At 59.6% G+C, this 359,343-nt stretch carries 336 protein-coding genes, 4 tRNA genes, 3 pseudogenes and 3 riboswitches; of the genes and pseudogenes, 170 read left to right on the top strand and 173 right to left on the bottom strand.

Annotation, left to right across the window (positions count from 1 at the left end):
* Nucleotides 1-242: 242 nt before the first annotated feature.
* Nucleotides 243-755, bottom strand: a complete 513-nt coding sequence (locus ACSQ83_RS07440; RefSeq protein WP_436227695.1) for a winged helix DNA-binding protein — start codon at nt 753-755, stop codon at nt 243-245.
* Between the two features lie 185 nt (nt 756-940).
* Here ACSQ83_RS07440 and pxpB point away from each other — a divergent pair, with 185 nt between their 5' ends.
* The 5 genes from pxpB to ACSQ83_RS07465 all read left to right on the top strand — a co-directional run bounded on the left by pxpB (nt 941) and on the right by ACSQ83_RS07465 (nt 5,295).
* Nucleotides 941-1,594: a 5-oxoprolinase subunit PxpB gene (pxpB, locus tag ACSQ83_RS07445; RefSeq protein ID WP_414947887.1), complete on the top strand. Its 654-nt coding sequence runs from the start codon at nt 941-943 to the stop codon at nt 1,592-1,594.
* The gene (locus tag ACSQ83_RS07450) at nt 1,591-2,622 is read left to right on the top strand and encodes a biotin-dependent carboxyltransferase family protein (protein ID WP_414947886.1); all 1,032 of its coding nucleotides are present in this window, start codon (nt 1,591-1,593) and stop codon (nt 2,620-2,622) included. The genes pxpB and ACSQ83_RS07450 overlap by 4 nt, the downstream gene beginning before the upstream one ends.
* Nucleotides 2,623-2,638: 16 nt before the next feature.
* Nucleotides 2,639-3,391, top strand: a complete 753-nt coding sequence (pxpA, locus tag ACSQ83_RS07455) for a 5-oxoprolinase subunit PxpA (protein ID WP_436227696.1) — start codon at nt 2,639-2,641, stop codon at nt 3,389-3,391.
* Between the two features lie 231 nt (nt 3,392-3,622).
* Nucleotides 3,623-4,342 (top strand): DUF969 domain-containing protein, encoded by a 720-nt coding sequence (locus ACSQ83_RS07460; RefSeq protein WP_436227697.1) that lies wholly within the window; start codon nt 3,623-3,625, stop codon nt 4,340-4,342.
* Nucleotides 4,339-5,295 (top strand): DUF979 domain-containing protein, encoded by a 957-nt coding sequence (locus tag ACSQ83_RS07465; protein ID WP_414947884.1) that lies wholly within the window; start codon nt 4,339-4,341, stop codon nt 5,293-5,295. Before ACSQ83_RS07460 ends, ACSQ83_RS07465 begins: the two co-directional genes overlap by 4 nt.
* 15 nt (nt 5,296-5,310) lie before the next feature.
* Here the strand turns inward: ACSQ83_RS07465 and ACSQ83_RS07470 are convergent, their stop codons facing one another.
* The 9 genes from ACSQ83_RS07470 to ahcY form a co-directional block, all read right to left on the bottom strand.
* Nucleotides 5,311-6,408: a TraB/GumN family protein gene (locus ACSQ83_RS07470; RefSeq protein WP_436227698.1), complete on the bottom strand. Its 1,098-nt coding sequence runs from the start codon at nt 6,406-6,408 to the stop codon at nt 5,311-5,313.
* Nucleotides 6,401-7,414 carry a peptide ABC transporter ATP-binding protein gene (locus tag ACSQ83_RS07475; RefSeq protein ID WP_436227699.1) on the bottom strand — a complete coding sequence of 338 codons (1,014 nt, stop codon included), beginning with the start codon at nt 7,412-7,414 and terminating at the stop codon, nt 6,401-6,403. Before ACSQ83_RS07475 ends, ACSQ83_RS07470 begins: the two co-directional genes overlap by 8 nt.
* Nucleotides 7,411-8,406, bottom strand: coding sequence for an ABC transporter ATP-binding protein (locus ACSQ83_RS07480; protein ID WP_414947881.1), 996 nt, complete (start codon nt 8,404-8,406; stop codon nt 7,411-7,413). The genes ACSQ83_RS07475 and ACSQ83_RS07480 overlap by 4 nt, the downstream gene beginning before the upstream one ends.
* Before the next feature lie 85 nt (nt 8,407-8,491).
* Nucleotides 8,492-9,409, bottom strand: a complete 918-nt coding sequence (locus ACSQ83_RS07485) for an ABC transporter permease subunit (RefSeq protein WP_299703719.1) — start codon at nt 9,407-9,409, stop codon at nt 8,492-8,494.
* 4 nt (nt 9,410-9,413) lie between these two features.
* On the bottom strand, nt 9,414-10,424 hold the full coding sequence (locus ACSQ83_RS07490; protein WP_414947880.1) for an ABC transporter permease subunit: 1,011 nt from the start codon (nt 10,422-10,424) through the stop codon (nt 9,414-9,416).
* 113 nt (nt 10,425-10,537) lie between these two features.
* Nucleotides 10,538-12,172: an ABC transporter substrate-binding protein gene (locus tag ACSQ83_RS07495; RefSeq protein ID WP_436227700.1), complete on the bottom strand. Its 1,635-nt coding sequence runs from the start codon at nt 12,170-12,172 to the stop codon at nt 10,538-10,540.
* 442 nt (nt 12,173-12,614) lie between these two features.
* Nucleotides 12,615-13,460, bottom strand: coding sequence for a methylenetetrahydrofolate reductase [NAD(P)H] (gene metF / locus ACSQ83_RS07500; protein WP_436227701.1), 846 nt, complete (start codon nt 13,458-13,460; stop codon nt 12,615-12,617).
* Between the two features lie 38 nt (nt 13,461-13,498).
* On the bottom strand, nt 13,499-13,849 hold the full coding sequence (locus ACSQ83_RS07505) for a phage holin family protein (protein WP_031364155.1): 351 nt from the start codon (nt 13,847-13,849) through the stop codon (nt 13,499-13,501).
* 87 nt (nt 13,850-13,936) lie between these two features.
* On the bottom strand, nt 13,937-15,358 hold the full coding sequence (gene ahcY / locus ACSQ83_RS07510; protein WP_436227702.1) for an adenosylhomocysteinase: 1,422 nt from the start codon (nt 15,356-15,358) through the stop codon (nt 13,937-13,939).
* 33 nt (nt 15,359-15,391) lie between these two features.
* A riboswitch (S-adenosyl-L-homocysteine riboswitch) is annotated at nt 15,392-15,527 on the bottom strand.
* 205 nt (nt 15,528-15,732) lie between these two features.
* Between ahcY and ACSQ83_RS07515 the strand changes: the two genes are divergently transcribed.
* Nucleotides 15,733-16,686 carry a LysR substrate-binding domain-containing protein gene (locus ACSQ83_RS07515; protein WP_436227703.1) on the top strand — a complete coding sequence of 318 codons (954 nt, stop codon included), beginning with the start codon at nt 15,733-15,735 and terminating at the stop codon, nt 16,684-16,686.
* A 91-nt stretch (nt 16,687-16,777) separates the two neighbouring features.
* Here the strand turns inward: ACSQ83_RS07515 and ACSQ83_RS07520 are convergent, their stop codons facing one another.
* Nucleotides 16,778-18,403, bottom strand: coding sequence for an OmpA family protein (locus ACSQ83_RS07520; RefSeq protein ID WP_436227704.1), 1,626 nt, complete (start codon nt 18,401-18,403; stop codon nt 16,778-16,780).
* Between the two features lie 364 nt (nt 18,404-18,767).
* Here ACSQ83_RS07520 and ACSQ83_RS07525 point away from each other — a divergent pair, with 364 nt between their 5' ends.
* Complete coding sequence (locus tag ACSQ83_RS07525; RefSeq protein ID WP_436227705.1) at nt 18,768-20,468, top strand: isovaleryl-CoA dehydrogenase; 1,701 nt, start codon at nt 18,768-18,770, stop codon at nt 20,466-20,468.
* A gap of 26 nt (nt 20,469-20,494) precedes the next feature.
* Here the strand turns inward: ACSQ83_RS07525 and ACSQ83_RS07530 are convergent, their stop codons facing one another.
* The 5 genes from ACSQ83_RS07530 to fliE form a co-directional block, all read right to left on the bottom strand.
* On the bottom strand, nt 20,495-20,836 hold the full coding sequence (locus ACSQ83_RS07530; protein ID WP_436227706.1) for an EscU/YscU/HrcU family type III secretion system export apparatus switch protein: 342 nt from the start codon (nt 20,834-20,836) through the stop codon (nt 20,495-20,497).
* Nucleotides 20,833-22,209, bottom strand: coding sequence for a flagellar hook-length control protein FliK (gene fliK / locus ACSQ83_RS07535; RefSeq protein ID WP_436227707.1), 1,377 nt, complete (start codon nt 22,207-22,209; stop codon nt 20,833-20,835). Before fliK ends, ACSQ83_RS07530 begins: the two co-directional genes overlap by 4 nt.
* A gap of 80 nt (nt 22,210-22,289) precedes the next feature.
* Entirely contained in the window at nt 22,290-22,622 is a 333-nt protein-coding gene (locus tag ACSQ83_RS07540) for a flagellar protein FliT (protein ID WP_414947871.1), read from the bottom strand.
* A 24-nt stretch (nt 22,623-22,646) separates the two neighbouring features.
* Nucleotides 22,647-23,060, bottom strand: a complete 414-nt coding sequence (gene fliS / locus ACSQ83_RS07545; RefSeq protein ID WP_414947870.1) for a flagellar export chaperone FliS — start codon at nt 23,058-23,060, stop codon at nt 22,647-22,649.
* A 300-nt stretch (nt 23,061-23,360) separates the two neighbouring features.
* Nucleotides 23,361-23,711: a flagellar hook-basal body complex protein FliE gene (gene fliE / locus ACSQ83_RS07550; RefSeq protein ID WP_414947869.1), complete on the bottom strand. Its 351-nt coding sequence runs from the start codon at nt 23,709-23,711 to the stop codon at nt 23,361-23,363.
* A 333-nt stretch (nt 23,712-24,044) separates the two neighbouring features.
* On the opposite strand from fliE, the gene fliF reads away from it, so the two are divergent.
* From fliF to ACSQ83_RS07635, 17 genes are all read left to right on the top strand, one after another.
* Complete coding sequence (gene fliF, locus ACSQ83_RS07555) at nt 24,045-25,829, top strand: flagellar basal-body MS-ring/collar protein FliF (protein ID WP_436227708.1); 1,785 nt, start codon at nt 24,045-24,047, stop codon at nt 25,827-25,829.
* The gene (fliG, locus tag ACSQ83_RS07560) at nt 25,819-26,814 is read left to right on the top strand and encodes a flagellar motor switch protein FliG (protein WP_436227709.1); all 996 of its coding nucleotides are present in this window, start codon (nt 25,819-25,821) and stop codon (nt 26,812-26,814) included. Before fliF ends, fliG begins: the two co-directional genes overlap by 11 nt.
* Entirely contained in the window at nt 26,807-27,508 is a 702-nt protein-coding gene (gene fliH, locus ACSQ83_RS07565) for a flagellar assembly protein FliH (RefSeq protein WP_436227710.1), read from the top strand. The genes fliG and fliH overlap by 8 nt, the downstream gene beginning before the upstream one ends.
* Nucleotides 27,502-29,064, top strand: coding sequence for a flagellar protein export ATPase FliI (gene fliI / locus ACSQ83_RS07570; protein ID WP_436227711.1), 1,563 nt, complete (start codon nt 27,502-27,504; stop codon nt 29,062-29,064). The genes fliH and fliI overlap by 7 nt, the downstream gene beginning before the upstream one ends.
* Before the next feature lie 24 nt (nt 29,065-29,088).
* Nucleotides 29,089-29,538, top strand: coding sequence for a flagellar export protein FliJ (gene fliJ, locus ACSQ83_RS07575; RefSeq protein ID WP_436227712.1), 450 nt, complete (start codon nt 29,089-29,091; stop codon nt 29,536-29,538).
* Between the two features lie 45 nt (nt 29,539-29,583).
* Nucleotides 29,584-31,104: a flagellar hook-length control protein FliK gene (locus tag ACSQ83_RS07580; protein WP_436227713.1), complete on the top strand. Its 1,521-nt coding sequence runs from the start codon at nt 29,584-29,586 to the stop codon at nt 31,102-31,104.
* A 208-nt stretch (nt 31,105-31,312) separates the two neighbouring features.
* Nucleotides 31,313-31,810 carry a flagellar basal body-associated protein FliL gene (gene fliL, locus ACSQ83_RS07585; RefSeq protein WP_414947862.1) on the top strand — a complete coding sequence of 166 codons (498 nt, stop codon included), beginning with the start codon at nt 31,313-31,315 and terminating at the stop codon, nt 31,808-31,810.
* Nucleotides 31,811-31,939: 129 nt separating this feature from the next.
* On the top strand, nt 31,940-32,938 hold the full coding sequence (gene fliM, locus ACSQ83_RS07590) for a flagellar motor switch protein FliM (RefSeq protein WP_414947861.1): 999 nt from the start codon (nt 31,940-31,942) through the stop codon (nt 32,936-32,938).
* Entirely contained in the window at nt 32,931-33,368 is a 438-nt protein-coding gene (gene fliN / locus ACSQ83_RS07595) for a flagellar motor switch protein FliN (RefSeq protein WP_414947860.1), read from the top strand. Before fliM ends, fliN begins: the two co-directional genes overlap by 8 nt.
* Complete coding sequence (fliO, locus tag ACSQ83_RS07600; protein WP_436227714.1) at nt 33,365-33,913, top strand: flagellar biosynthetic protein FliO; 549 nt, start codon at nt 33,365-33,367, stop codon at nt 33,911-33,913. The genes fliN and fliO overlap by 4 nt, the downstream gene beginning before the upstream one ends.
* A complete protein-coding gene (gene fliP, locus ACSQ83_RS07605; protein WP_436227715.1) occupies nt 33,913-34,689 on the top strand; it encodes a flagellar type III secretion system pore protein FliP in 777 nt (258 codons plus the stop codon). The genes fliO and fliP overlap by 1 nt, the downstream gene beginning before the upstream one ends.
* Nucleotides 34,690-34,718: 29 nt before the next feature.
* Entirely contained in the window at nt 34,719-34,988 is a 270-nt protein-coding gene (gene fliQ, locus ACSQ83_RS07610; RefSeq protein WP_031364176.1) for a flagellar biosynthesis protein FliQ, read from the top strand.
* A complete protein-coding gene (gene fliR / locus ACSQ83_RS07615; protein WP_414968135.1) occupies nt 34,988-35,779 on the top strand; it encodes a flagellar biosynthetic protein FliR in 792 nt (263 codons plus the stop codon). The genes fliQ and fliR overlap by 1 nt, the downstream gene beginning before the upstream one ends.
* A gap of 114 nt (nt 35,780-35,893) precedes the next feature.
* Complete coding sequence (locus tag ACSQ83_RS07620; protein ID WP_436227716.1) at nt 35,894-37,348, top strand: DUF3375 domain-containing protein; 1,455 nt, start codon at nt 35,894-35,896, stop codon at nt 37,346-37,348.
* A 2-nt stretch (nt 37,349-37,350) separates the two neighbouring features.
* Nucleotides 37,351-38,001 carry a DUF4194 domain-containing protein gene (locus ACSQ83_RS07625; protein ID WP_436227717.1) on the top strand — a complete coding sequence of 217 codons (651 nt, stop codon included), beginning with the start codon at nt 37,351-37,353 and terminating at the stop codon, nt 37,999-38,001.
* Nucleotides 37,994-41,368 (top strand): ATP-binding protein, encoded by a 3,375-nt coding sequence (locus tag ACSQ83_RS07630; RefSeq protein ID WP_436227718.1) that lies wholly within the window; start codon nt 37,994-37,996, stop codon nt 41,366-41,368. The genes ACSQ83_RS07625 and ACSQ83_RS07630 overlap by 8 nt, the downstream gene beginning before the upstream one ends.
* Nucleotides 41,365-42,543 carry a DUF3322 domain-containing protein gene (locus tag ACSQ83_RS07635; RefSeq protein ID WP_436227719.1) on the top strand — a complete coding sequence of 393 codons (1,179 nt, stop codon included), beginning with the start codon at nt 41,365-41,367 and terminating at the stop codon, nt 42,541-42,543. Before ACSQ83_RS07630 ends, ACSQ83_RS07635 begins: the two co-directional genes overlap by 4 nt.
* 66 nt (nt 42,544-42,609) lie before the next feature.
* Here ACSQ83_RS07635 and ACSQ83_RS07640 read toward each other — a convergent pair.
* From ACSQ83_RS07640 to flgB, 13 genes and pseudogenes are all read right to left on the bottom strand, one after another.
* Nucleotides 42,610-43,724: pseudogene (locus tag ACSQ83_RS07640) on the bottom strand (Fic family protein).
* Nucleotides 43,725-43,941: 217 nt separating this feature from the next.
* Nucleotides 43,942-45,219, bottom strand: coding sequence for a flagellar hook-associated protein FlgL (flgL, locus tag ACSQ83_RS07645; RefSeq protein WP_436227720.1), 1,278 nt, complete (start codon nt 45,217-45,219; stop codon nt 43,942-43,944).
* A gap of 10 nt (nt 45,220-45,229) precedes the next feature.
* Nucleotides 45,230-47,182, bottom strand: coding sequence for a flagellar hook-associated protein FlgK (flgK, locus tag ACSQ83_RS07650; RefSeq protein ID WP_436227721.1), 1,953 nt, complete (start codon nt 47,180-47,182; stop codon nt 45,230-45,232).
* Between the two features lie 326 nt (nt 47,183-47,508).
* Complete coding sequence (locus ACSQ83_RS07655) at nt 47,509-48,258, bottom strand: flagellar brake protein (RefSeq protein ID WP_436227904.1); 750 nt, start codon at nt 48,256-48,258, stop codon at nt 47,509-47,511.
* A 458-nt stretch (nt 48,259-48,716) separates the two neighbouring features.
* A complete protein-coding gene (gene flgJ / locus ACSQ83_RS07660) occupies nt 48,717-49,712 on the bottom strand; it encodes a flagellar assembly peptidoglycan hydrolase FlgJ (RefSeq protein ID WP_436227905.1) in 996 nt (331 codons plus the stop codon).
* 57 nt (nt 49,713-49,769) lie between these two features.
* Nucleotides 49,770-50,897, bottom strand: coding sequence for a flagellar basal body P-ring protein FlgI (locus ACSQ83_RS07665; RefSeq protein WP_436227722.1), 1,128 nt, complete (start codon nt 50,895-50,897; stop codon nt 49,770-49,772).
* 2 nt (nt 50,898-50,899) lie between these two features.
* Nucleotides 50,900-51,592, bottom strand: a complete 693-nt coding sequence (locus ACSQ83_RS07670; RefSeq protein ID WP_436227723.1) for a flagellar basal body L-ring protein FlgH — start codon at nt 51,590-51,592, stop codon at nt 50,900-50,902.
* A 64-nt stretch (nt 51,593-51,656) separates the two neighbouring features.
* Complete coding sequence (gene flgG / locus ACSQ83_RS07675) at nt 51,657-52,445, bottom strand: flagellar basal-body rod protein FlgG (protein WP_436227724.1); 789 nt, start codon at nt 52,443-52,445, stop codon at nt 51,657-51,659.
* 23 nt (nt 52,446-52,468) lie between these two features.
* Nucleotides 52,469-53,224, bottom strand: a complete 756-nt coding sequence (gene flgF / locus ACSQ83_RS07680; protein WP_436227725.1) for a flagellar basal-body rod protein FlgF — start codon at nt 53,222-53,224, stop codon at nt 52,469-52,471.
* Nucleotides 53,225-53,259: 35 nt separating this feature from the next.
* Nucleotides 53,260-54,519 (bottom strand): flagellar hook protein FlgE, encoded by a 1,260-nt coding sequence (flgE, locus tag ACSQ83_RS07685; protein WP_414947845.1) that lies wholly within the window; start codon nt 54,517-54,519, stop codon nt 53,260-53,262.
* A 42-nt stretch (nt 54,520-54,561) separates the two neighbouring features.
* Entirely contained in the window at nt 54,562-55,287 is a 726-nt protein-coding gene (locus tag ACSQ83_RS07690) for a flagellar hook assembly protein FlgD (protein WP_436227726.1), read from the bottom strand.
* A 10-nt stretch (nt 55,288-55,297) separates the two neighbouring features.
* A complete protein-coding gene (flgC, locus tag ACSQ83_RS07695) occupies nt 55,298-55,723 on the bottom strand; it encodes a flagellar basal body rod protein FlgC (RefSeq protein WP_087646941.1) in 426 nt (141 codons plus the stop codon).
* Between the two features lie 16 nt (nt 55,724-55,739).
* Nucleotides 55,740-56,231, bottom strand: a complete 492-nt coding sequence (flgB, locus tag ACSQ83_RS07700) for a flagellar basal body rod protein FlgB (protein ID WP_436227906.1) — start codon at nt 56,229-56,231, stop codon at nt 55,740-55,742.
* Nucleotides 56,232-56,495: 264 nt separating this feature from the next.
* Between flgB and flgA the strand changes: the two genes are divergently transcribed.
* The 5 genes from flgA to flhA all read left to right on the top strand — a co-directional run bounded on the left by flgA (nt 56,496) and on the right by flhA (nt 62,718).
* Entirely contained in the window at nt 56,496-58,001 is a 1,506-nt protein-coding gene (flgA, locus tag ACSQ83_RS07705; RefSeq protein WP_436227727.1) for a flagellar basal body P-ring formation chaperone FlgA, read from the top strand.
* Between the two features lie 190 nt (nt 58,002-58,191).
* On the top strand, nt 58,192-58,542 hold the full coding sequence (flgM, locus tag ACSQ83_RS07710) for a flagellar biosynthesis anti-sigma factor FlgM (RefSeq protein ID WP_436227728.1): 351 nt from the start codon (nt 58,192-58,194) through the stop codon (nt 58,540-58,542).
* 159 nt (nt 58,543-58,701) lie between these two features.
* A complete protein-coding gene (locus ACSQ83_RS07715) occupies nt 58,702-59,145 on the top strand; it encodes a flagella synthesis protein FlgN (RefSeq protein WP_414947841.1) in 444 nt (147 codons plus the stop codon).
* A 247-nt stretch (nt 59,146-59,392) separates the two neighbouring features.
* The gene (gene flhB / locus ACSQ83_RS07720; RefSeq protein WP_436227729.1) at nt 59,393-60,622 is read left to right on the top strand and encodes a flagellar biosynthesis protein FlhB; all 1,230 of its coding nucleotides are present in this window, start codon (nt 59,393-59,395) and stop codon (nt 60,620-60,622) included.
* Entirely contained in the window at nt 60,619-62,718 is a 2,100-nt protein-coding gene (gene flhA / locus ACSQ83_RS07725; protein WP_414968142.1) for a flagellar biosynthesis protein FlhA, read from the top strand. The genes flhB and flhA overlap by 4 nt, the downstream gene beginning before the upstream one ends.
* Nucleotides 62,719-63,831: 1,113 nt before the next feature.
* Here the strand turns inward: flhA and ACSQ83_RS07730 are convergent.
* The 4 genes from ACSQ83_RS07730 to ACSQ83_RS07745 all read right to left on the bottom strand — a co-directional run bounded on the left by ACSQ83_RS07730 (nt 63,832) and on the right by ACSQ83_RS07745 (nt 66,230).
* Nucleotides 63,832-64,083: a hypothetical protein gene (locus ACSQ83_RS07730; RefSeq protein WP_414947838.1), complete on the bottom strand. Its 252-nt coding sequence runs from the start codon at nt 64,081-64,083 to the stop codon at nt 63,832-63,834.
* Complete coding sequence (locus tag ACSQ83_RS07735) at nt 64,080-64,502, bottom strand: hypothetical protein (RefSeq protein ID WP_414967638.1); 423 nt, start codon at nt 64,500-64,502, stop codon at nt 64,080-64,082. Before ACSQ83_RS07735 ends, ACSQ83_RS07730 begins: the two co-directional genes overlap by 4 nt.
* A 142-nt stretch (nt 64,503-64,644) precedes the next feature.
* Nucleotides 64,645-65,556, bottom strand: coding sequence for a DUF2877 domain-containing protein (locus ACSQ83_RS07740; protein ID WP_436227730.1), 912 nt, complete (start codon nt 65,554-65,556; stop codon nt 64,645-64,647).
* Between the two features lie 5 nt (nt 65,557-65,561).
* A complete protein-coding gene (locus ACSQ83_RS07745; protein WP_414967636.1) occupies nt 65,562-66,230 on the bottom strand; it encodes a cysteine hydrolase family protein in 669 nt (222 codons plus the stop codon).
* Between the two features lie 550 nt (nt 66,231-66,780).
* Between ACSQ83_RS07745 and flhF the strand changes: the two genes are divergently transcribed.
* From flhF to ACSQ83_RS07760, 3 genes are read left to right on the top strand one after another with little or no spacing between them, the layout of a single operon-like run.
* Nucleotides 66,781-68,493 carry a flagellar biosynthesis protein FlhF gene (gene flhF, locus ACSQ83_RS07750; protein ID WP_414947835.1) on the top strand — a complete coding sequence of 571 codons (1,713 nt, stop codon included), beginning with the start codon at nt 66,781-66,783 and terminating at the stop codon, nt 68,491-68,493.
* The gene (locus tag ACSQ83_RS07755; protein ID WP_414947834.1) at nt 68,486-69,418 is read left to right on the top strand and encodes a MinD/ParA family ATP-binding protein; all 933 of its coding nucleotides are present in this window, start codon (nt 68,486-68,488) and stop codon (nt 69,416-69,418) included. Before flhF ends, ACSQ83_RS07755 begins: the two co-directional genes overlap by 8 nt.
* 30 nt (nt 69,419-69,448) lie before the next feature.
* Entirely contained in the window at nt 69,449-70,180 is a 732-nt protein-coding gene (locus tag ACSQ83_RS07760; RefSeq protein WP_299719865.1) for an RNA polymerase sigma factor FliA, read from the top strand.
* A gap of 33 nt (nt 70,181-70,213) precedes the next feature.
* On the opposite strand, the gene ACSQ83_RS07765 is transcribed toward ACSQ83_RS07760, so the two are convergent.
* The gene (locus tag ACSQ83_RS07765) at nt 70,214-71,305 is read right to left on the bottom strand and encodes a GGDEF domain-containing protein (protein WP_436227731.1); all 1,092 of its coding nucleotides are present in this window, start codon (nt 71,303-71,305) and stop codon (nt 70,214-70,216) included.
* Nucleotides 71,306-71,601: 296 nt separating this feature from the next.
* Here ACSQ83_RS07765 and ACSQ83_RS07770 point away from each other — a divergent pair, with 296 nt between their 5' ends.
* Nucleotides 71,602-72,696 (top strand): Rieske 2Fe-2S domain-containing protein, encoded by a 1,095-nt coding sequence (locus ACSQ83_RS07770; RefSeq protein WP_436227732.1) that lies wholly within the window; start codon nt 71,602-71,604, stop codon nt 72,694-72,696.
* A gap of 17 nt (nt 72,697-72,713) precedes the next feature.
* Here the strand turns inward: ACSQ83_RS07770 and ACSQ83_RS07775 are convergent, their stop codons facing one another.
* From ACSQ83_RS07775 to ACSQ83_RS07790, 4 genes are all read right to left on the bottom strand, one after another.
* The gene (locus ACSQ83_RS07775; protein ID WP_414947831.1) at nt 72,714-72,887 is read right to left on the bottom strand and encodes a hypothetical protein; all 174 of its coding nucleotides are present in this window, start codon (nt 72,885-72,887) and stop codon (nt 72,714-72,716) included.
* Entirely contained in the window at nt 72,884-73,189 is a 306-nt protein-coding gene (locus tag ACSQ83_RS07780; protein WP_436227733.1) for a DUF433 domain-containing protein, read from the bottom strand. The genes ACSQ83_RS07775 and ACSQ83_RS07780 overlap by 4 nt, the downstream gene beginning before the upstream one ends.
* A 53-nt stretch (nt 73,190-73,242) precedes the next feature.
* Entirely contained in the window at nt 73,243-73,551 is a 309-nt protein-coding gene (locus ACSQ83_RS07785; protein ID WP_436227734.1) for a hypothetical protein, read from the bottom strand.
* Nucleotides 73,552-73,975: 424 nt separating this feature from the next.
* The gene (locus tag ACSQ83_RS07790; RefSeq protein WP_436227735.1) at nt 73,976-74,320 is read right to left on the bottom strand and encodes a hypothetical protein; all 345 of its coding nucleotides are present in this window, start codon (nt 74,318-74,320) and stop codon (nt 73,976-73,978) included.
* 159 nt (nt 74,321-74,479) lie between these two features.
* Between ACSQ83_RS07790 and ACSQ83_RS07795 the strand changes: the two genes are divergently transcribed.
* From ACSQ83_RS07795 to ACSQ83_RS07825, 7 genes are all read left to right on the top strand, one after another.
* The gene (locus tag ACSQ83_RS07795; protein ID WP_414947827.1) at nt 74,480-74,692 is read left to right on the top strand and encodes an AbrB/MazE/SpoVT family DNA-binding domain-containing protein; all 213 of its coding nucleotides are present in this window, start codon (nt 74,480-74,482) and stop codon (nt 74,690-74,692) included.
* The gene (locus ACSQ83_RS07800; RefSeq protein ID WP_436227736.1) at nt 74,692-75,087 is read left to right on the top strand and encodes a type II toxin-antitoxin system VapC family toxin; all 396 of its coding nucleotides are present in this window, start codon (nt 74,692-74,694) and stop codon (nt 75,085-75,087) included. The genes ACSQ83_RS07795 and ACSQ83_RS07800 overlap by 1 nt, the downstream gene beginning before the upstream one ends.
* Nucleotides 75,088-75,698: 611 nt before the next feature.
* The gene (locus ACSQ83_RS07805; RefSeq protein ID WP_436227737.1) at nt 75,699-76,838 is read left to right on the top strand and encodes a tyrosine-type recombinase/integrase; all 1,140 of its coding nucleotides are present in this window, start codon (nt 75,699-75,701) and stop codon (nt 76,836-76,838) included.
* 273 nt (nt 76,839-77,111) lie between these two features.
* A complete protein-coding gene (locus ACSQ83_RS07810; protein WP_436227738.1) occupies nt 77,112-77,300 on the top strand; it encodes a helix-turn-helix transcriptional regulator in 189 nt (62 codons plus the stop codon).
* Nucleotides 77,301-77,315: 15 nt separating this feature from the next.
* Nucleotides 77,316-77,774 carry a hypothetical protein gene (locus tag ACSQ83_RS07815; protein WP_436227739.1) on the top strand — a complete coding sequence of 153 codons (459 nt, stop codon included), beginning with the start codon at nt 77,316-77,318 and terminating at the stop codon, nt 77,772-77,774.
* Between the two features lie 749 nt (nt 77,775-78,523).
* A complete protein-coding gene (locus tag ACSQ83_RS07820) occupies nt 78,524-79,186 on the top strand; it encodes a hypothetical protein (protein ID WP_436227740.1) in 663 nt (220 codons plus the stop codon).
* 155 nt (nt 79,187-79,341) lie between these two features.
* Nucleotides 79,342-79,716 carry an HGGxSTG domain-containing protein gene (locus ACSQ83_RS07825; protein ID WP_436227741.1) on the top strand — a complete coding sequence of 125 codons (375 nt, stop codon included), beginning with the start codon at nt 79,342-79,344 and terminating at the stop codon, nt 79,714-79,716.
* 422 nt (nt 79,717-80,138) lie between these two features.
* Here ACSQ83_RS07825 and ACSQ83_RS07830 read toward each other — a convergent pair whose 3' ends face one another.
* On the bottom strand, nt 80,139-80,834 hold the full coding sequence (locus ACSQ83_RS07830; RefSeq protein ID WP_436227742.1) for a hypothetical protein: 696 nt from the start codon (nt 80,832-80,834) through the stop codon (nt 80,139-80,141).
* A gap of 235 nt (nt 80,835-81,069) precedes the next feature.
* Here ACSQ83_RS07830 and ACSQ83_RS07835 point away from each other — a divergent pair, with 235 nt between their 5' ends.
* From ACSQ83_RS07835 to ACSQ83_RS07865, 7 genes are all read left to right on the top strand, one after another.
* Nucleotides 81,070-81,666, top strand: a complete 597-nt coding sequence (locus ACSQ83_RS07835; RefSeq protein ID WP_436227743.1) for a recombinase family protein — start codon at nt 81,070-81,072, stop codon at nt 81,664-81,666.
* Nucleotides 81,667-81,774: 108 nt separating this feature from the next.
* Complete coding sequence (locus tag ACSQ83_RS07840; protein WP_436227744.1) at nt 81,775-81,912, top strand: hypothetical protein; 138 nt, start codon at nt 81,775-81,777, stop codon at nt 81,910-81,912.
* A gap of 195 nt (nt 81,913-82,107) precedes the next feature.
* Nucleotides 82,108-82,332 carry a helix-turn-helix transcriptional regulator gene (locus ACSQ83_RS07845; RefSeq protein WP_436227745.1) on the top strand — a complete coding sequence of 75 codons (225 nt, stop codon included), beginning with the start codon at nt 82,108-82,110 and terminating at the stop codon, nt 82,330-82,332.
* 10 nt (nt 82,333-82,342) lie between these two features.
* Complete coding sequence (locus ACSQ83_RS07850) at nt 82,343-82,705, top strand: helix-turn-helix domain-containing protein (RefSeq protein WP_436227746.1); 363 nt, start codon at nt 82,343-82,345, stop codon at nt 82,703-82,705.
* Nucleotides 82,702-82,851: a hypothetical protein gene (locus tag ACSQ83_RS07855; protein WP_436227747.1), complete on the top strand. Its 150-nt coding sequence runs from the start codon at nt 82,702-82,704 to the stop codon at nt 82,849-82,851. The genes ACSQ83_RS07850 and ACSQ83_RS07855 overlap by 4 nt, the downstream gene beginning before the upstream one ends.
* Entirely contained in the window at nt 82,848-84,176 is a 1,329-nt protein-coding gene (locus tag ACSQ83_RS07860) for a hypothetical protein (RefSeq protein ID WP_436227748.1), read from the top strand. Before ACSQ83_RS07855 ends, ACSQ83_RS07860 begins: the two co-directional genes overlap by 4 nt.
* Nucleotides 84,176-84,721, top strand: coding sequence for a hypothetical protein (locus ACSQ83_RS07865; protein ID WP_436227749.1), 546 nt, complete (start codon nt 84,176-84,178; stop codon nt 84,719-84,721). The genes ACSQ83_RS07860 and ACSQ83_RS07865 overlap by 1 nt, the downstream gene beginning before the upstream one ends.
* Nucleotides 84,722-84,871: 150 nt before the next feature.
* Here the strand turns inward: ACSQ83_RS07865 and ACSQ83_RS07870 are convergent, their stop codons facing one another.
* The gene (locus tag ACSQ83_RS07870; RefSeq protein ID WP_436227750.1) at nt 84,872-85,366 is read right to left on the bottom strand and encodes a hypothetical protein; all 495 of its coding nucleotides are present in this window, start codon (nt 85,364-85,366) and stop codon (nt 84,872-84,874) included.
* 200 nt (nt 85,367-85,566) lie between these two features.
* Here ACSQ83_RS07870 and ACSQ83_RS07875 point away from each other — a divergent pair, with 200 nt between their 5' ends.
* From ACSQ83_RS07875 to ACSQ83_RS07885, 3 genes are all read left to right on the top strand, one after another.
* The gene (locus tag ACSQ83_RS07875) at nt 85,567-85,782 is read left to right on the top strand and encodes a hypothetical protein (RefSeq protein WP_436227751.1); all 216 of its coding nucleotides are present in this window, start codon (nt 85,567-85,569) and stop codon (nt 85,780-85,782) included.
* 110 nt (nt 85,783-85,892) lie between these two features.
* Nucleotides 85,893-87,962, top strand: coding sequence for a hypothetical protein (locus ACSQ83_RS07880; RefSeq protein ID WP_436227752.1), 2,070 nt, complete (start codon nt 85,893-85,895; stop codon nt 87,960-87,962).
* 1 nt (nt 87,963) lies between these two features.
* Nucleotides 87,964-88,416, top strand: coding sequence for a phage virion morphogenesis protein (locus tag ACSQ83_RS07885; protein ID WP_436227753.1), 453 nt, complete (start codon nt 87,964-87,966; stop codon nt 88,414-88,416).
* Between the two features lie 58 nt (nt 88,417-88,474).
* Here ACSQ83_RS07885 and ACSQ83_RS07890 read toward each other — a convergent pair whose 3' ends face one another.
* From ACSQ83_RS07890 to ACSQ83_RS07905, 4 genes are all read right to left on the bottom strand, one after another.
* Nucleotides 88,475-89,152, bottom strand: a complete 678-nt coding sequence (locus ACSQ83_RS07890) for a helix-turn-helix domain-containing protein (protein WP_436227754.1) — start codon at nt 89,150-89,152, stop codon at nt 88,475-88,477.
* Nucleotides 89,149-89,358, bottom strand: a complete 210-nt coding sequence (locus ACSQ83_RS07895; RefSeq protein WP_436227755.1) for a hypothetical protein — start codon at nt 89,356-89,358, stop codon at nt 89,149-89,151. Before ACSQ83_RS07895 ends, ACSQ83_RS07890 begins: the two co-directional genes overlap by 4 nt.
* Nucleotides 89,355-89,600 carry a hypothetical protein gene (locus tag ACSQ83_RS07900; protein WP_436227756.1) on the bottom strand — a complete coding sequence of 82 codons (246 nt, stop codon included), beginning with the start codon at nt 89,598-89,600 and terminating at the stop codon, nt 89,355-89,357. The genes ACSQ83_RS07895 and ACSQ83_RS07900 overlap by 4 nt, the downstream gene beginning before the upstream one ends.
* Before the next feature lie 545 nt (nt 89,601-90,145).
* Nucleotides 90,146-90,670 carry a helix-turn-helix transcriptional regulator gene (locus ACSQ83_RS07905; RefSeq protein ID WP_436227757.1) on the bottom strand — a complete coding sequence of 175 codons (525 nt, stop codon included), beginning with the start codon at nt 90,668-90,670 and terminating at the stop codon, nt 90,146-90,148.
* A gap of 613 nt (nt 90,671-91,283) precedes the next feature.
* On the opposite strand from ACSQ83_RS07905, the gene ACSQ83_RS07910 reads away from it, so the two are divergent.
* Nucleotides 91,284-91,793: a hypothetical protein gene (locus ACSQ83_RS07910; RefSeq protein ID WP_436227758.1), complete on the top strand. Its 510-nt coding sequence runs from the start codon at nt 91,284-91,286 to the stop codon at nt 91,791-91,793.
* Nucleotides 91,794-91,891: 98 nt separating this feature from the next.
* Here ACSQ83_RS07910 and ACSQ83_RS07915 read toward each other — a convergent pair whose 3' ends face one another.
* From ACSQ83_RS07915 to ACSQ83_RS07930, 4 genes are all read right to left on the bottom strand, one after another.
* Nucleotides 91,892-92,278, bottom strand: a complete 387-nt coding sequence (locus ACSQ83_RS07915; protein WP_436227759.1) for a type II toxin-antitoxin system RnlB family antitoxin — start codon at nt 92,276-92,278, stop codon at nt 91,892-91,894.
* Complete coding sequence (locus tag ACSQ83_RS07920) at nt 92,275-93,324, bottom strand: type II toxin-antitoxin system RnlA family toxin (RefSeq protein WP_436227760.1); 1,050 nt, start codon at nt 93,322-93,324, stop codon at nt 92,275-92,277. Before ACSQ83_RS07920 ends, ACSQ83_RS07915 begins: the two co-directional genes overlap by 4 nt.
* 134 nt (nt 93,325-93,458) lie before the next feature.
* Nucleotides 93,459-94,070 carry a hypothetical protein gene (locus tag ACSQ83_RS07925; RefSeq protein ID WP_436227761.1) on the bottom strand — a complete coding sequence of 204 codons (612 nt, stop codon included), beginning with the start codon at nt 94,068-94,070 and terminating at the stop codon, nt 93,459-93,461.
* A 111-nt stretch (nt 94,071-94,181) separates the two neighbouring features.
* Nucleotides 94,182-94,257 (bottom strand) — tRNA-Arg (locus ACSQ83_RS07930).
* A gap of 333 nt (nt 94,258-94,590) precedes the next feature.
* On the opposite strand from ACSQ83_RS07930, the gene ACSQ83_RS07935 reads away from it, so the two are divergent.
* Nucleotides 94,591-95,499, top strand: coding sequence for a c-type cytochrome (locus ACSQ83_RS07935; protein WP_436227762.1), 909 nt, complete (start codon nt 94,591-94,593; stop codon nt 95,497-95,499).
* Nucleotides 95,500-95,588: 89 nt separating this feature from the next.
* Here the strand turns inward: ACSQ83_RS07935 and ACSQ83_RS07940 are convergent, their stop codons facing one another.
* Nucleotides 95,589-97,694: a UvrD-helicase domain-containing protein gene (locus tag ACSQ83_RS07940; protein WP_436227763.1), complete on the bottom strand. Its 2,106-nt coding sequence runs from the start codon at nt 97,692-97,694 to the stop codon at nt 95,589-95,591.
* Between the two features lie 218 nt (nt 97,695-97,912).
* Here ACSQ83_RS07940 and ACSQ83_RS07945 point away from each other — a divergent pair, with 218 nt between their 5' ends.
* Both ACSQ83_RS07945 and ACSQ83_RS07950 read left to right on the top strand, forming a co-directional pair.
* Nucleotides 97,913-98,956, top strand: coding sequence for an oxidoreductase (locus ACSQ83_RS07945; RefSeq protein ID WP_414947784.1), 1,044 nt, complete (start codon nt 97,913-97,915; stop codon nt 98,954-98,956).
* A 139-nt stretch (nt 98,957-99,095) separates the two neighbouring features.
* Nucleotides 99,096-99,473, top strand: coding sequence for a hypothetical protein (locus tag ACSQ83_RS07950; RefSeq protein WP_414947783.1), 378 nt, complete (start codon nt 99,096-99,098; stop codon nt 99,471-99,473).
* A 30-nt stretch (nt 99,474-99,503) separates the two neighbouring features.
* Here ACSQ83_RS07950 and ACSQ83_RS07955 read toward each other — a convergent pair whose 3' ends face one another.
* Nucleotides 99,504-100,115: a TetR/AcrR family transcriptional regulator gene (locus ACSQ83_RS07955; RefSeq protein WP_436227764.1), complete on the bottom strand. Its 612-nt coding sequence runs from the start codon at nt 100,113-100,115 to the stop codon at nt 99,504-99,506.
* Nucleotides 100,116-100,233: 118 nt separating this feature from the next.
* Here ACSQ83_RS07955 and ACSQ83_RS07960 point away from each other — a divergent pair, with 118 nt between their 5' ends.
* The 11 genes from ACSQ83_RS07960 (at nt 100,234) to ubiT (ending at nt 115,078) form a co-directional block, all read left to right on the top strand.
* The gene (locus ACSQ83_RS07960) at nt 100,234-101,148 is read left to right on the top strand and encodes an ABC transporter six-transmembrane domain-containing protein (protein WP_436227765.1); all 915 of its coding nucleotides are present in this window, start codon (nt 100,234-100,236) and stop codon (nt 101,146-101,148) included.
* Nucleotides 101,149-101,192: 44 nt separating this feature from the next.
* Nucleotides 101,193-101,314: riboswitch (glycine riboswitch) on the top strand.
* A 45-nt stretch (nt 101,315-101,359) separates the two neighbouring features.
* Nucleotides 101,360-101,493: riboswitch (glycine riboswitch) on the top strand.
* A 104-nt stretch (nt 101,494-101,597) separates the two neighbouring features.
* A complete protein-coding gene (gene gcvT, locus ACSQ83_RS07965; protein WP_436227766.1) occupies nt 101,598-102,722 on the top strand; it encodes a glycine cleavage system aminomethyltransferase GcvT in 1,125 nt (374 codons plus the stop codon).
* A gap of 67 nt (nt 102,723-102,789) precedes the next feature.
* Nucleotides 102,790-103,170, top strand: coding sequence for a glycine cleavage system protein GcvH (gene gcvH, locus ACSQ83_RS07970; RefSeq protein WP_436227767.1), 381 nt, complete (start codon nt 102,790-102,792; stop codon nt 103,168-103,170).
* Nucleotides 103,171-103,238: 68 nt separating this feature from the next.
* Nucleotides 103,239-106,166: an aminomethyl-transferring glycine dehydrogenase gene (gcvP, locus tag ACSQ83_RS07975; RefSeq protein WP_436227768.1), complete on the top strand. Its 2,928-nt coding sequence runs from the start codon at nt 103,239-103,241 to the stop codon at nt 106,164-106,166.
* A 107-nt stretch (nt 106,167-106,273) separates the two neighbouring features.
* A complete protein-coding gene (locus ACSQ83_RS07980) occupies nt 106,274-107,377 on the top strand; it encodes an alginate lyase family protein (protein ID WP_436227769.1) in 1,104 nt (367 codons plus the stop codon).
* A gap of 30 nt (nt 107,378-107,407) precedes the next feature.
* A complete protein-coding gene (locus tag ACSQ83_RS07985; protein ID WP_436227770.1) occupies nt 107,408-108,796 on the top strand; it encodes an L-serine ammonia-lyase in 1,389 nt (462 codons plus the stop codon).
* A 171-nt stretch (nt 108,797-108,967) separates the two neighbouring features.
* On the top strand, nt 108,968-110,674 hold the full coding sequence (locus tag ACSQ83_RS07990; RefSeq protein ID WP_414947775.1) for a thiamine pyrophosphate-binding protein: 1,707 nt from the start codon (nt 108,968-108,970) through the stop codon (nt 110,672-110,674).
* 98 nt (nt 110,675-110,772) lie between these two features.
* A complete protein-coding gene (locus tag ACSQ83_RS07995) occupies nt 110,773-112,464 on the top strand; it encodes an AMP-binding protein (RefSeq protein ID WP_414967625.1) in 1,692 nt (563 codons plus the stop codon).
* A 277-nt stretch (nt 112,465-112,741) separates the two neighbouring features.
* Nucleotides 112,742-113,746 (top strand): ubiquinone anaerobic biosynthesis protein UbiU, encoded by a 1,005-nt coding sequence (gene ubiU, locus ACSQ83_RS08000; RefSeq protein ID WP_436227771.1) that lies wholly within the window; start codon nt 112,742-112,744, stop codon nt 113,744-113,746.
* A gap of 14 nt (nt 113,747-113,760) precedes the next feature.
* Nucleotides 113,761-114,654, top strand: a complete 894-nt coding sequence (locus ACSQ83_RS08005; protein WP_436227772.1) for a U32 family peptidase — start codon at nt 113,761-113,763, stop codon at nt 114,652-114,654.
* The gene (gene ubiT, locus ACSQ83_RS08010) at nt 114,641-115,078 is read left to right on the top strand and encodes a ubiquinone anaerobic biosynthesis accessory factor UbiT (protein WP_436227773.1); all 438 of its coding nucleotides are present in this window, start codon (nt 114,641-114,643) and stop codon (nt 115,076-115,078) included. The genes ACSQ83_RS08005 and ubiT overlap by 14 nt, the downstream gene beginning before the upstream one ends.
* Nucleotides 115,079-115,162: 84 nt before the next feature.
* Here ubiT and ACSQ83_RS08015 read toward each other — a convergent pair whose 3' ends face one another.
* Nucleotides 115,163-116,311: a branched-chain amino acid ABC transporter substrate-binding protein gene (locus ACSQ83_RS08015; RefSeq protein WP_436227774.1), complete on the bottom strand. Its 1,149-nt coding sequence runs from the start codon at nt 116,309-116,311 to the stop codon at nt 115,163-115,165.
* A gap of 93 nt (nt 116,312-116,404) precedes the next feature.
* The gene (putA, locus tag ACSQ83_RS08020; protein WP_436227775.1) at nt 116,405-120,337 is read right to left on the bottom strand and encodes a trifunctional transcriptional regulator/proline dehydrogenase/L-glutamate gamma-semialdehyde dehydrogenase; all 3,933 of its coding nucleotides are present in this window, start codon (nt 120,335-120,337) and stop codon (nt 116,405-116,407) included.
* Nucleotides 120,338-120,653: 316 nt separating this feature from the next.
* Between putA and ACSQ83_RS08025 the strand changes: the two genes are divergently transcribed.
* Complete coding sequence (locus ACSQ83_RS08025; protein WP_436227776.1) at nt 120,654-120,836, top strand: hypothetical protein; 183 nt, start codon at nt 120,654-120,656, stop codon at nt 120,834-120,836.
* 39 nt (nt 120,837-120,875) lie between these two features.
* Here the strand turns inward: ACSQ83_RS08025 and ACSQ83_RS08030 are convergent, their stop codons facing one another.
* Entirely contained in the window at nt 120,876-123,137 is a 2,262-nt protein-coding gene (locus ACSQ83_RS08030) for a primosomal protein N' (RefSeq protein ID WP_436227907.1), read from the bottom strand.
* A 467-nt stretch (nt 123,138-123,604) separates the two neighbouring features.
* Nucleotides 123,605-124,693: a uroporphyrinogen decarboxylase gene (hemE, locus tag ACSQ83_RS08035; RefSeq protein ID WP_436227777.1), complete on the bottom strand. Its 1,089-nt coding sequence runs from the start codon at nt 124,691-124,693 to the stop codon at nt 123,605-123,607.
* A 249-nt stretch (nt 124,694-124,942) separates the two neighbouring features.
* Here hemE and ACSQ83_RS08040 point away from each other — a divergent pair, with 249 nt between their 5' ends.
* A complete protein-coding gene (locus ACSQ83_RS08040; protein ID WP_436227908.1) occupies nt 124,943-125,716 on the top strand; it encodes a transporter substrate-binding domain-containing protein in 774 nt (257 codons plus the stop codon).
* A 130-nt stretch (nt 125,717-125,846) separates the two neighbouring features.
* Here ACSQ83_RS08040 and ACSQ83_RS08045 read toward each other — a convergent pair whose 3' ends face one another.
* The 27 genes from ACSQ83_RS08045 to ACSQ83_RS08175 form a co-directional block, all read right to left on the bottom strand.
* The gene (locus ACSQ83_RS08045) at nt 125,847-126,794 is read right to left on the bottom strand and encodes an alpha/beta hydrolase fold domain-containing protein (protein ID WP_436227778.1); all 948 of its coding nucleotides are present in this window, start codon (nt 126,792-126,794) and stop codon (nt 125,847-125,849) included.
* Between the two features lie 557 nt (nt 126,795-127,351).
* Nucleotides 127,352-129,082, bottom strand: a complete 1,731-nt coding sequence (locus tag ACSQ83_RS08050; protein WP_436227779.1) for an AMP-binding protein — start codon at nt 129,080-129,082, stop codon at nt 127,352-127,354.
* Between the two features lie 259 nt (nt 129,083-129,341).
* Nucleotides 129,342-129,767: a F0F1 ATP synthase subunit epsilon gene (locus ACSQ83_RS08055; protein WP_089159751.1), complete on the bottom strand. Its 426-nt coding sequence runs from the start codon at nt 129,765-129,767 to the stop codon at nt 129,342-129,344.
* Nucleotides 129,768-129,816: 49 nt separating this feature from the next.
* Nucleotides 129,817-131,211 (bottom strand): F0F1 ATP synthase subunit beta, encoded by a 1,395-nt coding sequence (gene atpD, locus ACSQ83_RS08060; RefSeq protein ID WP_031364240.1) that lies wholly within the window; start codon nt 131,209-131,211, stop codon nt 129,817-129,819.
* A 67-nt stretch (nt 131,212-131,278) separates the two neighbouring features.
* On the bottom strand, nt 131,279-132,181 hold the full coding sequence (gene atpG, locus ACSQ83_RS08065) for a F0F1 ATP synthase subunit gamma (RefSeq protein ID WP_414947764.1): 903 nt from the start codon (nt 132,179-132,181) through the stop codon (nt 131,279-131,281).
* A 184-nt stretch (nt 132,182-132,365) separates the two neighbouring features.
* Nucleotides 132,366-133,907 carry a F0F1 ATP synthase subunit alpha gene (gene atpA, locus ACSQ83_RS08070; RefSeq protein WP_414947763.1) on the bottom strand — a complete coding sequence of 514 codons (1,542 nt, stop codon included), beginning with the start codon at nt 133,905-133,907 and terminating at the stop codon, nt 132,366-132,368.
* 47 nt (nt 133,908-133,954) lie between these two features.
* Nucleotides 133,955-134,494, bottom strand: a complete 540-nt coding sequence (locus ACSQ83_RS08075) for a F0F1 ATP synthase subunit delta (RefSeq protein WP_089159755.1) — start codon at nt 134,492-134,494, stop codon at nt 133,955-133,957.
* A gap of 2 nt (nt 134,495-134,496) precedes the next feature.
* Nucleotides 134,497-134,967: a F0F1 ATP synthase subunit B gene (locus tag ACSQ83_RS08080; protein WP_414947762.1), complete on the bottom strand. Its 471-nt coding sequence runs from the start codon at nt 134,965-134,967 to the stop codon at nt 134,497-134,499.
* A 137-nt stretch (nt 134,968-135,104) separates the two neighbouring features.
* Nucleotides 135,105-135,377 (bottom strand): F0F1 ATP synthase subunit C, encoded by a 273-nt coding sequence (gene atpE / locus ACSQ83_RS08085; protein ID WP_031364235.1) that lies wholly within the window; start codon nt 135,375-135,377, stop codon nt 135,105-135,107.
* Between the two features lie 180 nt (nt 135,378-135,557).
* Nucleotides 135,558-136,409: a F0F1 ATP synthase subunit A gene (gene atpB / locus ACSQ83_RS08090; protein WP_414947761.1), complete on the bottom strand. Its 852-nt coding sequence runs from the start codon at nt 136,407-136,409 to the stop codon at nt 135,558-135,560.
* A 184-nt stretch (nt 136,410-136,593) separates the two neighbouring features.
* On the bottom strand, nt 136,594-137,190 hold the full coding sequence (locus tag ACSQ83_RS08095; RefSeq protein WP_436227780.1) for an ATP synthase subunit I: 597 nt from the start codon (nt 137,188-137,190) through the stop codon (nt 136,594-136,596).
* 314 nt (nt 137,191-137,504) lie between these two features.
* Nucleotides 137,505-138,602, bottom strand: a complete 1,098-nt coding sequence (locus ACSQ83_RS08100; RefSeq protein WP_436227781.1) for an SLC13 family permease — start codon at nt 138,600-138,602, stop codon at nt 137,505-137,507.
* Nucleotides 138,603-138,650: 48 nt separating this feature from the next.
* Complete coding sequence (locus tag ACSQ83_RS08105; protein ID WP_414967620.1) at nt 138,651-139,577, bottom strand: ParB/RepB/Spo0J family partition protein; 927 nt, start codon at nt 139,575-139,577, stop codon at nt 138,651-138,653.
* Nucleotides 139,578-139,614: 37 nt separating this feature from the next.
* The gene (locus ACSQ83_RS08110; protein ID WP_436227909.1) at nt 139,615-140,385 is read right to left on the bottom strand and encodes a ParA family protein; all 771 of its coding nucleotides are present in this window, start codon (nt 140,383-140,385) and stop codon (nt 139,615-139,617) included.
* Between the two features lie 62 nt (nt 140,386-140,447).
* Nucleotides 140,448-141,128 carry a 16S rRNA (guanine(527)-N(7))-methyltransferase RsmG gene (gene rsmG, locus ACSQ83_RS08115; protein WP_436227782.1) on the bottom strand — a complete coding sequence of 227 codons (681 nt, stop codon included), beginning with the start codon at nt 141,126-141,128 and terminating at the stop codon, nt 140,448-140,450.
* Entirely contained in the window at nt 141,128-143,104 is a 1,977-nt protein-coding gene (gene mnmG, locus ACSQ83_RS08120) for a tRNA uridine-5-carboxymethylaminomethyl(34) synthesis enzyme MnmG (protein WP_436227783.1), read from the bottom strand. The genes rsmG and mnmG overlap by 1 nt, the downstream gene beginning before the upstream one ends.
* Nucleotides 143,105-143,328: 224 nt before the next feature.
* A complete protein-coding gene (locus tag ACSQ83_RS08125; protein ID WP_436227784.1) occupies nt 143,329-144,075 on the bottom strand; it encodes an ABC transporter ATP-binding protein in 747 nt (248 codons plus the stop codon).
* Nucleotides 144,075-145,859: a branched-chain amino acid ABC transporter ATP-binding protein/permease gene (locus ACSQ83_RS08130; protein WP_436227785.1), complete on the bottom strand. Its 1,785-nt coding sequence runs from the start codon at nt 145,857-145,859 to the stop codon at nt 144,075-144,077. Before ACSQ83_RS08130 ends, ACSQ83_RS08125 begins: the two co-directional genes overlap by 1 nt.
* A gap of 4 nt (nt 145,860-145,863) precedes the next feature.
* Nucleotides 145,864-146,919: a branched-chain amino acid ABC transporter permease gene (locus ACSQ83_RS08135; protein ID WP_436227786.1), complete on the bottom strand. Its 1,056-nt coding sequence runs from the start codon at nt 146,917-146,919 to the stop codon at nt 145,864-145,866.
* A 159-nt stretch (nt 146,920-147,078) separates the two neighbouring features.
* Nucleotides 147,079-148,257: an ABC transporter substrate-binding protein gene (locus tag ACSQ83_RS08140; protein ID WP_436227787.1), complete on the bottom strand. Its 1,179-nt coding sequence runs from the start codon at nt 148,255-148,257 to the stop codon at nt 147,079-147,081.
* A gap of 273 nt (nt 148,258-148,530) precedes the next feature.
* Nucleotides 148,531-149,697, bottom strand: a complete 1,167-nt coding sequence (locus tag ACSQ83_RS08145) for an ABC transporter substrate-binding protein (RefSeq protein WP_436227788.1) — start codon at nt 149,695-149,697, stop codon at nt 148,531-148,533.
* A 591-nt stretch (nt 149,698-150,288) separates the two neighbouring features.
* On the bottom strand, nt 150,289-151,260 hold the full coding sequence (locus ACSQ83_RS08150) for a branched-chain amino acid ABC transporter permease (protein WP_414947937.1): 972 nt from the start codon (nt 151,258-151,260) through the stop codon (nt 150,289-150,291).
* Entirely contained in the window at nt 151,260-152,144 is an 885-nt protein-coding gene (locus ACSQ83_RS08155) for a branched-chain amino acid ABC transporter permease (protein ID WP_165092952.1), read from the bottom strand. Before ACSQ83_RS08155 ends, ACSQ83_RS08150 begins: the two co-directional genes overlap by 1 nt.
* A 161-nt stretch (nt 152,145-152,305) precedes the next feature.
* Nucleotides 152,306-153,529: an ABC transporter substrate-binding protein gene (locus ACSQ83_RS08160; protein ID WP_414947751.1), complete on the bottom strand. Its 1,224-nt coding sequence runs from the start codon at nt 153,527-153,529 to the stop codon at nt 152,306-152,308.
* A gap of 70 nt (nt 153,530-153,599) precedes the next feature.
* Nucleotides 153,600-154,361 carry an ABC transporter ATP-binding protein gene (locus ACSQ83_RS08165; RefSeq protein ID WP_414967613.1) on the bottom strand — a complete coding sequence of 254 codons (762 nt, stop codon included), beginning with the start codon at nt 154,359-154,361 and terminating at the stop codon, nt 153,600-153,602.
* A complete protein-coding gene (locus ACSQ83_RS08170; protein ID WP_436227789.1) occupies nt 154,358-155,137 on the bottom strand; it encodes an ABC transporter ATP-binding protein in 780 nt (259 codons plus the stop codon). Before ACSQ83_RS08170 ends, ACSQ83_RS08165 begins: the two co-directional genes overlap by 4 nt.
* Nucleotides 155,138-155,483: 346 nt before the next feature.
* A complete protein-coding gene (locus ACSQ83_RS08175) occupies nt 155,484-157,160 on the bottom strand; it encodes a GMC family oxidoreductase (protein ID WP_436227790.1) in 1,677 nt (558 codons plus the stop codon).
* 127 nt (nt 157,161-157,287) lie between these two features.
* Here ACSQ83_RS08175 and ACSQ83_RS08180 point away from each other — a divergent pair, with 127 nt between their 5' ends.
* Together ACSQ83_RS08180 and ACSQ83_RS08185 are read left to right on the top strand one after the other, a co-directional pair.
* Nucleotides 157,288-158,208: a LysR family transcriptional regulator gene (locus ACSQ83_RS08180; RefSeq protein WP_436227791.1), complete on the top strand. Its 921-nt coding sequence runs from the start codon at nt 157,288-157,290 to the stop codon at nt 158,206-158,208.
* A gap of 116 nt (nt 158,209-158,324) precedes the next feature.
* Entirely contained in the window at nt 158,325-158,843 is a 519-nt protein-coding gene (locus ACSQ83_RS08185) for a class IV adenylate cyclase (protein ID WP_414947747.1), read from the top strand.
* Nucleotides 158,844-158,853: 10 nt separating this feature from the next.
* Here the strand turns inward: ACSQ83_RS08185 and ACSQ83_RS08190 are convergent, their stop codons facing one another.
* Nucleotides 158,854-159,351, bottom strand: coding sequence for an Lrp/AsnC family transcriptional regulator (locus tag ACSQ83_RS08190; RefSeq protein ID WP_436227792.1), 498 nt, complete (start codon nt 159,349-159,351; stop codon nt 158,854-158,856).
* 112 nt (nt 159,352-159,463) lie between these two features.
* Between ACSQ83_RS08190 and ACSQ83_RS08195 the strand changes: the two genes are divergently transcribed.
* The 3 genes from ACSQ83_RS08195 to ACSQ83_RS08205 all read left to right on the top strand — a co-directional run bounded on the left by ACSQ83_RS08195 (nt 159,464) and on the right by ACSQ83_RS08205 (nt 162,575).
* Complete coding sequence (locus ACSQ83_RS08195; RefSeq protein WP_436227793.1) at nt 159,464-159,751, top strand: 4a-hydroxytetrahydrobiopterin dehydratase; 288 nt, start codon at nt 159,464-159,466, stop codon at nt 159,749-159,751.
* A gap of 573 nt (nt 159,752-160,324) precedes the next feature.
* Nucleotides 160,325-161,014, top strand: a complete 690-nt coding sequence (locus ACSQ83_RS08200; protein ID WP_031364554.1) for a response regulator — start codon at nt 160,325-160,327, stop codon at nt 161,012-161,014.
* A gap of 115 nt (nt 161,015-161,129) precedes the next feature.
* Complete coding sequence (locus ACSQ83_RS08205; protein WP_414947935.1) at nt 161,130-162,575, top strand: sensor histidine kinase; 1,446 nt, start codon at nt 161,130-161,132, stop codon at nt 162,573-162,575.
* A 59-nt stretch (nt 162,576-162,634) separates the two neighbouring features.
* Here ACSQ83_RS08205 and ACSQ83_RS08210 read toward each other — a convergent pair whose 3' ends face one another.
* The 8 genes from ACSQ83_RS08210 to mnmC form a co-directional block, all read right to left on the bottom strand.
* Nucleotides 162,635-163,090, bottom strand: a complete 456-nt coding sequence (locus tag ACSQ83_RS08210; protein ID WP_089162625.1) for an SET domain-containing protein — start codon at nt 163,088-163,090, stop codon at nt 162,635-162,637.
* A 288-nt stretch (nt 163,091-163,378) separates the two neighbouring features.
* Nucleotides 163,379-164,491, bottom strand: a complete 1,113-nt coding sequence (locus ACSQ83_RS08215) for an NADH:flavin oxidoreductase/NADH oxidase (protein ID WP_414947743.1) — start codon at nt 164,489-164,491, stop codon at nt 163,379-163,381.
* 112 nt (nt 164,492-164,603) lie between these two features.
* Nucleotides 164,604-165,314, bottom strand: a complete 711-nt coding sequence (locus ACSQ83_RS08220) for an MOSC domain-containing protein (protein WP_436227794.1) — start codon at nt 165,312-165,314, stop codon at nt 164,604-164,606.
* Nucleotides 165,315-165,343: 29 nt separating this feature from the next.
* Nucleotides 165,344-166,063 (bottom strand): glutamine amidotransferase, encoded by a 720-nt coding sequence (locus ACSQ83_RS08225; protein WP_414947741.1) that lies wholly within the window; start codon nt 166,061-166,063, stop codon nt 165,344-165,346.
* 224 nt (nt 166,064-166,287) lie between these two features.
* Nucleotides 166,288-166,932, bottom strand: a complete 645-nt coding sequence (locus ACSQ83_RS08230; RefSeq protein ID WP_213765045.1) for a MarR family winged helix-turn-helix transcriptional regulator — start codon at nt 166,930-166,932, stop codon at nt 166,288-166,290.
* A 695-nt stretch (nt 166,933-167,627) separates the two neighbouring features.
* Nucleotides 167,628-168,743, bottom strand: coding sequence for a YbdK family carboxylate-amine ligase (locus ACSQ83_RS08235; protein ID WP_414947740.1), 1,116 nt, complete (start codon nt 168,741-168,743; stop codon nt 167,628-167,630).
* A 163-nt stretch (nt 168,744-168,906) separates the two neighbouring features.
* Nucleotides 168,907-170,109: a cation:proton antiporter gene (locus tag ACSQ83_RS08240; RefSeq protein ID WP_299704014.1), complete on the bottom strand. Its 1,203-nt coding sequence runs from the start codon at nt 170,107-170,109 to the stop codon at nt 168,907-168,909.
* Nucleotides 170,110-170,858: 749 nt separating this feature from the next.
* The gene (mnmC, locus tag ACSQ83_RS08245; protein WP_436227795.1) at nt 170,859-172,694 is read right to left on the bottom strand and encodes a bifunctional tRNA (5-methylaminomethyl-2-thiouridine)(34)-methyltransferase MnmD/FAD-dependent 5-carboxymethylaminomethyl-2-thiouridine(34) oxidoreductase MnmC; all 1,836 of its coding nucleotides are present in this window, start codon (nt 172,692-172,694) and stop codon (nt 170,859-170,861) included.
* A gap of 436 nt (nt 172,695-173,130) precedes the next feature.
* On the opposite strand from mnmC, the gene ACSQ83_RS08250 reads away from it, so the two are divergent.
* Entirely contained in the window at nt 173,131-173,409 is a 279-nt protein-coding gene (locus ACSQ83_RS08250) for an HU family DNA-binding protein (RefSeq protein WP_031364544.1), read from the top strand.
* An 85-nt stretch (nt 173,410-173,494) separates the two neighbouring features.
* Here ACSQ83_RS08250 and ACSQ83_RS08255 read toward each other — a convergent pair whose 3' ends face one another.
* Nucleotides 173,495-174,658: a GTP-binding protein gene (locus ACSQ83_RS08255; protein ID WP_436227796.1), complete on the bottom strand. Its 1,164-nt coding sequence runs from the start codon at nt 174,656-174,658 to the stop codon at nt 173,495-173,497.
* 183 nt (nt 174,659-174,841) lie between these two features.
* Nucleotides 174,842-175,288 (bottom strand): lytic transglycosylase domain-containing protein, encoded by a 447-nt coding sequence (locus tag ACSQ83_RS08260; protein ID WP_414967640.1) that lies wholly within the window; start codon nt 175,286-175,288, stop codon nt 174,842-174,844.
* 608 nt (nt 175,289-175,896) lie between these two features.
* Between ACSQ83_RS08260 and gspD the strand changes: the two genes are divergently transcribed.
* The 12 genes from gspD to ACSQ83_RS08320 all read left to right on the top strand — a co-directional run bounded on the left by gspD (nt 175,897) and on the right by ACSQ83_RS08320 (nt 187,593).
* Nucleotides 175,897-178,302 carry a type II secretion system secretin GspD gene (gspD, locus tag ACSQ83_RS08265; RefSeq protein ID WP_436227797.1) on the top strand — a complete coding sequence of 802 codons (2,406 nt, stop codon included), beginning with the start codon at nt 175,897-175,899 and terminating at the stop codon, nt 178,300-178,302.
* Nucleotides 178,299-179,786: a type II secretion system ATPase GspE gene (gspE, locus tag ACSQ83_RS08270; RefSeq protein ID WP_414947736.1), complete on the top strand. Its 1,488-nt coding sequence runs from the start codon at nt 178,299-178,301 to the stop codon at nt 179,784-179,786. The genes gspD and gspE overlap by 4 nt, the downstream gene beginning before the upstream one ends.
* Nucleotides 179,787-179,792: 6 nt before the next feature.
* Complete coding sequence (gspF, locus tag ACSQ83_RS08275; protein WP_414947735.1) at nt 179,793-181,010, top strand: type II secretion system inner membrane protein GspF; 1,218 nt, start codon at nt 179,793-179,795, stop codon at nt 181,008-181,010.
* A gap of 13 nt (nt 181,011-181,023) precedes the next feature.
* Nucleotides 181,024-181,437 (top strand): type II secretion system protein N, encoded by a 414-nt coding sequence (locus ACSQ83_RS08280; RefSeq protein ID WP_414947734.1) that lies wholly within the window; start codon nt 181,024-181,026, stop codon nt 181,435-181,437.
* Nucleotides 181,438-181,654: 217 nt separating this feature from the next.
* A complete protein-coding gene (gspG, locus tag ACSQ83_RS08285) occupies nt 181,655-182,131 on the top strand; it encodes a type II secretion system major pseudopilin GspG (RefSeq protein ID WP_414947733.1) in 477 nt (158 codons plus the stop codon).
* A gap of 52 nt (nt 182,132-182,183) precedes the next feature.
* Nucleotides 182,184-182,696: a GspH/FimT family pseudopilin gene (locus ACSQ83_RS08290; RefSeq protein ID WP_414967606.1), complete on the top strand. Its 513-nt coding sequence runs from the start codon at nt 182,184-182,186 to the stop codon at nt 182,694-182,696.
* Nucleotides 182,696-183,091 carry a type II secretion system minor pseudopilin GspI gene (gspI, locus tag ACSQ83_RS08295; protein WP_414947731.1) on the top strand — a complete coding sequence of 132 codons (396 nt, stop codon included), beginning with the start codon at nt 182,696-182,698 and terminating at the stop codon, nt 183,089-183,091. The genes ACSQ83_RS08290 and gspI overlap by 1 nt, the downstream gene beginning before the upstream one ends.
* On the top strand, nt 183,069-183,758 hold the full coding sequence (locus tag ACSQ83_RS08300) for a PulJ/GspJ family protein (RefSeq protein ID WP_436227798.1): 690 nt from the start codon (nt 183,069-183,071) through the stop codon (nt 183,756-183,758). The genes gspI and ACSQ83_RS08300 overlap by 23 nt, the downstream gene beginning before the upstream one ends.
* A gap of 2 nt (nt 183,759-183,760) precedes the next feature.
* Complete coding sequence (gene gspK / locus ACSQ83_RS08305; protein WP_436227799.1) at nt 183,761-184,924, top strand: type II secretion system minor pseudopilin GspK; 1,164 nt, start codon at nt 183,761-183,763, stop codon at nt 184,922-184,924.
* 79 nt (nt 184,925-185,003) lie between these two features.
* Complete coding sequence (gene gspL, locus ACSQ83_RS08310; RefSeq protein WP_414947728.1) at nt 185,004-186,305, top strand: type II secretion system protein GspL; 1,302 nt, start codon at nt 185,004-185,006, stop codon at nt 186,303-186,305.
* Entirely contained in the window at nt 186,302-186,805 is a 504-nt protein-coding gene (gene gspM, locus ACSQ83_RS08315; RefSeq protein ID WP_436227800.1) for a type II secretion system protein GspM, read from the top strand. The genes gspL and gspM overlap by 4 nt, the downstream gene beginning before the upstream one ends.
* Entirely contained in the window at nt 186,802-187,593 is a 792-nt protein-coding gene (locus tag ACSQ83_RS08320; RefSeq protein ID WP_414947726.1) for a type II secretion system protein N, read from the top strand. The genes gspM and ACSQ83_RS08320 overlap by 4 nt, the downstream gene beginning before the upstream one ends.
* A 31-nt stretch (nt 187,594-187,624) precedes the next feature.
* On the opposite strand, the gene ACSQ83_RS08325 is transcribed toward ACSQ83_RS08320, so the two are convergent.
* The 6 genes from ACSQ83_RS08325 to ada form a co-directional block, all read right to left on the bottom strand.
* Nucleotides 187,625-189,211, bottom strand: coding sequence for an efflux transporter outer membrane subunit (locus tag ACSQ83_RS08325; RefSeq protein ID WP_414947725.1), 1,587 nt, complete (start codon nt 189,209-189,211; stop codon nt 187,625-187,627).
* Between the two features lie 267 nt (nt 189,212-189,478).
* On the bottom strand, nt 189,479-189,739 hold the full coding sequence (locus ACSQ83_RS08330; protein ID WP_436227801.1) for a hypothetical protein: 261 nt from the start codon (nt 189,737-189,739) through the stop codon (nt 189,479-189,481).
* A gap of 783 nt (nt 189,740-190,522) precedes the next feature.
* Complete coding sequence (locus ACSQ83_RS08335; protein ID WP_436227802.1) at nt 190,523-191,116, bottom strand: hypothetical protein; 594 nt, start codon at nt 191,114-191,116, stop codon at nt 190,523-190,525.
* Nucleotides 191,117-191,347: 231 nt separating this feature from the next.
* A complete protein-coding gene (gshA, locus tag ACSQ83_RS08340; RefSeq protein ID WP_414947722.1) occupies nt 191,348-192,967 on the bottom strand; it encodes a glutamate--cysteine ligase in 1,620 nt (539 codons plus the stop codon).
* Between the two features lie 270 nt (nt 192,968-193,237).
* Nucleotides 193,238-194,200 (bottom strand): DNA-3-methyladenine glycosylase family protein, encoded by a 963-nt coding sequence (locus ACSQ83_RS08345; RefSeq protein WP_436227910.1) that lies wholly within the window; start codon nt 194,198-194,200, stop codon nt 193,238-193,240.
* A 51-nt stretch (nt 194,201-194,251) separates the two neighbouring features.
* Nucleotides 194,252-195,361, bottom strand: coding sequence for a bifunctional DNA-binding transcriptional regulator/O6-methylguanine-DNA methyltransferase Ada (gene ada / locus ACSQ83_RS08350; RefSeq protein ID WP_436227803.1), 1,110 nt, complete (start codon nt 195,359-195,361; stop codon nt 194,252-194,254).
* Between the two features lie 387 nt (nt 195,362-195,748).
* Here ada and ACSQ83_RS08355 point away from each other — a divergent pair, with 387 nt between their 5' ends.
* Nucleotides 195,749-196,156, top strand: a complete 408-nt coding sequence (locus ACSQ83_RS08355) for a VOC family protein (RefSeq protein ID WP_436227804.1) — start codon at nt 195,749-195,751, stop codon at nt 196,154-196,156.
* 25 nt (nt 196,157-196,181) lie between these two features.
* On the opposite strand, the gene ACSQ83_RS08360 is transcribed toward ACSQ83_RS08355, so the two are convergent.
* Together ACSQ83_RS08360 and sap1 are read right to left on the bottom strand one after the other, a co-directional pair.
* A complete protein-coding gene (locus tag ACSQ83_RS08360) occupies nt 196,182-196,733 on the bottom strand; it encodes a YaeQ family protein (protein ID WP_031360972.1) in 552 nt (183 codons plus the stop codon).
* A gap of 318 nt (nt 196,734-197,051) precedes the next feature.
* Nucleotides 197,052-197,396 (bottom strand): surface attachment protein Sap1, encoded by a 345-nt coding sequence (sap1, locus tag ACSQ83_RS08365; RefSeq protein ID WP_414947719.1) that lies wholly within the window; start codon nt 197,394-197,396, stop codon nt 197,052-197,054.
* A 539-nt stretch (nt 197,397-197,935) separates the two neighbouring features.
* Between sap1 and ACSQ83_RS08370 the strand changes: the two genes are divergently transcribed.
* The gene (locus tag ACSQ83_RS08370) at nt 197,936-198,562 is read left to right on the top strand and encodes a LysE family translocator (protein WP_436227805.1); all 627 of its coding nucleotides are present in this window, start codon (nt 197,936-197,938) and stop codon (nt 198,560-198,562) included.
* Between the two features lie 46 nt (nt 198,563-198,608).
* Here ACSQ83_RS08370 and ACSQ83_RS08375 read toward each other — a convergent pair whose 3' ends face one another.
* Together ACSQ83_RS08375 and mnmE are read right to left on the bottom strand one after the other, a co-directional pair.
* A complete protein-coding gene (locus tag ACSQ83_RS08375) occupies nt 198,609-198,746 on the bottom strand; it encodes a hypothetical protein (RefSeq protein ID WP_414947717.1) in 138 nt (45 codons plus the stop codon).
* Between the two features lie 68 nt (nt 198,747-198,814).
* Entirely contained in the window at nt 198,815-200,203 is a 1,389-nt protein-coding gene (mnmE, locus tag ACSQ83_RS08380) for a tRNA uridine-5-carboxymethylaminomethyl(34) synthesis GTPase MnmE (protein WP_436227806.1), read from the bottom strand.
* Nucleotides 200,204-200,516: 313 nt separating this feature from the next.
* Between mnmE and ACSQ83_RS08385 the strand changes: the two genes are divergently transcribed.
* Nucleotides 200,517-200,936: a transcriptional regulator gene (locus ACSQ83_RS08385; protein ID WP_436227807.1), complete on the top strand. Its 420-nt coding sequence runs from the start codon at nt 200,517-200,519 to the stop codon at nt 200,934-200,936.
* Nucleotides 200,937-201,014: 78 nt separating this feature from the next.
* On the opposite strand, the gene yidC is transcribed toward ACSQ83_RS08385, so the two are convergent.
* The 4 genes from yidC to rpmH form a co-directional block, all read right to left on the bottom strand.
* The gene (gene yidC / locus ACSQ83_RS08390; protein ID WP_436227808.1) at nt 201,015-202,688 is read right to left on the bottom strand and encodes a membrane protein insertase YidC; all 1,674 of its coding nucleotides are present in this window, start codon (nt 202,686-202,688) and stop codon (nt 201,015-201,017) included.
* Nucleotides 202,689-202,696: 8 nt separating this feature from the next.
* A complete protein-coding gene (gene yidD / locus ACSQ83_RS08395; protein ID WP_414947713.1) occupies nt 202,697-203,077 on the bottom strand; it encodes a membrane protein insertion efficiency factor YidD in 381 nt (126 codons plus the stop codon).
* Between the two features lie 68 nt (nt 203,078-203,145).
* A complete protein-coding gene (gene rnpA / locus ACSQ83_RS08400; protein WP_436227809.1) occupies nt 203,146-203,637 on the bottom strand; it encodes a ribonuclease P protein component in 492 nt (163 codons plus the stop codon).
* A gap of 53 nt (nt 203,638-203,690) precedes the next feature.
* Nucleotides 203,691-203,825, bottom strand: a complete 135-nt coding sequence (gene rpmH / locus ACSQ83_RS08405) for a 50S ribosomal protein L34 (RefSeq protein ID WP_006998755.1) — start codon at nt 203,823-203,825, stop codon at nt 203,691-203,693.
* A gap of 417 nt (nt 203,826-204,242) precedes the next feature.
* Between rpmH and dnaA the strand changes: the two genes are divergently transcribed.
* The 3 genes from dnaA to gyrB all read left to right on the top strand — a co-directional run bounded on the left by dnaA (nt 204,243) and on the right by gyrB (nt 209,931).
* Nucleotides 204,243-205,844: a chromosomal replication initiator protein DnaA gene (gene dnaA / locus ACSQ83_RS08410; protein ID WP_436227810.1), complete on the top strand. Its 1,602-nt coding sequence runs from the start codon at nt 204,243-204,245 to the stop codon at nt 205,842-205,844.
* A 342-nt stretch (nt 205,845-206,186) separates the two neighbouring features.
* Nucleotides 206,187-207,290: a DNA polymerase III subunit beta gene (gene dnaN, locus ACSQ83_RS08415; protein ID WP_436227811.1), complete on the top strand. Its 1,104-nt coding sequence runs from the start codon at nt 206,187-206,189 to the stop codon at nt 207,288-207,290.
* A 169-nt stretch (nt 207,291-207,459) separates the two neighbouring features.
* A complete protein-coding gene (gene gyrB, locus ACSQ83_RS08420; RefSeq protein WP_414947710.1) occupies nt 207,460-209,931 on the top strand; it encodes a DNA topoisomerase (ATP-hydrolyzing) subunit B in 2,472 nt (823 codons plus the stop codon).
* Between the two features lie 837 nt (nt 209,932-210,768).
* On the opposite strand, the gene ACSQ83_RS08425 is transcribed toward gyrB, so the two are convergent.
* Entirely contained in the window at nt 210,769-213,330 is a 2,562-nt protein-coding gene (locus ACSQ83_RS08425; protein ID WP_436227812.1) for a DEAD/DEAH box helicase, read from the bottom strand.
* 638 nt (nt 213,331-213,968) lie between these two features.
* On the opposite strand from ACSQ83_RS08425, the gene ACSQ83_RS08430 reads away from it, so the two are divergent.
* Entirely contained in the window at nt 213,969-214,349 is a 381-nt protein-coding gene (locus ACSQ83_RS08430; protein WP_436227813.1) for a hypothetical protein, read from the top strand.
* Between the two features lie 167 nt (nt 214,350-214,516).
* On the opposite strand, the gene ACSQ83_RS08435 is transcribed toward ACSQ83_RS08430, so the two are convergent.
* A complete protein-coding gene (locus tag ACSQ83_RS08435; RefSeq protein ID WP_436227814.1) occupies nt 214,517-215,602 on the bottom strand; it encodes an IS630 family transposase in 1,086 nt (361 codons plus the stop codon).
* Nucleotides 215,603-216,031: 429 nt separating this feature from the next.
* On the opposite strand from ACSQ83_RS08435, the gene ACSQ83_RS08440 reads away from it, so the two are divergent.
* The 5 genes from ACSQ83_RS08440 to ACSQ83_RS08460 all read left to right on the top strand — a co-directional run bounded on the left by ACSQ83_RS08440 (nt 216,032) and on the right by ACSQ83_RS08460 (nt 222,543).
* Nucleotides 216,032-216,934, top strand: coding sequence for a LysR family transcriptional regulator (locus ACSQ83_RS08440; RefSeq protein WP_436227815.1), 903 nt, complete (start codon nt 216,032-216,034; stop codon nt 216,932-216,934).
* A 163-nt stretch (nt 216,935-217,097) separates the two neighbouring features.
* Nucleotides 217,098-218,024: a hydroxymethylglutaryl-CoA lyase gene (locus tag ACSQ83_RS08445; protein WP_436227816.1), complete on the top strand. Its 927-nt coding sequence runs from the start codon at nt 217,098-217,100 to the stop codon at nt 218,022-218,024.
* Nucleotides 218,021-219,214, top strand: coding sequence for a CaiB/BaiF CoA transferase family protein (locus tag ACSQ83_RS08450; RefSeq protein ID WP_436227817.1), 1,194 nt, complete (start codon nt 218,021-218,023; stop codon nt 219,212-219,214). Before ACSQ83_RS08445 ends, ACSQ83_RS08450 begins: the two co-directional genes overlap by 4 nt.
* 72 nt (nt 219,215-219,286) lie before the next feature.
* Complete coding sequence (locus ACSQ83_RS08455; RefSeq protein ID WP_436227818.1) at nt 219,287-220,756, top strand: MFS transporter; 1,470 nt, start codon at nt 219,287-219,289, stop codon at nt 220,754-220,756.
* A gap of 542 nt (nt 220,757-221,298) precedes the next feature.
* Nucleotides 221,299-222,543: a tetratricopeptide repeat protein gene (locus tag ACSQ83_RS08460; RefSeq protein ID WP_436227819.1), complete on the top strand. Its 1,245-nt coding sequence runs from the start codon at nt 221,299-221,301 to the stop codon at nt 222,541-222,543.
* Nucleotides 222,544-222,550: 7 nt separating this feature from the next.
* Here the strand turns inward: ACSQ83_RS08460 and ACSQ83_RS08465 are convergent, their stop codons facing one another.
* Both ACSQ83_RS08465 and sbcD read right to left on the bottom strand, forming a co-directional pair.
* Entirely contained in the window at nt 222,551-225,991 is a 3,441-nt protein-coding gene (locus ACSQ83_RS08465) for an AAA family ATPase (protein ID WP_436227820.1), read from the bottom strand.
* Entirely contained in the window at nt 225,988-227,211 is a 1,224-nt protein-coding gene (gene sbcD / locus ACSQ83_RS08470; protein ID WP_436227821.1) for an exonuclease subunit SbcD, read from the bottom strand. Before sbcD ends, ACSQ83_RS08465 begins: the two co-directional genes overlap by 4 nt.
* Before the next feature lie 236 nt (nt 227,212-227,447).
* On the opposite strand from sbcD, the gene ACSQ83_RS08475 reads away from it, so the two are divergent.
* From ACSQ83_RS08475 to ACSQ83_RS08495, 5 genes and pseudogenes are all read left to right on the top strand, one after another.
* Nucleotides 227,448-227,645 carry a hypothetical protein gene (locus tag ACSQ83_RS08475; protein WP_436227822.1) on the top strand — a complete coding sequence of 66 codons (198 nt, stop codon included), beginning with the start codon at nt 227,448-227,450 and terminating at the stop codon, nt 227,643-227,645.
* Nucleotides 227,646-227,658: 13 nt separating this feature from the next.
* Complete coding sequence (gene dbpA, locus ACSQ83_RS08480) at nt 227,659-229,041, top strand: ATP-dependent RNA helicase DbpA (protein ID WP_414947668.1); 1,383 nt, start codon at nt 227,659-227,661, stop codon at nt 229,039-229,041.
* A gap of 105 nt (nt 229,042-229,146) precedes the next feature.
* A complete protein-coding gene (locus ACSQ83_RS08485) occupies nt 229,147-229,743 on the top strand; it encodes a lipocalin family protein (RefSeq protein ID WP_436227823.1) in 597 nt (198 codons plus the stop codon).
* A gap of 124 nt (nt 229,744-229,867) precedes the next feature.
* Nucleotides 229,868-230,152, top strand: coding sequence for a tetratricopeptide repeat protein (locus ACSQ83_RS08490; protein WP_436227824.1), 285 nt, complete (start codon nt 229,868-229,870; stop codon nt 230,150-230,152).
* A gap of 12 nt (nt 230,153-230,164) precedes the next feature.
* Nucleotides 230,165-231,619 (top strand): annotated as a pseudogene (locus ACSQ83_RS08495) (tetratricopeptide repeat protein); the annotation flags it as partial.
* Between the two features lie 32 nt (nt 231,620-231,651).
* Here the strand turns inward: ACSQ83_RS08495 and ACSQ83_RS08500 are convergent.
* The 3 genes from ACSQ83_RS08500 to ACSQ83_RS08510 all read right to left on the bottom strand — a co-directional run bounded on the left by ACSQ83_RS08500 (nt 231,652) and on the right by ACSQ83_RS08510 (nt 234,411).
* Nucleotides 231,652-233,016 carry an MFS transporter gene (locus ACSQ83_RS08500; RefSeq protein ID WP_436227825.1) on the bottom strand — a complete coding sequence of 455 codons (1,365 nt, stop codon included), beginning with the start codon at nt 233,014-233,016 and terminating at the stop codon, nt 231,652-231,654.
* Nucleotides 233,017-233,138: 122 nt separating this feature from the next.
* A complete protein-coding gene (locus ACSQ83_RS08505) occupies nt 233,139-234,071 on the bottom strand; it encodes a 2-hydroxyacid dehydrogenase (protein ID WP_436227826.1) in 933 nt (310 codons plus the stop codon).
* Nucleotides 234,072-234,225: 154 nt separating this feature from the next.
* Nucleotides 234,226-234,411 (bottom strand): hypothetical protein, encoded by a 186-nt coding sequence (locus ACSQ83_RS08510; protein WP_414947663.1) that lies wholly within the window; start codon nt 234,409-234,411, stop codon nt 234,226-234,228.
* A gap of 267 nt (nt 234,412-234,678) precedes the next feature.
* On the opposite strand from ACSQ83_RS08510, the gene ACSQ83_RS08515 reads away from it, so the two are divergent.
* Complete coding sequence (locus tag ACSQ83_RS08515) at nt 234,679-234,999, top strand: DUF4148 domain-containing protein (protein ID WP_436227827.1); 321 nt, start codon at nt 234,679-234,681, stop codon at nt 234,997-234,999.
* Between the two features lie 303 nt (nt 235,000-235,302).
* Entirely contained in the window at nt 235,303-235,473 is a 171-nt protein-coding gene (locus tag ACSQ83_RS08520) for a hypothetical protein (protein ID WP_414947661.1), read from the top strand.
* 70 nt (nt 235,474-235,543) lie between these two features.
* On the opposite strand, the gene ACSQ83_RS08525 is transcribed toward ACSQ83_RS08520, so the two are convergent.
* Nucleotides 235,544-235,834: a hypothetical protein gene (locus ACSQ83_RS08525; protein ID WP_414947660.1), complete on the bottom strand. Its 291-nt coding sequence runs from the start codon at nt 235,832-235,834 to the stop codon at nt 235,544-235,546.
* A 607-nt stretch (nt 235,835-236,441) separates the two neighbouring features.
* On the opposite strand from ACSQ83_RS08525, the gene ACSQ83_RS08530 reads away from it, so the two are divergent.
* The 3 genes from ACSQ83_RS08530 (at nt 236,442) to ACSQ83_RS08540 (ending at nt 238,884) form a co-directional block, all read left to right on the top strand.
* On the top strand, nt 236,442-236,906 hold the full coding sequence (locus ACSQ83_RS08530) for a MarR family winged helix-turn-helix transcriptional regulator (RefSeq protein WP_414947659.1): 465 nt from the start codon (nt 236,442-236,444) through the stop codon (nt 236,904-236,906).
* A 108-nt stretch (nt 236,907-237,014) separates the two neighbouring features.
* Entirely contained in the window at nt 237,015-237,578 is a 564-nt protein-coding gene (locus ACSQ83_RS08535) for an isochorismatase family protein (protein ID WP_436227828.1), read from the top strand.
* 40 nt (nt 237,579-237,618) lie between these two features.
* Complete coding sequence (locus ACSQ83_RS08540) at nt 237,619-238,884, top strand: MFS transporter (RefSeq protein WP_436227829.1); 1,266 nt, start codon at nt 237,619-237,621, stop codon at nt 238,882-238,884.
* Nucleotides 238,885-239,138: 254 nt separating this feature from the next.
* Here the strand turns inward: ACSQ83_RS08540 and ACSQ83_RS08545 are convergent, their stop codons facing one another.
* Nucleotides 239,139-239,615 carry a type II toxin-antitoxin system YhaV family toxin gene (locus ACSQ83_RS08545; protein WP_436227830.1) on the bottom strand — a complete coding sequence of 159 codons (477 nt, stop codon included), beginning with the start codon at nt 239,613-239,615 and terminating at the stop codon, nt 239,139-239,141.
* Nucleotides 239,615-239,932: a type II toxin-antitoxin system PrlF family antitoxin gene (locus ACSQ83_RS08550; RefSeq protein ID WP_436227831.1), complete on the bottom strand. Its 318-nt coding sequence runs from the start codon at nt 239,930-239,932 to the stop codon at nt 239,615-239,617. Before ACSQ83_RS08550 ends, ACSQ83_RS08545 begins: the two co-directional genes overlap by 1 nt.
* A 523-nt stretch (nt 239,933-240,455) precedes the next feature.
* Between ACSQ83_RS08550 and ACSQ83_RS08555 the strand changes: the two genes are divergently transcribed.
* Complete coding sequence (locus tag ACSQ83_RS08555; RefSeq protein ID WP_436227832.1) at nt 240,456-240,686, top strand: hypothetical protein; 231 nt, start codon at nt 240,456-240,458, stop codon at nt 240,684-240,686.
* Between the two features lie 29 nt (nt 240,687-240,715).
* Here the strand turns inward: ACSQ83_RS08555 and ACSQ83_RS08560 are convergent, their stop codons facing one another.
* Both ACSQ83_RS08560 and ACSQ83_RS08565 read right to left on the bottom strand, forming a co-directional pair.
* On the bottom strand, nt 240,716-241,162 hold the full coding sequence (locus ACSQ83_RS08560; RefSeq protein ID WP_436227833.1) for a hypothetical protein: 447 nt from the start codon (nt 241,160-241,162) through the stop codon (nt 240,716-240,718).
* 30 nt (nt 241,163-241,192) lie between these two features.
* Nucleotides 241,193-241,618: a hypothetical protein gene (locus tag ACSQ83_RS08565; protein ID WP_436227834.1), complete on the bottom strand. Its 426-nt coding sequence runs from the start codon at nt 241,616-241,618 to the stop codon at nt 241,193-241,195.
* A 150-nt stretch (nt 241,619-241,768) separates the two neighbouring features.
* On the opposite strand from ACSQ83_RS08565, the gene ACSQ83_RS08570 reads away from it, so the two are divergent.
* Nucleotides 241,769-242,128 carry a helix-turn-helix domain-containing protein gene (locus ACSQ83_RS08570; protein ID WP_414947651.1) on the top strand — a complete coding sequence of 120 codons (360 nt, stop codon included), beginning with the start codon at nt 241,769-241,771 and terminating at the stop codon, nt 242,126-242,128.
* An 82-nt stretch (nt 242,129-242,210) separates the two neighbouring features.
* Here the strand turns inward: ACSQ83_RS08570 and ACSQ83_RS08575 are convergent, their stop codons facing one another.
* Nucleotides 242,211-242,510 (bottom strand): hypothetical protein, encoded by a 300-nt coding sequence (locus tag ACSQ83_RS08575; protein ID WP_436227835.1) that lies wholly within the window; start codon nt 242,508-242,510, stop codon nt 242,211-242,213.
* Between the two features lie 911 nt (nt 242,511-243,421).
* Between ACSQ83_RS08575 and ACSQ83_RS08580 the strand changes: the two genes are divergently transcribed.
* The 3 genes from ACSQ83_RS08580 (at nt 243,422) to vapC (ending at nt 244,529) form a co-directional block, all read left to right on the top strand.
* Nucleotides 243,422-243,562 carry a hypothetical protein gene (locus ACSQ83_RS08580; RefSeq protein WP_436227836.1) on the top strand — a complete coding sequence of 47 codons (141 nt, stop codon included), beginning with the start codon at nt 243,422-243,424 and terminating at the stop codon, nt 243,560-243,562.
* 371 nt (nt 243,563-243,933) lie between these two features.
* Complete coding sequence (locus ACSQ83_RS08585) at nt 243,934-244,128, top strand: type II toxin-antitoxin system VapB family antitoxin (RefSeq protein ID WP_414947648.1); 195 nt, start codon at nt 243,934-243,936, stop codon at nt 244,126-244,128.
* Nucleotides 244,125-244,529 (top strand): type II toxin-antitoxin system VapC family toxin, encoded by a 405-nt coding sequence (gene vapC / locus ACSQ83_RS08590; protein WP_414947647.1) that lies wholly within the window; start codon nt 244,125-244,127, stop codon nt 244,527-244,529. Before ACSQ83_RS08585 ends, vapC begins: the two co-directional genes overlap by 4 nt.
* A gap of 309 nt (nt 244,530-244,838) precedes the next feature.
* On the opposite strand, the gene ACSQ83_RS08595 is transcribed toward vapC, so the two are convergent.
* Nucleotides 244,839-244,914, bottom strand: a tRNA-Lys gene (locus ACSQ83_RS08595).
* A 251-nt stretch (nt 244,915-245,165) separates the two neighbouring features.
* Between ACSQ83_RS08595 and ACSQ83_RS08600 the strand changes: the two genes are divergently transcribed.
* Genes ACSQ83_RS08600 through ACSQ83_RS08610 form a run of 3 tightly spaced genes read left to right on the top strand, consistent with a single transcriptional unit; the run spans nt 245,166 to nt 246,954 of the window.
* Nucleotides 245,166-245,570 (top strand): PaaI family thioesterase, encoded by a 405-nt coding sequence (locus tag ACSQ83_RS08600; protein WP_436227911.1) that lies wholly within the window; start codon nt 245,166-245,168, stop codon nt 245,568-245,570.
* 7 nt (nt 245,571-245,577) lie between these two features.
* Complete coding sequence (locus ACSQ83_RS08605; protein ID WP_436227837.1) at nt 245,578-246,453, top strand: patatin-like phospholipase family protein; 876 nt, start codon at nt 245,578-245,580, stop codon at nt 246,451-246,453.
* 24 nt (nt 246,454-246,477) lie between these two features.
* The gene (locus tag ACSQ83_RS08610) at nt 246,478-246,954 is read left to right on the top strand and encodes an OsmC family protein (protein ID WP_436227838.1); all 477 of its coding nucleotides are present in this window, start codon (nt 246,478-246,480) and stop codon (nt 246,952-246,954) included.
* Nucleotides 246,955-246,961: 7 nt separating this feature from the next.
* Here the strand turns inward: ACSQ83_RS08610 and ACSQ83_RS08615 are convergent, their stop codons facing one another.
* Nucleotides 246,962-247,975, bottom strand: coding sequence for a D-2-hydroxyacid dehydrogenase family protein (locus ACSQ83_RS08615; RefSeq protein ID WP_414947928.1), 1,014 nt, complete (start codon nt 247,973-247,975; stop codon nt 246,962-246,964).
* A 497-nt stretch (nt 247,976-248,472) separates the two neighbouring features.
* On the opposite strand from ACSQ83_RS08615, the gene ACSQ83_RS08620 reads away from it, so the two are divergent.
* Nucleotides 248,473-250,323, top strand: coding sequence for a phosphoenolpyruvate carboxykinase (GTP) (locus tag ACSQ83_RS08620; RefSeq protein WP_436227839.1), 1,851 nt, complete (start codon nt 248,473-248,475; stop codon nt 250,321-250,323).
* A 336-nt stretch (nt 250,324-250,659) separates the two neighbouring features.
* Nucleotides 250,660-251,778, top strand: coding sequence for a LysR family transcriptional regulator (locus ACSQ83_RS08625; RefSeq protein WP_436227840.1), 1,119 nt, complete (start codon nt 250,660-250,662; stop codon nt 251,776-251,778).
* Nucleotides 251,779-251,888: 110 nt separating this feature from the next.
* Here ACSQ83_RS08625 and ACSQ83_RS08630 read toward each other — a convergent pair whose 3' ends face one another.
* The 3 genes from ACSQ83_RS08630 to dprA all read right to left on the bottom strand — a co-directional run bounded on the left by ACSQ83_RS08630 (nt 251,889) and on the right by dprA (nt 256,588).
* A complete protein-coding gene (locus ACSQ83_RS08630; RefSeq protein ID WP_414947642.1) occupies nt 251,889-254,537 on the bottom strand; it encodes a DNA topoisomerase III in 2,649 nt (882 codons plus the stop codon).
* Between the two features lie 272 nt (nt 254,538-254,809).
* The gene (locus ACSQ83_RS08635) at nt 254,810-255,187 is read right to left on the bottom strand and encodes a thioredoxin family protein (RefSeq protein WP_436227841.1); all 378 of its coding nucleotides are present in this window, start codon (nt 255,185-255,187) and stop codon (nt 254,810-254,812) included.
* Nucleotides 255,188-255,271: 84 nt separating this feature from the next.
* On the bottom strand, nt 255,272-256,588 hold the full coding sequence (gene dprA / locus ACSQ83_RS08640; RefSeq protein ID WP_436227842.1) for a DNA-processing protein DprA: 1,317 nt from the start codon (nt 256,586-256,588) through the stop codon (nt 255,272-255,274).
* A gap of 212 nt (nt 256,589-256,800) precedes the next feature.
* Between dprA and def the strand changes: the two genes are divergently transcribed.
* The 14 genes from def (at nt 256,801) to ACSQ83_RS08710 (ending at nt 269,398) form a co-directional block, all read left to right on the top strand.
* On the top strand, nt 256,801-257,304 hold the full coding sequence (gene def, locus ACSQ83_RS08645; RefSeq protein WP_414947640.1) for a peptide deformylase: 504 nt from the start codon (nt 256,801-256,803) through the stop codon (nt 257,302-257,304).
* A 49-nt stretch (nt 257,305-257,353) separates the two neighbouring features.
* Nucleotides 257,354-258,346, top strand: a complete 993-nt coding sequence (gene fmt, locus ACSQ83_RS08650; protein ID WP_436227843.1) for a methionyl-tRNA formyltransferase — start codon at nt 257,354-257,356, stop codon at nt 258,344-258,346.
* Between the two features lie 73 nt (nt 258,347-258,419).
* Nucleotides 258,420-259,070, top strand: a complete 651-nt coding sequence (locus tag ACSQ83_RS08655) for a LysE family translocator (RefSeq protein WP_436227844.1) — start codon at nt 258,420-258,422, stop codon at nt 259,068-259,070.
* Nucleotides 259,071-259,214: 144 nt separating this feature from the next.
* Nucleotides 259,215-260,072: a zinc metalloprotease HtpX gene (gene htpX, locus ACSQ83_RS08660; RefSeq protein ID WP_414947637.1), complete on the top strand. Its 858-nt coding sequence runs from the start codon at nt 259,215-259,217 to the stop codon at nt 260,070-260,072.
* Between the two features lie 207 nt (nt 260,073-260,279).
* Nucleotides 260,280-261,764 carry a 16S rRNA (cytosine(967)-C(5))-methyltransferase RsmB gene (gene rsmB / locus ACSQ83_RS08665; protein WP_436227845.1) on the top strand — a complete coding sequence of 495 codons (1,485 nt, stop codon included), beginning with the start codon at nt 260,280-260,282 and terminating at the stop codon, nt 261,762-261,764.
* Nucleotides 261,761-262,369, top strand: coding sequence for a DUF4390 domain-containing protein (locus ACSQ83_RS08670; RefSeq protein ID WP_414947635.1), 609 nt, complete (start codon nt 261,761-261,763; stop codon nt 262,367-262,369). Before rsmB ends, ACSQ83_RS08670 begins: the two co-directional genes overlap by 4 nt.
* Nucleotides 262,370-262,400: 31 nt before the next feature.
* Nucleotides 262,401-264,788, top strand: a complete 2,388-nt coding sequence (locus ACSQ83_RS08675; RefSeq protein WP_414947927.1) for an ATP-binding protein — start codon at nt 262,401-262,403, stop codon at nt 264,786-264,788.
* Entirely contained in the window at nt 264,789-265,508 is a 720-nt protein-coding gene (gene esaR, locus ACSQ83_RS08680) for a response regulator transcription factor EsaR (protein ID WP_436227846.1), read from the top strand.
* A gap of 100 nt (nt 265,509-265,608) precedes the next feature.
* A tRNA-Phe gene (locus ACSQ83_RS08685) sits at nt 265,609-265,684 on the top strand.
* A 249-nt stretch (nt 265,685-265,933) separates the two neighbouring features.
* Nucleotides 265,934-266,668, top strand: coding sequence for a 7-cyano-7-deazaguanine synthase QueC (gene queC / locus ACSQ83_RS08690; RefSeq protein ID WP_414947633.1), 735 nt, complete (start codon nt 265,934-265,936; stop codon nt 266,666-266,668).
* A 2-nt stretch (nt 266,669-266,670) separates the two neighbouring features.
* Entirely contained in the window at nt 266,671-267,303 is a 633-nt protein-coding gene (queE, locus tag ACSQ83_RS08695) for a 7-carboxy-7-deazaguanine synthase (protein WP_436227847.1), read from the top strand.
* A gap of 29 nt (nt 267,304-267,332) precedes the next feature.
* Nucleotides 267,333-267,779: a 6-carboxytetrahydropterin synthase QueD gene (queD, locus tag ACSQ83_RS08700; RefSeq protein WP_062082379.1), complete on the top strand. Its 447-nt coding sequence runs from the start codon at nt 267,333-267,335 to the stop codon at nt 267,777-267,779.
* 165 nt (nt 267,780-267,944) lie between these two features.
* Nucleotides 267,945-268,727: an HpcH/HpaI aldolase family protein gene (locus tag ACSQ83_RS08705; protein WP_436227848.1), complete on the top strand. Its 783-nt coding sequence runs from the start codon at nt 267,945-267,947 to the stop codon at nt 268,725-268,727.
* Entirely contained in the window at nt 268,724-269,398 is a 675-nt protein-coding gene (locus ACSQ83_RS08710) for a tetratricopeptide repeat protein (RefSeq protein ID WP_414947630.1), read from the top strand. The genes ACSQ83_RS08705 and ACSQ83_RS08710 overlap by 4 nt, the downstream gene beginning before the upstream one ends.
* Nucleotides 269,399-269,463: 65 nt before the next feature.
* On the opposite strand, the gene rodA is transcribed toward ACSQ83_RS08710, so the two are convergent.
* The 5 genes from rodA to ACSQ83_RS08735 form a co-directional block, all read right to left on the bottom strand.
* The gene (rodA, locus tag ACSQ83_RS08715; protein WP_414947926.1) at nt 269,464-270,612 is read right to left on the bottom strand and encodes a rod shape-determining protein RodA; all 1,149 of its coding nucleotides are present in this window, start codon (nt 270,610-270,612) and stop codon (nt 269,464-269,466) included.
* A 21-nt stretch (nt 270,613-270,633) separates the two neighbouring features.
* A complete protein-coding gene (gene mrdA, locus ACSQ83_RS08720) occupies nt 270,634-273,090 on the bottom strand; it encodes a penicillin-binding protein 2 (protein ID WP_436227849.1) in 2,457 nt (818 codons plus the stop codon).
* 91 nt (nt 273,091-273,181) lie between these two features.
* The gene (mreD, locus tag ACSQ83_RS08725; protein ID WP_299703604.1) at nt 273,182-273,694 is read right to left on the bottom strand and encodes a rod shape-determining protein MreD; all 513 of its coding nucleotides are present in this window, start codon (nt 273,692-273,694) and stop codon (nt 273,182-273,184) included.
* Nucleotides 273,691-274,794 (bottom strand): rod shape-determining protein MreC, encoded by a 1,104-nt coding sequence (mreC, locus tag ACSQ83_RS08730; RefSeq protein WP_414969695.1) that lies wholly within the window; start codon nt 274,792-274,794, stop codon nt 273,691-273,693. Before mreC ends, mreD begins: the two co-directional genes overlap by 4 nt.
* Nucleotides 274,795-274,993: 199 nt before the next feature.
* Nucleotides 274,994-276,037 (bottom strand): rod shape-determining protein, encoded by a 1,044-nt coding sequence (locus ACSQ83_RS08735; RefSeq protein ID WP_017772379.1) that lies wholly within the window; start codon nt 276,035-276,037, stop codon nt 274,994-274,996.
* Nucleotides 276,038-276,428: 391 nt separating this feature from the next.
* On the opposite strand from ACSQ83_RS08735, the gene gatC reads away from it, so the two are divergent.
* The 5 genes from gatC to ACSQ83_RS08760 all read left to right on the top strand — a co-directional run bounded on the left by gatC (nt 276,429) and on the right by ACSQ83_RS08760 (nt 281,548).
* Nucleotides 276,429-276,728 (top strand): Asp-tRNA(Asn)/Glu-tRNA(Gln) amidotransferase subunit GatC, encoded by a 300-nt coding sequence (gatC, locus tag ACSQ83_RS08740; RefSeq protein WP_436227850.1) that lies wholly within the window; start codon nt 276,429-276,431, stop codon nt 276,726-276,728.
* A 119-nt stretch (nt 276,729-276,847) separates the two neighbouring features.
* Entirely contained in the window at nt 276,848-278,341 is a 1,494-nt protein-coding gene (gatA, locus tag ACSQ83_RS08745; RefSeq protein WP_436227851.1) for an Asp-tRNA(Asn)/Glu-tRNA(Gln) amidotransferase subunit GatA, read from the top strand.
* A 2-nt stretch (nt 278,342-278,343) separates the two neighbouring features.
* Nucleotides 278,344-279,822, top strand: coding sequence for an Asp-tRNA(Asn)/Glu-tRNA(Gln) amidotransferase subunit GatB (gene gatB, locus ACSQ83_RS08750; RefSeq protein ID WP_436227852.1), 1,479 nt, complete (start codon nt 278,344-278,346; stop codon nt 279,820-279,822).
* A 91-nt stretch (nt 279,823-279,913) separates the two neighbouring features.
* Entirely contained in the window at nt 279,914-280,750 is an 837-nt protein-coding gene (locus tag ACSQ83_RS08755) for a polyphosphate kinase 2 family protein (protein ID WP_436227853.1), read from the top strand.
* Between the two features lie 24 nt (nt 280,751-280,774).
* Nucleotides 280,775-281,548: an exodeoxyribonuclease III gene (locus ACSQ83_RS08760; protein WP_436227854.1), complete on the top strand. Its 774-nt coding sequence runs from the start codon at nt 280,775-280,777 to the stop codon at nt 281,546-281,548.
* Here ACSQ83_RS08760 and ACSQ83_RS08765 read toward each other — a convergent pair.
* The 6 genes from ACSQ83_RS08765 to argB form a co-directional block, all read right to left on the bottom strand.
* Nucleotides 281,545-282,522, bottom strand: coding sequence for a M48 family metallopeptidase (locus ACSQ83_RS08765; RefSeq protein WP_436227855.1), 978 nt, complete (start codon nt 282,520-282,522; stop codon nt 281,545-281,547). The genes ACSQ83_RS08760 and ACSQ83_RS08765 overlap by 4 nt on opposite strands.
* Nucleotides 282,519-283,805, bottom strand: coding sequence for an AmpG family muropeptide MFS transporter (locus ACSQ83_RS08770; protein WP_414969692.1), 1,287 nt, complete (start codon nt 283,803-283,805; stop codon nt 282,519-282,521). The genes ACSQ83_RS08765 and ACSQ83_RS08770 overlap by 4 nt, the downstream gene beginning before the upstream one ends.
* A gap of 54 nt (nt 283,806-283,859) precedes the next feature.
* Entirely contained in the window at nt 283,860-284,468 is a 609-nt protein-coding gene (gene metW, locus ACSQ83_RS08775; protein ID WP_414947619.1) for a methionine biosynthesis protein MetW, read from the bottom strand.
* Nucleotides 284,465-285,610 (bottom strand): homoserine O-succinyltransferase MetX, encoded by a 1,146-nt coding sequence (gene metX, locus ACSQ83_RS08780; protein WP_436227856.1) that lies wholly within the window; start codon nt 285,608-285,610, stop codon nt 284,465-284,467. The genes metW and metX overlap by 4 nt, the downstream gene beginning before the upstream one ends.
* A 272-nt stretch (nt 285,611-285,882) precedes the next feature.
* Nucleotides 285,883-286,638 (bottom strand): pyrimidine 5'-nucleotidase, encoded by a 756-nt coding sequence (locus ACSQ83_RS08785; RefSeq protein WP_414947617.1) that lies wholly within the window; start codon nt 286,636-286,638, stop codon nt 285,883-285,885.
* A 2-nt stretch (nt 286,639-286,640) separates the two neighbouring features.
* Nucleotides 286,641-287,540, bottom strand: a complete 900-nt coding sequence (gene argB, locus ACSQ83_RS08790) for an acetylglutamate kinase (RefSeq protein ID WP_414947616.1) — start codon at nt 287,538-287,540, stop codon at nt 286,641-286,643.
* 257 nt (nt 287,541-287,797) lie between these two features.
* Here argB and ACSQ83_RS08795 point away from each other — a divergent pair, with 257 nt between their 5' ends.
* Entirely contained in the window at nt 287,798-287,992 is a 195-nt protein-coding gene (locus ACSQ83_RS08795; protein ID WP_414947615.1) for a cysteine-rich CWC family protein, read from the top strand.
* A gap of 116 nt (nt 287,993-288,108) precedes the next feature.
* Here ACSQ83_RS08795 and ACSQ83_RS08800 read toward each other — a convergent pair whose 3' ends face one another.
* Both ACSQ83_RS08800 and ACSQ83_RS08805 read right to left on the bottom strand, forming a co-directional pair.
* Complete coding sequence (locus ACSQ83_RS08800; RefSeq protein ID WP_436227857.1) at nt 288,109-289,209, bottom strand: glycosyltransferase family 9 protein; 1,101 nt, start codon at nt 289,207-289,209, stop codon at nt 288,109-288,111.
* Between the two features lie 138 nt (nt 289,210-289,347).
* On the bottom strand, nt 289,348-289,818 hold the full coding sequence (locus ACSQ83_RS08805; RefSeq protein WP_436227858.1) for a tetratricopeptide repeat protein: 471 nt from the start codon (nt 289,816-289,818) through the stop codon (nt 289,348-289,350).
* A 108-nt stretch (nt 289,819-289,926) separates the two neighbouring features.
* On the opposite strand from ACSQ83_RS08805, the gene ACSQ83_RS08810 reads away from it, so the two are divergent.
* Both ACSQ83_RS08810 and ACSQ83_RS08815 read left to right on the top strand, forming a co-directional pair.
* Nucleotides 289,927-291,297 carry an ATP-binding protein gene (locus ACSQ83_RS08810; RefSeq protein ID WP_436227859.1) on the top strand — a complete coding sequence of 457 codons (1,371 nt, stop codon included), beginning with the start codon at nt 289,927-289,929 and terminating at the stop codon, nt 291,295-291,297.
* A complete protein-coding gene (locus ACSQ83_RS08815) occupies nt 291,294-291,836 on the top strand; it encodes a response regulator transcription factor (RefSeq protein ID WP_414947611.1) in 543 nt (180 codons plus the stop codon). The genes ACSQ83_RS08810 and ACSQ83_RS08815 overlap by 4 nt, the downstream gene beginning before the upstream one ends.
* Nucleotides 291,837-291,921: 85 nt before the next feature.
* Here ACSQ83_RS08815 and hslU read toward each other — a convergent pair whose 3' ends face one another.
* From hslU to dksA, 3 genes are all read right to left on the bottom strand, one after another.
* Entirely contained in the window at nt 291,922-293,262 is a 1,341-nt protein-coding gene (gene hslU, locus ACSQ83_RS08820; protein WP_414947610.1) for an ATP-dependent protease ATPase subunit HslU, read from the bottom strand.
* 43 nt (nt 293,263-293,305) lie between these two features.
* Entirely contained in the window at nt 293,306-293,842 is a 537-nt protein-coding gene (hslV, locus tag ACSQ83_RS08825; protein WP_047895365.1) for an ATP-dependent protease subunit HslV, read from the bottom strand.
* A gap of 427 nt (nt 293,843-294,269) precedes the next feature.
* Nucleotides 294,270-294,689 carry an RNA polymerase-binding protein DksA gene (gene dksA / locus ACSQ83_RS08830; protein ID WP_089166517.1) on the bottom strand — a complete coding sequence of 140 codons (420 nt, stop codon included), beginning with the start codon at nt 294,687-294,689 and terminating at the stop codon, nt 294,270-294,272.
* Between the two features lie 26 nt (nt 294,690-294,715).
* Between dksA and ACSQ83_RS08835 the strand changes: the two genes are divergently transcribed.
* Complete coding sequence (locus ACSQ83_RS08835; RefSeq protein ID WP_436227860.1) at nt 294,716-295,288, top strand: hypothetical protein; 573 nt, start codon at nt 294,716-294,718, stop codon at nt 295,286-295,288.
* A gap of 116 nt (nt 295,289-295,404) precedes the next feature.
* Here the strand turns inward: ACSQ83_RS08835 and ACSQ83_RS08840 are convergent, their stop codons facing one another.
* From ACSQ83_RS08840 to ACSQ83_RS08865, 6 genes are all read right to left on the bottom strand, one after another.
* Nucleotides 295,405-296,496, bottom strand: coding sequence for a CobW family GTP-binding protein (locus tag ACSQ83_RS08840; RefSeq protein ID WP_436227861.1), 1,092 nt, complete (start codon nt 296,494-296,496; stop codon nt 295,405-295,407).
* A 193-nt stretch (nt 296,497-296,689) separates the two neighbouring features.
* Nucleotides 296,690-297,892: a class I SAM-dependent rRNA methyltransferase gene (locus ACSQ83_RS08845; protein ID WP_436227862.1), complete on the bottom strand. Its 1,203-nt coding sequence runs from the start codon at nt 297,890-297,892 to the stop codon at nt 296,690-296,692.
* A gap of 196 nt (nt 297,893-298,088) precedes the next feature.
* Nucleotides 298,089-299,009 (bottom strand): tyrosine recombinase XerC, encoded by a 921-nt coding sequence (gene xerC, locus ACSQ83_RS08850; RefSeq protein WP_436227863.1) that lies wholly within the window; start codon nt 299,007-299,009, stop codon nt 298,089-298,091.
* A gap of 1 nt (nt 299,010) precedes the next feature.
* Nucleotides 299,011-299,730, bottom strand: a complete 720-nt coding sequence (locus tag ACSQ83_RS08855) for a DUF484 family protein (RefSeq protein WP_414947925.1) — start codon at nt 299,728-299,730, stop codon at nt 299,011-299,013.
* 39 nt (nt 299,731-299,769) lie between these two features.
* Nucleotides 299,770-300,654 carry a diaminopimelate epimerase gene (gene dapF / locus ACSQ83_RS08860; protein ID WP_436227864.1) on the bottom strand — a complete coding sequence of 295 codons (885 nt, stop codon included), beginning with the start codon at nt 300,652-300,654 and terminating at the stop codon, nt 299,770-299,772.
* A gap of 110 nt (nt 300,655-300,764) precedes the next feature.
* Complete coding sequence (locus tag ACSQ83_RS08865) at nt 300,765-301,649, bottom strand: lipid A biosynthesis lauroyl acyltransferase (protein WP_414947605.1); 885 nt, start codon at nt 301,647-301,649, stop codon at nt 300,765-300,767.
* Between the two features lie 293 nt (nt 301,650-301,942).
* On the opposite strand from ACSQ83_RS08865, the gene metK reads away from it, so the two are divergent.
* Nucleotides 301,943-303,130, top strand: coding sequence for a methionine adenosyltransferase (gene metK, locus ACSQ83_RS08870; protein WP_414947604.1), 1,188 nt, complete (start codon nt 301,943-301,945; stop codon nt 303,128-303,130).
* 187 nt (nt 303,131-303,317) lie between these two features.
* Here the strand turns inward: metK and ACSQ83_RS08875 are convergent, their stop codons facing one another.
* On the bottom strand, nt 303,318-303,677 hold the full coding sequence (locus ACSQ83_RS08875; RefSeq protein ID WP_436227865.1) for a hypothetical protein: 360 nt from the start codon (nt 303,675-303,677) through the stop codon (nt 303,318-303,320).
* Between the two features lie 360 nt (nt 303,678-304,037).
* On the opposite strand from ACSQ83_RS08875, the gene ACSQ83_RS08880 reads away from it, so the two are divergent.
* Nucleotides 304,038-304,802, top strand: coding sequence for a phytanoyl-CoA dioxygenase family protein (locus ACSQ83_RS08880; protein WP_414947602.1), 765 nt, complete (start codon nt 304,038-304,040; stop codon nt 304,800-304,802).
* Nucleotides 304,803-304,820: 18 nt separating this feature from the next.
* Here ACSQ83_RS08880 and ACSQ83_RS08885 read toward each other — a convergent pair whose 3' ends face one another.
* Nucleotides 304,821-305,024 (bottom strand): DUF3185 family protein, encoded by a 204-nt coding sequence (locus ACSQ83_RS08885; protein WP_436227866.1) that lies wholly within the window; start codon nt 305,022-305,024, stop codon nt 304,821-304,823.
* A complete protein-coding gene (locus ACSQ83_RS08890) occupies nt 305,021-305,905 on the bottom strand; it encodes a mechanosensitive ion channel family protein (RefSeq protein ID WP_436227867.1) in 885 nt (294 codons plus the stop codon). The genes ACSQ83_RS08885 and ACSQ83_RS08890 overlap by 4 nt, the downstream gene beginning before the upstream one ends.
* Nucleotides 305,906-306,156: 251 nt before the next feature.
* Between ACSQ83_RS08890 and mgrA the strand changes: the two genes are divergently transcribed.
* The 10 genes from mgrA (at nt 306,157) to ACSQ83_RS08940 (ending at nt 318,076) form a co-directional block, all read left to right on the top strand.
* Complete coding sequence (mgrA, locus tag ACSQ83_RS08895; protein WP_414947599.1) at nt 306,157-307,200, top strand: L-glyceraldehyde 3-phosphate reductase; 1,044 nt, start codon at nt 306,157-306,159, stop codon at nt 307,198-307,200.
* A gap of 565 nt (nt 307,201-307,765) precedes the next feature.
* Nucleotides 307,766-308,536 carry a ferredoxin--NADP reductase gene (locus tag ACSQ83_RS08900; RefSeq protein WP_089166527.1) on the top strand — a complete coding sequence of 257 codons (771 nt, stop codon included), beginning with the start codon at nt 307,766-307,768 and terminating at the stop codon, nt 308,534-308,536.
* A gap of 357 nt (nt 308,537-308,893) precedes the next feature.
* On the top strand, nt 308,894-310,291 hold the full coding sequence (locus tag ACSQ83_RS08905; protein ID WP_436227868.1) for an amino acid permease: 1,398 nt from the start codon (nt 308,894-308,896) through the stop codon (nt 310,289-310,291).
* Nucleotides 310,292-310,553: 262 nt separating this feature from the next.
* Complete coding sequence (locus ACSQ83_RS08910) at nt 310,554-311,030, top strand: (2Fe-2S)-binding protein (protein WP_436227869.1); 477 nt, start codon at nt 310,554-310,556, stop codon at nt 311,028-311,030.
* A gap of 84 nt (nt 311,031-311,114) precedes the next feature.
* Nucleotides 311,115-313,535, top strand: coding sequence for a xanthine dehydrogenase family protein molybdopterin-binding subunit (locus tag ACSQ83_RS08915; RefSeq protein WP_436227870.1), 2,421 nt, complete (start codon nt 311,115-311,117; stop codon nt 313,533-313,535).
* A gap of 12 nt (nt 313,536-313,547) precedes the next feature.
* Nucleotides 313,548-314,348, top strand: a complete 801-nt coding sequence (locus tag ACSQ83_RS08920) for an FAD binding domain-containing protein (protein WP_436227871.1) — start codon at nt 313,548-313,550, stop codon at nt 314,346-314,348.
* A gap of 94 nt (nt 314,349-314,442) precedes the next feature.
* Nucleotides 314,443-315,330, top strand: coding sequence for an AAA family ATPase (locus ACSQ83_RS08925; RefSeq protein WP_436227872.1), 888 nt, complete (start codon nt 314,443-314,445; stop codon nt 315,328-315,330).
* A gap of 6 nt (nt 315,331-315,336) precedes the next feature.
* Nucleotides 315,337-316,548, top strand: a complete 1,212-nt coding sequence (locus tag ACSQ83_RS08930; protein WP_436227873.1) for a vWA domain-containing protein — start codon at nt 315,337-315,339, stop codon at nt 316,546-316,548.
* On the top strand, nt 316,539-317,084 hold the full coding sequence (locus ACSQ83_RS08935; protein ID WP_414947592.1) for a CoxG family protein: 546 nt from the start codon (nt 316,539-316,541) through the stop codon (nt 317,082-317,084). Before ACSQ83_RS08930 ends, ACSQ83_RS08935 begins: the two co-directional genes overlap by 10 nt.
* Nucleotides 317,057-318,076, top strand: a complete 1,020-nt coding sequence (locus ACSQ83_RS08940) for an XdhC family protein (RefSeq protein ID WP_414947591.1) — start codon at nt 317,057-317,059, stop codon at nt 318,074-318,076. The genes ACSQ83_RS08935 and ACSQ83_RS08940 overlap by 28 nt, the downstream gene beginning before the upstream one ends.
* Nucleotides 318,077-318,136: 60 nt before the next feature.
* Here the strand turns inward: ACSQ83_RS08940 and ACSQ83_RS08945 are convergent, their stop codons facing one another.
* Nucleotides 318,137-318,892 carry a hypothetical protein gene (locus tag ACSQ83_RS08945; RefSeq protein ID WP_436227874.1) on the bottom strand — a complete coding sequence of 252 codons (756 nt, stop codon included), beginning with the start codon at nt 318,890-318,892 and terminating at the stop codon, nt 318,137-318,139.
* Between the two features lie 370 nt (nt 318,893-319,262).
* Here ACSQ83_RS08945 and ACSQ83_RS08950 point away from each other — a divergent pair, with 370 nt between their 5' ends.
* The 3 genes from ACSQ83_RS08950 to ACSQ83_RS08960 all read left to right on the top strand — a co-directional run bounded on the left by ACSQ83_RS08950 (nt 319,263) and on the right by ACSQ83_RS08960 (nt 321,301).
* Nucleotides 319,263-320,387, top strand: a complete 1,125-nt coding sequence (locus ACSQ83_RS08950; RefSeq protein WP_436227875.1) for a PepSY-associated TM helix domain-containing protein — start codon at nt 319,263-319,265, stop codon at nt 320,385-320,387.
* Nucleotides 320,388-320,523: 136 nt separating this feature from the next.
* Nucleotides 320,524-320,808, top strand: coding sequence for a DUF1778 domain-containing protein (locus ACSQ83_RS08955; protein WP_414947588.1), 285 nt, complete (start codon nt 320,524-320,526; stop codon nt 320,806-320,808).
* Nucleotides 320,801-321,301 carry a GNAT family N-acetyltransferase gene (locus tag ACSQ83_RS08960; protein WP_436227876.1) on the top strand — a complete coding sequence of 167 codons (501 nt, stop codon included), beginning with the start codon at nt 320,801-320,803 and terminating at the stop codon, nt 321,299-321,301. Before ACSQ83_RS08955 ends, ACSQ83_RS08960 begins: the two co-directional genes overlap by 8 nt.
* A gap of 114 nt (nt 321,302-321,415) precedes the next feature.
* On the opposite strand, the gene ACSQ83_RS08965 is transcribed toward ACSQ83_RS08960, so the two are convergent.
* The 3 genes from ACSQ83_RS08965 to ACSQ83_RS08975 form a co-directional block, all read right to left on the bottom strand.
* Nucleotides 321,416-322,141 (bottom strand): PepSY-associated TM helix domain-containing protein, encoded by a 726-nt coding sequence (locus tag ACSQ83_RS08965; RefSeq protein ID WP_436227877.1) that lies wholly within the window; start codon nt 322,139-322,141, stop codon nt 321,416-321,418.
* A gap of 247 nt (nt 322,142-322,388) precedes the next feature.
* Nucleotides 322,389-323,453, bottom strand: coding sequence for a serine/threonine protein kinase (locus tag ACSQ83_RS08970; RefSeq protein WP_414967081.1), 1,065 nt, complete (start codon nt 323,451-323,453; stop codon nt 322,389-322,391).
* Between the two features lie 84 nt (nt 323,454-323,537).
* A complete protein-coding gene (locus ACSQ83_RS08975) occupies nt 323,538-323,750 on the bottom strand; it encodes a hypothetical protein (RefSeq protein ID WP_047895387.1) in 213 nt (70 codons plus the stop codon).
* Nucleotides 323,751-324,082: 332 nt separating this feature from the next.
* On the opposite strand from ACSQ83_RS08975, the gene ACSQ83_RS08980 reads away from it, so the two are divergent.
* From ACSQ83_RS08980 to ACSQ83_RS08995, 4 genes are all read left to right on the top strand, one after another.
* Complete coding sequence (locus tag ACSQ83_RS08980; RefSeq protein WP_436227878.1) at nt 324,083-325,339, top strand: MFS transporter; 1,257 nt, start codon at nt 324,083-324,085, stop codon at nt 325,337-325,339.
* 256 nt (nt 325,340-325,595) lie between these two features.
* A complete protein-coding gene (locus tag ACSQ83_RS08985; RefSeq protein WP_414947583.1) occupies nt 325,596-325,781 on the top strand; it encodes a hypothetical protein in 186 nt (61 codons plus the stop codon).
* A gap of 340 nt (nt 325,782-326,121) precedes the next feature.
* Nucleotides 326,122-326,904, top strand: a complete 783-nt coding sequence (locus tag ACSQ83_RS08990) for a DUF1295 domain-containing protein (RefSeq protein WP_436227879.1) — start codon at nt 326,122-326,124, stop codon at nt 326,902-326,904.
* A 50-nt stretch (nt 326,905-326,954) separates the two neighbouring features.
* Nucleotides 326,955-328,040, top strand: a complete 1,086-nt coding sequence (locus tag ACSQ83_RS08995) for an SAM-dependent methyltransferase (RefSeq protein ID WP_436227880.1) — start codon at nt 326,955-326,957, stop codon at nt 328,038-328,040.
* A gap of 14 nt (nt 328,041-328,054) precedes the next feature.
* Here ACSQ83_RS08995 and ACSQ83_RS09000 read toward each other — a convergent pair whose 3' ends face one another.
* Together ACSQ83_RS09000 and ACSQ83_RS09005 are read right to left on the bottom strand one after the other, a co-directional pair.
* The gene (locus ACSQ83_RS09000; RefSeq protein WP_436227881.1) at nt 328,055-329,527 is read right to left on the bottom strand and encodes an amidase; all 1,473 of its coding nucleotides are present in this window, start codon (nt 329,525-329,527) and stop codon (nt 328,055-328,057) included.
* A 78-nt stretch (nt 329,528-329,605) separates the two neighbouring features.
* A complete protein-coding gene (locus ACSQ83_RS09005) occupies nt 329,606-330,301 on the bottom strand; it encodes a dienelactone hydrolase family protein (RefSeq protein WP_436227882.1) in 696 nt (231 codons plus the stop codon).
* A gap of 648 nt (nt 330,302-330,949) precedes the next feature.
* Here ACSQ83_RS09005 and ACSQ83_RS09010 point away from each other — a divergent pair.
* Nucleotides 330,950-332,095, top strand: coding sequence for a branched-chain amino acid ABC transporter substrate-binding protein (locus tag ACSQ83_RS09010; protein WP_414947578.1), 1,146 nt, complete (start codon nt 330,950-330,952; stop codon nt 332,093-332,095).
* A gap of 182 nt (nt 332,096-332,277) precedes the next feature.
* On the opposite strand, the gene ACSQ83_RS09015 is transcribed toward ACSQ83_RS09010, so the two are convergent.
* Nucleotides 332,278-333,504, bottom strand: coding sequence for an MFS transporter (locus ACSQ83_RS09015; protein ID WP_436227883.1), 1,227 nt, complete (start codon nt 333,502-333,504; stop codon nt 332,278-332,280).
* A 183-nt stretch (nt 333,505-333,687) separates the two neighbouring features.
* On the opposite strand from ACSQ83_RS09015, the gene ACSQ83_RS09020 reads away from it, so the two are divergent.
* The 3 genes from ACSQ83_RS09020 to ACSQ83_RS09030 all read left to right on the top strand — a co-directional run bounded on the left by ACSQ83_RS09020 (nt 333,688) and on the right by ACSQ83_RS09030 (nt 336,475).
* Nucleotides 333,688-334,353, top strand: a complete 666-nt coding sequence (locus ACSQ83_RS09020; RefSeq protein WP_436227884.1) for a HugZ family protein — start codon at nt 333,688-333,690, stop codon at nt 334,351-334,353.
* A gap of 372 nt (nt 334,354-334,725) precedes the next feature.
* Complete coding sequence (locus tag ACSQ83_RS09025; RefSeq protein WP_060817484.1) at nt 334,726-335,031, top strand: H-NS histone family protein; 306 nt, start codon at nt 334,726-334,728, stop codon at nt 335,029-335,031.
* A gap of 250 nt (nt 335,032-335,281) precedes the next feature.
* Nucleotides 335,282-336,475 carry a cation diffusion facilitator family transporter gene (locus tag ACSQ83_RS09030; protein WP_436227885.1) on the top strand — a complete coding sequence of 398 codons (1,194 nt, stop codon included), beginning with the start codon at nt 335,282-335,284 and terminating at the stop codon, nt 336,473-336,475.
* Between the two features lie 31 nt (nt 336,476-336,506).
* Here ACSQ83_RS09030 and ACSQ83_RS09035 read toward each other — a convergent pair whose 3' ends face one another.
* The 3 genes from ACSQ83_RS09035 to ACSQ83_RS09045 form a co-directional block, all read right to left on the bottom strand.
* A complete protein-coding gene (locus ACSQ83_RS09035; protein ID WP_031357026.1) occupies nt 336,507-336,965 on the bottom strand; it encodes an Lrp/AsnC family transcriptional regulator in 459 nt (152 codons plus the stop codon).
* A gap of 94 nt (nt 336,966-337,059) precedes the next feature.
* The gene (locus ACSQ83_RS09040; protein WP_414947575.1) at nt 337,060-337,716 is read right to left on the bottom strand and encodes an exonuclease; all 657 of its coding nucleotides are present in this window, start codon (nt 337,714-337,716) and stop codon (nt 337,060-337,062) included.
* Nucleotides 337,713-338,357 (bottom strand): MBL fold metallo-hydrolase, encoded by a 645-nt coding sequence (locus ACSQ83_RS09045; protein WP_436227886.1) that lies wholly within the window; start codon nt 338,355-338,357, stop codon nt 337,713-337,715. Before ACSQ83_RS09045 ends, ACSQ83_RS09040 begins: the two co-directional genes overlap by 4 nt.
* A 685-nt stretch (nt 338,358-339,042) precedes the next feature.
* Here ACSQ83_RS09045 and ACSQ83_RS09050 point away from each other — a divergent pair.
* The gene (locus ACSQ83_RS09050) at nt 339,043-339,681 is read left to right on the top strand and encodes a septal ring lytic transglycosylase RlpA family protein (protein WP_414967086.1); all 639 of its coding nucleotides are present in this window, start codon (nt 339,043-339,045) and stop codon (nt 339,679-339,681) included.
* 77 nt (nt 339,682-339,758) lie between these two features.
* On the opposite strand, the gene rsmI is transcribed toward ACSQ83_RS09050, so the two are convergent.
* The gene (rsmI, locus tag ACSQ83_RS09055; RefSeq protein WP_436227887.1) at nt 339,759-340,661 is read right to left on the bottom strand and encodes a 16S rRNA (cytidine(1402)-2'-O)-methyltransferase; all 903 of its coding nucleotides are present in this window, start codon (nt 340,659-340,661) and stop codon (nt 339,759-339,761) included.
* Here rsmI and ACSQ83_RS09060 point away from each other — a divergent pair.
* From ACSQ83_RS09060 to ACSQ83_RS09080, 5 genes and pseudogenes are all read left to right on the top strand, one after another.
* Nucleotides 340,660-341,089, top strand: a pseudogene (locus ACSQ83_RS09060) (YraN family protein). The gene rsmI and the pseudogene ACSQ83_RS09060 sit on opposite strands and share 2 nt — an antisense overlap.
* 211 nt (nt 341,090-341,300) lie before the next feature.
* The gene (locus tag ACSQ83_RS09065) at nt 341,301-341,888 is read left to right on the top strand and encodes an SIS domain-containing protein (protein WP_436227888.1); all 588 of its coding nucleotides are present in this window, start codon (nt 341,301-341,303) and stop codon (nt 341,886-341,888) included.
* 20 nt (nt 341,889-341,908) lie between these two features.
* Entirely contained in the window at nt 341,909-342,718 is an 810-nt protein-coding gene (locus tag ACSQ83_RS09070; protein ID WP_436227889.1) for a BON domain-containing protein, read from the top strand.
* A 14-nt stretch (nt 342,719-342,732) separates the two neighbouring features.
* Nucleotides 342,733-343,074, top strand: coding sequence for a c-type cytochrome (locus ACSQ83_RS09075; protein WP_414967088.1), 342 nt, complete (start codon nt 342,733-342,735; stop codon nt 343,072-343,074).
* Between the two features lie 68 nt (nt 343,075-343,142).
* Nucleotides 343,143-343,218 (top strand) — tRNA-Ala (locus tag ACSQ83_RS09080).
* 432 nt (nt 343,219-343,650) lie between these two features.
* Here ACSQ83_RS09080 and ACSQ83_RS09085 read toward each other — a convergent pair.
* The 13 genes from ACSQ83_RS09085 to ACSQ83_RS09145 form a co-directional block, all read right to left on the bottom strand.
* Nucleotides 343,651-344,955: a hypothetical protein gene (locus ACSQ83_RS09085; protein ID WP_436227890.1), complete on the bottom strand. Its 1,305-nt coding sequence runs from the start codon at nt 344,953-344,955 to the stop codon at nt 343,651-343,653.
* Nucleotides 344,956-345,035: 80 nt separating this feature from the next.
* Nucleotides 345,036-345,698: a hypothetical protein gene (locus ACSQ83_RS09090; RefSeq protein ID WP_436227891.1), complete on the bottom strand. Its 663-nt coding sequence runs from the start codon at nt 345,696-345,698 to the stop codon at nt 345,036-345,038.
* Between the two features lie 698 nt (nt 345,699-346,396).
* Nucleotides 346,397-347,392 (bottom strand): SMEK domain-containing protein, encoded by a 996-nt coding sequence (locus ACSQ83_RS09095; RefSeq protein ID WP_436227892.1) that lies wholly within the window; start codon nt 347,390-347,392, stop codon nt 346,397-346,399.
* Nucleotides 347,393-347,450: 58 nt separating this feature from the next.
* The gene (locus ACSQ83_RS09100) at nt 347,451-348,224 is read right to left on the bottom strand and encodes an SMODS domain-containing nucleotidyltransferase (protein WP_436227893.1); all 774 of its coding nucleotides are present in this window, start codon (nt 348,222-348,224) and stop codon (nt 347,451-347,453) included.
* Entirely contained in the window at nt 348,224-348,784 is a 561-nt protein-coding gene (locus tag ACSQ83_RS09105; RefSeq protein WP_436227894.1) for an SLATT domain-containing protein, read from the bottom strand. The genes ACSQ83_RS09100 and ACSQ83_RS09105 overlap by 1 nt, the downstream gene beginning before the upstream one ends.
* Entirely contained in the window at nt 348,744-349,484 is a 741-nt protein-coding gene (locus ACSQ83_RS09110; protein ID WP_436227895.1) for a PaeR7I family type II restriction endonuclease, read from the bottom strand. The genes ACSQ83_RS09105 and ACSQ83_RS09110 overlap by 41 nt, the downstream gene beginning before the upstream one ends.
* A gap of 2 nt (nt 349,485-349,486) precedes the next feature.
* Complete coding sequence (locus ACSQ83_RS09115; RefSeq protein ID WP_436227896.1) at nt 349,487-351,205, bottom strand: Eco57I restriction-modification methylase domain-containing protein; 1,719 nt, start codon at nt 351,203-351,205, stop codon at nt 349,487-349,489.
* Between the two features lie 90 nt (nt 351,206-351,295).
* Entirely contained in the window at nt 351,296-352,420 is a 1,125-nt protein-coding gene (locus ACSQ83_RS09120) for a helix-turn-helix domain-containing protein (protein WP_436227897.1), read from the bottom strand.
* Nucleotides 352,417-353,070: a hypothetical protein gene (locus ACSQ83_RS09125; protein ID WP_436227898.1), complete on the bottom strand. Its 654-nt coding sequence runs from the start codon at nt 353,068-353,070 to the stop codon at nt 352,417-352,419. Before ACSQ83_RS09125 ends, ACSQ83_RS09120 begins: the two co-directional genes overlap by 4 nt.
* 469 nt (nt 353,071-353,539) lie before the next feature.
* Complete coding sequence (locus ACSQ83_RS09130) at nt 353,540-354,937, bottom strand: TniQ family protein (protein ID WP_436227899.1); 1,398 nt, start codon at nt 354,935-354,937, stop codon at nt 353,540-353,542.
* Complete coding sequence (locus tag ACSQ83_RS09135) at nt 354,930-356,066, bottom strand: AAA family ATPase (RefSeq protein ID WP_436227900.1); 1,137 nt, start codon at nt 356,064-356,066, stop codon at nt 354,930-354,932. The genes ACSQ83_RS09130 and ACSQ83_RS09135 overlap by 8 nt, the downstream gene beginning before the upstream one ends.
* On the bottom strand, nt 356,063-356,722 hold the full coding sequence (locus ACSQ83_RS09140; RefSeq protein ID WP_436227901.1) for a hypothetical protein: 660 nt from the start codon (nt 356,720-356,722) through the stop codon (nt 356,063-356,065). Before ACSQ83_RS09140 ends, ACSQ83_RS09135 begins: the two co-directional genes overlap by 4 nt.
* Before the next feature lie 31 nt (nt 356,723-356,753).
* Nucleotides 356,754-358,184, bottom strand: a complete 1,431-nt coding sequence (locus ACSQ83_RS09145) for a hypothetical protein (RefSeq protein WP_436227902.1) — start codon at nt 358,182-358,184, stop codon at nt 356,754-356,756.
* Between the two features lie 69 nt (nt 358,185-358,253).
* Here ACSQ83_RS09145 and ACSQ83_RS09150 point away from each other — a divergent pair, with 69 nt between their 5' ends.
* Nucleotides 358,254-359,150 carry a hypothetical protein gene (locus tag ACSQ83_RS09150; protein WP_436227903.1) on the top strand — a complete coding sequence of 299 codons (897 nt, stop codon included), beginning with the start codon at nt 358,254-358,256 and terminating at the stop codon, nt 359,148-359,150.
* Nucleotides 359,151-359,343: the final 193 nt, after the last annotated feature.

Below are 359,343 nucleotides of genomic sequence, written 5' to 3' on the forward strand. Positions count from 1 at the left end.
AGCGGTGAAAGCGTTTTCTTTGCTTCGTTTCTTTGTCGCTAAGGACCAAGAAATGACGCGCTGCCACGCGCAGTGGCTAATAGTGATAAAGAAAACATCCAACACTAAATGCGCAAAGACTTGGAGAGCAGCAACCCGGCATTGACCCAGACCGCTAACGCCAGAACTCGTGCAACCCAACACTGACCCCGACCACCAACCCCAGCACCAACCCACCCAAAACCCGAGTGCGAACGAAAACCCTATAACGAGGCTGCAGCCCTGGCCGCTGTATCGTAGAGACCGGAAGCATTTCGCAGCAACTGCGCCGCCTCGCCTATCTGCTCATTGGTCAGCCCACTCTCCTTCAACGTGCTGATCAAGCAACTCTCCCGCACCTCCCGATACTTCCCGCACAACTCCCGCCCCGCCGTCGTTGCGGAAAAGAACACCTCCTTACCCACTTTTTCGCTCTTCACATAACCCCGCGCCATCAACTTCTTAATGGCATAGCTCGCGACGTGCGTGTCCTCTATATTGAGAACAAAGCAGATATCGGCAATCTTTTTCTTCCGGTCACGATGGCTCACATGATGCAGCAGCGACACTTCCACCGCCGTCATGTCCTTCGCGCCCGCCGCCGACATGCATCGAACCATCCAGCGGTTAAACGCATTACCAGCCATGATCAGGCCATATTCGAACTCGGACAACTCAGCGCTCGTTTCAGACACGAGATGCTCGGACGAAACGATCTTGGTCGGATGACGGGGCATAAATATTTCGACGGAAGAATATGTCGGCGAGTGTAGCGTATGGAACGAAATTCACCCCTAGGTCTAAATTCTTATTGATAATTTGTCGATAAATTATTGACAATGTACATTCCCGAGCTAGCGTCGAGACGGCTTCTCATTTGCCTTTCGTTCAAGCGCGTGCTCGATTACCGGCAAAACCCAGCATGACACCACCCAAAATTCATCCACTCGGCGACACCGCGCTTGTGTGCGAAGCGCCCCCGCCCGCCACGATCGATTGCCAGCGCCGAATGTGGGCGCTCGCCGACGCAGCACGCCTGTGGCCGCATGTCGTGGAGGTGGTGCCGGGCATGAACAACCTTACGCTGGTCTTCGATCCCCTCCAGGCCGATCCCGCCGACCTCGCACAACACATGCAAAACGCGTGGGAAAAAGCGGCGGAAGCCGATGTAGGCACCGCTGAAATCGAAATTCCCGTGCGCTACGGCGGCGCTGATGGCCCCGATCTCGCGTCCCTGGCGAAGTCGCTCAACCTGAGCATCGATGAACTCGTGAAGCGACACACGCAAGCCGATTACATCGTATTTTTCCTCGGTTTTCAGCCCGGTTTTGCCTATCTCGGCGGCCTCGATCCCACGCTACACGCGCCTCGACATCCCAAACCCCGGCTGGAAGTGCCGGCGGGGTCGGTCGGTATCGGCGGGGAGCAGACCGGGATTTATCCAGCGGTGTCGCCGGGTGGCTGGCAGCTGCTGGGACGCACCGATCTCAAACTCTTCGATCCCGCCCGCAACCCGCCCACGCTGATGCAACCCGGCGATCACGTCCGTTTTACCGCGCTCGAGGTGCTCGCATGATCGACGTCATTCGCGCCGGCATGCTCTCCTCCGTGCAGGATCTTGGCCGCGCGGGATATCGGCACCTCGGTGTCAGTTCGGGCGGCGCATTGGACGCGCTGTCGCTGGAAATCGGCAACCGGATCGTGGGCAACATGCCGGGCGCGGCAGGTATCGAACTGACGCTCGGACCGACCACGCTGCGCTTCACGCGCGCTACCCGCGTGGCGATCACCGGCACGGATTTCGCCGCCACGCTGGACGACAAGCCCGTCTACTCGTGGTGGAGCCTGCCGGTCCAGGCCGGTCAGGAACTGACGTTGCGCGGCGCCAAGCACGGCATGCGCGGATATGTGTGCGTGGCGGGCGGTATCGATGTCCTGCCCATGCTCGGTTCTCGCAGCACCGACCTCGGCGCCTGTTTCGGCGGTCTCGGCGGCCGGGCGTTGCGCGATGGCGATCGTCTGGCTACCGGCGTGCCGCAGCCGAATAAGACTGCGGTGTTTTCATCGGCGGGAACGGCCTTTGGGGTGAAAGCGCCCGCGTGGTGCAAGTTCGTTTATGTGGAAGAACCGCTTCGGCGCGGCAAACACACGCCGGGCAATTCATGGTCGCTGCCAATCCGCGTGTTGCGCGGTCCCGAATACGAGACCTTCACGCAAACGGCTCAGCGCGACTTCTGGAACGAAGAATGGACGATCACCCCGAACAGTAACCGCATGGGATTCCGGCTCGCGGGCACGGTGCTCGAACGCGGCGATAAAGCCGATCTTTTGTCCCACGCCGTATTGCCCGGCACGATCCAGGTCCCGCCGAACGGTCAGCCGATCGTGCTGATGGGCGACGCCCAGACCACCGGCGGATATCCAAAAATAGGCTCGGTCATCAAGGCCGACCTGTGGAAGCTCGCGCAAGCGCGGCTCAACAGCGGTGTGCGCTTTATCGAAACAACGGTTGAAGCCGCGCGTCACGCGCTGGCGGACGAGCGCATGTATGTAAAACAGGTCGAATCGGCTATCGCGATGCACGCGGAACGCCTCGGCCGGTAAAGAACAGGGAACGAAGATGGAAATCGATCTGAACGCCGATCTCGGCGAAGGCATGGGCACTGACGAAGCACTGCTCGATCTCGTGAGCTCCGCGAATATCGCTTGCGGCTGGCACGCGGGTGGCGCAACGGCCATGCGCGATTGCGTGCGCTGGGCCGTTGCGAAGGGTGTCGCCATTGGTGCGCATCCGAGTTTCAACGATCCCGAGAATTTCGGCAGGAAGGAGATGGACCTTCCCGTCTACGAGATTTACGCGGGCGTGTTGTATCAACTGGGCGCGCTGGCCGCGATCGTGAGGGCTGAAGGCGGTCGGATGTCGCATGTGAAGCCGCACGGCGCGCTCTATAACCAGGCGGCGAAGAATCCGGACATTGCCGAGGCTATTGTCACGGCAATTCGCGATTTCGATTCGTCGTTGCTGGTGTTCGGGCTGGCGAACAGCAATCTCGTCGATGCCACCCGCAAGGCGAACCTGGTCGCGATCGAGGAAGTGTTCGCGGACCGCGGATATCGGTCGGATGGGTCGCTCGTGCTGCGCAAAGACCCCGGCGCGCTGCTAGAGGACGAGGAAGCCGTGATCACCCGAACGCTGAAAATGGCAATGGAGCATCGCGTCCAGGCGGTCAGCGGCGAGTGGGTCCCGATCAACGCGCAGACGGTTTGTCTTCACGGCGACGGCGCGCATGCGCTGGCATTCGCCCGGCGGATTCGCGGGGCGCTCGAAACGGCGGGCATCGACGTTCGCGCTGCCCACGCGGTCGAGGTCTGACGAACTGTCTTTAGCGTTTCTCGCTGCTTGGCGTTAGCGCCCGAAGCGAGCCTGCGCCTCGGAAACAAAGCCTCAATGAAGCTGAATGCCTCGCGACTTGGCGGGGCGTTTTCGTAAGCGGCCGTAGAGCCGTTTTATCAAGCCAACGGAACGGTCCGCTCGAAGCAAGCGGTTCGTCCGGCGGCGGAACAAGCCCTTATCGGGACATTAGCCCGACCACTTGGAGATCTTATGGGTACCGCTGTCAATCTATGGCCACTGATAGGCGTGGCTGTCATCATCGTGGGATTTATCCTGCGCTTCAATCCGATGCTGATCGTGGCCGCCGCTGCAATCGTCACCGGCTTGGCGGCGCACTTTCCCATCGATCGCATTCTCACCGCTATCGGCACGGGGTTTATCAAGACACGCAACATTCCGCTCATCATCTTGCTGCCGCTGGCCGTGATCGGTTTGCTGGAACGGCACGGTCTGCGTGAACGCGCGCAAATCTGGATTTCGGGCATCAAGGCGGCGACGGTGGGACGTCTGCTGATCGTCTATTTGCTGATTCGCGAATTGACGGCGGCTGTCGGTCTGACTGGTCTTGGCGGACATCCGCAAATGGTCCGGCCGCTGCTCGCGCCCATGGCCGAAGGCGCCGCGCAAACACGTTTCGGCAAGCTCTCCGATGAAACCCGCTTCAAGCTGCGAGCGTGGTCCGCCGCGACCGACAACGTCGGCCTGTTCTTCGGCGAAGACATCTTCGTGGCCTTCGGCGCGATCGTGTTGATGACAACCTTCCTCAAGGAAGCGGGGATCGTGGTTGAACCGCTGCACGTTGCCGTCTGGGGCATCCCGACTGCGATCTGCGCGTTCCTGATTCACGGCTTCCGGCTGTGGCTGCTCGATCGGCGGCTGAATCGCGAACTCGGCGCGTTGACCAAGAACGTTCGCGGAGAAACCGCATGACACTGACGCTCAACTATCTGTTCTATCTGCTGGGTATCGTGCTGGTGGTTGTCGCCGGCATGATCTACGTCGATAAAAAACATCCCCGCCGCCTCACCGCCGGAACCTTCTGGCTGGTGTATGCGCTGATTTTCCTGATCGGCGACTGGCTGCCGGCCAATGTGGTCGGCGTGCTGGTTGTGGCGATGGCCTTGATCGCAGGCTTCGGCGGTGTCACGGCGGGCAAGCCGAAAATGCTCTCCGACGAAGCGCGCCGCAACAGCGCCTTGCGTCTGGGCAACAAGCTGTTCGTCCCCGCATTGACGATCCCCGTGGTGACCGTGATCCTGACGCTGGGAGCGAGTTACCTGGTGTTCGGCGGCAAGCCGCTGCTCGATCCGAAGAATGTCACGCTGATGGGCTTTGGCATCGGCTGTATTGTCGCGCTGGGCGTAGCGTGCGTGATGACACGCGATACCGTCGGGCAATCGATGAAAGAAACGCGCCGCTTGGTCGATGCGCTTTCATGGGCCGCCGTGCTGCCGCAAATGCTGGGCATGCTGGGTTTGGTGTTCTCGGATGCGGGCGTGGGCAAGGCGGTCGCGCACGTGACGACGGCTTATGTGAACCTCGATTACCGCCTGGTCGCGGTGGCCGTGTATTGCATCGGCATGGCGCTTTTCACGATGGTCATGGGCAACGGCTTCGCGGCGTTCCCGGTGATGACGGGCGGCGTAGGCGTGCCTATCCTGGTCGGCGTGTTCCACGGCAATCCGGCCACCATGGTCGCGATCGGCATGTTCTCGGGTTATTGCGGCACGCTCATGACGCCGATGGCCGCGAACTTCAACATGGTGCCGGCCGCGCTGCTCGAATTACCCGATAAAAACGCGGTGATCAAAGTGCAGATTCCAACCGCGCTGTCGATGCTGGTCGTGAATATCTTCTTGCTGAACTGGCTGATGTTCCTGTAACGCGAAGGCGTGGGTTCACGCCGGATCCACCACGAACCCACGCTTTCTCAGCAACGCGAGTACACCTCTTTTCCCGCCAAGATGCAACGCGCCAACAGCCAGGAACACCGGCTTGTTCGGCGCGGCTATCGCCACCACGCGCGCCGCGAACCGATAGTTGCGGTCGACCACCACGCGGTTATCGATCTGCCTCGCAAGCTGCTTCGATCTCGCCAGTTTCTCCGTCTTGGCGTCGTCCCATGCCTTCAGTGCATCGGCGTCGCCAATCCGCCATAGCCGATGCAACTCCTTCACATCGGCAACATTCTCAGCCGGCGTCTGCACCAGATCCTGCGCGAGCATTTCCCGTTGCTGCGCCTGCGTGAGCCGCGTGAACGCGGCAATCTGCTCATTGAGCGTCTCCAACCCCACCACTCGCCCGCGCGGCCGCAAGTAGACGTTCTGCAATTGCGTTTCCGTGCCGAATTCGGTCTGGAATCCGGCCTTCAAGGTATCGACGGTTTCAACCAGCATCGACGCCAGCCATGGCCGCGAGCGGCTGATATCGGCGAGCATGGCGGGGTTGCCGCGCATGCGTATTTCCAGCTTTTTCCACAGCGCATCGGGCAAATATCGCGACAGGCACGGCTCCCGGCATACGCCGTATTTGCTGACTTCATCGGCCGATACAACCAGGTCGTCGGGAGAGATTTCCAGCGCGAGCGTCGGCGATGCATCGAGCGCGCCGAGGATCGGCTTGCGGAACGGCTGGCTGGCGGGGTAGTCATCGGCGAAACCGACGTGCAGCGTACCCAGCACGTAGATAGTGACCTGGCCTTTGGTGGCGACGTAGAACGGCATATGCGGCGGCTGCGCCTGCACCGGACCGCTGGCGGTGGTGCCATTCGAATGGTCTACGTCGGGAGGAGCCGGACGCGCGGGCGGCACACTTAGGCCGGGTAACGCAGCAGAGGACGTGGGCGGCACCGTGGCGCCCGGCGGCGAGCGCGCGCCGGTCACAGCAAAAGCCAGTTGCGGCGCCAGGCAAAAAATCGCAAGGATCGCCGCCACAACAACAGCAAAACCCGCAACAAAACGGCGCGCAACCTGCCGCGCCGCCGGGCGTTCAGCCATCGATCTCCCCGACTTCCTCGGCGCGATGACAGGAGACGTGCCGACCATCGACGAAACGCAGCGCCGGTTCTTCGACGTGGCATTTATCGATTGCATACGGGCAGCGCTGATGAAATGTGCAACCTGATGGTGGGTTAAGCGGCGAAGGCATTTCGCCCTGCAGCCGGATCTTGATGCGCCGATCTTCTTCGAACAAGGCAGGCGTCGCCGACATCAGCGAGCGCGTGTACGGATGACGCGGCCGTGCGTAGATCGTTGCCTTGTCGCCAAGTTCGGCCACACCGCCAAAATACATCACCATGACGTCATCGGCGATATGTTCCACCACCGACAAGTTATGCGAGATGAACACATAGCTTGTACCGAACTGCTGCTGCAGATCCATGAACAGATTCAGAATCTGCGCCTGGATGGAAACATCCAGCGCGGAGACGGGTTCATCGGCCACCAGGATCTGCGGGTCCAGAATCATCGCACGCGCGATAGCCACCCGTTGCCGCTGGCCGCCCGAGAACATGTGCGGATACCGCGCCGCGTGTTCCGGCCGCAAACCGACCGTGCGCATCATGTGCGCAATGCGCTCGGCGCGCTCGCTGGACGACAGCTTCGTGTTGATCGCCAGCGGTTCGCCCAGCGTCTGCTCGACGGTTTTCCGTGGATTCAGCGAAGCGAACGGATTCTGGAACACCATCTGCACGCGCTGCCGCAAGTCGGCTACTTTCGCACGGTTCGCGCTCGCCACGTCCTCGCCATCAATCAGCAATCGTCCCGACGTGGGCGCTTCGATCATCGTCAACTGACGCGCGAGCGTCGATTTTCCGCAACCGGATTCGCCCACCACGGCAAGTGTCTTGCCACGTTCAAGCGAGAACGACACGCCGTTCAACGCCTTGACGGTGCCCTGCTGGAACATGCTGCGCTTGACGCTGTAGTGCCGCGTCAGTTTATCGGCGACGAGGACGATATCTTTAGCGTCTTTAGCGAAAGTTTCAGGAACGGCATTCATCGCGCGCCTCCATGTTCTGCCACGAGGTCCATGTTTAGCGGCTTGATGCAACGAGCGCGCACGGCCGGATCGTTCGGGGCGAGTTGATAGAGCGCCGGCCGCGCCTTGCGGCAATCGTCGACGGCGTAGCTGCAGCGGGGCGCGAATAAACAACCGGTCGGGCGATCGTCGCGGCCGGGCACCATGCCCGGCAAGGCCGCGAGACGCTCGGCGCCTCGGCTATGTTCGGGAATGGCGGCGAGCAATGCCTCCGTGTACGGATGATGCGGCTCGCTGAAAATCGTCGGCACGTGATTCGTTTCGATAATCTCGCCCGCGTACATCACGGCCACGCGCTGCGCGACTTCGGACACAACCGCGAGATCGTGCGAGATCAGCACGAGCGCCATGCCGCGTTCCTTCTGCAGCTTGACAAGCAGCTCCATGATCTGCGCCTGGATGGTGACGTCGAGCGCGGTGGTGGGTTCGTCGGCAATCAGCAGCTTCGGATTGCACGCGACGGCCATCGCGATCATCACGCGCTGGTTCATGCCGCCGGACATCTGGTGCGGGAAGGCATCGATACGGCTTTTCGCGTCTGGAATCCCCACTTGATCGAGCAATTCCAGCGCGCGCTGATGCAGCTTCGATCCTTTCAAGCCTTCGTGAAGCTTGAGGACTTCCTTGATCTGATAGCCAACGGTGTAGCTCGGGTTCAGGCTCGACAGCGCGTCCTGGAAGACCATGGCAATGTCCTTGCCGATAATCTTCCTGCGTTGCCCCGCCGATGCCTTCAGCAAGTCGACGCCGTTGAACGTGACCTGATCGGCGGTGACAATGCCTGGCGCATCGATCAAGCCCATGAGCGCCATCATGGTGACGCTTTTGCCCGATCCCGATTCGCCGACTACGCCGACCACTTCGCCGGGTTTGACGGATATATCGATGCGATCAACCGCCGGGAGCCCATTGAAACTCACGGCGAGATTGCGGATGGTTAGAAGATCGTTCATGTCAGTGCGTGCACGGCCGCCCGAAACGTATTGACCAGCCCCCTCGGGGGGCAGCGAATGAAGTGAGCGTGGGGGTTGTTCCATATCACGCCATCCGTTTGAGTTTGGGATCGAGTGCATCGCGCAGGCCATCGCCGAGCAGGTTGATCACCAGGACCGAAATCAGGATGGAAAGCCCGGGCATGGTCACGATCCACCAAGCACTTTCGATGTAATCACGCGCCGATGCGAGCATCGCGCCCCACTCCGCCGCCGGCGGTTGCACACCGAGGCCGAGAAAGCCGAGCGCGGCGGCATCGAGGATGGCGGACGAAAAGCCCAGTGTTGCCTGCACGATCAGCGGCGCGGCGCAGTTCGGCAGCACTTGCGAGAACATCAGGCGCACGGTGCCTGCTCCAGCCACACGCGACGCTGTCACGTATTCGCGCTGGAGTTCACCGAGCGCGGCGGCACGCGTCAGACGCACATAACCCGGCAACGCGACAATCGCGATGGCGAGCATCGTGTTCATCAACCCCGGACCGATAATCGCGACCACCGCGACCGCCAGCAGCAGCGAAGGCAGCGCCAGCAGCACGTCCATGATGCGCATGATCGGCGTGTCGAACCATTTCTGGAAGAACGCCGCGATCAAGCCGAGCACGATGCCCGGAATCAACGCCAGCACCACCGACACGAAGCCGATCCAGAACGACAACCGCGCGCCGTACATCAGGCGGGAGAGGATGTCGCGGCCGGCTTCGTCGGTACCCAGAACGAAGCGCCAGTTGCCGCCATCGAGCCAGGCCGGAGGAATTTTTACATTGTCGCGATACTGCTCAATCGGCGAATGCGGCGCGATCAACGGCGCAAAAATAGCGATGAACACCAGGATCAGCACGATCGCGCCGGCCACGACCGCGCCGCGATTGCGCGAGAAATTGGCCCAGAATTCGCGGCCGGCGAGGAACCGGCCACTCGGGACGGGGATCAGCGCCCCAGGATTGTTTTGGATATCGGCCATGGGCTTACCTCGTGTGGCGAATGCGCGGATTCAGCACGCCGTACAACAAGTCGACGACCAGATTCACAAGAATAACGAGCGTCGCGATCATCAGGATACCGCCCTGCACGACGGGATAATCGCGCCGGCTGATGGCGTCGATGAGCCATTTGCCCACGCCCGGCCACGAGAACAACGTCTCCGTCAGCACCGCGCCGGCGAGCAGCGTACCAACCTGCAAGCCGATCACGGTCACCACGGGAATCAGCGCGTTACGCAGCGCATGCACGACCACCACGCGGGCCGGCGAAAGACCTTTGGCGCGCGCCGTGCGGATGTAGTCTTCGCGCAGCACTTCGAGCATCGATGAACGCGTCATGCGCGCGATCACGGCCAGCGGAATGGTGCCCAATACGATAGTCGGCAGAATCAGGTGACTGACGGCGGACTTGAACGCGCCTTCATCGTCGGAAAAGAGTGCGTCCCACAGCATGAAGCCGGTGCGGTGCGGAATGTCGTATTCCACCGCGATGCGCCCTGACACCGGCGTCCAGCCCAGCTTGGCCGAGAAGAACATGATGAGGATCAAACCCCACCAGAAGATCGGCATGGAGTAACCCGTGAGCGCTGTGCCCATTACGCCGTGGTCGACGACCGTGCCGCGTCTCAACGCAGCCACAACGCCGGCGGGCAGTCCGATCACCAGGGCGAAAATCATCGCGCAGATAGCGAGTTCGAGCGTCGCGGGAAAGCGCGCCATGAATTCGCCCATCACGCTGGTATTGGTGATGATCGACATGCCGAGATCGCCTTTCAGCGCGTGTCCGACATAGTGGAAATATTGAACAGGGAGCGGCAGGTCAAGCCCGAGCCGCTTCATTGCTTCGGCGTGCATGGCCGGGTCCACGCCGCGCTCGCCCATCATGACTTCGATGGGGTCGCCCGGGATCAGGTGGATTAACGCGAACGCCAGGATCGTGATGCCGATGAACGTCGGGATCACCATGCCTATGCGCCGCAGAACGAATCGGAACATGGTTCGTCTCTTTGGGGAGGAAAAATGCGACCGGCGACGCGGGCTTGTGACCCTTGTCGCCGGACCTTTTCGACTAGTTATAGTTTCAGTGCATGAAGCGTACCGCTAACAGCTTACTGCACGCCGACACCGTCGAAACGCAGGTAACCCAGCGGTTCGATCTTCATGCCGATGACCTTCTTGCTTGTCGGCTGATACACCGTCGAGTGAGCGATCGGCGAGAACGGCAGCTGGTCAGCGAAAATTTGCTGCGCTTGCATATAAGCCTGCGTGCGCTGCGCCTGATCCGACGTATTGCGGCCCTTGATCACCAGGTCGTTGAACGGCTTGTAGCACCAGTGCGAGAAGTTGCTGCCGTTGACCGCTTCGCAGCCGAGCAGCGTGCCGAGCCAATTGTCCGGATCGCCATTGTCGCCCGTCCAGCCAATCAGCATGGCGTCGTGTTCGCCAGCGTGGCCGCGCTTGATGTACTCGCCCCACTCATACGACACAATATTCGCCTTCACGCCAATCTTCGCCCAGTCGGCCTGAATCATCTCGGCCATCAGACGTGCGTTCGGGTTGTACGGACGCTGGACCGGCATGGCCCACAGGTTCATTTCGAAACCGTTCGGGAAGCCTGCCTTCGCCAGCAGCGCCTTGGCCGCCGCGGTGTCGTACGCCTGAACCTTCAGGTTCTTGTCGTAAGACCATTCGGTCGGCGGAATGGGTGCAATCGCGGCCTGACCTGCGCCTTGATACACCGACTCGATGATCGCCTTCTTGTTGATCGCCATGTCCAGCGCGCGGCGTACTTCGACGTTATCGATGTTCTTCTTCGTCGTGTTGTACGCGACGTAACCTTCGTTGAAGCCTGGTTGCGACGGCGTGTCGAGGTTCGTGTCGGCCTTCAGCGGTGCAATGTCAGCCGGGCGCGGATAAGCCATCACCTGGCATTCGTTGTTCTTCAGCTTCTGCACGCGCACGGCGGCATCCGGCGTGATCGAGAAAATCAGCTTCGATATCTTGACTGCGCCCGGCTTCCAGTAATCAGGATTGCCGTCGAAACGGATGGTCGCGTCTTTCGTGTAGCTGCGAAAAATAAACGGACCTGTACCAACCGGCTGCTGGTTGATATCCGATGCCTTGCCCGCTTTCAGCAGTTGCTGAGCGTATTCATCTGACTGGATCGACGCGTATTCCATCGCCATGTTCTGGATGAACGGAGCGTTGACTTCCTTCAGCGTGAACTTGACCGTGTACGGGTCGACTGCTTCGATCTTCGTGATCAGCTTGTCCAGGCCCATGTCGGTGAAGTACGGGAACGACGTGGGGTAAGCCTTTCGGAACGGCTGATTCGGATCGAGCATGCGGTTGAACGTGAAAAGCACGTCATCCGCGTTGAATTCGCGCGTGGGCTTGAAGAACGACGTGGTCTGGAACTTCACGCCATGGCGCAGATGGAACGTGTACGTCAGGCCATCGGGCGAGACATCCCACTTTTCCGCGAGACCCGGTTCCACTTTCGTACCGCCGCGCTCGAATTCCACGAGGCGGTTGTAGACCGTGAAGGTGTTCGCGGTGAAATCGGTGCCCGTCGTGTATTGCGCGGGATCGAAACCGGCCGGGCTGCCTTCTGAGCAGTAAACGAGCGTTTTGTTGGGAATGGGTGCTGCGTGAGCGACGCTCGCGGTTACGAGCGATGCCGCGATGGCGGCGCTGAGTGCCATCGACAGATGAGCGGCTCGTAACAGGCCAATTTTCTTCATGTTTCCTCCAGGATCGATGCCGGCTAAAACCAGCGTAGCGCGATATTACTGAGCTTTGCCGGGGGGAACAAGGCGACGAAATTCCCGAGGGGGAATTGCTTCTGCACGTGTGTCCGGCAAGCCAGGCAACAAGGTTGAAAAGGCCGTGTTTTCGCTTACCTTCTTGGGTTATCGAGGTTTTTCGTCGATTCAGCGCGTTTTTCATCGATCCGCGCTTTGTCGGCAAACTCACGCGCGACGGCAAATTCGGGCGCTACCGTAGCACGAAAGAAATGTAAATTTAAGATAAAGATGAGGATTGTTGCGCGCCGAAAACATGAATCCATCATGTTTCGTTATGCACAATGTTTCAAGGTGATTAAACCAGTAGGAGGAGAAATGTGAAAAGCGGGACAAGAACCGCGCGGCGAATGCCGCGCGGGTTAAGCGAAAACATCAGGCTTTAAGCGGCCGCTTTAGGCAACGCCAACCGCTCGCAAATCGTCTTGCTCGCGGCGGCGCCGTTCAGCGTATAAAAATGCAGCCCGGGCGCGCCTTCCTTCACCAGCCGCTCACACAAACCCGTTACTACATCCAGTCCGAACGCGCGGATCGCTTCTTTATCGTCGCCATAACTTTCCAGGCGGCGTGCAATCCACTTCGGCACTTCCGCGCCGCACATCTCGGAGAAGCGCATGAGCTGCGAGAAGTTCGTGATTGGCATGATGCCCGGCACGATTGGAATGTCCACGCCCTTTTTGCGGGCGTCATCGACGAAACGGAAATACGCGTCCGCGTTGAAAAAATACTGCGTGATCGCCGAATTCGCGCCAGCCTGCACCTTGCGCACGAAGTTTTCCAGGTCGGATTTGGGCGAACGCGCCTGCGGGTGATATTCCGGATACGCCGCGACTTCAATGTTGAACCAGTCGCCGTGCTCAGCCCGAATAAAGCCGACCAGTTCCGACGCATACCGCAACTCGCCGACTTCGCCCATGCCCGAAGGCAAGTCGCCACGCAACGCGACAATGTGACGAATGCCATGCTCGCGATAACTGCCGAGAATGGTCCGAAGACTCTCCTTCGACGACCCGATGCACGACAAATGCGGCGCCGCTTCGAGTCCCTGCTTCATCATTTCGACGACGGTATCGAGCGTGCCTTGCTGCGTGGAACCGCCCGCGCCGAACGTCACGGAGACGAACTTCGGGTTGAGCGTCTTGAGCTGCGCGCCAGTCGCACGCAATTTCTCGATTCCTTCCTGCGTTTTCGGCGGGAAAAACTCGAATGAGAGTTCGATCGGTTTCATGGGAAGAGTTGAACGCGCACGCGTTGGCATTCGCGTTCTTAGAAGTTGCGCTGACCGAGGATCAGCGCCGACAGCAGCCAGGACACTATGCTGTACAGAATCGAGCCGAAGAACGCCGACCAGAACCCCGATACCTCGAAGCCTTTCAGCAACGAAGCACACAGCCAGAAACACAGCGCATTCACGACGAGGATGAACAACCCGAGCGTGAGAATGGTCACCGGCAGCGTGAGCAGCACCAGCAACGGACGCAGGAACGTATTGATCAGCCCGAGCACGATCGCGACGATCAGCGCGGTACCGAAGCTGCGAATGTGAATCGACGGCACAAGGTAAGTGATGATCAACAGCGCGAGCGCGTTGATCAGCCAGGTCAGCAGCACGGACATCGATGGTCTCCTGGTACTTGAAAGGTCGTGTGCGTGGGTTTGATCGACTAAACCCACGCACACGTTGAGCACTACAGACCGCCGCGATTAGTAACGGTAGTGATTCGGCTTGAACGGACCCATCTTGTCCACGCTGATGTAGTTCGCCTGATAGTCCGACAACACGGTCAGTTCAGCGCCAATACGCCCCAGATGCAGACGCGCGACCTTTTCATCAAGGTGCTTGGGCAAAACATAGACCTTGTTTTCGTACTTGTCGCCGTGCACGAACAATTCGATCTGAGCAATCGTCTGGTTCGTGAACGATGCCGACATCACGAACGACGGGTGGCCCGTCGCACAACCCAGGTTCACGAGCCGCCCTTCAGCCAGCAGGATCACGCGCTTGCCATCGGGGAAAATGATGTGATCGACTTGTGGCTTGATGTTTTCCCACTCGTACTGGCGTGTCGATGCAACGTCGATTTCCGAGTCGAAGTGACCAATATTGCAGACGATTGCGTTGTTGCGCATCGCCTTCATGTGGTCATGGCCGATCACGTGGAAGTTGCCCGTAGCGGTCACGAAAATGTCGGCCTTGTCGGCGGCATATTCCATGGTCACTACGCGGTAACCTTCCATGGCTGCCTGCAGTGCGCAGATCGGATCGATTTCCGTGACCCACACCGTCGCGCCCAGACCGCGCAGCGATTGCGCGCAACCCTTGCCCACATCGCCGTAACCTGCGACGACCGCGATCTTGCCGGCGATCATCACGTCGGTGGCGCGCTTGATGCCGTCGACCAGCGATTCACGACAGCCGTACAGGTTGTCGAACTTCGACTTCGTGACCGAGTCGTTCACGTTGATGGCCGGGAACGGCAGGCGCCCTTCCTTTTCCATCTGATACAGACGATGCACGCCCGTCGTCGTTTCTTCCGTCACGCCCTGGATATGCACGAGGCGCTTGGAGTACCACGCCGGGTCGATATCGAGGTGAGCGGCAATCGACTTGTACAGCGCGACTTCTTCTTCGTTTTCCGGCTTGCCGATGACCGAGCGGTCCTTTTCAGCCTTCGAGCCGAGGATCAGCAGCAACGTGGCGTCGCCGCCGTCGTCGAGGATCATGTTGGCGAATTCGCCGTTCGGCCATTCGAAGATGCGGTGGGAGAATTCCCAGTATTCGTCGAGCGATTCGCCCTTGAATGCGAACACCGGCACGCCGCCCTGCGCGATAGCCGATGCAGCGTGATCCTGCGTCGAGAAGATGTTGCACGATGCCCAGCGGACGTCTGCACCGAGCGCGGTCAGCGTTTCGATCAGCACGCCGGTCTGGATAGTCATGTGCAGCGAGCCGGCAATACGCGCGCCCTTCAGCGGCTGTTGCGTCTTGTATTCCTCACGCGTTTGCATGAGGCCGGGCATTTCCGTTTCAGCGATGTTCAGTTCCTTGCGGCCCCAGGCAGCAAGAGACATATCGGCGACGACGAAATCTTTGTTGGTGTTTGAATCGAGAACTGCGGCGTTCATCACGCCCTCCTTTCTAAATGGAAATATAGAAATTTGACGTGAGCGCCGTTCGATGCGGTGGTTCAACAAGCGCTTACTTGGTCTGCAAGCGCTGGTCACTCCGTCCGATTGAATGCTTCGAGCCTGGCGGCCTTCGTTGTGGAAGAACGTCGCAACGCTCCTCGAAGCGAGTTGGGATTGTAGCAAATTGGGATGGAGGGAGCGCGTTTGCGCGAGAGGTTTGTTTTGCCGACGTTCACGCATCGGCATGGCAAATCTTTCAGATGACTAACCGCGAAGGGTTAACCTCTAATCGGATGGGGTCGGCACTGCGACATAATTAAAATGACTTAAAATTATCGGCGGTATTCCAAACTGGAATTCAGAGGAATTGCATGGAATTGCGATCGTTGAGGTATTTCGTCGAAGTCGTGAAGCAAAAAAGCTTCACCGGTGCTGCGGAGAAAATGTTCGTCACGCAGCCGACCATCAGCAAGATGGTGAAGTCGCTCGAGGACGAAATTGGCTCGCCGCTGCTGCTGCGCGAAAGTCGCCAAATGGTGCTCACCGACGCCGGACAGATCGTCTATCAGCGCGGCCTTGAAGTGCTCGCGGCGCACGCGCAACTCGAAGCCGAACTCAACGATCTGGGCAAACTGGGGCGCGGCACGCTCACTATCGGCATTCCGCCGATGGGCGGATCGCTGTTCACGCCAGCTATTGCCACATTCAAGAAGCGTTATCCGAAGGTGGAACTGAAGCTGTTCGAGCGCGGTTCGAAGGCAATTGAAGCTGCATTGATCGATGGCGAACTCGAGCTTGGCGGTGTGCTGGAACCCGTCGATCTCGCCATGTTCGATGTGCTGCCCATCAGCCGCCAATTACTCTGGCTCGTTGCGCCCAAAGGCTCGCGATGGGATGCGCTGTCGGACGTGCCGCTCAGCGATCTCGCGGCGGAGCCGTTCGTGTTCTACGGCGAAAGCCTGGCGTTATCGGATCTCGTGCTTAATGCCTGCCGCGAAGCGGGGTTCACGCCGGCTATCGTGGGGCGCAGCGGCCATTGGGATTTCATGGCTGCGCTGGTGCAGGCGGGCGTCGGCATTGCGTTGCTGCCTGCGCCGTATTGCCGCCGGCTCGATATCAACGCATTCACCTGCCGGCCGGTGATCGCGCCGGAGATTCATTGGGACATGGCGGTGGGCTGGCGACGTAATGGTTATTTGTCGAACGCGGCGAGGGCTTGGCTGGAGGTTGTGCGGCAATTACTGCCCGCCAATCTCGGCGATGACTTTTTGCAAGGGCCGGCCGAGCGGTTTCCGGCACGCGTTAGGAATGCGGCGCCGCGATAGCCGAAATGAAAAACCCCCTGTCCCGCTCGCGCGGGACAGGGGGTTTTAGTTGCTACGCCGATGTCAAACCTCAGCGGCGTCCGTCAATCGATCATTCCTGTACAGCGAAGTCGATCCGGCGGTTTGCGAAACGTCCGCTGGCCGTTGCGTTATCGGCAATCGGGTTTGCATCGCCGAAACCTTGCGCCATCAGCGAATCAGCAGAAACGCCGTGCTTCACGAGGAACGCGCGCACTGCTTCCGCCCGCTTCTTCGACAACACCAGATTCGTGCTCGCCGGGCCGACATTGTCCGAATAACCGCCCACGTTCAACTTCACGGTCTTGCCCTTCGCTTCGCACGCCTTCAGCAGTTCTGCCGATTTCGCCAACGCCAGTTGCGCGTCTTGCGGCGGCACGTCGGAACCCGTGCGTAAATTGATGACTTGCAGGTTCAGCACCTTGGCGACATCGGCGGCAGAGCAATCATCGCTCAACGACGAGAACGCGCTCATGAACGATTCCTTCGCGCTTTCGACCGCTTGCTTGACATCGAACGTGCCGATGGTGAATCCCGCGCCGAACAACGTCTTCAGCTTGTTCATCCAACCGTTGCGCATGTCGGCAGCCGATCCGCTCAACTCGATCTTCTCACCCGACAACTTGGATTCCGCGCCCGGCAATTGCATCAGCGGCAACAGGCCGTCGAGCTTGTCAAGCCAGCTAGCCGGCTTGGTGTCCGGGTCGACTGCAATGGTCGCGTTCAGATGGTCCGCGCCGAACTTCGCCGTCAATGCGGCGAGCAGCTTGGCCTTCTCTTCTTCACTGCCAACCGTTGCTTGAATGGTCGGTGCGCCGAGCTTGTCGACGGTGAACGTCAGCAGCGCGTCCTTCGTAGGCGCAGGCGCGGCAGCGGGTGCCGACGCGGGTTCTGCGGCAACCACCGGAGTCGATGTAACCACCGGCGCTGCGGCGGACGCTACAGCAGGAGCCGCAGCGGGTGCCGGTGCGAGCGGTGTCTGGTTGCCGCAGCTACGGCCGAACAGCAGTGCGAGCAACGCAAGCGCTGCGGCGACAGCAAGCCACCACCATTTCTTCGATCGAGCCTTTTCTTCCACCACGATCCGGTCGAGCGAAGGGTTGATGGCGGTCGATCCGCCGACTGTCGACGGATGTTCAAGATGCGACGACACCGCTTTCATCTGCGCTGCCACGCCGGACATGAAGCTGGCCGCGCCGCCCAAGCCCAACGCGCTGACGATATCGTCCGTCATGCTTGCCTTCACCATTGGCAACTGATGGCCGAGCAGCGTAGGCAACTGGCCGACGTTGCTGCCAGACTTCGTGAAGTAGTGCTTTAGCACGCCGAACAACGCGGTCGTGACGATGCCGCCCAGCGCATGCGTGGCGCCAACCGATACACCGGTCTTCGCTGCCACCGTGTTGCTCAGCGCGTTCACGCGCCCTTCGGATGCCACGCCGCTTGCGAGCCGCGTACCGGCCGCGAGCAACGATTGCAGGCCGTCGCCATGGACGAGTTGCGGCAGCATATCGACGATATTGGCGTTTGAATCCGGTGACATGATTGATGCGAACAAGCTGCGTGCGCCTTCAGGCGATGCGGCTTTGTTCATCAGCGACCCGACGAGTGCCGGCGCGATCATGCCGACCACGCGTTTCGCTGCTTCGGGAGCGACGCCCAGTTTTGTAGCGAGTTGCTGCAACACGCTTTCGGTCAAAGCGCCCTGTACCAGCTAAATAACATTAATGCTCATTTAAATTGCCTTTTCCTTACTTGCGTGAATTCGCCAACCGCTCAGAATGAGCGAAGCGGATTATAGGTTCGGCAATTAACAAATAAGGACTTCGGACTAAAAATCGGAAATACCTCAAAGTAGAAGTCTTGAGACAGTTCTTAAAGCATCTTGAATTACTGATGAATGTCATCGCATTGATGCAGTAATAACGCGCAAAATTTTGAATGAACGTTAATTCGCACTATTCGATTCGATTGGTCAAGCCGCAGACCATGACGGCGATCAAGGCTTTTGCAAAAATTGAGACAAGCGGGCAAACTGAACAAAAGCATGACGGAGATAAACGATGTGCTTATCCGCCTACGGTCAAACGCACGAAGTCACGAACCAGGCCCCACCGCTCGAGCGCTACAACGCGATGACCACCGACGCGGCCCTCATGACCGCGCTGGAACGTGAAGGCGCGGCGTGGCATCTCGACGCGCTCACCCGCGACGGCCTCGCGCTCACGCAACCCGGCGTCTTAGCACTCGCTGACCTGGCCAACCGGCATACGCCTGAGCACCATCCGTTCAGCGCGCGTGGCGAGCGTCTCGATGCAATCGAATTCCATCCCGCCTGGCACACGCTGCTTGCCATGCTGCGCGAGCAAGGTCTTCATTCGCTGCCGTTTGAAACCGCCGCGCCGAAACCCGGTTCCATGGCCGCGCGCGCCGCCGGATATTTTCTCCACGCACAACTGGAAAGCGGTTCGTTGTGCCCGCTGACCATGACCTTCGCCAGCATTCCCGTGTTGCAGCAAGAGCCCGCGTTGTACGCGAGCTTGCGAGAGCAATTGCTTTCGCGCCAGCACGATCCACGCGATATCCCGCTCGGTGCCGGCAAGCAGTCGATGATGATCGGCATGGGCATGACCGAGAAACAGGGCGGCTCGGACGTGCGCAGCAACCGGACCCGCGCAGTGGCGACGGGCGCGGGCGGACGGGGCGGCGAGTATCGGCTGATCGGCCATAAGTGGTTCTTCTCGGCGCCTCAATGCGACGCCCATCTCGTGCTGGCGCGCGCCGGTGACGACACCGATGCCGACGACGGAAAACGCCCGGTTTCCTGCTTCTATGTGCCGCGATTCGCGCCGGATGGATCGAAGAATGCCGTGCAGATCCAGCAGATCAAGGACAAGCTCGGCAACCGCTCGAACGTTAGCAGCGAAGTCGAATTTCTCGATGCCTACGGCGTCATGATCGGCGACGAAGGGCGCGGCGTTCCGACGATCATCGAAATGGCGAACTTCACGCGTCTCGATTGCGTGATCGGCAGCGCCGCTTTGATGCGCGCCGCGCTGATCCAGGCGATCCATCACGCGCGGTATCGGCGGGTCTTTGGTGCCAAGCTCATCGACCAGCCGCTGATGCGCAACGTCCTCGCCGACCTCGCGCTGGAATCCGAAGCGGCCACCGTGCTGTTCATGCGGCTCGCGGGCGCGTTCGAGAATTCATCGAAACCGGAAGAGCACGCGTGGCGCCGCATCGTGACGCCGGCGGCCAAGTTCTGGGTCTGCAAGCGCGCGCTGGAATTCACCGGCGAGGCAATGGAAGTCTGGGGCGGAAATGGTTATGTCGAAACGGGGCCGATGGCGCGGTTTTATCGAGAGGCTCCGGTGAATTCGATCTGGGAAGGATCGGGGAACGTGATGTGCCTCGACGTGCTGCGGGCGTTCGAACGCGAACCCGATGCTGCCCACGCGCTGTTCGAATCGTGGCGGAAGGTGGCGGGTGAACATCACGTACTCGGTGACGCGATGAAGACGCTGCTCGCCATGCTGCAAGGCGACCCGGCTACGCGCGAAGCGTCGGCACGGGCGATCGCACAGCAACTCGTGCTCACCGCGCAAGGGGTTCTGCTCGCGCAACATGCGCCCGCGGATGTGGCGGCGGCTTTCATCGAAACCCGTCTCGGCGATGCCCGTGGTTCCGTCAATCGCGTGTATGGAACGCAGCCGGCAACGTTCGATTTCAACGCTTTGATCGAGCGCGCGTTCGGCGAGTAGTTTTGGGAATAGCCGCGCGCGATGAATCAAGCCGCGCGGCTACGCCCCTTGCGCAGTGGAATCCCCGGATCCACTTCAGGCCGAGGCCCCGTTTCCTCTCCGTTCTCCAGCCGATACAACCACGCGAGCAACTCCGCCACCGCCTGATAAAGCGCGGGCGGAATGCGCGAATCCAGGTCGACCTGCATCAGCAGCGACACCATCTCGGGCGATTCATGCACGTACAGCCCCGCGTCCTTTGCGCGCTGCACGATCATTTCAGCGACCAGCCCGTAGCCCTTGGCGACCACGCGCGGCGCAGCATCGGCGTTTTTGGTGTCGTAGGTAAGCGCGGCCGCCTGCTTTCGGGAGTCGTTGCGCAAGCTCATCTGCCGCTCCCCGCTGCGCTTCCAGCAGGGCCGGCATCGGTGACCGTGATGACATCGGCGAAATGGGGGAATGTTGGGTCAGCGGCCAGGTCGGCCAGCGCGTCGCGCGCGTGCACCGTCAATCCGGCGAGCTGCAATCCGGCGGCGTCGAGTTGTTGGCGGAAATGATCGCCATCGGCGGCAAGACGGGCCGCGCCGCCTTCGCTTGCATTCAACCGCACCACCAGTTGCTGGCCGGTGAGCACCAGGTCGGCATCCACGGTGCCGAGCGTGGGCAAGCTCAGCGTGACACGCGTGTGCCAGCCGCGATCCGAATCGCCCGGACCCGTCCCCGCGTCGCTCTCCTGAGACGGATCGCGCCCATAAGTTGCGCGGTTCTGAGGCTGGATCTCCCACTCGAACTTGGCGCCCGGCCACGCTTCGCCGGACCAGCGGAACTGGTCGGAAGCGAGGACATCGAGTTGCTGGCGAACCAGCGCGATAGTCGATGGATGAATCCCGGCGGAGGCGACGGCCGCCTGCACGGCCGAATCCTGCAGATGGGCGGCCAAAGGCAACGCGCCGGTTGCCGTTCGCGGCGCCATTCCTTGGGCCGTCTGCGTCGATGCAAACACGCCCGTGGGCATCTGTCGCACCGATTCAGCCAGCGCCGCCGCCTGCTGCGGCGTTTGTGGTGTCGGCACGAGACGCGCGGAATTGGGCGCGTCGGGGGAATCGGCGGGAGCGGAGAAGGTTAGCGGCAGCAGCGTTTCCTCGATCCAGACATCGGTCACGGCATCGGCATCGTCCGCCGAGGCCGAGAAAGCATCCGATGGCAACTCGCTTGCCAATTTGTCGACGCGCGCCTGGGGCTCATTTCGCAGCGACGCCAGCGAACGCTGTCCGCCCAGCCAAAGCGCAATATGGTTTTCGTAGAAGAGGCCGCTGTCTACAACGGTCCTCGCCAGCATGGCCGCCAGGACAGGCGCGGGCAAAGGCGGTGCGGGCGGGTTGACCGCACTGGCGGCATTGGCCGAGCTGGACGAAAACAGCGACCCGGACAGGCTTTCGAACGCGCTGGCGGCCACGACCAGGCGCGGCGCGGTCGGCCACAACGGCGAACTGCCGAGCACAGCGGGCGTCGCGCTGCCGCCGAAGCGCGAAATGATGTCGAGCGTACGCCCGATCTCGCTGAATGCGGTCTGCGTCGACGGGCCCGGCGCGGTATACGCGTTGATAGCGGCAGCGGGCGTGGCGGCCGGCGGGGTATCGATTAAAAGTTGCGAGGTATTGGCTTGAGGCGCGGTCGAACTGGTCTGCGTATTGAGCGCGGACAACAGCATGTCAGTGCGGCTGGCAAGCAGCGCAGCGACGGCGGAGTCCAGTCCAGTCATGCCAGTATCCTCGGGTCAGCAGTCCAGCCGAACGGCCGGCCGCCAGTTGCAACGAGCCGCAAACGCGTCAAGAAACGCGTCTAGCGAAACCCGATCATCTTCTTCAAAACTCGCACGGGCCTGTTCACGGTGAACAACGCTGCGGACAAACGCGCGAGGCTGGGGGTGGCGAGGTCGCGAATGGCGGCGTCGTCGGCAAGAATCCGGCGCACCAGTTCGAGCTTGCGGGCGCGCGCGGTATCGTCCAGTTCCGAGCTGGTATCGACTTCTCTCAAGCCGTCGACGAGATCCCGGTACGCGCTCTGCATAGTCTTCAATTCACCCCATTCTCCACTGCGTGCTGCGGCCAGCATACACGTAGAAAGTGCGGCAATCGCTTCATAATGAGCGAAATATTCTTGTGTGGTTTTCATTATGTGCAAGCATGTTTCGCGGCTTCACGCCGCAGCCATTTTTGCTGCATCGGGTGCAATCGCCATCCAGGCTTCCTCTAGGGTTGCCAGCAGGCCATCGATCTCCACCAGCACTTCTTCGCTCTGACGCACATTCGCTTCCAGCAACCGGTGCGCCATGTAGGTGTACAGCGCATCCAGGCGTGCAGCGATATCGCCGCCAATGTCTTTGTTGAGCGACTGCTGCAAACCACTTTCAATAATGCTGATCGCTTTCGTGATCGCCTCGCCGCGTGCCGGTATATTGCCCTGTTGCAGATTCATCCGCGCCTGGGCAATGGCTTGTCGCGCGCCTTGATACAACATCGCGACCAGCCGGTGCGGGCTCGCGCCCATTACGCCTGTCTGAACGCCAACGCGCGCATACGCGTTCGCTCCACCGTGTGCCTGGGAAAACATCCGACCCTCTCCTATGTCGACCAGAGTTGGCGCTTTAGCGCCCTACTCAGATTCCGTGACCTACGTGGTCTCATTGGCGTTTCGCACAAAAGCGCTGCACACCGCGCTTAGTACCAAAACCCGTGATGAACCGGTGCCGATAAACGGATCAGGCCGCGCTATTTGTCTGACCGTTTATCGTGCTGCTATCCGGGTTATCGGAGAAAGCGGCAAAAGCTTTAGGCGTGCTTTGCGTCACAACGAGTTCCTGGAAGGGAAATAGTCGGCGGGCCGGGGATGTGGAAACCGTCGGCGCAGCGTTCAGACCGAGATGTTCATGATGTCGTTGTAGGCCGACACGAGCTTGTTGCGGACCTGCAAGCCGAACTGGAAACCTACGTTCGCCTTCTGCATGTCGACCATCACGTCGTTCAGCGAAACGTTTGGCGCGCCCACTTCGAATGCCTGCGATTCGTTGACCGCCTTGGTCTGGCTGCTGCTGATGCTGTCCAGAGACGATTTCAGCGCGTCGGCGAAACTACCGGCGCTGGCCGCACCCGATTCGGGCACGACGCTGCCGCTCGCGACTTGACCGGCACCGCCCGCAGCCTGCGTCGACATGGCCTGCATTTGCTGGAGCGCCGAACTCAACGCGCTGATAGGAGCATTCATGGGGTCTCCAGAAGGAACGGAAAGGAATTCAATCTCGGCGGCAATGTAAGGATCGCTGTACATCTGCGACTATCCGAACCGGGCTGTCCCGAGCCACAGGCCGGCGTCTGTCGCCAGAGCCTGGGCGGTTCGGCACATGGCCTGACCGATTAGGAAAAAGTCTAGCAGTCGGCGCAATTTGCAAAGCGGGGAAAGGAAACCAAAACTCGCTTCTATTCGCTGGATCAACTCAATCCTGCTTACGGATAATTCCTCTCATGAAAGTGCCTGTAGTGCGCACGGTTATCGCCGCCGCACATCGCAGAAAACGCAAGACTCGGAGAGTTTCGACGCATGGATTCCACAACCAACCTGATCAACCCGGACGCCCGCATGGGTCTGACTGGCGCGCAGCCAGGCACGCCCGGGTCGATCGCCGCAGGTGCCGGCGGCGCCGGCTACGCGGGCGGCACGGACTTCGGTGGCGGCAGCAGTTTCAGCCCCCGCATGCCGATGCTCAACCAGTTCCGCAACAACCCGCGCATGCCGCTGATCATCGCCGTGGCGATCCTGGCTGTCGTCGTGGCGGGTCTCGTGATGTGGTCGCGCCAGCCGGATTACCGGGTGCTCTTCAGCAATCTCTCCGATCGCGATGGCGGTGCAATCGTTGCTGCGCTGCAGCAAGGCAACATTCCCTACAAGATTGCCGAGTCGGGCGGCGCGATCCTGGTTCCCAGCGACGCCGTGCACGAAACCCGCCTGCGCCTCGCATCGCAAGGTTTGCCGAAGAACGGCTCGGTCGGCTTCGAATTGATGGATAACCAGAAATTCGGCATCAGCCAGTTCGCCGAGCAGGTCAACTATCAGCGGGCGCTGGAAGGCGAGCTGGAAAAAACCATCGCGTCGATCTCCTCGGTCCGCGAAGCCCGTGTCCACCTCGCCATTCCGAAGCCCACCGTGTTCGTGCGGGAAAAGGAACTGCCGACCGCGTCGGTCATGCTGAACCTGTATCCCGGCCGCGCGCTGGATGAGGGGCAGATCATCGCGATCCAGCACATGGTGTCTTCGGGCGTGCCGGATATGCCCGTGAAGAACGTGACGATCGTCGATCAGGACGGCAACCTCCTCACGCAGCAAAGCGCGGCGAACGGCCTGGACGCGTCGCAACTCAAATACGTGCAACAGATCGAGCACAACACGCAGGGACGTATCGACGCCATCCTCGCGCCGCTGTTCGGCGCGGGCAATGCGCACTCGCAGGTGAGCGCGGATATCGACTTCTCGAAGCTGGAGCAAACGGCCGAAAGCTACGGCCCGAATGCCAACCCGCAAAACACGGCGATCCGCAGCCAGCAATCGAGCGTGTCGAATGACACGGGGGGCGTAAACTCCGGTGGCGTGCCGGGCGCGTTGTCGAACCAGCCGCCGGCCGCGGCGTCGGCGCCTGTCGATGCAGCCGCGAGCGGCGCCGATGGCGGCAAAACCGCGCCGGTCAGCATGCGCAAGGACACGACGACGAATTACGAAGTCGACCGCACCGTGCGTCACTACGAGCAGCCGATGGGCGGCATCAAGCGCCTGTCCGTCGCCGTGGTGGTGAATTACCAGAAGCAAGTCGACGCCAAGGGCCACGTGACGATGCAGCCGCTGCCCGCTGACAAGCTCGAGCAGGTGCAGCAACTGGTGAAAGACGCGATGGGCTACGACGAAAAGCGTGGCGACTCGGTGAACGTGGTCAACAGCACCTTCCTGGTGGATTCGACTGTGATTCCCGACGTGCCGTGGTGGCGCACGCCGGACATGATCGCGCGCGGCATCGAGTTCGCGAAGTACGCGGGGATTGGTGCAGTGGCGTTGTTCCTGTATTTCAGCATGGTGAAACCGGCGCTGCGCCGTGCATTCCCGCCGCCGCCGGAACCGGCAGCGCTCGCCGCGCCAGATGAGCTGTCGCTGCTCGACGGGCCGTCCATGCCGAAGTCGCAGATAGACGAAGAAAAGGATGCCGAGGTCAGTTTGCTCGGTCATGAAAGCAACAAGGCCAAGTTCGAACGCAATCTCGACTACGCGCGCATGGTGGCGCGCCAGGATCCGAGAATCGTCGCAACGGTCGTCAAGAACTGGGTGTCCGATGAACGCTGAAGGTCTCAATAAAGCCGCGCTGCTGCTGATGTCGATTGGTGAATCGGAAGCGGCGGAAGTGTTCAAGTACCTTGGACCGCGCGAGGTGCAGAAGATCGGGGCGACCATGGCGACGCTGAAAAACGTCACGCGCGAACAGCTCGACAACGTGATGACCGAGTTCGTCAACGAAGCCGAGCAGCACACCGCGCTGTCGCTCGATTCGAGCGAATACATCCGGGCGGTGCTGACGAAGGCGCTCGGTGAAAACAAGGCGGGCGCGCTGATCGACCGGATCCTGCAGGGCAGCGATACCAGCGGTATCGAAGGCCTGAAGTGGATGGATTCCGCCGCAGTGGCCGAACTGATCAAGAACGAGCATCCGCAGATCATCGCAACCATCCTGGTTCACCTGGACCGCGACCAGGCGTCGGAGATCGTGGCGCTGATGACCGAACGTCTGCGCAACGACGTGCTGCTGCGCATTGCCACGCTCGACGGCATTCAACCGGCCGCGCTGCGCGAACTCGACGACGTGCTGACCACGCTGCTTTCCGGCAGCGACAACCTGAAGCGCGCGCCGATGGGCGGCATCCGCACGGCGGCGGAAATCCTCAACTTCATGTCGACGGCGCACGAAGAATCCGTGATCGAAAACGTGAAGGAATTCGATGCGGAACTCGCGCAAAAGATCATCGATCAAATGTTTGTGTTCGAGAATTTGCTCGAGCTCGAAGACCGCGCAATTCAGTTGCTGCTAAAAGAAGTGGAATCCGAAACCTTGATTGTTTCGCTGAAAGGCGCCCAACCGCCGTTGCGGCAGAAGTTCCTCGCGAACATGTCGCAGCGCGCCGCCGAACTGCTGGCCGAAGATCTCGACTCGCGCGGCCCGGTGCGGCTGTCGGAAGTGGAAGCGCAGCAGCGCAAGATCCTGCAGGTCGTGCGCAACCTGGCCGAATCGGGTCAGATCCAGTTAGGCGGCAAGGCCGAGGACGCATATGTCTGACGCTGCCGAAGCCGCCAAGAAGGCTCATGCCGACGATGCAGTCAAAAAGGCTCGCATGAGCGCTTATCAGCGCTGGGAGATGGCGTCGTTCGATCCGGTTCCGGTCGATCGCAGCGCCGCCGATCAAGCCGCGCTGGAAAAGCACTTGCGCCGTGTCCGCGATGAAGCGCACGCGCAAGGGTTGGCATCGGGCCATGTGGCGGGTCAGGCAATGGGCTACAAGGCCGGCTACGACCAGGGTTACGAACAAGGCGTGGAAGAAGGCCGCCGTCACGCGCACGCGGAAGCCACGCGGCTCGCGCAAATGGCCGATACCTTCAAGATCGCGCTGCAGGCGGCCGACGCTGTAGTCGCTGAAGCGCTGACGGCGCTGGCGCTGGATATTGCGCAGCAAGTGGTTTCGCAGCATCTGACACTCGATCCGACCGCGGTGCTGGCCGTCGCGCGTTCGGTGATCGCGGCCGAACCGGCGTTGTCCGGCGCGCCGTACCTGACGGTCAATCCGGCGGATCTGCCGATTGTCGAAGCGTATTTGCTGGAAGAGCTGCAGGCGGCAGGATGGTCGGTGCGGACCGATCCGGACATCGAGCGCGGCGGGTGCAAGGCGCACGCGGCGAGCGGTGAAATCGATGCAACCAATGTCACGCGCTGGGAGCGTGTGGCAGCGGCGCTCGGGAGGTCACAACCATGGTGAACTCAGGTCACGCACCAGCCCACGTCAATCCGAGCGCTGCGCGCCGCGTCACGCAGGAAGGCTTGAGCGAGCTCGAACAGGAACTGGCGCGCGCGTCGTTCGGCCCGCTGGCCGTGGACGATGACCTCGAACCGACGATCGAAGAAATCGCGGCTCAGACCATCGTCGATCTCGCCGATATGGCGAACAACCCGCATCTGGACGGCTGGCGCGCGCAGCTTGAAGCGAGCAAGGCGCGCAGCCAGATATCGAAACCGTTGCGCGCATGCGGGCGTCTCACGCGTGCAGCCGGGCTCGTGTTGGAAGCGGTCGGATTGAAGCTGGGCGTGGGCTCGGAATGCATGATCGAGTTGCCGGCCGGCAGTTCGATCCCGATGGCCGAAGCCGAAGTCGTTGGTTTCTCCGGCGACAAACTGTTCCTCATGCCGACCACCGAAGTCTCCGGCCTGTTGCCCGGAGCACGCGTGTATCCGCTGGAAAGCGCACCGATCAATGATCCGATGGCCGGCGCCAAGCGCCTGCCGGTCGGCTGGGAAATGCTCGGCCGTGTCGTCGATGCATCCGGCCGGCCGCTTGATGGACTTGGCCCGCTTGGCTCGAAGATCGATGCGCCGCTGACCGCGCCGACGATCAACCCGCTTAATCGCGAACCGATTCACAAGGTGCTCGATGTCGGCGTGCGCGCGATCAACGCGTTGTTGACCGTGGGACGAGGCCAGCGCATGGGTTTGTTCGCCGGCTCGGGCGTGGGCAAGTCCGTGCTGCTCGGCACCATGGCGCGTTATACGAGCGCCGAAGTGATCGTGATCGGGCTGATTGGTGAACGGGGCCGCGAGGTGAAGGAGTTCATCGAACAGATTCTGGGTGAAGACGGGCTCGCGCGCTCGGTCGTGGTGGCGGCGCCGGCTGATGTGTCGCCTATTTTGCGGATGCAGGGCGCGAGCTACGCGACCTCTTTGGCCGAATATTTTCGGGATCAGGGCAAACACGTACTTTTGCTGATGGATTCGCTTACGCGCTATGCCATGGCGCAGCGCGAGATTGCGCTCGCAATCGGCGAACCCCCCGCCACTAAAGGCTATCCGCCTTCCGTGTTCGCCAAATTACCGGCGCTGGTTGAGCGGACCGGGAACGGCCGGGAGGGTGCCGGATCGATCACGGCCTTTTATACGGTCTTGACGGAAGGGGACGATCAGCAAGATCCTATCGCCGATTCCGCGCGCGCCATTCTCGACGGCCATATTGTGTTGTCGCGTTCGTTGGCCGAAGCGGGGCATTATCCGGCTATCGATATTGAAGCGTCCATTAGCCGGGCGATGACCGCGCTGATCGACGACAAGCATCTGGACCGCGTGCGTTTATTCAAACAGATGTTGTCGCGCTACCAGCGCAATCGCGATTTGATCAATGTCGGCGCATATTCCTCGGGGCGGGATGCGTTGCTCGATCGGGCGATTGCGCTCTACCCGCGGATTGAAGCGTTTTTGCAGCAGGGATTTCGTGAGCAGGCCATGTTTGAACCGAGCCTGGCTCAACTCGATGCGCTATTCGAATAAAGATAATTGAGGAATTTGACGTCCATGTCCAAGCATCTGCCGATCCAGACCTTGATCAACCTCGCGGAAGAAGAGCTGGAGGCTGCCACGAAAAAGCTTGGCAAAATCCAGCAGGAACGCGACGAGATCGAGACGCAGTTGAACTCGCTGGTTACGTATCGGGACGAGTATCACGCGCGTTTTACGGCGTCGGCGCAAGAAGGCACGACCGCACAGACGCTGCGCAATTTCCAGGCGTTTGTGGATACCCTCGATTCCGCGATCAACCAGCAGCGCAAGTTGCTTGTGGGCGCGAACCAGCGGCTGGAAGCGGCAAAGCCCGAATGGCAGCAACGCAAGCAGAAACTGGGTTCTTACGAAGTGCTGGCCGCGCGCGGCGAGTCGGTGAAGGCGAAGCAGGAGTCGCGGATCGAACAACGCGACTCCGATGAACACGCTTCCAAGATGCTGCGAATGCGCGCCGAGAAAGCATGATATTTGTAGCGATGTTTATCCTGAACAAGATACGAGGGGCCATGTATGTCGACCGTTAATTCTGCCAGCTCGATGCTCGGCTTGAGCGCTGCTCAATCGCGGAACGCGGCGGCAACGTCGGCGAGCGACGACGCGGCGGCATCGTTTGTATCCACCCTGCACAACATTACCGCCAAGGCTAACGAAGAAGCGGCGGCGAAGGCGCGGGTGCAAGCACAGGCGCAGGCGCAGAAAGCTTCGGCGGCGCGTGGCAGCGTTCACGACGCGCCCAAGCCCGACGATGCTTCAACTGCACAGGCTAAAGCGGCAGCGGAGCAAGCCGATAGCGCGGACCAGGCGGCCGCTGCGGATCAAAGTTCTTCGGCGTCATCGGCGGCTTCCGCCGCGCCGGGTTCTGCAGCGGCGAATCAAGCGCAGGCATCGACTGGATCGATGACAACGGCAGCGGCTACTGCAAACGCGACGGCTGCGGATCAGGCTGCCCAGACCGACGCGGATGCCGCGAAAGCACAGCCCGAAGCCAAGGCGGCAGCGGCAGCAACGGCGGCGGCGACCGCAGCGGCCCTGAAGGCGCGCGGTTGCGCGGCCGCTGATCCGGCCACGGCTTCGACCGATCCGGCTACCGCCGCGATGGATGCCGATGCAACCAACGCGACGTCCTCCACGCAATCGAAGAACAAGTCGAGCGACGCCAAGGCTGCGGATGATGCGCTTCAGGCCGCGCTCGCGCATTTGGCGAATCCGCAGGGTGCTGCGACGCCATCGCCCGACGCGGCAGCGGCGGCAGCCGCCGCAGCCGCGAACGGTGCGAATGTGGCCAACGCCGCGAACGCGGGCGGCAAGGGCGGCGGTTCGAGGCCATCGAACCGGGCGATATCGATCACAGCGTCGTCCGGCGACGGTTCTAGCCGTGCATCGGCGACGCAGCAGGCTGGCTCATCTTCGGCTACGCAACAAGCCGATGCAGCGGCGCTGGCAACCGCAACGCCCGCCGATGACGGCAGTGCTGCTTATAAAGCGACTGCCGATGCGGCGGCCCATTCGGCATCGATGCAGGCCACGTCGGGATCTGCGGGCAGCGCTCCGGTTCAGAGCGCCGCGACGGCTGCCGCCAGTGCTGCGATTGCGCCGCATGTCGGGTCGAGCGGATGGGACGAGGCGTTCAGCCAGAAGGTGGTGTTTCTGTCGAATGGTCATCAGCAGAGTGCTGAGTTGACGTTGAATCCGAAGGATCTGGGACCGTTGCAAGTGGTCTTGCAGGTGACGGATAACCACGCGCACGCGTTGTTCGTGTCGACCCACGCGCAGGTTCGGGCGGCGGTGGAAGCAGCATTACCAACCCTGCGTGAAGCGATGCAAGGCAGCGGGATATCGCTAGGCAGCACAAGTGTGAGCGATGGTTTCGTGGGTCAGCAGTCGGGCCAGCAGAATGGCGGAGCGTCATCGAATGCGGGACGAGGCGGGCGAGGCTCGGGCGCCGTCGATGACGGCGGAAGCGTGGACGCGCTGAGCTCAATCAGCATGCCGGTGCGCAGGCAGGTGGGATTGGTCGATACGTTTGCTTGATTTAGCGTAAAGGTCCAATAGCAAAAAAGCCGCGTTCGCGAAAGGGACGCGGCTTTTTTGTCGTCGATTTTTCTTTTCGATAACACCCGGCCGCCCAACCCCCTCAAACACCTAACTTACGAGTTAGCCCCAATTCCCCCCTCTATTCCCCTCATCGCGACCCTCCGAAATCGCCAACAATTCAGGCTACAGAAAGAGGTCCGCAATCATGGCAAGCACCACCGCAACTCAACAACCACCCATCGTCACCGTCAAGAGCGGCAGGATGAAGCGCATCTTGCTGATCGCGGCGGGTCTTATCGTTTTGCTGGGCGCCGGCGGGGCTGGTGCTTACTACTACTTCATGCACAAGCCCGAGGTGGGCGCGTCGGCGAAAGCTGCGCCCGCCGCGCCGCCGGTGTTCTTCCCGCTGGAATCGATGACCGTCAATCTCCAGTCCGACGACGGCATGCATTACCTGCGTATCGGCCTGACGCTGAAGCTGCCTGACCAGAAGGCGCAAGCCGAACTGACCGAACGCATGCCGGAGGTGCGCAGCCACGTCCTGATGTTGTTATCGGCGAAGCGGCCGGAAGATCTGGCGGGCATCGACGGCAAGCGTCAGCTCGCGAAAGAACTGCTGGAGACGGTCCAGAAGACGGGTGGCCCGCCGGACAGTCCGGCGCATGTCCAGGAAGTGTTGTTCACGGAATTCGTCGTTCAATAATCCGCGCAACCCTCCTCGCCTCTAGCCGCTTAGGCATAAGCAAAAGCCAGCACTAACGCTGGTTGGCGCTCACGGCAAAAGCACACAGCCAAGCACCAAGCAACCGCGCACAGGAACGAAGGAACACTCATGGGCCACGAAGAGTTCATGTCGCAGGAGGAGGTGGACGCCCTGCTTAAGGGCGTCACCGGGGAAGTCGACGCAGTCGCCGACGAAACACGCTTCCACGGCGTGCGCCCCTACAACCTCGCGACCCAGGAACGCATCGTCCGGGGCCGGATGCCGGGCCTGGAAATCATCAACGACCGCTTCGCGCGCCTCTTGCGCGTGGGCATCTTCAACTTCATGCGGCGCTCGGCGGAAATTTCGGTCGGCCCCGTGAAGGTGCAGAAGTACAGCGAATTCACCCGCAACCTGCCGATCCCGACGAACCTGAACCTCGTCCACGTGAAGCCGTTGCGCGGCACCTCGCTGTTCGTGTTCGATCCGAACCTGGTCTTCTTTGTCGTCGATAACCTCTTCGGCGGCGACGGCCGTTTCCACACGCGCGTTGAAGGCCGCGAGTTCACGCAGACCGAGCAGCGCATCATCAGCAAGCTGCTGAACCTCGTGTTCGAACACTACGCGGCATCGTGGAAAAGCGTGCGGTCGCTGAACTTCGAATACGTGCGCTCGGAAATGCACACGCAGTTTGCCAACGTGGCCACGCCGAACGAGATCGTGATCGTCACGCAGTTTTCTATCGAATTCGGATCGACTGGCGGCACGCTGCATATCTGCATGCCGTATTCGATGATCGAACCGATTCGCGACATCCTCTCCTCGCCCATTCAAGGCGAAGCGCTCGAAGTGGATCGCCGCTGGATCCGCGTGCTGTCGCAGCAAGTGCAAGCGGCCGAAGTGGAACTGACGGTGGATCTGGCGGAGATCGGCACGACCTTCGAAAAGATTCTCAACATGCGAGCCGGCGATGTCCTGCCAATCGACGTGCCCGAGTTGGTCACGGCAAAAGTGGACGGCGTGCCAGTAATGGAATGCGGCTACGGAATTTTCAATGGTCAATACGCGTTGCGCGTCCAAAAAATGATCAGCGCAACCGACACGATGAAGGAAGGTGGATATGAGTGACGTAACTGAACCGGGCACGCTGCCGTCCGATCCGCTCAAGAGCGAAGACTTCGGCATGGACGACTGGGCAAGCGCGCTGGCTGAGCAGAACGGCAATGAAACGCCGGCGGCGGCTTCATCGGCGGGATTGTTCCAGCCTTTGTCGAAAGTCCAGGCGCCTTCCACGCGCAATGACATCGACATGATTCTCGATATCCCCGTGCAGATGACGGTGGAACTCGGGCGGACCAAGATCGCGATTCGCAACCTGCTGCAACTGGCGCAGGGATCGGTGGTGGAACTCGACGGCCTCGCCGGCGAACCGATGGACGTGCTGGTCAACGGCTGCCTGATCGCGCAGGGCGAAGTCGTGGTGGTCAACGACAAGTTCGGTATCCGTCTCACCGACATCATCACGCCGTCCGAACGCATCAGGAAGTTGAATCGATGAAACGCTTTACCGCCGCGCATGCAGCCTTGGCATCGCTTGCCATGACGCTTGCCATGTCGCTTGCCGCCCGCACAGCCCACGCCGCTGACATGAACGCCGTCAATCACGCGGCGCAGATTGCATCGGGCGTTGGCGCGGGCACAGCCGTGCCGTCGCTTGGCGTGGGCGCGGTGCTGCAAACGCTGCTCGGACTCGTGATCGTGATCGCGTTCGTGTTCGGCTGCGCGTGGCTGGCACGCAAGTTCGGCGTGGCCGGCACCAAACGCACGGGGCTGGTGAAGGTGATCGGCGGGGCGTCGCTCGGGAACAAGGAGCGCGTCTCGGTGGTGGAGATCGGCGATACATGGCTCGTGCTGGGCGCCGCTCCGGGCAACGTGCGGCTGCTGCACACCATGCCGGCGGGATCGGTGGAACTGAACGGCGCTGAAGCCGGCGTCACGCCTTCGGGCGAAGCACTGCAAGGCAGTTTCGGTCAACGTTTTCGCGACGCCCTCGCCGGCGAAGCGAACAAACGTCTGCAAAAATTCGCAGGCGGGAGCAAGTAATGCAGTCCAGGTTTTTAGCACGCTGCGTGAGACTGGCGGGGCTGTTGCTGCCGGTCGCCCTGCTGGTACTTCCCTACTCCGCTTTCGCTCAAAGCACAGCAGGACTTCCGGCGTTCAACACCAGCCCGGGTCCGAACGGCGGCACGACGTATTCGCTCAGCGTCCAGACGATGCTGCTGCTGACCATGCTGTCGTTCCTGCCGGCGATGCTGCTGATGATGACGGGCTTCACGCGCATCATCATTGTGTTGTCGCTGTTGCGGCAGGCGCTGGGCACAACCAGCACGCCGCCGAATCAGGTGCTCGTCGGACTCGCGCTGTTTCTCACGTTGTTCGTGATGTCGCCGGTCCTCGACCGCGCGTATGTGGACGCGTACAAGCCGTTCTCCGACGGCACGATCACGATGGACCAGGCCATGACGCGCGGCGTCGCGCCGTTCAAGCAATTCATGCTGCGCCAGACGCGTGAAGCCGATCTCGCGCTGTTCGCCCGGATCGCCAAGGCGCCGCCGATGAACGGTCCCGAAGACGTGCCGCTCTCGCTGCTGGTGCCTTCGTTTGTGACGAGTGAGCTCAAGACGGGCTTCCAGATCGGCTTCACCATCTTCATCCCGTTCCTGATCATCGACATGGTGGTGGCGAGCGTGCTGATGTCGATGGGGATGATGATGGTGTCGCCCACAACCATTTCGCTGCCGTTCAAGCTGATGTTGTTCGTGCTGGTGGACGGCTGGCAGTTGCTGATCGGCTCGCTCGCGCAGAGCTTCGTTTCGTAGTCTTTGTATATAGCGTCAGGAATCAAACGATGACACCCGAATCCGTCATGTCGATCGCGCATCAGGCCATGTATGTGGCGCTGTTGCTCGCGGCTCCGCTGTTGCTGGTCGCGCTCGTGGTCGGCCTGGTCGTGAGCCTGTTCCAGGCCGCGACGCAGATCAACGAAAGCACGCTCTCGTTCATTCCGAAATTGCTCGCGGTGGCGCTGACGCTCGTGATCGCCGGCCCGTGGATGATGGAAACGCTGCTCGACTACATGCGCCACGTTTTCACCATCACGCCCGCCATCACCGGCTGATGTTCTCCGTCACTTACGCGCAGCTCAATGTCTGGCTGACGTCGTTCCTCTGGCCTTTCACGCGCATTCTCGCGTTGATTGCGACCGCGCCGCTGCTCAGCCACCAGGCCATTCCGATTCGCGTCAAGGTCGCCGTCGCGGCGTTCATAGCGCTGATCGTCGCGCCCACGATTGGCGCAGTGCCGCAGGTGACCGTGTTTTCCGCCGATGGCGTGATGATCATCATCAACCAGTTCCTGATCGGCGCGGCGCTCGGTATGACGATGCAGATTGCATTCGCCACCATCGACGCAGCCGGCGAGTTTATCGGCATGCAAATGGGCCTCGGTTTTGCAATGCTTTACGACCCGCGCGCCGGCGGAAATTCGGTGGTGATTTCGCGGTATCTGAACACCATTGCCATGCTTGCGTTTCTTGTGTTCGACGGGCATCTGCAAATGATCAGCGCCCTTGTGCAGACGTTCCAGAGCGTGCCGGTGAGCGCGAACGTTCTGGGTTCGGCCACGTTTGCGCGCGGCTGGCAGACGCTTGCGACCTACGGCGTGAGCGTGTTTTCGACGGGCTTGCTGCTGTCGCTGCCGGTGGTCACGGCGTTGCTGATCGCCAACCTCGCGCTGGGCATCCTGAATCGCGCGGCGCCGCAGATCGGGATTTTCCAAGTGGGATTTCCGGTCACCATGCTGGTAGGATTCCTGCTGCTGCAGTTGATGATCCCGAACATGATCCCGTTCTTTCAACGCATCTTCGATAGCGGTATCGACCAGATGGGACGCGTCGCGGCCGCGCTTTAGCGTTCGCCTCAACACGTAACAAATTAGCCTCGCGCGCTTGGCTGTTCCGCCACGCGGCTATCATTCAGTTTTCTCCCCCTTGCTTGCTTCGCCGACGGGTCACGTGCTCCGCCCATGAACCTCGACTATTTCACCCTGGATCAGTTGCGTCAGAACCACCCGGCGTGGCGCCTCCTGCGATCCGATCACGCGCCGCTCGTTGCAAGCTTCCTGCAGCGGGTGTTCATCGTGCCCAACGTACGCGTCATGTCGCAAGCCGATCTGGCCGAGGCGCTGGAAGACGAGCTATTCGGCTTACGTGAACAACTGGATTCCTCCGCTTTTCCGAAAACGGCGCAGGCTTATCTCGACGACTGGGCAGCCAACGACAAAGGCTGGTTGCGCAAGTTTTATCCCCAAGGGTCAGACGAACCGCACTTTGATCTGACCCCTGCCGCAGAGAAGGCCATCGCCTGGCTGGGAACGCTGGTCGAACGGAGTTTTGTCGGTACCGAGTCCCGGTTGCTCACGCTTTTCGAATTGCTCAAGCAAATGAGCGAAGGAAGCGAAAGTGATCCGCAGGCCCGCATCGTGGAGTTAGAGAAACGTCGCGATGACATCGACGCTGAGATAGCCCGCGCGCAGACGGGCGATATCGCGCTGCTCGATGCCACCGAACTGAAGGACCGCTTCCAGCAATTCACCGCGTTAGCGCGTGAACTCTTGACCGATTTTCGTGAGGTAGAGCAGAATTTCCGAGGGCTGGACCGGCGCGTACGTGAGCGCATTGCGCTATGGGACGGTTCGAAGGGTACGCTGCTGGAGGATATCCTTGGCGAACGCGACGCCATCTCCGACTCCGACCAGGGGCGAAGCTTCCGGGCGTTTTGGGATTTCCTGATGTCGAGCAGCAGGCAGGAAGAGTTGTCGATCTTGCTAGAACGCGTGCTGGCGCTGCCGCCCGTCGTAGAACTTAAACCGGATGGCCGCACTCGGCGCGTGCATTACGACTGGCTGGAAGCCGGCGAGCATACTCAGCGAACGGTGGCGACGCTTTCGCAGCAGTTGCGACGGTTTCTCGATGATCAGGCGTGGCTGGAAAATCGTCGAATCATGGACATCCTGCGCAATGTGGAAATGCATGCGCTGGCTGTGCGGGAGCAGCCGCCAGCGGGTCAGACAATGACGATTGCCGACATGGCTGCGGACATCGACCTGCCCATGGAAAGGCCGTTGTACGTTCCGTCTTTCAAACCGCGCCTGACCGAGACCGTATTGGAAGCTGGCGACGCCGATTTGGACGCCGGCGCGCTCTATTCGCAAGTCGTGATCGATCGCGAAAAGCTCGCGCGGCATATTCGTCACGTGCTGCAAGATCGCGCTCAAGTGACGTTGCGCGAGCTATGCGACACGCAACCGCTCGAACATGGCTTGGCAGAACTGGTGGCCTACCTGCAACTCGGTAGCGACTCTTTCAAAACGGTGGTCGACGAACAAACGGTTGATATCGTGACTTGGCAAGGCACGGGGCCAAGCGGCGAGCACCAGACGCGGCAAGCCAGCTTTCCGCGTGTCATTTTTGTGAGGTAAGGATGCCGGACCAGGATTCAGGCGGTGCAACAACCTCAACGGCCGGTCTGTCCAGCGTGGTCATTCCGCTGCTCAAGGCAGTCTGCTACAGGGACAGCGATCCCGTTCTCTGGCAAGCGTTGCTCGAACTGCAAGCGCGGGTGCGCGATTATGTTTCGGTACTGGGCCTCGCGCTTGTGCTGGACGAAGCAGAGGGATACGCCTTTGTGCGCGCGCATCCGGAGGAAGACGGGGTAGACGACGCACCCAAATTGCCGCGTCTTGTTGCACGGCGACCGCTGTCGTTTCCGGTCAGCCTGCTGCTCGCGTTGCTCAGAAAAAAGCTCGCCGAGTCCGACGCGGGCGGTGCGGATACGCGCCTGATTCTCACGCGCGAACAGATCACCGAACTGATACGGGTATTTCTCCCCGCCGGCAGCAATGAAACGAAGGTGGTCGACCAGATCGAGACGCATATCAACAAAATCGTTGAACTGGGATTCCTGCGACGACTTAAACCCGGCGCGGATAAACGGGAGGGTCCGGCGGCGTTCGAGGTCCAGCGGATCCTGAAAGCGTTCGTGGATGCTCAGTGGCTTGCTGATTTCGATGCGCGACTGGCCGCCTATCGCGCTCGACTCGATCGTTCAGCGGAGGCAGACGCAGATGACTGACATGCAATTGCCCGGCCTCGACTTCGTGAACGATGACGCACTGTCGGGCTTTCGCCTTCAGCGCCTGGAAGTCTACAACTGGGGCACATTCGACGCTCGCGTATGGACGCTGAATCCTCATGGAGAGAACGCGCTGTTGACGGGCGATATCGGCTCGGGGAAGTCGACCTTGGTCGACGCGGTCACCACGCTGCTTGTTCCGGCGCATCGTATTGCCTACAACAAGGCGGCCGGCGCGGACAACAAGGAAAGATCGCTTCGTTCTTACGTCCTGGGCCATTACAAATCCGAACGCAACGAGCTCAGCGGCAACGCGAAGCCTGTCGCGCTGCGTGACTACAACACTTACTCGGTCATCCTTGGCACCTTTCATAACGCCGGGTACGACCAGACGGTCACGCTTGCGCAGGTCTTCTGGATGAAGGAGCAACAGGGCCAGCCTGCGAGGGTTTTTGTGGGCGCCGAGCGCGCATTGTCGATAGCTGAAGACTTCGCGAACTTCGGCACGGATATCACGGCATTGCGCAAGAAACTCCGCGGCCTCGGAGCAGAAGTCTTCGACAGTTTTCCTCCGTACGGCGCGTGGTTTCGCCGTCGCTTCGGGATTGAAAACGAGCAGGCGCTGGAACTGTTCCATCAGACTGTATCGATGAAATCAGTGGGCAATCTCACCGACTTCGTGCGCAGCCATATGCTCGAGCCTTTCGATATCGCGCCCCGGATTGCTGCGTTGATTGCCCATTTCGACGACCTGAATCGCGCGCATGAGGCAGTGCTTAAAGCCAAGCGGCAAATGGACCGCCTCACGCCGCTCACCGACGACTGCGATCGATACGCCAAGCTGCTGCTTCAGGTGGAAGGCCTTCGCGCATGCCGTGAAGCGCTTCGCTATTACGCTGCAGGACTGAAACTGGGCTTACTCGATAAACGCATCGCGGGGCTAACGGCGGACTGGGAAAAGCAAGACGCTCAGATCAGGCGTCTGGAGGCCTTGCGCGACAACCAGCGCGTGGAGGAAAGCGAACTCAAGCGCAACATCGCTGAAAACGGGGGCGACCGTCTGGAGCGTCTCGACGCCGAAATTCGCAAGAAGGACCTTGAGTGCGAGACTCGCAAACGCAAGGCGGAGCGCCATGCCGAACTGGTGCGTGCAGTCGGCGAGCATCCGGCTGAAGACGAAGCCGCGTTCCAGGCGTTGCGCCAGCGTCTGTCCGTCATGTTCGGGTCCGCTCGGGAAGCAGAAGATCGCTATCTGAACGATCTGACCGAGCACGGCGTCAGCCTGCGTCAAGGAAAACAGGAGCACGACGCGCTATCGGCGGAAATCGACAGCCTGAAAAATCGTCGAAGCAACATTCCCGCAGAACAGGTCGCCATGCGCACGGCATTGTGCCAGGCGCTGGATTTACCCGAGGCGGAGCTTTCGTTCGCTGGTGAACTGTTACAGGTGCGCGACGACGAGCGCGACTGGGAAGGGGCGGCCGAACGGCTGTTGCGAAGCTTCGGGCTGTCATTGCTGGTTCCTGATACACACTACCCGGCGGTCGTGGAGTGGGTCGACAGAACCCACCTTCGGGGACGGCTTGTGTTCTTCCGGATCCGGTCGGGCGTTCGTGGCGAGCTGCCTTCCCTGCAGGCCGATTCCCTCGCCCGCAAGCTGGCGATCAAGCCGGACTCGCCCTTCTACGACTGGCTCGAACGCGAAGTCGCGCATCGCTTTAACGTGATTTGCTGCAGTACCCAGGAACAGTTTCGCCGCGAAACGCGGGCGATCACGCGTGCGGGCCAGATCAAGGCGCCGGGCGAACGTCATGAAAAGGACGATCGTCATCGCCTGGATGATCGCAGCCGATATGTACTGGGATGGACCAACGAAGCCAAGATCGACGCGCTTCAAACTAAAGCCAGCCACCTGGCCGCTCAACTCGGTGAGCTGGGCAACCTTGTGTCCAAGATCCTGGCGGATCAAAAAGAGTGCAAGCATCGGCTGACCATGCTTTCCAAGCTGGAGGAGCACGCCGACTACGCCGACCTCGACTGGAATTCGCTCGCGGTGGAAATAGCGCGATTGCGCGATGAAAAACAACGGCTCGAATCGGCCTCGGATAAGCTGGCGCAACTGACGGCGCGGTTGGGTGAGATCAGCGCTGCGCTGAAAAGCACGGAAGACCAGCTCGACGAGCACAAGGATGCGCGCTCCCGCACGGGGGAAAAGCAAAGCATCGCGGAAGAACTGCGCACACAGACCCGTGCCATTCTCGATGACCCCGGCTACGAGCGCCACACGGCTTATTTCGAGCAGTTGGAATTGACGTCGCACGAACTGCTCCGCAAGCATCAACTGACTGTCGAATCCTGCGATAACCGCGAAAGTGACTTGCGCGGATTTCTTCAGACCAGCATCGACGCCGAAGACAAAAAGGTCTCACGCCAGCGCGACAAGATCATCGATGCAATGAGCGCCTACAACCTCGCGTTCCCGCTGGAGACGCAGGAAGTGGACGTCGCCATTGAGTCGGCCGATGAGTATCGGATGATGCTCGACAAGCTCAAAGGCGATGATCTGCCCCGGTTCGAAAATCGCTTCAAGGAGCTGCTGAACGAAAACACGATTCGAGAAGTGGCCAACTTCCAGTCGCAACTGGCTAGAGAGCGGGAGACGATCAAGGAGCGCATCACGCGTATCAATGAGTCACTCACACAGATTGACTACAACGCGGGGCGTTACATCGTGCTGGAAGCGGTGTCGACGCCCGATGCCGATATACGCGATTTCCAGTCCGAACTGCGTTCTTGTACCGAAGGCACGCTGACCGGCTCCGACGACACCCAATACTCCGAAGGCAAGTTTCTGCAGGTCAAGCAGATCATTGAGCGCTTTCGCGGGCGCGAGGGTTTGGGTGAACAAGATCGTCGCTGGAGCACCAAGGTCACTGACGTACGGAACTGGTTCGTGTTCGCCGCCAGCGAACGCTGGCGCGAAGACGATACCGAACATGAACATTATTCGGATTCTGGCGGCAAGTCGGGCGGTCAGAAAGAGAAGCTCGCCTACACCATTCTCGCGGCCAGCCTTGCTTACCAATTCGGACTGGAATGGGGCGCGGTGCGCTCGCGCTCGTTTCGCTTCGTGGTGATCGACGAAGCGTTCGGCCGTGGTTCTGACGAGTCGGCGCAATACGGCCTGCGCCTTTTTGCGCAACTCAACTTGCAACTGCTGATCGTGACGCCTTTACAGAAGATTCATATCATCGAACCCTTTGTTGCAAGTGTCGGTTTCGTCGACAACAAGGAAGGACGCGAGTCGAGGTTGCGCAATCTTTCTATCGAAGAGTATCGCGAGGAAAAAGCAAGGATGAATCGATGAGCTGGACCACGCCAGCCGATCTGCGCAAACAGGTCATGCGGCTTTGGGAGCGGGGAGAATTGCTCGGCAGCCTGGCCAGGGGTGAGACGCTTTTTCCCAAGCGTCTCACGCTCAAAGGTCCATCATCCGCGGAGATCGCCGAGCAGTTCGAGGGCATCCGGCAATGGGTCATCGAGCTTCGGTCGATGACCCATTGCCGCGTTGAGATGAGGGAGTTCAGACATCGTGTATTTGGTGCCAACGCACTGCCCGATGCCGTATGGCTCGATTCGCTCGAGCACGCGGCGGCCTTTATCGGCAAGCAACGAGAAGCCGCCCGCTTCGCCGCGCTGCTGGATATCACGCACACGCGGGAACCGCGCCTGGTCGCGTGGCTCGCTGAACGGCCGCTGCGTGCGCTTGAACTCGCCGATGTCTGGAGCAGGCTGCTCGATATCTGCGGCTGGTTTCAGGCTCATCCGCGTCCCGATGTGTATCTCCGGCAGGTAGACATCCCGGATGTTCACACCAAGTTCATCGAGGCTCATCGCGGTGTGCTGGCGGAGTTGTTGGACCGCGTCTTGAGTCCGGAGTTTATCGATTCCTCTCGCTCCGGCGTCAATCAGTTCGCCAGCCGTTTTGGCTTGCGGGATAAGCCGTTGCGCATTCGCTTTCGCATTCTCGACGCGGATAAGGCATTGTTTCGGACTACGCACGTCACGCAAGACATTACGCTCGATGCCGCGAGCTTCATCGAACTCAATCCCGATGTCGGGCGAGTTTTCATCACCGAGAACGAGATCAATTTCCTGGCCTTTCCGCCGGTCAAAGACAGCATGGTGATCTTCGGCGCAGGATACGGATTCGAGATGCTGAACCATGCGCGGTGGCTCGGGAGTCGCCGGATTCATTATTGGGGCGATATCGACACGCACGGTTTCGCGATTCTCGACCAGCTACGCCGCCGGTTCGAGCATGTGGAGTCGTTTTTGATGGACCGCGAAACCTTGCTGGCATTTACGTCGCTCTGGGATCGTGAGGAACAGCAAACGCTGCGCGATCTGCCAAGACTCAACGAGCAAGAGCAGACCCTGTTCAACGACTTGCGGGATAACCGGCTGCGTAAAAACCTGCGTCTTGAGCAGGAAAGAATTGGCTTCGCGTGGGTCGAGACGGCATTGGCTGCTTTGGTTTAGCCTGTTTCCTATTTCGTCTGCGCGGGGAATCGAGCGTCGATCGCAAACGGAGACGACGGCGGGAAGTCATTGCGTCAGTTCGTACGCCGTGCTGCGCCCGCCCGACGCTGATCTGCGCAGCACCCCTAATGTCACCAGTTCGCCGATATCGCGTAACGCGGTATCCGCCGAACACTTCGCGATGGCCGCCCACTTGCTGCTGGTCAGCTTGCCGTCGAAACCATCGAGCAACCAGTTCAGCAGCTTGATTTGCCGCTCGTTAAACGACGCGGTGGCCCAGCGCTGCCAGAAACGCGTCTTGACCAGCACCGCGCCCACGGTGTGCTTGGCGTTGTCCACTGCGCGATGCAGCGTATGCAGGAACCAGGTCAGCCACGCGGTCACATCGAGCGATCCGCGTTGGGTTTGCTCAAGGATGTCGTAATAAGCGCTGCGCTCCGACAGGATCTGCGCCGACAAACTGTAGAAGCGCTGCGGACTGCCGTCGGCGCGGGCGAGCAGCAAGTCGCAGATGGCCCGGGCGATACGGCCATTGCCATCGTCGAAAGGATGCAGCGTGACGACCCACAAATGCGCCAGCCCAGCCTTGATCACCGACGCCACGTCAGCGTCGTGATTGAGCCAGTCGAGAAAACGCGTTGCCTCGGCGTTGAGGCGATCGGCCGGAGGCGCTTCGAAATGAACCCGCAGGCGGCCAACAGGACCGAAGACCACCTGCATGGCGCCGTTTTGGTCGTTGCGCCATGCGCCTATCTGGATCCGCGATAACCCGCTGAAGCCGGTCGGAAACAAAGCCGCGTGCCACGCAAACAAACGCTCCTGCGTAAGCGGAGCGTCGCAGCGAGCGGTGGCGTCAAGCACCATCTCAATCACGCCTTCCACATGCCGGTCGAGCGGTGCAAGCGCGCCAATGTCTACCCCAAGCCGGCGCGCGATAGACGATCGAACCGAGTCCGCATTCAGCCGTTCACCTTCGATCTCGCTGGTCTTGATCACGTCTTCGGTGAGCGCGGCCAGACTTGCCTGATTGCGCAGCGACAAACCGACATCGGCAAGCCGGCCGAGCAGCAAACCCTGGGCGCGACTAACCGCGGCCAGCGGCTCTGCGATCGCCGAGAGAACGTAGCGCCCCGCCGGCCAGTCAGATCTTCCCAGATAAAAGTCCATGCTCCGCGTTTCATACGGTGAATATGAGACGTATTCGCCGCAACCGGTGATTTATTCTCCGCATAAAATGCGGAGAATAAGGCCGCTATTCACCGCATGCGTTATGCCGAACGAGTTTCAGGCTGTTCCGTCATGCTTACTCCGCCCAATAAAAAGGGCCGCCCTTCAAACCGGCGGCCCAAAACACATCCTACAACCCACATCAATTTTTCCCTACACGCCCCCCGGCGCTTAACCGCTACCCAAATAGTTGAACAACGACATTTTCTGGATCTGCGCAAACGCCTGTTGCGCGGCCTGCAGCGAGTTCTGCGTCATCTCGTACTGGCTGATTGCACTCGGCAGGTTGACGCTGACCAGGTCCGCCAGATTGTTGGCGGTCTGCGTCGACGTCGTCTGCATGGCGTTCTGCGTCGTCGTGACTTCCTGCTCGCGGCCACCCACCGCCGTCTGTGTCGTCAGTATGTTGTTGGCCGTGTTGCTGATTTTCGTGCCTGCCGTGGTCAGCGCGTTTTGCAACGTCGCCTGGGCCGCCGCCGAATCGGCTGGCTGTTTCAGCGCGCTCACCAACGTATCGAGCGACGTGAAGATGTCGGTATCGCTGGTGTGGCCAGTGTTGGCCGGCGCCACGGTGAAGGTATCGCCCGATGCCGGCGCGCCGGAAATAGCGACGGTCTGCGAACCCAGCGTGATGTTGTCGCCAGCCGTATAAGGCGTCGGCGGCGTGACGGTGGTGGACGTGCCCGTCGCAGGGTCACGCGCTGAGACCGAGTACGAACTGACCGTCGTGGTCGTGGGCGGCGTGCCGGTGGTCGTGGTCCCGAACGTGATGGTATAGGTCGACGAGTTGGCAGGATCGCTGCTGTTGCTCACGCTGACCGGACTGATCGTGCCAGAACCCGTGTTGCCCGACGATCCCGCCGAAACCGGCGTGCTTTCGTTTGATGAAACGCTTTGGAAAATCGCCGAACCCGGATCGGCTACGTTGATCGTGCGGGTGTCGGAAATCTGCACCTGCCGCTGACCGGGGCCGCCCGCGTAGGTCGCGCCAATACCCGAAGCGTTGTCGGTGAAGGGCTGCGAGCCGCCCTGGAACCCGGCAAAGATGTAGTTGCCGTTGGCGTCGGTGGTATTGGCAAGCGTCATCAGCGTGCTGCGATAACCCTGGAGCTGGGTCGCAAGCGAGCTGCGGTCGGTGTCGTTGAGCGTGCCGTTACCGGCGTTCACGACCAGCGCCTGGATGCTCTGCATCACGTTCGTCACGCTGGTGAGCGTGGAATCTTCCTGCTGCAGCGAGGTCAGCGCGGACGACTGGTTGGTCGAATATTGCGCGAGCGTGGCGGCCTGCGCGGTCAGCGCCACGGCTTGCGCGGCGCCGAGCGGATTGTCCGCCGCGGTCTGCAAGGCCTTGCCCGATGAAATCTGCGCGTACATGTTGGCAAGCGACGCCTGCTGATTGTCCATCGTCTGGACATTCATCGTGAAGTACTGGGAGCTGGAGATGCGCATCGTGAAAGCCTCAGTTGAAGATGCCGAGCAGCGTCGAGAACAGCGTGGAAGCGGTCTGGATGACCTTGCTGTTGGCCTGGTACAACTGCTGGTACTGAATCAGGTTGGCGGCCTCTTCATTCAGGTTCACGCCCGATACCGACTGCTGCGCCGTCGTCGCTTGCGTCAGCACTGCCGTCGCCGACGTACTGGAACTCTGCAGATTGTTGGTCTCGTTGCCGATCTGGTTGACGTAGTTCGCATACGCGCTCGTCAATGAGTCCGTGCCGCCGTTCAACGACTTCGCCTTGCCGAGGTTCGCCAGCGCGAGCGCGTTGCTGCCGTCGCTGCTGCCGCCCTTGTTCGCCGCAATAGTGAAGCTGTCGCCGTTCGCAGGCGTGCCGGTGATCGTCGCGCTGACACCCGTTCCATTGGATACGGTCAAGCCCTGTGATGGGTCGTAGGCGAACGGTGTGTTTGCCGGCACGACGGTGCCGCTTGGCAGCGTCACGGGTTGATTCGACGTCAATTGCTTGGCGGTCGCGTTGTACGTCAGCGTCATGCCGGTGGACGCGAGCGAATAACCCGCGGTGACCGTCGCAGCCGAGATGTTCGCGGTACCAGCGTTGCTCGCTCCCGCCGATGCCACCGCCGGTGACGCCGCCGCAATCGCGGTCGGGTTCGTCGTGACCATCGAGAACGCGGAGAGCGCGCCGCTCGTCGGCTGGATGGTGAACGAATCGCCGGACTTCATGCCAGTCGGCACCGCGATATTCAGGCCGGCAATCGTGCCGCTGGCCGCGCCCGTTACTGGATCGGCCGTGAGGGTGCCGAGCGACGCGCCGCTCTGGCTGTCCGTGAGCGTGTAGGTCGAGCCATTGCGGGACAGCGTGTAGTTGCCGCTGGGCGGCTGGGTCGGATCCGCAATCGATACCGTCAACTGAGCCGTGCCCGTATTGCGCGAATTTGCGTAAATGGTCGGGCTGCCCGTCGAGAACAATGCGGTGCCGGGATTGCCGTTCAGGTCCACGCCCAGCGCGTTTTGCTGGTTCAGTTGCGCGGCGAAACTGGTGGCGAGCGAACCAAGCTGCGCCTGCGCGGGATCGAGCGACTGGCTGCGGAATGCAAGCAATCCGCCTACCGTACCGCCGCCAAATGTGGAATCCGGCAGATATTGCGTTTGCGCGGGCGTCTGCGGCGAGCCGTCCGGGGATGCATACGCTATCGATAATTCGCTTGGATTCGACGTCGAGGTCACCGCTGCCAACTGATACGCCGTCGTCCCGTTCACCAGCGGCTGGCCGGTGCCGATCGACACGTTGTACGCGCCGTTGACGGTGGTGACCTGCACGTTCGTCAACTGGCTCAGGCTCGCAACCGCCTGGTCGCGTGCATCGAGTAGCTGGTTCGGCGGCTGGCCCTGCGCGCTCGCGGAGGCAATCTGGCCGTTCAGCGTGGCGATCTGGCTGGTGTAGCTGTTGATCTGCGTGACCGCGCTGGTGAGCGACTGGTTGACGCCGGAGCGAAGCTGGTTGTAGTTTGCGGCCGCGGCGTTCATCTGGTTGACGAGCGTTTGCCCGCTGCTCATCAGCGATTGCCGCGTCGACGTTGTAGCGGGGCTGTTCGCGACCGACTGCAAGCTCGTGAAATAGCCCGTCATGCCGGCGCCAATACCCGTGGTCGGATCGCCCACGAGGTTGTTCAGCTGCGACAACATCGAGTAATAGGTGTTCAGCGAACTGCTGTTGGACTGCGCGTTATTGAGCTGCGTGGTCAGGAACGAACTGTATGAACGCGCGACCGTCGCGGTCTGGACGCCTGAGCCCAGGTAACCCGACGTCGTGTATTGCCCCGACGCCTCCTGGTACACCGGCGTCTCCTGTGTATAGCCCGGGGTCGCGGCGTTGCTGATGTTCTGTCCGGTGGTCGTCAAGCCCCATTGGGCTGCATTAAGACCACTGACGCCGATATCGAATAGGGACATGCAAGGAATCCTGGTAATGGCCCAAACCCGGGCCGCCGCTGGCTGACGGCAACTGGTGTATATCGGCCGATTGCAGAAAAAGTTGAATCCTGGCGTGCCAAATCGGGATCACGCATGATTTTTGGGCGCGGTGCAGTTCCCGCTCCGATGAAATCCGCATGCACACTGCGCCATGACGGATTATTCACCGCGCCAGAGTGAGGCAATTGCTGAAGCAGCGGGGAAATTGGGCGCCAGTTCGACGAATGGAAGCGGCGTGAACGGAAGCGGCGTTGCGGGGAAACAAGTCAGGCGCGGCGAGCACAGGGGCTCGCCGCCGCATCGATTTATCGCACCAGCGACCGGCGTTTCATCTCGAGTTGCGTAATCAGGCGTTGCAGCGTGTTTTCGGCGGAGCCCGGCAAGCTCATGAACTTGAAGCCCAGCGTATAGCGCAGATCGCCGCGTGAATTCACTGTCTGCCGGTTCGACATCAGCTGCAGGTCGAGCACGACCTTGCCCGGATTGCTGAAGTGCAGTTCCACGGAACGCAGGATCAGGCCGACTTGCATCGACGCAACCCGCTCGTCCATGGTGCGCAGTGCCACGCCACCCAGCGAGAGGTCATTCACTTCAAAGCGGAAACGCTCGCCATTCGGCAGTTCGCCGCTGCAGATGTACGGATCCAGCACGGGCGCTTCGACGCGGAAATACTCGCGCCGCTGCATGTAGAAGAGCACCGGTGGAAATTCCGCTTCGAACGCCGGGTGGCCTTCGAAAACGATTTCACGCGGCGTGCCGGTGGCGAATTCGACGCGCACGCCATCGGGGCTCGCGTGGAACATCAGGTTTTCCGAGCGCAGCATGGCCTGGCTCTGCTCGGGGATGCCACCCCAGTCGAAGATAAAGGTATGCGCTGCCGTATTCACGTCGAGCAGGCGCGTGACGATCTGCCCCGTGCCGTGATCGACGGTCAGGAAGTCGGCTCGATTAACGAGGTTGCGCAGCGATACGCCGATTTCCAGCGGATTACGCCGGCCGAAATCGTGATTATCGGACTCGTCGTCTGCGATGCCGGAACCGTTTGGCGGATTCATGTTCATGGAGCTTGCCGTGTTCGTTTGCTCGCTCGCGTCCCGTTTTCCGGGACTGTTTGAGCGTCCAACCGGACCCTGTGGATCCGGCACTTCGATGTTTCATTTAGCGGCAACCGGGATTGAATATTTAGGGTTGGCTGTAAAAAAACTTTCCTGATCCCGTATCCGGCGGCCGAAAACGTTCGCAAAGCGCGCAAATCGAAACGAACCAGCACGTTCTCTCCATTTCGATGCCTTGCGGCCCGGGCCGGCTGCCTTCGGACGCACCATGCGCCCGATCCTCGCCGTCAGCCTGCATCGTGTTTTTATTGCGACATTGGCCCCGTCGCTTTTGATACCTTACTCGTAATATGTTTGGTCTAGCTAACTAGATCACGCAAAAGGTGCGCCAGTCCGCACACGCGTCGCGCCCGGTTCACACCGGGGTCACGCGCGGATCACGCTCAGATTGCACTCGATCACGCAATGTGCCGCATGATCGAAATCAGCTTTTTAGCGTATTGCGGGTCCGTTGCGTAGCCCGCTTTCTGCATTCCGTGCGCAAAACCGGCGGCATCGCGCGAGGCTTCCACGACCGGCGCGTAACGCGGATTGCTCTTGAGCACGCTGGCGTAATCGGTGAGTGCGTCTTCGTACGAGTCGTAGGCGCGGAACTTCTCCACCACTTTCTGCGGTTTGCCGTTCACGTATTCCGTGGTCACCGCGTTTGTCGTCTTGCCGCTCCAGTCGCTGGTCGCCTTGATGCCGAATACGTTGTGGCTTGAGGTGCCATCGGAATTCTTGATCTCGCGTTTGCCCCAGCCCGACTCGAGCGCCGCCTGACCGATGATAAATCGCGCCGGAATCCCGGTCGCCGAGCTCGCGGCCTGCGCCGGCGCGGCAAGCCGGTCGACAAAAGCCGCCACCTTGTCCGTGCCCACGCCGCGTGCGGGCGGCGTCAGCGCGCTGTCGGCGCTATAACCATTGCCACTAAGCGATGCCTTCGATGCCGCCGTCGATGACCCCGCCGCGTTCGCATACGCCTTTGCCATCGCGTTCATGGCGGCCATGTTGCCGGCGTTCGCGCTGCTGTCGCCGCTCGCGCCCGCGCCATCCATCTGCCCGCCCGCGCCCGCACTGGACGACCCACCACCGGCGTTGCGCATCAGTTGCTTGAGCATCATGTCGGCTACGCCAATGCCCTTTGCGCCCATGTTCTGCGAAAGCTGCTGGTCGAGCATCGACGTGAAGGTCTTGCTGTCGTTCGAATCGAAAGGGCTGTCCGACGGCGTGGCGTCGCGCATGCTCTTCAACATCATCTGCGTGAAAACGGAGTCAAACTGCTTGGCCGCCGCCTTCAAACCCTGCTGCGGATTCGCGTTCGCCTGCGCGCGCATGGCGTCGAAGCCCTGCACGTCGAGCGCAAAACGGTTCGACAACGAACCCAGGCCGCTGCCCGTGTCGGAGGTGTTCATCGATGCGAGCGCGTTGCTTGCTGTACCGGTCCCGTTCGCGTTCATGACCTGTCGCCTTTAAATAATTTCGAGATCGGCGCGCAACGCACCCGCCGCTTTCATCGATTGCAAAATCGAGATCAGATCCGCCGGCGTCGCCCCGAGGGCATTCAACGCCTTGACCACGTCCGCGAGCGTCGCGCTTGCCGCCACTTGCTTGAGCGCGCCCGTGTCCTGCTTCAACTGGATACTCGACTGCTTCGCCGCCACGGTTTGTCCGTTGGAGAACGCGCCCGGCTGGCTCACGGCGGTCGTCGTGTTGATCACCACCGACAAATTGCCATGCGCGACCGCGCAGTTCTGCAGCGTGACCATCTGGTTCATCACGATAGAACCCGTGCGCGCATTCACGATCACCTTGGCCGCGGCCTGCGCCGGCCTGACATCGATATTCTCAAGCTGCGCCATGAACGACACCGTTTGCGACGGATCGGCCGGCGCGCGCAACTGGATCGTGCGGCCGTCGAGCGCGATAGCCGTGCCCATGCCGAAATCGTTGTTCACTGCCGCCACGATCTTCTGCGTGGTGTCGAAGTCGAGTGTGTTCAGCTCCATGGTCATCACGCCGCCGGCTTGCGTCACCGCTGCGGGCACCGCGCGTTCGACCAGCGCGCCGCCCGGAATGCGGCCGACTGCAAGCTGGTTGACCTGGACCTTGCTGCCGTTCGCACTGGCGCCCGCACCGCCGACCGCGAGATTGCCCTGCGCCATCGCGTAGACCTGGCCGTCGGCGCCTTTGAGCGGCGCCATCAATAACGTACCGCCGCGCAAGCTCTTCGCATTGCCAAGCGATGACACCGTTACATCGATCGCTTCGCCCGGCCGCGAGAACGGCGGCAAGACGGCCGTCACCATCACGGCCGCGACGTTCTTCAACTGCATGTTCTGCGTGGTCGCGGCGTTCAGCGTGATGCCGAGGTTGCCGAGCATGTTCACCAGGCTTTGCGTGGTGAACGGCGTCTGGGTCGTCTGGTCACCGGTGCCGTCGAGGCCCACCACGAGGCCGTAGCCGATCAACGGGTTATCACGTACCCCCTGGAACGAAACCAGGTCCTTGAGGCGCTCCGCCTGCGCGGTCTGCGGAAGTGCGGCGACCGCGGCAACAAAGGCCAGCGCAATGGAAACGGAGCGAAGAAAGAGTTTCATGGTCAGAAGGGCGCCACGTTGAGGAAGAAGCGCTGGAGCCAGCCCATCTGCTGCGATTCATCGATATAACCCTTCGCCGAATATTCAATCTTCGCGTCCGCCACCTGAGTCGAAAACACGGTGTTGGTGCCGGAGATGGTCGTCGGATTGACGACGCCGGAGAAGCGCACGAATTCGTTGCCCTGGTTGATCAGCATCTGCTTTTCGCCGCTCACGACCAGGTTGCCGTTGGGCAGCACGTCGGTGACGGTAACCGTCAGCGTGCCGTTAAAGGTATTGGCCGCGCTCGCGCCGCCTGCGCCGTTGAAGCCGTTTGAACCGCTGGCGCTCAGGTTGGTGTTGTGGAACAGCCCGCCAAAGAGACCCGGCGTGACGGGCACGGCGAACGCCTCGCTGGCGTTACGCGCCGCATTCGCCGCCGATGACTTCGTCGCATTCACGTTTTCCGCAATCACGATAGTAATGATGTCGCCGGTATTGCGCGGCCGCTGGTCTTCGAACAGCGGCCGTCCCGCGTATCCCGCGTTGTAGATCGCGCCAGGCGATGCCGAATTCAGCGGCGGCGCCGGCGGGCGCGCTGTCATCGGCTGCTGCGTGATCGGCTCTTTGGGCACGAGCGCGCAGGCCGCCAGCGCGACGAGCGAGAGCACCGATGCGCTGCGGATGCGTGATAAGCATGAAAGTTGTGATGACATCTTCGTGGTCCTTCGGAATGACGCTGCTGATGCAATTGATGCGGTAGGCGCGGGTTGCCCCGGCTTAAACCTGCATCTGGCTCAGCGTCTGCAGCATCTGGTCCGACGTGGTCACGGCCTTGCTGTTGATTTCATAGGCGCGCTGGGTCTGGATCATGTTGACCAGTTCCTGGACCACGTTCACGTTCGATGCTTCCACATACCCCTGCTGCAACTGCCCCGCTCCGTTCAAACCCGGCGTCACGACGTTCGCATTGCCGGACGAAGCCGTTTCGGCGAACAGGTTCTCACCGCGCGCGTCGAGGCCGGCCGGATTGACGAAGGTCGCCAGCTGCAACTGGCCGACTGTCGTGTTGGCCGCACTACCTTGCTGCGTCACCGTGACCGTGCCATCCGAGCCGATGGTGATACCGGTTGCGGTCGTCGGGATCGTGATGGCCGGGCTGACCTGATAACCGCTCGATGTAACGAGCTGACCTTGCGCGTTGGTCTGGAACGAACCGTCGCGGGTGTAGGCGGTCGTGCCGTCGGGCATCGTCACCTGGAAGAAGCCGTTGCCGTTGATGGCGACGTCCTTCGAGTTGCCGGTCTGCGACAGGTTGCCCTGCGTGTAGAGGCGTTCGGTCGCGACCTGCTGCACGCCGGTACCGATCTGGCTGCCCGACGCCAGTTCGGTTTGTTGCGTTGAATTCGCGCCCGGCTGGCGGACGGTTTGATACAGCAAGTCCTCGAACACCGCGCGCGAGCCCTTGAAGCCGTTCGTGCTGACGTTGGCGAGATTGTTCGAAATCACGTCCATCTGCGACTGCTGGGCGTTCATGCCGGTTGCGGCGATGTAGAGAGAGCGGTTCATGTTTTTTATCCTGATACTGCGGATTAACTGAAGTCGAGCAGTTTGTTAGCCGACTGATCGTTCGAGTTGGCCGAATCGAGCAACTTGGTCTGCATCTGGAACTGGCGGGCGTTGGTGATCATGTCGACCATCGCGGACACCGCATTCACGTTGCTGCCTTCCAGCGACGCGGGCGCGACCGTCACCGTCGGATCAGCGTCGGCGGGCTGGTTATCGGCGGTGCGAAACAGGCCGTCGTCACCGCGCGTCAACGCCCCTGCTTCGGGATTGACCAGCTTCAACTGGTCTACCGTCGCAATCGATGTCGGCGGGTCGCCCGGCATCAGCGCAGTCACCGTTCCGTCCTTGCCGATGGTGACTTCCGCGCCCGGCGGAATCGACATCGGGCCGGCATTGCCGAGCACCGGCAGGTTGTTTGCCGTGACCAGCTGGCCGTTGGCATCCACGTGAAGGTTGCCTGCACGCGTGTACGCCTCGCCGCCATCTTCCGTCTGCACGGAAAGCCAGCCCGGACCCTGGACGGCGACGTCGAGCGGATTGCCGGTCTGCTGGATCGGACCCGGCGTGTAATCGGCGCTCGGCGTGGACGACAGCACGAAAGTGCGCGTGGTCGCGTCGCCGGACGCACCGTTCTCGAAGTTCATCGGCACCTGGCGAAACGCGGAAAGCTGCGCACGAAAGCCCGTCGTCGACGCATTGGCGAGGTTGTTCGCCGTGACGCTCTGCTGCTCGAGCGCCTGTGCGGCGCCGCTCATCGCGGTATAGATCAGACGGTCCATTTATGACTCTCTCGTGCGCGGCTTGGCTGCGGCTCTTACAGGTTGATGAGCGTCTGGTCGACGGTTTGCTGCGTCTTGATCGTCTGCGCGTTCGCCTGGTAATTGCGCTGCGCCGTGATCAGGTCAACCAGCGAACTGGTCAGGTCGACGTTCGAGTTTTCCACCGCGCCGCCTTGCAGCGAGCCGTGATTGGTCGAACCCGGCACCGACACTTGCGCCAGACCCGATGCCGCGGTCTGCTGATAGTTGTTGCCGCCCAGGTCTTGCAAGCCGTTCTGGTTAGCGAACGTGGCGAGCGCGATCTGGCCGAGCGCTTGCGTCTTGCCGTTGGTGTACGTGCCCGTCAGCGTGCCGTCGGGCCCGACCGAAAAGCCCGCCAGTTCGCTCGATGTATAGCCGTCCTGGGTGCTGTTCACGAGGCCGGTCGTCGCGCCGTATTGGGTCGTGCCGGCAAATGACATCGACATGGTTTGCACCGCGGTGGCGCTATTGGACGCGCCATCCGGAATCGAAAACGAGAACGGCGTGATCGCGGTGGCGGGCGGGGTCGGTATCAGGTTGCCCGACTGGTCGAACGAAACCTTGCCCAGGTCGCCAGCTACGCCAGTCGACGTTCCCGTGACCGGGGTGTTGCCGGCGCCGGTCGTCGCATACGCTTCCCACGATCCCGTCGATTGCTTGACGAAAAACACGTTGACCGCATGCGTGCCGCCAAGCGAGTCGTTGACGTTGATCTGGCTGGTGGCGCTATAGGTGTTCGCGTTGGTCGGATCGAACGGCGTTTGGGTCGGGACCGTAGCCTGCGAGTTCAGGTTGAACTGAAAACTCACGTTCTTGGTCGCGGCCGGCGGCAAGTTCGAGTTCGGCACGACGAGCGGTACGGTCGACGACGTGTTGATCACGCCCTGCGCATTGGCTGCATAACCCATCAAGGTCTGGCCCGCTGCGTTGACGATCGTGCCGTTGGCCGCCAGGTTGAACACGCCGTTGCGCGAGTACACGTTCGCACCGTTCGCCGACATCTGGAAAAAACCATTGCCGTTGATGGCGACGTCCAGCGCCTGGCTGGTCGTGGTGATCGTGCCCTGGCCGAACTGCTGCTGCACTTCCGACATCTGCGAGCCAATGCCGATCTGGTTGTTCACGGCGGTGGCCACCGAATTCGCGTACATATCGGCGAATTGCGCCTGCCCTTGCTTGAAGCCGACGGTGTTCGCGTTGGCAATGTTGTTGCCGATCACATCGAGGTCGTTCGACGCGCCGGACAAACCAGATAAACCTTGTTGGTAACCCATGACGGTCTCCGCTTCTAGAAGATTGAGCTAATGAATAAGGGCTTAGAGAATCGACGCAATGCTGGTCAGCGGCACCGTCTTGCCGGTCGACAGCATCACGCCTGCCGTGCCGTCGGGCTGCTGCACCACGCTTTGCACGACCGATGCGGACAGCGCGGTCGCCGTTGCAGCCGTACCGTTGACCGTGCCGCCTGCCGAAAGCGTGTACGTGCCGTCGGGCAGCGTCACGCCCTTCGAGTCGGTCGGCGTCCAGCCCGAGATGGGCACCACGCCTGCGGGCTGCGCGCCGAGGTCGATCGTCTGCACAACCTGGCCGGCGCTATTCGTGATGCTCACCGTCATGTCGCTGAGCGCGTTGGCCGATTGCACGCCGAAGGTGCTGGCCTTGCCGCCGCTCACGGTCATGGTGTTGCCCGGGGCGAGCACGGTTCCGCCGATCAGCGACGCAGCCTGCGCGCCCTGTCCCGCTGACAATTGCGTGGCAAGCGAGCTGAGCGACGTGTTCAACTGGCCGATCCCCGACACCGTGCTGATCTGCGCGAGTTGCGAAGTCATCTGCGAGCTGTCGGTCGGGTTGGTCGGGTCCTGGTTCTTGAGCTGCGTGACGAGCAGCGTCAGGAAGGTGTTCTGCAGGTCGGCAGGCGACTGCGCGCCGCTCGCGCTGGAGCTCGAACTGGCAGACGAACTGCTCGATGTGCCGTTCATGGTGTTCAGCAGCGTCTGCGACATCGCCGCGCCGTTGTTGCCGATCGAAGTATTGGTTGTCACGGGGTTGTCCTCAGGTTCCGATCGTCAGGGTCTTAAGCATCAGCTGCTTGGCGGTATTGAGCGTTTCCACGTTCGCCTGATACGAACGGGACGCCGAAATCATGTTGACCATTTCCTGCACGGGATCGACGTTCGGCAAGGTCACGTAGCCGTCCGGGTTCGCTGCGGGATTGGTCGGGTCGTAGCTGGTTTTCATCGGCGTGGGGTCGTCGATCACGCCCGTCACCTGCACGCCGCCCACTTGCTGGCCGGACGCCGTGCGCGCGCCGCCGAGCGGATCGACGGCGAATACCACCTGCTTCGCCTTGTATGGCTGGCCGTCCGGGCCGGTCGTGCTGTCCGCGTTCGCCAGGTTCGAGGCGGTCACATTCAGGCGCTGCGCCTGCGCGGACATCGCTGAACCGGCAACGTTGAAGATGTTCATCAGAGAGGGCATTGCTTCTCCTCGTTATTTAGTTCGACGTGATCGCCGAGAGCATCGTCTTGATCTGCGACGACACCACGGTCATGCCGGCCTCGAAATGCAGCGCGTTGTCGGCGAACTGGACGCGCTCTGAATCCATGTCGACGGTATTGCCGTCAAGCGCCGGCTGGCTCGGAATCCGGTAAGCCAGGCGGCCGTAGTCGTCGGTGCTGCCGCCGCTGGCGGTGAGTGTCGTGGTGCCGGACATATGTCCCGCCGATGTCGTCGCGAGCGCCGCGCCAGTCGACACGCTCACCGGTTGCGCCATCCGCAGCGGCGCGGTGGCCGATGCCGTGGCGTTCGCCGGCGCGCCGTTCTTTTTCAGCGCGCCTGCGAGGGCGCTTGCGAAATCGACGTCGCGTGCCTTGTAGCCCGGGGTATCGGCGTTCGCAATATTCGACGACAACAGTTCCTGCCGATAGGCGCGCACATCCAGCGCTTCGCGGCCAAACGCAAATTCCTGGTCGAGCTTGTCAAGCATGCGGTCCTCCTTCAGCTTCGATGTCTCGTGATCGGTGGCGCCGGGATTGCCGTCGGCCATCGAAGACTTTTGCATGAGACGAATCTTAGGAGCGAGACGCAAGATGCAATCAGACGAATAACAGGGAAAGGCGGCCTCTATTCGACGCTTGCCTTTAGCCGGCGAAACCTAGAATTCGTCTCGTGGGTCGATCGTTGATGGGTTTCACGTTGGCGGCTGGCCGGATTCGCTGGATCTGTTTGGGATTTATCTGGGAGAAGCACAATGCACAGCTTCACTGCGCCTGCTTGCAAGCCGGCGGTTCATCGCCTGGCCGCAAACGGCCTGGTGAAAGCCCGCGCGCGTCTGGCTAGCGGTGTTGCGCTGCGCGGTCCGGTTGCGCTTTGCGTGCTTGCATTGGCTCTGCTGACGGCCGGCGTGACGACCGCGCGCGCGCAGGATGCGGGCGGCGGCAGCGGCACGATCATGATTGCCGGTCCCGGCGAAACCAATCCCGCGGATGTCGTGTCGATGGCGAAAGACGCCGGCATGTCCGTGGACGGCGGCACGAGCCAAGCTCAGCCGGCGCGCACGTCGCGTCCTGCGGGTTACGCCGCGGCGGCTCATGCAGCCGATGCCGCCATGCGCGCGGCCGCGCTGGCACTCGATGCCCACGCCGATGCCGCCGACGCATCCTCCTCTGCCGCCGATACCAGCGGCCTGATTGTGATTCCAGGGCCGGGGGAGGCGAAGACGGCGGCGAAGCCCATGGCCGCAGCGCCCAGGCTGGCGATGACGCCAAGCCGGACGGCGGCTGCATCGAACAATTCCTCCGATGCGCCCAATGCCGCCGGAATGATCGAGATCCCCGGTAACGGCGAGCCGAAAGCGGCTACTTCTATTAGTAACGCTGGAAAAACCGCCGTCGATACCCTTCCTCGCGTCACGACATCGTCACGTGACGTGATGCCCGTGGTCGTCGCGACGGACGGCAGCGCATCGGCCCAAACCATTCCGCGCGTTGCCTCGCGAGGCTTCCAGGCAAGGCCCATCGCGGCTGCACCCGCCGCGCCGGTCGCCGGCATGATGCCCGTTTCGATGCGCGCCCCGGCGCCCATCCGCGCCCCGCTCCAGCCCGCACCCGCCATGGCCGGTGCGCCGAACCAGGCCACGCAGGATGGCGACGCGGTGCGTGCCGCCGCGCTCGTCTTCCTGACGCAGCAGGCGGCAGGTTTGCCCGGCAAGGCCGATATCACCGTGACACCCGTTTTCCCGCGCGGCCTCGCGGCGTGCTCGACGCTTGAGCCGTTCCTGCCGGCGGGTTCGCGTCTCTGGGGCCGCACCACCGTCGGCGTGCGTTGTTCCGGCGACCGGCCCTGGACGCTCTATCTGCAAGCACGCGTCTCGGTGATGGCCACGTATTACCTTGCCGCCCGCGCGGTTGCGCCGGGCGAAGTGCTCACGGCCGCCGACCTGATTCCCCGCGACGGCGATCTCACGTCGATGCCGCAAGCCATTGTCACGGACCCGTCACAAGCCGTTGGAGCGGTGACGTTGTCGCGGCTCGCGACGGGGCTGCCGCTGCGTACGGACATGCTGCGAGGCGCCGGCGCCGTAGTGATCGGACAGAGCGTGCACGTGGTAACAAACGGCGCTGGCTTTTCGATATCGGCAGAAGGCAGCGCCATGAATAACGCCGCGCCCGGGCAGCAAGTCCGCGTCAAGACGGCCGGGGGACAGATCATTTCCGGCGTCGTGAAGGACGGCTCGACCGTGGAAATCCAGCTTTGAGAAAGGGGTCGGGAACCCCCTATGTGGGTTATCCCTCACTTGTTTCAATTTGTTGCAATTCCTTGCCAAGCTTATCCAGCAAGGCTGAGCGGGAGATCGAGGTAACTGGCGTGGGGTCTGAGCGGCGGGAGGGTTAAAGTTTTTACATCGGTCCGCCGATAAAAGGATCACATCGTCAGGGAAGACCATCGTGAAAATCGATTCCAGCAACACCAGCCAGATCGCAGCATTGCAAGAAGCTGCACAACAGCGTGCGGCGCAAGCCGACGCGCAACCGACCAGCACGACGGGCGGCACGACCAGCAGCACCAGCAGCACCGGCGGCGCCGGAAGTTCGAATTCGACCGTGAGCTTGTCGGCGCTGTCGACGGATTTGCGCACGTCGGGTTCGTCGGCAGATATCGATACGGCGAAAGTCGCGTCGATCAAGGCCGCGCTGAACGACGGCAGCTACAAGGTCGATTCGGGCAATATCGCCGACGGCATGCTGAGCAGCGCACGTGAACTGATTCAAACGAATACCCCGCCGGCCGGTGGCTGAGCATAGCGGCTATGTGTTGCAGGCGACGCGCAGAGCGAGCCCGTGGCACAGGACGATAGGCTTCAGATAAACGCATCGTTTCCACGATGCAGCGCCGGGCGGCTTTTTTTGACCTTGGCACCGCTATGAATGCGGGCCGGAGTTTTTAGCGAGTCGCCCATGAAAGACGCCCTGCTTGCCACTGTTATTGACGAAACCGCTGCCGTTCAGGCGTTCGAGTCGCTGCTGGTCCACGAAGAGAAAGCGCTGATTGCGGCCTCGCCGCTTGAAACGCTGCCTTCGATCATCGAACAAAAAACTGCGTTGACCGAGCAGCTTGCCGCACTGGAACGCCAGCGCGACGAGCAACTTGACGCGCTTGGACTGCCGAAGGGTTTTATCGGCATGGAAAAAGCCGTTACCGGCGACGAGGCGCTGGCCTCGCGCTGGCAGGAATTGCTCGCCGCGGCGGGACGCGCGAGGCGCGGCAATAACAGCATTGGCGTGCTGATCCGCTCACGCATGGAATACAACCGTAACGCGCTTGCCGCATTGACCATGGCGCCGCCGAAGTCGGCGTTCTATGGTCCCGATGGGCGTGTGCCGGGGATCTACGGGGTGTAAAACCGGTTCTGCGTTCAAAGGCCGGCCGATTCAAAACGCTTCGCTGCGCGCTGTGTCCCATTTCGGGACCGGCGCGTTTTTCATTTCACGTGGCCGTCTAAGCTCCGCGCCCCTTCCATCGCCCGAATTACCCCCGTTTCTCCGCCCTGATCACGCGATGGCCGCTCGCTGCTTTTCGCAATAATCGCTCCACTGGATCAATGCGTCAGGCTTTCACGGAAGCCCGGCAGGACTGGAGCACAGCGAAGTGGCAGAAGAGAGTGACGTCGAAAAGACCGAATCAGCCACTCCCAAGCGCCTCGAAAAGGCGCGGGAGGAAGGCCAGGTCGCGCGCTCGCGGGAGCTGACGTCGTTCGCGTTGCTTGCTGCGGGATTTGTCGGCATCTGGGGATTCTCCGGTCCCGTCAGCCTGCATATGCAGGCCATCTTGCGCGGCGCGTTCACGTTCAATCACAACACTGTCCTCGATACCAACCAGATGCTGATTGGCGCGTCCGCTGCCGGCAAGGAAGGTTTCATGGCCTTATGGCCGGTGCTCGCGCTGACGGCCCTCGCTGCGGCCGGCTCGCCCTTGGCGCTCGGCGGCTGGCTGCTCAGCACCCAGGTCTTGTCGCCGAAATTCAGCCGCCTGAATCCTATCAGCGGGCTCGGCAAGATCTTCTCGATACAAGGGCCGATCGCGCTCGGCATGTCGATCCTGAAGACCCTGGTGGTCGGCGGACTGGCCGGTTGGGCGATGTGGACCCGCAAGGACCAGGTGCTGGGCCTCGTCACGAAACCGCTGAGCCTCGCGCTCGCCGACGCCATGCACTTGCTCGTGGTCTGCTGCGGCACGGCGATAGCGGGGCTGTTCCTCGTCGCTGCGGTCGATGTCCCGTACCAGCTCTTTTCGCACGCCAAGAAGCTGCGCATGAGCAAGGAGGAGGTTAAGCGCGAGCATCGTGAAAGCGATGGTGATCCGGCGGTGAAGGCGCGCATTCGTGCGCAGCAACGTGCCGCTGCCCGCCGCCGGATGATGACTTCCGTCCCTACCGCCGACGTGATCGTCACTAACCCGACCCACTTCGCCGTCGCGCTGAAATATGCCGATGGCGAAATGCGCGCGCCGAGGGTCGTCGCGAAGGGCGTGAACCTCGTGGCCGCGCGTATCCGCGAACTGGCGCTCGAACATAACGTACCGCTGCTCGAAGCGCCGCCGCTTGCACGGGCGCTGTATCACAACGTCGAGATCGACCGCGAGATTCCGGGCGCGCTGTACGGCGCCGTCGCGCAGGTGCTGGCGTGGGTGTACCAGTTGCGCAAGTTCAAGAAAGACGGCGGCAGCCGGCCGGACGAACCCGAGAACCTCGACGTTCCTCCCGAACTCGATAAAGGCAGCGTCCCCGAATCAGAAGCCGATCAGGAAGCCGCTGAAGCCTTGGCTCCCGACTCTGCCGCCAATGATGGAAATGACCCGATGAAAGGAAGCAAAGCATGAACGCGCGCGCCGGATTTTTCTCGAAGCGCCCTGACGCATTGGGATCGCAGAATTTGCGGGCTTTAGCCGGCCCGGTGCTGATCTGCATGATCCTCGGCATGATGATCTTGCCGCTGCCGGCCTTTTTGCTCGACTTGCTGTTCACGTTCAACATCGCGCTGTCGGTGATGGTGTTGCTCGTCAGCATGTACACGCAGAAGCCGCTCGACTTCGCCGCGTTCCCGAGCGTGCTGCTGTTCTCCACGCTGCTGCGTTTGTCGCTGAACGTAGCGTCCACGCGGATCGTTTTGCTCGAAGGCCATACCGGCCCCGATGCCGCCGGCCAGGTGATCGAATCGTTCGGCCACTTCCTGGTGGGCGGGAATTTCGCGGTCGGTATCGTGGTGTTCGTGATCCTGATGATCATCAACTTCATGGTGATTACCAAGGGCGCGGGGCGGATTGCCGAAGTGGGCGCGCGCTTCACGCTCGATGCAATGCCGGGCAAGCAGATGGCTATCGATGCCGACTTGAACGCCGGCCTCATCAACGAAGATCAAGCGCGCAAGCGCCGCTTGCAAGTAGCGCAGGAAGCCGAGTTCTACGGCTCCATGGATGGCGCCAGCAAGTTCGTTCGCGGCGATGCGATCGCGGGCTTGATGATCATGATCATCAACATCGTGGGCGGCTTGATTGTCGGGATGCTCCAGCACGACATGGACTTCGCGCACGCGGCCACGAACTACACGTTGCTGACCATCGGCGATGGCCTCGTCGCGCAGATCCCGTCGCTGATCATTTCGACGGCAGCGGGCGTGATCGTGTCGCGCGTGGCGACTGAAGAGGACATTGGTACGCAGTTGACGGGGCAACTCTTCAACAACCCGCGCGTGTTGATGATTACGGGCGTGATCATCGGGATCATGGGGTTGATTCCGGGCATGCCGCACTTCGCGTTCTTGCTGCTGGGCGGCGGTTTGATCTACGCCGCGCGTTCCATGAACCAGCGCATTTTGGCGAAGAAGAAAGCGTCGCTGGTAACCGACGTTGTGCCTGCCGCCGCTGCGCCGCTCGAAAATACGGAAGCGAGCTGGGACGATGTTGCGATGATCGATCCGCTTGGGCTCGAGGTGGGGTATCGGCTGATACCGCTGGTCGACCGGAATGCGGACGGCGAGTTGTTGAAGCGGATCAAGGGAATTCGCAAGAAGTTTGCGCAGGAAATCGGCTTCCTGCCGCCGGTGATCCATATCCGCGACAACCTGGAGTTGCGTCCGAATGGTTATCGGATTGCGTTGAAGGGCGTGGAAGTGGGTGTTGGCGAAGCGTTCCCGGGCCAATGGCTTGCGATCAACCCGGGGCAGGTCTCGGCGACGTTGCCGGGAAATCCGACGCAGGATCCGGCGTTTGGTTTGCCAGCTGTGTGGATCGATACAAACCTGCGCGAACAGGCGCAGGTCTACGGCTACACCGTGGTCGATGCCAGCACCGTCGTGGCGACTCACCTTAACCATCTGGTCGTGACGCACGCGGCCGAATTGCTGGGCCGTCAGGAAGTGCAGGCGTTGCTGGAGCGCGTTGGCAAGGACACGCCTTCGTTGACGGACGATCTGGTGCCGAAGACGTTGGCGTTGACGAGCTTACAGAAGGTGTTGCAGAACTTGCTGGACGAAGGCGTTCCTATCCGCGATATGCGCACGATTTTGGACGCATTGCAGGAACACGCGCCGAAGATATCGGATGCATACGACCTGACTGCGGCGGTGCGTCTTGCGTTGGGCCGCGCGATTACGCAGCAGTGGTATCCGGGCAGTGGCGAGTTGCAGGTGATGGGATTGGACCCGAATCTGGAGCGGGTGTTGTCGCAGGCGTTGCAGACGGGTGCGAATCCAGGGCTGGAGCCGGGCTTGGCGCAGACGCTGTTGAACTCAACCCAGAACGCGATTTTGCGTCAGCAGAACATGGGATTGCCACCGGTGCTTTTGGTGCAACATTCGTTGCGGGCGATGCTTGCGAGGTTTCTGCGGAGGAGTTTGCCGCAGTTGAAGGTATTGTCGTATGCAGAGGTTCCGGATACACGGAATATCAAGGTGATGAATTTGATTGGGCAGGGGTGATCGCTGGCGCTCGGGGTTTGGGCGTGGACGGGTATGGGTTGGGGTCAATGCCAGGTTGCCAGGTTCTGGGGTTAGCGGTCTGGTTCATTGCCGGGTTGCACGGGTTCTGGCGTTAGCGGTCGGAGTCATCGCCGGGTTGCTGCTTTCCAGGTTTTTGCGGGTTTAGTGTTCGATGTTTTCTTTATCACTATTAGCCACTGCGCGTGGCGGCGCGTCATTTCTTGGTCCTTAGCGGTTAGCGACAAAGAAACGAAGCAAAGAAAACGCTTTCACCGCTCTACCCAAAGTGTCCACAGCGTGCAGTTTTCATTCACGGGTGCCCCAAAAGCACGGTGCTCGCCAGAGCTTAGGATGTGTGAACCCCTCCTTCTCGCGAATCCTGACAGTAAAACGCTTCGCCCCGTACGCTCTCGGGCAAGCACCCTTGCCCCACGGACCTGCACGGCCTTACGCGTTTTTGCGGCTCCGTCTCTTTGTAGCTTGGTTGAGTGGTCTGCGCTGCAGAAGCGTGGCCAGCTTCGCCAATCCCAGCCTGATGCGTACTACTGCTTCAATTTTTGGTGAGTTGATTGGTCGGTTGCATGGAATTCTTGGGTACGGCCTCACGCGTTTTGGTGTGCTTGTTTAGAGGTGTGTTGGCATTTTGGTTCGTCATGCGTACAAATTCAGTGATTGGTTTTCCGCGGATAGCGCGGGGTGTTCCTTGGGCAGGTTCAGTCGCTAGTGCTTGCCCGAGAGCGTACGGGGCGAAGCGTTTTACTGTCAGGATTCGCGAGAAGGAGGGGTTCACACATCCTAAGCTCTGGCGAGCACCGTGCTTTTGGGGCACCCATGAATCAAAACTGCACGCTGTGGACACTTAGGGTAGAGCGGTGAAAGCGTTTTCTTTGCTTCGTTTCTTTTTCGCTAAGGACCAAGAAATGACGTGCCGCCACGCGCAGTGGCGTGATAAAGAAATCAGCCAACATAAAACCCGCGAAGACCTGGAAAGCAGCAACCCGGCAATGACTCAGACCGCTAACGCTAGAACCTGGCAACCCGGCACTGCACCCGACCGCTAACGCTAGAACCCGCGCAACCCGGCACCAAACACCAGACCAAGTGCGAACGCCCTCAAAGCCGTGCAACCCCTCGCAACCTGGTAACCCGACTAAAAATCGCATAACAAGCACACGCGACGATTATCGAATCGAGCGACGGAATGCTCGTGAAGGAAAACACACCCTTCACCGTCATGAACCCGACCAGCGATCCGAAGATCCACGCAACGAACGTCAGCACCTTCACCAGCAGGTTTTTTTCGCGTGCGAGCGTCTTGATTGCGCGCTCGTGGGCGAGGCTGACGTTGTCGCTGAAAAGCATCACCGACAGCCCCAACCGCAGCGCCTTGATTGCTTCGGCGGCGGCGTAATCGCCGGGATCGAGATCAAGGCGAGATTCGATGCCGCCTGCTGTTCCACCGCCATCTCGAGGCTACCAAGCGGCGGCGGGCGTACACCGTCGCCACTCGACTCTTCCGGCTTGCTGTTCAAACGCTCCTCCGCAATGACGAGCGCGCCGTCGCATGCAGCAATCTCCCCGCGCACCGCGATCACGAGGTCGTTCGGACCGGCTTTACAACCGTCGTCCAGCGCGGCGTCACGCAATTGCGCCAGGTTGGTGCTCGTTCCCATCACCACGGAGGCCTGCTCGATGCCGTCAAGCATCGAGATGTGCGCGGATATCTGCATCAGGGAAACAGAGTCCTGATACATGTTCTTGAAGACCTTGGTTCTTATGCTCATTTCAGCTTCCGGTAATCGTTACACTTGCATGGTCGAGATTCAGCCAAGTGTCCGCCTGGCGAACCCGGCGTTACATATGCTGGATGCCATCGGCCCGATTAACTCAATACTGTTTTTCCGCTAATCCGTATAAAGGATCAGTTCATTCCTTCCGCTCTACTTTCCCAAGCACTCTTATTCCGTGCAGAAAACCTCCGAGACAATCCGCGCCCGATGACGAGCCGAATTTCATCACATTGATTGCCGAAAGTTTCATGACTGCCGGTGTGGTTCCGTGAATCAGGAGGCTCGTCAAATGATGGATTGATTGTGAATAGTGTCCCTGTAACGCAAGTTCCAGATAATGCCGGCTGATACTGGTCGTCCGGTGAAGCTGACTCTTGATTGCCGGACGCAATAGTTTCAAATGAGCGGATATGGCGCCAAGGTGCTGCCACGGCCATAACGACGCCAGATAACCCAGCAGATAGTCGTCGCCATCCGGCGTCAGCCCGGCGCCGTAACCGATCAGTTCCGCAACACCGCTTTCCAGCTCCGCCTTTCCGTCCTCGGGGTTCAAGCGAGATTTGCGGCCGCCCGGTGGCGAGCCCGGCAGTAACTGCAGGCTGCTGCGCACCTCGCGCTCCATGCAGTACTCCAACAACTGGCTCGCCAGCACCGGATACGCCGCCAGCAGCACGCGCGGCGATTGGCCGCTCTGCACGCGATCCGCTCCAGGGCGCCAGCACGGCGCTAGGCTCAGGTTCGCCCGCCAGAGCGTGCCGCGCAGCAGCTCGTTGTTCTCCAGCGTGACGGGCTGGCGAGAGTGCGCCTGATGCCGCCAATCCCGGCCCGGCGGCGTTGCAAGCCTGATCGCCGTGGGCAGGTTCTGATACCGTGGACTCAGCAAGGTCAACAACTCGCCGCTCGCCGACGCCATGTTCATGGCGTGCTCAAAGCAGCTATGAACCCAGAACCGCAGCGTCTCGTGCGGCCCGTGCTCCGCCATATAACCGACCGAGCACACGGGAAAAGTGAGGAGGCGCGCCATGGCGGTCCGGCTGATGTCAGTCACGCAAGTCAGCCACGCAAGCCGTCGACAATGGCGGCTGCGTCGCTGACCCAGCCGAAGATTGCGCCCTGCGCCTTGATCATCTCCAGCGCGGATTTCTGGAATTCCGGAAAATACGATCCGATGCAATCCGCCGGAATAATGCATTCGTAGCCGCGGTCATTCGCTTCGCGAACGGTCGTAGTCACGCAGACTTCAGTGGTCACCCCGCACACGACAAGCGTCTTGATCTCGTGGTCTTGCAGGATTAGTTGCAGGTCGGTTTCATAAAATGCGCCCTTACCCGGTTTGTCGATAATCGGTTCGCCGAACGTGGGGTACAGCTCTGGAATGATGTCGTGCCCGGCCTCGCCGCGAACCAGGATGCGGCCCATGGGGCCGTCCGTGCCAATGAACGTCTTGCCGCCGCGCGTCAGTTTTGCAGGCGGACAATCGGCCAGGTCGGCACGGTGACCCTCACGCGTATGGATCACCAGCAGCTGCGCGTCACGCGCCGCCTTCAGCACTTTCCCGCACGGGACAATCGCGCTGCGCACGAGAGAGACCTCGTTTCCCAACGCTTCACCAAAGCCTCCCGGCTCGACAAAATCACGCTGCATCTCGATCACGACCGGTGCAGTTGTTTTTGTATCGAACGGGAGTGGGAATGGTTGTGCGTGAAATAGTTTTTCCGCCATTTTTATATTCCTTGATTAATGTCAGGACGTGAAATGCATGCTCTGCTATTGCAATTTATTTGAATTGTCCTTCGATTTATTATAGGTAGGTTCGTCTTGATGGACGATAGATATTTTGTCGAGTCAATCACTGTTCATTGATTTTCAAACTTGATTGAAGTCGTTTCAAAAACTCAATAAGATCGATATTACGAACTATAGGGCGCGGTGTTGCGGAACAATAAAACGAAAGGCGAAATAATCACCGCGGCCCTGCAGCGGAATAACACGACGGGTAATGAAATATCTCTACGAGTGTTTCATTGCAGTTGCCGTGAACACCATTGCAATTGTCTGACGTTTAAACCTTCCCGCACTTCCCCGATGCCGCCCGCGAACCGCTTCCGGCATCGATCTCCCGAATTACCCCGCTTTCCCGGCTCTTATCAGCCGATGGCCCGACACCCACCCTTGCAATAATTCATTCACAGGAAAACGGTACGTCGCTCAAAACGTGGCGCACCGGTCAACCGCAACAGATCAAAGTGAGCGCGAGCTCATCGGGGGGTAAATGAACATCCGCAAATTCATCGGTGCCACGAGTCGCGAAGCGTTCCGGCTCGTCCGTGAAGCACTGGGCCCCGATGCGGTCGTGTTGTCAAATCGGGTAACCGAAGACGGCAGCGTCGAGATCGTTGCGGTCGCCGACGGCGATCTCGCGAAGATATCTCCGAAAGCCGCCGCTCAGCATCGCGAAATGAAGCTGCGGGAGTCGGCCGGCAATCATCAGTTGGCGGGGCCGTCACGGTCCTACGAGCAGCCGAGTTCGAATTCGAACGCGGGTTCCAACCCCTACGCGAACGGCGATGTCTTTTCGTCAGTGTTCGGCGCCAATCCCGAACCGCTGGATGATTTCGAGCCGGAACCGCAAGCAGACGACGTATCGCGCACGATGGCTGAATCGAATCCCTGGCTGATCGAACATGCCCGCCGGGTGGCGCAGTCGGCCGCTGAAACCGCGCCGCAGCGCGCGCTGAGCGCATCGTCGGCGATTGCGAAGGGATTGGGTAATCCCGTGACCGTCACGCCGCAGGCATCCTCGCAAGCCCCGGGATGGACCCGCGAAGCGGCGCAACTCGCCGCTCGCCGCGCAGAACAAAAAACCGCACAGGCCCAGTTCCAGCAGGAAGCCAACACGTCCGCGGCCCAATCCGCCAGTTCGATGCAGGAAGGCGCGTTCGCGGGCCTGCCGGCATCGGCGGCTGCCGCTGTGACTGAAGCCATCCGCAGCCGCATGGAGCAAGTCGTGAACGACACCGTCATGAATGAACTGTCGTCGATGCGCGGCATGATGGAAGAGCACTTCGCCGGCTTGCTGTGGGGTGATCGCCAACGCCGCAGCCCGAACCACGCCGCACTGACCAAGCGCCTGTTCGCTGCTGGTTTCTCCGCGCAACTGGTCCGGATGCTGATCGACAACATGCCGGAGATCGAACAAGCCGAAGCGTCGATGGAATGGGTTCAGCAAGTGCTCGAAAACAACCTGCCCGTCATGGACAGCGAAGAATCGATGATGAACCGCGGCGGCGTTTTCGCGCTGATGGGACCGACGGGCGTAGGCAAGACCACGACCACCGCCAAGCTCGCCGCGCGCTGCGTAATGCGCTTTGGCGCCAGCAAGGTCGCGCTGCTTACCACCGACAGCTACCGGATCGGCGCGCACGAACAGCTGCGTATTTTCGGCAAGATCCTCGGGGTATCGGTGCATGCGGTGAAAGACGCGGGCGACCTTCAACTCGCGCTCTCCGAACTGCGTAACAAGCACATTGTTCTCATCGACACGATTGGCATGAGCCAGCGTGACCGCACTGTGGCCGATCACATCGCCATGTTGTGCGGCGCCGGCCATCCGGTGCAACGCCTGCTGCTGCTCAACGCAACCAGCCACGGCGATACGTTAAACGAAGTAGTTCAGGCGTACCAGAGCACGCCGGACCAGCCGCCGCTCGCGGGCTGCATCCTGACCAAGCTCGACGAAGCCACGAACCTGGGCGGCGTGCTCGACACCGTGATCCGCTACAAGCTGCCCGTGCATTACGTATCGACGGGACAGAAGGTGCCGGAAAACCTGTATGTCGCGACCAAGCGCTTCCTGATTAAAAGCGCCTTCTGCATCCCGCGCGACGGCTCGCCGTTCGTGCCGCAAGACGACGATGTGCCGCCGCTCCTGTCCGCGCTTTCCGCGCGCGCTTCCACCGAACTGCATGAGGTTCACTTTGGATAAGTTCGTGTCCGATCAGGCTGAAGGCCTGCGCCGGCTGCTGACGCGCAATGGCTCGCGGGTCGTCGCGGTGTGTGGCGCCCCGGCAGGTGGAATGGGCGGAAGCGGCAATACGTCGACGGTGGTGAACCTCGCGTCCGCCCTCGCCGCGCAAGGCAAGGATGTGCTGGTAATCGATGAACGCCAGAACGGGTTGTCGGTGACCCGGCTGGCCAAGGTGCCGGATAACGGTGCACTGGGCGCGGTCTTGTCCGGCAAGCGTTTTTTGCAGGACGCCGTCACGCGCACGCCGTTCGGCTTTTCGGTGATTGCCGCGCCTCGCGATGAACGCATCAGCCAGGACGCTGCGCATTGCCGGGTGCTGCTTGACGGACCCGCCGATGTCGTCCTGATCGATACCCAGCTCGATCGCAGCGGCGCGCTCTCAAATCTGGCCGTGCAAGCGCACGACTTCGTGATCGTGACCCGCGTAGCGCCCGCCGCGATCACCGAGGCGTACGCCTGCATCAAGCGTCTGCACTACGCACACGCGATCGGCCGGTTCCGGGTTGTCGTGAATCACGTGAAGAACGGCGCAGACGCGAAAATCGCCTTCGATAACCTCGCCGGCGTCGCCAATCGTTATCTCGCGGTGCAACTCATGCCTGCCGGTTGCGTAGCAGAAGATCCGCGCGTGGCGCGGGCGCATGAACTATCGCGTTGCGCGGTGGAAGCTTTTCCGGCGACGGCGGCCGCCCGGGATTATCGGCAGATTGCCGCTGAATTGCAGTACTGGCCGATGCCGAAAGCGTCGCAGTTTGAATGGCCCGTGCAGTCCTTGCGAGCGGAAACGCCGCACGGATTGGAGCGCTCGATCAACTCCGGCGCGGTTCGCCGCACGGAAACACCATTGATGCAGCTTGCGATGAGCAGCGCCGCGTCCGTGTGATGCAGCAAGAGAAGGAACAAGGTGAATGCGATGTATAACGCCCAGGGAAAACTGTCACAGTCCGAGGTCCTGACCCGCTACGCACCGTTGGTGCGCCGGCTTGGCCTGCAACTCGTGGCGAAAATGCCGGCTAGCGTCGATCTGGATGACTTGATCCAGGCCGGCATGATCGGTTTGCTCGATGCCGCCAGCCGTTATAAAGAAGATCAAGGCGCTCAGTTCGAGACCTACGCCAGCCAGCGGATTCGCGGCGCGATGCTCGACGAGTTGCGCGCCAACGACTGGCTTCCGCGCAGCATGCGCAAGACTTCGCGCGAAGTGGAATCCGCGGTGCACAAGGTTGAACAGCATCTTGGACGCTCGGCGAGCGAGCAGGAAGTGGCTGAGCATCTGAACATGCCGCTGATCGAATATCAGGCCATGCTGCAGGATCTGCATGGCAGCCAGTTGATCTATTACGAAGACTTCGACCGGTCTTCCGATGACGAGCCGTTTCTCGATCGTTATTGCGTCGATAAAGCCGACCCGCTTTCCGCGTTGCTCGATGGAAGCTTGCGTTCGGCGCTGGTCGAGGCAATCGATAAATTGCCTGAGCGCGAAAAGCTGCTGATGAGCTTGTACTACGAGAAGGGCTTGAATCTGCGCGAAATTGGCGCCGTGATGGAAGTCAGCGAATCGCGTGTCTGCCAGTTGCATAGCCAGGCCGTTGCGCGGCTGCGGGCCAAGTTGCGGGAACAGGCTTGGTCGGGCGTGGAGGCTTGAGTATCGGCGAATGAAAAGACGGATGGAAACCAGTCAGGTTTCGAAATCCGCGTCCGCCGCGAACTCTGTCTGGCCTTTGCCCAATGACTTGGCGCGATACATCGCGCGATCGGCGGCGCGCATCAGCACGGCAATATCTCTGTAGCCGGGACTCAAGTCCGGCGAGATCAGGCAAGCACCAATGCTCGCCGATACATTCACCACCCGGTCCTGCACCGACTTCATTTCCTCGAGCACCGCGTGCACGCCGTTTGCCACCGTCTGCACCGCGTGATTGCCCGTCACGTGCCGCGCCAGCACGACAAATTCATCGCCGCCTAGCCGCGCGACTGTATCGGTGGTTCTTACCCTTCTTGCCAGCAGGCCCGCGAAAGTTTGCAGCACGACGTCGCCGACTTCGTGGCCATAGGTATCGTTGACTTCCTTGAAGCCGTCGAGATCGATCATCAGCAACGCGGTCGCGCCTTCCTGTCCCGTCGATATCGCGATCATTGCCCGGCCGATGGTCTGCTCCAGCATGTAGCGGTTGCTCAAACCCGTGAGCGGGTCGGTGCCCGCCTTGAGCGCGAGGTCGCGGTTCGCACTGCCGAGCCGGCCGACCAGCACGGCGAGGTAGACCGATGCGCCGAACACACTCAAGCCAATCCCGAGCGCCGCGGAGCGATTGATCATCCACCACGGCTGCAGCACCGACAACGCGACGATGCCCACCATCGCCGTGACACACGACAATGCCAGCGTGCGCTTGCCGTAACGCCCGCCCGCGCCGATCAGAAAGAGGAAGACCGCCCATAGCATGGGCAAGGTGAGTGCGCCTCCGGCACCCAGGATCACGGTGAGCAGGGCCTGATCGGCGACAGTGGTGAATGCGAGGCGCAGATTCGACTGCCGTTGCATTCTGCTGATGATTAGCCGCGTCGCTACTCCATAGATCAGATAGAGCGCGAGCGCATGGAAGCTGGCAAAGGCGGCGGGCGTTGGAATGGTCCACGCCAGCACGCCGTACACGGCCGTTGCGAGGCCGCACAGTATGACTCTTAGCGTCGCCTGCTCTTTTTCCGGATCGAGAAAAGTCGACCACACGTAACCGCGGTGCCGATGCAAGGGGTCATTCGCCTGCCCCATTCTGAGTCTCCCTGATGTGCTGATCGATGCCGCGTTTTATGCAGTTTCTGCGTAGTGCAGAATTGCAATCGTACTGCGTCGCTAAAAAGTGGCCGAAAATCGCCTGATTCAGCCAGATTTTGGCGGACCGATGCTGATTCGTTACGATCCACTTGGGACGAGTGGTACGCACGCGGCGCGCCCGGGTATTTTGTTTTGGCGAGTTGCGTTTGTGCCTCGCTTGTTTTCGAATCGATGTTCGGACCTTCATTTGGCTTCTTGGCTTCTTATTCACTACGTAGATTTTTCGACGCCCGATGCAACCCTTTGAATCCGCGCTTTCAACTGGCGACATAAACGCTACCGATGACTCTCACTCCGCGCGCGATGCCGCGTTGCTCGGCGAATGGCTGCCTGTGTGTAACAGCGCCGACGTTCCCGCCGGGGAATTACGTGGGTTCGTAGTGGCAGGCGAGCGACTGGTGGTCTGGCGCAACGCGTCGGAGGCTGTAGGTCCGGCAGCACCGCCCGATATCTCCACCGATGTCCACGTCTGGCGTGATCGCTGTCCGCATCGTGGGGCGCAGTTATCGTTGGGATCGGTGACGGGCGGCTTGATTACGTGTCCGTATCATGGCTGGCGTTACGACGTCGATGGCCAGTGCATCCACATCCCCTCCAATCCGTCGATACGCCCCGCGAAGCGCGCTTGCGCGCTGACGTATCGCGTGGAAGAGAAATACGGCGTGGTGTGGACGTGCCTTGGTGAGCCGTCGCGTCAGCTCGATTTCTTTCCGGAGTACGCGGCAAACGACAGGCCGGGCGCGCGCCGGATCAATCTTGCGGCGCAGACCGTGCGTTCATCGGCGCCGCGCGTGGTCGAGAATTTCCTCGATATGGCGCACTTCCCGTTTGTGCACACAGGCATTCTCGGTGACGCATCGCACGCAGAAGTACAGGATTACGAAGTAATTTCAATCGATGACGGGCTTGAGGCTTGGCAATGCCGGTTTTGGCAACCGGCGGGATTGCCGGGACAGGAGGGCGTGGATATTTACTATGTGTATCGAGTGAAACGGCCGCTGGTGGCGAGTCTGTCGAAAGCGGCGCAGCACGGTGCGGGGGCGTTGCACCTATTGCTGGTGGCGTCGCCGGTGAGTGAAACGGAGACGCGGGCGTGGATGGTGTCGGTGTTTGAGGACAAGTCGACGCACTCGGATGAAGCGTTGTATGACTTCAATATGCGGATACTGATGCAGGACACGCCGATAGTGGAATCGCAATGGCCGAAGAGGCTTCCGCTCGATCCGCACGCGGAGTTGCATCAGGTTTGTGATCGACTGTCGGTGGGGTATCGACAGTACTTGAGGGAACGGGGATGGGGGTACGGGACGGAGTTGGGTGGGGGATAGAGGCCGTCGTACTTCGCTCATGGACTACAGCGGAATTTGTTCGAATTTTCCGCCGCTGTACCGCCATGGCACTCGAAACGTAGCACATCACGCAGATGGATGGCACGCGCGACAGTCTTTTCCACTCGGCAGAGTTCCTGGATGGCGTGAGCCAGATGCGGGGAAAGATTATTGTCGAAGAAGTACTTCATGCTGCCATCTGCTCGTAGCGGATGGCGGCTTCGACTGCGGCGAGCGGGATATCAAACAATGATGCGACCATCTCCTTGTTTTTCTCGGCCTTGAAGGTCTCGGCGACACTATGCGTTCTGACGCCATGGTCAGTGAGCACAGGGTTGCCAAACGCGATTGCCGGATCGAGCACGATCACCTTGTTGCGATTGAGCGGACACCAACGCGTTGCTTGACTGTCACCTGCAAATTCGATCCCCATGTACAACGCCGGCCGAACGATGTGTTCAAACACCAATTGGCGCTTGGCAAGATCGGTCATTTCAGCGTCGCGGTGTTGGTGCAACGCTTCGGCAGAGATGGATTTGCCATCGGTCAAAAAAACCGATGTGCAGTAAAAGGATATTCAGTTCCAGACATGGCTTTCGCGCCTCCGATCGCACCACGAATTACCTGAAGTGGCACGTCATGATTGCGGAACGCCTTGACGATGCATAGTTCTATCAGGTCGCGAAAACCGATGACCTTTTCGTCAAAATCGGCAAGCTGGGACTTCCATAGTGGAGCACCGACACCACCCTTGAACGCATAGCCGAACGGCCAGCGGCTCACCTCGCGCGATTGAGCGCCGGTGAGTCCTTCTGCTTCCTGAAGGGTGTATAGGCCAATGCCAGTAAGTTCCATGTGGGCATTCTACCGGTAAGCGCAACGTCGGCTTGACGGGGTTTTTTGGCATTTTTTGTCGATCAGTCTTGTGATTTGGATCCGCGTCGCCCGGGGAAGCTCGCCTTTCCATCATGACACTGCACGCTCCGCTTCTCTTTTTGCCAAACAGGCGAGCGAGCAACCTTCGGCAACAAGGCGCATCGGGCGCTACATGGATGTTTGTACGGCGGCCTGGAGCCTGGAGCCTGGAGCCTGGTGGGTTATGCGCCCGCGGTCGGGGTGACGGCGCTGCTGGTTAGCTACTGCTCGCAGTGGCTCAGGCGCCGCTTTACGATGGACGCGTGAAAGGATTCGGGTACGTAGCCGTCGCCCTGCCGGTGTCGCTTACGAGCGACCTTCCGAGATTACATCCTGCAATATGCTCCCAAATGGAGTGATGCCGTTAAAGCGCATCGTGGCAAAGCGCCATCATCCTCTGCACCATTGTGCTCGAACTATTGAGTTCCATTTCATCGGTGAAGAGTGCCTGCACGCTCGACAGACGAACCGCGACCCCTGCTTCCAGCAAGTCTTCACTAGCAATCTTCAACGCAAGTTGGCCGATTCGGACACGCTCGAGCCAATGCATCGTCAGTTGATTCTTCTTAAGCCATCGACGGCAACATTCAACGACATGGTCCACGCGCCATGCGTGATGCAACACGTACGACGCCGCTGCGATTGCGACGAGGAAACATAGCAACTCGGCACGCGCGCGGTCATTCTCGGTAAGTTCAGCTTTGGTCATGCTTATCGGCCCGCCTATGCTCGTTTTTATCTACACCACCACATGTGGGCGCAGGCCCAAGAATCAATATAGCCTACCGTTTTGTTCTATCCATCTTGGCATGGCACGGGAACAGCGGTATTCTTACTAAATCCAGATCGATATATCGGAGGTAAGGTAATGACAGCCACTGCTACGCTATCCAGCAAATTTCAGATCTCCATTCCTAAAGTGGTTCGTGAAGAACAGCATTGGGAGGCGGGACAAGAGTTTGTGTTCATTCCGAAGGGCAAGGGTGTGTTAGTTATGCCTGTACCCGAATTGGAACAGTTGGCCGGTATCGCGAGGGGCGCCAAGAAAGACGGCTATCGTGACCGCGAGGACCGGTACTAATGGCGAGATCAATGCGCGTGATCGATACCTCTGCCTGGGTCGAGTGGTTAGTCGACAGTACGCTAGGTAAGAAGCTGAGCAAGGAATTTCCGGACAAGTCTCGCTGCATCGTGCCGACGATCGTACAACTCGAATTATCGAAATGGCTGGTACGCGAGGTCGGTGAAGACCGAGCAGACCAAGTTATTGCCTACACGCAGAAATGCATAGTCGTTCCGTTGGACACGGGCATTGCGTTGTTGGCAGCCGAACTGCATCGGGAATACAAACTGGCAACGGCAGATGCGATCGTCTATGCGACAGCACGGCAGCAGGGTGCGGATTTGCTTACGTGTGACGCGCATTTCGACGGTCTACCAGGCGCCGTGTTTTTCCCTAAGCCACCCCGTTCATGAGAGCCTGCTTGGGCGCAGACATTCCCAATCCAACAGTTCGAACTCTCTGCTCCGACGCTACAAGCGCGCTCATTCGCAGGAGGCTCATCAAAAGCTGACAACCGGCGTGCGCCGAAAAGCTGTTTTGCCCATCCGTCCCAGATATTGCACTGCGACGCCGTGGCTGTTCATGGCTCGATAGCGCATGCGGACATTGCGCAGCGAATGCGTTCAGCTAGACGTTTGGACCATAGGTCATGCGCAATTGACGTTAAGTAGGCCGTTGACGTTCAATGCTTTCGTACAGGCGGGAAGGCCCTTCTTGGGTACATTCGCATTTCAGGTGCATTTGCCGGTTTTGCGACAAGTCCGACTAGGATCGCGCTCTCCCCTTACATTCCTGAGAACGGGACACACGCGAAGGGACATTCTTTAGATCGTTACTAATATTGGTGCGCCCGGCTGGGATCGAACCAGCAACCCCTGCCTTCGGAGGGCGGGAACCGAGGTGTTTTGAGGTTTCAAGAAGTTTAATGATTCGGCTTAAAGCCTTTATCAGCATGGGTTTAAGGTTGATTGACGATCATCAAGGTTCAACGTAGACTTTCCGTACCGATTCCGTACGGACTGAAATGGCTCATTCGATCAACTCCAAGACCGCGCGCGAGAAGCTTGAGCCGCGTCGCGAACCGTATTGGTCACGCATCCAGACCGGCCTGTTCATCGGCTACAGGAAGGCCGAGCAGGGACAAGGAACGTGGATAGGCCGGCGCCGCGATGAGGACGGCAAGCAGGTCTATCGAGCGCTCGGCACGTTTTCCGACTATGACGCCGCCGTGAAGGCTGCAAACGAGTGGGCCAATGCGATCGAGGCCGGCGTTTCGTCCAAAGGGTTGACCGTCAAGCAAGCCTGTGAGCATTACGTCAAGCACCTGGCGATGCACAAGGGCAGCGCGAGCGAGAAAGACGCTGAAGGCCGGTTCAAGCGCCTAGTGTATGCCGCTAAGATCGGCAAGATCGATCTGGCACGGCTGCGCACGTCGGACGTCAAATCGTGGCTGGGCGCCCAGATCGAGCAGGACGAAGCCGATGCTGAGGACGAGGAGGATCTCAGGCGAGCCAAAGACAGCGCGAACAGGAACTTGGCGTCGCTGAAGGCCGCGCTTAATCTTGCTCTGCGTGATCGCCTAGTGGCGACCGATGCCGGATGGAAAACGGTTTCGAAGTTCGGGGACGTTGGCAGGAGGCGAACCGCATTCTTGCCCGCAGATCAGCGGAAAGCCCTGGTGGCGGCTTGCCCGGTCGATCTGAGGTATCTGGTGAAGGCGATGCTTTTAACCGGCGCACGACCTGGTGAGTTGGCCAGGGCGAACGTTGAACACGTCGACGAAGATCAGGGAACGCTGGAGCTAGACGGCAAGACAGGGCACCGTGTCGTTACGCTCTCATCTGCCGCGTCCGCGTTCTTCGCAGCACTGGTTAAGGACAAGGACGCGGGAACGCCAGTCTTATCGACTGAGTTCGGCCAACGCTGGAACAAAGACTCGTGGAAAAAGCCATTCAAGACCGCCGCCGCCGCGGCAAACCTGCCGGCCGCGGTCGTGATGTATGCCTTGCGACACACGGCGATCTCCGAAATGATCGCGAACGGCATGGACTCCTTCATCGTTGCCAAGCTAGCGGGTACGTCGACTGCCATGATTGACAAACACTATGGCCATCTGCGGCATGACAAAACCCGCGCGAAGCTCGACGCCGTGGCGATGCTTTGACCGCTCGCCGAGGACAATTAGCTACTCAGGTATCCGTTCATAAACTTTAAGCGACGAAAAGGAACTTGCGATCCTGCATAGGTATTGGTACTATTTGGTCACTGTGACGTTTTTGCGCAGTAGACGGCCCGCCCAACAGCGGGCCGTTTTCGTTTACGCGTCACAAAATAACCTTTACCTCATCAAACTGCCGACTCCAACCGAGTCGGCTTTTTTCGTTTACCGCCCGCTCAGCCCATTAAGGCTCGCGGGCTTTTTGCGTTTGGAGCCTCTATGACTGATACGCCGATCGTTCGCCTTCCCGAACTTATGAAACTCGTTTGCCTGTGCAAAGGCTCGATCTACCGCGGAGTGAAAAGCGGATCATTCCCCGCACCCGTCAAGCTGTCACAGCGAGCCGTGGGATGGCGCCGTGGAGATGTCATTGATTGGATCGATTCCCGCCAGAAGGCCCAGCAGTGACGGGAGGAGGGCCTGATGGACAAGAGAAAATACAAGGCCGGCAAGGAGAAGCGAGACGGAACGACATTCGTGGCATTCCCAACCGTTGTTCTAAACAGCGTGGCTTATCTAGGCCTGTCTGCCCATGCGCGGATGCTGCTGGTCGACATAGCGGCGCAATACTCGGGCGACAACAATGGCGATTTCTCGATCGCGTGGGTCTTGATGAAGCCGCGCGGCTGGAAGAGCGAAGACACGCTATCAAAAGCAAAGAAAGAGCTTCTTGAAAGTGGTCTTGTCGTCGAGACCAGAAAAGGCGCTCGGCCAAACAAGGCCAGTTTGTATGCGCTCACCTGGCTCGCACTCGACCAGCATCCGAAACTGGATATGACGCAGAAGACCTTTCCGCGCGGCAAATGGCGAGAAAAGGAGCCGCCAAGTCCAATAAAAATCACCATCCTTACTACGCCGGGCGTAGTAGCAGCACCCTTATAGCTACGCCTGCCGTAGTAGAGAGGTCGCTGTCTACTACGCCTGCCGTAGCTATAAGGGTGCTTTTGGGGGTCTTCTCTACTACGCCCACCGTAGTGCTTCTAAGAATTACCATCTGCAGGCGTCTTTTCGCCGTCTTCAGTTCTTTGATGGGAAAAGGAAGGTAAATGGCTCTCTATGGAAAACTCGGTCGATCTCCCGAAAAATGCGCGCTCTAAAAGCTGCATCGCGTTCGTGGGTTGGCTTGCATCTGTAGACGGTCATGTAGACGGTGCGACGTCTCGCGATCGCGCCATGGCCCATCGCGTGGGGCGCAGGGCGCAAAGAGTCCGCATCGGAAGCGGACACGCGCATGGCTGAGCTATAGCTAACCCTTTGCTTATCCAAAAACGAGCCATCTGGCCGTCACGGATGGGTCACGCGCAAACCGTGACACGATGTGACGCACGGTGACGCAACGCTCGGTAACGCGCTCCGGTAACGCCCGGTGCGTTACTCGCCAGTTGCCGATTGAGCAACCGTTGCCGTATCAGCAACCGCTGGCCGAAAAATGATGCCCCGGGCATTGCCCAAGCATTGCTTCACGAATGCTCGACGTGCGGCGCAGGCTACTAGGTAAAACTTGGTGCCGGCCAGGTTTCCTGTGGGTAACCCATGGGTTTTCGACCCGGGAGACCCGCAGTTCGTTCATCTCCCCACAAATCAGAAGTGACGCGCGATGCGTTACCTTACAACTCAGTGAGTCCTCCGTGATGGCGAAAACAAAAGCAGTGGTGCCGAGCAAGCCGGCTGAGAAGCGCGCCGATATGACCGTCGAGGCACGCGAAAGCGAATCTGGCGACAAGACACTGGCGCGGCTGGCAGGAAGCGCGACATTCAGGGCAGCGCTCACAGAGAATCAGTTAATCGGGACGACGATGGGCGGTGCCGAGCTGGGCCTCTTCGAGGTCAATGCAGCGCTGACGGAACGCTTCCTTGAAGTCACGCGGGACGGCAACATGGCGAAGACTGAAGCGATGCTGCTAGCCCAGGCGCACACATGCGAGGCAATCTTTCACGAGTTCGCCCGCCGCGCGCTCCGTAGCAACGCCATGCCCAATCTGGAAGCCTATATGCGGATGGCGCTGAAGGCGCAGCAGCAATCGGCATCGACGCTGCGGGTATTGGGCGAGTTGAAAGCCCCGCGTGCCGTGTCATTCGTGAAGCAACAGAACGTTGCGCACGGGAATCAGCAAGTGAACAACGGCGTCGAGCCCGTCGCGCGCGCACACGGGGAAAGCGGCGATCAACCGAACGAACTATTAGTGAGCGAGCAATATGGCACGCAGACATTGGACGCCCGAACAAAGGGCCGCGCAGGCCGCCGCAATCCGGCGCTGGCAGCCGTGGCAACAGTCGACGGGGCCGCAGACTGACGAGGGCAAGGAGATTGCGGCACAAAACGCGTGGAAACACGGTCTGCGCTCCGCTGGCGCCATCGAGAGCGATCGGCAGTTCAATGCCCTCATGCGCCAGTGCCGGGACGTCCTTAGACGGCTGTAGCCCCACAAAACGGTCAAACCCTCCGCCAATGAGCGATGACGATAAACGGAAGCGTTATAAAGCTTACAGCGCCGAATATGACCGCGTGACGGCCGAGCGCGAGGCGATCGAGCTCGAGCATCATCGGCAGTTGGACGGCTTCGCAATCGTCCAGAGCATATTGCGCAACGGCTGCATTCCTTTGCCGCCCAGACTTCCGCCGCACCCTCCATTCCCTGACGATCTCGTTGGCATAACATGCGCCGCCAAAACGCGCGCCGGAACGCCCTGCAAACTCACATCGATCTACGGCAACGGCCGCTGCAAACTTCATGGCGGCATGTCGACCGGCCCTCGCACCGATGCCGGCCGCAAGCGCTCATCTCTGAACGGCAACGCGCCGAAAACGAAGCAAACCCCATGAACGGTTGAGTTTTGTTAAGTCTTGGCGACTGCGTCGGTTGAATCGAAGCCCATGAGGGGTAGGGAAAACTAGGTCTTGCAGCGCCAAGCGACGACCATCGACGACCCAACAAAACCCAACATCGGCCGCCGCCGGCGAACCTGACATCGGCTACTACAGAAAACTACAGATTCGCCGGCGGTTCGCGGTGGGAAACCCAAGGGTTATTGCCTCGTTTCCCACCGCGCGCCTGTTTTGCAAAACAACCCCATGCAACGACCTGTCAAGGGGTTGCCGAGGGCCGTGGGCCCGTTTTGCGAGATTAACCCCCATGGATGGCCCTATCTGCGAAATGCCCCATGAATGACGAAATTTGACGAAACGCCGATTTGCGAAATAATCCAATGACACGCGCTCACGCGAGCGCATGCGAAATCCGAGTGCTAAATTTTTTTGCCGATTATCAAATGCAGGACATCTTTGTTTTTGCTTGGGCTATTCGGCGGGGTGAACTCGGCCCTTGCGGAAATTCCTTCAGCAACCAGCGCGGCGGACAGTGCCTTGGCCGCTTTTTCTAACTCGGGTTGTGACGCGTCCACTTGGACGCTTATGCCAACTTCTACGGCTTGGCCGATAGGCTGCTTCCCATTTCTATGAATGTTTGGGTCGCCGGGCCACGCCGTTTCCTTCCAATCCAAAGCTACAAGTATCTGTTCAATTCCGTCGAGAAGGTACACCGCCTCTGACTCGTTTACGGTTGCAGCGTCAAATTGTATGAGTTTGAATGCAAGCAACTTCTCATAAATGCGCTTTTGCTGCTCCACAGACAGCGTTCTCGGCGCTTTAAATTTTTCCAGTTCAAGCTTCGCCTCCATGGCGTTCTGCTGCGCAATCGCGGTTTCTTTGTTGGCTTGTGCAATCGCCGCTCGGGAGGCGTCGGACTCAGAGGACAACCGCAATATCTCTTTCTGTTGAGCCAAGTTTTCGGCTGTCTGGATCGCGCGCAGCTGATCATTGGTACGCCATTGCAGGAACCCAACAATTGCGGCTCCGACCGCCCCGATCGCGAGAACAATGAGGGCGCAAATGGCCCACCTGTCGAGACCGCTCAGTGACGCCTCCAAGACTTCTTTGTCCACTAAATATCTCCGACGCGGTTGGGCTTATTTGATTGAGAAAACTTCGGGCGTCGATCATACCCCGATTCCACGTGCCATCCCGCGGCAGTCGTTTGGTCCGATCCGGCATTCGCACGAAACCGACCGGTTGCGTGCACCCTCGTCCGACATGAACGAAAATAACCCTTGACCTATTTCGTGCACCCTATATGATTCGTTCATGGGTTTCGTGCAGCATTTCAGGGGAGAGCAACAGATGTCACGCGCATTCATTTACGCCCGAGTAAGCACCGTCGATCAACACACAGATAACCAAGTGCGCGAGATAGCTGCTGCGGGTTTCGCTGTAGACCAGAAGCGGATCGTTGCCGAGAGCATTAGCGGGTCCGTAGCCGCCAGCGAGCGGCCGGCGTTTGCGAAGTTGCTTGATCGTCTCGAGCACGGCGACGTGCTGATCGTTACGAAGCTGGACCGACTTGGTCGCAATGCGATGGACGTGCGCGCTACGGTTGAACGACTCGACGCCGTTGGCGTGCGCGTTCATTGCCTGGCGCTCGGTGGCGTCGACCTTACGAGCGCGGCCGGCAAGATGACGATGGGAGTGCTCAACGCTGTCGCCGAGTTCGAGCGTGACCTGCTGATCGAGCGCACGCAAGCGGGCCTAGCTCGATCACGTGCTGAAGGAGTAGTACCCGGGCGTCCGTCCGCCCTTACCAACGATCAGCATGCCCAGGTTCTACAGCGCCTAGCTGCCGGCGAATCGGTATCGCAGCTTGCTCGCGACTATAAGACGAGCCGCACGACGATTCAGCGGGTGCGCGAGCGCGGAATCGAGGTTGACTCCGCGGCCTGATTTGCAACCTCTATTGCCGACCGGCTTATCGATACTTGCCGGCCAGCGAAGCAAGATTTCCCAAACCGAGCCGGCGGTCCCGGATAAAAAAGCCATCGAGGTGTGACCATGATTCAAGCAACAGCAAAGACCGAAGCTCAAAAACAAGCAGATTTCGAGAAGGTATGGAGCAGCGTAATTTTCAGGTTGAGCGCCGCTCACTACATGACTTTGCTAGCGAACAGGAAGGCCAAGCGCGGCGGCTAGTCAGGCCATTTTCTTGTTTCAAATCAGGCAGATACCGCTTAGGTATCCTCAACATTCTTGTTGCAAGATTGAACGTGCGTGCCTACAATGGACACCATTGGCACACGTTGATGCCATCTACTCTAGAGGAAACGAAATGCGACTCACGGGACCACCCCGGGCGGCATTTCATCGCCCTTTTTTGGAGATGGCATCTTGCCTATCACTGCCTCAAGCGCGCCTCGCGCTTACCTTCCTGTCGACGGCTTCATCCGTCGCGAGCAGCTTCTTCAGATAATCCCCATCAGTGCCAGCACCCTCAGACGACGGGTGCTCGACGGCACGTTTCCAAAGCCAGCACGGATGTCGAAAAACGCGATCGCGTGGGAAGTTACCGCTGTTCGTCGATGGATTGAGTCCTGCACCGCTCCTCAAGCCTGAGGGGCACGCTATGACCACCGCAAACAAAAAAGGCCACGTTCCTCGCGAGAACGCAGCCCTGACCACCGTTTCGAAGGATACGTCGAACAGTGCCGACGCGCAACGTGCGCGGCTTCTAGCGGCGTTAGAGACCGGTCCCGTCTCCACGATCGAAGCGAGGCGCGACCTCGACATCATGATGCCGGCGGCGCGGGTACATGAGCTTCGTCATCGGCAAGGCAAAAACATCCTAATGACTCGGGTGCCACTGCCGACCGATGGCGGCCGACTCCACAGCGTTGCTCTCTACGTCCTGCTCCCTGACCCGCAGACCGATCTGTTCGACGCGTTTGTCGCGCCAAGCGGTCATCACACCACGGCCCTCACTCTATGAAACTAAAACTTACGAACGACGGCGACGCCGCAGTGCGCAACGGACGACCCGTCTATGTCGGCGATGACGGCGATGACGGCGAGCGCGCATTCGACGAAATCGTGGCGCACCTCACACGTAATTCACTGGAAACGAAAAATCAATGAGAAGAGTTCAAGTTTTCGCGGGCGCTTTGCCGCTAGAAACAGACATTCTGAACACCAACAAGGGGTCGTTCATAGCCATCGGCCACGTGCTGCAGGACATGCTCGGCACTGGCACGCTGTTCTCCGGTCTCGGCTGCGTTCCGACCGGTCCTGCTGGCATGACGGTCAACGTCAATCCGGGGCGCGCGTACTCTCTGCAAGCCACGGACACGGGCGCTTACTCGTCGCTATCTGCGGACGCGACCCCGCTGGTAAAACAAGGCATCCTGCTCTCCGCCGTCAACTTCGCGTGCCCGGCGCCGACGACGGCCGGCTTCTCGATCAACTATCTGATCGAAGGCGCGTTCCAGGAAGTGGATGGCGGCCCTGTCACATTGCCCTACTATAACGCCGCCAATCCCGCCGTCGCCTTCAGCGGTCCGAACGGTACCGGCACGTCAAACAATACCTATCGCGACAACACGGTCCAGTTGCAGCTCAAGCCGGGTGCAGCGGCCACGACAGGCTCGCAGGTAACGCCTACGCCTGACGCTGGCTTCAACGGCTTGTGGGTTGTGACCGTGCCATTCGGCGCGACTACGATCACGAGCGCGAACATCTCGCAGTACACGGGCGCGCCATTCCTGTCGAATAATCTGCTGAGCCAGATCCAGGCAGTCCCGACAACCGGCCGCTTGCTGAACACTCAAGTGTTTCCATCAACCGGCACCTACACGCCCACTCCGGGCGCTACGTTCGCTATCGTCGATGTGCAAGGCTCTGGGGGGCAGGGCGGCGGCTCGAATGCTGCAACAAGCACAACGGTCAGCTTTGGCACAGGCGGACACTCTGGCCCGCGCGCCGTCGTGAAAATCTCGCTCGCCGGCATCACAACCGTTCCGGTAACAGTTGGCGTCGGAGGATCAACCGGTGCTGCGGCTGCGGCAGGTCAAGCGGGCGGCACGACGTCATTTGGCACATACGTATCGTGCCCAGGTGGACCAGGCGGAAACGTCCTTGGACCCACGGCGGGTCCGCTCTTCAGCGGCAATACGTCGGCACTGCCAAGTGCAAGTGTGAGCGGTGTACTGCAAACCATCTTGGCCCAGAGTGGCAACGCGGGACCGCCATCGGTTTGCATCTCCGCTGGTGCAGCGGGTTCCGGCGCGGGCGGCATTTCACCGGGCTATGGAGGCGGCGTAACGATCAGCGGCGGCACTGGCCCTGGAAATCCCGGGCAGCAGTTCGGGCAAGGCGGTTCAGGTGCATTTACTGCGACGAGCGGCGCGGCGCAAATCGGCGGCGCCGGCTTGCACGGCTATGTCATTGTCTGGGAGTTCGCATAATGAAAACGTACGCATTGATTGTGGGCGGTTTGGTCGTCGAGATAATCGCCCCAGAGACGTGGCCGGACGGAAGCGAAATTCCTATCGAGGATCGATTCACACCAGACATCGTTGCATCGCTCGTTGACGTCACATCAGAAATTCCTTCGCCGGGACAAAAGGCAGTTGAGATCTCGTCCGGCGTCTGGTCCTTCAGCGCGCCGGCCGTACCTGTCCAGTCGATTTCCAGCTTGGCGAATCTGGCGATGTCCATCGGGCTGACTATTTCCAGCGCGAGCACTCCTGCGCTCAACGGTACGTATGCGATCGACGCGATCAGTCAGATGGACATCATCGCCGTCGAGACGAGCCTGAACGCCGGCAAGGGCTTCCCCGGTGGAGCGTCAACGTTCAACTATGCGGACATTTCAGGCGCCTTCCGTCCGTTCACCGCGGCCAACTTCACGGACTTCGCCGCGGCTGTGCGGGATTACGTCTACGCGCTCAAGGCAGTCATCGCCGGCGCGTCGACAACCCTCCCAGCCGCGACGTCGACTATCACCTGATCCAGATGAACCCAAAGCCGCCGCGGAAGCGGTTCACGCGGCGTGCCTAACGGAGGTTGCCAATGAAACGAATGCGTGCCCAGTTGATCCAGACAATTACGTACCACGATGGACGGACCACGGCGATCGAGGCGCAAGGAAGCGCTAAGCTTAATTCGGTCTCTGGCGTTGTGAGTTTCGGACATCGACTATGTTCTGCAGGCCAGCAATCAGTTCCTCGATTGTTGGAATCGGAATTGCATAACCGACCCATCCATGCCCAGGGTGACGGATAACCAACGCCGCACGATCGTTCATTTCGTCGTAAGCCCATCGCATTGGAGGAGATTCCGCGACGTTTTGCATGTTCGGTATCGGCGGAGCGTCCATAGGTATTGCCGGGATCATCCGGATGCGATTCTGGACCATGCCGTCGATTACAGCGGACAGCTGCTCCGAGTTCATAGAGTAGTGGCCCGTAGGCAGAGACAGAACGACCTGGTGCGACCCGTCTGGCTGCTCAAACAAACTCATTTGCAGTTGGTCGTCCATTTGCGCCCCTTTGTGTTTGGATTGGTGAATAAAGAGATCCGATTCTCGCACGTTGGTGCGTGCATCATTTTCCGGCTCATCTCCCGCTCTAAAAAAGTAAGGAAATCTACGCATGGCTGATGATTTCGTGATTCATCGGCGCAGACGGCACGACGCAGAGACTGCCTCGTCCAAAGCATGGGGTTGCATACATCCGCGCAGTGAAGGCAATCGATCTAACGAAGGTAGCACCGGCTTGCTCGGCACAGCTAGCAGCGTGAGCACAGCGGCCGCCTCCGGGCGGCTAGTTTCCCAATCAATCGAACGGTGGACCTATGAACAAATTTGCAGTTGTTGAAAACGATGTCGTCGTCGGCGTGATCTCGGCCGGTGCGGACTCGTACACGCCCGGTTTTGACCAATTGGCAATCGAGATACCTGAACACTCGGTTGTAAGCATCGGCTGGACGCATGACGGTGCGCGGTTCATCGCTCCGCTCGCTAAGCATTACGGGCTGGCATACGGAGCGGGCGGCTATGGGATCGCCTGAGACAACCAAGCCCGGCGAGGCTACCTCCAAATCAGATCCTGGCGCGCAGGCTTTCGCCATGATCGTTTCGTGTCTAACTCGGTTAGACAATCCATCATCGGAAATGAGCCATGATTGAAGCATTCCGCGTCGGCACAGTCCTGACGCTGAACGATTTGATTTCGCCGAAGCTCCTGGCGCTTTCAAAGAACCTGCTGAAGGTCGAACTGCAAGTCGCCGCGCTGGACCGGCAGTTCAAGCAAATCGGCAAGGCAAACGGCGGCATCAAGCAGGCGGCGAACTACACCGCAGCGCTCGACAAAGCGGTCATGAAGACCGATCAGCACGCAAAGCTGCTCGTCAAGACGTTCGGCAAAATGTCCGCTTTCGACGGCAAGGCAGCGGCCGGCGCTGGAAAGCTGATGAAAGAACTGGATATGTCGGACGGCGCCGCAGGGCGCTTGACCGGTCATCTTGCAAAGATCACGGCGTTTAATCCTGAAATGCGATTGCTGGCCGAGTCGACCCGTTCACTGAGCAGTGCGCTGCGCTCGTCGTCGACGAATGCCGCCATGCTCGCGCATCAGGTGAAGTCGATCCATTCGCTCGGCGCTCTGCCTTCGATCCCTGGTGGTCTCATGCTCGGCGGTCGCCCCCCGGGCGGCGGTTCGGGAGGCCGCGGAGGCGGCGGGCATGGAGGCCGGGGCGGCAATGGCATGCACGGCCGCATGCACGTCGGCCCGGGCGGGGCTGGCTTTAGCGGCGTCGGCATGGGCATACCCGGCGGCGTCCCGGTGATGGCAGGAATGGCGGCCGGTTACATGGCCTACGCCACAATCAAGAGCGGCGCCGAAGCGGCCGGAGACTATGAGCTTCAGAAGCGACGCTTCGAGATGTTCGGCATGTCGCCAGCGCAGAATCAGAACGCGTTCGACTATGCAGCCGGGCTGAGCGTTCCGGGCGCGTCAAACACGGACAAGATGCGGTACATGATTGAGGCACAGGGCGCATTTCGCGAATCTGGCCTCGACGGTGGCGAAGCACTGCGCGCCGCAAAGATGGCTGTCCCGATGCTAGCCAAGATCCATTTTGCGAGCATCCTGTCGGGCCACGAACTGACGGAAGGTCAGGAAATGGACATGCTGCGCTTTGCAGAACAGCGCGGCGCCATCCGAGACCCTAAGCTATTCAATAGCACGATCGAAAACGCGTACCGCACGACTGTAACGTCTGGCGGTCAAGTAGATTTCTCGAATCTTCGCCAGTTTATGCGGACGTCTCAGGGCGCCGGCATGACGATCAGCGACGAAGCGTTGCTCGGCTGGGGTGAGCCTCTGCTGGGCGAATTGAAGGGCGGCCCGGCTGGTACGGCACTCGCCACCGCGCGCAAGCGTTTGATGGGCATCACCAAGGCCACGAAGACGCAGTTGCACACCATCCAAGAGATGGGCGCGTGGGATATGAGCAAGGTCGTGCTCAACGCGAAGGGCGGCGTCGATCACTTCACCGGCGACGGCATTCCGCTCATGCACGCGAGCGAGTTCGGTGCCAACCCGTTCAAGTGGTTTGCTGACTACGTACTGCCGCAGTACAAGGCGCGCGGTCTGGACATCAACCAGCAGTCGAAGTTGAACTCGGACCTGTTCGGCAACACGGGGGGCGCCATGTTCGACAAGGTCGGCGTTCAGTTGCCGACGATCATGGAAGGTGTCAACGCGCGGAAAATCGTGCCGGGCATCGACACCGCAGTCGGCAAGGCGCAGGCGACCCTGACCGGACAGGAGCAAGAGTTCAACGCCGCTTGGAAGGACTTCAAGACGGCTTTTGGCGAGACGGTGTTGCCCGCCGTGATCTCGACCATCAGGGCCGGCACAGATTTCTTCAAGGTCGTCAACGCAGGCAAGTTCAGCAACACGAACTCAGCGATCGACACGGCCGCGGTTCCTGAGCACAAGACGGTTGGACCGTGGGGCGCCCTGACGCCGTACATGCCTGGCTGGATGCCTGGCGCTAAGACTGACCCGCACGTCGCGTCAAGCGGGAACGGCGGCATGAACGTCACGGTTCACGCGGTCATGGATGGCACGCCGATCCATACGAAGGTCGTCCAGAGCATCGTACGCAAGACCAGCACGTCGCTCGGCACTGGCTTCTTCGACCCGAACGTGTCGCCGCACACCCAATACACCACAGGGAACTGATATGACTGGACCTTCTTTAGGCGATTTCGGCCGAATGCTCTGCAAGGCTTCCGAGGACCTCGACCACCACCTTCACGAAGCGCTTGAGCACTGCGCGGAACACGTCGAGACTGAGGCGAAAGGCCGCATCGGGCATTACAACGGCCCCAGCGGTCCATTCCCGGCCTGGGCGCCCCTCGCTGAGTCGACCGTAGCAGATCGGACCAGCAAGGGCTATCCGGCCGACCAACCGCTTCTACGCACTGGCGAAATGCGCGAGTCCATCCATCGTGAAGTTGGCGAGCATGAGGCAGTGATCGGCTCGGACAGCGAAATCGCGCTTGCGCAGGAAGCCGGAACGGACAAGACCCCGCCACGCAGCTTCCTTGGGGCCGCTGGCGCCGCGTCCCTTCCGATGATCAGCGCGACGTTCGGCATGGCGATCGTTACCGCCATGCGCAATGCTCAAAAATGAGCCTGATCGAGCGCCTTACATCGGTGCCCTAGCTTCACACACAGTGTCATCGCATGCGTCAGGACCCGAACAAATTCATCACCGACGAACTCGCGTGATGAAAATGTCCCCACTCTTGTGGTCCGATCTGCAGCACCAAAGCCGCCAATAATTTTGAGGAACGCCGTCCGTCATCGGAAGCCGGAGCCGGAGCCGGAGCCGGAGCCGGAGCCGGAGCCGGAGCCGGAGCCGGAGCCGCTTCCATGTTGGCGGCCGGCAGCGCGCCTTGCTCACGCCGTCGACGATCATCCCGCTCTTTTTGCACTTGCGGGTCACGTGCGAGCTTTCTCCACATGGCGAAGATAGGGTTTGTATGCCGCGGAGTGTTCAGGTCTTGCTCCCAGCGCCTTATCGTGACCAACGGAATCTCAAACTCGGCGGCGAATTGCTTCTGCGTCAAGCCCAAATTGTGACGAAATTCTTTGATTTCCAAGGCTGTGGGCTCTTTAGCCTCCATCAGCACAGGTCGCGATGCGGCCAAAATAGTTGCCTTTTTCATTTCAGAAAACTCCATTGGTTGATGGACACGTCCGCGAAGACATGGATCGTCAAAGTAAAGAAGGGCAATGGATGTTGAACGGGTCATCACTTCTTGCCCATTTTTAGCGCGCAGCACAAAGCATGCGGCGTTCGCGCCAAGCGCCGCATGCTGGGAGAGGAGCTGGACGCAGCTCAGAAGATGCAGTGTTATTTTCATTTTTTATCTGATTTAACGTCCGTTACTTTGCCTAACGCCTTTGGTGCCGGTGGCTCAGGCGTGCGGCTCTCTTCGGGCTCTGCAGCTCGAACTACTGAAATGCGCCACGGGATTGCTGACCCTGTTTTGATCACAGCACCTGCCAATCCAAAGAGCGCAACAACCAAGGCGATCACAACATTCGTATCGCGCAGCCACAAGATCACGACGCCCCACCCCTCTTCTCCTTCTCGTGCCTCACGATCGAGGTGCTTGCGACATGCACTGTTTTTTTATCGGGCCATTCAATGGCGCACAGAATCGACCGATCTTTTCCAATCCGCATACTGACTTCCGTGATACCGTGAACACGTTTTAATTCCAGCAGTTTTTCTCGCAAAATGACATATTGGGCTGTCGTTAATTTAGACAGATTCGGATCATTTGGATCGTGAGTAACGCGGTTCATAGCACTTACCCCTTCGTCGTGGCTTCAGCGAAACGGCTCACCACCAGATTAGCATCAAATCTTAAACTTTGGGTACATCAAAAAAACCGGCAACTTGTTGAAAAACAATAAGAAATTAGTTCATAAAAATCCTATTAAATTCGACATAAATGCTGGCGAAAGTATTTTTTTTCGCTAACAGTAGCTTTATCTCTAAAAATTTTCTGAAGGAGCACGATTGACCCAAGATTTGAGGAAATACTACTTTCGGCGTGGCTGTCCGTTAATAGTTCTTAATCGCAATCATTGTTCTGTATGAATAAATAATAATCTGTTTCGATGTGAAGAAAATGCAGTCGTTTCACAATGTGAGTTGCCGTTTTACCAAATAAATTTCCGCTTTATAAAGGCGTCAGCGAAACGTCACTTACCGAGGACCGTAGAGCATGTCGCAGCCCTGAAGATCGTGCCGGCACCCGTATGGCGGTTGCGCGCGCGTCAACGCAGGTGGACCTGGGGTGTAAATCTCTGGCATCTTCGCCGCGCCTGCCCGTCGCGGATCATCGTCAGTTGCCACTTTTTGCCAAGCTCGCGGAGCGCCTCTTCTCCGGCGAGGGAAAAATGCTTGGTGCGGCATTCGTTGGGTCGTCCTTGCTATCTTCAATCGGCGGCGTTTCGGCTGATGGTGAGTTTTGTGACCGTACCCATCTTTCTCCTAGCTCTCGGACTATTTCTTCAAAACTCTTCACACTCGTTCGAGGTAGCATTTCATGGTCGAGATCGGGGGAAGGCGACGGCGGATCGCCCTTCTTGCGGCGCCCCATGGCTGCGTAGGGACTGGCATTTCGACGAGACTGCGCCAGATCATGGGCCTCGCGGGCCTGCGCTCTCATCAAGTCAAGGTGCTCGGCGACATCGCGGGCATCGGCAAGCCAGCGCCGACCCTGTTTCCGCAACGGAATGGGGAACGACCCATCGTCGATCTGGTTATCAACCGTTTGCACGGCCAAGCCGAGCGTGTCGGCGACTTCATCGATATTGAGAACGAGCCGGCCATCGACGCGACCCATTACCCAAAATAATGCGTTCATGCTGTGGTCTCCTCACAAAATTGGAGACTAGCAAATGATTCCAAGGTTGAGATGAAGGGCGCCCATAGCGGTATTGCAACGAGCAAAATAGCGCGATCGAATACCTATGCGGTCGCACTAATCGACATTGGGTGTCCGACGTGGCCGCCCTAGTTTAGCGCCAGGGACCGCTGGCGTGCTCTGATCGATCACCCATTGCCTGACCACCGATGGAGCCCATCGCGGCCGTCCTAGCCCCGCTACCCGAGGCGGCAAGCGATTAGGTGACTTAGTTACCATTCTGGCGACCGACGTCACGCTATAGCCAAGATACTTCGCCAGGTCGGCGTTCGTCCAAAGCGTCTCGTCTTCTGGCATCGATGCCCCTAGCGATTAAATCCAGCATCGTGCAGAAGCAATTCTAATGGCGCAACCGGACGCGATACCGTCGCGGAATCGCTTGTGAAAAAAGTTAGGAATTGATAATGCGGACCATTCATATCGCGCATGATCAACATCGCATCGGTTCGAGTCCTGCGGCTTCATGTGTTGGTTCGGACCCGCATCCAATAGAAACCGACTCAAGACTTTGTCCGAATCGCCGATAATGCGGATAACCAAAATAAGAGAGACCATGAAAACTTTCATACAAGGGGTGGTAGCCGCAGCAGTGATCGGGTCGGCAACGGCAATGCTTTATGGATGCGGCGACAAGGCAACGCCGCCCACTAGTGAAGCCGCAGCAGCCTCGGCACAGCCTACAGAGCCCCAAGCTGAGATCGCCAAGAACGAACCTCCACCCGCGCCGGAGCATGCGTATGCATTGGCCGAAGATGGCGAATACGGCTATCAGCGAGCGCTTAGCGAAGATGACAAGAAAGCCGGTCGTGCAACGGCTGCACTCCTAATGGTTCGGTATTTGGGCGAGAAGCAGGAGATACGGTCCATCAAGATAGTCGATGGAAACCTAGCCAATATTATTTCCTGCGCGCCGCCATGTAAGTTCGTGAAAAGTCGAAGCTACTACTCTGGGCGACTCGTGAAGACCGAAACTGTTCCGGTGACCGATGGATCACTCATCCAGGCTGTGATGGCTGACGCTATCAGCGGCCAGTTGCACGTTTACGGCAAACAGGCCAACTGACGATCGGCAAGTCGCTCGCGGTACTATTTTTGGATGCCTATGCACGGGCGTCCGACCTGAGTCGAGCCAGCGTCACTGACGAGCGAACGCGCCGAAGTTCAGCGTGAAAGCTGTGGGTGTGGGTGTGAAAGCTTGAACTTTTGAAAGGGACTGAGTACCGATCGTTCCAGGACCTCATGATGATTCGCGTAAAACGCGCGACAAAATTCCTGGGTGTCTGCATCAATTTCCGAAGGCGGTGCAATCTTCAGTGTGGAATGGACGAGCGTTTCCCCGTCAAATTCGCCAACAAAAAATCGACGATTCGAGATCCCGTTGCATGCCAAGGTGTCAATCAATACACGCCCGTGGTACGCGTTGCGCTTTAGCTCCTGTTCCATTTTGGGCAAAAATGCCTCCGGCCGCTCACTACTAAGCGAGAAACCGATACAAGGGAACGCTGGCGAGGGACCCTTTATGAGAGAAAAGCTCTTAGTTCTGGTCATTGCCTCTTTGGTATCACGGAATATGTATTTTCGATAACCCGCAAGACTTCATAAACGATGTCAGTTGCCTCTTGCCGAGTTTCGAGGGTTCGCGACATGCTCGGAGCACTTCCATCAGCATGAAACAGACCGTTGCGGTGCTTATCATGCAACTTGTACGCCGTCTCAAGAGCTTCGACCGTGCGCTGGCACCCGATTGTAGTCGCACAAGCCGACTTCAACGTTGTGCCATTGTAAAAACTACCAAGGCCTGCACTCGGTGGCACCTTGTATCCGTTTGTTACAAACAGTTCTTTCAGATAGTACTCTAGACCGCGAAGAGCCGGGAAAGCAAAACCGGAGTAGTCCGGTAATTCAACTGCAATCTTCCCTAGCGCGACGCCGGGGGCCAGGATTGCGCAGCCAGTCTCGGCCATGAAGTCGAAAGCGGTAGGTATGTTCTCCCTTAACTCTGCGTATAGCCCATCAAGGGTTGTATGGACCTCGACCGTTTCCAACTGGGCCTGCACGACCTCGCGCTTGTCTTCCTGATATTCGCAGAGAATCGAGACCACCATTGCGTATACGGCCATCGGTCGTCCCTGCATCAGGAATTTCCCGGTGTTGTATCGATGCAAGAAAACCTGGTCCCGCTGGGAACCGACGACTTTCATACGGACGCCGTGATTGATCGGCTCAGGCGTAAGCTTGCAATCTTCGAGTGTGAGATATTCTAGAACGAGATCCCATGTTCCTTGATCGATGTGCGCTAACGTCAACGGTCGGGCAGCGACAGGCACACGACTGCATTTATCGGCCACAAATTGTGCAACTTGAGCGGATAACGCCTGATTCTTACCCACTGTGCACTGGAGCGTTGTCGTTGCGTCCGTGCGCTTATAGACGTACAACAGCGCCGGGGGTTGATCGGGCGTGTGAAGTTCATACGAGAGTGCAGATCCCTTTTGTTCGGGACCGTGCACTTCAGCGTTCACGCTCAGCGCGAACTCTTTGATAGCGGTTTCGATGCGAGACTGGTCTAAGTTTAATTTTTGAAGTTCGGCCATTTTTGTGATGTGTGGGCTACGGCTGCGCGGGACGGGCCGTGAATCTTATCTGATCCTTCCTCTTGGCTCTGCGAAACTTGCCCGCTGGATCTGGCATCGTTCCTACGAAAGCATCAGTTTGGCTTCGAGTGACCTCAAGCGCGACGCATAGCGGGTTTGCGTGCCTTACCTGCTTTTTCCCACTCACCGGTTCGTATTTTGCGTTCGGCTGCGAGCTTTATCTTATTTTCCATATCGAACGGCGAACTGCCATCGACCTCGGCGGTGTACTTGCAATGACTGCATACGCAATGGAACTCGCGGTACCGGTACGTTTCGAAATCGGAGGTGACCAACTGCTGGTCGCATGCAGGGCAATACATGGAAATATCCCAAACCTCGCCAGACGCGGCGGTTTTCCAGCGCCACCGAAATTTGAAAAACATATCTGTTACGTAAGCCTGATGCGGTAGCGAAGCGGTGCGTTTCGGCGGAGGCGCTTGGACCGGCTTCTCAGTGGCGAAAATGTAGATTCGCAACGCCACGATAGAAAACACGGCCGCAGTGAACATAATCCAAAGCCATAGCAGCCATCGAGCCAACGCAACCGGCTCGACAAAATAGCGAGCTGAGGACAATGCGGCAGCCCAGACGCCGTCTAACGTGATACCGGCCAGGTGCGCGCCGTAAGCCAAGGCGAGGAGAATCACTGCTGAAATGACTTTACTCCACACCGGGTCTTTCCAGATTCGACGCAGAAACCCCATTTCTTAGCCGCCTCCGAAAATCGAATCTTGGTAGCCTTTCCGTACCAATTCCGTACTCAACAAAAAGGGCCAAGACTGATCGTCTTAAGCCCTTGATTTTGCTACCCTTCTTGGTGCGCCCGGCTGGGATCGAACCAGCAACCCCTGCCTTCGGAGGGCAGTACTCTATCCATTGAGCTACGGGCGCGTATGACCGAGGGCACCGCGTTCCATATACAAAACAATGGAGGCAGGACCGCTGCGAGTCCGAAACAATACCTGTTTTCCGCCGATCCGTCCACCGCAAGGACCAGGCCAACCGATATCCAGATCCTCGACCACGCTCCTTTAAAACACAAAAATCCGGGTTAACACGCGCTGCGACAGGCCTTTGCGGGCACGCCGCCACGTAAACGTTCCGTCTATAATCGACCGTGCTGGTGGAAACCATCACGAACGCCCCAGAAAGTCGTTGTTGCTGTCACGCCGTTGCTGAACCGACGCTGAACCGACTCACAAATAAAAGGGAGACGAGACGAGCATGAGTGAAGCACCCCACGGAGTCCCGATCAAAACGCCCGGCCAACTCATTGCGGCAATAGTCGCCGGGTTCGCCATTCCGATCGTCGTGATCGTACTGCTGGCCGTCTACGTCAACAACACGACACGCACCGGCGCCGGCACCGACTCCCTCTCGGAAGCGGAAGTCGCCGCGCGCGTTGCCCCCGTCGCCCAAGTCGACATACGCGACGCCAACGCCCCCCGCGTGTACAAAACAGGCGAAGAAGTCTTCAAGGCCGTCTGCACGACCTGCCACACGGCCGGCGTAGCGGGCGCACCCAAGTTCGGCAACGCCGGCGACTGGGCTCCCCGCATTGCGGAAGGCTACGACACCCTGCTCCACAACGCGCTCAACGGCAAAGGCGGCATGCCCGCACGCGGCGGCACCAGCCCCGACGACTATAGCGACTTCGAAATCTCCCGAGCAGTCGTCTATATGGCTAACGACGCCGGCGCAAAATTCGCCGAACCCGCCCAACCGGCGCCAGGCGCGGCAGCGGGCGCATCGGCACCGGCGGCAGCACCGGCGAGCGGAGCAGCAGGCGCGGCTTCAACCGACAACGCCCAGGCCGCCGCCGCAGTCGCTGCGCTGGCGAACGTCCCGCAAGCCAGTTCCGGCGCAGCGGCAGGCACGCAAAGCGCGGACGCATCGCAAGCTGGCAAGACGCTCTACACGCAGGTCTGCCAGGCCTGTCACGCGGCCGGCGTGCTCAACGCGCCAAAATACGGCGACAAGGACGCATGGGCCCCACGCCTGAAGGAACCGATGGACACCGTCTATAACTACGCACTGCACGGCAAGGGCGCGATGCCGCCGAAAGGTGGATCGAATGCATCCGATGCCGACGTGAAAGCTGCCGTCGATTACATGGTCGCTGCTGTCAAATAGCCGTTTTCAGCTTTACCTGCGGCCAATTAAAAAACCCTGCGCTAAACAAAACGCAGGGGTTTTTAATGCGTACGTGATCGGCTAAAACCTCAAGCCGGCTTCTGCAGCAACTCCTTCAACCGCGCCATCCGGTCCTTTGGCGACATCGGTGCTTCTTCCTCGGTCGGCGGCGGGGCATCGTCGAGAAGCATTTCCGGGATAAACCGCGACGCCTCGCACACCACCGTCTCGCGCGCCCGCTTGCGCTTCTTGCACCAGTTCACATGAAGACTGCGCTGCGCCCGCGTGATCGCCACATACATCAGCCGCCGCTCTTCCTCGATCCGGCCGGTGTCGACCGGAGCGTCGGCGTCCGCATCGGGATTGCCACGGTGCGGCATGATTCCCTCTTCCACGCCGACCAAAAAGACGTGCGGATACTCAAGGCCCTTCGACGCATGCACCGTCGTCAGCCGCACGGCATCGGGGTTTTCGTCCTTGCCTTCCAGCATCGACATCAGCGCGACGGTCTGGATCAAGCCGAGCAGGTTCTTGCCTTCATCGCCGAAACCATCGGCGTTGTCGTAACCCGTGGCTTCCGAATCCTCGGACGGCTCCGCCTCCGGTTTCGTGCCCTTTTTCTTCAGCCACTCGCAGAATTCCAGCACGTTCTGCCACTTCGATTGCGCCTGACGTTCGTCGTGAGCATCGTAGAGATAGGCCTCGTAATGGATCGCCTCCATCATGTCGTCGAGCACCTGGGTCGCCGGATCGCGTCCCGCCCGGTCGGACAAGCGCTGCATCCACTCGCAGAACGCGCGCAACGGCTCAACCTGCCGCGCCGACAACCGCGCCTCGATTCCGCCCATGAACACGGCTTCAAACAGCGACACCTTCGCCTGACCCGCAAACGAACCCAGCGCCTCGAGCGTGGTATTGCCGACGCCCCGCCGCGGTGTGGTGATCGCGCGGATGAAGGCAGGATCGTCGTCTGGATTCGCGATCAGCCGCAAATACGCGACGATGTCCTTGATCTCGGCTTTATCGAAGAATGACTGGCCGCCCGACAACACGTACGGAATCCGTTCCCGCCGCAATACCTGTTCGAAGATCCGCGCCTGAAAATTGCCACGATACAAAATCGCGTAGTCGCGAAACGCCGCGCGCCGCTCGAATTTATGCGCCGACAGCCGGAACACAACCGATTCCGCTTCGTGCTCTTCATCGTTGCAAGCGGTCACGGTAATGGAGTCGCCCATGCCGTGTTCGGACCAAAGCTTCTTCTCAAACAGCTTGGGATTGTTTGCGATCACGTTGTTGGCGGCCGTCAGGATGCGCACGGTCGACCGGTAGTTCTGCTCCAGCTTCACCACATGCAGCTTCGGGAAATCCTTGCCCAATTGCGCGAGATTTTCCAGCGTCGCGCCGCGCCAACCGTAAATGGCCTGATCGTCGTCGCCCACGGCCGTGAAAGCCGCACGCGGACCGGCCAGCAGCTTCAGCAGCTCGTACTGGCAAGTGTTCGTATCCTGATACTCGTCGATCAGCAGATATCGCAGCCGGTTCTGCCACTTCTCGCGAACCTGCTCGTTCTCAGCGAAAAGCTGCGCGGGCTTCAGGATCAGGTCATCGAAATCAAGCGCCTGATACGCATGCAACGTCGCCACGTAGCTCCGAAACACAATGGCGGCCTGCATCTCGTCTTCGTTCGACGCGCTCGCCGACGCCTGATCCGGCGACATCATGCCGTTTTTCCAGAGCGAAATAATCGACTGGACCTTGCGGATCAAGCCTTTATCCGTGGTGCCGAGCTGTTCCTGAACCAAGCCGAAACAATCGCTGGAATCCATGATCGAGAACTGCGGTTTCAGGCCGACGTGCTCCGCCTCCTGCCGCATGATCTGGACGCCAAGCGAGTGAAATGTCGATATGGTCAACTGGTTCACCGGCACCCGGCGGCCTTCCTTGCGGGGCGTGGTGAGCGTCTTCCCTTCGAGCAGCTTGGCTGTGCGCTCGCGCATTTCGAGCGCGGCCTTGTTCGTGAAGGTCAGCGCGGCAATGTGCTTCGGCTCGAAGCCCTTGCCTTCAATCAGATGGGCGATCTTCTGGGTGATCACGCGCGTCTTGCCGCTGCCGGCGCCGGCGAGCACAAGACATGGGCCATCGAGATAGCGCACCGCTTCGGATTGCGCGGCGTTCATACCTGCTGCGGACATCGTTCGGACACTTTGAGATGCGTAAATCAGGCGGACGTTTCGGCTGCCGGAAGTACGCGGTGGTGAGCAAGATGGTGAGCAAAATTGCGCCCTCATGCAGCGAGCGCAAATTCGAGAGCGCGATGTTAACACGGACGAAACCATCCTTTGAAAGCGATGGTTCTGGCCCTTTCGGCCCGTGCCACAATACCGGCATCGCCAAACAACAGGATGCCCGCATGACAGCACTTCTAAAAGTAGGCCTGATGGGATATGGCTTCGCTGGCGAAACGTTTCACGCACCGGTAATCGAACATTGCGGCCGCGCGACCGTGTCGGCCATTGCCACCGGCAAGCCCGAGCGAGCGCAAGCCGATTACCCGAACGCGACGATCGTCGAAGATTTCGGTGCCCTGCTCGCCCTCGATGAACTCGATTGCATCGTCATCGCCACGCCCAACGACACCCATTTTGATCTCGCTAAAAAAGCCCTCGACGCGGGCAAGAACGTCGTGGTCGACAAGCCCGTCACGCTTTCCGGCGCCGACGCAAAAACCCTCATCGATATAGCCGAAAAGCGCGGACTGCTGTTCGCACCGTTCCACAATCGTCGCTGGGATGGCGATTTCATGACGGTGCGCGCGTTGATCGAAAGCGGCCGGCTCGGGCGCGTGACGCACTATGAATCGCATTTCGACCGCTTCCGGCCCAAAGTGCCGCAACGATGGCGCGAGGAAGCATCGCGGGGCGGCGGCTTGTTGTTCGATCTCGGACCGCATCTCATCGACCAGGCTTTGACGCTGTTCGGCCGTCCGCAGACCGTGTATGCCAGCGTCAACGCCCACCGAGATCACGCAACCGCACCGGACTACGTTCATCTGCTGCTGGGCTACGAAGACAAGGAAATCATCCTGCACGCCACCGCGCTGGCCGCGCTGGAACCGCCGCGTTTCGCCATTCACGGCACGCGCGGCAGCTATGTGAAAACGGGTCTGGATGTACAGGAAGACCAGCTCAAAGCTGGTTTGCGTCCCGGCAATCCCGAATTCGGCCGCAATCCGCCCGGCCTGCTTCGCGAAGTCGATGGCGACCACGACTTGCGTCAGGAATTCGCCACCCGCGACGGCGCTTACGCAGAGTTTTATCGAGCGCTGGCGGCATCGGTGCTTGACGGAAAGCCGTTCCCGGTCGCGTCGCAAGATGCCGTCGATGTCATGACCATCATCGATATCGCCATCCGCAGCAACGCCGAAGGCCGCCGACTCGATTTCACGCCGCTCTAATAACAAACGGCCCACGCGCGACTTTCAAACACACAGCGTTACATTTGCGCGCCGCTCCGACGTCAGCCGGAGCGGTGCGCGGACCGTTCTTCTCCAGTCGTTATCGTCTTATCTTAAAAACCAAACGAGGAGAACTTCAATGCTGACGCTTAAAGCAGGTTTTACCCGCGCGCTGATTGGCGTGGCGCTCGCGGGATCGCTGGCGGCGTGTGTCGTCCAACCGACGCGCCAGGTCGATGTCGTCCAGGAAACGCCGGCGCGCCCCGATCCGCACATGGAAGCAGTGCATCGGATGGATCAGGTGAACGGGCGGATCAACGCGTTGTGGCATCACGTCGATCAGCGCGTGGGCCAGGGCTTTTATCCGCCGCCACAGGGCGAGGCTTTCCATCATCGACTGGATGTAGTGCGTCAGGAAGCGCGTGACATGGCTTCGCAGCATGGCGGCGGTTTGTCGGGTGAAGAACAGCACACGCTGAACGGCGAGCTGGACGGTTTGCAGCACGCGATCCAGTAAGTTCTTAATGCGCCGAACGGATGGCTTGCTCTATGGCTGCCGTTCGGCCTGAGGCGCGCCAAGCTCAAAACCCAACACCATCTCCGCTATTTCCACGACCTCCTGCATCGCGGCTTCAACGGCTTCAGCCGATGGCGCCAGCAACAGGTCATCGGCGTAACCCATTGCCAGCGCGAAGATTTGCCGGGCAGCGCGTTCCGGCGATGCGCATCGGAACACCTTCGCCTCCACGCCCTTTTCGATAATCCCGCACAGCATCGCTTGCCAGCGGCTGATCTCGCTTAGATACGCTCGCGCCAGTTCTGCGTCGTGCATGGCTTCGTCCCACGCATCGAGCCACAGCCCCCAACCGTCATCCTTGCTGGCGGGCAGGCAGTCGCGGATAAAACCGAGCAACGCGTCGACCGGCGGTTTATCGGACAAACGCGCGCCGGCTTCTTCGAGTTGCTCGTTAGCAAAGTGCACGAACGCCTCACGACGCAACTCGTCCCAGTCGCCGAAGTAGTGATAAATGTGACTGCGCGACAACCCCGCGTGATCGGCGAGATCGCGCGTGGAGACGTTGGCAAAACCTTTCTGACGAAACAATTCCAGGGCGGCCGCAATGATCTGATCTTTGCGTTCGGGCGACGACCGCGACATATTCGATTCCTTTTCTAGCGTGTACAGATTCTGGTTGAGCTTGCGCTTTGAGCGACCGCTCAATTATAATTTGAGCAGCCGCTCAAATTATAACGGCGATTTTACCCAAGGTACGGTCATGTCATTCGTCACATCAGAAATCCGGATAGTTGAGCGCGAAAAGCTCGGTCAGCAATCCGCCACATCCACGCTCAAAGCCATTGCCCGCGCTTATCCCGGCAAGCTGGTTTGCACGTTGTCGCTCGTCGCGCTGGAGAACGCGCTGTTGCTCGCGTATCCGTTGTTTGCCGGATTTGCCGTCGACTCGATCATTCGCGGCGATGCCCGCAGCGCGTTGTTCTACGCGGTCATCGTATTGGCGTTCTGGGTAGTCGGCGCCGCTCGACGGGCCGTGGATACGCGCACCTTCACGCGGATTTACGCCGATCTGGCCGTGCCGGTGATCCTGAACCAGCGCCTGCAGAACCAAAGTACGTCGACGGCTGCGGCGCGCGTGGTCTTGGCCCGGGAGTTTGTCGATTTCTTCGAAAAACACGTGCCGACGATGGTCACCGCGTTGGTATCGATCATCGGCGCCGTGGTCATGCTGCTGGCGATCGAGCCCTGGATCGGCGTAGCCAGCCTGGGCGGGTTGCTGCTGTGCCTGGCCTTGCTGCCACGCTTTGCACGACGCAACCAGAGCTTGCATCAGCGGCTGAATGACCGGTTGGAGAAGGAGATCGGCCTGGTCGCGAAAGTGGGAACGCTCACGCTGAAACGGCACTATCGCGTGCTGTCCAGGTTGCGGGTTCACCTCTCGAACCGTGAAGCCGCGGCGTTTTTGTTCGTCGGCTGCGTAGCGGCGGTGTTGTTTGTCATCGCCATCAGTCAGTTGGCGATGGCGCCCGCGGTCAAGGCGGGGCATGTCTATGCCGTGATGACGTATCTCTGGACCTTTGTCAGCAGCCTCGACGAAGCGCCGTACATGGTCGATCAACTCGCGCGCCTGCGCGATATCGGCAAGCGCGTGGATCCAGGCCTCAGCAAGGATTAACCGCCACCGCTGTTTGACAAGCTGAATTCGGTCGCGTAAATTCGCCGCACGCGTCGGGAGAGCGCGCTGGCTTCGGTTGTTCGCATCGAGAACGACTTGAAACGAAGCAAGCGCCGCCGAAGGGGCACACCCACAAACTCTCAGGCAAAAGGACCGGCCGCGTCGAATTTCCGTCTATGAATCGCGCCTTTAACCAGGCGCCAGAAACGGAAGGTCGAACTCTGGAGAGCGGCATCGGCTGATCAGAATCATCAGTCAGATGCCCACCGAAGGGGCGCGCGTTGGACGCCGGTTGATCGGCGCACGGCGTGCAATCTCTCAGGTACCGAGGACAGAGGGGTCATGTACCGGATCGCTACGCGGTTTGGGCTTTGCTTTCAAAGCTCGAACCCCGAGCGGGTTTGTCGCATGGCCTTTTTTTGTTTTCGCGCACGCCCGAGGCCCGCTCCATGTCTGATCTTCAACACACGCCCTTGCACGCCACTCACCTTGCGCTCAACGCACGCATGGTCGATTTCGGCGGCTGGGACATGCCCGTCAATTACGGTTCGCAGATCGACGAACACCACGCGGTGCGCACCGACGCCGGCATGTTCGACGTGTCGCACATGCGCGTCGTCGATTTCACCGGCGACAAGGCGCGCGAGTTCTTCAAGCACGCGATCGCCAACAACGTCGACAAACTCACCGTTCCCGGCAAGGCGCTGTATTCGTGCCTGCTGAACCCGGAAGGCGGCGTGATCGATGACCTGATCGTCTATTACTTCGCCGATGACAACTATCGCGTTGTAGTGAACGCCGGCACGGCCGAAAAAGACATTGCGTGGTTCGGCCATCTCAACGCGGAAGGCGGTTTTGGACTGACGATCACGCCGCGCCGCGATTTTTCGATCGTGGCCGTGCAAGGTCCGAACGCCCGCGAAAAAGTCTGGCAAGTGCTGCCGGAAACGCGCGATGCCACCGCCGAACTCAAACCTTTCAACGCCGTGCAATTTCCCGGCAGCTCGTTCGGCGACGTGATGCTCGCGCGCACCGGCTACACGGGCGAAGACGGTTTCGAAATCGTCGTGCCTTCCACGCACGTTGAAGCGTTCTGGAACGCATTGATCGCGCAAGGCGTGAAACCCGCCGGCCTCGGCGCACGCGACACGCTGCGTCTCGAAGCGGGCATGAACCTGTACGGCCAGGACATGGACGACACGGTTTCCCCGCTCGACGCAGGTCTCGCGTGGACCGTCGATTTGAACGATGCAAATCGCGCGTTCGTTGGCCGTGCCGCGCTGGAAAAGAACGGCTCGAAAGCGCGCTTTGTCGGCCTGATTCTGCAGAAGGAAAACGGCCGTGCCGGTGGCGTGCTTCGTGCTCACCAAAAGGTCGTCACGGCCGACGGCGAAGGCGAGATCACGAGCGGCACATTCTCGCCATCGATGCAGGAATCCATCGCGTTCGCCCGGGTGCCGGCGAGCGTGAAACCGGGCGACAAAGTGCACGTCGTGATCCGCGACAAACAACTGCCGGCAAGCGTGGTAAAACTGCCTTTCGTGCGCAACGGCAAGGTGTTGGCGGCGCTTTAAACCGCCTGCAATCACCTGCTGAAACAGCCACGCACGTCCCACCCTTAAAGACAACTGGAGCATCCGCATGAGCATCCCGGCCGACCTCAAATACACCGAATCGCACGAATGGGTGCGCACCGAATCCGACGGCACGCTGACCATCGGCATTACGGATCACGCGCAGGAAGCACTGGGCGATGTCGTGTTCATCGAATTGCCGCCGGTGGGTAAGACCGTTGCCGCCGGCGACGCCGTCGCGGTGATTGAATCGGTGAAAGCAGCATCCGATATCTACGCACCTGTGTCCGGCGAAATTGTCGGCGCGAACGAAGCACTGACCGGCACGCCGGATCAGATCAACGGCACGCCGTACGAAAGCTGGCTCTTCAAGATCAAGCCCGCCGCCGATGCAAACACGGATCGGCTCATCGATGCCGGTGCGTACGGCACGTCGATCGGCGAGTAAATCTTTTAACGACCGTGCGGCGTGCTTGGGCTCGAAAGCAAAACCACGCCGCACCTGCAGGAATTCTCATGAAGCTCGAACACCCGGACCGTCTGATGAACCGCTCATCCTTGTCTCTCGCCGCGCTCGAATGCCACGATGCATTTGCCCAGCGGCACATTGGCCCGGATGCGGCCGACCAGCACGCCATGCTTGAAGCGCTCGGTTTCGCGTCGCGCGCGGCGTTCATCGACGCGGTGATTCCCGAGGCCATCCGGCGCCACGAAACGCTGCCGCTCGGCGCGTTCACGCAGCCGAAAAGCGAAGCGGAAGCGCTGGCGTCGCTGAGGAAACTCGCGGATCAGAACCTGGTGTTCAGGAACTACATTGGGCAGGGTTATTACGGCACGCACACGCCCGCTGTGATCCTGCGTAACGTGCTTGAAAATCCGGCGTGGTACACGGCTTACACGCCGTATCAGCCGGAGATTTCGCAAGGCCGCCTGGAAGCGTTGCTGAACTTCCAGCAGATGATTATCGACCTCACAGGTCTCGCGATTTCGAACGCTTCCTTGCTCGATGAAGCTACCGCCGCCGCCGAAGCCATGACGCTGCTGCAGCGCGCGGGCAAGCCGAAATCGAACTTGTTTTATATCGCTGACGATGTACTGCCGCAGACTATCGAAGTCGTGCGAACGCGCGCGAAACCTGCGGGTATTGAAGTCAAAGTTGGTCCCGCCGCCGACGCCGCCACGGCCAACGCATTCGGCGTGCTACTGCAATACCCGGGCGCGAATGGCGATGTACGCGACTATCGCGCTGTGACTGAGGCGGTTCATGCGGCCGGCGGTTTTGTGATCGCCGCCGCCGATCTGCTCGCTCTCACGCTGCTCACGCCGCCGGGCGAATGGGGCGCGGACGTGGCTATCGGTAATACGCAGCGCTTTGGCGTGCCGGTCGGATTCGGTGGTCCACACGCGGCGTACATGGCCGTACGCGATGACTTCAAGCGTCAGATGCCGGGCCGTCTTGTCGGCGTAACCGTCGATGCCCAAGGCAAGCACGCACTGCGTCTCGCGCTGCAAACGCGTGAACAACATATCCGCCGCGAAAAGGCGACATCGAATGTATGTACGGCGCAGGCGTTGCTCGCGATCATGGCCAGCATGTACGCCGTGTATCACGGGCCGCAGGGTCTGAAGACCATCGCGTTGCGCGTGAATCGCGTCGCGTCGATCTTCGCCGCCGGCGTGCAGAAGCTCGGCTATACGCTCGCGAACGAGACGTTCTTCGATACCGTCACCATCGTCAGCAGCGCGAATACCACGGCGCTGCATCAGGCAGCATCGGCGGTACATGTGAACCTGCGGCATATCGATGCAACGCACGTAGGCGTTTCCGTCGATGAAACCACCACGCGCGACGGCCTGCTCAAGCTCTTTGCAGTGTTCGCGGAAGTGGTCGGCAAGACGGAGACATTCGATATCGACGCACTCGATGCCGACGCGAAAGTCTCCTTGCCGAAAGCACTCGAACGCACGAGCGATTACCTCACGCATCCGGTATTCAACCGTCATCATTCCGAACACGAAATGCTGCGCTACTTGCGCAGTCTGGCGGACAAGGATCTCGCGCTCGACCGCACGATGATCCCGCTCGGTTCCTGCACGATGAAGTTGAACGCAACGTCCGAAATGCTGCCCGTTACGTGGCCTGAATTCGCGCAGATTCATCCGTTCGCGCCTGCTGAGCAAACCGTCGGTTATCGGACGATGATCGATCAACTCGAGCAAATGCTGGTTGCGTGTACCGGTTACGCGGCGGTATCGCTGCAGCCGAACGCCGGCTCGCAAGGCGAGTACGCCGGCTTGCTCATCATCCACGCGTATCACGAGTCGCGTGGCGAAGGGCATCGGAACATTTGTTTGATTCCGTCGTCGGCGCACGGGACGAACCCGGCATCGGCGCAAATGGCCGGCATGCAAGTCGTGGTCGTTGCGTGCGATGAACAAGGCAACGTCGATATCGCCGACTTGAAGGCGAAGGCCGACAAGCACGCCGCGAACTTGGCGGCAATCATGATCACGTATCCGTCCACGCACGGCGTGTTCGAAGTGAACGTGCGCGAGATCTGCGAGATCGTGCACGCGCACGGCGGGCAGGTGTACGTCGATGGCGCGAACATGAACGCGATGGTCGGTCTCACTGCGCCAGGCCAGTTCGGCGGCGATGTATCGCACCTGAATCTTCACAAGACCTTCTGCATTCCGCATGGCGGCGGCGGACCGGGCGTGGGTCCAGTCGCTGTCGGCGCACATTTGGCCAAGTTCTTGCCGAACCAGCATTCGACCGGTTATCAACGCGATGCGGCTGGCATTGGCGCGGTATCGTCGGCGCCTTACGGCTCGGCTGCTATCCTGCCGATCTCGTGGATGTACATCGCGATGATGGGCGCGCAAGGGCTCACGAACGCCACCGAAAGCGCGATTCTCGCGGCGAACTATGTGGCGAACCGGCTCGCGCCGCATTACCCCGTGCTGTACAGCGGCGCGGGCGGTCTGGTCGCCCACGAGTGCATTCTCGATCTGCGTCCGCTGAAGGAAACCAGCGGCATTTCCGTCGATGACGTCGCCAAGCGCCTGATCGATTACGGTTTCCACGCGCCGACCATGAGCTTCCCGGTGCCGGGCACGCTGATGGTCGAGCCGACGGAATCGGAATCGAAGGAGGAGCTGGATCGGTTTATCGATGCAATGATCGCCATTCGCGACGAAATTCGCGCGGTGGAAGAAGGCAAATCGGATCGCGAAGACAATCCTCTGAAGAACGCGCCGCATACGGCAGCGGTGGTTGTTTCGGATGGCTGGAGCCACGCCTATTCGCGCGAAACGGCGGCGTATCCGCTGACATCGCTGATTGCGCGCAAGTACTGGCCGCCGGTCGGCCGCGCCGACAACGCCTATGGCGATCGCAACCTGTTCTGCTCGTGCATTCCATTGTCCGAGTACGGCGAATAAGCATGCGTTTCGAACTGTCCGGCTTTGCTAAAAGCCGGACAGTTTTGCCGGATTCACACAACACCAGATACCATCTCTCCCGAACCAAGCCAATCAGGGAGTTTTGCATGGCGCGACAGGTGCGAGTGGTGAGTAAAACGTGGCGTGTTCCGGCGATCATCGCGGCCCTTGCAACATCGGCAATCAGTGCGCCAAGCGCGTTTGCCGCAATGAATTTTTGCGCCGCGCCCGCGATGCAAACCAGTGAGCGCACGAACGCCGATCCGGGCGTAAAAGCACTGGTGCAAATGGTGCAGTCGCGGCTGAACGACCAGCCGAAGGCGCGGGCAACGCTTCATACGGAAGGCACCTTGCCCCATCAGGGCATCCGTGACGAAAGCGAAGAAGCGGAAAAGGATCTGGGATTAATGCGCGACGCGGCGCTGGCGTGGCGCGCAACGGGCAACGAAGCGTATTTGCGTCTCGTCGACCGGTTTTTATTCGCGTGGGTCACGACCTATCAGCCGAGTTTTAATCCTATCGATGAAACGAATTTCGAGTCGCTGATCCTCGCCTACGACCTGACGGCGAGCGCATTGCCGGTGAAGACACGCAACGCGTCGAGCGCGTTTATCTCGAAGATGGTGACGGGGTATGTCGTGGATATCGATAAGCAGAAACGGCCGCTGACCGGCACGTATCGGAACAACTGGCAGAGCCATCGGATCAAATTGATTTCGATGGGCGCGTTCACGACCGATGACCGCAAGCTGATCAACGCGGCGCAGCGGCTGTATGTGGAGCATATTGGGGACAACATTGCGCCGGACGGTTCGACCGTCGATTTCGCCGAACGCGACGCGCTGCACTACGTGACCTACGATCTACAGCCGCTGGTCACGGCCGCGCTCGCGGCGCGGCGTCATAACCGCAACTGGCTGACTGAGCGATCACAGTCGGGCGCGACGCTCGCCGCCGCGCTGAACTGGCTCACGCCCTATGCGCTTGGTACGCGCACGCACGAAGAATTTGTTCATTCGAACGTGCCCTTCGATGCCACCCGCCGCGAGGCCGGTTTGCCCGGTTATTCGGGCACGTGGGATCCGAAAAACGCGGCCGAATTGTTTCATCTATCGGCGCGGCTTGACGGGCGTTACGCGCCCATTGCGCTGCGTCTGGCGCCCACGCCGCCGGCCTGGCTTGCAGTTTGTTTGCCGTTGCCGGCGCGCTGATTTTTTAGCAGCACCTTTGCAGGAGCAGTCATGGCAGTCAGCGTTTTCGATCTTTTCAAAATCGGCATCGGTCCGTCGAGTTCGCATACGGTCGGGCCGATGCGCGCCGCCCTGATGTTCGTGCAAGGGCTCGAACGCGATGGTCTGCTGGACGCCACGGCTAGCGTGAAATGCGAGTTGTATGGCTCGCTCGGTGCAACCGGAAAGGGTCACGGTACGGATCGAGGCGTGATGCTCGGCTTGATGGGCGACGCGCCGGATACGGTCGATGCCGGGACCATCAGCACGCGTCTGGAGACCGTGCGCGCGACGAAAAAGCTCATGCTGCTGGGGCGTCACGAGATTCCGTTCGTGCTGAAGGAACACATTGCGTTTCTGCGGCAAGCGCTGGCTGAGCATCCGAACGGCATGAAACTCCACGCCTTCGATGCCGACGGCGTTTCACTGCGCGACTCGACGTATTTATCGGTGGGCGGTGGTTTTGTGGTGACGGCGGGGGCATCGAATGTGAAGGTGCTGACCGCGATTGAACAGTTGCCCTACGCGTTCCAATCCGGCGATGAATTGCTCGCGTTGTGCCGTGAAACAGGCAAATCTGTAGCGCAATTAATGTGGGAAAACGAGCGCGTTTGGCGTAGCGAAGAAGAGATTCGTTCGGGCTTGCTGCGCATTTGGGAAGTGATGCAATCGTGCGTGAAGCGCGGTTGCGGAATCGATAATCCCGACGCCGATGGTTGCCTGCCTGGTCCGTTTCAGGTTAAGCGGCGAGCGCCGGTTTTGTATCGGGCGCTGGTCGATAAACCCGAGCAGGCGCTGCGCGATCCGCTTTCCATGATCGACTGGATCAACCTGTACGCCATCGCGGTGAACGAGGAGAACGCGGTGGGCGGGCGCGTTGTCACAGCGCCGACGAATGGGGCAGCGGGGATTATTCCGGCCGTGCTGCACTACTACGACCGGTTCATGCCGGGATCGAATGCGCAGGGCGTGATCGACTTCTTGCTGACGGCAGCGGCCATTGGGATTCTGTACAAGATGAACGCGTCGATATCCGGCGCCGAAGTCGGATGCCAAGGCGAAGTGGGCGTTGCATGTTCGATGGCAGCAGCAGGGTTGGCAGCGGTCATGGGCGGGACACCGACGCAAGTTGAAAACGCCGCCGAGATCGGGATGGAACACAACCTCGGGCTGACTTGCGATCCAGTTGGCGGGATGGTGCAGATTCCATGCATCGAACGCAATGCGATGGGATCGATGAAAGCCGTGAACGCTGCACGCATGGCAATGCGCGGGGATGGTAGCCATTACGTGTCGCTTGATTCGGTTATTAAAACCATGATGCAAACTGGCGCCGATATGAAGACCAAGTACAAAGAGACGTCGCGGGGTGGATTGGCGGTGAATATTGTTGAGTGTTGAGCGAATCCGTTTGCCAGGGTTAGCGGTCTGGGTCGACGGCTAACCCCAAAACCAGCACCCAGGGCACCCCCAGCAAAACCCCTCGCTAGCGCCCGCGCCCCGCCCGAGCGTAAGCTATGAAATCCCCTGCCCATTGCCACTAGCGCGAAACCTTCTGGGAGATTTCATCGCATGACATCTGCTGTCCCGTCCGCAAACACCCTTCCGACCACGGGCGCACGCCTGGTCGTCGATGCGCTCCTCACGCACGGCGTCGAACGCGTCTTCTGCGTGCCTGGCGAAAGTTTCCTCGCCATCCTGGATTCCCTCCACGATGAAACCAGCCGCATCCAGACCATCGTGTGCCGCCACGAAGCCGCCGCGGCCAACATGGCTGAAGCGGTAGGCAAGCTGACCGGCCGCCCCGGGGTGGCGCTCGTCACGCGCGGCCCGGGCGCCACGCATGCATCAATCGGCGTCCACACCGCATTCCAGGATTCCACGCCGATGATCCTGCTCATCGGCCAATGCGCACGCGAACACATGGACCGCGAGGCGTTTCAGGAAATCGACTATCGGCGCATGTTCGGGCAAATGGCGAAGTGGGTCGCGCAAATCGACGATCCGCGCCGCATTCCCGAATATCTGAGCCATGCGTTCCACATCGCAACCTCCGGCCGGCCGGGCCCGGTCGTGCTCGCCTTGCCGGAAGACGTGCTGAGCGACGCATGCGAAGCCGTGCCCGGAGCGCCGCGTTATCAGCGTGTGGCAGCGTCACCCGCGCCTGCGCAGATCGCGCGTTTGCACGAGATGCTCGCGGCATCGAAGAAACCATTTGTCATTGCCGGCGGCAGCGGATGGACGCCCGAAGCCACGGCGGATTTCGCGCGCTTCGTCAAAGCGTGGCAGTTGCCAGTCGGCTGCGCCTTCCGCTTCCAGGACACGCTGAACAATAATCACCCGAACTACGCCGGCGATGTCGGCCTCGGGATCAATCCAGCCCTCGCCGCCCGCATCCGCGATGCCGACCTGCTCTTGGTCCTCGGCCCCCGAATGGGCGAATCGACAACCGGCGGTTACACGCTGCTCGACATCCCCAAGACGAAACAAACGCTGATCCACATTCACCAAGGCGCCGAAGAACTGGGGCGCGTGTATTCAGCGGATCTGCCGATCGTTTCAGGCATGCCGGAAATGGTCTCGGCGCTCGTAGCGCTCAAGCCCCCCGCAGCCATTCCGTGGAGCGGCGCGATTGAAGCGGCGCATGACGCGTATCTCGCGTGGCGCAAACCTCGGCCCATGCTCGGCGATGTCCAGCTCGGCGAGATCATGGAGCAACTCAGCGAACATCTTCCCGCCGATGCCATCGTGACGAACGGTGCGGGGAATTACGCGACGTGGTTGCATCGGCACTATGCGTATCGGCACTTCCGGTCGCAGGTCGCGCCGACTAGCGGCGCGATGGGTTACGGCGTGCCTGCGGCCATCGCGGCGAAGTCGTTGTATCCGGAGCGCGTCGTGGTGGCGTTTGCGGGCGATGGATGTTTCATGATGTCGAGCCAGGAATTGGCGACGGCAATGCAGTACAAGCTCGCGGTGATTTTCGTGGTCGTGAACAACCAGCAATACGGCACGATCCGGATGCATCAGGAACGCCACTATCCGAACCGCGTGCACGGCACGGCGCTGACGAACCCCGACTTCACCGCCTACGCGCGTGCATTTGGCGCGCACGGAGAACTCGTGGAATCGACGGCGCAATTCATGCCGGCATTCGAGCGCGCGGTGAAAACGGGATTGCCGTCAGTGATAGAAATAAGGATTCCACAAGATGCGAGCACCCCGGCGGCAACGTTGGATCAAGTGAGGGAGCAGGGAGAGAAATTGCGGCAAAAATAAACGCCAGCCGCTCACCGTGGCGGCGATGCATATTCGCGAACAAGGGGGTTTCACAAAGACCCGCGCAAAAGCGAACACAATCCAGGAGACGCAAGACCATGGCATCGCAAGCATTCCTGCAGGCACGAGACTTCCTGTTACGTCATCGCGACGACTACGCCACCGCGTACAAAGACTTCGCGTGGCCCGAACTCATGGAGTTCAACTGGGCGCTCGACTGGTTCGATGAATACGCACGCAGCAACCTTGCGCCGGCGCTGTGGGTGGTCGAGGAGAACGGAGACGAGACGAAGCTCTCGTTCGCGGAGTTGTCGGCGAGATCGAATCAGTTGGCCAACTGGCTGAGGCAGCAAGGTGTCGAGCGAGGCGACCGGATCTTGCTGATGCTGCCGAACCAGCCGGCGCTGTGGGAGACCATGCTCGCCGCCATGAAACTCGGCGCCGTCACCATTCCCGCGACCATGTTGCTGACGCCGGCCGACATAGCCGACCGCATGACGCGAGGCGAAGTGAAGCATGTGATCGTGGCATCGAGTGAGACCGCGAAGTTCGATTCCATCGATGCAAACAAAACTCGCATCGCCGTCACTATCCCGCAGAACGCGACGTTGCCCGAAGGCTGGTTGAATTTCGCCGATGCCTTCAACGAAAGCCCTTCGTTCGAGCCCGAAGGCAGGACGCTCGCGACCGATCCGCTGCTGCTGTATTTCACGAGCGGCACGACAAGCCGTCCGAAGCTGGTTCTGCATAGTCACCAGAGTTACCCGGTGGGGCATTTGTCGACCATGTACTGGATCGGCTTGAAACCTGGCGATGTCCATCTCAACATCAGCTCGCCGGGCTGGGCGAAACACGCGTGGAGTTGCGTCTTCGCCCCGTGGAATGCGGGCGCGACCGTGTTCATCCACAACACGTCGCGCTTCAGCGCAAAGGCCACGCTGGAGGCGCTCGTCGAGCACCAGATCACTACGCTGTGCGCGCCGCCGACCGTCTGGCGCATGATGATCCAGGAAGATTTATCGGCGTATAAGGTGCACTTGCGCGAAGTCGTTGGCGCCGGCGAGCCGTTGAATCCGGAGATTATCGAGCGCGTAAAAAAGGCCTGGAACCTCACGTTACGCGATGGTTTCGGCCAGACCGAAACTACCGCGCAAATCGCGAATTCGCCGGGTCAACCGATGAAACCAGGTTCGATGGGCAGGCCATTACCCGGCTACCGGATCACGCTGCTCGATCACGACGACAATCCCGCCCAGGAAGGCGAACTCGCGCTGATCCTCGACCCGAAGCCGCTGGGTTTGATGGACGGCTACGTGGACGATCCGTCGAAGACGCAGGACGCAATGCGCGGCGGGCATTATCGAACGGGCGATGTAGCGTCTATCGATGACGATGGTTACTTCACCTACGTAGGCCGCTCCGACGATGTCTTCAAGGCAGCGGATTACCGCATCAGTCCGTTCGAACTGGAGAGCGTGTTGATCGAACATCCGGCGGTCGGTGAAGCGGCGGTTGTGCCGAGTCCGGATCCGCTGCGGCTATCGGTGCCGAAAGCATTCGTCGCGTTGCGCAACGGTTATGAACCAACCAGGGAAACCGCGGGCGAAATCCTGAAGTTCGCCGCGCAGAAACTCGCCGCTTACAAGCGCATTCGACGCATCGAGTTCTATGAATTGCCGAAGACGATCTCGGGGAAAATTCGTCGCGTAGAACTAAGGAAAACCGAAGAAGCGCGAGGCAGCGACGCACGCCGGGAGAATGAATACTGGGAAGAGGATTTCAGCGCGTAGAAACTTGAACGCGCTGTACTGTCGCCGGAACCGGGGTATCGAGTCAATCCGGGAGTCGACTCGATACCCACGACAAAGTGTGTCGGTCATAAAGCATTCGTGACAGAACATCCGTAGGAAGACACGACTCCATTCGGAAAAGCTGAATTCACATCGAATCTGCGATCAAAATTGGCCCCCCCGGTTCTCAAGTGAAATATCCATTGATCGACGACAAGCCGTGTAGCGCTCAACAGCTACATGCTCCTAGGCTTCCGCGAAACAATGGATTCTCTACATGCAAAAGCCCGAACTGGTGTGCCCTGCCGGCAATCTGCCGGCGCTGAAAACCGCGGTCGATCATGGTGCCGACGCCGTCTATATGGGTCTGAAAGACGCCACCAATGCGCGCAATTTCGCCGGCCTGAATTTTGATATCGATACCGCGCGCGAAGGTATCCGCTACGCTCACGCGCGTCATCGCCGGGTTCTGATGGCGATCAATACCTTCCCGCAAGCCGGAGAGGAAAAACGCTGGCACCAAGCCGTGGACATGGCAGCGGATCTTGGCATTGATGCCGTGATCATGGCCGACATGGGCCTGCTTGATTACGCTGCGCGCACGCATCCGCACCTGCGCCGGCACCTGTCTGTCCAGGGCTCGGCGACCAATTACGAAGCCATCAACTTGTGCCGCGACCTGTTCGGTATCGAACGGGTTGTGCTGCCGCGCGTTTTGACGCTGGCGCAAGTCGAACACGTTATTGCCAACACTCCCGTGCAAGTCGAAGTCTTCGGTTTTGGGAGTCTGTGCGTCATGGTGGAAGGCCGCTGCCTGCTGTCGAGCTATGCCACGGGGGAGTCACCCAACACGGCCGGCGTATGCTCGCCGGCTAAAGCCGTGCGCTGGCAGGAAACGGCTAACGGCACGCAGGCGCGCTTGTCGGGCATCTTGATCGACGAATATGGGCAGGACAAGCCGGCCGGCTATCCAACGCTGTGCAAAGGCCGCTTCCAGGTCAACAACGACATCTACTACGCGCTTGAAGAACCCACCAGCCTCAATGTGCTGGAACTGCTGCCCGAACTGCTCCGGATCGGTGTTTCCGCCATTAAGGTGGAAGGGCGGCAGCGGAGCCCGGCTTATGTCGGCGAAGTGACGCGCACGCTGCGTGCCGCCATCGATGAAGCAACGGCCGAAGGGCCGCGCTTCCATGTGAAACCGGCATGGCGGCAATCGTTGGGGAAGGTGTCTGAAGGCCAGCAGGCAACATTGGGCGCTTACTCGAGACCGTGGAAATGACAGGAGCACGAACGATGAAACTGACACTGGGTCCATTGCTGTACTTCTGGACGCGCGATGAAGTCATGAAGTTCTATGCCGAAGTCACGTCATGGCCGGTCGATACAGTGTATCTCGGTGAAGTGGTGTGCAGTCGCCGGCGGGAACTGCGCACAGACGACTGGCTCGCCGTTGCCCGTGATCTGCGCGATGCCGGCAAGGAGGTGGTGTTGTCCTGTCAGGCGTTGCTCGAGTCGGAGAACGAACTCAGGGCGCTGCGCCGCTTCACAGAAAACGGCGAATTCATTGTGGAGGCTAACGACCTGGGCGCGGTACGTCTGCTGAACGACAGGCGCTGGGTTGCTGGCACGACGCTGAATATCTATAACGCCACCACACTCGCCTTGTTTGCACGGCAAGGCGCCATGCGATGGGTTCCGCCGGTGGAAATGGCACAAGACAGGCTGGCGGCCGTCCTCCAGGATGCCCCGCCCGGCATGGAGACCGAAGTGTTCTCATGGGGCCGCCTACCCTTGGCGTTATCGGCACGATGCTTTACCGCTCGCCATTTCAATCTGAAAAAAGACGATTGCGAGTACCGCTGCCTTGAGTTTCCGGATGGTCTCGATCTTAAAACACGTGAAGGTCAGGCATTTTTGACCATCAACGGTATCCAGACTCAGTCGGCCGCTACGCAATCGCTACTTCCGCATTGGGCCGCCATGGCCGCGATGGGCGTCACCGGGATTCGGCTCAGCCCTCAACGGGAGCATACCGGGCGCATTGTCGAGCTCCATCGCGAGTGCATCGCGGGCAAGGCAATCGACTACGCGGAACTGGCGGCGTATGCCCCTATCTCGCTGTGCAACGGTTATTGGCAAGGTCAGCCCGGTATTCAAATGGAGAACGCTGCAAATGTTTGCGTCTAAATTCCCCTCGCCATTACCACTTCTCGCGCGTATCGCGCCGTATCTTCCAAAACGATGCTGGTCGGACGCAATGGCAATCACGCTGGAAATGGCCCGTCGCGCCAACGCGCTTCCCAAGGATCTATCCCTATTGGATGGCAAGACCGTATGCGTTCGCATCGACGATCTCGGCAAGCAGGCGGCAGTTTGCTTTCGTAACGGACGCTTTTGTCCGGCTCGCGCGCATGAAGCCGCCGACGTCAGTTTTCGAGCGTGCGCAGCGGACTATCTGAAACTGCTGCGTCGCGAAGAAGACCCCGACACCCTGTTCTTTCAGCGCAAGTTGCGGATCGAAGGCAATACGGAATTAGGGCTGGCGTTGAAGAACATGCTGGACAGCATGGAGTCCCCTGCCTGGCTCATGAAAGCGATGAGCATTCTCTAGTCTGCGCAAAACAGAGCGCACAAGGCAAAAACCCCGCAGCGCGGAGCGCATGCGGGGTTTCCTTGAACTAAAGCGGGAAAACTATTACTTCCCACCCACGCTTTGCAGCGTCGTCCATTTGCCATCGACGACCTTGTACAGCGTGATCCCGCCGTTCTTCAAATCGCCCTTCGAGTCATACGCGAGCTGCTTCGACGTCACACCAGCCATGTCGGTTTTAGCAAGCAGCGGCAGATACTTCGCCGGGTCCGTCGAGTTCGCCGTCTTCATTGCCGTGAACATGGCCATTGCGCCGTCGTACGCGTACGGCGAGTACGTTTGCACGTCCTCATTGAAACGCGCCTTGTACTTCGCAACATAAGCCGCGCCACCCGGCATTTCATCGAGCGGCAAACCAGCCAGCGACGCCACCGTGCCGTCAGCTGCATTGCCTGCGATCTTCAGGAACGTATCGGTCTTGACCATTTCGCCCGCCATCAACGGCGCGCGCATGCCCAGCGTCTTCATCTGCTTGACCATCGGGCCGGCTTGCGAATCGGCGCCGCCGTAGTAGACCAGATCCGGATTCAACGACTTGATCTTCGTCAGAATTGCCTTGAAGTCGACGGCCTTGTCGTTAGCGTATTCACGATCCACGATGGTCGCGCCCGATGCCTTCGCAGCCTTCTCGAACTGGTCGGCGAGACCTTGGCCATAAGCCGTGCGGTCATCGACAATCGCAATCTTCTTCATCTTCAGCGTCTTCACCGCGAACTCGCCAGCCACCGAGCCTTGCTGCGTGTCGGAGGTCATCATGCGGAATGCGGTCTTGTAACCTTGCGTCGTATATTCCGGCGCGGTTGCCATCGCGATTTCGGGAATGCCGGCGTTCGCGTAGATGCGCGAAGCGGGGATCGTCGTGCCCGAGTTGAAGTGGCCGAGCATGCCCTTGACGTTGTCGTCAACGAGCTTCTGCGCGACGGTCGTGCCGGTGCGCGGGTCGGCCTGGTCATCGGCGGAATCGAGCACGATGCGAACCGGCTTGCCGCCAATCACGGGCTTCGTTGCGTTGAAATCTTCGACTGCGAGCACCACGCCGTTCTGGAAATCCTTGCCGTAGTGCGCTTGCGCGCCGGTCATCGGGCCGGCGAATCCTACCTTCACGTCTTCAGCAGTTTGCGCCTGAGCTGTTGCAGCAACCGACAGACCTGCGACCAACATTGCTGCTGCCAGCTTCTTCATCGTGTAATCCATAAACTCTCCTGATTCCCATGTAAGTGGCAGCGTGTGCCGGGATCGCCGTGCCTGCTGCCGTTTGTTTGAGCCAACCGCCGCGCTGATAACAGCTCAGCCGATCGTCATCAAATTCGCATTGCCGCCCGCGGCCGCCGTATTCACGCTCACCGAGCGTTCCGTCAGCAACCGTTCGAGCGCGTATTCCTGCTCGCCATCGTGAGCGTCGTCAGCGAAGGCTCCCGCCGGCACGCCCTGCACCGAAACAATCGGTCCCGGGCGTTTCGCGACGTCCTTCACCAACGCCATCAATTCGTCGCTGTCGCCTTCGAACAAGACTGCATCGAAGGCCGCGTCCTGGCTCTTGCGCGTCGATGCATACGGCTTGATCGATGCCGGCAACGCCGCCACGAGTTGTTCGCCCGCCGCGCCGGAAAACAGCGCTTTATTGCCCGTGGCGAGCACAGCGGCGAGTTGCGCGCGAGCGCCGCTTGCCGTCGATGCCACGCAAAGAACCGTTCCGCGTGCGCCGAGCGTGTAGGTGTTGCGCTCGCCGGTCGGGCCGGCCAGCACGGCGGTCGCACCGGCCATCACGTGTTGCAGATGGCCTTCGCAACGTGCCGCCGTTTGCGGATCGCGTTCGGCGATCGCCCAATCGCGAAACGCGCTCAACGCAGCCGGCGTTTCGTTCGCGGCCGTCTGATCCACGATCAACGCGCTTTCAAGCGATTTCGGCAAGCCCGTGGGACGCTTGGCAAGCAGCCGCTGCAAGTACAGCGCGCCACCCGCTTTCGGTCCCGTGCCCGACAACCCTTCGCCGCCGAACGGCTGCACGCCGACCACCGCGCCGATCACGTTGCGGTTCACGTAGATGTTGCCCACGTGCGCGCGGCTGACGACGTGCGCGATGGTTTCATCGATACGCGTATGGATGCCCAGCGTCAGCCCGTAGCCCGTCGCTTTAATTTGGTCGAGCAGTTTATCAAGATGTGCCCGGCGATACCGCACTACGTGAAGTACGGGACCGAATACCTCGCGCTTCAGCTCATCGATGGAATCAAGTTCGATCAGTGTCGGCGGCACGAACGTGCCTTGCGCGCAGCCTTCGGGCATGGGCAATTGCACGACGTTGCGACCCTTCTCGCGCATCGATGCAATATGCGCGTCGATGCTCTGCTTCGCTTCGGCATCGATCACCGGGCCGACATCGGTGGAAAGACGATCGGGATTGCCCATCGCGAGTTGCCGCATGGCGCCGGTCAGCATTTCAAGCGTGCGATCCGCGACGTCGTCCTGCAGGCACAACACGCGCAGCGCGGAGCAACGTTGACCGGCGGAATCGAACGACGATTGCAACACGTCCGCGACCACTTGCTCAGCCAGCGCCGATGAATCGACGATCATCGAATTCTGTCCGCCCGTCTCCGCGATCAGCGGAATCGGCCGGCCATCCGGATCGAGCCGTTCCGACAACGTCTTGTTGATCAAACGTGCGACTTCCGTGGAACCGGTGAACATCACGGCACGCGTGCGCGGATCGGCGACCAGCGCCGCGCCCACGGTTTCACCATTGCCCGGCAGCAGTTGGACCGCGCCCGGCGGCACGCCGGCCTCGCGCAGGATGCGCACCGCTTGCGCCGCGATCAACGGCGTTTGTTCGGCCGGCTTCGCGAGCACCGTATTACCAGCAGCGAGCGCGGCCGCCACTTGTCCCATGAAGATCGCGAGCGGGAAGTTCCACGGGCTGATGCAGACCACGGGGCCGAGCGGACGATGGGTATCGTTGGAAAACTCGCTGCGGATTTGCGCCGAGTAATAACGCAAAAAGTCGATAGCCTCGCGAATCTCCGAGACCGCATTCGCCAGCGATTTCCCTGCTTCGCGCACGACGAGACCCATCAGCGTATGCATCTGCGCTTCGAGCAGATCGGCTGCGCGGGCGAGGCAATCGGCGCGTTCATCGACAGGTGTCGATTGCCAGATCGGCGCGGCGGCGACGGCGTTACTCAGCGCGAGGGAAACTTGCTCCGACGTCGCCTCAACCACGGTTCCAACCAGATCGCGCAAGTCGGCGGGATTGCGAACGTCGCGGGCGACGCCGTCCACTACATCGGCGGATTCCAGCATCGGCGCCGCGCGCCATGGATGATTCGCGCTCGCGAGCAACGCCGACGACAACGACGCCAGCCGATGCTCATTCGACAAATCGAAGCCCATCGAATTGAGGCGCTCGCTGCCGAACAACTGACGCGGCAGCGCGATCTTGGCATGAGGCAAACCGAGCGGCGTGAGCTTGGACGCTTCGTCGATAGGGTCCTGCACGAGGTCGCTGACCGGAATGGTTTTATCCGCGATCCGATTCACAAACGACGTGTTCGCGCCGTTCTCAAGCAAGCGCCGCACGAGATACGCGAGCAGCGTTTCGTGCGTGCCGACAGGCGCATACACGCGACACGGCCGGTTGAGTTTGTCGCGGCCGGTGACTTCTTCGTACAGCGGTTCGCCCATGCCGTGCAGGCACTGGAACTCGTACTGGCCGGGATAATAGTTCCCACCGGCGAGATGATAGATAGCCGACAACGTGAACGCATTATGCGTGGCGAATTGCGGGTAGACGGCATCGGGCGCGCCAAGCAATTTCTTCGCGCAGGCCACGTACGAGATGTCCGTATAAATCTTGCGCGTATAGACCGGATAACCTTCGAGGCCATCGACTTGCGCGCGCTTGATTTCCGAGTCCCAGTAAGCGCCCTTCACCAAGCGAACCATGATCCGATGCCGGCTGCGACGCGCCAGATCGATCAAATAATCGATAACAAACGGGCAGCGCTTTTGATACGCCTGCACCACGAAACCAATACCGTTCCAGCCGGCCAGCTCGGGATCGAAGCACAGCGCTTCGAGCAGATCGAGCGAAATCTCAAGCCGATCGGCTTCTTCCGCATCGATGTTCAAGCCGATGTCGTAACGGCGCGCGAGCAAGGCCAGCGCTTTCACGCGCGGCAGCAACTCGGTCATCGTGCGTTCTTGCTGCGAGCGCGAATATCGCGGATGCAACGCGGACAGCTTGATCGAAATCCCCGGGCCTTCATAAATGCCGCGAGATCCGGCAGCTTTACCGATCGCGTGAATCGCCTGCTCGTACGACGCGTAATAGCGAACCGCATCTTCTTCGGTCGTCGCGGCTTCACCTAGCATGTCGTAGGAATAGCGGAAACCGCGCGCTTCGAACTTGCGGCTGTTCGCCAGCGCTTCCGAAATCGTCTCGCCGGTGACGAATTGCTCGCCCATCAAGCGCATGGCCATATCGACGCCCTTGCGGATCAGCGGTTCACCGCCGCGCCCGATCAAACGCGTCAACGCCGATGACAACCCCGCTTCGCTATTCGTCGTCACCAGTTTGCCGGTGATCATCAGGCCCCACGTCGCCGCGTTCACGAACAGCGACGGCGCTTGGCCCATGTGCGAGCGCCAGTCGCCCTTGCTGACTTTGTCGCGGATCAGCGCGTCGCGCGTGGCGCGATCGGGAATGCGCAGCAAGGCTTCAGCGAGACACATCAGCGCGACGCCTTCCTGGCTGGACAGCGAAAACTCGTGGATCAGGCCTTCGACGCCGCCGCCCGTTTGTTTCTTGCGCAGTGCTTCAACCAGCTTCGTCGCCATGGCATTCGTTTCGGCAGCGACGCTCGCCGGCAACCGGGCTTGACCGATCAGGAACGGCACGCATTCCGGCTCAGGGCGCCGGTACGCCGCCGTGATCGCGGCGCGCAGTACGGATTGCGGTTGCACGTTCTGGGCGAAATCGAGGAAGGGATGCGGCGCACCGTCCTCTTCGGAATCGGCGTGCACGGAGGATTCGAGCGCGTCGGCCGAACCGATTGCACCGGACAGTTCAGGTGGCAACTGTCCATGTTCGATGCGTTCGAGATACGCGAAGATGGCTTGCTTGATGAGCCAGTGCGGGGTCCGCTCGAGCCGCGTAGCGGCATCTCTCAGGCGGGTGCGCAGCAGATCGTCGACTTTGACGCCCAGGGTGGTGCTCGCCATATATCGTTCCTTGCCGGAATCGGAGCCGGCGATAGCTTGAAAAGTGGCCGAATCGTAACCCGCTCATAAAAAAGGTGCAACCAGCATTTCGAGACGGGTTGCACCTTTCAAAAAATCCTTTGGGAACAAGGGATTAGGGGTAATTGAGTATGGCCGTTTGGGCTGGACGCGTTCTAGCATTCCGCGTTCGATAATTTTTCTTCGGTCACCCCTAATTAATCGCTGCCGGGTGCCGATAAGAACGGTACGGCCATAGAGCGACAAAAAATTCGCCAGCCGTCCTACTAATTAGCCAAGCGGTTTCGGGGAGAAGGACATGAGCAGCTGGACGATTTTTTGCAGCATCTGGGCGATGAGCGTAATGTGCGTGGTGTTTTTCATCCGTGGCGCGCATCCGCATGTCGAGCGGCCAGTGCGTGACCGCGATAGCGTCAATGACATGACGGTTGGCGGCCTGACGGTTGCACGCGTGCAAGGCGCGGACCGCGGCAATAGCTGAACGGCTGAGAAGGCTAAGGCCTGGATTGAACCACCGGCCTTAAATATCGAGTGGATCGACTTCGACGTTCCATCGGATCACACCCTTCACCTTGAGACTGCGTAATGCCGGCTGCCACGCCCGCAACGCATTCTGCAACACGGCCCGCGACGCACATTCGAGCAACAACTGCGCGCGGTGCACGTTAAACACCTTCACGATAGTCAGCGGCACCGCGTCGTACACGGTCACGCGTTCGGCCCCGGCCAGCGCGGCGAACCCGGCTGCCGCAGCGCCCAGAAAGTCCAGCGCGGCTTCGAGCGTGCGCCCTTCGGCGCGAAGCATCGCTTGATAAACGAACGGCGGCAAATGCGCATCGCGGCGCTCGGCCAGCGTGGAATTGGCAAACCCGACGTAATCGTGCCGGGCCAGCGCGTGATAAAGCGCGTGCCGCGCGTAACGCGTCTGGATCATCACTTCGCCCGGCAAGCCGGCGCGCCCAGCTCGGCCGCTCACCTGCATCAACTGGGCAAAAAGGCGCTCGCTCGCCCGGAAATCGTGGGAAAAAAGCGCGGTATCGGCGTTAAGCACGCCGACCAGCGTCACGCGCTGGAAGTCGTGGCCCTTCGCGATCATCTGCGTGCCGACGAGGATATCGACCTCGCCCGCGTGGACATCGGAGAAAAGCGCTTGTGCGCTGCCCTTGCGCCGCGTGCTGTCGGCATCGATACGTAACACCCGCGCACCCGGCACCGCCGTCGCGAGCGTTTCTTCCACGCGCTGCGTGCCGCGGCCCATCGGCGCGATATCCACGTTGCCGCAGTCCGGACAGGACTTGGGAATCCGCGATTCCCAGCCGCAATGGTGGCAACGCAGCGCGCGTTCGGGCTTGTGCAGCACGACGTAGGCGCTGCATCGCGGGCAACCAGCGACCCAGCCGCAGGCGTCGCACGAAAGGATAGGGGCGTAGCCGCGCCGGTTGAGGAACACGAGGCTTTGCTCGCCGCGTTCGAGGCGCGTTTTCATCGCGGCAATGAGCGGCCCCGACAAGCCTTCCACCGACGCCCGTCCGCGCTGCCGCTCCTCTTCGAGATCGATCAGCCGGACGCTCGGCAGGACCGCAGTCGCCACGGCGCGCCGCGTGAGCGTCAGTTTGGTGTATCGGCCCTGCTCGGCTTGCCACCAGCTTTCCAGCGATGGCGTCGCCGACCCGAGCACCACCGGAATCCCCAGCTTGTTCGCCCGATAAACCGCCAGATCACGCGCCGAGTAGCGCAAGCCTTCCTGCTGCTTGTAGGCGGGATCGTGTTCTTCATCGACCACGATCAGCGACAGCTTCGGCAACGACGCCAAAATCGCGAGCCGCGTTCCCAGCACGAGCCGCGCTCGGCCCGTATGCGCCGCGAGCCAGTTCCGGGCGCGCTCGCCTTCGGCCAGCCCGCTATGCATCGTCACGATGGCGCCTTCCGGCAACGCAGCAAACCGCGTGCGGAACGCGGCTTCGAATTGGGGCGTGAGGTTGATTTCCGGCACGAGCACGAGCGCTTGGGCGTCGGGACGCGAACCGAGCAAATGCGCCAGCGCGTGGAGATAAACCTCCGTTTTCCCGCTGCCGGTCACGCCATGCAGCAGGAACGCGGCGAAACCTTCCGCGCCGGTGATGGCATTGACGGCATCGGCTTGCTCGGCGGTCAATCGCGGCAAAAGCACGTCGGTTGCGTGCAGCGCGCCCTTTTCGACCGCAGGCGCGAGCCCGATCTCCGGCTCCGGCACATCGCCGGTTTCCAACGATATCCATCCGCGCGTTTGCCATTCATCGAGCGTCGCACGCGCTTTAGGATGCAGCGCGCGCGCCTCGGCAGCAGGCAACGTGGGATTGGCGGCAAGGGCATCGGCGAGACGGCGCAAGGCGGTGGCGCGCGGCGGCAACGCGTCGGGCAAACTTGCGCGCCCTTCCGGCATCAGCCGATACCGCTCCTCGGGCGCGAGCAACTTCGCCCAGCGCGAGGCGTCGCGCAGAACCTGCGGTAACGCGGGCAGCGCCACTTCGCCCAAACCGCGCTGGTAATACTCGGCGGCGAACAACGTCAGCGCGCGCCACTCATCGGCGAGCGGCGCGAGCGTGCTGCAAATGGCCGCTACGTCGCGCAACTTGTCCACAGGGACATCGGAATGATCCGTGACCTCGCAAATCAGGCCGACGGCGTCGCGACGTCCGAAGGGAATTCGTACCAGCATGCCGGGCAACGGCGTGGGCGCCAGATCGTATCGATAGTCGAAAAGCGTCTGGAGTGGATGGTCCAGCGCGACCCGGACGAAGATGCTCAATTGACGCACCCGCCGCAAGCCACGCCAGCGCGGTCGCTCCACCTGACCATGGGACTGTGTGGGGCAAAGTTAAAGTGAAACATCACAATCAACGCTAAGCTGCGGATTATTTTTGAGATTTCGAAGCTTTCCACAGGCCTGTGGATAACTTTGTTGAGAACTTTGATTGACAGGGACAAAAAGTGGCGATCTCGCTCGTTGTGTGCGATAGCCCACATTTCGGGTTGGTCTCAAATTTCTCTTATTAATCATGTATTTGAAGACACCAAACATGCCTTCTTAAGGGCACTTAGGTCTGATTTGAAGATGGCGCGCCGCAACGTACAAAATGTGCATAAGTCAACTCTTGACATTGGCGGAACGGCCAATCTACGGGCATTTCGCGGCACTTTTGTCTAATCAGTCAAACGTTTGACGTAAGCTTTTCATGACGCATCGCAGCAATCTTTTTTGACCAAACTTCAGTTCTTTGAACGAATGGCGCGACTATGCCGATGCACTTCATCAACGAGCTCCGCCACGTTCTCGGGACGCGTGAATTGCGAAATCCCGTGACCGAGGTTGAAGACATGGCCGGGAAAGTTACCGAAGCTATCGAGCACCGCGCGCGCCTCGGTGCGGATCACGGCCGGCGACGCAAACAGCACCGATGGATCGATGTTGCCCTGGAGCGCCACCCGATCGCCCACTTTTTCGCGCGCCTGGCGCAGGTTCACGGTCCAGTCGAGTCCGACCGCGTCCACGCCAATGGCCGCAATCTGTTCCAGCCACAAACCGCCGCCCTTCGTGAACGTGATGACCGGCACTTTGACGCCATCGTGCTCGCGCTTCAATCCCGCGACGACCTTCGCGATGTAGTCGAGCGAGAAGCGCTGATACGCGCCGTCGGCCAGAGCGCCGCCCCAGGTATCGAAGATCATCACGGCTTGCGCGCCCGCTTCGATCTGCGCATTCAGATAAGCGACAACCGCTTGCGCGTTGATATCGAGGATCCGATGCATCAGGTCCGGCCGCGTGTAGGCCATGGCCTTGACCGTATGGTGATCGGGCGATCCAGCGCCTTCGACCATGTAGCACGCGAGCGTCCACGGGCTGCCCGAGAAGCCGATCAGCGGTACTTTCTGGCGGCCTTGGGCGTCAGTCAGCGCGCGGCGGATTTGCGATACCGCGTCGGTCACGTAACCCAGCGTGGTGTCCATATCCGGCACACGCAGCTTCGCGACGTCCTCTTCCGTGCGCACCGTGCGTTCGAATCGCGGACCTTCGCCCTGGACGAAAGTCAGGCCGAGGCCCATTGCATCAGGGATGGTCAGGATGTCCGAAAACAGGATGGCGGCATCGAGCGGGAAACGTTCCAACGGCTGGAGCGTGACTTCCGTTGCGTAATCCGGATTGGTCGCCAAGCCCATGAAACTGCCGGCGCGCGAACGCGTGGCGTTGTACTCGGGCAGGTAACGCCCCGCCTGACGCATCAGCCAGATCGGCGTGTAGTCGGTCGGCTGGCGCTGCAGCGCGCGCAGGAAGGTGTCGTTCAGGAGTGTGGAAGGCACGTGTCTTGGAGCGTAGGCAAAAGGGCATTCTACCGGACAGGGGTTTGCGTTCGTACTCGGCGATTCGGGATTTGCGGCAGGTGCCAACGATGATTCCCTTCGATATCATCGGCGGCTGAAATAATCTTTCCGGGAGTGTCGATGAAAATTCTTGCCTCTGGTTGCGGTGTCTTTCGCACGGGCGTTTGTGCCCTGCTACTCGGCCTCGGCTTTGGCTTTGGCTTTGTCATCAGCGCGCAGGCGCAGACCATGCAAGCCGGCAGCATCACCGCCGCTCCCAGCGCGAAGTTGCCCGCCAGCGCGCCAGCGGCCCCGCTCGCCTCATCGAGACTCGACGAAATCCTCGCACGCGGCACGCTGCGTATCTGCACGACGGGCGACTACAAACCGTACTCGTTCCTGAAGCCGGACGGCCAGTTCGAAGGCATCGACATCGACGCCGCGCAAAACCTCGCCCAGTCGATGAACGTCAAGGCCGAGTTCATCAAGACGTCGTGGTCGAACCTGATGACCGATTTCGTCGCGAAATGCGACATCGCGGTCGGCGGGGTGTCGACCTCGCTCGAACGCCAGAAACGCGCGTTCTTCACCCAGCCCTATATGGTCGACGGCAAGACGCCCATCGTCCGTTGCGCCGACGTCGATAAATATCAGACCGTCGCGCAAATCGATCAACCGGGCGTACGCACCATCGTGAATCCGGGTGGCACGAACGAGAAATTCGCGAAGCAGTTCTTCACGCATTCGCAATTGATCGAGTACCCCGACAATGTGACCATCTTCAAGCAAATCCTCGATGGCCAAGCCGACGTGATGGTCACCGATGCCTCCGAAACCCTGCTTCAGCAAAAGCTGAATCCAGGCTTGTGCTCGGTTCATCCGGACAAACCGTTCCAGTTCGGGGAAAAGGCGTATCTGCTGCCGCGCGGCGATGTGGTCTTCCAGCAATACGTCGATCAATGGCTGCACCTGTCGCGCTCGACGGGCGAATTTCAGGCCGTACTCGATAAATGGCTGAAATAAATAAAAAGGCGGCCGAAGTGAGGCCGCCTTTTTGCACAACTTTTCGCACAACGCTAACGCGCCTGTTACATGGCGAATTGACAATTCTACGTAAACCTTACGTAAGCAAATGGCGCTCGACATCGAAAAGTCAACGCTGTGCATGTAACAGTTCACCGAAACGTTCCGACGTTTTTTTCATCCATGCCGCCGCCGCTTTCGAATGCGCCTGAATCCGCCCGAACCCGTGCGTCATGTCGTGCGCGTTAATGACCTCGGTGCGGCCGCCATTCGCTTCCAGAAAACGCGCCATTTCGTGAGCGTCGTCGTAAAGCGGATCGTAGGCAGCAGCAACGATCAATGCCCGCGCCGGCGTCCGATCGTAGGATTGCGCGAGCGGGAAAGCGCGCACGTCGTCGTCGGCAGGCGGTTCGGCCGTCAGGAATTGAGCCCAGTAAAAACGCATTTCTTCGGTGGTCAGGCCCGGCCCTTCCGCGTTGGCCGTAAAACTGCCGCCCTCGAAGCGGCAGCGCGCCACGGGATAAATCAACAATTGCGCCGTCACCAGACCCGCCACGCGATCATTCGCAGCCCGCGCAGCCACGGCGGCAAGGTGGCCGCCGGCGCTGTCGCCCGCCACGCCTAGCCGATCGGTCGCGAAGCCAAGGCGCGAACGATGTTCGGCGAGCCACAGGAGTGCATCGAGTGCATCATCGACTGGCGCGGGGAAGGGATGCTCCGGCGCCATGCGGTAATCCACGCTCACGACCGCGCTTTGCGAGTCCTGGGCGAATTGCGCGACCATCAGGTCGTGGGTGTCCAGGTCCCCGACCACCCAGCCGCCGCCGTGAAAATAGACCACGAGAGGCAGCGGCTTCCTGGCCCCTGCCGGCCGATAAACCCGCGCCCGCAGCGCGCGTCCTTGAAGCGGCAAGAGCGTGGTCTCAACGTCAACGCCCGTCGGCCGCGGCCCTGCAAATTCACGCGCGACATCCTGAAACCGGCGCCGCATGGTCAATGGATCGGCATCGGGCGGCAGAAGGGGGAAGGCTGCGGCAACCTTGGCGTAATAGGCGAGAAGGTCTGCGTCGATGGTCATGCGGATGTCTCCAGTGCGGTTCGGTGCAATTTGTCGACCAGTTGGGTCGACGAATTTTGATTGTCCTTAAAATCTACGACTCGCGCTTGGCAGCGCAAGCATTTCTAAAATGGGCCGAAATATCGACTTGTAGATCACCATAATCGACAAAATTTGGACAGAATAAACGCTGAGCCTTGCGCATCAAGGGTTACAACCTGAAACACTTTGTTACGGTGATGCCCCGATTATTCGCCCACAATCACTTCAACGGTCTCAACACGGATGTGATCGGGTGCAGCGTTGGTCAACTACAACGCCAAGTTGCATTCGACGGTCGGCATGTGCGCCGAATCCCCGCTTCGGGGACATGTTTGTTGGGGTCGTTAGCCGGTGAAATTTTACTGGCTGGTCCCACCCTTGGTCTCCTCGCGCTAACCCCGTAGCGTGTGGTTTTTAGCGGGCTCCAGGCCCGCTTTTTTTTCGCCTGGACAAACGTTTGCGTAAAGAGTTAAATGGCTGCCGCGATTATCTCAGGCAGCCGTTTTCATTTGTAGATCCAAGTAATTGCCGGATACTTACGCCGTTTTAGCCTCCGATAGCTGCAACTCCTCAATCATCTTCGCCCGCATGATGAACTTCTGGACCTTGCCGGTAACTGTCATCGGCAATTCGTCTACAAAGCGGATATGCCGTGGAATCTTGTAGTGCGCTATCTGTCCCTGACAGAATCCGCGAATGTCATCCGCGCTCGCATGCTCACCTGGACGCAGAACAATCCATGCGCATACTTCTTCGCCGTATTTAATATCGGGTACACCGAATACCTGGGCCGATTGAATCTTTGGATGCCGGAACAGGAATTCCTCGATCTCGCGCGGATAAATGTTTTCGCCGCCGCGAATCAGCATGTCTTTTAATCGTCCGACGATATTGCAATAACCGTCGGCATCGAGGGTGGCCAGATCGCCGGTATGCATCCAGCCGTCGATAATCGCTTCGCGTGTTTTTTCTTCGTCGCCCCAATATCCTTTCATTACCGAATATCCGCGCGTGCAAAGCTCGCCCGTTTCGCCAACCGGGACAATTTCGCCGAGTGGATCGACCAGCTTTACCTCGAGATGCGGCTGGATTTGACCGACCGTCGTGGTGCGTTTATCGAGGGGATCGGTGGTCGAGCTTTGGAACGACACGGGACTCGTTTCCGTCATTCCGTACGCGATCGTGATTTCGCGCAAGTGCATCTGCGAAACCACCTTCTTCATCGTTTCGATAGGGCACGGCGAACCCGCCATGATGCCGGTGCGCAACCGGCTCAGGTCGTATTTATCGAAGTTCGGGAGATCGAGTTCCGCGATGAACATCGTCGGCACGCCGTGCAACGCGGTGCAGCGTTCTTCATCGACTGCAGCGAGCGTCGCGGCGGGATCGAACGCTTCGCCGGGGAATACCATGGCCGCGCCCACCGATACGCAAGCGAGAGCCGCCAGCACCATGCCGAAGCAGTGATATAGCGGCACGGGAATGCACAGCGAGTCCTGCTCGGTGAGCAACATCGAGTGCGCGATGTAACGGCCGTTGTTCACCACGTTGTGATGAGTAAGCGTGGCGCCCTTGGGGTTGCCGGTGGTCCCGCTCGTGAACTGGATATTGATCGGATCGTGGTGTGTGAGCGTCGACTCCAGCGCATCGAGTTGTGCTGTGTTGAGCGCATCGCGGCCGTGCGACATAACGTCGGGGAAACGCAGCATGCCGGGCGTCGCGCCCTCGCCCATCCGGATCACGGCTTTCAGATCGGGAAAGCGCGCCGCGTTGAGCGCGCCCGATTCGGCGGTGGCAAGCTCCGGCGCTAACGCTTGCAGCATCTCCAGATACTTCGATGTCTTGAACTGTTCCGCTGCGATCAGCGCCTTGCAGCCGACCTTGTTCAACGCGTACTCGAGCTCCGCCAGCCGATACGCCGGGTTGATGTTCACCAGGATCGCGCCAATCCGCGCGGTGGCAAATTGCGTCAGCAACCACTCGGCGCGATTCGGCGACCAAATGCCCACGCGGTCGCCGGCGGCAACGCCAAGCATGAGCAAACCCGACGCGAGGACATCGACTTCATCGGCGAACTGCCGCCAGGTCCAACGGATGTTTTGCTCGCGGAAGATCACCGCGGGACGGTCGGGAAATTTCGCGGTCGTATCGCGGAGAAAGCGAGACACGGTGGCATCGCTCAGCGGCATATCCGTCGAGCCGCGAACGTACGACACACCGTCGCGTGGTTCGATCTGCGGCCCGGTATGGATCGGTTGGGTAGGCATATCGAAGAGCTCCTCCGTGGGACGGCGCAATGAGACAACGATGAAGCGCCCTGAAAGCGATTCGGAAGCCTGATTGTGCATCGCCAGGGAACGCTAGGGCATTGAGTGTTACCCGCAAAACCGCGAGGATCAACGCATGTTCGTTGTGCAGTTTTGCGCGCAAGCGCCCAGGTCATGGGCGCTTGGATCGCGGTCCTGAACACCCATAAAAAAAGCAGCCCGAAGGCTGCTTTTTCATCTCGCCAGACTCGCGAAACGCTTAGTGATTACCGCGAAGCTTCCGCAGCCGCTGAATCGCCGCGATCTGAGCCGTCGCATACGCCAACTCCGCTTGCGCGGTCGCGTACTCGAGGTTCGAACCCGTGTTCTGCAACGCTTCTTCAGCGCGCTTCTTCGCTTCGAGCGCCTTCGCTTCGTCGAGATCCGCACCACGGATCGCGGTATCGGCAAGAACCGTCACCACGCCCGGTTGAATCTCGAGAATCCCGCCTGCAACGAACACGAACTCTTCGTCGCCGTTCTCCGCTTCGATACGCACAGCACCCGGACGAATCCGCGTGATGAGCGGCGTGTGACCCGGCAAAATGCCGAGTTCACCCGCTTCGCCCGGCAATGCGACGAACTTCGCCCGGCCCGAGAAGATCTGCTCTTCCGCGCTGACGACGTCTACTTGAATAGTTGCCATATCGACTCCAATAGGGCGCGGTTTCTACAACTTCCGCGCCCGGCCATCCTTATTGAATCTTCTTGGCCTTTTCGAAGGCTTCGTCGATTGTGCCGACCATGTAGAACGCCTGCTCCGGCAGATGATCGCATTCGCCTTCCACGATCATCTTGAAGCCGCGGATGGTTTCCTTCAGCGGCACGTACTTGCCCGGCGAGCCCGTGAAGACTTCCGCGACGTGGAACGGCTGCGACAGGAAACGCTGGATCTTACGAGCGCGCGCAACGGCGAGCTTGTCTTCCGGCGCGAGTTCGTCCATGCCCAGAATCGCGATAATGTCGCGCAATTCCTTGTAGCGCTGCAGCGTTTGCTGCACGCCGCGCGTGATGGCGTAGTGCTCTTCGCCAATCACGTTCGGGTCGATCTGACGCGAGGTCGAATCGAGCGGGTCCACAGCCGGATAAATACCCAGCGAAGCAATGTCACGCGACAACACGACGGTTGCGTCCAGGTGACCAAACGTGGTCGCCGGCGACGGGTCGGTCAAGTCATCGGCAGGAACGTACACGGCTTGCACTGACGTGATCGAACCGGTTTTCGTCGACGTGATCCGTTCTTGCAGACGGCCCATTTCTTCAGCCAGCGTAGGCTGATAGCCCACTGCCGACGGCATACGTCCCAGCAGAGCCGACACTTCCGTACCAGCCAGCGTGAAACGGTAGATGTTGTCCACGAAGAACAGCACGTCCAGACCTTCGTCGCGGAAATGCTCGGCCATCGTCAGGCCGGTCAGCGCCACGCGCAGACGGTTGCCCGGCGGCTCGTTCATCTGGCCGTACACCAGCGCGACCTTGTCCAGAACGTTCGAATCCTTCATTTCATGATAGAAGTCGTTCCCTTCGCGGGTACGCTCGCCAACACCGGCGAACACGGAGTAACCACCGTGCTCTTTAGCGATGTTGTTGATCAGTTCCATCATGTTCACGGTCTTGCCCACACCGGCGCCACCGAACAGACCAACCTTACCGCCCTTGGCGAACGGGCAGATCAAGTCAATCACCTTGATGCCGGTTTCGAGCAGTTCGGTCGACGGCGACAGATCTTCGAACTTCGGCGCCTTCTGGTGAATCCCGCGCGTCACGTCCGAGTTGATCGGGCCGGCTTCGTCGATTGGACGACCCAGCACGTCCATGATCCGGCCAAGCGTCGGCTTGCCGACGGGCACGCTGATCGGCTTACCCGTGTTCTTCACGACCGTACCGCGCCGCAATCCATCCGATGCACCCAGGCAAATGGTACGGACCACGCCGTCGCCCAGCTGTTGCTGAACTTCAAGCGTCAGTTCCGACCCTTCCAAAACGAGCGCGTCGTAGATTTTCGGCATGTCGGAACGCGGGAATTCCACGTCGATAACCGCGCCGATGCACTGTACGATCTTGCCTTCTACCAAAGCAGTAGTACTCATCGCATTTCCTTTAGATACTTGAATTCTTCACTCGCGCGACAGGCGCAGTTCGATTCGACACCCGCGATCAACCGACCGCTGCAGCGCCACCGACGATTTCTGACAATTCCTTCGTAATCGCTGCTTGCCGGCTCTTGTTGTACACGAGCTGCAATTCACCGATCACGGTCTTCGCGTTATCCGACGCGGCCTTCATGGCGACCATGCGAGCCGATTGCTCCGATGCCATGTTTTCCGCCACTGCCTGATACACAAGCGCTTCGACATACCGCACGAGCAATTCGTCGACAACGGTCTGCGCATCCGGCTCGTAGATGTAATCCCACGATGTCTTCGGCGTGACCGGTTCGCTGTCTTTATCGAGGCCGTCCTTGCGCGCGAAATCGCTTGCCGACAAAGGCAGCAATTGTTCGATCACGGCTTCCTGCTTCATCGTGTTGATGAAGCGCGTGAACGCCAGATAAACCGCGCTGATCTTGCCTTCCGAATACAGGTCGAGCTGAACCTTGATCGCGCCGATCAGCTTTTCCAGATGCGGCGTGTCGCCCAGATGCGTGACTTGCGACACGGTCTTGGCCTTCAACCGGTTCAGGAAGCCCAGACCCTTGCTGCCGATCGCCGACGCTTCGACCGTCTGACCTTTCTGCTCGAGCTCCTTGAACTTCAGGAGCGCCGCGCGAAGGATGTTCGTGTTCATGCCGCCGCACAGACCTTTATCGGTCGTGACGAGGATGATGCCGGCCGCTTTCGCGCCCTTGTTCTCAACCATGAACGGATGGCGATACTCAGGCGTGGCAGCGCTCATGTGAGCTGCGACGTCGCGGATCTTGTCGGCATACGGGCGAGCAGCGCGCATGCGCTCCTGCGCGCGGCGCATCTTCGACGCAGCCACCATTTCCATCGCCTTGGTGATCTTGCGCGTGTTTTGCACGCTCTTGATCTTGCCGCGGATTTCCTTCATTCCAGCCATTGCTTACTCCTTTGTCGATCCGAGTTAGCGCTTCGGCGCTTACTCGGTTCCCATGCTTCGCGGTCGGCCCGAGTTAGCGCGTGAGCGTTACTCGGGGCCCATGCAAAGCTATCGAAGTGGTGCGGGATGCTTCGTTGGCTCTAAAAGCGGCCCGCACCGCTTCGAAGTTCGATCAATACGAGGATCAGTAAGCGCCCGACTTCTTGAAGTCCTTCAGCGCGGCATGCAATGCGCCTTCGTCGTCCTTCGACAAGTCTTTGTTCTGTTCGATGCGATTGATCATGTCCGTGTGCTTCGTCTTCAAGAAGTCGCGGAGACCCTTTTCAAACGGCAGCACCTGAGCCACTTCGAGATCGTCGAGGTAACCGTTGTTCGCGGCAAACAGCGCGATCGCCAGTTCCCAAACCTGCAGCGGCTGATACTGCGGCTGCTTCAGCAGTTCTGTCACGCGGCGGCCGCGCTCCAGTTGCTTACGCGTCGCTTCGTCCAGGTCCGATGCAAACTGCGAGAACGCGGCCAATTCACGATACTGCGCCAAGTCGGTACGAATACCGCCGGACAGCTTCTTGATGACCTTGGTCTGCGCTGCACCACCCACTCGCGACACGGACACGCCTGCGTTAATAGCAGGACGAATACCGGCGTTGAACAAGTCGGTTTCCAGGAAGATCTGGCCGTCGGTAATCGAGATCACGTTCGTCGGAACGAATGCGGTCACGTCGCCAGCTTGCGTTTCAATGACCGGGAGTGCCGTCAGCGAACCGCTCTTGCCCTTCACTTCGCCGTTCGTGAACTTCTCAACGTAGTCTTCCGACACGCGAGCAGCACGTTCCAGCAAACGCGAGTGCAGATAGAACACGTCGCCCGGATACGCTTCACGACCCGGCGGACGGCGCAGCAACAGCGAAATCTGACGATACGCCCATGCTTGCTTGGTCAAATCGTCATACACGATCAGCGCGTCTTGACCGCGATCGCGGAAGTATTCGCCCATCGTGCAGCCCGCGTACGGTGCGAGGTATTGCATCGCAGCCGATTCCGAAGCCGAAGCCGCGACCACGACCGTGTATTCCATCGCGCCGCTTTCTTCCAGCTTGCGCACCACGTTCATGATCGACGAAGCTTTCTGGCCGATCGCAACGTAGATACAGAAGAGGTTCTTGCCCTTCTGGTTGATGATCGCGTCAATGGCGACAGCGGTCTTGCCGCACTGGCGGTCGCCAATGATCAGCTCGCGCTGGCCACGGCCAACCGGCACCATGGCGTCGATGGACTTCAGACCCGTTTGAACCGGCTCGGAAACCGACTTACGCCAAATCACGCCCGGTGCAATCTTTTCGACAGCGTCGGTCATCTTTGCGTTGACCGGACCCTTGCCGTCGATAGGCACGCCCAGTGCATCGACCACACGGCCGAGCAGTTCCGGACCTACCGGCACTTCGAGAATACGGCCCGTCGTCTTGACGATGTCGCCTTCCGAAATGTGTTCGTATTCGCCCAAAATCACGGCGCCGACCGAATCGCGCTCGAGGTTCAGCGCGAGGCCGAAGGTGTTACCCGGGAATTCGAGCATTTCGCCCTGCATCACGTCCGACAAACCGTGAATACGCACGATACCGTCGGTCACGGAAATCACAGTGCCTTGGTTGCGAACATCTGCGCTCGCTTCCAGACCCTGGATCCGGCTCTTGATCAGCTCGCTGATCTCAGAGGGATTGAGTTGCATTAGTCACTCCTGATAGTCAATTCTTAACCGCGCCGGCGCAAAGCGCGTCAGGCGGACAGCGCCGTCTGCATGCTGGCAAGGCGCGCGCGGACCGAGGTATCGAGTACTTCGTCGCCTACCGTCACGCGAACACCGCCAATCAGCGACTTATCGACTTCAACAGTAGGTTTCAGCTTGCAATGAAACTTGCGTTCGAGATTCGCGACAAGGTCGGTCAACTGTGCGCCTTCCAGCGGAAATGCGCTGACAATCAGCGCATCGGCCGCACCTTCGCGGGAATTCTTCAGCTCGTCGAACTGCACGGCAATTTCCGGCATCAGCGTCAACCGATGGTTGTCCACCAGCATCCGCACCAGGTTCTTGGCCTCGGGTTGCTGCGCGAGCGGCGATTTCACCGCCGACAACAACAGCTCGCTGACCTGATCGCGGCTCACTTTCGGGCTCGTCGCGATGGACAGCACTTCAGGCAAACGCGCAACCTGAGCCAGCTCCTCGACGAAGTCGGACCAGGCGGCGAGCTCACCCGCTTCGGCCACGCGGAATACGGCTTCCGCGTAGGGTCGTGCGATGGTTGCAAGTTCGGCCATGATCAGAGCTCGGCTTTGAGTTGATTCAGCATCTCGGCGTGAGCCGATTGATCGACTTCGCGCTTCAGGATCTGCTCGGCGCCCTTCACGGCCAATGCCGCGACTTCGCCGCGCAATGCTTCGCGCGCTTTGACGACTTGCTGTTCTGCATCAGCCTTCGCTTGCGCAATGATGCGCGCGGCTTCGGCCTGGGCGTTAGCCTTGATTTCGTCGGCGACTGCGACTGCGCGCTTTTCAGCATCCGCAATACGCTGCTGGCCGTCGTTACGGGCTTGCGCGAGTTCCTGGTCGACGCGCTTATGTGCGGCTTCGAGTTCGGCCTTGCCCTTTTCGGCGGCTGACAAGCCGTCGGCGATCTTCTTCGAGCGCTCATCCAGGGCGTTGATCAACGGCGGCCACACGAACTTCATCGTGAACCACGCGAGGATCAGAAACACGACCATTTGCGCAAACAGGGTTGCGTTGAGATTCACGGTGTTTCCTTAAACGTTGCTAATCCGGAGAGTGAAACGGCAAGGCGCCTGATCGAGGGTTGCATCGATTAAGCGCCGTTGCACGTTCCGTCCTGCGCCCGTAGCTTGAAAGCCCGAGCGCACACTTCCGAGGAACCTCAGCCTGCGACGAGCTTCGACAGCAGCGGGTTCGCGAACGCAAACAGCATTGCCACACCAACGCCAATCAGGAACGCCGCGTCGATCAGACCAGCCAAGAGGAACATCTTGGTTTGCAGCGGGTTCATCAGTTCCGGCTGGCGAGCGCACGCTTCAATGTACTTGCCGCCCATCAGGCCGATACCGATACAGGCGCCGATTGCACCCAGGCCGATGATGATGCCGATACCGATGGCGGTCAGACCCTGGATGTTGGCGATGAAAGCGTTCATGACTACTCCTATGTGAAAAGACTTTGGAACTTAGATTTATAAAAAATTGAAACTCGATACGATTTTGCTGACTTTTGGTCGCTGTTACGTTCTTTCGCTGCGGTGTTCTGCAGCGTTTTGCCGAACTACTGTGACCCTTCCCTGCTGCCTGATTGCGATACTGAGTACGTTATCGCGTGCTTAGTGCGAATCATGTGCCTGGCCGAGATACACCAGTGTCAGCATCATGAAAATAAACGCCTGCAGCAGCACGATCAGAATGTGGAAGATCGCCCAAACCGTTCCTGCAACCACGTGGCCCAAGAAGCCGAGCACGGAGGCGTCCGCGCCGAAGTGCCACATGCTGCCGAGCAGTGCGATCAGCAGGAACAACAGTTCGCCTGCATACATGTTGCCGAACAGCCGCATGCCGAGGGAAACCGTCTTGGCGACGAACTCGATGATGTTGAGTGCAAGGTTCGGGATCCACAGCAGCGGATGCGCGCCGAACGGAGCGGACAGCAGTTCGTGCACGAAGCCGCCGGCGCCCTTGATCTTGAAGTTGTAGTAAATCATCAGCACGAACACGCCGATAGCAATGCCCAGCGTGCCGTTCAGGTCAGCGGTCGGGACAATGCGCATATGCGGGAACGTCTCCGACAAACCCAGCCAGCCGATTACGCGCGTGGGCAAGTCTACCGGGATGAAGTCGAGCGAATTCATGAGCGCGACCCATACGAACACCGTAAGGGCGAGCGGGGCGATGAAACGGCGGCTGCCGTGGACCATCGACTTCGACTGGTCTTCCACCATCTCGACCAGCATTTCGATCGCGCACTGGAAGCGGCCTGGCACGCCGGATGTCGCCTTACGCGCAGCCAGACCGAGAATGATGATCGTGACGACGCCGCAAAGAATCGACCAGAACAACGTGTCGAGATTCCAGACATGGATGTCGAAAATCGACGTCTGTTGCGAAGTGGAAAGATTCTGCAAGTGGTGCGCGATGTACTCCGACGGATCCATCGCGTGCGTTCCTTCGCTAGCTGCCATAACTTTAAAGCCACCCAAATTGTCGAAAATCTTCCGCCGCCCGCGTGATCCTCGAGCCGCCACATGGTTGACGGTTCGCCGGGCGCGGGCCCGCGTGCAGGAGAGTTACTCCGCACGTATTAATTTGCTCTGATACCGTTGGTACGTCACTTACCTGGCACGTCAAGTCTGCAAACGCACTGCGTTATTTCCAGGCCATTGCGATCCAGTACGTCTTCAATGCGATGAGGTACGTGACCAGCAGCGGTATCCACAGCACACCTTTGAAACCGTACGCGATCGCCGCGAACATGGCGATAGTCGCGCCCATCTTGATTGCTTCGCCGATCACCCAGCTCGCGACGGTTTGCGCGCCGCTCTTCGCTTTCAGACGTGCCGCGAACAATCCGCTCGGCACCCAGCAAATCGCTCCCCCGAGGAACGCCGACAGCGCAGCGACACCCGGTGGACTGTAGAACAGCCACCATGCCAACGTCGCACACAGGGACAAAACCATTTGCGCCGCCACGACCTTGAACGGCGTGACACGCGATGGACGACTCACTCCGGGACCAAACAGCGTCTCCGCCTCTGCCCGCGTAAGCGGAACAGTTTTGTTATCTTGCGCTTCGGCTTCCCACGAATCGTCAAACGGATGATTCGGCGCATGACCCGGCTGACCAGAAGAAATGGAATCAGGCGTTGAACCAGACGTTTTGTGTCCGGTCAAATTCGCGGCAGGGCGTGAATCGCGCCCATCTTGCCCGCCTTCCGGCGCTCGATCCTGCTCTCGCACCGCCATCACACATCTCACTAAAGGTCAGTTACAGCCAGCGCGTTTACCGTCCGTTCATGGCTGCATTCAACCACATACTTACGTAGCGCTTTCGGAGTCGCCAAGCTGATAAATCCGGGGGATTGTAAGCGATTGTTGTCACAGATTCAATAGCTTAGGGCCATCAAAAAACAAGCGGACGAGCCTGAAAAACACGTCTCCAAAAGGAGATTTCGCTTGTACGGACAACGAGTTTGATTAACGCCGGATATGGACTTGTTTCACGTCGTTTTTAAACAGGACGCGAATTGCATTGCGTGCGCCGCACCATTTTTATCGGATTAAACAAGCCACGCGCCAATAGCCGCTGCGACGATCCAGAATGGAATGGAGATAAGGTGAAACGGACCCCACATGCCGCGCTCGCCCGAAAGCCGAACGGCAATCAGATTGGCGAGTGAACCGATCGCGATGCCGAAGCCACCCACGCTCACACCGAATGCCAGCGCGCGCCAGTCTTTCGAGAACTCGGCGAGCATGATCGCTGCCGGAACGTTGCTGATTCCCTGGGACAACACGGCGCCGGCTGCGTATGCCTTGAACGGCGTATTCAGGCCCAGACCGGCTATTGCGTGATGCACCCACGGCAACGCGGCCACGCTGCGCAGCACGATGAACATCAGCACGAAGATCAGCAACAGCAACCAGTCGATCTTCAGCACGACTTGACGTCGCCACAACAGGAAACCGACAGCAACAGCGGCCAGGCCGATGCCGGCATAGTGCGCATCGGCGAGAACCACGAAAGCGACGAACGCAATGCCCGCGACCGTGCAAAGCGGGATATCGACGGAATGCGCTTCTGTGTCGCCGGAAAGATCGAGTGGCTTGTTGCGGAACATCACGGCGGCCAGCAAGTAAAGCATCGCCATCAGCGCCGCACATAACGGCAGCAACGCCCAGACGAAGCCGCCGAAGGACACGCCGCTCGTCTGCCAGAGAAACAGGTTCTGCGGGTTGCCGAGCGGTGTCAGGATCGATCCGGCATTCACCGAAATCGCAATGAAGATCACCAGCCGCTTGATAGGAAGCGGCGCCAGTTTGTGCAGCGACAAGGTCAATGGCACGACGGCGAACAATGCGACGTCGTTGGTGAGCAAGGTCGAGAGCACTGCGGCGAGACCGATCAGCAAGAACGCCAAGCCGCGTTCGCCATGAATCCGATGCACGACGCGGTGCGCCATCCACATGAGGAAGCCGGACAGCTCCACCGCCTTGGTCAACATCAGCAAACCAGCGAGCGTCAGCACGGTCTGCCAGTCGATCAGCGCAGGCAACGATGCCCACGGCTTGCGATGCAGGGTTTGCAGCGCGATGAGCGCAACAATCAGGGTCGCCAGGACGGGTTCTTTGCTGACGAGCGCCCACGCTTTGGACATTGGGTTCGTCTGAGCGGGCTTGGCTTCGGCGGGCAACTGCATTGCGGCCTAGGCCTGCGCTGCGGATGTGTTGTCAGTAGTCGCCTTGCCGTTGACTGCGCCCGTGCGCAGCCGTCCCAAAATGCCTTCGAGCGCGTCGAGGTCACCGAAGTCGATCTGCAACTTGCCGCGCCCTCGCCCGCCCATCTTGATCTTCACGTTCGCCGACAGCAGGTCGGACAACTCCTCTTCGAGCCGGCGCGTGTCGCGGCCGCCATCGTGCGCGGTGCGCGCTTTTGTCGCGGGCGCTTCCTTGGTCGTCGATGAAACCAGCTTCTCGGTTTCACGCACCGACATGCGCCGGTTGACCACCTGGTTGGCCAACTGGATCTGCGTGGCGGCATCGACGGCAAGCAGTGCGCGGGCATGACCCATGTCGAGATCGCCTGCAAGCAGCATGGTTTGAACCGGCGTAGCCAGGTTCAGCAAGCGCAGCAAATTCGATACGGCACTGCGCGAACGCCCGACTGACTCTGCAGCTTGCTCATGCGTGAAATCGAATTCATCGAGCAGACGCTGAATACCCTGCGCCTCTTCAAGCGGATTCAGATCCTCGCGCTGAATGTTTTCGATCAGGGCCATGGCGGCCGCGGCCTGATCCGGCACGTTCTTCACCAGCACCGGCACTTCTTCAAGGCCAGCCAATTTCGCCGCCCGGAAGCGGCGTTCGCCGGCAATGATCTCGTACCGGTCGTTGCCAATCGAACGCACCAGGATTGGCTGCATCACACCTTGCGCACGGATACTCGCGGCCAGCTCCTGCAGCGCGCCTTCGTCCATTCGCGTACGCGGCTGATACTTGCCTGCCTGCATCACGTCGAGGCGCAGAACGCTCGGCAACCCTTCGCTGCGCACGGCCTCGGTGATATCCGAACTTCCGCCCAGCAGGGCCTCCAGACCACGCCCCAGGCCCTTCTTCTTCATCGTCGCGCTCATCTTGCTTCCTCGTTCTGCCATCTTGACGCTGTGTCCGTTAAAGCGCGCGTACGCGCTCGATCATTTCCGTACCGAACTGGATATACGCCTGCGCGCCACGCGATGCCCGATCAAACACGACGCCGGGCAGACCGTAACTGGGCGCTTCGGCCAGACGGACGTTGCGGGGGATGACGACGTCGAAGAGCTTGTCGCCGAAATGCTGTTTCAGTTGATCCGATACCTGTTGCTGCAACGTAATACGCGGATCGAACATGACGCGCAATAAACCGATTACCTTCAGGTCGCGGTTGAGATTCGCGTGAACCTGCTTGATCGTGTTGACGAGATCGGACAAGCCTTCCAGCGCGAAATACTCGCACTGCATCGGAATGACGACGCCGTGAGCAGCGCACAACCCGTTCAGCGTGAGTAACGACAAAGCCGGCGGGCAATCGATGAGAATGAAGTCATATTCGGCTTCAACTTCGGTCAACGCCTTACGTAGCACGCGTTCCCGGTTGTCGACGCTGACCAGTTCCACCTCGGCGCCCGCCAGTTCGCGATTAGCCGGCAAGACGTCGTAGCCGACGGCATCGGTGCGAGTACGCGCTTCAAGTACCGTGACTCCGTTGACCAGCACGTCGTACACGGTGCTTTCGACCGCCGCTTTGTCGACGCCACTGCCCATCGTTGCGTTGCCCTGCGGGTCCAGGTCGACCAGCAAAACCCGCTGGTCGAGCGCCGCCAGACTGGCCGCGAGGTTGACTGCTGTCGTCGTCTTTCCGACGCCGCCCTTCTGGTTCGCGACGCAGAAGATTTTTGCCATCGTGATGTGTCCCTTCTTTCCTGACTGGATTTCAGGTGCGCGTGAGATGTCGACTGCAGTGTTCAATGTGGGGCCGCTCCGATTTCAATTTCGATCAGGTGGCGCTCGGCGTCGAGCATGGGCACGCGGAGACGTTCGATACTGCAGACTTTCGCGTCGGCGGGAAGGCGAGCAATCTCGGCGTCCGGCCTGATTCCTTTCATCGCCCAGATGCGGCCGTTGCCAGCAACCAGATGACGCGCAAGTGTAACGAAGTCAGAGAGCTCTGCGAATGCGCGCGAGACGATTACATCGAAAAGACCTGGGACTTCTACGCCCGGGTGCAGGTTCTCGACACGTCCTGTCACAACCGACAAATTGGTCAGGCCGAGTTGCAGCTTCGCCTGGGATTGGAAGGCCGTTTTCTTGTGAACAATGTCGTTCAGCGTGACTTGCCAATCGGGCAAGACGATCGCCATGACGATCCCCGGCAGGCCACCACCGGAGCCGACATCGAGCGCCGACTGAGACCCGGTGCGGCGCGTGAGAAACGGGATGATCGCGAGCGAATCGAGAATGTGCTGGATCAGCATCTGGCGCGGATCGCGGATCGCCGTCAGGTTGTACACCGCGTTCCACTTACCCAGCAGGGCCACGTAATCGAGCAACTTCTGGCGCTGCGCGTCGGTGACGGCCATGCCGAGTTGCTCGATTCCTTCGTTTAGAAGTGTTGATAGTCCGGCATCCCCGGCTTCACGCTGCATCACGAAGCGGAGTGAGCGCTGTTACGCCCTGCCCGGTTATTTCCCGACGCTTGAGCCGTTGTCCCATCGCGCCGGCCCATTGCCCGCTTGAGGTGGACCATGAGCAAGGAGATGGTGGCTGGCGTAATGCCCGAGATACGCGATGCCTGGCCAATCGTTTCCGGCCGGTGCTGCATCAGCTTTTGACGGGCCTCGAAGGACAATCCACGCACTTCTGCGTAATCAAATGCCTCTGGCAAACGCGTATTTTCGTGTGTGCCATTCCGCTCGATCTCGCCAGCTTGGCGATCGATGTAGCCTTGGTACTTCACCGCGATCTCGACCTGCTCTTCAATTTGGCCAAGCAAGATTGGATCTTGGGCCAGCGGCGTTTCCGGACCAGATGTGTGATTCCGCAGTGCACAAACGTCCGCATAGGTGACGCTCGGTCGACGCAACAAATCCGCCAAACTGTATTCGTGTTCAATCGGTTTGCCGAGTAATGCGACGGCTTCTTCCACAGGCAACGTTTTAGGGTTAACCCAAGTCGATTTCAAGCGCTGTGTTTCACGTGAAACAGCGTCGCGCTTTTCATTGAACACGCTCCAGCGCACGTCATCCACGACGCCGAGCGCCCTGCCCGCTTCGGTCAAACGCATGTCCGCATTGTCTTCGCGCAATGAAAGGCGGTACTCAGCACGGCTGGTGAACATCCGATACGGCTCGGATACGCCTTGCGTGACCAAGTCGTCCACCAGCACGCCTAGATAGGCTTCGTCGCGACGCGGACACCATGCTTCTTTGCCGCTAACTTGCAGCGCGGCGTTTAGACCCGCCAGCAAGCCCTGCGCGGCAGCTTCTTCATATCCCGTTGTGCCATTGATCTGGCCGGCAAAGAACAGGCCACCGATCGTCTTCGTCTCCAACGATGCCTTCAATGCGCGCGGATCGAAGTAATCGTATTCAATCGCGTATCCAGGACGAAGGATGTGCGCATGCTCCAATCCCTTCATGGACCGGACCAATTCGAGTTGGACATCGAATGGCAAGCTCGTGGAGATACCGTTCGGATAGAACTCGTTTGTCGTCAGGCCTTCGGGTTCCAGGAAGATTTGATGCGAATCCTTGGACGCAAATCGATGGATTTTGTCTTCAATCGACGGGCAGTAGCGCGGACCGACACCTTCGATAACGCCTGTGTACATCGGCGAACGGTCGAGACCAGCCCGGATGATGTCGTGCGTGCGCTCGTTGGTATGGGTCACCCAGCACGGCACTTGTCGTGGATGCTGCTCAACGCGGCCAAGGAATGAGAACACCGGGATGGGATCGAGATCGCCGGGCTGTTCTCCAAGCTTCGAAAAATCGATGGTGCGACCATCAATACGCGGCGGCGTACCGGTTTTCAGGCGACCTTGCGGAAGTTGAAGCTCTTTAAGTCGCGCCGACAACGACACCGCGGCTGGGTCACCCGCCCTGCCGCCCGTGTGATTGTTCAAACCCACGTGAATCTTTCCGTCGAGGAAAGTCCCGGCCGTCAACACGACTGCTTTGGCGCGAAACTTCACTCCAACCTGGGTCACGGCCCCAACAACTCGGTCACCTTCGACAATCAAATCGTCCACTGACTGCTGGAACAACCAAAGATTCGGTTGATTTTCGAGCCGATGCCGAATCGCTTGCTTGTACAAGACCCGATCCGCCTGCGCTCGCGTAGCGCGGACAGCCGGCCCTTTCGATGAATTCAGAATCCGAAACTGGATGCCCGCTTCATCCGTTGCCGCGGCCATTGCGCCGCCGAGCGCGTCGATTTCCTTAACTAAATGGCCCTTCCCAATCCCGCCGATAGAGGGATTGCAGCTCATTTGACCTAGCGTTTCGATGTTATGAGTCAATAAAAGCGTGGTCGCGCCTGTTCGGGCCGAGGCTAAAGCAGCTTCAGTTCCAGCGTGACCGCCGCCAACGACGATCACATCGAATTCAGTTGGATAAAGCATGGGTTCCCGCACGAGATGCGGACCTTCGAAAGAGATATCGAAGAATTATAGCCGGTTAGCTTTTGCGGCGATTCAAGCCGAATGGCTAACGCTGAAAAAATTGGCATGTTTCACGTGAAACATGCCAACGACCGGCGCGGCGAATCCACTGGGAATATCCAAGGCGAAAAAATAGCGTGTTTCACGTGAAACACGCCGTCTACGACAACCAAGTGGCAACTACGCTAAGCGACCTTCTTAGCCAACCCCAAGTACGTTTCGATAACCTTCGGATTGTGAGCCAATTCGCTAGCAACACCTTCCATCGCAAATTCACCGGTTTCCAGCACGTAGCCATAGTCGGATATCTGCAGCGCGGCCCGCGCATTTTGCTCGATCAACAGCGTCGCGACGCCCGTTTCCCGCAGCGCGCTAATGATGTGGAATATCTCCTTCACGATCAGCGGCGCGAGGCCGAGGCTAGGTTCATCCAACATCAGCAAATCGGGCTTGCCCATCAGCGCACGACCCACCGCCAGCATTTGCCGCTCACCGCCTGACAATGTTCCGGCTGCCTGCTTCCGACGCTCCTTCAAGCGGGGAAACAAGTCGAATACGTGATCGAGCTGATCGAGAAAATTGCGTTCACCCGCACGCTTCCTTCGATACGCGCCCAGAACCAGGTTGTCCTCTACCGTCATGCTCGCGAACAACTCGCGCTTCTCCGGAACCAGACACATTCCACGTGAAACGCGCTTCTCTATCGGCAGCACGGAGACATCCTCGCCTCGATAAAGAACGGTTCCCTTCGCATAGCCCGTGGAAGGCAGCGCGCCCATGACGGCATTAAGCAATGTGGACTTACCGGCGCCGTTGGGCCCAATAACCGAAACGATCTGCCCGGCGCCAACGTTGAGCTTCCCGTCGTGAAGCGCCTCGACCTTGCCATAACGGACGGACAAACCAGAGACTTGAAGAATTGCGTCTGCCATCAGTCCACCCCGCCTAGATACGCTTCCAACACCACCGGATCTTTCTGCACATCCTCTGGCAATCCCTCCGCGATTCGGGTTCCAAATTCCATCACCACCAACCGGTCAGTTAAATTCATCACGAAATCCATGTCGTGCTCTACCAGCAGGATGCTCATGCCTTCGCCCTTCAGGCGGCGTAACAACTCCGCCAATTGTTGTTTCTCCTGATAGCGCAAACCTGCAGCGGGCTCATCGAGTAATAGCAAAGTCGGATCGCAGCACAGGGCGCGAGCTATCTCCAAAATGCGTTGTTGTCCGAGCGCCAGACTGCCGGCTTCATCGTAGAGATGCTTTTCCAGGCCAACACGTTTGATCTGCTTAGCCGCTTCCGCCATCAAACGCCCTTCTTCCGCAGCATTCAATCGCGCGACGCTCCGCCAGACGCCCGTCTTTCCCCGCAAGTGCGCGCCAATCGCAACGTTCTCCAGAACCGTCATGCCCGATAACAACCGCACGTGCTGGAAAGTCCGGCCAATACCGCGTTTGACGATTTCACGTGAAGTCAGGGCATCGATACGTTCGCCCTGAAACGTGATTGACCCGCTGGTGGCTTGCAGTACACCGGTGACTAGATTGAATGTCGTCGATTTTCCCGCGCCGTTCGGCCCGATTAATCCGATGATCTCGCCCGCTTTCACCTGGAAGCTGACGTCGTTGACCGCGACCAGTCCGCCGAACTCCTTGCGCGCTTTATCGACGACCAGCAAAGGCTCGCCGACAGCAGGCTTTGGTCGTTGTGGCAACGCTTCCGCCTGCTCAGGAACGCGGGCGCGCGGCCCACTGGGAAAAAGCCGGGCGACGAACGGCCAAACCCCTTGCCGTGCATATTGAAGCAGCAAGACCATCAATATCCCGAACACGATGATCTCAAAATTGCCGTTCGATCCCAGCAACTTGGGCAGCAAGGTCTGCAGATAATCCTGTAGAACGGTGAGGATCGTCGCGCCCAGCACTGCACCCCAGACATGCGATACGCCCCCTACCACCGCCATGAACAGGAATTCGATGCCGTGATTCAAGCCGAACGGCGTCGGATTCACCGCCCGCTGCAAATGCGCGTACAGGAAGCCTGAAATTGCGGCCAGCACGGCGGCGTAGACGAAGATCACCACGCGCATCCACGCGGTGTTGACGCCCATGGCTTCGGCCATTGTGCCGCCGCCACGCAGTGCCCGAATCGCTCGTCCCGGACGACTATTAAGCAGATTCTGAACAGATATGACCGCGAGCAACACGACGGCCCAGATCAGGTAGTAGATTGACCTTCCGGATTCCAGATGCCATCCAAGCAGGTTGAGCACTGGAATGCCGTTGATGCCATCGTATTTACCAAGAAATTCCAGGTTCCCGAAGAGGAAGAACAGCGACAACCCCCACGCGATTGTCCCGAGCGGCAAGAAGTGGCCGGAAAGACGCATAGTCACCATCCCGAGCAGCAGCGCGATCAGCGCTGTCAGCACGACGCCTACTATCAGTGCAAGCCACGGCGACACGCCGAACTGCGTCGTGAGATAAGCCGTTGAATAAGCGCCCACACCTACGAAGGCCGCTTGCCCAAAGCTTGTCATCCCGCCAATACCCGTCAACAGCACGAGTCCGATAGCAACGATCGAATACAAACCGATGTAGTTCAGCAGCGTGATCCAGTACTCGGGCGTGCGGATTGGATGAGGCAGCACCGGCAACGCGAACACGACCAGCAGGAATACCCAGAAAAACTTGTTTCGCATGACGAATTTCATCGCGTCACTCCTCGTCTTCGTCTGACTGCGGACTCGCCAGACTCCGCCACAGCAGCACCGGAATGATCAGCGTGAAGACGATCACCTCTTTGTAAGCGCTCGCCCAGAACGACGAATACGATTCAAGCAGCCCCACCAGCAGCGAACCCGCCGCGGCGAGCGGATAGCTCACCAGGCCGCCCACGATCGCACCCACGAAGCCCTTCAGTCCGATCAGGAAGCCCGAGTCGTAGTAGATGGTCGTGATTGGCGCCACCAGGACGCCGCAGAGCGCGCCCAGGCCGGCCGCGAGCGTGAAGGCAAGCCGTCCAGCCTGCGTCGTGCCGATGCCCACCAGACGCGCGCCAAGCCGGTTTACCGAGGTCGCGCGCAGCGCCTTCCCGGAGATCGTGCGGTCGAAATACAGATACAGCGCAACGATCAGCACCGCGGCCGTCCCGACTACCCAGAGGCTCTGCCCGGAGATGGACACGCTGCCGAGGTTGAACGTGGCATCGGAGAAAGCATTTGTGCGCGAGCCTTCTGCTCCGAACATCACGAGGCCAAGGCCGACCATCGCGAAATGCACCGCGACCGCCACGATCAGCAGCAACAGCGTGCTGGCTTCGGCGATGGGTTCGTAGGCCAACCGGTACACGAACGGTCCCATCGGAATCACGATCAGCAACGCGAGCGCAACTTGCAGGATCATGGGCAGCGGCTGCATCACCACGCTCTGCGTCAGCCCATAGACTGCCACTGGGAACAGCAGATACTTGCCCGCCAGCACGGCGAGCGTGCGCGCTAGGTGCCGGTGTCGCGACGGATGGCGCACCATGCCCGCGATCTCCGCGACGAAGCACCCCACGCCCATGGCGATCAGCAGCCAGCACGTTGCTGGCAGCTTCTGCGTTTGCAGCGCGGCCAACGTCAGCGCACCGTACGCGACGAACTCGCCCTGCGGGATGAAAATGACGCGCGTCACCGAAAACACGAGGACCAGCGCGAGCGCGAGCAATGCGTAGATCGCGCCCGTGGTGACGCCGTCTTGCGCGAGAATCGCCGCAATCGATAAGTCCATACTTCCTCTTTAGGAACGATCTGCTAGTGGGGCTGCCGGGTCAGCCCATCGAAAATATGGCTTGATGCCGCCAGAAAAACGCGGCCTCCAGCCATGGTTGAAACCCCGGAACGCTAACTCGCCAAATTGCAGGCGCGCGAGCGCGGTCCATGTCGCAAGCTAGTCGTTCTGCAGCTTCCACTTGCCATCGACGATCTGCACCATCACGCGGGCGCGCTTGTCGAAGCCGTTGTGATCGGCCGGCGTTGTGTTCATCACGCCATGCGCAAGCGCTACATCCTTCAGGTTTTCCAGCGCGCTACGCAGCGCTGAACGGAATGCATCCGTACCCGGTTGAGCCGTCTTGAGCGCTTCAGGAATGGCTTGCTCCAGCATGCGTCCGGCGTCCCACGCGTGGCCGCCAAACGTGGAGACCGACCCCACGCCATACGCCTTCTCATAAGCCTGCTTATAAGCCAGCGATGACTTCTTCACCGGGTTGCTATCCGGCAATTGATCCGCCACGAGGATTGGCCCCGCCGGCAGCAATTCGCCATCGCAATCCTTGCCGCACACGCGCAGGAAATCGTTGTTCGCCACACCGTGCGTCTGATAGACCTTGCCCTTGTAACCACGCTCCTTCAACGCCTTGGCGGGCAACGCCGAAGGCGTGCCTGCGCCCGCGATCAGCACGGCATCCGGATTAGCGCTCATGGTCTTCAGCACCTGGCCGGTGACGGAGGTATCGGTGCGGGCATACCGCTCGTTCGCGACAATCTTCAGGTTGTGCGCGGCCGCAGCCGTGTTGAACACGCTATACCAGCCGTCGCCATACGCATCCGCGAAGCCGATGAAACCCACCGTCTTCACGCCGTGCTTCTCCATATACTCGGCAATGGCGTCGGCCATCAGGCTGTCGTTCTGCGGCGTCTTGAAGGCCCACGAGCGCTTCGCATCCATAGGCGAGATGATTGCGGCCGATGCGGCCATCGAGATCATGGGCGTCTTGCCCTGACTTGCAGCGTCGAGCATGGCAAGCGAATTCGGCGTGACGGTCGAGCCCACGATAGCGTCAACATGGTCTTCATCGATCAGCTTGCGCGTGTTCTGCACTGCGCGGCTGGTGTCCGAACCATCGTCGAGCACGATGTACTCCACGCTCTTCCCACCAATCTCCTTTGGCAATAACGCGATTGTATTTTTCTCGGGAATGCCAAGCGATGCCGCCGGCCCTGTTGCCGACAACGTCACGCCAATCTTCACCTGCGCGATCGCGGCGCCGGCGCCCAGGGCCAGCGTCACGCCGAGCGCCGCGCTCGTCAGCCGTCCCTTCCATTTCACCGAGGTAGTCTTTCTCATTGCATCGTCTCCAGACGCTATGCCATCGCGCACGCCTTGTGCACTACAGCGAGTTGTTATGAATCTTTTGTCGTGCGGTCTTGGCTTGATTGCCGCTCAATCTATTTTCGGTCATTACCTGTATCTGAACCCGGTTTCCCTCAACGTTAGCCATCAGGCCAGCGCTGCCGAGCCCATCTAAAACACTCGCAAACATCTCGATAACACGTCGAAAAAAAGGCGCGTTCGAAGCAACGCGCCTTTAGTCGATTTATCTTGTTGTTTAGGTTCCCGTCAGTCTTTGGCGAGCTTCCACTGCCCGCCGACGATCTCCACCATCACGCGCGCCCGCTGATCGAGTCCTGAGTGATCGTTCGCGCTCATGTTGAAGATCCCGTGCGAGCCGGGCAAATCCTGGGTGCTTTCGATAGCCGCACGCAACGCTTCACGAAACGCCTGCGAGCCCGGTTGCCCCTTCTTCAACGCAATCGGAATCGCTCGTTGCAGCAACAGGCCGGCGTCCCATGCGTGACCGCCGAACGTGGAAATGGAACCCGCACCGTAAGCGTTTTCATAAGCCTGCTTATAAGTCAGCGCAGACTTCTTCACGGGGTTCGAATCGGGCAATTGCGCGGCGACCAGCAACGGTCCGGCCGGCAGGAACGTGCCCTCGCAATCCTTTCCGCACACACGCAGGAAGTCGTTGTTCGCCACGCCGTGCGTCTGATAGATCTTGCCCTTGTAGCCCCGCTCTTTCAGCGTCTTTTGCGGCAACGCGGCCGGCGTTCCCGCACCCGCGATCAGCACCGCATCGGGGTTCTGCGACATGGCTTTAAGAACCTGCCCGGTCACCGATGTATCGTTGCGCGCGAACCGTTCATTAGCGACGACCTTGATCTTCGCGAGATCGGCTGCCTTGGTGAATTCCTTGAACCAGCTTTCGCCGTAAGCGTCGCTGAAACCGATAAACGCCACCGACTTCACGCCATGATTCGACATATGCTGCGCGATCGCGGTCGCCATCAGGATGTCGTTTTGCGGCGTCTTGAACACCCACGCGCGTTTTGCATCCATCGGTTCCACGATGGTAGCCGCCGCAGCCATGGAGATCATGGGCGTGGATGTCTCAGATGCGACGTCGATCATCGCGAGCGAATTAGGGACTACCGTGGAACCAATCAGGGCATCGACGTGATCTTCACTCGTCAGCTTACGGGCGTTCTTGATGGCTTGCGTGGAATCGGTCGCATCGTCCAGGACGATGTAATCCATCTTCTGCCCGGCAATCTCCTTCGGCAGCAGCGCAATGGTGTTCTTTTCCGGAATTCCCAGCGATGCAGCCGGTCCAGTCGCGGACACTGTCACACCAATCTTTATGTCTGCAAAAGCGTGCGTACTGACTACTGCGGACATGCTCGCGATGAGTGCCGCCTTCGAGATCCAGCGTAAAGCCAACTTCATTGATATGCCCCGTAAATGTGTTTTGTTCACCGGCGCGATTTTACGATTTTTATATCCCGACCACGCGGTCGGTGAATCCGGAGTGTAGCGGACGAGAAGCGCACGGAGCAAGCGTTTTGAAGGAATTTGAACGAGCGAATGCGCGCTAAAGCACGTAATGAAAAATGCCCGGGAAAACCCGTATGAAATTGATTAATTTGATTTGATTGGCGAGAGTCGGCGGCCATTTATCTGGCCCTTAATCGCGGCAAAATAAATCGATTTGGACGTGAGAATCCGAGAGTTAAGCAAAAAGCGCGGAGCACAAATAAAAAGCGCTGTTGGAATCATCCAACAGCGCTTTCGGTCGGGCACTTGATGCCTCGTTGTCTCCTCGTTCTCCACCTCAAAATTCGGGTGCAACAGAACTGAAACGGATATTAGATTGTGCAACCAATACCGACAACCTAGCATTTACCCTAGTGGTGCACGTTGGCACCTTTATTGGGCGCTCGTTTATCCGAGTCTTGTCAGATGCGGAAGTTAACCGCACATCCTGAAGTATATAGTTCGGATCACCAACTAAATTGCGTGACTTTCGCGTATACCGTTTTAGCCGCGCAATGGCCTCACCCGTGCGATGATTTCTCCCACAATCCCCCGCCTGAACAGCAGCACGCATGCAATAAAGATCAGGCCCGTCACGATCGTCACCGACTCTCCGAGCGAGTTGAACCAGTCAATCCCGGTAAGCGATGACAACCCGGCGCCAATATCGCCGAGACGATTTTCCAGCGCCACAATAATGAACGCGCCAAGCAAAGGCCCGAACATGGTGCTCATGCCACCCACCAGGGTCATCAGCACGACCAGGCCGGACATGGTCCAGTAAGCATCGCCGAGCGTTTCGAATCCGAGCACCAGCGTTTGAAGCGCGCCAGCCAGTCCCGCCAATCCCGCCGACAACACGAACGCGAGCAGCTTGAAACGCGATGTGTCGTAACCCAGCGAGATCGCGCGCGGTTCGTTCTCCTTGATCGCAATCAACACTTGCCCGAACGGCGAATGCACCACGCGCACGATAAATCCGAACGCCAGCACCATCACTAGCAGCACGACGTAATAGAGCGTCAGATCGGAACTGAGGCTGATCGCACCGAACAACTTGCCGCGCGGCACGCCTTGCATCCCGTCTTCGCCATGCGTGAACGGCGCCTGCAGGAACACGAAATAGACCATCTGCGCGAGCGCCAGCGTGACCATCGCGAAGTAAATGCCTTGGCGACGAATCGCGAACAAGCCGACGACGAGACCCAGTAACGTTGCGATCGCCGTGCCCGCGATCACGCCTAGTTCCGGCGTAAAACCAAGCGTCTGGATCGCGTAACCAGCAGAATAACCGGCGCTGGCAAGGAACATCGCGTGGCCGAACGAAAGCAGGCCCGTGTAGCCGATCAACAAATTGAAGGCCGCCGCCAACAGCGCGAAGCACAGGACTTTCATCATGAAGACCGGGTACACGCCGAGGAACGGCGCCGCGATCAGGCCGGCCAGCAACACGCCGTAGAGCACTTTCCTAACCATCATTTTTCCTTGCCGAAAAGTCCCGCCGGGCGCACGAGCAGCACCAGCGCCATGATCACGAAAACCACCGTTGCAGAGGCTTCCGGATAGAACACGCGCGTCAGGCCTTCAATCACGCCGAGTCCGAGGCCGGTCAGGATCGAGCCCATGATGGAACCCATTCCGCCGATAACAACCACCGCGAATACGGTGATAATCATCGATTGCCCCATCAGCGGCGAGACCTGGATCACGGGCGCGGCCAGCACGCCCGCGAAGGCCGCGAGCGCCACGCCGAAACCGTAGGTGAGCGTGACCATCAGCGGCACATTGATGCCGAACGCCTCGACCATCTTCGGGTTCTCGGTGCCTGCGCGAAGATACGCACCGAGCCGCGTTTTCTCGATCACGAACCACGTCGCAAAGCACACGACCAGCGATGCCAGCACGACCCACGCGCGATAGTTCGGCAGGTACATGAAGCCGAGATTCGTCGCGCCGGACAGCAGCGCGGGGACATCGTAGGGCTGGCCGGATGAACCGTAGATCGAGCGAAACACGCCTTCGATCACCAGCGTCAAACCGAACGTCAGCAGCAACCCGTACAGATGATCGAGCTTGTAGAGCCAGCGCAACATCGTCCGTTCGATCACGATGCCAAACACGCCCACAATCAGCGGCGCGAGCACGAGCATGGCCCAGTACGGCACATTGAAATACGAGAAACCCATCCATGTGAGCATCGCGCCGAGCATGAACAACGCGCCGTGGGCGAAGTTGATCACGTTGAGCAGGCCGAAGATCACCGCGAGGCCAAGGCTCAGGATGGCGTAGAACGATCCGTTCACCAGCCCGAGCAGCAACTGGCTCATCATCGCCGCGAGCGGAATGCCGAAAATTTCCATTGAATCTGCCGTCAGAGTAGTGTCGACGCATGCCGCCTGGCTCAAGGTGAGCAAGCCGTCATGCGTCGATCGATCATGCGCAAACGTGTAGCGGCCATTCAAGCCATCGGCGTTACGCGTGACTCCGCAGTGCCGCTAGCAGTGCCACTAAACCCGGCCGCTTACTTCCACAAAGGGCAGCGTGATTCCGCCTTGGTGTCGAAAGCCTGCTCACCCGGAATGGTCGCCGTGATCTTGTAGTAGTCCCACGGTTCCTTCGATTCCGCCGGCGTCTTCACTTGCATCAGGTACATGTCGTGGATCATGCTGCCGTCCGCGCGGATGTAGCCGTTTTGCGTGTAGAAGTCGTTGATCTTCATCTTGTGCAACTGGTCCATCACCTTGTCGCTGTCCGTCGATCCCGCCGCTTGCACCGCCTTCAGGTACGTGGTGACCGCGGAGTAATCGGCTGCATGCAGACTCGTCGGCATCTTCTTCATCTTGGCGAAGTAGCGCTGTGCCCATGCGCGGGTGGTGGCGTCCTTGTTCCAGTACCAGCTGTCCGTTGCAACCAGGCCTTGCGTGGTTTCGAGACCCAGGCTGTGGATGTCGGTCAAGAAGATCAGCAGTGCGGCAATCTTCATCGTTTTGGTGATGCCGAATTCCTTCGCCGCCTTGATCGAGTTGATCGTGTCACCGCCTGCGTTCGCCAGACCCAGCACCTGCGCTTTCGACCCTTGCGCCTGCAACAGGAACGACGAGAAGTCAGAGGCCGACAAAGGATGACGAACCGCGCCGAGCACCTGGCCGCCATTCGCCTTCACGACATCCGACGTGTTCTTTTCCAGCGCCTTGCCGAACGCGTAATCAGCCGTCAGGAAGAACCACGTCTTGCCGCCCTGCTTCGTCACGGCCGAGCCCGTGCCCTTGGCGAGCGCCATGGTGTCATAGGCGTAGTGAACCGTGTACGGCGTGCACTGCTCGTTGGTGAGGTTGTCCGCACCTGCGCCAATGTTGATGTACGGGATCTTCTTCTCGCCAGCGACTTGATTCGTCGACAATGCCGTTGCCGAATTCGTACCGCCGATGATCACATTTACGCCATCGCGATCAATCCATTCACGCGCCCGCGATGCCGCAATATCCGCCTTGTTCTGGTGATCCGCGTAGACCAGTTCAATCGGCTTGCCGTTCACCTTGCCGCCGAAATCCGCAATCGCCATGCGGATGGATTCGAGGCCGCCTTGCCCGTCGATGTCCGCGTACAGGCCGGACAAGTCCGTGATATAGCCGATCTTCACCGTGTCGCCGGGGGCTGCCTGGACGTTGCCAGCCATCAGCGAGGCCGTGGCAGCCGCAATCGCTACGCAGAGTCCCGAGAGGCGCGCGAGGGTCTTCTTCTTCATTACAGTCTCCGTTGAGTTGTTGTTCTTGCGGCGGGCCGCATGCTGATGTGTTGAACTTGCGTTTGACGTTCTAAACCCCGAGCAGCTCGTGCAACACCGGCATTTTCGCTTCGAGTTCGCCGGAGTTGAAATGCTCGACGATCTTCCCGTGCTCCATGACATAAAAGCGATCGGCGAGCGGAGCGGCAAACCGAAAATTCTGTTCGACCATCACGATGGTGTAGCCACGCGCTTTCAGCATCATGATCATTCGCGCGAGCGTCTGGACGATGACAGGCGCAAGCCCTTCCGATATTTCATCGAGCAGCAGCAGGTTTGCGCCGGTGCGCAAGATGCGCGCGACCGCCAGCATTTGCTGCTCGCCGCCCGACAAGCGCGTGCCTTGGCTGCTGCGGCGCTCCTTGAGATTGGGGAACATCGAATAGATTTCATCGATCGACATGGCGTCTTTCGCGGGGCCTACAAGCGGCGGCAAAAGCAGGTTCTCTTCGCAAGAGAGGCTTGAAAAGATGCCGCGTTCCTCCGGGCAATACCCCACGCCGTAATGCGCGATCTTGTGCGTCGACATGCCAATGGTTTCATGTCCGCCGATACGAATCGACCCCGTGCGACGACCGGTGAGGCCCATGATGGCGCGCAGCGTTGTGGTGCGTCCTGCGCCGTTGCGTCCGAGCAGCGTGACGACTTCGCCTCGATGCACAGTCAGATCCACGCCGTGCAGGATGTGCGATTCGCCGTACCAGGCTTGTGCGCCAACAAGCTCGAGCGCCGGCTCCTGAGTCGATGCTCCAGGCAATTGTTCCGCGCGGCGTTCTTCCACGATCGTGCTCATGCGTGCGCTCCGGCGAGGGATGCGTCGGCGCTGCCCATGTAGGCTTCCATCACCAGCGCGTTCTTCGATACCTCGGAGTAACTGCCCTCCGCCAGCACTTCGCCACGTTGCAAGACGGTGATGGTGTCCGAGATGCCTGCGATCACGTTCATATTGTGTTCAACCATCAAGATGGTGCGTCCCGCCGATACTTTCTTGATCAGTGCCGTCACGCGGTCGACGTCTTCGTGACCCATGCCTTGCGTGGGTTCATCGAGGAGCATGAGTTCGGGTTCCATCGACAGCGTGGTGGCTATTTCGAGCGCGCGTTTGCGGCCATAGGAAAGTTCGACCGTGGTGGTGTCGGCGAAATCGGTCAAGCCGACCTGCGTGAGCAAGTCCATCGCGCGATCATTGAGTTCGTTGAGGACGCGTTCGCTTTTCCAGAATTTGAACGATGTCCCGAGCGAACGCTGCAAGCCGATGCGCACGTTCTGCATCACTGTCAGATGCGGGAACACAGCAGAAATCTGAAACGAACGAATGACACCACGACGAGCAATTTGCGCAGGCCGCTCACCCGTGATGTCGATGCCGTTGAAGACGATTTGTCCTGCGGTCGGTTCCAGGAACTTCGTAAGCAGGTTGAAGCAGGTCGTTTTGCCCGCGCCGTTAGGGCCGATCAAGGCGTGGATGGAGCCGCGACGCACGCGCAGGTTCACGCCGTTGACGGCGGTGAAGCCTTTGAACTCTTTTGTCAGGCCGCGGGTTTCCAGAATCGTATCGCCGAGAATCATGTCCCCTTCCGTGCTTTGTTTGAGCCTTTGTTTCAGCTTCAGCTCGGTGCGCTTTTGGCGCATGCCCCGTGATTTTGCTGGCGGTGTTTGTGTAGGTGCATGCGCAATTGCCGTTGCGATTTTGCTGCCTCGTTGTTGCATTTCTTGCGTGCTGCACAATCGTGATGCAGACCTGCGGTGCAACAAGCGCGCTGGCGTTATTGTCGCGCCAATGATGCAGCGCAATCATCGGGATTTGCACTTAGTTTTGAGCCTGGTTTTCGATAGCACCGGATGGCATTTGAATGTCGTTCGCACCGGTACCCGGCCTGGAGGCCGGGGTTTATGCCGTTGATTACGGCTAAAGTCAGCCAGGAACCCCCTCCACCGGCGCGAGCGAAAACAAAAACCGCCGATCGGCGCGAATCATTTCGCTAGCCCGCTCAGCGATCATCAATGTCGGGGAATTTGTGTTGCCCGAGGTAATTGTCGGCATCACCGAGGCATCGACCACTCGCAAGCCACTCACCCCGATCACGCGCAAACGCGCATCAACGACCGCAGCCGGGTCGTTATCCGTCCCCATCCGGCATGTTCCTACCGGATGAAAAATAGTCGTCCCAACTTTTCCCGCCGCAATAGCAAGTTCCGCGTCCGTCTGGAAAGCCGGACCCGGCAAAATCTCCTCCGGCGAATACTTCGCCAACGCGGGCGCGCTCGCAATCCGCCGAGTCAAGCGCATCGCGTTGACCGCCACCTCGCGATCACGATCCGTTGACAGATAATTGGGCGCAATCAAAGGTGCGTCGCGTGCGTCCGGCGTTGCGATATGAACACTTCCCCGCGACGTCGGCCGCAGTGGACACACCGACGCGGTGAACGCATTGAACGCATGCAGCGGCTCTCCAAACCGGTCGAGCGATAACGGCTGCACGTGGTACTCCACATCCGGCCGCGTAATGGTCAAATCATCCGGATTGGACTTCGCGAACGCCCCGAGTTGCGAGGGCGCCATCGACATTGGCCCGCTTCGCATCAACATGTACTGCAAGCCGATCCATGCCTTACCCCACCAATGCGCCGACAGCGTGTTCAACGTTCGTACACCACGCACTTTGTAAGCCATCCTAAGCTGTAGATGATCCTGCAAATTCTCGCCTACACCGCGCAGGTCCTGCACGACATCGATACCCAGCCGCTGCAGCCGCGCGCCGTTCCCAATGCCGGATAGTTCCAGTAATTGCGGCGAATTGACCGCGCCCGCGCTCAGGATCACTTCGCAACGGGACTTGGCTAGATAGTCCGTATCGCCGCCACGATATTCAACTCCAACGCAGCGCTTATCCTCCATCACTAGCCGTTGCGTATGCGCGCCCGTGATGATGGTGAGATTCGGCCGCTTCATCGCGGGCCGCAAGAATGCCTTCGATGCATTCCATCGAATTCCGCTGCGCTGGTTCACATCGAAATAACCGACGCCCGTGTTGTCGCCCCGATTGAAATCGTCAGTAGCGGGAAGGCCGCTTTCCTGAGCCGCCTGTGCGAATGTTTCCAGCACCTTCCACTTCAATCGCTGCTTCTCGACACGCCATTCGCCCCCGGCGCCATGCCACTGATTCCCACCGCCATGATGATCTTCACTGCGCTTGAATACCGGCAGCACAGAATCCCAGGACCAGTCGCGATCGCCGGTAATGCGCGCCCAATCGTCGTAATCCTCGCGTTGGCCGCGCATGTAAATCATGCCGTTGATCGATGAGCAACCACCCAGCACGCGGCCTCGCGGATACGAAAGCGAGCGGCCATCGAGTCCCGCTTCAGCCTGGGTTTTATAAAGCCAATCGGTGCGCGGATTGCCGATGCAATACAGATAGCCGACCGGCACGTGAATCCAGTGGTAGTTATCTCTGCCGCCGGCTTCGAGCAGCAGCACGCTGACATCGGCATCTTCGGTCAGCCGGTTTGCCAGCACGCAACCAGCCGTTCCCGCACCGACGATAATGTAATCAAACTCGCCCTCAAGCTTGCGCGCGTCCTGTTTCATTTTGTCTCCTGCCCAAGCCGCTTCAGGCGGCTTTCACTTTGTCACAAACGCACAAGCTACTGCGGACGCAGTGCAGCAATCCAATCAGATATCTTCAATAGCTTTATAAGCTGCGCTAATATCAGGCATGGACCTGACTCTTCTCCGTGCTTTTGTCACCGTCGCCCGCGAAGGCAATCTCACGCGCGCCGCCGTGTTGCTGCACGTGTCGCAGCCGGCCGTCAGCCTGCAAATCAAGAACCTGCAGGAGACGCTGGGCATTACGTTGTTTTCGCGGACGTCGCACGGCCTGATCCTCACGCGCGATGGTGAAACCCTCCTGCCGCACGCTGAACGGGCTCTCACAGCCGCGAGCGAAGTGCAGCGCGTGGCCGCCGCGCTTCGCCACGAGGTCAGTGGGCGCCTGACCATCGGGACCATTCTTGATCCCGAATTCCTGCGCCTGGGGGGTTTCTTGCGCGCGCTCGTGGAGACGTATCCGCGCATTGAAACCGCGCTGCGGCACGGCATGTCAGGCTGGGTGCTCGAGCGCATCAAGGCGCGCGATCTCGATGTAGGGTTTTATATCGGCGATCCGGTTATCGATGAACCCCGCGATCCGGACCGCTTTTATGTCGTGCAACTGAAGCCTTATCTGTATCGCGTGCTGGCGCCAGCGGGTTGGAACGATCGCGTGAACCGGCCGGAGCGTTTGGAGGGCGGCGACAGTGGCTGGGCCGCGCTTGCCCGGCTGCCCTGGATCTGGACGCCGCCGGAGTCGGCCCATAACCGCTTGCTCACGCGGATCTTCGATGCCCACGGCGTTCAGCCCGTGAAAGTGGCCGAGGTGGATCAGGAGCCGTCGATGCTCGACTTGGTCAAGTCGGGCGTGGGCCTGACGCTCGTGCGCGATTCCATCGCGCTGGCCGAAGCGCACGCGCATGCGCTGACTATCGTGGAAGGCGTCACGGTGCCTACGCAGCTTTCGTTCATCGTGCTCGGGGAGCGCCGTGAGGAGCCGAGCATCGCGGCGGCGTTACGTCTGATTGAAGATCAATGGGCGACATAGTCGCCTGAAACACCGTTTTGAACGTCGTGACCGGAAGCCGATGAATCTTCCGGTCATCAAATTTTGTTAGTCTGAGGGACGCGCATCTGGCGCCCACGTGAACAGGAAATTTCAACATGGCACGCAATATCGAAATCAAGGCTCGCGCGCATCAATTCGACCAGCTCCTGGCCAGCGCCGCTGCGCTAGCCAGCGAACCGCCGATGATCTACCGCCAGCAAGATTTTTTCTACGATGTGCCAAACGGCCGCCTCAAACTGCGTCAATTCGATGACAACACGCCAGCCGAACTGATTTTCTATCAACGCGATGACCGCGACGGCCCGAAGGTGTCGTACTACTCACGCAGCCCGGTAACCAATCCCGAAGCCACCCACGCGCTGCTCGCTCAAGCGCTGAACACGCGCGGCATCGTGAATAAGGAACGGCATGTGTATATCGTCGGGCGCACGCGGATTCATCTGGACCGCGTGGACGGGCTGGGCGATTTCATCGAGCTCGAAGTGCTGCTCGGCCAGGATGACGACGAAGCCGGCGGCGAGAAAGAAGCTGAGGAATTGTTTGCGAAGCTTGGCGTGTCGGCGAGCGACCTTGTGCCGGTTGCGTACGTCGACTTGTTGAGCGAGCCGGCTTAAACCGCCCGGCTTAATTGGCAGAATCCGGTGGATTGGCCGCCAGATGCCCAAGCGGCAGCGGCCCGTTGCGCTTGAATGTGGTCAATACGATATTGGAGCGCACGCTGTCCACGCCGGGAACTCGCATCAGTTTCTTCATGACGAACGTCGACAGCGCGTTCAAATCCGGCGCGACGATGCGCAACAGGTAATCGGCGTCGCCAACCGTCGCATGGCATTCGAGCACTTCGGGCAGCGCTTCAATCTGCTGCTGGAACTGGTCGATAACGGTATCGCCGTGATGCTTCAGCTTGAGGCTCGTAAAAGCGGTGACGCCGAGGCCGAGTTTTTCGGGGCGCAGCACAACCCGGTAGCCATCGATCACACCAGTAGCCTCCAGGCGTTGCAAACGGCGCCCGATTTGCGATGGCGACAGCGGCACTTCCTCGCCGAGTTGCTGATGCGTCGCGCGGCCGAAGCGCTGAAGAACGTCAAGTAGCGCGAGATCGAAGTGATCAAGGTCGACCATGGGGATATCCTGCGTGAAAAGCTGAAAGACGCAAGCTTACCGCGTGATCCTCGCGTGATCTTCTTAGGCCCTCGCGTCGCTGACCTCAACCACTCATGTAAGGAGAACCGGCATGATCAAGAAACTTACAGCTGACGAATTGCCCAAGCTTCTCGGCGAATTAAAGCAATGGCAACCTAGCGCGGATAACAGCTCAATTCAGCGAAGTATCAAGTTCGCTGATTTCAACGAGGCATTCGGTTTCATGACCCGCGTGGCAATAAAGGCGCAGGAAATGGATCACCATCCAGAATGGTCGAATGTGTTCGACAAAGTGGAAATCACGCTCTCGACGCATACGGCAAAAGGTCTGACGGAACGCGATATAACGCTTGCGAGATTCATCGACGCCATAACCTGAAGCACCTGAAAGCCGCTCGCTACCCTGATCACTGCGACAAATGCGTAACAGCCGTATTACAAACAATGACATTCAAATTCCGCAATAAGCGGGGCCGAAAAGAGCTGCCAGAGGCCAAAACTCGCTTATTCGAAAGCAGAAACAAAGGTGTTTGCAAGTCTGCGGCAACGAAAACTTTCATCAAGAAAGAAAACTTATAATACAGGCGTAAGCTTTCACCAGACCCTGCGCGCTCTGACGGCTCCAGTCCATCGGCGGCACAGACCGACACTGTACAATCAGCAACGCATACGGTTTGGACAGTCCGTTTTACCCCTTGCAACGATTGGTTTGGTCGCCACAGGGGCTTGGCGGACGTGCTGGAGACCGATCGCGGAGTGGCGTCCGTGAAGTGGGGAATTTTGGCGTGTCCGGCCACAGGAGAATTGCTGCACAGCAAGGCGCGGTGCAGCGTTTGGCGTAAAAAGATTGCTGATATAACTCGGACGGCGCCGCGGTATAGAAAGGTGAGCAATTCCGGCTGGCGGCCGCGGCATGCAATCGAGCCCAATTCATCGTATAAGAGCGACTTCCATGCGAATCCTTCTGATCGAAGATGACCGCCCCATCGCGCGCGGCATTCAAAGTAGCCTTGAACAAGCCGGCTTTACCGTCGATATGGTCCACGACGGCATTTTCGCGGAGCAAGCGCTCACGCAAAATCGCCATGAACTGGTGATTCTCGATCTCGGCTTGCCGGGTATCGACGGCATGACGCTGCTGTCGCGTTTCCGCCAGGGCAATCGCCACACGCCAGTGATTATCCTGACCGCACGCGACGAACTGCATGACCGCGTCCAGGGCCTGAATAGCGGCGCCGACGACTACATGCTCAAGCCGTTTGAACCCGCCGAACTCGAAGCGCGCATTCGCGCCGTGATGCGCCGCAGCGGCCCGCATGGCGACGTCCCGCGTCCGGAAGTATCGCTGGGCGGATTGCGTCTGTCGGGTGTGGATCGCCGCATTTTCAACGACGAAAAGCCCCTTGAACTGTCGCCGCGTGAATTCGCTGTGCTCGAAATGCTGTTGCTGCGCCACGGCCGCGTGGTCAGCAAGGCGCAATTGCAGGATCACCTGACGCACTTCGGCGGCGATCTTGGCGACACCGCCATTGAAGTCTACGTGCACCGGGTTCGCAAAAAACTCGAAAACTGCCGCGTGGAAATCGTGACGGTGCGAGGGTTCGGCTACCTGCTGCAGGAAATCCGGCAGACAGCCGCGTAAGCGGTTTGTCGATGGCGTAATCAAGTAACCAGCCTGACGAGCGGTAACCAGCACCTTGCGATTCCCACCCCGGCGCACGCTTGACGAACGTTTCGACCGCGCCGACTGGCTGCATCTGGCGCGCTCGACAACCACGTCTGCACGCGTGCCGCCCAGTCTGCGGCGCTCGCTGTTGCGCCGCCTGGCCGCGCCGCTGTCGCTGCTTGCGTTGATGAGCGGATTGATGGCGTACTGGCTTGCGTGGCAATACACGCAGCACGTAGTCGACCGCTCGCTGGCCGACCTCGCCACGGCTATCTCCAAGCAAATCCAGCTAGCAGGCGTCGATGCACCGCTCACGGTGCCGCCGCTTGCCCGCGCGATGTTTTCGGATCCTATCGAACAACTGATCTACCGGATCAGCGACGGCGATACCGAGATCGCCGGCGAACGCGATCTGCCGTTGACCGGCACGAACGTGCGCCGGATCCACTACGCATACGTCTTCGAAACGAACTACCAGGGCACGAGCGTGCGTGCGGCACAGGTGCGCGTCGACCAGTTGCACGGCAATCCGATCGTGGTGGAAGTGGCGCAGCGCGTGGGCTCGCGGTATCGAATAGCGGTCGAGTTCATGGTCGCCATCATGATGCCGCTGCTGCTCCTGCTGCTGGCGGGCTGGGTGATCGTGTGGCGCGTGGTGAACCAGCAGCTCAACCCGCTGACCGATCTCGCCGATACCCTCAACCGGCAGACGCACACGTCGCTCGAACCGGTCGATGAATCGTTCGTTCCCATCGAAATTCGACCTCTGACGAGCGCGATGAACGCCCTCCTCGACCGCCTGAAAACGGCGCTGGACGGACAGCGCAAATTTATCGCCGACGCGGCGCACCAGTTGCGTACGCCGCTCACCGCCGTGAAGCTGCACGCCGAGCAGGCGGCGAGCGCCAAGGATCCGGCCAAGGTGCTGGAAGCGGTCAAGGAGCTGCGGGCCTCGGCGGATCGGGCCGTGCGCTTGTCGAACCAGCTGCTCTCGCTCGCACGCGCCGAACCGGGCGAACAGGCCGCGCGTTTCATTGACTTCGATTACGCCAATCTCGCGTTTGAAACCGGCGCCGAATGGGTGCCGCGCGCGCTGGCCGTGGGTATCGACATGGGCTTCCAGCGTCTCGATGACCCTGATAACGAGCATCCCCTGCTCGTGCGCGGCAATCTCGTGCTGGTGCGTGAGGTGATTGGCAATCTGATCGATAACGCGCTGAAATACGTCCCCACTTCCCGTGCCGAAGGCGCGCTGGTGACTGTTACGGTGACGCAGACTATCGACGAAACCGGCCGGAAGATGGGCGAAATCGTGGTGGAAGACAACGGTCCAGGCGTGCCGCTGGAACAGCAGCCGGATCTATTCAAGCGCTTCTTTCGCGGCGATGGCCACGGCGTGGAAGGTGGCGCCGGACTGGGTCTTGCGATCGTCCACGACATCATGGTCCTCCATAACGGCAGCGTGCATTATGAAGACGCTCCAGCGCCCGAAGGCGGTGCGCGTTTCATCGTGCGGATGCCTTTGAAAACGGCATGAAAAAACGCCACGGCAGTTTGGGCCGTGGCGTTTTTTAAGCTGACACCTTCTGCAAATTCCTACTTTTTCTTCTTCAATGCCAGCATGGTGCCGCGGCACTTCTTGGCTCCGCAGCGGCACTCGTATTCCTTCTTGAGCTTCTTGGTAATGCGACCGTCGATGACGAGACCGTAGTCGTAGTACAGCTCTTCATCTTCCTTGATCGCACGCAGCGCGTGAATGAACACACGCCCTTCCTTCTCTTCCGCTTCGCAATTCGGCGCGCACGAATGGTTGATGTAGCGTGCGCTGTTGCCGTCGACCTTGCCGTCGATCACCTTGCCGTTTTCGAGCGCGAAATAGAACGTATGGTTCGGCTCGTCAGGGTTGTGGGGATGACGGCGCAACGCCTCTTTCCACGAAATGCGTTCGCCTTTGTACTCGATAATCCGTTCGCCCTTGGCGAGCGGCATCGCGGCGAACACGCCCTTGCCGTGTATGCCCGAACGGCGGACGGCGACCCTCCGTGAACTCATCGAACGAATCCTTTAAAACGAATCGGTTTGGCTTAGCAGACGCTTCAACTTCGCCACCGTCCCGGTTTCACGCGAACGGTGACAAACCGGAACGTGGCTTAAAAAAACGCGGCGGCCTGAATGCGAGGCGCCGCCGCGTTGCTGTCTTTCTCAATGCACTGATTGTTTCGGTACTTCGTGTGCTTCATCTGCTGCACGTGTGAAGTTCAAACCATACAGGCAAACAACGGCATCGTACACGTTAGCCGCGCACGAATTCAACCGCTCCATAAATTCAAGCTGCGCGTTTCAGCGCTGACCGAACGAGATATCGCCGAACAACGCCTTCTGTTCGCGCGGCTGCGAGCGCCAGTATTGCGGCGGCGCTACGACGGTCGCACCCAGTTGCGCGGCCGCGTGCCACGGCCAGCGCGGATTGTAGAGCAGCGCGCGTGCCAACGCGACGAGATCCGCCTCGCCCGACTCAATAATTTCTTCGGCATGCTGCGGATCGGTGATCAGACCCACGCCCATGGTGTTCACGCCCGTGGCTTCCTTGATGGCTTTTGCGAACGGCAGTTGATATCCCGGCGACAAGGGAATCTTTTGCAACGGCGATACACCGCCCGACGACACATCGATCCAGTCAACCTTGTGTTTCTGCAACTCCTTCACGAACACAATGGTCTGCTCGAGATCCCATCCGCCCTCCACCCAATCCGATGCCGACACACGCAGGCCGACGGGTTTATCGGCGGGAAAAGCGGCACGCACCGCGTCGAAGACTTCGAGCGGAAAACGCATGCGATTTTCGAGTGAACCGCCGTATTCATCGGTGCGCTGGTTGGCAAGCGGCGAGAGGAACTGGTGCAGCAGATAACCGTGGGCCGCATGCACTTCAAGCGCATCCATTCCAAGGCGCGCGGCACGTTTTGCCGTCGCCACGAAGGCATCGCGGATACGGATCAGGCCGGCGGCATCGAGTGCGAGAGGCGGCGTTTCGCCTTCCTTGTGGGGAATCGCCGACGGTGCCGAAGGTAACCAGCCCCCGTTCGAAACCTCGATCAACTGACCGCCTTCCCAAGGTGCCGCACTCGATGCTTTCCGGCCAGCGTGGCTGATCTGCATCGTGATGGCGATAGGCGAATATTGCCGGATCGCGTCGATGACCGGCTTGAGCGCGGCTTCAGTCACGTCGTCCCAAAGTCCGAGATCGCCCGGCGTGATACGGCCATCAGGCTCGACCGACGTTGCTTCGAGACAGAGCATGCCGGCGCCGGAGAGCGCGAGGTGTCCGAGGTGGATCATGTGCCACGCGGTGGCTTCGCCGCGAACGGCTGAGTATTGGCACATCGGCGAGACCACGATGCGGTTCGGAAGCGTCACGCCTCGCAGCGTGAAAGGCGAAAACAGAGCGCTCATGGGGGAGTTTCCGAAGGAAGGGAAAGGGGGCGAATTAGAATAGCACTTCGGTTTTTTCCGTGCTGACAGCAAGCCCGGTCGCCCGGACAAATAACGCCGGCGCCCTCGCCCCTTATTTCATCTGGCTTGCAGGCGTATTCAATCTCATCGCCCATGATTCAACCTTGCCGGTATCGAGCCGCTTTGCCGCCGTGCTTCGCCACGATGGCGTGAGTGCCGCGAGCCCAGCCATTTGTTCCAGCGCCGGGCGATCATCCCGATCAATGTAAAACACCCGCAGCAATCGTTCGATCGTCCATTCGGGATGCGGCCGCGCGAGCCGTTCCAGGACATCGCCGGCACCGGTTTCGCCGGGTTCAAGCACGCGGTAATACCAACCCGTACGACGCGTGTCCTGCACGCGTCGAGACATGTCATGGCGGGAAAAATGGAGATTGAGTTTCCAGCACGGCTGGCGCGGCTGCGACACCTGCACGATCACGGTGCCAAGACGAAACACATCGCCGACGCATACATCTGCTTCATTCAAACCGTGCGTCGAGATATTTTCACCAAATGCGCCGGGTGCATTAAAACGAGTCAACCCCGTAGACGATGCCGGCCATTCGTCACGCCAGACGGCGTAGTGGTCGCGGCTATAGTGATGCAGTGCTTTCTCGGGACCGCCGTGATGTTTGCGCTCGTACTGGTGGTCACCTTCCAGCCCGGTTTCGCCCACGCGAACACGCGACGCCAGCGGCACTTTGTGAATCGCGCTGTATTTGCCTTGCGTGCCGAGCGGCGCAACTTCTCCGGCAAGCACGGCGTCAATCACAGGATTCATGGTGCACTACCTTCAGTTCGTCTAAGTCTTTATTTGGCTGTTTCGAAACGGTCCAGCCATTCGCCAAACATCTTGCGCGCGGCGCGTTCGAGCGCTGGGCCGTGCCGGGCGGTATCGGCGCGTAAAGCAGTCACCGTAGTACCGCTTTCCGCCACTTCGCCCGGGTACGCCACCAGCCAGCTTTCAAAACGGTCGACGAGCACTTCAGGATGGCATTGCAAACCCAGGACGTGCTCGCCCCAGCTGAAGGCCTGATTTTCACAGAGATCCGTCGATGCAAGCAGCGTGGCGCCATCGGGAAGATCGAAGGTATCTCCATGCCAATGGAGCACCGGCGTCGACTGACCTTCGGCTTCGAAATGCCGTAGAGCGGAAGCCCTTCCCGCGTTGGTCAGCGTCAGCGCTTTCCAGCCGAGTTCTTTTTGCGCCGCCGGATAAACCTTCGCCCCCAGCGCGCGGGCAATCAATTGCGCACCCAGGCAGATACCGATAGTCGGCAGGCCCGCCGCAATGCGCTTTTCCAGCATGGCGAGCAATGGATTCAGATGGGGAAACAGCGCGTCATCATAAGCGCCGATCGGGCCGCCGAGGACGACCATCAGGGAAGTATCGAGCGGATCGGGAGCGTCAATTCGAGCGCGGCCCACGTCGAGATAACGCACCAGTTGACCACGGTCGCCCAGCACTAGTTCCAGGCTGCCGAGATCTTCGAAATAGACGTGGCGTATCGCCAGGACTTCACGTTTCATCGGCGATCACCCAAGAGAGCCGGCAAGCTGAGATCGGCGCACGCGGCATCAGGCGGCGCACACAAAGGAGAGGCACGGTCGATCAGCGCACCGCCAACGGGCGCGCGGCTCGAATAGCCCGTCAGCCAAGTCTAACCGACAGCGCCGAGCTTCGCGCTCAAGGCGCGAAACTCGGACAGCGAAGAGAGACGTGAAGCGAAACGTGAAGCTTCAGGCAGCGCCGCTTACGCGACTTGCGCGAAGATCTTCCAGTTCTTCTTCTGCTTGGCGAGATCGCCTTCTTCGTATACTGAACAATCGAGGCGCAGGTCAGTATCGGCCATGTCGATGTTCAGCAACGCGCAGTGATGCGGCGTCTTCTTCGGGTTCTTGCTCGCTTCGAGATGCGTGCAGCTCAGGCACATGCGGTGCGGCGGAATCTGCTGCACCACTTCCAGTTGCCGAATGGTCTTGAGCAAGCTGCGATAAAGCTGTGATTGCTCATCGACCTTCAACGTGCCGACTGCCTTCGACAAGAACTCCGGCCATACCAGCGCCTTCTTGGCCGCCGTCTTTCCGCGTGCGGTCAGGCGTACAGCCAGCGCGCGCCCGTCGTCCAGCGCACGGCGCTTTTCGACCAGACCCTTGCCTTCCAGTGTGCTGACGGCATCGCTGGTGGTCGCGGCGGTCAACGCCGTTTCCCGTGCGATCTCGCCAAGCCGCATTGGACCGCGCCGCTGCATCAGCAGCACGAGAATTTCGCCCTGGGTCGGCGTCAAGCCCGCACCCTCAGCCCATTCCCATGCCTGGCTACGCATCGCCGTGCTCAACCGCAGTAAGCCATGGGTCACCCGCCCTGTGGCCTGCTCTCCGTATACGCCTTCGCTCATAGTCGTTCGCTTCGTCTTTCTTGATGCTTATCTGATGGTTCGGCAACGGCTTGAAAACCGGCAAAACGTCAGACCCCGCTCGTTTTACCCAAACCGCTGCTGGCTCAATCGCCGACTTATCCGACCGGCGAATCCTTTCGTATCAACTACCGTCTCAAAATTCGGGCGATCAAACCGATGCAGCTAGTTCGTCGTCCGGATAAGGACATCTACGTTTTTCCGTGGCGCCTGTTCTAGACCGTCGAGCGCTTCGTTTGTTTCACCGGCGTTGCATCTCCCTGCCGGTAAAACCGACATTCTAAGCGACTGGAACCAAACGTACACCTTAGTTATTCACAAAACAGTGTGGACAACGCAGTGGATAACCACATTATTCGATGTGCGCCGATTCTTGATAACCCCCCAAGTGTGCAAAAGCACCCGATTGTTATCCCGCGTTGACCCTTTCGATGCAAGGCTCCGCACCGAAGTTATGCGCACTCCAAACTGTTGAGTTTGTGGAGATTTTATCGGTTGTCCACAGAATTGCTCGCTGCTTGTTAACTACTATTACGTATGTATACGAACTCATGACAGTAAACCTTAGAGACATGTTATCGGCATCGGTCTGAAAGAAAATGACAAAAATAAACCTGCCGGGGAAGCAGGTTTATTTTTTTGCTGGCGGTCGAACCAATGAAGCCAAGGCCGATCCGTCACTCGCGCCACTGCAGGCACTGCTGACGAACCGCTTCATGCAGTGAGCGCTCGCGGTCGAAAACACCGCGTAACCAGGTAGCGTCGTTCATGTTGCTACGGGCGATATCGCCGACCTGACGCAGCGCTTCGTTCGAACCGAGCGCGTCGGCATGCGGCGCGATGATGTCGAGCGTCGCGAGGATGTCTTCCGCAATCGTGCGGCGCTCGCCCGTCTGAGGATCGATGCAACTGCCTTCCAGCCCAAAACGGCAAGCCTCGAACCGGTTGAACGTGTAGACGAGATAGTCGTCCTCTTTCAGCGTCAAGGGCTTGTCGAGCAGCAGGTAGCGCGCGAGCGTCTGGATGTAGCAAGCAATGGCCGCTGCGCGATCGACTGACAGCGGCGTGTCCATCACCCGGACTTCAATCGTCCCAAAACCTGGTTTTGGCCGGATGTCCCAGTAAAAATCTTTCATGCTGTTGACCACGCCGGTGCTGACCATCTTCGAGAAATATTCCTCGAAGCTGTCCCACGTGAGCGTGAACGGCGCGCGGCCGGATAACGGAAATGCAAAGACCGAATTGAGGCGCGCGGAATGAAAGCCGGTATCCACGCCTTGCACGTACGGCGACGAAGCCGACAACGCGATGAAGTGCGGAATGAAACGCGACATGGAATGCAGCAGGAACAACGCGCTGTCCGGGTCCGGGCAGCCAATGTGCACGTGCTGGCCGAATACCGTGAACTGCTTCGCGAGGTACCCGTAGAGCTCGGAAAGATACTGAAAGCGCGGTGTATCGAAGATCTGGCGATCGCTCCACTGCTGGAAGGCGTGTGTGCCACCGCCACACAGCCCGACGTTGAGGTGGTCAGCAGCGGACACCAGGGTGTCGCGGATGGCGCGGAGGTCCGTTACAGCCTGTTCATGCGTCGTACAGATGCCGGTGGACAACTCGATCATGCTTTCGGTGATCTCCGGCGTGATGCTGCCGGGGATCTTTTCGTCCTTGACGAGCCGCATGAGATCGGAGGCGGCCTTGGTCAGGTCGTAGTCGTGCGTGTTGACGACCTGGATCTCGAGTTCGACGCCAAAGGTGAACGGCTCCGAGTTGATGAAAGGTTCGAGTGACATGGTGCCTCTTGATTGACAAAGCCTGGGTCGCCAGCGGGCGAGCTTATCGGCACGAAGCGCCGGGTAGCTCAGCAGCTTCAAAGCACGCTCAAGCGCTCCAATGACCGGCTCGATGACCCGCCCGGCGACCCGATGAAAACGAGAAAAAAGACGGGTTGAAACGCTACTCGCGGCGTTCGCCGATCGCCGACAAACTTCGATACACGAGGAACGGCGTAACAATTTGCAGCACGACGATCGAGCACATCACGATTGCCCGCAGCGTGGGATCGTAGTCGGGATACAGCACGTACATATCGTCGACGAGCAGATACGCAAGCGCGGACATTGGCGTCAACGACACCCCGAGCGCCGCGCCCTGTTTCCAGTTCAGACCGCTCGGTTTTGCAAAGATCAGCACACCGGCCAGCTTGCCGATGAACCGCGCCACGATCAGCGCCAGCGCAGCCAGTCCGCCCAGCGCGATATCGCGCCATTCAAACGATGTCAGCGTTAACGCAAACAAGATCACCGTCAGCAACCAGCCTGCCGTCCCGAAATGCGTCGGCCACAATTGCGGCCGCTCATTCGAATTCTTCACGATGATGCCAGCCGCCAGTAACGCAAGAATGGTCGACAGCTTGAACACATGTGCGATCGCAATCGCGAGCAGCACGAGACCGAACAGCGCGACGAACGAGTGCTCGTCGTTGGTATTCAGCCTTCGATACAGCAGATTGCAAGCCAGCGCCAGGAGCAGCGCCAGCACGAGCGAACCGAGCAACAGATAAAGCGGCTGGACGATCGTCGCGAGCGTATTGCCGTAGATTTCCTGATGCAGCACGCCGGCCGCGAGTTTTTCCACGATCACCGCATACATGCTGTTGAGCGCGGTCAGCGTAAGCAGTCGTTGTGTGACTTGGCCTTCGGCGCGTAGTTCGGTACGCAGTTGAATCACCATCGCCGGCGACGTTGCCATGGCGATCGCGGCAATCACCACTGACGGCATCGTCGGCACTTTGCACAGCGTCAGCGCGATCAGGACGAAGCCGAATGTGAGCGTGCTTTCAGCAATGCTCGACAAGATCAGATAGGGATTGCGGCGAATCCATCGCAGGTCGAGCCGGCTGCCGAGTTCGAACAGGAGCAGCCCGAGCGCCACATCGAGTAAAGGCCGTGAAATTCCGGCCGAGCTGACATCGATTACACCAAAACCTGCGTTGCCTGCAATCAGGCCAATGATTGCGTAGCCCGTGATCCGCGGCAAACGCCATGCACGCCAGAGCAGTTCACCGCATAGACCCGCAGCGACCAGCGCCAAGCCAGCCCAGAAAATGGCGTCGGGTGTGAGTGGCCAAACCGGTAAAAATGAAAAGGCCGACTTCATCGTGAGGACTTCTCCTTCGCAGCTAGTGCGGATAGACAGTGAATGACAGACAGATAGTGCGCGGCAATGGTGCGCGTTGCCGGAAAGGTTCGTGGCCGGATCATTCTTCAGGCTCCGTCAAGTCGCGTTGGGACACGGCGGCCCATTGACAGCTGATTCGCTGCCTGGCCAGTCGGCCCATTGCCGGCGAGACAAGGGAGCACAGCGTTTTTTTCAATCCACGCGCGGGTGCAAAGCACGGTTTGAAGCGATAAGCCGGCAAGGCGGCCAAACGAAAGAACGGCGATTGTGCCATAGCTCCTGGCTGCGCCTGTTCAATCCCCACAGCCGTTGAGACCAAGCGGTAACAATGAGTTTTAGCGTGTCGGTACGAGGAAAAATCTACCTTTTAGCGGGTTGGATCTTCACGTCGGTTCGTCCGCGATAACGTGGTTTTTCCACTTTGAGTGCTGCCGATGACGCTTGTTTTAAGGTTTACAAGTTTTGTTTATATATACGTAGTAGTAGTTAACAAGGCCGGCCGATTTCTGTGGATAACTCTGTTTTCATCAATGTTTACAAAAGCTTGAAGGGCGCATAAGCAGAGCGTGAACGTGTGGGCGCCGGAGGGTGAACCCGGAACAACTTTGGCCGGATTTGCGGCGTGATCGAGTTGTCCCGTTTACGCCCACAGCGAGTACACAGGTCATTTGCGCGAAATTCGACGCGTTATCCACAGGCTTCAGTGGATAGCTTGTCAGCCGGACGTTTTAACTGAATTCGCCTTGTCTTAACGCTCGCAGAAGGAAGCGTGCGGGATCGATTGCATCGGCTAGTTCACGCTCGACCGGCCATGGTTCGCCCTCGATTTGCGCCGTGATCAGTTCGGCGGCGAGCGCCGACCACACCAAACCGCGCGAACCGAAAGCAAATGCGCCGTACAAGCCGGGCGTGCGCGGCAGATCGAGCGGCCATGCGCCGGAAAGGCGGCTGGCGTCGGCGCGCGCGGCGGTTTCATCGGCGAGGGCGCCGATCATGGGCATGCGATCAATCGTCACCGACCGAAACGCCACACGACCTTCCAGTGTTTGCGCTTGAGGGGCAAACCCGACCAGCGCGGGGAGCATCATCGAAACACGTTCCAGGTTTTCGATGTGACCGGCCGCCTGAATCTGCGTGTTGATGTCGTCGATATCGTAGGTCGCGCCCGTCAGCGTGCGATGCGCACCGAGCGGCACGGCGTAGCCATCACCAACGATGGGTACGCGCAAGCCATCGAGCGGGCTCGACTCCAATAGCGTCAGCTGGCCGCGCACACCGCGCGTCGGCACGCCGTGAAGCCCGGCGAGGCGCTGTGCATCGCCGGCATTGGCAAGGATCAGGACGGGGGCTTGGGCCAAGACGTGGCCGGCTGCGTCGAAGGCGGTCCACATGCCGTCTTCCCGATCGATACGCGCAACTTCCGTCCCAAAACGCGTGTTTAGCAAATCTCCCGCAACCTTGCATTGCGCGGCGCATATCGCGGCGGGGGAAATCCAGCCGCCGTGAGGGAAAAACCATCCGGGACGTGCGACGGGTTGGCCCGCCAACCGAGAAGCTTCGCGTTCATCGACGGCGATGACATACGACGGCGGCAAGCCGAATCGCTTGATCGCGGAAGCGATTGCGCGCGCATCGTCGATGGAATCTGCAATTTGCAGCAAGCCCTGGTCGCTGCGTTCCAAGGTGTGACCGGCGCGCTCGAGTTCGGACCATCGATGCAACGCGTAGAGAAATCCAGTGCGTGTCAGGCGGGCAGCGATGCTGTCGTCGCGCCAGACGATTGGGTGAAAGACGCCCGCCGGGTTGCCGGACGCATCGCGGGCGAGATTGTCGTGGCGCTCGATCAGGCTGACTCGCCATCCACGCGATGCAAGGCGCTCGGTGATCGCACATCCAGCAAGGCCAGCGCCGATGACAATGGCATGGCGCGGCGCTTGAAGTGTGGAGGCGTTCTCTTTCTCTATTACTAACGGAAGCGGCGGCTCATGACGCCGCACCCGCCAGCGTGGAGCGAAATGCGCTTTCACATAGGCGTCGTCCGGGGTTTCATCGCAGATAAAGCCCGCGTCTTTGAGCGCTTGGGGAAGCAGGGGATGCGCTTCGGCGCATAACGTCGCTTCATTTCCGGCGATACGTGCCAGCGCTTTGGCGATATAGGCCGGCTTCGCATCGGCGTGAGATAGCTGCAGATAAAAGGCATCGGCACGCAGCCAGATTTTCGGCAGCATGCTTTCTATTTCGCCGATGGCCAGCGTCAACACCACGCGCCCGTTTTCAAACTCGAGCCTGTGAAGGCCGGTCACCGGCATCGGCCATCCATGGATCAGCGACTGGAAAAGCGTGGGCTGCTCAGTGAGTTCGTCGGGGAGTTTCATCGACGCCAGCGGACCGACCGCGACGAAATGCAGACGCTCGGAGCGCTGCGGGTCCGCGCGCCAAGCCGCCCATGTTTCGATAAACAGCCGCCCAGCGTCGAATTCCGCTTGTAGAACCGTGAAAGTGCGCCGCCGGGCCCAGCGAGCGCGATCGCCAAGCACGTTTGCGCTAAAAAAGGAATGGGTCATTCGAAAGGTTTGAAAGCAAACTGATGATATGACCATCGCCGTGGATCTCGGGCCAAGCGCTGCGATCCCTTAAAGCTAATAGGGGTAAGGCTTAGCGCGTGATACACCGGATCGTCTCTTAACCGTTGGCAAAAACCAACGAAGCCTGAAATGAACAGTACGAAAGGATTGCTTGCATGAAAAGGGTAAAGGAAAGGGTTTCCGTTTGCCTCAGATCATGCGTAACTCTTGGAAACCCTTGTCCCGCTTGGGTTTGCGCTGCGTTATGATAACAACCGCCGAGTAAGGAGGAGGCCCGGCGACTGGGGTGCGAGGGTTTGCCGGAATAGTGGGCCAGGGAGCTGGACCCGCGCCAGTGCTCGACTGCAAGGCCTGCGCACGTATAATCGGCGCGTTCGCGCTGTTCGTGTCAACCTAAACTGATAAAGGAACCTTAATGAATAAACAGGAACTGATCGACGCCGTGGCCGCTCAGACCGGCGCCAGCAAGGCTCAAACCGGCGAAACGCTGGACACGTTGCTCGAAGTGGTCAAGAAGGCCGTCTCGAAGGGTGACGCCGTGCAGTTGATTGGCTTCGGAAGCTTCGGTTCGGGCAAGCGCGCAGCGCGCACCGGCCGTAACCCGAAGACCGGCGAATCCATTAAGATTCCGGCCGCCAAGACCGTCAAGTTCACGGCTGGGAAGGCATTCAAGGACGCAGTGAACAAGCGGTAAGTGCTAGCCGATTGTGAGTATGAAACCCGCCTTTGGCGGGTTTTTTTTCGCTCGCGTTTTGTCTGTCTCAGCGGTTGTGACCGCGCTAGTGGCCGTGGGCGCCGCAGTCGCAATCATCGCCGTGGTCATGATCGTGGTGATCATCATGGTCATGGTCATCCATCTCCCACGATGGAAACGGGTCAGCCAGCAATCCCTCCGACGCTTGCGACCATTCCGTATCGGTGACAAGGCAGGCGTCGAAAGCCGCGCGCCAATGCGATTCGTCCAGATCGGTTCCGATCATCGCCAGTTCCTGACGACGGTCGCCGATAGTCATATCGTCCGCTTCACCGTACCAGTCCGCGGCAATTTCAGCTTCGAGTTCGGCATCGCCCGTCGGCCATTCGCTGCGCTCCTGCGCCGCCCACCACATGCCCGCTGGACCATGACGCAGCGCGCCACCCGCTTGCGACAATGAGCCGCCAATATCACTGCGTGTCGCCAGCCAGAAAAAGCCCTTGCAACGCAATACACCCGGCCATTCCTGATGCACGAGCGACCACAGCCGTTCAGGATGAAACGGCCGGCGTGCACGATAAACAAAGCCGATGATATAGGCGTCACCGGATTCTGATGCCGCATCCGGATCGGCGTTCAGCATCGCCAGCCAGCCGGGCGCGCTCGACGTTGCATCGAAGTCGAAGCGATCCGCGTTGACCAATTCGCTCGCTGCGACCGCACCATGAAGGGCATCGATCAGCTCGGCGCGCGGATTGAGCGCATGCAGGATGCGCCGAAGTTTGGCGAGCGTTTCGGCATCGACGAGATCCGTCTTGTTGATCACGATCACGTCGCAGAACTCGATTTGCGCGATCAGCACTTCCACGATCGTGCGGTCATTCTGTTCATCGCTAGGTTCATTGCTTGCCAGGCCGCACTCGCTCAGCGCATCAGTCGACGCGTAATCGCGCGAAAAGCTCTCCGCGTCGACAACCGTCACGATCGTGTCGAGATGCGCGATGTCGTTATCGAAGACCAGGCTTTCGGCGATCAGCTGCGGGTCGTCGGTACCGGACGCTTCCACCACGATCGCATTGAAGCGCGCTTCGGCCGCGGCGCTGCTGATTTCATTCGATAGATCATCGATCCGGCCGCGAACCACCGCGATGGACGTGCCGGCATGATGGGCGAGCAGATGCTCGAGCAGCGTGGTTTTGCCTACGCTTGGCAAACCGGCAAGCACGGTAACGGGCAGGGGTTGATTCATCGCGTTTGGCATCGAATGAGGGCGCGAAGTCGCGCGAGCGGCCGTTGAAAACGGTGGCGCTTTTAAGAAAACCCGCCTCGAATAGCGGCGAGCTGGAACGCGGAATTGTGCACCAAACGCGGCTGGAACGCCGCGCCGTGCGATGAAATACAGAAGAAACAGAAGAAGTGAAGCGAACCTGAATCAGCGCGATGCCGTCAGCAACTTCCACTTGCCGAGGATAGCGATGATCTGCCTGGAGTATTGATCGCGCAGCGTTGGCGTTTCCGAATGGTAAGCACCCACCGCCTGCCACGTGTTGCCATACTTGTTCATCTTCTGGCGCAAATGCCACGCGGCGATATAAACCGACTTGCACGGCTGCATCAGCGTGGTGGTCGAGATCCCATACTGGGCGAGCTGCGTCAGGTGAACGGAATTGATCTGCATCAGACCATAGTCGATGGAACCGTTCGCGTTCTTGTTCATTGCGTCCGGCTGGTTGTGCGACTCTTGCCAGGCGATCGCCCGCAGGATCAGCGGATTGACCTTTTGATACTTGGCGGCTTCGTCGAAGCAGTCGGCGTGCGCGGGCGCGGCTGCCAATAAGGCGCCGAAGCCAATCGCAAAGAGTCGCAAGAATATTTTCATCATGTTGGGTACCACCTGATCGACTGTGCGTCCTGCGTCCGCGGAAAACTTGGTAAGACGCGGTAAGGCTTGGTAAACACGGGAAAACCCACGCATCCGGCGCGCCGCAGCGCTCGTATCATACCCGGCAGACTACGGGGTTTTAAATTTCTCTATCCGACATAGCCAAGCCGCGTGACGCCATTTAGTCTGAAAGGCATCAGAAAGTTAGACAAATCGAACGCGTTTGTCTTTAGAGGCGCATGAATTCCGAATCGCTCTACTGGACGGGCGAAAGCGAACAAATATGACAAATTCAACCTCTTCCCTATATGGAAAGGGCTGAGTAAGGGTCAAGGCAGATCGCTTTTTATCAGAAGTTTTGCGGAGATTTGTGGCGCTTTGATATTTCAGGATAGTCGGCCAGAGATTAGTGCTTTTGTGACAAACCTGACATGAAAAGCTGCTATGGTTCACGTTTTTGGGTTATGGCATTGCCCGGGCACCGGCCCTGGAAACGTCTGTTTTAAGCCTTCATGGTGTTAAGAGCGTCGAAAGACGCACGACACGGCGGCTTGTAGCGACGTGATCAGCAGGTCTAGACATCACACTCCATGAGAAGAAAACGTATGGCATTGCGTCGCGTCGCGATGGCTTTGCTGGTGGCCGGTCTTGCCACCACGCAAATTGCGCACGCACAGGTAACGCTTAATTTCGTCAACGCGGATATCGATCAGGTTGCGAAGGCGATCGGTGCAGCGACCGGAAAGACGATCATCGTCGACCCCCGGGTCAAAGGGCAGTTGAACCTCGTATCGGAAAATCCGGTGCCAGAGGATCAGGCTTTGAAAACGCTGCAGTCCGCATTGAGAATGCAGGGCTTCTCGCTCGTGCAAGATCACGGCGTGCTCAAGGTTGTGCCTGAAGCCGACGCGAAGCTGCAGGGCGTGCCGACTTACGTCGGTAATGCGCCCACCGCGAGAGGCGACCAGGTCATCACGCAAGTGTTCGAGCTGCACAACGAATCGGCCAACAACGTGTTGCCGGTTCTGCGTCCGCTGATCTCGCCGAACAACACGATCGCGGCCTACCCGGCGAACAACACGCTGGTCGTCACCGACTATGCCGACAACGTGCGGCGTATCGCGAGCATCATCGCGGGCATCGACACAGAAGCAGGCCGGCAAGTCGCCGTGGTACCGCTGAAGAACGCAAACGCGCTCGACGTTGCGGAGCAACTGAACAAGCTGCTCGATCCGGGCTCGGTGGGCAGCACCGACGCCACGCTGAAAGTCACCGTCACCGCCGATCCGCGCACGAACTCGCTGCTGTTGAAAGCCTCCAGCAGCGCACGGCTCGCCGCGGCCAGGCAGCTTGCGCGCAGCCTTGACGCAGCTACCACGCAGCCGGGCAACATGCACGTGGTCGCCCTGCGCAACGCCGACGCCACGCGTCTCGCCAAAACCTTGCGCGCGATGATGGGCAAGGGCGGCAGTGACAGTTCGTCGTCATCGGGATCGGGGTCGTCGAGCAGCTCAAGTTCGTTTGGCCAGAACGGTTCTGGTTCGTCCACCGGCACCAACGGCTTGCCGCCGCTGCCGGGTGGACTCGGCAGCAGCAGCTCGTCGTCGGGCAGCAATCCGATGGGCGGCGGCGGCCAGAGCAAGGACTCCGGCTTCGGTAACAACAACGACAACAGCAGCGGTTCCAGCGATCAACCCGGCAACGGCATGATCCAGGCCGATACGGCCACGAACTCGCTGATCATTACCGCGTCGGATCCCGTGTACCGTAATTTGCGCGCAGTGATCGACCAGCTCGATGCCCGCCGCGCGCAGGTTTATATCGAAGCGCTGATTGTGGAGCTGTCGGCAACGACCGGCGCGAATCTCGGCATTCAGTGGCAAGGCGCGCTGCTTTCAAACAGCGGCAACAACGGCGTGTACGGCAGCACGAACCTGGGCTCGGGTACGTCGAGCATTGTCGACTTGACGGCAGCCGGCGCCACGATCGCGAACAATCCGGCGGCGCTGGCGGGCCAGACGAACATCCTCACGCAAGGCCTGAACATCGGCCTGCTGCACAAGTTCGGCAACTTCTTCGGCCTGGGCGGTTTGCTTCAGGCACTGTCGACGTCGGCGGATGCGAACATTCTTTCCACGCCTAACCTCATCACGCTGGATAACGAGGAAGCGAAGATCGTGGTCGGCCAGAACGTCCCGGTGGTCACCGGTTCGTACGCCACGCCGACCGCCAATACGGGCACGTCGGTCTCCGCGTTCAATACGTTCGACCGGCGCGACGTGGGGGTGACGCTGCACGTGAAACCGCAGATCACGACCGGCGGCATCCTGAAGCTCCAGCTGTATCAGGAAGATTCCAGCGTCGATAACACCACGATCAACAATCCCGGCGGCGTGACGATCAACACGCGCTCGATCCAGTCGACCATCCTGGCGGACGACGGCGAAATCGTCGTGCTCGGCGGCTTGATGCAGGACCAGTATTCGACGAGCAACAGCAAGGTGCCTTTGCTCGGCGATATTCCGTGGATCGGCCAGTTGTTCCGCAGCGAAGCGAAGACGCGGACCAAGACGAACCTGATGGTGTTCCTGCGCCCGGTGATCGTGCGTGATCAGGCGACCAGTTCGCAAATCTCGAACGATCGCTACGAATATCTGCGCCAGCAACAGTACAACTCCACCTCCGATAACCGCATCGAAAAGGATAAGGACGTGCCGGTTCTGCCGCCGGCGCCGATCGGCCCGAGCCAGGGCGGCGTGCCGTCGCAGAACCTGTTCGACCTGGACAACATGACACGCTCGCCGTCACGCGGCGGCAGCACCACGTTGCCGCAAGTGGCGCCTCCGAAGGTGCAGGGTCAACAGGGACAGTATCAAGGCCAGCAGCAATATCAGACGGCGCAGCCGCCGGGCCAGTATCAGGGGCAGCCGGCGAACGTGAATAATTACGCTGTGCCGAATAATTCGGCGCCGGGCGTGCCGCTCAACGGCGACGCGGGAGCCAAGCCGTGAATACGCTGAGCGCGTCCGTCGCGAACGTCGCCACGAGCACGCCGTCGCCGCTCGCGGCACGGCTGATTCCTTACGCGTTCGCGCGGACCGGGCAGATCCTGGTCGCGCACCAGCACGCGGACAGCATCGAAGTGTGGATCAGCGATAAAACCAGCGACGCCGCACTCGCCGAAGTCGCTCGCAACTTCGGCGCGCTTTCGATCGTGCGTTTGCCGGTGGCCGAACTCTCGGCTGCAATCAATTCGGCGTACTCGCGAAACGATGGCAGCGCGGCGCAGGTCGTCGGTGAAGTGGAAGGCGAAGTCGATCTGTCGCGGCTGATGCAGGACATTCCCGAGATCGAGGACTTGCTCGAATCGGAAGACGACGCGCCGATCATCCGCATGATCAACGCGCTGCTGACGCAAGCGGCGCGCGAGCAGGCATCGGATATTCATATCGAACCGTTCGAGACGTCTTCGGTGGTGCGTTTTCGTGTCGATGGCACCTTGCGCGACGTCGTGCGCCCGAAGAAGGCGCTGCATGGCGCGCTGATCTCGCGTATCAAGATCATGGCGCAGTTGGACATTGCGGAAAAACGGCTGCCGCAGGATGGCCGCATTACGCTGCGCGTAGGCGGCAGGCCGGTGGACGTGCGTGTGTCCACGCTGCCGACCGGGCATGGCGAACGCGCGGTGCTGCGTCTGCTGGAAAAAGATGCGCAGCGGCTGAATCTCGAAACACTGGGCATGGCGCGCGACACGCTGGTTCACTTCGACAAGCTGATTGGCCGCCCGCACGGCATCGTGCTGGTGACCGGGCCAACGGGTTCCGGTAAAACGACCACGCTTTATGCCGCGATGTCACGGCTCGAAACGGCCACCACCAACATCATGACGGTGGAAGATCCGATCGAATATGACCTCGGCGGGATTGGCCAGACGCAGGTGAACGAGCGCATTGGCATGACCTTCGCGCGTGCGTTGCGATCCATTTTGCGGCAGGACCCCGACATCATCATGATCGGCGAAATCCGCGATCTGGAAACAGCGCAGATCGCGGTGCAGGCTTCGCTGACGGGTCACCTCGTGCTCGCAACGCTGCATACGAACGACGCGGCATCGGCGGTCACGCGTCTTACCGATATGGGCGTCGAACCGTATCTGCTCGCGTCATCATTGCTCGGCGTGCTGGCGCAGCGGCTGGTGCGGCAGTTGTGCCCCGTGTGCAAGGTAGAAAGCTCGGAAGATGGCCACATTCATTGGCACGCGGTCGGTTGCGACAAGTGCGGCCACTCGGGTTATGCGGGGCGTCGCGGCGTGTATGAACTGCTGCTGCTCGACGATCCGCTGCGCGCGCTGATTCATCGAAATGCATCGGATGCCGAAATATTGGCGGCCGGCCGAGAGCAGGGCATGCGCACGCTGCGCGAGGATGCAAACCGGTGGCTCGCGACCGGCGCAACGTCGCTGGAAGAAGTGCTGCGTGTGACGGGCGGAGATTAAACATCCATGCCGGCGTTTCGTTTTGAGGCAATCGATCAGGCGGGCAAGTCGCAGAAAGGCGTACTCGATGCCGACAGCGCCCGTGCCGCGCGCAGCCAACTGAGGACGCAGGGGCTGACGCCGCTCGTGGTCGAAGCGGCGGCTACTCGCACGCGGGGCGAGCGCAAACAGCGGTTATCGCTGGGAAAACGCTTGTCGCAACGCGAGCAGGCCATTCTCACGCGGCAAATCGCCAGCTTGCTGACAGCGGGTTTGCCGCTGGGCGAGACGCTGTCGGTGCTGACCGATCAATCGGAGCGCGATTACGTTCGCGAGCTGATGGCCGCGATCCGCGGCGAAGTGCTCGGCGGCCATTCGTTCGCCAATGCGCTGGCGGAACATCCGCGTGATTTCCCCGAAATTTATCGCGCGCTGGTGGCGGCCGGGGAACACACCGGCAAGCTTGGACTGGTGCTGTCGCGGCTCGCGGATTACATCGAGCAACGCAATGCGCTGAAGCAGAAGATCGTGCTCGCGTTCACCTATCCGGCGATCGTCACGCTGATTGCCTTCGGGATCGTCACGTTCCTGCTGAGCTACGTGGTGCCGCAAGTCGTGAACGTGTTCGCCAGCACGAAGCAGGCGCTGCCGTTCCTCACCATCGCGATGATGGCGCTCTCCGGCTTCGTGCGGAACTGGTGGTGGGCGGGGTTGATCGGCGTGGCGTTGCTGAGCTGGATCATCAAGAGTCTCCTCGCGCGGCCCGGGCCGCGCATGGCGTTCGACCGATGGCTGCTCACCGCGCCGCTGCTCGGCAAACTCGTGCGCGGGTATAACACCGTGCGTTTTGCCAGCACGCTCGCGATCCTGACCGCAGCGGGCGTGCCGATCTTGCGCGCGCTGCAAGCCGCGGGCGAAACGCTGAGCAACCGCGCGATGAGCGCGAACGTCGACGACGCGATCATCCGGGTGCGCGAAGGCACGTCGCTGTCGCGCGCGCTCGGTAACACGCGGACGTTTCCGCCCGTGCTGGTGCACTTGATCCGCTCGGGCGAAGCGACCGGCGACGTCACCACCATGCTCGACCGCGCGTCCGAAGGCGAAGCGCGCGAACTTGAACGCCGCACGATGTTTCTCACGAGCCTGCTGGAACCGCTGCTGATCCTGGCGATGGGCGGCGTCGTACTGGTGATCGTGCTGGCGGTGATGCTGCCGATCATCGAATTGAATAATCTGGTGCAGTGAAGAAGCCCATCCCATGAATGCATTCCAGACCCGCCTGCTATCGCTTATCGCGCTCGCCATTTTTTGCGCGACGCTGACGTGGTGGGTGATCACGCTGACGACTCACCAAAGCGCGCCGTTGCCGGCGGCGGCGGCAGGGCGCGCGCCATCGGTGGAACAGGCGGCTACCTTGTTCGGCGGGCAGTTGCAGCATCAGGAAAACCAGGACGTGCACCTGTTCGGGATCCTCGCGCTGCAACACGGCGCGGCGGCGATCGTCAGCTACGGCGGCGAACCGGCGAAAGCGATCTCGCTGGGCGGGCCGCTGACGCAGGGCGTGACGATCAAGGAAGTGCGCGCGCGTTCGATCATCATCGACAGAGGCGGCAAGCGCTCGGAAATCTTCCTGCCGCCAAATGCGCCCGGCCCAACCATTTATGTGCGCTGAATGTGCGCTGAAGCCGTTCGAGATCAAGCCAATCGGACGAGGCGCCGCTTACGAAATGAAACCTGCCAGGCCGGAGCTATAGAATGCTTGCCTGCCCTTCGCGACCGTTGATTGTTCCGACGAATAGTCCATGGTCCAGATCAGGGCGGCGGATGGGCATCGAACATCGTGTCGGGCCTGAGGGCTTTACGAATCAATTGGAAAGGAAGATCAAGTCATGCAAATGTGGATGAAGCGCCGCTATGAGCTGCAAATGGCGCAAGGTACTCAGCAGTCGCGTCGCCAGCGCGGCTTTACGCTGATCGAAATCATGGTCGTGATCGCGATTCTCGGCATTCTCGCCGCGTTGATCGTGCCGAAGATCATGAGCCGACCGGACGAAGCGCGTCGCGTGGCGGCGAAGGCGGATATTGGCTCGATCATGCAGTCGTTGAATCTTTATCGACTCGATAACGGCCGTTACCCGACCCAGGAGCAGGGGCTGCGTGCGCTGGTCGAAAAGCCGACCACCGAACCGATCCCGAACAACTGGAAAGGCGGCGGTTATATGGATCGCGTTCCAATGGATCCCTGGGGCAAGGAATATCAGTACCTGAACCCGGGTGTGCATGGCGAGGTGGACGTATTCAGCTACGGCGCCGACAGCAAACCAGGCGGCGAGGGTAATGACTCCGATATCGGCTCGTGGCAATAGGCTTTTTGAGCCTCTCCTTGCCGCTCTTTAACAGAAGCTAATCGACGTGAACATGCAGCACAAGCCGGACTGTTCAGCACCCGATGCCGAGGCGGCGCGTCGCGCGAAGGTGCGGCCGCAGGCCGGTTTTACGCTGCTGGAAATGCTGGTGGTGCTGGTGATCGCGGGATTGCTGGTGGGACTGGCGTCGGTGAAGCTCACGCGCAATCCGCGCACGGACCTGAATGAGGAAGCGCAGCGTCTCGCGCTCCTGTTCGAATCCGCGGGCGACGAAGCGCAGGTGCGGGCACGGCCTATCGCTTGGCAGCCGCTCGACGGCGGTTTTCGCTTCGATATGCGCACGGAAGACGGCTGGCGGCCGTTACGCGACGACCTGCTGCGCCCGCGCCGCTGGGAAGGCGGCGTGACGGGCGTAACCATCCAGTATGTGGGTACGGATCAATCGGCGGCGCGGGTGGTGTTCGGCACTGAAGCTATCGATACCCCGATGGAAGTGACGCTCATCTCGGCATCGGGGAGCGTGTCGATCGTGGGAACGGGCAACGGCCGTTATCAGGTGCGCTGATGTCGACTCCGTCAAAGCCAAGGTCAACGCGTGGTTTCACCATGATCGAAGTGCTCGTCGCGCTGGCGATCATTGCGGTGGCGCTGGCGGCGTCGCTGCGCGCCGTGGGCGCGCTTGCCAACGGCGAGTTGGATTTGCACCGGCGGCTGCTGGCCGGCTGGAGCGCCGATAACGAACTCGCACAATTGCGTCTTACGCATAAGTGGCCGGACATTGGAACGCGCACGTTCGATTGCTCGCAGGGCAATCTCAAGCTGATTTGTACCGACCGCGTGTCGCCCACGCCGAATCCAATTTTCCGGCGCGTGGAAGTCGTCGTGGAGTCGCCGGGAATCTCCGGCAACCTCGCGCAAATGGTCATGGTGGTGGCGAATGAAACCAATCGTTCGCTCTAGGCGCAGCGGTCGTGGCCATCGTGGCGCTCACGGCTTTACGCTGATCGAGATGCTTGTCGCCATCGCGATCCTCGCGGTGATCGCGGTGCTCTCGTGGCGTGGCCTCGACCAGATCATGCGCGGCCGCACGACCATCACGAACGCGATGGAAGATGAACGCGTGGTGGCGCAATTGTTCGACCAGATGCGCATCGACGCCCGCCAGGCTGCCACCGACGACGAAGCCGGCGAGGCTGCGGTCGCTATCGGCGGGAATGCGCTGCAGATTGTTCGCGGCGTCTACACACAAGGCGTGGCGCCGCGCTTGCAGGTCGTGCGCTACCGCTTGACCGACAGCGGCCGCGTGGTCCGTTTTGCATCGCCGCTGGTCGCAAATGTGGGTGACCTGCGGCGGGCGTTATCGGCGTCGGACAATTCGGATGGGTGGACCTCGATCCCGCTGATGGCCGGCGTCTCGACCTTCGCCACGCGCGCCTATGTGCCCCAAACCGGCTGGACGATGCGCATGGGCGACGTGGCTGCGCGAATCACGCAGAACGATAACAACCTGAAAGTGCCGCAGCTCGGCAACGAGCCGTTGCCGCGCGCAGTGACGGGTATTCAGGTCGCGGTCGGCGCGCACAATCTGGCGCTGCCGATCACGCGCGTGTTCCTGATCGGAGAATGACCATGCATTCTTCATCGGCTCAGGCGAAACGGCTCAGGCCAGCGACGCCTTCCAGGCATTTGCGGCAGCAGCAGCGGCGGCAACAGCGACAGCGCGGCGTGGCGATCATCAGCGCGCTGCTGGTCGTGGCGCTGTCGGCGATCATCGTGTCGGGCTTGTTGTGGCGCCAGCAAGTGCAGGTCCGCCGTATCGAGAACCAGCGGCTGCTCGCGCAGGCACAGTGGATTTCGCGCAGCGCGCTCGACTGGACCCGGCTGATCCTGCGTTCCGAAGCCGATTCCGCGCCGAATGTCACCTATCTCGGCGGCGTGTGGGGCGTGCCGATCGCTAAAACGCGGCTGTCGGACTTTCTCGGACAGATTGGCGATGTCCGGGCGCAGCAGGGCGCATCCACTTATCTGTCGGGATCGATTGAGGACGCGCAGGCCAAGTTCAACCTGCGCAACCTGGTTTCCACGCCCACGCCGGGCTTGCTGATCATCAATGTGCAGGAGATCGCGTCGTTCCAGCGGCTGCTGACGCTGCTCGGGCTCGATGCGTCGCTGGCGAAGAACGTCGCCCTGCGGATTCGCTCAGGATTGGCGCAATCGGCGACGCGGTTCCAGACGCAATCGACAACCGCGGCCGCGAACAGCACACCGTCCTCCACGCTGGCCGCGATCGCGCAGGGTGGCGGAACGGGCGGCGGCAATTTCACCGACGACCCCGGCCTCGCCGATGCCGACAGCAACGCGCCAGTCGCGCCGCTCCAGATGATCGACGTGGAGTCGCTGCTCGATATTCCCGGTTTTTCGCCGGAAGCCGTGGAGAAATTGCGGCCGTTCGTGACGGTGCTGCCAACCACGACATCGGTGAACATGAATACCGCGTCGGCCGAAGTGATTGCCGCGACGGTGCCTGGCATGTCGGTGTCGCAGGCGCAGGCGTTTGTCGCGCGCCGCGAGACCGTGTTTTTCCACGATGTCAGCAATGTGGATCTCGCGCTGACCGGCGCGGGTGCGCAAACGACGAACATCGACCCGAATCAGATGGACGTCACCACGAAATATTTCCTGATCCACGGCCGCGTGCAGCACGAGCGGTCGGAAGTCGACCGGACGACCTTGCTGTATCGCGATCCGGCGACGCATTCCACGCGTATCGTCTATGTACGCGACCAGCTTTGATGCGTTTTTAATGCGTACCGATCTCCTAGTACGCGCAGTACAGTAAATAACTTTCGATACAGAACACTAGAGAGCGGCCTTGAGCACATTGATCGTCCTACTGCCGCCGCGCGACCCGGCGGTGCGCTCCGAAGAGTGGAATTTGCCGGAGCTGCCGTTTCTGCTGCTCGACAAGCGCAATGTCACGCAGCGGTCCGGCCGTTCCGCGCTGTCGCTGCTGCCGCGCGCGAGCGCGACGGTGCTGATTGTCGCTGCGCGCGACCTGTTGCTGACGGCGGCGCAAATGCCGCCGCTGAAAGGGCCGCGCTTGCGCCAGGCCTTGCCGAACGTGGTCGAGGACCAGCTGATCCAGGATCCGCAGACGTGCCATATCGCCGTCGATCCGGTCGCGCTCGCGAGCGGCCGGCGCGTGCTGGCGGTGATCGACCGCGGCTGGTTCCGCTTCGTGCTCGAGGCGTTTGCGAACGCGGGTCATCGGAACGTGAAGGCCGTGCCGGCCATGCGCTGCCTGCCGCTGCACGAAAGCGTCGCCGATACCCCGAATCCGTTCGTCGCGGGCATCCTGGGTGACGTGGTGGCAACGGCCCCGGCTTTGCTCGGCGGCGATACCCTCCGGCCAGCGGAAAGCGCGACGACGCGCGTCGAGATCGCCATTGCGCGCGGCGAACACGCGGCGCTGGGCGAAGGCCTTGCAATTCCCGCCGACGCCGTGACATCCACGCTTACCGCACTCGCGGGCGCACAGCCGGCAACGCTGTACAGCCTGCGCGACGTTCCTGGCTCCGAGCCACGGATGGCGTCGACGCGGCCCGCGTTTCCCGGCGCTCAGCCGCTGACGTTCGAAACCCTTGCACGCAACGCGCTCGCGAACCACTTTGACTTGTGCCAGTTCGAGTTCGCCGCGCAGCCGTGGCGGCTCGACCGCGCGACCATGCGGCGCCTGAGACTGCCGGTGGCGCTGCTGGCTGGCGCGCTGGTGATATCGATGATCGGTATCAACATCCAGTGGCTGCAGCTCGCCCGGCAACGCGACGCGATCAACGCGCAGATGACCGAAACGCTCCTCAACACGTTCCCGAAAACCACGGTCGTACTCGACGCACCCGACCAGATGTCGCGTCAGCTCGACCGCTTGCGGCTGGTGTCCGGGCAACTGTCGCCGTCCGATTTCCTTTCTCTCGCCGATGCCCTCGCCCGTGCGCTCGGCCCGATCCCGGTGAACGGGATCGCAGGGCTGGATTACCACGACCGGCGGCTGGAAGTGACTTTCAAGCCGGAAACCAAGGTCGATCCGGGCTTGCAAAGACGGTTGGAGGCGAACGGACTGGCTGGTGGTATCGACAGTAATTCCGGCAAGTGGACCGTCAGGAGCGCCCAATGAAACAAGCCATCATCGACACATGGGGCGAGTTCTGGAACGCACGCACCCAGCGTGAAAAAACCATCCTGATGTGGGGTGGCCTCGTGGCGGTCATCGCCGTGGTTTATCTCGTCCTGTGGGCGCCTGCCTACGAAGGCCGCGCGCGGCTTCGCAACTCGCTGCCCGCCATGCAGCTCCAGCTCGCGCAGATGACCGCGCAAGCGAACGAGGCGCGCTCGCTTGCGGGCGGCGGCCAGGGCGTCACCCCGACCGGCCCCGCGTTGCGCGACGCGCTGTCAAAGTCCCTCACCGATAACAACATGCCCCCCGCCCAAGTCCAGGTGGTCGCCGCGGGCGTGCAGATCCAGTTGAAGAACGCATCGTTCCCGGAATGGACGGTGTGGCTCGACAGCGTCAGGAAGCAGTTCAAGGTGCAAGTCAGCGAGGCGCACATCACGGCGCTCAAACCCGACGGCCAGGTGGATCTGACGGCATCGCTGCAACCGGCCCAGGCGCCATGAACTACGGCATGCGGCGGCTTCTCGCGGCTTGGCCGTGGTTCGTGGTGGCGGGAATATCGGTGGTCGTGACGCTGGCCGTCATGCTGCCGGCCGCCTGGATCGTGCCGCAATTCGCGAAGTCGACGGACGGCCACGTCAATCTCGTCGATCCGGCCGGTTCGCTCTGGAAGGGTTCGGCCACGCTGATGCTGGCAACAGGCGGCGGCGCGGGCGCTGCCGACGGCGCGACGCTGCTGCCGGGACGGATCGAGTGGCACACGGCTTTCTGGCCCCTGTTCACCGGTCACGTGCGCATGGAGATGCGCCAGACGCAATCCATGCCGGACTCGGTTTTCGTCGATGCCAGCCTGTCCAGTTCGACGGTTTCCCCGGGCGCGATCGCCGTGCCGGCGAGCCTGCTCGCGGGTCTGGGCGCGCCGTTCAACACGCTCAACATGGAAGGCAATGTGCGGCTGACGTGGACCGAATGGCGGATCTTGGGGCAGAACACGTACGGGCAGGTGATCGTGACGCTCGCCGACATGGCGTCCAGCGTGTCGCGCGTGAAGCCGTTGGGGTCCTATCGAGTGGTGTTTCAGGCGGAAGGCCAGGCCGGGACGATCAACCTGACGACGACGTCGCCGGGGCCGTTATTGTTGAGCGGGCAAGGGACGGTATCGAAGACATCGAGCGCGTTCAACGGCGTGGCAACGGCCACACCGGAGGCCCGGGAAAACCTGGCGGGATTGTTGAACCTGCTCGGACGGCATACCGGACCGGATACCGTCGAGCTGACCTTCGTTCGATAACGCGAGGCGCTGCAGTTTTCAGTTCAGGGCCTTACTCTTTGGCCGTATCGCCGTTCGCGACCGCAACGGTCGACGAGCCCCGCGCGGGACTCACCGCAGCGCTCGACCCCTTCACTGCGACGCCGCTCGCCGGGGCCGGAACTGCTGCTTCAGGCGCCGCTGCGCTGCCGGTTTCGTGATCCATTTGCGCGCTATCCCAGCCACCGCCGAGCGCCTTGATCAATCCTACCGACGACACCATCCGCTGCCCGGCGATATTCGCCAGCTTCTGCTCGGCGGTGAACGCCGTGGTCTGCGCGGTGAGCACGTTGATAAACCCGACCGTGCCCGACTTGTACTGATTGGTCACAATCGCCAGCGCCTGCTGCGCCGACGCCACCGCTTGCTGCTGGATACCGATCTCGTTCGCCAGAATTCTCTGCGATGCCAGGTTGTCCTCGACGTCCTGGAAGGCGGTCAGTACAGCTTGCCGGTACGTCGCCACCGCCGAGTCATATGACGCGCGCGCCGCTTCGGTCTGGGCGGCCCGCAAGCCGCCATCGAAAATAGTGGCGGCGAGATCCGGCCCGAGCGTCCAGAACCGCGACGGCGCGCTCAGCAATTGCGAGAATATCGAGCTTTGAAAACCGCCCGTTGCCGACAACGTCAACGTCGGGAAAAACGCCGCAATGGCCACGCCGATCTGCTCGTTCGCCTGCGCCGCCTTGCGCTCGGCCGATGCAATATCGGGCCGCCGTTCGAGGATGGCAGACGGCAGTTGCAGCGGCACGTCGGGCGGCGTGGCGTCCAGCGGCGATGGCGCGAGAGCGAACGTTGACGCCGGTTCGCCGACCAGCACGGCGATCGCGTGTTCGTATTGCGCCCGCGCGACGCCGTTATCAATGGCCGACGCTTGTGCCGATTGCAACTGCGTCTGCGCCTGGATCACGTCCGAACGGGCGGCCGTGCCTTGCGCGTACTGGTTCTGCGTGAGTTGCAGCGTGCGCTGGTAGGCGGCGACGGTATCGTCGAGGAGCTTTTGCTGCGTGTCGAGCGAACGCAACTGGAAGTACGTTTGCGCGAGCGTACCCTGCGCCGAGAGGCGTGCGTTGGCGAGATCGGCTGCGGCGCTTTGCTCACCGGCGCGCTGCGCGCCGACCGTCCGGCTGACGGTGCCCCACAAATCCGGTTCCCACGACGCATCGAGGGAAAGATCGTAGCTATTGGTGATTCCGCGGCCAGTCGACACCGTGCTGGTCGAGCGGCTCGAGGAACCTGCCCGCGAGCCCGACGCCGATAACCCCAGCGTAGGGAAATACGCCGCGCGCGCTTCCGAGACCAGCGCCCGCGATTGCCGATAAGCCGCCGCGAATTGCGCGATAGTCTGGTTCGACGCGTTCAGTCGCGTTTCGAGGTCGTTCAACTGCGGATCGTTATAAATCGCCCACCAGTTTCCACGATCCACCCGGTCGGAAGGCTGCGCGACTTTCCAGCCTTCCGGCGCTTCTTTATACGATGCAGGAACGGCGGTATCGGGGCGTTGGTAGTTCGGACCGACGGCACAACCGGCGATGGTCAGTGCCAATGCGAGGACGATTGCGGACTTGGCGGGAAAAACGGGTATTCGGGTGAACGGCATCTGCTCTGGATTCCTGTCGGAGGGCGCGGGTGCTTCAGCACAATGCGGCGCGAAGCGTTTCGTGCGACCGGTCCGAAATGTTAACTGAACGCGCGTGTAGGGCGGGCGTCGGGCAGGCGTTAGGGTAACGGTTTGAAAGGAAGCTTGGTGTTACGCGCCGTGCGGAATCGGTTACGGGTGATTACGCAACGGTTACGCGGCACGCGGGCCTCTCACCCGGTGCTGCGCGAGTTGCGTAAAGACCTGCCAGGAACGGCGACGGGAATATCAGGCGTCGCAATGTTTCGGACGACAGAGCAGCGGAGTCTTCGCGGCGGGGGCCGATTGCGCTGTATTGCGCGAGCGGCGATTTTCGAACCACGCGGCGCCCAATACGACAAATGATCCACCCGGCAGCAAGAAGACGATCACGTATAGCGCCAACTTCCATGTACTCAAGTTGGGCGGCAGGACGTGCACCAGGGCGGCGGATATTGAATGGCCGAAGCGTCGGCCGAGGAGGAGGGTGTTTTGGGCAGCGCGGTTCATCGGGTAAATCCATTTACGCATCGAATGGGTCGATGCTTTCATTCGGTCAGAACATGGTCTCGGGTGGCGCCGTAGCGCGTAACTCGTTGCTTAGAATAATATTGACTATGCAATCGATTTTCAAGATGCGTTCCTTAGCAAATTTTTGCAGTGTTGTTTTTCAGTCGCGAGAGTCGGACTTGCGTCGCATGAGTACCGTTTGGTCGGCGAATTAGGCGCGTCATTCCGGTTTGGGGACTTTCACCGCTGCCGTTTTGCGTACCGTGTCCAGCAGTGCTTCGTTGGAGCGTTCGGGGCGTCTGAGCGTCGTGCGAATTCGGTTGGTCGGAGCTGTCGAGGTTGCTGATTGCGGCTTTTAGCCCGTTAGAACAGGGGCTTTTTGTGAACGGTCGGCTTCGAACGGGAAACCGGCGTGCATTGGAAAGTCCACGTTCCGTCCGAAGTCGTATGTGCAACATAGAGCTGAGGGGACGTGAGGCAATGAATGTGTTCAACGCCAATCCGGACACTTCCAGCTCAGTAGATCAACCGATGTTTTACGCTTAGCGGAGCCGCCGGAAGCGCGTCGGATATCGAAAAGACACGGCATTACCTCTGCGGATTAAAACAATGCCTATGCAAGGGTTTTAGCTATCGAACCGATAGTAACGAGTCTGTCGATGCACTAATTAGTATGTAGCCGCCACATTTGCGCCGTTGATGGCCAAATCAGCCGATCGCAAAAAACAAAGGCCGCGCCTCCTGACGAGAGCGCGGCCTTCGCAATCAATAATCGATAAAACCCTATTGCGGCGTCAGATCCTGACCAGATTGCCCCGGCTGATTTTGAAGCGTAGGCGGCATCGGTTGCACGGGCAGGTTTTGCGGCATCGGCCGCGTCGGCGGGGCGGGAGCAACCGGAGGCAAAGCGTTGCCGGTTGCCGTCGCGCCTCCCGGCGTGCCCATCTGCGATGGGCCGCCGCGTACGAACTGCTTGAAGTCCGCGCCGGCCTTCCACGGATTCGGTTCGCAACCGAGCATGTTGTCGCAATGAGCAGCGAAACCGATCGTCGCCGTGCCTTCGTTGCTCGGCGTCTTCGTGATCTGGTACGCGAGCGCGCGTTTGCCGCCAGACGGGCCGGCGGTCTGGATGATCGAATCCGTCACGGTCTGCAGCTTGTACTCGGAATGGTTACTGACCCAAACCTGCGCGCGTGCCCACCACGCGTCACATTCGGCCTTATTCGTACACGTGAGCGGCGCGGTGGCTTGCTCCATGGTTTCGCCGGCTACCTGGCCGGTTGTCGAGCAGCCGGCCAGCAGGGCGATTGCCGCCGCTACCGTACTCATCGCCGCGGTCTTGGCGAAGCTTGCGTTCCCCAACAGGTTTTTTCTCATTGTTCTTCCTCTCCTTGATATGTGTTCAGGCCGGCCGATTAACCCGGCCAGCTGCTGATCGGTCCGATTCAGCTGATACGTCGCTATTTTCAGACCTGACCCGCACGCGAGCGTTTCCACGCGTTGCGCACTGTTGCAAAACAAGTAAGGGTTGCCGCTGCTGAGTCCGTGCGGCGAGGAAAAACCTGCTGGATTGATGGGCGTCGGTTTTTAACGCGACGCCCAGCCGCTTCAAACGCTAATGCGATTCAGCGTGTAAGCACGATAAGCACCGACGAAGGCATCGAAGGAACCCACTTCTTCACGTTCGATTCTTGCCTGATCGTCCAGTGACTTTGTAGCAAGCGCCGCCATTTCGCGCTCGGCTTCAGCGCTGAGCGGACGGCCACGGAAATAATCGGCGTGCTTCGCGCTCAGTTCCAGCGCGAATTCGTTGAAGCTTTGATGCTTCTCGCGCATGGTCTCGAGCACGCGGGCGGACGGTGTCAGCGAGACATCGGCCAGTCGCGCGCGCTGGGCCTTCAAGGCAGTCATGTGTTCATCGATACCATGCAGCGCGTCGAGCGCCTGCGCGACCGGTTCGATGTTATCGAGCAACGAATCAGCCCAGCCTTGCATCGGAACTTCGCGCCCATCGCGTGCCAGCGTCAGGCCGGGCTTGCGCCCTTCCTTCGTGATGCGCGCGAAGTTTTCGTTGGCTTCTTCGTTGGCGGCGCGCGGCAAAAGCGGGCTGTCTTCGATCGCGCAATACAGCAGATATGCGTCCATGAACCGCGTGGTCTCGAGCGAAATCCCGGTCGGCTGGAACGGGTCGATATCGAGACAACGCACTTCGATGTATTGCACGCCACGCGACGACAACGCGTGCAACGGCCGCTCGCCAGGTTGCGTGATGCGCTTCGGCCGGATGGTCGAGTAGAACTCGTTTTCGATCTGCAACACGTTCGTGTTGATCTGCACCCACTCGCCGTCACGCTGCGTGCCCATGGCTTCATACGCCGGATACGGCTCGCTGACCGCTTTCGCGAGCACGTCGAGGTAACCGTCGAGCGTGTCGTAGCTCGGCAGCAGCGCGGATTGCGCGGGGTTGTTCGTGTAGCCGAGATCGCTCATCCGCAGGCTGGTGGCGTACGGCAGATAACGCGTGGCGGCGTCGAACGTCTCCAGCGTATTCGGCCGGCCGCGCAGGAACTGCTCGTTGAGCGCCGGCGATGCGCCGAACAAATACATCAGCAGCCAGCTTGTCCGCCTAAAATTCCGGATCAGCGCGAAATATCGTTCGGACTGGAAATCGACGAGCGGCACGGCGCTGCGGTTATCGAGCGCGGCCCACGTGCGCCACACGTCTTCATGCAGCGAATAGTTATAGTGAATCCCGGCAATACATTGCATGGTCCGGCCGTATCGCAACGACAAACCGCGCCGGTACACGTGCTTCAACATGCCAATATTCGATGTCCCATACCAGCCGATCGGGATGTCCTGATCGGCGGGAAGAACGTTGGGCATGGAGTCGTTCCAGAGCAGTTCGCTGCCCAGATGCGCGTAGGCGAAACGATGCAAGTCGTCCAGTTGCTCAAGCGTGCGCGCGACGTCGTGCTCGGCCGGCGTGATCAGTTCGATCAGCGCTTCGGAGTAGTCGGTGGTGATAAGCGGATGCGTGAGCGCGGAACCGAACGTGCGCGGATGCGGCGTGGTGGCAAGCGTCCCGTCGCGCGTCACCCGCAGGCTTTCCTTCTCGATGCCGCGCAGCCCCTGGCGCAACGCAGCGCCTTGCGGGCCGCTGGTCAGCGCGGATAAGCGGCGCTGGAAGGCGCTGTCGGACGGAGATGAGAAATTCGTATTTGCCATTGCTGCGACGGTTGCGTGTCTGGCGCCGAACAGAATGCGCCGAACCAGATTTTTGGGTAGCGGGCACTTTAACATCTCAGTGTAAGACGTGCTTGAACCCTTATCGGATAAGGGTTTGCGCGAATTCGAGCGGTTTGACGCGTGGTTTGGGGCCGGTTCGCCGCGGCAGGTTTAAATAGACGATGCGGGGTTGGCGATTCGGCTGCGTAAGCAGCAGTGAGCGCGGTGGGTTTCAGGATCGGCTTCGGGCCAATGTAACGATGCCGCGCGTCATCCGCCTTTCGCCGATCCCGCCCGGTCGGCAATCTCGTTCCACACATGCAGAGCAGCATACGCGCGATACGGACGCCACGCCTCGGCACGGGCGCGCAACGAGGCCGCTTTCGCCATCGACGGATCGCGTGCAACCAACGCCTGCATCAGGATCAGGTCGGTGCCGGGCCACGCGTCGGCATCGCGAAGGGCGCGCATCGCGACATATTCCACTGTCCACGGCCCGATACCGGGCATAGCCAACAACGCCGCTCGCAATTCGGTACGGTCCGCGTCCGGATCGTCCAGTGGCAGCGCGCCTGCCGCGACCTCGCGGGCGAAACCCTGCAGCGCGGCCACGCGTTTGCCTGGCATGCCGATCTTCTCGAGATCGACCGCGGCCAGCGCGGCGGGCGTGGGAAAACGCCAGGCCGTGCCGGCGTGCGGGTGATCGGTAAGCGGCGTACCGGCGCGTTCCACGAGCCTTCCCACAATAGTCGATGCCGCTTTCACGCTGACCTGTTGACCAACGATCGCGCGCACGACCAGCTCGAAGCCCGACCACGCGCCGGGTACGCGCAAGCCCGGCACGGCTCGCGTCAGCGGCGTGAACCACGGATCTTGGGCGAGATGCGCGGCGATGGCGGGCGCGTCGGCCCGGAGATCGAACATGCGCGTCAGATGCTCGCCGATCGCTTTCGCATGGCGGCTCGCGGCGCCTTCGAGCGTCGCGACGAGACACGGTTTGCTGGCGTGTTGTGTCACGCTGAGCGTGCCTGAATCGCCGAGCCACTCAATAGCCCGCCGATACGAACCGTCCTCCACCGCTTCGACGCCAAGCGTCGCGCGTCCCGCGAAAAATCGCAGGACGCGCGGCCAATCGTAGGGTTCAACGTAGGGAAGCTGGAGGCGAGTCGGTTCGGTTTGTGGCAATTTAGGCGCGTTCGAAAGCAAGGAGGATCGGGCAACGAGGATGCTGATCGGCATCGTATCGTTTAACGTAATTGTGATGCCACAAACCGCAGCGCGCCATCAACCCAGATCCTCCGCGCCAACGGTTTCAAGCGGCGCAGTTTCCCGATGTTCCTTTTCCGCCGATAACAACGCGACCTTGCGCGCCGTGCCCCATCGATACCCCGCGAGCGCGCCGTCCTTATGCACCACGCGATGACACGGGATCGCGAGCGCCACCGGGTTCGACGCGCACGCATTCGCCACCGCCCGCACCGCGCGCGGCGATCCAAGCGTTTCGGCGATATCCGTATAACTGCGCGTCTGCCCATACGGAATCCTTTGCAACGCGTCCCATACGCGCTGCTGAAAAGCCGTTGCGCTGATATCGAGCGGCAGGTCGAAGTGCTCGCGCGTGCCACGCAGATACGCATCAATCTGCACGATAAACGGTGCAAGCCGCGCCTCGTCCTTGATCCGTTCCGCGTCCGACAACTCTTGAGCGAGTTCAGCTTCGAGCGCGACGGGGTTATCGCCGAAAGCGATCTTGCAGATGCCCTTGGCCGTTGCGGCGACCAGCACGATCCCGAGCGCCGTTTGCGCCGTCGCGAAATGCACGACCAACCCTGCTCCTTTGCGTCGATACGTCGACGGCGTCATCCCCAGCTCGGCGGGCGCCGCTTCGTACATACGCGATGTCGAACCGAAGCCGGCGTCGTGCATCGCGCGCGTCACGTCGTCGCCACGCTGGAGCGCGCCGCGCAATGTATCCGCGCGGCGGGCGGCCTGGTATTGCCGCGGCGACACGCCAACCACGCGTGAAAACAGCCGCTGCAAATGAAATGCGCTGACATGCACGGCGCGGCTCAATTCCACGAGCGTCACGCGTTGCTGCGGGTCGGCGTCGAGCACCTTGCACGCCCGCTCCACGATCGCCAGTTCGCGCGACAGGCTGCCCGGCTGACACCGCTTGCACGCCCGATAACCGGCGGCTTCGGCTTGCTTGGGGGTATCGAAGAATTCGACGTTTTCACGCTTCGGCTGCCGCGACGCGCACGATGGGCGGCAAAACACGCCGGTCGTGCGAACGGCATAGAAGAATTCGCCGTCGGCGCTTGAATCGCGGCTCAACAACGCGTTCCAACGGGTTTCATCGTTGGAAAAAGTAGCGGCACTGTGTTCGGTTTTCATCACAATCCTCGGTTTGCGAAGGGTACGTGACTACTTTAGAGGCGCACGTCTATAGGTACTCGCCGGATCTTGCTCTGTCATTACTTCCTTGAATGACGGGGATGTGCACGCATGGACAAATGACGCACAGATGCGACACATCACCACCATAGGGGTTTTTACTACGATAAGTGTTGCATCGCTCCTATCGGCTGTGTAATATCGGAACTGTCTCCTCCATGTCTCCTCCTGATATGGATTCAGCCCGCTCCGCAACGAGTGGGCTTTTTTTCGTCTGTACGCTTTGAAGCCTTGATAGCCGGGCTGTTTCGCAACACTTGCTAAACTTCAGTCTGGTTTTTGCGCCAATCCATTGGTTGGCAGCACGATAAAAAACGGAGACATGCGATGCACATACCCATTCGCGAGATTGACCACGTTGTCATTCGCTGTGCGAACCTTGACGCCATGGTCGGCTTTTACAAGACGGTGCTGGGATGTCCGGTGGAGAAGGAACAACGAGAAATCGGACTTGTACAGATGCGCGCAGGACGCTCGCTGATCGACCTGCTTGCGGTGGGCGCGAAGATCGACCGGCCGGAAAGCGGCACGCCGGGCGCGGGCAACAACATGGATCACCTGTGCCTGCGCGTGGAACCGTTCGATTCCGCCGCGTTGCGTGCGCATTTGCTTGAAAACGGCGTGCGCCTGGGGGAAGAAGGGCGTCGCTACGGTGCTGAAGGTTTCGGCCCGTCGCTTTATCTCTTCGATCTGGAAGGCAATCTCGTCGAACTCAAAGGGCCGCCGGAAGCCTGATTGGCGAGCGTGCCCGGATATCCGGTCAGCGCGGTTTTCCCTTGAACACCGTCCAGTCGATAGCGACCGGATCGACCGTCGCGCTTCCCAGCGACGCCTCCCCATCCTGCACCGTGCATTGAAGCCGCATAGTCCGTTCGGCCAGAGCGCCGAGCGCTGCGGCCACGCCATCGGTGAGCGACCACACGGTCACGTTCTGCATGCGTTCGACCTTCGCCTTGACGCCCTGCCACCAGATTTCCGAGGTGCGGCCGCCATACGCGATCACGATCACCCGATCCGCGCGTCCGCTCGCCTTGGCGATGCGCCGTTCTTCCGGCTGGCCGACTTCAATCCACGTTTCGATTTGTCCAGTCAGATCCTTTTGCCAGAGATCGGGTTCGTCGGTGTCGGACAGCCCTTTGGTGAATTCGAGGCGTTCGCTGGCGAATAACGCGAACGCGGCGACACGCACCATCATCCGGTCGTCGGTTTCGGACGGATGCCGGGCGATCGTCAGCGCGTGGTCGCCGTAGTAGTGCCGATCCATGTCGGCGATTTGCAACTCAGCTTTATAGATTGTGGATTTAAGGGCCATGCAACACCAGAAAGCCTGTTTAAGAGGCCGGAAAAAGGGAATTCGGAACGCATGTTTCGGGCGGAGCCGCTGCTTATCGACGCGTGATGATACCGAACGCGTTCGTTCGTTGCGGGGAAAGGTTGGTGGAGGGGACGTGTTGCGGGGGAAAGACGGGAGAGCTGGCGTGACCGATCCTGCCGGCGATTGTCCCGCAGGGCACGCAACGAACCCGATGGGAGTGAATAAATTCACTCCGTGAATTCGTCGCGACAATAGATAAGCGGCGGTTTTTAAACCGCCGTCATCAATTTAAATCGCGATCTGCTGGTGATTAACTCATTGTTTAATGAATCGATCCGCAGTCCACAAACCTTGGGTATCGCTATTTGCAGCATTCACGAATTCAACATCATGTCCGACGACCTGCACTACACGGAAATGAGCGCCTTCCGGTGTGGGAATGCATTGAAAACCGGCGAAGAATTCCTGCATTTTCTGCTGTTCGCCTGCTTGGGCGTGCTGATCGGCGGAATCGAATTTGTCTTTCGATAAACAACCGTACGCATTAGGCATGAAACTGAACGTTTGTTGCGGCTGGACCACCTTGTCCTGAGCGTAGGTCGAGGTGATCGCGCCCAATAAGCCGATCATTACGAAACCAGCAATGGCGCGCTTTTTCATCTATAGCCTCCATGCAACTCTTTAGCGGGGATTCAGCTATGTATTCAGTGACTAGTTATTAATTTGCAGCGTTAATCCTAGATGAGAATTTGCAAGAGGCAAGCACATCTTGTGTGCGTTCGCAACACGACAGATTGTCGCAGACGCGCGTTCTTGATTAAGCGGCTTTAAGCGTGCGGCACCGTAATCAAAAACCGGATTGATGCGGCGCAAACAGAAAATACAATAAAAGATGCCCGGTTCGCTGGAGCCGGGCATTAACCTCACAGGTGAGGGAGGAGACACAACAGAATTCAGGCCTGATCGCTGGTCAAAGCCCGATTAGTTCCAAGCAGAATCTGTGCCGAACGCCGAAATGGATTCAAGAAACAGCGCTTCTGCGGAAGAAACTGTTTCAAGACAGGCACTTGGTACGACGCGTTTTTTTTGTACCTCCACGAGGCGCTGCGGGCCGGGTCGTGGTTGCTGCCATTTTTTACATATTCTCTTGTCAGAGGCGAATTCCCATGGATTAATCGATGCTTCTTAAAGGAGCTTCCATGACCCTCGCTCAATGGCTGCCGTTCGCAGTCACCTCCGCCATCCTCGTTGCGATTCCTGGACCGACCGTGTTGTTGGTCGTTTCCTACGCGCTCGGCCACGGCCGCAAATACGCGCTTGCCACGACGGCCGGCGTCGCATTGGGCGACCTCACATCGATGACCGCGTCCATGCTCGGACTTGGCGTGTTGCTCGCGGCATCGGCGGAATTGTTCATCGTCTTGAAATGGGTGGGCGCGGCCTACCTTGTCTATCTGGGCATCAAGTTGTGGCGCGCCCCGGTGATGGACACCGATGCCGTCAGCGCGCCTGCCGAGTTGCGTACGAGCCGGATCGTCGCTCACGCTTACGCGGTGACCACGCTCAATCCGAAAAGCATCATTTTCTTTGTCGCGTTCGTGCCGCAATTCATCGATCCGCATGTCGCGAGCATTTCGCAGATTGCGATCATGGAGGCGACGTTTGTCGGCTTGGCGGCGGCGAATGCGTTTGGCTACGCGATGCTCGCTTCGGTCGCGCGGAAGGCGATTCGGCGGCCACGCGTACAACGGACGGTGAATCGAACCGGCGGCGCGCTGTTGATGGGAGCAGGGGTGTTTGCGGCGGCTTGGAAGAAGGCCGTTTGAGGTGTGGGTGGGCGTCGTCACGACGCTCTAAACGCGACGCCCGAATTCACAAGCCAAGCCACCCATACTGTACGGCCATGCGCCACAGTCCCGCGATAATGATCACGGCAGCGATGGTCGCCAATGCTATCTGCCTTCGGCAGCGAATGGCTTGTTCGTCCTCGAGACCCTTGGGTTTGGCCATTTTGGGCTCCCTGCGTGGCTTCTCTACTGGGAATCCTACATCAAGGATCGCCATGAGCCATGCGACGCCTATTTTCCAATACAAAAGCGGCTGAAAATAACCCCTAGCAGATCATCGGAGCTGAACTCTCCGGTGATCGAATTCAACTGATCCTGTGCAAGACGCAACTCTTCGGCGAACAAATCGAGTGCTTGCGAATTCTGCTCTGCATGGTCCGAGGCAATCGCCAGATGTTCCCGCGCCGCGCGCAGCGCAATCAAGTGACGCTCGCGCGCCAGATAGATGCTCTCCGCGCCCGCCTGCCACCCGGCAATCTTGAGCAATTCGCTACGCAACAGCGCAATGCCATCACCCGTTTTCGCCGATAACCGCACGTCGCGCACGCCATCGCCAGCCGTTTCCGCCGATGCTTCCACGCCCGCCAGATCCGCTTTGTTCAGCACGCGCACGACCGGCACGCCCGCCGGAAAACGCGCCGAGATCGCGGCATCGTCGGCGCTCAGCGCCTCGCGCGCGTCCAGGAGATGCAGGACGACATCCGCGCGGCCGATTTCCCCCCACGTCCGCTCGATACCGATCCGCTCCACCTCGTCCTCGGTGTCGCGCAGGCCGGCGGTATCGATGACATGCAGTGGAATGCCTTCAATCTGAATAGTCTGCGTGACCTTGTCGCGCGTGGTGCCGGCAATCGGCGTGACGATGGCGAGTTCCGCGCCCGCCAACGCGTTCAGCAACGACGACTTCCCCACGTTCGGTTGCCCCGCGAGCACGACCGATAGCCCTTCGCGCAGCAGCGCGCCCTGACGAGCGTCGGCGAGCACCTTGTCGAGTAACGCACGGATGCGGGCGAGCTTGCCGCGGGCATCGGCGGCTTCCAGGAAATCGATCTCCTCCTCGGGGAAATCGAGCGTCGCTTCGACCAGCATGCGCAACGTGATCACGTCTTCCACAAGCGCGTGGATTTCGCGCGAGAAAGCGCCATCGAGTGAGCGGCCCGCCGAGCGCGCCGCGGCTTCCGTGCTTGCCTCGATCAGATCTGCTACGGCCTCGGCCTGCGCCAGGTCGAGCTTGTCGTTGAGAAATGCGCGACGGGTGAACTCGCCAGGTTCGGCCAACCGCACGCCGAAATCACGACCGGTTTCTACTGCACGTTGCAACAGCAGTTGCAGCACGATCGGACCACCGTGCCCCTGCAACTCGAGCACGTGCTCGCCGGTGTAGGAATGCGGCGCCGGAAAATACAGCGCAATCCCGCGATCGATCGCCTCACCGCGTGCATCGATAAACGGTACATAGCTCGCGTGCCGCGCATCGAGCAATTGGCCGCACAGCGCCAGCATTGCGTGTTTCGCCGCTGCCTCACCCGCTCGCCCGAACGACAGCCGGATCACGCCGATACCCCCACGCCCCGGCGCGGTGGCGATCGCGACAATCGGATCGGTATCGTTATTGGACATGGTTGTTTCCAGCGGAACGCGAATGAACGAGTGGCGGCATTGTAGCGTGGCGCCTTCGTTTCGCTGGGCCGCACGAGTCGCTAGGATGATTCTCAATTTATCTTATGTGGGATATGATCGGCTTTAGGAATGGCTGTCGGCGTGCATCGTTTCATTGCGTGAAAATGTGATCGGTATTGGGCCACGCCGATCAAGCGGTCATCGCGGCATTCCGACATTATTTTTCCTGTGCGCGCTAAAAATGAGAAAGATGCGCCATATCTAGCGTAGGCGGTTGACTCCGTCACAGCGTTTGCCTCGCACAATCGCGACCATGCCAACACCCACAGAGAAAACCGATTTTTCGGATCGGCTCAAATTTTCGATGACACGCGCGCCCGAGAAAATGCGCGGTGCAACCGATCTCGCTTTGCATTTCAATTTGCGTTATCACGGCGAACCCGTGTCGCCGCAAACCACGCACAAGTGGCTGACCGCGCGTTCAATTCCTACTACCGACAAACTGGCGACACTCGCCGAGTGGTTCAAGGTCGAGCAGCACTGGCTGCATTACGGACCGCCGCCAAGCGGGAATCCGCAAAGCGCGCCGAAGCCGATCATTCACGACGAAAAGTATCCGGCCTCGGAGGAGACGCTTGAGCTGGCCTCGAAGATCGAGGCGCTTTCGCCGCATCACCGGTATTTGCTGGAGGAGCTTATTGACCAGTTTTATGGGGCGGGCGGGAAACGATAAAGCGCATACATAAACATTCCACAGAAACAAAAACGCCCGGCTTGCCGGGCGTTTTCAATTCAATCGAAGGGTGAAAACCTAAGCCTTCGCCACCTTCTTCTGTCCCATCATGCGCGTGATGTAATACTGCTGCGCGATGGAAAGCACGTTGTTCACTACATAGTACAAAACCAGTCCTGACGGGAAGAAGAAGAACATGACCGAGAATGCCAGTGGCATGAACATCATCATCTTGGCCTGAACCGGGTCTGGCGGCGTGGGATTCAACCGCGTTTGCAGAAACATGGAAACGGCCATCAGTACCGGCAAAATGTAGAACGGATCGGCTTGCGACAAGTCGTGAATCCACAAGACCCACGGCGCACCGCGCATTTCCACCGATGACAGCAACACCCAATACAACGAGATAAATACCGGAATCTGCACAACGACCGGCAGGCAGCCGCCGAACGGATTCACCTTCTCGGTTTTATAGAGCGCCATCAGCTCCGAATTCATCTTCTGCGGATCGCCCTTATAGCGTTCACGCAATTGCGTCATACGCGGCGTGATGGTCTTCATACGTGCCATCGACTTGTAGCTTGCCGCCGACAACGGGAAGAACACGGCCTTGATCAGCAGCGTGAGCAGGATGATCGACCAGCCCCAGTTGCCCACATAGCTATGAATCTTCTCGAGCAGCCAGAACAGCGGCTTGGCGATAATCGTCACCATGCCGTAGTCCTTCACGAGCTCAAGACCCGGCGCAACGCCTTCCAGCATCCGCTCTTCTTCCGGACCGGCAAAAAGCCGCGATTGCACGTCGATAGTCTGTCCCGGCGCAATGGTCTGCAACGGCTGTTGCACGCCCACGCGATACAGCGCCGGATCGATCTTCTGCACGTAGATATCGCGCTTCGCACCCTGCTGCGGAATCCACGCCGACGCAAAGTAATGCTGCACCATCGCGACCCAGCCGTTATCGGCGGAGGGCGCAAAATCTTCCTTGCCCTTGTCGATATCGCTGAACGTCATCTTCTGGAAGTGATGCTGCTCGGTATAAACAGCCGGCCCAATGAACGTATGCGAGAAGCGCGGGGTTTCCACCGGCGAATCATCGCGCACGAGTTCCATATAGAGACGCGGCGTGACCGGCGCAGTGCCGACGTTCTGCACCTTCGTGTCCACACCGATCACATAGCTGCCGCGCGTGAACGTGTAGGTCTTGATGACCTTCACGCCACCCTTGACCGGCGACTCGAACGAGATGGACATCGTCTTGCCGTCACCCATCGCCGTCTGGCTGCCCGGTACGAGCGTGAAGACGTCGTTGTGGTTCGGGAAGTCGCCACCGAGCAGGCCCGTGCGCGCGAGATACGTGTGCGTTGCCGTGCGGTCGAAGAGCGTGATGTACAGATCCGGCTGCTTGCCGTCACCTTCCTTCACGAGCGACAGCTTCGACAGCGTGCCGCCGCGCGTATCGATCTGGCCGGAATAGACGTCCGTGGAGAAATTCACGAGTTGGTCTGCGGCGGATGCGGGTGCAGTCGAACCCGGTGCGGCCGGTGCGCCCGCTACGCCAGGCGTTGACGGCAAATCGGCGGCTTGCGTGCCCGGCGTCGTGGTTCCCGGTGCAGCGCTGCCGACCGTCTTGGTCGGGACGGCGCTCGGGAAGAACATCGACGGGCGCCCATGGTCACGTTGCCAGTTGTCGAACAGCATGACAGCCGACATGAAAAAGATGACCCATAGGACGGTACGTTTGATATCCATGCGTTGTCTCAGTGTCGATCGAAGAGCGCGTTATTGGCGCCGTGGTGGTTTGAACTTACTGAATGTGCCGGATCCGGCGAAGGATTCGGCACATCCGATGAGCTCGGGGCAGAGTCGTCGACTGGGTCGGCCGCTGACGCGCCATCCTGCTGAACGCAGCCGGCGGCGGACGGAGGCACGGGGACCAGATCGATGCCGCCAGCCGAAAACGGATGGCAGCGGCACAGACGTTTTGCTGCGAGGAATGAGCCACGCGCGGCGCCATGATACTGGATTGCTTCGCGCGCGTAGTCAGAACACGATGGGTAAAAGCGGCACCGGTTGCCGAGCATGGGGCTCACTGCAACCTTGTAGAAGCGTAATAAGGCGATCAACGCCGTTTCTGCCATTCGTGCCGTCTGCATAGAATTCGCGCTCGGGTCGACGCCGGACCAAGCCGGTGTACGCCTGAAGCGGCTCATGAGCCCGCAGGCGCGGGTGGGTCCTTGACGATGGGCGACGCTCCCTGCTCGCTTACACCTTCAGTACGCCGTGCTGCTTCGCGCACTGCACGGTCAAGCAGGCCGTCGATCTCTTCGCGAAATAACATGCGCAGCGGCGGCGATTTCGCGCTCGGCATGGCCTTGCGGTCAATTTTCGCATGCAGCCGCAGCAGGATATCCCAGCCGCCAAGCTCTGCACGCCGAAGCCGGAACGCCTCGCGCGCCAACCGCTTGATCAGGTTACGCGTCACCGCACGCGGCGCGAACTTCTTGCCGATAACCAGACCCAGTCGCGCCTCGTTGCCGGTCGGCTTGCCATACAAGACAAAATGCGGAGACCGGCGCCAAGGGCGCAAACGAAAAACGGATGAGTATTCATCCGTTTTCAGCAGCCTTGCGGCCTTGGGGAACGCGGCACTCGCTCGCAACTGACTGGTTTCCTGTCCGGAGCTGGTCGTGCTGCGCACCTGGCCGTCGCACACATCTGGGCGAGTGCCGGGGCGCGCCGTCAACAGCGACCTTATACAGCCAGGCGCTTGCGGCCCTTCGCGCGACGTGCGTTGATCACCTTGCGGCCGCCGGCCGTCTTCATACGGACGCGAAAGCCATGGGTACGCTTGCGGCGGGTGACGGAAGGTTGGTAAGTGCGTTTCATGTTGGTCTCACTTGGGTAAAAACGGACCGCCGGCCATACGTAAGCGACAAAAAGGCGACGTACCGGCCGGTGGTACAAGAATTCGGGTTTTGCGGAACCCGCTATTTAAACCGTTTTCCTATTGACCGTCAATAGGTTATGGGGCATGGCGAGCGGTTTTCGAAGAAGTCCACAGGCTTGGCGATTCAATAGGCCGCATGGTCCGTCCCTGTGGATAACTCGCGCCGCGGTTGCATTTGGCGTTAGAATCTCCGCTCAATCCGACGTAACCGCACGTTGTCCCGGTCCGCTGTACCGCCTGCAAAAGCATGGTGGACAAGGCTTTGGGGCACGCTTGCCCGCGCGCACCGGGCCTTGTCGCCAAGTGGCGGCGAGGGCGGCGGCAGGACCTGCGGTAAACCCTAACGACTGCATTCGATGAACGATTTTTGGCAACACTGTTCCGCATTGCTGGAGCGCGAACTCACGCCGCAGCAGTACGTCACATGGATCAAACCGCTGGCCCTGGTCGACTTCGATGCCGATGCGAGCACGCTGCGCATCGCCGCGCCCAATCGGTTCAAGCTCGACTGGGTGAAAAGTCAGTTTTCCGGCCGTATCGCCGATATGGCCCGGGAATTCTGGCACGTCCCCGTCGATATCCAGTTTGTTCTGGACCCAAAAGCGACCGCGCGCAAGGCGATGGGCGGCCTGCCCGCGTCGTCGGCGTCGCCTGCTTCATCCGTTACCGGCGTCGCGCCCGTTTCCCCGCCTGTGCAGCGTCCCGTGCCTCAGCCCGCTGAGAGAAGCAACGGCGGCCACGCGAACGCGAGCGCCCACATCAACGCGCTCGCGGCAGAAGCCGCGCAGCACGCGCGATCCTTGCAACATAACGATCAGGCCGATAACGGCGATCTCGACCTGCCGAGCCTCGATGCCAACGAAGCTGCCGTCGCGCGCCGGACATGGCGCCCAGGCGGCACGGCATCGTCGAATGGGGAAAACGATTCGGCTTACGAGCGCTCGAAGCTCAATCCGGTTCTAACGTTCGATAACTTCGTGACCGGCAAGGCGAATCAGCTCGCCCGGGCAGCCGCGATCCAGGTCGCCGATAACCCCGGCATCTCGTACAACCCGTTGTTCCTGTACGGCGGCGTGGGCCTGGGCAAGACCCACCTGATTCACGCAATCGGCAACCAGCTGTTGCAGGACAAGGCCGGCGCGCGCATTCGCTACATCCACGCGGAGCAATACGTGTCGGACGTGGTCAAGGCCTATCAACGCAAGGCTTTCGACGATTTCAAGCGTTATTACCATTCGCTCGACCTGCTATTGATCGACGATATTCAATTCTTCTCGGGTAAATCGCGGACGCAGGAAGAGTTTTTCTACGCGTTCGAGGCGCTAGTGGCGAACAAGGCACAGGTGATCATCACGAGCGATACGTATCCGAAGGAGATTTCGGGTATCGATGACCGGCTGATTTCCCGCTTCGACTCCGGCCTGACGGTCGCGATCGAGCCGCCGGAGCTTGAAATGCGCGTGGCTATCCTGATGCGCAAGGCGCAATCGGAAGGCGTGAGTTTGTCCGAGGACGTGGCGTTTTTTGTCGCGAAGCATTTGCGCTCGAACGTGCGTGAACTGGAAGGCGCGTTGCGCAAGATCCTGGCTTTTTCGCGATTCCACGGCCGCGAGATTTCGATCGAGTTGACGAAGGAAGCGCTGAAAGACCTGCTGACGGTGCAGAACCGGCAGATATCGGTGGAAAACATCCAGAAGACGGCGGCGGACTTCTACAACATCAAGGTCGCCGACATGTATTCCAAGAAGCGGCCCGCGAACATCGCGCGGCCGCGTCAGATCGCGATGTATCTGGCAAAGGAACTCACGCAGAAGAGCTTGCCGGAGATCGGCGAGCTGTTCGGCGGGCGCGACCACACCACGGTGCTGCACGCCGTGCGGAAAATTTCGGCGGAACGGGGCACGGACGCCCAGTTGAACCACGAACTGCACGTGCTCGAGCAAACGCTGAAAGGTTGAGCTTTCCGTGCTGTAGCGGCTGCTGATCAGGGTGCGCCCGGCCGTTTGCCGCCTGCGCCCAAAAGCGCCACAAAAAGCGTCAAAAAACGGGCCTGTTTATTGACGAAATTGCCCCCATTTTCAGGGAGCGGTCAGGTTTTGAGGCACAATACGGGTTTGACCGTCCAGCGGCGCTGGGCGGCGTTTTGGCGCAAGCCTGGCACGTGCGGGTGGCAATCGCTGCAAGCGCGTGACACGAGACCGTCCGAAGGTCATCCATGCGGTGGCAACGCTTCTTAAAAAGCGGTGGCAAAAGCGGGGGACACACGCGGCGGACGGCCGTCACATCAACGAAGGAACTCTATGCAACTGGTCAAGACCGAACGAGATAATCTCCTAAGGCCGCTGCAAACCGTGAGCGGAATCGTCGAACGCCGTCATACGTTGCCGATCCTCGCCAATTTGCTGATTACCAAGACTGGCGCCGACGTGTCGTTCCTCTCGACCGATCTAGAACTTCAGATCACCACGCGTGCCGATTTCGGCACCGGCAGCGATCAGGTCGCCACCACCGTAGCCGCGCGCAAGCTGCTCGACATCCTGCGCGCCATGCCGCCGGGAGAAGTGTCGCTCGATCTCACCGACAAGAAGCTGACCGTGCGCTCCGGCAAAAGCCGCTTTGCGCTTCAGACGCTTGCTGCCGATGAGTTCCCGACCGTTAACCAGGCGACAGAGTTCGGTGCGAGCCTGTCGGTTCCGCAAAAGACCTTCCGGCAATTGCTCGGCATGGTCCACTTCGCCATGGCGCAGCAGGACATCCGCTATTACCTGAACGGCATGCTGCTGGTGGTCGACGGCGACCAGCTGATGGCAGTTGCAACGGACGGTCACCGGCTCGCGTTTTCGTCGATGAAAATCGAGGGATCGTTCCCGCGCCAGGAAGTGATCATCCCGCGCAAGACTATCCTCGAATTGCAGCGCCTGCTTGAGGACATTGACGACTTGCTGGTGATCCACATTGCAGCAAGCCAGGTGAAGTTCACGTTTGGCCAGGTCGAACTCGTGTCGAAGCTCGTGGAAGGCAAATTCCCCGACTTTCAGCGCGTGATCCCGAAGTCGCACAAGAACACGTTCCTGATCGGCCGCGAAGAATTGCAGCGTTCGCTGCAGCGGGCTGCCATTTTGACGTCGGACAAGTTCAAGGGCGTGCGTTGCCTGATCGAGCCGGGCCAGTTGAAGATCATGTCGACCAACGCCGACCAGGAAGAAGCGCAAGAAGAGCTGGAAATCGCGTATCAGGGCGACAGCGTGGACATCGGCTTCAACGTCACGTATCTGCTCGACGTGCTCGCGAACCTGAAGATCGACATGCTGCAAGTGAGTCTCGGCGACGCTAGCTCAAGCGCCTTGATCACGATCCCCGAGAACGACGAGTTCAAATATGTGGTGATGCCAATGCGCATCTGACGCGGCCAAAACTAAAAACTTTCCAAGGGGCGCATTGCCCCTTTGGCATTTTTAAGGTGTTTCGAAAAGTCTCATGCAGCGACCGCGCAGCAACCCCGCAGTGACCGCTTAGTGACCGCGCAGTGACCCAGTAACGACCCCGTAGTGACGCAGAACCGGAAAAAAACCCATGACTGAAAACCCAATTTCGCAACCCGACAACGCTTATGGCGCATCCTCCATTCAGATCCTCGAGGGTCTGGAGGCGGTCCGCAAGAGGCCGGGTATGTATATCGGCGATACGTCGGATGGCACGGGTCTGCACCACCTCGTTTTCGAAGTGCTGGACAACTCCATCGACGAAGCGCTCGCCGGCCATTGCAACGACATCCACGTCACCATTCACGCGGACAACTCCATCTCCGTGACCGATAACGGCCGCGGCGTGCCGACCGGTCTGAAGCTCGACGACAAGCACGATCCGAAGCGCAGCGCCGCCGAGATCGTGATGACCGAGCTGCACGCGGGCGGCAAGTTCGACCAGAACAGCTACAAAGTGTCGGGCGGTTTGCACGGCGTGGGCGTGTCGTGCGTGAACGGCCTGTCCGAATGGCTGCGCCTCACCGTGCGCCGCGACGGCAAGAAACACTTCATGGAATTCCGCCAGGGCGTGGTGCAGAACCGCGAACTCGTGACGGAAGACGGCATTACGTACTCGCCCATGCCAGTTGTAGGCGACACGGAAAATCGCGGCACCGAAGTGCATTTCATGCCCGACGTGACCATCTTCGGCAACGTGGAGTTTCACTACGACATCCTCGCCAAGCGTATGCGCGAACTGTCGTTCCTGAATAACGGCGTGCGGATTCGCCTGACCGACCAGCGTGATGGCAAGGAAGACGATTTCGCGTTTATCGGCGGCGTGAAGGGCTTTGTGGAATACATCAACAAAGCGAAGCAAGTGCTGCATCCGAACGTGTTCCACGCGATTGGCGAGAAGGACAACGTCACGGTCGAAGTGGCCATGCAGTGGAACGACAGCTACAACGAAAGCGTGCTGTGCTTCACGAACAACATTCCGCAGCGGGACGGCGGCACGCACTTGACCGGCTTGCGAGCGGCCATGACGCGGGTGCTGAACAAGTACATCACCGACCACGATATCGCGAAGAAAGCGAAGATCGAGACGAGCGGCGACGACATGCGCGAAGGCTTGTCGTGCGTGTTGTCCGTGAAGGTGCCGGAGCCGAAATTCAGCTCGCAGACGAAGGACAAGCTGGTGTCGTCGGAAGTGCGCGCGCCGGTGGAAGACGTGGTCGCGAAGGCGCTGGAGGAGTTCCTGCAGGAGACGCCTATCGACGCGAAGATCATCACGAACAAGATTATCGATGCCGCGCGGGCGCGCGACGCCGCACGTAAAGCGCGCGAAATGACGCGGCGTAAAGGCGTGCTGGACGGCGTTGGTTTGCCGGGCAAGCTGGCCGATTGTCAGGAGAAGGATCCGGCGAAGTCCGAGATTTATATCGTGGAGGGTGACTCGGCAGGCGGATCGGCGAAGCAAGGGCGTGACCGGAAGTTCCAGGCTATTTTGCCGCTGCGCGGCAAGGTGCTGAACGTGGAACGCGCGCGTTTCGACAAGCTCATTTCATCGGAGCAGATCGTCACGCTGGTCACGGCGCTCGGAACCGGGCTTGGCAAGGACGATTACAACCTCGAGAAGCTGCGCTATCACCGCATCATCATCATGACCGATGCGGACGTGGACGGTGCGCACATTCGTACGCTGCTGCTGACGTTCTTTTATCGGCAAATGCCGGAGATTGTGGAGCGCGGGTTTATCTATATCGCGCAACCGCCGCTTTACAAGATCAAGGCGGGCAAGGACGAACGGTATCTGAAGGACACGCACGAACTGAATCAGCATATGTTGAAGCTGGCACTGCAGGGTTCGGAGCTGACTGCGGCTGAAGGCGCCACGCCGATTACCGGCGACGCTTTAGGTGAGTTGGCGCGCGCTTATCTGCTCGCACAAGCGGTCGTGGATCGTCTCAGCCGGTTCTACGACGTCAATGCGCTTGGCGCGGTGATGGATGGCATCGAGCTGGATCTGTCGACGCAAGAATCCACCGTGGCTTCGGCTGCCGCTTTGCAGGCCGCCTTGAGGGCCGATCCGTTGAAGCCGGAAGTGTCGGTTGAGCCGGCTTACGACACGGTGCGCGAGGTTCGGTCGTTGCATATCAATCGCCGGCATCACGGGAATGTAAAGACGTCGGTAATCGATGAAGACTTCCAGTTGACCGCGGATTACAAGCAATTGCAGACGACCGCAAATACGTTCAAGGGTTTGATCGGGCCGGGTGCCGTGATCAAGCGCGGCGAGCGTTCAATGGCGGTGACCGACTTCAAGAGCGCGATGAAGTGGTTGATCGCGGATGCCGAGCGTAACGTGACCAAGCAGCGGTATAAAGGCCTGGGCGAGATGAACCCGTCGCAGTTGTGGGAAACGACGATGGACCCGACCGTGCGCCGTTTGTTGCGGGTTCAGATTGAGGATGCGATTGCAGCCGATGGCATCTTCACGACGCTCATGGGTGATGACGTTGAACCGCGTCGCGCGTTTATTGAATCGAACGCGTTGCGGGCGGGGAATATCGATGTTTGATGGTGGCTGTCGTCGTCGCCAGAGTTGCAGGGAAACGGAATTAGTGAGACTGGGGCCCTTTTGGTGAGACTGGAAAAACAGAAATCGTGAGACTGCCCGGACTCAGGCGGAACGTTGAATTGCAGTGGGCGGCAGCGAGGGTCGGGGGCCGTAGGCGGGAGCAGCCTGCCACACGGCGCTGACAGCTCTTCCAAAGTCAGATATGGCCGACACGGTTGACCGTAGCCGACCCTCTCCGGCCGTTGGAGCCAGCGCGACGTGAACGGCGGCTTCTGAGGTCCAGCGGTCATTCGTGCACGCGTGCTTCCCGTCAAGTCATCGGCCGCTCCGGACGGTCGCGAATCGCGGGCGGCGGCCGACCAGCACCGTGACGGGAACGTCCGCGAAAGTGTTGAGCGGCAAGTGGCCTTCGCATCTTGGCCGCTATGCAACGATCGCGATCGCCCACCATTGAGCCTTTTCCTTCACGCCAACCGCTACCGCCGGTCCCGGCCATTTACGACGCGCATCCTCCAGGACTTCATGCCGCCTCAACAAGAAGGACTCGCTGTCAAGTTTGAGCTTCGCTCTGGCGAGGATTTCTGGTACCAGCGGCGCACATTCCAGGCTACTGGAACCCCACCGGACCAAGCCTTCGATGGTCAGCGATAGACTACGACCCCTACCCCCACTAAACTGTTTCTGAGTTTCTGAGCATACAACCCATTGCTGCAAAAGGGATTTGAAAACCCTGATCTCCTTTGACCGTCGATCTTACCGTCAACAATCGCCACTCGTGTTTCTGGGCATGCTCAGGTAGGTCGTCAACCGTAAGAGGAAACCTTCCATCTGACGCCCTCAGCTGCTTCCCTCTTCGATACCCTTGCGAAGCAAAGCGTCCGAAATCGCCGCGAGTGCATCAGCAAGCCGTCTTACCGTGTCCGGTGGTGGTAGGGGCAACTTGAGGCTGCGTGCGCCTGTGGCTGGGTCGCGTTCGACCCACGGGTGGGTGGCGGTAGCCCCATCGTCCGACGCGCTCAGCGCTGATACCAGTTCCACGCCGAACTGCAACAGCCCGGACCAGGGCTCGGCACTCCCGTCTCGTGGCGCTGTTTTGATGACGGAGGCTTTTGGTCGGGTCCCGGCATCGCCGTTCGTTTCCACAGTTGCCGCGTTTTCCCTCAATTCGTCGGATGCAGCAGCGACATTGACCGCCTCTTCCATAGGGGCCATTGCCTCGCCCTTTCCCATGCGGCCTGTGACGTTTTCCACGTCCTTCATGAAGCGGTTGAGACGTGAGCCCCCGAGCGAAATCTCGCCTGCGCCGCCGTCGAGGATGCCCGCCGACAGGGAGCGCTTAAACGACAGCACCGACAGCATGCCCTCCTCGATCGTTCCCTTGGAAACGTAGTTGACGATGTGTACGGGCTTCCGCTGCCCCATGCGGTGGATACGCGCGATACGCTGTTCAAGCACCGCCGGATTCCACGGCAGATCCATGTTCACGAGCGTCGAGGCATGTTGCAGGTTGAGCCCCGTGCTGCCCGCGTCCGTCGACAGGAAGACGCGGCAGTCCGGATCGTTGCGGAAACGCTCTACCAGCGCAGGCCTCCTTTCCGAAGGCACGCCGCCGTGGAAGCTAACATAACCGATGCCGAGTTTCTTGAGCCGGCGAATGACGATTTCATGAGTCCGCGTCCATTGGCTGAACACCACCGCTTTCGCTTCCGGCTGGACGAAGAGACCCTCAAACAACGCCGCCAACTCGTCAGCCTTGACGCCATGGTCGGTTTCCTGGTCCAGAAGATAGGTGCTGTTGCACGACATGCGCATGTTCTGCATGGCGCAGGTGAGTCGTCGCTGGTCCTGGTCCGACAGAAACTTCGTTTTGCGCCAGCGCTGGACAATTTTGGCCACGACGTCCGCGTTTTCCGTGTGATGGGCCATCTGCATCTCGGTCATCGGTACCAGCAGGTCCTGGTCGGTACGGTTCGGCAACTGAAGCAGCACCTCGGACTTGCGCCGGCGGATCATGATCGGCGCCAGGGTCTGGCCGATCTTCTCAAGTCTGGTGTAACCCGTCACACGTCCGGATTCGTCCTTGACCTGATGCTCATGCAGCAGCTTCCAGGTGGGTCCGAGGCGATGCTGGTCGACGAACTGGACGATGGAAACGAGTTCTTCCAGCTTGTTTTCCAGTGGTGTGCCCGTCAGCACAACGGCATAAGGACTGTCGATGCGCTTGAGTGCTTTCGCCGCGATGGTGTTCCAGTTCTTGATGCGCTGCGCTTCGTCCACGATCACAAGTTCCGGTGCCCATGCGGAGATCAGGTCAAGGTCGGATTTCAGCTTCTCGTAGTTGGTGATCTTGCAGAAATCTTCCTCCGCGTATTCGTTCTGCCTCTGGACGAGGCTTCCAGCGACGACTCGCGACGCGCGGCCGGAGAAGCGAAGAATTTCGCTTTGCCACTGATATTTGAGCGAAGTCGGGCAGACCACGAGTACCTTCGACACCCCGAAATGACGCGCTAGAATCTCCACTGCCGCAATCGCCTGAATGGTCTTGCCCAAGCCCATTTCGTCGCCGATCAAAGCACGCCCAGCGCGCACTGCAAACAACGCGCCTTCGGCCTGATAGGGATAAAGCGGCACCTTGAGTAGCTTCTTCAGCAGAGGATCGGCAGCGCCACGCGGGAACATGTCGTCCAGCGCCGTGGCGCGACGCGACGCATCGCTCCGGCCGGCGACGAAATTGAGCGCGTCGTCGTAAGCGCGCAATTCGTGACCTGTCTTCGCCGCGTCGGCGAGAAAACGTCCCAGTTCGTCGAAACGAACCTCCGGTATCCGCCAATCATGAGATACGTCGAACAACACCGCGGCGGCCTTCGCCACCTTCGCCGGACAATCTGTACCGGCGCGAAAATGGATCGTTCGCTCACCGCCGTTTCGCAGATACAGTTCCGAAAACGCAGGCTGGTAGCCGCGGGCAAAAGCCGCCTTCGCACCGCGTTTTTTTGCCAGTCTGGCCAGCGTGAATTCGATATGCTTGCAGGTACCCAATTCGTTGGTCGCATAGTCGGGACAGGCGCAGAAGTTCTCGCCCGGCTGTGTCCCGCGGATCGCCACACGATAATTGGATTTCGACTCCGGATTGCCGACGCGAAACTCGGAGAAAAACGGCTCCGTCCCGAGATTCTCCAGCCCGAACACCTGCTCGCGCCCAAATTGCCGCCGCAAGGCGCGCTGCCAATCGGCGGTAGTCATGTGATCCGGGGCTTGGGTACGAGAAAGCTTCGGGGCTTTAGCCGTCTTTGCAACATTGCGCTTGCTTTTCATTACTTCCGCGTAATCATGGTTGATAGATACCAGCCTCGTCGACTCCGGCCCGGCATATTTCTTCGTGCGCAACTCTTCGAGCACCTTGTCCTTCTGCTTCCACGCATCACCTTTGATCCGGACTATCCGTTCCGTCCACCGCGCTAGGCCGCAAGTTCCCGCCACTGTCACCACACTGCATGAGTGCAAATACGCAAGCTTGGCCGTTGTCGCTCAGCGGTGTCGGTCCTGGACTTGCCATGCGCTAACGCCGCACCGCCAAAGCATCCTGTCCATAGAGGATCTAACGAGGCTACGCCTCAGAGCCACGAGTGGTATTGATGACTGCGTGACGCTCGAGGTGCAGGGGCAGCTCCGATCGAGCCAGCTGGGACAAGCCCAGGAATGTACGAGCTCGAAGCTCAATGGGGGTCTGAACACCCCGTGGACTACCGGAGCCAGACATGACGCTATCACAGAGTGTGTGCGATGTTCTAGGGGACCACGTCGTGCTCTAGAGCGGCGCAGCGACCGGATGTACCTGGGCGTGTGCGTGCAGCAGTTGCAGCGTGTAGGTGGCGTGGTGTGATACCTGCGCGGCCATCTCGGTCAGCGCTTTGCCTCGGCGGCGACAGTGGCGCCCGGGACCGTGACTTTCGTGGCAAGCATCGGGAAGTCAGTACCACGAGGAGGGCCGGGCGCTCCGTATCGAGACCACCATCAACGACACCCGCGACTTCATCGTGGCACGACTGCTGCGCAACTTGCCCGAGTTGCGCAGCATCGGCTTTGCCGCCAATCGGCGCATGCTCGAGATCGAGCAGATCAGCCACGACTACGCATTGGGCGAAGCCGCGTTCCAGGACCTGCAGCGTCCGCGCAATGTTGACGGGCAGCGTGCTGCGGCACCGCGCTTTGCCGACCCGAAGGTCCAGGTCCTTCTGCATGGGTTGGTGATGTTCGTCTTCGTCGCACGTGGCTTTAGCAATCAGGACCTCCGGCAAGCCTACGCCGTGCTGCTGGGGCTCGCTGTGGGGCGCGCTGCGCTGAAGCGGACGTTCGCATCACCTGATGAGTTCACCGCGCGACCGTACGCTCCTCGGCCGACAACGCGACTGACATGATTCGCGCACGAAGGTCCGTTGTCCGGGCGGAGCCGACGTTCGAACGTCCGAGTGAAAGCGTGGGCCAACGTCCGCAACTGGCCGACAGAGACGAATAACCAACGCCGCTCGACGCCGGCTGTCGACCAGCACGGAACTTCCGTAGATGAAGATGCTAGTGGTCTGCGTCAAACAGATTGCATCTTATTCAGTTTGGCCCTGGCACGCGTGACTTTCGCGAGGATGTCGGAGGCTTTTGCTGTCCAGATGAATGGTTTCGGATGATGATTGTGCTTCTGCAAGTACTGTTCGATCGTGCCAACCAATTCGGGTACCGAGCGGAACGCCGCGCGTCGCAACTGGTTCACTGATAAGTCACGAAAGAAGCGTTCGACCATGTTGAGCCAAGAGGCACTGGTGGGCGTGAAATGCATGTGGAATCGCGGATGCTTGGCAAGCCACGCCTGTACTTCGAGGTGCTTATGGGTTGCATAGTTGTCAACGATCAAATGCAGCTCCTTGTCCTTGGGTGTGTTGCGGTTAATCGTACGCAAGAAGCTCAGCCACTCCTGGTGACGATGTTTTGTCTGACACTGACCAATGACACTGCCATCGAGCGTGTTCATCGCGGCAAACAGCGTCGTCACACCATTGCGCTTGTAATCGTGCGTCATCGTTTGAGCGCGACCCCGCTTGAGCGGCAAGCCCGGTTGGGTCCGGTCAAGCGCCTGGATCTGGCATTTCTCATCGCAGGACAGGACCAAGGCATGCTCCGGGGGATCGAGATACAGCCCGACGATGTCTTCGAGTTTCTCGGCGAAGTGCTTGTCATTCGATACCTTGAAGCTCTCTAACCGATGCGGCTTGAGGCCATGCGCATGCCAGATGCGTCGCACGCTCGCCTCGCTTATGCCGGCCACCGCTGCCATGCTGCGTGTGCTCCAATGCGTCGCATTATCCGGACGCTGCTGCGTCGTCAGTGCCACAACGCTCCTGACCTTTCGCGCGGAGATTTGCGGCTTGCGCCCGGGTCGCGTCTCATCCCGCTCGATTCCCGTCACACCGTCAGCTATAAAGCGAGCGCGCCAGCGTGCTACTGTGCCTCGCCAGATAGCCAGGTCCGCACCGATCTCTTTGTCTGTCTTGCCCTGCGCTGCGAGCAAAATCATCTTGGCGCGCTCAGCCAGTCGAACCGGAATCGTCCGGCCAGTAGCCCACGTCTTTAACTGTTTGCGCTGTGCTTCACTTAGCTCAACTTTCGCCGCGATTCGCATGAGTTCTCCCTCCGTATCAAGGAGACTCGTAAATCGCGATTAAGTTGCATTATTTGTGACGCACTACACTAGCGACGTTCGAATCTCCGCGCAGCGACGTGCGCGGACGGCGGAAAGTGGCCGGGTACCGCCTGACGTGGTCGGCGCATAACGACCCGAACGCGACATTTCGCAATCTCCGAAAGCGGTCGTTCAAAGCGTCGCGGCAATGTCGTAAATCGCAAGGACGAGGGTACGCCCGCAAGTTGATCGCCGCAGTGAAGAAATATCGAAATAAAAAGTCTGCGGTTAATCGGGCCGTCTCGCAACGCAAAGGACAGGGCAGCGATTGGACGATTCACTATTGCGCGTTCACTTCTCCTGATCGACAAGCTGGGGACGTTACGATCATCGTGGTAAATTTGCTCGAAACCGACGAGGCAAACCTCCATGTGGCAAATCGATCAGGTCAGCCTGCGGCTTTTCATCGCTATATGCGAAGAGGGATCGATCGCGCGCGCCGCGGAGCGTGAATTCATCGCGCCCTCGGCTGTCAGCCGGAGGGTCGCCGACCTCGAAACGCTTGTTGGCTTGCCCTTGCTCGCGCGCAGTCAGCGCGGTGTGCGCGCCACTCCCGCGGGCGTCGCATTGCTCAAGCACGCTCGACTCATCATGCGCGGCCATGAGCGCCTTCAGGCCGAGTTGAGCGAGTTCGGCGCGGGCACGCGGGGCCACGTACGCGTGCTGGCGAACATCTCTTCAATGGTCGAATTTCTTCCTGAAGCGCTTTCTCTGTTCCTCAACCTAAATCCGGATATCCGAGTGGATGTCGAGGAACGGGTTAGCGTAGATATCGTGCGTGGATTGGAAGAGGGAGTTGCCGATATCGGCATCTGCCGCGATTTCGTGTCGACGGGTGAGCTTGACGTGACCACCTACCGGTCGGACCATCTCGCTCTGGTCGTGCCCGCCGGTCATCCGCTGGCAACAGAGGCATCGATCGCATTCGAGCGGACCCTCGACTTCGATCACCTCGGCCTTGCCTTGAACGCGTCAGTGAATGCGCTGATGGAGCGCATCGCGCTGGAGCGCGGGCGTCAGTTGCGCTACCGGACCTTCGTATCGACTTTCGATGCCGCGTATCGATTCGTCCAGGCCGGGCTCGCGGTTGCAATATTGCCGCGCGAAGCGGTCGGCAAGGTCGCTTGCGAGCAGTACAACCTCGCTGTCATCCCGCTCGACGAACCGTGGGCCGAACGCCGCTTCGTGATCTGCGTGCGCGACCGAGCGGCGCTTACTTTACCAGCGACCCGTCTCATCGAACATCTGATGGCGTCGCGTCCACGCCCCTAAAAGCCCTTAGGGGTTTTCCCTTCGGCGACAAGCTCCCCTTCTACAGCAACGCTCTCCAGCCGTCGCAAGTGGCGACGGTGTGCATCGCGAAACCAGTCTTCCGGACTCACCCGAATCACGGCACCCTCACGGTCAACCTGCAAAACAAAACGTGAGCCCGCTGATGAATCCTTCCAGAGAACGCGTGATCGTGACCGAAGTCGGCATGCGCGACGGCCTGCAAAGCATTGGGCCAATCATGCCCACCGATGCCAAGAAATCCTGGATCGACGCAGCTTACGCAGCCGGCGTGCGCCATATGGAAGTGGCGTCCTTTGTGCCCGCGAAGTTATTGCCGCAGATGGCCGACGCCGACGCAGTCATTGCTCATGCGCTGACTTTCGACGACCTGATTGTCACGGCGCTCGCGCCCAACCTCAAAGGAGCGCAGAGAGCGATCAATGCTGGCGTGCACCAGATCGTTGCGCCGATCTCGGTAAGCGCTGCACACAGCATGGCGAACGTGCGCAAGACACCCCTGGAGATGATCGCGGCGTTCGCCGAGATGTGCGCGCTCGCGAATGGCCGCGTGAAAATGATCGCGGGGTTGTCGACCGTTTTCGGCTGCACGCTTCAAGGCAACGTCCCCTACGACGACATCGATGAGATCGTCCTTCAGGCACTCAAGGCAGGCGCCGACGTCATCGCTCTCGCCGATACCACCGGCCAAGCGACGCCTCGCCAGGTAGCCGAGATCATCGCTCGCGTGCAAGGCATTGCCGGAGCCCGTTTTCGGTCCGTGCATTTTCACGATACGTGTGGCCTGGGCCTCGCGAACACCCTGATCGCGTTGCAACACGGAATTCGCGAATTCGATTCTTCGCTTGCGGGCCTCGGCGGCTGTCCCCATGCACCGGGAGCAACCGGCAATATCAACACAGAAGACCTGGTGTTCATGCTCGAAAGCATGGGATACAGCACTGGGATAGACCTCCCCCAACTGATTGCATCGCGCAGTGTGCTCGAAGCAGCGCTTCCGAGCGTGCCGCTCTACGGATATCTTGCGCGCGCGGGCATTCCTTCACATTCTTCCCTGCAGGTGAATCGATGAATACAAAATCAAGCTCCTTGCCGCTCTCGGGCGTTCGCGTGGTCGAACTGTCGCACATGGTCATGGGACCGACATGCGGCATGATTCTCGGCGACCTCGGCGCGGACGTGATCAAGGTCGAGCCGCCGCATGGCGATGGCACGCGACGGCTCCTTGGTACCGGAGCGGGATTTTTTCGCACGTTCAATCGCAACAAAAAAAGTGTGGCGCTTGACCTGGACACCCCTGCCGGCATTGAGGCGCTACACAAGCTGGTCGATACGACCGATGTGTTTGTCGAGAATTTCAAGCCGGGGCGAATGGCGACGCTGGGCCTCGATTACGCAAGCGTGAAGCTACGCAATCCAAAGCTTGTCTACGTCTCGCACAAGGGCTTTCTCAACGGTCCATACGAGAATCGTCTTGCCCTCGACGAAGTCGTGCAAATGATGGCCGGCCTCGCCTACATGACGGGGCCGGTCGGTCGTCCGCTACGTGCGGGCAGCTCGGTGAACGACATCATGGGCGGCATGTTCGGCGCAATCGGCGTGCTGGCTGCGCTGTTCGAGCGCGACCATAGCGGCGTGGGTAAGGAAGTGCAGAGCGCGCTCTTCGAGAACTGCGTGTTGTTATCGGCGCAACACATGCAGCAATATGCCGTCACGGGCGCGGCGGCAGCCCCGATGCCTGAGCGCATCAGCGCGTGGGCCGTCTATGACGTGTTCACACTTGCGCGCGGCGAGCAGATGTTCGTGGCCGCAACCGGCGACGGCCAATGGCGCGCGCTCTGCAAGATACTCGAGCGCGCCGACTTGCTGGCCGATCCGAGGCTTGCGACAAACAATGATCGCGTCCTGGCGCGTCCGTGGCTGCTGCAAACGCTTGGCGAGACGCTGGCCCGATTTCACGGCGAAGATCTCGTCGAGAAATTCGAACGAGACCATATCCCTTTTGCATCGATCACGAAGCCCGAGGATCTTTTCGAGGACAAACACCTGATCGAAAGTGGCGGCCTCGTTGCATTGACGCTCGACGACGGCACTGACACGCAAATGCCGCTGCTGCCCATTTCAATGGACGGGGCGCGCCTGCAACCTCGCCGCGCCATCCCGAAGATTGGCGAACACACGGCAGAAGTGCTCGAATCACTGGGCTATGCTCGCGCCGATATTGAAAAGATGACCGGCTCCGAGCCGGCGAAAGCTGCGTAGTTCGGGCTGGCTGCAAGCTCGGAAAACAACATGCCAACAAGCGGCAACAGACCGCCCTACAGGAGACAGGCTATGAAATCGTCCAGCAATACAGTTCTTCCGGTGAGCACCGTGCCGTTCGGCGGAGCGGCCGACGCGTCGCTCGAGGCGACGCCTCACGCCGACATCGCGATGGGCGCGGCGCTGATCTCGGCGCGCCTCGACCGTCTGCCCGCGACCCGAACCATCTGGCAGCTCGTCATGTTGCTAAGCCTCGGACTTTTCTTCGAACTCTACGACCTCATGTTCTCCGGATACATTGCGCCGGGACTGGTCCGCAGTGGCATCCTGACATCCACGACCCATGGCTTGTTCGGCACGAGCGGCGTCGCGAGTTTCATCGCTGCGCTGTTTGCCGGACTATTTTTCGGGACCGCCGCATGCGGTTTTCTCGCCGATAAATTCGGCCGCCGCGCCATCTTCACCTATTCGCTGTTGTGGTACACGGCAGCAAATATCGTAATGGCATTCCAGGACACCGCCTTCGGATTGAACCTCTGGCGCTTTATAGCGGGTGTTGGAATTGGCGTCGAGGTCGTGACGATAGGCACGTATATCTCCGAGCTCGTGCCTAAGCATATTCGTGGGCGCGCATCGGCGTGTTCACAGGCGGTCGGGTTCTGCGCCGTTCCCGCTGTAGCGTTCCTTTCGTATGCCATGGTGCCGCGCACATTCTTTGGCCTCGATGGCTGGCGCTGCGTCGTGCTGACTGGCGTCGTCGGTGCGATTGCGGTCTGGTGGATTCGACGGCGTCTGCCTGAGAGCCCACGCTGGCTTGCGCAAAAAGGGAGGCTTGAAGAAGCAGACAAGGTCATGTCACGAATCGAAGCGCGGGTGCAAGCCGAATATGGCAGTGCGTTGCCGGCGCCCGCATTGCCGGAACCGGTACGATCCCGCGCCCTTTTCCGTGACCTGCTCGTCGCGCCATACCGGAAACGCGTCGCAATGCTGATCATTTTTCATGTGTTCCAGACGATGGGCTACTACGGTTTTGCTAACTGGATTCCGACCCTGCTGATCAAGCAGGGCATCACGGTGACGACAAGCTTGATGTATGCATCGATCATTGCGCTTGCCGCCCCGCTTGGTCCATTGCTCGGCATGCTGATCGCCGATAAATTCGAGCGCAAGACCGTTATTATGGCAATGGCCGGGATGAACGTGGTGTGTGGACTGATGTTCAGTCAGGCGCGTGAGACCGTCTTGCTAATCAGTCTTGGCGTGTGCTTGGTTCTGGCAGGTAATATCATTTCGTTCAGCTATCACGCGTATCAGGCGGAGCTCTTTCCAACAAGCATCCGCGCTCGGGCTGTTGGTTTTGTCTATTCCTGGAGCCGCCTTTCGGCAATGTTTTCAGCATTCGTCATTGCATGGTTTCTGAAGGACTTTGGTGTGAACGGCGTGTTCGTGTTCATCTCAGGTGCCATGGTGATTGTCATCTGCGCAATAGGACTACTTGGGCCAAGGACGCGCGATGTCGCGCTCGAAAACATTTCACATTAGCGTGTCACCGCCCGGCCGGTAGGTGAGTGGATCAAACGCTCTACGTTCAGATACCATTGACCGATTCTGCGCTCGGCAAGAATGTTGGGGCGTCTGTTGCAATGATAGTTAGCCACTGAGATTGACAACAATCTGGAAACCAATGCCGAACGACCGCTTGTGGCCGATGAGCGAAACCGCTCGCGCGGTAGGGTCTCCGGCCAGCGCGTGCGGTTCTTGGGAGGTCCGCCGCGCGGTTCCGTATGTTGGAGAATGAGGCAATCCGCCTCGTTCTCCAGCAGGAGCCCAATCATGGCCAAGCGCGAATTACCAAGTTAGTCTCGCGAATTACCAAGTTAGTCTTGATTACCCAGTTTCACACCGCGAAATTGTGAAAAACGATCTCAAGCGTCGGCAACGGGCATCGGGCCATTTAAGTCCACTGTTACCTCGGAGCGGTTCGGCGCGGCACATGCGCGTGGTCGAACAATGCCCGTTCGCTAAACAACCAATGAAACTTCAGGGCCCGACCTAATTTTCAACAAGTGAAACAATCCGGCGGCATGCGCCAGTCCCCCGCGGCTATGCAAGCGTGTCTGGCCACGATTGGCGAACAATTCCAAGCGGCATACGCCGCCGGCGATTCTCAAAGCGGCGCGAAGTTCGCGGCGGAAGCGCTTCAAATCACGCCGGACAAAATGTCGATCTTGCCCGACTACGCGTTGTGCCTGATGCGTACGAAAGCCTACGACCAGGCCTACAAGTTCTACATGGGCATTCACAACGCGCCGGCGAGCAAGCGCAAGCTGGCGTCTGCTACGTGGCTCGATGGTTTGGTGGAGGTATGCGGATGGTTGGGTAAGACCGAAGAGATGCGCGAATACAGATCGCGTTCGCTGCGTGCTTCCGATGCAAAATGCGGTGGCAATCCAGGCGTCGCGGTTCCCGGTCAAGCTCTTCCCGCATTCAACCCGGCGAACGCCGATGAAAACGTGATCGCTTACTGGCTGTTCGGATCGAATCCGCGATACTGCGAGCCCGCCGTGATGAACGCCGAGATAAAGCGCGACGTGTTCAAGGGCTGGACGTGTCGCGTTTATCTGGGTGCTACCGTTCCCGACCACGTTCAACGAAGACTCAAAGACGCGGGCGCCGATGTCGTTTTCATGGACCGCGATTCGGGCGTTCATTCACTGATGTGGCGCCTCCTCGTTATCGACGATTCCAGTATCAACCGCTTCCTTCTTCGCGATGCCGACGCGCTCCTCTCAGAACGCGAATATGCGGCAGTACAGGAGTGGGTCGAAAGCCCGTATTACTTCCACATCATCCGCGACTACTTCACCCATACGGAGTTGATTCTCGCGGGCTTATGGGGCGGATGCGCAGGCGTTTTGCATAACGCGGTTGAATCGATGCAGCAATTCGCTGCGAAGAACGCGGATAGCGGCCGTTTCATCGACCAGCATTATCTGCGTGAAAACGTGTGGCCAACGTTGCGCAAAAGTGTCCTGTCTCACGACGATCTGTTGGGCTTCCACGACGCCAAACCGTTCCCGCCACATTCGCCGAACCGATGGAATACCGACAAGTTCCACGTCGGCAGCAATACAAGCTATCAGGCGATAGGCGGGGAAAGCGCACTGCCGGATGGCGCCGAACAACGGCTGATTTTTAGTTCGGCGGATGGCAAGACATTGTTCGATTACAAGACAACCGTGCAAAACGGCGAGTGGCGCCTGGACATGCCGTTCTTCGTGATCGAGAAGATTGCGTCACAGGAAATCGCGATCCGCCGCGACGAATAAACGCTTGCTAAGCGCCCACTACTTCAACCGTCGAGAAGCCGATCCCCACGCTTTTCGCCACTCTGATCTGCAACGGAATGCGCTCCTTGAGCGCTTCCACATGACTGATGACACCGATCATCTTGCCGCTTGCGTTCAACGAATCGAGTGCGTTGAGCGCAATCTCCAGAGTTTCACCGTCGAGCGTTCCGAACCCTTCATCGAGAAACAGGGAGTCGATGGAAGTCTTGAAACTCACCAGATCCGATAAAGCCAGCGCCAACGCAAGACTCACCAGAAAGCTTTCTCCGCCCGATAACGTGCGTGTATCGCGGGCAACATCGCCTTGCCACATATCGAGCACTTCCATTTCTAGGTCGCCTGCAAGCTTGCGATTCAACTGATAGCGCCCATGCAGTTGCGTGAGTTGCCGATTCGCGAGATAGATCAAATGATCGAGCGTCAGGCCTTGCGCAAACTTTCGATACTTCGCTCCATCGGCGGAACCGATCAGACTGCTCAGGCGTTGCCACATATCATAGTGCGCGCGTTGAGCATCGATCTGCTGATATAACGCCTGCTTCTCAACGCGCAAGCGGTCGTCATTCTTCAGCATCGCGCCAAGCTCGCCTCGTTTCTCGCTGAGGTTCTTCGACGTTGCGAGCATCTCATCGAGCGATCGTTGCAACGCGTCGGCGTCCAGCTCGGTCTTCGGCTCTTTCAGCAATTCCGCACGACGGTTTTCCGCAGTCGTGCGCAGCGTGTGAACCTTCGTGCGCAGTTCATCGAGTTCGCGTTTCAGCGTTTGCAGGCGCTCGCGTTCTTCGCTCGGCAGCAGCGCTTCGGAGAACGCCTGTTCGTTGGCGAAGATGCTTTTGCTTAATGCAGTTGTCCATGTCCCCGATGTTTTCTCCGCGCGCTCCTTGTCTTCGATCAGCTGCTGCGTCACCGTGTGCTCGGTGCCTTCGAGGAGGCTGGTTTTATGGGCTGCTGTTTCGTAGCGTTCTATCGCCGATAAAAACGCAGCATCGGGATTATCAATCGCGGCAACGTCGGCCCCCGTTTCCAACTCCGCGTAATCCTTCTCGCAATCGGCCCATCGTGCGGACCACTTCGCGGCTTCTACCGATGCAGCTTCACCCGCGTGCTTGGCTCGATCGGCTTGCTGCGACAAAGCGCGAATTTGCTCCGATGCCTTCTGCCACGCCTTCCATTCTGCATCGCGCTCGGTGAGCCATTGCTGCCAATGCGTCCAGGAATTCGGCCGTGCATAACCAACGGACGTCACCGATTCATCAAGCGCCTGCTCTCTCTTGAGTGATGCGGCTCGCAAAACGCCGGCTTGATCGGAGACATCTTTCAAGGATTTCCGCTCAGCGATTTGTCTCTCTTCGAGAAGCTTCAACGCGTGCTGGTGATCGAGCGCCGCACGCTCCGCGGCATGCCGCGAAGCCTCGTGCTGCTTGATTAGCGCTATTTGCTGATCGACCGCGACGGACGTGTCCAGCGCAAGTTTCAACGTTGCCGCGTGCGCCTGCTTGAGTGCACCGAGTCCGTCATGGCCGACGGCGTCGAGTCCAAGATCAACGCACAGCTTTCGCCAGTTCTCCGCGTGCCGCGCGTCGTCTTCAAGCCATGTATCGATACGCGTCCCCAACGCCTTGATCTCCGCAGCCGACGCCGCAATAGAGACATCGACCGCCGAGGCTTCCTTGCTCGCGTGCTGCAATATGACTTGCTTATCCTTCCACGCTTGCTCGGTCGCCGAGACGTCGAGCGCGGCATAGGCAGTGATGGACGGATGTTCGGTTGATCCGCACAACGGGCACGCTTCGTCGGGTTGTAGCGCTGCACGATGTCCGGCGAGATCGAGAATACGCTGCTCCTGATGCAGCAATTTTCGCTTGTCTTCAACTTGCTCGGTGAGCGTTGCAACTTCCTTGGCAAGGCGATCACGTTGCTCGTTCAGCGACGTCAACGACGCATTTTTCCGAGCCCGCTCATCCCGATCCATCGCGGCTTGTTTGGTCCCGCGTGCAACCGTTTCGCGGATATCCGCCAGCTTGCCGAACAAATGATGTTGCTCGTTAAGAAGCTGGCAACGCGCTTTCAATGCCGCTTCACTCTCGCCGCCTAGCGTGCTCGAAAGCTTCTCCCGTTGCTCGCTTTCAGCCTTGCGTGCGAGTTCCGCTGCCGCCGAGGCGTCGCGTGCAGCAACCTGCTTGGCATCAATTTCACGCGTCCGCTTATCAATTTCACCACTCAATTTATTCTGCTTCGCGGCGTTAGTCTCGATGTCATTCAGCGTCTGCCCGCGCGCATCGAAGTGCTGATGCCACAGCACAATCAGTTCACCAAGTTTGCTTCGATGCGGATGTTCATCGAGTGCGGACTGAACGGTTTTGCTTTCGATCAGCACGCGATTCAGCGCGTCTTCCCGGATCTCCACGATTCGTCGGCTGGTCACTGACGCGGAACGCAGACCACGCGTCGCATCAAGCGAAGCGGCGCGCTTCTCGTCCTTCGAGCGCGCCAGTTGTCGCGAGGTATCCGCATGTCTCTCGCGCGCTAAAAGCATCGCCGTATGATCGGCCCGCAGCTTTTCGGCAGGGTCACTTGCGGTGAGGCGGTCGAGCGAAGGCTTGGCATCGGCGATCTTTGCGTCTGCTTGCTGTTGGTTGGCCAGCGCCTGTTCAAGCTGCGTTTCCGCTTCCGATAACGCAAGGCGCCAGGTCTGCATCGCGCGTGTCGTCTCGACTTGCTTGCCGAGTGCGGTTTCCTGCGCGGCAAGACCGATGCACTCCTGCTGCAATTCGGTCCGCTGCTCCTCAGTCAGCAGCTGCACACCGTCGGCGCGAACCAAAAGCGTATCCAGCGCAAGCTTCTCGTTGCGCGTCCGCTCGAAAACGTTCCGCGAGATCGTGCCGTAGATATCGGTACCGGTGAGCTCTTCCAGCAACTCGGCGCGCTCGTTTGCCTTCGCTTCGAGGAACGCGGCGAAGCCGCCTTGCGCGAGCATCATCGACTTGGTGAAGCGGCCGAAATCAAGACCGGTGATCTCTTCAACCTTACGCAATTTATCCACGATTCGCTCGGTCATGATCGTGCCATCGAGACGCGCGAGTTCGACCTTGGGGGCTTGCAGATTGCCATCGGCTTTATCGCGTGCGCGACGCTGGCTCCAGAACGCCCGATACCCTTCGCCCTTCACCTCGAACTCCACTTCCGCGAGGCATTCGAACGTGTGCCGCGTCATCAGCTCGTTCGTCCCTTGCGAGATCGTGTCCATGCGCGGCGTGCGGTGATAGAGCGCAAGACAGATTGCATCGAGCAACGTGGTTTTGCCGGCGCCGGTCGGGCCGGTGATCGCGAACAAGCCGTTATCGCGAAACGGCGGCTGGCTGAAATCGATCTTCCACTCGCCCTTCAGCGAGTTCAGATTACGCAGACGCAACGACAAAATCTTCATGCTGGATCTGCCTCGCCAATCTGCGCCACGACCCCGCGATACATCGATAAAAGCTGCGCGCGCGTTTCCTCATCGATGGTTTCCGTTTGCAGGCGGCGCGCGAAGACATCGTCGGGCGTGAGCTCGTTCAAGGTTTCCTTCGCTTGGCGATGCAGCGTGCTCGCAGCGGAAGAACGCTCGCGACGAATGCGCAGCACTTCGACCGGCAGGTCTTCGGTGATCTTCTGGATACGCGCCTGGAGATCGCTGAGGTAGTCATCGGCGGATACGACGATTTCCAGCCACACGGTCTCGCCTTTAACTGCCTGAGAAGCCGCCGCCGAGACCGCAGCCTCGAGTTCTTTCAACGATCCCTTCACCGATAACAACGACTGGAAGCAGGGCACGTCGAGCACGGTCACAGCCTGTAGACCGTCCTCCGATGCATCCACAAGCAGCATCTGTTTCTGTTGCCGCGCTTCATCGAAGCTCAGTGGAATTGGCGAACCGCTGTATCGAATGTGCTCGAACCCGCCCACTTTCTGCGGCCGATGAATATGCCCGAGCGCGATGTAATCGGCGGCCGGAAACGCGCTCGTCGGAAAGGCTTCCAGCGCGCCCACATAAATCTCCCGCACCGATTCACTCGCGCTCGCGCCGACCGTCGTCAAATGCCCGGTCGCGATGATCGGCAAATGCACGCCAAGCTCAGTCCGCTTTTGCTCAGCCAACGCAAACAGCGCCCGATAATGCGCGTGAATCGCGTCTTGCAGCGACTCCTGCTTCTCGCGCGCGCTCTGTCCCGCGATGCTCTGCAACACATCGCGCGGACGGATGAACGGGATGGCGCAGACAATCGCACCGGGTTTCCCATCGCGCGTGGTGAGCACACGAACCTGCTCGTTCGGATCGTCTTGCACCGAGGGAATGACCACCGTATTCAACGCCGTCAGCAAGTGGCGAGACTCTTCCAGCACGGCGACGGAATCGTGATTGCCCGCCAGCAGCGTCAAGCCGACGCCCGCATCGCGCAACGCCAGAATCAGCGAGTAATACATTTCACGCGCGTAGCTGGGCGGTGCGCCGGTATCGAAGATATCGCCGGCTATCAGCACTGAATCGACCGCGTGCAGCCGCGTTTGCTCGACCAGCCACGCAATCAGCTTTTGATGTTCAGCCTGGCGTGAATGCCCAAGAAAGTACTGGCCGAGGTGCCAGTCCGAAGTGTGCAGGATTCGCATCGAAGAGTAGGGTGGAAGGCGTTGCCGCGCATCGTTTTGGTGGTTGCCAGTTTAGCCGATCGACTCTATCCAAACGCGCGAGCGGGCCGGCAAGACCCGGGAAAATGCTGCAAAACGAGGCAATTGCGCGGCGTACGCGTACACTTCGGCTTCTAATTGCGCCGAAAACAGCGCGCGTCGGCCCTCGCCGATGCCCTTTTCACGCCGCAACCCCATCAATTACGCTCAAATCAATCATGTTTATCTGCCGAAACCAGCCGTGCGGCGCCGAATGGCAACTCGCCGACGTGCTCATCAAGAACGAAGGCCAGGGCCTCATGTTCCGCTGCCCCATGTGCGGAGCGCGCAACAAGGTGCTGCGCCACGACGCGCCCGACGGCACGATCACCTACGAGCAGGACAATTCGGTCGCGCCGAAACCTGCCGCAAAATAAGTAAAACACCCTCATGACCACGTCTACTTCTTTCAGCTCCCTGCCGCTTTCGCCGGCGATGCTGGCGAACCTCGAACAACTCGGTTATCTGACGATGACCCCGATCCAGGCCGCCAGCCTGCCGATCGCGCTCGCAGGCCACGATCTCATCGCGCAGGCGAAGACGGGCAGCGGCAAGACGGCCGCGTTCGCGTTGCCGCTGCTCGCGAAGATCGACCCAAAGCTTTTCTCCGTTCAGGCGCTGGTGTTGTGCCCGACGCGCGAACTCGCCGATCAGGTCACGCAGGAAATCCGCCGCATCGCGCGCGCGGAGGACAACATCAAGATCCTGACGCTGTGCGGCGGTTCGCCGATGCGTCCGCAGATCGCAAGCCTTGAACACGGCTGCCACATCGCCGTGGGAACGCCCGGGCGGATCATGGATCACCTTGAACGCGGCACGCTGCCGTTGACCGCGCTCAAGACGCTCGTGCTCGATGAAGCCGACCGCATGCTCGACATGGGTTTCTTCGACGATATCGTCGCCGTCGTCAAGCAATGTCCGAAGGATCGTCAGACGCTGCTGTTTTCCGCGACATATCCCGAAGGCATCGCCAAGTTGAGCCAGCAATTCTTGCGCAAACCGCAGGAAGTCAAGCTCACCGAGCAGCACACGAATTCGAAGATCAAGCAGCGCTTCTACGAAGTGCACGACAACGAACGCCTGCACGCGGTCGGCCAGTTGCTGGATCACTATCAGCCGGTCAGCACGCTCGCGTTCTGCAACACGAAACAGCAATGCCGCGACTTGCTCGATGTTTTGGTCGCGCAAGGTTTCAACGCACTCGCGCTGCACGGCGAACTCGAACAACGCGAACGCGATCAGGTGCTCGTGCAGTTCGCCAATCGCAGTTGCTCGGTGCTGGTCGCAACCGATGTCGCCGCGCGAGGGCTGGACATCACGCAGCTCGAAGCGGTGATCAACGTCGATGTCACGCAAGATCCTGAGATCCACGTGCATCGAATTGGTCGCACTGGCCGCGCGGATCAGGAAGGCTGGGCGCTGAGCCTCGCGAGCATGAATGAAATGGCGCGCGTGAGTTCGATCGAACAGGCGCAGAAGAAGGAAGTGGAGTGGCACAAGCTGAGCGAACTGACGCCGGCGACGCCGGGTCATCTTCAACCGCCCATGGCCACGCTGCAGATCCTCGGCGGACGCAAGGAAAAGATTCGTCCCGGCGATGTCCTCGGCGCGCTGACCGGCGACGCCGGTTTCGAAGGCTCGCAGATCGGCAAGATCAACGTGACGGACATGGTCACATACGTGGCGGTCGCGCGCGATATTGCGGATCAGGCCGTGAAGAAGTTGTCGGCGGGGAAGGTGAAGGGCAAGAAGGTGAAGGTGCGGCGCATTTAGCCTGAACCTCCGGGCCTGCAATTTGCACCATTGCATCGATGAAACCAGTCAGAGCGGATATGCGTATGCATTCATATCCGCCCTTAATCGATACCTTGGTGCTCCATGTCCCGCTATTCGCGCGTTATTGTCGTTGTTTTGTTCACGCTGCTACTCAGCGCGTGCATGTCGTCCCCTCCGAACCCCAATCCGCGCGCGAATGTCGAGCCAAAGCTCGCATCCGTTGATTTGCCGCGCTATATGGGCCGCTGGTATATCGTCGCGAACATTCCGTATTTCGCCGAAGAGAATTTCGTTGGCAGTTACGCGCAATGGAAACTTCGCGATGACGGCAAAATCGACGATTCGTATTACGCGCACAAGGGCTCGTTCGATGCTCCTCTCAAGCATTATCAGTTCACGGATTCTATTGTTCCCGGGACGAATAGCGCCGAATGGAGCGTGCGCATTTTCTGGCCGATTTACGCGAGTCAGCAAACGCTTTATGTCGATGCGGATTATCAATACACAATCCTCGGTTATCCGGGCAAGAAGCTAGGCTGGATCTTCGCGCGTTCACCGGATATCAGCGACGCGAAATATCGCGAACTTCTAGGGCGCCTCGACGAGATGGGTTATGACACTTCGCGGTTTCGTCGCGTGCCGCAGACGCCGGAACAAATCGGCAAGCCGGGTTTCCATTCCCCCGGCGATAAAGACTGATACCCCCGATCAGCGAAACTCATAACCTCAACTTGCGAAACAAGGGATAGGAGCAATCCGATAGTCGGACGGGAGGGCAGCGCATAGCATCGAGAGGTTATCCACCTTGATGAATACGCCCGCCATGAATCAACTTGCCGAACCGCTCGCCGCCGCTTTATCTCTCCATCAGGCAGGCCATATGGCCGAAGCCGAAAGCGGTTATCGCGCGGTTCTCAAGGAACATCCTGATCACGTCGATGCACCGCATTACCTCGGTGTGCTGCTGCATCAACGTGGCGATAACGAAGACGCTGCGAAGTTGCTGGATCGTGCGCTTGGCCTGGCCCCGGATGCGTCGGCGTGCTTAAGCAATCGCGGGCTCGTGGCGGCGGCGCTGGGCGATCTTCCCCATGCCGTGGCGTGCTAAGAGCGGGCGCTTGCCATCGATCCGGCGTTTTCTAACGCACGCAATAACCTTAAATCGGCGCTACAAAAGCAAGGCCGCTTCGACGAAGCCATCGAACAGCTCGAGACGTTGCTCGCCCAGGATCCCGATTTCATCGACGCACGTTTGAACCTTGGCTCCACGCTCGCCGCCGAGAAGCGCCACGAACAGGCGTTGGCCACCTATCGCGATGTGCTTCTCCGCAATCCCGGCAACTTCCACGCGCATTTCGACGAAGGCAATGCGCTGCGCGAACTGAAGCGATTCGATGAAGCGGTGGCGGGCTTGCATCGGGCGCTTGCTTTGAAACCAGACCACCTCGAAGCGAACGTGAATCTCGGCACGACGCTCGGGTTGTTTGGGAAATTCGTGGAGGCGGAAGCGCAATATCGCCGGGCGCTGACCTTGCGCGATGATCCGCAGATTCACGTCTGCGTGGGTGCGGCTATCGGTTCGCAAGGGCGTTTTGAGGAGGAGGAACCGTACTATCGGCACGCGTTGACATTGCCCCCCGATCACGCCGACGCGCTTCACAATCTCGCGTTGCTGCAGTTACGGCGCGGCAACTTCAAGGATGGCTGGGCGCTGCACGAAGTGCGCTGGCGCTCGAGCAAGTACAAGCCTATGAAGGTTCCCGGCGTGCCGGAATGGCGCGGGGAATCGCTGCAAGGCAAGACGCTGTTGGTCGCCGGCGAGCAGGGGCACGGCGACATGATGCAGTTCGCGCGCTATGCGACCGTGCTTGAACAGATGGGCGCGACAGTCGACATGTGGGTGCCGGAGAACATTGTGGAACTGATCCAGAGCGTGCGCGGCGTGCGCCGGGCGCTCCCAATTGGCTCGACGAAAGGCTATGACTACTGGACGCCTTCTATGAGCGTGCCGCATCGCGTGGCCCATCTTGTTCCGGGTGTTATCGCCGATACGCCTTATATGAGCGTGAGCGCCGAACGGATCGGATCGTGGCCGGCGCGCGTGAAAAAACTGGCGGGCGCTCGTAGGAAGATCGGCATTGTGTGGGCGGGCAGTCCGACCTTCGGCAACGATCAATTCCGCTCAATGCCATTTGCCGCGTGGTCACCGTTCGCGGCGGTGCCGGACACCGCGTGGTTCTCGCTGCAGAAGGGCGCTGCGCGCGATCAGCTGTTGCAGCCCGGATGCGCGTTGAAAACCCACGACCTGACGAACGACATCCACGATTTCGCCGATACCGCCGCGCTGATCGAGCAACTCGACCTGGGGATAACGGTCGATACATCGGTGGCTCACCTGGCCGGTGCGCTGGGCAAGCCCGTGTGGATATTCCTGCCGGCGAACTACGACTGGCGCTGGATGCTGGATCGTGACGACAGCCCGTGGTATCCGCACACGCGGCTGTTCAAGCAGACTAGGCTTGGAGACTGGACAGAGCCGGTGGCGCGGGCGAAAGCGGCGTTAATGGCGGGGTGATTGTTCTGCGCTGGTTCCTCGCGCAGAACAGCCTACTTCTGCGCTGTTTGCATCGATTCGACGGGTTTATCGCGGGTAATCAGCCGCAAGCCGCTTGCAATACTGGCGACGCCCGCGAATCCCGCGCCGATCGCCAGCGCCAGTGCCGGCCCGTGATGCCCCGCAATACCAAAGCTCAGCGCGACCAACGCCGCGCCGGTCGCCTGGCCGATCAGCCGGGCGGTTGCCACCACGCCGCTCGCGCCACCGCTACGCTCGCGCGGCGCGCTCGCCATGAGCGCCTTCAGATTGGGCGACTGGAAGAACCCGAAACCCGCGCCGCATATGGCCATGCGGATACAGATATCGAGCGCATGGGGATGAGCCGGCAACAACGCCAGCGACGCCATGCCCGCGCACATGACGGCGAGGCCGATGCCGCCCAGCAACCCCGGTTGGTATCGATCCGATAAACGACCCGCGACCGGAGCGAGCAGCGCCACCATCACCGACCACGGCGTCATCAGGAAGCCGGTCTCCACCTGACTGCGCCCGAGCACGCTTTCGAAATAAAACGGCAGCGACACGAACGCCAGCCCTTGCGCGGCAAACGAGCAGACTGCGGTTGCCGTCGATAACGCAAACATCGGGCGCTTGAAGAGATCGACGGGGAGCATTGGTGCCGGATGACCGCGCTCCCGATGCAGCATCAACCCGCCCGCCACCGCCGTTACCGCGAGCGCAATCAGCACAATATGCGCAGGCGCGCGCTGCGCCGCTTCGCCTAGCGCGAACACCAGCGCGGCGAATGTGACCACGTTCAGTCCAGCCGCCACCCGGTCGAAACCGTGCGTGGCGCGCGGTGTTTGCGGCAACGCCGTCCAGCCGATAGCCAGCGCCACCAGTCCAATTGGCACATTCACCGCGAACAGCCACGGCCATGGTCCAAGCGAGAGCACGACGGACGCGACCGTCGGTCCGACCGCGAACGATATCCCCACCACCAGCGCATTCAGCCCAAACCCTCGCCCGAGCCTGTGATGCGGATAGATCGCGCCGATCAGCGCGGTGTTCACGCTCATGATTGCGCTCGCGCCAACGCCCTGCAGCAGGCGCGCCGCGGTGAGCGTTGGCAGCGACCACGACAGTGCGCACGTCAGCGATGCCGCCAGAAACAGGATCAGCCCGCCCAGATAGATCTTCCTGTGCCCGACGATCCCGCCTAGCGCCGCGAACGGCAGCAGCGTGGCGACCATCGCGAGTTGGTACGCGTTGATGATCCAGACGGAAGCGGCGGGGGTTGCGTGGAGATCGGCGGCAATTGCGGGGAGCGCAGTGTTCGCGATGGCGGTATCGAGCGTGGCGAGCGAAACGGCGAGCAGGATTGCCGCCATGCCGCGACGCTGGAGCGCGGTCATGGGACCGTCGGCGAGGAGAGAGGTCTGGTCTGACACAGTTTTTTAGGATTGGACGTGATCGGCGATAGTCCGACACGATACGGGATCAGGGCGAACCTCGCCGGGCACCCTCACGGCAGCTTTCAAACAGGTGTCAGTACGGCATCACCGGCGAAGTGCCGCGTGGCGTTATCGACGAACATCTGGACCGATGCCGCCACCGCCTCCGGCGAGCGCCCGCCCACGTGCGGCGTCAGTACCACGCGGTCAGAGCCTGTCAGCAGCGCGGGCGGCGTGGGCTCGCCTTCGTAGACATCGAGCCCTGCTCCGGCTATCACGCCGCGTTCAAGCGCGTCTGCGAGGGCGGCGGTATCCACAACGCTGCCGCGCGACACGTTCACCACGTAGCCCTGTGAGCCGAGTGCGGCGAGCACGTCGGCGTTGATCAGATGTTTCGTCGATCCGCCGCCCGGGGTGGCGACCACAAGGTAATCTGCCCATTCGGCTAGCGCTATCACCGAGTCGAAATACGTATAAGCCGAGTCCGGTTGTGGCCGGCGATTGTGATAACCGATGTCGATATCGAATCCCAGCGCCCGCTTTGCCACCTTCCCGCCAATATTGCCAAGCCCGATCACACCTAGTTTCTTGCCCGAAAAGTTCGGCTGGAAGGGCAGGTCGTCGCGCCACACGCCGGCGCGGCATGCGCGGTCGAGCACGGGGATCTGGCGGACAACACCGAGCAGCAGCGCGAAGGCGTGATCGGCGACGCAATCGTCGTTGGTACCCGCGCCGTTCACGACGATGATGCCGCGTGCTTTCGCTTCATCGCGCGCGATGTTTTCGTAGCCCGCACCCAACGCACCGATCAGTTCGAGATTCGGCAGTTTCGCGATGGAAGCTGCATCAATGCCGATAGTGCCGTTCGTCAGGACAGCGCGGATTGTGTCGGCGTGATCGGTGAGTGCCTGATCGAGTGCGGCTTGGTCAAGCGCTGTGATGACGTTGAAGGCGTTCGCGATAAGGGTATGGCTTTCAGGACGAAGCGGGACGAGGACGAGGATGGTGGGCGGCATGGGGCGCGAGGACCGAAGGAGCGGAGCGCCAAGTTTCGCATTTTTTTGAGATGGCGTAGGGAACGTCCCACGGGCGTTCAAAAGGTTCAGAACGTGGCGCCCAGATCCGAAAGGCGAGTTCATTGACGGCGCTGCGACAGCCATGTTGCGACCATTACCTTCCCCGCCAACAGCAGCCTCCACCGCCAAACCCAATCCCCACGCCAACCGTCGGCGCTGCGTAATACCCCGGCGCGTACGCATACCCGTACCCTGGCGCCGGCGCATATCCATAAGGCGGGGCGACGACGCACCCCGTCAACCCAACTGCAAGTCCCAAGACGAGAAAGAGCCTGACCATGATTTTTCTCCTGTTGCAGTTGCTTAGAGAGATGAAATCGGGCCATCGTTCGGGTTGGAATTGTGTCGCTTGTCGCCCATTGGTTTCGGGAAATTACAGGCGACGCCAATCGTAAGTCCGTCCCCAGCCATCCTAGGGTTTCTACCTAAAACAACAATAATCTCTTGCGCTCATCGCGCTTAATTTTCGGAAACGGCTTACCTACACTGAATCCATAGAACGCGAACAAGGTTGTTCGCGACAAAACAAGATTCGGAGGTACGTATCATGAAGTCGCTCATTCAAGCCGTTGTAGTTGCCGCAGTGCTCGCCGTCCCGGCTGTTTCGTTCGCTCAGTCCAGCCAACAACCTTTGACGCGTGCAGAAGTGAAGGCGCAGTTGATCCAGATCGAGAAGGCCGGCTACAACCCCGGCACAGCCAACGATTACGACTATCCGGCTAACATTCAAGCCGCAGAAGCACGCGTGGCCGCCCAAACCGGCGGCACCAGCAGCTACGGTGGCGTGGCTAATGGATCGGCGGATTCCGGTACCGCCGTTCAGTCGTCATTCGGCGATAACGTGCAGCCGGTGTACCACGGTCATTAATCACATTAATTACCAAGTGGTCGGCGAGTAAATTAATTCGCCGGCCAGCGTAACGCAAAGCAAGCACAACGCTTGCGCAGCATATCCAGAAAAAGTGAATTCGTAGCTCCCGCGAGCGGGTTTTATTCCGGTGAACTTGCCCAGCTCTTTTGTCTGGGCTTTTTTGCGTGTTCACGTATTGCGGAGATACATAAAAGGCAAGTTCCGAAAGCCCCGCGCAGACAGCGCTTACACGGCTCGATTCGCATTTCAAAATGCGTGACCTAGAATGTAAGCGGACTGTGGCGCATGAAGGAGGGGGCCATGACTGAGTCGATGATCGGTTTTGTGGTGGGCCTCGCGGTCATGATCGGCATAGCTGCCGTAATGGGCCGCCGGTATCGGCGCGAGCACCCGGAAGACGATAGCGGACGGATACGCATGCACGAATGGCTCGATTCACATCACATGAGCTGGATGCACCACAAGCATTGATGGGTCGCCAAAAAAGTAAAAAGCCCACCCGCAAAGCGCAGTGGGCAAAGAAGAATTAGGCGGCGCATCCTCATGGCGCGGATCCGGAAGTACAAGGGGCCGTCGTGCGGGCCGTCCCCGGCTCCGACTTGGCCGACAACTTCACGGCTCGCGGGCGTCGCCGCCCGTCGACCTCTGCTTTTCCATAAGCGATAGCAAACCGGCAGGCGTCATCCGCTTCGGTGAAGTGCCCGAGAACGCCCGATGCCCAGCGTGCGCCGTTCGGCTTGGTGACAATGACCATCGAAGCGAAACTGCCGCGCTCTCCCGCTGCGAGTGGCACTAAAACATGATCGTTATAGCTGAGTGGAATGGCGTGCATTTAGTCTCCTCGTTTAAACGATGTTTTTCGATTAGTGATTTTCCCGTGTTGGGGTAAACGTGGTTGTTAGTAATTGAAAAAAACAGAAACAACGCGTGCAAAAAGTCCGGCGCACGCTGGGTAAGGCTGTGAACGAGCGCTTTGAGTCGCGTCGAGTGTTTGTGCACCCTTCAAATGCGATCCTTACGGGAATAATTGTGCGTTAGCAATCGTCCATTACCGGCCATGAACCCGGTAACGCGATTGCGAGGTATCCGTGAAATATTTTCATCGTGAAGGAGGCGAATTACGTGGAGTTATTGCGCCGGCTTCGAATAGGGCGTTGTTATCGATGAATCTATTTATCGCCGCTGAATCTTCTGCCGTCATCTCATCGGTGGGATGCATATAAGCGAGATCTGACCATTAAGCTAACGACGCAATTTCCCGTCGTAATACAGCGCGCTTTTGCAATAGATGACTTTCCCCCAGCGACCGGCAGTCACCAAAAATTACCTGCGTCGAACTCATCTGGGCGCAAGGAGAAGCCCCGGATCGCGGACGCGTTCCCTCCCGGAATGCAAAGTTTAACTTTGTAGTTTGGCTTCGTATCTGCTAGAGTTCGTTCATGAACACGACCGACGAAACCCAACCCACCGATCCCGAAGTCGTCCATGCGCACGTTGTCGCAGGGGAATTGCGCGTGGTACTTGGCAAGCTGAAGCGGCGGTTGCGCGAAGAGGCAAGTCTGGGAGAGTTCACTTTGTCCCAGATGTCAGCCCTCAGTTGCCTGGAGCGCGAAGGTCCCGCGACCGTCACCACGCTTGCGCGTGCTGAAGGCGTGCGCCCGCAATCCATGGGCGCCACGGTTTCCGGTCTCGAAGCGGCCGGGTTTGTGACCGGCACACCGGACCCCGCCGACGGACGCCAGACCATTTTGTCCCTCACCGACGCATGTCGCGAATGGATCAAAGCAAGCCGCGCGGCCCGGGAAGACTGGTTGTTCCGTGCCATTCGAACCAAGCTCACGCCTGCGGAGCAAGAGGAATTGGCGACCACCGTGGCGCTGCTCAACCGGCTCGTCGATTCGTGACGGCTCCAGGCCGGCATAGCAGAAGCTGTTTCGTCGGCGCCTCAACACCCTTTGCCGCGTCTGGTTGCAGGGCGCGTCGCATCCAACTTGAAGACAGGAAAACCCACCATGGCAGTCACCACGCTCGACCGGAAGACGGCGCTTGTCATCATCGATTTGCAGAAGGGCATTGTCGCGCTTCCCACCGCGCAGCCGACCAATGAAGTCGTGAAGCACGCCGCCGAGTTACTCGACGCGTTTCGTAGCCACGGACTGCCCATTGTGCTCGTCAACGTTGCAGGCGGCGCGCCGGGCCGCTCCGAGCAGACGCGTAGCCTTGCCGGGCTTCCCGCTGATTGGACCGATCTCGTCCCCGAGCTGAAGCAGCAGCCGGAAGATCACGTCGTCACGAAGCGGACGTGGGGTGCGTTCACGAATACCGGTCTCGATGATCACTTGAAGAGGCTGGGTGTCACGCAGGTCGTTATCGCCGGGGTGGCGACGAGTGTGGGTGTCGAATCGACCGCACGCTATGCGCACGAGCTTGGGTTCAACGTGACATTGGCCATCGACGCCATGACCGACTTGAATGCCGATGCCCACACCAACAGCATCACGCGGATCTTCCCAAGACTGGGCGAGACGGGGACGACCAGGGAAATTATCGACCTGCTAGGCAGCACGCGCGCGTGAGCTCGTCCAGCGCGGCGATAGCAGCCTCGGGAGTCGCCCGGTGAAAGGCACCTTCCGCTCGCTGAACAGCTTCAATTACCGAGTCTGGGCCGGCGGCGCGATTGTCTCCAACATAGGGACATGGATGCAGCGAACGGCCCAGGATTGGCTCGTGCTCACGCAACTGACCCACCACAATGCGACCTCGGTCGGCGTGGTCATGGCGCTCCAGTTCGGTCCGCATCTTCTCTTGCTGCCCTTCACAGGTTTTGCGGCCGATCATCTTGATCGCCGCAAACTCCTGATCGGCACCCAGGCGGCTTTGGGGATGCTCGCGCTTGGACTGGGCATTCTCACCGTCGCCGGATGGGTCCAGTTGTGGCACGTGTACCTGTTTGCGTTTTTGCTCGGCAGCGTCAGCGCCTTCGATGCCCCCGCGCGCCAGACCTTCGTCGCGGAACTGGTCGGCGAAACCGATCTGTCGAATGCAGTCGCGCTGAACTCCACGTCGTTCAACGCCGCGCGAATGATTGGTCCTGCCATTGCCGGAGTGCTGATTGCATCGGTGGGGACCGGATGGGTGTTCCTGATCAACGCGGCGTCATTCGTCGCAGTGCTCTGCTCGCTGGGATTTCTTCGCGTTAGTGAGTTTCATCAGAGCAAGCGGGCTGTGCGCGCACGCGGGAGTCTTGCTGAAGGGTTTCGATACGTCTGGAAGCGCCCGGACCTGAAAGCGGTGTTGCTCATGCTGTTTCTGATTGGCACGTTCGGACTCAATTTCCCGATTTTCATCTCCACGATGTCCGTCACCGTCTTTCATGCTGGAGCGAGTCAATACGGACTCCTGACATCGATCATGGCGATCGGAACAATTGCGGGCGCGCTACTCGCCGCGAGACGGGCGAAGCCGCGGATTGCCGTATTGTTCGCGAGTACCGCGGTCTTCGGCGGTGGCTGTGCGCTGGCGGCGATCGCGCCGAGCTACGGGTTCTTTGGTCTTGCGCTGGTGGTCATTGGCGTGTCCGCGCAAACCATCACCACGACGACAAACAGCACGATGCAGCTGTCCACCGAGCCCGCCATGCGCGGTCGCGTGATGGCAATTTTCCTGGCGATAGCGTTGGGTGGAACGCCTTTAGGCGCGCCAGTTGTAGGTTGGGTCGCCGATACCTTCGGCCCGCGTTGGGCGCTCGGCGTAGCAGCAGCGGCGGGATTCGCGGCGGCGATTGTTGGAGTGCGGTACTTGGTAAGGTATCGGCAGTTGAGGGTGTTTATCGATGCGGGGAGAGTGCGGTTTAGTATCGATGAAGGGGATGCGGTGGTTTGAGAGGGATGTGAGGGATCCGGCAAGCGGCGTCGAGCGACGCCACAAAACAAAAAGCCTAGTCACCGAGACTGGGCTTTTTACATGAATCTTTTGTGGGACGGGATAGATTCGAACTGTCGACCTATGGATTAACAGTCCCGCCATTTGCAAATAGGCAGAAGTAAAAGTGCAGTCTAATCAGAGAGTTCCAGCGGAAGCCATTCACTAGCCAGATCCACTTTCAGGCCTCTTGGGGTCAATTCGGCCTACTTTGGTCAAGTTGCGGTCAAGTTTGATTTCAACGATGGCCAGCCCGCCTGTGCACTTGCCAGCAAGGCATCCCAATCATCCGGTGGATTGCCACGACCGAGCATTTTCTCGAATACGGCATACGGGTCAGATTTGCTGCCGGACGACCGCAAGGTTTCCGCATCATTTACCCAAGCGTAGATGATGATGCGCGCCTTCGAGTCGTAGCGAAAGAACAAGCGAAACCGCCTTCCGATCTTGGCTCGCCGCCAGTGTCGGTAAGCAGCACCCAAGGTATTGCCCTGTCGGTACTCATCGCGAGAGGGATCGCCTGGCACGATGTCAGTAATCAACTGACTCATGGCACGAAACAACTTGACGTTCGCATTGGACTCGAATTCCGTCGGGTCGTTTTGCTCTGCACGCTGAACGGCAGCATGCAATGCCTGTAGCTGCCCAATGATGCAATCGTGGAACAGCAGCGTCCAACCATGTTGCTGCATCAGATAGCCACGTCGCCGGCTATGTCCTCGCTCAGATCGGCGAATTCTGCATGCCGCAGCATCGCCTTAGCTAGTTCATCAGATACCCCGTGGACATGGCGACCGTGCTGGACGTCTTGGGCCAGCAGCGCCAGGAACGCGCGGATAGCCGGATCTTCGTGCTCAGCATCTGCACGGCTGACAGTAATGTGCCCATCATCGTGCAGGTCGAATGCGACCTTGCTGCCCGTATCAACCCCAAGGGCCTGGCGAATGGGCTTGGGCAATGTGATTTGTCCCTTGGAGGTGATCGTCGCAAACTCGTGTAGGGTGGACATGGCATTCTCCTGAAAAGGCATTCTCCTGAAAACTTCCTTTCATTGTAAGGAATATTCCTTACAATGTCAAGCTGGTTTAGGCGGCCAATATCATGTATCGGCCTGCCACACTTCAATATGTATGCGGATTAAGCTTGAGACGGAGCAAACCAGCAGCTAGAGCCGCATTGAGGGGGCAGATCACGCACATGTTGGCCAGTAGGTTGCTCTGAATGTGCATAGTCACACCATCGCTGTCGTATATGTCGGTGGAATCGTGAACACGCCGAAAGCTGTCGACAAGCTCGTGGTCCGACTCAAACAGGGCGGCGGATCGCTATCAGGTCGACGTTAAGCGCACAGCAAAGCCGCCCTGAATCGAGCCACGCAGCGCTGCCGGGTCAGTCAGAGCACCGGACCAGTAAACGGGTGGCTAGCGTCCCAGTGCTTTCGCGATAGGCTCCGGTAATTCGGGCGCTCCTAACATGATGAGACGCACGTGCCGACACAATTTAGGTGTCCACCAAGCCACAAGGAGCGGTCGATGAAAATCAAGAACTACATGAATAACCGCCAGCAGCTACACGAACTTTTCTACGAAATCGCGCCCTACATCAAACGTCCGAACATCGATTCCGCTTTTCTCGAGCATTTCGAGATCATCATGTCCAGCGTTCAGGCTGGTCCGCCGGATGTTGGATGTCGCAGCGATGTTGCTTCGGGCTGGCAGGGCAGCACACTCCCAGCTCAGTTAGGAGGGTCGTCCCCCTCCTGATCGAGGATTCCGGACGATGGCTGCGATGCTCACGTCGCGACCGACACGCACATCAACGTCCGGCCCTCACGGGCCGCGTTCCCGTTGGCTGGATCAAGTCGCACGAGGAAATCGAAGTCGCGTTCCACGAGTCTTGCGAACTGTTCCTGCACGGCATCGAGCTTGAGCAGACATTGCACATGCCAGTTCAACCCGACCATGAGCCAGTCCGACAGGCCGTTCCATTCGCTCAGGAGGATGGCGCCGGCGGTGCCGTTTTCTTCGGCGAATTTCTCGATCCGTTTCTCGATGATGCGGGCATCATCCCGAAGCATCGTGCCGGAGATATGCAGAGATACCGCATGCGCGGTCTGATCGTGCGCCAGATACACTGTGGCGATGCCACCGAGGTGTTGCCTGATCCGTTCGATCTGTTCCACTTCGAGGTCGTCATGCACGGGCAGCGAGCCCGAGAGGATGTACGTTCCGTTTTCCATGGCAGTTATCCTTGTATGCTTGAAGTCGTGTTAGTCGTCGGCGACCGGCCCCGTTCTGGTTTCGGTGGCCGTCGCGCCCAGTTGGCCCAGAACGAAGGCGTGACGCCCCACTAGCGCTTCCAGCTGGAGGCGAAGATCGGCAAGTTCGTCGAGCAGTTCGACATGGGCTGAAAGCCCGAACGCAACGAACGACGACTCGCCATAGCGTTGCCGGACGAAGATCGCGCCGGCCGCAGACCATTTCTGCGAAAACCGTGCGAGCGCGTCTTCGATCGACTGCTGTGCGTCTGGCGAGAGCGCACCACGCACGCGTATCACGAGCGAATGGGTCACCGCATCGGTAGCGAAATAGACGTCGGCCGGCTTGGCAAGGCTTTCAGCGAGCTGTTGCGCGTGGGCGTGTCTGAAGCCGGCGCGGACCGCTAGGGCACCGCGAATTTCGTAGTTGTGCAGCATGACATTTCCCCTTTCGGATAGACGCGAACGATTGTAGAAGCGTAAAACAGGTGCGTATCGCGCTAGGCGCGATACCATCATCAGGTAGCCAATTGGATATACCACCAACAATAGTATCTAAACGTGAATATTTCAAGACAAGTTTCACAAATGGATACCTTCCCGTCGCGACTGAAGCAGGAGCGACGTCGGCTGGGCCTGAACCAGGCGGTGCTGGCGAATGCTGGCGGTGTGCAGAAGCATGCGCAGCTCAACTACGAGAAAGGGTTGAGATATCCGGATGCCGGCTATCTGGCGGGGATCGCGGAGGTTGGCGTCGACGTGCTGTATCTCCTGACTGGACGTACGTCTGACCAGTCAACTCTCGCGCTCGATAGCGACGAGGAACGGTTGCTCGCCGGCTATCGCGAGCTTAAACCCCGGGAAAAGAGGGGAGTACTGGGGCTCGTGGCGGCGATCATTGGTGCACCGGAGGACAAAGAAAACACCGGGGAGGCGGAACCCGGGTAAAGGCAACGCGTTTCCAGGCCTTTCCGACGGTATCAACGGGAAGGGCTTTGCAGATGGGTTATTAATTCTGGCGGTGGAGACCTTAGGTCTGATGGCGCAACTCTTCGTCCAGCGCCTGCTGATAGCCTTCTTCGCTCTCGTAGCCAAGCTCGAAAAATGCGGAATCGTCCCACATGTCGTTCGGATCTCCGCCGAGCGTCACATACACGTCACTAACGAATTCCTCGCACACCCGATGCCATTCAGTCGAATCGACGGGGAAGTCGCCAGGGTTCTTCTTGCCCTGGGCGTTGCGGATCGCCGCCACCGACAAGCCGTGCGACTGCGCTTCCATGTCCACCGAGCCGCCGAGGATGATTTCGAGGGGTCTATTGTTTTTCATGGGCTGGTTTTCGACGTCCGCACGAAAACTTTGGCGCCATCTAAGCCCTAACACCGGCATCGAGAGGCTAATTCACCCCCTTCCAAAGCGTCATGGGCGTAGCGCAACACCGCTTCTTTCGAGGAAAAAGCCTCCCCGGATTGGCGAGCACGCCGACTCCTCACTCAGCGCGTTGGCGCATCGGAGCACATCTGGGGGCTCATGCTGTGACGTTTCGAATTGACGCATCCGATCCTTAAATTTCTGCTCATTCCCGCTCGATAAAAGCTATCGGGTGCAGGGAGTGGGGCAAAGAACCGGCCGAACTGCTTTGAAACGAAAAAGGGTTTGCAAGCGCACGGCTCACAAACCCTTTAAATACTTGGTGGGGCGTGACAGACTCGAACTGTCGACCTACGGATTAGGAGTTCCATCTGCAGCAAATAGGCAAGAATATAACTTCAGCAAAATCAAACCACTTGCAGTGGTAGCCTTCCACAAACGGACTGAGCTTTAAGCCCTTTTTGAGGTAATTTTTGCCTACTTTGGTCAAATTTTGGCCAAGGTGTTTGCTCCAATCTTCTATCCGAAGGGCCGCAGCGGCGCATCTGCTCTCTTTGGCTGCATGGCAAGACTTCCGACGGCCGTGATCGAAACCCCTCTCTTCCAGAAGTAAGCTGAGCGTGTCTGGTCCGAGGCCGAGCGCTTCGGCTTGATCACTTGGATCGCCGCAAACCCTGATGCGGGGGATTTGATCCCGGGCAACGATGGTGCTCGTTAGGTTTACTGGAAGCGCGAAGGTACCGGCAAGTCTCGCGGCACCCGCGTGATCTACTCAATCAAACCGATGAGGAAATCCTGTTGCTCGTGGCGCCCTATGCCAAGGCCGAGCGCGAGATCATGCTTCCCAAGGACATCCGAAAGGTGGCGTGATGTACATCGAGAAAATCGCCACGGCCATCGAGGTCGATGCCGGCGCGCCGCTGCCGGATCTGCGCCAGGCGTTTGAGCAAGCTAAGGCGCGTGTCGGTCGTGTGAACACTCCCGAACAGATGCTCGTGCGGCAGGCGTGAAGCGTCTGGCGTGAGCCGATCTACGTTTGCTGTGCGTTGGACGCCGGTCGCTGCTCTGCGAGATCGTGAGCAGGGCCGCTTCGCGCCCTGGGGCGCAGTACCGTCCCCCTTGCGCATGAATATCAAGCATCATGAACTGACGGCTGAGCTTGCGGCGTCAGCACGGTCACCGATGGTTGCATATGACTGGGGCGGCGGCACGTTGGATGGGCCTAACGGAGATGGATGTCGCTTACCGTCCATCAGGCCAAACACCAGATGCTCGATGATTTCCTCCGTCAGCAGTTCAATAATCCGACGGCTCGAATGAAATTTGCGTAAGTTCGAGATGTGTATAATTTAAATAGACTATACACATTGCGAGGTATGCCATGCGCACCAACATCGACATCGACGACATGCTGATGGCCGAAGCACTCGCCGCGACAGGCGTCAAGACCAAGCGGGAAGCTGTCGAACTCGGCCTGAAGACGATCATCCGGCTCAAACAGCAGGAACAGATCCGCCAGTTCCGGGGGAAGCTTCACTGGGAAGGCGATCTTGATGCAATGAGAACGGATCGATGACGCTCGTTGATTCGAGCGTCTGGATCGATTATTTTCGGGGCGTGACCTCGCCGGAAACCGACAAACTCGACGCCTTGCTGATCATGGAAGCGCTGCTAACCGGTGACCTGATCGTAGCGGAAGTATTACAGGGCTTCTCGGCCGAGTCCGAATTCAACACAGCCAGGCAACTGATGACGACGCGCCTGAGCGTTGTGTCGCTCGTCGGCCCTGATAACGCTGTTCAGGCTGCGCGAAATTACCGTGCCTTGAGAGCGCAGGGCGTGACGATCCGGAAAACCATCGATACGCTGATCGCAACTTACTGCATCGAGAATGGCGTTTCGCTGCTGTTCAGCGACAGGGACTTCAATCCTTTTGTCGATTACCTAGGCCTTAGATCAGCTGCACTGGACGACTGATCAGGTCGACGATTGCGTGCGCAACCCACGCCTGTATTCCGCTTCCGGGATTTGGGGCGACCGCATCGTCCGTTTCGCCCGTTTCCTGTGTCAGGCGGCGATCGAGACGCACATCAAAGGCCGGCTCTGCTTGACCGCACTCCCACTAGGGAGCTCAAGTCGCACGAGGAAATCCCGCTGGTCGGTTTGCTCAATACTGGGATACGCCTCGGCGTCAGTCCAATCGGCACGGCAGACAAAAAGAAGGCAACGATGGTTTTGCGTTGAAAAGAAAAAGGGCTCCGATCGCTCGGAACCCTTTTAAATACTTGGTGGGGCGTGACAGATTCGAACTGTCGACCTACGGATTAAGAGTCCGCTGCTCTACCAGCTGAGCTAACGCCCCAAAAAACTGAATCCGAATTATAGCTACGTTTTCGTCGATTACGCAACTATCCGCAACTCAAAAACTGAAATAAACCGTCTCGCGGACGTCTGTAAGCCCCATGACACATGGCTCAGGTGCCTATCGTCTATCCCAAAAAGCCCCGCTTCGAGCAATTGTCACGAGCCGTTATCATGACGGACGCCCTTTCTGCGGACCATTCAACCGCACGAAAGCAGCGGCGCGACCCGATCATCAATAAACCCAACCCCATGGACAAATCCGCCATCCGCGTTTTGCTCGATACCACCTTCGCGCCGTGGATCCGCGACCTGGGCTTGGCGCCGGAAAGCTCCACCGATACCAGCGTCACCCTGCGCTTGCCGCAGGCGGACAAACTTCGTCACGTGGGCGGCGTGATCTGCGGCCAGGTTTTCATGGCCGCCGCCGATACCACCATGATCGTCGCCATCGCGCACGCACTAGGTGGTTTCCAGCCGATGACCACCGTCTCGCTCACTACAAGCTTCCTGCGCCCCGTAAAAACGGGCGATGTCCTGGTAACAGCGTCAATCCTGCGCCGCGGCCGCAACCTGGTCTTCGGCGAAATCGAACTCCACGATGAAACCGGCGCGCTCGCCGCTCACGCGACCACCACGGTCATGCTTGTCACCTAAAAAACCTATGTTCGATCAAGTCGTATTCGCCGGCGGCGGTAACCGCTGCTGGTGGCAGGCCGGTTTCTGGGACATTGTCCAGCCGGAACTCAACCTGCGCCCGCGCGTGATCACCAGCATTTCGGCCGGCGCGGCCACGGCCTGCATGCTGTATCTGAACCACTCCGAATGGGTGATGGACTATTACGCGCACGCGCTGCGCGACAATCCAAAGAACGCGTATTGGGGCAATTTGCTGCGCGGCCAATCGGTGTTCCCGCACTATCGGATCTACAGGCAGGCACTACTCGATATCTACGGCGCCGGGTTTCCATCGCTGGAAAACGCGCCGGAAATTCGTATCGGCGTATCGCATTTGCCGCGTTGGCTAGGCGCCCGCAGCGCGGTGGCCGCGGGGCTGATTGCCTATAACATCGAAAAGTACGTGCGCAAGAAGCTGCATCCGACACTCGGCCAGTCCCTCGGTTTTCATCCGGAATTCGTGAAGGCGCAAGACTGCGCGACCGTCGATGACCTCGCCGACCTGATCCTGCAATCATCGTGTACGCCGCCGTTCACGCCCGTCATGCGCCGGAACGGGCGGCCAGTGCTCGATGGCGGCATGGTCGACAATGTGCCGGTCGGCGCGCTGGACGCATCGCCGGGACTCGTTCTCGTGATGGTGACGCGCGTGTATCCGCGACCGCAGATGTTTGTCGTGGAGCACGGCGCGAATCGCGACCAGCGTCGCGTGTATGTGCAGCCGTCGCGCAAGGTGCCAATTTCGGCATGGGATTACACGAGCCCGTCGCTAATGCGCCCTGCATACGACCTGGGCCGCAACGATGGTGAGCAATTCCTGACACGCTTGCCCGATCTGCTCGGCGCAGCAGCGCATCTCTAGCATCTCAAAAGGAGTGTTGAACCGATGACCAAACACCACAAATACACGCTGCAAGTTGTGTGGACCGGCGATCAGGGCTCCGGCACCTCAAGCTACACCGCGTACTCCCGCGATCACCTCGTGCGTGTCGCGAACAAACCGGCCATCGAGGCATCGAGCGATCCGGCGTTTCGCGGCAGCGCCACGCGCCACAACCCGGAGGAATTGTTCGTCGCGTCGCTGTCGTCGTGCCACATGCTCTGGTACCTGCACCTTTGCGCCGTGAATGGCATCGCGGTGACCGGTTACGTGGATGATCCGCTCGGCACGATGGAAGAAACGGCGCAAGGAAGTGGCCGCTTCACCGACGTCGTCCTGCGCCCGCAAGTGACCATCGGCGCGGGCGGCGACGTGACGCTGGCCGCCCGTCTGCACGAGGAAGCGCATAAGTTCTGCTTCATCGCGAACTCGGTCAACTTCCCCGTCCGATGCGAGCCGACCACGGACATTTCCACCGTCTAACTATCGGCTATCGACGACGTCCGCCCACCAGCGCTTCCGGATTGGCGACACTCGATGTGTCGCCGGCATCGAAGGCCAGGATGTTCTTGAACGCCGCCGAGAAGTAGAGCTCGTAACTCTCCTTCTCCACATACCCGATGTGCGGCGTACAAATGACGTTTTCCATGCGCAGCAGGCTGTAACCCTGCAGGATCGGCTCGCTCTCGAACACGTCGATAGCCACCATCCCCGGCCGGTTGTGATGCAGCGCATTGAGCAGCGCGTTTTCTTCGAGCAATTCCGCGCGGCTGGTATTCACAAACAGCGCGGTGGGCTTCATGCGCATCAGATCGGCGGCCGTGACAATGCCGCGCGTTTCGTCACTCAGCCGCAGATGCAGCGAGAGCACATCGCTTTGTTCGAACAACGCTTCGCGGCTTTCGGCCACATCCACGCCGTCTGCGCGTGCGGCTTCCTGTGAGCGCTCCCGGCCCCAGATCACCACTTTCATGCCAAACGCCTTGCCGTAACCGGCGAGCAATTGGCCGATCTTTCCGTATCCCCAGATCCCGAGCGTCTGGCCGCGAAGCACTTGGCCCAGGCCGAAATTGGGCGGCAGCGCCGAGGTTTTCAGACCGGATTGCTGCCACGCGCCCTGCTTCAGGTTCGCGACGTACTGAGGAATCCGGCGCTGCGCAGCCATGATCAACGCCCAGGTCAATTCAGCCGGCGCGATGGGTGAGCCGCTGCCTTCCAGCACGGCAATGCCCCGTTCGGTACAGGCATCGAGTTCTATATGGCCGCCCGCCTTGCCGGTCTGGCTGATCATGCGCAGCCGCGGCAGTTTGTCGAGCAGTTGCGAGCTGATCCGGGTGCGCTCGCGAATCAAGACGAGCGCTTCTACTTCAGAGAGTCTGCTAGCCAACTGTCCGAGTCCGCGCACCGTGTTATTGAATACTTTCACCTCGTGATCGGCGAGCAGGCTAAAGCAATCGAGCTTGCGAACGGCGTCTTGGTAGTCGTCCAGGATGGCAATTTTGATTGGCATGGATTGGCTTTTGATTGGCATCAAACGTGCTGCAGAAATTCGAGGATGGACAGGGATCAACGCGGTAAGTTCGGGTAATTACGGAGAAATCGGGTAATTACGTATGAATTCGCCAAAATACGGGCATCGCGTCGCGTTAAGCTGCTGGTGGAACCCGACGAATTTACCGGTCGTCGGATGGTGTTCGAAAGATTTCGAATGCGGAACAGGCAGTTTAGCCATTCACGCGTCGCTACCGCCGGAATACCGGCAACGATGGAGACAATTCCTATCCCTTTTTAACAGCTTGTTCCGTGCCGACGCAAGCCGCGATTTCAGGACGGCAGTCGCCTTCAAGTCTAGACAACTCCCCGACGCATGCCTTGTTTTTGTGTCGCTCCGTCTGCTACGTGAATTCCTCCGTGCAGATGAACCGCGACCGGAATGCGCCTCTCGCGAGCAGCGCCGGCGAGTTGCAAACCGTTTTCTCTTCCAAGAACGGAGTGTGCTCGATGAACCAGCCCGCAGTAGTAGATCAACACGTCGCCGACAACGACGTGCCGGGGTACGTGAAGAATCAGAAACTCATCGATTGGGTGCAGCAAGTCGCCGCGCTGACGAAGCCGGACCGCGTCGAATGGTGCGACGGATCAGAAGAGGAGTACGACCGGCTGTCGCAACTCATGGTCGATGCCGGCACGCTCAAACGCCTCAATCCGGCCAAACGGCCTAATTCCTATCTCGCCTGCTCGGACCCGTCCGACGTCGCGCGGGTCGAAGATCGCACGTTCATCTGCTCGGCGCGCCCCGAAGAGGCCGGGCCGACCAACAACTGGATCAATCCCGCGGAAATGCGCCTCACGCTGGATGGTCTCTTCGACGGCTGCATGAGCGGCCGCACGATGTTCGTCGTCCCCTTTTCGATGGGTCCGCTCGGCTCGCCGATCGCTCATATCGGCGTGGAATTGACGGACAGCCCGTACGTGGTGACGAACATGCGCATCATGACGCGCATGGGCCGCGCGGTGCATGACGTGCTGGGTGCCGAAGGCGAGTTCGTGCCCTGCGTGCATTCGGTCGGCGCGCCGTTGGAACAAGGACAGAAGGACGTGCCGTGGCCGTGCAACGACACGAAATACATCGTCCATTTTCCGGAAAGCCGCGAGATCTGGAGTTTCGGTTCGGGTTATGGCGGCAACGCGCTGCTCGGCAAGAAATGTTTCGCGCTGCGAATTGCATCGACGATGGGACGCGACGAAGGCTGGCTCGCCGAACACATGCTGATTCTCGGCGTGACGTCGCCGCAAGGGCGCAAGTATCACGTGGCGGCGGCGTTTCCGTCGGCGTGCGGCAAAACCAACTTCGCGATGCTGATCCCGCCGCAGGACATGGCGGGCTGGAAGGTGTCGACCATTGGCGATGACATTGCCTGGATCAAGCCGGGCCGCGACGGGCGGCTCTACGCAATCAATCCCGAAGCGGGTTATTTCGGCGTGGCGCCGGGCACGAGCGAAAAGACCAACTTCAACGCCATGGCGACGCTCAAGGAGAACGTGATCTTCACGAACGTGGCGCTCACCGACGACGCCGACGTCTGGTGGGAAGGCATGACCGACACGCCGCCGGCACACCTGATTGACTGGCAGGGCAACGACTGGACGCCGGAGTCGGGCAAGAAGGCCGCCCATCCGAACGCGCGTTTCACGGCGCCGGCTGCGCAATGTCCATCGATTGATGCCGATTGGGAGAATCCGGCCGGCGTCGCGATCGATGCGTTTATCTTCGGCGGGCGCCGCTCCGACACCGTGCCGCTCGTCACGGAAGCGCGCAACTGGAACGAGGGCGTCTACATGGCCGCGACCATGGGCTCGGAAACCACCGCCGCCGCGGCCGGCCAGCAGGGCGTGGTCAGGCGCGACCCGTTCGCCATGCTGCCGTTCTGTGGCTACAACATGAGCGACTACTTTGGCCACTGGCTGAAAATGGGCGAACGGCTTGAACAACTCGATGCCAAACTGCCCAAGTTCTTCTGCGTGAACTGGTTCCGCAAGGACGCGGACGGCAAGTTCGTGTGGCCGGGTTTCGGCGACAACATGCGCGTGCTGAGCTGGATGATCGGCCGTATTGAAGGCACCGCTCACGGCGTTGAACACGCGTTCGGGCTTTCGCCGCGCTTCGAGGACATCGACTGGGGCGCCCTTGATTTCACGCGCGAGCAGTTCGAGCGCGTGATCTCCGTGCAAGACTCGGCATGGCGCGCAGAACTCGAACTGCACGATGAGTTGTTCACGAAACTCGCTCAAGGGCTGCCCGCTGAACTTGCAGAAACAAAAGCTGCGATCGAAAAACGGGTATCGGCCTGATTTTTTGTGAAAGCTAGTTAAGCGCGATTAGTGACGGAAGTCGACATAATCGATGAAATAAGGGCCGCATTAGCGGTCCTTATGCATTTCCCGCCTTACTGCGTCAAAATTGCTTCAGCCAGCTTTTCAGAAATATGACGGTGGACGTTTGTTAGTCACATCGTTCCGAATTTAGCAACAATGCACCGTGTTTCACCTTACCGAATGGTAAAGCCGAAATCTTTTATTGGAAAACGTCACATTTAAGGCAACTTCTGCACGAAAACGGGAGTCCTAGGATAATTCCGAATTGCTTCTGGTATTTAAAAGAGGCCGTCTAGCAGCAGGAGTTGTCTCATGGATCATTTGCAGTCGATGAAAGTATTCGTCCGTGTGGCGGATCTCGGCAGTTTTGCCCGCGCAGCCGGCGCGATGGATATCTCGAATGCAGTGGCAACACGTCATATCGCTGACCTGGAGGGGCGCCTGGGCACTCGGCTGCTCAACCGCACCACGCGTAGCCTGTCGCTGACCGAATCGGGCCAGGTGTACCTGGAACGCGCCCGCCAGATCCTCGACGAACTCGAGGATGTCGAACAAATGGTGGTTGCACGTAACCACGAGCCGGTCGGATCGCTACGAATTGTCGCACCGGTCGTATTCGGCCTGCACAACCTCGCGCCCGTGCTGCAGACCTATACGGAGCGTTATCCGAAAGTCGTGCCGGACGTCACGCTGGTCGACCGGCAAGTCGATCTGGTGGAAGAGGGCTTCGACGTCGGCATTGTGATCGCGCGCCAGATGCGCAGCGCGAGCATTGTCACGCGGCGCCTCACGACCGGCTGCCTGACCGTCTGCGCTACGCCCGAATATCTCGAAAAGCATGGCGTGCCGACGCGGCCGCAAGACTTGTCTGAACATCCGTCGTTGAGTTTGCCGTCCGAATATTTCGGCGATGAGCGCGTGTTCACGGGTCCGGAAGGCGAAGTGCGCGTGCGGCCGACGAACGTGATTGTCGCGAACAATACCGAGATGCTGCGCCAGTTTGCGCTGCTGGGCATGGGCATCGCGATCCTGCCGAGCTACCTGATCGGCAACGACACCACGCGCGGCAAGCTGGTGCGCCTGCTGAGCGACTACCAGTTGCCGCAGGTCGAGATCAACGTCGCGTATCCGAGCCGGCGCCATTTGCCCGCGAAGGTGCGCACCTTCATCGATCACCTTGTCGAGCATTTCAGCCAGACGCCGAATCATCAGCTAGGCGAGCAGTGGGTGAAGGACGGATTCGTGAAGCCGGGCGCGCCGGCAATCGATGAACGCGATTCCGAGCCGCTGGTCGCGCACGCGGCTTACGCGGAAGCGGAAGGCGGCGCACGTTTTGAAGCCGATTTGCCTTCCGCCGATGACAACAAGGTCGCTGGCAAGGCCGCCAAGTCGCGCTCGCGTGCGATGCCGGCGATGCCCTCGCCCTTCTGAGGAGGCCGCAGTGGTGAGGCTTCTTCACGATGAACGAAAAAAGCCCGCGAATGATTCGCGGGCTTTTTTAATGCTGCGGGCCCAACCGACAGGCCCCTGAGAACTGAAAACTAACCCGCTTTCCGAGCCGGCGCCTTCTTGGCCGCGACTTTCTTTGCCGGCGCTTTCTTCGCAGCAGCCTTGGCCGCAGACTTCACGGCTGTTTTCTTGGCGACCACGGCGACGTCGCCGTCACCTTCGTCTTCCGTTTCAGTCGCTGCCGCCGCCCCGCGCTTGACGGCTGGTTTTGCACCCGGCTTCGGCTCTTTCTTCTCGAACTCAAAGCCAATCTTGCCGTCCGGCTGCTTCACGAGGAATGCCTTGAAGTTCCGGCCGGTGCGCGACGACTTGAAGCCCGTCAGCAAGTCCGTCCTGCCTTCCTCCAGCAACTTCGACATTTGCTCGCGCGACATTTCCTGCTGCAAGATCACCTTGCCCGAACGGAAATCGCAGGTCTTCGGGTTCGCCACCGAGTTTTCGCAGATATAACTCATGCCGTGCTCATAGACCTTCGAGTGGCACTTCGGACACGCGCCAACCGGCGTCTGCTCCGAGAAATCCACCGGTTCGCCGTCTTCGCCGCCTGCATCCTGACCGAAGTCGAACTCAAGCTTCCAGTTCTTGATTTCATCGTCGAAAGACAGCTTCAGGATCGCCGAGAACGGCCGGCCCATCTTGCTGCGGAAACCCGACAACGGCCCAATGGTCTTGTCCTTGATCAGCTGCTCGACTTCCGGAATCTCGAACTGCCGTCCGCCAGGAATCTTCGACATCGAGAACTCGCACTTCGTACAAGCGAATCGCCGATAGTTCTCCTTGATCTGGCTGCCGCAATTCGGACACGGTGTTTCGAGCGTCGAGTAATCGCCGGGGATGGTGTCGGAGTCGTACTCTTTCGCGCGCTTCACGATGGTCTGCGTCATGCGCGCGATTTCCTGCATGAACTCGTCGCGCGGGAGCTTGCCGCGTTCCATCTGCGACAGCTTGTGCTCCCACTCGCCAGTCAGTTCCGGCGCCGTCAATTCCTCGACGCCGAGGCCGCGCAGCAAGGTCATCAACTGGAATGCCTTAGCCGTCGGGATCAGCTCACGGCCTTCGCGCACCATGTACTTTTCACCCAGCAGCCCTTCGATAACCGCCGCGCGAGTAGCCGGCGTGCCGAGACCCTTCGCGGCCATCGCCTCGCGCAATTCCTCGTCTTCAATGAGCTTGCCCGCGCCTTCCATGGCCGAGAGCAACGATGCTTCGTTGTATCGCGCAGGCGGTTTCGTGACGAGACCGACCGCCGCGACCTTCTCGACGTCGACCTTCTCGTCCTTCTGAACCTGCACGAGATTCGCCTCTTCGCCGCCTACTTCCTTGCCGTAGACCTGCAGCCAGCCCGGTTCAACCAGCACCTTGCCTTCGGTCTTGAAATGATGGCCCGAGACTTCGGTGATCCGCGTGGTGACGAGGTACTCGGCCGCCGGGAAAAACACCGCGAGGAAGCGCTTCACGACCAGGTCGTACAGCTTCTGCTCAGGCTCGGACAACGCTTTCGGCGCCTGCAGCGTCGGGATGATGGCGAAGTGATCGCTGATCTTCGAGTTATCGAAGATGCGCTTGTTCGGCTTCACCCAGCCCTTGTCCAACACCTGCTTCGCGTGCGGCAAGTAGTTGTTGCTCTCCTTGAGCATGGCGAGCGTGTCTTTCACCGTCGGGATGTAATCTTCGGGCAGCGCGCGGGCGTCGGTACGCGGGTAGGTCAGCACCTTGTGCTTTTCATACAGCGCCTGAGCCAGACCAAGCGTGTTCTTGGCCGAAAAGCCAAAACGGCCATTGGCCTCGCGCTGCAAGCTGGTCAGGTCGAACAGCAGCGGCGACATCTGCGTGGTCGGCTTCGCTTCTTCGGTGACCGTACCGGTCTTGCCACGACAGGCCGCAACAATGGTTTCAGCGGCCGGCAAGCTCCAAAGCCGCGAGTCGCGCTGCTCCGGATCGCCTTCGACGCGCTTGAATTTCGGGTCGAACCAGCGGCCTTCATACATGCCCTTCGCGGCAATGAATTCGGCACGCACTTCCCAATAATCGCGCGACACGAAGCGACGGATCTTTTCCTCGCGTTCCACGACGATAGACAACGTTGGCGTCTGAACGCGGCCAACCGTTGTCAGGAAGAAACCACCGCCCTTGCTGTTGAACGCTGTCATGGCGCGCGTGCCGTTGATGCCCACGAGCCAGTCGGCCTCCGACCGGCAACGAGCGGCGTCGGCCAGCGGCTGCATGTCGGCGTCGCTGCGCAAGTTCGCGAAACCGTCACGGATGGAGCCGGCGGTCATCGACTGGAGCCAGAGGCGCTGCACCGGCTGTTTGGCTTTTGCGTGCTGCGCGATCAGGCGAAAAATCAACTCGCCTTCGCGCCCCGCGTCGCAGGCATTGATCAGGCGATCGACGTCCTTTCGCTTGAGCAGCTTGGTCAGCACTTTCAACCGCGATTCGCTCTTCGCGATCGGATTCAGGTCGAAATGCGGCGGAATGACGGGCAAATTGGCAAAACTCCACTTGCCGCGCTTGACCTCGTACTCTTCCGGAGCGGCAATTTCGAGCAAGTGGCCGACAGCCGACGACAGCACGTAGTCTTCGCTTTCGTAATATTCGTCATGCTTGGTGAAGCCGCCCAAAGCGCGCGCGATGTCGTTCGCGACAGAAGGCTTTTCAGCGATGATCAGGGCTTTGGACATGACTCGATTCTAGTTAGGGACTGGCATTGAGGCCGGGTTTGGGCGGCTTGCGCCACCACGGTTCGGACCCGTTAACGTCCGCTTTATAGCATATGGCGTGCGGCGCGCGGTCTGGCATTTGATGAAACGCGGGATGCCGAACGGTGAATGTGGGCGCTTTGTGATGCAAGCGCAAAAGCCGTTTCAGCTTACGGATGCGCTTAGGTGCGCATGGTGTTCCAGCCGGTTGATCTGATTCACCCGCTGATGCAAACGTCGTCTCACGCGTCAGTTCACGCGGCGACCAGCGCGGGCCGGATCTTCGGTGCACCCACCATACCCGGCAACGCGCTCAAGTCGGTCAACATGCGCGCAACAATGGACGTTTGCGGCAACACCGTTCCAAAAAAACGGGTTGTCACGGCGTCTTCGATCAACACAGTCGGAAAATTTTCCACATCGAGGTCATCGAAGCGATCCGCCTGGTTCTCGATGTCGATCCATGCAAAGCAGATGTCCGGATGGGCATCGGCGAGCAGGTTGAAACTCTCGCGATAATCGCGGCACGTCCCGCACCATTCGGCGCACAGGCAGGCGACGAGCAGCGTGCCGGCGCTGGCCAGGCGCTCGGCAATCTGATCAGCGTCGGTGTCGAGATTCAGCGCGGGCATGGTTCCTTGCGATCCTTTTCGTCGGTAATATGTGGGTCTTGCTGGAAGCGGATTTTGTCGCGAATGTAGCATGGCGTCGAAAAATCAGCGTTCGAGCCGGGTAAAGCGTCCTCCCGGCAACGCACCAATTCGCCCCGACAGTTCGAGTTGCAGCAGCAGGCTTTGCAACGTTGCGCCATCCATTTCGGTCCGTTCAGCGAGAATTTCAAGCGTCGCGGGTGAGTGTCCAAGCCCATCGAGCAGGCGTTCGGCTTCGGGATTGGCAGGTTTTAGGGAAGCGGAGGCCCAGGATGCGCTCGCCGGCTTGGCGCCGCGCGCCGTGAAAACTTTGCCTGACGCGTCCTGAAGCTCCAGCGCGAATTCACTGGTAGCCGGTTCGGTGCTGGTGTCTTCTGCTGGACGAGGTTTTCCCGGCCTTTGTGGTTTTGGAACTGAAGCCTCCGCAACTACGGCGGGAACCGCGAAACCAAACTCTTCGAGAATATCCTCGGGCGTTTCGACCAGCTTCGCCCCCTGCTTGATCATCCGATGACACCCGCGCGACTGCGGCGCGTGGATCGATCCGGGAATCGCGAAAACATCGCGCCCCATTTCGTTGGCAAGCCGGGCGGTGATCAGCGAACCCGAGCGCATGGCTGCTTCGACGATCAGCACGCCACTCGTCAGCCCCGCAATCAGCCGGTTACGTTGCGGAAAATTTGCCGGCCGGGCCGGCGTGCCGAGCGGCCACTCCGACACAATCGTGCCGTTCAACGCAATTTCATGCGCCAGCGCGTGATGCAGCGGCGGATAGACAAGATCCGCACCCGTTCCGATAACCGCAATCGTGCCGCCCGGACCGCTCAGCCCGCCGCGATGCGCGGCACCATCGATACCTAGCGCAAGCCCCGACACAATCGCGAGGCCCGCCTCGGAAAGGGCGTGCGCGAAGCGGCGGGCGTCATCAATACCTTGAGGCGTTGCACTCCGGCTGCCGACGATCGCAACTGCTCGCGCCTGGAGCAGGTCCAGCCGGCCCTTTATATATAGCAGCGGTGGCGGATCGGGCATGGTCAGAAGCGCAGGCGGGTACGCTGAATCAGCAAGCGTGACGATTCTGTTGCCTGGAACCGACGCCCACTCGAGCGTGCGCGCCAGGCATTCGTCGAATGAGCCGAGTTCCGAGCGTGGCGGAGGACCCAGCACGGCATGCGCAGCTTTCTCGCCGGCGATACCCGCAAGCGCACCGAATGGCTGGTTCAATACCGCCTGCGGCCCGCCGAATTCTGCAAGCAATGCACGCAGCGCGATGGGCGGCAAACCGCTCGCGTTCGCTAGCCGCAGCCACGCTGAAAGGTCCTGTAAATCGGTTTCGCCCAGACAGGGCGTGGCGTCGGCCGTCGGCAGCAGGAAAGGTGTCATGTTAAAATTTTCATATTCCGAAATACGAAAGGATTGTCGAGCGGCCTGATTTCCGGCTGTTCGGACTACGCGTTGCCGCCCCACGAGCGGCGCAGAAACGACGTTGAAGCGCCGCGTTTCGGCCCAATCATCTTCCCGATACCGGCACTCTTTTACAACCTGGCCGAATGGCCGACTATCGCGCGCTGCGGCGTGCGTCGATAATCTGAATCATGGCTCTGCTCAACATACTCAAGTACCCGGACAAGCGTCTGCACAAGGTCGCGAAGCCCGTAGAGGTCGTCAATGACCGGATTCGCCGGCTTGTCGCCGACATGGCTGAAACCATGTACGCGGCGCCTGGCGTCGGCCTTGCCGCGACCCAGGTTGACGTGCATGAACGCGTGATCGTGATCGACACATCGGACACGCACGACCAGCTTCAGGCCTTCATCAATCCGGAGATCATCTGGTCGAGTGACGAGAAGAAGGATCACGAGGAAGGCTGCTTGTCGGTGCCGGGCATTTACGACTTCGTCGAGCGCCCGGAAAAGGTCCGCGTGCGCGCGCTGAACGAGAAGGGCGAGACGTTCGAAATCGACTGCGACGAGTTGCTCGCCGTGTGCATCCAGCATGAAATGGATCACCTGATGGGGCGCGTGTTTGTCGAATACTTGTCGTCGCTTAAGCAGACGCGAATTCGCGGCAAGATGAGAAAACTCGAAAAGGCGCTGTGACGCGTCGATTCATTAAGACTGATGCTGGAATTTGCAGGTTGCTGAATCGATGACTCAATCGCTGCGTGTCGTATTTGCCGGAACACCCGAATTTGCCGCTGCCGCGCTGGCCGCCATTCACGCAGCGGGTTTTCCTGTGCCGCTCGTGTTGACGCAACCGGACCGGCCTGCAGGACGCGGTTTGAAACTGGCCGCAGGGCCGGTGAAGCGGTTTGCGACCGAGCACGGCTTGCCGGTGGCGCAGCCAACCTCGTTGCGGCGCAACGGCAAGTATCCCGAGGAAGCGGCCGCTGCTATTGAGCTCTTGAAGGCCACGCCGCACGACATCATGGTCGTGGCGGCATATGGGCTGATCCTGCCGCAGGAAGTGCTCGACATCCCGCCGCTGGGCGCAATCAATATCCACGGTTCGCTGTTGCCTCGCTGGCGCGGCGCCGCGCCCATTCATCGTGCGATTGAAGCCGGTGACGCCGAGACGGGTATCACCTTGATGCAGATGGATGCCGGGCTCGATACCGGCGCGATGATCGTCAAGGGTCATATCCCAATCGGTTCCACCGATACCACCGCCACGCTGCACGACCGCATGGCGCAGCTCGGCGCGGATCTGATCGTTGAAGCGCTGCGGGATATCGAGCGCGACGGCGCCTTGCCCGCCGCGCCACAGCCGAAGGACGGCGCGACCTACGCGGAGAAGATTGCCAAGCACGAAGCGGCGCTCGACTGGCGGCGTCCGGCAAGCATGCTCGCGCGCCAGATTCGCGCCTTCGACCCGTTCCCCGGCGCGTTTGGAACGCTTGATGGCGTTGTCGTGAAGATCTGGGCGGCGGAGCCGGTCGAATTGCCGGACGATGCCGAAGCCGGCGTGATTGTGGAAAGCAGCCCGGAGGGTGTCGTGGTTGCCTGCGCTCAGGGCGGCTTGCGTCTCACGCAGTTGCAAAAGCCCGGCGGCAAACGACTCCCGGTACGCGAATTTCTTGCCGGATCGCCTATTGTTAAAGGGCAACGATTCGAACTTCAGGAAGTGGCGCCGGGTGCCTGAACCGGTGCCGGAGCGTTTCCTGCGCAGCTGCCAAAACATCTAAAGCCAGCAAAAACAAAACGAAGGTCCCGCAATGCTTGGAATCACCGGTTTCACGCTGTTTATCGTCGCCGTCATGTTGCTGAGCGTTACGCCGGGACCGGATACGGCGTACATCGTCGGCCGAAGTGTTGCGCAAGGACGGGGCGCGGGTGTGGTATCGGCGCTGGGTATTGCGCTTGGCTGCATCGTGCATACGCTGGCCTGCGCATTCGGGCTGACGGCGTTGCTGGCGGCGTCGGTTACCGCGTTCACTATCGTCAAGTTCGCAGGCGCGATTTATCTGATCTATCTCGGCGTGCGGTTGATCTTCGCGAAGCCGGCGGTAACGAAAGCCAGCGACGAAGTAGAAGAAAGCCGCGTTCGCACTGCGCCGAAGTCGCTGCAACAGCTTTTCACGCAGGGCTTCGTCACCAACGTGCTGAACCCGAAAGTGGTGCTGTTCTTCGTCTCGTTCATCCCGCAATTCGTTGCTGCCGACAGCGCACACAAGACCCTCGCGTTCCTCGCACTCGGCCTGGTGTTCGTGCTGGTCAGCACCTTCTGGAATACGTTCGTGGCGTGGATCGCGGGCAGCGTGACGCAACGCTTCTCCGGGAAACCGGGCGTCAAGCTTTGGCTGGACCGGGTGGTGGGTAGTGCGTTCGTCGGATTGGGCATCAAGCTGGCGACTTCGCGCAGGTGATTGAATTTTTCCGCGATGCCCTTATCTAACATTTTGCTTACAATCCGGGGCCGGCTATCTTTGACGGATTGCCCGGTCAGGCAAAAAGGCCGCTTCGGCCGCTCGCGCGCAACGCGCATTGATATTGGGTGAGGAGTTCAAGACATGTTCAACTGGGTCAAAACGGCGATGCTGATGGCAGCGATCACGGCCCTCTTTGTCGTAATCGGGGGAATGATCGGCGGCAGCAAAGGGATGATGCTCGCGCTGCTCGTCGCCCTCGGCATGAATTTCTTCTCGTACTGGTTCTCCGACAAGCTCGTGCTGAAGATGTACAACGCACAGGAAGTGGACGAAGCCAGCGCGCCGCAGTTTTATCGGATGATTCGCGAACTTGCTACGCGGGCGCAGCTGCCCATGCCCAAGGTGTATCTCATCGACGAAAACGCGCCCAACGCGTTCGCAACCGGCCGTAATCCGGAGCACGCGGCGGTGGCGGCGACCACCGGCATCCTGCGGGTGTTGTCCGAGCGCGAATTGCGTGGCGTGATGGCGCATGAGTTGGCGCACGTGAAGCATCGGGACATTTTGATTTCGACGGTTTCCGCCACCATGGCCGGTGCGATCTCGGCGCTGGCCAACTTCGCCATGTTCTTTGGCGGCCGGGATTCCGACGGCCGGCGCTCGAATCCAATCGCCAGTATTGCCGTCGCCATGCTGGCGCCGCTGGCGGGCGCGCTGATTCAGATGGCGATCTCCCGGGCGCGGGAATTCGAAGCCGATCGCGGCGGCGCGCAGATTTCCGGCGATCCGCAGGCACTTGCCAGCGCGCTCGAGAAAATTCACGCGTATGCAGCGGGCGTCCCGTTTCCGACCGCCGAGCAGCATCCTGCCACCGCGCAAATGATGATCATGAATCCGCTGGCGGGCGGTGGAATCTCCAAGCTTTTTTCCACTCACCCGGCGACCGAGGAGCGCGTCGCGCGCCTGATGGAGATGGCGCGAACCGGACGGATGGAATAATGACGCTGGGCTAAGCCGCAGCCACAAGCCCATCGCCGCGCAAGCGGCGGTGGGCTTTTTTCAGACCATGTCATAAACAGCGGACTGCCTCTAATCCCGTCCGTTCGGCCATCGTCCGGGTCCTAATCTCAGGCCAAACCCCTCGCAAGTTACAATGCTTCGTTTGTGCGGACCGGCATCGGCCGGCTCGAACGCCTTCGCCCCGACATGACCGAAAAGCCTTTCCGACGCCGCACAGCTTCATCGGCGGACAGCAGCCGAGCGTCGTCCGACGCCCGTCTCGCCACGCTTAACCTCGCTCCCGATTCACTCGCGTTCGCGCTCGATGCCGCCGCGCAAGCGCTCGGCGCGGTGCGTGCCGGTTCCGCGTTGCCCGCAGCCTTGCAGACGGTTATTGCGACAACGCACGTGGCGGTGTCCCGCGGGGCGACGCAGGACATTGCGTATCGCACGTTGAGGCGTCTTGCCGTGGCCGACGCGCTGATCGCAAAACTGGTGCGCAAGCCGCCGCCGCCGCATGTATCGAATGTGATGGCCTGCGCGTTCGCGCTGCTGGTCGATGACGAAGCCCACGCCGCGTACACGCCTTTCACCATTGTCGATCAAGCCGTCAACGCCATCGCCGCACGGCGCGAGTTCGCGTTTGCGAAGGGTCTGGTCAACGCGGTGCTGCGCTCGTTCTTGCGCGAACGTGATGCATTGCTGGCCGAGGTTCAAAGCAACCCCGTCGCGCGTTTCAACTATCCCGCGTGGTGGATCGACGCGGTCAAGCGCAGCCAGCCAGACGAGTGGGAAAACATCCTCGACGCCGGTAACCGGCAAGGCCCGCTTACGTTGCGTGTCAACGCACGGCGCATGAGCGTCGCGCAATATATCGACGTCCTCAAGGCCGAGCACATAGAAGCCGAAGCCGTCGGCATTCACGCCGTGCGCCTCAAGACGCCCATGTCCGTCGAGAAGATTCCCGGTTTCGCCGATGGCGTCGTCTCGGTGCAGGACGCTGGCGCTCAACTTGCCGCGCAGTTGCTGAACGCGCGCGACGGCATGCGCGTGCTTGATGCCTGCGCGGCCCCTGGCGGCAAGACCGGCCACGTGCTGGAACTGGCGAATGTCGAGTTGATCGCGGTGGAAAGCGACCCGGTGCGCGCGCGGCGTATCGGCGAGAACCTGCAGCGCCTGAATGTGCAGGCGGAAATTCGCGTAGGCGATGCCGGCGATCCGTCGGCCTGGTCAGACGGCGATCCGTTCGATCGCATACTCGCCGACGTGCCGTGCTCAGCGTCGGGGATCGTTCGACGCCATCCTGACATTCGCTGGTTGCGCCGTCCTACCGACATTGCCGCCCTGGTCGAAGAGCAGCGCCGCATTCTCGCCGCGCTCTGGCCACTGGTCTCGACCGGCGGTGAGTTGCTCTACGTTACGTGTTCGATCTTCCCCGAAGAGGGCGAGTTGCAGGCGCAGTGGTTTGGAGAGGTGCACGAAGATGCGGTACGATTGGACGCGCCGGGGCAATTATTGCCGACAGCCAGCCGCACCGGCGCGGTTGGTTCGCAAGTATCACCGGACCCGGTCACGAACTCGCTGACGGACAATTCAGGCGAGGCGCAACGTACCCGCACATCATCTGCGCGGGACGCGCAAGCCTTTGCGGACCATGACGGATTCTTCTACGCGCGCTTTCAGAAACGGTGACGATCAAACGCTTTTTCCCGCTGCGGCTCGCGCCTGCCGGCCAGGCCGTGCTGGCCCTGTTATTGAGCCTTGCGCTGTCGTTCATGCCTGTTTCGGCTGCGCAGGCCGATCCCATTGCTGTGCAGCGCGCGTCGTTGCAGGCGGACGGATCGGGCTGGAGTCTCGACGCCCGTTTCGACTTCGATCTCAACAGCAGTCTTGAAGACGCCGTGAACAAGGGCGTGCCTTTGTATTTCACAACCGATTTCGATCTCTCCCGGCCGCGCTGGTACTGGTTCGACGAAGAGCCGGTGAGCGTGTCGCAAAGCATCCGGCTTTCGTTTCAACCCCTGACGCGCGAATATCGTGTCTCCACGGGGGGCTTGCAGCTTGGCTTCGCTACGCTGCAAGAGGCGCTTGCCGTCATCAAGCATGTGACGTCGTGGCACGTGATCGATCGTAACCAGGTCCAGCCTGGCGAGACGTACAACGCGTCGGTTCGCATGCAGCTCGATATCGCATTAATGCCCAAGCCGTTCCAGATCGACGCGGTCAACAACCGCGACTGGAATCTTTCTTCCGACTGGAAGCGTTTTACTTTTACGGCGGCGACCAGTGCTAAATAAACTACGCCGCCGGCCGCTGCGCCGCACGAACATGACGGGCATTGTGGTTCGCGTGCTCGTGGTCACGGTCGCGCTCACGGCTATTTTGCTGCTGGTCATGCTGGCCCTTGCCAGCGCGAACACCGAGTTCTTCGATCGCTATTATCAGTGGCTCTATGCCGCGAATCTCGCGGTGGCGGTCGTGCTGATCCTGATCGTGATCGGGCTGGTTGCAATCATCATCACCCGGGTCCGGCAGGGCAAATTCGGCACGCGGCTGCTCGCGAAACTCGCGTTTATCTTTGCGCTCGTGGGCGTGGTCCCGGGCGGGATCATCTACGTGGTGTCGTATCAGTTCGTGTCGCGCAGTATCGAATCATGGTTCGATGTGAACGTGGAAACCGCGCTCACGTCGGGGCTGAATCTTGGGCGCGGCATGCTCGATGCATCGCTGTCCGATCTGCAGAACAAAGGCCGCCTGATGGGCGACCAGCTTGCCAGCGCCGATCCAACCAGTCTCACGCTCACGCTGTTGCGCTTGCGCGATCAGTTCAACGTGCAGGATGCGACCATTGTTGAACCGGCGAGGGGCGGCTCCGGAACCGCACCCGATGTGCGCGTGGTGGCGCAGGCATCGAGTAACTTCGCGGCGCTCGTGCCCGACGACTTGCCAACGCCGCTGCAATTGAATCAGGCGCGCGGCAGGCCGTATGGCGCTATTGAAGGCGAGGTCGATGGCGATGCAAGCCTGACCGGACCCAAGGGCGCGCTGAGGCTGAGGGTGATCGTCAAGATTCCCGATAGCTCGACGACTGAACTGCAGCCGGCGGAACGTTTCCTGCAAATCGAGCAGCCGGTCAGCACCGCGCTTGCTCGCAATGCCGACGCCGTGCAGCGCGCGTATCGCGAGTATCAGGAAAAGGCGCTGGGGCGGACTGGCTTGCGCAAGATGTATATCGGCACGCTGACGCTGGCGTTGTTCCTCGCGACCTTCATCGCCATGATGCTGGCGCTCGCGCTTGGCAATCAACTCGCGCGGCCGTTGTTCCTGCTCGCGCAAGGCACGAAGGAAGTGGCCGAGGGCGATTACACGCCCAAGCGCGAAGTGAAGTCGCGTGACGAACTCGGTTTCCTCACGCAGTCGTTCAACGCGATGACGCGGCAATTGTCGGAGGCGCGTGCGGCGGTTGAGAACAACCGGATCGCACTCGAACATTCGAAGGCGTATCTCGAAAGCATTCTTGCTAACCTGACCGCCGGCGTGTTCGTGTTCGACCGGCAGTTCCGCCTGACCACGGCAAATCGCGGCGCGGCGCGGATTTTCCGGCAGCCGTTCACTGCGTCGCTGAACTTGCCGCTTGAACAGATCGGTGTGCTGTCCGAGTTCGGCGCGATGGTGCGCAAGGCATTCGCGGATCGCGATGCAGCGGCAAGCGGGAGTGGTCGGCCGATTGGTGACCGCGGTCACTGGCAACAGCAACTGGCCGTTCCGGTGGCTGGCGAGACTGATCCGTTGACCTTGCTGGTACGCGGTACGCAGTTGTTGACGTTGACCGAAAGCGATACCGACGACGCCGAGACAACGGGCTACGTAGTCGTATTCGACGACATCTCCGACGTCATCTCCGCGCAGCGTTCAGTCGCTTGGGGCGAAGTGGCGCGGCGGCTGGCGCACGAGATCAAGAATCCGCTTACGCCGATCCAGTTATCGGCTGAACGCTTGCAAATGAAGCTCGCCGACAAGCTCGCTCCTGCCGACGCCGAAGTGCTCAAGCGCGGCGCGACGACCATCGTGAATCAGGTGCAGGCGATGAAGCAGATGGTCGACGACTTCCGCGAATACGCGCGCACGCCGCCGGCTGTCCTGGGCAACCTGCAGCTCAACGATCTCGTGGCCGAAGTGCTGACGTTGTATGGCATTGAAGAAGGCAAGAGTCACATCACGGTGGAACTGACAAAATTGCCGGTGATTCGCGGCGATGCCACGCAGCTTCGGCAGGTTATCCACAATCTTTTACAGAACGCGCAGGATGCGGTGGCCGATGTGGCCGAACCTCGCGTGCTGCTTGAAACGAAGACAGTAGAATATGGCGACTCCGATGCGTCAGGTCATGCCCGCGTGGCGGTGCGGTTGACGGTATCGGATAACGGTTCTGGTTTTCCCGCGCGAATTCTCTCGCGCGCATTCGAGCCTTATGTGACAACCAAGGCGAAGGGCACGGGTCTGGGTCTTGCAACGGTAAAGAAGATCGTCGATGAGCATGGCGCGCGCATCGACATCCGCAATCGTTCTAAGACCCCTGACGTGATCGAAGGCGCGCAGATCTCGATTTTGTTCCTGCAACTCGCGGAAGATTCCGCCGAACCGGGCGCGACACCGCCCTTGGCGGCGGCGAGCCACGGAACGACAAAAGCATTAGTGCAGACAAGGGCAGCGTAAATGGCAACCATCCTGGTGGTAGACGACGAAATGGGTATCCGGGAATTGCTCTCGGAGATCCTGAGCGACGAAGGTCACGTGGTGGAGACGGCGGAGAATGCGCAGTATGCGCGAGAGTACCGGTTGCGGCAGGCGCCGGATCTCGTGCTGCTCGACATCTGGATGCCCGATACCGACGGCGTGACGCTGCTAAAAGAGTGGGCGGCGCAAGGCAAACTCACCATGCCGGTGATCATGATGTCGGGCCATGCGACTATCGATACGGCGGTTGAAGCCACGAAGATTGGTGCGCTCAACTTCCTCGAGAAGCCGATCGCTTTGCAGAAACTGCTCAAGGCGGTCGAGCAAGGTCTTGCGCGCGGCACGGCTGCCGCGCCCATCGCGAACACCGCCATGCGGCCGGCGTTGCCGCCGAGTGGTTCGACATTGCCGGCTTCCGCTGCGTTGCCGGTGGCTTCGTCGCTGAGTCTTGCTGGCGGAGATTCGGGCGCGCTAGGTGCCGCTGCGGGTCCGGCTGGTGCGACGGCGTCCATCTCTTTCGACATCCCGTTACGCGATGCCCGCGATGCCTTCGAGCGCGCGTACTTCGAGTATCACCTGGCGCGTGAAAACGGCAGCATGACGCGGGTGGCGGAGAAGACCGGATTGGAGCGCACGCACTTGTATCGCAAGCTCAAGCAGCTCGGTGTGGATCTGGGCAAGAACAAGAGCGACGCTTGACTGGCGGGGGAAGAGGAGGTGAACGAGGATCGTTACAGTGAAAAGTTGGCAAAAAGCACTTGAGCGACATAATCCCCTTTGATATACTTTCGTTCTTCGTGGCCCGGTAGCTCAGTTGGTAGAGCAGCGGATTGAAAATCCGCGTGTCGATGGTTCGATTCCGTCCCAGGCCACCACAGTTGCAAAAATGCCCGGAAACCGTAAGGTTTCCGGGCATTTTCAATTGGGTTTCGTCGTTCGTGCTCGTTCTGGTTTTGGGTCAAGCCTTGGCCGAGAGCGAAGATTGGCCATCATGGTAAAATCCTTGGTTCTTCAAAGACTTGGCTAAAATAGGATCGGGATAAAACTGCGCGGCGAACTGCGCTGCGGCCGCTCCTGAACATTAGCCATATCGCGCACTTCATCTTCTCCATTGGAGTTTCACGGTGACTCGGACAGACGCTAAAGACAGCGCACTGGTGCTGTTTTCCGGCGGCCAGGATTCGGCCACATGCCTCGCCTGGGCGCTCGACCGTTTTACAACCGTCGAGACGCTTGGCTTCGACTATGGACAGCGGCATCGTGTGGAACTCGAATGCCGGGAGGGCTTCCGTGAATCGCTGAGACAGCAGTTTCCGCAGTGGGCCGAACGGCTCGGCGAAGACCACATGATCGACCTGTCCGTGCTCGGCGCGATCAGCGACACCGCCATGACGCGCGAGATCGAAATCGAAGCCACCGCGAACGGGTTGCCCAACACCTTCGTGCCCGGCCGCAATCTCATGTTCATGACGATCGCCGCTGCTATTGCGTACAGGCGCGGGTTGAAGGTGCTCGTCGGCGGCATGTGCGAAACAGATTTCTCGGGCTATCCCGATTGCCGCGACGACACCATGAAGGCGCTGCAAGTCGCCCTCAACCTCGGCATGGACAGCCGCTTCCTGCTCGAGACACCGCTCATGTGGCTCGATAAAGCCGACACTTGGCGCCTGGCCGAAGAGCTAGGCGGCGAGGCGCTGGTGGAACTGGTGCGCGTCGAGACGCACACGTGTTATGTCGGCGAGCGCGCCGAGTTGCATGAATGGGGTTTTGGCTGTGGCCAATGTCCGGCGTGCAAGCTGCGCAAGCGCGGCTACGAAGCCTACAAGTCGGGTGAGCAAGTCACTATCGAACCGGTCTGATCATGACGTACGCAGTAAAGGAAATTTTCTACACGTTGCAGGGCGAAGGCGCAAATGCCGGCCGCCCGGCTGTGTTTTGCCGCTTCGCCGGCTGCAATCTCTGGTCGGGTCGCGAGGAAGATCGTGCGGACGCAGTCTGCCAGTTTTGCGACACGGATTTCGTCGGCACGGATGGCGAGAACGGCGGCAAATACAAAACGCCGGCAGACCTCGTCGCCATGATTTCATCGCAATGGCCGGAAGGCGAAGCGCACAAGTTCGTGGTCTGCACAGGCGGCGAGCCCATGTTGCAGATCGACCCGCCCTTCGTCGATGCCCTGCATGCAGCCGGCTTCGAAATGGCGATAGAAACGAATGGATCGCTGCCGGTGCTGGACAGCATCGACTGGATTTGCGTGAGCCCGAAAGCCGGTGCGCCGCTGGTCGTGACGAAGGGCAACGAGTTGAAGGTCGTCGTGCCGCAAGACAATCAGCCGCTGGCCGATTACGCCAAACTCGACTTCGAGTATTTCCTCGTGCAACCCATGGACGGCCCGTCGCGCGACATTAATACGAAGCTCGCTATCGACTGGTGCAAGCGGCATCCGCAATGGCGCCTGTCCATGCAGACGCACAAGTACCTGAACATCCCCTAACGCGAATCAAGCCCCCTAGCTGAGCAGACGTGCAGACGATTACCCGAAAACTTGAATTCGATGCGGGCCACCGCATCCCCGATCACCGCAGCCAGTGCCGTAACCTGCACGGTCATCGGTATGTGCTGGAGATCACGCTGCAGGGTGAGCTCGTTGAAACGGAAGGCGCGCCGGATCGCGGCATGGTGATGGATTTCGCCGACGTCAAGGCGCTCGCCATGGAACATTTGGTCAACAAGTGGGACCACGCGTTTATCGTCTATGCACGCGACGAAGTCGTGCGCAGCTTTCTCGAGCAAATGGCCGACCACAAGACCGTCGTGCTTGACCGTATTCCGACCGTTGAAAATCTTGCCGCCGAAGCGTTCCGCATTCTCTCCGGGGTCTACAACGACCACTACGGCGTTGATCTGAAGTTGAAGCGCGTGCGTCTGTACGAAACGCCGAATTGCTGGGCGGACGTCGAAGGCGTCTGACGCTTCACACGTCTCCAAGGCGCGCTCCTGCCAGCGCTCTTTTGTCACGGTATGATCTTTGGACAAGCCGCACGTTTTGTTGCGGCGCATTCAGCGACATAGCCTATTGGAGCGAGACATGCCTGCCAGCCATCCCGCCGCGCCTGACCTGTCAGGGACCACGCGATGAGCACCTACACCAACCTCCTCAAACAGCGTTTCACCGAATCCGGCACCTTGTTCGGCCTGTGGTTATCGCTGGGCAGCGCGGACGTGGCCGAAGCCGTCGCGCACGCGGGTTTCGACTGGCTGTGTATCGACATGGAGCATTCGCCGAACGACAGCCATGACGTCGTCGCGCAACTTCGCGCGATTGCCGCTGCGCACTTGCCGACCGAACCGATCGTCCGCGTGCCGGCGCATGAAGGTTGGCTGGTCAAGCGCGTGCTCGACGCGGGCGCGCGCACCCTGATGTTCCCGAACGTGGAAACGGCGGAAGAGGCGGCACACGTCGTGCGGCTGACGCAGTATCCAGACGCCGATGCCCGCGATGGCCTGCGCGGCGCCGCCGGCGCAGTGCGCGCGGCGGCATACGGCGTCCGGCGCGATTACGTGAGTTCGGCGAACGCGCAGATATCGACCATCGTGCAGATTGAATCCGAGCAGGCGCTCGCGAACGTGGAAGCAATCGCGGCGACGCCGGGCGTCGATTGCCTGTTCATTGGACCGGCCGATCTGGCCGCGAGTCTCGGTCATCTCGGCGATACGAAACATCCCGACGTCCACGCGGCAATCACGAAAATTATCGATACCGCCAAACAAGCCGGCATCGCGAGCGGCATTTTTGCGCTCGATGTTTCGAGTGCACGCTCCTATGCGGAAGCGGGCGTGAAGGTCATCGCCTTATCGGCGGATGTGGGTTGGCTGTTAAAGGCGACGCGACAGGCGTTGCAGGAGGCGAGGGCATGAAACCCGGAATATTGGGCGCAGTATCGGTAGCGTTGGTGATGGCGTGCAGCGCGGCAAGCGCACAGACGGTCAAGGGCAGTGACAGGGCGACGCAAAACGCCGTCGCCGATTACAACGCGGGCAATTTTGGTGTCGCGCGCTCGGAGTTCCTGAGTGCGGCGAAGAACGGCAGCCGTCTAGCCGAATTCAATTACGCGATGATGCTGGTGAACGGCGAAGGCGGCGCGGCGGATGTGGAAGAAGGCAAGAAGTGGCTGCGCAAAGCCGCCGATGCCAACATGACGCAAGCGCAGTACGTGTACGGGAAAATGTACGACGATGGCGAGTTTGTCGCGCGTGATCCGGCGGAGGCGCATCGCTGGTTCTTGCGGGCGGCGAACCAGGGCCATGTTTTGGCGGAGCTTGCGCTGGCCAATCAGTTCCTCGATGGCCGCGGCACGCCTCGCGATAACGCCCAGGCGTTTGTCTGGTACAAGAAGGCGGCCGAAGGCGGCGACATGACCGCGCAATACGTGGCTGGATCCTTTTACGAACGCGGCGGCGATGGCGTGCAGAAGAACATCAACGTGGCACGCGCGTATTACGCGGCGGCGGCAGCGCAGGGCGATCCTGCGGCGAAGCTGAAGTTCCAGCAACTCAGCGCGGAACTCGCGCACGAACAGCCGCAATAACAAAAGCCCGCGATGAAGCCAATCATCGTGGGCTTTGCTTTAACAACGCTTGCCGTAGAAAAACACTAGCCTTTCATCAGCCGCTTTTGTCGTGACACGCTCATGATGAGTCCGATCGCAACGCCAAGCGTTGTGAGCGCGGTTCCGCCGTAGCTCATAAACGGCAGCGGCACGCCGACGACCGGCAAGATCCCGCTCACCATCCCGATATTCACGAACGCGTACGTAAAGAACGCCATGGTCAGCGATCCGGCCAGGAGGCGTCCGAACAACGTCGCCCCGGCTGCCGCGATAAACAGCCCTCGCGCGATCAACGCCATATAAAGGAACAGCAGCACCAGTCCGCCCGCGAGCCCGAACTCCTCCGAAAACACCGCGAAAATGAAGTCGGTGTGTTTTTCAGGAATGAACTCAAGGTGCGACTGCGTGCCCTTCAACCAGCCTTTTCCGAAGGTCCCACCCGAGCCGATTGCAATGACAGCCTGAATGGTGTGGAAGCCCTTGCCGAGTGGATCGGACGTTGGATCGAGCAGCGTACAGATCCGATGCTTCTGGTAATCGTGCATCAGTGGCCAGTTCACTTCCGGCTGGCAAATGCGATCCTGGAACACGCCGATACTCGCAACCATCAGCACGACGGCCACCAGCACCGGCACGATCAGCTTGAAACTCAGGCCCGCGAAATAGATCACGAAGAGGCCCGCCGCGAACACCAGCACGGCGGTACCGAGGTCGGGCTGCTTGGCGATGATCGCGACCGGCAGCATCAGGATCAGGAAGCCGACCAGATAATCCCACCACCGGATACCGCCCTCACGCCGCTGGAAATACCACGCGAGCATCAGCGGCATCGCGATCTTCATGATCTCCGACGGCTGGATCACCACGCCCACGTTCAGCCAGCGTTTCGCGCCCTTGCGCGTCAACCCGAACGTGGCGACCGCGATCAGCAGCGCCATGCCGATGGTGTAAAGCGGCACGGCGAAACGCATCAGCGTGGGCGGCGGCACATTGGCGAGAATCCACATCAGGCCGAACGTCAGCATGATGTTGCGCAACTGGTCTTCAACGCGGCCGGGGACATCGAGACTCGCGCTGTACAGCGTCACGATACCCACGCACAGCAGCAGGAACACGATCAGCGCGAGCGGTTTATCGAAGCCCGCGAACATGCGCTTCGTACGGTCGAGCCAGACGCGCTTGTCGAAATGCAGCGCTTCCATGGAGATTCTCCTTTACTCGTCGATGCCGCCAGACGGCGTCAATGTCTGGATGGCGCTTTTGCCCGTGTTACGTGGGATCGCGGCGGTCGGCGGCGGTTCTTTCGGCGGCGATGGGGGCGTTGGCGGTGTTTTAGTGGCCGGCGCCTTGCGGACATCGGTGGGTCGGGTGGTTTCCTTCACGTTGACCACACCGGGCGCTTTCGATCCCGCTGGCGGGTGCGCGGTTTCCCGCGCTTCCGTGGCGATAGGCGTGACCGGCACGCGCGGCGCTTCCAGCGCGCGCAGCATGCTCGGCGCGACAGGAGCGGCCGACGCCGCCGAACCAGCCGATGCAGCCGATGCAGCCGGCGCGCTGGACGCCGCTGCGGCCCCGCTGCTTGCGGACGCAGCCGAATCGGACGCAGCCGCACTTGCCGCTGTCGCATTAGATGCAGCCACTGGCTTGAACGCTGGCGACGCACTGGTCACCGAAGCGGGCAGCGCTGCATCCACGGGGCTTTGCGCGCCCCCGATCACGGGTGCGTTCGCATCTTCCGTCGCCGATGCCGCCGCTGCCACGGCCGCTGCTTCCGCACCCGGCTTCATGCGGTCGACGAGATAATAATCCAGCACTTTTCGCGCGATCGGGCCTGCGGATTCCGCGCCCCAGCCGCCGTTTTCCACGATCAGCGCAACCGCGATAGTCGGATGATCCGCCGGCGCGAACGCAATAAACAGCGCGTGATCGCGCAAATGTTCGGCGATCGCGCTGTGTGAATAATTCGCGCCTTGCAGCGAATAAACCTGAGCCGTACCGGTTTTACCGGCCGCCACATAGGGCGCGCCGCGGAAGATCTTGGAGGCCGTTCCGTTGGTCACTACGCCTTCCATCGCCCGCTTGATGAAGTCGACGTCCACCTGCTTGACCGGAATCCTGTAACTCGGGTCGCGCACGGTGACGCGGACCGCCTTGTTGATCGGATTCTCGACTTCCTTGACCAGATGCGGCTTCATGACCACGCCATCGTTAGCGAGCGTCGCCGTAGCGTGCGCGAGTTGCAGGATCGTGAACGAGTTGTAACCCTGCCCAATACCCAGGCTGATCGTCTCGCCTTCATACCAGCGTTGTTGTTCGGGCTTCCGGTACGCCTTCTTTTTCCACTCGGTGGACGGAAGGATGCCGCGCGCTTCGCCGTTGATATCGATACCCGTGATCTGGCCGAATCCCCACGGCTTCATGAAGCCGGCCATCGCGTTCACGCCCAGATCGTGCGCGAGCATGTAGAAATACGTGTCGTTAGAGACCACGATCGCGCGGTTCATGTCGACCCAGCCCTGACCCGCGCGCACGTCGTTGCGGAACGTGTGGCCGCCGAACGTGTACGAACCCGGGTCCTGGAAACCCCAGCCGGTCGTGCGCTTGTGCAGCGTCAGCGCGGCGAGCGCCATGAAGGGCTTGTAGGTGGAACCCGGCGGATAGGTGCCGTGCAGCGGCCGGTTCAGCAGCGGGTGATCGGGCGAATTGTTGAGCGAATCCCAGGTCTGCTGGTCGATGCCATCGACGAACGAATTCGGGTCAAAACTGGGCGCCGATACGAACGCGAGCACGTCGCCCGTTGCCGGTTCGATAGCGACCAGCGCGCCGCGCTTGCCCGCGAACGCCTGCTCGGCGACCTGCTGCAAGCCGATATCCAGCGATAACACCAGGTTGTTACCCGGCGTGGCCTGCGTGCGGGAAAGCGTGCGCACGGGCCGCCCGCCCGCGGTGACTTCCACTTCCTCGAAGCCCGTCAGGCCATGCAACTCGGTTTCATAGCTCTGCTCCACACCAATCTTGCCGATGTAGTCCGTGCCCTTGTAGTTGTTCGCGTCCACGCGGGGATCGTAGTGATCGGTATCGGCGTCATTCTGGTCGCTCGCTTCGTCGATCCGTTCCTGATCGCGCTGCGAAATCCGCCCGATATAACCGATCACATGCGCCGCCGTCGGTCCCAGCGGATATTGCCGGAACAGCCGCGCACGCACTTCCACGCCCGGGAAGAGATATTTCTGGGCGGTGAAACGGGCGACTTCTTCGTCCGTCAGACGCGTTCGGATTGGCAGGCTTTCGAAATTCTTCGAGTCTTCGAGCAGCTTCTTGAAACGCCGCCGATCGCGTTGATCGACAGGAATCACGGTTCCAATGCGGTCGATTTCGTCGTCGAGCGTGGTGTTGATCTTCGATGGCGTGATTTCCAGCGTGTAAGCCGAATAATTCTTCGCCAGCACCACGCCGTTGCGGTCGGTGATGATGCCGCGGTTCGGCACGATGGGCGCGACCGAGATGCGGTTTTCATCGGCTTGCAGCGAGTATTTGCTGAAATGCCAGACCTGCAGGTACAGGAAGCGCACGCCGATCAGCCCGAAACAGACGAACACGAACAGGCCGGCGGCAGCCACACGCAGGCGAAACTTCGATAACTGTTGTTCGGCGTTCTGAAATTCGGTCATGCAATGTTCGCGGGGACCGCGTGTGTGGCGTCGGGTGTGCCGTAATCAGCGTGCAGCGGTTGCGGCAGACGCTCAACTAAACTTACTAAACTCAGATTGGCCGCGTGTCGTCCGGGTCCGTGGCGCGGCGCTGCGGAATCAGAAGCAGGAAACTCGCGACCGGCCACAAAATAGCCTCGACGAACCCATCGATCAGATACCCCCAGCCGGGAAACGCCGCGCCGGTCAGCAGGCGGATCACGAACGGCACGATTTGCGCACCGATCAGCAAAGGCGCGACCACGAACGTTTGCACGGGCAGAGACATCCACAATACGCGCCTGTGAATGGTGATGGCGCCATAGGACAACAACGTATACGCGAGCGCGTGCTCACCGAGCAGACTGGCATTGTGAACGTCCATGAGCATGCCGAGCATGAACGCGATACCCATGCCCACGCGACGCGGCTGATGGACGTTCCAGAACAGCAGCACGACCGCCACGAAATCCGGGATGCCGAAGGTCCTGCCCCAGGGAATCAGGTTCAACAGGAACGCCACGGCCAGACTGAACGTGATGAAGTACGGATTGACCGGCTGCAGGATGTATTGCGGACGGTTCATGGTGCTGCTCCGGGCGCGGGTTTGGCGGCAGGTTCAGCTTTCCTGCTGTGCCCGGATTTCTCGGCTTTCTTCGCGCTGGCGGGTTCGGATTTCTTCTCCGCCACGGGCGGTTCGGATTTCTTCGCAGCCGGCGCACTTGCTGGGGCAGCAGCCGCAGGGGCGGCTGCGCTGGCGCCTTTCGCCGGCGCTGCCTTCTTCTTGCCCTTGTTGTCCTTCGCTTCCTTGGCTGCAGCAGCTTCCTCTGCTTCTTCAGGATTCGGCGGCTGGTTGATCTCGTAATGCAGCACGAGCAGCTGGCGCGCACCGCGGACTGGGGCGATCGGCAGGCAGACGACGCGGGCGAACGCGGTATCCGCTTGTTTATCGACGCGAACCACTTTTGCCACCGGTAATCCCGGCGGATAAATGCCGTCCAGACCGCTGGTCACGAGTTCGTCGCCTGTTTGCACGTCGGCGCTGATGGGCACGAATCGCAGATCCAGCGTGTCGCCCTTCGGCGTGCCGTAGATCACGCTGCGCAATCCGGTCCGCACGATCTGCACGGGCACGGCCTGGTCTTTGTCGGAGAGCAGCGTGACTTCCGATTGCAGCGGGAACACACGCGTCACCTGCCCGATCACGCCGTCTTCGTTCACCACCGGCGCGCCGTCCTGGATGCCTTGCTGCGAACCCTTGCCGATCACGACTTTCTGCGTGAAAGGATCGCGGGTGTCGTACTGGACTTCGACGGGCGTGGTTTGCGTGCTGGCGCGCGAGCCGAGCTGCAGCAGCGCACGAAGATGCGCGTTCTCAGCAGCGAGCTGGGTTGCATCGCCCGCTTTCACCGACAAATCGAGGTTCTTTGCTTTCAGCTTGGTGTTCTCATTGCGCAGGTTTGCGCTGGTGACGGCCAGATCGGCCGCACCCATGAAGATGTCGCGCGGTACGAGCGCGGCGCGCTGAAGCGGATACAAACCCGCTCCCAGCACGCCGCGCACGATCTCGAGCGTATTGAAACGCGCGTCGGAGATCAGCAGGGCGAGGGCAAGCACCACGAAGAAGATCAATCGCGCGAGAGCGGATGGACCTTGCTTAAAGAGTGGCGGCGGACTGTATTCCATGGTCGGCGCCGAGGGCGTGATCGGTTGGGTCGATGCTGCGGGTCCGCGTGGGGGCGCGGCCCTGCCCAGCGCTGTCCTGCGTGACCCGGATCAAGCCGGACCACGTCAACCATTGCGCAAGTCGCATACTTCGCGCACGTCGCCGTTGTTGCATTGAGCGAGTGCGTGCTGTTGGCGCCTTGATGAAAGGCGTCAAGGCTTACTCGTAGGAGAAGATGCTGCCGAGCTTGTCCATGCGTTCGAGCGCCATGCCCGAACCACGCACGACGCACGTCAGCGGATCTTCAGCGACGAGCACCGGCAAGCCGGTCTCTTCAGCCAGCAACCGGTCCAGGTCGCGCAGCAAAGCGCCACCGCCGGTCAGCATCATGCCGCGTTCGGCGATGTCAGCGCCCAGTTCCGGCGGCGTCTGTTCCAGCGCAATTTTCACCGACGAAACGATCTGGTTCAACGGATCGGTCAGTGCTTCGAGAATTTCATTGCTCGAAATGGTGAAGCTGCGCGGAATGCCTTCCGAAAGATTACGGCCCTTGACTTCCATCTCCTTGACTTCGGAGCCCGGGAAAGCCGAACCGATTTCCTTCTTGATGGCTTCAGCCGTCTGCTCACCGATCAACATGCCGTAATTGCGACGGATGTAATTGACGATCGCTTCGTCGAACTTGTCACCGCCCACGCGCACGGAGCCCTTGTACACGATACCGCCGAGCGAAATCACGCCCACTTCGGTCGTGCCGCCGCCGATGTCGACAACCATGGAGCCCGTTGCCTCGGACACCGGCAAGCCGGCGCCGATAGCCGCAGCCATGGGTTCTTCGATCAGGTACACCTGCGACGCACCCGCGCCATGTGCCGCTTCCTTGATTGCGCGGCGTTCGACCTGGGTCGAACCGCACGGCACGCAGATGATGATGCGCGGCGAAGGCGAAAACATACGCGATTCGTGCGCAGTCTTGATGAACTGCTTGATCATCTGTTCCGTGACGGTGAAGTCGGCGATAACGCCGTCCTTCATAGGCCGGATAGCTTCAATGTTGCCCGGCACCTTGCCGAGCATCTGCTTCGCTTCGCGGCCGACAGCCTGAATGGTTTTCTTACCATTGGGACCGCCTTCCTGGCGAATTGAAACCACCGATGGCTCGTCAAGAACGATGCCCTTGCCCCGCATGTAGATCAGCGTGTTGGCTGTGCCAAGATCAATCGCCAGATCGTTTGAAAAGTAGCTGCGCAAAAAACCGAACATTCAAAATCCTGTCTCGCTGGGAGCCGTGCCTCGCTTCGAGCGCCAAAGGACGGCAGCGGAAAAAAATGACAGCCTGCAGCGGGACCCATTTTTTGGCCACGCAAATTGCAAGACTGCGGAGAAATCTACCGGAGGATGCAAGCGAACCAGGCGTGCACTTTTCTTAAAAATCTGTAACTAAGAACAGGCTGCTGGTAAGTCGATCCGGATTTGGGTCGAACGCGTAATGATACCTTATAATTTTGGGGTGTTCGAAGGAAAAGGACGGTACATTTTGCCACCGTCAAGCCTGCTTTTTAGGGCTCCTTTATCTCGAACTGCAGTCACTCTTGTAGTCGCTCTCGCAGTCGCGCTGTTTATCAGCGTGTAAGTCGAAAAAACCGGTGATCGAATGTCTCTGACCCTGACCGATGTAAAACGCATTGCGCACCTCGCGCGGCTCGAATTGCCCGAGCACGAGGCCGAACCCACGCTTGCGCGACTGAACGATTTCTTCGGTCTCGTCGAGCAAATGCAGGCCGTGGATACCACGGGTATCGAACCGCTTGCTCATCCGATCGAACAGATCGAGAAAGCCGAACTGCGTTTGCGAAACGATGCTGTTACAGAGCAAGTAAATCGCGAAGAGTTCCAACGGCCTGCACCCGCCGTGCGCGACGGGCTGTATCTCGTGCCCAAGGTTATCGAATAAGTGTGGTGTTTTGAGGCAGCGCCTCTGCGCCATGCAATCGAGGCCATGCAATAACGCACGAAAACATAAGGCGTCCGTCACCAGGTTTCTGGAAGGCGGCGCCTATCAGGAAGAACGCAATGCATCAGAAAAGCTTGACCGAACTGCGCGCGGCACTCGATGCCAAGACCCTCTCCGCCGTCGAACTTGCGCAGCTCTTTTTGCAGCGCATCGATGCAGCCAAGAATCTCAACGCGTTTATCAGTGTCGACCACGAGCTCACGCTCGAGCAGGCAAAAGCGGCGGATGCGCTGATCGCCAAGGGCGAAGCAGGCGTGCTGACCGGCCTGCCGATCGCCCATAAAGACGTGTTTGTCACGCGCGGATGGACCTCCACCGCTGGCTCGAAAATGCTCGCCAACTACGCGAGCCCGTTCGACGCCACCGTTGTCGAACGCCTCAAGAATGCAGGCGTCGTGACGCTCGGCAAGACGAATATGGACGAATTCGCGATGGGCTCGTCGAATGAGAATTCGTACTTCGGCCCGGTCAAGAATCCGTGGGATTTGAAGGCCGTTCCGGGCGGCTCGTCGGGCGGCTCGGCCGCCGCCGTCGCCGCGCGCCTCGCGCCCGCAGCCACTGGCACCGATACCGGCGGTTCGATTCGCCAGCCCGCGTCGTTCACCGGTATTACCGGAATCAAGCCAACGTACGGACGCGTTTCGCGTTACGGCATGATCGCGTTCGCGTCATCGCTGGATCAGGGCGGACCCATGGCCCGCAGCGCCTCGGATTGCGCGCTGTTGCTCAACGCCATTGCATCGTTCGATCCGCGCGACTCGACCAGCCTTCAGCGCGAAGACGAAGACTACACACGCTACATCGGTCAGAACTGGAGCGGCACGGACAAGGCCAAGCCGCTTGCCGGCTTGCGCATCGGCTTGCCGAAAGAGTTCTTCGGCGAGGGCCTGAGCGCAGAAGTGCGAAGCGCAATTGACGCGGCTCTCAAGCAATACGAAGCACTGGGCGCGACGCTGGTTGAAGTCACGTTGCCGAAGACCGAGCTGTCCATTCCGGTGTATTACATCATCGCGCCGGCGGAAGCTTCGTCGAACCTGTCGCGTTTCGATGGCGTGCGCTACGGGCATCGCGCGGCTGCATACACCGACCTTCTCGATATGTACAAGAAGTCGCGTGCCGAAGGTTTCGGGCCGGAGGTGAAGCGCCGGATTCTCGTGGGCGCGTACGTGTTGTCGCACGGTTATTACGACGCGTATTACCTGCAGGCGCAGAAAATCCGCCGCATCATCGCGCAGGATTTCCAGGAAGCCTTCAATCACTGCGATGTGATCATGGGACCGGTGGCGCCATCGGTGGCATGGAATCTTGGCGAAAAAGCCGATGACCCCGTCCAGATGTATCTCGCCGATATCTACACGCTGTCGATCAGCCTTGCCGGCTTGCCAGGCATGAGCGTGCCTTGCGGTTTCGGCCAAGCGGGCAGCGGCCATGCCACGCGGCCGGTCGGCTTGCAGATCATTGGCAACTATTTCAACGAAGCCCGGTTGCTCCAGGTCGCCGACGCATTTCAGCGCGCAACCGACTGGCACGTGCAATCACCGGCAGGAGTATGAGCATGGCTACGCAATGGGAAGTAGTTATAGGACTAGAGACGCACGCGCAGTTGTCGACCGTCTCCAAGATTTTTTCAGGCGCGGCCACGCAATTCGGCGCTGAGCCGAACACACAGGCTTGCCCTGTGGATCTGGCGTTGCCGGGTTCGTTGCCCGTGATGAACCGCGGCGCCGTGGAGCGCGCGATTCGCCTGGGGTTGGCAATCGGCTCGACTATTTCGCCGCGCAGCATTTTCGCGCGCAAGAATTATTTCTATCCCGATCTGCCGAAGGGTTATCAGATCAGCCAGTTCGAGATTCCGGTCGTCCAGGGCGGCAGCCTCACGATTCAGGTTCCGGCCAACGAGAAAACCGGCAAGCCCGCGTATGAAAAGACCGTGAACCTGACGCGCGCGCATCTGGAAGAAGACGCCGGCAAGTCGCTGCACGAAGACTTCGCGGGCATGACGGGTATCGACTTGAATCGGGCCGGCACGCCGCTGCTCGAGATCGTGACAGAACCTGAAATGCGCAGTGCCGCCGAAGCCGTGGCCTACGCGAAAAGCCTGCACAGTCTCGTGCAATGGCTCGGAATCTGCGACGGCAATATGCAGGAAGGCTCGTTCCGTTGCGACGCGAACGTCTCCGTGCGCCCGGTCGGACAAGAGGCATTCGGCACGCGCGCCGAGATCAAGAACCTGAACTCGTTCCGTTTCCTCGAAGAAGCCATTCAGTACGAAGTGCGGCGGCAAATCGAGTTGATCGAAGACGGCGGGACGGTGGTGCAGGAAACGCGTCTCTACGATCCCGACAAGCGCGAAACGCGGTCCATGCGCAGCAAGGAAGACGCGCACGATTACCGCTATTTCCCCGATCCCGACCTGATGCCTTTAGTCATCGATGAAGCGTGGATCGCGCGGGTTCGCAGCGAGTTGCCCGAATTGCCCGAAGCCATGCAAACGCGTTTCGTCGAGCAATACGGTTTGACGCCGTATGACGCGGCGGGGCTGACGTCATCGAAGGGAATGTCGGCATATTTCGAAGGCGTCGTTGGCGTGGTGGGTGCAGCGCATGCGAAGCTCGCGGCCAACTGGCTGATGGGCGAAGTATCGTCGCAACTGAATCGCGATTCGCTGGAAATTGCGGACTCGCCGGTTTCTCCCGCGCAACTCGGGCTGGTGATTCAGCGCGTGGCTGACGGCACGATCTCGAACAAGATCGCCAAGGATATTTTCCAGGCGATCTGGGAAGAGAAAGCCACCGACGACAACGCCGCCGACCGTATTATCGAAGCGAAGGGTTTGAAGCAGATCTCGGATACCGGCGCGTTGGACGCGATCATCGACGAAGTGATGGCCGCGAATCAGAAGTCTGTTGATGAATACCGTTCGGGCAAGGAGAAAGCGTTTAACGCGCTGATCGGCCAGGCGATGAAAGCAACCAAGGGCAAGGCGAATCCGCAGCAGGTCAACGAGCTTTTGAAGAAGAAACTATCCTCTTGAGCTGACGGCTGATGTAAAACGCGGGTTGCTGCCGGGTTCGTCTGGCAGCAACCCTTTATTTTATGAACCGTGACCAACCGGGAACGCACGCGTGGCTAAGAAACCTGAACTGGATGAATATCGCGTGCCGTATTTCGACGGCAAGAAGATCAAGCCGTTTGACCTGGCATCGATCGATACCGCGTCGAAGCCGTTTTCGGCTGGCGGAAAAGACGCGGATCGCGAGCGTCTCAGCGAGTTGAGCACGGCACTCGACGGGCTGCAGGAGAAGCTGCACGCGCAACGTTCGCATCGCATCCTGCTCATTCTTCAAGGCATGGATACGAGCGGCAAGGACGGCACGGTTCGAGGCGTATTCCACGAAGTCGATCCGCTCGGCTTGCGCGTCGTGCCATTCAAGGCGCCATCCGAAACAGAAGCCGCGCACGACTTTCTCTGGCGCGTTCATTCGCAAGTCCCGGTGGTCGGCGAGTTCGCCATTTTTAATCGAAGCCAGTATGAAGACGTGCTGGTGCCGCGCGTGCTGAAACAGATCGACCAGGACGCGTGGGAACGCCGATACCGCCAGATTCGCGACTTTGAATCGATGCTTGCCGAGAACGGCACGACTATCGTGAAGTGCTTTTTGCATATATCGAAGGACGAGCAGAAAGTGCGTTTGCAGGCGCGTATCGATAATCCCGAGAAGCACTGGAAGTTTGATCCATCGGATCTCGATGCCCGCAAACAGTGGGACGAGTATTGCCAGGCTTATGAAGACGCGCTTGGGGCGACATCGACGGATATTGCGCCTTGGTACGTGATTCCCGCCGATTCAAAGACGCATCGCAACGTCATGGTTGCAGAGTTGATGGTGCGCACGCTGCAGGATTTGAAACTCGAATATCCGCCGGCGAAAGAGTCGCTGAAAGGGATCAAGGTCGAGTAGTTCACCAACATACAAGGATGCTTCATGTTTCGTGTCATCACCGCTAATTTGAACGGCATTCGGTCGGCCGCGAAGAAGGGTTTCTTCGACTGGTTTGGCGAGCAGGATGCTGACGTTGTCTGCGTGCAGGAGATCAAGTGTTCGCAAGACGATCTCACGCCGGAATTTCTCGCGCCGCACGGTTTCCAGGGTTACTTCCAGCACGCCGTGAAAAAGGGTTATTCCGGTGCGGGGCTTTATACGAAGCACGAACCGGATGAAGTGATCATCGGCTTTGGCAGCGAGGAATTCGATCCGGAAGGGCGTTATGTGGAAGCGCGCTTTGGGGATCTGTCGGTGATCTCGGTGTATGTGCCTTCAGGGTCCAGCGGTGAAGAACGACAGCAGGCCAAATACCGTTTCATGGACGAGTTCATGCCGCATCTTGAGAAACTGGCCACGAAGCGCGAAGTGATCTTGTGTGGCGACGTGAATATCGTGCACAAGGAAATCGACATCAAGAACTGGAGAAGCAATCAGAAGAACTCGGGTTGCTTGCCGGAAGAGCGCGCGTGGCTCACTCAACTCTTCGACGAAAAAGCATATGTGGACGTCTTCAGAACGCTGGACCAGCGGCCTGAGCAATATACGTGGTGGAGCAATCGCGGACAGGCTTACGCGAAGAACGTGGGGTGGCGGATCGATTATCAGATTGCGACGAAAGGCGTGGCGGACACGGCCGCGGCAACTTCCGTTTTCCGCGATATCAAGTTCAGCGATCACGCACCGCTGATCATTGATTACGACTGGAAAGTTTAAAGCCGCGGCTTTTTAAAGCGGCCCATTCCCGCGTAGTTGGGCAACTGATCCACGGTTTTCCCGATCGCTTTTGCGTAGAGCGGCATCATGTCGGGCAAGCGCTTCATCAGGTCGTGTACGCGTGCAGCGCCATACGGATGCATCCAGATAAAACCGTTCGGCGTGCGCCGCGTGCGCGCATCAATCTTTTGCCATAACGTGATGGCGGCGCGCGGATCGTAACCCGCACGCGATGCTATTTCGCTACCGATGACATCGGCTTCGGTTTCATCGGCGGGCGTGTATCGCATGGCCAGCAATTGCTCGCCAATTCCCAGCGGGGTCGAGCTGATATCGGCGAAACCGAATAACGGCGGAATCGTTCCCGTACTCAATTGCGCCGCCTGCTGACGCCCCAGCCGATCACGCGCATGTTCACGCAACGCATGCGCAATCTCATGGCCGATCATCATGCCGAGTTCTTGATCGTTGAGACGCAAACGGTCTATCAGTCCGCTATAAATCACAATCTTGCCGCCCGGCAGGCAATACATGCGGATCTCGTCGGAACGCACCACATTCACGTCCCATTTCCAGTTCTTCGAGCGGTCATTCCACTTCAGCGCAAACGGAATCTCGCGATTGGAAATTTCGCGTGCGCGCTTGACCAGCGGATTATCGTCGCCGAGAAGATGTTTCGTGCGCCGGGCTTCGCGAAGGATTTGAGCGTATTCATCGGCGGACTGCTGCTCTAAAGTCGCCGATGGAATCAGGTTGCGAAACAACGCCGCATTGCCGAAGCGGATCTGGTCGGTGGCCGTGGAATAGGGCGGTTGTGCGTTAGGTGCAGCGGGCGGCGCCGCATCGGAAGTTCCGGACGCTACGGACGCTACGGACGCTACGGACGCTACGGACGCTACGGACGCCGCGAAGCTCAAGCCGGCGTGTAGCAACACGGCGCAAGCGGCAACGCGGATCGGGGCGTGCACCGTCATCGGACAGGTCTCCAGGGCGCGATTTTCGGCAACAGTAACATGCCCGGAATAGACAGCGCAGCGCAGATCATGAAGTACTCGAACCAGCCGGTTTGCGCGACCACAAAGCCACTCGATGCCGACGCCAGCGTGCGCGGCACCGAAGCCAGGCTCGTAAAGAGCGCGAATTGCGTGGCGGTATAGCGCGGATCGGTCGTGCTCGCGATATAAGCCACGAACGCGGCCATGGTGAGGCCGGTAGCGAAGGTTTCGAACCCGTAGAGCCCGGCCAGCGCCAGCGGCGATGGCCCGATCTTCGCCAGCCACGCAAAGCCGAGCGTGGAGACGATCTGCAGCACGCCAAAGATCCATAACCCGCGTGAAATGCCGATCTTCATCAGCCACACGCCGCCAACAATCCCGCCCGCCAGACTCGCCCAGAACGCGACGGTCTTCGCAATTACGCCGATCTGCGTCTTATTGAAGCCGATATCGAGGAAGAACGACGTGGAGAGCGTGGTCGCCATCGTGTCGCCGAGCTTGTACAGGAAGATGAAACCGAGGATCAGCATTGCCGTGCGCCAGCCGTCCCGGGCGATAAATTCGCGAAACGGCTGGACGATGGCATCGCGTAGATTCTTGGGCGGCGTGCCATGGATCTCGGGCTCTTTAACTACGAGCGTCAGCACCATGCCCGGCAGCATGAACGCCGCCGTGACCATGAAAACCGTGGTCCACGGCAAGTGATCGGCGAGAATCAACCCCAGCGAACCGGGGACGAGCGCTGCGATCTTGTACGCGTTGACGAAGACGGCGTTGCCGAGTCCCTGCTCGGTGTCCGCCAGGAGTTCGCGACGATACGCATCGATTGAAATATCCTGGCTCGCGCCGAAGAACGCGACGAGCGCAGTCAGCGCGGCGACGGTCCAGATCTGGTCTTTCGGCGATGTAAACCCAAGCGCGCCAATGGCCACGGCCACCAGCAACTGCGTGACGAGCATCCATCCTCGCCGCCGTCCGGGCCGCCAGCCGGGCAGGCGCGGCACGTAGCGGTCCATCATTGGCGCCCAGATGAACTTCCAGGTGTAGGGAAACTGGATCAGCGCGAACAGGCCGATTTCCTTCAGGTTCACGCCTTCAGTGCGCAACCACGCCTGGACGAGATAGACGAGCGTGAAGAGCGGCAGCCCCGACGTGAAGCCGATAAACACGCAAATCAACATGCGTTTGTTCAGAAAGGCGCGCCAGCCGGGGTGTTCTTCGTGAGCGGTAAGAGCGGGCGCCTCGTGTGGCGAGTTGGACATAGGGTCGATTCGAAGCAGTAAGCGGTGCGCGAGCGACGAACCGGCAAGCTCAGTTCAGCTTCGCTTTACGCGATAGACCGCAAGGCTACCACGCCAGTTCGCCCCCCAACGGACGGACTGCCCGCCATGCAGCACCGCGCGATCGAGGATCTCGATACCCACTTCCGGCGCCAGCGCCTCAAAATCCCGGATGGTGAGAACACGCACGTTCGGCGTGTTATGCCATTGATACGGCAGCGTTTTCGACACCGGCATGCGTCCCTGCAACACGGTCAGCCGATGCCGCCAGTAGCCGAAATTAGGAAACGAGACAATGCACTCGCGTCCCACACGCACGGTTTCACGCAGGATCGCGGCGGTTTGATGGATCGTTTGCAGCGTCTGCGAGAGGATCGCGAAATCGAAACTATCGTCTTCGAACAGGCGTAATCCGTCTTCCAGATTCTGCTGGATAACGTTCACGCCTTTCTGGGCGCAGGCAAGGACACCGGCATCGTTGATTTCAATGCCATAACCTTTGACATCGAGTTCTTCGGCGAGCAGCGAGAGCAGCGACCCATCGCCGCAACCCAGATCCAGCACCGATGAGTTCGGTTCAACCCAGCGCGCGATCGCCCGAAAGTCCGAGCGCAAGGAGAGGGAGTCCAGCGTGATTTGGTTCATGCGCCCACCTCGGCGGCAATGCGTTCGTAATAGGCGCGCATCAGGTTGTGATAACGCGCGTCGTCGAGCAGGAAGGCGTCGTGGCCGTGCGGCGCATCGATTTCGGCGTAGCTCACCGTGCGTTTGTGATCGAGCAGCGCTTTCACCAGTTCGCGCGAACGCACGGGCGCAAAACGCCAATCGGTGGAGAAGCTGGCGATCAAATATTTCGCCGTGGTGTGGGCGAGCGACTTGGTCAGGTCGCCATCGAATGCCTTGGCGGGATCGAAATAATCCAGCGCGCGCGTGATCAGCAGATACGTGTTGGCATCGAAGTATTCGGCGAATTTATCGCCTTGATATCGCAAGTACGATTCAACTTCGAACTCGACATCGAAGTTGAAGTTGTACGCATCCAGCGCACCTTCCGCACGTCGCAACGCGCGGCCGAACTTGGCGGCCATGTCGTCGTCCGACAGATATGTGATGTGGCCGATCATCCGCGCGACCCGCAATCCGCGACGCGGCTTGATGTTATGCGCGTAGTAATCGCCGCCGTGGAAATCGGGATCGGAGAGGATGGCGGAACGCGCGACTTCGTTGAACGCGATGTTCTGCGCGGAGAGTTTCGGCGTCGATGCCACCACAATGCAGTGCGCCACGCGATCCGGATACATCATGCTCCACGCCAGCGCCTGCATGCCACCAAGGCTGCCGCCCATCACTGCGGCGAATTTTTCAATGCCATATAAATCAGCTACGCGCGCCTGTGCGTGAACCCAGTCTTCGACCGTGACCACGGGGAAACTCGCGCCGTAGGGTTTGCCGGTGACGGCGTTCACGCTCATCGGGCCGGTCGAGCCAAAACACGAGCCCAGGTTGTTAATGCCGATCACGAAGAACTTGTTCGTATCCAACGGCTTGCCCGGACCCACCATGTTGTCCCACCAGCCGACGTTCTTGGGGTCGTCGGCGTAGACGCCCGCCACGTGATGCGAAGCGTTCAGCGCATGGCAGACGAGCACAGCGTTCGAGCGGGCGGCGTTGAGCGCGCCGTAGGTTTCGACGACGAGATCATAGTCACCGAGCAAGCTGCCATTTTGCATGCGCAGCGGTTCGGTGAAATGCAGTGTTTGGGGAGTGACGATGCCGATTGATTCCATTCATCCGCCTAGAGAAAACAGGGCGGCTAAATGGCGTCGGCGATGCGCTGAGAAAGATAAGCGGCGCGGCTGACAACCTCTTTAGCCGCATTTATAGTGAACCGGGTCAGGGTTCGCGCGCCCGCAATCGAGTCAGCAAATCGGCGCGTTGAAACAAATCAAGATAGCGGTGAAGTATATCGGAAAAACGGGAAAGGGCGCTACGGCGGCACGGAGCGGTCACCTCAGGCGATGCCGTTTGAAGTCCGTACTACTTCGAAATACGTTTGGGTTTAGGCGAGACCGCGCAGGCCTTTTAACGACCGGATCTTCAGATCGACATAATGAGGACGGCCGCTAGTCGGCGACCGAAGCGACTTCGCTCCGCTGGCATTCAAAACCGACGGCAGATGCCCGGTGATCCAGACCGTGCGAATGCCCAAGCGCTTGTACCGTTTCAAATGCCCGCGCGTATCTTCAACAAGAACGGCATCGGCGAGTGGCACGTTAGCGCGCCGCATTGCACGTCGAAGCATTGACGCATCGGGTTTCGCGCGCCAATAACCGCTTCGATCCTGCATATCCTCGATCGCAATCACGCGCTCAAACAGCTTGGCGATACCCAGTTCATTGAGCACGGCGTGGGCATAAATTGAAGGCCCGTTGGTCAACACGATCTTGCGACCCGGCAGCCCGCGGATCATCCGCGCGAGGCCGCGTTCGGCACGCACCATGGAGCCGAGATCGGCGAAGTCATGCACGACATGCAGGAAGTCCGCAGCGTCGACGGGATGATGGCGCACTAGGCCGAGCAGGGTGGCGCCGTATCGCTGCGTATAACCGGTACGCAAGCGGTTGGCCTCGTCAACATCCACACCCAACCGGTCGATGATGTACTGCGTCATCCCGCGATTGATCGCGGGGAAGATCGCATGCGACGCGTGATGCAGCGTGTTGTCGAGATCGAATAACCAGACGGGGCGCTTGTGCGTGTTCAACCGGCGTCGTGAGGAACGCAATGGTCCGGTTCGGACGCCGGCAGGATCCATGCTCAATGCGAGCGAATCATCGTCCCGAACGGCTGTTCGGTCAGGATCTCGAGCAACACCGAATGCTCTATTCGCCCGTCGATAATATGCACCGAGCGCACGCCGCTCTTCGCGGCATCAAGTGCCGATGAGATCTTCGGCAGCATGCCGCCGGAAATGGTGCCATCGGCGAATAGCGCGTCAATCTCGCGCGCCGAGAGATCGGTCAGCAGATTGCCTTCCTTGTCCATCACGCCGGGAATATTCGTCATCATCACGAGCTTCTCGGCGTTCAGCACGACGGCCAGCTTGCCCGCGACCAGATCGGCGTTGATGTTGTACGACAAACCATCTTCACCGAAGCCGATTGGCGAGATGACCGGAATGAACGCGTCGTCTTGCAGCGCTTTCACGACGGCCGGATTGATGGCTTCGACTTCACCCACCTGACCGATATCGATGAATTCGCCCGGGTTGTCGCGATCCGGCATCAGCAGCTTGCGCGCGTGGATCAGGCCGCCGTCCTTGCCGGTGAGACCAACCGCATGACCGCCGAAATGATTGATCAGCGTGACGATGTCCTGCTGCACTTCACCGCCGAGCACCCATTCGACCACTTCCATGGTCTCTTCGTCGGTGACGCGCATGCCCTGGATAAACGTGCCCTGCTTGCCGATCTTCTTGAGCGCCTGGTCGATCTGCGGGCCACCGCCGTGCACGATCACCGGATTGATACCGACCAATTTCAGCAGGATCACGTCGCGCGCGAAGCCCTGTTTCAGGCGCTCCTCGGTCATCGCGTTGCCGCCATATTTGATCACGATCGTCTTGCCGTGATACTGCTTGATATAGGGCAACGCCTCGGCCAGGATTTCGGCTTTCAGGGTCGGCGCGATCTGCGTAAGGTCGGGAAGCTCGGACATGGCGGCGATAAGGCGAGGAGCAGTTTAAACAGGCGGAATTGTACAGGACTGACGCGCTGCATCATGCGTTTCCGATAGCATTCCGATGACGGGTGAAAGTTAGCCTTTGGTCGCGCCAGTATGGGATTGGCGCGTGAAATAATAATGTGATCGAGCGTGCGTGGGTGGGTCAAAACGTGGCGCTTCGGCAACGGCCGCGTCGTGCGCATTGCGGCGCGTGACTGTGTGCTCCGTTTTCAAAAGGCTTGGCCCCGATCATGAGCTCAACCGATCCCACTCCTCAACGCTGCGCGCTGTGCGGAGCGTTTTTCCGCTGTGCCCAGCAAACCGGCGATGCGCAGTGCTGGTGCGCAGCGCTTCCCGCTTTGCCCGCCGCGCGATCGAATCCTGGCATGACATGTCTTTGCCCGGATTGTCTGCGTGAAGAAACGCAACGTAGCATAAACATGTGAAGGGCGCGTTTTCAGGGGAGTTGCCGGAAACGGCCTGAGGAGGAATCGAGCACGAAAAAAAGCAGTGATTCGTTGCCGGATCACCGCTTTTTTGCTGACTGCACCCGACGTAGTGCTTACGTGGCCGCTTTCTTCGCCGCCCGCTTACGCGGCGCCGCACCCGTGTGCGTTGCCGCGAGCGCGGCCAGATCGCGCGCGACGTTGTCCATCACCGGTTCCCACGCTGAAAATTCCGCCTGCCGGTACAACGTCGCGGTCGGATACCACGGGCTGTCCGTGCGCTCCAGTTGCCAGACCCAGTGCGGATTGGTGTCGAGGAGAATCCAGGTCGGCTTGCCGAGCGCCGCCGCCAGATGCGCGACGCTCGTGCACACGGTAATCACGAGATCGAGTGAATCGATAAACGCCGCCGTATCGTCGAACGTTTCAAATTTTCCGGTGCGGTCCGCGATCTCGAAGCCACTGTCCCGCGCCGTGGATACCGCGCCCGACGCATCCTTCTGCAGCGAGAAGAACGCGACATTCTCGATCCCGGCGAACGCTTTCGCATACCGCTCGATGCCCACGCTGCGGAACATGTTGCGCTGATGGCCTTCGTTGCCGCTCCATACAAGGCCGACGCGCAGGCGTTTGTCGGCGGCGAATTCAGTGCGCCATTCAGTGGCGAGGTCGGCATCGGCGGAAAGATACGCGCGCTTCGCCGGAATGGTCTCCGCGTCGATGCCGAAATGCAGCGGCAGGCTCAGCAGCGGAAAATGGAAGTCGAACGCGGGCAACGGCCCGTCGTGCGGCAGGCATTCGACGCCCTTCGGCGCCATGCGCGCCATCAGCGGATGCACCGCCTTGAAGGCAGCCCACACGAGCGTGCCGCCCTGCGCGTGAACCTTTTTCGCGAGCAGGGGGACGAAACGCGAGAACTGCAGCGCGTCGCCGAAACCTTGTTCACCCCACAACAACAAGGTCTTGCCCCGCAATGCTTCGCCGTTCCATCGCGGCACCGGGAACTCGGGATGCGAATTGTGCAGTTCGCTTGAACCGTCCCAGCGCGATTCGAATTTGGCCCATCCACGCGCGTACTTGCCCTGCACGAGATCGAGAATGGAGAGATTGAACGGAAGACGCGGCATTCCGGGCGCGATATTGGCCGCCGCTTCGGCGGCTGCAGTGGCCTCCGGCCACCGCTGCGCTTCTTTCAAGGCGAGGCTGTAGTTCGACAACGCGAGCGAATTCGACGGATTGATTTCAACCGAACGCTTGCCTGCCGCAAGCGCACGCTCGAGTTCCCGGCGGCGCGGATAGACGCGCGACAGATTCGTCCACGCTTCAATATCGCCGGCATTCGCAGCGACAGCCTCTTACAGCATGGTCAACGCTTTGCCTTCGCTGCCCGTGACTTCGTAGGCGACCGCGAGATTGTTGCGCAAGGTCGGGACGGCCGGATAGATTGCATGGGCGCGTTCGTAGAAGGGAATTGCATCGGCGTGACGGTTGGCGAGCTGAAGCGCGTAACCGAGATGCCAGAGCGCGAGCGCGTGTTGCGGATGCCGATCAACAAGTTGAGCCGCGAGCTGAATGCCGTCGCCAATGCGATTCTGCTTCAGCATTGCATCGATCAGATCAAGGCCAGTCTCGGGCTGGTCAGGTTGCAACGTCATGGCGGCCTGCAGCCACACGGCGCGCTCGACCTGGTTGCCTTGCGCGTTCAAGCTGCGCGCGTTGTCAATGAACACGTTCAGCGCACGCGGGATAATGGTGTCTTGAAGTGCATCCGCTTGTGGCGCTTCGCTGAGAAGCTGATTGGGGCGGGACGATGGGCTGTTAGTCATCTTGTGTATGCGGCCTTGCCGCCCTGTTCGGGACAACGCTAGATGGTGCGACAAGTGGCTATATCCAACCATTAGACTATTCTGAAATTAGAGGTGAAATTCACCGCGATGCATCGAATAACGAACACAGGCCGCGTCAATCTCGGTCACCTGTTTTGGCTTCGCAGCCTTGCGATCATCGGCCAACTGGTCACGATCGCCGTCGTACAGGAGTTCTACGGCGCGCATCTGCCACTAGCGGCCATGCTGACCATTGTCGCGTTGGAGGTATTGTTCAACGCGCTGACATGGGTGCGCGTTGCGCGCGCGCAGCCTGAAACGAATCTCGAACTGTTCGGGCAGCTCGGGGTCGATCTCGGCGCGCTGTCCGCGCTGCTGTTCCTGAGCGGCGGCGCGACGAATCCGTTTGTCACGCTTTACCTCCCGTCGCTCGCGATTGCCGCCGCGGTGCTGCCGTGGCGTCTGACCATCTGGCTCGCATTGTTCGCGGTCGTCTGTTATTCACTGCTGACGGTCAGCTACGTCCCGCTGAACATGGAAGACCCGCTGAATTTGTTCGAGTATTTCCGCATCGGGCTGTGGGTGAACTTCATGGTCAGCGTAGGCTTGATCGGCTGGTTCGTGGCGCGGATGTCGCGGGCGCTGCGCGCGCGGGATTTTGCGCTGGCCGACGCCCAGGAGCGGCTGCTGCGCGACGAGCGCGCCGTGGCGCTGGGTGTCCAGGCGGCCACGGTTGCGCATGAGATTGGCACGCCGCTGTCGACCATCGCGATGCTGAGCGAGGAGTTACGCGACTCCGCCCGCCACGATCCGAATCTCGCCCCCTATTCCGCCGATATCGAACTGCTCGAGCAGCAAATGACGTTGTGCACGTCCGCCCTCGCGCGCCTGCGCAGCCGTGCGACCGGACCCGCGCCGCGGCAACCGCTGGATGACTGGCTGCACGGGTTTGTTGAACAATGGCGCTTACGCCATCCGCACGTGCGTTTTGAATTGATCGAGCCGTACGATGAAGCGAAAGATGAGTCGGGAGACGAAACGAAGGAGCGCAAGCGGGCGGGGCAGTTTCTGAGCGATCCCGTCGCGGTAGGGCAAATACTGACCATTCTGCTGGATAATGCGGCGCGGGCCAGCAGCGATTCGGTGACGCTCGCGACGTCGGCGAGCCGGCATCTTGGCGAGCCCGTGATTCAATTCGATATCCGCGATCAGGGCCCCGGCATTCCGGCGGCATTGCGGGGTTCGCTCGGCGCGATGCCCGTCGACAGTACGCAGGGTGGCCACGGTGTCGGCCTGTATCTGGCATTCTCGGCGGCAACGCGGCTTGGAGGGTCGATCGAGCTCACGCCAGCCAACCCGCACGGTACGCACGCCATCCTGCGTCTCGCCGACACAAGCGCCCCAGCATCGCGGGAAAAAGCAGCAAGGACGGGCCGCGGCGGCGTCGCCCCTTCCGACACTACGGAGAAAAGAGCATGAGCGATACAAATTTTTTGGTCATCGATGACGACGAGGTTTTCTCGGGCATTCTCGCGCGCGGTCTGACACGGCGCGGCTATACGCCGCATCAGGCGCATGACGCCGCCACGGCGTTGAGATTGGCGAACACGCAGAAGTTTGGCCAGATCACGGTCGACTTGCACCTCGGGCACGATTCCGGGTTGACGCTCGTCGCGCCTTTGCGCGATCTTCAGCCCGATGCACGGATTCTCGTGCTGACGGGTTATGCGAGCATCGCGACGGCAGTTCAGGCCGTGAAAGATGGCGCCGATAACTATCTGGCGAAGCCGGCGAACGTCGAGACAATCCTCTCCGCGTTGCAGGAAGAAGCCAGCGAGCAGACGGCGGAAGAGGCTATCGAGCATCCGGCGCTGCTGTCGGTCGCGCGGCTGGAGTGGGAGCACATCCAGCGCGTGCTGGCCGAGAACAGCGGCAATATTTCAGCCACGGCGCGAGCGTTAAACATGCATCGACGTACACTGCAGCGCAAGCTGGCTAAGAAACCCGTGCGGCAATAAACGTTATGTAGAACGTAAAAGAGCGGTTCATGATTTCAGTCATTCGCTGAAATCATGAACCGCCCTTTTTTGATTCAAACGCGCTTTACAGCACGTAGCGCGACAAATCTTCGTCTTCGGCTACATCGTTCAGCGCCTTGTCGACATAAGCGGCATCGATCTTCACCGGATGACCCGTGTGATTGCCCGCCGCGAACGACACTTCCTCAAGCAGCTTTTCGATCACGGTATAAAGCCGCCGCGCGCCGATATTCTCGGTCTTCTCGTTCACCGAAAACGCAATCTCAGCCATCCGGCGAATCCCGTCCGAGCTGAAATCCAGCTCGACATCTTCGGTCGCCAGCAGAGCCGTGTATTGTTTCACGAGGCTGGCATCGGTCGTATTCAGGATGGATTCGAAATCCTCCACGGACAGCGAATCCAGTTCGACGCGAATCGGAAAACGTCCTTGCAGTTCGGGGATCAGATCGCTCGGCTTGGCCAAGTGGAACGCACCGCTAGCGATAAACAGGATGTGATCCGTCTTGATCATCCCGTATTTCGTATTGATGGTCGTGCCTTCCACAAGCGGCAGCAGGTCGCGCTGCACACCTGCACGCGACACTTCCGCGCCGCCCGTTTCACTGCGCGAAGCGATCTTGTCGATCTCGTCCAGGAACACAATGCCGTTCTGCTCGACGTTCTGAATCGCCTTGGTCTTGACCTCTTCGTCATTGAGCAGCTTGCTGGCTTCTTCGTCGGTGAGCAGTTTCAGCGCATCCTTGACCTTCACCTTGCGCTGCGTCTTCTTGCCGCCGCCGATATTCGCAAACATGGAACGGATCTGGTCCGTCATTTCCTCCATGCCCGGCGGCCCCATGATGTCCATGGTCGCTTGCGGCGCCTCGATGTCGATCTCCACTTCCTTGTCGTCGAGCAGGCCTTCGCGCAGGCGCTTGCGAAATGTCTGGCGCGTGCTGTTCGCGCTGTCGTCCTGCAATTCGGCCGTGCCGAAACCCGCGGTCGGCCGCGCACTTGGCAGCAGGATGTCCAGGATCCGGTCCTCGGCGCGGTCGATGGCCCGCGAACGCACTTTGCGCATCTCGCTCTCACGCGTCTGCTTGACCGAAATCTCGATCAGGTCACGCACGATGCTGTCCACGTCGCGACCCACGTAGCCGACCTCGGTGAACTTCGTTGCTTCGATCTTGATGAACGGCGCGTCGGCGAGTTTCGCCAGGCGGCGCGCGATTTCCGTCTTGCCGACGCCTGTCGGTCCGATCATCAGGATGTTCTTCGGGGTAATTTCCTGGCGCAGCGGTTCGGCGACTTGCTGACGCCGCCACCGGTTGCGCAACGCGACAGCGACCGCTTTTTTCGCGCGGCCCTGGCCGATGATGTGTTTATCGAGTTCCGAGACGATCTCGGCGGGAGTCATGGTGGTCATCGTTGGTCCTTGTCCTGTGCTCGCGTGTTACGCGAAAGCCCTGTTACTCGATCGTCTCGATGACGCGATTGTGATTCGTATAAATGCACATATCGCCCGCGATGGTGAGTGCCTTTTCGACGATATCGCGTGGCGAGAGTTCGGTGTTTTCGGCGAGCGCCTGCGCTGCGGCCTGCGCATAGGCACCGCCCGAACCGATCGCACAAATGCCGTTTTCCGGATCGAGCACGTCGCCGTTACCCGTGATGACGAGCGTGGTTTGCGCGTCGGCGGCAATCAGCATGGCCTCCAGCCGGCGCAGCATGCGGTCGGTGCGCCAGTCTTTGGCGAGCTCGACGGCAGCGCGTGTCAGGTTGCCCTGGTGCTTTTCCAGCTTGGCTTCGAAGCGGTCGAGCAGGGAAAACGCGTCGGCCGTGCCGCCCGCGAAACCGACCAGGACCTTGCCGCCATAGATGCGGCGCACTTTCTTCGCGCCGCCTTTCATCACGATATTGCCGAGGGTGACCTGGCCGTCGCCACCGAGGGCGACCTTGTCACCGCGTCGTACGGAGACGATGGTCGTGCCGTGAAACTGTTCCATGTGCATTCCTTTGAAAGCGGAGTGGGCGCGGCAGTTGGAAAACCCGTATGCCGCCGCGCCGCCGGGGAATCCTTTGGCAGCGTGAGAAGGCCGGGTGCGCTGCAATGTTGCGCTCCAGCGGACATTCGCCACGCCCGCGCCACGAGAGCGCGTCCAGTTTATTTTAGGGCGCAGCGGAATTTATCAAGGCGCTTCGCGCGGCATCTTGTGTGCGTTGGCCATTGGGCCAGGTTTGTAGCGCACCGGTACGACGGAACACGCCTTGCCGGGCGCAAAAACGCGGCACAAAAACAAAAGGCACACGATTTTTCGTGTGCCTTTTGTTTTTTCAACGTGTTTCGAGCGCTGTCCAACCTCGTCGGACCAAATCCCGGCCGGCAGGTTTTCCGCCGCGACCGAGGCCGCGGCGAACGCTGCCTGGGACAGATCAGTCGCCGAACAGTTTCTGGCGTAGTTCGCGTCGCTCCTGCGCTTCGAGCGAGAGCGTGGCCGTCGGGCGCGCGATCAGGCGCGGAATGCCGATCGGCTCTCCCGTTTCCTCGCACCAGCCGTAATCGCCCGACTCGATGCGCGCAAGCGACTGCTGCACTTTCTTCAGCAGCTTGCGTTCGCGGTCGCGCGTGCGCAGTTCGAGCGCGTGCTCTTCCTCGATCGTCGCGCGATCGGCCGGATCCGGAACGATGACCGTTTCGCGCAGGTTTTCCGTCGTCTGGCCCGCATTCTTAAGAATGTCGGCCTGCAACTGTTCCAGTCGGACCCTGAAGAACGCGAGCTGATCCTCGTTCATGTAGTCCTTGTCGGCCATCTTCTGGATTTCGTCTTCAGTCAACAATCGTTTCGTCGTCATCTGGCTTGCTTCTTCAATGTGGGGCGATGTCGTTCGCCATCTTCGCGGTCGCTCGCCGCGCTCGCCGCCGCCGTTGTCCGGATTTCCCGCACTCCGGCGATATTCGCCAACAATTACTGCATGCACTTACTACGCTAAACGGGCTGCGACCCTCGCGGCGCCACGTGGGGCCAATTCATCTGGAACACTGCATTCTGATCAATTCATCTGGACTGATTTTCAAGCGATTCGACCGGTGCCCGATGTTCGGAACAACACTTTACTGTTCACTTCTGCCCTTTCACTTCCGTCCGGCCCGCTTCTTTTTCAGTAGCAATTGCGCCGGGCTTTGTAGTCAAGGCTTGGCGGTGTCCCGGATTCTCCAGTGGGGCTGTATTGTAACTGAATCGCAATTGCGTACTACACCTGAGCAAAACACTGCCGCAATTCGTTCGTTATCTCAAAAATATAACGCGCTGACGTTTAAAAAGCGATGGTTCTCGGTGAGCGTGAACACATATTGCAACGACGTTCATCGCCAAAAAGCGCCGGCTCCTGGAAGCGCAGCGATTTTAGCCTCGCCGCCGTGTCGGCATGATTGCGCTTCAGGGGAGAAATAGCGAGAACTGTGCCGGAAATGGCGCTTTTCGGATTGAGCGGCGACGCGAAGCTGTCGTTTAAGGGCTTCGCGTTTCGCCGTTTTCTTCGGTTTCGCCGTTTTCTTCAGCGTATTCGATCAGACCAGGCAGGCGGTCAGCCCGTCGATGATCAAATCCTGCGGCAGCTCAATGCCAATGAACACCATCTTGCTGTTCTTCTTTTCGATCGGTTGCCATTTCGCGGCAAGATCGCTGCCCATCATTTGATGCACGCCCTGGAACACGACCTTGCGATCGACGCCCTTCATATACAGCACGCCTTTGTACCGCAGCAGTCGCTCACCGTAGATCTGCAGGATGCCGCCGAGGAAGTCTTCAAGGCGGTTGGGATCGAAGGCGCGGTCGCTGCGAAATACAAACGACTTGATCTTGTCGTCGTGGTGCGCGTGGTGGTGATTCGCGTGGCCATGCTCGTGGTCGTGACTGTGGTCGTGGCCGCAAGTGGCGTGGTCGTGATCGTCGTCGTGCGCATGGTCGTGCCCGGCGTGATCGTGATCGTGGTCATGCGCGTGATCGTCTTCCGCGAGGAAATCAGGATCGATTTCGAGCTTCGAATTCAGGTTGAAGCCGCGCAGATCGAAGATTTCCTTGATGTCCGCTTCGCCGAAGTTCACCACTTTGATCGCGGCGCGCGGGTTCATGTGAACCAGACGGTGCTTGAGCGCGTCAAGCGCGGCGGCGTCGACCAGATCGGACTTCGTGATGAACAGGCGGTCCGCGAAACCCACTTGGCGCTGCACGACTTCGTGTTCGTCAAGCTGATGGTTGGCGTGCTTTGCATCGACCAGCGTGATGATTGCGTCGAGCAGAAATTCGTCGGCGATGGCGTTGTCCATGAAGAACGTCTGCGCAACCGGGCCCGGATTGGCGAGTCCAGTTGTCTCGATGACCACGCGATCGAAGTTCAGCGTGCCGGCCTTCTTGCGATCGGCGAGATCTTCAAGCGCGCGCGCGAGGTCGCCGCGGATCGTGCAGCAGATGCAGCCGTTGCTCATCTGGATGATCTGCTCGTTCGTTTCCTGGACGAGGATCTCGTTGTCGATATTTTCTTCGCCGAACTCGTTCTCGATCACGGCGATCTTCATGCCGTGCTTGTCGTTCAGGATGCGCTTGAGCAACGTGGTTTTGCCGCTGCCTAGAAAGCCGGTCAGGATGGTAACGGGAATCATGGTGGTTGCCCTGTTCTTTAAAGTCGAAGGATCGTGCGGCATGTTTTCAGGCTGGGGGCGTGATCTGAGACACCCGCGCTACGCCCAAAAACATGCAGTCGGTCGATTATTGAAACATATTTGTCAAGCGGACGCTTTGTGCTCCTCTGTGCTCCTTGAACGCGCGCCGTCCGAAGCGTTCAACTATGGGCGATCACGCGATTTGCAACAATAGGCCTTTCAGGTATTCCCCTTCGGGGAACGCGGTTAAGAGCGGGTGATCGATGCCTGCGCCAAGGCGCTTCAGGATACGCGCGTCAACTTTCGCGTCGGCCGCGGCGCCCGCGACGATCTTCTGGAACAGATCGGCGTCGATTGCGCCCGAGCACGAATAGGTGAACAGCAAGCCGCCCGGGCGCAACAGTTTGAAGGCAGTCAGGTTGATGTCCTTGTACGCACGCGCGGCGCGGTCCACGTGTTCTCGCGACGGCGCGAACTTGGGCGGATCGAGCACGATCAGGTCAAAGCGGTCGCCTTCCTCATGCAAGCGGCGCAAGGTCTTGAACGCGTCGGCGTCGAGCCATTCGGCGCGTTGCGGATCGAAACCGTTTGCCGTGACGTTTTGCTGGGCGAGCGCCAGCGCGTCACCGGAGGAGTCGATCGATATCACGCGTTTTGCGCTGCCTTTCAACGCCGCCAGGGAAAAACCGCCGGTGTAGCAGAAGCAGTTTAGGACGTCGCGGCCGTCGGCGTATTGGCGCACAAGCGCGCGATTGTCGCGTTGATCGATGTAAAAGCCCGTCTTATGGCCCCGTTCGACGTCGATGTGATACCGCACGCCGCCTTCATTCGCGATCAGGGTGGCTGGGGGCGGATCGCCGGCCAGCACGCCGGTGATCTGTTCGAGCCCTTCCTTCTGACGGATCGACACGTCGGAGCGTTCATAGACGTTCGGACAGCCGGTTGCGCCGATCAGCGCTTGCACGATCGCCTCTTTCCAGTGTTCCACGCCCGTCGCCATGAACTGGCAGACCAACTGGCCGCGCTGGTTTTCATCGTCCGCGACGTAGTAATCGACGATCAAGCCCGGCAGCCCGTCCGCCTCGCCGAAAATCAGCCGCGTGGCGCCTGTGTCGCGCACCATTGTTTGCCGGTGCGCGATCGCCCGCTGTACACGGCGCTTGAAAAACGCGTGATCGATGGGCTCGCTCTCGTCGAAACTCCAGACGCGGGCGCGAATCTGCGAGATCGGGCTATACGACGCACGCGCCAGAAACCGGCCATCGTGGGCGCGTATCAGCACGGTTGCACCGGGCGCGGGCTTACCTTCCACGTGCTCGATCGCATTTGAATAGATCCACGGATGGCGGCGCGCAAGCGACTTTTCGTTCGCCGCTTTCAGCGTAATGATGTTCATTCGGGTCTTCGGTGAAAGCGCTGACTGAACGTCGGAGTGAACGCCGGTGGAGGTTCGGGCCGCGTTTTGTTTCTGTTTCTATTGGCAGCGGGAGAATCGGGTGGGTCCGTCGGTTATGTTAGTTTCGCGGTGAGTGGGCCGCGTTTTTGGGCGCGGCGCCGCGCAGACATCTTGTTGCTTGCCGCCAAACGCCAGGTTAATCGCGTTTTTTTGCGCGCGGATGCGTCTGGTCGTACACGCGTGCCAGATGCTGGAAATCGAGCGATGTATAAACCTGCGTGGCCGCAATACTCGCGTGGCCGAGCAGTTCCTGCACGGCCCGAAGGTCGCCGCTGGATTGCAGCACGTGCGTGGCGAACGAATGCCGCAAGACGTGCGGATGCACATTCGACGGCACGCCGGCCAGCAACGCCATGCGTTTCACCCGATCACGGACCACATTCGGCGACATCCGATTGCCACGCACAGACAGAAACAGCGCATGGGGATCGTCTTTCACAAATTGCCCGCGCACTTCGATCCACGCACGCAGCGCGGTGATCGCCTTGCTGCCCACGGGCACTGACCGCCGCCGGTTTCCCTTGCCGAGCACATTGACTTCGGTGCTGGCGAGGTCAAGCCATCCCGCCGACAAATACTCTTCGGATTGCACAAAATGCACGTCCAACCCGACCAGTTCGGCGAGCCGCAAGCCGGACGAATAGAACAATTCGAGGATGGCGTGGTCCCGCAGCGCTTCGGGTGTATCGCCTTGAGGCGCTTCCATCAGTGCGTTGGCGTCATCGACGGAAAGCGCCTTGGGCAAGGACTTCGCGCGTTTCGGCGCGCGCACGGTCGCGACCGGATTGGCTTGCATTTCAACCTGCTCGGCAAGCCACCGATAAAACGCCCGCCACGCCGATAACCGATGCGCGATTGAGCGCGCCGACAATCCGCCGCCGTGAGCGCGGGCTACAGCGCCCCGCATGTCGGTGGCGCTCAGCGACTCCAGCGCCCGGCCGTTCGCCAGCTTCTTCAGTTCGTCGAGTTCGTGCGTATAACCGCGCAGCGTGTGATCCGATAACCGTCGCTCGTGCTCGAGCATCGAAAGATAGGCGGTTACCGGATCGTCGGTCATGTTAGTGGGGCAGCAAGCGGCTGAGCGCGGCGCTGGCGAGCGTGCCGATTTGCGTCAGGAAGTCGGTCGCCATGCCTTCGTGGAACCGGCGCGGATCGGGCGAACCCATGACCAGCAAGCCGAATGCAGGCGCTTCGGGGCCGGCCGACGGGTCACGCAGCGCGAGCAGGGCGATGGATTCCGTGGTGTTGGCGGTATCGACGACACCATCCGTTGTAGCCGATGCCACCGAGACCGAACTCGCCGATGTCAGCCACTGAGCGGCCTCGAAGCCGGTATTCGGCCCGCAATACGGCGTAGTCAGACCGCTCGTGAAGGAGCGGACTTCCTCGCTCGTGGTCCTTGCAAATTCGGCTTGCGCGTAGGGCTCGGCGACATCCCACACCCGCAGCGCGGCTTGTGGCACCTCGAAAATTTCACACAGGCCAGCGGGAATGGTTTTCGGCAACGCATGGGGATCGCGCTCGGACATTACGCGAATTGTCCATCGATGAAACTTCGCGGCGATGCTGTCGTTCTCATGTCCGTAACGAAGCAATTCGGCCAGCCGGCGTTCGATCTGCTTGTTCTTGTCGCGCAGCATTTGCATCTGGCGCTCTTGCAGCGACACCGCCGACTTGCCATGCGGATTGGACAGCCGGATCGTGCCGAGCAACTCGGCGTGTTCGGCAAAGAAATCAGGATTCGCAATCAGGTAATCGGCGACTTCGCGTTCGTTCATGGTATCGGGCAGCATCGGGTTCCTGACGATCAGTCGGCTTTATTCAGCATTCGCAAGTGTGGGATCAAGCTCGATCTCGCCTTCGAATACAGTGGTGGCGGGGCCGGCCATAAAGAGCGGCGCCTCGGCGTTGCGCGCGCCAGCCCAGGTGATGGTCAGCGTGCCGCCGTGGGTCTGGACCTGCACAGGCGAGTCGAGCAGACCGCGCCGGATACCGGCAGCGACCGCTGCGCATGCACCGGTGCCGCATGCCAACGTTTCGCCGGCGCCGCGTTCGAAAACACGCAGCTTGACCGCATTGCGGTTCACGATCTGCATGAATCCGGCGTTCACTCGGTTAGGAAAGCGCGCGTGATGTTCGATCACCGGCCCTTCGATCAATACCGGCGCGTTTTCCACGTCGGCCACGATCTGTACGGCGTGCGGATTTCCCATCGACACCACCGAAACCCAGCGGGTTTCTGCTTGAACGTCGAGCGGCCAGAGCGTGTCGGCGCCTTCGGAGCGTCCTTGCAAACCTTCCGGGTTGAAGGGAACCAAGGCGGGTTCGAACTCCGGACGGCCCATGTCCGCCACCACGTCGCCGTTCTCCTGCATGGTCAGCACGATCACGCCTTGATGTACCTGTACTCGAACGCTTGTCTTGCTGGTGAGGCCCCGGTCGCGCACGAACTTCACAAAGCAGCGCGCGCCATTACCGCAATGCTCCACTTCGCCGCCGTCGCAATTGAAGATGCGATATTTGAAATCAACGCCGTCGATGTCCGGTTTCTCGACCAGCAGCAATTGATCCGCGCCGACGCCGAAATGCCGATCCGCGAGCGCGCGCACTTGCGCTCCGCTCAGCGAGAGTGGTTTGGAATAGCCGTCGAGCACGACAAAGTCGTTGCCCGCGCCGTGCATTTTGGTGAATTCGAGTTTCATGCCGCTATTGTAAGTGACGCGCAGCAAGGGCATGCACTAGACCAAATGGCCGATGACCCCGAACTTGTACTGCAATTGCCCATTGTTTCCCGCAGACTGGTATCAGCCGGTCAATAGAAGCCCGGTTCGCCCGGCGGTCGCGTCTTGAAGCGCTTGTGCACCCAGTAATACTGCTCCGGTATCAGCCGGACCTGATCCTCAAGGAACGCGTTCATGCGGCGGGCGTCGGCCGCGTCGTCGCCGGTCGGGTAGTTTTCCCAGGGTTTGAATACCCGCAGGCGGTAACCCTTGTAGTTCGGCAGCACTTCGCCCACGAACGGCATGATTTGCGCATGCCCGGTCTTGGCGAGACGGCCGACCGCGGTCAGCGTGCAGGCTTGCACGCCGAAAAACGGCACGAAGGTGGAATTGCGCATGCCGTAGTCCATGTCGGCGCCAAGCATGACGGGCTTGCGGTCCCGCAGCCAGCGCAGCACGATGCGCGCGCTGTCCGCGCGGCTCGCCATTTCGGCGTCGAAACGGCCGCGTTGTTTCTTCGCGATGTCGTCGAGCGCTTTGTTCGACATCGGCTGATACAGCGATCCGCAGGTCCTGTGCAGCGAGTAGTTGATCCACACCGAAGCCGCCTCGATTGCGACGAAGTGGAAACCGAGCAACAACGTGGGCGGCATGTCGGGATCGAGGAGATCCACTTCGCTGTCCACCTCGATCAGCTTGGCGAGCTTTTCCGCCGAGCCGAACCATTGCACGCTGCGCTCCACGTAACTGCGGATCGCGTGCCGGAAATGCTTCTGGGCGACTTCTTCCCGGCGCTCAGGCGTCCACTCGGGGAAACACAGGCCGAGATTGATATGCACGATCCGTTTGCGGTGGCTTGGAATCTGATAAAGCAGCCAGCCGAGGCCATCGCCGAAACGTGCGGTGATGCCGTAGGGAATGAGGGCGAGCAGTTTCAGGAAGCCCACTGCGAGGGCGACGCCAATGCGACCTAACATGTGACGCTCCCATGGGTCAGGAAAACGGGGTTTCGACTCTGCCCGGGAGCGTTCCGGGCATGACGCGGGTGAGGGTATTTCTGGGGTGGCAGCAAACGTTCGGCTCTGTGACAAAAGTGAGAAGCCGCTATAATAAAACCTTCGCCGAGTTAATGGACAACTTGCGGGGCGAAGCTGGATAGCGTTTTACGGCGCTATCCGGACCATGTTTTCCGCTAAAGCGTCGCCGCTTCAGACTCCATACGAAGTCGGCTACGTGAGCAACTTACCCGTACTCAAATGGAGTCTGAAGCGTGTCAAACGATTATTTCTTTACCTCTGAATCCGTCTCCGAAGGCCACCCGGACAAGGTAGCCGACCAGATCTCCGACGCCATCCTCGACGCCATCCTGGCGCAGGACAAGTATTCGCGTGTCGCGGCCGAAACCCTTTGCAACACGGGTCTTGTCGTGTTGGCGGGTGAAATCACCACGCAGGCGAACGTCGACTACATCCAGGTCGCGCGGGACACCATCAAGCGCATCGGCTACGACAATACGGAATACGGCATCGACTATCGCGGTTGCGCGGTGCTCGTCGCGTATGACAAGCAGTCGCGCGACATTGCGCAAGGCGTGGACGCCGCTCATGACGACAACCTTGATCAGGGCGCAGGCGACCAAGGCCTGATGTTCGGCTACGCATGCGACGAAACGCCCGAACTCATGCCGTTGCCTATTCACCTCGCGCACCGTTTGGTTGAGCGTCAGGCGAATCTGCGTCGCGATGGCCGCCTGAACTGGCTGCGTCCGGACGCGAAGTCCCAGGTGACCGTGCGTTATGTCGATGGCAAGGCGCATAGCATCGACACTGTCGTGCTCTCCACGCAACATGCACCGGAAATCGAACTGAAGGCGCTGCGTGAAGCCGTGATCGAAGAGATCATCAAGCCGGTCCTGCCGGCCGATCTGATCAAGGGCGACATCAAGTTCCTGGTGAATCCGACCGGTCGTTTCGTGATCGGCGGTCCGCAAGGCGATTGCGGATTGACGGGTCGCAAGATCATTGTCGATACATACGGTGGTGCAGCGCCTCACGGCGGCGGCGCGTTCTCGGGCAAAGACCCGTCTAAGGTTGATCGCTCGGCAGCGTATGCCGGCCGTTATGTCGCGAAGAACATTGTCGCGGCAGGACTGGCTTCGCGCTGCCTGATCCAGGTGTCCTACGCAATTGGCGTGGCGCGTCCGACTTCGGTCATGGTCAACACGTTTGGCACGGGCCGCGTGTCGGATGCAAGGATCCAGGAGCTCGTCCTCGAGCATTTCGACCTGCGTCCGAAGGGCATCATCCAGATGCTCGACCTGCTGCGTCCTATCTATGAGAAGTCTGCGGCGTATGGTCACTTTGGCCGTGAAGAGCCGGAATTCTCGTGGGAAGCCACGGACAAAGCGCTGTTGCTGGCAGAAGCCGCCGGCACAGAACCGGTTGTTGAAACAGCCTGAACGTCTGGTTTGAGCTTGAGTATGTAAAAAAACCCGCTGAGCATCACGCTCAGCGGGCTTTTTTTATTGTTGCGGTTGACGCCGAGCTGTCCGCTGGCAGCGCACGCTGCTTCATCTCGCGATCACAGCGGCAAAACCGCGCACGCACGAGCGCGAGCGAATCCAGACCAGGCGTCTTCAGAAATAATCAGCGAGCACCAAATGCAAACCATTCGTTGCTGGTCGAAAGCCTTCGCGGACGACGACTCGTCGTATTAATTACACCGGGTGCCAATTTCAATTTAGCCACGGGTGCGCGTAATTGCGTTGGTTTTCGCAATAACGCTTTAAATGCGGCCTGACGCGATGCTGCCCTTAATCGCAGATTTGAAAAAAATCCGTGAAACCAGGAACGAATGCCATCGACGGGATGGGTATTCCTGAATTGTCCTGCGAGCAACTGGGTGCGCGCGGAATGATGACGTAAGGCCCGAACAACGCTGCGGCCGGCGGGACGTGCAGCACGGACGGCGGCACGGGTAAGACGATTCGTGAAACGGATATTCATGGATTCACAGGCTCGGGTTCGCAATGGCTGCAACCCGACATTAGTCGGATCAAAAAAAGCGTTCAATAGTTTGATCGATTGAACACAATAAAAGTTGCGAACTTGAAGCGCGCACTTATTTAATAGATTTTCATCGAACGGAATTTTCGATGGGCTCTCTCAATGCACGACGGCAGGTTATAGAAGAATTGTTACTGCCGGAAGTCGGCATTTTCCCGCACGGATGTTCGACGGCCAGAACCCGCAGGACGGAGCGCCGGACGCCCCGGGCGATTTACAATCGATGTATTCGCCCTAATTAGCCGGCTCTCTTGCAGTCCGATGAAGTCAGCCGGCCAGACGCTTTCCCTGTGAGTCGATATGCCGAATCAATCGAAGATGGAACAAGTCCGCGAGCTGCGTGAGAACGGCTACGTGGTGGTGCCCGGCCTGGTCTCGCCGGAGCGCTGCGAAGCCATGCGCAACGTGGCGAAGCAGCAATTGGTGGAAGCGGCAGCGCCGGTGGAGTTTGAAGCCGACCTGCAATATCCCGGCGCGCCGAATTCAAAAGACGCGCCCGGCGGGCATACCGTGCGGCGCTTGCTCGATGCATACGGGCGCGATCCACGCTTCGCCGCTTGGGCTACGTCGCCCGACGTGCGTGGCTGGATGGAAGTGTATTTCGGCGAGGCACCGACGCTTTCGCGCGCTCACCACAACTGCGTGATGACGAAGCACCCGGCTTACGGCAGCCTGACCGGCTGGCATCGCGATGTGCGTTACTGGAACTTCGAGCGGGATGATCTCGTGTCGGCGTGGGTGGCGCTCGGTAACGAGACGGTCGAGAACGGCGCATTGTGGTTCGTGCCGATGTCGCACAAGTTGCCATTCACGTCCGAACGTTTCGATAACGCCAAGTTCTTCCGTTCCGATCTTCCCGAGAACGAAGTGCTGATTCGCAGCGCGGTATCGCCGAAACTGAATGCCGGGGACGTGGTCTTTTTCCACTGCAACACGCTGCATTCGGCCGGCAAGAATCTCACGGATCAAGTGAAATTCTCGCTGGTCTACACCTACCGTGGCGCCAGCAACTTGCCGTTGCCGGGAACACGGTCTGCGTCGATGCAAGACGTGCCGCTTATTTGACGCCTGCGCCTGAACGCATCAGCGTTTGGCCGGGATCGCCAGCCCGATCAACCCGGCCAGCATGGCAACCGCGCCTGCTGCGATCAGCCAGATCGTCTTGTTGGTCGGCACGCCGGTGAAGAAACGCGAAACGTCGTTGCCCAGCGAATGGTACGACTGGCCGCCGAAATACAGCAGCACGATGCCGCCTGCGATCAGTGCAATGGATATCGCCTTGGTCATGAAAATCTCGTCAATGTGCGGGCGCCCAGCTTATTGGGCCTTGGCCGATGAGTCCAGCGCCGCGGCAGCTCTTGAGGCTCGGGTGGCGTTGGATTCGGCGCTGGCTTGATCCCCGGCTTGATCTGGCGCAGCAAGTCGGCTTGCACGTTCGCGTAATCGGTGCGGTTCGTCCAGGCGCCAACATTGAGCTTCACGCCGGTATCGGTGTATTCCGACACAGCAATCCACGGTTTGGTCTTCTCGTCGTTGATGATGCGCGGATCGGTTTCCACAATCCGATGCAGCGACGCCAGCGACTCTTCGATATTTTGATCCTCCGGAATAACCACGTTCAGCACCACGCGACGACGGTCGTTCGCGGTGAAGTTGGTGACCGGATTCGCCCAGATCGTGCTGTTCGGCACGAACATGATGACACCGTCGCTTTTCGTCAGACGAGTGGTGAACAGGCCGATTTCGTTAACGGTTCCAGCCGTCGCGCCGGCGCCTTCAATGTAGTCCCCGACCTTGAACGGCCGTAGCAGTAACAGCATCAAACCGGCTGCAATATTCTGCAACGTGCCTTGCAACGCCAGGCCGATAGCCAGTCCGGCCGCCCCGAGCACGGTCAGGATGCTGGCCGCCGCCACGCCGAATTTGCCCAGCGCCGCGACAATGGCGACCACCCGGATCGCCCACTGCACGAGGCTCGCCATGACGGGGGTGAAGGTGGCGTCAGCGTTCGTGCGGCCGAGCGCGCGTTTCACCGCGTTTGCCACGCGGTTCGATACCCACCAGCCGACCAGCAAAATCACGACGGCCATCAATACGTTGAATCCGTACGTTACGCCTGCTGTCAGTAGAAAATCGTAGGCGGGGCGTAGTTTGTCCAGCGGGTCCATGAAACTTCTCCTCATTCGAATGAACAGGGTTGGGCTGGCTCCGGCCCCTAATCGTTCCCCTTGCTGGCCATTTGGCCATGTCCCGAATATCGGGATAGCCTTGAAGTGTTTCAGGTCAAGGTCGACGCAAGTCCGCGCGATTCGCTACCATGACGGACTCGGCGCACGTCAGACGACATGAACCGCGCGATTGTTGCTTGCCTGTGCTCGCACACCCCATTTTGTCCCTTCACCAAATCGAGGATTCCGTCATGGCTTACGAAGCAGCTTCCGAACGCTATTCAGAGATGACTTACCGCACCTGCGGCAAGAGCGGCCTGAAGTTGCCGGCGTTGTCGCTGGGTCTTTGGCACAACTTCGGCGACACCACGCCGATCTCCACGCAGCGCGACATCCTGCGCACCGCGTTCGATCTCGGCATTACGCACTTCGATCTCGCGAACAACTACGGCCCGCCGTACGGCAGCGCGGAAACGAACTTCGGACGCTTGTTCAAGGACGATTTCCGGCCGTATCGTGACGAATTGCTGATTTCGTCGAAGGCGGGATGGGACATGTGGCCGGGCCCGTACGGCCAGGGCGGCGGCTCGCGCAAGTACGTGCTGGCATCGCTGGATCAGAGCCTGCAGCGCATGGGGCTGGATTACGTCGACATCTTCTATTCGCATCGTTTCGATGCCGACACGCCGCTCGAAGAAACCGCCGGTGCTCTGGCGACCGCCGTGCATTCAGGCAAGGCGCTGTACGTGGGTATTTCGTCGTATTCGTCGGCTAAAACGCGCGAGATGGCAAAGCTGCTGGGCGAGCATAAAGTGCCGCTGCTGATTCATCAGCCGTCGTACAACATGCTGAACCGATGGATCGAAGAAGATCTGCTCGATACGCTCGATGACGTGGGCGCTGGCAGTATCGCGTTCACGCCATTGGCGCAAGGGCTGCTGACGGGCAAGTATCTGAACGGCATTCCGGCCGATGCGCGCGTCAACAAGCCGGGCGGCGGGTCGCTGAAGCAGGAGCATTTGAGCGGGAAGAATATCGAGCACGTGCGCAAGCTTAATGAACTCGCGCAACGGCGCGGTCAGAGCCTCGCGCAAATGGCGCTGGCGTGGGCGTTGCGCGGCGGGCGCGTGACGTCGGTGCTGATCGGTGCGAGCCGTCCGGAACAAGTGACGGAGAACGTCGGCGCGTTGAAAAACCTGGAGTTTTCGAAGGAGGAACTCGCCGAAATCGATCAGCACGCGACCGAAGGCGGGATCAACCTGTGGGAAAAGCCATCGACGGATCAGCGGATTTAAAGCTGTATCGATAAGCATGGGGGACGCGGTTATCGCCGCGTTCCCTGACTTGTGATCGAAGCCGAAGCCGAATCGTTGCTTCGATACTCACGGCCGGTGCAAAACCGGCTGATCAGCGCCACCTTCCTTTCCGTTTCGCCTATACCAGCCTGACGGCAGCAGGGCCTTTGCCTTGCTGCGCGCACGGGTTGCTATCATGCGGACTCCGGAACGCTTGCTTCCTTGCTCTATGTCCGCCTGAAGGTTTCCTCCATCGGCCGGTCGTTCCAGTGCTACGCGCGGAAAGAAAGCGCCCTAAACCCGGAAATCGCGTGTGCGGTAAAATAGCGGATTACGCGTGACGCAAGCGGGGAATGCAGTAGATTCGACATTCGGCGGATCGTCCGGGTCTTCGAAGCAATCGCCCCGGTTTGCGTATATCGCCAGAAATTCCGCTTTAGCATCACACATTGCTTTCGTTGCGCCTTCTATGTGTTGTCGCCGGAATCGAGCCCGAGTTATCAAGCAACAACGGCCGCCGGAACGCACTACTGCGCCGCCCTGATTCCGCACTATCCATGAAGCCATGAGCAACCTTAATCCTCAAACCGTTCTTAGCGTCCATCACTGGACCGACACGCTGTTCAGCTTCACTTGCACGCGCGATTCCGCGTTCCGTTTCGAAAACGGCCAGTTCACCATGGTCGGCCTCGAAGTCGATGGCAAGCCGCTGCTCCGCGCTTATAGCCTCGCGAGCGCGAATTACGAAGAGCATCTCGAGTTTCTCAGCATCAAGGTGCAGGACGGTCCGCTCACATCGCGTCTTCAGCATTTGAAGGTCGGCGATCCGGTGCTGATCGGCAAGAAACCGGTGGGTACGCTGGTCGCCGATAACCTCCTGCCGGGCAAGACGCTGTGGCTGTTGTCGACGGGTACGGGCCTGGCGCCGTTCATGTCGATCATCAAGGACCCGGACGTCTACGATCGTTTCGACAAGATCGTTCTCACGCATACCTGCCGTTTCGTCGATGAACTCGCGTACAAGGATTTCATCACCGAGCATCTTCCGGCGCACGAGCATCTGGGCGAACTGATCCAGGAAAAGCTGGTGTATTACCCGACGGTTACGCGTGAAGAGTTCGCCAATCGCGGCCGGATTACGGACCTGATCGAAACGAAGAAGCTGTTCGCCGATCTGGACGTAGCGCCGTTCTCGGTGGAAAACGACCGCGTCATGCTTTGCGGCAGCCCGCACATGCTGCGCGACACGCGTCAGCTTCTCGATGAAATGGGCTTCCAGGAAGGCAGCAACAATCATCCGGGACATTACGTCGTGGAGAAGGCCTTCGTGGGTTGAGCTTGGCGGGTGCTGCCTTGCCGCGGCGCGCTGGAAACGAAAACCGAAGCCTTTGTGCTTCGGTTTTTTCATTTGGGCCGTGCTTTAAACCAATCGCGATATGCAACTCCGCGTTGCGATGAGAAGCCCTAATGAGCGGCTTTTACTATTGGTTGAGTTGACGAAAGCCGATCTCATCTCAAATTAGCGCCATTAAGCAATTTTCGAACGATTTTTAGAAATTTACGCTGACACCGGGAAGTCAAAAAACAATTGTGTGCAACGTTTTGCGACGCTTCACCTACTCAATCCGATAAAATCGCGGGTTTTCCAATCGATTTGGCGCATTGCGCCCGAGGTTTGAGGAGTCACCCGTTCATGTCCCTGTTCCGCAAGAAAAGCATCGAGCACATGCTCGCCGGGGCGCAACGCGCCGGACTCAAAAAAACGCTGGGGGCGCTCGATCTGACGTTTCTGGGTGTCGGCGCGATTATCGGCACGGGGATTTTCGTGCTGACCGGGACCGGCGCGGTGCAAGCCGGACCGGCGCTGATGGTGTCGTTTATTTTGGCGGCCATTGCATGCGCTCTCGCGGCGCTCGCGTACGCGGAATTTGCATCGACAATTCCCGTCGCCGGATCTATCTATACGTATTCGTATGCCACGCTCGGCGAACTGGCTGCGTGGGTCATCGGCTGGGATTTGATGCTCGAATACGGGCTGGCGACGTCTGCCGTATCGGTTGGCTGGTCGGGCTATTTGCAGTCGCTGCTGTCAGGCTTCGGCATCTCGTTGCCCACGGTTCTCACCGCGGCGCCCGGCGCCGTGCCCGGACATTTCACGCTGTTCAACCTTCCCGCGTTTCTCGTGATGATGGTGATCACGTCGCTGCTGTCGATTGGTATCAAGGAATCGGCACGCGTGAACAACATCATGGTCGCGATCAAGGTGGCGGTCGTGCTGATGGTGATCGGCGTCGGCGTGTTCCACGTCACGCCGGCCAACTGGCACCCGTTCATGCCTAACGGCTGGCATGGCGTGTTTGGCGCGGCGGCCGTGATGTTCTTTGCGTTTATCGGCTTCGACTCGGTGTCGTCGGCAGCGGAAGAAGTGAAGAATCCGAAACGCGATTTGCCGATCGGGATTATTTCGTCGCTGGCAGTTTGCGCCGTGCTTTACGTGGCGGTGGCGGCGGTGGTGACGGGTATTGTTCCGTCGGCGCAGTTCGCCAATATCTCGCATCCGGTGTCTTACGCGCTGCAGATTGTCGGGCAAAAATGGGTAGCGGGTTTCATCGATCTGGGCGCGGTGCTCGGCATGCTGACCGTGATCCTGGTGATGAGCTACGGCCAGACGCGCATCATCTACGCGATGTCCCGCGATGGCTTGCTGCCCGCGCGTTTGTCGACGGTGCATCCGAAGTTCGGTACGCCGTTCTTTACGACGTGGCTCGTGGGCCTGTTCTTCGGGCTGATCGGCGCGCTCGTGCCGCTTAATGTGCTGGCGGAATTGATCAATATCGGCACGCTGGCCGCGTTTTCGATGGTGTCTATCGCCGTGCTGATCTTGCGTCGTACGCATCCGGATCTCCCGCGTGAGTTCCGTTGCCCGGGCGTGCCGGTTGTGCCGGTGCTGGCGGTCGCCGCTTGCCTGTTCCTGATGCTGCACCTGCAAGCCGTGACGTGGATCGCGTTCGTGGCGTGGCTGGCAATCGGGCTGGCGATTTATTTCGGCTACTCACGCCGGCATTCGAAACTGGGGCGCGGGGAGGTGTGACGCGCCGGGGTTGAACCTCGCTAAGAAGCCTTACGCCGCCCTTTGAGGCGGCGTTTTTACGCTCGCGCTCTCGGAGGTCTTGATAACCCGCGCCCCACCCGCCTTTAGCCCAATAGCGACCATCTTCGTTTTGTGCTTTACTAATTACCAGATTCAATAAACACGAACCCAGCCAGACCCTCACACTCGTGAAGTCGCACGGCCAGTGAAGAAAAACGGTGAGTGAGCTTCGGCTGAAACATCCCCCGAAGGAGACAGAAGCATGGCGCTCAGCATCAGTCTGACGGTCAACGGCAAAGCCGTTACCGCCACCGTCGAACCTCATATCCTGCTAGTCCAGTTTCTCCGTGAGGAGTTGGGTCTCACGGGCACGCACATCGGCTGCGACACCGCTCAGTGCGGCGCGTGCACAGTCCACCTGGATGGCCGCGCCATCAAGTCGTGCAACATCCTCGCCGTACAGGCAGACGGGTCGTCGGTGACGACTATCGAAGGAATGGCAAAGGATGGCGAGCTCCACCCCATGCAAGCGGCGTTCAAGGAGTGCCACGGCCTCCAATGCGGCTTCTGTACGCCCGGCATGGTAATGAGCGCGACTTCCCTCGCCGCGCAAAAACCCGATCTCTCCGAAGCTGATGTCCGCGAACAACTCGACGGCAATCTCTGCCGATGTACGGGGTATCACAACATCGTGAAAGCCATAGTGCAGGGCGCCCAAGCCATGAAGGCCGCGCCCTGAGCTGTCGCCCGCGCTTCAACCAAAGCTGTAACGAAGCCGCACTCACCTTTCCGATGAAGATTCGCGCCTGAACAGGAGTCCGCGATGAACGCCCCTGAGACACCCGATACCCATCACATGATTGGCGCCGCCGTTCGACGCAAGGAAGACTATCGCTTCCTGACGGGCAACGGCCAGTACACCGACGACGTCGTCCTCCCGCGTCAAACCTATGGCGTCTTCCTGCGCTCGCCCTACGCGCACGCGACGATCCGCAGCATCGACATCACCGCCGCCAAGGAAGCGCCCGGCGTCGTCGCGATCTTCACCGGCGCCGACATGGCCGGCGAGAGCGTCGGCGGATTGCCTTGCGGCTGGCTGATTCACAACATCGACGGAAAGCCGATGAACGAGCCGCCGCATCCCGTGATCGCGCATACCAAAGTGCGCCATGTGGGCGATCAGGTGGCGTTGATCGTGGCGGAATCGGTGAAGGAAGCGAAGGACGCGCTCGAGTTGATCGAGGTGGATTACGACGTGCTGCCGGCTTGCGTCGATACCGCCACCGCAGCCGATCCAAGCCAGCCGCAAGTCCACGATGAAGCGCCGAACAACCTCTGCTACACGTGGGGCCACGGCGATAAAACCGCCACCGACGCCGCGTTCGCGAAGGCCGCGCACGTGACCACGCTGGATATCGTGAATCAGCGCCTGGTGCCGAACGCGATCGAACCGCGCGCCGTGAACGCGAGTTATTCGAAGTCCGATGATAGCTACACGGTGTACGTCGCGAACCAGAATCCGCACGTCGAGCGTTTGTTGATGGCGGCGTTCGTGTTGTCGTTGCCGGAATCGAAACTGAGGATCATTGCGCCCGATGTGGGTGGCGGTTTCGGCTCGAAGATTTATCTCTATGCGGAAGATGTGGCGTTGACGTGGGCATCGAAGAAAGTCAGGCGGCCGATCAAGTGGACGTGCGAGCGCTCGGAAGCATTTCTCTCCGATGCACACGGCCGCGATCACGTCACTAAAGCCGAACTCGCAATGGACGCCGACGGCAAGTTCCTCGGCCTTCGTGTTCATACGACGGCGAACATGGGCGCGTATTTATCGACGTTCGCGTCCGCGATTCCGACCATCCTGTATGCCACGCTGCTTGCCGGCCAGTACACCACGCCCGCGATTTACGCCGAGGTGAAGGCGGTCTTCACGAACACGGTTCCCGTCGATGCTTACCGCGGCGCAGGACGTCCCGAAGCGACCTATGTGCTTGAGCGCATCGTGGAGACGGCGGCGCGCGAGATGAACATCGATCCGGCGGAATTGCGGCGGCGCAACTTCATCCGTTCGTGGCCGTATGCTACGCCGGTTGGGCTGACCTACGATTCCGGCGATTACTCGGCATTGCTCGATCGCGCCATGGAACTCGCCGACGTAAATGGGTTTCCTTCCCGGCGCGAGGAATCGAAGAAAAACGGCAAGCTGCGCGGGCTTGGGTATTCCTGCTATATCGAGGCGTGCGGATTGGCGCCGTCGAATCTGGCGGGCGCGTTGGGCGCGCGGGCGGGCTTGTTCGAAGCCGGCGAAATCCGGGTGCATCCCACGGGTTCGGTCACCGTGTTCACCGGCTCGCATAGCCACGGGCAAGGGCACGAAACCACCTTCGCGCAAGTGGTGGCGGACCGGCTGGGGGTATCGATGGATAACATCGAGATCGTCCACGGCGACACCGGTAGGATTCCGTTCGGCATGGGCACGTATGGCTCACGGTCTATCGCGGTGGGCGGCTCGGCGATCATGAAGGCGCTCGACAAGATCGAGGACAAGGCCAAGAAGATCGCGGCGCATTTGCTGGAGGCATCGGCGGAAGATATTGAGTTCAAGGACGGGATTTTTCGCGTGGTGGGGACCGACCGGACTAAGGCGTTCGCGGAGGTATCGCTGGCGGCTTACGTGCCGCACAACTTCCCGCTCGACAAACTCGAACCCGGCCTCAACGAAAACGCGTTCTACGATCCGAGCAACTTCACGTACCCATCGGGCGCGTATTTGTGCGAGGTGGAAGTCGATCAGGACACCGGCGAAACGCGCATCCAGAAGTTCACCGCCGTCGATGATTTCGGCAACATCATCAATCCGATGATCGTCGAAGGACAGGTGCATGGAGGGATCGGGCAGGGAATTGGTCAGGCGATGCTGGAGCGCGCCGTGTACGACAACGAAAGCGGCCAGTTGATGTCCGGCTCGTTCATGGATTACGCCATGCCGCACGCGTCCGACCTGCCGAATTTCGATGTGGAAACGTCGAAGGGCACACCGTGCGTGCATAACCCGCTGGGCGTGAAAGGCTGCGGTGAAGCGGGCGCGATCGGTTCGCCGCCGGCGGTGATCAACGCGATCATCGACGCGCTTTCGCCGCTCGGCGTGACCGACCTGCAGATGCCTGCCACGCCGCATCGCGTGTGGGCCGCAATGCATGCCGCCGCCGATGCTTCAGCCGCTCGTGGCGCTTCGACTCCCGCTTGAGAGGACTTCGACATGTACTCATTCGATTATCAACGGCCGGATCAATCCGACGCAGCGGTGGCATTCCTCAGGCAACACGATGACGCCAAATATCTCTCGGGCGGGCAGAGCTTGCTGCCGACCATGCGCTTGCGGCTCGCGCAGCCGTCGGCGCTGGTGGATGTGACGCGGATCGGTTCGATGAAGGACATCACCGTGACGGGTGACAAGGTGACGATTGGCGGCGCCGTATGTCATGCACAGGTTGCGGCGAACCCAGAGGTGCAGCGCGCGCTGCCGGGGCTCGCGGATCTTGCCGGCCATATTGGCGACCGGCAGGTTCGGGAGCGCGGAACGATCGGCGGATCGCTTGCCAACGACGATCCGGCGGCGTGTTATCCGGCGGCTGTCCTGGCGTTGAACGCGACGATCGTGACGGATAGAAGGCGTATCGCCGCCGATGACTTTTTCCTCGGCATGTACGAGACGGCGTTGGAACCTGATGAGCTGATTACGTCGGTTGAGTTTCCGATTGCCGAGCGCGCCGGGTACGAGAAGTTTCGCAATCCTGCGTCGCACTTTGCGCTGGTCGGCGTGTTCGTTGCAAAGCATGACGGCGGCGTGCGCGTGGCGATCACGGGCGCGGCGGCGTCGGTGTTTCGGGCATCGGCACTTGAGGACGCATTGTCGAAGGATTTCTCGGTTGCATCGGCGCGCAGTACATCGATTTCCGCCGATACCCTCAACGAGGACATGCACGCGAGCGCGGCGTATCGGGCGCATTTGATCCCGATTCTCGCCGGCAGGGCGGTCGAGCGGGCCAATGCGTTTTAGCGTTTCAGTTCTTTTTGCTCGCGCCGATGAACGGGCTGGGGTTCTCCCGGCGTGAGCGAAATAAACACTGACCTACCCAAGACCCAGGAACCTCATGGACCCGGCATCCATCGATGAAACCCTCGCCGCGCTGAGCGGGCAGCAATACTTCGCCAGCCGAGAACTCGCGACGGCGCTTTTTCTTGCGCTGAAAATGCAGCGCCCGCTATTTCTGGAAGGCGAACCGGGCGTTGGCAAGACCGAGCTGGCGAAGGCGGCTGCCGGCATGCTCGGGACGCAAATGCTGCGGCTGCAATGCTACGAAGGTCTCGACACAGCCAGTGCGCTCTACGAATGGGACTACCCGCGCCAGATCATGGCGCTGCGCGTGGCCGAAGCCTCTGGCGAACAACCTTCGAACGATTCGCTTTATAGAAGCGAGTTCCTGCTCAAGCGCCCATTATTGCAAGCGCTTTTGCCCGACCCGTTGAATCCGGGCACTCGACGCGTTTTGCTCATCGATGAAATCGATCGCGCCGATGAACCGTTCGAAGCGTTCCTGCTTGAGTTACTGTCGGATTTTCAAGTTTCGATTCCCGAATACGGAACCGTGCGCGCCGAGCGGCCGCCGCTGGTCGTGATGACATCGAATCGCACGCGCGAGGTCCACGACGCGCTCAAGCGGCGCTGTTTATATCAATGGATCGGGTATCCGGCTCGCGATGTGGAACTGCAGATTGTGGCCGCGCGCGCGCGCGAGGCCAGCGCGGACTTGCAGGTGCGAGCGGTGGCGTTTGTGCATCGGTTGAGGACGCTCGATTTGTTCAAGGCGCCGGGCGTGGCGGAGACTATCGACTGGTGTCGAGCGTTGGCGGCGCTTTCTGTCAGCGAGCTCGATCCGCAATCGGTGCAGGACACATTGGGCGTACTGCTGAAGTACCAGGACGATCTCGCGCGCGTGGACGCCGCCGAGATCGCGCAGTGCCTCGCCGCACCTGCCTGAACGACCATGGAAACGATTGAAACCCCAACGCTTGCGCGCAATGTCGTGCATTTCGTGCGATTGCTGCGCGGCGCGGGTTTGGCGATGTCGCCGGCCCACAGCGTGGACGCGCTCGAAGCGCTGCGCTGGATCGATATCACCCGTCGCGACGATGTCCGCGCCGCGCTCGCCGCGCTGCTTGTCCACGCGCCCGATGAGCGCGAACTCTTTCACCAGGCCTTCGATCTTTTCTGGCGCGATCCCGCTTGGGAAGGGAAACTGCGCGCGTTATTGCTGCCGAAAGTGACGAACGGCGTGCCGCCGCCCAAGCGCAACAATCGTCTTGCCGATGCCCTCGCCGCACGCGCGGCTGAACTGAAGCCGCCGAACAAACAGCCGGATAACGTTGAACATCTCCACGCGCGTTTTACGTTCAGCGCGCAAGAACGGTTGAGCCATCGCGATTTCGACACCCTTACATCCGATGAATGGCGCGCGCTTCGGCATCAAATTCGTTCGCACAGAATGCCGCTTGCCACCGAGCCCACACGCCGCTTAAAAACCGCATCGCACGGCACGCACGCCGATTTGCGCGCCAGCGCCCGGAGCGCGGTGCGCTCGGGCGGCGACTGGACCACGTGGAAATACAAGAAAGTGGTCGAGCGCCGCCCACCGCTTGTCCTGTTGCTCGACATTTCCGGGTCGATGAGCGCGTATTCCCGGGCTGTGCTTTACTTCTGCCATGCTTTGTTGCAATCGCGCGAACGCCTGCAGGTTTTCCTGTTCGGCACGCGCCTGACCAACGCCACGCGCGCGTTACGCGAACGCGATCCTGACGTGGCGATTGCCGCGATCTCCGATCAGGTGGTCGACTGGTCGGGCGGCACGCGGATTGGCGCGGCGCTGGCCGAGTTCAACCGGCGTTGGGCGCGGCGTGTGCTGAGCGGCCGGGCGACGGTTCTGTTCGTCACGGACGGGCTCGATCACGAAGCAATCGATGTCCTCGAAACCGAGATGCAACGTCTGCGCCGTTTTGCGCATCGGCTGGTGTGGCTCAATCCGTTGCTTCGATACACCGATTTCACCCCGCGCGCGCGGGGCGTGCGGGCGATCCTGCCGCATGTCGATGCGATGCTTGCGGCTCATAACCTCGACAGCCTGAACGCTGTCGGCCGGGAGCTCGCGGCGGTCACGCGTCGAGCGGACCGGAAATCAGCCGGAGACACATCATGGAACTGACCGAGACGCATAATCTGCCCGTGCCGCAGAATGTTGCGTGGGAAGCGCTGAACAATACCGAAATCTTGCGCGCGTGCATTCCGGGTTGCGAAAGCATCGAAGCCGATGGCGAAAATGCGTATGCGGTGGCCATGACGGCATCGGTTGGACCCGTGAAAGCGAAATTCAAGGGACGCATGAATTTGGTGGACATCGACGCGCCGCACACGTACACCATCGTGTTCGAGGGGCAAGGCGGCACGGCCGGTTTCGGCAAGGGGCAGGCGAAGGTCAATCTGGAACCGGGCGACAATGCGGATTCGACCATGTTGTCTTACACGGCGAATGCCCAGGTGGGCGGCAAGCTCGCGCAGATCGGCTCGCGGCTCGTGGATGGCGCGGCCCGGAAGATTGCCGGGGAATTTTTCAAGCGCTTCAGTGCGCAGTTGACGCAGGGCGACGATACCGAAAGTGAACTCGGCGCCGATTCTGCGGACGATGCAGGTGAAGAGAAGAAGGGGAAAAGATCATGGACAGCGTGGATCTCGAAGTCCTGAGAAACAGCGCGCGATGGCTCGAACGTGGGCATCGCGTGTTGCTGGTGACGGTGGTGAAAACCTGGGGCTCGTCGCCCCGGCCAGAAGGCGCGATGCTCGCCGTGCGCGATGACGGCGCGGTGATGGGATCGGTGTCGGGCGGGTGTATTGAAGACGACTTGATCGAGCGCGTCAGGCAGCGCGGTATTGAGCAGACCAAGCCCGAAAGCGTGAAATATGGAATCTCGGCGGAAGAAGCGCATCGGTTCGGATTGCCTTGCGGCGGGACCATTCAACTGGTGCTTGAACCCTTGTCGATGGCGAGCGGTATCGCGGAATTGTGCGAGGCCGTTCTCGCGGGACGGCTGGTGACGCGCACGCTCGATATGAACAACGGCGCCGTCAAGCTGGAAGCGGCGCGGGAAACAGATGGCGTTACGTTCGATGAAACCACGCTCTCGACTATTCACGGGCCGCGGTATCGGATGCTCGTGATTGGCGCGGGGCAATTGTCGCGGTATTTATGCAGCATCGCGGTCGGGCTGGATTATCACGTGACGGTGTGCGATCCGCGTGAGGAGTACACGGACGAATGGGATGTGCCGGGCACGAAGATCGTGCGCACCATGCCCGACGATACCGTGATGGAAATGAAACTCGATGAACGCTGTGCGGTGATCGCATTGACGCACGATCCGAAGCTTGACGATCTCGCGTTAATGGAGGCGTTGAAGACGCCGGCGTTTTATGTCGGCGCGTTGGGATCGCGGAAGAACAATGCGGCACGCAGGGAAAGGCTGAAAGAGTTCGATCTCTCCGATGCCGAGTTGTCGCGTCTGCATGGACCGGTGGGGATTTATATCGGCAGCCGGACGCCGCCGGAGATTGCGGTGTCTATTCTCGCTGAGGTAACGGCGGCTAAAAACGGTGTTTCGTTGCCGACTATTCTGCAGGTTGAAGGCGCGAAAGCGGCGCGGGAACTTGAAGGAACGGGGGAGGTTTGCGGGATATAGATTGATGCGGTATTGCCGCGCTTTGGATCGCTTCAAACACCAGCGCGGCGTTCGTGAGAGTCAGGTCACTTTGGCGTTGAGCCGCATGGATTGAAGGTATTGGCCGGATACTTCCGACGCGCCGTAATGGACCACGGTTTGATTAATCAGTGCACAAATCGATAATCCCGCCTGACGCGCGCGGATGCAGAACGACACGTCTTCACCCAGATAAACGCCGTCTTCTTCAATCGTTTCGAAGAATCCGTAGAACCTGCCGCTGGGTAGCAACGACGCATATTGTTTCGGCGGCGAATAGCAATCGGAGAAGGGTTTCGTTACCTCAAACGCTTCTCGCTGTGCGAGGAAAACGCGGGTGCCAATGTGCCGCGCTTCAGCAAATCCATTCGCGAAGTCGAGATCTCCGTCCGCATTGGTAATAGGCGCAAACGTGTAGTCGGCATGGCTTTCCAGCCATTGATGCATGCAGAGGCCGGCATCGCCGGGCTCTACGGCACGATCCAAACTGAAGCGTCTAAACGGATACGCAACGCCCGAGAGCGTTTTGTTCGCGGCCAGAAGCTTGAGGACAGCTTCGGCGGGAAACTTCATGTCGGTATCGAGGAAAAGCAGATGCGTGAATTTAGGGTGATTCAAGAAATAATTCGCGAAGAAGTTTCGTGCGCGAATGATCTGCGACGACGCAACATGCAACGTCTCGTACGTCGCGCCAGATTTGGTCAATGCGTGAGTCAAGTCCAGTAGAGAGAAGGCGAAGTTGATGTGCACTTCTTCACTGTAGGTGGGGAGGCAGATGAGGACGTGGTGGTTGGACATAGTCGATTGTGAAAAATTTAGCGATGCGAAAGAGTTGCGCGAGGATTGAACCCTCGATGGTACATGTTGTGCGGACCAGGATCGGCTCGTTTTGTTTGCTGTTGAAGGTCGCAAAGAGTTTCAATCGGGGGTGGAAGGCGCGGCCCCATCTCCACCACCTATCGGCGAAACGTACAGATTAAGCAAATGGAACGCCGCCTCACACTCGCCGTATATAATAATCATTCTCATTTGAGCGATGTGAACCCACCGATTCCGGACGGGTCGGTACCGCCTCCAACGCCCATCTCCGATCAAATTCGCCAGCGATGCATTTATTCCTGTCGCCGCGCCGCTTCTCGCCACCGAACTGACGACCCCCCATCGCTCCATGCCCTCTCCGCAATCCCTTCGCATCTGGTCCTTTATTCATCGATGGACGAGCATCGTTTGCACGGCGTTCATGCTGTTGCTCTGCCTGACGGGATTGCCGCTCGTGTTCGGCCACGAGCTCGATGTGCTTTTAGGCGATGGCATCGAAGCGCCTGAACTCCCCGCGCATCAATCCAGCGCCCGCGCGAGTTACGACGCAATCCTGAATTCAGCGTTGTCAAAAAATCCGGACCACGTGCCGCAATACATGATTTGGGAACCGGATGAGCCAATGCTTCCGATCATCGTCACAGCGCCGCGCGCCGATACGCCGCCCGACGATACTCAAAGCACGACCGTCGATGCTCGCAACGCTCAGGCGCTGGGCGCACCACCGGGGAAAGGATCGCTGAAATTCGTTCTGCTGAAACTGCATGTGGATTTGTTCGCCGGCTTGCCTGGCAAGCTGTTTCTCGGCGCGATGGGCGTGAGTTTTGTCACGGCGATTATCTCGGGCGTCATCGTCTATCTGCCGTTCTGGAAGAAGGTCGGCCTCGGTCGCGTACGGATCAAAAAGTCGCGTCGAATCGCCTGGCTCGATGGCCATAACGCCCTCGGCATGTTGACGCTCGTGTGGGCGCTATTGGTCGGCGTAACGGGGTCGATCAACACGCTCGCCGATCTTCTCCTCGATGCCTGGCGCAACGATCAACTCGCGCAAATGCTTGCGCCTTATCAAGGCAAGCCGCCGGTGAAGGCGACGGCATCCGTCGATGAAGCCATCAAGATCGCCCGCGACACAGCGCCTTCGATGATTCCATCGTTCGTCGCTTTTCCCGGTACGCGTTTCAGCAGTCCGCACCATTACACGGTTTTCATGCGCGGCGATGGCATTTTGACGACGCGATTGCTGCGCCCGGTTCTCATCGATGCAGAAACGGGTGCGCTCACGGATTCGCGTGAATTGCCGTGGTATCTGAAACTGCTGCTCGGTTCGCAACCACTGCATTTCGGCGATTTCGGCGGCATGCCGCTGAAGATCTTCTGGGCGGCATTCGATGTACTGACTATTGTCGTGTTGGGGAGCGGGCTTTATCTGTGGTTATCGCGCGGGAACGGAAATAGAAAGAGAGGGGCGTTCTGACTTCAACAAATGGCGGCGTGTGTGCAGCAACTTTGCACGTCGAAGTTGGTTCGTCATACGCGGCAACGGAGAGATCAAGCGTCTTGAAATGTACGGCGGATTGCCGTATTGTATGCAAATACAGGAGGATTTCACTATGCCCACCGTCCAATCCACTGCCCGACTCGAAGCGCGTATCAGCACCGATTTGCACACTATGCTCAAGCGCGCGGCCGAACTTCAGGGGCGCACGATGACTGACTTCGTGGTTGCGGCGGTGCAAGACGCGGCGCAGCGCGCGATTGAGCAAGCGGAGGTGATGCGTCTGTCGCTGGCCGATCAGGCGTGTTTCGCGCAGGCGTTGCTGTCCCCGCCCAAGCCCACGCCTGCGCTCAAGCGCGCGTTCGCACGCCGGCGCAAGCTGCTGGGTGCCGATGAGTAGCGCGCCTTATCGAGTCGTAGCGCTTGAGAGCGAGCAGGAACGAACGACGTTCGCGAGCGATTCGGAGACGTTGAATCGCTACTTCCTACAGCAGGTTACTCAGGACGTACGGCGCCGGGTTGCCGCGTGCTTCGTGGCGCTGGACGGCGAGCAACGCGTGGCCGGTTATTACACGTTAGCAGCGACCAGTGTGTTGTTGGCAGAGCTTCCCGGAGCGACGGCGAAGAAGTTGCCGCGCTACCCGAGTGTTCCGGCGATACGCATGGGGCGTCTGGCGGTCGATCAGGCGTTCAAGGGGCAAGGGCTTGGCGGCGCGTTGCTGGTTGATGCGCTTGAGTGTGCCGCGCGCTCGGAAATTGCGGCGTTTGCGCTTGTAGTCGATGCGAAAGATGAAACGGCTGCGGCGTTTTACGCGCATCACGGCTTTATTGCGCTACCCGATACACCGTTGACGATGTTCTTGCCGTTGGCGGCGGTGCGCGGATCAATCTGAGAGCATCGAACGCGTCGATGGCGGGGGTTTCCGATTGCTCACGGATTGCTGACGAGTAGGTGGCGCTATGGAAGCCGCTGGTTCGACATTCAAGCACTAAATGCTTACTACTGCTCACATCAACCCCATACAAACCATCGCGACAATCGACGCCATCACAATCACCGCGCCCACCGTCTTGCGTTTATTCAACTCGGTCCACAGCAACACGCCTGTCAGCGACAGCAAAATAATGCTGCCCGCCAAGGTATCGATGAGCAGCACCCAGCCCACGCTCAATCCCACGCCCTTGTGCAGATTGCTCATGGTCGCGAGAAAACTGTTCTCGGTGCGTTTCACCGATACAAACCCATTCCCCACCCAGTATTCCGCCGCGACCGACCCGCCCGGCGACGCCACCGCCACCGTCCACAATTCCGGCTGCATGGTCTTCTGATCGCCCCATCCAACCGTGTGAGCCGCCTCACGTTTCGGCCGGCCGATATTGCCGTCGAGCTTGAGTTCCTGCTTGAGCCACTTCCCCAGTTCCATCGGCGACTTGAGGCCTTGCGCGGGCACGGCCATTTGCATCTGCGAAACCTGCGGTTCGCCGCTCGAAATCTTCAGCGGACCGGCGCGATGATTCAGCAGAAAGCCCGTCGTCCCGAATAGCAACCCCAACACCGCGCCCCACAAGCCGACCCAGCCATGCACTTTGCGAAGCCATTTGATAAAGGTTGCGCGGCGCGAACGTTGTTTCCGGGCGAACTGTTCGGCGTCATCCATCAGGCGGCCGCCGCGCGGCGCGTACGGCATGGTGGTCACGTTGGACGCGGATTCAAGAGTTTCAGGCGCGTTCAAGCGTCTCTCCAAAGGGCAGTGCGAATAAGGGGATGCTGCGGATGGATTTCTCATCGATACAGCTAATAAGCCGCCAAGCCAGAGGCAAGCTCGTCAGCGGAGTCAAGCTTTCAAATGAGAATTGTTATCATTACACGAACATTGAAAATCTTCAACAGTCCGTGTTAGGCGGCCAACAGACGCCGACGCAGGAGGGGCGCGTCGGCCATGGCAAGGAAACACCCGCGAATGGCCGATGAAAAGCCCGTCAAACCGGCCAGAGCGGCCCTTCTTCCATCGCGCCAACCTGCTCGCGCAACTCCAGAATCCGGTCTTCCCAATACCGCTGCGTGTTGAACCACGGAAACGCGGCGGGAAACGCCGGATCGTTCCATCGACGCGCCAGCCAAGCCGCGTAGTGAATCAACCGCAGCGTGCGCAACGCTTCGACCAGATGCAGCTCGCGCGGCTCGAAATCGCAGAAATCTTCGTATCCGGCCAGCAAGTCGCCCAATGCACGCGACGCCTCCGGACGGTCGCCCGGCAGCAACAACCACAAATCCTGGATAGCGGGTGCCATGCGGCTATCGTCGAAATCGACGAAATGCGGACCCGCGTCCGTCCACAACACGTTGCTCGGATGGCAATCTCCGTGCAGCCGGATGCTTTTTACATCGCCGGCGCGTTCATAACATCGCTCGACACCTTCCAGCGCCATCTTCACCACGGTTTCATACGCTTCCCGCACGTCCTTCGGCACAAAACCGTGCGAGAGCAAAAATTCCCGCGGCTCGTATCCAAACGTCTGGATATCGAGCGCTGGCCGTTCCACATACGGCTTGATCTGTCCGACCGCGTGAATCCGCCCGATAAACCGCCCAAGCCACTCCAACGTCTCGGGCCGGTCGATGTCCGGAGCCCGCCCGCCGCGTCGTTCAAAAATCGAAAACCGGAAACCCTCGAAGGTATGCAGCGACGCGCCATTCAGCACGCGAGCCGGTACCGCCGGAATCTCGCGCTCATAAAGCGTCGAAACGAAAGCGTGCTCTTCGAGAATGGCGTCGTCGGACCATCGCAACGGCCGGTAGAACTTTGCGACCATCGGCGGTCCGTCTTCCATGCCGACCTGATACACCCGATTTTCGTAGCTGTTAAGCGCGAGCATGCCGCCGTCGGTACGCTCGCCGAGCGGCATGAGGACGCTGTCGAGCGCATCGAGCACACGCTCGGGCGTGAGATCGGCGAAAGGGGGAGGCGGGAGATTAGCGTCGTCGCCGGAGAGAGAGGGGCTGTCTGCGGACGTGCGCGATGCATCGGAATGGTTCGAGTTCATCCCTGCATTGTGACGCGCATCGCGGGTGGAAGCATCAGCGATGCGCGGTTACTGTGAAACAGAGTTCTGAAACGCGCTGATTCCTCAATGCATCAGCGCGTTAGTAGGGCGAACCAGTTCGCCGGTATCGATCAGATCTTCGAGGAAGAACGGTTCCGTGTTTAGCAACTCCGACGTGCCGGGTTCGTCGGCGTACCAGGCGACCATCGCCATGTCGCCGAGAATCCGCATGACGATCCCGCGCGCACCTTGTGGCACAGCGATATGGACGGAGCGAACGATTGAACCAATTTGCATGATGACTCCCCGAGGTGTGCCGGCAAAACAGTGCGCGTGCCGGTCGGTTCTGCATGAAGCACAGGAGCGTGAGGCCCTGTGCACGAAACTCAAGTGCCGCGCGTCATTCCTCGAATGCCTGCAAACCGCAGTCCTATCCCGATGATTTCGGCTGAAACGATGTTCTACTTTAGCGCATCAATTCGCGTGGGGCGAAAACTTGCATTGCATTGAAACAACGTATTTGCGGTTCAATCGCTTTTTGAAAGTCGATTGAAAGCGCATGGTGCAACGTCCGGCAAAACCCCGACGATCACGGTATCGTTATGGCCTTCGCCACCGGAGATATCTTTGTGACTTCATCGCCGGCGCCGTCCCGGTCAGCTTCGTCCTCTTCGCTTTCCCCCGATCCCTTGCCCCATCTCGAACGTGGATCGCGTGCTTACTGGCACGCGGCGATCGCGTTGCTATTTGCAGGCTACGCCACCTTCTCGCTGCTCTACTGTGTGCAACCGCTCCTTCCGGAATTCACCAAGACGTTTGGCGTGAGTCCGGCGGAAAGTGCGTTGTCGGTATCGGTGACGACGGCTTCACTCGCCGTGGCGATATTTATCGCCGGCTTTGTTTCAGAGGGCTGGAGCCGGCACCGGCTGATGACGCTATCGCTGACCGCTTCGTCGCTGCTGACGATCATCGTGGCGTTTCTGCCGAGCTGGCACGCGCTGCTGTTCGTGCGCGCGCTCGAAGGGTTGGCGCTCGGGGGCGTGCCGGCTGTTGCGATGGCCTATCTTGCCGAGGAAGTGCAACCCGAAGGCCTCGGCCTCGCGATGGGACTCTATGTCGGCGGCACGGCCATCGGCGGAATGGCCGGCCGCGTGATCAGCGGAATACTCGCGGACTGTTTCTCGTGGCGCGTGGCTATCGGCGGAATTGGAGTGCTTGGGCTGCTTGCCACGCTCGCGTTTCGTGCGCTCTTGCCGCCGTCGCGACGTTTCGTGCCGCGCGCGGGAATGGGGTTTCGCCATCACCGGACGGCGCTCACCGGGCATCTGAAAAACCGCGGCCTGCGCTGCGTGATCCTGATGGGTTTCGTGCTCATGGGCAGCTTCGTGACGCTCTATAACTACGTTGGGTATCGATTGATCGCGGCGCCGTTCAACCTGAGCCAGACGGAGATTGGCGCAATTTTCGTGGTGTATCTGACGGGTGTGGTGGCGTCGCCGTGGTCCGGGAAAATGGCCGATATATTCGGCCGTGGCCGCGTCCTGATTGCCGCGCTTCTGCTGATGATTTTTGGCGTCGCGTTGACGTTGTCGAGTTCGCTGCCCGTGGTGATCGCGGGTATCGCGTGCATGACATTCGGATTTTTTGCAGGCCATGCAGTGGCAAGCGGCTGGATCGGCTTGTTGGCGAAGGGCCCTAGAGGTCAGGCAGCCGCGCTGTATTTGCTCGCGTATTACATCGGCTCTAGCGTGCTTGGTTCATGGGGTGGGCATTTCTGGACGGTCGCCGGATGGCCGGGCGTAAGCGGCTTTGTATTCGTGCTGCTGGCAATCGGTTTGGGCGGTGCGGAGTATTTGCGCCGAATAGAACGTCACATAAATGCTTGAGCGCTTATGTGATCACTTAGATTCACGCGCGAATGTAATGAAAGTTGGTTGTAAATACTGGGAAATGAGGGTATTTCCGTATCCGCTTAAAACATCTGGCCTGAAACGCTTGCTCCATATGGAATTTCATTAGTGCCTGGCCAACGTTTGCGGAAAGCAGCACATATATCCGTCAAACAAGGGCCTATACTCAAATCGACAGTGCGACGTCTCACGCAACCAGGTGGACGCTGAGCACGAATGATGGGAGACGAGTATGACCACATACTTCACGGTCGGCGATTTCATCCTGATTATCCCGATGGCCCTCGCAGGCATCCTCTTTCTCGGTGCCGTCCCGTGCGCCACGCAATTCCGGAAGAACACACTACGCGTATTTGGGGCGTTGCTGGGCGTGCTGGTTGCGTTCCTGCTGGTGGAAGGACTGCCGGCGCTGGTTTAGTAACCCGACGGACTGATTGGCACGGCGGCGGGTCCGAGTCGTTGTCTCGGCTTCTGTTGCTACGCCTGTAAATGGGAACCGGGCGTCGAAAGACGTGCCGTTCCCGTGTCCTCGCTTCACGTCTGCTTCGTGTCTGCTTCATGTCGGGAATATCCCGTGCTCACGTTCGCTCTGAACGTCGACGCTTGGCTTTACTTCAACTATAGCTGTCCTGTCTCGCACCGGCGCATCCGCCGGAGGACATCGTGCGTAAATAGGTCAAGTCAATCAAGGCCAAGTCAATCGCTCTCCAGTCGATGCCATTTATATTCATCGAACAAAAATCGACATCAAGGACCTCATGGCGGCGCTTACCGTTGCTGTTATCGCTTTTATCGCGCTCATCGTCGTTTTCACGGCGGTGTGGGCGTGGCAAGTTAAATCGAAGAATGCCGGGATGGTCGATCCAGTCTGGGCGATGTCGCTCGGCGTCATCGCGGTGCTGGTCGCCGTGCTCGCGGATGGCGATTTGCACACGCGAATCATCGTGGGAATCGGCGGATTCGTTTGGGGCATTCGGCTCGGTGTGCATTTGTGGAAGCGCAATGCGGGTCACGCCGAAGATCCGCGTTATCACAAGTTCCGCGAGCAATGGGGCGCCGATGCCAACAAGAAAATGTTCTGGTTCTTCCAGGTCCAGGTCGTGATTTCGATGCTGCTGTCACTCGCGTTTTTCGTGCCGGCCTATCGTGCCACTCCGCCGGGCGCCGCGTGGGTCGCGCTGGCCGCGGTGATCTGGGTGATATCGATTGCGGGAGAAGCGCTCGCCGATCAACAATTGCGCGCGTTCAAAGCGGACCCGTCGAATCACGGCGCTGTCTGCCGCGCTGGCCTGTGGCGTTATTCGCGGCACCCGAACTATTTCTTCGAATGCGTGCATTGGGTCGCGTATATTCCGCTCGCGATAGGCGTGGGAGCCTGGATTTTCGCGATGCTGTTGCCGCCCGTACTCATGGCGTGGCTTCTGATGAAAGTATCAGGCGTACCTATGGTCGAAGCGGAATCGGCTAAAAAGCGCGCGGGATATGCCGATTACATGCGTACGACCAGCGCATTGATTCCATGGCCGCCGCGTCATCCTTAAATAATAATAGCGAGAGATTCCACATGAGCGACCTGCCATCGCAAGCGGTTATGTCAGAACCACAAGAACAAGAAGTGCCGACTGAAAGCTGGCTAATCAACTGGTGTGAGCGCGGCCGGATTCCGGATTCGCTCGTGCGCCTCGGGATGCGCCACTTGATGAAGCAGCGTCTGCGCGATGAAGGCATCGACGATGGCGAAGCGCGTTCAAAGCGCTTTAATCGTCTGGTCGATGAACTGCGCGCAAGTCCGATCGCAATCGAAACGCAAGCCGCCAACACGCAGCACTACGAATTGCCGGCAGCGTTTTTCTACGGCCATTTGGGCGAGCATCTGAAGTATTCGTGCTGTTTGTATCGGACGGGATCGGAAACGCTCGATGAGGCCGAGCGCGCCATGCTCGAGGAATATGCCGTCCGCGCGCAACTCACCGACGGTCAGCGCATTCTCGATCTCGGTTGCGGCTGGGGTTCGCTTTCGTTATGGCTGGCGGAAACTTATCCGCGTTCGGAGATCGTGGCTTTATCGAATTCGCGGGGGCAGCGCGAGTTTATCGAGGACGAGGCTGCCGAGCGCGGCATTACAAACTTAAGCGTGGTGACGGGGAATATCGTCGATTTCCAATTCGATCCGGCATTGCTCGGCGAAGGATTCGACCGCGTTTTATCGATCGAGATGTTCGAGCATATGAAGAACTATCGGTTATTGCTGAACAAGATTTCAGGCTGGATGCGTGAGGACGGCAAGCTTTTTGTGCATGTGTTTGCGCATCGCACGCTGGCCTATCACTTTGAAGTGAAGGACGGCGGCGACTGGATGTCGAAGTACTTTTTCACCGGCGGGACCATGCCGTCCGAGGCGCTGTTACTGCATTTTCAGGACGATCTCACCATTGACCGTCGGTGGTGGGTGAGCGGCGCGCATTATGAAAAGACGGCGAATCATTGGCTGGAGAATCTGGACGCGGCGCGCAGCGAGCTAATGCCGATGATGGTCGAGACATACGGTATGGCTAACGCCGGTATCTGGTTTCAGCGCTGGCGCATGTTCTATATGGCTGTAGCCGAGTTGTTCGGCTACGCCGGCGGCAACGAATGGGGCGTCGCGCATTATCGATTCTCGAAGTGTTCAGGCTAGTAGCCTTACGCCTTTCACCTCGCCGACATCAACGCCGGGCGGCGGGCGAACCACGGCCTCGCGGCCTCAAGCTGCGCCGCCAGCCGGAACAACGTGGCATCGTCGTTTCTCCGCCCCGCGAACTGCACGCCGATCGGCATGCCGCGGGCGCTCCAGTAGAGCGGCACGGACATCGCCGGCTGACCGGTAAAGTTAAAAAGCTCCGTGCAGCCAGCCCAGTCAAACGCCTTCTTCGACGAAATCGCCAGCATCCGCCGCAACAACGGCTCGATCGGAACCGTCGATAAAACGTGCATCTGGAAGCGCTCGAATTGCGTCGGCTGTTTGGCGCCGATCCTGAACGGCGCGCCGGCAAGCGTAGGCGTCAACAAGACGTCATAGCGTGTCATCAGCGTAGCCATCTGCGCCGCGACCTGACGCTGCGTGTCGAGCGCAGCCGGGAGATCGCGCTCGCCGATCTTCCGGCCGATATGCGCCATGGTCCAAGACGCAATCTCAAAATCACCGCGCCTCGGCTTTTGACCACTGATGCGATCAGCGTGCAGCACGATCTCTTCGGCCTGTATTGACCACATCACGAGGAACGCGTGCGCAATCGCGCCAAAGTCGAGCCCGAAAGACGCGGGTTCCACACGATGGCCTAATGATTCGGCGAGCTTGGCGGCATCGTCGAGAGCGGCTTTTATATCCACCGATAACGCGCCGGCCAACTGTGGATCTTCCATATAGCCGATGCGCAACGGCACGCACGGCTCGCCGACAGCCTTATGGAAAGCGCCCGATTGCCCTGACGACGTGAGGTCGAGTAGCAGGGCGCTGTCTCGGACACTGCGCGACACGGCGTGATCCACCGTTAAATCGCCGGGTGCGGGCAGCGGTTGCGGTTGGACATCGTTCGATGGCTTGTAGCCGAACAGCCCGCAACACGACGCCGGGATGCGGATCGACCCGCCGCCATCCGCCGCGTGCGCGAGCGGGACAACGCCGCCCGCTACAGCCGCTGCCGCGCCTCCGCTGGAGCCGCCGGCGGTGTAGTCGAGTCCCCACGGGTTACGCGTGGGTCCGAACAACTCAGGTTCGGTATACGGCATCTGGCCAATTTCGGGCGTGTTGGTCTTGCCGAAAATGTTGAGTCCCGCCTGCTTCGAGCGCGCGACGATCGGCGAATCTGCAGTGGGCGTGAAATGCTGGAAGTGGCGGCAGCCCATGGACATGCGCAAACCCGCGACCGGCGCGCCGAGATCCTTGATGAGATACGGGACGCCCGCGAGCGGACCTTCGCCCAACGTGCCGGAACCATCGCGACCGTTGCGGCTCGCGCGGTTGCGGGCCGCCTGATAGTCCTTCAGGACAATCGCGTTGAGCGCGGGGTTGACGGCTTCGGCGCGCGCGATGGCTGTATCGATCAGTTCCCGCGCGCTGACCTGGCCGTTGCGCACGAGTTCGGCCAGGCCGATCGCGTCGTAATCGAGATACTCGGATTGCAAGGTTCCCCCTACTTTGATGCCGTTGTGTTCCGTCTTGTCAGGCGGCCAGCCGTGCAGTCCGCGGAGCAGTGCGCCGAGTTACGAATGCTCGCCAAGGAACGTCAGTGTGCGGCCGTGCGCCAGTGCCGATGCCGCTTGATTGTACGATGCGCGGTCCGTGCAATTGAAGCCGTGATCGGCGCCCGGGTACACGTGGACCTGCGCGTCCTTGCCCGCGAAACGCTGCTTGACCGAGTCGACGGCGTCGGACGGAATGTGGGCATCGAGCGCGCCGTAGTGGAATTGCATCGGCACCTTGACCTTGTCGGCCTGGTCGAGTTCGTTCTGGATGCCGCCGCCGTAGTAGGCCACGGCGATGTCGAACGCACCTTGCGCCGCGGACAAATACGCCAGCCGGCCGCCAAGGCAAAAACCTACGCCCGCGACCTTGCCCGTGACTTCCGGCAACGCGCGCAGCGCGGCGGCGCTGGCGGAGACGTCGGCGACTGCGTTCGCAACGTCGAGCTTGCCGTAGATTTCCATCGCCTTATCGCGGTCTGCGCCGTCATAGCCGAGTTCCACGCGCGGCTGGACACGCCAAAAAATATCCGGTGCCAGCGCGACGTAACCATCGGCCGCGTACTGGTCGACGACGGCACGGATATGCGAGTTCACGCCGAAGATTTCCTGGATGATGACGACGCCCGGGCCTTTGCCGCCTTTGGGCAACGCGAGATAACCCTGGAAGGTGTCGCCGTTGACAGGAATGTCGATCCAGCGGGATGTCACGGTCATGTTGAAGCTCCTGAATAAGGCTTGAATTGAGGGGGCGAAACGAGAGGGGGCGATAGCGACGAACCGCAGCCGGACAGTTTGCCACCATTCAATGCGCCTTGCTGGCGACGTCGCGGGCTGTAAAGTGGCTGTAGGCAACGCGCGCGGCGGCGCGTTTTCAGCGATGTTTCCGCCACTTTTCACTCTTTAAAGCGGCGAAGAGTTAATAGCGCAAACCTGCGTTCTTAACCGAATTCTTAACCCGGTCAATTGACGTGAAACAAGCGGACCCGATATTAACGGCATGGCCGGCTGAAACTAAAGCGCCGCCTCTAACTTCCCCCCGCCGCAGACATCGGGAAAAGTGCCAATCCGCTGAAGAACCGCATGAACAGGACCTTTCCGCACTGCACCAGCACACTTTCAAGCGCTTCTCAATACCTCTCTTATTAGTAGTCACACCAGTATCCTAAAAAACTTCCCCAAATTAATTTGACAACCCTACACTTGCGCGCAGTGCGGATGCTGGCCGTCATAAACGGCTTGCGGAAGTACGAGCCAAGTGCATGACGATGCATCCGGCGTGGTCGTCCACGGGGCTGAGCGAAACGTGATGAAACGGAGCACAGGGCGACACCGTTGTTTTTGGGACCGAAACTGGAGACTTACATGAACACCAAGCTTCACAAACTGTTGCCTATCAGCGCTGCAGCGCTAATGTTCGCCTCGATGGCAACAACCGCTACGGCCGACGAAGTCGTCAAGATCGGTCACGTTGCACCGTTGACCGGCGGTATTGCCCACCTGGGCAAGGACAACGAAAACGGCGCGCGCCTCGCAGTTGAAGAAATCAATGCCAAGGGTCTGACGATCGGCGGCCAGAAGATCACGCTTCAACTCGACGCACAAGACGACGCAGCTGACCCGCGTACGGCTACTCAAGTGGCGCAAAAGCTCGTCGACGATAAAGTCGTTGCCGTGGTTGGTCACCTGAACTCGGGCACCTCGATCCCGGCATCGAAGATCTATAGCGATGCTGGCATCGTGCAGATTTCGCCGTCGGCAACGAACCCGGTGTACACGCAGCAAGGTTTCAAGACGACGTATCGCGTTGTGGCAACCGATGCACAACAAGGTCCGGCACTCGCAAACTACGCGTCGAAGGACTTGAAGCTGAAGAGCGTCGCGATTGTCGACGACTCGACCGCTTACGGCCAGGGTCTCGCGAACGAGTTCGAAAAGACTGCAAAGTCGCTCGGCATGAACGTGATGTCGCATGACGCGACCAACGACAAGGCTGTCGACTTCCGTGCAATTCTGACGAAGATCAAGGGCGAAAACCCGGACGCGATCATGTACGGCGGCATGGACGCCACCGGCGGCCCGTTCGCCAAGCAAGCCAAGCAACTTGGCCTGCGCGCACGTGTTCTGGCGGGCGACGGTGTGTGTACCGACCAGTTGTCGCAACTGGCTGGCGATGCAACCGACAATATCGTCTGCTCGGAAGCCGGTATGGCGCTCGAAAAGATGGCTGGCGGCGCGGAATTCTCGGCCAAGTTCCAGAAGCGTTTCGGCGCGCCGATCCAGATCTACGCTCCGTTCACGTATGACGCGGTGTACATCATTGTCGATGCTATGAAGCGCGCCAATTCCACCGATCCGGCGAAGATTCTGGCAGCGATGCCGAATACGGATTACAAGGGTGTGATCGGCGAAACGACCTTCGACTCGAAGGGCGACCTGAAGCACGGCGTGATCTCGCTGTACAACTACAAGGCAGGCAAAAAGACGTTGCTGGACGTAGTCAAGATGTAATTGCCGCGGGCGGTCAGGGTCGTGATGTTTTGACGAAGACCGCCTTCGATGATTTTCATTCTTAGAAAAACGCGCTGATTTCGGTCCGCGCGTTTTTTTTGCGCCGGGATTTGGCGGATGGTGAGTGAGGAAGCGGCTGATCAATCCGGCGGCGGCTCGCGCCGTCCGTTTAAAGCTTGAATTTACAGCTTCAACTGCCTCATGATTCTCGGCCCCACGAGCGCGATCAGCGCCGAGCAGGCAGCAACCACCGATAGACCGACTGGCAGCGTGCTCAGTTGCGCCACGCCGCCAATCAACACCGGCCCGAACAGCAAGCCGAAGTAGGCCAGTCCTGCGACCTGCGCGAGCCCTTCCGCCGGGCTCACGCCTTCCACGCGCGCAGCCGCGGCAAACAGCACCGGCATCATGTTGGCGAGGCCCAGGCCCATCAGCGTGAAACCGGCAAGCGTAACGATTGCATTCGGCAGTAACAGTGCTGCCACCATGCCGATAAACGCCAGCGCCGCGCTCGCGAAGATGAGTTGCGGCGCCCCGAAGCGGGCGCGCACTGCATCGCCGCCGAAACGCCCGGCCGCCATGCCGCCCGTGAAGGCCGCGTAGGCCGCGCTGGACAACGCGGGCGTGGCAAGCACGATGTCACGCATGTAGACCGTCGCCCAGTCGTACATGGCCCCTTCAGCGATCAATGCGATCAGTGCAAGGCCTCCAAGCGCCCACAACGCTTTGGAGCGCCAGCGATTCGATGACGACCGTCCGCCATGCACATCGTCTGCGTGGGGGACGTGGGGCAATACAGCGGGCATGGACACCAGGAGCACGATCACGCTCACCACCGACGCCAGCGCCAGATGCGCTTCCGGCGGCATGCCGTGCGCGAGCAGCGCGCCGCCGGCCGCCGCGCCAGCCATCCCGCCAACACTGAACATGCCGTGCAGCGACGACATGATGGGCCGCTCGAGCGCTTCTTCAACGGCGCTGGCTTCGGCGTTCATCGCGACATCGAGGGTGGCCATGCTGAAGCCGAACAGGGCCAGCACGACCAGCAGCAGCCAGTAGAAGGGCGCGACGAGGATCAGCGCCCCGCAGATCGTCATGCCGATACCGCCGGCCAGGCACGCGCGGCGAGTGCCGACCCGCGCGATCCACGAGCCATTGGTGAGCATCGCGACAATCGAGCCTAGGGCCACCGCCAGAAGCGCAATAGACAGCGATCCGGGGCTCAGGTGGAATTTGTCGCGCACCGTGGGCACGTGCACGCCCCATGAGGCATACAGCATCCCGGCGATGAAAAACACGGCCATCGTCGCGTAGCGGGCGCGTTCACGTTTTGCCGCGGGCAGCCGCCGATGCACGGCGTTCGGGGTGTCGTGCCCGACGGTGCGGGCACTTGAGACAGATTCGGACACGGGAATTGCTCTCTTTGCCTGCTTGTTTTAACGGCCGGTCTTCCTGGTGACCAGCGAAGCTTTCAATTCTATCGGGTTGCGGACGGACTGGGTTTTAGTGCTTTAAGATCGTAAAGGCCGCTCGCTGGTTCTAATTGATTCGCTTGGCCTGGCCGCTGATGAGTTCTCTCGTGAGGTCCCGCTTTGAATATCCCGTCGCATGCTCCGTTGCATCTGTTGCATCAAGTGCCGCACGGCACGCTTGCCACGCACTCACGCGAGCCGCGCGGTTTTCCTTATCCCACTGCATTACCGTTCGCACCGACTGCCCGTCACGTGCCAATGGTGCTCATTAGCCATCTGGCCGAACACACGCGCAATCTGCAACTGGACGCACGCGCGGGTTTCCTGATTACCCAAACAGCAAGCGATACCATTCTCGAAGGACAGCGTCTCACCATGCTCGGCTCGTTTTCTCCGGCGCCGCCTGAATCCGTCGATGAATTGTCGCGTCGTTATCTGCGTTATCACCCCGATGCCGCGCGTTATCTCGAATTAGGTGACTTCACGTTCTGGGTCATGTCGCTTGAGCGCATGAGGTATATAGGCGGCTTTGGCGCTATGGGCTGGCTGGATGCAACGGCGCTTGATCCACTCGAACCGTTATCCGAACTGAATGAACTTCGTCTTATGGAATTATTTGCCGATTCTCCCGATCGACCGGCGGATCTCGAACTAATGGGGATAGACAAATATGGTTGCGACCTGCGGACTCCTGCCGCGCGCAATCGTTTCACCTTTGATAAACCGAAACAAACCCGCGCAGAATTGAATGACGCGTTGATCGATTGTATTGAACGGCATAGGTGATTGTCTGAACTCGTGATCACCAGATTCGTGTCTTTATGTCGCTAAATTACGAGATGACGTTACAGCGATGAGAAGTTTGGGCAAACTCGCACGGGATGGAAGTTTTAGCCGATATATTTCTCGTTATTTTCATTTCATGAAAGACCTTGCGGGTTAATTTAACAATGAAAGTAAGATGAATGCGATGTTTCGGTCGCATTCAGCGAATATCACAAATTGTTACGGACGGCCGCTCGACTGAATTGATTTAAATCGATGACATCGAAACACGCGCGCAATCCTAGTTGTGTTAATCTGCGATTCATTGAGAGGCTTAACGTTATAACCGGAACGGGCAACGACTCGTACATTGCAAACCACAAGGAAATCATCATGCCGTCTTACAAGGAACTTCTCGCACAGCGCGAAAATCTCGAACGACAGATTGAAGAAGCGAAGTCGCGGGAATACGCTGAAGTTCTCAATGAAATCAAGCAGAAAATGACCGACTATGGGATCACGCTCGCTGAATTGGCAGGTGGTCGCGGCGGCAAGAATTTGAAGAACGCCGCGCGTCCGCGCGCTGGCGTGGCACCGAAGTATCGCGATCCGGACAGCGGCAGCACGTGGTCGGGCCGCGGCAAGCCACCGAAGTGGATTGCAGGTCAGGAACGTGACAACTTCCTGATCCAGAAGTAATAGGGCGATTGTTTAAAAAAGCCGCACCATTAAATGAGTGCGGCTTTTTTGTATCTGCGCGGCCCTTGGCCAATGCGGGTGCGCCTGAATCATCTGGCTGTGACATGTTGCGCGGCAATATCGAGATACAGCCGAGAGCGCGTCATGTTTCATGTAAGCAGATGATTTTTATGGCATTTTTTGGGTTTTAAGCAAGTATGTCGAAGCGTGGCTTGGTAAAATCTGCCAACCGATGACTTCGAGTGACGACATGTCGCAATCAACCGTGCACGCTGCGGAAAAGCAGGACGTAGCACGCAAAACCACCTTCGCGAGTATCGCGGTAAATTCTGTGCTGATGGCGGCGCAGATTGTCGTGGGCGTGTCTGCGCATTCCCAGGCATTGATTGCCGATGGTATTCACTCACTCGCTCACCTGGTGTCGGATTTCATCGTGCTTCTGGCCAATCGGCATAGCGCAGCCGCTCCTGACGACGACCACAATTACGGTCACAGCCGTTATGAAACAATCGCTTCATTATTTCTCGGCGCGCTGTTAATTGCTGTCGGCGTGGGGATGTTATGGCGAGCCGGTGAGCGCATTACCAATCTTCAAGACATCCCAGAGGTTCACGCAGGCGCGCTGATTGTGGCGGTCATCGTTCTGATTTTTAAGGAGTTATTGTTCCGTTATATGCTCCGTGCGGCCGAACGCGTGAGATCGGCACTATTGATCGCAAATGCGTGGCACGCTCGTTCGGACGCAGCTTCGTCGCTGGTGGTCGCTATCGGTGTTATCGGAAGTATGGCTGGCTGGCGGTTGCTCGACCCTATCGCGGCCGCAGTTGTCGGTTTTATGGTCGCACGGATGGGTTGGACTTTCGGATGGGATGCTTTACAAGATTTGTCTGATCGCGCACTGGATCATGCCGAAACCAAAAAATTACGCTTGCTATTGAGTAGCACGCCCGGTGTTCGCGATGTGCATGAATTGCGGACGCGGAAAATGGGTGATCTCGCCATAGTCGATGCCCATATTCTCGTCGATCCCCTCATTTCAGTTTCAGAGGGCCACACCATTGCAGAATTGGCGCGAGCGCGCTTGCTGACGAATACCCGCATATTGGATGCATTGATTCACGTCGATCCGGAAAATGACGAGGCTAACCCGCTGCCGGGCAGAATGCCAACGCGTTCGACGGTCAGCAATACGCTAAGCGCGGTATTGGGCGCCCATGGCCTCACATACAGCGCACTGAACTTGCATTATCTGAGCAGCGGTTTTGATATCGATGTCACGCTTCCCGCGGACTTAACCGAAGATCAAGTGGCCAGTCTGGAAAGCGGCGATTTTGATGCACTCAAGCAACAACTCGGCGCGCGCGAGATTCGGTTTATGCAAACTGTAAGAATCATGCCGCGCGTTGTTCTTACTGAATCCAATGCTGTTTCGCGCGCTACATAGCGTGTTGGCGCCAATCTATTTAAAAGCTGCCTTATAGCGGCAATTGTGTGTCGAATTTAATTTCGCGCAGGACTACGCTGGTTCGAACTTGCGCGACTGCGGGAATCTTGAAGATGCGGTCGTGGAGAAAAGCGTCGTACGACTTGATATCCGGCGCGACTATTTTCAGGATGTAATCGGCCTCACCCGTGGTGCTGTAGCACTCGGTGACTTCCGGGCACGTGGTGATTTCCCGTTCGAATTGCTCAACACCGCCTTCTGTATGGCGTGTGAGATGAATATGAGCAAGCGCGCAGACATGCAAACCAAGCTTTTCGCGATCAAGTAACGCGGTGTACCGCTGGATCACGCCCGATTGCTCCATGTCCTTGATACGCCGCCAGCACGGAGTGCTTGAAAGCCCGACCTGGTCGGATATCTCCTGAACTGAACGGCGGGCGTCCAGTTGCAGAAGTCGCAGGATTTTTTGTGAAAACGTGTCGAGAGTCAACTGCGCCTCCTTTCGGTCGCTACCAAGTCCAATAGTAGAGGCGGCAGAAAGGAAGTGCAATGTCAAACGCCCAGTGTGAGCAATATTGCCTAACTCAACGCCCAGACTGCGCGTTTTGTCCTTCGATGTCAGTATTACCCGGCGTTTCGCCAGCCGCTTTTAATGACGCCAGCAGCGCCCGCTGAGTCCGCAATTCGGCCAGCATATTGCAGAAAAGGGCGCCTTGTTCCACGGCGTCGTCGAGCGCGACGTGCGTGTGCGGGAGTTCATCGAACCAGTGTTTCGGCAAACGCGGCTTGATCGCCTTCCGATACGGCAGATCGGTCAGCGCGAACGCGAGTGTCTTTATGTCGAGCGCGGACCACGAGAACGGGCAGCGTTCAGCGAATCGCATCATGTACCAGAACATATAAGTGAAGTCGAAACCCGCTGGATACGCGACGAACACCGGTTTGCCGGGCAAAGCCTCGACCCATTCCACATACGCGCGCAGGGCCGTCAGCGGCTGTTGGAGGTCGGTCCGGCATGCGGCCCATGCCTCGGGCTGGGTTTTCCACCAGGCGGCCTGAACCGGATGTGGCGCCGCGCCCTCCAGCGTTTCGAGATTGGCTGAAAACGTGCTGATTAGTTCCTTGTGTTCCGTGTAGGCCGCCGACGCAAAACTCAGCATCGAGTGCGGGCCCGGGATGGGTCCGTCAGCTTCAACGTCTGTACTGACGTAGATTTCAGGAATGGCGATGGCGGTGCTCATGTGCTTATCCGGTCGGCGACAAACGGGTTGGTGCGGCGTTCATGTCCGAACGTGGAGGTGGGACCGTGCCCTGGTACGAACGTGACATCATCGCCCAGCGGCCAAAGCTTTTCTCGGACGGAGCGCACAAGGTCCAGCTGATTGCCACGTGGAAAATCCGTGCGGCCGATCGAGCCTGCGAACAATACGTCGCCAACCAGCGCCACGCGATTCACGCGGCTGAAGAAGATCACGTGGCCCGGTGTATGTCCGGGACAGTGATAGACCTCCATGGTTTCATCGCCGAACTGAACCGAGTCACCATCTTGCAGCCATCGGTCGGGCGTGAACGCCTGTGCGTCGCCAAAACCGAAGCGTTTGCTCTGGGCTGGTAACTGGCCGATCCAGAAAGCGTCTTCGGCGTGCGGTCCGTGGATCTCGACGCCGTAGTGATCGGCGAGCGCCTTTGCTCCGCCGCAATGATCCAGATGCCCGTGCGTGAGCAGCACCTTGTCGACGGTCACCTCGAGTTGTCCGATCGCGCTGATGATCCGCTCGACTTCACCGCCTGGGTCGACCACGACGGCACGACGCGTTGTCTCGCACACGACGATCGAACAATTTTGCTGGAATGGTGTCACTGGAATAAGGGTGACGTTCATGGCTCGTTAACCGGGAGATGGCGGGACGTGTAAAAACGTCCATTGTAACGGGCGAAAACCCGGGCTGCGGCAGCCCGCCGAGCGTTAGCCGAACGATCGAGTGTGCCTAAAAAACAGGCAAAATCTGCAATTTTTACGCCATCCGAGAAAATAAGTAACATTTTGTTCATCTGCGGACGGTCGGGCTACGTGTTTGGGTATAATCCGGCCAGTTGTGCGTGGTATGAACATGCCATCAATGGGCAATGAGAAACACGAGTAGCGCGTTTTTACAATTGTCATCAAGTACGCAATTCGGAGCCAAAACGCTTCGAAATCGCAATCAAGCATCGGTTTAACCGATGTACACGTCTTGTCCAGCCAGGTGCGATGCGCCTGCCAACGGCCTTAGCTGCCGTTACGCTGGATGGGGCCTACGCCGCCGTTCCTGCGCAGTTGAGCGCGCAAGAATGTGTGATCCACGTTCGATGGCGGCATGTGGGGTCTGGTCAGGCTGCCGGGGACAGGTTGCGCCAGACGTGAAAACTAACCGGGCATTTGCGGCGAGGTACGCCGCACCCGAGCACTAGCTCGCCGTTCGACTTTTCGAGCGGTGTATGCGTTTGCGCGGAAAAGCCTTGAGCTGCCTACGCACGTCCGCGTTTTGTCGGATGGTGAGGCGGCTCTAACCGTTGATCACACGTCTATGAATTTACGACTAACCCGGCATTTCGGGAGTCTTTTGGTCTTTGCAATCCTGACGGGTTGCGCCATGCCGCCTAGTGGCGGCGATCAGGCCAGCGCGCTGAAAACCGGCTCGCAGCTGACCACCGCAAACAACGCCGCGAACCCGGGCCGAGGCTCGACGCGTCTCGCAGCACCGCTCGCTTACGACTCCCAGCTGAATGCATTGCCTTCGTCGGCCAGCAATTCGTCCGGCACATCCTCGCTTGCCAACGCGCAGCCGATCACGTCCGGACCCGATGTCAGTGACTTCGAGCAGCAAGGTCGCGCCTCCTGGTATGGCCGCGGCTTTCACGGTCGCAAGACGGCCAGCGGCGAGCGCTACGACATGCACGCGCTCACGGCAGCGCATCGCACATTGCCGCTTGCTTCGTGGGTTCGTGTGACCAATGAAGCGAATCAAAAAACCGTCGTCGTCAAGATCAACGACCGCGGCCCGTACGCACGCGGCCGGGTGATCGATCTTTCCTATGCAGCCGCTGCGGTACTGGGCATGCGCGGCGCGGGTGTAGGCAAGGTCAAGATCGAAGGCTTGACGCAACAGGAAGCGCGGGCGGCGGCGCGAGATCAATCGCTGGCGTCTAACAACTCGGTCGACTGATCATCGTCAACTTGTCTGCATAAGAAAAGCGGGCCGTTTCGACGGCCCGCTTTTTATTGCCCGGCGCGATGCCAGGCTCACTCGTCCTCATTTGCGTCCGGTTCTCCGCGCGCCTTATCCATCGCCAGCGCTCTTGTATAAAGCGCATTGCGCGATGCACCCGTCAGCGTAGCCGCCAGTCTTGCCGCACTGCTCACCGATAACTCCGCAAGCAACGTCGCGAGCAACGCATCATGAGCGTCGTCCGCAGCCTCCTTTTGCGGCGCGCCTTCCACTACAAGAACGAACTCGCCGCGTTGCCGGTTTGCATCGCCGGAGAGCCACGTTGGCCCTTCGGCCAGGGTGCATCGATGGATGCTCTCATGTAACTTGGTCAGCTCACGAGCAATCAGCAATTGCCGCTCGCCACCGAACGCGCGCTCAAGCGCCTGCACCGTTTCCACAATCCTGTGCGGCGCTTCGTAGAACACCAGCGCTTGCGTGTGCGTGAGCAGCGACTGCAGTTGCGTGTCGCGCTGCTTCGGTTTAGTGGCAAGAAAACCGATGAACGAAAACGTGTGAACCCATGCGCCGGCTACGCTGAGCGCGGTGGTGAGGGCGCTCGCGCCCGGCAAGGGAATAACGGGAAAGCCGGCTTCGCGCACGGCATCGACCAGCTTTGCACCGGGGTCGGAAATGCCTGGCGTGCCTGCGTCGGACACGCACGCAATGCGCTCGCCATTGCGCAGATGCGCGATCACGTTCTCGGCCGCGCTGCGCTCGTTGTGCTCGTGTACCGCGATAGTCGGCTTCGAAATGCCGTAGCGCGACAGGAGTTGCGACGTGTTCCGCGTGTCCTCGGCAGCCACGCGGTCCACGAGTCCGAGCACGTGCAGCGCGCGGACCGTGATGTCCGCAACGTTGCCGATCGGCGTCGCGACTATGTAGAGCGCGCCAGTCGGAAACTGCTGGCCAAGGGCCAATTCGGAGAGTGGAGTCATGAGGGCGGGTGGCATGCGGGGAACGTCATTGTGCCATGCGATGAGAAACAACTTTTTGGGGAACGGCATGTCGAAAACGATCGGAAGCGCATTCGAGCAACGCGCACTTGAATATCTGCAACGGCAGCGACTGCGTTTTGTCGCCCGCAACTTCACCTGTCGCGGCGGCGAAATTGATCTCGTGATGCGTGAGATCGGCAGTCAGCGGGCACTTGTATTCGTGGAGGTACGCGCGCGTCGCAGCCGTCAGTTCGCCGCAGCGGCGGCAAGTATCGGTGCGCATAAACAGCGGCGGCTGGTGCTCGCGGCGCGAGCATTATCTGATGACGTGGCGCGGACCGTTACCCGTGTGCCGCTTCGATGTAATCGCGTTCGACGCGGGCAATATCGTTTGGCTACGCGATGCTTTTCGCGTCGATACGTCGTGAAAACGGCCTTATCTTAGGTGACGCGGACAGCGAGTGCGGTAAACTGCGCGGAGCTTGCATGCCGTGTTTGATCAAGGTCTTAGCTATCTTCATGGTCGCAATGGTCTTATGTTCAGCCGCTGCGCCAAGTGGTGAAGCACCATAGAAGTAAATGATCGAAGTAGTCCGTCAATGAACTACCGCGCATGGCGCGGCCGATAACCGAGAGTCGATGTCCGTCGAACGTATCCAGCAACATTTCCGCGAAAACGCGGCAGTCCATCGCGAAGCACTCGACACGCTTGCTTTCCCCATCGCTGCGGCCATTGACGTGCTGTTCGGCGCGCTCGCCAACGGCTCGCGAATCCTGACGTGCGGCAACGGTGGATCGGCGGCAAATTCACAGAGGCTTGCATCTGCGCTGGTCGGACATTTCGAGCGCGAGCGGCCTGGTTTGCCGGCCATTGCGCTGGACGCGAATGTCCTGACGCTCACGGGCATTGGCAATAACTCGGCGTTCGAAGAGATCTATTCGAAACAGATCCGCTCGCTTGGGCAGGCCGGCGACGTCCTGGTCGTGATCTCGACGTCGGGTAACTCGGTCAACCTCCTCTCGGCTATTCAGGCCGCGCATGAGCGCGAGATGTTCGTGATTGCGTTGACCGGTGCGGGCGGCGGCGTGATCAGCGAAGTGCTCGCCGATACCGACATCCATATCTGCGTGCCGTCCGAACGGCCGGCACGAATCCAGGAAGTCCATCTGCTAACCATTCACTGTCTGTGCGACGGCATCGACGCGATGCTGCTGGGCGACGAATGATTCTTAAGGGGAACGAGTTGATGAAAACGACACGCGTCAGGTCGACGCTAGCCAGGGCCACGTTGCTGGCGAGCCTGTTGTCAGGCGTTGCGCTGACCCTGCAAGGTTGCCCGCTTGTGGTTATTGGCGCCATGGGCGGCGCAGTGGGCGGCGGCACGCTCGTCGCCACGGATCGCCGCACGCTCGGCGCGCAAACCGAGGACCGCGAGATCCAGGTGAAGGCGAAGTCGCGTATCGGTGAATCCTTGCCTGACCAGGCGCACGTCAGCGTGACCGTGTTTAACCGGCGTGTGTTGTTGACCGGCGAAGTGCCGAGCGATCAATGGAAGCAGAAGGCCGAAGAGGTCGTGCGCGGCATCAACAATGTGAACAGCATTGTGAACGAGCTCGCTGTCCAAGGCGCGAGTTCGCTGTCATCGCGGACTAACGATGCTTATCTCGAGAGCCGCGTGAAGGGTGCGATGGTCGGTGAGAAAGACATGCGAGCGAACTTCTATAAGGTGGTTTGCGAGCGCGACACGGTGTATCTGATGGGCCTTGTCACGCGTGACGAAGGCGCTGCGGGCGCGAATGTGGCGGCGCAGGTTCCGGGCGTTGCACAGGTGGTCAAGGTATTTCAGTACATCAAGCCGGAAGATGCGCAGGCGTTGTCGGCCGCGGCCGCGTCGGGCGCGAGCGCGCCGGTGGTAACGCCTATCGACAGTGACAATCCGACTGTCGGCGCGGTACCGGATTCGTCGGTAAGTTCAAAGCCGCTCGATGGGCAGTCGCCCGCGCCGGTTGTGAACTCCGCTGTGCATCCGGGTAATCCTGCACCCGCCGCGAAATGAAGCGGTGGTTTCGCATGACCGTCTTCACGGTGATGATCGCCGCCGTGGCCGGCCAGGATGCGTTCGCGGCCGACGCACCCGCTGCTTTTTCCCCCGCCGATGCCATGAACATCGCTCGCCAGAATGCCTGCATGGGATGTCACGCGGTGGACCGCAAGCTGGTTGGGCCATCGTTCCAGCAGATCGCCGCGAAGTATAAGGGCGACGCGCAGGCGCAGGCGCGGCTTGAAACCAAGGTCAGGGAGGGCGGGAGTGGCGTGTGGGGCGTCTTGCCCATGCCGTCGCATCGGACCATGAGCGGGGCCGATATCAAGACAGTTGTTGGCTGGATTCTCGCGGGCGCGCCCTCGAAATAAAGTGCGCCGCAGGTGGCCTTGGGGCCTTGTCAGACGGTCTTAAGGCTGTGCTAGAATCAAGACACGATGGGGGGGTAGCTCAGCTGGGAGAGCGTCGCGTTCGCAATGCGAAGGTCGGGAGTTCGATCCTCCTCCTCTCCACCACGGTTAATTCGCAGTAAATGACGTGTGCGACTTGAATCATTCGGTTGCAGTAGATGCAACGTCTAAGTTAATGCAGACGATGCAATCGCTAGGTTTATGTGCTTTCGCGGGCTGGCAGGGCGGTTGCTTCAGAGAACTTGCGAGGTGTGCTTCCACCGCAAAACCGGCTATAAGCCGGTTTTGTCATTTGCGAGTGCGGAGTTAGTAGGCTTGTAGCTCAGGCGCGCCCCTGAGTAGGCATCTTCGAGACGTCGCGATTGTCTTTGTCGAGTTTGAGAATGACGCTTCCTTACTCAAAGGAACTGTCAGTTAAGGTTCGTGCGCTTCACTTCGATCATTTCAAGGCGAAGAACGCCAGCCTATGCCAAGTGCCCTGCGGCATTGCTCCTACAGGAGATGTACTACGGCGCCCCTCGCTCCCATGAGCCAAGGTCAGACAGGTCGAAATTGCTCGTAGTCAAAGAACGGGTCTCGCGTACCAGTTACCACTCGCATGCCCAACAAGAGTGCGCTGATGAACTTCTCAGCAGTGCGCTCGCGCAGGAGCAGTTGTTCGATGAAAAAAATATTGTGAAAAAGAAGACCATCAAACAGATCACCTTCCTTGTTCGCATCGACGATCTCGGAGAACTCCACCGAGCGCCTTCCGAGCGTGCCTAAGATCAGGTTCACCTCAGCCATAAGCTCGCTCTGCTCAGCTGAAATGGCCATCCTAGGAGTAAGGCTAGCGCCTTGAAGAACTCGAAGCGTGTGCCGGACCATTGAAGCATCATGAAGTCCTCCATGATCGGAGAGAGATATCACTATCTTTACGATGCGGCGGTCATTTCGGGTCAATTCCGACCCATCTGTGAACCTAAGCTTTTCAGTTTTTCGAAGCTCAATCTCTTGTTTGGCCAGTTGATTAACGCCCGTCACAAGACCACGAGCTAGGTCGGCGGTCAACTGTAGGTCGTTACCGGAATTGGCTAGCCTCGTCAGTGCCTTTTTCTTGAATTCACACAACAAGATGACGGCGTCGGTCTCTATGATGAGATCTGAGTCCCCGGACTTCGCACCCTTCCTTCCCAAGTCACCGCGTCGGCAGGAAATACCTAGGCCCTCCATGCGTGCAACCATCCGAAGCTCAAATGATTTGCCAACGCGACCACTAACATCCACGTCGAACTCAGACAATTTAGACAGAAGTCGCGAAAGGAAGGCCGGTCCCAAGAATGGTCGAGGGGCGATCCAAAACCGGGTCTCGGAAGCGGTTGCGATGGCGCACTCTCGCGTGTCGGCGCTATGTGCATCTGCAGGCAGTTGAAATGTCGAATTCGGCTTAGTCAACACAAACGCAGAAATCAATGCCTGTGCAGCCTGCGATCCGACGCGTCGCTGAAGGGCGGCGTTAAACACGTCAATCTTGACAAACGTCGACTGTGCGTTCTCTTTTGACATACCAACCAACAGCTCCCAAAAAATCAGAGCATCGGGAAGCGACCAGCCTGCTGTCTCATTTTCATTTGGGAACTCGCTGAACAAGTCGTGCAGCAACGTGTGCATGACATCGTGCCGACACTGCGGCACAGAAAACAGTTCGTCGTAACGCTCGATGTCCACCAGCACTTCCAGCATACGGTGCGAATACGGAGCGTGCATCAACTCGTAGCCTGAGAACGGTTCCACATCATATAGGGCTGCCAAGTGCGTGGCCGCCGTTTGCACCGCAGACCGTGACGCTTTCGGCGAAGCCATTGCACGTTTTCGACCCAAGCTCCTCAGGGCCAGTCGGTACAGGTGCCCGCAAGGTAACAAGCGATCCATCTTTATGTTCATCAAATCTGGAGCCGGATGCAGGCGCACTCGTCCGACAACCGGGTCGTATCGTCGCACAGGATCTCATCGAGAAGTACCATTGCCTGAGTGTCCCCCAATGACCTTAGCGGATACCAGGCTGTATTTGCGAGACGCTCCCACTCGTCCGAAGATGGAATACTCACTTCATCGCCGACAAGCGATAGATCTATACCCTTAGACGTGAAGAAGTTGACTGCGTGAGCGAACGTAACGTCTCTTGGAGCGATCTGCTGCATTGCGCTTCTCTGAGGGTCGCGACGCGATACGTATGCCAATGCAACGCGAATTGCGGAAAGCCATCTTGCATCGGAACCGGTCACGACTGCCACATTTCCCGCTGACCGTAGCGCATCACGTAACACATGGGCGACATCGAAATATGGATTTAAATTCTCGCCTCGCACAAGTCTTGCCAAGCCGCACTCTTTGGCTATCGCGCCAAGCTCGTCCCCTATTTGGCCGTTTAGAGGGGACTCAGAATCCGCAGGATTTTGCGATCCTTCGAACAGCCTCTGAATGCTCGCGTAGGTGTCCTCGTGAGATACGTACTCGCCGGCAGCAAACTCCTCGAGCTGTGAAGCGATATCTACAGCATGTCGGAACGCATCAAAACGAGCAAACAAATGTGGTCTCTTTGTCATTGTATTTCTTCGGAAAGCGGCGGGGACATTGATATAGATGATCGCCAGACTCAAAACCTGAGGGTGCTGTGACGAATATGTGGCGGTCACGCACTACAAGCTGTAGGTCACTGGTTCGAGAGCGGTCGCCCACTCCATTGAAAAATCACCGACCTAGTTCGCGAACATGTCCGATATATTTCCGATGGAGCCTTTTTTATCAATTTCGCCACAAAAATAAGTTCGTTCGAATCTGCAGAAATCCGCGGTGCCTCTAGGCTGGCGGCTTGAACGTAAAGCGGGTGGAAGGACGAGCGTTGAACAAGCTCAACAGGACCTCGCGATCCTCTTCTCTCCGGACCAGAATATGAATGTCGGGTTCCCAGTCGGTAGCCGTTGCCACGCAGTTCCGACCGCCCGGACAAGGTGATCGACCGGGATCCACATATGCGCACCCCATACGTAGGAGCCGTTGATCGTGAATGGAACTCCGAATTCATAGCGCCAAAGCCCTGTCATCTTGTCCAGGAATGAGCCCGCGTCAATGAGTGGGGCCGGGATCTCTGCGAGACACTTCTGGGCATCCTCGGACGAGAGACCAAGTTCAGGAATGGCACGAAGCAGACGTTCTTTCAATGAGCTCCGGTCGCCGACAACCTGCGGAAATATTCGTCGATCTTCATATCAAATATTCCCAAATTTCGAACGATCTAACCATTTCAATCAAGGATGCTAAAGTCGCAATCGACGATCAAACGCGTCGCCTCCTCATCCGTCAGGAAATCTTTCAGCATAGTAAAGGCGTCATTTCCGGAGCCATCCAAGCTGCATGTGAGTTCGAACTTTTTTGGATGCTCATCGTCATCGAGGTCCATCACATTGGCATCGCGGAGGGCATCGAAGTACCGGTGCATCTCGTCCTGCGAGATTCTTAAGCGCTGATGAAGCGTTTGAATTGGCATCGAGAGACGATGAGAAAATCCGCTCTCCTCGCCATTCTGCAACACGTAAAGGATGACTTCGCGCTGATTTCGCGACAACGAAATGAGGCGGTCGTGCAACTCGCAAATAGTCCTGAAGTCTTTCTTCCATTCGCGACTGTTCACTTCTTCCACCGTAGCGGTGAGATAGCGTTCGGCAGTCGTCGCGGGCTTGCCATCGACTTGCTCCGCACCGGCCAGGAGACTGCCCGGGTCCAGCGCGCGCGAGACGCCGGGCAACTGCGCATCGACGAAGGCGCTTAGTGCAGTCAGTTCTTCGAGGCTGATGGTCTCGGCTTTTGCCAGAAGGTCGTCGATGTCAAGAATATTGGTTTTGGGATCGAAGCTGAAATGTTTTCCCGTATCAAAAGTCGTAGTGTAGTTTTTCTTGTCAACAAGCATCAGAACCCAAAGCTGGTGATAGGTCTTATAAAGCTCGCGACTGTTGAATGTTGCGATTGTTTTCTTGATCTTCTCGGAAGCCGATGTGGCCGTGACCTGAAAGCAGAGCTTGCGCCTTTCATCGGCGAGGTCAATCGCCGCTTCGTTCATTGAATCGTTGTTGACGTTCTTTAGGTCGTAACCATAGACGTGGTTCAGTACCGTGGCGAAGAACGACTCGCACTGCCGATTCAAATCGGTCTTCCCCTGCTTGCTCATAGTCTTGACCATGAAGCGCAAAACGGAAAGTTTCATTACCACGTTCTGATAGACGCGAGCTTTCTCTAGTGGCATCGCTCCTCCTTCGTTCCTTTTGTCCGTCCGCAGTGTTCCTTGAATAGTTACTCCGCCGCTACCCAGGGATCAGTTTTTTGACTTCCATTTCGGCCGATGCGGGCATTTCGTCCCGCTCGTACTGTCGAACTTTGGCGACGATGTCTTTCGCCCGGTCGATTTGGTCCTTGCGCCATTGCGGTTGGTCATACGACAAGGAGAGTCCGTCGAAGACCGTGAAGACGTAGTCGCGCAGATTGATGGCGCTATAGAACGAAAGGCCGACAATGTACTTCTCCAGGAGGTAAGAATCGTATATGTAGCCGTTGTACGTATTCCAATACTTGACGAGTCGAATTGTCGGTTTGATCTTGTAGAGCTCTGCCATGTTCTTGGCGGTCAGCGTCGCATTAAAGTCGTTGGGGTTCGTGTCCTGCCATGCATTCGGCCCGTTCGGGATTCGGTATCCCGACCACTGCTGCTTCAGCGCAGGGACCAGATCAAACTTGATGTGATTGAGCTGGAGCACAACGCTCGGCGATGACTGCTTGATGTCAGAGCTTGCATAGTAGGCTTCGGCAAACCGCTTCAGGCGGTCTAAATAGGTCTGCGGTGTATAGCCGCCCTCCGAGAACACGACCATGTAGTCGATGTCGGAGTGCTCGTCCATCGATCGCGGCAGGGTTGTTCCGCGTGTTGACGAGCCGAAGCGGAATTGTTCGCTCAAGCCAGTGCCGAAGTAGCTCGCCAGCCTCGATTTGATCGTGCTGATCGATGTATTGATCGAGCTCTCTTCCGTGGTGGATAGCACGGCGGCGCTCGCACGCGCTTCTAGGTAACTGATGACTGACACTATCGCGCCTTCCTTTTATCGACCCTATGCGCCGCTTCGCCCTGGTCAATGCCAGCGCGGGCGATCTCAAAATCCTTTCGAGAGAACTGCGCGCTCGCCTGATTGAGCTCGTTACGACGTTTCGTGAACTCATCCAGTCCGGCGATCGCAGCCTGTTCGTCGCAAGCGTAGATTAGCTTGATCTCGCGAAATACGCGCACGTCGTTGCGGAGAGTCAGATACTGATCGCCGTTGCCCTTGTGTCCTGAGGCTCGCTCCGAAGGTTTTAGGAACGTCATCAATGAAGTCAAAATGGCGACGACCGCCGACATGATCCCGGCTATGTCGCTATAGCTCTTGAAGAATGCTGCGCCCGCGAGAGCGCTCAGCACGACCGAAGGAATGCCGAGCCAGTAGTGATAGCGCGCCCAGCGATCTCCGGCATTGAAATGGGCCTTGCCCGAATGAATGCAATCTTCCTCGATGCGTTCGAGTTCAGATTTGATTGCAGGCCGGGGATCTGGCGTAGCACTCATCGCACTATTCCAGTCGTGCCGCTTGGGCAGCAGCGTGGCCTGCAAGCGTCGTCACGAATGTCTTAAAGCTCGACATGTCGGACAGCGATGCGTACTCACCAGTGTTCGCGGCGGTGCGTGGAGAGGTCATCAGGGCTGCAGTCGTGTATAGCTGCTCTTTCGCGAGGCGCTGACAAAGAACGTCGTACCGTTGCAGATATGACGCGCCCTGGAATTCCTTGAAGACCGGGAAGTGCGGAGAGGCGTCTCGGACCGGTTTTCTTGACGCCGGTTCGTCCTCGACCAGCATCATCCAGCCGACGAAAGGCTTCGGTTGCTTACCGAAGGCGTCCTCGCGGTACGCTGTCCAAAGATCATGGGCCGTGCCAATAGCTTCTTCGGTACGGTTATTGAAGTTGTTGCCGAACGAGGGGCCGACCTGACTCTTGAGCTCGATCGCGGCAATCAGCTCTCCCTTGTCCATGACGAGTAGGTCCCAAAGCTTGGTTGGACGAAAGTATCCGGGCCGCGTTAGAACAGCGCGCTCCTGGTGAATCTTCGCGTGCGCAAGGCCGTTCGCTTTGATGATGTCTATCACGAGCGAGACAAACCCGTCCATGTTCTTGCCGCCAGTGACGCCAGCGCGCTCGCCCTGATCGACCTTGCCTGCTTCAATCTGCTTTTGTTTTGCCTTTTCTCTGTTGCCCCAAAACGCCATCACGGCTTCACGTGTCTTGCGTTCGTAGTCGACCAAATCAAGCGCCATTCTTATTCACCATTTCCCCCTAAGGCCGATCTTTCCTCTTTGGACAACCCATAGAGTTTGAAGGCGGCACGATTGCAGGCAGCGACGTCTTGCACCTTCGCAGCTTCTTTCAGTTCTAGCCGAAGACTGGCCGGTACATCTTTCCAGTTCGGCACACGGATGCGGCGGAGGTACTGCGCCTGAAAGCGCAGGAAGCCGCCGCGCATCTTTGTCGAGTACGTCGCAATGAAGAGGCGCGCAATCGCAGACAGCAGCACAGCCTGCAGCGCGCGCAGATCCCATTCATCCGAAGTTATAAAGTATAGATTGTGGTGAGGGTAGAGCTTGCCATCTTCATAGACGATGTGCGATTCACCCTTGATATCAGGGACGAGGAGTTTTGGCCTCTTTGTCAACGATGGCGTTATGCGGTCAATGGTGCGATACCAATTTGCTGGGACCTTCTTTGCACAATGGCGACCCGCGATTGCCTCCTTGCGTGCCTCAAGGTAGCGCTTCAAGCGCGGATATTCGGCAAGGTCAACCAGACCACCACCGACTGCGAACGGATTGACCACACCGTAGCCACGCCATTGCACCGTGCCACTCATTATGTCCCGCGTCATCGCCAACGGCTCTTTGCGATCGTCCTCTACGTCGAGAGCATCCAGCTTGCCGATAAACGCTTGATCCGCACCGGTTGCGACGCCGATACCGACCTTGCATCCCACGTCTTCAATAACAGGAAAGTCTCGCTCCAGACGGCGGACAACGGCGAGCTGGTCCGAAGATTCAAGAATCCAAGGCTCCGAGCCCGCAGTCACCCCGGCGAGCTCACGTACCGCTCCGGGTTCCTTTGGCAGCTTCTTTGCATTGAGAAGGACGGCCAGGCTAGACAATGCCGCGCTGTCAATCGCGGGCCGATGCGCAAGACGCGTGACGCCCGCCTTCTCGCGGGTGATGACCGTGATCGCCGGATAAGCAGTGACCTCAGCGTGGAACGCTGGAGTATCCGTCATGTCAACGTGCACCTTCAGGTGATACCCGTCAGCCACCAGGGCGCGCAGCGGACCGCCATAGCGGTTCTTCATCCAGCGATCCGCGCAAATGAAGCCTAACGCCCCACCTTTCTTCAGTAGGAGCAATGAGCGCTCGATGAACGGAATGTAAAGGTCAGCGCGGTCGTACATCGTGACGTACCGGCTTCGGTACTCCGCGAGGAGCACGGACGGAATCATTTCCTGCCGGACGTAGGGCGGATTTCCAACCACCACATCGAAGGATTCGGGCAGGGCTGTCAGCAAGAAATCCCCGTGTAGCAGCCAGCGGTCGGCAATCGCGCTCGCCGTTCGCGCCGCGATGCCGCCCCCGGCCAAGCGGGCGACGATCGCAGCATGGGTGCGGACGAATGTGCTGCGGTGAAGTTCGACCGCGCGGATACACCCGCCGAGGGTTTCCAACGGGCGCGCTGTCTTGCCGCTTGCGTTCCAAGCGACCAGAAGGCGATCGATCGCGGGCAGCAGGAAGTCTCCGTCGCCGAACGAAGGCTCGAGCAGCGTCAACTTGTGCAAGGGCCGGTCAGTTGTATAGCCGACCAGGTCAAGGATGAAATCGACGACTTCACGGCGCGTGAAGATCGCTCCGCGTTCTTCAATACCGCCGGCGTGTGCGAGCTCCTCCACCGCTGATATGAGGGCGCAAAGGTCGGGGAATGAAGGCTGGCGCAAGAGAAGATCGTTCATATGTAGAGCGGTGCTCGGTTGTGCTTGTGGCGGGCTTGTGCTTTTGTCTGTGCCTGGCTTCCGGTCGTTGCGGTAGCTATCAACGATCGGTCATTTGCAAACGCTTTCACGTGAGCTCACGATATGCAACTGTGGTGGCTTGCTAATTCTTGCTTTGCCGGTCCTTCCGCCGTTAAGCCCTGTGAGTGCGAGCCCAAACACAAGCTGATCCAGTTCCCCAACGGGGACGCATAGTTCGCTGGCGATGTCGACTTTGGATATGCTTTCATCACGCAGGGCCACGAAAACTTTCTGAAGAATCTGAGACGCTTCGCGTCGCCCTTCGTCGGGCTCACTCTTTCGATACCCGCGCGATGATAGCTCGATGTAGAGTGACTGGTAGTGCCAATCACTGAGCACACCGACTGTGTGCAGCCGATAGGTCAGCGCAGCAACCGAAACGGTCCAATATTTTTTAAGCTTGATCAGATGATCAAGGGTTGCCATGCGCGGCGCATAGGCCAGCACACTCGATCGCGGCATCAGAAACGCTGAGGCGAAGGTGTTCGCTTGGCGTTCCGCCTCGCGACCTTGCGGTGAGCCGTGACGATGCAGGACCAGATGCCCGAGCTCGTGCGCGGCATCAAAGCGGCTGTGTTCGGCAGACTTCTTCGTGTTGAGGAACACGAAGGGCGTGCTCTGTCGCCACATTGAAAACGCATCCACCTCGGCAGCATCGACCGAAAGCGAGAAGACACGCACTCCTTTAGATTCGAGGAGATGGACCATATTCTTGACCGGCAGCTCACCGAGAGCCCATTGCTGGCGCAGCGCAAGCGCCGCAGCTTCCGGGTCATCCTCACGGCTCAGATCGGGAAGATCTTGTGTCGGTAGCTCGAAGCGCGTTTCGATCCAAGTGTTCAACATCAAGGCGATGGCACCGGTGCCGAGTGCAGTGTCGCGCTGACCAGCGGTCATCTTTGAAAGCGCGCGGAAGCTGGCAATGTCCGGTGTCGGTTCATCCAGATCGTCCCCAAAGAAGAATGCTTCTGGGAAGCCTAGGACCTCGGACAGTTTGCTCAGGCGGTCATCGTCCGGACCGAACTCACCCTTTTCGTAGGCCGAGACCGAGCGCGGCTCAACGCCGATCGCTGTGGCGAGCTTGGTCATCGTGAGCCCGCGTCGTTTGCGAGCCAGCGTGAGTCGGGTCGGGTTAAATAATGCGCCCTCAATCATGCTCGACGCTTAACATCGACGTCGATGTCTGGCTGATGCGGTGGCGAGGGCGGCGTGATCTCCAGGATTGCCGGATCGGTCGGGATCGCACCCAGGATGATCCGCTCTTGCCAGCCATCCACGCGACCGTCTAGGCCCATCGACGTCGGCAACGATAGTTCGCATCGGACTTCGCCATGCGCGCGGTGGACCAGCAGAATCCACGTTATACGCTGCACATCCAGGTGCCCCGGGCGCGCTTGCGGCGGCACTTGCGCCGGTGGAAATACAAGGTCGAGCTGCAACTGATTCGAATTCACCGCGTCGGCAGTACTCGGACCCTTCGAGGACTTGGTGGTGGGCTGCGCGTCGGCGCGCCCGGTGGCGTCGTCGCCCGTGGCGACGGCGATCGCCACCGTGCCTGCCGAGTTGACCACCAGCGAATAGTTGTTCTCGTCGGACCGCTGCCATTCGGGTAGGAGGTACTCGCGCAGGCCTCGGACCATCGTTGCCCAAGCGCTGAAGCCGGGGAAAAGCGGCGGATCGTTCGGCGTGCAGGAAGCAAAGGCCACGTAGCCGCGCTTGACGATCTCGGCGAGTCGTACTTCGTTAAGCCCGAGCTGCGTCAGGCGGCTGCCGATGTCTCCGGCTTCAATATGGGTGTGTGTCACTTCTGTTTCCTTTTCGCGCTCAGACGATAACTTCCGGTTTTTATACCTTAAATAAGGGGGAAAAACAAGAAGTTGAAGATCGTTCGCAGTTTTTTCACGGCTACGTTGACGTCACGGTTTCTGCCGCCGACTGGGGCAGTAGCGCGCCGCGGGCGTTATGTAATTTGCTGACGCGATTTCCGCCGGTGCGCATGTCGGGCAGGAGTTCGCGGTCGCCCTCGGCGAATGCCGGTCTGCAGCAGTTCAATCCACCAGCAGTGAGAGGATTTATCAGCGTCGATAGACGAATGTCGGCTGGGCCAAGCAACGGAAGCTCGCGAGCGGCAGGCCGAAGTTTGAAAGCCTGCAGTGGCACGCCGGTGGGCGTGATAACTGCAGGCAAGGTTACACGGCGACGCCAATAAGCGTGACAACGAGGCGCCCCGTCCGGCCGATGCCAATGTCATCTGCCAGGCGATGAGTTGATCGGCTAACCCGAGCGATCCTTTTTAGTTTCATGCGCCATTCCGCCAATTGCTTCAGCCGCCCATTCGGCACGGATACGATCTCGCTCATTCAGGGCCGCCTCACGCACGTTACGGTCGAGAATACTGAGCTTGTGCAGACACAGTGCCGCGTCAATTTTTCTTTGTGGTAAATGATGGCTGGTCTCGGCAAGTTGGCGGACGATCTCCCTGGCCAGCGATGCCTCCTGAATGGCCTTGGTACGGGTCAAACGCATTTGAACGAGGCGACGGTGCTCTGTTAGACGTTGATATTGGTCGGGCAACCAGTACTTAAAATAGCCGATCGTTATGCCATATTTGGCCGCTAGTGCTTTAGCGGTCACGAATGTCTGATCATCTCGAACCATGCGGTCGACTTCTCTGACTAACTGGGTCGCGAATGGATAGGTGATAGCCACCTTCGGTCGGCGCATCGGTCGCTTATATTGACGCGGTGTCTTCACTACAGCGGGGAATTCCCCCTTCAGGAGCTTTACGGGCGTTATATGGATCCGAAAGCAAAACTCAAGGAGGTAGTTGAGACCGGGTTTTGCTTCGCCTCTGGCCCATCGCGAAACAATGCCCTTGTCAAATGCAACAGCTGTCGCCAGGCCGGGAAGGGTGCCGTCGGATACGATGCTCGCAACTTGCCCGAGTCGATAACCTAAGATCTCAGGCGCCGCATAGGTGCTAGCGTCGGCGCCGAGCATTACCATTTCATTGATAGATCGTGTCGCAAATATATCTCTTGCGCCAGATTTCTCATCATCCAAAAGACCTTCACGAAATCCCAGAAATGCGCTGCAATGCACGCAGCGGCCTAATGCGATTGCGTCGCTCACGAAGCGCTGTTTCAAGCCGCAACGAATACAACTATCTTTCAGGCGTGTGAGGTGGACGCTGCAATCGGTGGCCCCAACTATTGCCCAAGCAAGTTGCCAGATAATCGGGCCACCCGTTTCAAGACTATGGTGAAGGCAACTCGGACACCATTCCGGACTCGACTTCGCCGCCCCGGAAGGCGGTGAAAGGAGAGGAGCCCATGCCAGGAGTGTGCCGTCTTCCAGCCCAGTGGCGCGAGTCAATGTCATCAGAGTGCTGGAGAGCGTCGAGGCATACTTACCATAGCCGTTGCAAGTTTTTGAGTATTTGCTGTAAAAACTCGTGAGATGTTTGCCCGCCTGTATCGCGGAGGCTGGAAGCACGACTTCACGAAAAAACGTTCGTGCCGGGACCTGATGTGCCAGCGCCAGACGATGAAAATACCCCAACAAGGCCTCTTGCTGCGGCGTTCCTCGGCCCGCAAGCGTTAAGGAATAAACGAAACTGCGCTCAGAATATTGATCCTCTTCATCCCATAGCGCGTAGTTGAAATCAGTCATGTACTCCTCCCACTGCATCTCGACTGGGTCCGCGTTTTCCGACATGGCGACGGCGTCCTTTATTGGGCGAGTCTGTAACACCTCCTACTTTCGGCAGGTCGCTCTCGCGGATGGATGGTGTATAACTCAATCCTAATTCCTTAGATAATTCGTCATCCGAAATATCCCTAAGACGCTCTTCGCCAAATTTAATTTCGTTCAATATTTTTTTTAGAGAGCTGTTGGGGAGAGCCTGATTCTGCAGCGTATCTATGGACAAGAATGGACGTTTCATGTAAAGCGCCTCGACCAATGACCGATCAAACCAGTCCTTTAAAATTCCCGTGCATCCCAAAGATTTCAGCATGAAATAGTCACACCGTTCCAAGAGGTTCGGTTCAACTTCTATCTCGATCGCGGCTAGAAACGCGTGCAAGATATCGCGGAAATGGTCCTCGTCGGCGACGTCGCCAGTTTTCGCGCCAGCCACATAGCGTGAGAAATGTATCAAGTCGCATCGTCTGAGAAGTTGCCCATTTCCTCCGTCGATATTGAGTAGGTCGTAGGCACCGATGAGGACGATCGGAATCTGTAGCACTACAGACAGAGATTTTATAATCTCGAATTGCGTGGTTAAATGCATTCCCCGCTTGACGCAGAGTATTGCGCCGGCTTCCTCGATCATCCATATTTGCACCTGACGGTGGTGGAACATCGATTCGATGGCTCGCCTCAACTCTTCTCTAACAAGACCGTCAAGAGCGTGCATTACTTTGCCATCCACTACAGCCTCGAACCTGTTCAAGGCTTTTCTGTCGATTAGAACTTCGTTGGTTGCCGCCAACTGCCTTGTAAAAGCATCTTTCCAGTTGTAGTTCCCGTCTAACGCGGTGACGGCCTTCATCGTGAGACATGGGATAAATCCCGGCTCCGCTTCGATCTTCTCCTTAAAAGAGCGCCAGACATGCCGTTCAACAGACTCAGCAACCGTTGTCTTTCCTATGCCGCTTGGCCCGGTCAATACGATGATTCGCTCTGGCTGGGGGTTTTCACAGATGCTCAGCAATTTTTTAAGCACCATGTCCAGTTTGAGGTGCTTCACCTTTTTCCTTCGAAATGCCATGAGGCGCGGATCTATGTATTCGCTCATTCCAGGTCCTCCAGAATACGCGGAGTACTTGATCGAGGCCGAGGCGGTGTCTGAGCAAGTGGCATGTCCTCAGCGTTTTGCGACGGCATAATTTTGGCGCGGTGCTCCGCGGCCTCAGCGTCATGCATTGCTTGTGTCGCAAGCAACTCCTGAGCTTCGGTCTGCAGCAGAAACGCAGCGAGTCGCTCCGCGTTGATTCGAAGTGCCGCTCCCGATAAGCGAGCGATCAGGTGTAGACGCTCCGATGCGAGCTTGATTGAGCGTTCCGTAAATCGGCTAAGAATTGCATAATGTTCAGAATGGATGGCGTGCCAGCATCCCTTTACGAAAGCGTATGCCAAGCCTGCGTTGAACGGATCGTATCGCGCAGGCACTCTAGAATCCATGACGCCTGGAAGGGAAAACTCATCGCACTTAAACCATAGGTAGTTTATTTTGACCCCTTGCGGCGTCACCTTCACAGTTCCTCGAACTGCCTGCGGGCAGCTCTGCGCGATAAATCCAGCGTCGTAGGGGATCACTGTATGCAAACGGTGGCCATGCGACGACATGCCGAAAGCCCAAGCCTCATTGGGTGATATGCCGATGCCGGTATGGTGGTTGCAATGATAGATTTCGTCCAGATAGCGTTGGAACGCCGTGTCGAACGCGTCCATCGTCCAGATTGCATGTTTGGTGGCGTCTACCTCAGGGCTGACCCGCCGGAAATATTCTTCTACCGTGCGCGTGCTTCCGAGCAACGTCCAAACGAACTGTGTCAACGTTGTTTTGAACATCCTCTCTATAACGCTCCCAGCCCTTGCTTTTCCGGCACGCCGCTCGGTCTTTGCAGATAGCAAGCTGTGTTTCCCAATACTCCGAATTAAACTCAGATCCCTGATCGCAGACAACGGACTGCGGTACCCGATTGTGGCGGCGCACGCAGTCACGTAAAACCATCATGCAAGATCGATAAGATGGTTCGTCGAAAGAGAGGTAATAAGCCACTACCTTTCGCGAATAGGCGTCCGTCAAAAGAGTTAGCCAAAGAGTCCAAGTTACCTTGTGAAAGCTTTTATGGATCAGCTTTAGGGGCAGCGGGGTGTGATCTATGTGCGCAATGTGCCACGGGCGCACGCCGTGGCGTGGAGTGGTGTATTCCAGCTCCTGATACTGCGGCTCAAGCTCATAGGCAGCTTTCGCGCCGATCCGAGAGGCCAGCTGTTTATAATCCCGTCGGTTTTTAACCCATTTGCAGAACGTGACGTAACTTACCGGCTGCACGCCCGCAGCGTGCGCTTGTGCGGTGTATTTGCCCCAAGCCGTGCTCCTGCCTTTGCGGCGAATGTTCTCCCAGTCAGTTGCAATTATTTGCTGTCCTAGTTCCGCGGACGCGGGAGATGCCCGTGGCTTGCGATTTCCCGGCGTGCGCGGCAGCAGCCCGATGAACCCATTCCCATACGTGATCTCCGCCCGGCGATACTTGCTTTTCCAGTATGCGACGGAGCGAGATTGCCGCGAAGCGAGCGGATTATCTGGCGACGCGGCACCCTGCAAGATTTCGAATTTCCAGGTCGCCACACGAAGGTGACTAGGGGACGCTTGGCGCAAAAGCTCGGTCGCATCGGTGCTCAATTTAGCGGCTTCTTTGGAAGGCAACGTGATTCGCTTTTCTCGGACCAAGGCTATGACGTTTTCGAAAGAAAGTTCAGCGAGTCCATTGGACGAGTTCTCGCCGATTTCCTGGATCGACAGCCTGCTTGCTCCGTTGTTGATAACTCGCCAAGGTTTCCCGTCCCAGGTGAACGGGGTGCCAGCGTCTAGATCCACGATCACGTTTTGCGCGGAGCTGGGGGTTTGACTTTGGGAAAGGAATGCCGAAAACGCTTTGAACGTGGCTTCATCCCGATAGATGGTCGCGTGCTCCTGTTCGGCGAGGCGTTGAGAATGGATTGGAAAAAAAAGCTTCTTTTCAACGATGAGTTGGTAGAGGAAGTCGGCCGATATTGCGGGCTCACCGATACCGGTGAGTACATCGTCAGTCGGTGTGCCCCTCACATGGAAAGCGAGTGTAAGCTTGCCAAATTTGTCCAAAGGCCAAACTAGCGTCATGCTGGAATCGATCTTCTCAAGACGCACGCACCGTATCGTCGCTGATTTGGAAATCGCCTCCTAGACGTGCGACTACGACGAAACGGACTCATGCTCATGAATAGTTTCTGCACAGCCACTCTCGAAGACATCCGCAACGCAACCGGGTCGGCGTATTGTTATAGCTATGAGGAACTGCCGCGCCAAGCCGATTTGGCGATGATCCACTCTTACTGCACCGATCGCCGCGCGCTCTTCGCGCCGATAGCGAAGGTGTTCGACGTCGATGCAAATAGCCACTGGATACTGCGTCACTATCTAGCGATAAAGTTCGCAACCGCCGCCAATATGCTCGCTGGCTCAGCAGCATACGCTTACGAACACAACCTAATGCTTGGTGTTCCATATTTCAACTATTATGCGGTTCTTAGCGCATGTCGAGCCTTCCTCCTCACCTCTCCCCAAGTTGTGTGGCAAGGTGAAAAGACGGTCAAGATGACGCACCAGAACATCCTCAATCGCACCGCCGACTACATGCGCTCGCTCGATCCAGGGCGAATGCAGGAATGGCGCACACGGCTCGAGGAGCTTCGCGAACACCGAGAGCTTTTCTCGTACCGTTTCCCCCTCTCAGGACCGGAACTGGCTGGCGAACGCGCGCTCGATGTTGAGGCTGCAACCTCGTTGGGCCGACTAATCGCAGAGCTCGCTTCATTGAATAGCGAATGCCTCGACGCAGCGTTGTGCAAGCATTCGTCGATGGAGCTGTCAGTTCGATCCATCAATGATCATGATTGGGCGACAGCATATGAGCTTGCTGGCGTTCCTAAGCGGGACCCCTCAGATCAGTTACGATTGAGAAAATTTGTACAGGGATGGAAGACTGTCGCGCCACTTGAGGTGATGACCTCAGATGGTCTCTTGGACGATGTCTACGGGACGTGGTGCGATCCTGAGGATCGTCCCGGCAGGTTTGACCCCGACCACACTAGCAAGCTCATTTTGGCTCTCTAACTGGCCGACAATCTGGCGGGACTCGTCGAGCGACCGCAAAGACCGATAATCGACCGATCATATCGCCGAATCGAATGACCAATGTCCTTTGGAAGCGGACGTCAACAACAAACGCGACGCAATGACCGGGTTGGGTCGACTTCTGCCCAACGCAGCTCCGTTGACCCGGTCTCTTTTCGCCCACTCAACGTCG

This window comes from Caballeronia sp. LjRoot29 (genome assembly GCF_964252755.1).
Taxonomy (GTDB): Bacteria; Pseudomonadota; Gammaproteobacteria; order Burkholderiales; family Burkholderiaceae; genus Caballeronia.

Bases quoted from the DNA above. Each gene is read 5' to 3' on its own strand.
- ACSQ83_RS08095 (WP_436227780.1), bottom strand. From the start codon at position 137,190: ATGGCGGTGCGAGAGCAGGATCGAGCGCCGGAAGGCGGGCAAGATGGG.
- ACSQ83_RS07760 (WP_299719865.1), top strand. From the start codon at position 69,449: ATGTATAACGCCCAGGGAAAACTGTCACAGTCCGAGGTCCTGACCCGC.
- ACSQ83_RS07665 (WP_436227722.1), bottom strand. From the start codon at position 50,897: ATGAAACTCTTTCTTCGCTCCGTTTCCATTGCGCTGGCCTTTGTTGCC.
- ACSQ83_RS07920 (WP_436227760.1), bottom strand. From the start codon at position 93,324: ATGGCCGAACTTCAAAAATTAAACTTAGACCAGTCTCGCATCGAAACC.
- gspG (WP_414947733.1), top strand. From the start codon at position 181,655: ATGCAAATGTGGATGAAGCGCCGCTATGAGCTGCAAATGGCGCAAGGT.
- ACSQ83_RS08575 (WP_436227835.1), bottom strand. From the start codon at position 242,510: ATGAAAAACAATAGACCCCTCGAAATCATCCTCGGCGGCTCGGTGGAC.
- ACSQ83_RS08240 (WP_299704014.1), bottom strand. From the start codon at position 170,109: ATGAAGTCGGCCTTTTCATTTTTACCGGTTTGGCCACTCACACCCGAC.
- ACSQ83_RS07840 (WP_436227744.1), top strand. From the start codon at position 81,775: ATGATTCAAGCAACAGCAAAGACCGAAGCTCAAAAACAAGCAGATTTC.
- ACSQ83_RS07875 (WP_436227751.1), top strand. From the start codon at position 85,567: ATGAACAAATTTGCAGTTGTTGAAAACGATGTCGTCGTCGGCGTGATC.
- ACSQ83_RS08140 (WP_436227787.1), bottom strand. From the start codon at position 148,257: ATGAGAAAGACTACCTCGGTGAAATGGAAGGGACGGCTGACGAGCGCG.
- dnaA (WP_436227810.1), top strand. From the start codon at position 204,243: ATGAACGATTTTTGGCAACACTGTTCCGCATTGCTGGAGCGCGAACTC.
- ACSQ83_RS08570 (WP_414947651.1), top strand. From the start codon at position 241,769: ATGGATACCTTCCCGTCGCGACTGAAGCAGGAGCGACGTCGGCTGGGC.
- ACSQ83_RS07475 (WP_436227699.1), bottom strand. From the start codon at position 7,414: ATGAATGCCGTTCCTGAAACTTTCGCTAAAGACGCTAAAGATATCGTC.
- ACSQ83_RS08440 (WP_436227815.1), top strand. From the start codon at position 216,032: ATGTGGCAAATCGATCAGGTCAGCCTGCGGCTTTTCATCGCTATATGC.
- ACSQ83_RS07450 (WP_414947886.1), top strand. From the start codon at position 1,591: ATGATCGACGTCATTCGCGCCGGCATGCTCTCCTCCGTGCAGGATCTT.
- mgrA (WP_414947599.1), top strand. From the start codon at position 306,157: ATGGCTTACGAAGCAGCTTCCGAACGCTATTCAGAGATGACTTACCGC.
- ACSQ83_RS08225 (WP_414947741.1), bottom strand. From the start codon at position 166,063: ATGAAACGTGAAGTCCTGGCGATACGCCACGTCTATTTCGAAGATCTC.
- ACSQ83_RS09135 (WP_436227900.1), bottom strand. From the start codon at position 356,066: ATGAGCGAATACATAGATCCGCGCCTCATGGCATTTCGAAGGAAAAAG.
- fliE (WP_414947869.1), bottom strand. From the start codon at position 23,711: ATGAATGCTCCTATCAGCGCGTTGAGTTCGGCGCTCCAGCAAATGCAG.
- ACSQ83_RS08630 (WP_414947642.1), bottom strand. From the start codon at position 254,537: ATGTCCAAAGCCCTGATCATCGCTGAAAAGCCTTCTGTCGCGAACGAC.
- ACSQ83_RS08610 (WP_436227838.1), top strand. From the start codon at position 246,478: ATGACCAAACACCACAAATACACGCTGCAAGTTGTGTGGACCGGCGAT.
- fliQ (WP_031364176.1), top strand. From the start codon at position 34,719: ATGACACCCGAATCCGTCATGTCGATCGCGCATCAGGCCATGTATGTG.
- ACSQ83_RS08040 (WP_436227908.1), top strand. From the start codon at position 124,943: ATGCAAGCCGGCAGCATCACCGCCGCTCCCAGCGCGAAGTTGCCCGCC.
- ACSQ83_RS08170 (WP_436227789.1), bottom strand. From the start codon at position 155,137: ATGATTCTCGGCGATACGATTCTGGAAACCCGCGGCCTGACAAAAGAG.
- ACSQ83_RS08300 (WP_436227798.1), top strand. From the start codon at position 183,069: ATGAAACCAATCGTTCGCTCTAGGCGCAGCGGTCGTGGCCATCGTGGC.
- ACSQ83_RS08545 (WP_436227830.1), bottom strand. From the start codon at position 239,615: ATGCAGCAACATGGTTGGACGCTGCTGTTCCACGATTGCATCATTGGG.
- ACSQ83_RS08130 (WP_436227785.1), bottom strand. From the start codon at position 145,859: ATGAAATTCGTCATGCGAAACAAGTTTTTCTGGGTATTCCTGCTGGTC.
- ACSQ83_RS07940 (WP_436227763.1), bottom strand. From the start codon at position 97,694: ATGTCCGCAGCAGGTATGAACGCCGCGCAATCCGAAGCGGTGCGCTAT.
- ACSQ83_RS07770 (WP_436227732.1), top strand. From the start codon at position 71,602: ATGCAACCCTTTGAATCCGCGCTTTCAACTGGCGACATAAACGCTACC.
- mreD (WP_299703604.1), bottom strand. From the start codon at position 273,694: ATGAACCGTCCGCAATACATCCTGCAGCCGGTCAATCCGTACTTCATC.
- mrdA (WP_436227849.1), bottom strand. From the start codon at position 273,090: ATGACCGAATTTCAGAACGCCGAACAACAGTTATCGAAGTTTCGCCTG.
- ACSQ83_RS08765 (WP_436227855.1), bottom strand. From the start codon at position 282,522: ATGACGGTGCACGCCCCGATCCGCGTTGCCGCTTGCGCCGTGTTGCTA.
- dprA (WP_436227842.1), bottom strand. From the start codon at position 256,588: ATGACACCTTTCCTGCTGCCGACGGCCGACGCCACGCCCTGTCTGGGC.
- ACSQ83_RS07885 (WP_436227753.1), top strand. From the start codon at position 87,964: ATGACTGGACCTTCTTTAGGCGATTTCGGCCGAATGCTCTGCAAGGCT.
- ACSQ83_RS08855 (WP_414947925.1), bottom strand. From the start codon at position 299,730: ATGAACGAACGCGAAGTCGCCGATTACCTGATTGCGAATCCTGATTTC.
- gspF (WP_414947735.1), top strand. From the start codon at position 179,793: ATGCCGGCGTTTCGTTTTGAGGCAATCGATCAGGCGGGCAAGTCGCAG.
- ACSQ83_RS07470 (WP_436227698.1), bottom strand. From the start codon at position 6,408: ATGGCTGAACGCCCGGCGGCGCGGCAGGTTGCGCGCCGTTTTGTTGCG.
- ACSQ83_RS08535 (WP_436227828.1), top strand. From the start codon at position 237,015: ATGGCAGTCACCACGCTCGACCGGAAGACGGCGCTTGTCATCATCGAT.
- hslV (WP_047895365.1), bottom strand. From the start codon at position 293,842: ATGGAACAGTTTCACGGCACGACCATCGTCTCCGTACGACGCGGTGAC.
- ACSQ83_RS07620 (WP_436227716.1), top strand. From the start codon at position 35,894: ATGAACCTCGACTATTTCACCCTGGATCAGTTGCGTCAGAACCACCCG.
- ACSQ83_RS08710 (WP_414947630.1), top strand. From the start codon at position 268,724: ATGAAACCCGGAATATTGGGCGCAGTATCGGTAGCGTTGGTGATGGCG.
- ACSQ83_RS08235 (WP_414947740.1), bottom strand. From the start codon at position 168,743: ATGTCACTCGAACCTTTCATCAACTCGGAGCCGTTCACCTTTGGCGTC.
- fliM (WP_414947861.1), top strand. From the start codon at position 31,940: ATGGGCCACGAAGAGTTCATGTCGCAGGAGGAGGTGGACGCCCTGCTT.
- ACSQ83_RS07735 (WP_414967638.1), bottom strand. From the start codon at position 64,502: ATGAGCATAAGAACCAAGGTCTTCAAGAACATGTATCAGGACTCTGTT.
- ACSQ83_RS08990 (WP_436227879.1), top strand. From the start codon at position 326,122: ATGGCGGCGCTTACCGTTGCTGTTATCGCTTTTATCGCGCTCATCGTC.
- atpB (WP_414947761.1), bottom strand. From the start codon at position 136,409: ATGGCAGCTAGCGAAGGAACGCACGCGATGGATCCGTCGGAGTACATC.
- flgG (WP_436227724.1), bottom strand. From the start codon at position 52,445: ATGAACCGCTCTCTCTACATCGCCGCAACCGGCATGAACGCCCAGCAG.
- gatC (WP_436227850.1), top strand. From the start codon at position 276,429: ATGTCTCTGACCCTGACCGATGTAAAACGCATTGCGCACCTCGCGCGG.
- metF (WP_436227701.1), bottom strand. From the start codon at position 13,460: ATGAAACCGATCGAACTCTCATTCGAGTTTTTCCCGCCGAAAACGCAG.
- ACSQ83_RS08190 (WP_436227792.1), bottom strand. From the start codon at position 159,351: ATGGTCGACCTTGATCACTTCGATCTCGCGCTACTTGACGTTCTTCAG.
- ACSQ83_RS07860 (WP_436227748.1), top strand. From the start codon at position 82,848: ATGAGAAGAGTTCAAGTTTTCGCGGGCGCTTTGCCGCTAGAAACAGAC.
- ACSQ83_RS09090 (WP_436227891.1), bottom strand. From the start codon at position 345,698: ATGACAAAGAGACCACATTTGTTTGCTCGTTTTGATGCGTTCCGACAT.
- ACSQ83_RS08620 (WP_436227839.1), top strand. From the start codon at position 248,473: ATGAACCAGCCCGCAGTAGTAGATCAACACGTCGCCGACAACGACGTG.
- ACSQ83_RS07765 (WP_436227731.1), bottom strand. From the start codon at position 71,305: ATGGGGCAGGCGAATGACCCCTTGCATCGGCACCGCGGTTACGTGTGG.
- ACSQ83_RS07580 (WP_436227713.1), top strand. From the start codon at position 29,584: ATGTCGACCGTTAATTCTGCCAGCTCGATGCTCGGCTTGAGCGCTGCT.
- rsmB (WP_436227845.1), top strand. From the start codon at position 260,280: ATGACCGAAAAGCCTTTCCGACGCCGCACAGCTTCATCGGCGGACAGC.
- ACSQ83_RS08175 (WP_436227790.1), bottom strand. From the start codon at position 157,160: ATGAAACAGGACGCGCGCAAGCTTGAGGGCGAGTTTGATTACATTATC.
- ACSQ83_RS08055 (WP_089159751.1), bottom strand. From the start codon at position 129,767: ATGGCAACTATTCAAGTAGACGTCGTCAGCGCGGAAGAGCAGATCTTC.
- fliP (WP_436227715.1), top strand. From the start codon at position 33,913: ATGCAGTCCAGGTTTTTAGCACGCTGCGTGAGACTGGCGGGGCTGTTG.
- ACSQ83_RS08735 (WP_017772379.1), bottom strand. From the start codon at position 276,037: ATGTTCGGTTTTTTGCGCAGCTACTTTTCAAACGATCTGGCGATTGAT.
- hslU (WP_414947610.1), bottom strand. From the start codon at position 293,262: ATGACCACCATGACTCCCGCCGAGATCGTCTCGGAACTCGATAAACAC.
- ACSQ83_RS07815 (WP_436227739.1), top strand. From the start codon at position 77,316: ATGGACAAGAGAAAATACAAGGCCGGCAAGGAGAAGCGAGACGGAACG.
- ACSQ83_RS07855 (WP_436227747.1), top strand. From the start codon at position 82,702: ATGAAACTAAAACTTACGAACGACGGCGACGCCGCAGTGCGCAACGGA.
- ACSQ83_RS07810 (WP_436227738.1), top strand. From the start codon at position 77,112: ATGACTGATACGCCGATCGTTCGCCTTCCCGAACTTATGAAACTCGTT.
- ACSQ83_RS07635 (WP_436227719.1), top strand. From the start codon at position 41,365: ATGAGCTGGACCACGCCAGCCGATCTGCGCAAACAGGTCATGCGGCTT.
- gcvT (WP_436227766.1), top strand. From the start codon at position 101,598: ATGTCTGATCTTCAACACACGCCCTTGCACGCCACTCACCTTGCGCTC.
- ACSQ83_RS07485 (WP_299703719.1), bottom strand. From the start codon at position 9,409: ATGGCCGATATCCAAAACAATCCTGGGGCGCTGATCCCCGTCCCGAGT.
- ACSQ83_RS07780 (WP_436227733.1), bottom strand. From the start codon at position 73,189: ATGACCGATCTTGCCAAGCGCCAATTGGTGTTTGAACACATCGTTCGG.
- ACSQ83_RS08785 (WP_414947617.1), bottom strand. From the start codon at position 286,638: ATGGATCCTGCCGGCGTCCGAACCGGACCATTGCGTTCCTCACGACGC.
- ACSQ83_RS08705 (WP_436227848.1), top strand. From the start codon at position 267,945: ATGAGCACCTACACCAACCTCCTCAAACAGCGTTTCACCGAATCCGGC.
- ACSQ83_RS07630 (WP_436227718.1), top strand. From the start codon at position 37,994: ATGACTGACATGCAATTGCCCGGCCTCGACTTCGTGAACGATGACGCA.
- ACSQ83_RS07655 (WP_436227904.1), bottom strand. From the start codon at position 48,258: ATGAATCCGCCAAACGGTTCCGGCATCGCAGACGACGAGTCCGATAAT.
- ACSQ83_RS08910 (WP_436227869.1), top strand. From the start codon at position 310,554: ATGGCGCTCAGCATCAGTCTGACGGTCAACGGCAAAGCCGTTACCGCC.
- gspD (WP_436227797.1), top strand. From the start codon at position 175,897: ATGGCATTGCGTCGCGTCGCGATGGCTTTGCTGGTGGCCGGTCTTGCC.
- ACSQ83_RS08520 (WP_414947661.1), top strand. From the start codon at position 235,303: ATGACTGAGTCGATGATCGGTTTTGTGGTGGGCCTCGCGGTCATGATC.
- ACSQ83_RS08900 (WP_089166527.1), top strand. From the start codon at position 307,766: ATGAGCAACCTTAATCCTCAAACCGTTCTTAGCGTCCATCACTGGACC.
- ACSQ83_RS09075 (WP_414967088.1), top strand. From the start codon at position 342,733: ATGACCGTCTTCACGGTGATGATCGCCGCCGTGGCCGGCCAGGATGCG.
- ACSQ83_RS07515 (WP_436227703.1), top strand. From the start codon at position 15,733: ATGGAATTGCGATCGTTGAGGTATTTCGTCGAAGTCGTGAAGCAAAAA.
- ACSQ83_RS08635 (WP_436227841.1), bottom strand. From the start codon at position 255,187: ATGCCCGCGCTGAATCTCGACACCGACGCTGATCAGATTGCCGAGCGC.
- ACSQ83_RS08550 (WP_436227831.1), bottom strand. From the start codon at position 239,932: ATGTCCACCCTACACGAGTTTGCGACGATCACCTCCAAGGGACAAATC.
- ACSQ83_RS07905 (WP_436227757.1), bottom strand. From the start codon at position 90,670: ATGAACGCATTATTTTGGGTAATGGGTCGCGTCGATGGCCGGCTCGTT.
- ACSQ83_RS09085 (WP_436227890.1), bottom strand. From the start codon at position 344,955: ATGGCTTCGCCGAAAGCGTCACGGTCTGCGGTGCAAACGGCGGCCACG.
- ACSQ83_RS08320 (WP_414947726.1), top strand. From the start codon at position 186,802: ATGAACTACGGCATGCGGCGGCTTCTCGCGGCTTGGCCGTGGTTCGTG.
- ACSQ83_RS07960 (WP_436227765.1), top strand. From the start codon at position 100,234: ATGTCATTCGTCACATCAGAAATCCGGATAGTTGAGCGCGAAAAGCTC.
- ACSQ83_RS08955 (WP_414947588.1), top strand. From the start codon at position 320,524: ATGCCCACCGTCCAATCCACTGCCCGACTCGAAGCGCGTATCAGCACC.
- ACSQ83_RS08460 (WP_436227819.1), top strand. From the start codon at position 221,299: ATGCGCCAGTCCCCCGCGGCTATGCAAGCGTGTCTGGCCACGATTGGC.
- ACSQ83_RS08230 (WP_213765045.1), bottom strand. From the start codon at position 166,932: ATGAGCGAAGGCGTATACGGAGAGCAGGCCACAGGGCGGGTGACCCAT.
- ACSQ83_RS08500 (WP_436227825.1), bottom strand. From the start codon at position 233,016: ATGACCGCGCTCCAGCGTCGCGGCATGGCGGCAATCCTGCTCGCCGTT.
- ACSQ83_RS07800 (WP_436227736.1), top strand. From the start codon at position 74,692: ATGGCGAGATCAATGCGCGTGATCGATACCTCTGCCTGGGTCGAGTGG.
- flgB (WP_436227906.1), bottom strand. From the start codon at position 56,231: ATGCTTGACAAGCTCGACCAGGAATTTGCGTTTGGCCGCGAAGCGCTG.
- ACSQ83_RS07465 (WP_414947884.1), top strand. From the start codon at position 4,339: ATGACACTGACGCTCAACTATCTGTTCTATCTGCTGGGTATCGTGCTG.
- ACSQ83_RS08605 (WP_436227837.1), top strand. From the start codon at position 245,578: ATGTTCGATCAAGTCGTATTCGCCGGCGGCGGTAACCGCTGCTGGTGG.
- ACSQ83_RS07625 (WP_436227717.1), top strand. From the start codon at position 37,351: ATGCCGGACCAGGATTCAGGCGGTGCAACAACCTCAACGGCCGGTCTG.
- atpD (WP_031364240.1), bottom strand. From the start codon at position 131,211: ATGAGTACTACTGCTTTGGTAGAAGGCAAGATCGTACAGTGCATCGGC.
- ACSQ83_RS07715 (WP_414947841.1), top strand. From the start codon at position 58,702: ATGAAAGACGCCCTGCTTGCCACTGTTATTGACGAAACCGCTGCCGTT.
- ACSQ83_RS08950 (WP_436227875.1), top strand. From the start codon at position 319,263: ATGCCCTCTCCGCAATCCCTTCGCATCTGGTCCTTTATTCATCGATGG.
- fliN (WP_414947860.1), top strand. From the start codon at position 32,931: ATGAGTGACGTAACTGAACCGGGCACGCTGCCGTCCGATCCGCTCAAG.
- ACSQ83_RS08185 (WP_414947747.1), top strand. From the start codon at position 158,325: ATGGCACGCAATATCGAAATCAAGGCTCGCGCGCATCAATTCGACCAG.
- ACSQ83_RS08005 (WP_436227772.1), top strand. From the start codon at position 113,761: ATGAAACTGACACTGGGTCCATTGCTGTACTTCTGGACGCGCGATGAA.
- ACSQ83_RS07925 (WP_436227761.1), bottom strand. From the start codon at position 94,070: ATGGGGTTTCTGCGTCGAATCTGGAAAGACCCGGTGTGGAGTAAAGTC.
- atpE (WP_031364235.1), bottom strand. From the start codon at position 135,377: ATGAACGCTTTCATCGCCAACATCCAGGGTCTGACCGCCATCGGTATC.
- metX (WP_436227856.1), bottom strand. From the start codon at position 285,610: ATGGAATCAATCGGCATCGTCACTCCCCAAACACTGCATTTCACCGAA.
- ACSQ83_RS08560 (WP_436227833.1), bottom strand. From the start codon at position 241,162: ATGGAAAACGGAACGTACATCCTCTCGGGCTCGCTGCCCGTGCATGAC.
- ACSQ83_RS08760 (WP_436227854.1), top strand. From the start codon at position 280,775: ATGTTTCGTGTCATCACCGCTAATTTGAACGGCATTCGGTCGGCCGCG.
- ACSQ83_RS08930 (WP_436227873.1), top strand. From the start codon at position 315,337: ATGGAAACGATTGAAACCCCAACGCTTGCGCGCAATGTCGTGCATTTC.
- fliG (WP_436227709.1), top strand. From the start codon at position 25,819: ATGAACGCTGAAGGTCTCAATAAAGCCGCGCTGCTGCTGATGTCGATT.
- ACSQ83_RS08220 (WP_436227794.1), bottom strand. From the start codon at position 165,314: ATGAATCCTGTGATTGACGCCGTGCTTGCCGGAGAAGTTGCGCCGCTC.
- ACSQ83_RS09150 (WP_436227903.1), top strand. From the start codon at position 358,254: ATGAATAGTTTCTGCACAGCCACTCTCGAAGACATCCGCAACGCAACC.
- metW (WP_414947619.1), bottom strand. From the start codon at position 284,468: ATGAACCAAATCACGCTGGACTCCCTCTCCTTGCGCTCGGACTTTCGG.
- ACSQ83_RS07910 (WP_436227758.1), top strand. From the start codon at position 91,284: ATGAAAACTTTCATACAAGGGGTGGTAGCCGCAGCAGTGATCGGGTCG.
- ACSQ83_RS09070 (WP_436227889.1), top strand. From the start codon at position 341,909: ATGAAAACGACACGCGTCAGGTCGACGCTAGCCAGGGCCACGTTGCTG.
- yidD (WP_414947713.1), bottom strand. From the start codon at position 203,077: ATGGCAGAAACGGCGTTGATCGCCTTATTACGCTTCTACAAGGTTGCA.
- ACSQ83_RS07945 (WP_414947784.1), top strand. From the start codon at position 97,913: ATGACAGCACTTCTAAAAGTAGGCCTGATGGGATATGGCTTCGCTGGC.
- ACSQ83_RS08180 (WP_436227791.1), top strand. From the start codon at position 157,288: ATGGACCTGACTCTTCTCCGTGCTTTTGTCACCGTCGCCCGCGAAGGC.
- ACSQ83_RS08375 (WP_414947717.1), bottom strand. From the start codon at position 198,746: ATGGCCAAACCCAAGGGTCTCGAGGACGAACAAGCCATTCGCTGCCGA.
- ACSQ83_RS07795 (WP_414947827.1), top strand. From the start codon at position 74,480: ATGACAGCCACTGCTACGCTATCCAGCAAATTTCAGATCTCCATTCCT.
- ACSQ83_RS08355 (WP_436227804.1), top strand. From the start codon at position 195,749: ATGCACATACCCATTCGCGAGATTGACCACGTTGTCATTCGCTGTGCG.
- ACSQ83_RS08255 (WP_436227796.1), bottom strand. From the start codon at position 174,658: ATGAATCAACCCCTGCCCGTTACCGTGCTTGCCGGTTTGCCAAGCGTA.
- ACSQ83_RS07530 (WP_436227706.1), bottom strand. From the start codon at position 20,836: ATGAGCTTGCGCAACGACTCCCGAAAGCAGGCGGCCGCGCTTACCTAC.
- ACSQ83_RS08600 (WP_436227911.1), top strand. From the start codon at position 245,166: ATGGACAAATCCGCCATCCGCGTTTTGCTCGATACCACCTTCGCGCCG.
- flgL (WP_436227720.1), bottom strand. From the start codon at position 45,219: ATGCGCATCTCCAGCTCCCAGTACTTCACGATGAATGTCCAGACGATG.
- ACSQ83_RS08215 (WP_414947743.1), bottom strand. From the start codon at position 164,491: ATGAGCGCTCTGTTTTCGCCTTTCACGCTGCGAGGCGTGACGCTTCCG.
- ACSQ83_RS08510 (WP_414947663.1), bottom strand. From the start codon at position 234,411: ATGGTCAGGCTCTTTCTCGTCTTGGGACTTGCAGTTGGGTTGACGGGG.
- ACSQ83_RS08075 (WP_089159755.1), bottom strand. From the start codon at position 134,494: ATGGCCGAACTTGCAACCATCGCACGACCCTACGCGGAAGCCGTATTC.
- ACSQ83_RS07985 (WP_436227770.1), top strand. From the start codon at position 107,408: ATGGCAGTCAGCGTTTTCGATCTTTTCAAAATCGGCATCGGTCCGTCG.
- def (WP_414947640.1), top strand. From the start codon at position 256,801: ATGGCTCTGCTCAACATACTCAAGTACCCGGACAAGCGTCTGCACAAG.
- argB (WP_414947616.1), bottom strand. From the start codon at position 287,540: ATGTCCGAGCTTCCCGACCTTACGCAGATCGCGCCGACCCTGAAAGCC.
- ACSQ83_RS08465 (WP_436227820.1), bottom strand. From the start codon at position 225,991: ATGAAGATTTTGTCGTTGCGTCTGCGTAATCTGAACTCGCTGAAGGGC.
- ACSQ83_RS07540 (WP_414947871.1), bottom strand. From the start codon at position 22,622: ATGAAAACCACACAAGAATATTTCGCTCATTATGAAGCGATTGCCGCA.
- ACSQ83_RS08885 (WP_436227866.1), bottom strand. From the start codon at position 305,024: ATGACCAAGGCGATATCCATTGCACTGATCGCAGGCGGCATCGTGCTG.
- ACSQ83_RS07950 (WP_414947783.1), top strand. From the start codon at position 99,096: ATGCTGACGCTTAAAGCAGGTTTTACCCGCGCGCTGATTGGCGTGGCG.
- fliS (WP_414947870.1), bottom strand. From the start codon at position 23,060: ATGTTTTCCCAGGCACACGGTGGAGCGAACGCGTATGCGCGCGTTGGC.
- ACSQ83_RS09065 (WP_436227888.1), top strand. From the start codon at position 341,301: ATGTCCGTCGAACGTATCCAGCAACATTTCCGCGAAAACGCGGCAGTC.
- ada (WP_436227803.1), bottom strand. From the start codon at position 195,361: ATGAAAACCGAACACAGTGCCGCTACTTTTTCCAACGATGAAACCCGT.
- ACSQ83_RS07495 (WP_436227700.1), bottom strand. From the start codon at position 12,172: ATGAAGAAAATTGGCCTGTTACGAGCCGCTCATCTGTCGATGGCACTC.
- ACSQ83_RS07785 (WP_436227734.1), bottom strand. From the start codon at position 73,551: ATGGAACTTACTGGCATTGGCCTATACACCCTTCAGGAAGCAGAAGGA.
- ACSQ83_RS08445 (WP_436227816.1), top strand. From the start codon at position 217,098: ATGAATCCTTCCAGAGAACGCGTGATCGTGACCGAAGTCGGCATGCGC.
- ACSQ83_RS08795 (WP_414947615.1), top strand. From the start codon at position 287,798: ATGAGCTCAACCGATCCCACTCCTCAACGCTGCGCGCTGTGCGGAGCG.
- gyrB (WP_414947710.1), top strand. From the start codon at position 207,460: ATGACTGAAAACCCAATTTCGCAACCCGACAACGCTTATGGCGCATCC.
- ACSQ83_RS09130 (WP_436227899.1), bottom strand. From the start codon at position 354,937: ATGACTGATTTCAACTACGCGCTATGGGATGAAGAGGATCAATATTCT.
- ACSQ83_RS08200 (WP_031364554.1), top strand. From the start codon at position 160,325: ATGCGAATCCTTCTGATCGAAGATGACCGCCCCATCGCGCGCGGCATT.
- mnmE (WP_436227806.1), bottom strand. From the start codon at position 200,203: ATGTCCAATAACGATACCGATCCGATTGTCGCGATCGCCACCGCGCCG.
- fliO (WP_436227714.1), top strand. From the start codon at position 33,365: ATGAAACGCTTTACCGCCGCGCATGCAGCCTTGGCATCGCTTGCCATG.
- ACSQ83_RS08530 (WP_414947659.1), top strand. From the start codon at position 236,442: ATGAACACGACCGACGAAACCCAACCCACCGATCCCGAAGTCGTCCAT.
- flgK (WP_436227721.1), bottom strand. From the start codon at position 47,182: ATGTCCCTATTCGATATCGGCGTCAGTGGTCTTAATGCAGCCCAATGG.
- dksA (WP_089166517.1), bottom strand. From the start codon at position 294,689: ATGACGACGAAACGATTGTTGACTGAAGACGAAATCCAGAAGATGGCC.
- ACSQ83_RS08260 (WP_414967640.1), bottom strand. From the start codon at position 175,288: ATGAAAATATTCTTGCGACTCTTTGCGATTGGCTTCGGCGCCTTATTG.
- ACSQ83_RS09050 (WP_414967086.1), top strand. From the start codon at position 339,043: ATGAATTTACGACTAACCCGGCATTTCGGGAGTCTTTTGGTCTTTGCA.
- ACSQ83_RS07460 (WP_436227697.1), top strand. From the start codon at position 3,623: ATGGGTACCGCTGTCAATCTATGGCCACTGATAGGCGTGGCTGTCATC.
- ACSQ83_RS09110 (WP_436227895.1), bottom strand. From the start codon at position 349,484: ATGGCGCTTGATTTGGTCGACTACGAACGCAAGACACGTGAAGCCGTG.
- ACSQ83_RS08455 (WP_436227818.1), top strand. From the start codon at position 219,287: ATGAAATCGTCCAGCAATACAGTTCTTCCGGTGAGCACCGTGCCGTTC.
- fliR (WP_414968135.1), top strand. From the start codon at position 34,988: ATGTTCTCCGTCACTTACGCGCAGCTCAATGTCTGGCTGACGTCGTTC.
- ACSQ83_RS09030 (WP_436227885.1), top strand. From the start codon at position 335,282: ATGTCGCAATCAACCGTGCACGCTGCGGAAAAGCAGGACGTAGCACGC.
- ACSQ83_RS08905 (WP_436227868.1), top strand. From the start codon at position 308,894: ATGTCCCTGTTCCGCAAGAAAAGCATCGAGCACATGCTCGCCGGGGCG.
- gatA (WP_436227851.1), top strand. From the start codon at position 276,848: ATGCATCAGAAAAGCTTGACCGAACTGCGCGCGGCACTCGATGCCAAG.
- ACSQ83_RS07775 (WP_414947831.1), bottom strand. From the start codon at position 72,887: ATGAAGTACTTCTTCGACAATAATCTTTCCCCGCATCTGGCTCACGCC.
- ACSQ83_RS07990 (WP_414947775.1), top strand. From the start codon at position 108,968: ATGACATCTGCTGTCCCGTCCGCAAACACCCTTCCGACCACGGGCGCA.
- flgF (WP_436227725.1), bottom strand. From the start codon at position 53,224: ATGGACCGTCTGATCTATACCGCGATGAGCGGCGCCGCACAGGCGCTC.
- ACSQ83_RS08585 (WP_414947648.1), top strand. From the start codon at position 243,934: ATGCGCACCAACATCGACATCGACGACATGCTGATGGCCGAAGCACTC.
- ACSQ83_RS08435 (WP_436227814.1), bottom strand. From the start codon at position 215,602: ATGCGAATCGCGGCGAAAGTTGAGCTAAGTGAAGCACAGCGCAAACAG.
- ACSQ83_RS09095 (WP_436227892.1), bottom strand. From the start codon at position 347,392: ATGCCACTAGAGAAAGCTCGCGTCTATCAGAACGTGGTAATGAAACTT.
- ACSQ83_RS08330 (WP_436227801.1), bottom strand. From the start codon at position 189,739: ATGAACCGCGCTGCCCAAAACACCCTCCTCCTCGGCCGACGCTTCGGC.
- ACSQ83_RS08865 (WP_414947605.1), bottom strand. From the start codon at position 301,649: ATGTTAGGTCGCATTGGCGTCGCCCTCGCAGTGGGCTTCCTGAAACTG.
- esaR (WP_436227846.1), top strand. From the start codon at position 264,789: ATGGCAACCATCCTGGTGGTAGACGACGAAATGGGTATCCGGGAATTG.
- ACSQ83_RS08890 (WP_436227867.1), bottom strand. From the start codon at position 305,905: ATGGACCCGCTGGACAAACTACGCCCCGCCTACGATTTTCTACTGACA.
- ACSQ83_RS08995 (WP_436227880.1), top strand. From the start codon at position 326,955: ATGTCAGAACCACAAGAACAAGAAGTGCCGACTGAAAGCTGGCTAATC.
- ACSQ83_RS08625 (WP_436227840.1), top strand. From the start codon at position 250,660: ATGGATCATTTGCAGTCGATGAAAGTATTCGTCCGTGTGGCGGATCTC.
- gspM (WP_436227800.1), top strand. From the start codon at position 186,302: ATGAAACAAGCCATCATCGACACATGGGGCGAGTTCTGGAACGCACGC.
- flgE (WP_414947845.1), bottom strand. From the start codon at position 54,519: ATGGGTTACCAACAAGGTTTATCTGGTTTGTCCGGCGCGTCGAACGAC.
- ACSQ83_RS07525 (WP_436227705.1), top strand. From the start codon at position 18,768: ATGTGCTTATCCGCCTACGGTCAAACGCACGAAGTCACGAACCAGGCC.
- gcvP (WP_436227768.1), top strand. From the start codon at position 103,239: ATGAAGCTCGAACACCCGGACCGTCTGATGAACCGCTCATCCTTGTCT.
- fliF (WP_436227708.1), top strand. From the start codon at position 24,045: ATGGATTCCACAACCAACCTGATCAACCCGGACGCCCGCATGGGTCTG.
- ACSQ83_RS07480 (WP_414947881.1), bottom strand. From the start codon at position 8,406: ATGAACGATCTTCTAACCATCCGCAATCTCGCCGTGAGTTTCAATGGG.
- ACSQ83_RS07790 (WP_436227735.1), bottom strand. From the start codon at position 74,320: ATGACCAAAGCTGAACTTACCGAGAATGACCGCGCGCGTGCCGAGTTG.
- ACSQ83_RS08490 (WP_436227824.1), top strand. From the start codon at position 229,868: ATGAATCAACTTGCCGAACCGCTCGCCGCCGCTTTATCTCTCCATCAG.
- flgJ (WP_436227905.1), bottom strand. From the start codon at position 49,712: ATGAACACCTCCGACACGGGCAGCGGCCTGGGTTCGTTGTCGAACCGT.
- ACSQ83_RS07890 (WP_436227754.1), bottom strand. From the start codon at position 89,152: ATGAAAATAACACTGCATCTTCTGAGCTGCGTCCAGCTCCTCTCCCAG.
- fliL (WP_414947862.1), top strand. From the start codon at position 31,313: ATGGCAAGCACCACCGCAACTCAACAACCACCCATCGTCACCGTCAAG.
- ACSQ83_RS08835 (WP_436227860.1), top strand. From the start codon at position 294,716: ATGTCGTTCGCCATCTTCGCGGTCGCTCGCCGCGCTCGCCGCCGCCGT.
- vapC (WP_414947647.1), top strand. From the start codon at position 244,125: ATGACGCTCGTTGATTCGAGCGTCTGGATCGATTATTTTCGGGGCGTG.
- ACSQ83_RS08770 (WP_414969692.1), bottom strand. From the start codon at position 283,805: ATGTCCAACTCGCCACACGAGGCGCCCGCTCTTACCGCTCACGAAGAA.
- ACSQ83_RS08915 (WP_436227870.1), top strand. From the start codon at position 311,115: ATGAACGCCCCTGAGACACCCGATACCCATCACATGATTGGCGCCGCC.
- ACSQ83_RS09010 (WP_414947578.1), top strand. From the start codon at position 330,950: ATGAACACCAAGCTTCACAAACTGTTGCCTATCAGCGCTGCAGCGCTA.
- htpX (WP_414947637.1), top strand. From the start codon at position 259,215: ATGTTCAACTGGGTCAAAACGGCGATGCTGATGGCAGCGATCACGGCC.
- ACSQ83_RS08580 (WP_436227836.1), top strand. From the start codon at position 243,422: ATGTACATCGAGAAAATCGCCACGGCCATCGAGGTCGATGCCGGCGCG.
- ACSQ83_RS08505 (WP_436227826.1), bottom strand. From the start codon at position 234,071: ATGCCGCCCACCATCCTCGTCCTCGTCCCGCTTCGTCCTGAAAGCCAT.
- rpmH (WP_006998755.1), bottom strand. From the start codon at position 203,825: ATGAAACGCACTTACCAACCTTCCGTCACCCGCCGCAAGCGTACCCAT.
- atpA (WP_414947763.1), bottom strand. From the start codon at position 133,907: ATGCAACTCAATCCCTCTGAGATCAGCGAGCTGATCAAGAGCCGGATC.
- ACSQ83_RS08165 (WP_414967613.1), bottom strand. From the start codon at position 154,361: ATGAGCACGATCGTGGAAGAACGCCGCGCGGAACAATTGCCTGGAGCA.
- ACSQ83_RS08845 (WP_436227862.1), bottom strand. From the start codon at position 297,892: ATGAACATCATTACGCTGAAAGCGGCGAACGAAAAGTCGCTTGCGCGC.
- ACSQ83_RS07880 (WP_436227752.1), top strand. From the start codon at position 85,893: ATGATTGAAGCATTCCGCGTCGGCACAGTCCTGACGCTGAACGATTTG.
- ACSQ83_RS08515 (WP_436227827.1), top strand. From the start codon at position 234,679: ATGAAGTCGCTCATTCAAGCCGTTGTAGTTGCCGCAGTGCTCGCCGTC.
- ACSQ83_RS08475 (WP_436227822.1), top strand. From the start codon at position 227,448: ATGTTTATCTGCCGAAACCAGCCGTGCGGCGCCGAATGGCAACTCGCC.
- ACSQ83_RS08125 (WP_436227784.1), bottom strand. From the start codon at position 144,075: ATGGCAGACGCAATTCTTCAAGTCTCTGGTTTGTCCGTCCGTTATGGC.
- ACSQ83_RS07440 (WP_436227695.1), bottom strand. From the start codon at position 755: ATGCCCCGTCATCCGACCAAGATCGTTTCGTCCGAGCATCTCGTGTCT.
- ACSQ83_RS08840 (WP_436227861.1), bottom strand. From the start codon at position 296,496: ATGATTCCCGTTACCATCCTGACCGGCTTTCTAGGCAGCGGCAAAACC.
- ACSQ83_RS08810 (WP_436227859.1), top strand. From the start codon at position 289,927: ATGCATCGAATAACGAACACAGGCCGCGTCAATCTCGGTCACCTGTTT.
- ACSQ83_RS07995 (WP_414967625.1), top strand. From the start codon at position 110,773: ATGGCATCGCAAGCATTCCTGCAGGCACGAGACTTCCTGTTACGTCAT.
- ACSQ83_RS09040 (WP_414947575.1), bottom strand. From the start codon at position 337,716: ATGAGCACCGCCATCGCCATTCCTGAAATCTACGTCAGTACAGACGTT.
- yidC (WP_436227808.1), bottom strand. From the start codon at position 202,688: ATGGATATCAAACGTACCGTCCTATGGGTCATCTTTTTCATGTCGGCT.
- mreC (WP_414969695.1), bottom strand. From the start codon at position 274,794: ATGGAATACAGTCCGCCGCCACTCTTTAAGCAAGGTCCATCCGCTCTC.
- ACSQ83_RS08370 (WP_436227805.1), top strand. From the start codon at position 197,936: ATGACCCTCGCTCAATGGCTGCCGTTCGCAGTCACCTCCGCCATCCTC.
- ubiU (WP_436227771.1), top strand. From the start codon at position 112,742: ATGCAAAAGCCCGAACTGGTGTGCCCTGCCGGCAATCTGCCGGCGCTG.
- ACSQ83_RS09120 (WP_436227897.1), bottom strand. From the start codon at position 352,420: ATGATTGAGGGCGCATTATTTAACCCGACCCGACTCACGCTGGCTCGC.
- ACSQ83_RS08920 (WP_436227871.1), top strand. From the start codon at position 313,548: ATGTACTCATTCGATTATCAACGGCCGGATCAATCCGACGCAGCGGTG.
- sap1 (WP_414947719.1), bottom strand. From the start codon at position 197,396: ATGAAAAAGCGCGCCATTGCTGGTTTCGTAATGATCGGCTTATTGGGC.
- ACSQ83_RS08045 (WP_436227778.1), bottom strand. From the start codon at position 126,794: ATGACCATCGACGCAGACCTTCTCGCCTATTACGCCAAGGTTGCCGCA.
- atpG (WP_414947764.1), bottom strand. From the start codon at position 132,181: ATGGCTGGAATGAAGGAAATCCGCGGCAAGATCAAGAGCGTGCAAAAC.
- flhF (WP_414947835.1), top strand. From the start codon at position 66,781: ATGAACATCCGCAAATTCATCGGTGCCACGAGTCGCGAAGCGTTCCGG.
- rsmI (WP_436227887.1), bottom strand. From the start codon at position 340,661: ATGACTCCACTCTCCGAATTGGCCCTTGGCCAGCAGTTTCCGACTGGC.
- ACSQ83_RS08160 (WP_414947751.1), bottom strand. From the start codon at position 153,529: ATGAAGAAGAAGACCCTCGCGCGCCTCTCGGGACTCTGCGTAGCGATT.
- mnmG (WP_436227783.1), bottom strand. From the start codon at position 143,104: ATGCTTTATCCAACTGAATTCGATGTGATCGTCGTTGGCGGCGGTCAC.
- ACSQ83_RS08135 (WP_436227786.1), bottom strand. From the start codon at position 146,919: ATGGACTTATCGATTGCGGCGATTCTCGCGCAAGACGGCGTCACCACG.
- ACSQ83_RS08360 (WP_031360972.1), bottom strand. From the start codon at position 196,733: ATGGCCCTTAAATCCACAATCTATAAAGCTGAGTTGCAAATCGCCGAC.
- ACSQ83_RS08945 (WP_436227874.1), bottom strand. From the start codon at position 318,892: ATGTCCAACCACCACGTCCTCATCTGCCTCCCCACCTACAGTGAAGAA.
- ACSQ83_RS07820 (WP_436227740.1), top strand. From the start codon at position 78,524: ATGGCGAAAACAAAAGCAGTGGTGCCGAGCAAGCCGGCTGAGAAGCGC.
- dnaN (WP_436227811.1), top strand. From the start codon at position 206,187: ATGCAACTGGTCAAGACCGAACGAGATAATCTCCTAAGGCCGCTGCAA.
- xerC (WP_436227863.1), bottom strand. From the start codon at position 299,009: ATGACCGACGATCCGGTAACCGCCTATCTTTCGATGCTCGAGCACGAG.
- ACSQ83_RS08655 (WP_436227844.1), top strand. From the start codon at position 258,420: ATGCTTGGAATCACCGGTTTCACGCTGTTTATCGTCGCCGTCATGTTG.
- flgA (WP_436227727.1), top strand. From the start codon at position 56,496: ATGCACAGCTTCACTGCGCCTGCTTGCAAGCCGGCGGTTCATCGCCTG.
- ACSQ83_RS07865 (WP_436227749.1), top strand. From the start codon at position 84,176: ATGAAAACGTACGCATTGATTGTGGGCGGTTTGGTCGTCGAGATAATC.
- ACSQ83_RS07850 (WP_436227746.1), top strand. From the start codon at position 82,343: ATGACCACCGCAAACAAAAAAGGCCACGTTCCTCGCGAGAACGCAGCC.
- ACSQ83_RS08050 (WP_436227779.1), bottom strand. From the start codon at position 129,082: ATGCCTACCCAACCGATCCATACCGGGCCGCAGATCGAACCACGCGAC.
- fmt (WP_436227843.1), top strand. From the start codon at position 257,354: ATGACTCAATCGCTGCGTGTCGTATTTGCCGGAACACCCGAATTTGCC.
- putA (WP_436227775.1), bottom strand. From the start codon at position 120,337: ATGGCGAGCACCACCCTGGGCGTCAAAGTCGACGATCTGCTGCGCACC.
- ACSQ83_RS08985 (WP_414947583.1), top strand. From the start codon at position 325,596: ATGACCACATACTTCACGGTCGGCGATTTCATCCTGATTATCCCGATG.
- sbcD (WP_436227821.1), bottom strand. From the start codon at position 227,211: ATGCGAATCCTGCACACTTCGGACTGGCACCTCGGCCAGTACTTTCTT.
- flhA (WP_414968142.1), top strand. From the start codon at position 60,619: ATGAACGCGCGCGCCGGATTTTTCTCGAAGCGCCCTGACGCATTGGGA.
- ACSQ83_RS08675 (WP_414947927.1), top strand. From the start codon at position 262,401: ATGACGGGCATTGTGGTTCGCGTGCTCGTGGTCACGGTCGCGCTCACG.
- ACSQ83_RS08815 (WP_414947611.1), top strand. From the start codon at position 291,294: ATGAGCGATACAAATTTTTTGGTCATCGATGACGACGAGGTTTTCTCG.
- ACSQ83_RS08385 (WP_436227807.1), top strand. From the start codon at position 200,517: ATGCCAACACCCACAGAGAAAACCGATTTTTCGGATCGGCTCAAATTT.
- ACSQ83_RS08925 (WP_436227872.1), top strand. From the start codon at position 314,443: ATGGACCCGGCATCCATCGATGAAACCCTCGCCGCGCTGAGCGGGCAG.
- ACSQ83_RS08025 (WP_436227776.1), top strand. From the start codon at position 120,654: ATGAGCAGCTGGACGATTTTTTGCAGCATCTGGGCGATGAGCGTAATG.
- ACSQ83_RS08195 (WP_436227793.1), top strand. From the start codon at position 159,464: ATGATCAAGAAACTTACAGCTGACGAATTGCCCAAGCTTCTCGGCGAA.
- ACSQ83_RS08210 (WP_089162625.1), bottom strand. From the start codon at position 163,090: ATGAGTTCACGGAGGGTCGCCGTCCGCCGTTCGGGCATACACGGCAAG.
- dapF (WP_436227864.1), bottom strand. From the start codon at position 300,654: ATGAAACTCGAATTCACCAAAATGCACGGCGCGGGCAACGACTTTGTC.
- gspI (WP_414947731.1), top strand. From the start codon at position 182,696: ATGTCGACTCCGTCAAAGCCAAGGTCAACGCGTGGTTTCACCATGATC.
- ACSQ83_RS07745 (WP_414967636.1), bottom strand. From the start codon at position 66,230: ATGGCGGAAAAACTATTTCACGCACAACCATTCCCACTCCCGTTCGAT.
- fliH (WP_436227710.1), top strand. From the start codon at position 26,807: ATGTCTGACGCTGCCGAAGCCGCCAAGAAGGCTCATGCCGACGATGCA.
- ACSQ83_RS08485 (WP_436227823.1), top strand. From the start codon at position 229,147: ATGTCCCGCTATTCGCGCGTTATTGTCGTTGTTTTGTTCACGCTGCTA.
- ACSQ83_RS07870 (WP_436227750.1), bottom strand. From the start codon at position 85,366: ATGCGTAGATTTCCTTACTTTTTTAGAGCGGGAGATGAGCCGGAAAAT.
- ACSQ83_RS08335 (WP_436227802.1), bottom strand. From the start codon at position 191,116: ATGAGAAAAAACCTGTTGGGGAACGCAAGCTTCGCCAAGACCGCGGCG.
- ACSQ83_RS08935 (WP_414947592.1), top strand. From the start codon at position 316,539: ATGGAACTGACCGAGACGCATAATCTGCCCGTGCCGCAGAATGTTGCG.
- ACSQ83_RS09045 (WP_436227886.1), bottom strand. From the start codon at position 338,357: ATGAACGTCACCCTTATTCCAGTGACACCATTCCAGCAAAATTGTTCG.
- dbpA (WP_414947668.1), top strand. From the start codon at position 227,659: ATGACCACGTCTACTTCTTTCAGCTCCCTGCCGCTTTCGCCGGCGATG.
- ACSQ83_RS07935 (WP_436227762.1), top strand. From the start codon at position 94,591: ATGAGTGAAGCACCCCACGGAGTCCCGATCAAAACGCCCGGCCAACTC.
- gcvH (WP_436227767.1), top strand. From the start codon at position 102,790: ATGAGCATCCCGGCCGACCTCAAATACACCGAATCGCACGAATGGGTG.
- gshA (WP_414947722.1), bottom strand. From the start codon at position 192,967: ATGGCAAATACGAATTTCTCATCTCCGTCCGACAGCGCCTTCCAGCGC.
- ACSQ83_RS08290 (WP_414967606.1), top strand. From the start codon at position 182,184: ATGCAGCACAAGCCGGACTGTTCAGCACCCGATGCCGAGGCGGCGCGT.
- ACSQ83_RS07900 (WP_436227756.1), bottom strand. From the start codon at position 89,600: ATGAACCGCGTTACTCACGATCCAAATGATCCGAATCTGTCTAAATTA.
- ACSQ83_RS07825 (WP_436227741.1), top strand. From the start codon at position 79,342: ATGAGCGATGACGATAAACGGAAGCGTTATAAAGCTTACAGCGCCGAA.
- ACSQ83_RS08250 (WP_031364544.1), top strand. From the start codon at position 173,131: ATGAATAAACAGGAACTGATCGACGCCGTGGCCGCTCAGACCGGCGCC.
- ACSQ83_RS08155 (WP_165092952.1), bottom strand. From the start codon at position 152,144: ATGGAAATTTTCGGCATTCCGCTCGCGGCGATGATGAGCCAGTTGCTG.
- ACSQ83_RS08875 (WP_436227865.1), bottom strand. From the start codon at position 303,677: ATGAATATCCGTTTCACGAATCGTCTTACCCGTGCCGCCGTCCGTGCT.
- ACSQ83_RS07955 (WP_436227764.1), bottom strand. From the start codon at position 100,115: ATGTCGCGGTCGTCGCCCGAACGCAAAGATCAGATCATTGCGGCCGCC.
- gspK (WP_436227799.1), top strand. From the start codon at position 183,761: ATGCATTCTTCATCGGCTCAGGCGAAACGGCTCAGGCCAGCGACGCCT.
- mnmC (WP_436227795.1), bottom strand. From the start codon at position 172,694: ATGACCCATTCCTTTTTTAGCGCAAACGTGCTTGGCGATCGCGCTCGC.
- ACSQ83_RS08145 (WP_436227788.1), bottom strand. From the start codon at position 149,697: ATGAAGTTGGCTTTACGCTGGATCTCGAAGGCGGCACTCATCGCGAGC.
- fliI (WP_436227711.1), top strand. From the start codon at position 27,502: ATGGTGAACTCAGGTCACGCACCAGCCCACGTCAATCCGAGCGCTGCG.
- ACSQ83_RS08880 (WP_414947602.1), top strand. From the start codon at position 304,038: ATGCCGAATCAATCGAAGATGGAACAAGTCCGCGAGCTGCGTGAGAAC.
- ACSQ83_RS08555 (WP_436227832.1), top strand. From the start codon at position 240,456: ATGAAAATCAAGAACTACATGAATAACCGCCAGCAGCTACACGAACTT.
- ACSQ83_RS09025 (WP_060817484.1), top strand. From the start codon at position 334,726: ATGCCGTCTTACAAGGAACTTCTCGCACAGCGCGAAAATCTCGAACGA.
- ACSQ83_RS08015 (WP_436227774.1), bottom strand. From the start codon at position 116,311: ATGGATTACACGATGAAGAAGCTGGCAGCAGCAATGTTGGTCGCAGGT.
- queE (WP_436227847.1), top strand. From the start codon at position 266,671: ATGACGTACGCAGTAAAGGAAATTTTCTACACGTTGCAGGGCGAAGGC.
- ACSQ83_RS08805 (WP_436227858.1), bottom strand. From the start codon at position 289,818: ATGACTAACAGCCCATCGTCCCGCCCCAATCAGCTTCTCAGCGAAGCG.
- ACSQ83_RS07490 (WP_414947880.1), bottom strand. From the start codon at position 10,424: ATGTTCCGATTCGTTCTGCGGCGCATAGGCATGGTGATCCCGACGTTC.
- ACSQ83_RS09140 (WP_436227901.1), bottom strand. From the start codon at position 356,722: ATGGACGCGTTCGACACGGCGTTCCAACGCTATCTGGACGAAATCTAT.
- ACSQ83_RS08565 (WP_436227834.1), bottom strand. From the start codon at position 241,618: ATGCTGCACAACTACGAAATTCGCGGTGCCCTAGCGGTCCGCGCCGGC.
- pxpA (WP_436227696.1), top strand. From the start codon at position 2,639: ATGGAAATCGATCTGAACGCCGATCTCGGCGAAGGCATGGGCACTGAC.
- pxpB (WP_414947887.1), top strand. From the start codon at position 941: ATGACACCACCCAAAATTCATCCACTCGGCGACACCGCGCTTGTGTGC.
- ACSQ83_RS07980 (WP_436227769.1), top strand. From the start codon at position 106,274: ATGGCGCGACAGGTGCGAGTGGTGAGTAAAACGTGGCGTGTTCCGGCG.
- fliK (WP_436227707.1), bottom strand. From the start codon at position 22,209: ATGACTGGACTGGACTCCGCCGTCGCTGCGCTGCTTGCCAGCCGCACT.
- flgC (WP_087646941.1), bottom strand. From the start codon at position 55,723: ATGCCCTCTCTGATGAACATCTTCAACGTTGCCGGTTCAGCGATGTCC.
- ACSQ83_RS07805 (WP_436227737.1), top strand. From the start codon at position 75,699: ATGGCTCATTCGATCAACTCCAAGACCGCGCGCGAGAAGCTTGAGCCG.
- ACSQ83_RS08970 (WP_414967081.1), bottom strand. From the start codon at position 323,453: ATGAACTCGAACCATTCCGATGCATCGCGCACGTCCGCAGACAGCCCC.
- ubiT (WP_436227773.1), top strand. From the start codon at position 114,641: ATGTTTGCGTCTAAATTCCCCTCGCCATTACCACTTCTCGCGCGTATC.
- ACSQ83_RS08150 (WP_414947937.1), bottom strand. From the start codon at position 151,260: ATGGTTAGGAAAGTGCTCTACGGCGTGTTGCTGGCCGGCCTGATCGCG.
- ACSQ83_RS07835 (WP_436227743.1), top strand. From the start codon at position 81,070: ATGTCACGCGCATTCATTTACGCCCGAGTAAGCACCGTCGATCAACAC.
- ACSQ83_RS08100 (WP_436227781.1), bottom strand. From the start codon at position 138,602: ATGTCCAAAGCGTGGGCGCTCGTCAGCAAAGAACCCGTCCTGGCGACC.
- ACSQ83_RS07505 (WP_031364155.1), bottom strand. From the start codon at position 13,849: ATGTCCGTGCTGCTGACCTGGCTGATCAACGCGCTCGCGCTGTTGATC.
- ACSQ83_RS08110 (WP_436227909.1), bottom strand. From the start codon at position 140,385: ATGGCAAAAATCTTCTGCGTCGCGAACCAGAAGGGCGGCGTCGGAAAG.
- gatB (WP_436227852.1), top strand. From the start codon at position 278,344: ATGGCTACGCAATGGGAAGTAGTTATAGGACTAGAGACGCACGCGCAG.
- ACSQ83_RS08525 (WP_414947660.1), bottom strand. From the start codon at position 235,834: ATGCACGCCATTCCACTCAGCTATAACGATCATGTTTTAGTGCCACTC.
- ACSQ83_RS09005 (WP_436227882.1), bottom strand. From the start codon at position 330,301: ATGACCGTGACATCCCGCTGGATCGACATTCCTGTCAACGGCGACACC.
- ACSQ83_RS09115 (WP_436227896.1), bottom strand. From the start codon at position 351,205: ATGAACGATCTTCTCTTGCGCCAGCCTTCATTCCCCGACCTTTGCGCC.
- ACSQ83_RS08940 (WP_414947591.1), top strand. From the start codon at position 317,057: ATGGACAGCGTGGATCTCGAAGTCCTGAGAAACAGCGCGCGATGGCTC.
- ACSQ83_RS07915 (WP_436227759.1), bottom strand. From the start codon at position 92,278: ATGACCAGAACTAAGAGCTTTTCTCTCATAAAGGGTCCCTCGCCAGCG.
- ahcY (WP_436227702.1), bottom strand. From the start codon at position 15,358: ATGAACGCCGCAGTTCTCGATTCAAACACCAACAAAGATTTCGTCGTC.
- ACSQ83_RS08280 (WP_414947734.1), top strand. From the start codon at position 181,024: ATGAATGCATTCCAGACCCGCCTGCTATCGCTTATCGCGCTCGCCATT.
- ACSQ83_RS08960 (WP_436227876.1), top strand. From the start codon at position 320,801: ATGAGTAGCGCGCCTTATCGAGTCGTAGCGCTTGAGAGCGAGCAGGAA.
- ACSQ83_RS08975 (WP_047895387.1), bottom strand. From the start codon at position 323,750: ATGCAAATTGGTTCAATCGTTCGCTCCGTCCATATCGCTGTGCCACAA.
- ACSQ83_RS07670 (WP_436227723.1), bottom strand. From the start codon at position 51,592: ATGTCATCACAACTTTCATGCTTATCACGCATCCGCAGCGCATCGGTG.
- ACSQ83_RS08325 (WP_414947725.1), bottom strand. From the start codon at position 189,211: ATGCCGTTCACCCGAATACCCGTTTTTCCCGCCAAGTCCGCAATCGTC.
- rsmG (WP_436227782.1), bottom strand. From the start codon at position 141,128: ATGCAGCGTGAAGCCGGGGATGCCGGACTATCAACACTTCTAAACGAA.
- fliJ (WP_436227712.1), top strand. From the start codon at position 29,089: ATGTCCAAGCATCTGCCGATCCAGACCTTGATCAACCTCGCGGAAGAA.
- ACSQ83_RS08450 (WP_436227817.1), top strand. From the start codon at position 218,021: ATGAATACAAAATCAAGCTCCTTGCCGCTCTCGGGCGTTCGCGTGGTC.
- ACSQ83_RS08105 (WP_414967620.1), bottom strand. From the start codon at position 139,577: ATGAGCGCGACGATGAAGAAGAAGGGCCTGGGGCGTGGTCTGGAGGCC.